Raw genomic sequence first — 412610 nt, 5'->3', positions numbered from 1 at the left:
ACCTTCGGGAGCAACGTCTACGTCGACCCGGTGACGATGCCCGGGTGGCTCCAGGCGTTCGTGAGCGTCAATCCCGTGAGCCACCTGGCCGCCGCCACCCGTGGACTCATGTCCGGAACCGTCACCAGCGGGCAGATCACTCTCGTGCTCGTCGAGGCGGCCGTCCTCCTGGCGGTCTTAGGCCCTCTTACCATGTACCGGTACCGCGTGAGGTCCTGAGCCGGGAGACCCTGACCCGGTCCTGGGCTACGGGGGCCTCGAGCTTCATCCGGCCACCACGCCCTCGACTCGGGTGTGCGCGCAATGGCGCCGCTGCGGCAACGTATCGCGGTAATCCCAACGACGTCCACTCGGCATCAATTTGAGAGCTTCATCTCCTGATGTCCGTTTCAAAGACGTTGGGGTCACGCCATTGGATCAGAGCCGCCGTCACAGGAGTCCTGTTACCGCATGTGAAGATCAAGTGCGAACTTCCAGGCCGGGCATTTGATTGACCAGTATCGGCCAACGGTGCCCCCTGGAGCGCCAGAAAGCGGATTCACAGGAGAATCAAACCCGCGACCTGCGGATATCGCTCCAAGAAATGATCAACAATCCGACCATCACCATCGGTGCAATACTCAACACATTGATAGACTCGCGCAGTAGATTCCGAAGTCTCACCACCAAGGCCTGGCCGAAGGGCCTCACTCCGCACTTTCCAGCACCCCCAAGAAAATTCACCATCTCACCATGCCCGAACCCGCATGGTGCCATTCGATATCCACACATTCGAACAGACACCATGAATCGGGCCGACCGGGTCGGCCATTTATCCCCAACACCAGAGATGACGGGAATAAATGAGGGATAGATGCGTCGCACCGAGGGACGGTGCCAGGAGAGAGGAAAAGTGCGACCGAACTCCGAAGGAAGGCGTACAGATCTGCAGCCTGTGCCATGAACGCCTCCTGAACACCCTGAACGAGATCCCGGATCTGTACGCGGCCTGCGACGCACTCCTGGCCCCACGGCAGGCGCCGTTGATGGGGGAAAGGGTCAGCGTGAGCCTGACGCCGGGTCTCCCCATCAACGAGGCTGCGGCGACCGCCAAGACCGACCTCCTCAGCATGATGGCCACCTGGATGATGGCCACCTGGGCGGGGATGATGATCGATGAGTTCGGCCTGCGGGGCCCGAACCGTCGGGACGTCACCCGACTCACCGCTTTCCTCCGCTCACACCTGGACCTGATCCTGTCGCACCCGGCAGCGGGCTACTTCGTCGAGGAGATCCTGTCAGCAGCTGAGACGGCCCGAAGGGTTGCGCGGGGAGGAGGCTCCAGGGAGATACCCCTGGGAGCCTGTGTCCACGACGGCTGCGCCAGCCCCGTGGTCGCCCGAGTCAGCCAGGACAGGTCTCCCGCGCGCATCATGTGCGAAGTCGGGCACACCTGGTCCGCACAGGAGTGGCTACTCCTGACCCACGAGCTCCGGAACGGAAGCGGCGAGGTCCGATGGCCGACGACACGAGGCAACCGCACTGAGGCCGCCCCGCGGGAACAGGAGCCCGTCTACCGCACACTGCCCACCGACCTGGCGGCACTGGCCGCCGGTGTGTCTCCGGCGACGATCCGGAAGTGGGCCAGCCGCGGCAAGCTGACGCGTTTGGGTACCCGGAGTCGTGCGGAGTACCACGTGTGCGAGGTCATGAGGATCGCGGCGGACGGCGCCGCGCCGAGACATCACGTCGGCCCATGTTCTTGTGTGTCGCATGGGTCCGGTCCGACCCGCACACAGCGTCCGTGAGGTCGACAGCGGGCCCCTCACGGCTCAGGCGACCGACGCCCCTGACCCACGTAACCACTGACGAGGACGAGGAGAAATATGCGCTATCGACTGCTCGGACGGACCGGTTTGCGCGTTTCCGAGGTGTTCCTCGGATCACTAGGGTTCGGTGAGGAGGGGGGCGGTGTTCCCCTGACCGAGGCGAAGCGCATCCTGGATATGTACTCCGATGCCGGTGGAAACGTTATCGACACAGCCATCAACTACGGTGGTGGCGCCAGCGAGTCCGACCTGGGGGAACTTCTGTCAGGGCGTCGTGACCGATTTGTCCTGGGCACGAAGTACGCGTGGACCCGCGACGGGACCGACCCCAACGCCGCAGGCAATCATCGGAAGAACCTCGTGCGCTCGCTTGAGACCAGCCTGCGCCGACTCCGCACCGACTACATCGACCTGTACTGGGTCCACATCTGGGATCCCCTCACACCGGTCGAGGAGACCGTCCGCGCTCTCAATGACGCGGTCCGCTCGGGCAAGGTCCTCCACGTCGGTTTCTCGGACACCCCCGCATGGGTGGTCTCCCAGGCCGCCACCCTCGCCGCTCAACGCGGCTTGGAGGCTCCCGCGGCCGTTCAGGCGCCGTACAACGTCGTCCAGCGCGACATCGAACGCGAGATCCTCCCCATGGCGGAGTCCCACGGACTCACAGTGGCCTCGTGGGGCCCGCTGGCGAAGGGTGCCATGGCTGGCCGACGCGCCTTGGAGACGCTGAACGCCACCGAGCGACAGGCGGCGGAGACAGTGGCCACCGTCGCCAAGGAAGTGGGCGCGACTCCCGCCCAGGTGGCACTGGCCTGGACCCGGTCCCGTCACCGGCTGATCCACCCGATCGTGGGTGCAAGCAGCAGCGATCAGCTTCGAGAGCTTCTGGGAGGTGTCGACCTCGTCCTCCCCGACGAAGCCGTCGCCCGCCTCGACGCGGCATCAGACTTCACGCTCGGCTTCCCGAGCAGCTTCATCACGCAGGCCGCTCCGGTGTACGGCGAATCGTTCTCCCGCGTCGACCCTTCCTGACACCGGTCATCGAAAAGGAACAAAGATGAGGATCACGGTCTTCGGAGCGACCGGGAGGACGGGAGTCCACACTGTTCGACGCGCCCTCGACCGTGGGCACGAGGTCACCGCGGTGGTGCGGGCCTCCTCCCGGTTACCCCTCGACCACCCGAATCTGGAGGTCGCCACCGCCAACATCACCTCCGCCGACTCCCTGTCCCCCGTACTGGAGGGAAGGGACGCGGTCGTGTCCGCGCTCGGCGCGCGGGGAAACAAGGGCTCGGGCATCGTCTCGGAGGCCACCGACGCGATTATGGCCGCGATGAGGGCATCCAGAGTCACGAGGCTCATGGTGGTGAGCGCGGCGCCGGTCGGACCCACGCCCGAAGGGGAGAGCCTGTTCATCCGCTCGGTCATCACTCCGCTGGTAAGGAAGGCTCTGGCTCCGCAGTACGCGGACCTGGCGGTGATGGAGCGAGCCGTCATCGGCTCCGAACACCTGAAATGGACGGTCGTTCGGCCGCCGCGTCTGCTGGACGGAGACGGCACGGGCTCCTACCGCAAGGCCCTCGGGTCGAACGTGGCCCGGGGCGGCACCATCAAACGAGCCGACCTCGCTCGCGCTCTCATCGACATGCTCGACGACTCGGAAAGCCTCAACCAGGTGGTGGGGGTGGCCAACTGATCGGGTGGGGCCACCGGCACCACCCGCCTCCCGGGCGATCTCACGCAGCGACGACCAGCAAAAAAGCCCCTACGCGACGACCGCATAGGGGCTATGAAGTGTGGGCGTACCAGGACTTGAACCTGGGGCCTCATCCTTATCAGGGATGCGCTCTAACCGACTGAGCTATACGCCCTCGCTTCGGTGGAACTCTACCGTATCCGGCGGGCCGGATCGAACGAGATCACCTGGGCAGTGGAAGAAGGGGCGCGGGAGACCGCGTCCCTCTTCGGTTTTTAGTTTACCGCGTCGCGATGGGTGCTCGGGCCGGGCCGGGGCGCGGCCCGAGCGCTTGGGTTACTCGGATTCGGTGAGGGTGATGTCGATGCCGCCGACGAGGTCGGCCGAGAGGTTGTAGAGCATCGCGCCGACCGTGGACAGGGCCGTGATGAGGATGATGTTCAGCGCGCCGATCAGGCCGGTGTAGCCGAGGACGCGGGCCGGGGAGAACCAGCTGGCGGGGTTCAGCATGGGTTCTTCGCCCTCGCCGCTGTCCGCGAGCTGGGAGAGCAGGGTCGTCATGGCGTCGAAGACGCCGAGGGTGGACAGGATCGCGTAGGTCACGGCGACCGCGACGAAGAGGATGATGAAGCACACGAGGGAGATGACGAAGCTGAACTTCATCACCGACCAGGGTTCGATCCTGCTGACCGCCAGGTGAGCCTTGCGGCTGGACGCGGTCGCTTTGACCGCGGTCGGTCCTTCCTGCAGTGCCGACATTGGCACACCCCCCTGCTGGGAATCGGTCTCCACCGGAGTTTCGGCTACCGGGTTGGTTGCGGTGTCCGCCGGGTTAACGTCGGAGTCATCGGCCGAGGTGGTCGAGGTTGTCGATTCGGCCGGTGTGGTCGGGTTGTTCGAGGTCGTCGAAGCGACGGTGGCGTCGCCGTCCGCTGGGGCGTCGCTGGCCGCGCCGTTGTCCGTGCCCTCGGGGGCCGCGTGCTCGTCGGCGTCGGTGTCCGTGCCTCTGCGCGACTCCGCCCCCGTGTCGGTGGACGCGTTGGCGTCGGGCGCGTCATCGGCTTCGGCGGCCGGGGCCGGGGCGGCCTCCGGAGCCGTGCCCGTGGCCGCGGCCGGTTCGGTGGCCTCGTCGGCCGATTGTGTCGCGCCCTCGTCGTCGACCTTGGCGTCGGTCGCTTCCGGAGCAGCGGATTCCCGTTGAGCGTTGTCAGACTTAGCCACGTTACCGCTGGACTTTCCATGTGACGGGTGAAAACCGGGTCAAGGGGGTAGCGGGCCGGGCGGGCACTCGGCGGCGACCAGCCCAGACGGGGTGCGGAGGGCGGCCTTCGACCGTGCCCTCCGCACCTTCCATCTCATCATGCTTGATCGCCGGCGCTACGCCTCGGGGTTCTCGGAAGTGTCCTCGGCGGCGCCCTCGGCAATCGCGGTGTCGGCCGGTTCCACGTCGGGCTCCGGCTCCTCGTCCGCCTCGGCGTTGCGGGCGATCGCCACGACGTGGTTCCCCTTGTCGAGGTTCATCAGGCGGACGCCCATGGTGGCGCGGCCGGACTGCTTGATCTCCGAGCTCCGCGTGCGGATGACACCGCCGTTGGAGGTGATCGCGAAGACCTCGTCCTCCTCCGGCGAGACCATGAGCGCGCCGACGAGCTTGCCGCGCGCCTCGACGACCTTGGCCGTCAGCACGCCCTTACCGCCGCGGTTCTGGGTCGGGTACTGGTCGGACGGTGTGCGCTTGGCGTAGCCGCCCTCCGTGGCGACGAGGACGTCGGCGGGGCCGTCGCTCTCGCGGATGACGTCCATGCTCAGCAGGTAGTCGCCCTCCAGGAAGCGCATCCCGATGACGCCGCTGGTGGCGCGCCCCATCGGGCGCAGCGACTCGTCGGAGGCGGAGAACCGGATGGCCTGGGCGTCGCTGCTGATCAGCAGCAGGTCGTCGGTCGGGAAGACCAGACGGGCCGCGATTAGCTCGTCGCCTTCGCGCAGGTTGATCGCGATGATGCCGGCCGACCGCGAGGAGTCGAAGTCTTCGAGCCGGGACTTCTTCACCAGTCCCTCGCGCGTGGCCAGCACGAGGTACGGCGCGGCCTGGTAGTCGCGCAGCGCCATGACCTGCGCGATCTCTTCGTCGGGCTGGAACTCCATCAGGTTGGCGACGTGCTGGCCGCGCGCGTCGCGGGCCGCCTCCGGAAGCTCGTAGGCCTTCGCCCGGTACACCCGGCCCTTGTTCGTGAAGAACAGGATCCAGTTGTGCGTGGTCGTGACGAAGAAGTGCTGGACGATGTCGTCCTGCTTGAGCTGGGCGCCGCGTACGCCCTTGCCGCCGCGCTTCTGCGCCCGGTAGTTGTCCATCCGGGTCCGCTTGGCGTAGCCGCCGCGGCTGATGGTGACGACGACGTCCTCTTCGGCGATGAAGTCTTCCATACGCATGTCACCCTCGAACGGGATGATGTGCGTACGGCGCTCGTCACCGTACTTCTCGACGATCTCGCGCAGCTCGGTGCTGACGATGCTCCGCTGCCGCTCGGGCGACCGCAGGATGTCGTTGTAGTCCTCGATCTGCGCCATGAGCTCGTTGTACTCGTCGGTGAGCTGGCGGGCCTCCAGGGCGGCCAGCTTGCGCAGCTGCATGTCGAGGATGGCCCGCGCCTGGACGTCGTCGATGTCCAGCAGCTCGATGAGGCCGCTCTTGGCCTCGTCGGCCGAGGCGCTGGCGCGGATCAGCGCGATGACCTCGTCGATGCGCTCGATGGCCTTGAGCAGGGCGCGCAGGATGTGCGCCCGCTCCTCGGCCTTGCGCAGCAGGTAGCGCGTGCGCCGGACGATGACCTCGATCTGGTGCTCGACCCACAGGCGGATGAGCTGGTCGAGCCGGAGCGTCCGGGGCACCCCGTCGACCAGGGCGAGCATGTTGGCGCCGAACGTCTCCTGCAGCTGCGTGTGCTTGTACAGGTTGTTCAGCACGACCTTGGCGACGGCGTCGCGCTTGAGGACGATGACGAGCCGCTGGCCGGTGCGCCCGCTGCTCTCGTCCTTCACGTCGGCGATGCCGGTGACCTTGCCGTCCTTGACCAGCTCGGCGATCTTCAGCGCGAGGTTGTCGGGGTTGACCTGGTAGGGCAGTTCGGTGACGACGAGGGTCTGGCGCCCGCGGCTGTCCTCCTCGACCTCGACCACGGCGCGCATCGTGATGGAGCCGCGCCCGGTGCGGTAGGCCTCCTCGATGCCCCGGCGTCCCACGATCAGCCCGTTGGTGGGGAAGTCAGGGCCCTTGATGCGCTCGAGCAGCGCTTCGAGTAGTTCCTCGTCGGAGGCGTCGGGGTTCCGCAGGAACCAGTCAACACCGTCGGCGACCTCGCGCAGGTTGTGCGGCGGGATGTTGGTCGCCATGCCGACCGCGATCCCCGCCGAGCCGTTGACCAGCAGGTTGGGGAAGCGCGCCGGCAGCACCACCGGTTCGCTGGAGCGGCCGTCGTAGTTGGGCCGGAAGTCGACGGTCTCTTTGTCGATATCCCGCAGCATCTCCATGGCCAGCGGCGCGAGCTTGCACTCGGTGTACCGCATGGCCGCGGCGGGGTCGTTGCCCGGCGAGCCGAAGTTGCCGTTGCCGTCGACCAGCGGCATCCGCATGGACCACCGCTGGGCGAGCCGCACCAGGGTGTCGTAGATCGCGCTGTCGCCGTGGGGGTGGTAGTTACCCATGACGTCGCCGACGACGCGGGCGCACTTGAAGTAGCCGCGGTCCGGCCGGTATCCGCCGTCGTACATGGCGTAGAGCACGCGCTGGTGCACCGGCTTGAGGCCGTCGCGGACGTCGGGCAGGGCGCGGCCGACGATGACCGACATCGCGTAGTCGAGATAGCTGCGCTGCATCTCGACCTGGATGTCGACGGGCTCTACCCGGTGGGCCACCGCGCCGGCGTCCTCTGGGGCTTCGGGAGTGTTCGCATCGGCCACTGGCTCAAATGTTCCTTTGCTGGTGGGTCGTTCGCTGCCGAGAGAAAACGAACGCGAGGTCAGATGTCGAGGAAGCGGACGTCGCGGGCGTTGCGCTGGATGAAGGAGCGCCGGGACTCGACGTCCTCACCCATGAGCACACTGAACATCTCGTCGGCCTGCGCCGCGTCGTCGAGGGTGACCTGGAGCAGCACGCGCCGTGCCGGGTCCATGGTGGTGTCCCACAGCTCGTTGGCGTTCATCTCGCCCAGACCCTTGAAGCGCTGCACGAGGTCGCGCGGGCGCGGGTCCTTCTTCCCGGCCGCCAGTCCCGCGGCGATGAGTTCGTCGCGCTCCCGGTCGGTGTAGGCGTAGTCGGCGTCGGACCCGCGCTGGTCCCACTTGATCTTGTAGAGGGGAGGCTGGGCCAGGTACACGTAGCCGGCCTCGATGAGCGGCTTCATGAACCGGAACAGGAGGGTGAGCAGCAGGGTGCGGATGTGCTGGCCGTCGACGTCGGCGTCGGCCATCAGGATGATCTTGTGGTACCGCAGCTTCTCGATGTCGAACTCGTCGTGGATCCCGGTGCCCATGGCGGTGATGATCGCCTGGACCTCGTTGTTCTTCAGGATCCGGTCGATGCGCGACTTCTCGACGTTGAGGATCTTGCCGCGGATCGGCAGGATCGCCTGGTAGTGCGGGTCGCGACCGCCCTTGGCCGAGCCGCCGGCGGAGTCACCCTCGACGATGTAGACCTCGGACTTCTCCGGCTCGGTGGACTGGCAGTCCGACAGCTTGCCGGGCAGAGAGGTCGACTCCAGCAGCGTCTTGCGCCGCGTCAGGTCGCGGGCCTGGCGGGCGGCGACCCGGGCGCGCGCGGCCTGGTTGGCCTTGGTGACGATGTCCTTGGCCTCGCCGGGGTTGCGCTCGAACCAGTCGCGCAGGTGCTCGTTGGTCACCCGCTGGACGAACGACTTGGCCTCGGTGTTGCCCAGCTTGGTCTTGGTCTGGCCCTCGAACTGCGGGTCGGCCAGCTTCACCGAGATGATCGCCGTGAGGCCCTCCCGGATGTCGTCGCCGGTGAGGTTGTCCTCCTTCTCCCGCAGCAGCCTCTGGTCGCGGGCGTAGCGGTTGACGATCGAGGTGAGCGCCGCGCGGAAGCCCTCCTCGTGGGTGCCGCCCTCGGCCGTGTTGATGGTGTTGGCGAAGGTGTGCACCGAGGAGGTGTAGGACTGGTTCCACTGCATGGCGATCTCGACCGAGATTCCCTCGCCCTCCTCCTCGAAGGAGATGATCGAGGCGTGCGCGGGGTCCTTGGCGGCGTTGATGTGCCGCACGAAGTCGGCCAGGCCGTCCTCGTAGTGGTAGGTGTGGACGACCGGGGCGTCGCCGGTGAACTCCGGGCGCTCGTCGCGGAGGGTGATGGACAGCCCCTTGTTCAGGAAGGCCGTCTCCTGCATCCTGCGCGCGAGCGTCTCGAAGTTGTAGGTGGTCGTCTCGAAGATCGAGTCGTCGGCCCAGAAGGTGATCTGGGTGCCGGTCTCCTCGGTCGCCTCGTCCTTGGACAGGTCGGCGGTGGGGCGGGTGAGCTCGTACCGCTGGCGCCAGACGTGGCCGTCGCACCGGATCTCCACCTCTAGCCGGCTGGACAGGGCGTTGACCACGGAGACGCCGACGCCGTGCAGACCACCGGAGACCGCGTAGGCCTTGTCGTCGAACTTGCCGCCGGCGTGGAGGGTGGTGAGGACCAGCTCGACGGCGGGACGCTGCTCCACCGGGTGGAGGCCGACCGGGATGCCGCGGCCGTTGTCGGTGACGCGCACGCCGCCGTCGGCCATGAGTGTGACCTCGATCGCGTCGGCGTGGCCGGCGAGGGCCTCGTCCACCGAGTTGTCGACCACCTCGTAGACCAGGTGGTGCAGACCCCGCTCACCGGTGGAACCGATGTACATGCCGGGGCGTTTACGTACCGCCTCGAGCCCTTCAAGAACTGTGATCGCTGAAGCGTCGTAGGCCAAGTGGAAACACCCTCCTGCTAGGGACGCGATGAGGACGGTCGGAGCGAGGACACGGTGACCCCGGGGAGAGGCGCGCCGACAGGCAGGACCTCGCGCCGGACACCGCTCACAAGCCCCAATTCCGGCCACCCACTCTTGGGGCGAGCTTTACCGGCGGAAGCGTCCGAAGAACTTGTCCCATGATACCTCGCGCGCGACAGGAAAGTGGCATCCGCGGCGCTGTGCCGCATCAGAACGCGCGAACGGGAAGGGACGCGACTCCCCACACACGGGAGCCCTCGTCATCAGTTCCGCGAGGCGTTCAGTGCCCGTTGCGGGACCGACCCCGTCCTCGACCGGGTCCTTGCACCTTGATGGTGTGCACCGTCCCGTCGCCGAGCTCCTCGTTCAGGCGGCGCAGGAGGTCGCGGACCATGGCGCGGGCGTGCACGGCCATGGTCGGCGAGTCCGCGGCGATCACCAGCTCGCCGCCCTCATACGACACCGGGCGCAGGTGCTGGGCGTTGAACTCGCCGACGATGTCCGCCCAGCGGCCGAACACGCCACCGATCGCCACCTGCTCCTGCCAGCCGTGCTCCACCAGCCAGGCACGCACGGCCTCGCCGAAGGGCTGCGGCTCGTTGCGCGAGCGCAGCCGCCCGCGTCGCGTCCGGCGCGGCCGCCCCGTCGGCGCGGCGCCCCGCTCCTTGGCCGCGGCCCTCGCCTGGGCGAGCGCCTGCCGGGCCAGGTCGGCCCCGCTCGGCGCGCGCTCCCCGTCCACAGACTGTGGATGGACATCCTCGTGGCCGGCACTGTCACTCACGTTCCACCGCTCCGTCCCCCACCCGGAATCGGGCTCCCTGAAGCTCCTCGGGGATGTCCTCTGGAACCGCCGCGCTGACGAGCACCTGTTCGGCGTGGCGAACATGCTCGGCCAGCCGGCGCCGCCGCTCGGAGTCGAGCTCGGCGAAGACGTCGTCGAGGATCAGCACCGGGTCGTCGCCGTCGGCCCGCAGCAGTTCGAAGGCCGACAGCCGCAGCGCGAGCGCGTACGACCACGACTCCCCCTGGCTCGCGTAGCCCTTGGCAGGCAGGTCGTCGAGGTTCAGCAGCAGGTCGTCGCGGTGGGGGCCGACGAGGCTGACGCCGCGCTGGAGCTCGGAGGTCCGGGCCTCGGCCAGCGCCGACCGCAGCAGGTCGGCCAGGCGCCCGCGGTCGGTCGGCGGAGGCGGATCATCGGGCGCCGCGGAGCACCGGTAGTGCAGCACCGGCGGGCCGCCCGAGGTGGTGAGCTCGCTGTAGGCCTTGGCGACCAGCGGCTGGAGCTCGGCCACCAGGGCCAGCCGGGCGGCGAGCAGCTCGGCACCGGCCTCGGCCAGGTGCTCGTTCCACACATCGAGCGTGGACAGATCGGGCTCGGAGCGCTGCTTGAAGAATTGGGCCGACGCCGACTTGAGCAGGGCGTTGCGCTGCTTGAGCACGCGGTCGTAATCGGACCGAACCCCGGCCAGCCGGGGGGCGCGGGCGACGAGGAGATCGTCGAGGTAGCGGCGGCGCTCGCCGGGATCGCCCTTGACAAGGGCGAGGTCCTCGGGGGCGAACAGTACGGTGCGCAGCACGCCGAGGATGTCGCGGGGGCGGGTGGCGGGGGAGCGGTTGAGTCGGGCCCGGTTCGCCTTACCAGGGTTGATCTCCAGCTCGATGACGGCCTGGCGGTCGTCCTTCACCACGGCCGCGCGCACGATGGCGCGGTCAGCGCCCTTCCGCACCAGCGGGGCGTCGGTGGCCACGCGGTGGCTGCCGAGGCTGGCGACGTAGCCGATCGCCTCGACGAGGTTGGTCTTGCCCTGGCCGTTGGGGCCGACGAACGTCGTGACGCCGGGGCCGAGCTCCAGGTGCGCTGATTCGTAGGACCGGTAGTCGGCCAGTTGCAGGTGCGAAACGTACATCTGGCCTCTTTCTCCTCGTCCGTTCCAATCGCCCCATACCCCGGTGTTTCACGTGAAACATGAGGTCGGCCGCGGCGAGAACCGCTGCCCGCTGAGGTTCCGACGGGCCCCGGGAGCGCCCACGCGAGGCGGAGCCCAGCCCGGGGCGTTGGTCACCGGCCGGCTAGGAGCGGGGGGTCCGCGCGGGGTCGTCGGTGGTCTTGGCCACGGCGTGGCCCCCGAACTGGTTGCGCAGTGCCGCGATGACCTTCATCGCGGGGCTGTCCTCCTGCCGGGAAGCGAACCGGGCGAACAGCGCCGAACTGATCACGGGTGCCGGGACGGCGTGGTCGACGGCCGCCTGCACGGTCCACCGGCCCTCGCCGGAGTCCTGCGCGTAGCCGCGCAGCTCCTCAAGCTCGGGGTCCCCCTTCAGCGCCCGGACCAGCAGGTCCAGCAGCCAGGACCGGACCACGGTGCCCTCGCGCCAGCTGTCGAAGGTGCCCGGGACGTCGTCCACGATATCGGAGGCGGCCATGAGCTCGTAGCCTTCGGCGAAGGCCTGCATCATGCCGTACTCGATGCCGTTGTGCACCATCTTGACGAAGTGCCCGGCACCCACCCCGCCCGCGTGCACGAAGCCGCCGCCGGTGTCGGGGACGAGCGCGTCGAAGATCGGCCTGGCGCGGTCCACGTCTTCGGCGGCGCCGCCGACCATGATCCCGTAACCGTTCTCCCGGCCCCACACGCCACCGCTCACACCGGCGTCGACGTAGGAGACGCCCGACTGCTTCAGGATGTCGGCGCGCTTGCGGTCGTCCACATAGTGGGAGTTGCCGCCCTCGATGATGAGGTCACCGGCGTCCAACAGGTCGGACAGCTTCTCGATGGCGGCGGAGGTCGCCTCGCCCGCCGGGACCATCAGCCAGACGACGCGCGGCGCGTCCAGGCGCCCGACCAGCTCCTCCAGGCTCGCGACGTCGCGCAGCTCGGGGTTGAAGTCGAAGCCGACGACGTCGTGGCCCTTGTCGCGGAGCCGCGCCGCCATGTTGCCGCCCATTTTGCCGAGGCCGACCATACCAAGTTGCATTCGTGATCCCCCTGAACCACCTGTGGATATGTCGCTACTACCGGCGTCCCTCCGCTGGAGGTCAGCTGGACAGACGGACCGGCATGATCAGGTACCGGTAGTCGGAGGCGGGCGCGTCGTCGACCGGCTTGCCGGTGATGATCGCGGGCTTGGTCGACGTCGTGAACTGCAGCCGTGCGACGTCGGAGTCGATGGCGTTGAGGCCGTCGATCAGGAACGCCGAGTTGAATGCAATCTGGATGTCCTCGCCCTCCAGAACGGCGTCGAGGGCCTCGACGGCCTGGGCCTCGTCGCCGGTTCCGGCCTCCAGGACCAGCCGGCCCTCGCTGAAGTCGAGCCGCAGGGGGGTGTTGCGCTCGGCAACCAGCGAAACGCGCTTGACGGCCTCCAGGAACTCCGACTTCTGCACCTCGGCGACGGTGTCGAAGGAGTCCGGGAGGAGCGCGCGGTACTTGGGGAATTCGCCGTCGAGCAGTCGCGTGGTGGTGCGGCGGCCGCCGCCCTCGAAGCCGATCATGCCCTCGCCGGTGTCGGCGCCGGACAGTGCGATCGCCACCTCCGCGCCGCTGGTCAGCGATTTGGCGGTGTCGTGGAGCGTCTTGGCGGGGACGAGCGCGACCGCGGACAGCTCCGGGTTCTCCGGCTTCCAGGTGAGCTCGCGGACGGCGAGGCGGTAGCGGTCGGTGGACGCGAGCGTGACGGTGTCGCCCTCGATCTCGACCCGCACACCGGTGAGCATCGGCAGGGTGTCGTCGCGGCCCGCGGCGACGGCGACCTGGCTGACCGCGGCGGCGAACGCGTCGCTGCCGATGGAACCGGTGAGCCCCGGCATCTCCGGGAGGGTCGGGTAGTCCTCCACAGGCAGGGTGAGAAGGGTGAACTTCGCGCTGCCGCACGCCACCACGACCTTGGCGCCGTCGGTGCTGATCTCCACCGTCTGTGGAGGCAGGTTGCGGGTGATCTCGGCGAGGAGGCGCCCGGAGACCAGAACAGTCCCCGGTTCCTCGATGTCGATCTCCACCGAGACCTGGGCCGAGACCTCGTAGTCGAAGGAGGAGAGCTTCAGACGCTGCCCACTCTCGCCCTCGCTCGCGTCCAGCAGCATCCCCGCCAGGACGGGGACCGACGGCCGGACCGGCAGGCTACGGGCGGTCCAGGCGACTGCGTCGGCCAGTACGTCGCGTTCGACCCGGAACTTCACTATCCGACTCGCTTTCCTCGAAACCTAGGGGACCCCCTGTGGAGAGCACGCCAGAGGGGACGGCTTCACACGGTACCCGTACTCGACCGTTCTCGGTGCCTGCAACACCTCATCGGACCGGACTCGCCTCGATGCCGGGCGGGGTCGTCGAGCGGCCCGGCGCTTGTCCACAGATCTGGGGGAAACCTGATGAAGAAGCCACGTGGGGTCTATAGGTAGGCGTCGTAGTAATAGGGGCTGTGGATACTGTGGATAAGCAGTATCAGCGCAGGTCGATGGCGATTTTTTATCCACCGCGCTTGGGGACGACGGGTGGGGATAACTCGGCGCGCTGTGGACAGGGATCGGCATTCCACACGTTGTCCACGGGTTGTCCACTGCTTATCCACCGGTTATCCACCGGCTACCCACAACGCCCGGGGATAGGTCATCCCATGGTCGGTCGCGTTGCCCACAAGCCGCCCACAGCTTGCCCACAGGATCGGCGCTCTTGTCCCCAGGGTTATCCACCGGTTATCCACAGAAAATGACGGTCCTCTGGGGACAACTCGGTGGGAGCGCCGCGAAAATCGGGGTCAGATATTCCGCGACTGCTGCTTGATCCGGTTGGTGAGTTCCGTGACCTGGTTGTAGATCGAGCGGCGTTCGGCCATAAGGGACCGAATCTTGCGGTCGGCGTGCATGACCGTGGTGTGGTCGCGGCCGCCGAACTGCTGGCCGATCTTGGGCAGGGACAGGTCGGTGAGCTCGCGGCACAGGTACATCGCGATCTGCCGTGCGGTGACCAGGACCCGCGAGCGCGAGGTTCCGCACAGATCATCGACGCTGGTGCCGAAGTAGTCGGCGATCTCGGCCTTGATGGCCGCGGCCGTGATCTCCGGCCCCTCGTCGTCGGGGATGAGGTCCTTGAGGACGATTCCGGTCAGGTGCAGGTCGACCGACTGCCGGTTGAGGCTGGCGAAGGCGGTCACCCGGATGAGCGCGCCCTCCAGCTCGCGGATGTTGGTCGAGATCTTGCTGGCGATGAACTCCAGCACCTCCGGCGGCGCCGCCAGGCGCTCCTGGGCCGCCTTCTTGCGGAGGATGGCGATCCGCGTCTCCAGCTCCGGCGGCTGGACGTCGGTGATCAGACCCCACTCGAACCGGTTGCGCAGCCGGTCCTCCAGCGTGATCAGCTGCTTGGGCGGCCGGTCACTGGAGATGACGATCTGCTTGTCGGAGTTGTGCAGGGTGTTGAAGGTGTGGAAGAACTCCTCCTGGGTCTGCTCCTTGTTCTCCAGGAACTGGATGTCGTCGACCAGCAGGACGTCGATGTCGCGGTAGCGGCGGCGGAAGCCGTCGGCCTTGCCGTCGCGGATGGAGTTGATGAACTCGTTGGTGAACTCCTCCGAGCTCACGTAGCGCACCCGCGCGCCGTCGTAGAGGCGCTGGGTGTAGTGGCCGATCGCGTGCAGCAGGTGGGTCTTGCCCAGCCCGGAGCCGCCGTAGATGAACAGCGGGTTATAGGCCTTGGCGGGCGCCTCGGCCACGGCGACCGCGGCGGCGTGCGCGAAGCGGTTGCTGGAACCGATGACGAACGTGTCGAAGGTGTACTTCGGGTTCAGCCGCGCGGGTTCACCCGACGACGGCGCCTGCCCATCGGCCCCGTCCGCGGCGTCGGCGCTCCCGGGGGCCTCCGGCTGGATGCCGCTGCTCCCCGCCGGCTGGTCCTCGGCGGGGACGTCGGCGGGGGCGGGCGTGGGAGGGGCGGCCGGGGTCTCCCAGCGGTTGGGCGCGTGCGGGTCCTCGCCCTGGTCGGGGTGGGCGGCGCCGCGGTCTCCATAGGGCTGTGGATAGCCGGCGGGCTCCTGTGCGGCCTGCGGCGCGTACTGGGGGGCCGCGGGTTCGTCGAAGGGGGCGGGCTGCGGTGCCGCCGGTCGGGTGAACGGACCGCCGGGAAGCGGGTCCTGGGTCGCCGGCGGTGCCGGAACGTCCCGGGGGACGGTCGGCGTGGTGGGCGGTGCGGGCTGCACGGCAGTGGGATCGACGGTGACCGCCACCCGGATCTCACGCCCCAACGCCGCGGAAAGTGCCTGGCTGATGGCCGGGCGCAGCCGGGTTTCCAGGACCTCCTTGGCGAACTCGTTCGGCGCGGCCAGCAACGCGGTGTCCTCGATCAGCCCGAGTGGCCGGGTTTGCGGGAGCCACGCCCGCTGCTGCGGGGGAAGCGTGCTGTTGTCGAGGCTGTCCAGCACGCTCGACCACACCATTGGGAGGTTGACCTGTGCCTCAGACACGGTGACCTGCCATGGTTCGTCCCCTTTTCACCTGGTCTTCTACTTCTCCTGACACACCCGAGCGAGACTGCCCCGGACGCACCATTGTCCCCGTTGCTCGGACCCTCACGGGACGGGGGCATCTCCTCCGTTACCAAGAGTGGCCTGTGGGTAACCAAGGGGCCAACTGTGGATTGGCTGTGTACGGCCGACGCCACGTTCGCGGCGAGGTCTGTTCCGCTGCTCGGCGGGAGTTCCACAGCTTTCGCGGATGATCCACAGGTTGTGCACAGCGTTATGCACAGCCTCTCAGATGTCCGACTGTGCGGGTGAGTTATCCACAATCCGCAGTTCAGCCCAGAGTCGAGCTGGGGGTAACGGGGGCAAATCCACAGGTCGGGGCGGAGAGCACGGCGGGTTGTCCACCTCCCACGTTATCCACAGACCGGGGTGGTGTGTGGGAAGCCCACCGGCTGTGGAGAACCCGTTGTCCACAGACCCGGATTTCTGTGGACAGAGTCGGCGCGCCCCGGATTCCCGAGGTCTGTAGTTGCGCTGCGTAGCGGTGGCCGGGGCCGCCGCTACGGGTAGAGTCGGACGCGGTACGGGAGGGGCGTCGCCCCTGGTGGCTCGCGGAGTCGATTTGACCGGTGCGGGTTCAGCCCGTATGTTCTTTATGCTTGAGTCGCTATCCGTCTGCGGTCCGTGTTGTCCGGATCCAGCGACATGGCGGCGCGAGCGGGCGATGTTCTCTGCCTCGAACGTCCCCGCGACGTCGACCAAGCTCAGACATCAGGGTCCCGCTCGCGTGGGGCCTGCCCGTAGTACTTCCATAGACGCCCCTGGAGTCCAGCAGTGAGCAAGCGTACGTTCCAGCCGAACAACCGGCGCCGCGCGAAGGTCCATGGTTTCCGCCTGCGCATGCGCACTCGCGCCGGCCGCGCGATCATCGCTGCGCGCCGGAACAAGGGGCGCGCCCGGCTGACCGTGAGCCAGTAGTCGACACGAGTCGATCGTCTCCCGAAGGACCGGTTCGCCCACCCGGCAGCCGGTCCTCTTCGTGTGTTCAAGGACCGAACCGATGTTGTCGCCTTCCAACCGTATGCGGCACAGCGCCGAGTTCGGCCTTGTCATGCGCAAGGGACGACGCGCCGGCCGCCAGGCGCTCGGCGTGGTCTACCTCGCGCCGCCGTCGGACAGCGCCGCTGGGGAGGAACCGCCCAGGGTGGGTTTCGTCGTCAGCAAGGCGGTCGGTGGAGCCGTCGTCCGCAAGCGCGTGCAACGGCGGCTGCGCCATCTGATGCGGGATCGGATCGGTCACCTGCCCGGGGGTAGCCTGCTAGTAGTGCGGGCCAAACCCGTGGCCGCATCCCTTGGATACGACGCCTTGGCCGCACAGCTCGATAGCGCACTGAACGCGGTGACGCGTCCCCGGGAGAAGCGGCTCCATGAGCGACGGTAGACGAGATGTCGTGGCGCGGGTGCTGATCCTGCCCATCCGGGGCTATCAGCGGTTCATCAGCCCATTGTTCCCTCCGGTCTGCCGTTTCTATCCGTCCTGCAGCGCATACGCGGTCGAGGCGCTGCGAGAGCATGGTGCGGCGCGTGGGATCTGGCTGACCGTGAGGAGAATCGGCCGCTGCCACCCCTTCCACCCGGGCGGGCTCGACCCCGTTCCACCGGGTCGGAGCGCGCACGTCCACGAAGTGGACAACGCGGGCCGCGGGACCGGCGGCGACGCGGAACCCGGCTCAACGGGCCTGTAGCTAAGCGAAGGAAAAGGGGAGTTGGCCGGTGCTGGACTGGCTTTACAACATCGTCGGCTGGGTGCTGATCCAGATCCACGCGGGTCTGACGTTCCTGGGGCTGAATCCGGACAGCGGCTGGGCGTGGGGTCTCTCCATCGTCCTGCTGACCGTCCTGATGCGTGTGATCATGGTGCCGCTGTTCGTGAAGCAGATGCACACGCAGCGCAAGATGCAGGACATGCAGCCGCAGATGATGAAGGTGCGGGAGCGCTACAAGCACGACAAGCAGCGCCAGCAGCAAGAGATGATGAAGCTCTACCAGGAGAGCGGCACCAACCCCGTCATGGGCTGCCTCCCGCTGCTGCTGCAGATGCCCGTCTTCTTCTCCCTGTTCAGCGTGTTGCGCAGCGTCGCCGAGGGGAACGCGCGCTACGGCTTCACCGAACACCTGGTGCACAGCGCCCAGGGCGCGATGATCTTCCACGCCCCGCTGGCCGCGCAGTTCACCAGCACCACCGCCGAGCTGAACCAGTACGGCGCCGACCCGGTGATGGCGAAGGTCGTCATCGCCATCGCCTGTGTCGTCATGGGGACGACGACCTTCCTGACCATGCGGCAGAGCATCAAGCGGAGTACGGCGCAGATGCCGGACAACCCGATGATGCAGTCGCAGAAGATCATGATGTACCTGGCTCCGGCGTTCGGCCTCTTTGGTCTGGCGATGCCGATCGGTGTGTTGATCTACTGGGTCACCTCGAACGTCTGGACCATGGGCCAGCAGCACTTCCTCTACAAGAAGCACCCGGCCGGCGCCCCCGCGACCGCCGCCAGCGACGGCAGCGCGAACGGCTCCGCGAAAGGCCTGTTCGGAAAGCGCACTGAGTCCGAGCCTCAGCCGGTCGAACAGCCTAAGATCGAGCGTAAGCAGCCGAAGAAGAAGTCGCGGGCGAAGCGCGGTGGCGGGAACCCGCGGAAATAGGGTCATCGACGGCATCGGTGGCGCGCAGGCGTATCAGGCCCTCGACGCGCGTCCCCGGCCAACCGGGATGTGAAGGAGACAGCTCGCTCGTGAGCAACAGCAAGAGCAACACAGCCAACGCCGAGGACACCGGCGGCAGTGTCGCGGTCGCGGACGCGCCAGAGCCGGAGGAGCGGGACGACACGATGGAGCCCGCTATCGATATCGAGGAGCTGGAGCGCGAAGGCGATATCGCGGCGGACTACATCGAAGGCCTGCTCGACATCGCCGACTTCGATGGCGACATCGACATGGACGTCGAAGGCGACCGCGCGATGGTCTCCGTCGTGGGAGCCACCCTCGACGAACTCATCGGCGACAAGGGTGAGGTCCTGGAGGCCATGCAGGAGCTGACGCGGCTGGCGGTGCACCGCACCACCGGACACCGCAGCCGGCTGATGCTGGACATCGGCGGGTACCGCGAGGGCCGCCGCAAGGCGCTCACTCGTATCGGCAAGGAGGCCGTTGAAGAGGTGAAGCGGACCGGTGAGATCAAGCCGCTGGCGCCGATGAGCCCCTTCGAGCGCAAGGTGGTGCACGACGCCGTCGCGGCGGCGGGGCTGCACAGCGAATCGGAGGGCGAGGAGCCCAACCGGTACGTCGTCATTCACCCTGTGGACTAGTCGCTGGCGGCGTCCCACGCCGAGGTTTCACGTGAAACTTCAGCGCCCCTCACGCGTAGGATCGTGGGGGGCGCTTTGTATTGCTCACTTCCCCCCCATTCCCTGCATTCAGCCGTCACGGCGACAGGTCGACATCTCGACCTGGAGATCAATCGATGAAAAGACCAAGGTGGTGACTCATGACCTCGGGTGCTGACACTGCACCGCCTGCGGAGGCGAGTGCTCTGTTCGGTGGCGCCCTGCCTGTGGTCACGCGTTACGCGGAACTGCTCGCGAGCGCCGGGGTGGAGCGCGGGCTGATCGGCCCGCGCGAGGTACCGCGGCTCTGGGAACGGCACTTGATGAACTGCGCGGTGGTCGAGGAGCTGATTCCGCAGGGCGCGGAGGTCATCGACATCGGTTCCGGTGCGGGGCTGCCGGGTATCGTGCTGGCGATCCTCCGCCCGGATCTCCGAGTGGTTCTGCTCGAACCCCTCCTGCGTCGCACCGTGTTCCTGCGCGAGTGTGTGGAGCTGCTGGGACTGGAGAACGCCACCGTACGCCGGGGTCGGGCCGAAGACGCCAAGGGTGAGCTGGAGGCCGACTTCATCACCGCCCGCGCGGTGGCTCCTCTGACACGGCTGGGCGGCTGGGCGCTGCCGCTGCTGCGTCAGGGAGGGAGCCTCCTCGCTCTCAAGGGGGAGCAGGCAGAGACCGAACTAGAAGAGGCGCGCGCGGATTTGATGAAACAACGCCCCTGCGTCGCCGATGTGATTCGGGTGGGGAGCGGTAAAGTCGATCCCGCTACCACGGTCGTTCGTGTCACTGTCACGTCCAAGAGCGACCAGCCCGCTCCGCCCCGGCAGCACCGTGCGTCGGGCGGTAGGAAAAAGCGCGGACGGAAGAGGTGAACTCATTCGTGCCCCACAACCAGTCCGACGGCCCCCATGTTTCACGTGAAACAGCGCAGTGGGCTGACCATCAATCTGCGACCTTGGACGTTTCACGTGAAACCGAGGTGGACTTCATGGCGCCTCAAGTGCACGCTGAGGTGGAGTTCGATACGCCGATAGCGCGCGCGGCCCGTGTCGCCATGTCGGTGCGCGGGCACGGCGACGATGGGTGGCCCCGCCCCGAGCGGTGCCGCATCATGAGCGTGGCCAATCAGAAGGGTGGCGTCGGGAAGACGACGACGACCGTCAACATCGCCGCCTCGCTGGCCATGCACGGCAATCGCGTCCTCGTTGTTGACCTGGACCCGCAGGGGAACGCGTCCACCGCGCTGGGCATGGAGAGAGGGGCGGACGACCGCTCCATCTACCACTGCCTGGTGGAGGATGAGGAGATGCGGAACCTCGCCCGCCCCGTTCCCGACATCGACAATCTCTGGTGTGTGCCGGCCACGATCGATCTCGCTGGGGCGGAGATCGAGCTGGTGTCCCTGGTGGCCCGCGAGTCCCGGCTCAAGCGCGCGTTCTCCGCCTATGACACCAGCGAACTGGACTACATCCTCATCGACTGCCCGCCGTCGCTCGGCCTGCTCACCGTCAACGCGATGGTGGCCTGCGACGAGGTGATGATCCCCATCCAGTGCGAGTACTACGCGCTCGAAGGGCTCGGCCAGCTGCTGCGCAACGTAGAACTGGTGAAGTCCCACCTCAACCCCGGGTTGGACATCTCTACGTTCGTGCTCACGATGTACGACGGACGGACCCGCCTGGCGTCACAGGTTGCGGATGAAGTGCGCGGCCACTTCGGAGATCTGGTACTCAAGACGTTGGTGCCCCGGAGCGTCCGGGTCTCGGAAGCGCCGAGCTATGGCCAGTCCGTGATGACCTACGACCCGGGCTCCACCGGCGCGGTGGCCTACATGGAGGCGGCCAAGGAGATCGCCTACCGTGCGAGGGCAAGCGCCGGAAACTGACCATGGGACGTGAAGGGAGACGTCGGTGAGCCAGCAGCGGCGCGGTCTGGGTAAGGGGCTGGGCGCCCTGATCCCACAGGGGCCTGCAGTTTCCAGCCCTAGCCCTAGCCTCAGCCCCAACGGTGAAGGGCCCGAGCGATCCCCGGAACTGGTCGGCGGGACGTACCTGGCGGAGATCGACGTCGGGTCGATTCGGCCGAATCCGCGCCAGCCCCGGCAGCATTTCGACGAGGAGGCCCTGGAGGAGCTGCGGGCGTCCATCGCCGAGGTGGGCCTGCTGCAGCCCGTGGTCGTCCGCAGGCTGGGCGCCGGCGGGTACGAGCTCATCATGGGCGAGCGGCGCTGGCGGGCCAGCAAGGAGGCCGGGCTCGACCTGATCCCCGCCATCGTGCGCGAGACCGGCGACGACGACCTGCTGCGCGACGCGCTGCTGGAGAACCTCCACCGCCAGCAGCTCAACCCGCTGGAGGAGGCCGCGGCCTACCAGCAGCTACTCGACGACTTCGGCGCCACCCACGACGAACTCGCCAGGCGCATCGGACGGTCCCGGCCGCACATTACGAATACGCTGCGCCTGCTCAACCTGTCCCCCTCTGTCCAGCGCCGTGTGGCCGCGGGTGTGCTCAGCGCCGGGCACGCGCGGGCGCTGCTCTCGGTGGAGGAGTCGGAAACGCAGGATCGGCTGGCCCGTCGGATCGTCGAGGAGGGGCTGTCGGTCCGCGCGTTGGAAGAACTCATCACCCTGGGCGAGACGGATGACGAGCCGCAGACCCGGAAGCGCTCGACGGCCCGCAAGGAGCCGCAACCGGAGATGGAGGAGTGGTCGCGCCGCCTGTCCGACGCCTTCGACACCCGGGTGAAGGTCAACATGGGCCGCAACAAGGGAAAGATTGTCGTAGAGTTCGCGACCATGGAGGATCTGGAGCGCATCATCGGCGCCATGGCGCCGGAGGCGAGGGAGGACTAGCTCGGGAGAGCGGGGGATGCCCACGTCGGCATCTCGCTAGATCAGCAAGTCGACATCTCTCTGCGTCAGAATGTCCCGGATACGACAACGGCCCCCGATTCCTCGGGGGCCGTTTCACGTGAAACATCGGGACGGCGAGCGCCCAGGCACAACGCGGTTACATGAACTCCTGCAGGTCCTCGACCAGCTTGCGCTTCGGCTTGGCGCCCATGATCTGCTTGACGACCTCGCCGCCCTGGAAGACGTTCATGGTCGGGATGCGCATGATGCCGTAGTCGCGCGCCACGTTCGGGTTCTGGTCGACGTTGAGCTTGACAATGGTCACCTTGTCGCCGTGCTCGTCCGCGATCTCCTGCAGGATCGGGGTGATCTGCTTGCACGGCGCGCACCACTCGGCCCAGAAGTCGACGAGGACCGGCTTGTCGCTCTTCAGCACGTCGGCTTCGAAGCTGGCGTCGGTTACCTCTTTGAGTTCGGCCACGATGGAATCTCCTAACAGCTGGAAATCGTGTACGGGGAAGTCGTCGATGTGTCGCGGACGCGACAGTGCGGGCCCGCCGGCTCGCTCGTCCGCTCGTGCGTCAGTTGCCGAGCTCGGCCAGGTAGCGCTCGGCGTCCAGCGACGCGGCGCACCCGGTGCCGGCGGCGGTGATGGCCTGGCGGTAGGTGTGGTCCACGACGTCGCCCGCGGCGAACACGCCAGGGATCCTGGTCTTGGTGGTGGGCGCGTCGACCGCGAGGTAGCCCTCGGAGTCGAGGTCGAGCTGGCCCTTGAACAGCTCCACCCGCGGGTCGTGGCCGATGGCGATGAAGACACCGGTGACGTCGAGCGTGCTCTCCTTGCCGGTCTGGGTGTCGCGCAGCCGAACGCCGGTCGCCTTGCCGTCCTCACCGATGATCTCGGCGACCTGGCTGTTCCAGACGAACCGGATCTTGTCGTTGTTGAACGCGCGCTCCTGCATGATCTTGCTGGCGCGCAGTTCGTCGCGGCGGTGGATGACGGTGACCGAGCGGGCGAAACGGGTGAGGAACGTGGCCTCTTCCATGGCGGTGTCGCCGCCGCCGACCACCGCGATGTCCTGGTCGCGGAAGAAGAAGCCGTCGCAGGTGGCGCACCAGGAGACGCCGCGCCCGGAGTACTCCTCCTCGCCGGGGACACCGAGCTTCCGGTAGCCGGACCCGGTGGCCACGATCACGGTGTGCGCGTAGTAGACGTCCTCGCCCACCTTGACGACCTTCGGCGTGGCCTCAAGGTCGACCTCGGTGACGTCGTCGGCTACCAGCTCAGCGCCGAAGCGCTCCGCCTGCTTGCGGAAGCTGTCCATCAGGTCGGGGCCCATGATCCCGTCGGGGAACCCGGGGTAGTTCTCGACCTCTGTGGTGTTCATCAGGGCTCCGCCGGCGGTGATGGCGCCCTCGAAGACCAGGGGGCGAAGTTCGGCGCGGGCCGCGTAGACGGCCGCTGTGTATCCTGCCGGACCTGATCCGATGATGATTACGTTACGGACGTCGCTCACGCTGGTTGGCCCTTCGGTGTCGGCTCGGTGTCGGGGCAAGTCGTTCACTACCAACAGATGGTAAGTGCGGCCCATTCCCATGCAGGGCAGTGGGCGCGTGTGAGCTGTACCTTTGCCGATTTCTCGATATGCCGACGGCCGTTTGTCGACAAACCCCGGCCGCGGCGTGTCAGCGATCGGTGACGGTGGCCTGGGCCAGGGGCGTCTTGCTCGCCGGCGACGAGGGGCAGCCCGGCGCGACGACCGCGACGTCGTAGGTGTCCGGAGAGGAGGCGTCCGGGCGGGCGTCGAAGTACATCACCCAGACATCGACGGACGATCCGTCACCGCCGTCCGGCCGGAAGGTGGCGACATCGATCATAGCCAGGTCCTCCTGGCCTCTGTCGAGCTCCTGGAGGCACGAAGAGGCGTCAGGGGTGTGTTGGGGTGAGGGCGCGGATTCCGGGGCGTCTGAGAGGCCCTCAGCCTCGTGCGACGCCGTGAGGACATCCGCGGCCTGTGCCGCGAGGCCCGCTGCCGTGTACTCGGTGCCGCTCTCCACGAGCTGGTAGCGGTAGGGCAGAGCCGCCTCGGGCTGGTTCTCGTCGCTGTGTCCGTTGCCCGTGGCGCCGGGTGCGCCGTCGAAGGAGTGGTGCGCCTGGTCGGGTGTGATCACCCCGCGGATGACAGCAGCGCCTCCGCCGATCACGAAGACCGCGGCGGCGGCACCGGCCAGGTAGGGCAGCCAGCGCGCCGGGCCGCTCCGGCGGCGCAGGGGGACGACGTTACCGGCGCTGGGCCCCGGCTCCGGGCACGGCGCCTCGGTACCGCCCTTCAGGCGCTCCTCGGCTTCGGCGCGCAGCGCGGCGTCAAGGCGTGCGGCCGTCTCGTCGGGGAGAGGCGGTGCCGGCACCTCCGCCAGGATCCGCGGCACGTCGGCGAGCGCGCTCAGCTGCTCGGCGCAGAGCGGGCATGCGGCGACGTGGTCCCGGACGGCACGCTCCTCATCGTCGTCGAGGAGCCCTTCCGAGGACAAGGCGAGGGTCTCCGCGTCCACATGAGACGTCACGATCTCCGGTCACCTCCTCTCGGAGATGTGACGTCCTGCGAAGCCTGAGGGTTCCTCAGATGCGTGAGATATGGCAGAAGTCGCGCCCTTCCCCGCGCGCACCGGCTCTTCACGGTGCCCGCGGCCACCTCAAGGATGTCGGCGGCCTCGTCGACCCGGTAGCCGAGCATGTCGACCAGGATGAGGGCGAGCCGCTGCTCGGCGGGCAGCCGGTCCAGAGCCGAGTGGACGTCCATGGCGGAGTCGCTGCGGCCCGTGGGGTCAGCGGGAGCGGATGCGGCTCGCTCATTGGAGAGCGCGTCGAGGGTGATGTCCTCGGTGGGGACGGCGGGGCGCACCATCTTGCGCCGCATGCGGTCGTGGCAGGCGTTGACGACGATGCGGTGCAGCCAGGTGCTCACGCGGGCCTCGCCGCGGAAGCGGTGGGCGGCGCGGAACGCGGACAGGAAGGCGTCCTGGAGCGCGTCGGAGGCCTCTTCGGGGTCGCCGAGAACGCGGATGGCCACCGCCCACATGCGTTCCCGGTGCCGCCGGACGAGTTCGTCGAAGGCCCGGTCATCCCCTTGGGCGTGCCTGGACAACAACTCCTTGTCCGGGAGCTCCTGGACCGCGTTCATCACCGTTGTCACGTTTTCCCGAGCAGCTTGACCTCGTTGATTGTCCCCCGGTATTTGCCGTCTTGGGGAAGTTCAGTGAACCATACGACCACGTAGCGCCCCTTGGCCGGCTCGGCAAGCTTAACGGTTTCCTCGCCGCTGACTCCATCCGCGCTGGCGGCGGAATCCAGTGCGGACAGGTCGGCTCCGTCACCGACCAGGATCTCCAGGTTCGCCGGGCCCGCCGTGCCGAGGACGAGCTCGACCTCGTGCAGCTCCACGGGGTCGCCCATGTCGAGCAGGAGGCCGACACCGGGCTTGAGCTTGCCGAAGTCGGCGCTGTTGTAGCCCTCGGTCTTCCACGCGGTGGAGGGGTCGCCGTCGATGGCGTCCTTCGCGTTGCCGTCGTGCTCGCCGCCGTCGCCGGGCGGCGGGTCGAAGCCCTTGGCGCTCAGCGGCTTCAGCTCGGCCAGCTGGACCTCGTCGCCGTCCTTGTTCGTGCCGTCGCCGTCGGAGGAGGTGCCGTCGGCCGACGGGTTGTCCGAGCCGCTGAAGCTGCTGCCGATGGTCCACGCGCCCACGACCACGGCAACGAACACCAGCAGGGCGACGACGCCCAGTGCGACCTTGGTGGCCGGCGAGGGGCCGGGGGTGCCGTCGCGGCCGCCCGGATCAGCGGGGGCCGGGCGCCGACGGCTCGGCGGCGGAGGTGGCGCGGACGCCGCCACGGTCTCGAACTCGCCGCTGAGCCGGGAGGTGCCCTGCTCGGTGGGCGGCGCGGCCGGGCCGCTGGCCATGGTGGCGGGCAGCGGCACCATGCGCGGCACGTCGGCCAGGGCATCGGCGACCTCGCGCGGACTCGTCAGCGGAGCGCCGCGCATCGGGGCCTGGAACGCCGACCGGCACACGATCTCGTTCAGGCGCTCGGGGATCTGGGGGCGAAGCTGGGAGGGCGGGCAGGGTGCGCCGTTCGCCATGGGCGCGGGGCGCAGGCCGGGCTGCGCCGCGGTGTCGGGCCAGTGTCCGGTGAGCGCGGCGTACAGGAGCCGCCCCAGGCCTTGGGCGTCGACGGGGCCGGGGCTGCCGGGGGCGAGGCCGTGTAGCGCGGCGTCCACCCCGATTCCGGTGACTTTGACGGCGCCGCCGACGCTCCACATGAGCTTGCCGGGGGTCAGGTTGAGGTGGTAGAGGCCGGTGGCGTGCGCTGTCGCCAGGGTTTCGGCGGCCTCGGCGACGAGGCCGGCGGCGCGGTCGGGCGCCATCGGCCCCTGTGCGAGCAGGTCGCCCAGGGACTGGCCGATCACCCACTCCTCGACCACGTAGGGCACAACGGCGGTGTCGTCGGCGTCGAACACCTGGGTGACGCGCGAGTCGGCGATGCGGCTGGTGGCGCGGGCCGCGCGGACCACGTCGCCGGTACGGGGGAAGCCCTCCGTGAACGTCCAGACCGCGACCGGTCGGGCGAGGGTCTCGTCGGTGGCCTTCCAGAAGGAGGCGCCGCTGGTCTCGCTGACCAGTTCGTCGAGTCGGTAGCGGCCTGCGAGCCACGCGCCTGGCTCAATCATGAAGGTGCTCATGCCGGGAGTTACGGACACGATGGCTGGACGGTCCGGCGGACGAGGGGGATCCCGTGCCCGGGTTCTCTCGGAGGCATCCGGCCATGTCGGCTGTCCCAGGCCTCCCTTCGGGCAGCTCGGAGAAGGACAGGGGCGGCGGCGGAGAACCGCTGCTCCATGCTAGGACGCGCGAGTGGCGCTCCCGGAGGACAAGTACACCGGACGTGAGACGCATAAAGGCCCTTCAGGTGATTACGCATCGTTATCTATTGCTGTTGATCAGCGACGCAGTAGGCGACTCCGCACCATGTCAAGAAAAGTTGTGACTTCCGTCACCCCGATGCGGCGCGCCACCAGGACGTAGAGGACGCCTCCGACCAGCCCTCCCGCGGTTACGGCCGTGATCGCCGGGAGTGCGGTCCCCGGCAGCCCGCCGGTGAGCACGACCAGTACCCCGCCGGCGACCGCGCTGGGGATGGCGGCCACATGGAGCAGGACCAGTGTGCGCAGGGTCCGCCGCCCGTCGAGCCCGTTCATCCTTTTTCGCAGCCGCCACCAGGCCAGCGCCGCGCCCACGATGTAGTACAGGCCGTAGGCCGCCGGCAGCAGCACCACGACGGCGCGCGGCGGCGCCAGGACGAGCAGCGTGATCGCGACGGTGGCATGCGCGATCTCGGCGGGGATCGCGATGAGGGACGGCGTGCGCGTGTCGCCCAGCGCGTAGAACACCCGCTGCAGCAGCTGGAACAGCGTGAACGGGATGAGCATCGCGGAGAACACCATCAGGATCACCCCGATGCTCTGCGCGTCCTCGACCGACGTGCTGCCCCGCGCGTAGATCAGCACGCAGAACGGGATAGCGAACACGATCATGGCGACCGAGATCGGCACGATCAGCACCGAGGAGAGCCGGAACCCCCGGGAGAAGTCCGCACGCACCCGGTCCTTGCGGCCCTCGGCGACGTGTTCGCTCATCCGCGGCAGCAGCGCCGTGATCACCGAGACGGCGATGACCGCGTAGGGCATCTGGAACAGCATGAACGCGAACTTGTAGGCGGTGATGCCGGCACCGGCCGCCGATTCGCCGGCCTCCGCCGCCCGCACCCCTGCGCGGGTGGCGACGTTGGTGGTCACCAGCAGCCCGAACTGGGCGACGGCGATGTAGAGCATCATCCACGAGGCCGTGCGCACGGCCTCGCCCAGTCCGGAGCCGCGCAGGTCGAGGCGGGGGCGCCAGCGGAAGCCCGCGCGCCACAGCGCCGCCACCAGGACGAGGCCCTGCAGCACCTGTCCGCCCGTCGTGCCCAGGCCCAGCAGGGCCAGCTGGCCCGAGGTGACGGTCTCGGGCGTGCTGCCCGGCCCGGCGATTGTCAGGAAGAGGCCCCCGACCGCGATGATCACCAGGTTGTTCAGGACTGGCGCCCACATCGGCGCGCCGAAGTGGTTGCGGCTGTTGAGGATGGCGCTGACGATCCCGCTCGCGCCGATGAAGAAGATCTGGGCGAGCAGGAAGCGCGCGAGCTGGACGGCGACCTCGTGCTGCGCGCTGGTGAACTCGCCGGCGTACAGCCGGATGAGCCACTCCGCGGCGATGATCGCCACCACCGTGAGCACGGCCAACACCGCGAGCATCGCGGTGAGCAGCCGCTGCTCGGTCGCCCGCCCGCCGTCGGGGTCCAGCTTCTTATGTTTCACGAGAAACGGGACGAAGACGCTGGCCAGCAGTCCGCCGATGAGCAGGTCGTAGACGGCGAACGGGACCATGTTCGCGGTCTGGTAGGCGTCGCCGAGCAGCTGGGTGCCCAGCGCCGCCGCCAGCACGATCGTCCGGACGAATCCCGTAGCCCGGGAGAACACGGTGCCCAGCGCCATGATGGCGCTGGACCGCATCAGGTTCGCCGGCGCGGCGTGCGCGGCACCACCGATCTCGTCGCCGTCCTCACCCGGGCGGTCGGCGGTGCCCGCGTCACCGAAGTCGCGGGGGTCGCGGCTGGTGGCGAGGCCGGTTTCCGGTTCGGTTTCCGGTTCGGCCCGCTCGACCTCGTCGAGAACCTCTTCCGGCGTCAGGAGACGCCCATGCGGACGTCCCGGCGGCTGGTGGTGATCGTTCGACACCGTTCTCGACATTCTGGTTCGGGGGGTGGGTGGCGGGTGCCGGGTCCCCGGAGGTCAGGGGGGAGATGACGGCGAGTCGGGGTGCGAGCGTCAGCGGCCCAGGCGTGCGCGCACCAGGTCCGCGGCCGCCTTCAGCTCCTGGATCCGCAGCAGTCGGGCGCAGAGCGCGAACAGCACAGCACCCACCGCGCATCCGGCGACGGGAGCACCGAGGTTGGTGGCCAGGCTCAGGCCGAACCGCTCGGTGAAGAACCAGAGGATGCCCAGACCGGCGGCGACGCTCGGCACCGCTGCCAGGTGCAGCCGCAACAATGTGCCAAAGATGCGCCGCCCGTCAAGCCCGCCCAGACGGCGGCTGAGGATCGTTCCCGCGATGAGCAGGCCGGACACGAACGAGAGCATGAACCCGGCGGCGACGCCCACGATGACCTGGTGTGGCGGCAGCAGGAAGTAGGAGGTCCAGCCCACCGCGGCGTGCACGGAGACGTTGGCGATGCTGATCAGGGCGGGGGTGCGGGTGTCGCCCATGGCGTAGAAGACCCGCAGCATGAGCTGGAAGATGGTGAACGGGACCAGGCCCAGCGACATGACCGCGAGCACGACGCCGATGTTCTGCGCGTCGGCCACCGACGTGCTGCCGCGTGAGAACACGAGCACCGACAGCTGGACCGCGTACATGGCCATCGCGAGCGCGAGCGGGACCAGGACCATCGCCGAGACGCGCAGCGTGCGGGAGAACCCGGCGCGCACCTCGTCCCAGCGCTCGTCGTCGGCGTGTGCGCTCATCTTCGGCAGCAGCACGGTGATGAGCGAGACGGCGATGATCGCGTAGGGCAGCTGGAACAGCTGGTAGGCGTAGTTGTAGGCGGTGAGCCCGGCACCCGCCGCGTGGCCCGCCGCCTGGTTGGCGACGTTCGCGGCGTTGGCGATGTTGGCGGTGATGACGAAGCCCAGCTGCATCATGAGCGTGTAGATGAGCATCCACCCGGCGGTGCCCAGTGCCTCGCCCAGGCCGGAGCCGCGCAGGTCGAGGCGGGGGCGCCAGCGGAAGCCCGCGCGCCAGAGCGACAGCATCAGCACGACGGCCTGCAGCGTCATGCCCATGGCGGTGCCCGCGCCGAGGATCGTGAGCTGCCCCTCGGTGACGGTCTCCGGTGTGCGGCCCGGACCGGCGACGAGGAGGAAGGTGGCGCCCACCGCGATGATGACCAGGTTGTTCAAGACCGGGGCCCACACCGGCGCGCCGAACTTGTCGCGGGTGTTGAGCATGGCGCTGATCAGCCCGCTCAGGCCGACGAAGAAGATCTGGGCGAGCAGGAACCGCGCCAGGTAGACCGAGACCTCGGTCTGGACGGGGGTGAACTTGCTGGCGTACAGGCGGATCAGCAGCTCGGCGGCGATGATCGCGACCGCGGTGATGACCAGCAGCACCAGTACCGTGGCGGTGAACAGCCGGTTCTCGGTCTTCGCACCGCCGTCCTCGTCGCGCTTGCGCCGCTTGACCAGGAACGGGATGATCACGCTCGCCATCAGACCGCCGATGAGCAGGTCGTTGATGATGAACGGGATGGTGTTGGCGGTGTTGTAGGCGTCCGCCAGGAGCTTGGTGCCGAGGGCGGCGGCGAGCACGATGGTGCGCAGGAATCCCGTTACCCGCGACACCATCGTGCCGATGGCCATGACCATGCTGGACCGCATGGCGCCTCCGGATGACCCGGACTCTCCGCCGGTGGCGGAGGAGGTCTCATCACTGCCGTTCGCGGTGTCGGTTGCCACCGGCCTCGGCTCCTTTCGCGAGGTGCGGACTGCCGCACGTGGCGTGTCCGGTTCGGGTCGTGGGGGATGGGCGCGGGGCGCGGGTGCGAGGGCGGTTCGAGGTGAGAGACGGCTGTGCCCGCACGTCAGGACTGGTCGCTCGCCCGGTCACCGGTGGTCGCGGTGCCGGATCCCGCGCTCCCGTCGGGGCGCCCGCCCTCGGAGGGCGAGCCCCTGCCATTGTGCTGCATGGAGCCCGGTGCGTCGTCACCGTCGCCCCCGGGCCCTCCGTCGGTGCCGTCACCGGCATCGGCCCCCTCACCGGCAGCACGGTCGCCGGCGCCGTCGGCCTCACCTGCGGCGCCCGCGCTCTCGGCGTCCGGGGAACGACCGGCACGCCCGGCACGCCCGGCGCGCCCGGCGCGCTTGCGCGCCCACCTGCGCAGCGCCCGCGGGGCGAGCGCGATCACCAGGATGAGGGCGCCGACGGCGCTGATGAGGAGCGCCTGGGTGCCCAGACCCGTGGCGTTGACCGGCAGCGGCACCTCCTCGGAGATCGGCTCGCCGTCGGCGTTCTGCAGGCTCAGGTTGAGCACGGTGCGGCCGTTGATCCGGGCGGACAGCGGGACGTACACCGTGGTCTTGCGGCCGGGGCGGAGCGTCATCTCCTTCTTGTACTTGCCGACGCTCAGCCGCTCGTTGTTCTCCGAGTAGATGGAGAGGTTGACGGTGACCGTCTCCTTGTCCAGGTCGTTGGCGACCAGGACCCCGATCTTTCCGGTCTTGCTGGCCAGCGTCACCGTCTCGCCGGGGATGATGTGCACGTCCTCCCGGCTCAGCGTGACCGCCCGCGCCACCAGCGCGCGGGCCTGGGCGGCCATGGTCTTGTCGTCGCGCCAGGCCGCGGATTCCAGCCGCAGGATCGCGGGCCGGAACGGATCCGAGTCGTCGGTCAGGATGGTGTTGAACAGCCGGATGTCCTTGCGGACCTCGTCGACCTGTTCGAGATAGGTTCCGCTGAGCTCGGACCGGGCGCCCTTGGTGGGGTAAGTGAGCTGGCCGCGCTGCGCTGTGTCCGTGGCGTCGGCCTCGATGTCGCCGAGCGCGACCGGGTCGAGCCACGGCAGCTTCTCGCTGGAGCGCAGCACATCCGCGGCGAAGTCCGCCCCGGGGTTCCAGTCACGCGGCGGGGCGGCCACGACCGTGCGGTCAGTCCCGCCTTCGGCGGCGATCATCGCGGTCTCGGCGGCGAACCGCTGCGACGCCAGGGCGGCGTCTCCGGCGCTGCGGCTGGGCTGGGCGAGGGCGTTGCTCAGCTCACTGTCGACGACGAGGGCGGTGGCGTCGGGCTCGTCGCCGCCGACCGGGAGCGCGGCCTGCGCCGTCGCGGTCCCCCCGCGGGTGGAGCGGGAGGGCAGGGCGGCGTCGCTCAGGATGAAGCGCGTGGATCCGCGCTCGCTGAGGAAGTCGCGGGTCGCGGAGTTCATCAGCCCGTCGGCGGGCCACGCGACGGTGGTGTCGGCATCGGTGCCGAGAACGTTCTTGACGGTCTCCCCACCGAGCGAGACGGCCGCTTCCGCGTCCTTGCGCAGGTCTTGACGGAGAAGCGCGGCGATGTCGGCGTTGGCGTAGGGAACAGTGATGATCGGCGCGCCGTCGAGCCCCGTCCGCGCCTGCCGCAGCCACTGCTGGGCGGTGGGGCTGGGGTCCCGGGAGAGCGTGGTGGGGGCGGCGTCCTCCGCGGGGACGGTCGGCTTCCCGGTCGGCTGCAGCACCTGGTAGGTGTCTCCGCTCATGCGGGCGATGTCGCCCAGCAGCGCGGGGTCGACGGCCCACGTGATGGGGACGCGGCCAGCGTCCGCGCCCTTCTTGCCGCCGTTGTCGTCGCCGTCCTCGGCCTTCTCCTCGGTCGTGGCCTTGGCCGTTGCCTCGATGTCCGGCGTGGGTCGGGGGGCCGTGGAGGGCGGAGGCGAGGGCTCCAGCGCGATGTCGTCGCTCTGCGCCCCGGCGACCAGGAGGCGCCCCAGCCGCCCGTTGGATCCCAGGCTTGTGGACAGGCCGTCGCTGAGGAAGGTGTCGTCATCGGCGCGCTGAGGGTCGTCCATCAGCGGCCAGAGCCAGGCGATGTCGACCGGGTCGGGGGAGGAGCCGCCCTGGTAGGGGAGGAAGGTGTAGCGGGTGTCTTTTGTGCGCCCGGACGCGTCGGCCAGGTCGACGGCCAGGGGGTAGACGCCGAAGTCGCCCAGGCGCATGTCCTCGGCCTTGATCTTCAGCGAGTAGGTGGCGGACTGTCCGGGCTTCAGCGACTTGCCGAGTTCGGTTTTGGGCCCGGAGACCTGCGGCTGCGCACCGTCGCCCGAGGCATACGAGCCGAGTTGGGAGCGGTCGCTGAACGGGTAGCGGGAGTACCGGAGCCGGATCGTGGCGGAGGAGAGTTCGTCGTCCGTCGTGTTGGTGACCCGGCCGGTGACCTTGACGGTGCTCTTCTCACCGACGGTCCGCGGGGAGATGCTCTCGACGGTGAGGGCTTGGCCGCTCGTGGCGGAGTCGTCCCGTGGGACGGGTGCTGATGTGGCGGCGGTCGGCTGAGCAGGAGCGACCGCGGCCAGTGCCGGAACCAGAACGGCGGTCGTGGCCACGACCGCACCGAAATGAGCAAGTCGACGCACGCGAGAAGATTTCCGAGTCGGTTTGATGTTGGCCGCGGGAGACCGCTGACGCAGGTGCCACCGTGGCCCCCCGCACGCGACGGTCCCTTGGGGGAGCAGCCCGACCGCGGTGGATCAACGAGCACGGTGGATCAATCAGACGATACCTTCTCGTGCGGATACCCCCGCAGCATTCCCACCGCCGATTCGCACGAGGGGAAAAGGGCGCCTACCCTCTGGTGGTGTGCCGAACACTGCGCTTCCAGGTGAAACCCCGCGTCCCGAGCCCCTTGACGGGACGGCGTCGTCTTCGTCCCCGTCGACCGCTCCCGCGGAGCTGACAGACAAGCAGAAGGCCGCGATCACCGGGTTGTTCGGCTCGATCGACACCATCGCCACGGAGCTCGGCGACCTCTTCGCCGCCGCCGGCCACGAACTGGCCCTGGTGGGAGGCCCGGTACGCGACGCCCTCCTCGGGCGCGAGGTGCACGACCTGGACCTGACCACCGACGCGGTGCCGCAGACCATCCTCACGCTGATCGACGGCTGGGCCGACGCGGTGTGGACGGTCGGGATCGACTTCGGCACGGTGGGCCTGCGCAAGGGCGGCCACCAGCTGGAGATCACCACCTACCGCAGCGAGTCCTACTCGCCCAAGTCGCGCAAGCCCGAGGTCGACTACGGGACGTCGCTGTACGAGGACCTGGTGCGGCGCGATTTCACGGTCAACGCGATGGCGGTGCACCTGCCGAGCCAGGAGTTCGTCGACCCGTTCGGCGGCCTCACCGACCTGCGCGAGCGCCGCCTGCGCACGCCGGGCCGCCCGGAGGACTCCTTCAGCGACGACCCGCTGCGCATCATGCGCGCGGTCCGGTTCGCCGCCCAGCTCGGCTTCACGCTCGCGCCGGAGGTCAAGGCCGCGGCCGCGGACATGGCCGACCGCCTGAAGATCGTCTCGGCCGAGCGCATCCGCGACGAGCTCACCAAGCTGATGCTCAGCCCCAACCCGCGCGTGGGCATCGAGCACATGGTGGATCTGGGGATCGCGCACTACGTGTTGCCCGAGATGCCGAAGCTGCGCCTGGAGATCGACGAGCACCACCGCCACAAGGACGTCTACGAGCACTCGCTCACCGTCCTGGACCAGGCGATCGATCTGGAGAAGCAGCGGGGCATGGAGCCCGACCTGGTGCTGCGCCTCGCGGCGCTCCTCCACGACGTGGGCAAGCCCAAGACCCGCGCGTTCGAGTCGGGCGGGCGTGTCACCTTCCACCACCACGAGGTGGTCGGCGCGTCCATGAGCAAGAGCCGCCTGAGCGCGCTGCGCTTCTCCAAGGACGTTGTCGCCGACGTCAGCAAGCTGGTGGCGCTGCACCTGCGCTTCCACGGCTACGGCAAGGGCGAATGGACCGACTCTGCCGTCCGCCGCTACGCCCGCGACGCCGGACACCTGCTGGAGCGCCTCCACGTCCTCACCCGCGCCGACTGCACGACCCGCAACCGCCGCAAGGCCGCGGCCCTCTCGCGCGCCTACGACGACATCGAGCGCCGAATCGAGCGACTGGCGGAGGAAGAGGAACTCAACAAGATCCGCCCCGACCTGGACGGCAACGAGATCCAGGAGATCCTGGGCATCAAGCCGGGCCCAATGGTCGGCAAGGCGTACCGCTACATGCTCGAACTGCGCCTGGAGCACGGCCCCATGGACAAGGCGGACGCGATCGCCGAACTCCGCAAGTGGGCCGAGGAGCAGGGGGAGCTGTAGGGCGCCGTCGTTCTGGCGCTTCAGCGATCCGTCGCTGTGGCGCCAGGCCGACAGGTCGACGCGTCACTAGATCACCAGGCCGTCAGATCGACGTATCGACAAACCGCCGAGCCGGTGTCGACACCGAGGCCACCGCGTCCTGATCCGGTGACCTCGGCGCCGCATCGGCCTCCCCCTTACCCGGCCTTCCGACCGGTGAGGGCGAAGTGCGCACCGAGCCCGATCATCATCACCCCGGAGATACTCCCCGTGATCTCCAGGCGCCGGGGGACGAGCAGAAACCAGCGGCGCGCGGCCCCGGCGAGGAGGCCATAGCAGCTGTCCGCTATCACAGCGATCGCCACGAAGATCGCGCCGAAGACGAGCATCTGCGTCGTCACGCCCCCCTGCCCTGGCTCGACGAACTGGGGAAGCGCCGCGATGAAAAAGATCAGACTCTTGGGGTTCGTCGCCCCGACGATGAACCCGTCCCACAGCGCCCGCGCCCCCGGCCCGCCGTCCGCGGCGGACGGGGAGGCGCCGGTCACGGACGACGCCAGTTCACGTCGGTTCAGGATCGCCTGCACACCGAGATAGACCAGATACGTGGCACCGATCAGCTTCAGCGCGGTGAAGACCACCCCGAACTTCGCGATCACCGCACCCACGCCCACGGCGACCGCCCCGACCAACACCAGCTCGCCCAGCGCGTTCCCAGCCGCTGAGCGAAGCGCGACCCCTTGGCCGTGGGCCAGGGCACGCCCGACGACGAAGAAGACACTCGGCCCGGGGATGAGGATGATGACCGCCGCAGTAGCGGCGAAGGTCAGCAGCGTGGTGATCGTCGGCATGGCGGCATTCCACCTTGGGGGACGGGGGGGAGGGTGATCGCCACTATGTACGAGATCCCATGACCACGTCGACCCATTTGATTGACTCTCGCGCGACGGGACTTGCGGCCTACATCCGCGACGCGGCCGAGGCCAACGCTCGGCGCCACGGTCACCGACGAACGTCGGAGCCGAACGCGACTGGCCGATAATGAGGTCGTAACCCCCTGTACCCAATTGGGGGTATGCGGTAGGTTACTTTCTGTGCTGTTCCGGTCCTGTTCGAAACAGGGCCAGAACGGTTTGTCGTTTTGTCGACATATCGACGTGACTCCGTTCTCCACGTGGTTCGCTACGGGGGGTCGCTCCTGGGTCTTGTCGTCGGCGACGTTGGATCGACGTCCGGGCCGGTTCGTCGGGGACGCACCGTTCATGATGCTGAGCGGCAGGCTGCGACAATCCCGTCGTGGAGTTAGGTCTGCACCGCGGCCTTCGATGTGTTCGTCCGTGTCCAAGCACGCCTGTGAACTGAGATCGCTGACGATGGGTCCGGACCGTGGACTAAAGGTGCCGCTGAGGGGCTGCGTTGGGGGAGAATTACCGCACCTGATCGACGGGAGCCCGCACTAGCGGAATGCGACGACCGCTATCAGGGAGCAGCGGCGCGACCGCGCCGACGAATCAGGGCCGTATTCGATGCCTGGCTTGAGCTGTACGACGGCCTACAAGCAGGGTCGCAGCGGCTGCGATACCGACGCCGAGCACATGCCCGGCGGTGTTCACAATGACATCGGCAGTCTCACTGACACGTCCAGCGCCCATGCACCATTGGCCGAACTCGATGAGCACTGAGAGGGCAGGGCCGATGCACAGGCGTGCCCACCATGAGAAGAAGGAGGCGAACGCCACAATGCCCACGGGAATAAAGATCAGCGCATTCAGGATCTTCTCCGCGGCCACGAGTCCTTCTGTTGCGTCGTCGCCGGCCATCAAGTACTCCTCAGGCGGGTACGAGGTCTCCAGGTTGGCGCGCATTTCAGCGTCCAGATCGTGGCCTTCCGAATCGAACCAGACCGCTCCTCCGCCGATTACGGGATAACGATAGTAGGCGGCATCGTCTGGACTGGCCTCCTCCCGGGCGTGTTCCACCTCTTCCTCTGACAATTCCTGTGCTTCGTAGTAAATGTAAGACTCGTCGCCAGGTTGGCCGATATAGGATCCTTCGAGTGTATTATCCTCCTCTTTGAAGGAGTTCAAAGGATTCCAGATAACCTCTCTTTCGGTCGCGCCGATACCAGTAGCCCCGAATATTGGCGGGACTAGGATTATCAGGTATCCGACGCAAGCCACGCCAAGCAGTACTTGGGAACGCCGGGCGAACGTCTCGGGTGAGTCGCGTCGTAGAAACGAAATAACCAACGCCGCGCCGCTGAGGACTGCTACCGATACCCCTATTGTCGTTGGATTTGTATAAAAAAGTACTTGCCACATCGCAAAACTCATCTCCTTAGGGGGCGATCTGGAAATTGCCAGGTCGCCTCCGATGGGAGTCATTTGGTACGAACTTTCTGATATGTGTCGCTAGCTATCTACAGGAAACGATCTCGGTTCTGTATGTGGCCTTGCCGACCCGCATTAGTTCTTGCACGCTTCCGGAGCCAAGGCCGTTTGAGCGGAGGTTGAACGTTTAGCAGCCTCGGCCTCCTGATGAGATGCGCTGTGTGCGACTTGCCCATCGGTTCTTTCTATGCTGGCGAACTCCAAATTTGGCAGTGATCGTTGATTCTCCAGTTTTAAAGTAGTCTACCGATGCATGTGTGCACTGAATGGCGTGAATGCGTAGAGGTCCATTGGGGAGGCGGGCTTCGTGTGTCCCATGCGTTGGGGGGGCTATTCGGAAGCTTGGGCAACTATGAGCCACGTGCCTTGCACGATCTGGCGCCGCTTTGGATCCTCTCATGACTCTTGGGGTCGAATAGCCCTTTTGGCTACTTCTTGACACTTTGTGGATGAGATAGCGTGAGTGTGTACTTAGGTCCGAGTCACTACGCAGTTCAAACCTGGCTGTGACAGTCATGTCACGCTAAGACACCAGATCGCTCGTCATGCATGAGCGGTCCCGGGAGGCGATCGCAGGTGGTAACAGGAACCTGTGCGGGCGTGCGGGAAGCCAGGCAGTAGGCCGTGTGAAGCGGATTCACAGGCCATGGTCCGGCGGCAGGCTAGGAGCACTTTGCCGAGTGGGGGCACTCGTGGGAGGGGAAGTCCTGAACCGCAGGATCCAGACCGCGCACATCACGGCGTAGAGCAGGGACATCGCGACCACCGCCACCGGGCTCACGCCCGAGGGCGGGACCGTTACGGCGGCCGCCCAGGCCGCCACGACGAACGTTCCGTTGAACAGCATGTCGTAGACGGAGAACACGCGGCCGCGATAGGCGTCGTCGACATGTCGCTGAACCAGCGTGTCGACACTTACCTTGACCCCCTGCGACACGACCCCGAGCGCGAGTCCGGCGACTGGGAACAGCGCGGAAGAGAAGGGAAGCGCGAAGAGCGGCAGCGCCGCCGCGCCGCAGCCGAGCAGGACCGCGATCCAGGCGCCGACGCTCATCCGGGCGGTCGCCGTGGGGGTAGCGATCGCGCCGAGGAAGAAGCCGAGTCCAGACGCCGCGAGCGCCACCGAGAATCCGGCCAGCCCGGCGACCCCGCCCGCGGAGAAGGTGTTGTTGTAGAGCAGCAGCGTCATCAGGGTGGAGACGCCGAACACGAACCGGATACCGGCGACCGTGAGGAGCGCGTCGCGTGCCGGGCGGCGCTCCCAGATGTGGAGCGCCCCGTCGACGAGGCCGTTGACAACGTGGTGGACGGCCTCGCGCACCTCTGGCGTGGTGTGGTCGAAGTCAGGTCCGAGTTCACGTCGGCCCAGGGTCAGCGACACCAGTCCGGCCAGCGCGAACGCCACCCCAGCTCCGAAGAGCACCAGTGCGGTGCCGAGCGGGCCGTCGCCGCCGAGGAGTCGCAACCCCGTCCCGGCTCCCGCCCCGATGAAGGCGGCGAACGTCCCGCAGGTCGGCGTGACCGCGTTGGCCATCATCAGCCGTTCGCGCGGCACCACGTGCGGCAGCCCGGCCGACAGGCCAGAGAGGAAGAACCGGTTGATGCTGAGCAGGACCAGCGCCGCCGCGAAGAACACCGCGCCGTCCGACCCGGCACTCACGAGGAGGGCCGTGAGCACGGCCAGCGCGGCTTTGACCAGAGAGGAGACCAGCAGGACCTGTCGACGTGACCACCTGTCGATAAAGACGCCCGCGAACGGTCCCACGATGGAGAAGGGCAGGAGCAGCACGGCGAACGCCATCGCCACCTCTCCGGCGGTGGTGTGCTGCTCGGGACTGAAGAACACGTACCCGGCCAGCCCGGCCTGGTAGACCCCGTCGGCGAACTGCGAGATCAGCCGAGTCGCGAACAACCGCCGAAAGCGCGGCCCGCGGACCACGACGCGCAGATCACCGAAGAAGGACACCGGCAAAGCCTACGGCGGGTGTGCCGCGGCGCTCGATCGAGGCCGGCCGGCGTCGCCGCGTGCGTCGGATCCGCCGACCGAGGTGGGCCGACAGGCCCCGCGACACAAGAGGGGCGGCCCGTCGGCCGCCCCGTGCGTCGTCATGTCGATTCGGCGCTATGCCGTGACATCGTCACGGCGATGGATCGGTATGCCGCCATGACAGCACGTCGCCGTGACGGCACATCGTCCGACCTGTCAGCGGTCGGCCTCGCCCGCGATGAACTTCTCGACGCGGTCGTGGGCCTCGCTGTCGCTGTACTGCTCCGGCGGCGACTTCATGAAGTAGGAGGAGGCCGAGAGGACCGGTCCCCCGACACCGCGGTCCTTGGCGATCTTGGCGGCGCGCACGGCGTCGATGATCACGCCCGCCGAGTTCGGCGAGTCCCACACCTCCAGCTTGTACTCCAGGTTCAGCGGCACGTCGCCGAACGCCCGGCCCTCCAGGCGCACGTAGGCCATCTTGCGGTCGTCAAGCCACGGCACGTGGTCCGACGGGCCGATGTGCACCGCGCCCGCGTTGAGCTCGTGCGGGATCTGCGAGGTCACCGACTGCGTCTTGGAGATCTTCTTCGAGGTGAGCCGCTTGCGCTCCAGCATGTTCAGGAAGTCCATGTTGCCGCCGAAGTTGAGCTGGTACGTGCGGTCCACGATCACGCCGCGGTCCTCGAACAGCTTCGACATCACCCGGTGGGTGATGGTGGCGCCGACCTGGGACTTGATGTCGTCGCCGACGATGGGGACCCCTGCCTTGCTGAACTTCTCGGCCCACTCCGGGTCGGAGGCGACGAACACCGGCAGGGCGTTGACGAAGGCCACCCCCGCGTCGATGGCGCACTGGGCGTAGAACTTGTCGGCCTCCTCCGAGCCCACCGGCAGGTAGGACACCAGCACATCGGCCTTGGCGGCCTTGAGCGCGGCGACCACGTCGACCGCGTCCGCGCTGGACTCCTCGATGGTCTCCCGGTAGTACTCGCCAAGGCCGTCGTAGGTCGGTCCGCGCTGCACCGTCACCCCGGTCGGCGGCACGTCGCAGATCTTGATGGTGTTGTTCTCACTGGCGGTGATCGCGTCGGCCAGGTCCTGGCCGACCTTCTTGGCGTCGACGTCGAATGCGGCGACGAACTCGATGTCGCGCACGTGGTAGTCGCCGAACTGGACGTGCATGAGGCCGGGGACCCGGGAGTCGGGGTCGGCGTCCTTGTAGTACTCGACACCCTGGACGAGCGACGCCGCACAGTTGCCGACGCCCACGATGGCTACACGTACCGAACCCATTGGTCCTAGCTCCTTCTAATCCGCTGAATGTGGACTGCACCGCCGGTGAATGGTCATCGCCGTGCGGATGGCTGTGGCGGTGGTGCCGACATCGGAACGCGCCGTTGCGCGTCCGTGTCTACCTGCTGCGTCGCGCACCACCACCGGTTCACTGCTCGAGGTCGACGGGGGGTGTGGGGGGAGGAGGGGCGCCCGGGCGGGGCGGGACCGTTTCGCTGGTGCCTCGGGGGCCGTGGGCGCCGTGGGTGCGCCTCGTGCCCGTGGCGTCCGGGACCTCGGTGCGCTGGTCGGCGTCGCTGTACTGCCCGGCCCAACCGGCGTCCCCGCTCTGCCCGTCGTGCCGGGACTCGAAGCGGTGCCGCTCCTGCCGGACAAGGTCGTCGAGCCAGCCGACCTCCCGCTCCAGAGCCTCGGCGCGATACCGGTTCAGCTCCAAGACGTAGGGGTCGGCCTCCTGGGCGGTCTGCTCCATCCGTTGCCGCAGGCAGTCCAACCGCTCCTGCAGCCGGTTCCGCCGCCCGGCGAGGATGCGCAGCCGCACCTCGGCCCGGGTTCGCGCGAACAGGGTGAAGTGGACGCCGAAGCACTCGTCGTCGTCCGTTGCCGGTTCGCACTCGGCGAGCAGCCGGAGCAGGTGGTCGCGCCCGCTTGAGGTCAGCCGGTAGACGATGCGCGACCGGCGGCCCCGGGCGGGCGTGCTGTCGTCCCTCGCGGACGTCACCAACCCGGAGCGCTGCATCTCCTTCAGGCAGGGGTAGAGGGACCCGTAGGAGAACGCGCGGAACGCCCCGAGCTCGCAGTTGAGCCGCTTGCGCAACTCGTACCCGTGCATGGGGGCCTCAGCGAGGTGGCCGAGCACGGCGAGTTCGAGCACTCGTGCCCTACACGCGCTCACGGACTCACCCCTTCACATTCGCTTCGTCGACCGCACCTATCCCACAGCCGCCTGACCGCCGAATCTGTTCCCGGGGAAAGGTGCCGTGAGCAGAAGATGGCGATACAGTCGCTTTGTTCCCTTCTGACTATATCGCCGCGATATATAGCGCCAGGATGTTACGTATCTAACACCTGGTCAACTACCCAAAAACCTGGTTTGCCTGCAGTGACGCTCTGATCGCCGATGCGTCGCGCCCACGATTCGAGAAACGAGCCGCGTTCCGATGGCCGGATGCGGGACAGAGGCCATACCCTGACTCCGACGCGAGCGATATTCGAACGTGATCGGTGAAGCGGCCCCACGGGCGATCCCCAGCCGCAGGGCGTGGCGCACGGCAGAGCGCCGCCGCCCCCGAAGCCGTACACGTGCTTCGGCCCGATGCCGGAGTGCCCGTCCCCATCCCCATATCCATCCCCCGCATCCCCCCGGCCAAAGGGGGACGTATGTCCGCGGGAGACCCACGCCCCCCTCTCCCGGTCCACCTGCACAACCTGCATTGGCCGACCGGCCCCGAACAGCCGCAAGCGAGGACGCGTGAGTACGGATAGACGACGAGATGCCGACCGGCACCGCCGGGCGGGTCAGACCGGCAACAACGGTCACGACCGCCGCGGCGGCTTCAAGCGTTTCCTGTCCAAGGCCTGGAAGCCGCTCCTGGTCACCGGTGCCCTGTGCTTCGTGGGCGGGGTGGCTGCCCTCGCGATCGCCTACACCCTCACGCCGGACCTCGACGACCTCGACCCGCAGGGTGAAGCGGCGTTCTCCGCCACCAGCATCACCTACGCCGACGGTTCGGAGGCCGCCACGACCGGCCAGATCAACCGTTTCAAGGTAAGCCGCGAGCAGATCCCGGACACCGTGGTCAACGGCGTGCTCGGCGCAGAGCAGCGCGACTTCTACGAGCAGCCCGGCATCAGCATCAACGGCACCCTGCGCGCGGTCCTGTCGGGCGGCCAGGCGGGCGGCGGATCCGGCATCACCCAGCAGATGGCCCGCAACTACTACGACGGCCTCTCCCAGGAGCGCTCCTACATCCGCAAGGTGAAGGAGATCCTGATCTCGCTGAAGGTGAGCCGGCAGATGTCGCCCGACGACATCCTCACCCAGTACCTCAACACCATCTACTTCGGCCGCAACGCCTACGGCGTGCAGGCCGCCGCCCAGGCGTACTTCGGTAAGGACGTCGAGGACCTCGACGCCGCCGAGGGCGCGTTCATCGGCGCGCTCATCCAGCAGCCGGGCAACTTCTCCAACCCGCCCGCCGGCTCGAAGATGGAGAAGGTGCTCCAGAGCCGCTGGCGGTACGCCGTCAAGGGCGAGGTCGACATGCACGAGGACGACCCCTCGCGCGGCCTGTCGCAGTCTGAAGCCGACGCTTTGAAGTTCCCGAAGACCATCCCGTGGGACGAGGACGGGCAGGCCGCGACGGCCGACCCCCGGCGGGGCTACATCCGCAGGGCGGTCGTCGACGAGCTGAAGGAGCGCTACGGACTGACCGACCAGCAGATCGCCACCAAGGGCTACAAGGTCACGACGTCCCTGGAGAAGGACCTCATGGACGCCGCCGGATCGGCGTTCTCCGAGACCCTCCCCAACATCCCCGACAAGACCAACCTCGGCCTGGCCGCCGTCGAGCCGAACTCCGGCGAGATCAAGGCGTTCCACGGCGGCGACGACCCGGTCAACGACCCCGACAACTCCCTCTACCAGCGCGCCCAGGCGGGTTCGGCGTTCAAGCCCTATGTTCTGGCCACCGCGCTGGAGCAGGGCATCGGCCTGAAGAGCACCTTCGACGGCAACTCGCCCAAGAACTTCCCCGGCCTCACCGCGCCGGTCCGCAACGACAGCAACCGCTCGTGGGGCACCGTCGACCTGATCAAGGCCACGGCCAAGTCGGTCAACACCGCCTACGTGCAGCTCGCCATCGACACGACACCGCAGTCGGTGGTCGAGACCGCCAAGGCGGCGGGCATCTCCAAGGAGCAGTTCGAGACAGCCGAGCTGGGGCCGAACATCGCGCTGGGCACCTACCAGGTGACCGCCCTGGACCAGGCCGCCGGGTACGCGACCTTCGCCAACGGCGGCGTGCACATCCCGCAGCACATGGTCACCGAGGTCACCGACCCCGCCACGGGCGAGAAGCTCGAACCCAACGACCAGAACGAGCTGGACAGCGGCAAGCGCGCCTTCTCCGCCGACGTCGCCGCGGACGCGACCTACGCGATGCGGCAGGTGGTGGAGAACGGCGGCGGCAGCAAGGCCGCGCTGCCCGACGGGCGCCCGGTGGCGGGCAAGACCGGTACCTCCAACGACGCGAAGTCGGCGTGGTTCGTCGGCTACACCCCGCAGCTGGCCGTCGCTGTCGGGCTGAGCCGCACCGACGGCCAGCAGCTGGTGATCCCCAGCGTCTCGGACGTCTACGGCGGTACGACGTCGGCCCGGATCTGGCGCGCGTTCATGTCGAAGGCGATGGAGGGCAAGCCGGTACAGAACTTCCCGGCGCCCGCCTGGACCGGGACCACGCAGAACAACCAGCCCACGACCACGCCCACCCCGGAACCGAGTCCCACACCCAGCACCCGGCCGGACCCGACGCCGACGCCGTCGACCGAGCCGGACCCCAGCCCGGACCCGGTGCCGAGTCCGGACCCGGAGCCGGACTGCCCGCCGACGGACCCCTTCTGCCTGATCGACGGCGGGGGCCACGACGGCCACGGCGGCCCGGACGGACCGGGGGGCGGCGACGGCGTCCCCGGTGGTGGAGACGGCCACGGGGGCGACAACTCCGCTGGCGGCGCGAACGGCGGGGGTGGCGGCATCCTCGACGGGCTGTCACTCCGTTAGGGGCCCGATCGGCCGTACCGGGAGCCATTGCCCTCGCGACGTCCGCGTCGCTCGGCGAAGCCGCCGAGGGCGCCGCACGGCTCGTCATGGGCGGCGTCACAAGTAGCAGGAGGGGCCGACGACCCGCGGGTCGTCGGCCCCTCCTGCCATTGGGGCAAAACCGAAACCACGGATGACGGGATCAGACGCGGCCGTCCTCAGCCAAAAGAGGCGGTGCTGGGTCATCGGCCGTTCGGTGCGAGTCATGAGCCTGTGTCATGGGCAACATTGACGGATAACCCCATGATTGCTTCAACATTGCCTTCTATTTACCCTGTTAACCTGCGCAAACCCGCATTGAGCGGAACTTCTGGCCAGTGCGCTCCCCGCCGCGGTGGAGGAAGCCGTACCCTGTCTGCCACACGCTGGCCGTAGTGGAGGGTGACTGACGCCGTCGCGCGGGCGTGTACGCTCACGCCGGGGTTGTGCTATATGGCGCCATCGCCTTAACGTGACGGGTGCTTTACGTGTGATCGCCCCCTGCGGTGGGCCCACGACCGGGGCCGGAACCGGGGGCGGCGTACGGCGCCGGTCCGCCTGGTCTGCTCGGGCCGTCTCTGTCGAAGCAGGAGCGGCTGAGCAAAGGGGACCCGACGGTCACCCCGTCCCCCGGGGGTGTCGGGCTCCGATTCACATCCCGACAGGTCATCGACAGGAGGAAGGCAGAGGACGACATCCGGAGTCTGTGGACGGAAAACCTCACACCCCCGTGAGGCGTCCAACGGGCGCAGCGGACGAATCTGAGCAGAACCCCTGAGCCCGCCCCATCGGGGCGGATCCGTCCCCTGAAGAAGGGGCAGCGGACACCTCAATTCCTCTCATCTACCCCCGAGTCGATAGGCCATCGGCCGATCAGAAGCAATCGAGGACGCGTGAGTACCGAAAGACGACGGAGCGCCGGCGGGCGCCGCCGGGCAGATGGCTCGGGCGACGCCCCCCGCGGCAACGGCGGTAGGCGCCGGGCCCCCGGCCCGGCCGGGGACGAACGCGCCGCCGGGAGCCGCAGGGCACGTGGAGACGATGGCGGTGGTTTCTGGGACGACGAGCGCCCGCCGCGCCGCCGACCGGCCGAGGCACGGTCCGGTGGCGGCCCGCGCGAGGGCGCCCGTCGTCGTGGTGAATCGGAGCGGGGCGGACGACGCGCCGCATCGCACGGAGCACGCTCGGAGGGCGGGCGCCGTGCCGCCGCGTCCGGCGGTGGCGGCCGACGCCGCCCACCGAACCGGGACGACTACGACGAGTACGACGAGCGCGGCCCGGTCCGCCGCTTCTTCGCCAAGGTGTGGAAACCGGCTCTGGTCACTTGCGCCCTCTTCTTCATTGCGGGGGTGGCCGTGCTCGGCGTGATGTACGTGCGGACCCCCGACCCGGAGGATATACCGGCCAAGCTTGAGGCCAACAGGGCCGCGACGACGGTCGAATTCGCCGACGGCTCGGAAGCGGTCACCAGCGGTAAGGTCAACCGGCAGCCGGTCACTATCGACGAGGTCCCGGAAACTGTGAAGGACGGTGTGCTCGCCTCCGAGCAGCGCAACTTCTATGAAGAGCCGGGCATCTCCATCACGGGCACGGCGCGCGCCATCCTTACGGGCGGCACCAAGGGCGGCGGCTCCACCATCACCCAGCAGATGGCCCGCAACTACTACCAGGGTCTCTCCCAGGACCGCTCCTACACGCGCAAGCTCAAGGAGATCCTGATCGCGATCAAGGCGGGGCAGAACATGGCTCCCGATAAGATCCTGGAGCAGTACCTCAACACCATCTACTTCGGTCGGGGCGCCTACGGGATCCAGGCCGCCTCCCAGGCCTACTTCGGTAAGGACGTGAGCAAGCTCGACTATGCGGAGGGGGCGGTGCTGGGCGCCATCATCCAGCAGCCGGGCAACTTCGAGAACGTCAACTCCGACGAGAAGATGGAGAAGATCCTCCGGGGCCGTTGGCAGTACTCGGTCGACGGCCTTGTGGAGATGCACGAGAACGACCCTGAACTGGGGCTTTCCCAGGAGAAGGCCGACCAGCTCAAGTTCCCCGAGATCATCGAGTGGGACACCGGGGATCAGTACGAGGGGTACAAGGGCTACATCAAGACCGCCGTCGCCAACGAGCTGGACCGGCGCTACGACCTCAGCGAGCAGCAAATCGCTACCGGCGGCTTCACGGTGAAGACCTCCCTCGACAAGGACCTGATGGAGGCCGCGGGCAAGGCCTTCGAGCAGGTGCTGCCCAACAACCCCGAGGAGACGGTCGAGGGCTTGGCGGCCGTCGACCCCACAACTGGGGAGATCAAGGCGTTCCACGGTGGGGACGACTTCACCAAGGAGACCGACAACTCGCTGATCCGCACGGCCCAGGCGGGTTCGTCGTTCAAGCCGTACGTGCTCGCCACCGGGCTCTCCAAGGACATCGGGCTGAAGAGCGTGTTCAACGGCAACTCCCCCCAGGAGTTCCAGGGCCTCGCGGAGCCGGTGCAGAACGACAGCAACAAGTCGTACGGTCCGGTGAACCTGGTCAAGTCCACCGCCGACTCGATCAACACGAGCTACGTTCAGCTCGCCATTGAGGCGGGTCCGTCCAACGTGGTCGAAACCGCTAAGGCGGCGGGTATCCGCAAGGAGCGGTTCAAGACCGCCGAGCTCGGCCCGAACATCGCGCTGGGTACCTACCGGGTCTCAGCCCTCGACCAGGCGTCCGGGTTCGGTGTGTTCGCCAACGGTGGGAACTACATCGAGCGGCACATGATCACTGAGGTCAAAGACCGCAAGGGCAATCCGGTGCCGCCGGTCGACACCGACAAGGTCTCCGAGGGCCCCAAGCGCGCGTTCTCCGAGGATGTCGCCGCTGACGCCACCTACGCCATGACCCAGGTCGTCGAGAACGGCGGTGGCAAGACCGCCGCCCTTCCCGACGGTCGTCCGGTGGCCGGGAAGACCGGTACCTCGAACAGCGCCAAGTCGGCGTGGTTCGTCGGGTTCACCCCGCAGCTCTCCGTCGCGGTGGGTCTGAGCCGCACCGACGACGGCAAGCTGCGGCTCCCCGACGTCGAGAACAGCGGCCAGGGCATCTACGGTGGTACCACCTCCGCCAAGGTGTGGCGGGCCTTCATGATCGAGGCGACAAAGAATTTCGGGCCGGAGGACTTCCCGCCCCCCGCCTGGGTGGGCGACGAGCGAAGCTTCATTCAGGAGCCCGAGCCGGGGGCTTCGGAGTCGCCCGAGCCGGAGACTTCGCCGTCCCCTGAACCCACCGTCTCGGAGTCCCCCGACCCCAGCGCGTCGCAGTCTCCCGACCCCGACGCCACGCCGTCGCCCGCCCCCTGCCCCCCGCTCAACCCCAACTGTGAGTCGACGGAGCCCGGAGATGGCGGCAATGACCGCGATGACGGGACTGGCAATGGCGATGACGGCGGCGGAAACGGCAGCGACGGGGACAGCGGGAACGGCAGCGGCGGCAACGGAGGCCGAGATAGCGAGGGTGGCGGTGGCGGCTCGATTCTCAGTAAAAGGGACTGAGGCCCGTACGTGGTGAGCAAGGGAGAGCAGTGACCTCCACGTCCGGCAGCTCCGGACAGCGGCGTGCCGACGACGATCACCTGATCGTCGTCGGCACGCGGCGTATGCAGACGACACTGCCTTGGGCGGCGCTCATCGTGGTCGGGGTGGCGGGCGCGGTCCTCGGCTACCTCGTCAAGATTCCGTGCCGGTTCGGCGGCGCCTGGCTGTACGGCGGGCAGTACGCCTATGGCTGCTACAGCGACATCTTCCCGCTCTACTACCGGGACGGCCTGGACACCGGTACTGTCCCCTACCTCGATCAGCCGGTCGAGTACCCGGTGCTCATCGGCGGGCTGATGCATGTCATCGCGCGGGCCGTGTCCTGGCTGCCCGACACCACGGCACGCGCGTTCGGCTACTTCGACCTGACGGCCCTCGTCATGGGCGCCTGCCTGGTCGCCGTGGTGGCGGGCACGGGGTACCTGGTCGGGCGCGGCGGTGTCGCGGCCGTGGACCGGAGCGATGACCGCCCCTTCGACCGGCGTTCGGCGCTGCTGGCGGGCGGCTTCGTCGCCCTGGTCCCGGCGGCGTTCCTGGCCGCGTACATCAACTGGGATCTCTTCGCCGCGGCCCTCCTGGCCGGCGGGCTCGTCGCCTACGCGCGCGGATGGCGGTGGCGTGCCGGGGCGATCGTCGGGCTTGCCGTCGCCGCGAAGTTCTACCCTTTCCTGTTCTTCGGCCCGCTGTTCGTGCTCATGCTGCGCGGCCTGTGGAGGCGGCAGAACAGTGGTCCCTACCGTGGCGAGGGCACCGCGGCGGCCGAACACGCCACCACTCCTGGCGCGGTTTCACCGGGCGACTTCCTCCGGATGCTCGGCGGCGCACTCATCGGCTGGGCGGTCGTCAACGTCCCCGTCCTCATCGCGGCCCCCACCGGCTGGGCGACGTTCTTCGAGTTCAGCAGCGAGCGCGGGACCGACTGGGGGTCCGTCTACTACGTCCTGGGCGGCTTCGGGCTGTTCGACAGCGGAGACGGCGACCTCGTCAACGTCACCGGCACGCTGTCGTTCGCCATCGCGTGCGTCGGCATCGCGCTGCTGGGCCTCCTCGCCCGCCGCCCGCCCCGCCTGGAGCAGCTGCTCTTCCTCACGGTGGCGGCGTTCCTGATGACGAACAAGGTGTGGTCGCCGCAGTTCGTCATCTGGCTGCTCCCGCTCGCGGTCCTCGCCTGGCCGCGCACCTTCCGGGCGTGGCCCGCGATCGCCGTCTTCGCGCTGTGGCAGGTCGCGGAGGTCGCCTACATCTTCGGGATCTGGCAGCACCTGCTCTACGTGTCGACTCAGGGGGACGAGGGCACGGCCGTCGCCGGGCTCGACTTCACCGGCTACGCCGTGGTGTCCCTGGGCCGCCTCACGACCCTGGGCGTCGTGTGTGCGCTGGTGGTGGCGGACTGTCTGAGAAAGGGCGAATCCGCCTCTTGACAGCTGGTAGCCTTTGTCTTCGTCTGGCTAAAAGCCCTCCTGCCATGGAGAGACCATGGCCGCGATAGTCCAGAGGAGGTTACGAACGCCTATGCGTCGTTACGAAGTCATGGTCATCCTCGACCCCAACCTCGACGAGCGCACGGTGTCCCCGTCGCTGGAGCAGTTCCTGGGTGTCGTCCGCAACGACGGCGGTTCGGTCGAGAAGGTTGACGTCTGGGGGAAGCGTCGCCTTTCCTACGACATCGCCAAGAACTCCGACGGCATCTACGCGGTGATCGACCTCACGGCCGAGCCCGCCACCGTCAAGGAGCTGGACCGTCAGCTCAACCTTGCCGAGGCCGTTCTGCGCACCAAGGTGCTCCGCCCCGAGGCGCACTAGCGCGGTCCGCGTCACCGCGCCACCGCGTCCGTCCGTACGCCTGATCCGACTACTTCCAACCGGAGCCAACCCATGGCAGGCGAAACCCAGATCACGCTCGTCGGCAACCTTGTCGACGACCCTGAACTGCGCTTCACTCCCAGCGGGGCGGCGGTCGCGAACTTCCGCGTCGCCTCGACCCCGCGTGTGTTCGACAAGCAGAGCGGTGAGTGGCGAGATGGCGAGTCCATGTTCCTCACCTGCTCCGTCTGGCGACAGTACGCGGAGAACGTCGCCGAGAGCCTGCAGCGCGGCATGCGCGTCATCGTGCAGGGCCGCCTCAAGCAGCGGTCGTACGAGACCAAGGAAGGCGAGAAGCGCACCGTCTTCGAGATCGACGTCGAAGAGGTCGGCCCCGCTCTGCGCAGCGCCACCGCCAAGGTGACGAAGACGCAGCGCCAGGGTGGCGGTTTCGGTGGCGGCGGCTTCAGCGGCGGTCCCCAGCAGGGCGGCGGAGGCTACGGCAACCAGGGGGGCGGCTTCGGCGGCCCGCAGGGTGGCCGGTCCGGTCCTCCCGCCGACGACCCGTGGGCGACCAACGGCGGCGGCGGTGGCTTCGGCGGCGGAGGATTCTCCGACGAGCCGCCGTTCTAACACCGTTCCCAGCGGTATTTCTGTCCGATTGACCATCCCCGGAAGTGTTCCGGGGCTCTTGAACAAGGAGCACCACGATGGCGAAGCCGGCAGTGCGCAAGCCCAAGAAGAAGGTTTGCCTGTTCTGTCAGGAGAAGCTGTCCTACATCGACTACAAGGACACGACTCTGCTGCGCAAGTTCATCTCCGACCGCGGCAAGATCCGCGCCCGTCGGGTGACCGGCAACTGCACCCAGCACCAGCGCGATGTCGCGACGGCGATCAAGAACGCCCGCGAGATGGCGCTGCTGCCCTACACCAGCACCGCTCGCTAACCGGGGAATTCCGAGGGAGGTATTAGTCGTGAAGCTGATTCTGACCCACGAGGTCAATGGTCTCGGTGCCCCGGGCGACGTCGTTGAGGTGAAGGACGGCTACGGTCGCAACTACCTGCTGCCGCGCGGGTTCGCCATTCGGTGGACGCGCGGCGGGCAGAAGCAGATCGACTCGATCCGCCGCGCCCGCGCCGCCCGCGACATCCGCAACCTGGACGAGGCCAAGGAGATCGCCGGCCAGCTGGGCGCGATGGACGTCAAGCTGACGCAGCGCGCCGGCCAGGGCGGGCGCCTGTTCGGCTCCGTGACCGCGGCCGACGTCGCCGACGCCGTCAAGGCTGCCGGTGGCCCGGCCGTCGACAAGCGCCGGATCGAGATCCGCAACCCGATCAAGTCCGTCGGCGACCACAAGGTGGAGGTCCGCCTCCACCCCGAGGTCACCGCGACGATCGCGCTGGAGGTTGTCGGCGCCTGACGCCGACCCGCCTTCGCGCACCCCGCTTTCGAGCGCTTCAGGGTCCCGCCCCCATCACCGGGGGCGGGACCCTTGTCGTGTGCCCGACGAGGATGCGGAGCTGCGAGACGACGCCCGCGTTGACCCCCATCCCTGTCTACGGAATTGGAGACGTTGACGACCATGCACCAGCCCGACGTCCGTCCCGCCACCCGCGGAGACGTACCCCGGGTCGTCCGCACTCTGGTGCGGGCCTTCGCCGATTACCCCTTTACACGGCACACCATCTCCGCCGACGACCACGTCCGGCGCCTGGAGCGCTTCAACGAGCTGTTCGTCTCCAGGATCGGCCTGGAACACGGCCGCGTCTGGGTCGCGGACGACGGGGACGCGGTCGCCGTGTGGACCACCCCGGATACGGCCGGTGCGGGCGATGTTTTCGCCGACCTCGGGCCGGAGTTCGCCGAGATCGCCGGTGACCGGGCCAAGGCGTCCGAGGAGGCCGAAGCCGCCATGGCGCCGCATCGTCCCACGGACCCGGTGTGGTTCCTCGGGTCAGTCGGAGTTGAGCCGGACCGTCAGGGGGAGGGCCTGGGGGCCGCGGTCATCCGTCCTGGTGTGGACGAGGCTGACCGGGCGGGGGTCCCCTGCTTCCTGGAGACCTCCGATGAGCGCAACGTGCGGTTCTACCGCCGTCTCGGCTTCGAGGTCACCGCCGAGTACACGCTGCCGGGCGGCGGCCCCAGGACGTGGGCCATGCGGCGTCACGCCGGAGGCTGAGCCCGGCGGGAATAGCGCGACGCCCCCTCCGGTCGGCCGCGTGCCAGCGGTCCTGCCTCATCCGCGGGTGAGGCCCTCGACGAGGTGGTCGCCCGCCATAGGCGGGGCCACCGTCACTCCCTCCTCGAATTTCACCAGTTCAGGACACACCGAAAAGCGTCAGGTGATCGCTTGATCACAATTTGCGACCTATCGTTCAGGAGGGAGCTACTTCCGCAGAGGAAGGATGAGGGCTGGTATGACAGACCGACCGCGAAACGATGCGGACCAGGGCCGGGGCATCTCACGTAGAGGTGCTCTGCACACGGCGGCCCTCGCGGCCGGTGGAGCGCTGCTGGGGGGAGCGGTCGTCCTGGGGGACGCTGACGATGCCGTGGCCGCGGCACAACCCTACATCTACACGCGCAGACAATGGCGTGCCCGCTCCGCGCGCCGTGCGGCCAAGGTGATGAGCAGGGGGCCGGACAGGATCGTGGTGCACCACACCGCCTCGTCCAACACTTCTGACTTCAGCAAGAAGCACGCGGCGGCGCTGTCCCGCGCCATCCAGCGCCACCACATGGACACCAACGGCTGGGACGATATCGGCCAGCAGCTCACGATCAGCCGGGGCGGTTACGTCATGGAGGGCCGCAATCGGGTGCTCGCGGCGCTCAAGCGGCGCGAGCACGTGGTCGGCGCACACACCGCCAATCACAACGAGCACACTATCGGCATCGAAAATGAAGGCACTTATAACTCGGCCACGCCGCCGAGTGCCCTGATGGACGCCCTCGCCGACACTTGCGCGTGGCTCTGCTCGCACTACCGGCTCAACCCCTACCGGGCCATTGTCGGGCACCGCGACTACAACTCCACCTCCTGCCCGGGCGACAAGCTGTACTCGATGCTTCCGGAACTGCGCCGGGGCGTCGCCCGGCGGATGAGCCTGCTGCTGCCCCTGCAGGTGCGCGTGGATGACCTGGAGCTGCCGCTGGAGCTCCTACCCGCGTCCCTGGAAGTGGCGAGCGACGCGGACGACGATCGAGCCGCCGAGTTCTACCACGGTCCCGCCCTCAGCCGGTGGGAGGCCGAGCGCTGGGCGCTGGGGGCGAACGTGCGGCTGGGCTGAGCGGACCGGGTGAGCCGGGCGGCGGTCAGGCCCGGGTGGCCCCGGTGACGAGCCACGCGCTCCCCCGGGCCCGAAACCCCAGGGTCAGGCCGCGAGCGCAGATCCACACCCCGAAGGCGAGCCACAGCCGGAACAGCCCGGTGCCTGCGCCCTCCGGGGTCGTCCACAGCACGAGGGCGGCCAGCGGCAGGAAGACGAGCATCGTCCAGAGGCTCGCCCAGGCGAGGTAGCGCTGGTCTCCGGCACCCATCAGGATGCCGTCGAGCACCATCACCACGCCGCTCACCGGCTGGAGGACGGCGACCAGGATGAGCGTGCTCAGGATGAGGGCGTGCACCTGCGGGTCGCTGGTGAACGGTAGGGGCGCCCACGGCCGGATCAGCAGCACCAGCGCGCCGAACAGCACGCCGATCAGCACTCCCCATTCCACCATGCGTCGCGTGGCGGCCCGGGTTCCAGTGCGGTCGCCCGCGCCGAGGTAGCGGCCGATGATGGCCTGTCCGGCGATCGCGATGGCGTCCATCGCGAACACGAGCAGCGACCAGATCTGGAAAGCCACCTGGTGGGCGGCGATCTCGTGGTCGCCGAGCCGGGCGGCGACCGCCGTCGTGACGACGAGAACCACGCGCAGCGACAGGGTGCGGGTGAACAGCGCGACGCCCGCTGCGGCTGAGGCCTTCAGCCCCGCCACGTCGGGTGCCAGAGCGACGTCGTGGCGGCGCGCCGCCCGGACGACCACGGTGATGTAGACCGCCGCCCCCGCCGTCTGGGCGATCACGGTCGCCCAGGCCGACCCGGCGATGCCCCAGCCCAGGCCGAGCACGAACGTGACGGCGAGCGCGATATTGGCCAGATTGGACGCAACGGAGACGACCAGTGGCGTTTTCGCGTTATGTAGGCCCCGCAGGACCCCGGTTCCCGCCATAATGATGAGGAGCGCCGGGGTGCTCAGCAGGCTGATCCGAAGGTATGTGAGCGCGTAGGGAGCGACGTCCGGCGACGCGCCGAGGACCTGCACCAGCCACGGCGCCGCCGCCTGCCCGACGACCACCACGGCGAGGCCGATGATCAGCGCCAACCACAGTCCGTCGACCCCGTTGCGGATCCCGCCGGGCATATCCCCGGCGCCGAACTTGCGGGCCACCGCCGCGGTGGTGCCGTAGGCGAGGAAAATGCACAGATTGGCGAGGGTCATCAGGACCTGACTCGCGACCCCCAGGCCACCGAGCGCCTGCGTGCCGAGTGTGCCGACGACGGCGGAGTCGGTCAGCAGGAAGAGCGGTTCGGAGACGAGCGCGAAGAACGTCGGGACGGCGAGGTGGAAGATCTCACGGTCGTGGACGTGCCGGAACGGTGGGGCGGAGAGCAGCTTGGGCATGGCCATGCCACGGTAGCGGACAGGCGTTCGAGGGGGTGCGACGAGATCCACAGTGTGGGGTATTGCTTGTGGATAACTTGTGGACAGTGGGGTGTGAACTTTCTTTCATGCACACCCCGTGCATAGCGTTTCCGCAGCTCACATAGCATGTGGGGCGGTGTTGGGGAAGTTATCCACAACCGTTGTGCACAAGCTATCCGCAGAAACACGCGGTTCGTCCACAGGATCTCCCCAGGTGTATCCACAGGCTGCTTTGCATCAGCTGTCCCCAGTCGCGACAATCCAAGTCCCGGCATGGGCGTCGTGTCGGTCGGGTCCCAGGGGGAGAGTACGTGAGCGTCGCTGACCATACGCCGGAGGACGGCGGCGGTTTCGACCGCACCCCTCCGCATGACATCAAGGCGGAGCAGAGCGTTCTCGGCGGCATGATGCTCTCCAAGGAGGCCATCACCCAGGTCGTGGAGATCGTCCGATCGCACGACTTCTACCGCCCCGCCCACCAGACCATCTTCGACGCCATCGTCGACCTCTTCGCCCGCGGCGAGCCGGTCGACGCCATCACCGTCAACGCCGAACTCACCAAGCGCGGCGAGGCGGCCCGCGTCGGCGGCGCGGTGTACCTGCACACCCTGACCGAGTCCATCCCCACCGCGGCCAACGCCGGCTACTACGCCAACATCGTCTCCGACCGCGCGATCCTGCGCCGCTTGGTCGAGGTCGGCACCCGCATCGCCCAGATCGGCTACGCGGGCGACGGCGAGGTCGATGACCTGGTCGACCACGCCCAGGCCGAGATCTACAAGGTCGGCGAGAAACGCACCGGCGACGACTACCTGCCGCTCAGCGACATCATGCCGGGCGCCCTCGACGAGATCGAAGCGATCTCCGCGCACGACGGCTCGATGACCGGTGTCCCCACCGGCTTCACCGATTTCGACCAACTGACCAACGGCCTCCACGCGGGGCAAATGGTCATCATTGCGGCCAGGCCGGCCGTTGGTAAGGCGCTGGCTCTGGACACGCCGCTCCCCACGCCCGACGGGTGGACGACGATGGGGGAGGTCGAGGTCGGGAGCAAGTTGATCGCGGCCGACGGCTCACCGACGCGCGTGGTCGCCGCCACTGAGGTGATGAAGGGCCGTCCGTGCTACGAGATCACCTTCGACGACGGAACCGTGGTCGTCGCCGATGCCGAGCATCAGTGGCTCACTGACACCCGTGCGTCTCGCAGATCCGCGCAATGCGCCGCGACCGGCTACAACCGGTATCGCAACCGGCGCACCTTCCCCGAGGTCCGGACGACCGAGGAAATCGCACGGACGCTGCGGTGCGAGACCGCCGACAGTCGGCTGAACCACTCCGTGGTCAACGCCGAAGCCCTGGACCTCCCCGAGCGGGAGCTCCTGGTGCCGCCCTACTTCCTCGGCGCGTGGCTCGGCGACGGGGCTTCCTCAACGTCTCGCATCACCACCGTGGACCCGGAAGTCCTCCGGAACATCGAGGACGAGGGCCTCATCATCAAGCCCGTGGGGGCGACAAAGCACTCCTTCGGAGTCTTCCTCCCCCAGCAGGACAGTTCGTCAGTCCAGCGGAGCTGTGTGGTCTGCGGCACGTCCTTCACGCCGAAGCTTCCGCACGTGCGGAGCTGTGGCCAGTCCTGCGGGGGCAAGGCCCGATTCGTCTCGGCTCCCGTCCCGCAGACGTCATGCACCGATTGCGGGCGGCCTTGCTTCGCGCAGTCGCGGTGCCGTGAGTGCATCGATGATCACGGGAGCCTGAAGGCGCTGCTCCGCAAGATCGGGGTCTTGGACAACAAGCACATTCCCGCCGACTACCTGCGGGCGTCGGTCCGACAGCGCAAGGCGCTCCTGGCCGGACTCATCGACACGGACGGAACGGTCAACGCGAGCGGATCCATTCAGTTCGCCGTCACGAATAGGCGTCTGGCCTACGACGTTCGGGAACTGGCCCACAGCCTGGGCTACCGGTCGGGGATGTCGACGAAGCAGGTCAAGGGGCGTACTGCGGATTCCTCGACCTGCTACACGATCACCTTCGGCTCGGAGGAGAACGTTTTCGGGATCAGCCGCAAGGCGAAGGCCTATCACGAGCGGAGCGAAGGCCGGAACTACTGCAGGATCGGTTCCCGTTTCATCACCAGCGTCCGTCCGGTGGACAGCGTGCCCGTCCGCTGCGTTCAGATCGACCATCCGAGTCACCTGTACCTCGCCACCCGGTCGATGATCCCGACCCACAACTCGACCCTGGCCTTGGACTTTGCCCGGGCGGCGTCCATCAAGCACCAGCTGACCTCGGTGTTCTTCAGCCTGGAGATGGGCCGCAACGAGATCGTCATGCGGTTGCTCTCGGCGGAGGCGAGGGTGCCGCTGCACACCATGCGCTCGGGGCTGATGACTGATGACGACTGGGCGCGGCTGGCCCGCCGGATGGGCGAGGTCGCCAGCGCTCCGCTGTTCATCGACGATTCGCCGAACATGTCGATGATGGAGATCCGGGCCAAGTGCCGCCGCCTCAAGCAGCAGCACGACCTCAAGCTCATCATCGTCGACTACCTGCAGCTGATGAGTGCCTCCGGCCGGGTGGAGAGCCGCCAGCAGGAGGTCTCGGAGATGTCCCGGTCGCTGAAGCTGCTGGCCAAGGAGCTTGAGGTCCCGGTTATCGCGCTTTCCCAGCTGAACCGTGGTCCGGAGCAGAGAACGGACAAAAAGCCCCAAGTTAGCGATCTGCGTGAGTCGGGGTGCCTCACCGCCGACACCCGTGTGCTGCGTGCTGACACCGGTGCTGAGGTCACGATGGGAGAGTTGTACCGCAGCGGCGAGCGCGAGGTTCCCGTGTGGTCCCTTGATGATCGGCTGCGCCTGGTGCCGCGCTCCATGTCCCACGTCTTCTCCAGCGGGGTCAAGGAGACCTTCCGGTTGCGTCTGACGTCGGGCCGTGAGATCGCGGCGTCCGCGAACCACCCGTTCCTTACGTACCAGGGATGGAAGCCGCTGGAGGAGCTGGCCAGGGGAACCCGGCTCGCGGTTCCGCGTCATGTACCGGCGCCGACAGAAACACAGGAGTGGCCGGACGCGGAGGTCGTCCTACTGGCACATCTGATCGGTGACGGGTCGTTCGTCAAGCGTCAACCCATCCGCTACGCGAGCGTGGACGAGGCGAATCTTGCTGCTGTCGCCGAAGCCGCGAAGCACTTCGGTATCTCAGCTGTACGGGACGACTATGCACAGGCTCGGGTGACCTCCCTGCGCCTTCCCGCCCCCTTCCGGCTGACCCACGGTAAGCGCAACCCGATCGCGGCCTGGCTGGACGGCCTGGGGCTCTTCGGCCTGCGCAGCCATCAGAAGTTCGTACCCGAGGCCGTTTTCGGGTTGTCGAAGGGGCAGATGGCGCTGTTCCTGAAGCACCTGTGGGCGACCGACGGCTGCGTTCACTGGGACGCGAATGCCGGACAGGCTCGGGTCTACTACGCCTCCACGAGTCATCGCCTCATCTCGGACGTGGCCGGTCTCCTCGCTCGGTTCAACATCATGACCAGGATCAAGCCGACGCGTAAGGGGAAGCACCGGACCTGCTATCAGCTCCATATCTACGGGTCGGAGAACCAGCGGCGCTTCCTGGAGGAGATCGGCTGCCACGGTGACCGCGACGCAAAGGTGGAACGATGCCGGGCCGAGCTTGCGGGCAAGCAGGTCAACACCAACATCGACACGGTCCCGGTGCAGGTCTGGGAACGGGTGCGGCAGACGCTCGCCGAGCGCGAGATAACGCAGCGCGAGTTCGCTTCGGCGATGGGCACGCAGTTCTGTGGGAGCACGCTCTGGAAGCGAGCTCCCAGCCGGCAGCGGCTGGGACGCGTCGCCGAGCTCCTCGACGACGCGGACCTCGAGCTACTCGCCACGAACGATGTGTTCTGGGACGAGATCGCCGAGATCGAGCCGCTCGGAGAGCAGGAAGTCTTCGACGCAACCGTCCTCGGCACGCACAACTTCGTGGCGAATGGCATCAGCGTCCACAACTCGATCGAGCAGGACGCCGACATGGTCATTCTTCTCTACCGCGAGGACGTACACGACAAAGAGTCCCCCCGGGCGGGTGAGGCAGACCTCATCGTGGCCAAGCACCGTAACGGTCCGACGGCCACGGTGACCGTGGCATTCCAGGGCCACTACAGCCGGTTTGTCGACATGGCGCCCGGGTGATCAGTCGACCGTAGCCGCCGGGCCGGCCAATGGCCGGGCCGGCGGCCTCACTTCTCGGGGGCGGGTAGGCAGCCGAGAACGGTGTTGTGGGTGCTCTCGAAGATCACCGATGTGCGGAACCCCGCGATCTCCTTGCGCTTGCTCAGCCGGTCGAGCAGGAACGCGTGGAGGAGGTCGAGGTTCTGCACGGCTACGTGCAGCACGAAGTCGTCCCCTCCGGCAAGAACGAACACGGAGAGCACCTCGGGCAGGCGGGCGACGCTGTCCTTGAATTCCACGATGACGGATCGGTTCAGCGGTCGGACCTGGACCGAGACGAGTGCCTGGACGCCACGATTGAGTGCGTTCATGTCGATTTCGGCGTGATAGCCGCGGATGACGCCGCGGCGTGTCAGCGTGCGCACCCGTTCCAGGCAGGTGGATGGTGCGACGCCGAGTCTGCGGGCGAGCTCGCGGTTCGAGAGCCGTGCATCCGATTGGAGGAGTCGGATGATCTCCGAATCAAGTTCGTCCATGGTCGGGATTATTGCATTGATTCCGATCATTCGTTCATTAATGTCCCGAATTTATCGGTCGATTGAGTAGCGTCGTGGCTAGTCTTTCGATCGAATGAGGTGAAGCGAAATGTCGCTGCGGACCAAGCTCGTCCTTATTGTCGACGAGAGGATGGACCGGGCTCAGGCGACGAATGCGGCGGTCGTGACCGGTCTCAGCATGGGCGGGCGGCTACCAGAGTCGGTCGGGGACGACGGCAAGGATGCGTCGGGAGGCGTGCACGCTGGACTCAACCCGCACCCGGTGCCCGTCCTGGCCGCGGCGTCCTCGCGCCTCCGCGAACTGAACGATGCCGCGCGTGCTCGGGAAGCGCTTACCGTCGTCGGGTTCAACGATGTGGCGCGGCGTTCCCGTGACTACGACACCTACCTGGCCGATCTCGCGCGGACCCCCGCTGAGGACATCGACTATGTGGCGGTCGCGATCTTCGGGCCGCGCTCGCAGGTCAACGCGCTCACCAAGCGGCTACCCCTGCTGAAGTGACGCGAGGGGGCGGCACCCGGAGTAGGGGGACGAAAAACACGAGGGGGCCGTCCACCCGCGGGTGGACGGCCCCCTCGTCGGGCGTCTCGGGGTCCTAGGCCCAGCGGGCCTCGGGACGGGTACGTCCGTTCGTGTCAGTGACCAGGACCCAGCTCAGCTTCGGCGGGCCGGAAGCGATGGTCTCCGTCGTCTCGCGCGGTTCGGGCATTGCGATGCTCTGCTGGCCACGCGCGCGGTTGACGGCCGTACGGGGCGCGGAGGGACGGACCCGGCGGCGTGCCGGGGCGGGGCGGCTGGTCTGCGGCGCTCGGCTGACCCTGCGAGTCATGGCGACACCCCCCTCGTTCTTCTATCAGAGGATCTCAGTTAACCGTCTGTTCACCTTGAAGTCAATCCCGATTCGCCGCCGCACGTGTCGTCCGATGCGGTGCGGCGTCCCGAAATCCCCGCTGTACAGGGGAAACGGGCGCGGTCAGGGAGTGGGATCGGTGGTGGGGATCACGCGCTGTGCGGAGGGTGGCCGGGAGGTGGGCACCCCGAAGGTGAACATTGAGAAGTCGGGCAGCCGAAAGCCTGCACAAAGAAGCGCCCACCGAGGGGGCGGGCGCGTCAGAGCGTGGTCGCGGTGGGCGTCAGCCCTTGTCGGGGAAGATCAGGCCCACGACCTCAAGGTAGAGCTGTTCCGGGTAGGGAACGAAGTTGATCCGGCTCAGGGCCTGGTCCTGGCCGGCCGACTCCATGACGAAGGTGCCGTAGCCGAGGAACCGGCCGATGATCGAGCGCTCGAAGCGCATGTCGGTGACCTTGCCCAGGGGCATCATGTTCACCTGCCGCGTGATCAGACCCGTGGTCAGCAGCAGGCGCGCTGAGGTGATGACGAAGTAGTCGACCGACCATTCCGCCACCCGCCACACGAACCAGACGAGCACGAGCAGCCACAGCCACCAGATGACCGCCAGCGCGGCTGAACTGGAGGCGATGGCGGTGTTGCTCAAAATGCCCGCTAGGATCAGCGCCCCGAGGACCGTGGCCACGGGTGTCATCAGTACGGCCGGATGCCGCCGGATGGTGACGACATCCTGCTCGTGCGGTAGCAGGTAGCGGTTGACCGATGCGGGGGCACGGTTGGTCGGAGCTACGAGCTTCATGGCCGATCGACCTTCTTTACGCGCTCAAGGCGTTGACGAAGCGGGACAGGGATTCGGCTGCCGACATGAGCCCGCCCAGGCCCGTCTCGATGACCCCGGCCGCGCTTTCAGGCTGGGTGAGCAGATAAAACGCAACGAAGGCGATGAGGGCGTACCCCAGCCATTTTTTCAACTTCGCCATGAGCGAACTCCCCAAGAATGCATCCGACCCACTGACCCAAGCTGATTGTTACACCGACAATCAATGCCGTAAAGCCAGATGCCCGGCAACGGCGTGGCGTTCCCCAGGCGCGCGTGTGTTCTTGATCACGCTGCGTCCGTGGTCAGCTGCGTTCTGCAAAGGCGAGGGCGAGCACCTGGAGGTGCTGGCGTGCGATGCGCTCCACCAGGTCCGGAGTGGCCTTCCCGGTGACCTCCCACGCCCCGTGCCGGGCGGCGTCGACACATCTGGTCACGGTCGCTTGCTGGTGGACACCGGCGAACTCGGCCATCAGGCGGTCGATCACGGGGATGAAAACACGTGGCGTTGCGGCTGCCGCGGTTTCGGTCTTCTCGGGCATCTCACTCCTTGAGGGGAAGGGTGATCGCTGTCGTTCCGTGCCCACCGCACTGCGTTCGGTGAGCGTGTTGGGGTGCGAACGGTTGTTCGCTATTGGTCAGTGGAGGCCCATCAGGGGAGGGCGGTGCCGGTCGTGTGGGCCGAGGGTGCCTGGGGGTACTGCTCGGGTGGACCATGTCCTGGGTGCATTGGGGAGGGGTAAGGAACCCGTACCCACCATGATCACTCTAATGTGTCACGTCTCCGTCTCAGAATGAATTCGGCTAAGCCAGATCGTGGCGTCCCGCCGATCTGGATCCGGGCTTTCACGAGCACATATGTCGGGGTTTCCCGAGTGTTTCCCCGTTTTCGGACGTTCATTCCTAGAGATCCGGAAAGATACAAAAAAGCGCCCGGCCGATGCGGCCGGGCGCCTGGCGCGCCGAGTTCAACGGAGTAACCGAGCGCGGAGCGGCGGCGGGTCGGACATGCGGAATCGGCGGTCAGGAGCAGCCGTAAAGACGATCCCCCGCGTCCCCGAGGCCGGGGACGATGAATCCGTTGTCGTCCAGCCGCTGGTCGACGGCGGCCGTCACCACGCGCAGGGTGGCGCCGTGGTCCGCCCGCAGGGTTTCGGTCAGCTTCTTCTCCACCGCGCTCAGGCCCTCAGGCGCGGCCAGCAGGCAAATCGCGGTGATGTGGTCGGCGCCGCGGTCCACCAGGAGCTTCAGTGCGGCGGCCAGCGTCCCGCCGGTCGCCAGCATCGGGTCGAGTACGTAGCACTGCCGCCCGGACAGGTCCTGGGGGAGCCGGTCGGCGTAGGTGGCGGGCTGCAGTGTGCGCTCGTCGCGCGCCATCCCCAGGAACCCGATCTCGGCTGTCGGGAGCAGCCGGGTCATCCCGTCGAGCATGCCGAGCCCGGCGCGGAGGATCGGCACCACCAGCGGGGTGGGGCGGGTCAGCTGGACGCCGGTCATCGGCGTCAGCGGAGTGTCGACGGTCACGTCGGCGACGCGCACGTCCCGGGTCGCCTCGTAGGCGAGCAGCGTGACCAGCTCGTCGGTGAGCCGGCGGAACGTCGGCGAGTCGGTCTGCACGTTGCGCAGGGTCGTGAGCTTGTGCGCGACGAGTGGGTGGTCGACGACCAGGGTTTCCATTGAACACTCCGGATGAGCTGGGCAAACGGGCGGGGAGTCGGCGTCCGAGTCTAATGCTGCGCGCGGGGGCCACGGATCCGTGTGTGACGATTCGGGTTTGAGTTCCTAGATCCCGTTCTGCCGAGGACAGGATGTCCGTTCTAATAGGACGTGTGAGCGCGGACTTTTATCACGGTGACAGGCCATCCGGAGCGGAGCGTGTCGTGGACGAGAACAGGGACCACCATGACGCCGCACCGGCCGATCTGCGATCCTGGCCGGACAATGGCCTGCCTGGTGGGGTGACGATGACGGATCTCGAACCGAGCGATGACGACGAATCCGGCGACTTCGCGGCCGTGGCCTACCGGGAAGAGGAACTCTGGGACGTCTACTGCCTCCCCGAGGCGATGACCCAGGACTTCCCCGGTCTGCTGCACGCGCTGCGACAACAGCCGAGCATCAGCGGTGCCATCGGACTCGTCTCGGTGGGCGACGACTTCTTCCTCATCGTTCGCGTCTACGGCCGAGACGATGTCAGCGTCTTCCTCTCCGATGTGACCGCTTCGATCGACTGGCCGGTGGCCCGGGAGGTCTTGGACTACCTGGAGATCGACGTCCCGGACGACGAGGACCTGGACCAGGTGCTGCCCGCCGGCGACCTGTCGATCCTGGCCGACCTCGGCATGGACGAGATGGAGCTCGGGGCGCTGGCCGGTGACCTCGACCTGTACCCCGACGAGGTCTTGGCGAGCATCGCGGAGCGGCTGGGATTCCAGCAGGCGTTCCAGCGTGCTCTGGACGGGATGGGGTAGGGATTCCTGCGGCTGGAACCGGGAGAGGACGGGAGCGGACGGTGCCGATCTTCTCGGTTCTCTTCTTCCGCGCGGCCGGCGTGTGGAGGGGAGAAGAGGTGGACCTGGCGGAGGCGGAGAGCATCGACGACATCGCCGATCTCATGCGTGATGTCGCCGCCGCCCATGACGCCGAGGCGGTCGAGGGAACCATGGTGTTGCTGATGGAGGCGGACGACGAGTGGTTCGGTGTCATCCGGGTGGATAACCATACCGATCCGCGCGTTTTCCTCTCCGATGTCCGCGTGATCGGCGAGTACCCCGTCGCGACCCTGCTGCTGGACAGCGGGAACGTCCACGCCCCGGAGGTGCCGGAGGGCACCGGCCAGCGTCCCTATCCCGATCCCGGCGGCGACGAGGATCTGCTGGCGGACCTCGGTACGTCGGGGAAGTCCCTGCGCTCGCTGGCGATCGGGGAGGGACGGCTGCCGAGCGACGTGCTCGCCGATCTCGCCGCGCGGGCCGGGTTCGCCGATGTGCTGGATACGCTGCGCGTATGAACACCACGGAACGGGTGATGGGGCGCGCGGAGATCGACGCGGCGCTGCGCCTCGCGCTGGCCGAAAGCGAGCTCACCTCCGGCAGCGAGGACGTTCCGGTGGGCGCTGTGGTGCTCGACTCCGAGGGCGTCCTCATCGGTTCGGGGCACAACGAGCGCGAGGCCGTCGGTGACCCCACCGCGCACGCCGAACTCATCGCGATCCGCGCCGCCGCCCGGCACCTGGGCGAATGGCGGCTGACCGGCTGCACCCTGGCCGTCACCCTGGAGCCGTGCACCATGTGCGCGGGCGGCATCGTGCAGGCGCGCGTCGGGCGCCTCGTCTACGGTGCGCGGGATGCCAAGGCAGGTGCGGTCGGCTCGCTGTGGGACGTGGTGCGCGACCGGCGCCTCAACCACCGTCCGGAGGTCATCCCGCCCGACCTTGTGAGCAGCGACATCGCGGAACGGTGCGGCGGAGTGCTGACTGAGTTCTTCTCACGGCGTCGTTTCAGGTAGACTCCTTCGCGGTGGATTCGCCTAGTGGCCGATGGCGCTCGCCTCGAAAGCGAGTAAGGGGCAACCCTTCGAGGGTTCGAATCCCTCATCCACCGCCTGTGTGGCCGCCCTGGTTCTCCAGGGCGGCCGTTTCATTTCACCGGAAGGCCGCGCTCGGGATCCGGCTTCCGCCCCGGTCCGCGATCAGCGCCGTGGCGAGTCGCGAACCTGTCGGGATCGACGCGTCGTCCGCCGTATCCGGGTAGGTAGATACCGGAAGGAAACGCATGAGCGAAGGGCCGCCGCCACCCGAACCGCCCCGGCCTCCGTTCGGACCGCGGGATCCGCAGGAGGAACCGCAGCAGGAATCGCCGCAGGGTCCGCAGGCTCCCCAGGGGCCCTACCAGGGACGTCCGCAGATGCGGCCGCCCCTTCCAGCGGATTCCGGCGGTCCTGGTGGGCAGGGCGGTCAGGCGGGACCGTCGGGCCCGGGCGGTGCGGGGGCTCCAGGTGGCCCCGGTGCTCCTTCCGGCCCTCCTGGGCCACCGCCCCCACCCGGCTGGTACGGCCCTTCGACACCGGGAGGCCAGGGCGGCTACGGAGGACCGGGAATTCCGGGCGGACCAGGCTGGCCGCCCATGCCCGGCGGGCCGGGGATGGGCGGGGAGTATCCCCCTCCGCCGAAGCGGACCGGCCTGTGGATCGCGCTCGGGGTGGGTGCGGTGCTCGTCGCGCTCACCCTCGTCGGTGTGGTGATCACCCTCGCGGTGACCGGCCTCTCCGACTCCCACGAGGCGGGTGGGCCGAGCTCGGAGAAGAGCGATGGCGGAAAGCCGTCCGAGGACGCCGACACCTCGGACACCGGCCCTGATCTCTCCCGCTACACGGGACCGGACGAGCCGACGAAGGTGAAGATCGGCTCCCCGCCCCACAAGCTCCCCAAGGACCCGTGCGCCGCGCTCTCCAAGGAGACCCGGATCGGCCTGGGCATCGACGGCGAGAAGGGCGAGGCCACGGAGACAGCGGGCAGCCTGTCGACCTGCAACTGGTACCACCTGGCCAGTGACGGTACGTTCCACAACGTCCGGATCACCTACACGCTGCCGCCGGACGACAGCACGTCGGTCTCCGATGCGGAGTACCTCTACGACTTCTACGCCGAGGAGGGCGTGGGCATCCTCGGCGACCGTGTCGAAGAGGAGAAGTCCGATGTGGGGGACGAGAGCATCGTCGTGCTGACCAAGATGGACGACGAGGGCCACCACGAGGCGACGGTGCTGATCCGCCAGGACAACATCATGGTCGAGGTGGACCGCGGGATTAGCCCCGACAGGTCGGACACCTCCGGGGACCCGACCATGGACTGGGCCGACGTCCAGAAGCTGATGCCCGAGCTGGGCCGTCAGGCACTCAACAACGTGGGGTGACCGGCCCGGGGCGACCGTTCGTAGTCGACGTGCCGGAGATCAGCGTCAAGTGAGATGGTTGACCGGTTTCATGCGGTTTTCCGGTCAACCCGCTCCCTGATCGCGGGGAGCTTGAAGTCGAAGGACGATATGAGCGACGACGCCCAGCCTCCGATGCCTCCGTCCCAGCCGCCGCCTGCGGCCGGTGGCCCGGGATACCCGCCGTACCCGGGCGGACCCGCGGGTGTCCCGCCCGGCGGGCCGGGGCATCCGCCCGCTCAGGGGTGGCCCGCACACCAGGGGTTCCCGCCGAGCGGTGCGCCCGTGCATGGCGGTCATGGCCCGCCCTTCGGGCCGGGTGGGCCCTATGGTCCCGGTGGGCCGGGAATGCCCGGTGGGTCTCCGCCTCCGCCCAAGAAGCGGACCGGTCTGTGGATCGGGCTCGGTGTCGGCGCGGTCGCCCTGGTCTTGGTGATCGTCGGCGGCATCGCGCTGGTGGCGCTCAACGGCTCCGAGGAACCCGCCGACCGAGGCGAGCCCCAGGCCGCGGACGGGTCCGATGGGAGGGGCGAGCCCACTGGCGGCGCGGCGGCGGAGGAAACCGAGCCCACCAAGGACGACCGGGACGGCGACGACTTCGCCCGCTATACCGGCCCCTCCACCCCGACCAAGGTCGACATCGGCTCCGGCCCCTACAAACGCCCGGGTGCGCACGACGTGTGCTCCGCCTTCACCGACGAAACCTTGGACGGACTCGGTATCGAGGAGGACGACGGCTTCAACGAGAACGAGAGCATCACGAGCTGCATCTGGAGCCGGCTGGCGGATGACGGGAGCTTCCACACCCTGGACGTCGAGTACTCGGTGCCGCCGGACAACGAAACGTCGGTCTCCCAGGCCAAGAGCATCTACAAGTTCTCGGCGGAGCGCGGCATCGGCATCATCGGCGAGCGGGTCAAGGAGAAGAAGGTCGACATCGGCGACGAGAGCCTGGTCGTCCTCACCGACATGCCCGGCAGCTCCGCCCATAAGGAGGCGACGGTGATCGTTCGGGTGGAGAACATGATCGTGGAGATCCGACGCGGCATCAGGCTGTCCAGCGACGAACCGGACGACGCGTCCGTCATGGAATGGGACGACGTCCAGAAACTCATGCCGGAACTGGCCCGCCAAGCGGTCAACCACCTGGACTGACGTCTCTCCTCATCCTCTTCTGGGGAACCCGGTCCCTCGGCGCCGGTGATCCGGCTCCGAGGGACGGGGCGATCTTACGTCGGCAGAACGGTCGGGGGTGACCGTCCGTGGCCGATGTGTCGAACATTGCCGTCGAGTGAGATGGTTGACCGCTTTCATGCGGTTCTCTGGTCAACCCGCTCCCTGTTCGCGGGGAGCCGTCGAGTCGAAGGACGATATGAGCGACGACGCCCAGCCTCCGATGCCTCCGTCCCAGCCGCAGCCTGCGGCCGGTGGCCCGGGATACCCGCCGTACCCGGGCGGACCCGCGGGTGTCCCGCCCGGAGGGCCCGGCTATCCGCCGGGTCAGGGGTGGCCCGCACACCAGGGGTTCCCCCAGGGCGGGCCGCCGACCGGGCCAGGCGGCCCCTATGGTCCCGGTGGGCCGGGAATGCCCGGTGGGTCTCCGCCTCCGCCCAAGAAGCGGACCGGTCTGTGGATCGGGCTCGGTGTCGGCGCGGTCGTCTTGGTCTTGGTGATCGTCGGTGGTGTCGTCTTCGTGGGCATGTTGGGCGATGACGGTTCGGACCAGGACGAGGCGCCGGTGGCGGCCAAGGAGCGCGACTCCGAGGACAAAGCCAAGGCCGACCGTGAGGAAGAGAAGGACCCGGCGGACTCCGGTCGGGACCCCGAATCGCAGCTGAACGGAGCGGACGGGTTCTCCACCTACCGGGGGCCCGGCGAGCCCACGAAGGTCGACATCGGCTCGGCGCCCCACGGTGTTCCCGACGACGCCTGCGCGGCCTTCACCGATGAGACCCTGGCCGGACTGGGGGTCGAAGGCGACGGCAGCAACGTGGACATCGGCGACTCCGTGTCCTGCCGCTGGATGAACGCGGCTGCCGACGGCACCATGCACACGCTGAAGGTCGAGTACTGGGTGCCCCCGGGCGACCCGGAGTCGACCAGCAAGGGCAAGCGCGTCTACGAGTTCAAGGAGGCCGGGATCGCCACCCTCGGTACCCGGCTGGAGGAGGACTCGCTCGACGTTGGCGACGAGGGGAAGCTGGTCCTCGCGGACAGCAGCCTGGAGGAGGGCCAGACGGAGGCGACCGCCCTGGTCCGCAAGGACAACATCGTCATCGAGATCGCCCGCGGCGTCCGCACGGACAGCGGCGACCCGGGGCTGGACTACGCGGACGTCAAGGTCCTCATGCCGGAACTCGCCCGTCAGGCGCTCAACAACGTCAAGTGACACCCGGACCCGCGGAACGCCGATGGCCGAGCGCGTAGTGGGCCAAAACATTGCGAACGGCCGGGGAGCCCGTCTCCCCGGCCGACGCGGTCCGGATGCGGCGCTCCGTCAACCGCGATCCTCCTGCGCTCCTTCGCTCCTTGGGATCACTCGCCCACCAGTCGGCGCAGCCACTGCAGCCGGGCGGCTCGGGCCGCCTGGGAGATCGCGGCCTCGGGAGCGATGGCGTCGAAGGAGTGGAAGCCGCCGGGCCATACGTGCAGCTCGGCTCGGCCCCCGGCGAGCCAGATGCGGGACGCGTAAGAGACGGCCTCGTCGCGGAAGGTTTCGGCCGAGCCGACGTCGATGAAGGCCGGAGGCAGTCCGGAGAGGTCCGTGGCCCGGCCCGGTGCGGCGTAGGGCGGCACACCGTCGGTCCCGCGTCGCTCCCCCAGCAGCGCGTTCCACCCGATCGCATTGGCGTTCCGGTCCCACAGGTCGTGGCCGACCATCTGGTGCGCGGACGGTGTGTCGTTCCGGTCGTCGAGCATCGGGCAGATGAGGACCTGGCCGAGCAGCTCTGGTCCCCCGCGGTCGCGGGCCAGCAGGGTCGTGGCCGCGGCGAGGCCGCCGCCCGCGCTGGATCCGGCCACGATGACGCCGCTGGCCTCGCCGCCGATCTCCTCGGCGTGCGCAGCCGTCCACAGAAGTCCCGCGTAGCAGTCCTCGACCGGTGCCGGGTGGGGGTTTTCCGGCGCGAGGCGGTAGTCGACCGACACCACCGTCATGCCTAGTTCCCTGGCCCATTCCACGGGCCGCTCGGTGCCGAACTTGTGGCTGCCCATCACCATGCCGCCGCCATGGATGGAGTACACGACGGGCCGCGGCCCCCGCACCCGCCTGGGGCGGAGGATGAGCAGGCCGACGTCGGGCGCCTCGGAGGGGCCGGGGACGAACCGCTCCTCGACGTCGAAGTCTCCTCCGGAGCTCAGCTCATCCAGTGACGGTTCCAGTTGGGCGATGCTCTCCCGCTGGGCGGCGGTCTCCTCGGCGGTGAGTTGTGCCGATAGGGCGTCTCCCATGCGATTCAGAGCGGCGGCCAGCTCCGGGTCGAATGGTGGGGGCGGGGGCGTCATCGGTCCTCCTCGTGCGGTGCATCTGCCCCGGCAGACCGTGGGGCAAGAAGACGATCATCGCCGCCCCGAGGCCCGAATGTCCTCCCATTTTCGGGTGACATGTCTCTGCCGCCCGCTGCGGTCTCCCCCCGAAGGCGGATGGGGACGGCGGTACGACGGTGGCCCGAACCCCACCCCTGGTTCGGGCCACCGAATCGCCAGCGCGCGTTCGTAGGCGGCGCTATCGCCGCGGTTACGCGAACGCGCTGTGTCCGGTGATGGCCTTGCCGACGATCAGGGTGTTCATCTCTCGCGACCCCTCGAACGAATACACGGCCTCGGCGTCGGCGAAGAACTTGGCGATCTCGTAGTCCAGGACGATGCCGTTGCCGCCGAACAGCTCCCGCGCCCACGCGACGCACTCGCGCATCCGTGTGGTGGTGAACGCCTTGGCCAGGGCGGCCTGCTCGGCGCTCCCTTCACCCGCGGCGACGAGCTGGTTGAGTCGCACCACCACGCCGAACATGGCGGTGACGTTGCCGAGCATCTTGACGAGCAGGTCCTGGATCATCTGGAAGCCGCCGATGGGGCGGCCGAACTGCACGCGCTCGACGGCGTACTGGCGGGCCAGCTCGTAGGCGCGCACCGCGACCCCCAGCGCCTGCCACGCCACACCGCCGCGGGTACGGGCCAGGACGGCCGCGGTGTCGCGGAAGGTGTTGATGCCCTGCAGCCGGTCGGCCTCGGGCACCCGCACCTCGTCGAGCACGATGTCGGCGTTCTGCACGGTGCGCAGCGCGATCTTGCCCTCGATCTTGGTCGCGGTGAAGCCGGGGGCGCCCTTGGGCACGACGAACCCCTTGACGGTGTTGTCGGCCGTATCGCGTGCCCAGACCATGACGAGGTCGGCGAAGGTGCCGTTGCCGATCCACCGCTTGGCGCCGTTGAGGATCCAGGTGTCGCCGTCGCGCCGCGCGGTGGTGCGCATGCCTCCGGCGACGTCGGATCCGCCCTCCGGCTCGGTCAGCGCGAAGGCTCCGATCTTCTTCATCGCGGCCATGTCCGGCAGCCACCGGTCGCGCTGCTTCTGGCTGCCGCCACCGTGGATGCTGCCCATAGCCAGGCCGGTGTGGACTCCGGCGAAGACCGCCAGCGACGGGTCGATCCGGTTGAGCTCCATGGAGAGGAATCCGGAGAACAGCTCGCCTCGCGGGCGGCCGTCGCCGTATTCGGGGTAGCTGTATCCGGGCAGTCCGAGCTTGGCGAACTTCTCGATCACCTCGAAGGGGAACTCGGCCCGGTCCCACGCGGCGTTGGCGAGCGGCTTGATCTCGCTCTCCAGGTAGTCGCGGACGGCGGCGAGCTCGGTACGTTCGGCGTCGCTGAGCAGGTCGGCGAAGCCGAAGAAGTCGGATGCCGGGTTAGCGGGTTTGGGCATGGTGGGACTCCTTAGACAAGGAAAAAGCGAAGAGAATGGTGGGCGAGACGCTCGGGACTCATGAAGGACGCGCACGCGGGCGGCTTCGGCATCCCGAGCGGTTCTGCGCTGGGTCAGCCCTGTTCGGCCCGGTGCAGCGCGTCGTTCACGGCGAGCTGTTTGCGGTCGCGCAGCGCCGCACGCGTCCAGTAGGCGTCGGGGCCGTTCCCGTAGGCGGCTTCGATCTGGTTGACGAGCGTGTCGACGGCGGCGTCGTCCAGTTCCGGACGGCCCAGGCCCTGCCAGCCCTGCGCCAGGCCCTTCCCGAGGTGCTCCATCATGTGCCGGATGCCGCCGGGGCCGCCGCCGAGGTGGAAGCTCTCGAAGGGGCCGATGGTCGCGTACCGTCCGCCCAGCGACGCCTTCATCACCGTGTCGAGCTCGGCGGCGTCGACCACGCCTTCGAGCACCAGATGGATCGCCTCCTGGAGTACCGCGCTCTGCAGACGGTTGGCCACGAACCCGGGGATCTCCTTGCGCAGCCGCACCGGTGTCTTGCCCAGCGACCGGTAGAAGGCCGTGGCCGTCGCGACGGTGTCGTCCGCGGTGCGCTCCCCCGGCACGATTTCCACGAGCGGGACCGTGTGCGGCGGGTTGAAGGGGTGCGCCACCAGCATCCGCGCGGCGGCGTCGTCGGACAGGTCGGCGGCGATGCTCGACGCGACGATGCCGGAGCTGGACGTGGCCAGTACGGACTCGGCCGGGGCGTGGCGGGCGATGTCGGCGAAAAGTCCCCGCTTGAAGGCGACGTTCTCGGGGCCGTTCTCCTGCACCAGGTCGGCCTCGGCGACCGCCTCCGCGAGGTTGTGCGTCGTGCGGATGCGGCCGCGCAGCTCCTCGACGCCGCTTCCGGGCAGTCCGTCGGCGAGCGCCGGAAGCGCGTCGTCGAGAGCCTGGTCCAGATCCGCGCGGGGGTCGGTCACGACCACGTCGAGGCCGTTGGCGGCGAACAGCGCGGCCCACGACAGCCCGATGGTTCCCGCCCCGACGACCGCGACGGTCCGCTGCGGGCGGGGCCCCGCCGAGTACCCGCTGTCGGGCGCTGTGCTGGCAGTGCGGCCTGCGCCCGGGAGGTCGCGGTGGGAGTTCTGGGTTATTGGCATGGCGCGTCCTCCTTGGCGGTTCCGGGACGTTCGGCCAGGTAGTCGTGGACGGGAACGGCCGGGGCCAGCGTGAGGTCGGTGATGATGTGGCTGGCGGAGACGACCTCGCGGACCGGAAGGTCGGCCAGCGGGGCCAGGACGTGCTCGAAGAGCTGCAGCCGGGCGGGGCCGGTGTACGCCTCGGTGACCACGAGGTCGGTGATCCGGGTGCGGACGAGTTCGCAGACGCGCGGGGCGCCGTCATAGCCCGGGACGGTCTTGAGCATGAAGGTGGGGACGGCGATCTCCTCGCGGGCGAGGTCCGGGTCGAGCGGGTGGTGCTTGTAGCCCATCGTCGCCGTGGCCACGCGCACGCTCCCGTAGTCGAGCGTCCCCACCAGCGCGGCGTGGTCGGGGTAGAGGGCGGGTGTGCCCATGACCTTCGGGTAGGCGCTCACCTCGCGACCCGCGGCGGTGGCCGGGAAGTTGTCCAGGTACATCGCGTGCAGGTACTCGCCGCGCTCGCCGCCGAAGTCCACGGGGATCGCCTGCCCCGCCTCGACGTAGGGGCCGTAGGCGGTGACGTCGCCCATCTTCATCACCTCGAACCGCACCAGCGGTTCGGCGATGCGCAGCGGCTCGGGCACCACGGCGCGCAGCACCTCGGGGTCCGTGCGGTACACGATGTTGAGGTACTCGCGGTTGGTGAACCTGGCCGCGGCGGGTGGGTAGGCGGGAGCCGTGAGTGGCGTTCCGACGCTCTGCAGAATCTGTTCGCGGTTCACTGTCCGGTCCATTCCGGGGTGCGCTTCTCGGTAAAGGCGCGCACCCCTTCGGAGAAGTCGGCCGAGCGGAGCAGCGCGCCCACTTCGGCGGTCTGTGCGGCGAAGGAGTCGGCTTCCGTGCTTCCGTCGGAGAGTCGGACGACCCGCTTCACCGCGGCCAGTGCCAGGGGCGCGCTGTGCGTGATCTCCTCGGCGAGGTGCCGGGCGGCCGCCAGTGCGCCGCCGTCGGGGCCGAGGCGGTTGACGATGCCGAGGTCGCGGGCGCGTTCGGCGGTGATGGTCTGGCCGGTCAGCAGCAGTTCCATCGCCACGTGGTGGGGGATGCGTTTGGGCAGCCGCACCACGCCTCCGCCGCCCGCGATCAGCCCCCGCTTGACCTCGGGCAGGGCGAAACGAGCCCCTTCGGCGGCGACGACCAGGTCGCAGGCGAGGGCGAGCTCGAACCCGCCGCCCATGGCGTACCCCTCGACGGCGGCGATGAGCGGCTTCGCCGTTTGGGCTTCGGCGAGCCCGGCGAAGCCCTTGCCGGGGACGTTTACCTGCTCGCCGCTCGCGGCGGCTTTGAGGTCCATACCGGCGCAGAAGGAGCCACCCGCGCCGGTGAGTACGCCCACGCGCAGTTCCGGATCGTTCTCCAGCCGGTCGACCGCGGCGGCGATGCCGGTGGCGACCGCCGCGTTCACCGCGTTGCGGGCTTTTGGCCGGTCGATCGTGATGACGAGGACGCCGTCGGCGCTCTCGGTCCGGACGACGGGCGTCGCGGTATCGGTGGTCGCGCTCATCGGAGGTCTCCTTCCGCGGCCATGTCGCTGGGACGGCGGGTGCCGCCGTTGGTGAGCTCGGTCAGCACCTCCTCTGTGTGCTCGCCGGGCAGGGGCGCGTGCCGGCGCACGGCGGCGGGGGTGGCGGAGAACGCCATAGGCACGCCGACAACGCGGTAGGCGCCCTCGCTCGGGTGTTCGGCGACATCCAGCAGTCCGCCGCCCTGGACGTAGGGGTCGTCGGCCGCCTCATCCAGCCGCAGCACGGGCCCGGCCGGGATGCTGTGCTTGGCGCAGACCTCCATCCACTCCGCTGTGGTGAGCTGCGGGGTCACCGACTCCATCAGCTCGACCAGGGCTTCGCCGTCGCGGTTGGCGTCGATGACCGTGCTGTTGAGCCGCGGGTCCTCGGCCAGGTCGGCGCGGCCCGCCGCGGTGAAGAGGTCGCGGAAGTTCTGCGGGCTGTAGGGCATGATCATCGCCAGGCCGTCCTTGGTCGGCCGGGCCCGGTGCCCCTTCACCATGGACAGGGGGAAGCCGGTGTCTCCCATCGGCGGCTCGAACACCCGGCCCTGCAAGTGCTCGACCAGGTTGAACGCCAGCAGCGTGTCGGCCATCGGCACTTCGACGTGCTGCCCTCGCCCGGTCGCCCGCTGGTGGACGAGCGCGGCCAGCGCGCTGTAGACGATGGTGAGCGCGGCGACCTTGTCGGCGAAGATGCTCGGCAGGACGACGGGCGCGCCCACGTCGCCCGCGCGCTGTGCCAGGTCTAGGAGGCCGGAGGCGGCCTGGATGGTCTCGTCGTAGGCGGCGAGGCCGGCCCGGTCGGAGTCGGAGCGGAAGCCCTGGGCGTGGACGTAGACCAGTCGGGGATTGGCCGCGGAGAGGCTGTCGAAGTCCATGCCCAGACGGCGCAGGGCGCCAATGCGCATGTTGGTGATCAGGATGTCGGCGCCGCCGATCAACTCCAGCGCCTGGGCGCGTCCGGCCTCGTCCTTCAGGTCGAGGGCCACGCTGCGTTTGTTGCGGTTGACGTTGAGGTTCAGCGGCGTCATCCCGGGCGTGCGGTGCAGCGGGCCGTTCCTGACCGTGTCGTTCGGGGATTCGACCTTGATGACGTCGGCGCCGAGGTCCCCGAGGATCTGGGCGGCGTAGGGCCCCATCACCACCGTGGCCATGTCGATGACGCGGACCCCGGCCAGCGGGCCGGACGACCCACGGGCAGCGGGCTGCTCGGCCGATTCTTCTGCGGATTCCATTACCACTCCATTGCCGAAAAAGGGAATGTACGAGGGGGGTGTTTTGGGGCGCATGAAAAACACTATTGCGGCGCGGGGATGAGATACAAACCAGTGGTGACACCAATAAAAGAAAAACGGCGTGACCGCGATGGTCACGCCGTTCTTGTTATCCGCGCGAAGGGGGGAACGGGATTGCTATTCGACGGGCTCGGAGAACATCGACTGCGCCTCTCGCACCAGCTGATGCAGGTCGCCGCCTAAATCAGCCCTGTCGCGGCGCCAGATCAGGCCGGTCGGCAGCGCTGGAGCGAAGTCCCGGAACGGCACCACGACGCACGGCCCGGCACCGTAGTATCCCGACCTGACAGCGGGGTCGCCGGTGTCGCCATTCGCGGCGTCGCGTCCCGCCCGGAGGAGGGTGATCGAGAATGCCGATCCATTCGCCACCATCTCGCGAACGCTCGCATAGTCACCGATGTTGAGGGTCACCTCTTTGCGGATCCCCGCGGCCCTCAGTCGGACCTTGAGCTGTTCGAAATACGTCGGCAGTGTTCCGGGGGCAGAACACACATAGGTGTGATCGGTGAGTTCGTTGAGCGATACCGAACTCCGCGAACCGAATTCCGCGGAGGGAAGAAGCGCGCCCAGGGGCTCGTGCATGAGCTCCAGCACCTCGATCCGATCGGCGTGCACGGGCAGGTGCACCAGCGCCATGGCCAGGTCACCGCGCTGCACCGCGGCCACGAGGTTCGCACTGTTCCCGGGCCAGCGCTTGACGTCGAACTCTTGCGCACAGCGCTCTTCGAGCCGCGTCAGCTGCTCCCGCAGACCCGGGTGCAGGGCGGGGGTGACGCCCACGTACGCGGTCTTGCGCTCCAAGCACATCTCCTGGCGCAACCGCCAGGGGATGTCGTCGAACCGGCCCACCACGTCCTTGGCGACCGGCAGCAGCGCCGCACCGGCACGTGTCAGCTCGACATGGTGGGAGTCCCGCTCGAAGAGCCGCTGGCCGAGTTCGTGTTCGAGATCCCGTACCCGCTGGCTCAGCGGCGATGTCGCCATGTGGAGCTGTCGTGCGGCTTTGGAGAAGCTGAGATGCTCGGCGACCGCCATGAAGTAGCGCAGGTGGAAGATCTCCATCGGTCACAGCCTATGCGCGTCCGCGGTGGTCACCGCCGATGCCCGGGCGGTTGGCGACCAATGGCGCGGCCGGGGGTCAGCGTCGCGCGGATTTCGGGCCGCTCTTGGCGATGAGGTCGGTGCTTCCGCGACGGGTCTGTCCTGGCCGGAGGCGGATGTACGGAACGGCGCTGGAGCACACCGCCGCCGCGGAAAGTGATCACGCCCATGGTGGTGCCGTGCGGGGCCGCCAGCGCGTGGCCCCGCCGTCCGCGCGATGGTCCGGAGCTCGGCTTCCAGGTCGGGGCGGGTGTACCGCGGTCCTCAGGCCGGATCGCGGTTGGCCGGCGTGGTGGAGGCGATCAGTTGGTCGACGACGTCGGAGAAGCTGGAGCGGCGGCGGTAGGCGACGCGCTGGCGGTCGGCTCCGTTGCCGCCGACGCGCAGTCGCGACCATCCGTCGGATACGAGTGCGAGGCTGCCCTGGTCGCGCAGAGCGGGCCGAATCCACGTCAGCAGCTGATCAACCCGCGCCGCCGCCGGAATCAGCCGGCCGGTCGACAGGTCAACACTCTGTCCCACCAGTCCGTCGCGTGCGGCGCGCCAGCAGGCCGCGCGCAGGATCTCCGGCCGCGGACGCGGTGCCGGTTCCCTGGCGTCGATCATCGCCAGCGCGGTCGCGACCATGGCTCTGACGATGGCGGAGAGCAGGAGAGTCTCGTCCGCGGTCGCGGGAGCGTCGGCGACGCGGACCTCCAGGGTCGGCACGTGGTTGGAGGGCCTGAGGTCCCAGTAGAGGCCGGCACGGTCCATGATGGCGCCGGCATCGAGGACGCGGCCGATGAGGTCGTCGAAGTGCGCGGCGGACTCGAAGTACGGCGGCGGGCCGGCCACCGGCCAGCGTGCCAGGGTCATCGTGCGCCAACTCGCATAGCCGGTGTCCCGGCGCGCCCAGTAGGGCGAGTTGGCCGTCAGGGCGATGAGGACCGGGATCCAGGGGCGCATGTGGTTGCTGACCTGGAGGGTCCGGTCCAAATCGGGCATGCCGATGTGGATATGGCAGGCGCAGGCGGTCTGCTCGTCGTCCAGGGCACGGAAGGTCGCGAAGCTCTGCGCGTACCGAGGCCCCTCCGAGATGGGCGGGGGAACCGACTGCCCGAGGATCGGAGCCCCGCTTGAGATGATGCGCAAGCCGTGCCGTCCGGCAGCGCCCGCGACGGAGGCGCGCATCGACCGGATCTGCTCGCTGAGGCCCTCTAGCGCGGTATGCGGTTCGGTCCGTGCCTCGACCTGGTAGCGGGTCAGTTCGGTGCTGACCCGGTGGCCGAGCCCGGACGAGGATGCCTGCGCCACCACCCTCGGGCCGTAGGGGCTCACCTCGCGCGTCACCGGATCGACCAGCAGGTACTCCTCCTCTACCCCCACCGTCAGCGAGTCCGCCGTCACCGGTGTGGTGGGGTGCCGGTCGCGGTCGGTGGGAAGGCGGTTGTTCGCGTCTGCGGTGGCATCGGTTTCGCTATCCACAGTGATAATAATTTCACGAAATGTGATCAAAGTGCAGGGCATAACGGACCCCGATTGCCCTGCCGAGGGCGGCGAACGCGTGTGAGCGGATGCCAGCGGCTGGCCGTCGGCGATGGCCCGGCAGCCACAACCGCCGCCGCCGTGCTGGCGCGGCCAGGATCCGAGGTGACGCTCTAGGAGCGTGGACAGCCTCCCCGGCATGACATCGGGGGCCGTGTTTCCCCGGTCGCGGGGCGACTGAGGCTGGAAGCGAGACCACAAAACGACGAAGGCCCGAACCACGCACCTGGTTCGGGCCTTCGTTCTGCCTGCTTGAGGCTGGCGGAGGATACGAGATTCGAACTCGTGAGGGGTTGCCCCCAACACGCTTTCCAAGCCCGTTGACGTCCGTTCAGGCGTGGTCAGTGGCGTGTTGACCGGGCTTTGCGAGTAGAAGCGGGACGCTGCCGAACCCCATTGAACCCCCGCGAATGAGACTGGAAATGAGACTGTCGGGCGCGGCCTCAGGTCGCTTCTGAGCAGCAGATTCCGGCCCCAACGTTGGACCTTGAGGATGCGGGTTCGGCGCACAAGTGAGCCGAACCCGGCCACTCCCAAGGCATCACGGCCCGCGGCTGCCAATCGGGTTACGCGACCGCTGCCCGTTCCGCCAATGCGACGAGTTCTCGCGGCGGACGATGGCCAGAGAGCTGCAGCAGATCCCGGATCGCCTGACGGGCGAGGGCATGCGCGCGGATCTGCTCCGGCGCTAGCTTTTCGCTCTCCAGGAGAGCGTTGAGAGCCTCCCCCACCTGGCGGCGCTGAAGGTGAGCGCGCGCCGTGTCCAGGAGGAACCGGCCACGTCGTTCCGGTGAGAGCCGAGAGGTGTCGAGACCTTCAGCCAGTTCTAACGCCATGCCCGCGTCCCCGAGGTCAACCGACGTGCTGACGGCGTGGATCTCCACGTTCGTAGGGCCGAACTCGGTCTCCCAGTCGTTTCGGTCTTCACCGATCTGGCCCGCGATCTCACGAGCCTGGTTGATCCAGCGGTGCGTCGCGGCTCGGTCACCCTCGCGAGCACTGATGACCGCCTGTACCAAGTGGAAAGCTCCGTAGAGGGACAATCCTTCGACACTCAGAGTGCCGCCTTCAGCCTGCCGCTGCAGCACATCGATCGCCCCCTGAGCAGCCTTTTCCGCCTGCATCGGGGTCTGAATTCGCAGGAAGGTATGGGCGAGCCGAAAGACACCGGCGACGACTTCGAGCGGCTCTCCGGCGCGTTCCGCTGCCTGGATCGCCCGGTCGGCGGCAACCCATGCGGCGTCGGGCTCATCCTGACGCGCCAGCGTGGCCGCAGCGGCCTGGTAGGCGCGAGCAAGCAGAGTATGGATCTCGTCCGTGCTGTCCGGCTGCCGGACGCGGCTCTCCAATTCGGGCAGCAGCTTGGACAGCTCGTCGCTGAGTTCCCCGTAGGCGGCGCGGTGAGCCAGAGCCCAAACGTGGTCAACTCGCTGGTGAAGCGACTCCACCGGCGTTTCCCCGCCGGTCGGACCATCCCCGAAGAGAGTGCCCAACGCCGGATGCCCCGTCAGTGCCAGCCTCACCCCGTCAAGGTCGTTAGTGGGAGTCGCCTGAGGTTCCGCAGGTGCTTCGGCGGAGTCGGCGCGAAGTTCGCCGATCGACACCCCGAGTGCCCTGGCCATGGCCTGCAAGACAGACAACCGATCAAGCGGGTGTACGCCTCGCTCTACCTGGGACACCCAAGATTCGGAGCGGCCCATCTCGGCAGCCAGCTCCTTCTGGGACATGCCGCGCTCCTTGCGGAGAGCCGCGATCCGGCGCCCCAGCGGCATGCGCTCATCGCCCATCTACCTCGTATCCCTTCCCCGTGATTGCCGCGAGTCGGTCCACCTCGAAGCGCTCGACGTACTGTTCCCGCTGTTCCAAGAAGCGGAGTACGTGCTCCTGGCGCTCGTGCTCTTCGAACGCTGCTTCGTCTCGGTATAGCTCGTAGAACACACGCTCGTTGGGTCGGCCGGTGACGGTGTGGGTCACGTACACAAGGGTCCCCGGCTCCCTGGCGCGGATCTGCTCCACGGTCTCTTCGACCAGGCGATCGAACGCGGTTTCGGTGCCGTCTCGCAAGAAGAAGCGAACCGCGAGGCCGAACGGCTGGGGCATGACGCACTCCTCAATCCTCAGTCAGGTTGCTACCTTCACGAATCCTATTGGACGCAGAAAATTTGCGACTCTCGCTTGACTCGCAGATTTATTGCGGCTTACTGTCGAGGTCCGCGAACGTCCGCGAACTCGCGTGAACGTCGCCGTTGGTCTGGCAATGAGGAGCTGCATGTCATGACTGTTATTGCTGAACACCGTCCGGTATCCGTTCCCGAACCCCGTTCGCCCCACGACGACCACCGCACCGTCGATACCTCCCACCTGCACTTCGGCGAACTGACTGTGGCACTGGCCGCATCCGACATGCCGGTTCTGAATGACGGAGCCCCGGTGTCCGTCGACCAGATCTCCCAGTGGGCGCGCCAGGGCCTGATCCGGCTCGGGGAACCGCTGGTGACCTGGATGAGCTACCTCACGCGCGCCCGCTCTGCTGGCGGCCCTGTCGAGTGGCGCCACACCCGCGAGTACCGCGACATCTGGGGAAGCGATCGCCGCGAACAGATCGCGAGCAACCTCGCCTTCCGCTACCTGAATTTCCGCCCTGGCCCCTGGCCCAGCGGCCACCAGCTAGCTCCGCGTGAAGCCCGCGTGCTGCGACGGTTCACCGCCCGCCTGGACGACGGCACGCGAGTGTTCACCGGCCCGGCCGACGACGCCGGCACTCCCGTCACCACGCCCTGGTCGCACTCCGGGGTGTCGGATGTCTGGCAGCTACCCGACGAGGTGATCGCGGTCGCCCTGGCCGCGTCCGACATGCCCGCGCTTGCCCCGGGCGGTGGCGACGAGGAAGTGGGCACCACCCACACCGCTGAGGGCCGGATCGAGGACATCGCCGCGTGGACCCGCCAGGGTCTGGAGCGCGTAGGCGGCGAACTGGCCGCATTCGTCCTCGCCTACCGCGCCCGCGACCTCAACCACTCTCACCACTGGAACACCATGACCAGTCGGGCACGGGCCGAGTTCACCCACATCTGGGGCAGCGACGAGCGCCAGGAACAGGCATGGTCCCTGGCTTACGACGGGTTGGACCGCTTGGAGGTGGCCGTGAACCCGCTGCCCGACGAACTCGACATCTTCCACCGGACCCTGATCCGCACGGCCCTGGGAAACCACTGGCTGGCCGACCGCCAGTGGCACCTGTAGCGACGCCCCCGGCGCGGCGCCTGACTCGCCAAAGCTGCCGCCGCGCCGGGGCACCCGATCCCCTTTCAACATGAGGAGAAGTGCTCGTGAACGTCATAGTCAACTCCCGCACCCCCGCGCCCCCCACGCCCGTCACCCAGCAGCGGTCCGCCCGCGTTCTGGTGACTCTGCTGGGTGCCGACCTGCCCGCAGCTTGCTGGGACATCAGTGCCGTGCTGCCCGATCGGCTCGACGGCATGCTGCCCGAGGATGACCGGGCTGGGCTCACGCAGTGGGCGGCCGCGTTCGGCGCCGACATCGACTGGCAGCGTCACGGCGGGCGCTACCCGCGCACCACGTTCACCATTAACGAGGTGACGGTGAACGTGTGGGCACCGATGGCCGACACCCAGGCCACCCCCACCGTTGCGACGGGCCAGGCCGGGAACCCCACGTCCATCCCTGACGACACCACCCAGGCCTGCCCGGAGATCGCGCACCACCCCGAGCGCGCCAGCGACGGGGGTGGCCGCTCATGACGACCCAGTTCGAAGCCGTCCCGCTGGTGCGGCTGACGCGTTCGCTCCCGATGGGCATGCTTGCCCTGGTCGTGGTCGCCTTAATGGCGGGGTTGGGGCTGCGCCTGGCTGGTGTGCTCCTGGTACCCACGGCCGTGCTGTTCGCTCAGGCCGCCGCTGCGCTCAACGAGCGGTTCGAACAGCCGCACCTGGCCCTGGTCCTGGCCGTGGTTCTGGGTGTGTTGAAGCTGCTCAGTCTCGCCCTGGTGTGGGGTATTCGCGCCAGCGACCGCACCGCCGCCGCTCTGGTGGACAAGGTAGGTGCGCGGCGATGACCCCCACGGAACCCGAAGAGCTGCAGAAGCTACGCGAGCGGCTGTCGCGGCGCGAGGGCCGTGCCCGGGTCCGCTCCCAGGTACGCGCAAAGCGGGCGCGGCGTCGCGCCGAACAGCGCCGTGAGGCGCTTCGGCGTGGTGCCCAGCTGGCGGGAGAGACGGCCCGTATTCGTCACGAGATCTCCCAGTCCGGGGAGGCCCGCGCGATGCGCGTGGAGCGCACGCGCGCTCTGGCCCTGGCCGTGATGCTGCCGGTGCTCATCGCCTTCGGAGCTTGGTCGGCAGCCGGAGTTCAGGCCGGGATGGTCAACCTGCTGGGTCTGGCCGACGACAGTGCGGCCGCGTATGCGGCGTGGCTGGTTGAACCGGCCTTGCTGGGGATCGTGGCCGGGGTGATCCTGATCCGCGCCCGATTGCAGAGCGCGGGCGGTGACCTCGATGAGCGCGCTACCCGTATCGAGGTCGGCGCCTTGGCGACCTCGATCGTGCTGAACATCGCCGGGCACTGGCCCGACGCGTTGGACGGCGCGGCACTTGCGGCGCTGGCCGGACACACGCTCGGCCCTCTCGGAGCGGCCAGCTCCGCCTACCTCATCAGCGTGGTTCAAGACGGTGTGGCCAACGCCGATCCGTGGACGCTCAAGGACGGCTCACCCGCTCCCTCGCTTGCCGACACGAGCACTTCTGACAGGGCTGCCGAGAGCGCTTCGGAAGAGGGTGCCCCGGCCGCTGCCGAGGACTCCGACGAGCGTGGCGGAACCGTTGCGGACCACGCGGCACCGACGCCTAAAACAAACGCTTCCGAAGAGCCTCAGCGTTCAATGCCTGACCAGGCAGGACAGGCCAGCTCGGAAGTGGCCGCCAGTGGCGCCCGCAACGCTGCTCACAAGCCGCGTTCGGACAAGGGCACCAGGTTGCCCAAGGCGCTCAAGACCGGTTCTGAGAAGTCCTCGCGAGCGCTCTCCGATGAGGACTTGGCCGTGCTGCTGGAGACGGCCATCGAGGATTCGGGACTGGATCGGGAGCCCTCGGTAGCCGCTGTTCAGAAGTGCCTGTCCATCGGGTTCGAACGCGCCAAGAGGGTCCGGGCGATGGTCTTGGGCGAGCGCGCGAACCCGGCCGCCGCTCCGGTCCTCACCCCGCGGGGAGGTGCCTAGCCGTGCCCAAGCTGCCCAAGAGGCTGCCGGAACAGCTGCGTGGCCTGGCTCGCGCCGCACGTGCGGCCGGGTGGCGCATCGAGCGGCGCCGCTCCGGCCACCTGGCGTGGATCCCTCCGCGCGGACCGCGCCTGTTCACCTCTAGCACGCCCTCCGACCGCCGCAGCGTGCGCAACGACGTGGCCATGTTGCGGCGGGCCGGACTCTCCGACTCACCCGCCAAGCGCGGCTCACGCCGCACCGACACCTAACCCACGCGGCCGGTGCCCCTGCTGTGCGCCAACACCCCGGGACACCGGCCGCACCCCCAACCCAATGGAGGTCCTTCCAGGATGAGTGAGAACACGCCGCGAAACGAACACGGGGATGCCGAGGTCATCGACTTCCCCACCATGGTCCCCCTGCCGCAGGAAGTCCGTGAGGGGCAGGAGAACACCCCGGACAGTGGCAAGCCCCCGACGTCCGAACGCGTGACCCACGACGACGCGGCCGACGATGCGGGGGAGGAAGCCCCTCCGGTGCGTGTCGATGCCCAGCTGGACGCCTACCGTGCCCAGGGCGCGGACTTCCTCGCCGAGCTGGCGGAGCGCGCTCAGTCCCAGCGTCCGATCGTGCCCGCCTGGGCGCACTCCAAGGAGGAGGCCGCCCACACCCTGCGGTGGGTGGTGGCCTACTACGCCCACGTGGCCGCCTACCAGGCCACCCGGTCGCCGAAGTACCTGCTCAAGCTGGCCGCACGCACGCCCCGAGGTACCGTCCGAGCGGTCGGCGGCTTCACCCGATGGGTCCTGGACTGGGAAGGAGAGGGCGCCCGCGTCGAAGCGGCCAAGCGCAACGACGCTGAGACCTACCTCAAGCTCTCCCGGCAGCGGGACCGGCGAGTCCGCGCCCGCGCGATCGTCGCCGTGCTGGTGGCCATCACCCTGCTCATCGCCGCCATCCTGGTGGCAGGTGCCCCCACCTGGGCACAGTGGAGCACCCTCGCGGGGCTGGTGATCCTGCTGGGCTTGATCGGCGCTCCGGCCGACCGGCCGCTGATTGACCGGGCCGCGCTACCCCAGCAGGTCGCCAAGCTCGACAGTGACGTGGTGGTGCGTGCCTTCGGCGCGATCGGCATCTCCGCGATCACCCAGGCCCAGGCCAAGGGCAAGGACGGCATCACGTTCGCGTCTGCCATCACCCGTGACGGTCCCGGATGGCGTGCCGACATCGATCTGCCCATCGGGGTCACCGCCGCCGATGTGATGGAGCGCCGCGCCCGGCTGGCCTCAGCGCTCCGTCGCCCGCTGGGGTGCGTGTGGCCCGAGGGCGACCCCGGCGTACACGAGGGCCGTCTCGTGCTGTGGGTCGGTGACCGGGACCTGTCCAAGCGCGGGTTGTTGACGTGGGCGCTGGCCAAGACCGGGCGGCATGACTTCTTCGCCCCGGTGCCGTTCGGGGAAGACCCGCGCGGCCGGGCGGTGGGCGTGCCGCTGTTCCAGCACAACGTGCTGATCGGCTCCCTGCCCGGACAGGGCAAGACCGCTGCGGTGCGGGTGCTCACCGGCGGGGCCGCGCTGGATCCCAGCGTGCAGCTGTGGCCCCACGAGCTGAAGGGCTCCGGCGACCTGGACCCCTATGAGCGCGTCTCCCACCGGTTCGTCTCCGGTATCGATGACACCTCCATCGGCTATGCCGCCGAATCCATGCGGCTGCTGCGTGAAGAGGTCATGCGACGGGCGCCCGCGCTGAAGAAGCTGCCCCGCGACATCTGCCCGGACAAGCGCATCACCCGCGACATCGCCGACAAGCGCTCTGTGGGACTGTTCCCCCTCGTCGCGATCTTCGATGAGTGCCAGAACCTGTTCGCCCACCCCTTCTACGGCGCCCAGGCCGGAGAGGACGCGGAGTTCATCATCAAGGTCGGCCGGGCGCTGGGGGTGGTGCTGATCCTGGCCACCCAGCGCCCCGACAAGGACAGCCTGCCCACCGGCGTGTCGGCCAACGTGTCGGTCCGGTTCTGCCTCAAGGTCGGCGGCCAGGTCGAAAACGACATGATCCTGGGCACCTCGTCGTACAAGAACGGGATCCGCGCCACGGTGTTCCGGCCCGAGGTCGACGCCGGTAACGGCTACCTGGTCGGAGTCAACGCCACCCCCACCGTGGTCCGCACCGCCTACCTCGACCAGGTGGCCACCGACCAGGTCGCACAGCGCGCCCACGCTCTGCGCACCGCCGCCGGGACCCTGACCGGTATCGCTGCCGGCCAGGACAGCGCCCCCGTAACGCAGGTGGACCTGCTGGCCGACATCTGTGCGGTGGCGCCGGTCAGCGACGGCAAGGTGTGGTCGGAAACCGTCGTGGACCGCCTGGCCGAACTGCGTCCTGACGCCTACGGGGCCTGGGCAGAGCTGGAAGCCGACGCCAAGGCCAACCAGCTGGCCGCCGCGCTCAAGCCCTACGGCATCTCCACCATCCAGATCGGGCGCCGCATCTCCGGCAAGGTCGTCAACCGGCGCGGCATCGACCCCGCACCCATCGCCGCCATGGTCACTCAGCGCAACAAGGGTCGGTCGGGCGGCTGACTCCGAGCGGGTGGGGCGCTAGCGGACGGACCTGCTAACGCTAGCACCCGCGCTAGCGCCCCAATCTCGTGATCACCAGGGCGTTCACCTGCTAGCGCCCACCTGGAACGACCCTGCGAAACCTTGACTGGAGGCCTCCATGACCCCCCTTGCCGGGCTGCTATCCCTCACAGCCCTTGTTGTAACTCTCGGTTACATCGGCGTGTGCGTCGCATCCCCGTTCGGGCCGTGCCGCTGGTGCCGACCGGCGCACCGTCACACCTGCCGGGCCTGTCACGGCACCGGACTCCGCGCCCGCCTGGCCTGGCGCCTGTGGCGTCACATCCGCGAACTGCACCGCGACACCCACTGACCACCCGCGGAGGTGCACATGAAGGCAAAGAAGTACCTGAGCTACCTCGCCGCTGCCGTCGTCGTCTACTGGGTCATCACCAACCCGGAAACCGGCGCTGACCTGGTTCGACGCGCTGCCGGATTGTTCGGCGACGCGGCCGTGGCGCTGTCGGTCTTCGTGAACGCGCTCATCTAGCGACGCCCCCGGCGCGGCGCCTGACTCGCCAAAGCTGCCGCCGCGCCGGGGCACCCGTTCCCCCTCGCACATGAGAGAGAAGGACGCACCCATCGTGCCTCATCACGACAACGAGTACCACCACACCGGCGGCGCCGACCGCGCGGCGGCCGACCTCGCCGACTACGTCTGGCGCAACCGCCCCGCGATCCCGGGCCAGCCGTTGCGGCTCGCCACGGAAGGCCGCTATGCGCGCGCATGGGCGCGCGTACTGATCGAGCGCGGTCGGCAGGCCGGGCCGCTCCCCCTGTTCGGCTCTGCGCAGTGGTGCCAGCTGGCCGATGACGATCCGCGCAAGGCGGCATCGGCCATCCGCGCCGCCCTGGCCTGGCTGCGTGAGGGTGACGACCTCGCCTTCGCCCTGGCCCGGGAGGACTACGAGCGCCGCCGCGCCGACGACGAGTACTGGAGCCAGCGCTACGCCGAACGCCGACAGATCGTGGACGGCCTGCTTGAGGACATCCGAGTGCGGGAGTCACGCGACGACCACGCCCGCCAGGCGAACGAGCGCGCCCGTCGCGGCCGCGACTACCCGGGCGGTCCGGTCGATTTCTGGACCGGCCACGCCCACACGGAGGAGGGCGCGGCATGAGCGACTTCCACACTGGCCTGCCTCCCCTCGACACCGCCCCTGCCTCCGACGACGGGGCGGACGCTGGGGAGAGCGGAAGGAAGGGGCCGTCGCAGGCATCGAAGCTCGCCGCACTGGCGCGCAAGCGCTATGAGCTGTTCATGAGCGAGGACGGCCGCCCCTACGGGGTCAAGGCCGATGGTCCCAACATCGCCTTGCCGCTGCGTGGCAGGGCCGGGCTTCGCTCTCAGCTGGCGAGGATCTACGCCGATGAGAACGGCGGGGCTGTCCCTTCCCAGTCGGCCCTGGCCGACGCCATGACGGTCCTGGAAGGCGTGGCCGCCGCTGCGGAACCGCGCACTCCCCACCTGCGGGTCGCCCGCCACGAGGGATCCATCGTGGTCGACCTGGGCACCTCGGACGGCCGGTGCGTCCTCATCGGCCCGCACGGCTGGCAGCGCTCCCCGCGCTCCCCGGTACTGTTCCGCCGTTCTGGCGCGATGAAGCCGCTGCCGGAACCGGTGCGCGACGGGGACGGGCTGGCCAAGCTGCGTGGCCTGATCAACACCGACGAACGCGGGTTCGAACTGCTGGCCGCATGGCTGGCCGCCGCCTTCATCCCCGACCTGCCGCACCCCGTTCTGGCCTTCCGTGGCGAGCAGGGAACCGGCAAGTCCAAGGGCGCTCAGATGGTCATCGGCATCATCGACCCGTCCGGCGCCCCCAAGCGCACCGCTCCGCGTGACATCAAGTCCTGGGCAACCCAGGCGTTCAACTCCTGGGGGTTGTGCCTGGACAACGTGTCCTTCATCCCCGACTGGCTCTCTGACGCGCTGTGCCGCGCGGTGACCGGCGACGGCATCGTGGACCGCGCCCTGTACACCGACGACGACGTGGTGGTGCTCGAATTCCGGCGAGTGCTGGCCATGACCACCATCGACGCCGGGGCACTGGCCGGGGACCTGGCGGAACGTCTGCTGACCATCGAGTTGAAGCTGATCCCCGACGACAAGCGCCGCGAGGAAGGCGAGTTGGACGCCGCCTATGCCGATGCCCACGCCGCCATCCTCGCCTCCCTCTTCGACCTGTTGGCCGACGTGCTCAAGGCCCTGCCCGATGTCGAGCTGACCCGGCGCCCGCGCATGGCCGACTTCGCCCGGGTGTTGGCCGCAGTCGACCAGGTGCGCGGCTGGGACACCCTGGCCTCCTACACCACGACCGCCCGTGACGCCGTGGCCGACGTGCTCGACGGCGAACCCTTCGCCCAGGCCGTCATGGCGATGGTCTGCCAGGCCGGGCCGGAGGGCGTGGCCATGACTGCCCAGCAGATCCTCGATGCGGTACCCACCCCGGAGCGGCTGCCGAAGAAGTGGCCCAAGGACGCCACCCGGGCCGGGGGCTACCTCAAGCGGTTGGCCCCGGCGCTGCGCACCGTCGGCATCGAGGTCGACGACTCTGAGCGGCAGTCCAGGGGCAACCGTTCGCGGATCTACCGCCTTACCGCATCAGAGAGTGCACGCAATTCAGCACCCGCAGCGCCCACAGCACCCGCCACCGGTGTTGATCAGGGCGAACATGCGGGTGCTGAGAAGGAAGCCAGCACCCGCACCACCAATCACAGCACCCGCACAGCGCCCACCCCGGGTGCTGCGGGCGCTGCTGCGGGTGCTGGGAATCTCGCAGCACCCGCAGACTGCACGCTGCTTGACCAGGAGGAACACGCCCTTGTGGGCGCTGTGGGTGCTGCGGGTGCTGAAATGCAGCACCTCTCTAATGAGGTCGCCGAGGGGCGCCCGAAGACGCCGTGTCTGAAGTGCTGTCGCCCCCACTGGAACGCCCTGGGTTCTCCGTACTGCCACGACTGCCGCACCCAGGTTGCGACGGCCAGCCACCAAGGCGGCCGGGATGCCTCCCGGAGCGCCTCATGACCACGCCCACCCAGCGGTTTCAGGAACCGCACGACACCAGTTCCAACCGAGCGACCCCGGCGCATAGCCGCCAAGCCGCCGCCGGGGTCGCACCCCACGAAGGAGGCACCACCATCATGACCGCCACGACGCCCGAGGTCACCACCCCCGTCAAGGTCCCTGAGCGAAAGCTCTACACGCTCGACGAGGCAGCCGCGCTGCTCAACCTGAAGCGGACGAAGACGTTCGCCGAACTCAAGGCCGGGCGGTTGAAGTCGGTCACGGTCGGCCGCCGTCGCTTCATCCCTGCCGACTACCTCGACGACTACGTCGACCTCCTCAAGCGCGAAGCGTCCGCCTGAGCAACTTTCGGGCCGCGCTTCGGCGCGGCCCCTTCACTGGCTTTGAGTGAGTAGGGGAGAGGAATGTCCGAGAAGGGGAAGCGCACCCGGCAGCCGAACGAGGCTTCAACGATCTACCTGGGCAGCGATGGCTACTGGCATGGCAGGGTGACCGTCGGCGTCAAGGACGACGGCAAGCCTGATCGGCGCCACCGGATGCGGAAGAAGCGAACGGATCTCGTCAAGGCTGTGCGAGAGCTGGAAAGGAAGCGGGACGAAGGGAACGTTCCCAAGGTCGGACAGCGGGTGCGCGTCACGGACTGGCTGGTTCACTGGCTCGAAAACATCGCAGAGCCCAACGTCAGCGAGAACACCTACTCCGGCTACCGCGTGGACGTCTACACCCACCTCATCCCCGGACTTGGGGCTCATTGGTTGGACAAGCTTCAGCCTGAGCACCTGGAACGCTTCTACGCCAAGATGCAGCGCAACGGCAGCAGCGCCGGAACGGCGCACCACGCCCACCGCACGATCCGTGTGGCGCTGAACGAGGCAGTGCGCCGAAGGAAGATAACGCAGAACCCGGCGTTGCTGGCCAAGGCGCCCCGGCTTACCGATGAGGAGGTCGAGCCGTACGACGTCGATGAGATCCGCCGCATCATGGAGGAGGCGGGCAAGCGCCGCAACTCGGCGCGGTGGGCGTTCGCTCTCGCTCTCGGCTTGCGTCAGGGCGAGGTGCTCGGGCTCAAGTGGTCGGATATCAACCTCGCGGCCAGGTCTCTTCGGATCCGCCGTAGCCGCTTGCGGCCGAAGTACAAGCACGGATGCGGGGGGACGTGCGGGAGGAACCCCGGCTACTGCCCGCAGAAGCAGCAGAAGAACAAGGCCACCAAGGACACGAAGTCGGCCGCCGGACGGCGTCCCATTGGACTTCCGGCACAGCTGGTCGAACTTCTCAGGGCGCACGCCGCCACCCAGGAGCGGGAGCGGAAGGCGGCCGGTGGGCACTGGGAGGAAGGCGGCTGGGTCTTCACCGACGAGTTCGGGCGGCCGCTCAACCCGAACACCGACTACCGGGAGTGGAAGGCGCTGTTGAAGGCGGCCGGTGTGCGAGACGCGCGTCTGCACGACGCGCGCCACACGGCGGCGACGGTCCTCCTGCTCCTGGATGTCACCGACCGCGCGGCCATGGCCGTCATGGGATGGTCGTCGGCGTCGATGCTCAAGCGCTATCAGCACGTCATCGCGCCGGTTCGCGAGGACATCGCCAACCGCGTTGATGGGTTCATCTGGAAGCCCTCGGAGGTCGCTCCAGAGGGGGATGAGGCGCCCGCTGGCGAGGGGCCGGACAGGGGCAACTGAGACTAAAACTGAGACTGGAGACGACGAAGGCCCGAACCACGCACCTGGTTCGGGCCTTCGTTATGCCTGCTTGAGGCTGGCGGAGGATACGAGATTCGAACTCGTGAGGGGTTGCCCCCAACACGCTTTCCAAGCGTGCGCCCTAGGCCGCTAGGCGAATCCTCCGCAGACCACTTTACAGGCCATGCGGGAGTGCTTCGAACGGTTTCGTCGATGGCCGGGGCTGTGACGGGTGTCGCGGTGAGCGGCGGCCGGGTGTGGGGCGGAGGGGTACTCAGGGGTCCGCTGTGTCCTATAGACTCCAAGCAGACCCCTCGTGCGGCGTCACCTTATGAACCTCCCCAGGGCCGGAAGGCAGCAAGGATAAGTAAGCTCTGGCGGGTGCGCGGGGGGTCCTTTTGCTTTCCCTGGTCTGGGGTTTCCCGTCTCCTCCTCTCCCGAGTTCCGTCGGATCCGGCGCGGGGTGTCACTGTTACGCGGTTCAATGGAGGGCGTGGACGTGCGGAGGGAGAAGTGAACGCGCCGTGAGCATCGCGCTGTATCGCAAGTATCGGCCTGCGACGTTCGGCGAAGTGCGCGGGCAGGAGCACGTCACCGAGCCGTTGCGCCAGGCGCTGCGCAACGGGCGGATCAACCACGCCTACCTGTTCAGTGGGCCGCGCGGGTGCGGGAAGACGTCCAGCGCCCGGATCCTCGCCCGTTCGCTCAACTGTGTGCAAGGTCCCACCCCCGACCCGTGCGGGGAGTGCGAGCCCTGTGTCGCGCTCGCTCCCGACGGCGGCGGTAGCATCGACGTCATCGAGATCGACGCCGCCTCCCACGGTGGTGTCGACGACGCGCGTGAACTGCGCGAACGCGCGTTCTTCGCGCCGGTGAACTCGCGGTACAAGGTCTACATCATCGACGAGGCGCACATGGTGACCCGCGAGGGTTTCAACGCGCTGCTCAAGCTTGTCGAGGAACCGCCGCCGCACCTCAAGTTCGTGTTCGCGACCACCGAGCCCGACAAGGTCATCGGCACCATCCGGTCGCGTACGCACCACTACCCGTTCCGGCTCATCCCGCCGAGCACGCTGCGCGAACTCATGGAGGAGATCCTCACCGAGGAGGGGGTCCCCTTCGACCCGGCGGCACTGCCGCTGGTGGTGCGCGCGGGCGCGGGGTCGGCGCGTGACTCGCTGTCCATCCTGGACCAGCTGCTCGCCGGCTCCGATGAGAGCGGCATCACCCGCGACGGCGCGGTGGCCCTGCTCGGCTACACCGACTCCGGGCTGCTGACCGAGATGGTCGACGCGCTGGGCGCCCGCGACGGCGCGGCGGTGTTCGGCCTGATCGACCGTGTCATGGAGGGCGGCCACGACCCCCGCCGCTTCACCGCCGACCTGCTGGAACGCACCCGTGACCTGGTCGTGCTCGCGGCCGTGCCCGACGCGATGGACAAGGGCCTGATCAACGTCTCGCCCGACGCCGTCGACCAGATGCGGGAGCAGGCCGCTCGGCTGGGACCGGCCGAACTCACCCGCGCCGCCGAGATCCTCAATCAGGGGCTGACCGAGATGCGCGGCGCCACGTCGCCGCGCCTGCTGCTGGAGCTGCTGTGCGCCCGGGTGCTGCTGCCCGCGGCCGACCCGAGCAGCGACGGCGGCGCTCTGCTGGCCCGCCTGGACCAGTTGGAGCGCCGGGTGGCATCCGGTGGGGCGGCGTCGGCAGCTCCCGCCGCGGCGCCTGACCCGACCAATCCGGGCAACAACCCGACCGCATCAGCCGCGCCCGTAGCGCCGACGCCGCCACCGGCTCCGGCCGCGACTCCCGCTGCCGCTCCGTCCCCGGAGCGTCCCGCTGCGGCCCCGGAGCCCGAGGCGCCGCCCGCGCGTCCGGCCGCTCCGCGGGACGACGGCTGGCCCGAGGCCTCCGCGGCGCCCGCGGCGTCTGCCGCCCCCGCGGACCCGGCTCCTGCCGCTGCCCGGCCCGCTTCGGGTGGGGGCCTGGATCTGGGGACGCTCCAGGCGGCCTGGGGGCAGATCCTGGAGGCGGTCAAGGGCATGCGCCGCTTCACCTGGATGATCCTCAGCGGCAGCGACGTGCGGCCCGTCGCCGTCGATGGCACGTCGGTGCAGCTCGGCTTCGCTCGGCCCAACGACGCCAAGGGGTTCTCCAACAGCGGCAGTGACCAGGTGGTCGCCGGGGCCATTCAGCGGATCCTCGGGGCGGAGGTGCGGGTGACGGCGGTGGCCGGTACCGGTGCACCGCCCGCTCCGCAGCGTCCGGCCGCGTCGGCTCCACCCCCGGCTCCTGCGGCCCCCGCCACTCCCGCTCCGGCGGCCGAACCGGCGGGCTGGGACGCCCCCGCCCCGCCGGGGGACACACCGCAGCCTGCTCCCGCTGCTCCCGCCCCTGAACCGCAGGAGCGCCCGGCCGCGGCCGAGGATCGACCGCGGCGTCCCGTCAGCGACCTTCCGGAGCCGCCCCCGGATCCCTACGAGGACGCTTCCGCGGCTCCGGACCCGGTCCAGGGGCGGGAGCCCGAGCCTGGTCTGGCCGAGTCGGTGGACGGCCCCGCCGCCAGCGGGGCGCCGCGGCCGTCCGGATTCTCGCTGATCCAGACCGAGCTCGGCGGGAAACTCATCGACGAGATCGACCACACCGCGAACTGACAGCGGAGCGCGGGGTCGCCTAGGACGACGCGGCCGACTGGTCCTTCGACGATGTCGACGTCGCCCCCGGCCGGAGTGCCGCGAGGGTGAAGTCGACGAGGGTGTCGACGTAGTCGTGGGTGATCCCGCCGAGGTCGTGCAGCCACCGGTAGTGCAGAGGCCCGAGAAGCAGTTCCACGGCGACATCCAGGTCCACGTCGTCGCCCTGGGCGATCGCGCCCTCCCGCTGGGCGGCGAGTAGCCGCCTCTTGTAGGCCCGCAGTCCCGGGCCCAGGACGCGTTCGGCGACGTCCGGCGCCAGCTCGGGCGCCAGGAGGATCTCGGCGCTCAGCGCGCGCAGCCGCGCGCTGAAGGCCGGGTCGGCGAACTCGTCGGCCGTCGCGCGCAGCACCGCCTTGAGGTCGGCCGCCAGGTCGCCGGTGTCGGGGAGGTCGACCTCGATCTCTTCCCCGGCGCCCTCCGGCAGGAAGGCGTCGATCATCACCGCGCCCTTGGACGGCCACCAGCGGTAGATCGTCTGCTTGCCCACGCCCGCCCGCGCGGCGATCGCCTCGATGGTGAGCTTCGCGTAGCCCTTCTCCAACACCAGGTCATAGGTGGCGTCGAGAATGGCGCGCCGCGCGCGTTCGCTGCGGCGGGATCTGCTGGTGGGGGCGTTGTCGGCTGGCATGTTCCGAGCCTACCAACCAATGAAACGAGACGTATCGTCTTGACACGCTCGGCCGCCGTGGTGCATTCTCGGGATTAAACGAGACGAACCGTCTCGGATTGGTTGATCAGGGAGGTGGCATATGCCGCGAGGTGGAAACAGCCTGCTCGGTGTCGGTGGTCAGCGTAAAAACGTGTCCCGCGCGCAACTGCGCGGCGGTGACACGACCAAGCGGGCCGGAGCCGGGCGTCCCGACCCGCTTCAGCACAAGCGCGACCTGCTGCGCCGTATGCAGCAGCGCAGCCGGGCGTCGGGGGACACGAAGGCGGAGAAGGCGGAGAGCGAGGAGCGCGGCTCCGGTGACTGAGCCGTGCGGCCGCGGGGCCGCTGTTCTCGCGACGCGGTCGACCCTGTCCTCGCAGGTCCTCACAGGTCATCGCGGGTACCCCGCGGGTCCGACGCGGCCGGCGGGGACGCGGTCGACCGCCGTTCAGCGATCTGGCAGGACGAAGTCCCAGCCGGGGCCGTCTGGGTCGTCCAGCCACAGCCGGTGCCGGTCGTCGGGCGTCACGGTGAGCCCGAACCGGTCGTGATCGGGTGAGCCGAGCGCGATCCACTCGGCCGTCGCGCTCTCGACCTCGTCCCACAGCGACCGCGGTCCGCCCTGCTCGACGGCCCACTGGTCACCATAGGGGTAGACGCGTGCCCACGACGGACCGTCGGTGGCCGACAGCCACAGCCCCATGCCCGTGCCCATCTTCCGCATCCCCATGCGCCACGACGGCACCATGAAGGTGATCGGGAACGCGGTCGCGAACTCGGTCAGTGGGCTGATGACGTCCGTGTCCACGACCCGGGTCTCGTCCGGTTCCGCGTCGAGACCGTGCGGCGGCGCGTCGGGCATGCGTTGCGAGCGCAGCAGCATGAACCCCAGTCCGCCGCGGAACCGTCCGGAGGCCGATCCGTCCTCCGCCACGGTCAGTGGGGCGAGCACCCCGGCGCCCTCCATGGCCGTCCACGGAGTCACGATCAGCCCGCCGGCCCGGGTCTGATCGATCCAGGCGCGGGGGACGCGGGTCACGCTGCACGTGGCGATCGTCCGGTCGTACGGTGCGCCCGAGGGGTACCCCTGCGCGCCGTCCCCCAGATGGGTGGCCGGCGACCGGCCCGCCGCGGCCAGCGCGGAGCGCGCCCCGGCGAGGACGGCCGGATCGACCTCGACCGACGTCACGTTCGCGTCGCCGAGGCGGGCGGCCAGCAGGGCGGCGTTCCAGCCAGTGCCGGTCCCGATCTCCAGAACCCGGTGGCCGTCACGCAGGTCGGCGGCCTCCAGCATGCGCGCCACGATCGTCGGCGCGGAACTGGAAGAGGTCGGCAGATTGCGCTGGCGCGTGGGGTCGCCGTCGTCGACCTGGGTGATGATCGCGTCGTCGGAGTAGACGGCCGCGAGCCACGCCTCGGGGCTGGTGCGCGCGTCGAGCACGGTGCCGTGCGCGGTCAGCGCCCCGACCTCCGGGATGAACACATGCCGCGGCGTCGCCCGGAAGGCGGCGATCAGCCGCTCGTCAACGAGTTCACCCGACTGAATGAGCGAGTCGATCAGCACGGCATGGCGCTGGTCGGCGGTGATCATCTCTACACGCTTCCGATTCGGTTGTCGACAGGGCGGGGAGCGCGGTGCCACCGGTCAGGGTTGTCCCCGGGGATCGAGGGGTTGAATCGGATGGGCCCCTCGCGGGCGGAACGGCGGCGAACGGACGGCGCGGGGCTCACCGCTCCAGCGCGAACACCCCGACCGCGTCGTAGGCGTGCCAGGAGCCCGTGGTCTTGGTGATGTCGACGGAGTTCGCTCCGGCGACGAAGCGCTCGGCCGGGAGCCGCAGCTCGACGAAGGAGGGGACCAGCGCCGTGCCGGGAACGGTGGCGTCGCCCTCCAGGGAGCCGCGGGTGGCCCCGCCCGCGAACTCCACGTCGGTGACCTCGACCCCGTTGACCGCGAGCGTCGCGGTTCCGGCCAGGGTGGCGTGCGTGTCGACCAGCCAGATCGCCAACCCGGGGTCGGCTGTCGGCGCCGGGGACATGTCGAACCGCAGCCGGAACGTGTGCGCCCGGTTCCCGGCCCACCGGTCGCGGGGGCCCGGATGGAGGTAGCACCAATCCGTGGCCGGGTCGCTCTGCCCGTACCGGAAGTCGACGCCGTCGGGGAACGTGTCCAGGTAGTCCGGCTGCCCGCGGTCGGGGGCCAGCGCCAGCTCCAGGCTCTTCGAGTCGAACGCCCCGACCTGCGCCACCGCGCGCCCGCGCATGGTCATCGACTCGGTCGACACTCCGCGCACCAGCCGCGAGGGGCGGCTGCGCCGTCCCGCCGCGTCGACGGTGACGATCCGGTAGTGGCGCGTCTCCGCCCGGGGGCCGAGCGTGTCGTGCGTAAAGCGCCCATAGACGGTCTTGCCGATGATCGTCTCCGGCGTCAGCTCGACCTCGGGGTCCTCCGACATATGGATCGCGAAGTGGTCGACCAGCGGATCCCACCCGGGGAGTTTCCACGACAGGTCGATCGCGCCGAGGCGTCCCTGGGCGGCGATTCGGGTGACGGGCATGGGGGGTCTGCTCACGGGCGTCCTCCGCCGATCGGGTCGAGGCCGGGTCGGCCCTCCTCGGTGACGAACCTGGCCACGGTGCTCACGGTCCCGGAGTCGTCGGCCTCGATCTGGTCGATCACCTTGAAGTCCGACGTGACTTCGCTGGGGGTCATCTGCAGTTGAACATAGCCGCGCCGGGCGTTGTACAGCTTGACATGGTCGTTGCCCAGCCAGATGGGGGCGAAATGGTCCCGGTCCGAGCCGTTGCCGTCCGACGACACCGACGTGGTGATCAGCTCGGTGCCGATATTGGCGGAGTCCGGGTCGCCGAAGTCCTCCTTGAGCTCGGCGGCCGAGTGGCGGTGGATGTCGCCGGTCAGCACAAGGGGGTTGGACACGTTGTAGTCGGTCAGGGTGCGGAACAGCCGCTCGCGGTTGGCCGGAAAGCCGTCCCACTGGTCCATGCTGAACTCGAAGCCCGGTCCGGTGTCGCGGTCGATGAGGGCCATCACCACCTGCTGGGCGAGGACGTTCCAGGTGGCGTCGCTGCGTCTCAGCCCCCTGTAGAGCCATTCCTCCTGATAGGTGCCCAGGATGCTGCGTTTCGGGTCATTGCGGTCCCCGCCGGGGACGCCTCCGTCGGCCGGGACGTCGTCGCGGTACTGCCGTGTGTCCAGGACATTGAACTCGGCGAGGTTGCCGAAGCGCAGTCGGCGGTAGAGCCGCATGTCCGGGCCCTTGGGCAGGGAGGCGGCGCGCAGCGGCTGGTTTTCGTACCAGGCGCGGTAGGCCACGGCCCGGCGCCGGAGGAAGTCCTCCGTGGACACTCCGGACTGGGAGTGCCCGTCGGCGTAGTTGTTCTCCACCTCGTGGTCGTCGGTGGTCACCGCCCAGGGCGCCGCGGCGTGCGCGGCCTGCAGGTGGGGGTCGGTCTTGGTGAGCGCGTACCGCAGCCGGTACTGCTCCAGGGTGAGGACGGCCGCGGCGTGGGCCTCGCTGAGTTCGGGGGCGCCCTGACGGCGCAGGTTCGCTGAGGTGATCCCGTACTCGTAGATGTAGTCGCCGAGGAACAGCAGCAGGTCGAGGTCCTGCTCGGCGATGTCGCGGTAGGCCGTGTAGTGGCCGTGGTACCAGGCCTGGCAGGAGGTGATGGCCAGGGAGAGGGAGGAGACGCGGGCGCCGAACGGGGGCGCGGTCTTGGTTCGGCCCACCGGGCTGATCTCGCCCCCGGTGCGAAAGCGGTAGAAGTACTCGCGCCCGGGTTCCAGCCCCCCTACCTCGGGGTGCACGGAGTGCGCGAGGTCGGGGGTGGCCACGGCGCTGCCGCGCCGGACGACGTCGCGGAACCGCTCGTCGGTGGCCACCTCGTACTCGACGGTGTAGTCGCGGGCGGGCATGCCCCCGTGGCCGTCTTCGGCCAGCGGGTCGGGGGCCAGGCGGGTCCACAGGACCACGCCGTCGGGGGCCGGGTCTCCGGAGGCCACACCGAGGGAGAAGGGGTTGTCCGGAACGGGGCGGTCAATGGGGGCGGCATGTCCGGCGACGTTGCCTCCGAGGACGAACGCCGCGGTGCTGATGCCTGTCAGTGCGAGGAAACTGCGCCGGTCGGGGGTAGGGAGGCGATGGGGTCGGACCATACGGACCATATGTCGAATCCGTCCACTCGAACGGTCAGTGCTCATCGATCCTCGGGCGTGCGGCTTGACCCCATATAGATACCAAGTGATAACGGAATGGATTTCGGTTCAACGGGCCCCCGCGGGTGTGTGGGGTCGCCCACACCGCCTCCGACCTGCTCGGATGATCTGGGGCGGAGCCGCGGGGGCTTATTCGGTCCCGCCTCGGCCGGGCGTGTCGCTACCCGGTGGCGGCCCCGCGCGCGGCGGCGGGGTGGTCGGGGTTGTTGGTGGGTCACGTGCAGGGAGGCGATGGTCCAGCGGGCCGGCGGCCGAAGGCAGGGGCCGGTCGACGGGGGCCGCGTGGGGCGCGCTGATCTCACTCTCCGAGGTGTCCGGCGCGATGCGCGGGCCGACGCGGCCCGGCCCGACGACGTGATCGCGTCCGCCTCGGCGCACCCCCCGCGCCCGCGTCGGCTGACCGGGGGCACCACGCCCTTTCGCGGTCGCCCCACCGCCTCTGCGCGAGCGGATACGCTCGCAGGAGTCGGCACATGACGCAAGGAGATGTTGGCAAGTGAACCCTGGCGGCGGAATGGACATGCAGGCGCTGCTGCAGCAGGCCCAGCAGATGCAGCAGCAGCTCATGGAGGCCCAGCAGCAGCTCGACGAAGCCCAGGTCGAGGGCACTTCGGGCGGCGGGCTGGTCACCGTGAAGGTGAACGGCCGCGGTTCGGTCGAGGACATCACCATCGACCCGAAGGCGATCGACCCCGACGACGCCAGCGAGACGGCGCAGACCATCGCCGACCTCGTCCTCGCGGCCATCCGCGACGCCGAGTCCGCGGTCGAGGAGCTGCAGCAGGAGAAGATGGGACCGCTCGCCGAGGGACTGGGCGGAGGCGGGCTGCCCGGGGGCGGGATGCCCGGCCTCCCCGGCTTCTAGGCACCCGCTGGCGTCTCCGGCGGCCGGTGCGGGTGTGAGATCTTTCGCGCGGCTCGACTACGGTGGAGGCCGAGAGATCGACGAGTGAGTGGTTGGCGATGTACGAAGGCGCGGTTCAGAATCTGATCGACGAGCTTGGGCGGCTGCCCGGCGTCGGTCCGAAAAGCGCGCAGCGCATCGCCTTCCATCTGCTTGCCGCCGAGACCGCCGACGTCAAGCGCCTCGCCAACGCGCTGGTCGAGGTCAAGGACCGGGTGCGGTTCTGCGAGGTGTGCGGCAACGTCTCCGAGGAGACCGAGTGCCGCATCTGCCGCGATCCGCGGCGCGACTCCGCCGTCATCTGCGTGGTGGAGGAGTCCAAGGACGTCGTGGCGATCGAGCGGACGCGCGAGTTCCGCGGCCGCTACCACGTGCTCGGCGGCGCCATCAGCCCGATCGAGGGCGTCGGCCCGGACGACCTGCGCATCAGGGAGCTGATGACGCGGCTGTCCGACGGCCAGGTCACCGAGCTGATCCTGGCGACCGACCCCAACCTGGAGGGCGAAGCCACCGCCACCTACCTCGCGCGCCTCGTCAAACCCATGGGGCTGAAAGTCACTCGGCTGGCCAGCGGCCTGCCCGTCGGCGGCGACTTGGAGTACGCCGATGAGGTCACGCTGGGCCGGGCGTTCGAGGGGCGCCGAAACCTGGAGTTCTGAGCTCCGCCCGGTACCGCCGCACGTGGCCCAAAATCCCCTCTCAACAGCGAGAACCGCCGCGCACCGCGGCGCATCGTAGGAGTTCGGACGATGAGTTCGAAAAAAGTTGGAGTATCGGCCCGTTTGCCGGGTACGACCCCTCCTCGGTGCCTTTCGCCGCAGGTGAGAGGGCATCCGATGAAACCTGATAGCTACACTGCTGGTTGATTACCTTGATCCCAACTCCTCAGGAGCAACGACCGTGGCTCTAATCGTGCAGAAGTACGGCGGGTCCTCCGTCGCTGACGCAGACGCCATCAAGCGCGTAGCCCAGCGGATCGTCGCTCAGAAAAAAGCGGGATATGACGTGGTCGTCGTGGTCTCTGCCATGGGCGACACCACCGATGAGCTCCTCGACCTCGCCGAGAAGGTCTCCCCCGTCCCGCCCAAGCGCGAGATGGACATGCTGCTGACCGCCGGTGAGCGCATGTCGATGGCCCTGGTCGCCATGGCCATCGGGAACCTGGGTTACGAGGCCCGATCCTTCACGGGCTCGCAGGCCGGAGTCATCACCACGTCCCTGCACGGCAACGCCAAGATCATCGACGTCACCCCGGGCCGGATCCAGGAGGCTCTGGACGAGGGGTCGATCTGCATCGTCGCCGGATTCCAGGGCGTCTCGCAGGACAGCAAGGACATCACCACGCTGGGCCGCGGCGGTTCCGACACCACGGCCGTTGCTCTCGCGGCGGCGCTGAACGCCGACGCGTGCGAGATCTACAGCGACGTCGACGGTGTGTTCACCGCCGACCCGCGCATCGTGCCGTCCGCCCGCCGCATCCCGCAGGTCTCCTACGAGGAGATGCTGGAAATGGCCGCCTCCGGCACCAAGATCCTCCACCTGCGGTGCGTGGAATACGCGCGGCGGTACAACATCCCGCTGCACGTGCGCTCGTCGTTCAGTCAGAAGCCCGGTACCTGGGTCGTCTCAGAAGTTGAGGAAACCGAAGGCATGGAACAACCGATCATCTCCGGCGTCTCGCACGACCGCAGCGAGGCTAAGATCACGGTCGTCGGCGTTCCCGACAAGGTCGGCGAGGCCGCGACGATCTTCACGGCCCTGGCGGACGCCGAGATCAACATCGACATGATCGTGCAGAACGTGTCGGCGGCCTCCACCGCGCGCACCGACATCTCGTTCACAGTGCCGATGGACTTCGGGCAGACCGCGATGACGGCGCTGAAGAAGGTCCAGGAGAAGGTCGGCTTCGAGGGGCTGCGCTACGACGACCAGATCGGCAAGGTGTCGCTGGTCGGCGCGGGCATGCGCTCCTACCCGGGCGTCACCTCGCGGTTCTTCGACGCCATCGCGCGCTCCGGCACCAACATCGAGATGATCTCCACCTCGGAGATCCGCATCTCGGTCATCGTGGAGCAGGACCAGATCGACACGGCCGTCGCGGCCGCACACAGCGAGTTCGAACTCGACGCCGACCAGGTCGAGGCCGTCGTCTACGGAGGTACCGGCCGATGAGCAACCGTCTCCCCACCCTCGCCATCGTCGGTGCCACCGGTGCCGTGGGCACCGTCATGCTCGACATCCTCTCCACCCGGGAGAACGTGTGGGGCGAGATCCGGCTGATCGCCTCTCCGCGCTCGGCCGGCAAGCGCCTCACCGTCCGCGGTGAGGAGGTCGAGGTGCAAGCGCTGGCGCCGGAGGTCTTCGACGGTGTCGACGTCGCGATGTTCGACGTCCCCGACGAGGTGTCCAAGCAGTGGGCGCCGATCGCCGCCGAGCGCGGCGCGGTGGCCGTGGACAACTCCGGAGCGTTCCGGATGGACCCCGATGTCCCGCTTGTCGTGCCCGAGGTTAACGCCGATCAGACGCGCAACCGCCCGCGCGGCATCATCAGCAACCCGAACTGCACCACGCTGTCGATGATCGTCGCCATGGGTGTGCTGCACCGCGCCTACGGTCTGACCGACCTGGTCGTGGCCTCCTACCAGGCGGCCTCGGGCGCCGGCCAGGAGGGCATCGACACCCTGCACGACCAGATCGAGAAGGCCGCCACCGACCGCACCCTGGGCACCCGCGCCGGCGACGTGCGCGCCGCCGTGGGCGAGCTCGGCCCGTTCCCGGCGCCGCTCGCGATGAACGTGGTGCCGTGGGCCGGGTCGCTCAAGGACGACGGATACTCCTCGGAGGAGCTGAAGGTCCGCAACGAGTCGCGGAAGATCCTGGGCCTGCCCGAGCTGCGGGTCTCGGCCACCTGCGTCCGCGTCCCCGTCGTCACCACCCACGCGCTGGCCGTGCACGCCACCTTCGCCCAGGAGGTGGACGCCGCGGCGGCCCGTGAGGCGCTGGCTTCGGCGCCGGGCGTGGTGGTCCAGGACGACCCGGCCGCGGGCGAGTTCCCGACCCCGGCCGATGTCGTGGGAACCGACCCCACCTGGGTCGGCCGCATCCGCCGCTCGCTCGACGACCCCGCGTCGCTCGACCTGTTCCTGTGCGGCGACAACCTGCGCAAGGGCGCCGCGCTGAACACCGCCCAGATCGCGGAGGTCGTGGCCCAGGAGTTCATCCAGGGCTAGGCGACCCCGCCCCACGCGGGCGGTCAGCGACGGCGGCGGCCGGGGCTCCCCGCACGGGGAGCCCCGGCCGCCGCCGTGCGTGCCCCACTCTCCCTTCGGCGGTGATCACGGGGAATCCGACGGAACGCGTCGGTGATCGTTCGTGTCTGGTGCGGCAACCCATGAACACCCACGTCTGGTTTCCGACGGAATCCCCGTGGCCATCGCGAAAAAGATCCGTCACCGCCCCTTGCGCGGTGTGCGGGCGAGACTGAGCCGGTACAGCAGGCGGCAGTGGTCGACCGAGCCCACCAGGTCGGAGGTCTCCACCGGGCGCTGCCCGTTGTAGTGGGTGCGCTCCACCACCAGGACCGGCAGGCCCGCGGCGAGCTGGAGCATGGAGGCCTCCGGTTCGCGCAGCGGGCGCACGCCCACCTCCTCCACCACCCGGTCGATGATCACCCCGGCCGCGCCGAGACGGTCGAGCACGCTGGTCCCGGGCTCGGCGTCGGCGGGTGTGCGCAGCGTGCCGTGGGTGAGCAGCATCGGCTCCCAGGCGGTGTGCAGGGCCACCGGTACGCCGTCGGTGAGGCCCAGGCAGCGCGTGCGGTACACGGCGTCGCCGTCGCGGATGGCGAGTCGGCGCGAGACCAGGTCGCACGCCTTCTCGGTGACGGTGTCGATATCGCGGCGGTACAGCGGCTCCACGCCCGACCCCGAGGAGCGGTCGGTGCGCGAGAAGCGGTGGATCTGCGGCACGGACCGGACGTAGTAGCCGGACCCGGGCCGGGCTTCCACCAGCCCCTCGCTGACGAGCAGGCGCAGGGCGTGCCGGGACACCTGCTCGCTCACGTCATACGAGCGGGCCAGCCGGGACCGCGATGGGAGCCGGGTACCGGGGGTCAGCTCGCCGTTGAGGATGGGCGTGCGTAGCTGATCCGCCAGCCAGAGATAGCGCGGTTGCCCTGCCATAGCTACGCGGTCCTTGGTGACGGCCCTTCCACGCGGGTCCCGGTGAATCTCTGCGCGAAATCCAGTTCGGCCGACATATGGCGAATCTGCTCCTCCACGACGAACGAGCCGTGCCCGGCGTCAAACCGGTAGATCTCGTGCGGCTTGCCGAGCTCGGCGAGGCGGGTGATGTAGTTGTCGATCTGCCGGATGGGGCAGCGAGGGTCGTTCTCTCCCGCGAGGATGAGGACGGGAGCCGTTACGTTCTCCACGTAGGTGATGGGCGAGGAGCGGCGGTACAGGTCGGGGACTTCGTCGGGCGAGCCCCCGAACATCGAGCGGTCGAAGGCGCACAGCGCCTCCATCTGGTCGGCATACGAGGCGACGTAGTCGGCGATCGGCATCGCCGCGATGCCCAGGCTCCAGTCCTCGGGGTACAGACCCAGACCGAGGAGGGTGAGGTAGCCGCCCCAGGAGCCGCCCTCCAGCACCAGGCGGTCGGGGTCGGCCAGGCCGGAGGCCACCGACCAGTCGCGGACCGCCTTGATGTCCTCCAGCTCGGTGAGCCCGACACGGTTCTCCAGGGCGTCGCGCCAGGCGGTGCCGTACCCGGTGGAGCCGCGGTAGTTGACCCGGACGACGGCGAAGCCGTGGTCGACCCAGGCGGCGACGTCGGCGGCGAAGGCGTCGACGTCATGGGCCTCCGGGCCGCCGTGCACGGTGAAGACGGTGGGCAGCGGGGTGGCGGTGTCGGAGGGTACGGACACGAGCGCGTGGATGTCGCCGCCCGGCCCCGGGACGGTGACGTCGCGGACCGGGACGGAGGGCGGTGAGCTCGGGCCGGGCGGGGCCAGGATGGTGGCGCCGGTGGTGTCGCGGACCACCGGAGGATGCTCGGAGCTTGACCAGGCGTACTCGACCGTGCCATCGGGGCGGGCCGCGGCTTCGGAGACCAGGCCGCGGGGGATGTCCAGCGGGGTCGTCGCGCCGGTGGCGAGGTCGTGGCGGTGGACGCGGCTGCGTGCCTGGTAGTCCTGGGAGATCAGCAGGGACGTTCCGTCGGGCGTCCACCCGGCGGAGAGCTCGCCAGGCAGGTCGAGGGGGATCTCCTGCTCGGTGCCGGCAAGCGGGTCCCAGATCAGCGGTTCCACACGTTCGTGGCGCTCGTGCAGGACCAGCAGCCGGTGGTCGTTGGGGGCGAAGCCCACGGGGGTGAGATCGCGGCCGGGGCCGTCCCACAGGTCGGCGACGGTCTCGGTGGTGCCGTCGGGGAGGAGGCGCAGGACCCGTACGGCCATGTGGCGGCTGTCGCCGTGCTCGCTGTGGCCGATGACGAAGAGGGACTCGTCGCGCGAAAGGTCGGAGATCCAGCCCTCCTGGCGGTGGGAGTAGACGGTGCGCGGCTGTGTGCCGGGGCGGCTGAGGTGGACGCTGAAGCCGTCGTCCGTGGACCGGCCGACGAGGGCCAGCCCCGACGCGCCGAGCGCGAGCCCGCCGATGTAGGAGGGGGGCAGCCCGGGGATGGCCGGGGCGTCGGGGCCTCCCCGGAACGGCTGCCGCCGCCAGACGCCGAACTCGTCGCCGTCGGTGTCGTCGAACCACCAGACCCAGGCTCCGGTGGGGTCGAGGGTGCCCGACCTGGTGCCGTGGTGGCGCTTGGTCACCTGGCGCTGCTCGCCGGTGGCCCGGTCCCAGGTGTAGATCTCCCAGGTGCCGCTGGCGTTGCTGCAGAACATCGAATGGTCGGGGGCTTCTCTGGCCCAGGATGGGAGACTGACCCTGCTCGCACGGAACCGATCTTGCCAACGCTCGCCCATGATCCCCAGTAAAGCAGCGCAGTTCCCTGGAATGGGCGCGAATGGGAGAGCGAACTTGGCCACTCCCGGACGCACGAGGCCTTCTGCGACGTCACCGGGAAGAAGCTCTCACCCGCCAGTTAGCCAGGGAAATCCCGGAGGTGATTGCCACGGGGGTGCGGCATCGCCAGCGCTTGCCCGACCGCTCCGTTTGCCGCCCCTCCGGCGCCGACAGCTCCGATGCCCGCCTCTTCGGTTTCCGAACTGCGTGCCCTGATCGAGCGGGGCAGCGGCCGACGTACCTGTTTTTGTGGGGAAACCGCCACGGCGCGACAGCTCGGTGGGTCCGGGGTGCCGGAGCCAGTGGCGGGCGGCGCCGTTCACCATCGAGGATATTGAATCCGCCACGGCCGAGCACTGGATGATGGCCGAAAAGGCGCGGCTGCTCGGGGACGGCGCAACGGCCGACCGGATCGTGGCGGCGGCGAGCCCCGGTGAGGCCAAGCAGCTGGGCCGGTCGGTGTGCGGCTTCGACGAGGATCAGCGGCGCGCGCACCGCTTCGAGATCGTCGTCCGGGGGCGGTGGCGAAGTTCGGCGCTGACCCGAAGCTGCGCGAGTGCGACGGCCCTGCTCAGGCGGGGCCGTTCTGCATGCCGTCAGTCCTGCTCGACCGGGATCGTGTAGGCGAGTTCATAGCGGTCCGTGGGCACTACGATGTCGGCCGTCTCCACCGGGCGCTCCTCGGTGAAGTACGTCCGCTGGATCACCATCACCACCGTGCCGGGGCCGATACCGAGACGCTCCGTCTCTTCACGTCCAGCCGATCTCGCGGTGACAATCTCCGACGCGTGGACGATGCGATGACCGATCGTCCGCATCCGTTCCACCACGCCGCGCCCAGCATGTACACCGTCTTCCGGAAGGACAATGGCCGTGCCTCGGGTCAGTTCCAAGGGCTCATACGACGTGGAGAGCATGACCGGTTCGCCATCACCCGTGAACGTGTACACCGTCCGCATCACCTCGGCGCCGGCATCCAGAGCCAGTCTTTCCGCGATGTCCTCGGGCGCCGATACCGGCTCGGATGTCGCCTCCCAGCCGCCGCGGACCGCTTGTGCCGCCATATCAGCCCGGAAAGGCGAACCATCGCGAGACTCCCGGTACCAGGAACGTGTGAGACGACGGAGTGCCGGGCGGCGACGCACGTAGGTACCCGATCCCGTTCGTGACACCACGTAGCCCTCAGCCACGAGTTGCTGGATGGCATCGGCTGCGACGCGTGGCCCGACAGCGAACTCGCTGGCCAACGCCTGCCGTGAGGGAAGTCTGTCTCCGGGGCCATACGTGCCCCCAAGGATGCGTTGCCGCAGTTCATCAGCTATGCGCTGGTAGGTCGGGCGGGTCACGTGCACTCCTCGATTGAACCCGATTTGCACGAACAGCTTGACAAACCTGCACGTGCCGAAACAAGCTGCACGTACAACTTAATAACTTGTACGTGCTGATCTGATGGAGCGGGTCATGGAGGAGACGATCACCGTTCCGGCGAAGGCCGCCATGGTGCCCGCGGTCCGGCGTGGAGTGTGCGGTCTCCTTCCCGGTTTCGATCGCCTCGACGATGTGGAGCTGGTCGTCTCAGAGCTGCTGACCAGCGCCATCCGGGCGAGCAGCGGAGACATCACCCTTCGGCTCATCGACACCGGCGATATCCGCATCGAGATACAGGACCTGCGCGGACGGCACCCGCGCCTCGACGGCGGCGGTGACGATCACGTCGTCAACGGGCTTGGCCTGGCTTCCGCGATCGCTGACCGCATCGGATCTGTTCGACATCGCTCCGGCAACTGCACAACCTGGGCCGTCATCAGGTCGATCCGCATTCCCTAAGTTCCCACGCACTGGACCTCCCATCCGGCATAACTCCCGAGGAGCTCGCTCATGCGACTCATCCGGACGTTCGTCCTCCTCGTCCTCCTCGTCCTCCGACCCCCCGAACCACCGCCGCCACGGGCCATTCGCGGTCGGGCGGCGCGGATCCGCCCCTACGCCCCTCTCTTCCACCCGTGCATGGCGGGGGCGGTGGCTTGATGCTCGACCTCACCCCCGAGGAGGTCCGCCGCCTGCGGGAACTGGCCGACCAGATCGCCATGGGCACCCAGGGCCGCCCCTGCTGGCTGAGCGGGGCGCGCTCCACCTCTATCGGCATTCTGCAGCGCGTCTCCGACTGGCTCGGCGACGCCTGTGGCCACATCGACGCCACTCCCGAGCGCCCCGGCCCCGCGCTGCTGCGCCTGCCATGCGTGCGCCCATTTGGTCACTCCGGCCTGCACCTCGACGCGCACGGCCACAGCTGGGTCTCGCTCCCCGGAGAGGAGCCGCGGACATGAGCCCGACCGAGATCGCCGCAACCGCCCGCCAGCTGCGCCTCCTCTACCCCGGAGCCCTGGCCTGGTACGGCACCCACACCCACCGCTGGTGGGCGATGGTCCCCGGTCACCCCCGCCTCCTGGAGGCGCCCACCTCCGAGGCGCTGGAACTCCTCCTCGTTTCCCGGCTCTGGACCCATCAGGAACACCGGGTAGCCCGAGCAGCCCGCTCCGCCCGCCGGCCGAGGGTCCTGCCCCCACGGCCCAGACCCCGCGCCTATCCGCGCCGGCCGGTCACGGCATAAGAAACGCCGCCGTGTCCCGGAGCGTGAGGGGTGCACCGGGACACGGCTTCCCACAGGGGTGCCTGGCGGAGGGGGCCGGGCGCCCCTGGGATCATCACCCAAACATCCGAGGACGACGAACTCAATCCTCCAAAATGAATGCCTACACCGTTACGGTCGTAGAAAGACCCCCGAGTCTGCGCAGGATCGCCCCGGGAAGGAGGTCATATGACCGCCGATGAATACCCTGAGCGTCCGGAGTCAGAGCGGACATCGGATGAGCTCAGTGACGCATTATTTGCGGCCGACCTGAAACGCCTGGTCGGTGCGTCACAAGACAATGACGACGAGCGAACTCTGGAGATCAGAAACCTCTATCTCGCTGATTAGCCAGGTTCGGCCATGGCGCGGACTCGCTGAGGAGCCCCGTGTTAGGGTGAGCGTTCCAAAATATTCCATAGCGCCCCCAGGGGGAGAACCATGCGTCTCACCTTGCTCTTCAAGGACGACAAATCAGGCGTTCAGGGCTGCCCGTCGGTTTACCTTTCGGACTCAGGTGAGCTGGTCGTTCAGGGACAGCAGTTGGACGGCCCGGACATGTCGGAGCTGCAGAACCTTCTCCCGAACGAGGCGGCTGTGCGGATCTCCCCGGACATCGTCCTTCGCGCTATAGAGAGGTACCGGCAGGGTGGGGCTCAGTGACGGCGGCCCAGGGGCAGCGCGGCCGCCCGGTCAGTGAGGAGGAGTTCGACCGGTTCTTCACGGACTTCCTCCACACGGCATTCCGGCTGGAGACACTGCAGAAGTACGACATGACTTATGAGGAGGAGCATTTTAGGCGCTTCCTGCAAGGCAAGGACCTGGGCCCCTCGTCAGCCCTGGACGCATGGGGGCATTCCCTGAGACAAAAGGTTCGTGAGGGACGAAAACACAGTCGCGTGCATGTTGTGGTCGAACCGTTAACGGACTATGTGCGATTCGAATGTGTGTGGGCCTACCAGCCCAATGTTGCGGCTGGTGAGGACATCCGCATCCTGCCAGTGAAGGAGGGGGAGTGGCCCCAAGGGATTCCATGTCTGGACTACTGGCTTTTCGACTCTCACCACCTGGTCCTGATGCGCTACACCCCGGAAGGCGCGATGTTGCCGCCCGAACTAGTCGACGACTCTGAGCAGATCGTCGCCGCGAACGTGTGGAGGGATCGGGCCATGCACATGTCGATTCCGTTCGTCGAGTATGCGAAGCGCTTCGACGCTGCCATGCGCTCCCAGTGAGCAGCTGACTCGATCACCATGACTGACCGAACCGGTAGGGATGGGTGTGGGGAGTACGACCCCTGCTCCCGTCGTGAGACCCGCAATACCGTTCGCGGCAGCGCCGACGCCATCGTGCAGGCCGAAGCGATCCATGGCGGCGTGCACGTCACGGCGGCGGCGCACGCATCGCAGTCCACCCCGCGGCAGCTGCCCATGACGCCCGCCGGGTTCGTCAACCGGGCGGCGGAACTGTCTCGGCTTGACGAGCTGCTATCCGCGCCAGAGGGCGGCGTGCCTGAGGGGACGGCCACATCGGTGGTCATCTCGGCCATCGGCGGGGCGCCCGGGATCGGGAAGACCGCGCTGGCCGTCCACTGGGCGCATCGAGTCCGCTCCCGGTTCGACGATGGCGACCTCTACGTCAACATGCGGGGTTACGGGCCCGGCGCCCATCTGGACGCCTCCGAAGCGCTCGGCTCGCTGCTCCAGGCACTCGGCGTGCCTCCTGAAAGTGTCCCTCTGGACCTCGACGGAAGGGCCGCCCTGTTTCGATCCAAGCTCGATCGAAAGCGCGTGCTCATTGTCATCGACGACGTCGTGTCGGCCGAGCAGGTTCGCCCCCTGTTGCCGGCCTCGCCCGGCTGTATGGTCCTCGTCACCAGCCGCAGTGCACTTCCCGGACTCGTGGCCCGGGAAGGAGCTCGGCGCATGACGCTGAGCACCCTCGGCGCGGAGGAAGCCCTCGCCCTGTTGAGGAGCGCTGTCGGCGCGGACCGCATCGATGCCGAGCCTGACGCGGCGCGGAGCCTCGTCGCGCACTGCGCCCATTTACCCCTGGCGCTTCGCATTCTCGCCGAACGGTTGATCAGCCGCCCAGACGCGTCCCTGCGCTCGATGGCCGAGGGGCTTGCCGCTGAGGACCGGCGGCTGGAAGCCCTCGGCACATCGGACGACGAGCTCAGCGATGTCCGGGCGGTGTTCTCCGCCTCCTACACGGCCTTGGCTCCTGACTCCGCCCGGTTGTTCCGCTGCCTTGGCCTGCACCCTGGTGGCGACTTCGGTTCGGCTGCCTGCGCTGCGGCCGCAGGGCTCACCCCGCGGGAAGGTGCTCCCCTCCTTGAGCAGCTTGTAGGGGCGAACATGCTGCAGAGAATCGGCGATGACCGCTACCGGCTCCATGATCTGCTGCGGCTCTATGCGGTGGAGAGGATCCAGGAGGAAGAACGGGGAGAGGAACGCGACCGGGCGCTCCGCCGTAGCGTCACGTGGTATCTGGGCGGTGTGCGTAATGCGGTTCGAGCGGTGATGCCCAACTTCCGGTCCGTCGATATTCCGGCTGGCGAGCCGCTGACCGTGGATCCGTGCGAATTCGACTCCGCCACGGCCGCCCTCGACTGGTTCGAAGGCGAGCGCACCAACATCGTTGCGGCCGTGCGGATGACGCTAGAACAGGGCCTGTTCGAGCTCGCCTGGCGGCTGCCGGTGGCCGCCTACCCCCTCTTCGAGATGCACCGGCATTTAGAGGAGTGGAAGCAGATCCACCTGTGGGGGCTGGCCGCCGCGCGATCGCTCGGCGACCGCCGCGGCGAGGCGCGCAACCTGCTCGGTCTCGGCGACGCCGAATGGCTACGCGGCGACCTGGCGACGGCCCTTGACCACTACGCGGCGACGCTCACTGCGAACCAGAGCCTCGGCGACGGCTGGATCGAGGGGTTCGCGCTCCGCCAGACCGGCCTGATCCGCTGGGAGCAGGTGCGCGACGGCAACGCCCCCGCGCTCCTCCGCCGCGCGATTGACGCCTTCCGCTGTGCCGGTGAGCGCCGCGGAGAAGGCATGGCGCTGCTGAGCCTCGCCGAGTGCGAGCGCTCGCTGGGCAACATCGACCAGGCTCTTGAGCACTGTGATACCGCGCGGGCCATCTTCACCGAGATCGCCGACACGTGGAGTATCGCGTGGAGCGGGTGTTCCACCGCCTCCGTGCTGGCGTCGGCCCGGCGCCATCCCGAGGCCGTGGCGGAGTACCGCGCGGCGGTCGAGGTATTCCAGGGGCTCCAGGACCGCAGCAGCGAATCCGTCGCCCTCATCGGAACGGGCGAGTCGTTCTTCGCCCTGGGAGACATGGCCCAGGCGCGCATGCACCTCGGCGCGGCTCTCGACATCCTTCGGTCGGCCGACGATCCACGCGCCGACGAGATCGAGGCGAAGATCGCCCGAATGCGGTGACCCGATCGCCCGTTCCGTCTCTCCATCGACCGATCCTCTTGGCCAATCGGTCGGCGGCGGTCGATGCAGGGTACTGGGGCAGACCGTCCACACCCTGTGGGAATCCGCGACCACGCACGCGACACGGGAACTCGGCAGCGTCGACGTCAACGCCATGGTGGGTCGCCGCCCGAGCTTGACCTCTGGTAACTGTGAGCCGTCGAATCCTGCCTCGGAGTCGCCCTACAGTCCTCGGGGTGGGCCGTGGCGACGCTGACTGGGAGTGTGATGGTGGAACAGCTGACGTTAGCCGAACACGCGCGGAGTGTGATCCGGAAGGAGGCCGAGCGCCGTGGCATCCATCTGGAGTCGGACGAGGAAGTGCCGGACTTCATCCCCGAAAGTGCGCGCTTGTGGGCGTGCAAGGTGACGGGGAAGGGATGGTGCCTGTTCACCGCCGTCGACTCGGCCGACGACGTCACCCTCCCATCCGAACGTGAGTTCCTGCCCGCGCGCGGCGTGCTTTCGGGGAACTGGCGCGTCACCAGTGGAACCGGGGCGGTTCACCTGGCTACGGGTGGCCGCACGCCAGCGACCGGCGACCCCGGTCAGGCCTTCGCCAGATGACGGGAGCATCGCGCGCGAGCGCGGACATGCGGCGGTGGGGGTGGGTGCCGCGCGGCACCCACCCCCACCGCCGCCTTCTCCGTCACCCACGGTGTACTCGAATTCTCCTTGGAGATCGCCCCTGAATTTCGCTGGCTTCCGCGGGATAGCGATTCCTCGGCGATGCCGCCCCTGCTCCATCCTCTGAGCGCCCCGAAAATCCCCCGGCGGTAATTCATGCGTCCCGTGGTCTCAGCAAGGGTGGTCAGGAAGTGAATATTCTGATCGGCTTCCGCCTCCTGCGGGCCGGCAGCCGCGCGTGGGAGGGAGCGGCGAGACATGGTCCACAGCCAGCACCCGGGCCGGTAAGTCAGAAGCCAGCCCGTGTCCCCTGCCTTATGAGGATAAGTTTTTCGTTGGTCGGTTAGGGCCGAAGAAGGCTTGGTAAATCAAACGAACGGCATCAGGAGTGATCGCGAGCCCCGGCTTGGACGGGGATTCAGGGAGAAGCCGCTGGTTCACCTGTGAGCCGCTTTCGATGAAGTGTCGACAGGTCCTTTATCCTCCACCACACTCTTCTTGCCCATCAGGTTGACCAGGATGCTGAAGGAACGGTCGTGGAACCCCGCGTCCAGTCCGCGCCGCGTGATCGACATGACCGCGCCCGGCAGTGTGTCGTCGACCCCGGCGTCGCGGGTGGTGTGTAGCACGTGCTTGGCACTGGCGGCGTCCATCGACAGACGTTCCAACTCACCAAGAAAGGCAGCCGCGGCGATCTCCTCGCCGAGCTCCCGGTAGAAGGTCGGCATGTCATTGGCTTGGGCAAGGTAGGGGACGATCGTCTGCACCGGGATCCCCTCGGCACGCGCCAGCGCCACCGAGTGCACGAACGAGGTCATGCTGGTCCAGAAGAGGTTCATCACCACCTGGTAGTAGACCTGCGCCAACCCGGGGTCCGTTCCTCGGAAGTCGGTGGCGGTGAGAACCTCCAGTACCGTTCGGCTTGCCTCGAACGCGTCCTTGTCGCCGTTGTAGGACGAGCAGCGGGACGTCGACCACGCCGTGCGCTTGGTCCACCGCGAGGACGGCGGTGCCGGTCGTCCTGGGGAGAGAGCGCCGGAGTGCCCGTAGCCCCGTGCGCGCAGGTATCGAGAGACGGTAAAGCGAACTCCGGGCACCCGTCTAGATGTCTTGGCGTGTCACGGCCACCCCGTCGGTTTCCAGCAGCCGCTGGACGAGGACCGGGTCGAAGTCGGCGAGGCCCGCGTCGTTGAGGATCCGCATGTGGGTGGGGTGCGGCAGGATGTCGTGGGGGTGGGCCTGGCCGACCTTGGCGATGTCGGTGGGGTTGGGGGCGAAGTCGTCCGCGACCGTGCAGGGTTGCAGAGCGCGATAGACGTGCAGGCGGAAGCGGTAGGGCAGACCGTCGACGCGGCCGTGGACGTCGTAGATGCCGGTGGGGGCCAGAGGACCCGGGCGGACTCCAGCGTTGGTTTCGGCTTCGCGGCGGGCGGCCTGTTCGGCGCTCTCGCCGGGGCCGATGGGGCCCTCGGGGAGTGACCAGTGCCCCGTGTGTACGCCGCTGTTCAGGAGCACGAAGGTCAGGGTCCAGTCCGGTCCTGGAACGATGGCTGCGGAGGCCATGATCGGTTCGGCCCCGGCCGGTTGGTGAGAGGCGATCATCATGGGGGCTCTCTATCTGGTCGGCACAGATGCGGACGGCCCGTTCGGTGATCGGGGAGTCACCATCGGTCGTAGCCGTACGAGAGTCAGCCTGACGCATGCGGTGGCCCGTCGGCCACTGAGGCGCGAAGACGGGAAGCCAACCGTGATCTTGCCGGGAAGACGGCGGTCGCGGGCACGCGGGCGGCCGCGTGCATGTTTCACGTGTAACCCGGGCTGGTGGCCAGGGGCTCGGCTGGAAGGGGACGAAACGGCCCGGACCGAACGCGAAACGCCCGGCCCCCGGAATGAACCGGGAGCCGGGCGTCGGTGGCTGGCCTGGTGGGCGACTACAGGATGATCCGCATCGGGTTCTCCAGAACCTCGGCGAGGTCCTTGAGGAAGGCGGCGCCGACGGCGCCGTCGACCGCGCGGTGGTCGACCGACAGTTCCAGGGCGATGGTGTTGCGGGCGACGATCTCGCCGTCGCGCACCACGGCCTCCTGCTTCATCGCGCCCACCGCGAGGATGGCGGCCTCCGGGGGGTTGATGACGGCGGCGAAGCTGTCGATGCCGAACATGCCCAGGTTGCTGACGCTGAACGTGCCGCCGCTCATCTCCTGCGGCTTCAGCTTGTTGTCGCGGGCCTTGCCGGCCAGTTCGCGGGTCTTGGTGCTGATCTCCGACAGCGGCGTCTTGTCCGTGTCGTGCAGGACCGGAACGACGAGTCCGGCGTCCACCGCGACGGCGACACCCACGTTGATCCGGTTGTGCTGGAGCAGCTTGTCGTCGACCCAGGAGGTGTTCACCTCCGGGTGCGAGCGCAGCGTGGTGGCCGCCGCCTTGACGATCAGGTCGTTGAAGCTGACCTTGACGCCGGTGTCGGCGAGCTGCTCGTTGATCTGCGCGCGGAACGCCTTGAGCGCCTCGGCGTCGATCGTGCGGCGCAGGTAGAAGTGCGGGACCTCCTGCTTGCTCTGGGTCAGGCGGCGCGCGATGACCTTGCGCACGTTGCTGACCTTGAGCTCCTCCGAGGCGCGCCCGTCGTCGAACGCCTCCTGCGGCGCACCCGCCGGAGCCTGAGCGGCCTGAGCGGCCGGGGCGGCAGCGGGGGCCTGGGCGGCCTGCTGCTTGGCGGCGGCCTCGATGTCGGCGCGCACGATGCGGCCCTTCGGGCCCGACCCGGAGATCTTCTCGATGTCCAGGCCGTACTCCTTGGCCAGGCGGCGGGCCAGCGGGGAGGTGCGCGGACGCGCGGCGGCGCCGTTAACCGACGGGGCCGCGGGAGCGGCTTCAGCGGGGGCGGTGGCGGCCGGGGCAGCGGCCTCCGCGGCCTCCGCGGCCTCCGCGGCCGGAGCCTCCTCCGCCTTCTCGGCGGGGGCGGCGGCCGGGGCGGACTCCTCCGGAACGGCGTCCGGGCTGTCGGCGATGACACCGATGACGGCGCCGATCGGCACGGTGTCGCCCGCGCTCACCGACTGTTTGACGAGGTAGCCGTCCTCGTAGGCCTCGTACTCCATGACGGCCTTGTCGGTTTCGATCTCGACCAGCACGTCACCGGTCTCGACCTTGTCGCCGACGTTCTTGACCCAGGAGCTGATGACGCCTTCCTCCATAGTGTCGGAGAGGCGCGGCATGTAGATGTCGCTCATCGTGTGCTATTCCCCTTTACCCGACCCGCCGGCCCACGGCGTTCAGGGTCTCCTTGACGACGGTGGTGATCGACTCGACCGACGGGAGAGCAGCGGTCTCCAGCGGCTTGGCGTACGGCATGGGCACCTCGGCCATGGCGACCCGGCGAACGGGAGCGTCGAGGAAGTCGAACGCGCCCTCCTGGATGGAGGCGGCGATCTCGGCGCCGATGCCGTAGGTGAGCCAGTCGTCCTCGGCGATGACGGCGGACCCGGTCTTGCGCACCGACTCCACGATCGTCTCACGGTCGAGGGGACGCAGGCTGCGCAGGTCGACGACCTCGCAGCTGATGCCCTCTTCGGCGAGCTTCTCGGCGACCTGGCTGGTGACCATGGCCATCCGGGAGTAGCCGATGAGGGTGACGTCGGTGCCCTCGCGTGTCACCGCGGCGCGGCCGATCTCGGCGACGGTGTCGTCATCCTCGGGCACCTCGCCCTTGGTGTTGTACAGGCCCAGGTTCTCCAGGAAGAGGACCGGGTCGTCGTCGCGGATGGCGGCGCGCAGCATCGAGGCGGCCTCGGCCGGGGTGCTCGGGGCAAGCACCTTCAGGCCGGGGATGAAGGAGTAGAACAGCTCGATGTTCTGCGAGTGCGTGGCACCGAGCTGCTGGCCGCCCCCGCCCGGGGTGCGGATGACCATCGGCACGCTCGTCTGCCCGCCGAACATGCCGTAGATCTTGGCGGCGTGGTTGATGATCTGGTCGATCGCGATCAGCGAGAAGTTGATCGTCATGAGCTCGACGACCGGCCGCAGGCCCAGCATGGCCGCGCCGACCGCGGCGCCGACGAAGCCCTCCTCGGCGATGGGGGTGTCGCGGACGCGGCGCTCGCCGAACTCCTTGAGCAGCCCCTCGGTGATCTTGTAGGAGCCCTCGAAGACCCCGATCTCCTCACCCATGAGGAGCACGTTCTCGTCGCGGTGCATCTCGGCGCGCAGCGTGTCGCGGAGAGCCTGGCGGTAGGTGATCACGGACATGTACCCGCTCCTTATCTACTCGGCGAACACCGGGTCGGCGGGCATACGGCGCGACTCGTTCGCCACGGGGGTGGCGTAGGTGTAGTCGAACAGCGTGGACACGTCGGGCTGCGGGCTGTTCTCCGCGAAGTCCGCGGCGTCGGTGACTTCGGCCTTGACCGACTCCGCGATCTCCTTCTTGATCTCCTCGGTGAGGACCCCGGCCTCTTCCAGCTGGGTCTCGAAGGCCAGCACCGGGTCGTTGGCCTTGGCCTCCTCGACCTGCTCCTTGGTCCGGTACTTGGCCGGGTCGACCACGGAGTGGCCCTTCATCCGGTAGCTGGTCGCCTCAAGCAGGTAGGGGCGCTGCTCGGAGCGGGCGCGCTCGACCAGGTCGCTGGCGGTGTCGCGCACGGCGAGCACGTCGCGGCCGTCGACCCGCACGCCCTCGATCTGGAAGGCGGAGCCGCGCTTGTACAGCTCGGGTTCGGCGGAGGACCTGTCGACGGTGGTGCCCATGCCGGTGAAGTTGTTGATCACGACGAACACGATGGGCAGGTTCCACAGCGCGGCGATGTTCAGCGACTCGTGCCAGGCGCCGATGTTGGTGGTGCCGTCGCCCATCTGGCACATGACGACCTCGTCGCCGCCCCGGTAGGAGACGGCCAGCGCGGCGCCGGTGGCCAGCGGGAGCTGCCCGCCGACGATGCCGTAGCCGCCGAGCATGCGGGTCTCGGTGTCGTACATGTGCATGGAGCCGCCCCAGCCCTTGGCCACACCGGTGGTGCGCCCGTAGAGCTCGGCCATGACCCGGCGGGGGCTCATGCCCTTGCCGATGGCGTAGCCGTGGTCGCGGTAGTTCGTGAACAGGTAATCGCGCTCCTGCAGGGCGGTCACGAGGCCGACGACGGTGGCCTCCTCGCCCAGGTTCAGGTGACAGTAGCCGCCGATGCGGGCCTGCGTGTACGCCTGGCCGGTGCGCTCTTCGAACCGGCGGATGAGCAGCATCTGCCGGTAGTAGTCGAGCAGCATTTTGGGCTGCTCGTTGGCGATGGACGGGGCGGTGTTCTTCTGACTCCGCCGGCGGCCACCCGTTGTCCTGGCGGTTCCGCCGCCCTTCGGCTTGGCCGTGTCAGCCATGGTGTGCCTTTCTACGTGCGGGGACGGTCTCCGGAGGGCCGGTGGGCCCCGGAGACCCGCGCCGTGGCCAACAGTGGTCGTGGCCAGGGCGGACGCGCCGACGCCGGGCTCAACGGCGGGGGCGCGCAAGTGGCTGTTCGAGTCTGTGCCGCGTCCGTTCGGCCGGACTCGTTAGTCGTTCTTCAGCTTCGCTTCCCGGTCGCGGGCCCGCTCATACATCGGTTTCGGGCTGGTCCGGCCGGTCGGCTCGCTGATCACGCAAGACCGATGTTCTATGTGACGTGTGTCGCGCTTACTCTACGGACTGATCGATGATCGATCAATATGACTCTAGGGTAGTTCCCGCGCGTAGCGCGCAAAGAGGCGGATGGGTGACTGAGATCTTCGCGACGGGTGCGGCCCGGCGCCCGCCCCGGGGGAGAGAACGGAGATCAGCGCGCGTTCGGGCGCCCGATCCGGTACGCGGCGTCGGGCGCGCTCAGTGCGCCACGTTGTGCGTCTTCAACGCCGCCTTGACGTAGTTCAGCACGTGGTCGCTGAGCATCCGGCCGACGTTGGGGTCGCGCTGGCGGAAGGCTTCGGTGATTTGGGCGTGGTCTGCGGCCTTGGCGTGGAGCTCCATATTGAGCCAGCGGACCGATAGCGCGGTCCAGACTTCGACGCCCAGGGACTCCCAGGTGTGGGAAAGCACACTGTTGTTGGCGGCTCGCACGATGGCCCGGTGGAACTCCACACTGTGTCTGACCTGCTCGTCCACGTCGCCGGTGGCCGTCGCGCGGTTGAGCGCCTCGACCTCGCGCTCCAGCGGCCGGGGATCGTCCGCCAGACGCGGGGCCGCCAGTTCGGCCGCGACAAGTTCGAGACCGGCCCGGACGGGATAGATCTCAGCCATGTCAGCGACACCGAAGTCGCGTACGCGCGCCCCCTTGTTCGGCACGGACTCGATGAGCCGCAGTGTCTCCAGCTCGCGCAGGGCCTCGCGCACCGGCGCCTGGCTCACGTTGAGCTCGGCGGCGATGCGCCGTTCGACGATGCGTTCCCCCGGCTGCCAGCGCCCGGACAGCAGACCGTCGACGAGGAACCGACGGATCTGCTCCCGCAACGGGTTGCGGGCCAAGCGGGATTCCACGTCCGACCGCTCGGGGAGGTCGACCATCAACGGCCTTTCTGCTCTGCGGCGCCGTGCGCGGCGCGAAGGATGTGCGGAGGCTCGTTACGAAGAGTGCCACATCACGGAGCGGAACCGATCTGTGGCCGACATCACCTAACAGATAACTCACATGGCGACGGCGGGCGGGTGAACTCTCGCCGGTCATCGCCTGAGCGGCGGGTGAAGCGCCCAGTGTGTCCAAGGAGTACCGATGGGCCGCTCGTGTCGGGTGTGCCAACAGGGCGCTATGCTCACGTGTCGGAAATGTTCAAATAAACAGCTGGGTAACGTTAGTCGGTTTTCCCGGCGGAAACCCCTGGCCGCCCGGAAACCTGCGGTGAGCAGGATCGACCCCCAGCGGCAGACCTCAACCTCGACAACTTCGACACGGACATCCCCGGCCGCGCGGGCGCCTTTTGGACGCAGTGTCCCCGCCCCCGCAACCATCGACCCCTGTCCCAGCGGCGAGCCCGTCCCCCTCAAGCACACCCGTGCCGCAGGCCAGCCCACAATTCGTGAGACAGCACTGAGCACACATGATGCACACATCGCGGATCCGGACGAAGCCGCCGCACCGGGCGGGCCATTCGCTCCCCTCCAAAGATAGAGCCAACGGCGTCCTGCGCGCGGCGCCCCGAATCTCCACCGGGGCGTCGGGCAGGCGCTCCACACCCCAGGTGACCTGGCCAAGCGTGAGTGAGATCGCGTGGGGTCTGGCCTCGGACAAGACCGCGATCATTCTGGCAGTGGCGTTGATCACCATGACGGTGCTCTCGGCGGGGCCGCTGCACCCCATCGACAACTTCGTGAACACCGCGCCCCGGCCGTACTGGGACGAGATGCGGCAGTTTTTGATCCTGTGGCCCGACACCGTGGCCTCGCGTGCCGTGGCGCTGCCCGTGCTCACCGCGACCGCGCTGCAGCTGGCGTACTGGCACCGCTCCTGGCGGCCGGTCGTCCTCGGCGTGGGCGGCGTCTTCGGGATGGTGTGCCTGGTGGCGTCCATGAAGCTGCTGCTGGCGCGCAACCATCCGCGGACCTTCGACCCGGCCTTCTTCGGCGACCACGGCGACGTGTCCTTCCCCTCCGGCCATGGCGCCAACGCCACCCTGATCTACGGGCTCGTGCTGTTTTTGATCATCCGCTACCGCGCAGTGCGCCCGCACATCGTCCGCCGCCTGGGCTACTGCATCGTCGGCATCGCGATCCTGCAGTCGATGGTCTCGGCCTACCTGCACTTCCACTGGTTCACCGACCTGGTTACCGGCATGATCGCCGGAGGATTCGCCCTCGCCCTCACCATCCGGTTGGACCGCATGATCCCCGAGGGGCGGACCACCAACTGGTGGCCCTGGTACGGTCGCGCGCCCAAGATCGCCGAGGAGCGTCCGCCCCGCCTGGAGTGCGCGGCGCGCGACTGACCCGGCCGATCGCGACCTCCCTCCCCCTTCTCCCTTCTCCGTTGATCTCGGCGATATCGACCTCATACCGGCGAGTACGAGGTCGATATCGCCGAGATCAACGGAGGAGTCGGCCTCCGCCTACCGTTGGCCCCACCTCCGCATCTACAGTTGCGGCACGAGGGGCCAGACGTCGAACGCAGCGAAGGACCTCAAGCGGTGAACGACCCATACCAGGAGCAGGCGCAGGAGAGGGCACCCCAGGGGCCGCGGTCGGAGCGCCCGCCCGCGCAGGAGAAGCCCCTGCCACCTGGGCCGCCGACGACGCGGGTGGACCGCTGGCTGTGGGCGGTCCGGCTGCTCAAGACGCGCGCGGAAGCCGCGCAGGCCTGCCGGGGCGGACATGTCCGGGTCAACGACCGGGCGGCCAAGCCCGCGACGTCGGTCGGCGTCGGCGACACGATCCGGCTCAGGGCGCACGGTGTCACCCGCATCGTCGAGGTCGCGCACATCCTGGAGAAGCGCGTCGGCGCACCGGTCGCGGTGCGCTGCTACACCGACCACACCCCGCCACCGCCGCCGCAGGCGTCGATGCCGGTGGCCCGCCGCGAGCGGGGAGCCGGCCGCCCGACCAAGCGCGACCGCCGCATGATCGAGCGCCTGCGGGGCGAGAAGTGACCGGTGTGCGGGACCTGGCGAGCGCCGCCGCGTGGAGGCGGCCGCTGGCCTTCCGCGTCGAGCGGCACGACGCCCACCGCTGGTTCACCCTCGCCGCCGTCGGCGGGCTCGTCCTCGGCGGACTGATGGCGGTGTTCGGCCTGCCTCCGGTCGACGTCCACGGCCTGGCGCACTACATCGGCATCATGGACCCCATGTGCGGGGGCACCCGGTCGGTGTGGGCGGCGATGAGCGGTGACTGGGCGATGTCGTGGACCTACAACCCCCTCGGCATTCCCCTGGTGGTCGGTGCCGCGGCCACCCTCGTCCGCGCCGCGATCGGGGCGGCGTCCGGCTACTGGCTCAACGCCTACGTGCGCTCCTGGCCCGTGGTCGGCGCGGTATCGGGGGTGCTCTTCGTGGCCCTGGCGGTCAACCAGCAGCTCCACGCCGACCTGCTGCGCACACCACGCGACGAGTTCTCCCCCGTCGGCCCGGTCCTCAACGCGCTTCCCCTGCTCATCGTGTGGAGCGTGATGGCCGTGCGGAACCGCCGGGCGCGTCGGCGGGTATGACGAATTGCCGCCGCATTTTCCTCGGTCCACGCGGTCGATGATAGGAGCGGCAGAATTCAACCAACCAAATACGTTTGGCCGAGAGTTGCGATTCCCCTACTCCGGGTGATTTTATCTTCGTGCGCGGGGGGCGGTTTCGCCAATAGTCATCTTCGTGGATCTGCCTGTGGCCACCATTCCGGATGAATGTAATATAAGCCGCAAATAATGCACGTGGTATTCCGAGCGGGGTGTCCGTCCGCACCGGTCCTCGGTGTTCCGCGCAGCCTAGAGACCGAGCGGGCGGCTCTGCCGCACAGGCGACGAAAGGTCTGCGAATGATCCGGGTGATCCTCGCTGAGGACATGCACATGGTGCGTGGGGCGCTCGTCTCGCTTCTCGGGTTGGAAGACGATATCGAGGTGGTCGCCGACATCGTCTCCGGCGACGAGATCCTGCCGACGGTGCACCACCACCGTCCGGACGTCGCGATCATCGACATCGACCTCCCCGGCAAGGACGGGCTGACGGCCGCCGCCGAAGTGCACGAAGAGGTCCCCGAGACCCGCACGCTGATCCTGACCAGCCTGGGGAGGCCCGGGACCCTGCGGCGGGCGCTGGCGGCGAAGGCCGGCGGGTTCATCCTGAAGGACGCCCCGCCCAACGAGCTCGCCGAGGCCATCCGCGGGGTCGCCGCCGGGCGACGCGTCGTCGACGGCCAGCTGGCCCTGGCCGCGTTCGACAGTGAGGACTGTCCGCTGACCGCGCGTGAGGTCGAGGTGCTGCGCCTCGCGGCCGGCGGCGCCGACGTCGTGGACATCGCCGGCCGGCTCTTCCTCACCGCGGGCACGGTCCGCAACTACCTCACGGCCGTCACCACCAAGCTCAACGCGCGCAACCGGGTCGACGCCATCCGCATCGCCACCGAGGCCGGGTGGCTGTGACACCGCCGCACCTCAGCCGCCCGCGCCGAACTCCCCGACGCTGACCTCGCCGAGGCCGTCGATCCCCAGGGCGCGGGCGGCGACCTCGACGTCCCCGGTGACCGGCGTGGAGGCGGCCAGCCCCAGCGACGCCGCCGCCTGGCGGAGCCGCTCCTGCAGGGCTCCCGTCACCAGCAGGACGGTGGAGTACCCGGATCCGTCAAGGGTCCGTGCCAACTCGGAGATCTGGGCGGTGATCGTGATCAGCATCGAGGCACGCCCTGGAGCCCCCGCCGCGACCCGCGCGCCGTCCAGGAGCTCCTGGACGTCGGATTCCGCCGCGCGGAGGGGGACCAGCGCGTGGTCCTCGGGGTCGTACCGGTAGACGCCGCGCGGCACCTCCGGGCTGTGGGCGACCGTGACGTAGAGTCGCATCCCCGCGAGCGGGCCGGGTGCGCCGGGAACCGCGGGCGGGGCGGGGCCGCCCAGCGCCCGCGACAGCAGCTCGCCCAGCTCGCTGACCGAGACCGGACGGCGGCTCGGCGCGTGTGCCGACCGGTCCCGCGCGGTGAGGGGGCCGCGCGGGAGGGGGACGGTCGGTCCGGTGCGCCGCGTGGGCGCCTCCCGAGTGCCGCTCCGCCGCGTGCCCAGCGCCGCGCCGTTGCGGCCGAAGCGGCTGCGCGTGTGGAACAGCAGGTCGTGGTGGGTCCAGGCGGCCAGCCGCGGGTCGAGGTCCTCCCGGGCGCAGGGGCGGCCCGACCGCGGATCACGCTCGGCGCTCACGACCATCCCGGCCCCCGCCAGGTAGGCGGCGACCTCAGCGACCAGCTCCGCGGGCAGGTCCGCCAGGGCGGCGGCGATGTCGGCCACGGTGGTCGCGGAGCCCAGCTCGCCGAGCACCCGCAGGGCCGGGGCACGGTGCAGCACGACCAGGTGGAGCGAGAGCGGGGACTCCACCACCAGTCTTCCCTCGGCGCTCCGGATGGTGGCGAAGCGGGACAGCCGCACCGGCCGGTCCCCCTTCGCCGGGGGAGGGGCGGAGGAGAACACGGCCTGGCGCGCCAACGGTTCCGCCGACAGCACCGGCCCGGCCTCCGAATCGACGCCAAGGGAGTGCACGACGCACCCGCCCAGGGTGTCCAGCAGGCGCCGCAGCTCGGCACGTTCCGCACCGTCCTCCCGGCCCACCACGTTGTCGGCGTCGACTGGCCCCAGGGTCATGCGGTGCAACAGCTCCCGTACCGCCGCCCCGGGGCGCTCCAGCCGGATGTCCCCCCACCGCGTGACCGCGACCAGGGATCCCCCCACGCCCTCCTCGATCAGCGTGTCCTCCAGCAGCGAGTGCAGTCGCCGCACCGGGGAGGGGTAGGACGGGTGGTCCGGGAGGGGAGCGTCGGCCTGGGGGCACATCATCATCGCCACGCGTTCTCATTGCACGGGATCACAGGAAGAGCGGATAGGGGTTGAGGTCCTCGTACCGAGTGGGAAACGGTACCCGCCCCAGGGCGAGGGGAACATCGAACAGCCGCCCCGGAGCGAACCGCGCCCAAAACCCGCGCAGACCGGGGACCACGACCTTCACCACCGGAAGGCCGACATCGGGGCGGGTCTGGTCGAGCACCAGCATCTCCAGGCCGCGTTCGGCCAGGAGGTCGCGCAGAGCGGCGACGTCGTCGGCCAGGTCCGGCCGGTCCGCGCGGCGGTAGTCGGCCGGGCCCAGCAAGCGGCGGGCGGGGTCGGGGCGCAGGTAGGGGTGGCCGTCGGCGCGGGCCTCGTTCCACCAGCGGGCGGCGTCGGGGTCGTCCCACCGGTGCGTGCCGTCGAGGACCGCCGGCATGAGCTGGTTCATCTCGGTCACGGCGCGCCGCAGGGCCACGCGCGGATCGAAGTGCGCCCCGAAGCCGAACATGATGTCTTCGCGCGGCCCGCCGGTGCGCCGCGACACCGCGGCCATCGCCGGCACCCCGAGATCGGAGGTGGTGTCCAGCACCCAGAACTCGCGTCCGATGTCGGCGTAGACGTCGCGCATCCGGTCGAGCCACGGGTCGCCGAACGCCGCCAGGTCGACCCCCGGCTGGCGGGTGCGGTTGTACCACCAGATCGCCGCCGCGTCCCGCTCGACCAGCTCCAGCGCGCCCTGGACGACCGCGTCCTCGACGCTGGTCCCGGCGGCATTGCCGTTGGAGTCCGCGCGCACCGTGACCCGGTCGGTCCCCTCGGGCGCGTTGAAGTACAGCATCGCGGTCGGCAGCAGCCGGTGCCGCTCCTCGGTCAGCGACCACACCGGTGTCCAGTCCATCTCGGCGTCGTCGTCGAACGGATCGCAGACCTGCTGAAACGCGGCGTGCTCGGCGTTCCACCGGTCCCGGTCGGCGAACTGCCGCCGATCGAACAGCTGGCAGGCGTCCGGGTGCACCGCCGCGTCGGAGAGGTCGGTGTAGCTGCCGCGGACACGCTCCTCGTCGCCGTGGAAGAAGCCGCTGTGCCGCTCCAGTGCTTCGCACAGGGCGCTCACCCGGGCGTGCAGCGGGGTGGTGCCCTTGCCCCCGTTCTCGGCGCGCAGCATCGCCCGCAGCCCGACCAGGTCGGTGCGCCCGGCGGCGATGTTGGGCCCGCTGCGGAACGAGTTGAACTCCGCCGGTCCCCGCGGATCCTGCCGGATCTCCTTCACGATTCCGGTGACGGGACTGACCAGGTGGCCGAAGTCGTCGAGGACCTCGTGGGGCGTGCGTGCGCGGTGGCCGCCCTCGGTATCGGCGGCCTTGGCCCGGGCCGCGATCACGACCGGGCGCCGCGCCTGCTCCCGCATCAGCGACGGGTCGCCGCACGACGGGCACTGGGGGCGGGCGTGCAGCTCGTGGCGCCGGGCGTCGAGGGTGAGGCTGTCCAGGGTCCACACCGCCCTCTGCTCGACGCCGCGGTAGCCGGCCAGCCACTTGGCCGCCTCCAGTCCGACCGTGCTCATCGCGGTGGCCGTGAGCGCGGGGACCGTGACCACGGGGCGGGAGGCGGGGCCGGACCGGCCCAGCGCGGTCTGCGCGTGCAGCTCGCCCTGCCGCTGGCCCCACAGCCGGTGGGCGAGGCAGTGCCAGCAGGCACCCTGGGCCCGCGGGTCGAACACCGGCCCCACCCACACCTGGCTGCCCAGCGGCTTGGCGAGCAGCCAGGGCCGCCGCGCCGCGCGGTGGGCGGCGTCGATCTCGGCCAGCCCCGAGGCCAGGTAGTCGGGGCACAGCACGACCGACAGGGACGCGCCCGGAGCCAGGTCGGGGTAGGTGCCGGGAGTGTGGACACTCTGGGCGGCCACCGTCAGGCCCGCCTGCCGCAGCGCGGCCAGTGCCGCGTCGGACGCGATGTCGCCCACGCTGAGCAGGTGCAGCGCCGGTGACGCGTCGCCGGTGGGGACCGTGTCGGGGTCGAGCCCCGCGGCCTCCCAGTAGGCGCTCGCCGGTGTGGGGGCCGCGGCGCCGCTGGGGGAGCGGACGGTGAGCAGGCCCGCCGCCGCCAGGCGGGAGACCATGGCGGCGATCTGCTCGGGAGCCAGTTCGGCGGGCGCCGCGCGGACGACGCCCTCCAGGTCCCGCGTGCCGTCCAGGAGCGGGGCGAGGGTCTCCATGTAGGGCCCCTGGAGCGCGGTGACTCCGCGCTCGGAGAACACGTAGACGGCGTCGTCCTCGACGACGTCGACACGGAGCCCCGACTTGAATCCGATGAGTCCGCGGTCCGTGCTGGTGATGGTCGAGTCCACTAGGCCACCGCCCCTGCGCCCGCGGGGACGCTGCGCGCCGGGAGCGGCCGCGACGCCCGGACCCCTCCGGGCGTCGCGGCCGCTGTGGGCGCCGAATGGAGGCACAAGCACGTGGTGGTGGGGGCGACGGTCGCGTTCTCCGGGCTGGTCCAGCTGTCGAATTCGTCGATCACCAGATCGATGTCGAAGGCGGGCCGGCCAATGGCGGCCTCCGGTTCAGCGTAGGGCGGCCGCACTGCGCCCTCAGGCAAGGCGATCATGGAAATCTCCTTTTCCCGACTGCTCGGCGTCGAAGTTGGCGCCATTCTTCTCCACCGGGCGTGATCGTTTGCAGTGCAGGCATCACGCATCCCTATATGCGTTCGTCATGTATCGGCCCATTAATTCCCACTGCGCGCTCATGAGCTGCCCACTTCATCCCCGAGATGCAATTTGGGAGAGTTAGTCGACCGCTAATAGGCCCGGTGGGCCGACCCCAGACGACCCGGATCGGAATTGCAAAATCGTCCCATGACCAGATCCTGGAGTAGCCATGTTCTTTCGCATGCTCGGGCCATTGGAGGTGGCGCTCGATGGACACCGACGCCCCATCGCGCTGGGCAGGACACAACGGCGCATCGTGCTCGCGAAGCTGCTCGCCGAGGTGAACCGCACGGTCCCGGTCGGTGTGCTGGTCGAGGCGGTGTGGGGCGGCTGCCCGCCGCGCTCGGCCGAACAGCAGATCCAGACAGCGGTGTGGCGGCTGCGCCGCTCCCTGGCCGAAGCCGGGGCCGACAGCGACCACATCGAAACGACCGCGTCCGGCTACGCGCTGCGCGCCGCGGAGGAGCAGGTGGACGCGTGCGTCTTCCGGCGGCTGACCCGCGGCGCGCGGGCGCAGGCAGCCGCGGGTGACCCGCGGGCGGCGATCGCCCGGTACCGCGAGGCGCTCGGCCTGTTCCGCGGTCCGGCACTGGGCGACGTCTCCGCCCCCTTCGCCGAGTCCGTAGCCGCCCAATGGGAAGAGCGGCGGGTCGGCGCCTTGGAGGAGTGCGTCGAGCTGGAGCTGGAGTGCGGTCGGGGCCACGATCTGATCGACGAGCTCACCACCCTGGTGCGGCGCTACCCTCTGCGCGAGCGGCTGCGCGGCCACCTGATGTCGGCGCTGTACGAGGCCGACCGCCGCGCCGAAGCGCTGGCCGTCTACCAGCAGGGGCGCGAGGCCGTCGTGGCCGAGCTGGGGCTGGAGCCCAGCCCGCACCTGAGCGAGACGCATAGCCGGATCCTCCGGGGCGAGCCGGTGCGCGGAGGTCCCGGGCGCGCCGCCGACGGCGCGGGGGGCGGGGCAGCCCCGGCACCCTTGGCACCCCCGACACCGCCGGCCTGGCTACCGTCGGACATCCCCGACTTCGTGGGCCGCGCCGACCAGGTCGACCGGGTCTCCCGGGTCCTCGTCGGAGACGGGGGCGCCGCGGACCGGCCGCGGATCGAGTCGCTGACGGGTCCGCCCGGCGCCGGGGTGTCGGCCCTGGCGGTGCACGCCGCCCACCTCGTGCGCGACGGCTTCCCCGACGGGCAGCTCTACGCCGACTTCGCCGCCCCCGAGACGGAGAGCGCCGATGAGGTGCTGCACTGCTTCCTGCGCGGGCTCGGGGTCGCCGAGTCGGCCATCCCCTCGGCGCCCCGGCAGCGGGTCGGGCTGTACCGCACCCTGCTGTGCGATCGCAGGGTGCTGGTGGTGCTGGACAACGTGCTGACCGCGGGGCAGGTGCGGCCGCTGCTGCCGGGCGGACCGCGTTCGGCGGTGCTGATCGCCGCGCGGGCGCCGCTGACCGAGATCCCCGGCTGCCGCCCGGTGGAGGTGGACGCCCTGTCCACCGACGAGGCCGTGGAGCTGCTGACGAGCATGGTCGGATTGGAACGCGTCCTGCAGTCCCCCGCCGCGGTCCACGGCATCGTGCGGGCCGCCGGGCACCTGCCGATGACGGTCCGGGCGGCGGGGGCGCACCTCGCCGGGCGCACGGACGCGGACCTGTCGGCGTACCTGCGTCGGCTGTCGGATCCGGGGCAGCGCCTCGACGCCCTCACCCGCGGCACGCTGGATCCGCGGGACGGACTGCGCCGCAGACTCGCGGGACTGCCGGGAGCGGCCGTCGACCTCTGGTACGTGCTCGGCCTGCGAGGGGAGGAGCATGTCGGCCTGGACACCGCCGCCCACGCCGGCGGCGTCCCCGCGGACGTCGCCGAACGGCTGCTGAACCCGCTGATGGACCGGCGTCTGCTGGATCCCGCACCGGCGGCGCCGGGTGAACCGCCCCGCTACCGGATGCGCGAGCTGTTCGGCCTCTACGCGCGCGAGCAGGCACTGCTCACCCTGTCCGAGGCGGTGCGCCGCAGGGCGCTGCTGAGCTCCGCGGACGTCGGGGTCGAGCGCCCCGCGCGCGCGGTGTCGGCGGTGGGATAAGCGACGCGGGCCGGCCCCGCCCGGGCCGGCCCGCCCTCCTTGCGTTGATCTCGGCGATATCGACCGAATTCCAGCCGAGATTCGGTCGATATTGCCGGGATCAACGGAGGGGGAGACGGGACGCTCGGAGTGGTCCCTGGCCGGGCCGCGTCGGTCGACTCCCATCGACGATCTAAGCCGCGGGGGTCTCCGTGGGTTCGAGATCCGTGCGCGCCCGGACCGGCAGCCGCACCGCGAGCCGGTAGCGGCCCTCGCTGGTGGGTTCGGCGGTGAGTCCGCCGCCCAGCGCCCGCACCCGCTCCGACAGATTGTGCAGCCCGCTTCCGCTGCGCGGTTCCGGTGGCCGCAGAGCGTCGTCGAGTCCGTCGTTGAGGATCTCGACGTTCACCTCGCCGTCCGCCTCGAAGATGGTGATCTCGCAGTTCTCGGCCCTGCTGTGCCGCAGCACGTTGGTGACCCCCTCGCGCAGCACGGTCGCCACCACGGTGGCGATCCGTACCGGGAGGTCGCCGTAGTCGGCGCGCATCCCCAGCTCCACCTCGGCGGCGGCGAGCACCGAGCGGACCGACCGGCACTCCTGCTCCAAGGAGAGCTCCCGGTAGCCGTGCGCCACGGTGCGGACGTCAGCCAGGGCCTGCCTGCTGGTACGCAGCGTTTCCGCCAGTTCCTCGCGCGCCCGCTGCGGCTGGCGCAGGACCAGCTTGTGCGCGAGCTCGGTGCGCAGGGTGATCGAGGAGAGGCTGTAGCCGAGCAGGTCGTGCAGGTCGCGGGCGAAGCGCAGGCGCTCGTGGGTGACCGCGATCTCGGCGAGCTCCCGCTGCGCTTCGTGCAGCTGGCGCACCAGCCCCTGCAGGCGTGAGAGGCCGTACACGATCAATCCGGTGACCAGCGTCGACACCGTGGTGTAGGCGACGTCGACGTACCCGCCGCCGAACTGGGCCTGGGCGACGGCCATGCTGGCGACGATCAGCGCGAACGCGGCCCAGGCGGCCTTCGGGGAGAGCACCAGCAGCACGCTTCCGGCGAGGAACCCGGGCATCCCGACCCACGCCTGGCCGAAGACGAACAGCGGCAGGTAGACCAGGCACGCCTGGAGCCCCAGCACCAGATACACGCGGCGCGGGCGGCCCGGGGTCCGCGGCTGGTTGGGGTAGTACCAGAGCTGGAGCAGGAGCAGGGTGCCCATGGCCACGACGGACAGCGTGATCGTGAGCGGGCCGACCGGGAGCATGAACACGTGCAGCAGGGCGATCAGGCAGAACCCGCCGAAGACCGTGACGATGATGGACCGGGCGATGCGCGGGGCCATGCCGACTGTCGCGTGCAGGCCGGCGTTCTCGTGTTCGGCAGCCGCAACTCCCACTACCTGCGCTCCTGTGGTCGCGATTCCACCCCCCGCCGGCTCCATCGAGATCGCAGACCCTTCCCGGAGCACGGCGCCCTCCGACAAATTACCCCAAATTGCCCGCTAGGAGAAGGTGGAGCCGCCGCCGAAAAACGATCTTGAAATCGGCGCGCGCCCACGTCTGGTGATCACGGGCATTGGTGCCATGCCATTTTCATGGAGCGGAAGTGATTTCGTCAGCCGATTTCGGTGTCGCGCGCACTACCGGGAGTCCGGAAGCTCTGTGACGATTCTGCTGTGCACCTGGCAATTCGGTGGATGTTTCGCACGGCCGTCCCGGCCCGCCGCACCCCACTTCGACGAGGAGTGATCCCCTCATGCGCGATCAGGCACACCGCACGCTCACCCTCACCGCCCCGGAACCTCCGGGGGTCGACCCCGGCGAGTTCCGCCGCGTCCTGGGCCGGTTCGCCACGGGGGTGGTCGCCGTGACGGCGATCGACCCCGCGGGGCGGCCGACCGGGATGGCCGTCAACTCCTTCACCTCCGTCTCCCTCGACCCGCCGCTGGTTGCGCTCTGCGTCGCCCACACCAGCACCAGCTGGCCGTCGATCCGGGCCTCCGGCCGGTGCTGCCTGAACATCCTCGGCGGCGGGCAGCGCCCCGTCTCGGCCCAGTTCGCCACCCGCGGCGCCGAGAAGTTCGCCGGCCTGTCCTGGTTCCCGGCACCGTCGGGGGCGCCGCTGCTGGCCGACGCCCTGGCCTGGCTGGACTGCGCCATCGACGATGAGCACACGGCCGGCGACCACGACATCGTCGTCGCCCGCGTCGAGGCGGCCGGGCTCGGCGCCGACCACGACCCCCTCGTCTTCTTCGGCAGCCGGTACGGCACCTTCGACGCCCACTGACGTGCCGGACCTCGCGGCCGGTGGGCGGAGCTCGGCCTCCGCCCACCGGCCGCGATCCATGGACGCAACGCGGCCTCGGACGGCGTCACTTCACCCCGCTGATGACGCCGTGCGGGGTCCAGGTCTCTCCGGGGCGGCGCTCGACCCGGGAGAACCCCGCCTCGGTGAGCCACTGCTCGTACTGGCCCCAGTCGTACAGCGTGCTCTGCGCGGCCGGGAGGGTGGCGAAGTAGACGTTGTCCAGCGCCGCGTACAGCGGGCCGTCTTTGGTGGCGTCCGACATCGCGTTGAACACCAGCACCCGGCCGCCGTCCGCCAGCGCGCGGTGGGCCTTGCGCAGCAGGCGCAGGTTCTGTTCGGCCGACCAGATCACCAGCTGGTTAGCGAAGAGTACGCAGTCGTAGCCCTCGGGGTAGTCGTCATCGAAGATGTCGCCCTCGGCGACGGTGATGCGGTCGGAGAGCCCGGCCTCGGCGATCTTGCGCTCGGCGATGGCCCCCGCGCCGGGCAGGTCGAGCACGGTGAACTCCACATTCGGGTTGGCCCGAGCCAGGGCGATGGCGTTCACCCCGTCGCCGCCGCCCACGTCGAGCACCCGGCGCACCCCGGTCAGGTCGGCCTTGTCCACCAGGATCGGGTTGGACAGCCGGGACCAGGAGCGCATGCACCGGTAGAACAGGCGCTCCAGATCGGGCCGGGCGGCCAGGCGGTGGTAGAGGTCCTCGCCCTCCCCCGCGAACCGGCGCAGCCCCACGTTGGTGTCGGCCCGCAGCGACGCGGTGAAGTCGGCCTGGGCCTCGTAGACGATGTGCGCCTCGAAGGCCACCATGTCGGTGATGATCTCCCAGGTGCCGTCCGCGAACAGGGAGTCGATCAGCTCCGCGTTGCGGTAGCGGCCGCCGTCCAGCGAGGTGAGCCGCAGCGCGGTGGTCGCCAGCAGCAGGATCCGCGTCGGGCGCGGGCGCAGGTCGAGGCGGGACGCGATCTCCTCCTCGGTCAGCCCGGGCTCCCCGTTGAGCAGCGCGAACAGGCCGAGCTCGCACCCGGCGTTCAGGGCCTGGAACGCGGCGGCCCCGAACACCGTGCCGACCAGGTCCTGCCGGGTCAGCGGGGAGGCGGTCTCTGCGGTGGCCGTGGTCCTGGTCTCGGTGATCGTCACGGCAGTCTCCTCCGATCGGCGGACGCCGGACCCGACGGGTCCGGCGCGCGGGTGGTATCGGCCGCCGGTGCGTCCGACGGCCTGGGCCCCGGGACCGACAAAACACGCCACGGGGCATCGGTGACATTTCCGGACGATTCCACGCGGCGCTCTCTATCTGCTCTTTCGCGGCACATCACCATGGAGAAATCCCGGGCGGTTCATGATTTTTTCATATTGTCCGCCCGTGTTTCCGCGCCCTAGGCTCGCAAGGGAAATCGAAAACCCCTGGAGCGATCGAGATGGGTGGAATGAGCGCTCGAATCTCTGTGATCTACTATTCGTCGACCGGAAACGTTCACGCCACGGCCGAAGCCATTGCCGAGGGGGCCGCGGAGGCCGGCGCCGAGGTCCGGCTGCGGCGCGTGGCCGAACACGCGCCGGCCAAGGCCATCGAGAACAACCCCGAATGGCGGGACCATCTCGCGGCCACGTCGCACATTGAGACGGCGACGCTTGACGACCTCACCTGGGCGGACGGATTCGCGTTCGGGACACCGACCCGGTTCGGCAACGTCAGCTCGCAGCTCAAGCAGTTCATCGACAGCGCGGGCGGGGTGTGGGAGGCCGGAGAGCTGGCCAACAAGCCCGTCACCGGATTCACCAGCAGCTATGAGCTGCACGGCGGCCAGGAGTCGACCCTGCTGTCGCTGTACAACGTGATGCACCACTGGGGCGCGCTCATCGTTCCCACGGGCTACGTCGACTACGACCTCATCCACGAGGCCGGGGGTAACCCCTACGGCCTGGCCAACCCCTCCAGCCAGGGGGCGCCCTCCAAAGCGCTGCTGAAGGCCGCCCGCTTCCAGGGTGGTCGGCTGGCCAGGATCGCCGAATTGGTCGCACCGCTGCGGGAGGAGTGACCCCGCTCCCCCTCCGCTGTCCCGCGTTTTCTCCTTCCGGTCCCCGTCCCCCTTCTTCCCCCGATTCCCTTTCCGCGCAGCGCGGGGCGGGTGGTCCCGAGCCGGGCCACCCGCCCCGCGCTGTGTCCCACTCCTCCTCCATTCCTCAGACCGCGGGCGCCTCCTCGGACTCCGCGTCCGGGCCCGTGTCCTCCGCCCGCGCACCGCGGTCGGAGCGCCGCGCGGCGGCGGAGACGAGCACGACGACGATGCCCAGGGCCGCCGCGCCGGCTCCGAGCCACGTGGGGGACGTGTAGCCCAGTCCCGCGCCGATCGTCAGCCCACCGAGCGCGGCCCCCAGCGCCATCCCCAGGTTCGTGGCGGAGCCGCCGACCGCCGCGGAGAGCGGGGACTGGCCTCCGGCCAGGCTGATCAGCTCAGCCAGCACCCCCGGCACGGCGGCGAAGCCCGAGGCGCCGACGGCGACCAGGGCCACCGCGGCCGGGACAGGGTAGGGCGCGAGGAGGGCGAGGGCCGCCAGGGAGACGGTGAGCAGACCTAACGCGGCCAGCAGGGTGCGGTCGCGGTCGCGGTCGGCGCCGCGCCCGCCCGCGAGATTGCCCGCGACCATGCCCAGCCCGAACAGGACCAGCATCGGGGTGATCATCTCGCGCGGTAGCCCGGTGACCCGCGTCAGCAGCGGCGCGATGTAGCTGAAGGACGCGAACACCGCGCCCATGGCGAGCATGCCGGTGGCGATCGCGATCCACACCCGCCCCCGCGCGAACATCGCCAGCTCGCCCCGCACGCTCGTGGGGGCGGGGGTGGGCTGCCGGGGCACGGCCGCGGCGATCCCGGCGAGGGCAAGGACGGCGGCGGTGGCGATGAGCCAGAACGTGGTGCGCCACCCCAGGTACTGCCCCACGAGGGTGCCCAGCGGGGAGCCGATGACGTTGGCGACGGTGATGCCGGTGAACACCACGGCGATCGCTTGGGCGCGCTGGCGCGCGGGTACCAGGTTGGCCGCGACCACCGACCCGACCCCCAGGAACGCGGCCTGCCCGAGGGCGGCGAGCACCCGCCCGCCCATGAGGACCCCGTACACGGGGGCCAGGGCGCAGACCGCGTTTCCGACGGCGAACAGGGCGACGGCCCCGGTGAGCAGCGCCTTGCGGGGCAGCCGGGATCCGGCCAGAGCCACGGCCGGTCCGCCGACCACGATGGCCAGCGCGTAGCCGGAGATGAGCACACCGGCAGTGGGGATCGAGACATCAAGGCCGGCGGCGACGTCGGGCAGGAGACCGGTGATCACGAACTCCGCGGTACCCATGACGAACGCGGCCAGGGCGAGGACGAGCAGTCGTAGGGGCATCGTCGTTCCTCCAGATCTTCGGGTATCGGGGGCGCTGGGAGGGGCGCTGGTCCGCGGCTATGCGACGGTGATCACGGCGAGAGGCTCGATCGTCGTCCGTTGCGTCCTGACAAACGCCGTGATCACCGGGGTCGGGTGAGGGCGGGGGCGGGGCGCCGGTCCCGTCCCGGGGAGGGGACGGACTCGGCCAGCGTCGAGGGGCGGGGCGCCGTGCGCGGTCTCGGTGGAGCGGGCAGGGCGGCGACGGCCGGTGCGGATGGGGGCGTTCTTTCGCCCACAGGGTGGGGCCGGGCGGCCCCGAGGGGCGTGAATCAGGAGACGTCGAACAGCAGCGAGGGGTCGGGGCCGACCCGGTAGCCGTCGCCGATGTCGGTGAGCAGGTCCATTTCGGCCGCGTCGAGTTCGAAGCCGAAGACGTCGAGGTTGCCGCGGATCCGCTCGGGCGTGACCGACTTGGGCAGCGGGACGACCCCGAGCTGGAGGTGCCAGCGCAGCACGACCTGGGCGGGGGTGCGGCCGTGCGCCTCGGCGACGGCGGCGACCGCGCGGTGGGACAGGAAGCCCTGGCCGCGGCCGAGCGGACTCCAGGCCTGGGTGACGATGCCGTGGTCGGCGTGGAAGGCGCGGATCCGCCCCTGGTGCAGCCCGGGGTGCAGTTCGACCTGGTTGACGGCGGGCGCGACGCCGGTCTCCGCGATGAGCCGCTCGATGTGCTCGGGCTCGAAGTTGGAGACCCCGATCGAGCGCACGCGGCCCTCGTCGCGCAGGCGGCACAGCGCCCGCCAGGTCTGCGGGTAGAGGCCGAGCCGCGGCCGGGGCCAGTGGATCAGGTACTGGTCGACGTAGTCCAGCCCCAGCGCCGCCGCGCTGGCGTCGAACGCGCGCAGGGTGGCGTCATAGCCCTGGTCGTCGTTCCACACCTTGGTGACGACGACGACGTCCTCGCGCGCCACGCCGCTCTCGGCGATCCCCCGGCCGACCCCCTTCTCGTTGCCGTAGACGGAGGCGGTGTCGACCATCCGGTACCCCGCCTGGAGTGCCGTGCGTACGGCCGCGGCCGCCTCGTCCGGGCCGACCTGGAACACCCCCAGCCCAAGTCGGGGCGTCTCGACTCCGTCGTTCAGCGCCACCGTTGTGGACGCGTCCATGTCCGTTGACTCCTCTCTGTTCTCCGCGTCCGCTGCCTGCGCCCTCGGACCGGTCACGAGTACCAGCCCGGCGCGGGCACCTCGTCGAACAGCCGGTAGCGGCCGAGTTCGCGCCGCTGGTAGGCAACGGGGTCGTGCAGGGTGTGCGTGCGCACGTTGCGCCAGAAGCGGTCGAACCCGTACTTGGTGGCGGTGGACCGGGCGCGGGTGACCTCGAAGATGCGCGAGGTGATCTCCAGGGCGACCTCATCGGCGCGGACCTTCACCGCCGCCGCGCGGACCTTGTGCTCGCCGCGGCGGCGCTCGGTGAGCGCGTCGGGGTCGCGGTGGATCTCGACGTTCTCCAGGGCGACCTCGTCCATCAGCGCCTCGGCCGCCCACAGCTTGGCGGTCAGGTCGCCGATGGTGTCGATAACGGAGGGCTCGTCCACGGTGCGCTCATAGCCGCCCCACGCCTTGCCGTGGGTGTGGGTGTAGTCGATGGCGGCGTCCAGCGCGCCGCGGGCCATGCCGAGCCAGAAGCTGCCCATGAGCAGCTGCCCGGTGGGGATCTGCATGGTGCCGTAGGGGCGGGGGGTGAACGCCTTGTCGACGAAACCCAGGGCGTCGCTCCACGGGGCACGCACGTTCTTGAAGGCGATGCCGCCGCTCTCGGTGAGCCGCTGGCCCATGTTGTCCCAGCCGCCCAGCGGGATGACGCCGGGGTCGGTGGAGGGGACCATGGCGAACACGTGGGTGTCGGTCCCCTCCAGGACGCCCTCCAGACAGGTCACGTCGGAGACGCGCGAGCCGGTGGCGAAGTTCTTCCGGCCGTTGAACAGCAGGGTGTCGCCCTCGTCGCGGACCACGACATCGGCGTCACGCGCGTTGACCGCGCCGGCCAGGAACCACTCGTTGCGGGCGCAGTCGGCCTCGAACCGGGCGCTCTGCTCGGGCGTGCCGATGAACCGGGGCACGTAGTTCCAGGTGTAGTGGTAGCCCAGCAGGTGGCCGATGGAGCCGTCGGCGGCCGACACCTCGCGGACCACCTTGAGCGCCGTGGGCCACTCCTGGCCGCCTCCGCCGTGCTCCACCGGGCCCATCATGGTGACCAGGCCGGATTCCTTGAGCAGGGCGATCTCTGCGTAGGGGGTCGCGTTCGCCCGGTCGCGCTCGGCGGCGTCGGAGGCGAGGACCGCCCGCACCTCCGAGGCCCGCTGCAGCCACCCCTGCGGGGTCGTGGGCCGGGTCGTCCAGCGGGCGGCGGGCCGTGTCGTCGGCCCGGCCTGGTCGTGCGCGATGGTGGTCATGGTCGCTCCTCACGAAATGAGTGGGACGGGGCGTCTCGCTCGTCATTGCGCACTGGGGACGCTAATCAGCGTGACTCTCCCGGTGCTCTTCATTCGCTCTTCTCGGTCGGCTGCCGAATTGATCAAGGAAATTCCGCTTGTGGAATTTGCGTGATTGGTGCGCATAATGGCGCCATGTCGTTTCCCTTCGCAGTGCGCATCACGTCCGACGGGTCCTCTCCGTGGCCGGTAGAGGCCGGCCGCTACCGCCTGGTGGTGAACCGGGCCTGCCCGTTCGCGAGCAGGTCACTGGTCGTGCGGCGGCTGACAGGGCTGGAGGACGCGCTCCCGGTCGCGGTCACCGACCCCCTGCATGACGAGCGCGGCTGGCGCTTCACCCTCGACCCGGACGGCCGCGACCCCGTTCTGGGCATCCGGTACCTGGCCGAGGCCTACCGCGCGGCCGTCCCCGGCTACGACGGAGGTGTCAGCGTTCCGGCCGTGGTCGACGTGCCCAGCGGCCGCGTGGTGACCAACGACCACGACACGCTCACCCCCGACCTGGCGTCGCAATGGCGGGGACTGCACCGGCCGGGCGCCCCGGACCTGTACCCGGCTGAATTGCGCGCCGATATCGACGCGCTGAACGCGGAATTGGCGGCCGACGTCCATTTCGGGGTTTACGCCTGCGGATTCGCGCGGACCCAGGAGGAGTATTCCGCGGCCTTTCACCGGCTGTTCGACCGCTTGGACACGCTGGAGGAGCGGCTGCGCGGCCAGCGCTTCCTCTTCGGTGACGCGATCACCGAAAGCGACATCCGGCTGTTCACCACGCTGGTCCGGTTCGACGCCGTCTACCACGGCCTGTTCAAGTGCAACCGGAACACGCTCACCGAGATGCCGGTGCTGTGGGCCTACGCCCGCGACCTGTTCCAGACGCCCGGCTTCGGTGAGACGGTGCACTTCGCCGATATCAAGCTCCACTACCACGCGGTGCTCACCGAGCTGAACCCGAGCGGGATCGTGCCCGAGGGGCCCGACCTCTCCGGGTGGCACACCCCGCACGGGCGCGACGCCCTCGGCGGGCGGCCTTTCGGCGACGGCACCCCGCCGCCCGCGGCGACATGAGCGGCGGGGCGCCCCTCCCGGGCGCCCCGCGTTGCCCGCGCCGCGGCCGTCTTAGCCCCGCCGTGCCCCGCGCAGCAGGTCGGCGATGGCGAAAACCAGCTCGACCGCCTGCGCCCCGTTCAGCCGCGGGTCGCACGCCGTCTCGTAGCGTTCGGCGAGGTGGTCGTCGCCCAACTCCCGGATTCCGCCCAGGCACTCCGTCACGTCCTCGCCGGTCATCTCCAGGTGCACCCCACCGGGGTGGGTGCCCTCGGCCCGGTGCACCGCGAAGAACCCCTCGACCTCGGCGGCGATGTCGGCGAACCGGCGGGTCTTATACCCGCTGCCCGAGCGGATGGTGTTGCCGTGCATGGGGTCGCACACCCACACCACGGGGTGGCCGGCGTCGCGCACCGCCCGCACGAGCGGAGGCAGGGCCTCGCGCACCCGCTGCGCCCCCATCCTCGGGACCAGGACCAGGCGCCCCGGGGTCCGTTCGGGGTCCAGCCGCGCGCAGAGCTCCGCCACCTCCTCCGCGGTGGCCCCCGGCCCCAGCTTGACCCCCACCGGGTTGGCGATCCCGGACACGAACTCGATGTGCGCCCCGTCCAGGGCGCGGGTCCGTTCGCCCACCCACACCATGTGGGCGCTGGTGTCGAACCACCGATCGGTCGCGGGGTCGAGGTGGGTCAGCGCCTCCTCGTAGTCCAGCAGCAGCGCCTCGTGCGAGGTGTACAGCGGACCCTCCTCCAGGACCCAGGCGAACTCGCCGGGGTCGGCGCCGCCCGCCTCGCATCCGCCCAGCGTCCGCAGGGCCGCGCGGGTGTGCCCGTAGGCGTGCAGCATCCGCTCCGGATCCGGGCGGCGGGCCTCGGGCACGGGGTCGGGGCCGTTGACGATGTCGCCGCGGTAGACCGGTAGCTCGACGCCGTCCACGACCTCCGTGTCGGCGCTGCGCGGCTTGCCGAACTGCCCGGCGATGCGGCCGATCTTGACCACCGGCAGCCCGGTGCCCAATGCGAGCATCATCGCCGACTGGAGGAGGGTCCGCAGCTTGCCCGCCACGGCGTCCTCGCCGCAGGACGCGAACCGCTCGGCGCAGTCCCCGGCCTGGAACACGACCGCCTGTCCGGCCGCCGCCCGCGCCAGGTCGCGGCGGAGGGACACTACCGCCTCGGGGGCGACCGGCGGGGGCAGCATCGACACGCTGCGCGCGATATCGCAGGCCCGCGCGGGGTCGGGCCAGACGGGCTGCTGGCGTGCGGGCCGCTCTCTCCAGGAGGACCGGTGCCAGCGGGGCGGGGTCTCGGGGAGGCGCGCGCCCGGGCCGGCCACGGGTGCGGGCGCGTCAGCGGGGATCATCGACATGACGACAACAGCTCCTTCACCATGGGGTGCGGGTCGCGGCCCGCGTCGATCTCGGCGACCAGCGAGCTCCCGACGATCGCGGCGTCGGCGTGCCCGCGCAGGCGGCGCAGGTGCTCCGGGCGGGAGATCCCGAACCCGGCGGCGACGGGGAGGCGGGTACGGGCGCGGACCCGCGCCAGGGTCTGCTCGACGCCCTCGGGGAGGTCGCCGCGGCTGCCGGTGATCCCGGCGACCGTCACCGTGTAGACGAACCCGGTCGCCGCGGCGCAGGCCGCCGCGATGCGCTCGTCGGTGCTGGTCGGCGCCGTCAGCCGGACCGAGGCCACGCCCCGCTCGGCCAGGGCGCCGTCCACCCCGGCCGCCTCCTCCAGCGGCAGGTCCGGGATGATCACGGCGGCCACCCCGGCCTCGGCGGCGTCCCGGACGAAGCGCCGCACCCCGTAGGCGAGGACGGGGTTGACATAGGTCATGAGGACGATGGGGGCGGCGCGCTCGGCGGCCAAGTCGGCCGCGACCTCCAGGCAGCCCTCGGTGGTGGTCCCGGCGTCCAGGGCGCGCTGGCCGGCCCGCTGGATGACGGGCCCGTCGGCCAGCGGATCGCTGTGGGGCAGGCCCAGCTCCAGCGCCGCGATCCCGGAGTGCAGCAGCCGTCGGCCGATGTCGCGCGTGGCCGCCAGGCCCGGGTGTCCGGCCATCAGGTAGGGGATGAGGGACACCCCGCCGTCGCCGCGGCGCAGCCGGTTCGCGAGATCGGCTCCGGGGAGCTGCCCCGGCGGTCGGGCGCCGGACGCGGCCGCGGTGCCGTGGGGCCGCTCCCGTCCGTGCGACTGGGCGTCCCGGATCGAGGGACGTGTGTCCTCGTTGTCCGGGGACGGGCCTGCGAGTGCCGTGTCGCCGCCCTGCCCCGCCCCGGGGGCGTGGTCGCCCGCGCCCCCTCGCGCGCCGACGCCGACCGGGGTGGCCGCCGACCGCCGCCGCGCGGGTTCCCGCTGCCCCCGCGCGGGGTTCTCCGCTGGTTCCGTCGCTGTCATCGCGCACCTCCCGCCAGAGCCGCCACCGGTTCCTGGTCCATCGCGCCGCCCTCCTCCTCGGCCTGCCGCTCGTTCTCGACGGTGTGCAGGTCCTTGTCGCCGCGCCCGGAGAAGCAGACCAGGACCCGTCCGCCCGGCCCCAGGCGTTCAGCCAGGTCACCGGCGTAGGCCAGCGCGTGCGAGGTCTCCAGGGCGGGAATGATGCCTTCCAGCGCCGTGCACCGCCGGAACGCGTCCAGCGCCCGGTGGTCCTCGACGGCGACGTAGGTGGCGCGGCCCTCCTCGGCGAGCATGGCGTGCTCGGGTCCCACGCCGGGGTAGTCCAGCCCGGCCGCCACCGAGTGCGTCGGCAGCACGCGGCCGCCGGAGTCCTGCAGGATCAGGCTGCGGCTGCCGTGCAGGACACCCGGCGTCCCGGCTCCGGCGCCCGCGGCGTGGCGGCCGGTGGCCAGGCCTTCCCCGGCCGCCTCCACACCGACCAGGGCGACCTCGGCGTCCGGGACGAAGGCGGTGAACATGCCGATCGCGTTGGAGCCGCCGCCCACGCAGGCGACCACCGCGTCGGGCAGCCGCCCCTCGGCGTCAAGGTACTGCTCGCGCGCCTCATCGCCGATGACGCGCTGCAGGTCGCGCACCATCCGCGGGTAGGGGGCGGGTCCGACGGCCGAGCCGATGATGTAGTGGGTGTCGGCGACGTTGGTCACCCAGTCGCGGATGGCCTCCGACGTCGCGTCCTTCAGGGTGGCCGTACCCGATGCGACGCCGTGGACGTGTGCCCCCAGCATCCGCATGCGGCGGACGTTGACCTCCTGGCGGCGCATGTCCTCGGCGCCCATGTACACCACGCAGGGCAGGCCGAACCGGGCGCAGACGGTGGCCGTGGCGACGCCGTGCTGCCCGGCCCCGGTCTCGGCGATGATCCGGCGCTTGCCCATGCGCCGGGCCAGCACCACCTGGCCGAGCGCGTTGTTGAGCTTGTGCGCGCCGGTGTGGCACAGGTCCTCGCGCTTGAGGTGGATGGTGGCGCCGCCGTGGTGGGCGGTGAGCCGCTCGGCCGGGTAGACCGGCGTCGGGCGCCCCACGAACTCCCGCTGGTGGCGGCGGAGCTCAGTACGGAAGCCGGCGTCCTCCCGGACCGCATCCCACACTTCGTTCAGCTCGGTGAGCGCCGCCATCAGCGTCTCGGGGACGTAGCGGCCCCCGAAGCCGCCGAACATGCCGTCGTCGATGTCGATCGCCATCTCGGAGTCAGCTCCTCTCCTCGTCTTTCGGTCGGGGGCGCGGGTCACACCGCGCCCTGCAGGGACCGGTCGCGGGACGCCGCCGCCAGTCGGGCGAGGACGTCGGCCGCGGCACCGGAGTCGACGGCGTGCGCGGCGGCGCCGAGACCGTCGGCCAGCGTCGCGGCCAGGCCGCGGATCCACAGCCCGGCGGCGGCGTTGAGCAGCACCACGTCGCGGGCCGGGCCGCGCCGTCCGTCCAGGACGGAGGTGATCACCTCGGCGCTGGCCGCGCGGCTCCCTCCGGCGAGGTCGGCGGGCCCGGCGGGGATGAGCCCCAGCGCCGAGGGGTCGATCCGGTGGTGGCGCACCCGGCCATCGGCCACCTCCGCGGCCGCGGAGGGCGCACCCGTGCTCAGCTCGTCCATGCCGTCCTCGGCGTGGAACACCAGCGCCCGCTCCACCCCGAGGCGCGGCAGGACCTCGGCCATGGGCGCGACCAGCTCAGGCGCCGGGACACCCATGACCATGTAGCGGGCCCGGGCCGGATTGCACAGCGGCCCCAGCAGGTTGAACACGGTGCGCACGCCCAGCTCCCGGCGTACCGGGACGATGTGCCGGAAGGCCGGGTGGAACGAGGGGGCGAACAGGAACGCGATACCGGACGCGGCCAGGCAGCGCGCCGCGTCCCGCGGGCCGCCCTCCACGCGCACCCCCAGTTCCTCCAGGACATCGGCGCTGCCGCACCCGGACGAGGAGGCCCGGTTGCCGTGCTTGGCCACGCGCGCCCCTCCGGCCGCCGCGACCAGCGCCGCCGCGGTGGAGATGTTGAAGGTGTCCAGACCGTCGCCGCCGGTCCCGCAGGTGTCCAGGACGTCGGGGGTGAAGGGGACCGGGACCGCGTGGTCGCGCGCGGCCCGCGCCGCTCCCGCCAGTTCGCCCACGCTCGCGCCGCGCGCCGAGAGCGCGGACGCGAAGGCCGCGATGTGCGCCGGAGCCGCCGTGCCGCTCATCATGGTCCGCATCGCCGCGTAGGCCTGCTCCTCGGAGAGGACCTCGCCGCGGGTGACGCGGGCGATGTGTTCACGCATTCGTCTCCTCCTCCTTCTCCTCCGCGAGGAAGTTGGCGATGATCCGGCGGCCGTCGGGGGAGAGCACCGACTCCGGGTGGAACTGCACGCCGTAGGTGGGGTGGCTCCGGTGCCGGACCGCCATCACCGCGCCGTCTCCTGCCGCGGCGGTGACTAGCAGCTCGCCGGGGAGCGTCGCCGGATCGGCGACCAGCGAGTGGTAGCGCGTCGCGGTGAAGGGGCGGGGCAGCCCGGCCAGCAGGCCCGTGCCGTCGTGGTCGATGTCGGAGGTCTTGCCGTGCAGCGGCCGGGTCCGCACGATGCGGCCGCCGAACGCGGCGACGACGCACTGGTGGCCGAGGCACACGCCGAGGATGGGGATGGTCCCGCTGAGCGCGCGCACGGCGGGCAGGGACACCCCGGCCTCGTTCGGGCCGCAGGGGCCCGGGGAGACGACCAGCCGGTCGTAGGTGCCCAGCTCGTCGGGGGTGACCGCGTCGTTGCGGTGCACCTCGGGCCGGGCGCCCAGCTCGGCGAGGTAATGCACGATGTTGTAGGTGAAGGAGTCGTAGTTGTCGACGACGGCCACGCGCGGGCCGCGCCGCTGTGCGGGAGGGGTCATGACCGCACCTCCGCGTTGTGGACCGCGGTGAACATCGCCCCGGCCTTGTGCAGCGTCTCGGCGTACTCGGCCTCCGGGTCGGAGTCGGCCACCACCCCGGCGCCGGACTGGGCGTGCACCTCGCCGTCGGCGACGACCAGCGTGCGCAGGGCGATCGCCAGGTCGGCGTCGCCGCCGAAGCCGATGTGGCCGAGCGCGCCGCCGTAGACGCCGCGGCGCTCCGCCTCCAGCTCCGCGATGATCTCCATCGCGCGGATCTTCGGCGCCCCGCTCAGCGTTCCGGCGGGGAAGGCCGACCGCAGCGCGTCCAGGCAGTCGGCGTCGGCCGCCAGGTCCCCGACGACGGTCGAGGACAGGTGCATGACGTGCGAGAAGCGCTCCACCTCGCAGAACCGCTCCGGGCGCACGGTGCCGGGGGCGCACACCCGCCCGATGTCATTGCGGCCGAGGTCGACCAGCATGACGTGCTCGGCGCGCTCCTTGTCGTCGGCGCGCAGCTCGCGCTCCAGGGCCAGGTCGGACGCGGTGTCGCCGCCGCGCGGGCGGGTCCCGGCCAGCGGGCGGGTGCGCACGCGGCGCCCCTCGGTCTGCACCAGCAGTTCGGGGGAGGCCCCGATGACGTGGCGGCCGCCGCCCAGGTTGAGCTGGTACATGTACGGCGATGGGTTAACCGCCCGCAGGTGCCGGTAGACGTCGATGGGCCGGGCGCGCAGAGGCTTGGAGAACCGCTGGGAGAGCACGACCTGGAAGGCGTCGCCGGCCAGGATGTACTCGCGGGCGCGGCGCACGCGCTCGGTGAACTCCGCGCGCGTGGTGTTGGGCCGCCAACCAGGTGGAGGCGCGCCCCGGGGCGGGGGCGCGGGGACGGGGCGCGGCGCCGGGTCCCAGGGCTCGTCGGGAGCGGGGGTCACCACGCGCTCGTACATTCGGGTGATCCGCCGCAGCGCCGCGTCGTAGTCCTCAACGTCGGGCCGGTGCACGGTGATCAGCAGCAGCCGTCGGGCGGCGTGGTCCACAACCGCCAGGTCGCCGACGTGGAAGAAGGCCGACTCCGGCAGGCCGGGCGCGGGGCCGGGCGGGGCGGGCAGCCGCTCGAAGCGGCGCGCCCCCTCGTAGCCGAGGTAGCCGAACACCCCGCCGTGGAAGGGGGGAAGCCCGGGAACGGGGGCGGCGGGGCGGCCGATGGCGGTGCGCAGCGCGCGCAGCGGGTCGGTGTCGGCCGCGGGGACGGGCTCGGGCCGGTGGCCGATGTAGGAGTAGCGCGCCGCACCGCTGGAGACGGAGGCCCCTTCCAGCAGGAAACCGGGTTCGTCGTCGCGGCACAGCCGGGCGAACAGGGTGACGGGGCTGAGCGTGTCGGCGAGGAATTCGCGGTAGACGGGGATGAGGGTGTGGTCGCGGGCGAGCGCGGCCGCCTCGGAGCGGTCGGGCCGGCCGTCGGGCGGCAGGCCCGTCGTTATCGGTGCGAGGTCGATGGTCATGGCGTCCGGTCTCCGTCTCGGGCTCCGTGGGGGTGGGGGCAGCGCGGGGCGGGTTCGGTGCGGCGGGCGGCGGTGACGCGGGCGCCGTCGGCGGGGGCCATGAAGATGCCCTGCTGCCGCGCCTCGGGGAAGTCGCCGACGGGGTCGACGCGCCGGGCGGAGAGCAGCACGGCAGCGAGGACCCGCATCTCCTCGGCGGCGTAGTTGCGTCCGACGCACATCCGGTTGCCGCCGCCGAAGGCCGCCCAGGAGTAGGGGCACGCCGTGCCCTCCAGGAACCGCTCGGGCTGGAAGTCCTCGGGGTCGGTGTAGACGTCGGGGCTGCGTTGCAGGAGGTAGGCGCAGTGCACGAGGATCGTGCCGGCCGGCAGCAGGTGGCCGTCGATCTCGTAGGGGACCGTGAGCATGCGCACCCCGTTGAGGCCCGACACCGGGTGCAGCCGCAGCGTCTCGGTGATCACGGCCTCCAGGTAGGGCAGCTCGGCGTAGGCCTCCCGGGGAACCGGGAGGCGGGTGAACCGGTCACCCAGCTCGGCCATGACCCGCCGGTACACCTCGGGGTGCCGGATGATCCTCTCGATCACCCACGACAGGGTGTTGGCCGTCGTGGAGAACCCGGTGTAGAGCAGGCTGAACACCTCGTCGCGGATCACCTCGGGGGTGAGCGAGGCGTCGCCGTCGGCGGCGTGGCGCTGCAGGGTCGCGAGCAGGTCGTCGCGGCCCAGCTCATCCGAGCGCCGCAGATGGGACCCCATGCGTGCGGCGACGAAGGCGCGGATCTCGGCGTCGGCGGCGAGCACGTCGTCCAGCGACTGGGCGGCGTTCTCGGTGCGGGGGAGCATCGCGGCCAGTTCGGCGCGGTCGGCCTTGGGCAGGTTGCCGCACACGACCTCGACGATGACCTCGGCGGTGATCGCCTGGAGTTCGAGGAAGAGGGAGACCTCCCCGCCCTCGGGCCAGCGGGCGATGTGGTCGGACGCGACACGGGAGATCAGCGCGGTGTAGTCGCGGGCACCGCTGAGCTCGGGCCGGATCTGCGAGCGCCGCTTGCGGTGGGCCGGGCCGTCGATGTAGGCGACCGACTCCTCGGGGGTGCCGAAGAAGACGGCGTTGGCGTGGGCGCCGCTGACGGTCGCGGCGTCGGCGGTGTACATCCGCTTGATCTGGTGCGGGCGGGTCAGGAACACCCACGCCCCGTTGTTGCGGGCTTCGACGAACCGCTCGTTGCCCAGGGCACCGAGGTCCAGGGTGAACATGGTGCCGTGGTCGCGGTGCAGCTCCTCCAGGTAGCCGAAGGGGTCGCGGGCGAACCGGTCACGCTGCGCGGCCGGGTCCTCGGCCGGTCCGGGCGGCAGGGCTCTCGACAGCAGGGTCGACGACATGGGGCACTTCCTCCTCTGAGGTCGCTATGTCCGCGGCGGCCCACCGGACGGCGTCGACCAGGCGGTCGACGACCGCCCGCGAGGTCCGGTGGTGCATGATGCAGGCCCGGACGACCAGGCCTTCGTTGGGGAGTTCGGCGGTCGCGACATAGACGTCGCCGCGTGAGCAGATCCGGCGGCACAGCAGTTCGGTCTGTCGGGCGCCCCGGGAACCGTCGGCGGTGGCGCGGAAGGCGACCACGGGCAGGTGGCCCGGGGCGCGGGGCAGGACGTCGACGCCGGGAAGCGACCGCAGCTGGGCGGCCAGTTCGTCGGCGAGGTCGAGCTTGTGGTCGAGGCTGCGCTCGAACGCCGCGAGGCCGTGCAGCTTGATCGGCAGCCACGCGGTGAGCCCGCGCATCTCCCGGGTGAGTTCGGGGCCGTAGTCGCAGAAGTCGACGTAGGCGTCGTCGGAGGTGAGCTCGGGGATGTAGGCGGCGCCCGGGACGGCGAAGGCCGCCCGCAGCCGCGCCTGCTCGCGGACGAGGAGGGCGGAGGTGCCGTGCGGGAGAAACAGCGACTTGTGGGCGTCGACGGCGATGGAGTCGGCGTCCTCGATACCGCGGAGCAGCTCGCGGCCGCGGGCGGTGAGCCGGAAGAAGCCGCCGAAGCAGGCGTCGGCGTGCATCCAGACGCCCTCGGCCGCGCACAGCCGGGCGATCCCGGCGAGGTCGTCGATGGCGCCGGTGCCGGTGGTGCCGGCCGTGGCCACGACGCAGGCGGGCACGAGGCCGCTGGCGCGGTCGCGCTCGATGCGGTCGCGCAGCTCGCCGAGGTCCATCGTGTAGTCGGGCCGGGTCGCCACCGCGTGTACCCGGTCCTCGGGGACCCCGGCCATGCGCGCGGCCTTCTTCACCGAGAAGTGGCCCTGGGTGGAGACGTAGACGGTCGCCCGGGCGCGGTCGTCCTCCGGCAGCGCCTCCAGGGCGCAGCGCACGCCCATGAAGTTGGCGATGGAACCGCCGGTGGTGAGGTAGCCGAAGGACCCCTCGCCGTAGCCCAGCATCGTGCAGAACCAGCGGATGACGTTGGTCTCGATCTGGGTGAGGCCGGGGGTGGCCGCCCACACGCCGATGAATCGGTTGAGCAGCCGCGAGACGAACTCGCCGACCGCGCCCTGGAACAGACCCCCGGAGGGGACGTGCGACATGAACCCCGGGTGGGGGTGGACCATGCCGCTGGTGGCGGCCTCGTCGAAGACCTCGGCGAGCAGCGGCTCCAGCTCGGTGCCGTGGGCGGGGGCCGTGTCCTCACGCACGGCGTCGGAGGCCTTGCGGCCGCTCTCGTAGTCGGCCGCGCTGCTCTCCTGCAGGTAGGAGGCGGGGTACTCGCCCCGGTTCAGGGCGTCGCGGTAGCGCAGCACGCGCAGCGCGACGGTGTCGAGCAGACGGCGGACCTCCTCGGGTGCGAGTTCGAGCTCGGAGTCCCCGGAGCCGTCGGGCAGCACGGGGATGTCGCCCCCGGCGGCCCCGGCGTAGGCCGCCACGATCCGGTCGGCCTCGGTGTCGATGTCGAAGCGGCGGCACAGGTCGCCGACCAGGGCGCTCTGCCGCTCGTGGCGCCGCACCACCTCGTCGTAGGGCAGGTCGGTGAAGGCGACCATGTGGTATAGCGGCATGAAGTCGTCCGGGTGCTCGCGGAACAGCCGCTTGTCCAGCCGGTCGCGGGCGTGGTAAGCGTGGTCGCCGGTCTGGTCGGTGAGTTCGCGCAGGTTGCGCAGGGACAGGTCGGCGATGGCGTCGCCAGGGGCCTTGCGCAGCTCGGTGAAGTCGGTCAGGGCCGGGGCGATCCCGTTGGCACCGCCGATGCGCATGCGCTCGTCGAGGATGCGGAGGAACTCCCGCACGTCCTCGAAACTGCAGTTGATGCCCTGGCCGTAGAAGGGGACCATCGCGTGGGCGGCGTCGCCGATGAGGACCGTGCGGCCGTAGTGGTAGGGGTGGCACTTCACGGTCTTGAGCGACGCCGGGGTCGTGGTGAGGAAGTCGTCGACCAGGGACGGCAGGAACTCCACCGCGTCGGCGAAGTTCTCGCCGAAGAGCGCCTCGACCCCCTCGGCGTCGTGTACCGCGGAGAAGGCGGGGGAACCGTCGGCACTCCGCAGCGGCATGAACAGGCTGGCCGTGTAGCTGAGGTCGACGTTGGGCTGGGCGAGCATCATGAACTCGCCGCGCGGCCACACGTGCAGGCCATGCTCGCCGCTCTCCGGTCGGTGCGGGTCGCGGAAGGCCTGGAGCAGCGCGTGCCCGCCGAGGCGCGGGGGCATCTGCAGCTCGATGTAGCCGTGGTCGATGTACTCCTGGGAGATGCGCATGCGCGCGCCGCGGCGCGACATCTCGGCGCGGACCACGCTGTTGGCGCCGTCGCAGCCGATGAGCAGGTCGGCGCTGACCTCCTCGATGGCCGAGCCGCGGACGGCGAACGCGGCGGTGGCGTTCTTGGGGTCGGCGCCGATGCACTCGTGGCCGAAGTGGAACCGCGCTCCGGCGCGGGCCGCCTCGTCCAGCAGGGCGCGGTGCAGGACGCCGCGCGGGATGGACAGCAGGTGGTGTTCGGGTTCGGTGCCGTACCGCTGATAGGTGAGTTCGCCGTCGCGGTGGTGCACGACCCGCTGCGGCAGCGGAACGCCCCGCTGGTAGAGCAGATCCACGATCCGGGAATCCAGCGACCGCAGTCCGCGCGTGGTGAGCGTCAGATTGAAGGAATGCCCTTTCGCCGGAGGGATCCGGCGGATATCCTCCCCTTTCTCATACAGGTCGACGTGGAATGCATTCTTGCGGAGCTCGATCGCCACAAGGCAGGCAACCGGGCCCGCACCGACTATCGCGACTCTGAGGGAACTGCGTGGTCTCCCCAATTCAACCCCTAGTGCGCTCCGTTTTCCTCTTTCTCGTCCTGGAACGCTACGAAGGGGCGCTCTTCACGGGCTCTGTCCGTGTTCTCGCCGCGGTAGTACCGCGCTCTGCGGGGCGGGTCATCGGCGGGGGCCGGGGGAGAAGACGGAGAGCTAGCCGTCGTAGTCGAGCGTGACCGCCGACAGGCTGGTGCCGCGGACCTCCGGGTTGGCGCAGGCGTACATGTTGTCGCCCATGCCGCCGAAGTTCCCCGTGGTGTCGCCCGGCAGGAAGTACTCGATCCCGGCCACCTCCGTCGGTCTGCACTGCTCCGGGTCGCAGTTGTCCGGGTTGGGGTGGAAGAGGGTGAACTTCCCGGTGTTGCGCATGGTGAGCACGAACGGCTCCCCGGGGGCCTCGCGCTGGCGCGCCCAGGAGCCGACCTGCTCACCCTCGAAGCCGTCCACCCAGCGGACCTCGATCCAGCCGGGCATCAGGCAGGGGCCCTTGCCGTTCTGGATCTTGGTGATGCCGAACTCGACCGCCAGGGTCCCAGCGGCAGCGCCGCGCCGGTTCTCGATCGGCTTGATGTCGTCGTTGGTGCAGGAGCGCACGTGGTCCGTGCCGCCTCCGCCGCCCGCCTCGGCGGCGGAGGCGGGCGCCGCCGCGAGGGCCAGTGCGGGTAGCGCGGCCGCGGCCACGAGGGCGGCCCGGGTGGTGCGGGTGGTGCGGGTGAGTGCGGACATGATGGTTCCTCCTCATTCCGTCGTCACCTGATTGGATGTTCCTGCGGTGGTGGACGTTGGCGCCGGCCGCTGGGGAAAAACGGCCTCATCCGGCCGTCGCCGCGGGTAAACCCGGAGGGGAAGCGGAGGAGGGGGACGTCAGGGCACGGTCGCGACGCCGAAGCGCCCGCCCGGCGCCAGCCCGATCGCGCCGTGCACGTGTGCGTCGACCTCCATGCCGCGGCACGCACCCCGCCGCCCGGATTCAGCACGTCGGTCCAGCCGTCGCCACGGGGCGGATCGGTCACGACGGACGTGGCGTCGGCGCCGTCACCCGCGATGAAAACGGTGCGGTCTCCGCGGCCGATGCCCGTGGGAGCGGCGATGGTCTTCTGCTCCCGGGCGACGAACGCCTCGACGACCGTGGCGCGCGGGAGCGCGCAGGACGTGGACGCCATGGCGAAAGATTGAGCCGTTGGGGCCCCGACAAGACCGGCTCCGCGGCGGACCGGGTGCTTCCGTACCGGTCAGCCTTCCACCACACCCGAGGCGCGCCCCTGCCACGGCAGAGCCCGCAGATGTCCCCCGCGACCGGGGGGCGGGACCTCCGCCCTGCCCGGAAGCGTCCGCTCTCCTGCGGCCCTGCCTGGCCTCCCGGACCGGGTCGCGGCCGCACATCCAGGCCCGTTCTCGCCGACCGCGCCGAAACGGCCGCTTCCGTTCGCGACCGACCGCTACTTCGGGGGCGTGCGATCGGCGGCGGAGCATACGTCAGCGGCAGGACCGCAACGACACATCGGGCCTGGTACGACGTGTGAATACCGTCTCAGGACGACCGCGTGACCTCTGCCTTTGGCGGCGGGTAGTGTCGCCTCGGGAGCTTCGTGCTGCGGTGCGGGGCTCCTATTGCTTTGCCTTTTCCTCCCCGCTGTGCGGGGGCGCCGCCCGCTCGGGCACACGGCGTCTTCGGAGCACAGGGGGATCCGCGGAAACTCCGCGTGCGGGACCGACCTTTCCCCGATTCATCCCACCCCACCCGGGCCGACCGCGCCCGCGTCCCGCTTTCCTGACCGATGTATGGCAAACCGCTTCGAGCGGTCCCACCGAGCTGCCCGAAAGTGAGCGGCTTCATGACCACACTGAGGACGGCGTGGCAGCGGACCACGCTCCCGAGCCTGTCGGTGCTGCGCACCGAAGCCCTGTCGGGGCTTGTTGTGGCCTTGGCCCTGATCCCCAACGCGATCTCGTTCTCGATCATCGCCGGCGTCGACCCCAGCGTGGGGTTGTACGCCTCCTTCACCATGGCCGTCTCCCTGGCGTTCCTGGGCGGGCGCCCGGCAATGATCTCCTCGGCGACCGCGGCCATGGCCCTGGTCGTCGCGCCGCTGGGCCGGGAATACGGCGTCGACCACCTGCTCGCGGCCACCATCCTGGCCGGGGCGATCCAGGTGGTGCTGGGGCTGCTGGGGGTGGCCCGGCTGATGCGGTTCGTGCCCACGAGCGTCATGACCGGGTTCGTCAACGCCCTGGCCATCATGATCTTCACGGCGCAGATCCCGCACTTCGCGGGGGACGGGTGGACGGTCTACGCGATGATCGCCGTCGGCCTCGGCATCATCCTGCTGCTGCCCCGGCTGACCACGGCGGTCCCGGCACCGCTGGTGGCCATCATCGCGGTCAGCGGTTTCGCCTGGATCGTCGGGCTTGACGTGCCCACGGTCGGCGACATGGGCAAACTGCCGGACAGCCTCCCGGTGCCGTTCCTCCCCGACGTCCCCCTCACCTGGGAGACGCTGCGGGTCATCGCGCCGACGGCGATGACGCTCGCCCTTGTGGGCCTCATCGAGTCGCTGATCACCGCCAAGCTGGTCGACGACCACACCGAGACCCCCTCCGACAAGGCGCGCGAGGCGCGCGGCCAGGGCTGGGCCAACGTCCTGTCCGGCTTCTTGGGCGGCATGCCCGGCTGCGCCACGGTCGGCCCGACTGTGATGAACGTGCGGTCCGGGGCGCGCACCCGGCTGTCGATGTTCCTGACCGGGCTGTTCCTGATCGTGCTCGTCGTGCTTCTCGACAGCCTGGTGGCGGGCATCCCGATGGCCGCGCTCGTGGCCGTCATGATCTTCGTTGCCGCCACGACCATGGACTGGCGCAGCATCCGCCCGCGCACGCTGCGCAGGATGCCGTGGACCGAGACCCTCGTCATGGTGATCACCACGGCGGTGACCGTGGCGACGCACAACCTCGCCCTGGGCGTCGGCATCGGGGTCGTCACGTCAATGGTCATCTTCGCCCGCCACGCCGCCGTGGTCGCGGAGGTGACCAGCGTCCTCGACCCCGAGGGAGGCACCCGCGTCTACTCCGTGCACGGCGAATTCTTCTTCGGCTCCCGCGAGCAGGTCCTGCACCACTTCGACTACCGCGAACCGGGCGTCCACACGGTCACCATCGACCTCTCCGGCGCCCACGTGTGGGACGCCTCGGCCGTGGCCGCCCTGGACCAGGCCTCGGACCGCTTCCGCCGCAACGGCATCACCGCAGAGATCACCGGCCTCAACGCCTCCAGCGCCGCCCTGCACAGCAACGTCAGCGGCCTGATGGCCGACGCGCCGTAACGCCTGGGGGACGACCGCCCGCAAGGATCCGGCCGTCCCCCCGCCCGGGCATGCGTGCGGGCCGGGCGCGAGACACCCGAGAAACCACACCTCATCACCGGCAGGTGATGGCGCGGATGAGGAGGCCGGAGACGCGGCCTTCCCGCGGGCCACGGTTAGCTGGCCGCACGTAATCACGCCGTAGTTGACCGTTTCCGGCGGAATCTGCGTGGCGACGCCCTAGACACGAAGACCGCCTGCCTCCCCACCCCCGCTCGACTATCGGACCACCCCGGAGAGACGCATGGGCGGCGCAGGTATATTCGCCGACGCGATGCGCAGTGTCATGAGGGGAACGTCAGTGGAGCGGCTTGAAATCCAGGTCTTCCTCACGCTCGCCAATGAACTGCACTTCGGACGTACCGCTGAGCGTCTCTTCATCTCCCGGGCCCGAGTCAGCCAGACCGTTCAGAAGCTGGAACGGACAATCGGAGCCCCCCTTTTCGAGCGGACCAGCCGCAGGGTCCAACTCACCTGCCTGGGGCAGCAGCTGTACGAAGACATCGAGCCCGGATATCGGCGTATCAAGGACGGTGTCGCCAGGGCGGAGGCCGCCGCGCGCGGTGTCGACGGAGTCCTGCGCGTCGGGTTCCTCGGCGCCGCGGCGGGTGAATTCGTCCTCGATGCGATCAGCACGTTCACCGCACGCCACCCCGGCACGGACGCCCAGATCAAAGAGACGCAGATCAACAGCATCATCAGCCCGTTGCGCGCGGGGGACGTGGACGTACTGGTCACCCAGTTTCCTATCGACGAGCAGGACCTCACGCGCGGCCCTGTGGTCTTCTCCGTACCGCGCATGCTCGCCGTGCCGTCACGGCACCCGCTGGCGGAGCGGACGTCCGCCTCTTTGGAAGACCTGGCCCACACCAAGGTGTTCGCCTGCATCGGTGAAGTGCCGATGTACTGGCAGGAGCACAACACGCCCCTGCGCACCCCCAGCGGCCAGCCAATCGAGCGCGGGGAATCGGCCTCCACGCTGCAGGAGACTCTCGCCCTTATCGGTGCCGGCAAGGGTATTTCCCCGGTGGGATCCGATGTCGCCCAGCACTACAGACCGCCGGGCGTGACCTACGTCCCGTTGGAGGACGCCGAACCTCTGGAGTACGGGCTCGTGTGGCGATCGGCAGGTGAGAACGCCAGGGTTCGCATGTTCGTCCAGGCATGTGTGCACGCTGCCGCAACAAAGCGAGCCTGATCGGTAAGCCTGGCTTGTCGAACGTTGCATTTTTCGGCGTTGTTCCAGCTCAATGGGTCGTCGACAGTGGCTTCATGACCAATATTTATGCGAAGTCGACGACGCGCTCCCGCCCTAGGCACCGAATGCCCGCGGCGCTGCTCGCCCTCGCCCTCGGCGCGTTCGCCATCGGCACCACCGAAGTCGTTATCGCCGGTCTCCTTCCCGAGATTTCAGTGGACTTCGGTATCTCCATCCCGACCGCGGGATCCCTGGTCTCTGGATACGCACTGGGCATGGTGGTGGGCGCACCGCTGCTAGCCGCGTTGGGGACGCGAGTGCCGCGCAAGTCCATGCTGGTGTGGCTAATGGTCGGCTTCGTCGCTTCCAGCCTGATCAGTGCCCTGGCACCCAACTACACCGTGCTGCTGGTCGGTCGGGTCCTGTCCGCGCTGGTCGGCGGCGCCTACGTGGGTATAGGCGCCGTAGCCGCCGCTGATGTGGTGTCCGAGGACCGCAAGGCCAGAGCGGTCGCCATCATGTTCATGGGGCTGAGCATCGCCAACGTCATCGGGGTTCCCGGTGGTACGGCCCTGGGGCAGGCACTAGGCTGGCGTTCCACCTTCTGGGCCGTCGGCGCCATCGGTGTGGCCGTCCTTCTCGGTGTCCTCAAGCTCGTCCCCTTCTCGCCGGTGGCGGAAGGCGCGAACCTGCGAAGCGAACTGGCGGTGTTCAAGCGGGGCCGCCTGTGGCTGGCCTATGGCGCGACAGCCCTTGGCTGGGCTCCGGCCCTCGCTATTGTCACCTACATCGCTCCCATGCTGACCGATGTCTCCGGCTTCTCTGACAGCGCGGTCCCGATCGTGCTCGTCCTGTTCGGCGTTGGCATGGTCATCGGCACGCCCATCGCCGGCAGGCTCGCCGACCGCGCGCTCATGCCTGCTGTGTACAGCGTTCTCATCACGGTCACCGCCTCCTCCGTCCTGCTACTGCTCGCCGTTCACAACAAGGTCGCAGCCGTAGCCATGTTCATCGTTTTCGGTGCCGCGGTGGCGGCGGTCATTCCGCCCGTTCAGGCCAAGGTGATGGCCACGGCCGAAGGCGCTCCGAACCTGGCCTCGGCATCCAATATCTCCGCCTTCAACATCGGCAACGCTGTCGGCCCCTTCCTCGGCGGGATGACCATCAGCGCCGGATTCGGCTACGCCTCGCCCATCTGGGTCGCCGCTCTGCTCGGCGCGGGCGCACTCATCTTCGCCCTGCTGTGCGGCTTGGCTGACGCTCGGCACCGCAGCCGCGTAACGGCCCATGCCGTTGCCGCAGGCTCGCAGTCCCACGCGAAGCAGCAGGTCAAAATCGGCTCCTGATGCCTTGCCCTGCCCCCGAAAAGTTCTGAAGTCCGGGGGACCTGGACTAACGACGCTGGGCAGAATCGAGGCACGGGGGTGTTCTCGATGAAGGCCGAGAGAAGAGGGGAGCCGTACAGTACAGCTAATCTCGGTCACTGCGAGCCAACGGGTCGGCCACGCCCGGACACGGGCGTGGCCGACCCGTTGGCGTCTCGAGAGACGGTGCCTCAGCGTGGTCGCGGGACCTGTGGCGGTGCATCACGATCAATGTCCTTTCAGAGCATCGGCCTCGCTCAGCACGCCCATCGTGGAAGCATCGGCCATGTCCCCCGAACTTGGCATGCCCGGAGACCGGGGGATGCGAGACCGTCGACAATTCAGCTATTTCTTCTTCGCTTTTATTTCTCGGTTCCTCGATCAATCTCTGGCCATTATGATTATTGAATAATATCCTTTCTCTTTGTCTTGCTCTCCGTTGTCGGCGGCGATAGTCTCGGTGCATCGCTTGCAAAGGCATGCGGGAATCCCCGAAAAGGGAGGTCTGGCTCCCTGTGGGGTGCGGATTCGTGGTGTGGATATGTGTGCCTTGGCCTGCGTATGCCGCGACGGCTGAATTTTCGGATGTCGCGGCACATGAATCGGTGGAAATGAATGCAGATTCAGCAAACGACGAACGGCTGGATTTCCTAGGAAAGGACAACAGCATGAAGCGTGGATTCGGAAAAGCGCTGGCAGCGGGTCTCTTCGCCGCGGCCGCGGTGGCCGTACTCCCGGCCGGTGCCGCCTCCGCCGCCGTCGCGCCCAGTCCGCTGCAGTGCTCCGGTGAGCGCCTGTGTATGTACTCGCACGCGAACTACGATGGTGTCTTCGCCGCGTTCTCCTACAGCGAGCCGGATGTCCGCCCCTTCGGCATCTCCAAGATGGCCAGCTCCATCATCAACAACACCGACCACGCCTGGTGTGCCTACTCCCGCGCCGACTACACGGGCGAGCGCCGCGAGATCCCGGCCCGCACCGCGATCCGCGACCTGTCCAGCCCGTTCTGGAAGTTCAACGACAGGATCCAGTCTGTCGAGCCGGGGGCCTGCTAAGCCTGTCCGTCAGCGTTCCGCTGAGCGATGAGGTGGGAAGGGCCGTCGGCCGCACGAAGGGTGCGGCCGACGGCCCGCCGTCGAGTGTGCCCCTGCCGGGGGTGAGCGGGCCACGACGCGCGTGGTGTAGGCGGGCTCGGCCCCTGACCGCGTCAGCGGCCGGTCGGAGGCTTTTGGGAAGCACTGTGGACGAAGTGTTCTGGTGACATCGATCGGTAGGGGAAAGGATGACTCCTCGCTGGGATCAGGCGCCAACCATGATGTAGATACATCCGATGTTTGGGCATGTAGAAGTGAACTCTCAGGCCCATCGCTCGTCGCCGCCCTCTCTCTGTACCACTGCGATGCCCACGCCGAGCTCCTCGGTCCCCACCCTGTGGATCCGCGTTCCTCGGCAGTGTTCATCTGGTGGCGTTTTCGCAGTTCCACGCATTGGGCCAGACAGTCCAGACGAACCACGGCTCCGTACCGGCGGCCCTTCGCATCGGCGAGGTTAGCTCTGCCGGAACGAACCAGAGCCTGACCACGTCGTTCCTGATCAGGGGAGCTCACCGGTTCTTTGAAGACTGCATCGTCGGCCGACGGCCACACTGTTCCCCCGGCGGCCAAGTGGAAGGGCTTATGCGGCTGAGGGACCGCGCGGACGCGGACCCTCAGCGGGAGTCTCAGACGTGTGAGGGTACCTCTGCGGCGGGTTCCGGTGTCGTGCGGGTGCGGTCGCGGAACAGTTCCAGAAGGCTCAGCAGAAAGCCCACCGCGGCGACGGCGGCCCCGGCCAGGACTACGGTGCGCAGCCCCATCCCGGTGTCCAGGATCCGGCCACCAAGCCAGGAGCCGAAGGCGATTCCGATGTTCATCGCAGCGATATTCACCGCCAATGCGAGGGTGGGCGCACCAATCCCCGACGAGCGCATCACCCGTGCCTGCAGGCCGGGCAGGATCGCTCCAAACGACATTCCGAACAGCACCAGCCCGACGGCGGACGTCCACTGGTTGGTGACCAACAGCGAGTAGGTCGCCAGAACTACCGCGACGGCGCCCAAGAGCCCGCACAGCGAGGGCATCAGCGCTCTGTCGGTGAGCTTGCCGCCGATCGCGCTCCCGGCGAAGGTTCCCAGACCGAACAGGAGAAGTAGGACGCCCACTGCGGATCCGCCGAACCCGCTAACGTCCTCCAGCAGCGGCGCGATGAAGGTGTAGGCAGTGAATACGCCGCCGCAGCCGAGCGCGCTCATGCCGATGGCGGCGACCACCTGGCTACGCCCCAGCACCCTGAGCTCGGCAAGCGCCCCGCTAGGTGGGCCGTCCTGCCGCCCGCCGGGGATCAGCACGGCGAGCAGCACCGACGCGATGACGCCGAACAGGGAAACCGCCCACAGGGTCGAGCGCCACCCGAACTCGGTGCCCAGCAGAGTGCCGAGCGGCACACCCAGGACGTTTGCCATGTTCAGCCCTATCGCCAGCCGGGCGATTGCCGCCCCTTGGCGGTCGGCCGGAACCAGCCCGGTGCCCACCACGAGAGCCAGGGCGAAGAAGGTGCAGTGGGTGAACGCGCTGAGCACTCGTGTGACCATCAGGGTGGTGTAATCGGGCGCCAACGCCCCCGCCGCGTTGCTCACCGCGAACAGCGTCATAAGCGCGATCATCAGCGGTTTGCGCGGAAGTCTGCCGGTGAGCAGGGTGATGGCGGGTCCGGCCAGGACGATCGCAATCGCGTATCCGCTGACCAGCATTCCGGCGGCGGACACCGACACATCGAGTTCGGAGGCGATGCCCGGCAGCAGCCCGGCGATGACGAATTCGGCGCTCCCGACGCTGAACAGGCAGAACATTAGGACGAGAATCGAACGGTTCACTGTGTTTCTCCAAGAGCTCGGTGGCCCCTCGTCGCGCAGGTGGTCACCCGCGCGACGGCGGACTTCCGCATCAGGGCAGGATGAGGAGCTTGCCCCGACTGCCGCCGGCGGCCAGCCGCCGGTGCGCGGACGTGGCCTCGTCGAACCCGTAGCGTCCGCCAACGCGTAGCGTCAGCGCCCCCTTGTCGACCAGCGTGGAGAGGGTGGACAGCCCAGCGCCGTCCTGTTCGACGAAGGACATGGCGACCGAGATCCCGCGTTCGGTGACGGGTGGTCGGGTGGGCACGATCGACACGGCCCGCCCGCCGTCCCGCACGTGGGCGACGGCCGCGGGTATACCGGCGGTGTCTAGCAGCAGGTCGGCGTCCAGCCCCGGAGTGGCGCCGCTCACCACCCGGCGAGCGCCCAGCCCCTCGGCCGCCCCGCGGTCCCGCTCTCGGACGTGGGCCGTGACGTCCAGGCCGCGGGACACTGCGAGCTGGACGGCGTAGCCTCCGACCGATCCCACTGCGCCGGACACCACCAGCGACTGCCCGGGACGGGCGTCCAGCTGCTCCAGCGCCTGTAGAGCGGTCAGGCCGGCGAGGGGGAGGGCGGCGGCTTTCTCCAGCGCGACGGTGCGGGGCGCGTGGGCGGCGATCGCGGCGGGCAGGGCCACGTACTCGGCGTGGGTGCCCACGCCGGTGGCCATCTGCGCTGACATCGCGATGACGCGGTCACCGGGGGCGAACTCGTCCACGCCCGCACCGATGGCCGCGACCTCGCCGGACAGGTCCCATCCCAAGACCATCGGGAACGGGACGGACACGTTGTCCCGGGCGCTTCCCGAGCGGATCTCCAGATCCACCGGGTTCACCGCGGACCCCGTGGTCCGCACCAGGATCTGACCGGGTCCGGTCTCGGGGACGGGAACCTCTCCGGTCTCGAGGACGTCCGGGTCCCCGTACTGACTGATCATCACCGCGCGCACGACAACTCCCTGGTTGATTCATTCTCCGGAGTCGGATCCTCACTTAGCGCGGCCAATGGGCGGTCAAGGATTGGAAAGGCGGGTGCTCACTGAGGGTGTGTTTTATGTGACGAATGCGTGACTTATCTCCTTGGTCACTTATCTGCCACGAGTGCACGAATAAAGAAAGTGCCACGGTAACGACCCATATGACGGTTCTTGGGTGTTTCTTGGTCGCCGCCGCTGATCCTCGGTGAGGTGAGGGCGAGTCGTGCAGCAGAGCCGTCGCCCGCTTCCGCTAGCGCCACATGCCCGAGGCGCACCCCATGAACCGAGGGGAGATCTCTGATGGTGAGCCCAGCAGACTCGATAACCGCCGCCGAGCCCATCGCGATCACCGGCATGGGCTGCCGGCTCCCCGGCGACGTGAACTCCCCCGATGACCTGTGGCAGCTGCTTGTCCAGGGCCACGACGGGGTCGGCGATGTCCCCCAAGAACGGTGGCGCGCCTACACCGAGTCCACCCCCGGCCTGCTGCGTTCCACTACCAGGGGCGGGTTCATCGAGAACGCCGCTGCCTTCGACGCAGCCTTCTTCGGCATCACCCCGCGTGAGGCGGAGCAGATGGACCCGCAGCAGCGCATTCTGCTGGAAGTGGCTTGGGAGGCCGTGGAGAACGCGGGTGTGCCGCCACTGTCCCTGGCCGAGAGCGACACCGGCGTGTTCATCGGCGTCGGCTCCGACGACTACGGCCGGCAGATGCTGGAAGACCTGCCCCGAATCGAGGCGTGGAGCGGCATAGGCGCCTCCATGTGCGCCACCGCCAACCGCATCTCCTACCACCTGGACCTGCGCGGCCCCAGCATGGCCGTGGACACTGCCTGCTCCTCGTCGCTGGTCGCCCTCCATCTGGCGTGCCAGGCTCTACGCGCGGGCGAGACCCGGACGGCCCTGGCAGGAGGCGTCAACATCATGGCGGGCCCCGGCCTGACGATGGTTCTGGACGCCGCCGGGGCGACGTCCCCGGACGGGAGCTCCAAGTCCTTCGACGCCTCCGCCGACGGGTACGGCCGCGGCGAGGGCGCCGGGGTGGTGGTGCTCAAGCGCCTGAGCGACGCCCGACGCGACGGCGACCCCGTCCTGGCCGTGGTCCGCGGCAGCGCTGTCAGCCAGGACGGCCGCACCAACGGGATCATGGCTCCCAACGGCGAGGCCCAAGCCGCGGTGGCCACCCGGGCCCTGCGTGCCGCCGCCATCGACCCGCGCACTGTCGACTACGTCGAGGCACACGGCACCGGGACTCGCGCCGGCGACCCCATCGAGGCGAAGGCCCTGAGCAGCGTATACGGCACGGGTCGCCCCGCCGATGACCCGTGCCTGATCGGGTCTGTCAAGCCCAACATCGGTCACCTGGAAGCCGGGGCGGGGGTGGCAGGTGTCATCAAGACCGTTCTCGCCCTCTCCCACGGCGAGCTGCCGCCGACCATCCGCCACCACTCGCCCACCCCCGCCGTGGACTGGGCTTCCTCGGGTCTGCGTGTGGTCGCCGAGCGCCGCCCCTGGCCAGAGCGGGACCGACCGCGGCGGGCCGGGGTCTCCAGCTTCGGCTACGGAGGAACGGTCGCGCACATCGTGTTAGAGCAGGCACCCGACGGCGACGTTCCACGTACCGCACCGTCGAGGCCGAGGATTTTCCCGCTGTCAGGCGGCACTGCCGAGGCCGTGCGGGGCTACGCCATCCGACTCGCCCAGCGGGTGCGTGCCGAGCCCGGGGTCGACCTCGCCGACGTTGCCCACACTCTGGCTGTGCACCGTGACCACGCGGCTGTACGGGCGTCCGTCGTCGCCGAGACCACTGAGGAGCTGCTGACCGGGCTGGACCGGCTCGGCTCCGACCATGAGAGCTACCAGGCACCCGCCGCGGTAGCCGCGCCCCCGCACGACTCGGTGTGGGTGTTCTCCGGCCACGGCTCCCAGTGGCCGGGGATGGGACGCGACCTGTTGGCAGCCGAGCAGGCATTCGCGGAGGTTATCGATGACATCGACCCGGTGTTCACTGAGGAGGTCGGCTTCTCCCCACGCGAGGTCATCGGCTCCGGTGAGCTGGGCGGCCCCGACCGCATTCAGCCGATGATCTTCGCCATCCAGGTTGGACTCGCCGCCGTGCTCCGCTCGCGCGGGCTGCGGCCCGCCGCGGTCATAGGCCACTCGGTGGGGGAGATCGCCGCGGCCGTCACCGCGCGAGTCCTCCACCTCCGCGACGGAGCTCGCCTGGTCTGCCGTCGCTCGGCCCTGCTGTCCAGGGTCGCCGGGGCGGGGGCCATGGCGATGGTCTCCCTGCCCTTCGACGAGGTCGCCGAGCGATTGGCCGACCGTTCCGATCTGACTGCGGCCATCTCAGCCTCGCCCCGCTCCACCGTGATAGCGGGCACCCCCGAGGCGGTCGAGGAAGTCGGTCAGGCATGGGCCGCCGAGGGGGTCCGCGTCCGCAAAATCGCCTCCGACGTGGCCTTCCACAGCTCACAGATGGACCCGCTTTGCCCTGAGCTGGCCGCCGCCGTCAGCGACCTGGGCCCCGCCGAACCAGTCGTCCCCGTCTACAGCACCGCGCTGGAGGACCCGCGCACCGGCGCTGCGCGCGACGGCGCGTACTGGGCGGCGAACCTGCGCAATCCGGTCCGGTTCGCATCTGCGGTCGCCGCCGCGGTCGAGGACGGTCACCGTTCGTTCATCGAACTGTCTCCGCATCCGGTGGTCGCCCACTCCATCGAGGAGACCATCGCCGAGACAAAGGCGGTAGCCCATTTCGTCACTGGGACGCTGCGCCGCGACCGGCCCGAGATCGCCGAGCTGCTGGGCGCCGTCGCCGCCGCCTACGCTCAGGGTGTGGCCGTGGACTGGGCGGGAGCCGCTGAGGAGGGCGCCACGTTCACGCCTGTGCCCACCACGGTGTGGCAGCACCGCGACCACTGGCGAGTGGTACCGCCCGCTGCTGCCATGGCACAGCGGCACGACCCGGGGTCGCACACCCTGTTGGGTGCGCGCACCGTGCTGGCGGACGGGGCCGCCACCCGCGTGTGGCAGACCCACCTGGACTTCGACACCCGCCCCTACCCGGGCGAGCACCCGATCATGGGGACCGAGGTGCTTCCCGCGGCTGTCCTGTTCACCACCTTCCTGGCCGCCCTGGAAGGCACCGCGCTGTGCGACGTCGAACTCAGGACGCCGGTAACCGTGACCGGGACGCGCGAAGTCCAGGTCATCCGGGAAGAGGACACCGCCCGCTTGGCCTCGCGTCGCTTGAACGGCGAGGATGAGCTGCCGACCCAGCACTCCTTCGCGCGCCTGGGCCCGGACTCCCCTGCGCCGGACGGTCCGGTAGACGTGGCCGCCTCGCTGGCCCGCTGCGACACCGTCCTGCCGCCGGAAACCGCGGTTCAGCGGCTGGAGCTGATCGGCGTGGCCGCAATCGGCTTCCCCTGGGAGGTAAAAGAGCTCCGCACGGGAGCAGGCGAGTTGCTGGCCCGCGTCCTGGCCGACGAGGAGCCCGAGGCCGACAGCTGGGGAACTCTGTTCGACGCCGTGCTGTCGATCGCGCCCCTGCTCTTCCCCGGCGACGCCGTATTGCGTATGCCCTCGCGGGTGGGCGCGCTGCACCTGCATGGCCCCGCGCCGACCGACGCCTTGATCCTGGTCCGCCCCAGCGCGGACACGGCCGCCCCCACCACCGTAGACGTGCAGATCAGCGACACCGACGGCAACGTCGTAGCCGTCATTACCGACCTGCGCTTCTCCGAGGTCGACGGCCCGGTCGACGGGAGCGGCACCCTGGTCCACCGCATCGAGTGGGAGGAATTGCCCGCCGCGTCTTCCACCCCGGTCAGTCGAGTGGTCCTGGTGGACGGCGGGCACCCGCTGGCCGCCCCGGTCGCCGCCGCAGCCGCCGCTGCGGGCGTCGCGTGCACGGCCGTACCCGCCCCCGAGTCCCTCGCCGACCTGAGAGAGGAGCTGGACGGCGCCGCCGTGCTGATCCTCCCGCCGGCCGGTATCCCCGGCGACACGGGCGACCTGGCCGCGACAGCCGCCTGGCGGGTGGCACACACAGTGCGACTTCTGGCCGATTCCGCACGCCTCGGAACTCGCGTCTGGGCGCTAACCAGCCGTGGCGCCGACGGTGGGGCACTCGAGCAGTCCCCGGTCTGGGGCATGTCGGCGGTCCTGGGCAGTGAGCACCCCGACCTGTGGGGCGGGGTAGTCGATCTTGACCCCGCCCGCTCGGAGAAGGCCGCGGCCCTCCTGCCCGCAGTCCTTGGCGGTCGGTCGGCCGAGCCGGTGGTCCGGCTCGACGGGATGGCGGCCCGGGGGATGCGATTGCGCCCGGTCGCGGCGACAGCCGCTCACCCGGTGCTGACCTGTACCCCCGGCGGTACCTACCTGATCACCGGTGGCCTGGGCGAGCTTGGTCTGGAGATCGCCGACTGGCTGGCCGGACGCGGCGCCACGCGCATCGTCCTGGCCGGGCGGACGGCCCTACCCCCACGGTCGTGCTGGGACGAGCTGTCCGCCCCGGCCGACCGGCGCCGGATCGACGCGATCCGGGCCCTGGAGGAGCGCGGCGTCGTGGTCAAGACGGTGCAACTGGACATCACCGACCGCGAGCGGACCGCCGAGGTCCTGTCGCCTGACGTGCTGGGGATGCCGCCCATCCGCGGCGTCGTGCACGCCGCCGGCGTCCTGGACAATCGCACCCTCACCGAGCTTGACGAGGACTCGCTGCGCAGGGTGATGCGGCCCAAGGTCGAGGGCGCGCTGGTCCTAGACGAGCTTTTCCCGCCGGGCGAGCTGGAGTTCTGCTGCTATTTCTCCTCCGTGGGCCTGATGCTGGGCCTGACGGGGCAGACCAGCTACGCCTCGGCGAACGCCTTCCTGGACGCGCTGGCCCGGAGTCGGCGCTCGGGAGGGCAGACCGAGACGGTCAGCCTCGGGTGGACGTCGTGGCGGGGCATGGGCATGGCCGCCAGCACGGCAGTTGAGCAGGAGCTCGCAGGCCTGGGCGCGGGCGATATCACCGTGGCCGAAGCGTTCCGCTCCTGGGACGTAGCGGTACGCAGCGGTGAGCCCCACGTGGCCGTCGTACGCGTGGTCGACGCCGTCCCCGACGGGCCCGCGGTGCTGCGCGGCCTGGCCACCGACCAGGCGGCCGAGCCCGACCAAGACGAGGACGGATTGCTGGGGCTGACAGGCGAGGCGCTGGTGTCGGCGGTCACTGCGCAGGTGGCCGAGGAGACAGCTCGGGAGAGCGGGGATGAGGCGGCCACCCTAGACGTCCACCGCCCTTTCACCGAGCAGGGCCTGGACTCGGTCATGACCATGGCCATCCGGCGCCGTCTGCAGAAACGGTTCGGGCTCCGGCTGCCCGCCGCCGTCCTGTGGGACTACCCCACCATCGCCTCGGTCTCCTCCCACCTGGCCGAGCGGCTCACCGAAACCGCCGAGCATCGCGACGTGTGATCTGGAACGGGGCCGACGGAACGGAGACCGGCTTACTTCACCGCGGCCGCTGAGGAATCGAATCGGTTTCGGCCGGGCCCGGTACCTGGCGAAGCCGCCGACCGACACGAGTGAGGAACAGACCGTGACAGCACAGCAGGCGCCGCCCCAGCTCCGCGAAGGGCTCGTCCCCTGGCCCGACGACAGCGCCGACGCCTACCGCTCGGCGGGGTACTGGCGCGACCGCCCCATCGGCGACCTGGTGTGGGAGTGGGCGGGGTCCTTCCCCGAGCGCACCGCGCTGGTGGACGGGCCGACCCGGCTCTCCTACCCGGAGCTGGCCCGGCGCGCCGACGTCCTGGCCGTCCGGCTGCGCGACTGGGGGTTGGGCCGCGACTCGACCATTGTGGTCGCGCTCCCCAACGGCTGGGAGCTGGTGGTACTGCTGCTCGCATGCCTGCGCGCCGGGGTGGCACCGGTCATGATGCTGCCTGCGCATCGTGACCACGAGCTGGCCGCGATCGCTGAGCGCACCGGGGCCGAGGCGATCGCCGTTCCCGACAGGCTGCGTAGCCACGATCACCAGGCGATGGCCAGGCGGGTCGTCGGACGCGTCCCCTCGTTGCGCGACGTTCTGGTCGCTGGCGACTGTGCCGACCCGGGCCACCTCAGCCTGCGCGCGGCCGCCACCGCAGCCGCCGGGGACGAGGACGCTGTCCGCAAGCGCCGCCTGGCCCTCGACGCGGAAGCGCCGCATCCCGCTGACGCCGCTGTTTTCCTGCTCTCGGGCGGGACCACCGGCCTGTCGAAGGTGATCGCGCGCACCCATAACGACTACGAGTACAACGCCCGCCGAAGCGGGCAGGTGTGCGGGTTCGACGGTGACACCGTGTACCTGGCCGCCCTGCCCGCCGGGCACAACTTCCCCCTCGCCTGCCCAGGCGTTCTGGGCACGCTGATGGTCGGTGGCCGGGTCGTCATGGTCGCCTCGCCCTCTCCCTCGCGGGTCCTCGGGACGATTTCCCGGGAGCGGGTAACCGCGGTGGCGGCCGTGCCCGCCGTGCTGACCCGGTGGGTGGAAGCCGCCGAGGCCGACCGCCCCGACCTGTCCAGCCTGCGGCTGGTGCAGATCGGCGGCTCCCTGTTCACCCCCGAGTCCTACCATCGCGCCCGCCGCGCCCTGGGCTGCCGGGTCCAGCAGGTGTTCGGCATGGCCGAGGGTCTGTTGTGCTTCACCCGCCACACCGATCCCGAGGAGGTGAGCGCCAGCACCCAGGGGCGGCCGATGAGCCCGCACGACGAGATCCTCCTCGTCGACGAGGAAGGCGCCCCGGTACCGCCCGGTGACCCCGGTGAGCTGCTCGTGCGGGGACCGTACACGCCCCGTGGCTATTATCGCGCCCCTGAGCAGAACGCCCGGGCGTTTACCGCCGACGGCTGGTACCGCACCGGCGACCTGGTCCGCCGCGACCCCAGCGGCAACCTCGTCGTGGTCGGGCGCACCAAGGACGTCATCAACCGCGGCGGCGAGAAGATTTCCGCCGATGAGATCGAACGGCTGGTCCAAGCACTGGACCAGGTGTCCGAGGTCGCTGTGGTCCCCGTTCCCGACGCCAATCTGGGCGAGCGGGCCTGTGCCTGCGTCGTGCTGATGCCTGGCCGGACGCTGACGGGGGCGGAGCTACACGACGCTCTCGCTGCCCGCGGTGTGGCCCGCTACAAGATCCCCGAATCGCTGGTGGTCGTCGACGCGATGCCGCAGACCTCGGTCGGCAAGGCCGACAAGAAGGCGCTTGTCCGAACGATAGCTCCCGCCCCTGCACGGGGTTAGAGCGCACACCTACCCATCCGGATGAAACGACCGAAGGAGAACTCCATGCTCGGACGACTCTCCGTGACGCCGACCGACGACGACCTGACCGCACCCCCGGCCACCTCCTGGGTGGTGGAGGCCGACCGTCGGGTCCGTTACGACGTCACCGTGTCACGGGACATCTTCGCCCTAGACAACCATTCTCTGATGCAGGCCGGGACCACCGCATCGGCCACCACACGGCGCCGGTTCGTCGTCATCGACCAGACCGTGCACCGCCTCTACGGCGACCTGTTCGACAAGTACCTGCGTCACCACGGCATCATGGCCCAGCTGTGCGTTCTGGACGCCACCGAGCAGGAGAAGTCCATGGAGTCGGTGGCGCATATCGTGCGCGGCCTGGACGAGTTCGGCATCGACCGCCGCCGAGAACCGATTATCGGTATCGGCGGCGGCGTACTGCTGGATATCGTCGGGGTGGCCAGCAGCCTGTACCGGCGCCACACACCCTACGTCCGCGTGCCCACCACCCTCATCGGTCTGGTCGACGCCGGGGTCGGCGTCAAGACCGGCGTGAACTTCAACGGGCACAAGAACCGGCTGGGCACGTACGAGGCCCCCGCCGCCACCTTGCTGGACCGCAACTTCCTTACCACCCTGGACCGGCGCCACCTGTCCAACGGCCTCGCCGAGATCCTCAAGATCGCCTTGATCAAGGACCGTGCGCTGTTCGACCAGCTGGAGACGTACGGCCGCGTGCTGCTCGACGAACGGCTGCAGGGTACTACTCCGGTCAACGAGATCGCCGCCCGCGAGGTGCTGCGCCGGGCCGTCCACGGAATGCTGGAGGAGCTCCAGCCCAACCTGTGGGAGACCAAGCTGGAGCGGCTTGTCGACTACGGCCACTCGTTCAGCCCGGCGATCGAGATGGCCGCACTGCCCGACCTGCTGCACGGTGAGGCAGTCACCATCGACATGGCACTGACCACCCTCATCGCCCACGGGCGGGGGCTGGTCGGCGACACCGACCGCGACCGCGTCCTGGCGGTGATGAACCTTCTGGAGCTGCCCACTCACCACCGGGGGTGCACCCCCGAGCTGCTCGCCAAGGCGCTGGCCGACACCACCCGGCACCGGGACGGACTGCAGCGTCTCCCGCTGCCCGTCGGCATCGGCGACGCGGTGTTCGTCAACGATGTCACCGACGACGAGCTGCGTCGCGCAGCCGACGCGATCGCTGTTGCCGCGGGCGCCACCACTGGGAGCCCCCGGTGAGCGGCGCGCCGATCGTCACCCGGGTCGGCCGCCCTGCGGACGTGTTCGGGGTGCACGGCGCTGAGGGGCTCTCCCACTGGACCTGCCTGGCCCGGCGCGCGGGCCTGGACGGCACCTGGGAGGCCATCGAATGGGCGTCGATCCCGCCGGGTGGGGTCAGCGGTGAGCACCGGCACACCCGCACCGAGGAGATTTACTACATCCTCACCGGGCGGGCCGAAATCGGCCTGAACGGCAGGCGGACCCCTGTCGGTCCCGGGGACATGGCTCTGACCGCGGCGGGGACCAGCCACAGTTTGCACAACACCGGAGGCACTCCGGTCAACTGGCTCGTTATTGAAATGCTCACCCCCGCGACGGCCGCGGCCGTCCGCTGGGGAGAGCCCGCACGGAAGGGGGCGGATATGGAGAGCACCATCGTCAACCTGCGCGAACAGAGGGAGATCGACCCCAGATCGGTGTTCGATGGCCCGCTGGAGCTGATTCGGATCCGGCGGCTGGCCCCCGGGCAGTCCGAGGGGTTCGATGCCACCGCCCACGAGCACACCCTGTTCGTCCTGGACGGGTCCGGCTTGGGCGCTTCCGGACAGGTCGAGGTGGACCTGGCCGCCGGGACGTCCGTCACCCTCCCCCTCGGCGGACGGATAACCGTCACGGCAGGACCGGGCGGCCTGGAGTTCTTCCATGCGCGGATGGCCGTTCCGGGGGGTCGGGCGTGATCGTCACCGACACCGGTCGCGCGGTCGACGGCGCCGCCATGCCGGAAGGAGCCACCATCTGGCAGTGCTTGGCCCGTCGGGGCATGCTGCACAGCGAGTGCGAGGCTGTCGACCACCTCATTCTGCCCGGCGGCGCCACCCTGGATCGCCGCGGCCGGGACGGCCTACACGAGGTCTGGCTGGTGCTGTCCGGCCGGGCCGGCCTGGGCAACGGCACCTCCCTCGCGGCGGGCCAGGCCGTCCTGGTCAGGGCTGAGGACACCGCCGCCCTGCTGACCGCCGAGACCGAGACCTGGTTGCTGACTCTCACCCTCCTGCCGGACAGCACCGCCCGCAGGCTTCCCGTCCGGGCCCCGGTGATGCTGCCGTGACCCACGGATGTGCCACCGACGACACCGTCCTGGGCACCTGGGCGGACGGCGCCATGACCGCCGCGATGATCACCGAGGTGGGGAAGGTCCAGGCCGTGACCGCGCCCATTCCGCCCCCACTGCCCGGCCACGCGCTGGTCCGGGTCGAACTGGTCGGACTGTGCGGGACGGATCTTGAGCTCTTGCACGGCCAAGCCACCTACATCACCGACGGGCGTACCCGCCTGCCGTGGACATTCGGCCACGAGTGGACTGGGACGGTCGTAGCCACGGCTGGTCCCGACCCGCATGTGCTCCCCGGCCAGCGGGTGGTCGGGCAGACCATGGTTCCCTGCCAGACCTGCCCCGTGTGCCGGTCGGGTAATCGGTCGCTGTGCCCCCGGATGCGGGAGATCGGGCTGTATGGTCTCGACGGGGCGGCTGCCGAGTACGTCCGTGTCCCCCTCCAAGCGCTGGTCCCGGTCCCGGACACTGTGTCAGGTACCGCCGCCACCCTGGTCGAGCCTGCGGTCACCGTTGCGCGTGCGCTCGCAGACACCGGATGCTCGATCACCGACAACGTCGCCGTCGTGGGCACCGGCACAATCGGCCTGCTCGCTGTCATGCTCGCCCGGGCCACCGTGGGCGAGGTGCTCGCCGTCGGCGTGGACCCCGCCGGCCTGGACATGGCCGTCCACCTGGGCGCCGACCGCGCCCTTCGCAGTGGGCAGGCGCCCCCGCGCGGCTTCTCCCTGGTCGTCGAGGCGTCCGGCGACGCGAACGGGTACCTGGAGGCGGTCCGCCTGACTCGCACCGGTGGGCGGATGGCCGCCGTTGGCGTGGTCGGAGGCAATCTCTCCGGGTTTCCCGCCGGCGAGGTGACCCTGCGCGGGCTGACCGTGCACGGCATCCGGCACGGCCTGGAGCACTACGACGAGACGTTGGAGATGTTCGCCGCCGACCTGCTCCAGGCTGGCCCGCTCGTTCACGGCACCTTCCCGCTCGACCGTGCCGCGGACGCCTTCCACACCCTCGAACATGGCCGCTCAGGTCAGCCGAAGGTCCTGCTAAGCGCCGCCGGACTGTGAATCTCCGATACCGAGACGAAAGGCTTTCCATGGCTCACAGCACACCCCGGCGCCCCCGGCCCGAGCCGATCGCGGTGGTCACCGGCGCCAGCTCCGGGATCGGGCGGGCTGCCGCGCTCGCCCTCGCCACCCCCGGCTACCGGCTCGGCCTGGCCTACCGCAGCGACGAGGCGGGTGCCGAGGCCACCGCGCGGGCGGTTCGCGCCGCCGGGGCAGAGGCGCTCCCCTTCCAGCTCGACCTCGCCCACGCCGCAGACTCTGCCGCCCGGCTGGAGAAAGCCGTCGACGAGCTTGGCGGCATCGGCGTACTGGTCAACAACGCCGGAGTCAACCGGCGGTCCCCGCTCATCGAGGAGCGGCTCGACGACTGGCACCGGGTCGTCGAGACTGACCTGACCGGCCCCTTCGCCTGTATGCAGGTGGCCGCCCGCCGGATGATCGCGGCTGGGCGCGGCGGCCGAATCCTCAACATCACCTCCGTCCATGAACACATCCCCATCCGGGACGGAGCAGCCTACTGCGCCGCCAAGGGCGGGCTGGGCATGCTTACCCAGGTGGCCGCGCTGGAGCTGGCCGAACACGACATCACCGTGAACGCCTTGGCCCCCGGCGAGACCGCCACCCCGATGAACGGCGTGCCCGAAGGCGTGGACGCCGCCGACATCTCCCGCCCCGGCATCCCGGTGGGCCGCCCCGGCCGCCCCGAGGAGGTCGCCGCACTTGTGGCGGCCCTGGTCGGCCCCGCGGGCGACTACACGACCGGTGCGTCCATCACTGTCGACGGCGGGCTCACCCTGATGGCCGCGATCTCCAACCAGGCCGACGCCGGACGCCTGTGAGCGGGCCGGTCGGCCCTCCCCACCAAGCACCACCACCGAGGACGGTCGCCCTATGTACCACGACAACGTCTACCTCGCAGGAGTCGGCTCCTACTTCCCCAAGGCCGTCCCGGTCGACGAGGCAGTCGCCCAGGGCCGCTACGACGCTGCGTCCCAAGCCCGCACCGAGCAGCGCTCGGTCGCGGTCGCCGGGGACGGCGACGGGCAGCCCGAGATGGCGGTCCGCGCCGGGCGCATTGCGCTGGGGAGGTCAGCGCACCAGTCAAAGGAGGTCGAGCTGCTGTTGCACGCGGTGGCTGTCTACTCGGGTCTGGACGGCTGGAACTGCGCCTCCTACCTCCAGAACGAGATCCTGGGTGGTGCCGGGATCTCATTCGAAATCCGCCAGGTCTCCAACGGCGCACTCGGCTCCGTGGAGCTGGCGGTGCCGTTCCTGAACGCCGTCCCGGGCCGCGACGCTGCGCTGATCACGGCCGCCGAGAGCTTTGCCGAACCCGCCTGGAACCGGTGGAGGGCTGACTCCGGTCTGGTCTTCGGCGACGGTGCCAGCGCGGTCCTGCTGTCCACTCGCGGCGGGTTCGCCCGGCTGCTGTCGAGCGCCACCGAGACCGCCACGGAACTGGAGGGCGTGCACCGCGGCGACGCCCCCTTCCAGCCCAGCCCTGACCCGTCCGCCTACCCGCTCGACCTGCACGCGCGGGCGGTGGAGTTCGCCGACCGCATGGACATGGACACCATCCATGAGATCGGATCGGCCGGGTTGCGCCGCGCAGCCGAGTTGGCTGCGGCTGACGCCGGCATGGCCCTGGACGAGGCGACGGTCTACGTGGTGCCCAACTTCGGCGCCCGGTTGTTGCGCCAGCAGGTCCTGGAACCGATTGGCGTCCCCATAGAGCGAACTACCCACGCTTGGGGCGCGACCGTGGGCCACGTCGGCGCCGCCGACCAGTTCGGCGCCCTGGATCACTTGGTAGAGCAGGGCAGCGTCGGCCCCGGCGACCGAGTAATGCTCATCGGCGTGGGCGGCGGGTTCAACTGGACCTGCCTCGTCGTCGAGATTCTGCGACGGCCCGCTTGGGCGAGTACCTGATCCACGTCCGACACTCCTGGAAAGAAAAACTGTTGGAAAGGCAGACCATGACAACCACCCCTGACAGCTCTCCGGCCGTCACAGGGCCGGGCATCCCCACCGCCCGCAACGTCGACCACGTCGCCTACACCGTGCCCGATCTGGATGCCGCCGTCGCCTTCTTCAGCGACCACTTAGCCGCGGATCTGCTCTACACCCTGGACTCGGTGTCCGATCCCGAGGGCGACTGGATGGCTGTGCAACTGGGCGTCCACCCACGGGCCGAGGCGCGGATCGCGCTACTGCGGCTGGGCCCCACCCTCAACCTCGAGCTGTTCCAGTACTCGACGCCTGACCAGGAGACCACGGCCCCACGGATCACCGACGTGGGCGGGCACCGGCTGGGCATCGACGTGTCCGATCTGGACGCTGCTGTCGCCTACATGCGCGACGTGCCCGGGGTGGTAGTGCGCGATGAGATCCGTTCGCCCGCTAGCGCCCCCGACGCCGGATGCCGTCGGGCGTGCTTCGAGAGTCCTTGGGGAATGCACTTCGAACTGCGCCAGGTGCCCGACCGGCTACCGTGCGAGAGCGATCCGACCATCCGCTACTTCCGGCCCGGCCCGCAGCCGGGAACCCCCGCGCCGCGCGGGGTGCCCGGGGCGCTCGGCGTGGGCATGTGCTCCTACACCGTCGCCGACCTGGACGCATCGGTGGCGTTCTACACGTCCGTCCTGGGTGGGCGACTGCTGTACCGGCACCGGTGGAGTCTCGACACCCCCGAGGTCGCCGCTCGATATGGCGCCGGCCAAACAGGGGCGGCCGAGACCGCGATGCTGCGCTTAGGGCCGGTCACCCAGGTGGAGCTGACCCGGTACGAGGTCGCGGACCAGCGCACCCACCTGCCGCGCAACAGTGACATCGGCGGTCACCACCTGGCCTTCTTCGTGGACGACGTGGACGCGGCTGCGGCGTTTCTACGAACAACGCCGGGCGTCCAGGTGCTGGGAGAACCGCAGTTGGTCGACGACGGCGGTCCTATCCACGGCGACCGCTGGGTGTACTTCACCGCGCCCACCGGAGCGCAGCTGGAGGTGATCCATATGCCCGACGGCATGCCGTACGAAAAGTTCACCGAGGCGCGTCGATTCGGTCCGAGTCCGAAATGGGAAAATACCTGATAAATGATCGCGTGACATTCTGTATGGATACGCTGAGCAGGTGAACTGCTACACCTCTTGGCCAATTCCTGGATTCTTCCTGACTTGAATTTGCGAAACTGGTGCCGAAATCAATCGACTGGTCGGGCGACCCTTTCGGTGATCCTGGCCGGAGAATCCTGGACACAGAGGTGGAGACATGAGCGCAACGACCCGGCGTGGATTCCTCACCGGGGCGGGAGGCGCCGTTCTGGGCGGCGCGGCGGTGCTGGCGGCTCCGGCCGCGGCCGGAGCCTCGGCCCTCGCCAGAGGGGCCGAGAGCAGGACTGGTACCACCGTTGTCACCCCGGGAGACGTGCGGTATCCCGGCCTGGTCCGCGGTGCCAACCAGCGCTTCACTGGTTCCCCAGACAGCGTCCACGTGGTTACCAACACCCGCGAGGTAGTTCAAGCGGTGAGCTGGGCCGTCGCCGGAGGCAAGCGCGTCTCGGTGCGCAGCGGCGGCCACTGCTACGAGGACTTCGTCGCAAACGACCAGGTCCGCGTCCTGATCGAAATGTCGCAGATGAACCAGGTCTTCTTCGACAGTACGCACTCGGCGTTCGCCGTCGAGGCGGGCGCCAGTCTGTTGGACGTCTACCACACCCTGTTCAAGGGGTGGGGCCTGGTCGTCCCCGCGGGCTCCTGCCCCAGCGTCGGCGCGGGCGGCTTCATCCCTAATGGGGGCTACGGGCCGCTGTCGCGCAGTCTCGGCCTGGCCGTTGACCACCTGTACGGGGTCGAGGTGGTCACCGTGGACGCGAGCGGTCGAGCAAGGGTGGTGCTGGCCACCCGCGACGACGACGGCGACCTCGGTGACCTGTGGTGGGCGCACACCGGCGGGGGCGGCGGCAGCTTCGGTATCGTCACCCGCTACCTGTTCCGCTCCCTCGACGGCGCCGCCCCCGCCGGGTCGCTGCTGCCCCCGCCACCGTCGGAGGTGCTGGTCCGGACCGTAGTGTGGCCCTGGGACACGCTCGACGAGGCGGGCTTCGCCCGGCTGGTCGGCAACTTCGGCTCCTGGCACACCGCGAACAGCGCCCCTGACTCCCCCGGCCGCCACTTGTTCGCTCAGTTGAAACTGGTCAACCGCAGCGCCGGGGCGGTCGCGATGTCGGTGCAGGTGGACGCGACAGTCAAAGACGCCCAAGCGCTGATCGACGGGTTCGTCTCCGAAGTGTCGACGGGCGTGGGTGCCCCCCTCGGTCGGCCCGCGATGCGTCGACCCTGGCACCACGCGCTCCTATGGCAGGGGTTCAGCCCGCCCGACCCGACCGTGATGCGTTTCAAGATCAAGTCGGCCTACATGCGTACGGCCTTCCCCGGCGACCAAGTCCAAGCGCTGTACCGGAACCTGACCCTGGACGATAACACCAACGAGGGAACGCTGGTGATCGTCTCCTCCTATGGCGGCCGAATCAACGCGGTGGACCCCGCGGCCACCGCCACGAACGCCCGCGACTCGATCATGAAACTCCAGTACGTGGCGCTTTGGCAGGACCAGGCCGATGACGGTGCCAACATCGGATGGGTCCGCGGCATCTACGCCGACGTCTACTCCGAGACCGGCGGTGTTCCCGTCCCGAATGACGTCACGGACGGCTGCTATATCGGATATCCCGACGTCGACCTCGGCGACCCGGAATGGAACGGCTCTGACGTCCCCTGGAACGCCCTCTACTTCGGGGACAACTACGCCCGGCTGCGGAGCGCGAAAGCCGCCTGGGATCCCGGAGACGTCTTCCGACATGCGCAGTCGATCCGTCTTCCGGACTGACGGCCCCTGGCGCGGCCATTGGACGGATCTTGACCGGGCCTTGGACGGCACGGCGAACACTCAGGGTGCGAGGCCGAGAACGCCTCGGGCGCGGGTCGGTGTCCGGACCCCGCCTCCCCTCTTACCTTCCATCCGATCGGAGATCGCACAGCATGAACCTCGAAGGCAAGAACGCGCTCGTCACCGCAGCCTCGCGCGGGATCGGCCGGGCCATCGCCCTCCTGCTCGCCGAGCGTGGCGCCAACGTCGTGGTCAACTATCACAAGAGCCCCCACGCCGCGAACGAGATCGTCGAGGCGGTCGCCGCCAAGGGGCGCAAGACCGCCGCGATCCAAGCTGACATGGGTGATTCCGAGGATGTCACCCGCTTGTTCACCGAGGCCGAGCAGACTCTGGGCGGGCTCGACATCGTCGTCAACAACATCGGCATCAACCTGTCCGCCCCGCTGGTCGACACGGAGGAGGCAGACTTCGACCGGACCGTGGCGGTCAACTTCAAGGGGTCGTTCCTGGCCATGAAGTACGCGGCCCGCACCATCTCCGACAACGGCCGCATCATCAACATCTCCACCGGCAACACTCGGGTGTCGATGCCCTTCGTCGGCGTGTACGCGGGCACCAAGGCCGCGACGGAGCAGATGACCTTTTCCCTGGCCAAGGAGCTCGGTTCACGCGGAGTGACCGTGAACGCGGTGCTGCCCGGCCTGACCGACACCGACGGGCTGCGCCCGGAGATCCGGGAGAACGCGGGGCCGATCATCGGCATGACCCCCCTCGGCCGGATGGGCACCCCCGAGGACGTCGCCGAGGTTGTTGCCTTTCTCGCCACGGAAGAGGCCCGATGGGTAACCGGTCAGACCATCGGCGCCTCCGGAGGCCTGTCCTGACCATCCCCTGTCCCGGCGCGCCCCAGGCTCCTCGGGGCGCGCCGGACGACGTCCACCCGCCGTAGAGTCCTCGCCAATGCCGGGACGACCAGGAGTACGTCCGGCGTCGGTGCGGCCGTCACACAGATCTTCTTCCGACCAATCGAGCGTTCTTCCGGCAGAACCGGCCGGAACGACTTACGAACGGATCAGGCACACGTTGGCCGAGCTACTTCCTCTCCACACCGACCCGTCCACGCGGGTGTGCGGCGACCACGGTGACGGCCTGCTGCTGGTCCACGGCGGCGGCAGCGACCCCGTCGCCGACTTCGGGCCTGTGCTGGACGGGCTAGCCGCACGCTACCGCGTCGCCGCCACGCACTTTCCCGGTTCGGGGCCGGCCCCGCGTGCCACCCGCCCGCTGGAACTGGACGACCTGGTCGACCTACAGGTCTCGGCGGCCGACCGGGCCGGTCTGGACACCTTCTCCGTCGCCGCCTTCTCGATGGGCTGCCCGGTCGCAGTCCGACTCGCGGTCCACCACCCCCGGCGGATACGCTCCGCTCACTGGTCATGATGGCCGGCTTCGCCCGCCCGGACACCCGGCTCCAGCTGCTGGTGCGGATCTGGCGGCACCTGCTCGCCTCGGGGAATCGCGCTCGCATGGCGGAGTTCGTCCTGTCCGCGGCGGGGCCCACGAGGTATGGAGCCCCTACCCCGACCGGACGCGGCCATCGGCGGCTACGGCTTAATCGGTACGTTCTCCGGAACGGTGGCTTCACGGGGACCGCCCCTGAACAGTTCGGGCGTGGCGGGAGCTTTCGCGCAGCCGGCGCCCGCCGTCGGCGGTGCGGCCTCCAGCCCCGGGCCCTGGGGCTGGAAGCCGGGACGGTGTCACAATGTCGCCGTGCGGGTCCGCTCCAGGGTCCACTGAGAGACGCTCTCCGGTGGGGTGGGCGCCGACGCCTGGGCATCGTCGCGGGAGAGCACGTGTATCCGGATCAGGTCCGGAAACCGGAACAGCGCGGCGCCCCCGTCCGTGGTTCCGACGACCCGCAGCAGGTGTGCGTCGACCAGCTCGGCCACCGGGCACTCGGCGCTACCCGGGTCGGTGCCCAGGACCTCAGCTGCTTGGTCCAGCGGGAAGGCCACCGGCCCGATGGAGCACAGGCGTAGCAGCGCCCATCGGTAGGACGGGGACAACCGCAAACATGCGTTCTCGAACCATTCGCTCGGGTTGAGCTGGCCGGTGACCAGCTCCTGTAACCGCCGGTCGCTGTCGAGCATGCGCGTCACCAGCTTCTGGACCGGCCACGGCGGTCGGGCGGCCAGCTTCTCACCGGCGGCCCGAACCGCCAGCGGTAGGTTGTCGCAGAGTGCGACCAGCCGATGAGCCGCCTCCGGTTCGCTGGCGGCGCGGGTGCCTCCTGCTACCCGGTCCAGAAGCTGGACACCGTCCTCGGCGGGCAGCGGGCCGACGGTGACGACCGACGCTCCTGCCAGCCCCGGCAACCCCACCCGGCTGGTGATGAGCACCGCGCAGTCGGGACCCGCTGGCACCAGAGGGGTCAGGCGCTGCACGTAGGCCGCGTCGTCGAGGACGACCAGGACGCGCCGCTCGGCGGTCCAACTCCGGTACAGGTTCACCCGCTCGGGCAACTGTTCGGGAATTTGGTCGGGTGGGACACCGGTGGCGCGCAGGAATGAGCCGAGCACGTCGAAAGGCTCCACTGGCCCGCTGAGTGAGGCGAAGAGTTGCCCGTCGGGGAAGTCACTGCGCATGAGGTGTCCGGCGCGCACGGCCAGGGTGGTCTTGCCAGCCCCTGTCTGCCCCGCGACCACCATGACCGCGGGGGCTGTGCCGCGTGCCCTTTGGAATGCCCCCGTGATCGCGGACAGCTCCTGACGTCGGCCGACGAAGTCCGCGCAGTCGGGGGGCAGCTGGGCGAGGGTCATCCGCGGGGCCTTCTTCCCGGCGGGTTCGGCGGGTTCGGCGGGAAGCTCCGCTGCGGGGGCCACCTCCAGCGTTCCCTGGATTAGCTCCCGCTGGAGGTCGACCAGGCGCTCTGAGGGGTCGAGGCCGAGCTCGTCAGCAATACGGGCGCGCAATCGCTGGAAGACGTCGAGCGCGCCACTGCGGTCCCCCCTTCCGGCCAGCGCCATCATGAGCTGGGCGTGGAATCCCTCGTGCAGAGGGTTGGCGGTGATGAGTCGCTCCAGTTCCGCGATGAGCCCGCGGTACTCGCCCAGGCGCAGAGCGACGTCGATGATCTCCTCCTGCAGCCGGAGCCGGACCCCTTCGAGGTGGGCGACCTGGGCCGACAGCAGCGGGCCGAGCCCGATGTCGGCCAGCGCTGGACCTCGCCACAGGGCCAGCGCCCCCCGCAGCAGATCCAGCGCGGCGCGCGAGTCGCCCTGCCTGAGGGCCTCCCATCCCTGGTCGACGGCGGTCTGGAAGTCCCAGTAGTCGAGTTCTCCGGGCGAGAGCCGGATCATATACCCCTGGGGACGGGATTCAATCACTCGCTGCCCGGCGCCCTGCGCGGCCAGTTCCTTACGGAGCTGGTACACGTACGTCTGCACGGTCTTCCGGGCCAGCTTCGGCGGGCTAGCATCCCACAGCTCGTCGACCAGCGAGTTCAAAGAGACGCTCTTATTGTAATTAAGTAGGAGCATGGCGAGAACGCGTCGTGGCATCGCCGCAGAAATCCCTCTTCCAGGGGCCTCCCCTTCAATTTCCATTGAGCCAAGAATCCTTATTTTCATCCCCACTCCAACACTTCACGGGCATGCCGTCCTCAGGAATCCTGGCTTATAAGAGAATCAAGCCAGAGTGACAGATAAATGTGATATCAAACACGACAGGAGAAATTTGTGTAATCGTTATTCGAGCCAAAGACTCTCCGGATGAAACGTGAATCAGGCCGGGTGTGAACAGGAAAATCCTAGCAAAGGATGGTTTTCCGGCCATCCCCAAAAATCACCAAAGGGTGTCGGTTGGGTACTCTGGGTGATTGTCGGCGAATAAAGAGTAGGTCAGCCTGCTCATTTATTGGGGCACGTTCGGTGAAAATGGCCGTAACCGGACATGGGTGATGAGTAGGGACTGCCTCTCGTGGCTCGCGCCGCTACTTTGGGTGGCAGGGGCGGCTCTGGTTACGTTGCTGCTTCGGTGGTCGGCGGTATCGAGGGGAGAAGACTGTCATATGGAGATCCGGTCGTGGTCGTGGAGGGAGTCGCGAACGAATGCGGCGTCACGAGTGCCTCTGCGTGTGGCGGCTAAACGCGGGTCGTCGACGTACATGTCGCCCAGGCCGCGCACGAGGTCGAAGGAATGCTCGTGGTCTCCGCCGACCACTGGGGTCCGCAATTCCCCCGAGGTATTCCACGTGCCGAGCAGCCCATTATTGAGCGCGGTGAGAATCTGGAGGAACACAGCCTGCCTAACCCTTCAGCTGGAGATTATCCGCTCTGTCGTAGTTCGTTATGACGGGCGGGGCGGCGGCCGCGCGGGCGCGGTTGTGTCGCTGGTGGCAGGCGCGGGCGACGGCCTGGTGGCACCGCCGCCAGTGCGACCAGGCCAGGCCCCGCCCGACCCGCTCGCGGTATGGGGCCGGGACTGGACCAGCACGAGCAGGCGCCCGATCTCATAGGCGGTGAACCGGACGGGGCCGATGCTCCTGCTGTGGTCAGGCACGCCCCCTCTCTGGTCCGGCGGCACGGCCGGACCCGTGGTCCCACGCACCGCGCGGGCGTCGTGGACGGCGAGGAAGGCCGCGGCCAGCATCGCCAGGGAGATGTGCCGGTACCGGCCGCCATAGGAGCGCACCTCGTAGTCGGCCAGCCCGCAGGCGGACGTGGCCAGCCGGATTGCCTCCTCCACCCGCCACCTGGCCCCGGGCACACCGACCAACTCCTCCACCGGGGTCTCCTCCGGCCCCCACGCCAGGAAGTAGTCCCGCCCACCGGGGTCGTCGGCGCGGCGCCGGGCGATGATCCAGCGTGCCCAGGCACCGCCACCCGCCTCGGTGTCGGGGTCGGGGACACGGCGCACCCACCATTCCCAGACCCGGCTGTGGAACGGGGAGGGGCCCGCGGGCAGCTCCACCCGGTCCTGCTCGGCCGCGGCCCGGTCCACCAGGCGGGCGATGTACCGCCACCCGGGGTGCGGCAGCACGGTCTGGTTGGCCTGGACCGTGACCGCGTAGGGCAGGCGGTGGGCCTCCAGGAACGCGCGGAACCTCCCGTCGCGGCCGTACACTTCGTCGGCGGCGACCCAGACCCGGCCTTGGGGCAGGTCGGGCAGGGTCCGCTCGATGATGCGCTCGGCCAGCCGGGGCTTGGAGGCACAAAGGGCCATCGGCCGCGCAGATCGCGGCCGATGGCCCGCTGCTGGTGTGCACCAAATGTGCACACAAAACGAGGGCGGTCCTCGACGAAGCCTGCCCTGGTTCTGCGCGCTCAGGAGGATTCGAACCTCCGAGCTTCTGAGCCGTAGCCCCACGCCAGGGACTACTCGAACGATCCGCCCCTGCGGCCTGGTGTCGCCCAGCGATGTGTTGCCTCAGGTCCGACCCGGTCCTCGGACCGGGGTTCGGCCTCGGGCTCGGGCTGGGCGGCTCGCGGCAGCATCGGCACCAGGAGCAGGGCGACCAGGAAGGCCCCCGCGTTGTACCACAGCGTGGCGGCGGCCGCCTCGGAGAACGCCTCGCGGTGGGCCGGAGTGGCCGGATCGGTCGGAGCGCCCGTCGTGGCCAGCCAGAAGAAGATGACACCGACGACGGCCACGCCGAACGCCGTGCCCAGCTGCATGACCGCGTTGGCGACGCCCGAGCCGGCTCCGGCGCTGTCCCCTGGAACGTCGGCGAGGACGACGCTGGCCAGGATGGGCACGCACATGCCCATGCCGAGACCGGTGACCAGAACCGGCAGAGAGACCTGCCACCAGGTGACCTGGGGGCCGATGGTCGACAGGACCGCGATCAGCGCGACCGCGCCGGCGAGCATGACCGCCAGGCCGATGCCGATGACCCGGCGGCCGTGGGTGGTGGCGTAACGCTGAGCGACTCCGGACATCAGGGTGATGCCGATGGGCCAGCTGACGATGGCCACGGCGGTGAGCGTGGGCGACCAGCCCTGGCCGAGCTGGAGGTCCGTAGGTGAGGACGAGGAGTTCGAACGGCTGTTGAAAGACCTACCGCCGCCGGCCGCCTTGGCCGCCTCGCACTGACCCCGGCTTCCCGGCGGACGCGACCGCCCCCCGGTGGAGCACGGGCGGCGGCTCAATCCACGCGGGGGAGGCTCGCCTTCGCACCGACGGTCACGCGTTGCTCGCCGCTATCGGCTGACCAGCCGAGACACCTCCCTGTGAACCCACCAGCAGCGGGCCGCGCCCCGGCCCGGAGCGGGCGGAGCACGCCCGGATAGCGCCGCGATAGGGCGCGGATGGGAAGGCGATGGCGGCTCCGGTTCGAGCGGATAGCGGCTGGCGGGAGAGTCGGTCGCGACCCAGTGTCCGCCGAATCATGAGGACTTCGATTATGACCAGAACCCAGGTCCACCCGGCACCGGGGGGAGGGACGTCGCCGGATGTCGCTGTGCTGAGCACGGTCGTCAAGCGCTTCGCCAATGCCAAGGGCGAGGAGTTCACCGCCGTGAACGGCCTCGACCTGCGGATCCGGCGCGGTGAGGTAGTGGCGTTCCTCGGCCCCAACGGCGCGGGCAAGACGACAACCATCGACATGCTCCTGGGGCTGACCCGGCCGGACTCGGGAAGCGTGGAGCTGTTCGGGCAGCCGCCCCAGCAGGCGGTGCGCGCCGGCCTGGTCGCCGCGGTCCTGCAATCGGGAGGGCTGCTTCCCGACGTGACCGTCGAAGCCACGGTCCACATGCTGGCCTCGCTGCACCCGGACGCCGACCCCGAGCAGTGCATGAGCCGCGCCGGAGTCAGCGACCTGCGGCATCGGAAGGTCGCCGAGTGCTCCGGCGGTGAGCAGCAGCGGCTGCGCTTCGCCATCGCGCTCCTGTCGCGCCCGGACTTCCTCGTCCTGGATGAACCGACCGCCGGCATGGACGTGGCGGCCCGGCGGGAATTCTGGGCCGCCGTCCGCGAGGACGCCGAACGCGGCATGACGATCATGTTCGCCACGCACTACATGGAGGAAGCCGACCAGTTCGCTGACCGCGTGGTGATGATCGACCGGGGCACGGTCGTGGCTGACGGCTCTGCCTCGTCCATCCGCGCCGCCACCAGCGGACGAACCGTGTCGGCGCTGCTCAGTCCTGACGAGGCCGCGGCATTGTCGGCGTCCCCCGGAGTCCGTTCCTGCACGGCGCGCGGCGACCGCCACTACTTCGACTGCGCCGACTCCGACGCCCTGCTGCGCGTGCTGGTCAACGAGACGTCGGCCGCGGAGATCGAGGTCGCACCGCGCAGCCTCGAAGAGGCCTTCATGGCCATCACCCATCAGGACCACAGCGTCAAGGAGGGGCTGCGATGACCGCCTTCACGGAGCCGAGCGCCCACCCTCGCACCTCGCTGCTGAGCGGAGTGAACTCGGCTTTCATCCGCCACGAGCTGCGGCGGCGGTTCAACCGCCAGACCACGATCTTCACCCTGCTGCTTCCGGCCGTCCTCTATCTCGCGCTGTTCCGCACCAGTCCGGACGGTGCGACGCTTCCGCACGGCAACTTCGCCGCGTGGATGATGATCGGCCTGGCCGTGTACGGCGCCGCGACGGCTGCCACGAGCTCCGCGGCCACCATCTCGGTCGAGCGGTCCGCGGGCTGGATGCGCACGATCGCGCTGAGCCCGCTCACCCCTCCCGGATACATCCTCGTGAAGGTGCTCGTCTCGGTAGTGATGGCCGGTGTGCCTGTGATCATCGTCGGGGGACTCGGGGTTGTCACAGGTGCGCGCGCCGATGCGGAGGTCTGGGTGGTCTCCCTGCTCGTCGCCTGGATCGGTGCGGCGGTCTTCGCCGCGCTCGGCATCGGCATGGGGCTGGCCCTGAAGCCCGACGTGGTCATGCACATGCCCGGGCTGACCATGACCGCGCTCGCCTTCCTCGGCGGCCTGTTCATCCCGCTCAGCGGGGTCATGCTCGACATCGCCCGGTTCACCCCGATGTACGGGGTGGCGACGCTCGCCCGCTACGCCCTCACGGACGGTTACTCGTTCAGCGGTGAGCACTCCAGCCTGGCGGGTGCCGTCTTCAACGTCGTCGCCTGGTTCGCCGGTTTCTCGTTCTTCGCGATCCGCCGGTTCGCCAAGAGCACGGGGCGCCAGTAACCGACGCCGCACGACCGGATCGCCGCCGACAGGCCAAGCGATGCGTACTCGACACACCAGGGGAATCGAACCTATGTTCGCGATCGTCGCACCCGGGCAGGGCGCCCAGACGCCGGGGATGCTGTCCGGCTGGCTCCGCGACCCGGCCCACGCCGAGCGCCTGCGGCACTGGTCCGGTGCCGCCGACCTCGACCTGGTCCACTTGGGCACCAGGGCGTCCGCCGCGGCGATCGCGCGGACCGAGAACGCCCAGCCCCTGCTGGTCGCCCATGGGCTGCTGGCCCACGAGGCGCTGGCCCGGGCGGTGCCCGAGGGAGCCGCGGTGGTGGCCGGCCATTCTGTGGGGGAGCTCACCGCGGCCGTGTACGCAGGAGTTTTGACCTCCACCGACGCGATCAGGCTGGCCGCGGTACGCGGTCGGGCCATGGGCGCGGCCTGCGACGCGGAACCCACCTCGATGGCGGCCGTGGTCGGTGGAAGCGAGCTGGACGTACTGGACCGCCTCGCCGAACTCGACCTCACCGCCGCGACGTTCAATGGCACGGGCCAGATCGTGGCCGCGGGGCCGGCCGACGGCATCCAGCGGCTGGCCGCTGCCCCGCCGCGCGGAGCCACGGTCAAACCGCTGCCGGTCGCGGGGGCGTTCCACACCCCCTTCATGGAGCCGGCACGGCAGGCCGTGGCCGCCGCGGCCGCCGCGACGCGGTTCGACCGGCCGCGCCAGCTCCTCCTCTCGAACGCCGATGGAGCGGTGCTCACCTCGCCCGAGGAGATCCGCCAGCGGCTCGTCGACCAGGTGGTGCGGCCCGTCCGGTGGGACCTGTGCCTGCGGGCCCTCGCCCGGATGCAACCCGGTCTGGCGCTCTCGCTGCCGCCGGCCCGGACGCTCGCCAACATCCTCAAGCGCCAGTACCCCGGCATCGCCGTCGTGCCGGTCAACGTGCCCCGGGACCTCGCGAAGGCCGCCGCACGGCTCGAAGCTGACACTGGGAAAGGAGAGCCCGCCCATGCTGGTGCCTGACCTGCTCCGCCGCCCGCGCACCGAGCGCGGTGACCATCCCGCCGTCATCGACGCCGACGGAACCCTCAGCTACCGTCACCTCGGCGCCCTGGTCGACCGGGCGGTCGGGTGGCTGCGCCTCCAGGGTGTCACCACCGGGCAGCGGGTCGTCTATGTCGGCGGCAATGACCGCGCCTTCCTCACCCTGTTCTACGCCACCCTCCGCGTCGGCGCGGTCTTCGTCCCGCTGCACCCCGAGCTGACGGACCTCCAGATCGGCGACATCGTCGACGACTGCGCCGCCACCCTGGCGATCTGTCCGCCCGCCGCGGGTGAGCGGGCCGGGCGCAGCGTCGACGCCGAGCGGTCCTGGCGGGAGGTCCAGCGCACCCCCGCCGACGGCTTCGCCGCGGCCGCCGCGGACGACAGCGTCGCGATGCTGATCTACACCTCGGGGACGACCGGCCGGCCGAAGGGGGTGGTCTGCCCCCACCGGCAGATGGTCGCGGCGGTCGAGGCGATCCACTCCCGCCTGCGATATCGGGCCGACGACGTGGTGCTGTGCCGACTGCCGCTCTCCTTCGACTACGGGCTTTACCAGGCCCTGCTGTGCGCACACACGGGCAGCACCCTGGTGCTGGCCCACCGCGGTCAGGACGTCGACCTGGTGCGGATCATCGAGCGGTACGGCGTGTCCGTTGTCCCACTGGTGCCCTCCCTCGCGCAGATCCTCACCCTGCTGCGACGCAAGCACCGCGGTCCCACCAGGGTGCGCCTGTTCACCAACACGGGTGCCCGCCCGAGCCGGGCGGTCATGTCCGACCTCCTGAACCTGTTTCCGGGGTCGGCCTTCGCCTCGATGTACGGCATGACCGAGTGCAAGCGCGTTTCGGTCCTGGACCCCGGCGAATACGCGGCGCACCCCGAATCGGTCGGCCGGCCGATCCCCGGCGATCACGTCCGGATCGTGGACGGTGGCAAGCGGACGCTCGGCCCCGGTGAGGTCGGCGAGATCGTCGTCTGGGGCGCCACGGTGATGGACGGCTACTGGCGGATCCCCCTCGACGCGCAGCACCGCTTCGTCCGCCGCGCCGACGGCTCACTCGAACTGCACTCCGGCGACCAGGGCTATCTGGACGAGGAAGGCCGACTCTACTTCGTCGGCCGCGACGACGACATGTTCAAGCGGCGCGGCATCCGCATGGGCCTGACCGAGATCGAGAACGCCGCGGAGCAGCTCCCCGGGGTGACCACGGCGGTGGCCCTGCGGCCCGAGACCGAGGACGGGCCGCTGCACCTGGTGGTGCAGAGCCGCCTGTCGCCGGAGGACATCAGCGCACACCTCGCCGCGCGGCTCGACCGCGCCCGGATGCCCGACCAGATCACCCGGCTTGACGCCCTCCCGCTGACCGCGAACGGCAAGCCGGACCGCGCGGCCGCGAAGCGCCTCGTCGAACCGCCGGCGGGCGCTCGCGGGACAACCCAGCCTCCCTTCGCACAGATGAGGACCACCCATGAACAAGTGTGAGTTTGACCAGCTCGTCGAAGAGATCTGCGCCGTCGCGATCCCGGACCCCCAGACGCCGCTCGTCGACCTCGGCGTCGACTCGCTCAAGACCGTCGCCCTGGTGATGGCCATCGAGGAGCGGTGCGGCGTCGAGATCGACCCCGAGGTGCTCGCCGACCCGGCACGCATCTCGCCGGCGGGGCTGTGGCACGTCGTGCGGGGACGGCTCGCCGGATCGCAGCCGACGAGCTCCGGGAGCTGACCCCATGTGGACCACCACCGGACCCGCGGCCGAAATGCCGCGCCTGTTCGAGCGGGGCAACGACGTCATCTCCTTCTCCGGAGGCCTGCCCGACCTGGACGTGCTCCCCCTGGAGGCGATCTCCGGGCAGCTCTCCCGCCTGGTGCGGCTGGGCGGGAGGTTCGCCTTCCAGTACGCCACCCCGCACGTCTCCACGGCCCTGATACCCGCGATCACCGACCTGATGGCCCGCGAGGGCGCGGGCGCCGCGCCCGAGAACCTGGTGCCCACCGCCGGCTCCCAGATGGGCCTGTTGGCCGTGGCGCTCGGGATCGCCACACCGGGGGAGACGGTGCTGTGCCAGTCACCCGCGTACCCGGGTGCCACGGCGGCCTTCCGAACCGCGGGCCTGCGCCTGTGCGCGGTCCCCGGCGACGCGGACGGCATGGCCCCCGACGGTCTGCGGGAGACGGTGCTGCGGCTGCGCGCCGAGGGGCACACCGCGCGGCTGCTGTACTGCAACCCGACGTTCCACAACCCGACCGGCCGGACGCTGCCCGCCGCACACCGCGTCCGGCTGCTGGAGGTCTGCCAGGAGCTGGACCTCCTGGTGATCGAGGACAACCCCTACGGCCTGCTGTCGTTCGACGGCCAATGCACCCCCGCCCTCCAGGGGACCGCCCCGGACCGCGTGGTGTACCTGGGGACGTTCTCCAAGGTCTTCGCCCCGGGGCTGCGCTGCGGCTGGATCGCCGCACCGGCCCGTCTGGCGCGGACCCTGCGCACCACCACCGAGGTCATAGCCCTGTCGCCCTCGGCGCTGGCCCAGGCGGCGCTTACGGCGTTCCACCAGCGGGCCGGGTGGACGGATCTCATCGACACCTACCGGCGCGCCTACCGGGAGCGCTGCGCGCTGATGGCCGACGCCCTGGAGGACAAGCTCGGCACTTCGGGGCCCTGGATGTGGGAGCGCCCCGACGGGGGCTTCTACATCTGGCTGCGGCACCGCGACGGCGGCGACACCGGCCGCTTCACCAGGGCCGCGACCGAACACGGCGTCTCCTTCGTCCCCGGCGGCCATTTCGGCGTCGATGGGGAGCACTCCGACGCACTGCGGCTGTCCTTCAGCCACGTTCCGAAGCAGCGCATCGCCGAGGGTGTCGCCCGGCTGGCCGCGGCACTGCGGGAGGGAGACGCACGATGACCCCCACCCTGGAGGCGTCCCGGCCCCTCGACTGGTCGGCCTTTGCCCCCTCCTACCCGCTCGGCGGCACGGACTGGCGTGTGTGGGGCATGGGTCTGCTCCGCAGTGCGGGGTTCCCGGTCTCCGGGCTGGATCGGCTCGGCGGACCGGGGGCGGCGCGGGCGGCGGCACTCCTGGAGAGCGGTACGGCCGACCACGACGCGTTCATCGCCGCCTACCAGGCCGACTGCGCCGCCGAATCGGAGCAGCTGGCCCGCATCGCCGCCGATGAGCGGGTGCGGATGGCCATCGCCTGGCAGAACCGCACGGTCTACCGTGTGCTGGACGCACTCGCGTCGCGGAAGGGGCCGGGTGCCAAGCGCCGGGAGCGAGAGCGCACGCTGGCCATGTACTGGGCGCGGTACTGCGGCAAGGCCGAGACGATCGGCTTCTTCGGACCGGCGGCATGGATCTTTGTGGGGCGCAGGCAGCGCGCGGTCGAGGTCGATCCCGGGACGTCTCTGATCGCGGACAGCCGGGTGTTCTTCGAACGCTGGATGATCGCCGAGCTAGGCGAGTGGATGGCCGACCAGCCAGAGGCCCGCTGGTGGTTCCCGCCGATGCTGCGGCCCGACGTGGCCCTCGTCGGCGACCGGCTGGCCATGCCGGGCGGCCGCTCGGTGCGGCTGCGTGACGACGAGCTCCATGTGCTGCGCCGGGCCGACGGCGAGCGGCACGGCCAAGCCATCGCGGACGCACTGGTCGCCGAGCGGACGTGGGATGCGGCGACCGCACGCGAGCGGGTCGAGCGGGCCCTGGTCCGGCTGCGCCGCCAGCGGGTCCTCACCTGGGACGCCAACATCCCCATCGACGTACGCGCCGAGGAGTTTCTGCACCGACGGGTGGCCGCCATCGGCGACCCGGAGCTGTTCGCGCGCTTCAACGCGGTCCTCGGGGAATTGCGCCGGCTGCGCGGCGAGATCGGTCAGGCGGCCAGTGCCGAGGAGCTGGCCACGGCGCTCGACCGGCTCGACGAGTTCTTCGTGGGCAAGACCGGGCGGTCGTCCTCCCGCGCGCCGGGCAAGGCCTACGCGGGCCGCACGCTGTGCTTCCAGGACTCCCTGCGGGACTGCCGGTTGGAGCTCGGGCGCGACTTCCTCGACGGTGTCTCCCGCCCCCTGGCCCTGGTGGCCCATGCCGCGGACTGGTTCGGCAACCGCCTGGCAGATCTGGTGGAGGCCCAGGTCGCACAGCTCGTCCGCGCCGCGGCGGCCCGCCACGGGGCCGTGGCCCTCGCCGACGTCTGGCCGCAGGTCCTCGGCATGTTCTGGGGGGACGACCCGGTTCCGGTGCGGACCGCGACCCGTGAGCTCGCCCAGAAGTGGCGCGAGGTCATCGACCTGGCCCCGGCGGCCGCGCACCCCAGGCGGGTGCGGCTGTCGGTCGCGGAGATCGAGGACCGCGCCCGCGCCGTCTTCGCCACGGGCGGATGCTGGCCCCACCTGACCGTGCACAGCCCAGACCTGCAGATCGTGGCCCCGTCCGCGGACGCGGTGAACGCCGGCGACCACACCGTCGTGCTCGGGGAGCTGCACGCCTGCCTGGCCACCCTCGACCTGCCGTTCCTGGAGTGGACCACCGACGGGGAGTCCCTCCGGGACAAGATCAACGCGGGGGTCGGCGCCGCACGGCTGGTGCCGCTTCTGCCCGAGAGCTGGCGGCGCAACAGCGGCCGAATGGTGCCCGCCCCGATCGGCGCGCGCGACCGGCTGATCGGCTTCACCCGCGCCCCGTTCCACGACCGCGGCCGGATCGATCCGGCCGCGGCCATCACCCTCGCCGAGGCCGACGGCACGGTCACGGCCACCACACCGGACGGACGCACGTGGCGCATCCCCGAACTCCTCGGGGCGCTGATATCGATCATCGCCGCGGACGCCTTCAAGATCGGGCTCGACCGCGCTCACGCCCCGCGGGTGACCCTCGACAACCTGGTCCTGTTCCGGGAGACCTGGCGGCTTCCGGTGAGCGGGATCGCGCTGTCCACCCGGGTGAACCGGCACCGCGACTACCTGGCCGTGCGCCGCTGGGTCACCGGGAACGGCCTGCCCGACCAGGCGTTCGTCAAGTTCCCCGACGAGACCAAGCCGTCCCTTGTGGACTTCACCAGCCCCGCGCTCGTGCTCTCCTTCGCCAACCTCGCCCGCCGGGCGCGCCGGATCGACCCCGACGCCGCCATGACCGTCAGCGAGCCCCTGCCGGCCCCGGACGACTCGTGGCTTCCGGACGCCGACGGCGAGCGCTACGTCAGCGAACTGCGGCTTCAGATCAGCAGAAAGGCGGCGGAATGACGGCTTTCGCCTCCGACGGCACGGCACTGGCGGCGCACCCGGTCCTCCCCCGGAAGGCCGGCATCATCGAGACGATTGGCGCAACCCCGCTCGTCGCCCTCGACCGGCTGTTCCCTCCGGCGCGGTTCCAGGTGTACGCCAAGTGCGAGCGCTTCAACCCGGGCGGCAGCATCAAGGACCGCGCGGCCAGTTCGATGATCGAGCACGCCCTTCGGACGGGCCGGCTCGTCCCGGGGGTGTCCACGGTCGTGGAATCCACCTCGGGCAACCTCGGCATCGCGCTCGCGCAGCTGTGCAACTTCTACCGGCTTGGCCTGATCTGCGTGGTCGACCCCCGCACCACCACGCAGAACGCCGCCATCATGCGCGCCTACGGCGCCCGCGTCGAGTCCGTCGGCCGCGATCCGGCCACCGGCGAGTACCTTCCGGCGCGGATCGACCGGGTCCGGCGACTGCTGGACAGCGTGCCGCACGCGTACTGGCCCAACCAGTACGCCAACGAGCACAACGCGCGAGCGCACCACGCCACGATGCGCGAGATCTGCCAGGCGCTGCCGGGCGGGCCGGACTACCTTTTCGTGGCGGCCGGAACCTGCGGCACTCTGCGCGGCTGCGCCGAGTACATCAGCGGCCACGGCCTCGGCACCAGCGTCGTGGCGGTGGACGCGGCGGGCAGCGCCATCTTCGGTCCGCCGGAGCCGTGGGAGCGCCGGTATGAGCGCATGATCCCCGGGCACGGCGCGGCCGTCGTGCCGCCCCTGCTCCAACCCGGGCTCGCGGACCGGGTAGTGAAGGTCGCCGACGCCGACTGCGTCCGCGGCTGCCGCCGCCTCCTGGCCCACGAGTCCATCCTCGCCGGCGGCTCGTCGGGCGCCGTCGTCTCCGCGCTCCACGACGCCGCGTCCTGGATCGAACCGGGCGCCACCTGCGTCGCGGTGCTTCCCGACGGGGGCGACCGGTACCTCGACACGATCTATGACGACCAGTGGGTCCAGGCGTTCTTCCCGGAGCTCGCCCCCGACATCCAGCACACCCAGTACCCCACACACACCCACGACGAAGAAGGAAGTGAGTCGTGAGAATCCTCGGTCGCGACGATGTCGGCGCCGCGCTGGCCGGCCTGGAGTCCACGGTGCTCGACGCGGTGCGCGGTGCCTACCTCCTGCACGGCGACGGCCACTCGCGGGTGCCGTTCTCCACGTTCCTGCGCCCGCCGCAGCCCTCGGGCTCGCGGGTCATCGCCCTTCCGGCCCACCTGGGCGGGCCGCATCCGGTGATGGGGCTCAAGTGGATCTCGTCTTTCCCCGCGAACGTCGAGCGGGGACTGCAGCGGGCCTCGGCCGTGCAGATCCTCAACGACGTGGAGACCGGATACCCGTCGGCCGTACTGGAGGGCAGCCAGGTCTCCGCCGCCCGGACCGCCGCCAGCGCCGCGCTCGCCAGCGCTGTGCTGCGCGGCGGCCGCTCGGTCCGCACGGTCGGGCTCGTCGGCTGCGGCACTATCAACCACCGCGTCATCGCGTACCTGGCGCTGACGCACCCGGAGATCGAGACCGTGGTGGTGCGGGACGTCGTCCCCTGGCGCGCCGAGGTCTTTGCCGCCGGACTGGCCGCCGAGTACCCGCGGATCGCCTTTTGGGCCGGCGACCTGGCCGAGGCGCTCGGCTGTGACACGGTGAGCGTCGCGACCACGGACTCCACCTACTGGCTCGACCTGGACGGGTTTCCCGGCGGCCCGGCCGGCCAGGTGATCCTCCACCTGTCGCTGCGCGATCTGAGCACGGGCTCGGTGCTCGGCGCGTACAACGTAGTCGACGACACCGAGCACGCCGTGCGCGAGCAGACCTCCCTGCACCGCGCCGAACAGCAGGAGGGGCACCGGGAGTTCGTCCACGCCGAGATCGCCGACCTCCTGGGCGGGCGGGTCCGCCCGCCGGAGACGGACGGCCCCGTCGTCTTCTCCCCCTTCGGCCTGGGCATCCTCGACCTCGCCGTGGCGGACGCGGTGCTCAGCGCCGCCGCCCGGCACGGGATCGGTACCGAGGTGGCCGGCTTCGACCCGGGTGGCCACCGCGTCACCGGCCCGATGGCCGACGAAGCCGCGGCGCGGAAGGCGGGGAGCACCGCATGAATGGAACCCCCTTCGCCGAGGGCACCCGGGCCCTCGTGACCGGCGCCTCGCGCGGCATCGGCGCGGCGACCGCCCTCGCCCTGGCCGAGCAGGGCTGCGACGTCGCCCTCAACTACCGTTCGAGCGCCGCGAAGGCTCAGCAGGTCGCCGAGGAAGTACGGGGGCGTGGCAGGCGTGCGCTGCTGCTGGAGGCGGACGTCTCCGACGAAGCCGACGTCACGGCCATGTACACGAAGCTGCGCGCGGAATGGGGCTCGCTGGACGTCGCCGTGCTCAACTCCGGGGTGACCGCCGACGGCCACATGGCCGCCATGAGCAGCGCGAAGTGGCAGCACGTCATCAGCACCAACCTCACGGGCGCCTTCCTGACCGCCCGCGAGGCGACGAAGCAGATGTACGCCACCGGTGGCGCGATCGTCTTCGTCGCCTCCACCAGCGGCATCGCCGGCCGGATCGGCCAGGCCAACTACGCGGCCAGCAAGGGCGGGGTGATCTCCATGGCCAAGTCGCTGGCCTACGAGGCGGCCCCACGCGGCATCCGGGTCAACGTGGTGGCGCCCGGGTTCATCGACACCGACATGGTGCAGAAGGTTCCCGCCGCGCGGATGAAGGACGCCCTCCAGGCGATTCCCCTCGGGCGCGTGGGAACCCCTGCCGAGGTGGCCCAGACGGCGGCCTTCCTGGCCAGCCCCGCCGCCTCCTACATCACCGGCAAGGTCCTCACCGTCGACGGCGGCATGATCCCCGGCTGACCTCCTCCCGCCCCCGGCGCATACGAACCTCCCCCCGCCCCTCCATTGGAAAGGAACACCCATGTCCGTCGCCGCTTACGAGGACATCCGCGCCCAGGCCGAAGCGCGGCTCATGAAGAACACGCGGGTCAAGTCGATGATCACCGACCGCCTCGGCCTAGACGTCGACCCGGACGTCGTGTCCGACAATCAGCCGCTGTTCGGCCGCGGCCTGGAGATGGACTCGCTCGACACCCTGGAGGTCGTCGTGCTGGTCAACAACGAGTACAACGTGCTGATCAGCGATGACGACTTCGAGGCGTTCGGCTCCATCAACGCCCTGGTCGACTTCATCGAAGCCCGCGAGGCCGGCGAATGACGGCCGCACCCGGGGGGTCCGCGAGCCCGGCGCCCGCGCGCCGGACCGCCGCCGGTAGGAACGCGGCCGAGACCGCCTACAGCTACTCGTCGGACGACATCAAGCGGATGCTTCCGCACCGCTGGCCGATGCTGATGATCGACCGCGCCTACGACGTCGTGCCCGGCAGGTCCGGGCGCGGGGTCAAGAGCGTCTCGGTCAACGAGCCGTACTTTGCCGGGCACTACCCGGACCACTCGATCATGCCCGGCGTGCTGATCGTCGAGGCGATGGCCCAGCTCGTGGCGGTGGTGTACGTGGCCGAAATCGTCGCGTCCGACGACTCCCCGGCCGGCGACCCCTCCGCCAGCGTCGGCTACCTGGGCTCCATCAGCTCCATGAAGTTCTCCCGCCTCGTGCGCCCGGGCGACCAGCTGCGGCTGGAGGCCACGCTGGGCCAGCGCCTGGGCGGGCTGCGGAAGGTGTCGGTGCGGGCCACCGTCGACTCGGAGGTAGCGGCCGCCGGGTCGCTGATTGTCACCACAGGGCGCACGGCGTAGCGAAGGAGGTGCCGCATGTCCGTCACGATCCGCCCGTACCAGGAGGGCGACGCGCAAGGCATCGCGGAGCTCTACAACCGGCATCGGGACAACCCCAACCCGGTCGCGGACGGCATCACCGGCGACGAGCTGGACAGCGAGCTGGCCGAGCGGGACACGGCCGCGTTCCTCGTGGCCGTGGACGAGGGGCGGGTGGTGGGCACCTTCGGCCTGTTCCGCAGCACCGGACGGCGCTCGGCTAGCGCCGGCGAGCTGATCGCCGACATGTTCTTCGTCGCCCCGGCCTACCGCAACGGCGTGATCACCGGGCGGTTGTTCACGGAGGCGGTCGAGTGGATGATGCGCTCCGGATGCCTCGTCCTGCGGCTCACCGTCAACCCCGCCAACACCGTGGCCTTCCGGCTCTACCGGCGCGTCGGGTGCGTCTGCGTCGGCGCGACCACGCCCGGCGAGGACGGCAACGTCGAGCTGCACAACTACATCCCGCTGATCCTACGGAGTGTGTTCGCGGACCTGGACGAGGGGGGCCGCGCGGCCCTAGGTGGGCTGAGTAGCTTCGGGGCCGTCACGGAGTCCCGGGACGACGAGCTGCGCTCCGACGTGCGCATGGCCGACGGCGTCCGCACGGTCGCCTACTGCCTGGCCCTGGGTGACTACCGGCTCGCGGCGAGCGTCGACGTCGACCGGGGAGTCGTCCGCGCCGCGGAGATCACCGGGCCAGGTGGCGCGAGCCGCTCGCTGCGGATCGTGGAGCCCCCCTACGAGGTGCGCCGCCCGCGGCGGGCGGAGCCGTACAGGTTCTCCGCCGGCGACCTGGCCTGCGAGGTGGAGGGCGACGAGGGGACCGTGCGCGTGTTCGGTGCGGGCCACCATGGTCCGCTGTTCGTTTCCACCTGGCCCGGACACCGCGCGGGCCCGTCGGCGGGCTGGCGCGAAGGCGAGCCGCGCGACCTGGAGGTCGTCGCGGTCGACGGCGGCGTCCGGATCACCGAGCGGCACGGCGGCGACGAGGTCGTCGGCACGGTCACCCTCTCCGAGGGGGTGCTGATCCAGGACTTCGCCTTCACCCGCCGACCGGGCCGGATCTTCCAGACGGTCGGGCTCCGCCAGGGCACGTTCGCCGTGTCCGGCCCGGGCGGCGACCTCAGACGTCCCCACCCCATCGGCCTGGGCGTCGGGGTGCGCGACTCCTCGGAAGTGGTCGCCGCCTCCCGGGTCGCCCCCGCTGGCACCGACCTCACCTGGAGCGGCTCCACGGCGGAGATCCGCGTGCCGGTGGAGCAGCCGGTCCGCCTGGTCCACAGCACCTTGCTAGAGCGACGGCTGGAGCCGGGGCCGGACGGGGTGGCCCGGCTGCGCACCGAATTCCGGTCGCGGAACACGCCCGCCGACCGCCCGGAGCGCACCGCCGAACCCCCGCCCTCCACCGAGGCGGCACGGCGGCCCCCAGGGATCCGGATGGACGCCGCCGCCGCGGGCGTCACCTCATGGTCGGACGGCACGAACAAGGTCCTGCGCAGCCCCTTTCCCCGCACCCGGTCCTTCGCCTGCAATCCCCGCTGGTCGGCGGGGATGTGGGTCACCGCGGAGCGCGGTCGGCTGAGCCGCGCGAGCGGCCTGGGCTGGGGCGTCCGCCCGAACGCGGAGTGGGTGGACAAGCACGACCTAGGCCTGTTCGCCCCGTCGTTGGGCATCAGCTGGGAAATCACCGCCCCGCACGACGGGGCCGGTGGAATCCGCGTCGACGTGCAAGCCCCCGGCGCCAACGAGGACGTCGTGCTCTGGGTCACCCCGAACACCCAACCCCGGACCGCCGTCCTGGTCGACTCGGCCGGCACACACTGGGAGCTGGACACCGCGGAGTTCCGACAGGTGTGGGCCTCCGCAGCCGCGGTCCGGCTGTCCGACGGCAGCTGGCTCGACTGCCGGCCGGCCGGCGCCGGGGCGGACGCGGCGGAGGTGGTGCTCCGCGCCACCGCCTCGGGCCTCCTCATCGGCTGCGTCTGCGCGGCACGGCGGCCGCGGGGCGCCGAGGCTGCCTGGCACCTGGCCGTCCACAGCGAACCCCGCCTCTGAAACCGCGCACGCCCACCCCCCCGATTCCCCGCGTTCACGACCGAACACCCGAACTGTGAAAGGAAATCCCCACACCATGACCACCACGACCGGCGACGCCTCCCGTACGCGCGTTGACGACTACGCCACCCTCCGCACCACCGTCGGCGCCTACCGCGTCACCGCGCCGCTCGTGCGGATCTCGGGTGATGAGCGGCTCGTACTGCTGGACCGCTTCGCGGCCAAATCCAGCGACTTCGTGGAGCCGGACACCGTCCGCGAGGTCCTGTCCCTGAACACCGACGGCTCCCCGTTCGCGATCCTGCTGCACTTCGAGATCGGCGACGAGTCCTGGCTGCTGCCGCGCACCCCGGTCACCGCCGAGGAGCTCCGCGGCTACCTGGACGGGCTGGGTGCTCCCGACGGCGTCACCGTCGAGGTCGAGCCCGAGGGCTGGGGCGCTGCCGCGTTCGAGGGACCGACCGCCTGGTCCGTTGCGGCCCGGTTCACCGACTTCGACATCTCCGGCCTGACCCTGCACGCCATCACCGAGTCAGCGCTGCCCCAGGACGCGACGGCCCTCGCCCACCTGGCGCGCGTTGGGACCACCGGCGAGTACGGCTACCTGCTTTTGTCCAACGCGCCGCGGACCGCGTACGAGGCCGTGCTCGCCGCCGTCCGCGATGAGGGCGGAACGGAGGTGGGCGGCGAAGGGCTGGCGCGGGTCCAGGCCGAGGCCGGAACAGCCTTGTACTCAGCCGGCTTCGCCGGGCTGTCGGTGAACCAGGCCGACCTGTCCTGGATGGTCGACTGGGAACGGCTCGGTGCGTTCCGCGGATCCGACGACCTGGTCAAGCCGACCGCCGAGACGGCCAGGCTAACCGCGCTGTCCGCCGCCGCGGGCAGCCGCTACGCCGTCGGCGCGAAGGTCACCGCCGCCGGGCACCCGGTCGGCACCGTCGTCTGGCAGGCCCCCTCCGCGAACCCGGACGAGGAGCTCGTGTTCGCCTTCCTGGACGCCCCGTTCTGGGCGCCCGGCCTCGAACTGTCGGCCCAGGACGAGGAGGGCGCCGAGCGTCCGCAGCGGACCGTGACCCTTCCCCGCGTCATCGCCCGGTCGCTCACCACGAGGATCTCCTGATGGCCGCACCCAGCATCGTCCTCACCGGCCTTGGGCTGATCACCGGCGCCGGCGACGACGTCGAGAAGAACTGGTCGTCCATCGTCGCCGGGGCGTCCGGCATTCGCACCAACAGGCTCTTCGACACCGGGGAGCTGCTGACCGACTGGGCGGGCATGGTCACCAGTCCGCAGGCGCCGGAGCTCGACCGCTGCTACAGCCTGGCCGCCACCGCGATCCGCGAAGCCCTGCGCACCAGCGGCCTCGACCTGGCCGCAGTCGACCGCGGCCGGGTGGCGGTCGTGGTGGGCTCCAGCCTCGGCGCTATGCCGACGTTGGAGGACGTCCACCGGGACCTGGTACACGGCCGCGGACTCGACGTGCGGCGGGCGGCGGCCTCCCAGCTGCCGTGCGTGGGTGACTACATCGCGGCCGAGTTCGACCTGCGCGGACCGCGCGTGGTGCTCTCCAACGCCTGCGCCGCCAGTGCCGTGGCCCTGGGCTACGCGGCGGAGCTGCTGTGGAAGGGCGATGCCGACTACGTGGTCTGCGGCGGCGTCGACCCGCTGGCCTCGCTCTCAGCCTACGGCTTCAGCGCCCTGGGCGCCCTCGACCCCGAGCCGTGCTCGCCGATGTCGGCCTCGACGGGGCTGACCCTCGGGGAGGGAGCCGGGTTCATGGTGGTGGAGTCGGCGGACCGCGCGGCCGAGCGCGGTGCGCACGCTCTGGCCGAGCTCAGCGGGTACGGCCTGTCCTGCGACGGATACCACCAGACCGCCCCGGACCCCAGCGGCAAGGGGGCCTGCGCAGCGATGGCCCAGGCCCTGGCCACGGCCGGTCTCGGCCCGGAGGAGGTCGACTACCTGAACCTGCACGGCACCGGCACGCCTGCCAACGACGCTTCCGAACCCAAGGCGCTCAAGCTGCTGTTCGGTCCGTCGATCCCTCCGGCCAGCTCGACCAAGTCGATGCTCGGCCACACCCTTGGCGCCGCGGGCGCCGTGGAGGCGGTCGTCAGCACCCTGGCGATCGACCGCGGCACCCTGCCGCCGACCGTGAACACGCGCGGCGCGGACTCGCCGTTCGGGCTGGACATCGTGCCCGGCGTCGGCCGCGCGGGCGGCCCCGACGTGGTCCTGTCGAACTCGTTCGCCTTCGGCGGCAACAACGCGTCGGTGGTCCTCAACCGGCCGGGCCGCCCGAGCCCGTCGCCCCGGCGCACCGCACCGGTCCGCGGCGTCGTCGTGACCGGTGCGTCCGGACTGGCGGGTGCGGCGGCGAGCACCGCCGAACTCGCCGCCGCTCTGGCGGAGGGGCGGCCCTGCTTCGACGGCGTCGAATACGTCGAGGGGATTGGGGAGGTGCCCGTCGGCCGCGTGGATGTCACGGCCGCGACCGGAAAGCTCAACCCCAGCCGCGCACGGCGGATGGACCCGCTGAGCCGGCTCGCGACCGCCGCGGTCGCCGACCTGTACGCCCGGCACGGCACGCCTTCGCGGGCCGAGGCCGAGGCCACCGGGATCGTGTTCGCCACCGGCTACGGGCCGGTGACCTCGGTGCTCCGGTTCCACGAGGGCGTCCTGCGGCAGGGCATCACCGGCGCCAACCCCTCGCTGTTCGCCAACACGGTGGTGAACGCGGCGGCCGGGCACGTGGCCATGCTGCACCGGTACCGCGGATACACCGCCACCATCGCCAACGGCGGCACCAGCTCCATCCTGGCGCTGCAGCTCGCGGCCAGGGTCATCGCCCGGGGCGCCGCCGAGCGGATCATGGTCGTGGTCGCCGACGAGTTCCCCGAGCAGGCCCTGGCCACCCAGGCCCGCCTTCCCGGCTACGCCCGGTCCGCGCGCGTGGCGCCGGGCGGACGCACCGGCATGGTGCTCAGCGAGGGCGCCGCGGCGATCCTGCTGGAGAGCGAGGAGGCGGCCGCCGCCCGGAGCGCGGACGTCCTAGCCAGGGTCGCGGGGTTCGGTGCCGCCGGCGAACCGGCCGGCATCGGCCGCATCGGCCGCGACGGCGGAGCATGGGCCCGCGCCCTGCGCGCCGCCATGGCCGAGGCCGGAGCCAGCCCCGAGGGGATCGGCACCGTGGTTTCGGCGGCGTCCGGCTACGGCCTCGTCGACCTCGCCCAGGCACGTGCCCTGGAGCTGGCCGGGCTGGCCGACAGCCCCGTCGTGGCGCCGAAGGCGCACCTCGGGGAGACCTACGGCAGCGCCGGTGCCCTCGGCCTGGTAGCCGCGCTCAGCGGCGCGGCGCCGCACGGCCGACTGCTGCTGTCCAGCTTCGCCTACGGCGGCTCCTACGCGGCGGCCGTGTTCGACACGGTGTCGTGATGGGCGGGTTGATGAGTCCGCCGCCGGACGCGGCGGCCCGGGACCGCTCCGGACGCGGGGCGGCGGCGTGCCGGCGCCGTGCGGGGGGCACGCGGGTGATCGACTGCCTCCTCACCCGCCACACCGGGCTGCCGCGGGACCACATGGGCCACCGCCTGAGCCGATCGGGCCGCGCGCTGATCATCGAGGCGGCGGCGCGCGTGTACGGGCTCGATCTCACCGGACGCGACCTTGCCACCGACGAGCACAGGCGCTGGCTCCTGCCGGAGCACGGCCGCCACGCCTCGGTGGCGCACTGCGCCGACTTCAGCGCCGTCGCCTTCTCCACCGGCCCCAGGGTGGGGGTGGACCTGCAGGACGAGCGGGACCGGCCCGGGGCCATGCGGTGGCTCGGCACCCTGCTGGGACAGCCGCGACCGGCCTCGATCCGCGATTTCGCCGAGTGCGAGGCGCTCATCAAGGCCTCCCACCTGACGAAGGAGACCTTCGCCGGAGTCCGGCTGCCGCCCTGGCGGCCCGACTGGCGCCCCACCAACGTCGGGCCGTACCAGGTGCGGTCGGCCGCCCTGGGCCGGGGCATGCACCTCGCCCTCGCCGCCGACGAGGCCGCCCCCGTGCGGTGGTGGCGGCAACCCGACCGCACCGCAGACGCCGTCCGCACCGAGACCCTGACCTTGGAGACCGCATGACAGCGAGCGCGAGTGCCGCTCGGCCCGCACGTCCCTACACGCGCCGGATCTCGCCGATCGAGCGCGGCTACCTGAACGCCGCGGCGACGGGCACCCCGCAACTGATTCAGATGGTCCTCGACGGCGAGGGGTGGATCGACCCCGACGCCCTTCAAAAGGCGGTGCGGGCCGCCACCCTCGCCACCCCGGGACTCGCCGTGCGGCGGCGGGCTGCGTCGTGGCGGGCCGACGGCCCCTTCCCGCCGGTCGTCGGCCTCCCCCGCGCGCCCGGCTTCGACGCCTCCTTCTTCCACCGCGACCTGGACGTGGTCACCGGTCCCGTCTGCGAGGTCGGCGTCGCGGAAGGGGACGTGACCCGGCTGGTGGTACGGGCCAGCCACATCGTCACCGACGGCCGGGGACTGCGGCAGTGGATCGCCGACGTGTTCCGGGTGCTGCGCGGCGAGGAGCCGATCGGCGCCGCCTCCATGGTCGACGACACCCACTTCCGCGCGGCGGCCGGGAAGGTGCGGGCCGCGCCGCAGCCGCCGCGGCTCGGCGGCCTGCCGCCCGTCCTCGGCCGCGGGCGGCCCGACGGCACGCCCCTGTGGACGCGACGCAGGGTGCGCGCCTGTCCGTCCGCGGTCACCGCCCGCGTGGCCGCCGCCGTCTCCCGGCACCTGGCCACCGGTTCGGGCCGGGTGATCATCCCGGTGGACCTGCGCCGCCACGACCCCGCAGTGCGCTCCACCGCGAACCTCACCTCCCGGCTCGTGCTGGACATCCGCCGCGACGATGACTGGAAGCGGCTGCACGGCCAGATCGTCGGCGCCCTGCTGCACAAGCGCGACGTGGCGGTGCTCGACGGGGACTTCCTCCGCGGCAACCCCTTCGCCAACAGCCTGCGTGAGGCGCGGGAGCTGGACGGCACCCGCTTCCCCGCCACGGCGATCATCACCGACCACGGCCGGATCGACACCGACGACTACCGCACCGAGCGGTTCCGGCCCACCGGCTTCTTCACGCTGCCCATGCTCGTGCCCTACGCCGAGATGTTCCTCAGCGCCTGCCGCATCGGCGACGCGACCGAGCTGACCCTGGCGTGCCGCGCGCGCCCGGGCGCGCGCGAGGCCGGCGAACTGCTCCTCGACGACGTCGAGCGCGCGCTCGCCGCAGCGGACTGACCCGGCTCACCCACGTTCGACTTCGTAAGGATGCGCTCCCAAATGCCGACGACCAACCAGACTAACGAGGGCGCGCCGCGCCGCCCCGAGGACTCCGAACTGGCGGCAGAGACAGCGGACACCTCGGCCGCGGGACAGACCGACGCGCCCGCCGCACCCGCCGCGCGGAGCCCCTCGGCCGTCACCACCGCCGCGGCCATCACGGGCGGGTTCCTCGCCCTGCTCGACACCACCATCGTGAACGTGTCCCTGGAGGACACCACGGCCCGTTTCGGCGCCATCGACCAGGTCCACTGGGTGGTGACCGCCTACCTGATCGCCCTCGCCGCCCTCATGCCGGCCACCGGCTGGCTGGCGACCCGGTTCGGTGCCAAGCGCGTCTTCATCGGCGCGACCGCGCTGTTCGCCCTCGGGTCGGCGGGCTGCGCGTTCAGCCAGACACTGACCGAGCTGATCGCGGCGCGCGGCCTGTCCGGGGCCGCCGCCGGGGTGCTCACGCCCGCGTCGACCATCCTTCTCACCAGCGGTGTCCCCCGCGAGCGCCTGGGCCGCGTCCAGGCGCTGAACGGCAGCGTGATGCTGATCAGCCCCCTGCTGGGGCCGACGATCGGCGGGCTGCTCGTCGCCGCCGGGGGGTGGTCCGCGGTCTACGCGGTCAATATTCCGCTGTGTGCCGCCCTGCTGTTCGTCACCGTGCGCTGGGTGCAAAAGGACGCCCCCGCCGACCGCGGCGCCCGGCCGCTGGACGTGGTGGGGCTGCTGTCCTCCGCCACCTGCACGGTGAGCACCGTGCTCGCGATCCACGGGTTCGCTGGCCACGGGCTCACGGCGCGGACAGACCTCCTGCTGCCGCTGGCGCTCGCCGCGGCGAGCGGCGCCGTGTTCGTCGTGCGGGAGCTGCGTACCCGGTTCCCCCTGCTCGACCTGCGGCTGTTTCGCAGCCGCGTGTACACCATGGCCGCGGTCAACATCCTCTGCCTGGGGTTCATCCTCTACTCTCCGATGGTTCTGGTGCCCCTGTACTTTGAGAGCGCCCGCGGGGAGACGGCCGTGACGACCGGACTGCTGATGTCAACGGGGGGCGTCGGCGTGGTGGTCGCCGCGTGGTTGAGCCGTGTTCTGATGGCGAAGGCGGGTGGTGGCGCCACGGTGGTGATCGGGATCGTGCTGACCATGGCCGCGACCGTGCCGCTGACCAGGCTCGCGTCGGACACGTCGTACGCGCTGCTGTGCGCCAGCCTCGCCGTCCGGGGCCTGGGCACCGGCCTGACCATCGTGCCGGCCATGACGAGGGCGTTCCAGTCGATCCGGCCCGACTCCATCGGCGACGCCTCCTCCCAGCTCAACCTCGTCCAGCGCATCGGCGGCGCCGTGGCGGTCGCCGTGGTGACCGTTGTACTGCAGCAGGCGGCGCACGACCGCCACGGGCTGGTGCCGGGCGCCTTCGCGCACTCGTTCACCTGGCTCCTCGGCGTCTACGCGCTCACCCTCATCCCCGCTCTGGCACTGTTCGCGGCGGACCGCAGGGAACAGCGCCTGGGCGGAGCAGGTACCTGACCTCCCGACGGACGGCACCGGCGCGAGGGGTGGGCGCGGCCTCCGGCACGGCCGGCTCACTCCTCGCCGGTCAGCCAGCCCTTGGCCGCGGCTCTCGCTCCGGCCTGGAAACGGCTGCGTGCCCCGAGCTTCTCCAGCAGGTCCGCCGCGATGCGCCGAGCGGTGCGGGGGGAGACGCCGAGCCGGTTGGCCACGGCCTCGTCGGTGAGCCCCTGGGACAGCAGGCGCAGTGCCGCGGCCTCCTGCGGGGTCAGGCCACGTTCGTCTCGTTCGCGCCGGGGCGTCTCGCCCAGCGGGGCGGCGTTGTCCCAGATGCTCTCGAACAGGGCACCCAGCGCGGTGACCGTTGCGGTGCCGCTGAGCACCAGGGCACCGGCGGCGCTATCGCTGTCGTCCACGGGGACGATTGCCACCCGCCGATCCGCGATCATCATCCGGACGGGCAGTGACGGCGTCGTCCGCACCTCGCCCTTGAGGTCTGTCAGCCACTTGGCGTACGCCATTGTCGCGGGATGATGGCGCACACTGTCCAGGTACAGCGTCCGCATGCGCACACCGCGTTCCAGCAGCTCCTGATCCTGCGGCTTGGCGACCTCCATGCTCGCCTCGCTCTGGGCGCCGCCCGGCACGAACGTCATGACTTCGCTGGAGACATCACGCACGAGCAGCGCGATGCGGTCCCTGATCTCCTCGATCCCGTCCAGGCGCTCGATTCCCTCGATCGGCTGGTCGAGCCGGAGCGAGGCGAAGTCGGCCGACAGGCGGGCGGCCGCGGCCCGGATCTCCTCGATTCGCTGCTGTTCGGCCGCCAGACGCTCCTGCTGGCGGGCGATTACCGCCTGGAAGCCGACCTCCGGGTCCACGGCCCGAAAGCAGGTCGGCTGGCCGATGACCGGTCGGACCAGCGCCAGCTCGCTGAGCTGGTCCAGCGCCTGGCGCAGCCGGGCACCGGACATCCGGAGTTTCTTCCGCAGCTCCGCAAACTCGACCCGGCGGCACGCCAGGACTGTCAGATAGACGGCCTCGCAGGCCTCGTCCAGCCCCAGAAACTCCAGCACCGAGCCCCTCCCCCAGAAAAGGACATACGGCGCAATCTAACCATGTGCCCTCACCCATGGAGCGGCCACATACGCAAACGTTCAACAAAGCGCGCTTACCACCGCTTTGCCATTCCCTATCTGCGCGGAAGCGGCCGCCCACCGCCACCCCGCGGGCACCGAAGGGTGAATCGTCAGGAAGGCTAGTGGCGCGCGTCACCGGATATTCGGCTGCTACGGTGCCCGCGCCGTTCCACCGGCTGCTTTTCCGGCCCACAGCCCTGGACGGAATATGCGATGGCAGAATGCGGAAGCCCCGGAGATCTGCTCTGCCAAGCCCGCAGCGGCAAACTTATGGCTGTCAGCGAGCCCCATCCCCGGACGGGACCCGCCGGCACCCCTGCCTGTACCCCTGAGAGAGCTCCATCATGCTTCAGCCGACACTCCGTGACGCCCGCACGCTGGGCGTGATTGTCTTGCAGCTGGTCCTGGCGGCCCTCGTCTCGACGTACAGCACCGCGTCCTCCGCCCCCGCGCCCGTGGTCCACTCCGCCCACCACCAGATCGCTACCGCGCCGGGCACCGACACCACCGGCTGGGACTGACCCCTTGCGGCACTCGGGCAGCCAGTGCCGCACCTCCCTGGGCGGCATGACATCGAGCCGGAGTACAGCAGTGACGCAAACGACAGAATTCCTGGTCCTGGGTTCCCTGGAAGTGCGCCGTTCCGGCGAGCTCATCCGCCTCCGGGGCATGCGGCAGCAGAGGCTGCTGGCATTACTGCTCCTCAACGCCAACCGGGTGGTCCCGGTCGATTACCTGGTGGACGAGCTGTGGGAGGTCCCCCCGCCGTCCGCGCGCCCACAGGTCCACAACGCGGTCCGCGACCTACGGCGCGTCCTGCCCGCGGCCGACGAAAGCTGCCTGGCCACGGCCGACATCGGCTACCGGCTCACCGTGCCGCAGGACGCCGTCGACGCCTACCGCTTTGGCCGCCGGGTCCGCGCCGCCGCGACGGCGGAGCGAGAAGGGCGGTCCACCGAGGCGGTCCGGCTGCTGCAGTCGGCGGTGGACCTGTGGCGCGGCGACGCCTTCGCCGGGATCCAGTGCCCGGCCGCCGCCGGTGCCGCGGTCAAGCTCAACGAACAGCGGCTGACGGCGATCGAAGACCTCATGGCACTGAGGCTGAAGCTCGGCGAATCGCGTTCGCTCATCGGGGAGCTCCACGCGCTGATCGCGGAATATCCCCTTCGCGACTCCCTGCGCTGCAGCCTGATGACCGCCCTGTGGCGCAGCGGGCGGCAAGCCGACGCGCTCGCGGTCTACGACGAGGGCAGAAGGCGCCTCGCGGAGGAGCTCGGGCTCGACCCGAGTCCCCAACTGAAGTCGGTGCACGCGAGCATCCTCGCCGGATCCCCAGACGAGCGGGGGGCCGGAGGCGCGGACTCCGCCGCGGACCCCGATGCGGACGGCGCCCCGGCGCGGCCCGCGCCGACACCGGACGACCCGCCTTCGCCGGCGGCACCAGCCGCGGGCGACCACGGGAACTACCTGCCCGCTGACCTGACGGACTTCACCGCCCGGTCCGTTGACCTGCGGACCGTGCTGAGCGCCGCCGGGCCGGGGCGAACAGGCGGTTCACCACTGGTGGTCGCCATCGACGGAATGGGCGGGGTGGGCAAGACAACCCTGGCGGTGCACGTCGCCCACCGCGTCCGACGACGTTACCCGGACGGGCAGTACTTCATCGATCTGCACGGCTTCAGTCCGACGCACCGGCCGGTAGTGCCGGAGCAGGCGCTCGGCACCCTCCTGCGGACCAGCGGGCTCGGCCCGGACGCCATCCCGGAGGGTCTGGAAGAACGCAGTGCCCTGTGGCGGTCGCGGCTGGCGGGGCGGCGCTGCCTGGTGGTCCTGGACGATGCGGCGGACTCCGCTCAGGTAAGGCCGCTGCTGCCCGGCGCTGGAGGCGCCTTGGCGCTCGTGACCAGCCGCCGCAAACTCACCGCACTGGACGGCGCGCTACCGGTGTGCCTGGATGTGCTTCCGCACGAGGACGCCGTGGCCCTGTTCACGCGGGTTGTCGGAGAGCGGCGCGCGACCCGGGAGCCCGCGCAGGTCGCCACGGCGGTCGAGCTGTGCGGCTACCTGCCCCTGGCCATTCGGATCGCCGCGACCCGACTGCGCGACCGCCCCGCGTGGGCGGTCGCCGACCTCACCGCTCGCCTGGCGAACACTGAGCGGCGGACACGCTGCCTGCGGACCGCCGAGCGCGACGTCATCTCCTCGCTGCGGATGTCCTACCAGTACCTCAGCCCGTCCCAGCGGCGGTTCAGCCGGCTCCTCAGCCTGGACCCGTCCGCGTCGTTCGGCATCGAAGCCGCCGCTGCCATCACCGGCCTGCCCGCCGCCGACGTCGAGGGCTACATCGACGTGCTCCTCGATAACAACCTGGTCAGGCAGCATGCTCCGGACCACTTCTCCTTCCACACCCTGGTCCACGACTGCACCCGCGAGGTGCTCACCGAGGACGCGGACGCCGAGTTCGCGGCCGAGGCCGCACTGATCGAAAAATGGCGCCTCTCGCCGAGGCCTAGCCCTTCAGTTGGAGATCCTCACCCCTGCGGTAGTTCGCTCATCCCGGATGCCGGGTAGCAGCGGTGTATTCGGGCGCCGTTGCTGGACTTCCCTCCGACCGTCACCGATGAAGAACGCGCCTATGAGTAGGCCGACCAGCTCGACAACCTCCTACTGGACGTAGGCCCAATCCTCCCGCGCACCGACCTGCGGCGCCGGGCGGCGGCGTGCGTGCGCGGCCTGCTCGCCCCGCTGTCCCGCAAAAACGGGTGGCAGCTCGCCGAGCACGCCGGCGATGCCGCGCCCCCCGGCCAGCAGCACCTGCTCAGCCGCGCCCGCTGGGACGCCGATGAGCTGCGCGACTTCGTACGCCGCTAGACCGTCCAAGGCCTGGACGACGACCGCTGCGGCCTGGGCCCCGGCAGGGCGGGCGTGCTGGTCATCGACGAGGCAGGGTTCGCGAAGAAGGGCCGCACCTCGGCCGGGGCGGCCCGGCAGTTCACCGGCTGTCTGGGCGGGGTGTTTCCCGGCCAGGTCGGGGTGGTGGCGGCATGGGCCACCGCCCGCAGCCAGGGGCTCATCGACCGCGAGCTGTACCTGCCGCGTGAGTGGACCCAGGACCCGCACCGCTGCCGGGCCGCCCACACCCCCCACGGGACCGGGTTCGCGACCAAGCCCCGGCTGGCCGAGCGCATCATCGAGCGGACCCTGCCCGACCTGTTCCAAGGCCGGGTCTGGGTCGCCGCCGACGAAGTGTACGGCCGCGACGGGAGGTTCCGCGCGTCCCTGGAGGCCCACCGCCTGCCCTACGCGGTCACCCTGCAGGCCAACCACACCGTGCTGCCGCGCCCCGGCTGGCGCCGCACCGCCCGCCTGGTCGACCGGGCCGCGGCCGAGCAGGACCGGGTGGAGCTGCCCGCGGGCCCCTCCCCGTTCCACAGCCGGGTCTGGCAGTGGTGGGTGCGCCGTGTCCCCGACCCCGACACCGAGGCGGGTGGCGGTGCCTCGGCACGCTGGATCATCGCCCGGCGCCGCACCGACGACCCCGGTGGGCGGGACTACTTCCTGGCCTGGGGACCCGAAGAGACCCCGGTGGAAGAACTGGTCACCGTACCCGGGGCGCGCTGGCGGGGAGAGGAGGCGATTAGGCTCGCCACCTCCGCCTGCGGGCTGGCCGACTACGAGGTGCGCTCCTATGGCGGCTGGTACCGGCACATCTCCCTGGCGATGCTGGCCGCGGCCTTCCTCGCCGTCCACGACGCCCGGGCGGCAAGCGAGCCGCAGGCCGGTGCCGCGCCGCCGGCCCAGAGAGGGGGAGATCGGTGACCACACCCGCCGCACCGTCCCCGTGCGGTTCACCGCCTATGAGATCGGGCGCCTGCTGGCGCTCCTGCAGCCTCGGCCTTCACAGTCCGAGGGGCTGAGGCGGGGGCTGTCCTGGTCGCACTGGCGGCGCTGCTACCAGGCCGCGGCCCGTGCCTGCCACCGTCGGCGCAGCCGTGCCCGCGACCGCGCGCGGGCGACCGCGCGGCCCCCGCCCCGCCCTTCGCCGTGAACTACGACAGCGTCATCCACCTACAACTGAAGGGCTAGGCATTTGAGACGATCGGCCCTAGACAGCACTCAGGGGCCTGTCTCTTAACCGAGAACTATGCCCCTGACCTGCGAAAACGATGGCGCGCTCGGGAGGATTCGAACCCCCAACCTTCTGGTGTATTTCGGGGCACTTCGGACCTGCGGCGATGCCGCTCGACAGCCGGTGAGCTGCGAATTAGCGTCTCGCTCGATCTCAGCGGATCACGGGTGAACTCGGCGTTATGTGCAATGAATGTGCATCGCAGAGGACCATGTGACCAGGCAATTTAGGAGTCTCTGGGATGGGCTGTGCAACGCCTGTGGCGCCTCCTGGGAACCGAACGCCCGTCGACGCCATTCCCGGACTGGCCTACGCGGTCCCTACTCCCCGGACCTCTGACGCGGGTGGGACCCTCGCCGTAGTCTGGCGATGATGCGCTGATCGACAGGACGGGGAACGCCCGTGACACATGACCAATCCGTCGCCGACCGGGTGCGGGAACTCCGGCGCCGTCGGGGACTGACACAAGAGGAGTTGGCCGAACAGGCTGGAGTGAGTCCGAACGTCGTCCGAAAGATCGAACAGGGCGGCACGGCGCGGATGGAGACCTACAACGCGCTCGGCCGCGTGCTCGGGGTGCGAACCGTGTGGTTCATGACCGCCGAGTCCCCCGAACCCCAACCACACGACAACCGCGACGCCGTGCTCGCCGATATCCGCTCGGCGGTGAATCCCCCGGCTGGTCTCTCCGGCCCGATCTACGGAGACGACGACACACCCCCCAATCTCCCGATGCTCTCCCGCGCGGTGACCGCCGTCGCCGACGCTTACCAGGCCGACCGGTACGACGACGTCGCGCGCATGGCCCCTGCGCTTGTGCGCTCGGCACACGTCCATGTGCGAGCGCTTGACGGAACCGAGCACACCGAAGCGGTGCGCCTTCGCGGAGACGCGTTGCAGCTAACCGGTCGTTACCTGATTCAGATCCGCGAACATGACCTCGCGCTTATGGCCCTACGGGACGCGCTCCGCGACGCGGTCGACGTCGGTGATGAGGCTTTGGCCGCTGCCGCGATCGGGCAACAAGGCTGGGCACTACTTCGGCAAGCCCGCTTTGACGAGGTCGAGCGGCTGTGTGTCGCTGCCGCTGATGAGATCGAACCCCGCATCTCTAAAGCAACCCCTGAACAGCTGTCGGCCTGGGGCTACCTGCTCATGCGTGCCGCTTCCGCTGCCGCGCGGAACAATCGTGTTCAGGAAGCCCGGGAGCTTCAAGGTGTCCTGGCGTCCGCTGCCGCGCCGTTGCAGCGGGAACAAGAATGGGCCGGGCATCTGAAGTTCGGCCCGGTCAAAGCCGCCATGAACGGTGTTCAGAATGAGCTGATAGGTGGTCATCCTGATCGTGCCTTGGAGCTTGCCGGTCGGCTTCCGCGCGGTGTTGGGGGAGTGACTCCGAATACGCGCCAGCGTCACGCGCTTGACCGTGCGAAAGCGCATCTACAGCTCGGAGATATCGACGAGGCGACGACGATTCTCGGCAAGCTGCGGCGGACTTCGCCCAGCTGGCTCCGTCATCAGCGGATGGGGCGCGATATCGCCGAGGACATCGTGAATGCTCCGAAGCGGATGCCCACGCAGGAACAGCGGGAACTCGCCGACTTCCTTGGGGTCCCGATGTAGCTGCCACGTTCCGTGGTAGTTCGGTACGGGGTGCGGTAGAAGTGCCGCGCCCCGTCACTGTTCCTCCTGGTCACACGTTCGTAGCGTCGTCGGCACACTCCCCCCAGCGAGAGGCGGCCGACGATGAAACGACCACGCGCCGAGGAACGCGCCGCACTGCACGGACCTTGGCCCACTCCGATAGAGATCATCGCCGCCGAGTTCCCGGAATGGGACATCGGCCGCGATTTGAAGGCGGACGGCAGGCATGGCGACTGGCGGGCACACCACACCCCGACCGGCGCCACAGTCCAGGCGCCGACGACCCGCGCCTTACTGGTCTGCCTGCGGGAACACCGGCGCGCCAACGACCCTGACCGACCCGTCATCGACCAGCTGAACGACAAGTACCCCGACTGGAAGGTATGGCGGTCGGTCGACGACCAGGGGCGTCCGGCCGCGTGGCTCGCGACGAACAAGACAGCCGGGTCGGAGTTCGCCCCCACCCTGCACGCCGACAGCGCCGAGCAGCTAGAAGCCCAGTTGCAGAACCCCGGGCACGCGCACGGGCTCGCGCTCGCGGACCTTCCCCGAGGTGAGCGAGGCGAGCATCTGTGACCACAGCCACCGATGCCCGATGGGGCCGTACCCGCGCGTACGCCGACCACCATGCCCAAGCCGCACGGTTGCAAGCTGCCTATCCGCAGTTCGTCATCTGGTACGGCGAGCACACCGGGGCCTGGTTCGCCATGACTCCGAGTGGGCTTACCGAGGCGACGACGCTCGACGCGCTCACCCTCGCCGTGTGGTCGCTGACGGAGTTCTCAGCAGACCAAGGCAGTCAACGCCCGAGGGTGCGCACGGGCATCCGGCGGCTTTTGCCCCGACCGCGCCCGCGTGGCGGACGCTGAAGACTCCCGCGCCGGTCGTGCGGTGAGGGTGTGGCCCTGGTCTCTGAGGGGTGACCGGGGCCACGCGCATGGCGGCGAAGCCGCCCGTTTCTGGCTTCCGATAAGTGAGGGTTATCGGAAGCCAGGGGGAGTGATGCGGTGATCGGGCGCGCCGGGGACCGACTTCGCACGCGCGGGTAGACGGTGCGGACGGCTCTCCCCCCCACCCTTTGAACCTGACTGGCCCTGAACGTCCCTCCCCGGCGTTCCCCCTCGGACAGCTCGAAGGGGTCCACTCCCGTTCTGCGCGCGTCGCCCGCGTTTTTGCCATGGACGCGCGACCACATTCTCTCGCGCGCACGCGCGCGTAGGCGGGGGTCGACCGGTCGAACTAGCCCCTTGACCCGCTGTGCTCACGCGACTCTGCGTATACGCAGGCATTTGAAGCAATGACCGTGTTCGCGGGCGTAGGAGCTGCGTTCACCGCAGGTCGGACACGGCATGGTGGGGAGTCCCTGGGACTGGTCGTCGCCGGAGACAGGGTGTGCAGCGCTGTCCGGCCTGTCCGTACCGTCCGAACTCTGGTGTTCGCCCTGGTCGACGGAGGTCCGTGGTGCGGACAGGGGAACCGGTGTGCTGTCCGGTGCGCCGTCCGCGCTGTCCGCTCCGGTCGTGGCGCGGACAGCGTGCGAGGGTGCGCGGACGGCTCCGGCCGTCCCCCCGTCCACTGGTCTTCCCTGGTCACGTTGGTCGGCGGACGGTCCGGACGGTGCGGACGGCGGTTCGCGGGCCGTCTCCGCTGTCAGCGTGTAGAGGCGGGCGCGCCTGCGGTCGGGGCTGCGCTGGGTGTCGTCAAACTGGATTCCCAGCGTTCGGAAGACCGGCGCGAGTCGTTTGAGCTGGGAACCGGCCTGCGGGTTGCCCTTCGGCCACCGTTGCGGGCGCGGGTCGGGCGTGGGGATGGCCGCCAACAGGTCACCGACCGTTCCCGACCACTGGCCGCGCGCCTCCACGTAATCGACCACCGCGCGCCCGAACGGCTCACCGTCCAACAGGTCGGCCGCGACCGTCTCCGAGGCGTGGGTGTAGGTGTCCAGGGTCGACCAGCCGCGCGCCTTGTCGAGCGCGCCCAGGACGCGGGCGAAGTCGGCCATACGCGGCAACTCGCCGAGGGTGAGCGAGGGGAGTTCGGCGAGTACATCGCACAGCAGGTCCAACAACGCGCCCAGGATCACCGGGCGCGCCTGGTCGTAGGCGTCGATGACCTCGGCATCCGGGCGCCGACGCTCACGCGGGATGGGTTGCAGTTCGACCGTCAGGAGGCGTTCGGACAGGTCCCCGGCCAGGGTGCCCGTGTCGATGCTGGTCATGGCCAACGCGCGCCGGAAGCTGAGTACGGTGACGTCGTCGTCGCTGTACAGGGCGCGGTCGACCAGCCCGTCACCGGTGACCGCCTTGCACAGCGTGTCCGACAGCCACGGCGCGATCGTTGAGACGTTGTCCAGGCAGATCACCCATGACGCCGACGCGGTCACCGCCCAGGACTTCACATCGCGTGGCATCGACCGGAGCGGCGCGGGAGAGGGGTCGACCAGGTTGACGGCCATCTTCGCCGCCGTGGACTTGCCGGTTCCCTGCTCTCCCTTGAACGCCAACACGGGGTGCGGGATATCGGGGATCAGCGCCGCGACCAGCCACCCCACCAACAGACGGAACGCCGATTCATCAGCGTTGACCAGCTCGCGCAACAGGACGAGCCCATCCTTACCGCGCTCGGGGTCGGGTAGGGGAGACGTCAGTCCGGTTCGGCGGAACAGGACCGGGGAGACCGGCCGCCACTCCCATCCGGTGGGGGTGGCGAGCACGCACGCCCCGTCCGGGGTACCGAGGTCGACCACCACCCCGGCGCCATGGCGGGCGATACGAAGGTGAACCGGTTCCGGCGGCGCGTCGGCCGCCTGCCCTTCCAACACCGTCAGGGCGTCGGCGAGCGCGGTTTGCGAGGGCACCTGACCCCTGTAGGCGTCGGCGTAAGCCTTGGCCAACGCCGCGCGCACCCCAGCCCGGCCGCCGCGCAGGGGAAGCGCGGTATTCGGGCCGTTCAATGAGACGGCGTAGGGGCGGGCGTCGGTACCCATGAACAGCCGGTACCGCTGGGATGCGAGGTCGACCAGCTTCGCCGCCTGCGATGGCTCGCGTTTGAACTTACCGGCCCTGCTGTCCCGTTGGTCGTCGGTGGGGCCGTCGTAGGGCGGCATGTCGTCGTCAAAGGTCACGCGGCACCCTCCATGGGTTCCCAGGGCACCGGACCGCCCGGATGATCCTCGGCGCGCGGGCGCGCGAGCGCTGCCCTGGCGGCGTTCACCCGCACCAGTTCGATCGTGGTGGCGCCGAAGTCGGTACGGCGGCGTTGGCGTTCCTGCCACACGAGGTCTTGTTCCGCGCACGCGGCGGTGATCTCTACGCGCATGGCCTCGACGTCGCACCGGAGCCGGTCGGCGATGGCGTCGGGTTCGCCGTCGTCGGCCCATGCTTCGGCCGCGCGAACCACAGCGGCGGTCTTACGCGGGTCATCAGCCGGGAGTCGTCCCCACGCCGGTGATCCGTAGCGAGGGATATCCCCGGCCGCCTGCCCGCGATCGATGAACCGACGCGCCCACGCACGCCGGTACCGCCGTAGCTTCGTACCCGCTGGCGTGTCGGTGACAGGCGGGTTTCTGCTTCCGTCCGTCATGCGGCTTCACCGCCCTGGTTCGCGTCTAGCCACGCCTCGACGTCCGACCATCGGTAGCGGACGTGGCGGCCGACCTTCGACCACTTCGGCCCTTTTTCCAGGTAGCGCCATTGGGAAAGCGTCCGCTCGGGAACGCCGAGGTACTCGGCGACCTCGGTAGGTCTTCCCAACCCTCGGGACGCCGTCACGAAGCTCTGAGATCGAGCCATCACGAATCCTAACGATCGGTCGAAGCATCAAAATGATGTCGGACAAGATCAAGGTTGTGCTACCCAATGCGAGATGTCAAGTAGATGTGTGTCGGCATCAACAAGAGTTGCGAAGCTATCAAAATGATGCGATCGTTGGCGCATGGCTGAAAAGAAGAACCCACTAGGGCCTACCGGCGAGACCGTCCGGAAGAACGTCAAGCGCCTCCGACAAGACCGGCGGCTGACCTTCGCCGAGCTGTCTCGGCAGCTCAAGGAGATGGGAAGGGAGATACCGACCCTTGGGCTCTCTCGGATCGAAGAGGGAAAGCGACGGGTAGATGCGGATGACCTTGTCGCGCTCGCGATGGTGTTCGACGTTTCTCCGGCCACGCTGTTGCTGCCGCCATCCGAGGATGCGGATGAGCGGGTATCGGTTCTTCCCGCTCACGACACGCCATGGCGTACCGCCTGGCGTTGGGTGCATGGCGAACACCCCTATTGGGAACCAGGCGCGGATAACGAGCTGCGCGGCGACGACGAACGGCAGTGGCAAGAACGGCTCCGACGGTTCATCTCGGAGAACAGGCCCTACGAAGAGTCGAGCCCTGTACACGAGATCGACAGGTTTTTGTGCAGCCGGATTGATGGCCCGTGGCACCTCGACATGGACCACAGCAGCGACGGCGTGACGGCGTCCACCCTGAGCTTGCACAGCCATCGCGAGGCGAAGCGGCAGGCGGAGAACCAGAAGGAAGGCGAATAGTGGCCCGTGCGTGGGTGTACGACCGGACGAAGGACAAGAAGTACTGCGAGGCGGTCAAGAAGGCCAAGGCAGCCAAGAGGACGCCACCCGCGCGGTGGATTGTCCGGTACTACGACCCTGCGGGGAAGCAGAAGAGTGCGGGTACGTTCTCCAAGAAGCCACAGGCGGAGAAGCGGCAGTCCGAGATCGAGGCGTCGCTGAACGAGGGCACCTACCGCGACCCGAGCGAGGGAAAGGCCACGCTCGGGAACCTGGCTGAGAAGTGGCTGAGCACGCGGACGGACATCAGGCGCTCGACGTGGTGGAAGTACCGGAGCTTGCTGGACAACCACGTACTTCCCCGCTGGGGTGAACTTCCGCTTACAGCGATTCAGACCGAAGACGTGGCCGTATGGGTGGCTGAACTGCAGAAGCCGCGTGACGAGGGTGGTACCAACCTCGGGGCGTCGCAAACGCGCCGGGCGCACGGTGTGCTGTCGATGGTCCTGGACTGGTGTGTGCCTCGACGCATTGCGGTTAACCCAGCAAAGGGCGTCCCGCTTCCTAAGTCGAGCGAGGTCGAACACGTCTACCTCGACTACGGCCAGGTTGAGGCGTTGGCGTCCGCCGCGTCGTCGTTGCGCACGAAGTACGACCAGGCGTCGGCGTCCGCCCACATCAACCGCGCGCTCATCCTGCTATTGGCCTACACGGGGATGAGGTGGAACGAGGCTGCGGCGCTGCGCGTCGGCAAGGTCGACTTGGTCGGGCGCCGGATTCGGATCGTGACCGCGTTCGCCGAGGTCGAGGGGAGGCTGATCGAACAGCCTCCCAAGACGGGCAAGAGCCGGACGGTTCCCGTTCCCCCGTCCCTCGTCGCCGAGTTGAAGCCGCTGATCGAAGGTCGCCCGGATGACGCTCTGGTGTTCACCAGCAAGCGAGGCGCGACACTCCGGCTCCGCAACTGGCGGCGCCGGGAGTTCAACCAGGCGGTCACGGATGCCGGACTCGACGGAATGGGGCTCACCCCGCACAAGCTCAGGCACACCGCCGCGTCGCTGGCCATCGCCGCAGGGGCTGACGTCAAGGTCGTACAGACGATGCTCGGACACGCCACGGCGACCATGACGCTCGATCGCTACGGCCACCTGTTCCCGGACCGGCTCGACGAGGTCGCCGACGCGATGGACGCCGCTCGGATCAAGGCGGCCGCGTAACGAGAAAAGGCCGACCGCTCGGAGCCATGTGCAACAAATGTGCAACGGCCTAGAAGCGATCGACCTTCCTGGTCTCACTCAATCGGCTCTCACCTGCGGTTTCACCGGCTGTTGAGCGCGCTCGGGAGGATTCGAACCCCCAACCTTCTGATCCGTAGTCAGATGCTCTATCCATTGAGCTACGAGCGCAGATTCTGTTGTGTTGTCCCTGGTCGCTTGCTGCTCCCTGAGGACGAGTAAGACTCTACCAGAGTGTTCGGCGCGGTTTGACCGTCTTATTCGGTGCGGCGGGGCGGGTGTGAGGCAGGCGACAGAGCGTTGCCTCCGGCCGGTGGTGTGTGGGAGGCGGCGGGGGTGCTGCCCGTGGGCGTGCCCCCGCCGCTGGTCCATGGAGTGCTGTGTGGGGCGTCAGCCGGTGGCTTGTTTGACCGCCTCTGCCCAGATGGAGGTGGCGCTCTCGATTTGTTCCTCGTTCACGATCAGCGGCGGGATCATCCGGACGATGTTGCCGAAGGGGCCGCACGTGAGGAGTAGGAGGCCGTTGTCGGCCGCAATGCGGTGGGCGCGGTTGGCGGTCTCGGTGTCCGGCGAGCCGTCCGGGGCGGTGAATTCGTTGCCGATCATCAGGCCGAGGCCGCGGACGTCGCCGATGACGGGGTGGGCCTCGGCGACCTGGGAGAGGCCGTGGCGGAGCCGCGTTCCCATGTGGGCCGCGTTGTCGACGAGGTTCTCCTCTTCGATGACGTCGAGGGTGGCCAGGGCGGCGGCGCAGGAGACGGCGTTGCCGCCGTAGGTGCCGCCCTGGGAGCCCGGCCAGGCCTGTTCCATCAGGGCGGCCGGGGCGGCGATCGCCGACAGCGGAAAGCCGCTGGCCAGGCCCTTGGCGGTGATCACGATGTCCGGGCGGACACGGGCGTGGTCATGCCCCCAGAACTTGCCGGTGCGCCCGAATCCCGTCTGCACCTCGTCCATCACGAGGAGGATCCCGTGCTGGTCGGCGCGTTCGCGCAGGCCGTGCAGGAAGGCCGGCGGCGCGGGCACATAGCCTCCCTCGCCGAGCACCGGTTCGATGAAGATCGCGGCCGTGTCCTTCGGCGAGGTGACCGTGGCCAGCAGGTAGTCCAGTTCCCGAAGGGCGTAGGCGACCGCATCGTCCTCGCTCATGCCCAGCCGGTAGGCGTAGGGGAACGGGGCGACGGCCACCCCCGGCATGAGTGGGCCGTGACCGGCGCGGATCTTCACCCCCGACGTGGTCAGCGACGCCGCCCCCATGGTGCGACCGTGGAACGAGCCCTGGAACACGATGGCGTTCTGCCGCCCTGTCGCGTGCCGTGCCAGCCGCAGCGCCGCCTCCACGGCCTCGCTGCCGGAGTTGACGTAGAAGAGGCGGTCGATGCCCTCGGGCAGGACCGTGCCCAGCCGCTCGGTCAGGTCGAGCAGTGGCCGGTGCATGACCGTCGTGTACTGGCCGTGGACGAGCGTCGCGACCTGGCGCTGCGCCGCTTCCACCACGCGGGGGTGGCAGTGGCCCGTGCTGGTGACGCCGATCCCGGCGGTGAAGTCGAGATACCGGCGGTCGTCCTCGTCGTAGATGTAGACGCCCTCACCGCGCGCGGCGAGGACCGGGGTCGCCTGCTTCAGGACGGGGGAGAGCCGGGTCGGCTGCTCAGCCATGCTCGTCAACCTCTGTCTTCTGTCTCTGGGTGGGACGGGTGGTCGTTGGGTCTGTGACTGGCTGCGGTGTGTTTGTAGGATTGTTGACAATCGACCGCACTATGGAATCATCCGCCCTGAGGCGATGTCCAGAGTGTGCCCTAGCCCCTACCCGCTCGGGCGCCGGGTATCCGCTTCGTCCTGGGAATACGTCACGCAGGCGGTGGTTAGCGGGCGCACCCGCGGGAAAGGTCGTCCACGCAGGCAGACGCCGTCCGCGAGCACGCATGCTCGATTCGGAAGGGAACGCACACGCGATGACCGTTGCAGACCGGGAGACGCAGGTCGTTGAGCAGGTCTCCAAGCAGCTCCTTATCGGCGGACGCTGGCACGACGCGAAGAGCGGCGCGACCTTCAAGGTCGAGGATCCCTCCACGGGCTCGGTGCTGTGCGAAGTCGCCGACGCCGGCACCGAGGACGCGTTCGCCGCCTTGGACGCCGCGGCGGAGGCCCAGCCCTCCTGGGCGCGCCACGCGCCGCGCGACCGCGGGGAGATCCTGCGGCGCGGCTACGAGCTGCTGATGGAGCGCCAGGACGACCTCGCCCTCCTCATGACACTCGAAATGGGCAAGCCGGTGGCCGAGGCCAAGGGCGAGATCGCCTACGCCGCGGAGTTCTTCCGCTGGTTCTCCGAGGAGGCGGTCCGCATCGAGGGCGGCTATTCGCTTGCCCCCAACGGCCAGGCCCGGTTCCTCATCATGCGCCAGCCGGTCGGGCCGTCCATGCTCATCACGCCGTGGAACTTCCCCATGGCCATGGGCACCCGCAAGATCGGCCCGGCCATCGCGGCCGGCTGCACCATGGTGCTCAAGCCGGCCCAGCAGACGCCGCTGTCGGCGCTGGCCCTGGCCGACATCCTGCGCGAGGCCGGCCTGCCCGAGGGCGTCCTCAGCGTGATCCCCACGACCGACGCCGGCGGGGTCACCGAGCCGCTGCTGCGCGACGGCCGCATCCGCAAGCTCTCCTTCACCGGGTCCACGTCGGTCGGCCGCAAGCTGCTGGAACAGAGCGCCTCGCAGGTCCTGCGGACGTCCATGGAGCTCGGCGGCAACGCGCCCTTCCTGGTGTTCGACGACGCCGACCTGGACGCCGCCGTCGAAGGCGCCATGCAGGCCAAGATGCGCAACATCGGCGAGGCGTGCACGGCCGCCAACCGGTTCTATGTCCAGGCCGCGACCGCCCCGGAGTTCGCTCGGCGCCTCGGCGAGCGCATGGCCGCTCTGAAGCTGGGCCGCGGCACCGACGAGAGCGTCCAGGTGGGTCCGCTGATCGACGCCAGGGCGCGCGAGAAGGTGCAGTCGCTGGTGGACGACGCCGTCGGACGGGGCGCCGAGATCCTGGTGGGCGGCGGACCCGGCCAGGGCGACGGGTACTTCTACCGGCCGACCGTCCTGTCCGATGTCCCGAAGGAGAGTGAGCTCTCCTCGACCGAGATCTTCGGCCCCGTGGCTCCGGTCATCACCTTCGAGACCGAGGAGGAGGCCCTGGCCGCCGCCAACGACACCGAGTACGGGCTGGTCAGCTACGTCTTCACGGACAACCTGAAGCGGGCGCTGCGCGTCTCGGAGACGCTGGAGACCGGTATGGTCGGGCTGAACCAGGGCATCGTCTCCAACCCGGCCGCGCCCTTCGGCGGGGTCAAGCACTCCGGCCTGGGCCGTGAGGGCGGGCGCGTCGGCATCGACGAGTTCTTGGAGATGAAGTACGTGGGCATCGGCGGCGTATGACCCCGCTCTTCACACCCGCGCCGACGGTCCGCTCGGGATACCTTCCGCGCTCCGAGCGGACCCGTCGGCGTCACGCCCCGCCCGCGACGCGGCCACGGCCCACACGGCCAGCCCGAGGAGGGTGACGCCGCCCGCCGCGGCGCTCACCGCGATCCACCCGACGTGCTCGTACAGCGTCGCGCCGAGCGCCGACCCCACCGCTCCGGCGAGGAACGTGCCGAACATGTACACGGTGTTCATCCGACTGCGTGCGTCGGGGCGGGCGGCGAGGGCCGCGCTCTGGTTGGAGATCTGGCAGCCCTGCAGTCCGGCGAACAGGACCGCGATCGCGAGCGCGGGCACGGCCAGGCCGACGCGGCCGAAGAGGAACAGGCAGCAGCCCGCCGCGACCACCGCGAGCGAGACGCCCACGACGCGCAGCGGGCCGTACCGGTCGATGAAGCGGCCCGCGATGGGAGCGACCCCCACCCCGACCAGCCCGAACAGGCCGAAGTACGCGGCCCCGGCGGTGTCGAGCCCATAGGGCGGGGCGGTCAGCAGGAACACGAGTGTCGTCCACAGCATGTTGAAAGCGGCGAACACGCAGGCCTGCAGCGCCAGAGACCGGAGCAGCACCGGCTCCCGGAGCAGCCCGGGCAGCGAGGCCAGCAGCGCGGCGTAGCTCGGCCGCTCCCCGGTGCGGGGGCCTTCCTCCGGCGGCAGCAGGGCGGCGGTGATCGCGCCGATCGCCGCGGTGGCGACGGCGGCGATCGCGAACACCGCGCGCCACCCGCTGAACTCGCCGATCACACCGCCGATCACCCGCGCCGCGATGGCGCCGCTGAACACTCCGGCCTGCAGGACCGCGATCACCCCGGCGCGGCGCTCCGGAGGGGCCATCGCCGTGGCCATCGGCACGAGAAGCTGCGGGATCACGGTGAACGCGCTCGCGGCCAGGATCGCCGCCAGCAGCGCGGGCAGCCCCGGTGCCAGAGCGGCGGTGGCCAGTCCCGCCACCGTGCCGACGACCAGCCAGCTCACCAGCGGGCGGCGGCGCACGGTGTCGCCGAGCGGAAGCAGGAAGAGCAGACCGACGGAGTAGCCGAGCTGGGAGAACGTGGCGACGAGCCCGGACTGGGCGGCGGAGGTGCCCAGCGAGGCCGATATCAGGCTGAGCAGCGGGGCGCTGAGGTAGATGTTGGCGACGGTGGTCGCGCAGCACAGGGCGAGCACGGGCAGCAGCGCGCGGGGCATGGGGGTGGTGGACACGGAGTCCCTCCTTGGGTCCGATCCCGATTTCCGAACGAACTAGATAGTTCGGATGTAATGTACACCCCCGATGGCGTCCAAACGAACTGGATAGTTCGCTTATTCTTGTGGCATGAGTTACGACGCCCAGGCCACCCGGGCACGCATCCTCGACGCGGCCACCGCCGAGTTCTCCGAGTACGGCGTGGCCGGAGCCCGGGTCGACCGCATCGCCCAGCGGGCCGACGCCAACAAGCGCGCCATCTACGACTACTTCGGCGGCAAGGAGAAGCTGTTCCGGGTCGTGCTCGAGGCCGCCCAGCGGCGGATCGCCGACGAGGTGCCGATGGACCCCGACGACCCCGCCGCCTACGTCGCCCGCCTCTTCGATTACCAGAGCGCCCACCCCGAACTGGTCCGGCTGCTGCTCTGGGAGGGGCTGAGCCACGGCTCCGAGGGCGCCATCCCGGCCGCGGACTGGCGGAAGGAGCACTACGCCGCCAAGACCGCCACGGTGCGCGAGGCCCAGGAGTCGGGGACAGTCCGCGGCGACCAGCCGCCGGAGCTGCTGGTGTTCCTGCTCATGGCCATCGCGAACTGGAACTTCGCCGTCCCCCAGCTCCGCCGCTACCTGCTCGGTGACGACGTCCCTCCCGAACGGCTCCGCGACGCCCTCGCCTCCGTTGCCGGAGACCTGGTCGGCGGGCGCGGGGGAGCGTCCGCCGGGTCGGCATCGGAGGCCGACGAGCCGAGCTGACCTGCCCGAGCACGACGTTCCCTCGCATCACTGTTGATCTCGGCAGAGTACGCCGAATAGCTGCGATAGGAGTTTCGGGCTGTACAAAGCCCCGGGCGTCTGCTGGGTGGCATGGCCGACGGTCGGCTGATCCGGTGCTCTTGGGGGAAAGCGGCGCCGAGGGCGGTGGGGGGCTGGGGCGCCGGGCTTGCGGTGGGAGGCCGGGTGGCCCCAAGCGGGGATCGGCGCTGCCCGGAACCACTTCCGGCGATGATCATGGGGACTGTCCCGGTTCTGTCCGTTTTGCCGGGACGATTGCCATGATCATCGCGGGAAAGTGGGGCAAACCGGACGCGCCCGAGGCTCGCGCGGCGAGTATTCGGTCGATATCGCCGAGATCGACGGAGCGTGCGGCGGCATCGCTCTGGGAGAGGTCAGGAGCGTCCGGCCGGCGATGATTCGGTCAGGTCCCCGGTGCCGTCATTGGAACACGCCGGTGTGTTGATCCGGTCCACGGTGTCGAGCATGTGCGACTCGATGAGCCTCAGCAGCGCCTCCTCGTCGCCGTCGGCGATGGCGTCGAGCAGCTTGCGGTGCTCCTGCACCAGCTCGTCAGGCTCGGGGTAGGCCTTCTGCATGACGGTCAGGCACATGCGCGTCTCGACGAGGAGGGTCTGGGCCATGCGCTCCAGCCGGGAATTGCCCGAGCAGCTGACCAGGGTCTGGTGGAATTCCTGGTCGGCGTCGCTCATGGCCACCCGGTCGCGGGTGGCGGCGGCGTCCACGAGGTGCTGGAGGGCGGCCGTCAGCCGGGCGGTGGCCTCGCCCCGGTTGCCGCGCATGATCAGTTCGCAGGCGGTGCGCTCGATCGCGAGCCGGGCGACGTAGATGTCGCGCACGTCCTGGGCGGTGAGCTCCCGGACGAACAGCCCGCGGTGGCGTTCGCTGCGCAGCAGCCCCTCCTGCACGAGCCGCTGCATGGCTTCCCGCAGCGGGCCGCGGCTCACCCCCAGCTGCGCGGCGAGCTCGGTCTCGCCGAGCTGGTCCCCGGGGACCAGCTCGCCGTACATGATCGCCGATCGGAGCTGGTCGGCGATGAGGGCGGCGGTGGACCTTCGGGGAACGGGTTGGAGTCGTCCTGGGGCGCTCATGGCATTCGCACACCTATCTATGGCGTCTGCTCGGTCGAGTCGGGCGCTCGGGCCCCCGCGATCGGGGCGATCGGATCGGGTGGTCCGGGCCGAATCCGACCCTAACCCCCCGAATGTCGCCCACTGCCCCCTCCGATCGGTGCTCCGCGCGCCACGGCTGCTGCTCCTTGTCCTGATTCCCCCTCACCGGTCGATAACCGTCTTTCGCGCGTCGATCTGCGAATTCGGAGCTCCCGCCGAGAACAGCGCGCCCAGTCCCGCGCGGGGCGCCGTCGCCCCGGCCAGGCGCAGCCCTTCCCATACGCTCACCTGGTTGGCGGTGAGCACGGTTTTGCCGAGCCGCTCCTCCAGGTCCGGCAGGATCGCCGCACTGTGCAGCGCGGTGTCGGGGACCAGGACCGCCTCGGCCGCCGGGTGGTCGTTGGCGGCGACGAAGTCCAGCACCTCGGCCGCCCGAAGCGTGCCCACCTCCGCCGCGGTGACGATGCCGCGCTCGGCCCACGCCACGACCTCGATGCCGCCTTCCCCCAGGAACGCGGCGAAGAGCCGCGCGATATCGGCGGGGTAGGTCGCGGCGATCGCCACCCGCTCGATCCCCAGGTGGCGCAGCGCGTGCACGAACGCGAACGACGTGCTCGACGCGGGGACACCGGCCGCCTCCCGCACTTCGGCGACCTGCTGACGCGCGCCTTCCCAGCCGAACACGAAGCTGCCGCTGGTGCACGCCCACACAGCGGAGTCGACGCCCAGCGCGCGCAGCTCGCGCGCGCCTTCGGCGAGCACGTCGGAGCCGCCGATGCCGAGCAGCGCGTCCACCCGGTGCGCGTCCTCCCGCATCAGGGTGTGCACCAGGTGCAGCGTGACATCGGACCCGATCAGCTTCTGCAGGGCTGGATAGTCGTCCTCGGCGCTGTACCCCGGGTATAGGAAGCCGGCACTGGCCATGGTGATGGTCCTCTCCCCCTTTTCGTGTGTCCGCTTGGTTGTGTTCGACGGGGATGTCCGGCCGCGCCCGTCATTCGTGCGCGCGCGACGGGTGGACGAGGGGTGCGCGGGTGCTAGGCGGCGGTGGTCTGGTCGGTGGCGTCCACCAGGTGCTGCCCGTGTGCCACCGGCCGACGCCCGATGGCCTGCAGCGCGGCCCACATGGTCACCTGGTTGGCGGCCAGGACGGGCTTGCCCAGCATCCGCTCCAGCGGCGCGATGATGTCGTAGGTGAGCACGTTGGTGCAGCTGATGAAGACGGCCTCGGCCTCCGGGCGGTCCGCGTCGCGGACCGCCTGCACCACTTCCGAGTAGGCGACCTTCCAGATGTGGTTGAGCAGCCCCAGCCCCACGCTGGACACGGTCTGGATACGGTGCTCGTGGAGGTAGCCCGTGAGCCTCTCGGTGACGCTGTCGACGTACGGCGTCACCACGGCCACGCGGCGCACGCCCAGGGAGTCGAGCGCCCGGATGAGCGCCCCGGAGGTGGTGACCGCGGAGGGCGCCCCGGCGTCGAGGATGCTTTGCCACAGCTGCCGCTCCCCGCTGGCGCCGTTCACGAAGCTGCCGGACGCGCAGGCGTAGGCCACGACCAGCGGTTCGGGCGCGAGCAGGTCGCGGGTGGCGCGGGCGACGTTGTCGCCGTCGCTCAGCGCCGACGCCTGGTCGACGGTCACCGGCACCGGGACGAACGGCAGCCGCGTGACGTACAGCGAGATGTCGTCGGGCGCCCACCGCCACAATTCCCGATCGAGCGCGAAGTCGTAGGGGGCCACCACCCCCACCCCGGACTGCCACGGGGTATCCGTCACGGCAGAGAGCTCGACGACGTTGTGCTGCGTATCCGCGTCGAGCGACGTACGGCCGAGCAGGGGCGCCGGGGCCCCCGCGTGGTCGAGGAGGACCCGCTCGTCCCGATCGTCACCGTGCGCCGGGCCTCCGGCATGCCGATCGTTGCGCATTGGTCACTCACCCCCTTCTTTTCGTATGGAACAGCGGACGGACCCGATTCGATCTCGGGCCCGCTGGTCACGGTGGTGCGGAAGCTACTCCAGGCGCCGGTAGACGAGGCGTTCGCCCACGCTTCCGGAACGCCACACGTCGTTGCACGCTTCCGCCATGGGGGCGAGACCGTCGACGATGGTGGCGTAGACGTTCCCGGGGACCCAGCCGACGTCGCCGTTGAGCAACAGGTTGTTGCGTCCGTAGAAGATCGCCAGGTCGATCACGCCGGGCAGGGTGTCGATGCCCTTCTCCTCCTTGAAGCCGCGGTCGAGCATGCCGCCGTGGAAGGAGAAGTACACGACGTCCCCGGGGATGGGGGTGACAGTGGGGTTCTCCTGGCCGGGCTCCTCAGCGGCGAATCGGGGCACCATCGCGTACACCTCGTTGCGGGCGTACTTGGCGTGGTAGACGTCGCCGCCCTGGGGCAGCGCCGCCCAGACCGCCTCGCAGGTGCGCGGGGCGTCCTTGTCCAGAAGTTCGGCGACGCAGGAGACGCCGCGCTTCTCCAGACTGATGGTCATGTACCGAGGCATCGTCGGGTTGGCCCTTTCGTCGTCGGGCTAACGGGTCCGCGCCAGGCCACCCGGAAGGACGGGCCACCGGGACGGCCGCAGAGGTGGTTCTCCCCCTGAAGTCGGAGAAAGAGGGTGAAAGTGGAAAAACCTGCGCACAAACACTGTCAACTTCGACCGCGGCAGCCACTGTTGCCGTGGATTGTCGACAATCATACGATCGCGTTGGCGGGCGCATCAATGGTCGCGTCCCCACGCCGTGTTACGTGTCTGTGAAACATGGTGGAGGGGGTCGCACCAGGGGCTATTCGATCAATTGTTGACAATCCTACGGTGGCTCCCTAGCGTGGCAGTGGCTTTCGGGAAAGCCGCCCTGACCACCCACGACGTGCACCAGGGAGTCGCCCTCGTGTCCGCTGCCCCCCGGCCAGCACCGCACCTCGTCATCCTGCACGGGGACACCCTGCCCCCCGGACACGAGCGAATCGACGCCGATCCCCGGCTCGCCTCCGTCCGCTACGCCACGGCCGACCGCCTGGCCGAGGCGCTCCCCGGCGCCCAGGCCCTCTTCGTCTGGGACCTCTTCTCCACCGCCGTCGCCGCCGCGTGGCCCAAGGCCGACGCCCTGCGGTGGGTGCACGCCGCCACGGCCGGCGTCGACAACCTCATGTTCCCCGCCCTGGTCGACAGCGACGTCGTCGTCACCAATTCCCGCGGCGTGTTCGACCGGCCCATGGCCGAGTACGTCCTCGGCCTGGTGCTGAGCTTCGCCAAGGACTTCCCCGGCAGCCACGACCTGCAGCGCGACCGCGTCTGGCGGCACCGCGAGACCGAGCCCATCGCCGGGCGGCGCGCGCTGGTCATCGGCACCGGCCCCATCGGCCGGGCCATCGCCGCCCAGCTCGCCGCCGCCGGGATGACCGTCGAGGCGGCGGGCCGTACCGCCCGCACCGACCCCGACCTCGGCGACGTGGTCGAGGCCTCCCTCGACTCGACCGGCCCCGACCTGGGGGACGCCCTGCCCCGGGCCGACTACGTCGTCGTCGCCGCGCCGCTCACCGACCAGACCCGCGGGCTCATCAGCACCCGCGCCCTGTCCCTCATGAAGCCCACGGCCCGGCTGATCAATGTCGCGCGCGGCTCCATCGTCGACGAGGACGCGCTGGTGCGCGCGCTGCGCGACGGCGCCGTCGCCGGTGCCGCGCTCGACGTCTTCGAGACCGAGCCGCTCCCGGAGTCCTCCCCTCTGTGGGACCTGCCCGGGGTGATCATCTCCCCCCACATGTCTGGCGACATCGTCGGCTGGCGCTCCGAACTCGTGCGCCTGTTCACCGACAACCTCGATCGCTTCCTGAACGGGGAGGACCCCCGAAACATCGTCGACAAGCGCAGGGGGTACGTGTCCGGTCCCTGAGCGCCGACGCCCCCTCACCTCTCACCTCCTCACCTCTACCAATCCGCCGAACGGAAACGAGGACGCTGACATGAGTACCGGGTTCGAGGGGCTGGACCGTTCGGCCGGGGAGGCCGTCCCCGGACAGGGGGCGCCCAACCCGTCCGCGGCGCGCGGGGACGCGGACGAGCTCACCGCGCTCGCGGCCACCGAGCTGCTGGCCGGATACGAGAAGCGGAGCCTGTCGCCGGTCGAGGTCACCGATGCCGTGCTCGACCGCATCGAGCGGGATAACCCCGCGCTCAACGCCTTCTGCCTCGTCAAACCGGACGAAGCGCGGGCGGCGGCACGCGCCTCCGAAGAGCGCTGGCAGCGCGGGGAGCCCCAGGGGCGGCTGGACGGCGTGCCCACCGCCATCAAGGACATCCACCTCACCCGCGGCTGGCCCACACTGCGCGGCTCCATGACGGTCGACCCGAACCAGGACTGGCCGGAGGACTCCCCCGTCGTGGCGCGCCTCCGGGAGAACGGCGCGGTCTTCGTCGGCAAGACAACCACGCCCGAACTGGCCTGGAAGGGCACCACCGACAGTCCGCTCACCGGTGTCACCCGCAACCCGTGGGACCTGTCCACAACGCCCGGCGGGTCCAGCGGCGGATCCGCCGCCGCGGTGGCCTCCGGCATGGGGCCGCTGGCCACCGGGACCGACGGCGGTGGCTCGGTGCGCATCCCAGCGAGCTTCACCGGCATCTTCGCGATCAAGCCGACCTACGGTGTGGTCCCGCACTACCCGGCCAGCGCGTTCGGCACCCTCGCCCACACCGGGCCGATGACCCGGACCGTCGCCGACGCCGCGCTCATGCTCGACGTCACCAGCGCTCCCGACCCACGCGACTGGTCGGCGCTGGCACCCCCGGCCACCTCCTTCTCCGCGGCGCTCGGCCGGTCGGTGCGCGGACTTCGCATCGCCTACAGCCCCTCGCTCGGCCACCTGACGGTCGACCCCGAGGTCGCCCGCGTGGTCGCCGACGCCGTCACCGCCTTCGCCGAGCTGGGAGCGCGGGTGGAGCAGGTCGACCCGCCGCTGGAGGACTGCCGCCAGGACTTCCACGTCCTCTGGTACGCCGGCGCGGCCAAGGCCACCGAGCGGCTGGGCGATCGCGAGCGCGAACTCCTCGACCCCGGTCTGCGCGAGATCATCGACGAGGGATTGACCTACAGCGCGCAGGACTACCTCACGGCCGTGGACACCCGCATGCGGATGGGGCGGAACATGGGCCTCTTCCACGCCAAGTACGACCTGCTGCTCACCCCGACCATGCCGATCCCCGCCTTCGAGGCCGGGTTGGAGGTCCCCTCCGGGTCCACCGATCGCCGCTGGACCAGCTGGGCCGGGTTCAGCTACCCGTTCAACATGACCCAGCAGCCCGCGGCCAGCGTTCCGTGCGGCCTCACCGACGACGGGTTGCCCGTGGGGTTGCAGGTCGTCGGCGCCCGTCACGCCGACGCCCTGGTGCTGGCGGCGTGCCGCGCCTTCGAGGAGGCCCGGCCGTGGGCCCACCGCTAAGCGGCGGACGAACCGGTGGCCGGGTCCCCCGGCTACCGGGCACCGATTCGGGACCTTTGGCCGTTCCCATTCGAGCCCTTCGGAGTGGACGCTGTCCGGCCCCGGCGCTATAACGTCGGTCATGCAAGCGACGTGACGTCGGGCGTGCTGACAGCTGGAGAGGGGCTGGCCGAATGACGGCCGGGGCGCCGGAGGAGATCAAGGTCTTCCTTGTCGACGATCACGAGGTGGTGCGACGCGGTATCGCCGCGCTCCTCGAAGGCGAGCCGGACATGCGGATCGTGGGCGAGGCGGGAACCGCCGAGCAGGCACTGTCCCGGATCCCCGCGGCCGCCCCCGACGTCGCCGTCCTCGACGTGCGGCTGCCAGGCGGATCGGGCGTCAGCGTGTGCCGCGAGATCCGGTCGTGCCGGCCAAAGACCGCCTGCCTGATGCTGACCTCGTTCGCCGACGACGAGGCCCTGTACGACGCGGTCATGGCCGGTGCCGCCGGATACGTGCTCAAGCAGATCCACGGCGCCGACCTGGTCGGGGCCGTGCGCACGGTCGCCGCGGGGGGTTCGCTGCTGGACCCCGGCAGCACCGGCCGGATGCTCGAACGCCTGCGCGGCCGGGGCTCCGAGCCGGACCCGCTGGCCGGCCTCAGTCGGCAGGAACGCCAGATCCTCGACCTCATCGGGGAGGGGATGACCAACCGGGAGATCGGAGCGCGGCTCTACCTGGCCGAGAAGACGGTGAAAAACTACGTGTCCAGCCTGCTGTCCAAACTCGACCTGAAACGTCGGACCCAGGCCGCCATCCTCGTCGCTGATCTCCGGAACAAGAAGCGATGACCACGCCCGATACGTCGCTGGACAACGCGGGGCTGGAGATCCTCGGCCGCGAGGAGTGCCTGCGGCTGCTGGCCGCCGCACCCCTGGGGCGCATCGTGTTCACCCACAACGCCCTGCCAGCTGTCCAGCCGGTGAACTTCGTCGTCTACGGCGTGGACATCGTGATCCGCACCTCGGCCGCCTCGCGGCTGGCCTCGGCGACCCGCGACACGGTTGTCGCCTTCGAGGTGGACGACTTCGACGTCGACGCGCGGACGGGCTGGTCGGTCACGGTCGTGGGCAACGGCCGCGCCGTCACCGCCCCGGAGGAACGCGCCGACCTGGAACGCCTGCCGCTGCACCCCTGGGCGCCCGGGGACCGGACCCACTTCATCCGGGTCGAGACCAAGGTCATCACCGGCCGCCGCATCCCGGGTGGCACACCGGGGACGGCCCCGGGCTAGGATGCCCGGCATGCCTCTGGGACGAACCGAGCAGATCGTCATCAACGCCGCCGATCCGGCACGGGTCGCGCGCTTCTGGGCCGTGGTCCTGGGCGGCACGGTGGTCGACCGGCCGGACGGCTGGTCCTATATCGAGGGGACCACCGGAGCTGAATGGCGCCCGCGCCTGTCCTTCCAGCCGGATTCGGCGGCCACGACCAATCGCGACCGCCTGCACCTCGACATCCGGGTCGACGACATCGCCACCGCGACCGCCGGTGCCACCGCGGCCGGTGCGACGGCGGTGGGAGCGGCCGTCACCGACGCCCAGGGCTCCTTCCAGGTGCTGCGCGACCCGGAGGGCAACGCGTTCTGCTTCGTCATGCCGGTGGCCTAGCGGCGCCGACCCCCTGTTGTTCGATCAGGTCCCGCCCGATCCCGCAGCGGCCCTCCACCTACTCGATCGCCCTGACCAGGCGCCGTTCGGTCCGGGACGCGGTGTCGCCCGTGGACAGCGGCACGCTCCAGCGCACGTCGGTGCCGCCGCCGCGCCGCGGTCCCGCCGTGAAGGTGCCGTCCAGCGCCGCGGCGCGTTCGGCGAGGTTGCGCAGGCCGCTGCGCCGCCCCTGCTCCGGGATGCCGCACCCGTTGTCGGTGACGTGCAGGGTCAGCCACTCACCGGCCTCCACTGTCACGTGCACCTCCGAGGCGTGCGCGTGCCGGGCCACGTTCGACAGTGCCTCGGCCAGCACCGCCAGTAGCTGCTCCCCGACCTCCTCGGGGACGTCGGCGTCGATCGGGCCCTCCAGGTTCACCCCCGGTTGGCAGCCCAGTGCCCGCGCCGCGCCCTCGGCGGAGGCCAGGATCCGGTCGCGCAGCGAGCTCTCGGCCGGTGCGGGCGGGTGCTGGAGGGCGAACACCGTCGAGCGGATCTCCCGGATGGTCTCGTCCAGGTCGTCGATGGTGCGCTGTACCCGCTCGCCCGCCTCCGGGTCGGAGATCAGCCGAATCGTGCTCATCAGGGTCATGGCGGAGGCGAACATCCGCTGGATCACCACGTCGTGGAGGTCCTTGGCGATGCGGTCGCGGTCCTCCAACACCACCAGCCGCTCGGCGTCGCGGCGCGCCTCGGCCAGTTCCAGGGCCACCGCGGCCTGGCCGGAGAACGCGTCGAGCATGCGGCGGGTGGCGTCGTTGAAGGGGGAGCGTGCGCCCATCTTGCCGAGCAGCAGGACGCCGCGGGTGTGCGCGGGGGTCCCGAGGGGAACGAGCAGCCCGGGGCCGAACCCGCGATGGGTCAGCATCGGGCAGTTGGCCTGCCGCAGGTCGGGCACTAAAACGGCGGTCCCGTTGCGGTAGACCAGGCCGCACTTGGTTTCGCTCATGTCCACGGGGGTGCCCCGGATCTCGCCGGCGAGCGGGCCGTCGGCGATCTCCGCGATGAGCCGCTGGTCCTGAGCGTCGGGCAGGAGCACCACCGCGATGTCGGCCTCGGACATCGACCGGGCCTGCTGGGCGAGAAAGGCGAGCACCTCGTCGGTGTCGTCTCCGGACAGCAGTCGCGTGGTGATCTCCGTGGACGCGGTGAGCCACCGCTCGCGCAGCCGGGTCTCCTCGTAGAGCCGCGCGTTCTCGATCGCGACTCCGGCGGCGGTGCCGAGGGCGGTCACGATGGCCTCGTCGTCCTCGTCGAACTCCGCCCCGCCCCGTTTTTCGGTCAGGTAGAGGTTGCCGAAAACCTCGTTCCGGACTTGGATTGGCACGCCGAGGAAGGACCTCATCGGTGGGTGGCCATCCGGGAAGCCGTGGTGGTCGGCATGCTCCCGCAGATCGCGCAGGCGCAGGGCGGACCGGTCCCGGCTGGGGACCGCCAGGATCCCCTTGCCGTGGGGGAAGAGGGTGAGCCGGCGGGCTTCCTCCTCGCTCATGCCGACGGGGATGAACTCGGCGAAGCGGCCGTCCGGACCGACGACGCCGAGCCCCGCGTACTCGGCGTCGACGAGGTGCGCGGCGGCCTCGGTCAGCCGCCGCAGAACGGTGGCCAGGTCGAGGTCGCTGCCGATCGACACCACCGCTTCGAGTAGCGAGTGCACGCGATCGCGCGTCGACAGCGTGGCCTCCAGCCGACGGTGCAGGTCGGACAGGAGCTCATCGAGACGCATGCGGGGGAGCAGGGGGCGCTCGGGAATGTCGGGCACTGGGTGCACACCTCCGCACACCACGTTATCCCGGTCGATTAGGGTGCGCGGGGCGTGCGGAGGGTCGTACCGTGGCGTTCCCGAGATGTGCCCAGCGTGACCAGTGAGACCACGATCGACCACTGCCCGATATCGGGGTAATAACGTTTCGATGGTTTTGTCGAAAATGAAAGAGACCTTCCGTGGGGCCGCTCCGACCTGGCGTTTCACAGTTGTTATGAACTGGCGATGAAAAAATTCGGGGGGAACACGGTTGCCATTGGATTCGATCGTGCTAACGTCGCGTTCTGTCATCGAGAGGGAGTTCCGTGAACTCCTCATCCACGCTCCGTACTTGATCGGTGGGCGTGCACACGCCCAGCCGATCCCTCTAGCCTCAGCCGCTGGCAGCCGTCGAAAGGGACTCCACAGTGTTGCGTACGAGCCGCACGGGACGCGCATCGCGCGTCGTTGCGGCTGTGCGTGCGCAGACGGCGAGTCCCATGCGGCGGCTCCTGATCACAGGGGGATTCCTCGCGGCCGCCTGGATGCTCGGCACGGCTTCCGCCGGAGCCGAGACGAAGATGGAGCGCCCCGCCGAGGCTCCGGCCGCCGAGCGTCCCGCCGAAGTGGGCGCCGCGGGCGCGAAGGCCAACGGTCCGTTGACGGAGCACCGGGAACACCAGGTGGATACCGAGAAGCGGCACACGCCCCGGCCGACCGCGGAGGCGCGCGCTTCCGCCGCCCCGAAGCACCGGTCCGTCACCTCCACCGTGAGGTCCGTTGGCGAGCGGGCCGTCCGACAGGTCCCGACGATCACCCCGTCGAAACCGCAGACTCCCGCGGGCGACGCGAAGGGGCGCGGCCACGGGCGCCCCGCGCCCTCGGTCCGGGACGTCGTCGAGAAGGTCGGGCACGCCGGGCTCGGCGCGGCTGAGAAGGGCCGGGCGGCCCTCCCGGGTCTCCCCGGCAAGGCCGAGGAGCCCGCCATCACGCGCCCCGCCACCCCACGTCCCGCCGACCACGGCCCGGACGCCCACGACGCTCAGAGGCCCGAGCCCGCCGCTCCGGCGTCCGAGGACGAGGAGAAGGCCGAGACGGACGACGCCCCCACGGCGGCGGTCCGGACCGATGCGGCCTTCCCGTACCCGGCCGCCGACGTGTCGGAGGGCGCCTGGGAAACGGCGGCCGACGGCACCACCGACGCCGACACCACCGCGTCCTCCGCGTCGCGCGATGACGGCGACGCCCCGCCCACCGCTCAGCGGATCGTCGGCTCCGCGCCGCAGGCGCAGGGCCCGACCGCGATGCCGATGGTCGCCGGGTACCTGCCCGCGACCTCGCTCGCCGCACCGTCCTCCGGACTCCTGCAGGCCGACCGCCACGCGCTCGCCGCCATCCCGCAGGACCCGGCCGAAGAGCCGACGGTCTCGCCCGACTAACACGTCGGACCCCGGGGACACGCCCGCGCCTCCCGCGCGCGACGGCCGCTATCGCGACTCCCCGCACTCTGGCGACGACGCCGATCCCAGCTTGATCTCTGGGGGCTGACGTGAGCCCCGTGCCTCACCTCACGAGGTTCACGTCAGTCGAAGGTCCGCCAGACCCTCTGACTGAACCCGGCATCCGGTTGCCGCGCAGGCCATGCGCGGTGGCGGAACCCCCGGGAGGAACACCCACCAAACCACCACACAGCCCGCAGGACACCCCGGGCCAGGGCGTCCGCGGGCGGGGCGGAGAAATCCGCTCCTTCCCCAACCGACATCTCGACAAGCACTCGATCCGCAAAGGACCACTTTCATGTTCCAGTTCGCTCGCACGTCCGCGAAGGCTGTTGTGGTGGCAGCCAGCGCCGCCGGCTTCATCGCTTTCGGTACCGGATTCGCCGGTGCGGATGTCCTCGGCGACACGGTCGCGCCCGGCACGGTCCCCAGCCTGAAGTTCGGGCTGGCCGGTCACACGCCCGACCTGTCCCAAGCTGTGTCGGCGCCGAAGACCGACAACTTGACCACGTCGCACGGCGACATGTCGGGCGTTGGCCCGCAGTCCCAGGCCAAGGTCGACGAGGTCCAGGGCACGCTCGACAAGGTCACTAACACTGTCGGCCTGTCCGACGAGGTCGAGCACCAGCGTTCCGGTCCCGACATCCACGGGGCCCTCGACAGCGGTGTGGACAAGAAGCTGCCCAGCAAGCCGGGAGGCACCCACGAGACGCTGCACAACACGGTGAACCAGTTGCACGGCGCGACAAACGCGGTGCACAGCCTGGACGCCCAGGGCCTGACGCAGAAGGCGAAGGGGCTGGCGGACGTGGACGGCCTGGCCGGCGCCAAGAGCCCGCTCGCGGCGGACGGCCTGCCCGTCGCCGGCAAGGTGGGCGGCAACCTGCCCGTTGTCGGCGGCGTGACAAAGCCGTCGCAGGGCACCAACGGCGCGGTACAGCAGAACATCTCGCACCAGCGGGCGGTGGACCACGGCAGCCCGCGCAGCGTGCACCCGCTGGGGGACGACCCGAGCGCCGCGCCCCCGGCGCCGACGGCGTCGGACATGCCGGACCTGCCGCTGCCGCTGTTCGCGGTGCTGACGCCGCTCAAGCAGATCGCTGGTGGCGCGTCCCAGCAGCCGGCCGTCCGGCCGACGTCGCACCAGGTGGACGTCGACTCGGACCTTCCCACCGACCAGGTCACCAAGCAGGTGCCGACCGACCAGGCGCCCGCGGACCAGGTCCCCACTGAGCAGCTGCCCACCGAGGGTCTCCCGACCGACGGGCTGCCGACGGACGGGCTCCCGATGGACCAGCTGCCCACCAGCCAGCTGACGTCGCAGCTGCCCACCGACCAGCTGCCGCTGGGCCTGAAGGAGCTGCTGGCCCCGGAGACGCCCGAGGTGAGCACCCCCGCTCAGGCGGAGACGCTCCCTGCGGACGTCACGGCCGAGAGCGCCAACAACGAGACCGAGACCGCGGAGCCGTCCGAAGCCGCCGATCCGATCAAGGCGAAGAACCTGCCCGCGGACGTCGACGTCAACGAGAAGGCCAAGAGGAACCAGAAGGCCCCGCTGCTGGACCTGACCAACGCGGGTCTGGTGGGGGACCTCGCCGGCAACGCCGGGCTGCAGGACACCCTGGCGATGTAAATAACCCCAAAAGCCGTGCGTCCCACCCATCCGTCCTCGGTGGGACGCACGCCGGCCCTGAGCGGGCACGCGACCGGCCCCGGTGAGCGGGGCGTCCTGGGAACTGTGGGGGTTCCTGGGGCGGAGATCCCGGGATCCGGTCGCTCCGCTCAGGGCCTTTTTCTGTCCGCGGGAGGTCTGAGGTGCCGTGAGCGTACCGGCCTTGGTTCGGGGCGTTCTCCTTCTGATTCCTCGCTTTGGGGGGCGCTGTACGCGCCCCCCAAAGCGAGCGTCCCTCCATGACTGTCACCCGCACGAAAGGGCCGGGTCGGCGATGCCAGTGGCGGGCCGCCATCCCGTCCCGGCCCGCCGGGGGTGCCGTCTTACTTCACGCCGTCCTCGGTGCCCTCACCCAGGCCGTTGACGCAGGGGTTGGACGTGGCGTCGCGGCCGGTGATGCCGTCGCCGCTCGGCGAGGGGGCCGACGCGTTCCCGGGGGTCACCGGTTCGGTGGACGGTTCGGCCGGGTACGACGGAGGCGGCGGGCTCGTCGATGGCGTCGACTTCGGCGCACCGGTCTCCAGAAGGGAGTCGCTCACGGCCTGGTCCCGGCTGACGGCCGCGAAGAGCCGCTGGGCCTTCTCCTCGTCCCAGACCACGCGGTTGGGGTCGGAGGGCGCCGGGTACCAGGGGACGGTGTAGAAGGTGATGTCGTGCAGGTCGGCGTCGGCCAGGGTGGACCCGATGGAGATCATCCGGCTCAGGTCGAAGTCGTCGTCGGTCGCGGTGTGCTTGGTGACCGCCTGAAGCAACTTGTTGATCTTGCTCGGGCTAGTGAGCACCCCACTGCTCGTCACCTCGTCGGCGAGCGCGCCGAGGAACATCTGCTGTCGGTCGATACGGCCGATGTCGCTGCCGTTGCCGATCTCGTAGCGCGCGCGGACGAACGACAGCGCCTCCTCGCCGTCGAGCCGCTGCTGCCCCGCCTTCAGGTCGAGTTTGGAGCGCTTGTCGGACATGGGTTCGGGGATGCACATCGGCACGCCGCCAATGGCGTCGACCATGTCGCGGAATCCGACGAAGCTCAGGTGGACGAAGTGGTCGATCCGGATGCCGGTGAGGGACTCCACCGTCTTGACCACGCACGGCGGTCCGCCGTGGAACAGCGCGGAATTGATCATCCCGTAGTAGCCGGTGGTGCCCTCGGTCTGGCCGTAGGGGGAGCACGACGGCAGCTGGACGAGTGAGTCTCGGGGGATGTTGATGACGGTCACCCGACTGTCGGGGGAGATGTGCGCGAGCATCAGGGAGTCGGACCGCTCGCCGACGAAGTCGCGCCCTCCGTAAGCGGCGTTCCCGCCCTCCCGGCCGTCGGATCCGATGAACAGGATGTTGACCGCGTCGCCGATCTTCGGTGGCCGTTCCTCCTCCGACAGTGCGGCGCCGAGGTCGTGGCGGGTCATGTTGCCCTGGAGGAAGCGGTAGTAGGCGTAGGCGGCGCCGATTCCCCCGACGAGCACGAGGGCGAGGGTCACCGCCGTGACGGTGGCCAGGCGTCGGCGGAGAGGGGAGCGAGGCGCGGCGTCAGCGCGGGCCTGTGCGTCCTCGGCGGACGTGTCGGCTTTGGGCGAGCTTGCGGCGTCTTCGGACATGAGTGGGCCATTTCTCGGCGGCGAACGGTTCGGGCGGTGCGCTGGGTGAAAACAAGGCGGCCGACGCGCATGCCGATGAAGGTGCCCGAAAGGACAGGGGGGACCTCGGCGACGAGAGGGGGAACGGCCGCAGTCGAGGAGATCTTATGAGATATGCGGCCGATATGCGCGTTGGGATACCCTTCTCCTCCGGATTCGGGCGCGTCGGGCGGAGCTTGGATCGGGTTCTGGCTCTCATGGAGCGAGCCGTCCCGCGCGAACCGCGCCGTCGTACCGCCGAGAAGCTGGCGTCGAATTGTCCCGTTCACTTTCATCACAGGGAACACAACCGCACCACGCGTCACCTATTGCGCAACGGCACACCGGCTTTTCGTGTCCGGCGGGGGCTGTTGAAATCTGTCCTATTCACTTAACGTGACGAAGCGTTCACCTTGTTTATCGGGTGAACGCCGGTGGGTCAGGAGCTCCGCGGCCTGGACCCGTTGGGGCTGACGTGGGAGTCCCAGGGGCCTCACCACCGAATGTCCCCCGTTGTTCCAAGTCTCCCGCTCAAGGAGTGAGGCACGTGCGAAAATCCCCCACGGTCCCGGCGCTGGGCAGCACCCTTATCGCCCTCGGGTTGGTCGTCTCGTCGACGCCGATGGCCTCCGCTGATGTGGAACCCGTGTTCAGAGATCCCGGGCGGCTCGCGGCGATGCAGCGCGACCTCGGGCTCACCACGGCCGAAGCCGTCGACCTGGTCGTCCGGGAACGCCAGGCGCGCGCCACCGAGAGAGAACTGCGCTCCACGCTCGGACCGGACTTCGGCGGCGCCGAGTTCGACGCCGACTCGGGGGAGCTGACCGTCGCGGTTACCGACGCGGACGCGGTCGGGGCCGTCCGCGACGCCGGCGCTCAGGCGCGGGTCGTCACCCATGGGGAGGACGCCCTCAGCCGGATCGTGAACGAGCTCAACCGATCGATTGGCGCGGGAACCCCCGGCGTGACCGGCTGGTATCCGGATCCTGAGCAGGACGCCGTGGTGATGACCGTCCTGCCGGGCGGGGCCGACGACGCGCGCAGGGCCGTCGCGGCGGCCGGGGTGGCCCCGGAGACGGTGATCGTTACGGAGGAAACCGAGGTACCGCGGACCTTCGTCGACATCATTGGCGGGGACCCCTACTTCATCGACGACAGGTCCCGCTGTTCCATCGGCTTCGGTGTGACCGACGGCCCGAACGTCACCGACGGTTCCCACGCCACAGGGGGGTTCGTGACGGCCGGGCATTGCGGCTCGGTGAGTTCCCAGGCCTCCTCAGGCGTTCCCGCCGAGGAGGCCGAGGCCACCGGCGCCTTCGTCCGCTCGATGTTCCCCGGTGACGACATGGCGTTCGTGGGTGACACCGTCAACTGGACGCCGACGGCGCGGGTCCGCTTCAGCCCGGAGGAGGTAGCCGGGTCGGAGGAGGCGAGCATCGGCGCCTCGGTCTGCCGTACCGGATCCAGCTCGGGGTGGCGTTGCGGGGAGGTCCTGGCCAAGGGCCAGACGGTCATCTACCCGCAGGGCATCGTTTTCGGCCTCACGCACACCTCGGCCTGCGCCGAGCAGGGCGACTCCGGTGGCCCCTACATGTCCGGGAGCCAGGCCCAAGGCGTGCTTTCGGGTGGGAAGGGCAGCTGCCTCGACAACGGGACCACGTTCTTCCAGCCGGTGAACGAGATCCTGGAGCGCTGGGGCCTCACCCTGGTCACCGACAACTGACGGGACAGGGGGAGCGCCCCGCGGTCAGCTCCGGGAACGAGTGCCGAAATTCGCCAAGAATTCGGTCCGCTTTCCCCAGGTCACGTCGTTTCCTCTGCCCCTGAGCCGTCGTCCCCAGCGCCGCCCTGGCCGCCCTTGTCGCGCGTCGGCTTTGTTGCGCGGCGCGGGCGGCGGGGGACGGCGCTCTTCGAGATCGAGCCCCCTTCCGTCCGCTGTGCCCGGGGGGCCACATCCGTCGGCTCCGCCTCCGCGCTCTCCTCCGCGGTGCGCACAGCCGGGGCGGACACCTCCCCGGCGTGGATGCTCAACGCCTCGTCCTCCACGCTCAGCATCTTCTGGACCTGGGGTGGCACGGCGGGCAGCCGCTCGCCCCGGTACAGGGCGCCCAGGACCTCCAGCGCGTGATCGCACAGTACCCACCGCGCGCGTTCCGACCGAACGCCGCTGAGTTCGCGCAGCTCTGGCAGGCGGAGCTCCCGCAGCAGCCGGGTCAGGTCGCGGAGGCGTTCGCGGGCGCGGCGTTCGGTGATCGTCATGGCGAGCAGTTCAGCTTCGGCCAGCGCGGCGGTCGACTCCTCCGTGGAGTCGGCGGCGTCCCGTTCGGCGATGAACAGGGACGTGAGCCGACGGGTGGCCGACCGGGTCGACTCGCGCACGTCGCCTCTGCGCGTGTATCTGGCCTGGAGCCAGGTGACGGTCACGCTGCTCACCAGGCTGATCCCAGCGCCCGTCAAAACGAGCAGGAAATCGTTCATACGGCGGCCTCCGGGGGAGGGATGGGCGGGGCGGACGGGGTGTCGCGTGTGATCCGCGAGCATTCGCGAGGTCGCGGCGCATTGTCAAGTTCCTTCCGCGCGAGCGCGCGGCCGTCGGGGTGCCGGCGCCGCGGCCTCGCGGGGCGCCATGACCTGGGGTCGACGGCGTTGTGCCAGGTCAGGGAGATATGTGAGGTGAGTCTCCAGCGAGGGCGGCCGGTTGACATATTGGACCGTGCTGATATCAACTTGCCTTGATATATCTGAGCTGAGAGGGTCATCGAGGTGACGAAGAGTACGGAGGCGACGGCGACACAGCCGGGCGGCGCTGCCCGACTGTCGACGCTGGATCGCTACCTGCCGTTGTGGATCGGACTGGCGATGGTCGCCGGGCTGGCGCTGGGGAGCACAGTGCCCGGACTTCAGCGGGCGTTGGACGCGGTACAGATCGACGGCGTGTCCCTCCCGATCGCGCTGGGTCTGCTCCTGATGATGTACCCGGTCCTGGCCAAGGTGCGCTACGACCGGCTCGACACGGTCACCCGCGACACCCGTCTGCTCCTCCCTTCCCTCCTGCTGAACTGGATCGTCGGACCGGCGCTGATGTTCGCGCTGGCCTGGATCTTTCTCGCCGATCTGCCGGAGTACCGCACCGGCCTGATCATCGTGGGCCTGGCCCGCTGCATCGCGATGGTCATCGTGTGGAACGACCTCGCCCGCGGCGACCGCGAGGCCGCCGCCGTCCTCGTCGCGCTCAACGCGGTCTTCCAGGTGGTACTGTTCGGCGCCCTCGGCTGGTTCTACCTCCAGTTCCTGCCGGGTCTCCTCGGCCTCTCCCAAAACGGGATCGACGTCTCGGCGTTCGAGATCGCAAAGAGCGTCCTGATCTTCCTGGGCATCCCGCTGGTCGCCGGGTACCTGACCCGCCGATTCGGCGAGAGCGCCAAGGGGCGGGCGTGGTACGAGGGTTCCTTCCTCCCCCGCGTTGGTCCGCTCGCGCTCTACGGGCTGCTGTTCACCATCGTCATCCTGTTCGCCCTGCAGGGCGACGCGATCACCTCCCAACCGTTCGACGTCGCCCGCATCGCGGTCCCGCTGCTGGCCTACTTCGGGCTGATGTGGGGGCTGTCGATGCTCCTGGGGTGGGCGATCTCGCTCTCCTACGAGCGCTCCACGACGCTGGCGTTCACCGCCGCGGGCAACAATTTCGAACTGGCGATCGCCGTAGCCATCGGTGTCTTCGGGGTGACCTCGGGGCAGGCGCTGGCCGGGGTCGTGGGGCCGTTGATCGAGGTCCCCGTCCTTGTTGGGCTCGTTTACGTCTCCCTGTGGGTGCGCGGGTTCTTCCCACGCCGGACACCGACCGAGGCCGCCGCGGCGGCCTCAGCGGCCACCGATCGGACCTGACCGATGGCACCCCAACCCCGCGTCCTTGCCTTTTGCCGTCCAACACCGACGCTCCGCACGAAAGGTCGAACATGTCAGCGAAACCCAGGGTCCTCTTCGTCTGCGTCCACAACGCGGGCCGCTCCCAAATGGCGGCCGGGTTCCTGGCGCACCTCTCCCGCGGCGCGGTCGAGGTCCGGTCGGCCGGGTCGGCCCCCGGCGACCGGATCAACCCGGTCGCCGTCGAGGCGATGCGCGAGGTCGGAATCGATATCTCCGCCAATACGCCCCAGGTCCTGACCCCCGAGGCGGTGGAGGCCAGCGACGTGGTCATCACGATGGGGTGCGGCGACGCCTGCCCGGTCGTTCCGGGCAAGCGGTACCTCGACTGGGAGCTGGACGATCCGGCCGGGCAGCCCCTTGATAAGGTCCGGCCGGTGCGTGATGAGATTCGCTTGCGGGTGGAGCGGCTTTTGGGCGAGCTGGGTGTGCCCACGCGCACCTGATGTACGGGGGCATGAACCGGACCGGTGGCGGTCGCTGATGAGGGGAGAGCGGCCGCCCCACCGGTCCCGGGCCCCGGCCCCGGGCCGACAGACCGGGGCCGGGGCGGCCCGGCCGGGCGCTGGTGGGTCGGCACGGGGAATTTGACGGGCGTATAAAAGGCGTGGTGCTATCAAGGCATGTTGATCTCCCCGGGAGGCACCATGGACGGGTCAGCCGTGAAGCTGCTCGGCGATCCACTGCGGGCGCGCATCGTCCGGCTCCTCGCCCGAGAGCAGATGTGCACCTGCCACCTCATCGAGGAGACGGGCGCGCGGCAGCCCACCATCAGCCACCACCTCAAGATCCTGCGCGAGGCGGGGTTCGTCACGGCGGAGCCTTCGGGCCGCTTCACCTACTACCGGCTGAGCCCCCAGGCCGTCCGCGAACTGGCGTCCTCCCTGATGGACTTGGCCAACCAGGCGGACCGGGCGCAGTGCCTGCGCCGTCCCTGCGACTGACGAACGTCGGGCCCGCGCGCGGCGGACGCGGCGTCCGCGCCCGCGGACGCCGCGCTTCGAGACGTCGGCCGGGTCACTCGACCCAGATCGTCATGTTCCAGCCGTGACAGCGGGACCGGACCGAGCAGGACAGACGCTCACCGGCGACCCACGCCGCACTGCTGAGCAGGCCGCGGCCGTGTTCGTCGCCGCACACCACGGTCATGACGCGGTTCTGGCCGAGCCATTCGGTCACCTCGGCGGTCAGCGTCGAATACGAGTACCCCCCGGCATCGTCAAGGCCGAGAACAGGGTGCTGCCCACGCGCGGGTGCGGGCCGGAGGGGGAGAAGGGCACGGTTACGCAGCAGGGGATCCACGGAAAACATCATTCATCTGAGCGAGGTGGATGATCAAGAAGAACGACAATTTCACAGAATGTGCCGGTTTCGTGGCACCTAGTGATGTGAACTGATCGTATACCGCGTGACGTGCTTCCGGCTAGCCGAAAGTCGTTGAACGTGGTCCAAAATCGGTCGGGAACCGGGAACAGCATCCCGTGCCGACACCTGTCGCTCCTCCCGCTTCCGCGCCCGCCCGCGTCGTCCACAGCGGTGGAGCGCGACGGAGGCCCGCCGGAACCGGATCGATCGAATCCGCCGCGCCGCGTGCGCCCGGCTGTTACACAACAGCGGGGAAACGAACACGAGATCAGCACACTGTGCACACGGATTCGTCGCACTCCTTCGCCAGCCTTTGGACGACGCCGGGTGGGGACCGCTTGCCCGGGCGCCCCGGACGGTTGGGCGGTGCCTTCGTACGGGGCGTAGCGCGATCGGGGCACGAGGCATGGGCAGACGACGACAGGCGGACTCCACGCGACAGCCGCGGACAGCGCGGCACCGGCAGGCCGTTTCCAGCGGCGCGCCGACGAACGGCGGTCGGCGGCGGCTGCACCGGACGCGGCGGCTGATCGCGAGGACGTGGAAACCGCTCGCGGTCATCGGCGTCCTGGGCTTCGGCGCGCTGGTGACGGCGCTCGTGATCGCCTACATAAAGACGCCCGACCCCCGCGACCTCCAGCCGCAGGAGAACGCGCTGCTGGTCGGCACCAGCATCTCCTACGACGATGGCAGCGAGGCCCTCACCCTCGGCCAGCTCAAGCGGATCCCCGTCAGCGAGGACCAGATCCCCGACACCGTGATCAACGGGGTTCTCGGATCCGAGCAGCGGGACTTCTACAGCGAGCCGGGGGTTTCCTTGGTGGGGCTGGCGCGCGCGGCGCTCTCGGGCGGCAGCGCGGGCGGGGGCTCCACCATCACCCAGCAGATGGCGCGCAACTACTACGACGGCCTGTCCCAGGAGCGCTCCTATATGCGCAAGATCAAGGAGATCCTGATCTCGATCAAGGTCGGACGGGTCCTGCCGCCCGGGGAGATCCTCACGCAGTATTTGAACACCATCTACTTCGGGCGCGAGGCTTACGGCGTTCAGGCCGCGGCCCAGGCCTACTTCGGCAAGGACGTGGAAGATCTAGACGCCGCCGAGGGGGCGTTCATCGGCGCGATCATCCAGCAGCCCGCTAACTTCGAGAACGTCACCCCCGGATCGAAAATGGAGAAGATCCTCAAGGACCGGTGGGCCTACGCCGTGGACGGCATGGTGGCTATGCACGAGGAAGACCCCCAACGCGGCATCTCCCGGGAGGAGGCCGACGCGCTTGAGTTTCCCGAGACGGTGGACTACACGCCGGGGACGAGCCTGTCCGGCTTCAAGGGCTACATCAAACTCGCGGTCGGGCGGGAGCTGCGCGAGCGCTACGGGCTGTCCGACGCGCAGATCGCGGCGGGCGGGTACGAGGTCGAGACGTCGCTCAACGAGCGGCTGATGAAGACCGCGGAGAAGGCGTTCGACACGGCCCTCCCGGACCTGCCGGAGGACACCATCAAGGGGTTGGCCGCGATCGACCCGGCGACTGGCGAGATCCGCGCGTTCCACGGCGGGAACGACTTCGTCAACGAGCTGGACCAGTCACTGGTGCGGCGCACCCAGGCGGGGGCGACGTTCCGCCCCTACGTGCTGGCGGCGGCGCTGGACCAGGGGATCGGGCGGCCGGAGCCGCGGAGTGCCGACGCCCCCGGCCTCTTCGGCGGGGCCGGCCGGGATGACAGGAGCGACAGGGGGGCCGGTGGGACGCCCGACCTGCTGGAGGCGACCGCGGAATCCGCCGACGCGCCCTTCGTCGAGACCGTGATGAAGATCGGCCCGGAAAGCGTGACCGAGACCGCCCGCAAGGCCGGGATCGACGCCAAGCAGTTCGAGACGGCGGCCATGGAGCCCAGCATCGCGTCGGGAACCTTTCAGCTCACCGCCCTCGACCAGGCGAGCGGCTTCGCGACCTTCGCCAACGGCGGTGTGCACAAACCGCGCCACATGATCACCAAGGTCACCGATGACAACGGGCGTGTGCTGCAGCCCGAGGACGCCGCGCGGTTGAAGGAGGGAACGCGCGCGTTCAGCGCCGAGACGGCGCGTGACGCGACCTTCGCGATGAACGAGGCGGCGCGCCGCGCGCCGGGGGTCGACGCGACCCTGCCCACGGGGCATCCGGTCGCCGGGATGACGGGTACCTACGGCAACGCGCGGTCGGCCTGGTTCGCCGGTTACACGCCGCGGCTGGCCACCGCCGTCAGCCTGAGCCGTCCCGACGGCGAACCGCTAAAAATCCCCGGGGTCGAGAAGGTCGACGGCGGCACCACGTCCGCCAAGGTGTGGAGCGCATTCATGACCGAAGCGATGCAGGGCCAGGAGGTGAGGGGGTTTGGCGATGAGGCGGTGGCCCGCGGCTCGAATGAGGTCAGTCATCGGACCGGTGGATCGTGACCGACTCCAGCACGACGTCGTCAACCGGCTTGTCGGCGTCGTCGGTGTCGACCGTGGAGATGGCCTCGACCACGTGCTGGCCCTCGTCGTCGGCGACCTCGCCGAAAATGGTGTGCTTGCCGTCCAAGTGCGAGGTGGGCACGGTGGTGATGAAGAACTGCGAGCCGTTGGTGTTCGGCCCGGAGTTGGCCATCGCCAGCTTGCCCGGAGCGTCGAAGGTGAGATCGGGGTCGATCTCGTCGGGGAAGGTGTACCCGGGGCCGCCCGTGCCGGTGCCCAGGGGGTCGCCGCCCTGGATCATGAAGCCCTCGATGACCCGGTGGAAGATGGTGCCGTCGTAGAAGCGGTCCTTGCCGGTGGTCGGATTGGTGGCCTTGGACCCCTCCGCGAGCTCGACGAAGTTGCGCACAGTGGTCGGCGCCTGCTTCGGGAAGAGGGTGACCTCGACGTCGCCCTCGCTGGTGCTCAGCGTGGCACCCTCGACCGTCGCGACGGCCTTGTAGTCGGCGGAGCTGTCGGGGGTCGCGGCTTTCGCCCCCGAGCCCTCGCTCGCCGCCTCGGATCCGCAGGCGGCGGAGGCGAGAAGGGCGGCACCGGTCAGCCCGGCCGCTGCGGTCTGGACGAGACGGTTCATCGAGGTGTCCGTTTCTGGTGGTCGGAGCATGCCCAGGCGGCATCGAGAGTAGCGCGCGCGGGCGCACGTGACCCGGTGGCGGGGTTCGCGCGGCGGGGACGGGGTGGACATCGTGGTCGATGTGGGGCTGACCACACGATTTCCGGCCTCCCGGGCGGAACTTTCGATCATCCGGCGTCATCCCACGAGTTAGGGGGTGGCGTCTCGGCGTGTCGCCGCAGGTGCCCTCACTGGGTGCGGTCGGATGGAGTGAGCGGACTCACGTGGGGCAGCCTTACACGGTGCTCACGCTTGGGACGCCAGGATCGATGCGGTGCCCAACCGCGCGTCGGATCCGTCCGGATTTGCCTCCTGGAGCGGGTACTTGTCACTTGAGTCTCATATATGAGATACGGTCACTTCTTATGGCAGATGACTACCTTGCACGGATCGGCAAGCTGATCCGGGACGCCCGCCGTCACCGCGGCTGGACCCAGGCACAGCTTGCGGAGTCGCTGGGAACCAGCCAGAGCGCAGTCAACCGCATGGAAAAGGGGCATCAGAACGTCAGCCTTGAGATGATCGCTCGCATCGGCGAGGCGCTGGATAGCGAGATCATCTCCCTCGGCTACTCCGGTCCGATGCACCTGCGTGTCGTCGGCGGACGTCCCCTGTCCGGCAGTATCGATGTCAAGACCAGCAAGAACGCCTGTGTGGCGCTGCTGTGCGCCTCCCTCCTCAACAAGGGTCGCACCATTCTTCGCCGTGTCGCGCGCATCGAGGAGGTCTACCGCATCCTCGAAGTGCTGGAGAGCATCGGCGTGCGCAGCCGCTGGATCAACGAGGGCAACGATCTGGAGATCGTACCTCCGATGGCCCTCGACCTCGACTCGATGGACGAGGAAGCGGCGCGCCGGACCCGCAGCGTCATCATGCTCCTGGGTCCGCTCATGCACCGTGTCGACAGTTTCAAACTCCCCTACGCCGGCGGCTGCGACCTGGGCACCCGGACCGTCCAGCCGCACATGACGGCGCTGCGACCGTTCGGCCTGGAGGTCCTCGCCACCAACGGGGCCTATCACGCGACCGTGGACCGCGACGTCTCTCCGCAGCGTCCCGTCGTGCTGACGGAGCGCGGGGACACGGTCACCGAGAACGCGCTGCTCGCCGCGGCCCGGCTCGACGGTGAGACCATCATCCGCAACGCCAGCTCCAATTACATGGTCCAGGACCTGTGCTTCTTCCTGGAACGGCTGGGTGTAGAGGTCGAGGGCATCGGCACGACCACGCTGCGCGTGAAGGGCCGCGCCGAGATCGACGTCGACGTCGACTACGCCCCCTCCGAGGACCCGGTCGAAGCGATGAGCCTGGTGACCGCGGCCGTCGTCACCTCCTCCGAGCTGACCATCCGCCGGGCGCCGATCGAGTTTTTGGAGATCGAGCTGGCGGTCCTGGCCGAGATGGGCCTGGAGTACGACAGCGGGCCCGAGTACGCCGCCGACAATGGGCGCACCCGCCTCGTCGACCTGACGGTGAAGCCGTCCAAGCTGCGCTCGCCGATCGACAAGATCCACCCGCTGCCCTTCCCGGGGCTCAACATCGACAACGTGCCGTTCTTCGCGGCGATCGCGGCGATGGCCGAGGGTTCGACCCTGATCCACGACTGGGTGTACGAGAACCGCGCCATCTACCTCACCGAGCTGAACCGGCTCGGCGCGGGCGTGAAGCTGCTCGATCCGCACCGCCTCCTGGTCGAGGGCCCCACGCGCTGGCGCGCCTCGGAGATGATGTGCCCTCCCGCGCTGCGGCCCGCGGTCGTCATCCTGCTCGCGATGATGGCGGCGGAGGGCACGTCGGTGCTGCGCAACGTCTACGTCATCAACCGCGGCTACGAGGCGCTGGCCGAGCGGCTGAACTCGGTGGGCGCGCAGATCGAGATCTTCCGCGACATCTGACAGACGGCGTCGCACCGGTATGGCGCGTCCGGGGGTATCGCCCGGGACGCGCCATCGTCTTTTCTCCTCCCCGCGCGGTCGAACCGACCGCGTTTCCCGGGGCCGCCGTCAGGCGGCGTAGGGCCGCCTGACGCGCGCCTCCCGCAGCGCGTCGGCCCACCAGGTGAGCTGGCCCAGCATGGTCCTGGCGGCCGTGTTGACACCCTCGGCGTCCACGGGTCGGCCCCGCGCGTCGAACCTGTCCCAGGCGTTGTGGAAGCTGACCGTGTCGCGGATGGTGGTCGCGTGCAGCTCGGCGAAGACCTGGCGCAGCTGCTCGACGGCGCGCAGGCCGCCGGACATGCCGCCGTAGGACACGAACGCGACCGGCTTGGCCCGCCACTCGGCGTGGTACCAGTCGATGGCCGTCTTCAGCGGGGCCGGAAAGCTATGGTTGTACTCGGGTGTCACCACGATGAACGCGTCGGCCGCGTCCAACCGCGGCGCCAGCGCGGTGACCGCGTCGGGTGTCGGATCGAAGGCGAGGACGTCGGGCAGCCGGGCTTCGGCCAGGTCGATGACGTCGATCTCCAGGTCGCCGTGATCCCTCGCCTGCTGGGCGATCCACTCGGTGATGGTCGGGATGAACCGGCCTTCGCGGGTGCTGGCCATGATGACGGCGATGCGGAGGGGGTTGTGCGACATGAGGAATCCCTTTCGACAAGACTCGTGAGCGACCTGCGTCGGTGAACGCGGCCCCGGCGGGGCTTTGCGCGTCATGTCGACATCCTCAAACATGAACCAATGTTAAGGTCAACAGCTAAGAATCAGGTCGTCACGAGCGCCAGGACAGGGCCGACAGGAAGCCCTGGTCAATGGGATGTGGTCACGCTAGGGGAGGGACCGGACGCTGCGCTGACGTAGGTCTGTCACGTATTGAGAGGCGGCCCGGTAGTCGTTGTCGTCGTGCAGCACGACCAAGCCGTGGTGGGATGCGGTGGCGGCGATGAGGAGGTCAACGGTGGACATGGAGCGGTGAGCGCCACCACGAAGCAGTCTGTACTGCGCGGACTCGATCCATTGCCACGCGTTCTTGGGGACACCCACGTCTGGATAGAGATCCGTGAACATGTCGTTCATCTGCTCGTACTCGTCCAGGTTCCGTGCCGACCGGCGAAACTCCGCTCGTTGTGGATGACACGAGCCGATCGCCCCCTCGCTGATGACATCCCTCCAGGCGTCTCGATACTTGATATCGCGCAAGACTCGCCAGAGTGCAGAGGAGTCAATGAGGTACCGGATCACGCCCCTGACCCCTTGGCCTCGTCTCGGTGTCGACGCCATTCCTCGTAGTCCCAGCCCGAGGCCAGGTCGGCGTAGCGCTCTAGGGCCGCGATGCGTCGGTGCCGGGCGGTGTACTCGCGGAGAGCCGTGTTCACGGTCTCCTTCTTGGTTCTGGCCCCCGATAGATGCATGGCTTCCGCCAGTGCGTCGGAGTCGATGTCGATCTGTGTCAGGGTCACTGCGCATCCCCTCTGGTGTTTATGGATATCAACACCATACATCATCAACATTCTATCCATCCTGCGGTTCCTCAAATCCGGATGGCTGGTGGAACAGGAACACAAACAGGTGGGCTCGCTTGGAGGCGCTCGTCCTCAGCTTTGAACAACGGACGCATCGGCATGAGGTCGATACGAGTTGTTGAGCATCTGGTCACCAGATGTCGATGCGGATCCCGTCTTCTTCGGGGACAACGGTCAGTCCGCGAAGGTCGGTCAGTGCGGACAGCACATCCGGTTCGGTGATTCCGTCACCGGCTCGCCTTCGGCCGCCATCGCTCACCGGCGTCGATGGCGGAGCACTCCAAGGGCGTGATGAGGCGATCGGGTCCGAAGAGCACGGTGGCCGCGACGGTCTTTCCCAGTGCGTGCGCCTCGTGTGCGCGCAGCCGCGCCTCCTCCGCCGTGTCCAGGGCGGGATGCGCGACCGGGTGGACGCGCGCCTCCGGCAGGATCAGGTCGAGGATGTAGCGAACGCGCTGCGCGTGGTAGTCGGAGGTGACGAGGGTGATGTCGCGGATGGCGCGTGTGTCGGTCAGCTCGCGCAGGAACAGTGCGTCATCGTAGGTGTGCCGGGTCTCCATCGCGACCAGGGGCCGGTCGGGTCGTAGCCCCTGCGCCGTCAACCACCGCAGGCAGTGCCGCCAGTGCGGGAGTCCCGTCGTGTTGAACTGCGCGCCGAAGCCGCCGGTGAGAACCAGCGTCGCGCCGAGATCGACGCTGAGGAGGGCCGCGGCGCGGGTACGGCCGATCGCCATGGGGCTCAGTACACCGTCAGCGCCGTTGGGGGCGGCGAGGACGGCGACCAGATCGGTGCCCTGGGAGGTGTCCGGGCTTGCCGGCGGCGCACTGTCGCGCCCTGTCCCGCCCAGCGCGGCCAGATACCGCTGGAACCGGCGGCCGAGCGTCGCTCGCCGCAGCTCGGCCAGCTCAGGCCAGATCGTGGCGCTGTCGACGCCGACGCGGCCGGACATAACCGTCGCCGTACCGGTGGCGGTCCCGTCGCGCACATCCCGCAGTGCGTCCGTCGGGAGCGTGAGGCGTATCCGGTCGGCGGACCACGACGAGGGGGAGTCGTCGTTGGCGACCTCGTAGCCAACGAGATCACCGTCATCGAACAGGAGCGTGACGGTGGACGCTGGTCCGCCGTGGCCGGGCGCGACCCTGACCTCCAGCGCGCGCGGCTCCGTCCCCCGCGCTCGCGCCGACCCGTCGGGCTTCGGGATCTCTACGCAGGCGCGCTCCAGCGCGTTCGCGTAGAAGGCCACCACGTGGCCCGCGTCCGTCGCGTCCATCGACCCCGCCCTACTCAGGCATCCGCGAATCGCTTGTAGGAGAGCACCGTGTGTTCCAGATCCCCGGCTCGGAACTCCGGCCTCCAGCCGAGCCGGTCCCAGCCCTCCCCCTTGGCGACGATGTCCGTCTTCGTCTCCCCTTTGCGCATGGGCAGGTACTCGATGCTGGCCGTGGACCCGGTGATTTCCAGGATCATCTCGGCCACCTCCCGCACGGTCATGGCGTGGCCCGTTCCGCCGTCGAACACCTCGCAGTCGCCGAAGCCCAAGGCGTCGGCCAGCATGCGGCCGAGGTCGGCGGAGTAGACCAGGTCGACCGTCTGCGTCCCGTCACCCCACACCGGAATCGGCCGCCCGCTCCACGCGCGGACCGCGAAGGTAGGAACGATCTTCTGCACACCGTAGTGTTTCTGCCCCGGCCCGAAGGCGTTGAACGCCCGGACGTGGCTGACGGGTACGTCGAAGTTCTGCCACCACGCATAGGAGAGCTGCTGAGCGCAGTTCTTGGTCGCCTGATAAACGTTTTTCCAGACCTGCGGCATCGTGATCCCGACAAAGCGAGCGCCGTTCCCCCGGCACGCCTCCAGCACGCGGTGGGTGCCCTTCACGTTGATATCGATGGCATCGTCCACCTGGTCGAAGAGCTCTTCGGTCCCGAGAACCCCCGCCAGGTGCACGACACCGTCCACGCCCTTCAAAGCTGTGCCGAGCACGTCGTGAAGGATGTCCACCCCTGATGACCGGTCCACAGCGAACGCCTCGTGTCCGCGCTCTCGCAGATGGTCGATCGCGTACCTGCCGATGAATCCGTCGCCGCCAGTCACTGCAACGCGCATGGCAAAAAGCCTCCGCTGGAGAATTGCGCCGCACATGGAAAATGTGTTGGATGGGGGGTCGGGTGTGGGAATGGAAGATCGCTGTTATGTGATCTTCGATTGGTCTCGGTGGTTTGCCAACTGCCGAACTTAGACGCATGTGTAGTTGATGTCAATGGATTTGCGATGGCCCCTACGTGGAAGAAGTCGGCGCCGTCGATCTGGCCACATGCGGCCATGGGTGGTGCAGACAACGATGGAGCGTGCGACGGTCGCCGTCGTCGGCTCTGGCTGTTCGATTGGTTCTTTGTGCAGGCCAAGGCGTCGGTCCTGATCGGATGCGACGGAAATCCAGTACCGTCGACCGACAATCCGGAGATACCGCAACCGCCCAGCATTAGGAGGGCCAGAGAATTATTTCGGAGATCTATGAAGCTGTCGTTGTGGGAGCTGGAATGTTCGGCTCGGCAGCTGCGAAATACCTCGGCAGGTGGTACATGCGGATCGGCCCGAGAATGCAGCATTTTGTCGAAGAGCTGACAACCGTGGAAGACATGGTCGGTTGGTACTCGGGGCAGGAAATCACGCCCCGCCAATCCGGGTTCCTGATGGACATGATGCGGATACTGGCTCCCGACATGAGGCCGACGTCGGTTCGCTCGGCATGCTGCATCATCGAGAAAACGCCGTCGAAGTACCCCTACATCGGCCATATCGACGCGGACGAGAGCTTCAGCGTCGTCATCGGAGGCAATGGCCACGGTGCTCGCGGGTCCGACGAGATCGGCAGGCTCGCCTCGACCGTCATGCTGGACCAGGCCTGGAACTCTCCCCTTCCACGTGAGGTGTTCACCCCCATCCCCGCATCGGCCGACACCCATCCCGGTAGCGGCCGACTCTCCTTCATCAAACCGCCCTTCGGCCTGTGTTGAGCCCGATCCGTGGAACCGACGGCAGCGCCCCGCCGTCATGACTAGAGACAGGACCACGAACCGCCCCGGCGCCGCGGACCCCTCCGGTGCGCCGACGGCTCCTTGGAAGGGACGCAATGGGCTTCAAACGTTTTCTCGCCGCCTTCGGCATCGGCGGACCGAGCGTCGACACCGTCCTGGCCAACCCGCACGTCTACCCCGGCGGCACGATCGAGGGGCACATCGAACTCCAGGGCGGCGAGGTCGACTCCCGCATCGACGAGATCGCCCTCTCGCTCGCGACCCGCGCGGAGATCGAGCACGACGAGGGCGAAAGCCAGGTCCAGGCGGGGTTTGCCCGCGTACCCGTCACCGGCCCGTTCCACCTCGCGGCGGGTGAGCGCAGGTCGATCCCCTTCCGCTACCCGGTGCCCTGGCAGACCCCGCTGACCGAGGCCGGCGGTGCCCCGCTCCCCGGCGCGGTCGTCGGCGTGCGCACCGAGCTCGCGGTCGCCGGAGCCATCGACAAGGGCGATCTCGACCCGCTCCGCGTGTATCCCGTCCCCTCCCAGGACCGCCTCCTGGAAGCGTTCGCCCGCCTCGGCTTCCAGCTCAAGCACACCGACGTCGAACAGGGCCACATCAGCGGTACCCGCCAGGAGTTTCCGCTGTTCCAGGAGATCGAGTACTACGCCTCACCGCGCTACGCCCACGAGGTCAACGAACTCGAACTCTCCTTCATCGCCGACCCGCACGGCATGGACGTCGTCATCGAATTCGACAAGCGCGGCGGCCTCTTCACCTCGGGCCAGGACGTCTACGGCCACTTCCGCGTCGATCACGCCGACGCCGACCGCATCGACTGGGCCGCCCAGGTCGCCAGCTGGATCGACCAGGCCCTCGAACGCCACCGCGGGCTCTTCGGTGGGTTCGGCCACCAGCCCCACGGGCACTACGGCCACGACGATCACGGCGGAGGCGGCATGGGCATGGCCGCGGGCGCTGTCGGCGGCCTGGCCGCCGGTTTTATCGCGGCCGAAGCCATCGACGAAGTCGGTGACCTCCTGGAGGGCGACGACGAGTAGCCGCAGCGCGTTCCCCGCGGTGTCCGGCGGAGGAAAAGGGGAGGCCCTCCCCGCACTTACGGCGCCCGCCATCGGCCCGCGCCGCCGTGAAGCGGGCCCGAGCCGGTCCGCATCCAGCGGGATCGGGGACTCAGCGCACCGCGTCGGGCCCCGATCCCCTAGAGAGCAGACCGGGTGCGTTCCTCCGGACGGTACGGCGTCTGCCGTGTGGGGAAGCGCCCGTCCCGAGGTGAGGGAGCAGAGGGTAAGGCAGGGCAGGGCTTACCTTGCGGGGCCCTGCTCACTCCGCGCGGCAACCGCACCACGGCACCCTTCGGCCTGGTGGAGTCGGAGCACGCGAACCATGCGGGTGATGGCACCCCCCTGTGCTCAGAGCCGTTCGACGATGGTGGCGTTGGACAGCCCTCCGGCCTCGCACATGGCCTGCAAGCCATAGCGGCCGCCGTGCTCGTGGAGCCCGTGGACGAGGGTGGTCATCAGGCGGGTTCCGCTGGCGCCCAGCGGGTGGCCGATGGCGATCGCGCCGCCGTTGACGTTGACGCGGTCCAGGTCGGCACCGGTCTCTGCGGCCCAGGCCAGCACGACGGACGCGAAGGCCTCGTTGATCTCGAACATGTCGATGTCGTCCATGGTCAGCCCGGCCCGCTCCAGCACCCTCCGGGTGGCGGGGATGACCGCGGTGAGCATGAAGAGCGGGTCGTCGGCGGCGACGGCGAAGCTGTGCAGCCGGGCGAGGGGCCGCAGGCCCAGCTCCGCGGCGCGCTCGGCGCTCATGATGAGGACGGCGGCGCTGCCGTCGCTGAGCGGGCTGGCGTTGGCCGCGGTGACATCCCAGGTGATCTGCGGGAATCGGGCGGCGGTGGCCTCGTCGTAATAGGCGGGGCGCAGGACGGCGAGGGTGTCGAGGGTGCTGCCTTCGCGGATCCCCTCGTCGGCGGTCAGGCCGTTGATCGGGGCGAGCTGGCCGTCGAAGGCTCCGCGCCGGGTGGCCTCGGCCGCCCGAGCGTGGCTGGTGAGGGCGAACTCGTCCATGCGCTGCCGGGAGATCCCCCAGCGGGCGGCGATCAGTTCGGCGGCGATGCCCTGGCCCACCAGTCCGCCGGGGTAGCGCTTGGCGAAGCCCTCCCCCGAAGGCGTCGGCCGCCCCCGCCAGGTTGGCGCCCATGGGCACCCGTCCCATCGATTCCACGCCGGCGGCGACGACGATGTCGTAGGCGCCCGCGATGACCCCCTGTGCGGCGAAGTGGACGGCCTGCTGGCTGCTGCCGCACTGGCGGTCGACGGTGGTGGCGGGGACGGACTCGGGGAACCCGGCGGCCAGCAGCGCGCGGCGCGTCATGTTGGCCGCCTGCTCACCGTGCTGGGTGACGATGCCGCCGATGACGTCGTCCACCAGGGCCGGATCCAGAGCCGTGCGTCGGAGGAGGGCGTCGAGACTGTGGGCAAGCAGGTCCACCGCGTTGACGCCGTGCAGGGCGCCGTCGGGTTTTCCCTTGCCGATGGGGGTGCGTACGGCGTCGACGATGACTGCTTCGGGCATGTCGGTGTCCTCTTCGGTGGGTGAGACGCGCGGTGCCTGGGGGCGCGTCAGTGGGGCAGGATCCGGCGGAGCTGGCGCCCCTGCGCGGCGAGTTCGCCGCTCCGGGTGTGCAGGGTGGTCTCGTCCACGCACATGTCGGCGGATGCCCAGACGGTGCGGTGGCGGACCAGGTGCCATGGGGACTCGTCGGAGCAGGGCGCGAAGTGCACCGACAGCTCCAGGCTCGGGACGGGCGCGGGCCGGTCCCAGACGGCGAACAGGCCGGGCGGCATCGCGTCGACGAGGATGAGACGCCGAGCGTGGGTGCCCAGGTGGTCGAGGTCGGGGGTGGGGAGGGCGAGCCGGACCCATGCGTCGTAGGCGGGTTCGGCTCCGGCGGCGAGCGGGCGGGACGCGCCGAGCGGCCGGATGTCCACGTGCTGACCGAACCTGGCCACGGCCGGGGGCGGTGTGAAGCGGTTCAGCGACTCGGGGGCCGGGCGCCGCGCCAGGAACGGCGCGTCACCGGGCCAGGTCGCGGGGGGAGATTCCGGTCCGTGTGTGTGACGGACCAGCGCGGTCGCCAGACCGTCGATCGAGGCGTGCGAAGCCGCCGAACGGCCGCCGCGAAGCTTACGGACGCGGATCTCGGCGGCTCCGGGCGGGACGGCGTCGAGGAAGTGCGCGGTCACCGAGCGGGGCGTCCCGCCAAGGAGGTCGGTGGCGGCCTGTTGCAGGCTGGCGGCGACCAGACCGCCGTGGGTCCCGCCGAAACCGGCCCAGTGCGGCGCGAACACGGTGGTCCGGATGTCGCCGCGCGAGGTCTGACTATGGGGTTCCATAGTCAGCAACCTAGATTTCTGGCTATGGAGATGTCAAGTTAGCCGGGGGCGCCTAGGCTTCGGGATATGACCATCAAGCTGGACCGCTCTCTCGCCGATCTGCGCTCTTGGCGACCGGAGGCGTGTGGAATGGCGATGGCCCTGGACGTCATCGGACCGCGCTCGTCGATGCTGATCATGCGCGAGGCCCTGCTCTACGGGACCCGCCGGTTCGACCTCTTCGTCGAACGGGTCGGCGTCACCGAGGCGGTCGCCGCATCCCGTCTGAAGCAGCTCACCGAGGCCGGGCTGCTCACGCGCCAGCCGTACAAGGAGCTCGGCAGCCGCACCAGGTACGAGTACGTGCCCACAGCCAAGGGCCGCGACCTCACCCCCGTGGTACTGGCGCTGATGGAGTGGGGCGACAAGCACCTGCAGCCGGACAGCGCCCCCCTCGCCGTCACCGACGACGCCTCGGGTCAGCCCGTGCGGGTCGGCTACATCGCCGAGGACGGCACCGAGCGGACAGCGGACGACCTGCGCATCCGCCCCGCCAGGCATGCTCGGCGGGCCGAGCCGTCCTAGGCGCCATCGACCATGTGGATGGTACAGCGCGACGAGGTCCGCCCCTGCCTGGATGGTCGCCCCGTCGGGTTGGCCACGACTGCCCACGGCTGGCAGGCCGCCGTCAACACGCTGACCGTCCCGCGCGGCACCGCCCACTCCCTGCGGGGTGGCCCACGACGCTGGGGATCACCGCCGACATGTCCGTGAGTGGACCCGAGCACTTCGCGTTCCGTCCCCTGAGCGACCGGGTGGTCGAACTGGGACGACAGCTCACCGCGTTCCCCGGCGGGCGGTCGGCCGGGGTGCCCCGGTGAGGGTGCGGAAGACCTCCCAGACGCCCGTCAAAGCAACGAGAAGAGGATGTCCGTCATGGAGTTGAAATCAGCGCGGGAGATCGACCTCATGCGTGTCACGGGGGAGTTCGTCGCCCAGGTGTTGACCGAGCTCGGGGACCGCGCTGACGTCGGCGTCAACCTCCTCGACCTGGAGCACCACGCGCGGGAGATGATCCGCCGACGCGGGGCGGAGTCCTGCTACTGGGACTACGCTCCCGTGTTCGGGGAGGGGCCGTTCCGCAACGTTGTGTGCCTGTCCGTCAACGACGCGGTCCTGCACGGGCTGCCCCACGACTACACGCTCCGTGACGGGGACATGCTCAGCATGGACATGGCGGTCGGGATCGACGGTTGGGTGGCGGACTCGGCCCGGACCGTCATCGTCGGTACCCCTGCGGAGGAGGACCTGCGGGTCATCCGCGCCACCGAGATGGCGCTGGACGCCGCCATCGAGGCCGCGCGTCCGGGGCATCGCCTGGGTGACATCTCGGCCGCGATCGGCGCGGTGGCGGCCGACTACGGTTACCCCGTCAACACGGAGTTCGGCGGCCATGGCCTCGGCCGGACCATGCACGAGGAGCCCCACGTACCCAACCGGGGGCGCGCGGGCCGGGGGCTCAAACTCAGGGCGGGCACGACCCTGGCCATCGAACCCTGGTTCGCCCGGACGACCGACCGGGTGGTGTTCGACCCGGACGGCTGGACGATCCGCTCGGCCGACGGTTCACGCGGCGCCCATTCCGAGCACACGGTCGCCATCACCGCGGACGGCCCCCGTGTCCTGACTGAGCGCGTCCTTACCCGCTAGTGTCCTGCGGCCGGAGCACTTCCCGCGCATCAAGGTCGTCAAAGGGAGCCCCGGCACGAAACGCAGGGGGCCGTTTACTCCGGCCCGGGCCCGCGCGGAGGCGGGGACGTGTTCGACGGACCGCATGTACATGCGGTGCGGTGCCCGGGCGAAGGCGTGGTCCGCTCACGCAGATCAGCGGCTTACGGGGGCGGTCGGCGTGCGTCCGAACGGTGCCCTTGGCATGGATCCCGGGCCGGTCCTGCCCGGCAAAGAAAACGGCCTGGGGCTCCCGCTGTGCGAGAAGCCCCAGGCCAGATGCGGAGGATCGGGGATTTGAACCCCGGAAGGCGTTGCCACCTAACCGCATTAGCAGTGCGGCGCCATAGACCGGACTAGGCGAATCCTCCTGGCAGGGACAAGCGTACAGAGTGCCGGGTGCGCGCGCAAAACGAATGGGGAAGGCGGGCGGGTTCAGGACATGGCGCGTTCGATGGCGAGGTCGGCGTCGAGGCGGAGTTTGGCGACGGCGCGGGAGAGGGTGCTCTTGACCGTGCCGACCGTGATGCCGAGTTGCTCGGCGATCTGAGCCTCGGACATGTCCTCGTAGTAGCGGAGCATGACGGCCGCCCGCTGCCGTTCCGGGAGACGGTCGATGGCGCGGTGCAGCAGGTCGGCGAGGTCGCTCTTCCAGGTGGGGTCGTCGACCTGTTGCTCGGGGATCTCCTCGGTGGGGAAGATCTCCAGGTGCTTGCGGCGCCATTCGGAGATCTGGGTGTTGACCATAGCCCGGCGCACGTAGCCGTCGCGGGCGCTCGGGCTGTTGATGCGGTCCCACGCGAAGAAGGTTTTCAGCAGGGCCGCTTGGAGCAGGTCCTCCGCGTCGGCGCGGTTGCCCGTGAGTGATCGTGCCATCCGTAGCAGCGCCGGGCCACGCTCGTCGACGTAGCCGGAGAACTCCTCGTACCTGGTTCGCCGCGTCGTATCTTTCACACGGACCACCGATCCGGGCTCGCGACCACGTGCTGTCCGCCCCCGCGGGTGGCTGCGCGGTCTCGCCCTCGCGTCCGCCCTCGTGGGCTATGGCGTGGTCTCGGTCACAATCTTCACCTTGTTCTTCACTGTTGCACGCGATACGTAATGATCAGCTCTCTTTCGCATCATGTTCGAACAAACGCGAATGATCGGGCGGATAGCGATCAACCCGCCCACAGGGGATCCAGTGCCAGACGAAGGTGACATTGCGGTCGCTTCCCCCGGGCGTTGCGCGCGAGCCATAACCCGGGATTGATGACGAAAACGGGGTCGATCGGCGTGTAACACCCTGACCTGGGAGCGGAGGGCGAAAATGGAACCGGGCACGGCGGAACAGGAGGGGCGATGTCAGTAGATTTAGGTGATCGGCGACGGCTCACCGCCGCCGTCCTCGGTGAGGAGGCGGCCCCCGCCGCCGACGCTCTTCCGGGCCGGGTCGCGCGCGGCGTGATCCTCGACATCACGCCGCACATGCTGCGCATCGCGACACCGCGTGGCGAAGAGCCCTTCCTTTTCGAGCGCAGCACCACCTTCTGGCGCGGGGGCGATGTCGACTCTTCGGCGCTGCACCCCGGAGACGACGTCGTGATCCGCTGCGCCCACGGCGGACGCTGGGTGGCCGAACGCGTCTGGGCGCAGATCGCTCGCGTCACCGGTGTGATCGCCAGGCGGGACGGCGAGGCTTTGGAGGTCGACGAGGGGCACGGGCGGCCCCGCCGCCACGTCGTGATCCCCTACCGCGCATCCGGGCGTATCGGCGTGCGCCACCCGGTCCTCGAACCCGGCTATCTCTTCGACGCCACCGGCGTGTGGCACGACGGCGCTGTGCACGCCGTGATCCCGGCCACCACCCAGGCTCCCTACCCCGTCGAGGAGGCCCCGCGCCGCCCGCCCGTCCACCGCTTCCCCGGTGCGGTGTCGGGAACCGTCGGCTGGTACGACCCGGCCCTGGGGCGGTCGACGCACGTCAACCCGCTTGCCCGCGCAGTGGGCGCCGCCTACCCGGCGCTGGACCGCAGCAGCGACTGCGGCGGCGGGTGTGACCGTGACGAGAGCTGCGGTCCTCTGCCCCTGCTCTCCATCGGCATGACGTTCTCGCTGCGCAACGACTGCACCGGCATCTCGGCCACGATCCCGGTGCTGTCCTGCGGTTCGGCCGCCGGCCGCTTCTGCGACGTGTGCACCGCCTGCGAGAGCGAGGCCAGCGGCCGTATCGCGCAGCTGACCCTGATGAGTTTTGTCGCCATGGGCGGGAGCCCAGAGTCCGGATGCTTCAACGCGACGCTGACAGTGGGGTGACGAGATGGTCGTCGAGACCTTTGCGATCAACGTGACCGACGTCGCCAGCGTCGCCGACGCGGCCGACATCGCCGGTGCGGTGCGCGAGATCCAACTGCCGATCCTGACGCTGCTCCTGCTCCTCGGCGCGGTCGCCAAGTTCGCCGACCGCTCGCCGCGCGGGAACGGCCCGGCGGCGCTGCTTCCGGCCCGGGTCCGCCGCCGCTTCGAGCTGGCCCAGGGCTGGCTCGAAGCCGTGCTCGCCGTCGGACTGCTCACGCTGACCGCCCTCCCGGGCGACATCGCCCGCGGCGCTACCGCGGCCCTGTTCACGGTGGCGGCGCTCCTGCTGCTCCGGCTGCGCGAGCGCGACCCGGAGCTGGGGTGCGGCTGCTTCGGTGGGCTGAGCACGACCCCGGTGGGGTGGCGCGCGATCGCACGGGCACTCGTCCTCGCTGCCGCGGCCGTCTCCACCATCGGGCTGGAGTCCACCGGCGTGGTCGTGGTCGCCGCTCCCACGGCGACGCACCTGGTGGCCATGGCGGTCGAGGTCGTGCTGATCGCCGCCCTGTCCCCGGAACTCAACGAGCTCGCGATACGCCTGTTCCACCTGGAGCCGTGTGAGCTGCGCGAGGTGCCGCTGCGACGGACCCTGACCCGGTTGAAGGCCAGTGATGTGTGGCGCGCCAACATGGCGCTGATCAACGAACCCAGCGGCGAGCCCGCTGATGTGTGGCGGCACGGCTGCTGGCGTTTTGTCCGGTTCGCTGGGACGCGCGACAACCGGGAGGTCGACGTGGTGTTCGGCGTCCATGTGCGGGGCCGCCGACCCGCGGTCCGCGCGGCCATCAGCGACGTGGCGAGTGGGGAGATCCTGGCGGTTCTCGGTGAGGTGGCCGCACAATCCGCTCTGCCCGCGCCGGGGGAACGGGAGATCGTCGAGCTGCCCGACACGGTGATTCCGGTGGAGGATCCCTCGAAGACCGCCCCCGGGTGAGGTCCTGTCGGCGACGGCATGTGGCAAGAGGACGTGGGGGGCGCTCCCGACGCCGTTCGGCCATACCGCCGCTAGGCCCAACAGGTGCGCTGCCGTGATCGCGCCGCCCACGTCCGATCTTTTCGAACGCCAGTTCGATAAGCCCTGACTCTAGTGCATCGGCTACCCCGAGCGCCACCCGTCCCCGTGCCGCCGGGGATCCGCGGGTGCCCCGCTGCCCTGCCGTACGGGGGCACGGCCCAGGCCGCGGCGCGGGCTAGGGGAAGACCCGGTCCTCGCGCTCGATCGCCGCTTCGGTGAACGCGCGCAGGGTCTTCTCGTAATCCCCCTCCTCTTTGGAACCGAGGATGGAGGTGATCCCCAGGTTGTCCCCGTTGCGGTAGACGAGGCTGTGCAACACCGCCGTCTCCTTCTCCATCTCGGTTTCCACGGTGTAGGCCCGGGAGGCGTCGGCCACGTCGTCGATGTCGAGTTCCTCTACCGTGTACGAGGTCGTCGCGCCCTCCTCGAACCGCACCTCGTACTCGGAGCACTCCTCCGGCGTCGGGGTGTCGACCACCTTCTGCGCGGTCTTCTCTCCGGTCGCGATCAGCATGTGCGCGATGGTGTCCTCGCCCTGGAGGAAGGTCGCCAGCGAGCTCGGTGCCTCCCGCACCTCCTTCAGCCGCCCCCACCGGTTCGCCGCGTCCAGGCACTCGGGCTTGTCCATGTCGGCCGACTCGCGCAGCTGCTCGGTCTGCTGGATGGTCGCCATCCGGGCGTAGGTGCCCTGCTCGCTGCGCTCGGCGACGATCTTGGCGTCGCCGAACTGCACGAGTTGCGCGTCGCGCAGCTTGGCCGCGGCCTCGGCGTTGGGGTCGTCGTTGGCCGCCTCGCCTCCGCTCGCGTAGCCGCAGGCGGTAAGCGCGGAGACGAGAGCTGAAACGGTGAGCACTTTAATGACTACTTTGCGTAGCGAACGAGGGTGGTCCATGGTGCTATTTCCTCTTCTGTGCGATATTGCCGCTGAGGTCCGAGTGGGCATTTTCGGCGGGCCATCGCCGAGCGTATTCTTGGACTTGCACAGAGTATCGAGGAAGGACAATGGTGTCGGAGCGGAATTCGTCGTATTTCCGGGCTGTACTTAGTTCCATCCCCGTCTACACGCCGGGCCGCAAGGTGGCCGGCCCGGACGGGCGGTCGGTGAAGCTCTCCTCCAACGAGAGCCCGTACGGTCCGCTGCCCTCGGTCCTCGACGCGCTGGCCGCCGCGGCCGGCGAGATCAACCGCTATCCCGATACCGGGGCCGTCGCGCTGACCGCGGCCCTGGCCGCCCGGTTCGGCGTCCCCGAGGACCACGTGGCCGTCGGTGCCGGCTCCGTGGGTGTCCTGCAGCAGCTCCTTGAGGCCACGGCCGAGCCCGGTGCGGAGGTCGTCTACGCCTGGCGCTCCTTCGAGGCCTACCCGCTGCTCGCCGACCTGTCCGGCGCGACGTCGGTACGCGTGCCTCTCCGCGACGAGACGCACGATCTCGACGCGCTCGCCGACGCCATCACCGACCGCACGCGCGTGGTCCTCGTCTGCAACCCGAACAACCCCACCGGCACCACCGCCCGCGAGGCCGAGCTGAACGCCTTCCTCGCCCGCGTTCCCGACCACGTCCTCGTGGTGCTCGACGAGGCCTACCGCGAATACGTCCGCGACCCCCAGGTGCCCGACGGGCTCGACCTGTTCCGCGACCGCCCCAACGTCGCGGTCCTGCGCACCTTCTCCAAGGCCTACGGCCTGGCCGCGCTGCGCGTGGGCTTCCTCATCGGCCACCCGCACGTCGCCACGGCCGTCCGCAAGACGATGGTGCCGTTCGCGGTCAACCACCTGGCCCAAGCCGCCGCGCTGGCCTCGCTGGAGGCCGAGGGCGAGCTGCTGGAGCGCGTGGAGCTCACCGTGAAGGAGCGGGGCCGGGTGCGCGACGCGCTGATCGCCGACGGCTGGGAGGTGCCGCCGACCGAGGCCAACTTCGTGTGGCTGCGCATGGGCGACGCCACCCTCGACTTCGCCGCCGCGTGCGAGGCCGCCGGTGTGGCCGTACGCCCGTTCGCCGGCGAGGGGCTGCGGATCAGCATCGGCACGCCCGAGGAGAACGACGCCCTGCTGGCCGTGGCCCATGCCTATCCGGCGCGCAACAAGGGCTGAGCCGCCGCCGCTCGGCGCCACCGCTTGGCGCCGCTGGTCGCGCGACCAGCGGCGCCGGAGGCGGCCGCGGTGACCAGGGCGACCGCCCCCCGGCCACTGCCGTCCGGCCCGGTGTGCCGGGTGGCGGTGGCCCCGGCTACTTGCCGGCCTTGTCCTTGTCGAGCTTCTCCACGATCAGCCGGTAGAGCTGGCGCGGGCGCCCCGGCTGCAGCGTGCGGTTGGGCGGCAACGGCCAGGCGAGCCCCTCCTCGACGAGGGTGCGCAGCAGCCGCCGGGCCGTCCGCGGGGTGACACCGAGCATCCGCCCCGCGTTCTCCGCGTCGACGACCAGCGGGCCGTCCTCCTCGGCGATTTTCTCGGACAGCCGCACCAGGGTCTCGCGGCCCTTGGTGCGCAGGGGCTCCGCCGTCTGCCGCTGCGGGGCACGCTGCGCCGGAACCAGCGACCGGCCCTCCCGGTCGACCGCGAAGCTCTGCCGGGTCGCCTGTGCCCGGCTCAGCGCCGCGCGGGCGTGGGTCTCGGCGTCCTGCGTGGTGCGCCCCATGCCGATGCCGACCTCGATGGCGATGCCGAGTTCGGCCTTGATCCGCTCCACGAACGGCGGCTGCCGGAAGCCCTCGGTGGCCGACACCAACGAGCCCCGCGTCGCGGTGACCATGAAGGTGTGGTCGTCCACCGGGTGCGCCGCCGCGTTGATGCGGTGGGCCTCCTGCAGCAGCAGCCGGTGGAGGGCCAGCCGCAGCTCGTCGCGCCAGTACCGCGGGGTGGAGCGCCGCGTGGAGTCGCGCAGCGTGGGGACGTCGACGATCACCACGCCCAGCTGCGCCTCCTCCAGGCGGTGGTGCGCCCCGAGCAGACCGGCGGTCTGCAGGGCGCTGCGCACGCCCGCGTTGGTCGGACGGAGCCGAATCACCGGTACCCCGATCGCCTCCAGCCGCTCGGCCACGCCCCGGACACAGGTGATGGCCATCCGGGTGGCCTTGCGCCGCCACAGCCCCTCGTGGAACGAGGTGAGCTGTGCCGTACTGGTCAGCTCCTCATGCACGTGGATGCCGTCGACAGGCAGGTCCACCTCCGAGTACGCCTCGACGACATCGGCCCGGCCGAGCACGTCGAGGCTGGCCCGTGTGGGCTCGAATCTCTCGTCCAAGGTGGCCCGCAGAAGGGCCTCGTGCAGGCTGGCCCCGCCGAGCGGCACGTAGGTGGCGGGCATGGTCAGTACCCCCGCCTTACGTGCGAACTCGTATGGGACGGGGCTCGCGAACAGATAGGCATCGATCGCTGACCCCAGGCGCAGTACCTTGTCGGTCGCCTCTTGCTCGTCTCGATAGGCGGCGGCGATCAGTCTGGCGTTGAGTGGGCCCGTAGACCCCGGCCCCATGAGCATGATGCGCTCCACCACTTCATGGGGCCCAATGACACCAATTGTCAAATCGCCAGTACGCTGCGCACTCACCTCGGGCTGCTCCCCGCTACCATTCCACGCTCTTCACTATGTGCGCCCACTGGTTTCCCGAACCTGTTTCTGTCACGGCATGATTGCCGCGATCGTACCCATTGTGCGGGGCAGATGAAGATCGTTTCACACAGAACGCTGAAAGCCTGGGCGAAAGATCGCTCTCCCACCCCGGCGTGAACTGGGTATTTGTCTCTTATGCCGCGCTTTCGCGGGTGACATCGGCGCCCAAAGCGGCCAAGCGGCTGGCGAACTGAGAGTGACCGCGGTCTACCAGGTAGCCCGATGCCACGACCGTCTCACCCTCGGCCACCAGACCGGCCAGCACCAGAGCGGCGCCGGTGCGGAGGTCGTGCGCCACGACGTCGGTCCCCCGCAGCTGGGTCGAGGGGGAGCCGTGCACGATCGCACGGGTGCCGTCGACCTCGATCTTGGCGCCCATCTTGTTCAGCTCGTCGGCCAGGGCGAAGCGGCCGTCGTAGATGGCTTCGTGCAGGTAGCTCTCGCCGTCGGCGAGCGTGGCCAGCGCCATCAGCGGCGACTGCAGGTCGGTGGCGAAGCCCGGGTAGGGCGAGGTGACGGCGTTGATCGGACGCAGGGGGGCGTCGGCGTCCCGGCGCACGTGCAGCACCGCACCCTGCTGGGCGAACTCCACGCCCATCTGCTCCAGCTTCCAGCGCGCGACGCCCAGGTGGTCCAGGTGCGCGCCGACCAGGCTGACCTCGCCGCCGGTGGCCGCGGCCATCATCGCCAGCACACCGGCGTCGATCCGGTCCGACATGATGGTGTGCTCGACGGCGGTGAGCGACGCGACGCCCTCGACGGTGATGATGCCGGTACCCCCGCCGGAGATCTTCGCGCCCATGCGGGTCAGGAACTCGATGACGTCGAGGACCTCGGGCTCCAACGCGGCGTGCTCGATGACCGTCGTCCCCGGCGTCAGCACCGCGGCCATGATCAGGTTCTCGGTGCCGGTGTGCGAGGGCGTGTCCAGATAGAGGGGGCCGCCGCGGAGGTTCGAGGCCGTGATGTTGATGTGGTTGCGCTCGGCGTCCTCGGTCACCTCGGCGCCGAGGCGGGCGAACCCGCGGTAGTGGAAGTCGAGCTTGCGGCTGCCCAGGTTGCAACCGCCGACGCCCTCGATACGCGCCTGGCCCATGCGGTGCATGAGCGCCGGGACGAAGAGCACGGAGCCGCGGAAGCGGGCGGCGATGTCGGCGGGGAGGACGGCGCGCTCGGGATCGCCGAGCTCGCTGGCGTCGATGACGATCGTGCGCTCGGGCTCGTGGAACTCCACCTTGGCGCCGATGTGCTCGGCGAGCTCCAGCGCACGGCGGACGTCCTCGATGATGGGGACGTTGCGCAGTACCGTTCGGCCCTCCGACGCGAGCAGCGCGGCGCCGATCATCGGCAGGACGGCGTTTTTCGCGCCCTGGATGAAGGCCGTTCCTTTGAGGGAACGGCCGCCACGGACGCGGTAGCGAACCTGCTGGCCCATGCGCATGTACTCCATTCGTGTGGCGGATGTCGGTGATGATGCTGCGGGGGAGTGTCGCCCGCCACGGTTGGACGTGGGACATGCGCGGTGCGGCCCGGCGAGGGGATCGGCACAGCCGTCGGCGTCGAGGACCGGTGACGACATATCCGGCGGCGGGTCTCCAATGCCCAGCGGCGGGAGGATCGCGGCGGGGGTTTCAGGAGGAGACGGGCCCGCCAAGAGGCCACGTGATCGCCCGGCGGCAGGTCGACACACTGTCCTGTGCGCCTGTGGGGCGGAACCGGAAGCCCGCCCTGGCACAGAACGGGTACCACTGTATGCGTTGTGCGTCGCCTTCGGGGCCATCGTGGTGGGGATCACCGGGAGGGGTGATGCCCGCGATGGGGGCGCGGCCGGCCCGGCCCCGGCCGGCCGCTGTCGGCTCAGTGGTGGTCGATGGCAGGGGCCGAGCCGGTGAGCCGGTCGTAGACCTCGATGTACCTGGCCCGGGTGCGCTCGACGACCTCGTCGGGCAGCGGCGGGGGCGGGGTGTCGGCGGCCCGGTCCCAGCCGGAGGCGGGCGAGGTCAGCCAGTCGCGGATGACCTGCTTGTCGAACGACGGCTGGGCGCGGCCGGGGCTCCAGGAGTCGGCCGGCCAGAACCGCGAGGAGTCGGGGGTGAAGACCTCGTCGGCGAGCACCAGCTCGCCCTCGGGGCCGCGGCCGAACTCGAACTTGGTGTCGGCGAGCAGGATGCCGCGATCCTCGGCGATCGCGCGCCCGCGCGCGTAGACGGCGAGCGTGAGGTCGCGCAGTTCGGCGGCGAGTTTCTCGCCGTGCGCGGCGGCCACGGCGGCGAAGGAGACGTTCTCGTCGTGCTCGCCCACCTCCGCCTTGAGCGCGGGGGTGAAGATCGGCTCCTCCAGCCGGGAGCCGTCGACCAGGCTCGGCGGAAGGGGGACGTCGCAAACCGTGCCGGTCTGCCGGTACTCGGCCAGGCCGGACCCGGTGAGGTAGCCGCGCGCCACGCACTCCACCGGGATCATCTCCAGGTTGCGGCAGACGAGCGTGCGCCCGGCCCAGTCCGCGGGTGCGCCGGGCGGCGGGGTGTCGGTCAGGACGTGGCCCGGTACCAGGTCGGAAAGGCGCTCGAACCACCACAGCGTCAGCTGGGTCAGCAGTCGCCCCTTGCCGGGGATCTCGGTGGGCAGCACCCAGTCGTAGGCGGAGACGCGGTCGCTGGCGACCATCACCAGCTCGCCGCCCGCGGTCGCGTAGAGATCGCGGACCTTGCCGGTGTGCAGGTGCGTGAGGCCGGGAACCTGGACGGGTTCGGGTTTGACGACGAAGCCGCTCAAAACGTGGGTGTCCTTGTCCATCTCGGATCGGTGGGGCGGAGCTGGGCCCCGCCGAAAAGCGTCAGTACGGGCGGTCAGGGCCCGGGGGCGGGGGTGGGACCCGGCGGGCTGGCCGTGCGGGTTGTGCGGCCCGCGGAGCCCGTAAGGGCCGCACTGGCCGGTTCCGCGGCGGCTGCCGGGACGCGGGTGCGGCAGAGGCCGACCAGTGCGGTCCCCGGCCCGCGCCGCTGGTTTGCCGTGCCCCCGGAGCGTCGGGAGCCCCGGCGTCGTGGGACCACGTCGATGCACTGGTCGGCCCTCATCGGATGTCCGCTCCTCGCCCCCCCTCGGCCGGATCAGCCGGACGCGACGGCCGGGGCGGCTAGCTCACCTTCGCCAGCCGCTCGAAGACGCCGCCGAGCCGCTGCACGAAGCGCTCCGGCCGGCACACCTCGTCCAGCCGCGCCTCGTCCAGTGTGACCCCGCGCGCGGAGGCCTCCGCGCGCAGCGTCTCGCGGAACGCGGTGCCGGTCTCCCACGTCCGCATCGCCGCGGTCTGCACGAGAGCGTAGACGTCCTCACGGGACATCCCCGTTTCCAGCAGCTCGGAGACGACCGTGGAGGAGTAGATCAAGCCGTTGGTGGAGTCGAGGTTCGCCCGCATCCGGTCGGTGTCGACGACCAGCCCGCTCACCAGCTTGGTGGTGAGGTTGAGCAGGTAGTCGGTGGCGATCGCGGCGTCCGGCAGAGCGATGCGCTCGGTGGAGGAGTGCGAGATGTCGCGCTCGTGCCACAGCGGGATGCCCTCCATGACCGGCACGATCTGGGCGCGCACGTTGCGCGCCATGCCGCAGATGCGCTCCGACATGATCGGGTTCTTCTTGTGCGGCATGGCGCTGGAGCCCTTCTGCCCCTTGCCGAACGGCTCCCACAGCTCGCGCACCTCGGTGCGCTGGCCGTGCCGCACCTCCAGGGCGATGGCCTCGCACACGGTGGCCATGATCGCCAGGCAGGACACCCACTCGGAGATGCCGTCGCGCAGCACCACCTGCGTGGAGACGTCGGCCGGGCGCAGGCCGAGCTTCTCGGCGACATACGCCTCGACCTTCGGGTCGATGTTGGAGTAGGTGCCGACGGGCCCGGAGATCGCCATGACCCCGACGGCCTCGCGGGCGCGGCGCAGCCGGTCGCGGGACCGGGCCATGCCGAACGCGAAGTCGGCCACGCGGTGCCCCCACACATCGGGCTCGCCGTGGATCCCGTGGGTGCGGCCGACGCGCAGCGTGTCCTTGTGTGCCAGCGCGTGGTCGCGCAGCGCGGCGACCAGGGTGTCGGCCTTGGCCAGCAGGATGTCGGTGGCCTCGACCAGCTGCGCGGCCAGCGCGGTGTCCAGCAGGTCCGACGAGGTCATCCCGAAGTGGACCCACGCGGCGGCGTCGCGCGGCTCGGTGTTGTCGGCCCACGCGGTCAGGAAGGCGATGACGTCGTGCTGCGTGACGGCCTCGATCTCCGCCACCCGCTCGGGGGTGGGCGGCGGCGCCTTGCGCACCGGCTCGACCGCGTCCGCCGGGATCGTCCCCGCGGCGGCGTGCGCCTCCATCACCAGGGTCTCGACCTGGCACCAAAGCTCGTACTTGTGGGCGTCACTGAAGACGCGCCCGATTTCCGGAAGGGTGTAGCGCTCGATCACACCCTTATCTTCGCAGGTCTCCACCCCTGGAGTAGGACCCAGGCCACCCCTGTGGAAAACGGCTCGTCGCCACAGGGGTGTCATTCACGCAGCGCTGCCGGCCGCACACCAGGTCGCTGGAACCGACGTGTCCGGCCCGCCGCCTTAGCGCATGTCTTTGCCGAGCGCCGCCTTCTCGGCGATGTCGGTACGGAAGAACGATCCCCGCAGCTCGATCTTGGCGGCGGCTTCGTAGGCACGGCCGCGGGCCTGGGTGAGGTCGGGGCCGGTGCCGACCACGTTCAGCACGCGGCCGCCGTTGGACTTCAGGTCGCGGGCGCCGCTCCAGGCGGTGCCCGCGTGCAGGACGTAGGCGCCCTCGACCGCGTTGGCGGCGTCGATGCCGGTGATCGGGTCGCCCTTGACCGGGTCGCCTGGGTAGTTCTCCGCCGCGATCACCACGGTGACGGCCGCGCCCGGGTGCCAGTCGAGCGAGGTGATGCCGCCCAGCGCCCCGGTGTCGGCCGCCTGCAGCAGCGAGCCGATGGGTGTGGCCAGGCGGTCCAGGACCACCTGGGTCTCGGGGTCGCCGAAGCGGGCGTTGAACTCGACCACCCGCGGCCCGGCCGAGGTCAGGGCCAGGCCGACATACAGCAGGCCCTGGTAGCGGGTGCCGCGCTGGGACATCTCGGCGATGGTCGGCCGGACCACCGACTCCATCACCTCGTCGACCAGGCCGGGCGCGGCCCACGGCAGCGGGGCGTAGGCGCCCATGCCGCCGGTGTTGGGGCCCTCGTCGCCCGTGTAGGCGCGCTTGAAGTCCTGGGCCGGCAGGAGCGGAACGGCGTGGATGCCGTCGCTGAGCACGAACAGCGACACCTCGGGGCCGTCGAGGTACTCCTCGATGACCACGCGGCCGCACTCACGCGCGTGCTGCTCGGCCAGCGCGCGGTCCCCGGTCACCACGACGCCCTTGCCCGCCGCCAGGCCGTCGTCCTTCACCACGTAGGGCGCGCCGAAGGCGTCGAGCGCCTCGGCCACCTGGCCGGGGTTCTTGCACACGCGGGCGCGCGCCGTGGGGACACCCGCTGCCTCCATGACCTCTTTGGCGAAGGCCTTGGAGCCCTCCAGCCGCGCCGCCTCGCGGTCCGGGCCGAACACCGGGATACCGCGCTCACGCAGCGCGTCGGCCACCCCCTCAACGAGAGGCGCCTCCGGCCCGACCACCACGAGCTCGGCGCCGATGCGGGCGGCGAGCTCGGTGACCGCCAGGCCGTCGAGCACATTGATGACGTGGTTGTCGGCCAGCGCCGAGGTGCCCGGGTTTCCGGGCGCGCAGTGCAGGTCGGTCACCCCCGAATCGCGGGAGAGCGCTCGGACGAGTGCGTGCTCGCGGCCTCCGCCGCCGAGGACCAAGGCTTTCACGTAGCGGACCCTTTTTGTCGTCGTGGGGAAACGTCGTGCGGGGCTGCGGGGCTCAGACCAGGGAGCGCAGCTCCAGCGTCTGGTCGCGCCCCGGGCCCACACCGATGGCCGAAATCTGGGCTCCGGACATCTCCTCCAGGGTACGCACGTAGGCCTGAGCGTTCTTGGGAAGCTCGTCGAACGAGCGCACGTGGGAGATGTCCTCGTTCCACCCGTCGAAGTACTCGTAGATCGGGGTGGCGTGGTGGAAATCGGTCTGGGTCATCGGGATCTCGTCCCAGCGCTCGCCGTCGACGTCGTAGCCCACGCACACGGGGATCCGTTCGAGACCGGACAGCACGTCCATCTTGGTCAGGAAGAAGTCGGTGATGCCGTTGACGCGCGTGGCGTAGCGCGCGATGGGCGCGTCGAACCAGCCGCACCGGCGGTTGCGGCCGGTGGTCACGCCGTACTCGCCGCCCTGCTGGCGCAGCCACTCGCCCTGCTCGTCGAGGAGCTCGGTGGGGAAGGGGCCGGAGCCCACGCGGGTCGTGTAGGCCTTGAGGATGCCGATGACCTTGGTGATCCGGGTCGGGCCGATCCCGGCCCCCGCGCACGCCCCGCCCGAGGTCGGGGAGGAGGACGTGACGAACGGGTAGGTGCCGTGGTCGATGTCGAGCAGGGTGCCCTGCGAGCCCTCCAGGAAGACGTTCTTGCCCTCGTCCAGGGCCTGGTTGAGCACCAGCGAGGTGTCGGCGACGTACGGGCGCAGCAGGTCGGCGTAGCCCAGGTACTCCTCGATGATCTGCTCGGCGTCCAGCCCGCGGCGGTTGTACACCTTGGTGAGGATCTGGTTCTTGTCGTTGAGCGCGAGCTCGATCTTCTTCCGCAGGATCTTGGGGTCGAACGTGTCCTGCACGCGCACACCGGCACGGGAGATCTTGTCGGCGTAGGTCGGGCCGATGCCGCGGCCGGTGGTGCCGATCTTGCCCTTGCCCAGGAAGCGCTCGCTGACCTTGTCGAGGGCCCGGTGGTAGGGCATGATCAGGTGCGCGTTGGCCGAGATGAGCAGCCGCTCGGTGGTGACGCCGCGCTCCTGCAGGCCGCGCAGCTCCTCGAAGAGGACGGCGGGGTCGATGACCACGCCGTTGGCGATCACCGGCACGACGTCCGGGGAGAGGATGCCCGACGGCAGCAGGTGCAGCGCGTACTTCTGGTCGCCGATGACGACGGTGTGGCCGGCGTTGTTCCCGCCCTGATACCGCACCACGTAGTCCACGCGGTTGCCGACAAGGTCGGTGGCCTTGCCCTTGCCCTCGTCTCCCCACTGGGCTCCAACGAGTGTGATCGCCGGCATCCGCGTCTACCTCTTCATTCGTTCGATCTGACCGCAGACAACATCGCGCGGTGTCGTGCACGCACAACTAAGGCCCCGGCGCAAGTCAGCACAGGGGCCCTTGCGTCTAGAGCCTACATGACCCGGAGCCGTCGAGGCAGTGCGGGTGAGCGCCGTCCCCGCCGGCCCCGGGACCCGTGAGTGTGCTGGTCAGAGCCGCACGTTAGCCCTCCAGCTCGTCAGCGGCCGCCGCGCTGCTGTCGCGCAGGAAGGTCGCGCAGCGCTCGGCCTCGTCGGTCTCTCCGATGGCCTTGGCGGCGGTGGCGAGCATGTGCAGGGAGCGCAGGAAGCCGCGGTTGGGCTCGTGGTCCCACGGGATCGGGCCGTGGCCCTTCCACCCGGCCCGGCGCAGCTGGTCCAGGCCGCGGTGGTAGCCGGTGCGGGCGTAGGCGTAGGCGGCTACCGGGTCGCCGTCGGCGAAGGCCCGTTCGGCGAGCTCCGCCCAGGCCGCCGAGTAGACGGGGAACCGAGCGGCGACGGCGGCGGGGTCGTCAGCGCTGGCGGCCAGTGCCTCGCGCGCCTCGGGAAGGTCGGGAAGGTGCGTGGCCGGAGGTTCTCCGAGCAGGTTCTTGTGCAGGTCCATGGGCCCCATCCTGCCAGCGTCGGCCCAGTGGGCACGGCGAAGCCCCCGATCCCGCGGGGCGGGACGGGGGGCCGTGCCGCCCCGCGGGCGGTCGTAAGGGCGTGTTGGGGCGCTACTTCAGCTTGTTGCCCGCGGACTTCAGGTGCTGGCAGCCCTCAACGACGCGGGCGGCCATCCCCGCCTCGGCGGCCTTGCCATACGAGCGCGGGTCGTAGGCCTTCTTGCTGCCGATCTCGCCGTCGATCTTGAGCACGCCGTCGTAGTTCTTCATGACGTGGTCGACGATCGGGCGGGTGAAGGCGTACTGCGTGTCGGTGTCGATGTTCATCTTCACGACGCCGTAGTCGATGGCGGCGTGGATCTCCTCGGTGGTGGAGCCGGAGCCGCCGTGGAAGACGAAGTCGAACGGCTTGGTCCGGCCGTACTTCTCGCCGACCGCCTGCTGTGCCGCCTGCAGCACCTCGGGGCGCAGCTTGACGTAGCCCGGCTTGTAGGAGCCGTGCACGTTGCCGAACGTCAGGGCGGTCATGTAGTAGCCCTTCTCGCCGAGGCCGAGCACCTCGGCGGTGCGCAGGGCGTCCTCCGGCGTGGTGTAGAGCTTCTCGTTGATCTCGCCGACGATGCCGTCCTCCTCGCCGCCGACGACGCCGACCTCGATCTCCAGGATCGTGCGCGCCTCCTTGGACTTGGCCAGCAGCTCGTCGGCGATGCGCAGGTTATCCTCCAGCTCGACCGCGGAACCGTCCCACATGTGCGACTGGAACAGCGGCTCCTGGCCCTTGGCCACCCGCTCCTTGGAGATCTCCAGCAGGGGGCGGACGAAGCCGTCGAGCTTGTCTTTGGGGCAGTGGTCGGTGTGCAGGGCGACGTTGACCGGGTACTTGTCGGCGACGATGCGGGCGAACTCGGCGAACGCGACCGAACCGGTGACCATGTCCTTGATCGTCGCGCCCGACAGGAACTCGGCGCCGCCGGTGGAGATCTGGATGATGCCGTCACTCTCGGCCTCCGCGAAGCCGCGCAGCGCGGCGTGGAGCGTCTGGCTGGAGGTCACGTTGATGGCCGGGTAGGCGAAGCCCTGGGCCTTCGCGTGGCCCAGCATCTGCGTGTAGACCTCGGGGGTCGCGATGGGCATGGTGTGACTCCCTGCTTGACCTGGTGTTTCGTCGGACCGCCCCGCGGTGTGCCCGCTGGTGCGTTGCAGCCAGTATTACGAACTCGGACGGCCGGTATGGGGTCTAGTCCAAATTGACGTCACCCCCGCAAACAGTGCATGGCTCGGGTTAAATGCATCGGATCATATGATGAATATGTGGACAATTCGTAGAATTCCCGTCGCGTTAGGTGGTGAAACCCGCGATTGATGCGGGTCTGTGCCCACCCGGCATCGATTGTCAGAGGTGATTCACGCTACATTCGGCTGCGTGGGACGACATCGCAATGATCCTCGTGGCGTTGGCCAGATCGTGGCCATCGTGGGTGCGGTCGTGCTCTTCATCACTCTCGTCGTGCTGGGTGGGTACTTCCTGTACCGGTCGCTGCCCGGAAGCGCGGGCGGCGGCGTGGTCTCCGAGGGGGCCGGGACCTCCGCCGACGCCAGATCCGAGTCCGCGAAGATGGAAGTGCTCTACGTCAAGGTCGTCGGCGACTCCAGCGACGTACTCGTCCGGATCCCCGGTGGGGACGTGCTCAGCGACGTCACCATGGAGCAGGGGCAGTACGTCAGCTTCGACCAGCCGTCCCTCGACGTCACCATCGGAAGTCCGGACGCCGTCGAGGTCTACGTCAACGGCGAGCTGCGGGACATCTCCGGTGAGGAGCCCGGCTACACCTTCACCGCCGAGGCGCCCTGATCCGGTCCGGGCCTCCGCATCCATGCCTGCGCAGCGGTCGTCGTCCACGATCGCCGCTGGTCCAAAGCGCGCAAAATCCCTGGATCACACGCGCGCGGTAATTGCTTTGGGTGGTGCGAAGATTACTGTTTGTGTTCGTCCGGTGGTCATACGCCGACCACGCTGATCGCATCACTGAGGGGGACGAACATGACTCTGCTGCGCGAGATGGGCCGGGCCGCCGCTGCCGCCGGAATCGTGGGCGCACTGCTGACTCCGGCATCCGCCTTCGCCGAGATGGACCCGCACGTCACCTACAAATACAGCCACAACCGCATCGACGCCTACGAGGGCGGGGACCACATCGGCTACGTCCGCATGGACGGCCAGTACAAGATGTACATCAAGGACACCAGGTGCGACCGGTTCAGCCCGCACGGAGTGGTCGACTCCTCCAAGAAGGAGTGGTGGAACTCCGGCGGCTGCAAGGACCCGGAGAAACTGCACAAGGTGCCACACGCCTACCACTTCATGCTGAAGTTCAAGGGCGAGAAGCCGTCCAAGTGGAACCACATTCACTGACCCGCGGTATCTCCGTGGGGGCGCCGGCCGGCGCCCCCACGCGTCTGTGCGTCCCGCGCCACACGCCGTGCGGGCGCCTCAGACGTCCAGGTCGGAGGCGGCGAACGCGGTACGGTACTCCAGCCCCTCGCCGACGACCTTGGCCTGCGCGCCCCGGTCCACGATGACGGCCACCCCGACAACCTCGGCTCCGGCCTCGCGCAGCGCCTCCACGGCGGTCAGCACCGAGCCGCCGGTCGTGGACGTGTCCTCCACCGCCAGCACGCGGCGGCCCGCGACGTCCGGGCCCTCGATACGGCGCTGCAGACCGTGCGCCTTGCCGGCCTTGCGGACGACAAAGGCGTCCAGCCGCTGTCCGCGCGCGCTCGCCGCGTGCATCATCGCGGTGGCCACCGGGTCGGCGCCCAGGGTCAGCCCGCCCACGGCGTCGTAGTCCAGGTCGGCCGTAACGTCGAGCAGCACACGCCCGACCAGCGGCGCGCTCTCGCCGTCCAGGGTCACCCGGCGCAGGTCCACGTAGTAGTCGGCCTCCTGGCCCGACGACAGGGTGACCTTGCCGCGCACTACGGCCTTATCGTTGATGTGTCGAAGCAGGTCCGAACGATCGCTCATGACCATTGAGCCTAGGACCTATCGATCACCATCCTGAGCAGCCAAGAGGTACGAATGGCGGATTCGATGACCCAAACGGTGCCCGTGCGGGTGGAGATGACGACGGACGACCGGGCCTCGGCTATGGAACTGGCGCGCTCGGTCGTCGAGCGCGGGCTCGTGGCCTGCGCTCAGGTCGGCGGTCCCATCACCAGCCACTACCGCTGGCAGGGAGAGGTGTGCGCCGACGAGGAGTGGATGGTCGTGATGAAGACCAGCCGCGACCGCCTTGACGAGCTCACCGCCCATCTGGTCGAGGCCCACTCCTATGAGGTACCGGAGATCGTCGCCGTCGCCATCGAGGGCGGCAACCCCGAGTACCTGGAGTGGGTGATTGCCGAGACCCGTCGGGCCGATCCCCCGATGCCCTCGACCCCCGCGGCGCACGAATGAGCGCGGTCACCCTGGTCCTCCTGCACGACCCGGCGTTCACCCCGGAGCGGTGGGGCCACATGCCCGCGCGCTTGGCCGAGCACGGCGCGCGCGTGGTGCTCCCCACGATCGACGACGCCGACCGGCCGCCCTACGCCGCCCGCTACATCGCCCGCGCCGCGCTGGAGATCGCCGACGCGGCCCCCGCGACGCCGCTCCTTCTCGTCGCGGAGGGCGCCGCCGGCCCGCTGGTCCCGCAGATCGGGGCCGCACAGCGCGCGGCCCACCGGCACGTCGCGGGCTACGTACTGCTGGACGCCTGGCTCCCGCAGCCGGGAACGCCCACCCGCGCCGAACTCGTCGCGGCCCAGACGCGGGCCGCCGACACCCCGGTGACCCCCGAGCCGCGCCGCCCTCCGGGCTTCTCCACCGAGCCGCTGCCCCTGGTCCAGGACTGGCCGGACGCGCCGTGCGGCTACCTGCTCACCGACGAGCGCTATGCCGCGTGTGCCCGGCTGGCCTCCCTGCGCGATTGGCCGGTGGCCGAGGCGAGGGGCGGCTCCGTCGAGGAACAGGCCGACACCCTGCTCGACCTGGCCCGCCGCCTGTAAAGGGGAGCCCCGATCCCCTCCTTCCGTTGATCTCGGCGATATCGACCGAATACCGGCGAGTATTCGGTCGATATCGCCGAGATCAACGCGGGATCGGTCGGTGGATGGAAAGGCGGAGGCGCGCCCGCCTCCCCATGCGGACGCGCCTCCTGGAATGCTGCGGTGCAGCATTCCCTTGATTACCAGTCGGTTTGGAGGGTCGCCCTGTCGAGGAGGGCCAGAAAACCGCTCCAGTACCCGTCCGGTAATCCGTCGCCGGAGCGGGGCTCCGGCGGGTGCCGACCCGCGCGCTCGCCCCCTCTGCGAGTCGCGCCAGGTCGGCGGACCGCCGATGCCGGGCCCTGCCCCCTCAACGGGGCCGCGGCCTATCGGCGGTGCCGGGGGGAAATGGTCTCTAACCGCTCATCGGTGGCTTACCTACCTCGTCAAGGAACGACAGGGCATGGTCGAGATCGTCGGGCAGGGCAACGCTCCACACGTCGGCCTCGTGGCCGAGGCACAGTTCGTCGCGCAGTCGCCGCATCCGCTCCTCCAGGTCGGCGGAGACCCGGGTGAGCACGGTGATGCGGCCGCGACTCAGCAGTGCGATCGACTCGCCTTGGGTGAAGTACTGGCGCAGCTCGTGGCCGAGCACGATCAGCCGAGCGGTCCGCCGCCACGGGTCGAGGCCTGAGGCCAGCGCCACGACGATCAGGACGTGCGTGGCGGAGGGATGCGCTTCGGGGCCGCTGCCCCGGTACACCTCGCCCAGCCGCGTACGCAGGTAGGCCGTGGTGGCCAGGCCCGTGAGCGGGTCCTGGCAGTCGTCGCGGGAACGCCCGCCGTCGACCCACCCCTCGGCCACCGAGGTCATCAGGTCCAGCGGCGGAGCCGACCAGCCGAGCACGTCGGTCAGCGCGGCGAAGTCGGTCAGTGCCGCGCCGATCGAGATGCCGGACCGTGCTCTGGCCTGTCCGAAACGCACGCATGCCGACGACATGTCGGTTCCCTCGAACGCCGCCGTGCAAAGAGATTCGACGGCCGGGGTCCACCAGTCGTCCGGCGGATCCCACCCGGTCTCCCGACTGCGGAGGCACCAGAGCTCGCGCAACCGGCGACTGGATATGATCCGTTCCACCAGTTCAGAGCCCTCCACTTCGATCCCCAATTCTGTCTCGGCGCCGTTCAGCGCCGTTCGGTCCGCCGCTGCCGGATGGGTCCGCGCCCCCGTTTCGGCGGGCCCATCCCAGCGTCTTCACCCCTAAAGACAGCCGTAGGTGGCGGTTATGACGCGAGTTCGAGATATTTTTTTCTCAGGCTTCCCGCGGGGCGTTCCGGGAGGTCGGCGCCGAGGTGCGACACCTCGGCGGTGCGGGGCGCCGGTCGAGTGGCGCCGAGGGGCCGCATCTGCGGTTGGGCACGGGATCCGGAAGCAGCGGAAAGGCAGCGCATGACGGAGCCGCAAGGCGATCACACCGAGCTACTCATCGGTGACGCCGAGCTTCTCGAAAAGGTCCGTAGCGGAGATACCGCCGCATACGCCACGCTCTACGAGCGGCACATCGACGCGGCGCGCGGCCTCGCCCGCCAGCTGGTGCACAGTGAGGCCGAGGTCGACGACGTCGTCGCCGAGACGTTCACCCGCGTCTTCGGCGTCGTCCAGCGGGGCGGCGGACCGGCCGACGGGTTCCGTCCCTACCTGCTCACCGCGGTCCGGCACGCCGTCTACGACCGCTCCCGCGGCGAGAAGCGCCAGGTCGTCACCGACGACATGGAGAAGTTCGACCGCGGCGAGCCATTCGTCGACCCCGCCCTGGAGGGGCTGGAACGGTCGCTGATCGCCCGCGCCTTCCTCGCGCTGCGCCCCGAGTGGCAGTCGGTGCTCTGGTACACGGAGATCGAGGGCATCAAGCCCGCGGAGGCCGCCACCATCCTCGGCAAGACCCCCAACAACGTCGCAGCCCTCGCCTACCGCGCCCGCGAGGGCCTGCGCGAGAAGTACCTGCAGATGCACCTCTCCGGCGAGGCTCCAGCGGAGAGCTGCCGCCCGGCGCTCGCCCTGCTCGGCGCCTACGTGCGGGGCGGGCTGGGCAAGCGCGACACCGCCACCGTCGACCGGCACCTCGACGAGTGCGCGGACTGCCGCGAGGTTTACGCCGAGCTGATGGACGTCAACTTCGGCCTGCCCGGCATCATCCTCCCGCTCTTCGCGGGCCCGGCCGCGGCCGGCTACCTCGCGTCCCTCCCCGGCGGGGCACTGTCCGCGGGCTGGTGGGGACGGATGTCCCGGAGCCAGCAGCAGGCCACGGCGGCGGGAGCGGCGGCCACCGCCGTCGCGGCGGCCGCGGTCATCGCCCTGGTCGGCAACGACGAAGCCGTCCCGGCCGCGCCCGACCAGCCCCCGGTCGCGGCCGAACCGCCGCAGGGGCGGCCGGAGCAGCCACAGCCGGAGGACCCGCAACCCGAGGCACCCGACGCCGAGGAACCGGCGCCCCCGGCGCCCGCGGACCCCACACCGCCCCCTCCGGTCGCCGCCCCCGAGGTTCCCGCCCCCGATCCCCCGGTGATCCTCCCTCCGCCGTCGCAGAGTCCGACCCCCGAACCCTCAGCCTCCGCACCCGAGCCCGACGAGCCGGGGGAACCGCCCGAACCGCGGGAACCCGGCACCCCCGACCTCGACGCAGGGATCGACCCGGTGGGAGCGCTCGTGCCTGGTCGCACCGGGATCGTCGTGATCACCGTCGTGAACAACGGTGACTCCGCCGAGGCCGACGTCGTCGCCGAGATCGACCTTCCTCCGGGCGTCGCCCTTCGCGCCAGCGGGCGTCGGGGAAGCGCCGCCCCCTTCGCGCCCGGCGGCAGCGGCTGGAGCTGCACCGCCACCGCCGACGGCGGGCAGTGCGTTCGATCCGATCTGGACGCCGGGGCGCGCACCACCGAATACCTGGACGTCGTCGTCTCCTCCCGCGCCGCACCGGGCGGCCCCCCGCGCATGACCGTGAGCACCGGTGACGCACGAGCGGCCGCGACCGGTTCGCACGGTGTCGATCCGGGAGGCCAACCGGCCCGCTACGCCGCGGCCGGGCAGGTGCGCACCGAGAGCACCGGGAACGCGCTTCTGACCTGCGTGGACGACGGGGATCGGTGGCACCCCTGGCCGTGGTGGCCGATCGTGCTGAACAAACAGGACGCCGACGCGGCTCCCGCCCCGGCTCCCGCCACCCCCTCTGCCTCCGCCGCCCCCGAGGCCGACGAGCAGGGGCCGCCCACCGCACCCGCGGCCCCACCCCCGATTCCCTCGGCGTCACCGTCCCCCTCCGCAGCTCCCGACCCAGCCCCCGCGTCCGACGCCCCCGCCCCGGCCCACGACGGCACCGGCCTATCGGTCGAAGTCGGGCCCCACGACCAGGCCGGAGAGACGACCGGAAATCCCTCCGAGGGCGACGGCGCCTGCGCCCGTGCTCTGCGGCGCGAGGGAGAGGTCCGGGACAACGACATGTGGGACATGCGGCCCATGGACCTCGACGACGACCCGGGCACCGAGACGTCCAGTTCGGCGCGGTGGTCCCTGCCCGAAGGCGGCGCGGTCCGCTGGGCGGGACTGTACTTCTCCGGCTCCGGCCGGTCTCCCGCGTCCGCGACGGCGAAGCTGCGCGGCCCCGGGGCGGACTCCTACATCGATGTGCGCGCTTATGAGGTCGGCCGCGCCAAGCTGCCCGGCTACCCCGCCTACCAGGCGTTCGCCGACATCACCGACATCGTGCGGGCGCACGGCGGGGGCGAGTGGTGGGTCGCGGACGTCCCCACGAAGACCGGCACGAGCACGTACGCGGGATGGAGCATGGTCGTCGTCGTGGAGGACCCCTCCGAGACCTACAACCAGGCGATGGTGTTGGATGCGTCAGAGGCCGTCTTCCAGGACGACCAGGGCCTGCGCTTCCCGCTTGCCGGCCTGCTTCCGGCGGCTGTGCCAGCGACCGTCGATGCCGTCGCCTGGGAGGGCGACGCCGACCTACCGGGCGACCAGGTGCTCCTGAACGGGTCAGCGCTCACCCCGCGGGACGGCGACGCGGATCCGAACAACGCCTTCGCCAGCTCCGCGCGGGGCGCTGTCGGCCCGGAGCTGACGTTCGGCGCCGACGTCGTCCGCTTCACGCCGGTCCTCCCGCCGGACCCGGAAGTGCGTCTGGTGACCCGGCAGGACGCGTACCTGGCGGGCGCGGTCGCCGTGACGGCGCCGATGCGGACGTGACGACAGGCCCGGGAGCAAACAACCGCAGATATCCCTGGCACAGCGAAATCCGCGCAGCTAGCACGCGTGAACCGAGGGTGATCATCCGGCCGCGGGTGTCGGAGGGGGCACGCAAACCGAGACAGACTTGGTTAGGCTGTGGCCCGGCCTGTCTATTGGCCGAGGGCCGATCGTTGGATAGACCCGGTACATGCCCCCAGGTCCGGGTGACCAGCACAATGGGAAGGGGCGGTGTCGCGTGGATCGCTGCGCGCTGTTCGTGGACGCCGGCTACCTCCTTGCCGACGGTGCGATGGCTGTGCACGGAACCCGGAACCGGGACTCCGTGTCATGGGATTACGCGGGACTCGTTCAGCTCCTCAACGAGGTGGCGCGTGACCGCACGGGGCTCCCTCTGCTGCGCTGCTACTGGTACGAGGCGACGGCCGACGGCCGCCGCACTCAGGAGCAGGACGGCATCGCGGACATTCCCGGCATCAAGTTCCGAGCCGCGCGTATCCGTCCCGGCAGACGGGAGGGCGTCGAGAGCTACGTGCAACGGGACCTGACCACGCTCGCGCGCACGGGAGTGCTGTGCGAAGCGGTCCTGGTCAGCGGAGACGAGGACATGGCGCAGGTCGTGTCGGACGTCCAGGACCTCGGTGTCCGGGTCACCGTCGTGCACATCTCGGTCGAGGGCAACTGGACCATCTCGCGGGCGCTGCGCCGCGAATGCGACGACCTCATCGAGATCGGAGCCGGGCACCTGCGCCCGTACGTCAATCTCCTCTCGGCCACCGGCGACGAGTCGAGCGAGACGGCCCCCCTCACCAACGGGCGGTCGCGCAGCGGCCCCGAAGTGGCGCGGCGCCCCGTCACGGCGCACACCGGGGCGTCCCGGGTGGAACCGGCGGCCGCCAACACGGGCGGGCTGGACTCCATGTTCGCGTCCACCGGGGCGCAGCAGGCCATGACCGGCAGCGCCATGGACCAGCTGCGTGCCATGCGCCAGAGCATCGCCCAGCAGCGCGGCGGCGACCACCTCGCCCCGCAGGGCGGCACGGACTCCGGCCGCACCTCCCCCTCCGGGCCCATCGACGTCAACGGGTTCCCGTCCGGCGGATACGCCCCGCCGCAGCGCAGACGCGGCGAAGAGCCCACCGGGGGGCAGCAGTCGATGATGGCCAACCCGCCCACCGGTCCGCAGCCCAGCTTCGGCGCCACCGGCGGCGGACCCGGCGCTCCCAGTGGCAGCACCGGCGCGCACCCGAGCATGCGCGACGTCGTGCAGAACGGCTACGGCGGCCCCGCCCAGGGCAACGGGGCCCCGCCAGGGCATCAGATGGGCGCCCACCAGCAGGCACAGCACCCGGGCGGACCACATCAGGCCGGACCCCACCACGACCCGATGATGGGCGGCCCGCAGGGCTATGATCGCGGTGCCCCGCCCAGCCGGGGAACGCCGCCGCCGGGGCCGGACCCCCGCGACCCCCGGTACCGTTCGCACACCGGCGAGAATCCGGCGTACGGAGGTAACACCGGCCCAAACCCTACTTTTGGGGCCAGCACGGAAACTGAATCCGGATTCTCCGGTGCCCACGGACCTCGTCCGGGACCCGGAACCGGTGCTGGCCCCCGCCCCGACCAACCGACCGCTCACGGCGCCTACGGCCCCACACCCCCGGGTGTGGGCCGCCTCGGGCCCGGAGCGGCATCGGCGTATTCCATCGACGACGCGGTGAATGCCGCGCGCCAGGAGGGGAACGACTTCGCCGAGTCGATCGCGCGCGACGCCCCCACCCTGTGGCTGGAGGCGGTGCTCGCGAGCCGTCCGCGGATGCCGTCCGACCTGGAGGCGCGGCTGCTGCAGGGGTCGGCCCTGCCGATCGACTTCCTGCTGCGCGACGAAGTCCGCGACGCGCTGCGGAACGGCTTCTGGAGTGCCCTGGAACGCGCCCGAGGCTAAGGTGTCACGGATCCGGGGCACCGCGCGGACCGAAGAGGGACCTAGGGAGGCTGGCAGTGACCCGCGTGACCACAGCCGATCTCGACCGGCTGGAATTCAGGGCGGTCCAGTCCGGCGACCATACCGACGTCGCACGTGAGCTCATCGCGCTCGCCAACCGGGTCGAGTCCGACAGCGAGATCTCCCGCGCCGAACTCTTCGTCCGCGCGGGTGAGCAGTGGGAGATGGCCCAGGAGTTCGAGCGGGCCACGGCCGCCTACCAGCGGGCGATCGACGACGGCGGCATCACCGTCATCGACGCCCGGGCCCACCTGGCGGGGGCGCTGCTGGAGCTCGACGAGATCGACGCGGCCTACGCGCAGCTGGAGCGGCTGCGCGTCGAGGGGCCGCGCAACCTGCCCACTTACATCACCATCGCCGAAACCCTGCAGGCCCACGGCGACCTGAAGGGGGCGCACGACTGGTCGACTCTGGGCGTGGAGCGGTTCCGGCACCAGGACGTGTCGGCCTACGTGCACGACCTGCTCATGGAGCTGGTGCGGACGCGCTTCCGCATCAGGATGGATCTGGGCCTGACCGAAGACGCCCTGGACCGGCTGCTCGACGACGAGTAGTCATCGGGGAGCGGCCGCCGGGCCGGGGCCGGTGGGCGGTCGGCCGCATCGGACGTCAGGCCGCGGCGAGCAGCGCCCGTCCCTCTGCATAGGCATCGACCAGACTCCCACCGCTGTAGTGCGCCCCGGCGATGCCGGTGAGGTGGTGATCGGCGTTGACCGCCACCGAGTGCGCCACGTGGCGGAAGAGCGCGGCGTCGGACATCGAGTCCCCGTAGGCCACGCACCGCTCGCGCGCGATGCCAGCGCGGCGGCGCGCCTCCTCGACGATCCGCGGCTTGTCGGCGGGAGTGAGAATGTTCTCCGGCAGGGGTGGCTCAGTGAACGGCAGGGGCGGGAACCGGGAAGCCACCACCTCGTCGAACCCGAAGTCGAGCAGGCGTTCGGCGTAGAAGTCGGGTGACATGGTGATGACCATCGAGCGCTCGCGCCGGGAGCGGATATCCCCGCACACATCGGCGATTCCGTAGAGAAAGGGGCCGCCACTGAAGACCTCCGCCACGTGGTCGCCGGTGAGCATCGGCCACACCTCGGGCAGTGCGGCGGCGAAGGCGCGCGTGTCGATCTCGCCGCTGGCGAGGGCCCGTTCGAGGTCGCGCAGCTCGTCCTCGCTGCCGGTCGCCCGTGCGATCTCAAGACTCGCGCTCGTACCCTTGAGCAGGGTGCCGTCCATGTCGAACACGTGCAGGTAGCTCATCCCCTTCGTGTACCACGGACCCCGCACGCTCCGCGACCGCAAATGCACCGTGACACACCACTATGTTGAGGTGTTCCCGGTCGGGCGCCACTAGATGTAGTATCGCTCCCGCTGATGGTTCACCCGGCGTTCGAGCCGTTCTCATCGTTCGACGCGGGTGAGGCAAGAGGGAACCCGGTGTGAGTCCGGGACTGCCCCGCAGCGGTGAGCGGGAACGAACGCCATCCCCACGGCACTGGGCGCCACGCCATGACCCCCGGGAAGCCGATGGCCGGTAGGTGGAGGAACACGGGTTGCACCGTCCTCCGACGCCCGCGAGTCCGAAGACCTGCCATCGGCGTGCACGCGTCCGACGTGCACCGCAACGGGGCCTCGAGGGCGGGCCGCCGGGAATCAGGGAGAACGACGACCTCCGCGCCGAGGGGCGCGCGGGGAACCCTCCCCTGTGTTCTGGTGGGCAACGACCTTCGACACCCCAACCGGTTGTCGTCTACCTGGTTGGAGCCACCATGACCCTCGATCTCGACGTTGCCGCGGCAGAGCCCGCGCACGCGAATCCCGCGAGCGATCCGATGGAGCGGGTCGGACAGGTGGTGCACGAGGCCTGCGCCGGGCTGACGGGGGTGTCGGCCGACAAGGTCATCGCGGAGACGCGGCGCGGCCTGTACCCCGGCATTACCTCCGATGAGCTAGAGCTCGCCCTGGTCATGGCGGCTCGCACGTTCGTCGAAGTCGACCCCGACTACTCCCACGTCGCCGCGCGGCTGCTCCTGGACAAGCTCCGCAGGGAGGCGCTGACCTTCCTCTCCGGCGGCTTCGACGAGGCCGACCAGGCCCAGATGGCCGAGCGCTACTCCGACTACCTCGCCGCCTACGTCGCCCGCGGCGTGGAGCTGGGCCAGCTCGACCCCCGCCTCGCCACCTTCGACCTCGCCCGCCTCGGCGCCGCTCTGCGCCCCGAGCGCGACCTGGACTTCACCTTCCTCGGCCTGCAGACGCTGTACGACCGCTACTTCCTGCACAGCGACGGCACCCGCTACGAGCTGCCGCAGGGCTTCTTCATGCGGGTCGCGATGGGCCTGGCCCTCAACGAGGACGACCGCGAGGCGCGGGCCATCGAGTTCTACAAGCTGATCTCGTCGTTCGACTTCATGTGCTCCACCCCGACCCTCTTCAACGCGGGCACGCAGCGCGCCCAGCTCTCCTCCTGCTTCCTCACCACCGTCGGCGACGACCTGCAGTCGATCTTCCACGGCATCAGCAACAACGCGCTGCTGTCCAAGTACTCCGGCGGCCTGGGCAACGACTGGACCCCGGTCCGCGGCATCGGCGCCCACATCAAGGGCACCAACGGCCAGAGCCAGGGCGTCGTGCCGTTCCTCAAAATCGCCAACGATACAGCCGTCGCTGTAAATCAGGGAGGAAAGCGGAAGGGCGCCGTCTGCGCGTACCTGGAGACCTGGCACATCGACATCGAGGAATTCCTCGATCTGCGCAAGAACACCGGTGACGACCGGCGGCGCACGCACGACATGAACACCGCCAACTGGGTACCCGACCTTTTCCTGCAGCGGGTCGAGGCCAACGGCGAGTGGACGCTGTTCTCCCCCGACGAGGTTCCCGACCTGCACGACCTCTACGGGGCGGAGTTCGCCGAGGCCTACACCGCCTACGAGCGGGCCGCCGAGGCCGGGGAGATCAAGGTGTGGCGCCGTGTTCGCGCGGTCGACCTGTGGCGGCGCATGCTTACCATGCTGTTCGAGACCGGGCACCCGTGGATCGCCTTCAAGGACCCGTGCAACCTGCGTTCGCCGCAGCAGCACAGCGGGGTGGTGCACTCGTCCAACCTGTGCACCGAGATCACGCTGAACACCAGCGCCGACGAGGTCGCCGTCTGCAACCTCGGCTCGGTCAACCTGGCCCGGCACGTGACCGAGGACGGCATCGACGCCGAGCGGCTGCGCCGTACCGTGCACACGGCGGTGCGCATGCTCGACAACGTCATCGACGTGAACTTCTACACGATCCCCGAGGCCGAGCGGGCGAACATGCGCCACCGGCCGGTGGGGCTGGGGCTCATGGGCTTCCAGGACGCGCTGTTCAAGCTGCGCTTGCCAATGGCCTCGCAGGGCGCGGTGGAGTTCGCCGACGAGAGCATGGAGCTCATCTCCTACCACGCGATCACCGCGTCGATGGAGCTGGCCGCCGAACGCGGCGCCTATGAGACCTTCGAGGGCTCGCTGTGGAGCAAGGGCGTGCTGCCGATCGACTCCCTGCGCCTGCTGGACGAGGCGCGCGGCGGCGACCTCGACGTCGACACCACGGCGCGCCTGGACTGGGAGACCCTGCGGGAGCGCGTGCGCACGGTGGGGATGCGCAACTCCAACGTCATGGCGATCGCCCCGACGGCCACCATCGCCAACATCACCGGCGTGGGCCAGTCGATCGAGCCGATCTACCGCAACCTGTTCGTGAAGTCGAACATGTCGGGCGACTTCACCGTGGTCAACCCGTTCCTGGTGCGCGACCTCAAGGAGCGCGGCCTGTGGGACGACGACATGGTGTCGGCGCTCAAGCTGCACGACGGCAGCCTCGGCGCGATCGACCGCGTCCCGGACGACCTTAAGGCCCTGTACGCGACCGCCTTCGAGGTCGACCCCTCCTGGCTGGTCGACGCGGGGTCCCGGCGGCAGAAGTGGCTCGACCAGGCGCAGTCGCTGAACCTGTACATGGCGGCGCCGAGCGGCCGCAAGCTCGACGAGCTGTACCGGCGCGCGTGGCGCAAGGGCCTGAAGACCACGTACTACCTGCGCTCGCAGAGCGCCACGCACGTGGAGAAGAGCACGCTGAAGGGCACGGACGGCAAGCTGAACGCGGTCGCCGCCACCCCGACGCCCACCCCTGCCGCGTCGCCGTCCCCTGCCGCGGCCGTGTCGCCGGGGGCGAGCGCACCGGCCCCCACCCCGGCAGCCGGCGCCACCTCCACCGCCCCGGAACTGGACCCGGACGCCGGTTCCACCTGCTCCATCGACGACCCCGACTGCGAAGCCTGCCAGTAGAGAACTGCCCGCAGCCGCCCTCAGCAGACGTTCCGAAGGATCCAATCACCACATGACGACCACCCATGAGCCCGACACCACCGGCCTCGGCGCCATCGACCGCGACGGCGGCCGCGTCAGCGTCGACGACAAGTCGATGATCAACGCCCGCGCCGACGTCAACCAGCTGCTGCCGCTCAAGTACACCTGGGCGTGGGACAAGTACCTGGCGGGCTGCAACAACCACTGGATGCCGACCGAGGTCGCCATGCAGGCCGACATCGCGCTGTGGAAGTCGCGCGACGGCCTGACCGAGGACGAGCGCCTCATGCTCAAGCGCAACCTGGGCTTCTTCGCCACGGCGGAGTCCCTGGTGGCCAACAACATCGTGCTCGCGGTCTACCGGCAGCTGACCAACCCCGAGTGCCGCCAGTACCTGCTGCGCCAGGCCTTCGAGGAGGCCGTGCACACCCACACCTTCCAGTACATCTGCGAGAGTCTCGGCCTGGACGAGGGCGAGCTGTTCAACATGTACCGGGAGATCCCCTCCATCACGGAGAAGGACGCCTGGGCGCTGAAGTACACGCAGAACCTGGAGGACCCCGACTTCCGCACCGGAACACCGGAGGCGGACCAGGCCTTCCTTCGCGACCTTGTGGCGTTCTACGTCATCTTCGAGGGCATGTGGTTCTACACCGGCTTCGCGCAGATCCTGTCGCTGGGCCGCCGGAACAAGATGGTCGGCATCGCCGAGCAGTACCAGTACATCCTGCGCGACGAGTCGATCCACCTGAACTTCGGCATCGACGTGATCAACCAGATCAAAATCGAGAACCCCCACCTGTGGACCGAGGAGTTCCAGGCCGAGGTCCGCACCATGCTCACCGAGGCCTGCGCTCTGGAGGTCGCCTACGGCCGCGAGACCATGCCGCGCGGCATCCTCGGCCTCAACGCCGACCTGTGCGAGCAGTACATGCACTTCATCACCGACCGCCGCGCCGAACAGATCGGCCTGACCCCCATCTTCGGGCAGACCGAGAACCCGTTCCCGTGGATGTCGGAGATGATGGACCTGAAGAAGGAGAAGAACTTCTTCGAGACCCGGGTCATCGAGTACCAGACCGGCGGCGGCCTGGACTGGGACTGACCTGATGTGACGGGGTTCGGCCCCTCCGGCTTCGGAGGGGCCGAACCCGTTTTTTGGGAGATGATCAGGCTGCGGTGGCGCCGCCGGAGGGCGTCCGCGCGGTGGCGCTCGACGGCGTATTCGGCGCGGCACCGCCGACGAGCGGCCGGGCCGCGGCGCGGATCGCACGGCACGAGCGGTGCGAGCGGGCCCGGAAGGCGGGACCGGCCGTCACGGGCATGTCACCACCCCGTCCAGTCGGTGGGGTGGTCGGGCACGCCGTAGGTGCGGGCGACGCTGACGACGGTCAGCGACTCGATCGACGCGCCGCACCTGCGCCTGTGCTTCTCTTCTGTGCGGGCGGCAGCGACCAGCCCAGCCAGGTGCACAGGCGCGGACATCGATGGTGAGGATGTCTCGGGGACCACGTTCTCCACGTGATGGCAGACGGCGGACCCCTCTTGGTGCGACAGCGAAACCGTGTAAGTGGAGTTGCGCCGCTTGAGTGCGATGTGCGGAGGGAACGTCTCGCGGCAGATGCACCGCTGGCGCCTGCCGCCAGGGAGGGCGATCTCCGCTTGGTAGATGATGTAGTCGCAGGTCTCGTCCGCGACCGTGACCGCGGCTCCGTGCCGCCGCGCCCACGCCCCCAGCTCGGCTCGGCTCGAAAATGCGTGCGCTGGAATGGCAGTCATCGCTGTGCCGCCCCCGACGCCTGGTCGAGGAGCCGGCTGGCCTCGTCTTTCGACAGTCCGCATTCTCGGACCAGGGCGCGCTGGGCCTCTCCGTAGGAGGAACGCAGGCGCACGATTCGTCCGCCTGGCCCGCGAACGGTGAAGCGGAGCATGGGCGAGAGGCCGGGGTCGTAGGTGACGGCGTAGTCACCGGAGACGGCCCGGGTGATACGAGAGGTCATCGGAGTGCCACCTTCTTCCACCGCTCGGCGAGCGCGTCCTGCTCGGCCTGGTGGACGAGGGTGGCGCGGAACTCCGCGAAGAGCCGGTTCGCCGTGGACTGCCGCCCTTCGTGGGCGATGAAGTAGGGGCGAATCCTTGCCGACTTCGGCGGGATCGCGGCGAGCGGCTCCCGGTCGGCGTCGCAGAGTGGGGTGTCCGAGTCGGTGCGGGTGGGCGCCGGTGATGCTGCGAGCATCAGCAGTGCCCCTGCCGCGAGTGTGATGCGCGCCCAGATGCGCGCGCTAATGTGGGTCACGTCGAACTCCTGACGTAGTGCAGTTCGGCCGCGCCCCGGGACGTGTGTTGGAGCCGTCGCCGGGGTCTTTGTGTATCCGGACAGTCGTGGTCTAGCGCCTGGTCAATACGCCGATGGCGCTGCCGAGGTGACGCCATACTACGCTCGTGCGGAGAAGAATGAAATATTCACTCAAAAACAAGTGACACAATCATTGATGAGGTCACCGATAGAGAGTGAACGGTGCACCAAATGTCACAGAAATCGACGCCGAGCGTAGAATCGATCTCCCGGACACCACCCTCATCGAGGAGCACCGACGAGTTGGCTGCCAGTCCCACGCTTCGACGACGTCGCCTCGCCAGGCAGCTACTCTCGCTGCGAGCCAACACCGGTAAGACGGTCGATGCTGTTGCCAAGGAGGCCAAGCAGCGGAGCCCGAAGCGGCCCTGGTCTGCCGCCAAAGTCACCCGCATCGAAGGCCGAAAGCTGCAGCACCTACGGGAGACTGACCTGCTCACGCTGCTCGACGTGTACGGGGTCACCGATGAGGAAGAGCGCGCCGCCTACGTCAAACTCGCCAAAGAGGCATCACAGGCGGGCTGGTGGGTCGGCTACAAGGATGTACTGGGCTCAGGCGCCTACATCGATCTGGAGACAGAAGCAGTCCAGCTCCGCACCTACGAGCCGATGTACATCCCTGGCCTATTGCAGACGCGTGCATACGCTGAGGCGGTCGTACGAGGCAGCGGCGTCACCGACGACCACGAGGTCACCCGTCGGGTCGAGGCCCGGATGATGCGACGACAGATACTCGACCGCCCCGACGCCCCCAAGCTCACAGCGCTCGTCGACGAGTCAGCGTTGCGGAAGATCCCCAGCGAGATCGCCCCCGAGCAGGTGCGGCACCTGACTGCCATGCAACGACCCCACGTGGAGATACATGTGGTGCCAGACGAGGCCGGACCCCACCACGCGATGAGCGGTGCGTTTGTCCTGATGACGTTCCCCCACGACCCGAGCGTCGTGTACCTGGAGCAGTCCATGGCGGGGATGTTCCTGGAAACCGAGGAGGAGCTAGCACACTACGAGGCGCTGTTCACGGACACACAGGACGTCGCTCTCTCCGTTGATGCCTCGGTGGCATTCTTGGAAGCGCACCTGAAGAAGATCCAGTAAAAGAGACGAGTCATGTCTGAGCCCCTGAGGTTCCGCAAGTCTAGCTACAGCAGCGGGACCGGCCAGAACTGCGCCGAGGTCGCCGACCTCCCCGCCGGAGCTGCCCTCCGCGACTCCAAGCACCCCGATCGTGGACACCTTTCCTTCCCGCTCACCGAGTGGCGCGCCTTCCTCGCCGACGTGAAGCGGGACCTCCTGTAGACCCCCTACACAAACGAGGCCCCGCCAAGTGCGGGGCCTCTTATCTAGTTGCTGAGGACAGCGCTTGGGACATCGACCCACAGCCAGTGCGCTCCGGTCGCGGTCACGGTAAGGCCGAGCCGGTCGCGGCCGGGGCTCCCCGCCGACTTCCACGCCGCGTGTGCTGCTTCGATCTCGCCCCAGATGTCGCGTGGCCCGTACCGGCTCTGCACCCATTCAGACGCGCCTGGCACGTAGTCGGCGGCGGCCCACGAGCCGGCCGCGTCGTACACCCAGACGGTGCACTCGTCGTCTTCCCAGATGACCTTGTGGTACAGGTTGGGCACCAGTGTGCCGATGGTGATTGTTCGGCCGGAACCGTCCCCGCCGACTGCAGCGCGTGGGTCCAGTTTTGTGCGCCCTTCCTGCATCGGAGCATCGACGTCAATGTGATCGCGCCAAGTGCCTCGGTGCGAACGCTGGTCGCGCAACCACATAAATGCTGCATCACCAACGATCCGACCGTGTGCCGCACCGGCTCCGTCGGCCTCCAGGCGGACAAGCCAGTGCCCAGCATGGTCCGATCCCCATGGGGCCACCAGGAGTCCGCCTGGTCGCAACTGCTCGACCCAAGCGCCAGGAACCCGCTTCGCGGCGACGGTGGCCAGCACACGGTCGAACGGAGCGCTCTCTGGCACCCCGGCCACGCCATCACCGACGACCAACGTCGGTTGGTACCCCGCTGTGTGGAGGTTGGCGCGACCCTGCGCGGCTAGGCACTCGTCGATCTCAATCGATGTCACCTGCTCATCGCTCAGCCGTGCGCACATCAGTGCAGTGTTGTACCCGGTCGCCGTACCTATCTCCAGTACGGTCTCGCCTCCACGGATGTCCAGGGCCTGGAGCATGCGCACGACGAGACTCGGCTGACTGGCCGAGCTCGTCGGGTACATCCCCCGCCCGTCGGAGCCGATCGGGTCGCCGTCATCGACCTGGGTAACGAGGGCAAAGTCCGCGTAGGCGGCGTCTCGCCACTGCGGTGTCTCCGGCCCGTAGGGGCTGCGCCATGGCGGGTCATCGTCCCGGACCCATACCGTCTCCGGGAGGAAGCGATGGCGCTCGACCTTGCGCACCGCCGTTTCCCAGGCGGGGTCGGTTAGCGCTCCCTTCTCGACGAGGAGGTCGGCTAGCCGGTTGGGGCCATCCGCGAAGTCGTCGGACACCTACTTCTGCTCCTGGCCATCGCCGGACTGGTCTGGGTAGTCCTGGGACCCATGGCCGCTACCCTCTTTGCCGTCCTTCTCCCACGCCGGGCCGCCGCCTTTATCCTCAGACCCTCCCTTACGGTGTCCCACCGTGACCTCCTCGCGATCGCGAACACGTCCGCAATGACCGTAACCCAGAGGTCGCTGTGGGTCATTGGCGTGGCCGGAGGCGGCCATTCCTCCGCGCACGAGGAAGCCCTGCTGGGGCGGACTGCACCCCGGGAGGGCCCTGGAATTGGGAGATTTTTGGGAGACGGCAGGACCCGGCGGACCACGCCAGACCCCGCCACGCTTCGGCAGTCATCCCGGTTGACCGGCGACGGAGATTTCCACCCAGGTCAGATCAGGCTGACGACTTCTTCGAGACCCGGGTCATCGAGTACCAGACCGGCGGCGGCCTCGACTGGGACTAGTCAGCCGGTAGTCATCTCCCCTCCCTGGTTAGGGGCATGAAGCTCATTGGGTCCGGTGCGGCGGTTCGACCGTCCCACCGGACCCTTGTCATTTTCTGAGGTGCAACTGCGGGGGGAACTGATTACACCATAATCTGTAGACATGAATCATTACTTTATCTAGTATAGAGATCATCCCAAGTTCAGGAGGAATGGTTCCCATGCCCAAAGCCCGGCTACACGACGGGAGTTCGATCGACATCGAGGTGCACGGCATCGGCCCCGCCGTCCTGCTCCCGGTCAACCCTCAGCCAGCCGAAGGCGCGCAGGCCGACGAGATGCGGACGTGGGGCGTGGACCCGGCTCTCGGCCGGTCCCTCATCGACGGCCTGAGCGACAGGTTCCAGGTGGTCGCTTTCGATTACGAGGGCCACGTGTTGGCCGTCCCCAAGCCCGACACCCTCACCCCCGAAGCGATCGCCGCCGACTTCCTCGCCGTCGCCGACGCAGCGGGCGTCGACCGGTTCGCCTTCTACGGCTACTCCTGGCTGGCCCTCAGTGGGCTCCAGCTCGCCCTGCGCACCGACCGACTCACCGCCCTCGCCATGGGCGGGTTCCCTCCACTGAACGGCCCGTATGCCGAGATGCTCCGCGTGACTGCCGCGACGCACGCCATGGCCACCGGGGAGGACACTCAGACGCCCGGCGATGTCCCCGAGGCGGATGCGGACTCCGCGTGGGGCGGATCAGCCGACTTCGATTGGAACTCCGTCGAGATCACCATGACCGAGACTCAGACGCGCCAGTTCGTCACGCTCTATGAGGCGCTTGAGTCGTTCGACGATCGCGTCGCCCTGCAGAGGATTATGTGCCCCCGCCTCTCCTTCGTTGGCTCGGCCGACACCATCACTTACGGACCACGCTGGGGCGACGTGATCGTCGACATGGCCGGCATCCTGGCCGCCACCCGACCCGAGCTGCAGTCCCTTGGCTGGGGCGTCCACGTTCTCGACGGACTCGACCACACCGGAGCCATGCAGCCGGACAACGTTCTTTCACTCCTCCGTCCGTGGCTGGAGATTCAGATCGCCAATTGACCCTTGTGGCGCTTTCTCGCCGGGACAAGGAACCGTTGACGCCCACCCGTGAGAAGATCTCTTGGCGTTATGCGCCGGTTTCGACCATAAGGGGGCACGGTGTTCGCGATATCCCTGGGTGACGACAGCGCGGAGCTGCGTCCGCTTGAGCCGTGGCATGCCGAGGAGTTCCTCATCCACATGGACCGGGGACGGGAGTTCATCGGGCAGTACATGGGGCTTCCCGACGTCGTTACCGACCTGGAGTCGAGCCGCGCGTTCCTTCGGATGTACGCGGAGAAGGCCGCCGCTGACGAAGCGCGAATCTACGGTATCTGGACGGAAGGCCAGCTGGTCGGCGGAGTTCACTTCCGGACCATGGACGTCGAACAAGGCACCGCTGAGGCGGGCTGCTGGCTGGAGCCGTCGGCGGTGGGCAGCGGCCTGGTGACGCGAGCCGCGCGCGTGATCATCGAGTGGGCCATCGAAGAGCGAGGTATCCACCGCGTGGAATGGCGGGTCTCGGCGGCGAACGCGCCCAGCATCGCCGTGGCCCAGCGACTGGGCATGTCGAAGGACGGCGTCCTTCGCGAGAGCTACCTGTACCGGGGGAAGCGGCACGACATGGAGGTCTGGTCGGTGCTCGCGCCAGAGTGGCGGACGAGCAGGCACGCGTCGTAAGCGACATCATCTGGGAACGTGGCGGTCGTGCTTCGCGTCCTATTCGGGCCCACGACGGATTGCGGAGGAAAGACACCATGAAGGGCAGATCCCCCTTGCTCGCGCTTCCCCTGGCGCTGTTGCTTGCCACGGCGGGGTGCGCGACCGGTGATGATTCCGGCGGTGGAGGCTCGAACAAGAGCGAGAAGGACCAGAAGAGCGAGAAAGAAGAGGCAGGCTCCCCGGAGGCCGCCGGCCCGCTCGACGCGGAGGACGCCGACCCGGCCGACTGCACCGGGGACAGCGTCTTCATCGAGGCCGTGGAGATTCCCGGCGTAAAAACCGACCCCGTCATCATCCCCGAGGTCAAGAACAAGGCGGGCGAGGTCGTGCAAGAGGAGCAGAAGATCCCCGGCGTGGACATCCCCGATCAGCGTGTCCCCGCACAGTGTGCGACCGTCGAGGACGCTCCGGCCGGATGTCTGGGCAAAGCCTCCATTCCGGCCACCGAGATCCCGCCGGTGACCATCCCCGAGGTGACGATCCCCGCCTTCAAGTACGGGGACGTTGAAGTCGAGGCGGTCACAGCTGACGCGGTTACCTCCGAAGGCGTACAGGAGGACGGGGTGGCCGCAGAGGAAGTGTGCCAGATCAGCGAGGAGGAGGCTGGCGAGGGAGGATACATCAGCTCTGTGTACCGATCGTCCATCTACCGCTCTTCGATTTACCGTGCCTCCGCCTACCGTGGGTCGGTCTACCGCGGGAGCGCTCGCCTGGACGATGGGACCAAGATCCCGTCCGTTCGTGTTGACGGTGTCCGTGTCGACGGCGTGCGCGTGGGTGGTGTCCGGATGGCGGGTGAGCGGCTGAAAGGCCGTCGCGTCGAGGACGTTGACGTCCTCGAAGGCGAGGACAGCATCACCTTCGGGCTCGACGCCGACGTCCTGTTCGCGACCGACTCCGACGAGATCCGCCCGGACGCGGCGACGACCCTGGCCGAGGTGGCCGACCAGATCAAGGAGCTGCCGGACGACGCGCCGATCACGGCCGACGGGCACACCGACTCCGACGGGGACGAGGACCACAACAAGGACCTCTCCGAACGCCGAGCGCAAGCGGTGGTCGACTGGCTCGTCGACGAGGAGGGCCTCGACGCCGACCGCTTCACCGTCACCGGCTATGGCGAGACCAAGCCCGTTGCCTCCAACGATGACGAGAAGGGCAAGCAGAAGAACCGACGAGTGATGATCTCCGCCGACACCTGAGTCGCGTGCGCGTCCGATGGGCGGGAAGCGGCCTCTGACATGGAAAAGGCGCCAAGGACTGGCCTTGGCGCCTTTTCTTCTTACCGGGGATCGTATCCAGGACCAGGGGCGAAACGGACGCGACTCCGGCGTCGACGTCATGCTGTCGACGACAGAGCTAGCCGACCGGGAGCTCTTCGTCGCGTTTGTCGAGCACGTCCTGGACCTGTTCGGCCAGGGGCTTGTCGGCGTCGGGCTGGTCCGCGTCGAGGTCGGTTCGGGGAACGCCCGGGCAGGTGCTGGCGCTGCCGGGCAGGACGCCGTCGATCAGGTAGTCGTCGATTCGCTCAGTGACGCAGTCGTAGTCCGGGACGCCGTAGTAGCCGTGGTTGCCGTCGTCCTCGACGATGATCAGGCTGTCGCGCAGCCGCCGGGCCATGGCGGGGCCGCCCTCGTAGGGTGTCTGGGTGTCGTACTCGCCCTGGATGACCACACCGGTCGGGTACCCCGCCCGCTCCAGCTTCACCGGCTTCTCCGGCGGCGGGGAAGTACGGAAGGTGCACGGGTTGGGGGCGGCCGCGGCGACGCCGTAGCCGTACGGGTGGTTCTCCCGGAAGTCCCGCATGTCGTCGTAGTAGACGTTGAGGTCGCTGGGCCAGTCCGCCTCGCACAGGATGGCGCTGTAGGTGCCGTTCATCAGCCGGTCCCGGGAGGCGGCAGCGACCAGTCCGGCCGCCTCGGCCGCGTCTTGGGCCGCGGCGGCCGGCTGCTCTCCGCTCCCCTCCTCCGGGACACCGTCGCGCAACCGGGTCAGCGTGTCGGCGAACAGATCCCACTCGCCCTGCCAACGGGCGAGGTCACCGACGAAGAGGTCGAAGTCGGTCCGGGTGAGGCCGTCGACCGGCTCCTCGTGCAGCCGCTGCGCCAGGTCCTCGATGAGTCCGCGGACGGCCTTGGCGTCCTTGCCCAGGCCGAGCTTGTCGTCATTGTCCGCGGCCCACTCGGCGAACCGCTGCACGTTCTCGGTAGCGGCGGGCGCCATCGCCTTCCAGTCGTCCCGCCATATGCGGTCGGGGTGCACGGAGGAGTCGAGGACGCTGCGGTCGAGGCGCTCGGGGTAGAGGCTGCCGTAGACGGCGCCGAGGTAGGTGCCGTACGAGTAGCCCAGGTAGTTGGTCGTGTCCTCGCCGAGCACGCCGCGGATGACGTCCATGTCGCGCGCGGTGTTGGCGGTGGTGACGTGCGGCCGCAGCGACCCGGCCATCCGGTCGCATCCCTCTTCCGTGCGGCGCGCCGCCTCGGTGAAGTTGTGCAGCTCGGCGTCGGTGGGGCGGGAGGGCAGGTCGTATTCGGCGGGGTCCGGTATCGAGCAGCTGAGGTTGGTGGACGCCCCGACCCCGCGCGGATCGAAGCCAATGAGATCGTAGACCTCCCCGATCCGCTGGTCGCCCACGAACCCGGGCATCCCCAGCCCCGGCCCTCCGGGGCCGCCGGGGTTGAGGATCAGGATGCCGCGCCGATGGTCCCGGTCGCGCGCCTTGAGCCGGGAGACCGCGATCCTGAGCTTTCCGCCCTTGGGCGCGGTGTAATCCATGGGGACCGTGATCGAGGCACATTCGAGCCCCTCGGCGCCCCCGTCTGCGCAGGGCTTCCAAGAGACCTTCTGCTCATAGAAGCTTCGCAGCTCGGGGGCGACCGTATCGGCAGCGGCGGGCGGCGCCCAAGCGAGGACGCCGCCCATCGCGATCAGACCGAGCACGCTCCCGAGGGCGGTGCCGGAGCGCCTGCCGGTTCGTCTGATGATGTCCACAGCATGCCTTCCGGTGGGGATTGCCGCCATCACGCAGGGTGCGCGAGGTGGGCAATGTCGGACATGACGGTGGACGAGACTAGAGAGCCGGGTGTGCGGTGCGGAACCGCTAAAAGTTGTAGTTCTTATGGCCAGAGGCGTCTCCTGCCCCCCCATCTAGGCCTTTCGAGCATCCCGCCGCATCAGCCAAAGGAAGAACGGCGCCCCGCACAGGGCCGTGAGGATGCCGACGGGGATCTCCTCGGGGGACGCCAGGGTGCGCGCGGCGAGGTCGGCGAGGATGAGGAAGACCGCGCCGAGGAGGGTGGCCACCGGGAGGAGGCGGCGGTGGTCGGAGCCCACGAGAAGCCGGCCGATGTGCGGCATCATCAGGCCGACGAAGCCGATCGGGCCGCTCACCGCGACCATGACGCCGATGGCCAGGGAGATCAGTACGAACATCAGCACACGGAACCGGTCGGCGTGCAGTCCGATGCCCGTCGCCATGTCGTCGCCGAGCTGGAAGACGTTGAGCGCGCTGGTCTGGGTGGCGATCAGGAGCAGGACGATGAGCACCGTGACAGCTGGCAGCGGGAGCATGTCCCACGTGCTGCCGCCCAGCCCGCCAAGGGTCCAGCGCATGACCTGCTTGGCGGCGTGGGGCTGGCCCGACAGCATGATGATCAGGTTCGCGGCGGCCTGCAGCACCTGGCCGACCACGACACCGGACAGGATGAGGCGGGTGCTGGTCATCCTGCCGCTCGTCCGCGCCACGGAGTAGACGGCCACCAGTGCGGCCAGGGCCCCGAGGAAGGCCGCCAGCGGAACCGAGTACGCACCGGCCACGGTGATGCCCGCGACCGTCACGAGCACCGCGCCGAAGGTCGCGCCCGAGGACACCCCCAGCAGGAGCGGGTCAGCCAGGGGGTTGCGCACCAGCGTCTGCAGTACCGCGCCCACCACCGCGAGTCCGGCCCCGACCACAGCGGCCAGCAGGACCCGCGGAAGCCGGGCCGTCAGCACGATCCGCTCGTGGGCCACCGACCAGGTCGGGTCGATGGCGCCGGGGACGATCTGGTGGGCCAGGATGCGCCAGGTGTCGGTGACGGAGATTCCCACCGAGCCGGCGACGACGCCGAACGTCACAGCCAGCGGCAGTGCGGCGAGTAGGACCGGCACCACGACGGACACGGGGAGGCGGCGCGGGATGCGCCGCTTCCGAGGTGTCTGCCGCTGGCCGTCCCGCTGGGGGCCGCCGTGATGGTTCTCAGCGGTCGGGTGGTCGCGGGTGGACTCCACTGTGGCGTGGGCGGCGGACCGCGGGTGGTGTCGCATGGCGCCGCTCAGAACGCGTCCGGGTGCAGCTGCTGGGCGACGTCGTAGACGGCGTCGCCCGCGCGGACCCCGACCACCGCCGAGGACAGCGGGAGTACCGCGAACCGCTCCTCCTTGATCGCCGGGACTTCGGCGAGGGTGGGGTTGTCCAGCAGCGCCCGCTTCTTCTCCTCCACCGGGGTCGCGCCGTAGTCGTAGATGAGGATCGCGTCGGGGGAGCGCTCGGCGACCTGTTCGACGGAGACGTCGGCGAACACCTTGTCGACGTCGTCGAAGACGTTGCGGCCTCCGGCGCGCTTGATGATCTCGTTGCCGATGCCGTTGCCGCCCGCGGTGAAGACGGTCGAGTCGATGGAGTCGACGACGACCACGTCCACCGGATCCACGTCCGACAGCCGTTCGTGTGCTTCGTCCACCCGCGACGTGATGTCGTCGTTGACCTCGTCTGCGCGGTCCTCGACGCCGAAGATCGACGCGACGTTGTCGATCTCGGTGGAGACGGTCTCCATGGTGACGTGGTCCGTGCACTGCTCGATGTTCTCGTAGGTCGCGATCCCGGCATCGGCCAGCGCCTCCCGGCCCCGCCCCTCGGCGTCATCGAAGGCGCTGCTCCCGAACCCCGCGTACACGAAGTCCGGGTCGGCCGCCAGCACCTGTTCGAACGACGGGTACTCCTCGGCCAGGACCGGGACCGCGTCGTAGGCCTCCTGGAATTCCGGCAGCACCGCGTCGTCCAGATACGCCGTGCCTACGAGCCGGTCCTCCAAGCCGAGCGCGAGCATCACCTCGGTGGCGTGCTGGTTCATGGTCACCACGCGCTCCGGCGGCGCGTCGATGGCGACATCGGTGCCGCAGTTGGCGATGGTGACGGGGAAGCCCTCCGGGGAGGCCGTGGTGGGGTCGTCCGTGGCGTCCGACGCCCCGCTCCCGCAGCCGGTGAGCGCGACGACCAGGGCTGAAGCGGCCGCTGCCGCGGCTGTCGCCGACGACGTCGATGCTGTGCCCCGGGCCGACAGGTGCCGGGCGAAGGGCGGGAAGACGGGGAAGGAGGCGGTGAAGGGGTGGGGGAGCTTGGGCACGTCCGGTCCTCTCGCGGGTCCGGGCGCGGCGGGATGCGCGGGCGCCCCTGCAACCAGGGTGGTGCGCCCGCTCGTCCCGGGGGTCCGCGCCCCTGGTCGACGATGTCGCGACGGCCCAGTCTCCTGACTCCCGGATCATCGCGTCACCCGGCCTTCCAGCGCCTGCGCGCCGTGGCCATGCGTGGGATCGACATCCCCGGTCACAGTGGCGGGACCGTGCCGGACTCGCACCGGCTTCCTGGTTTCCGTCGCCACTGGTGATCGTAGGGCCCGGGAGCTGCACTTACGCGTTCGGGGCGAAGTGGTGTCCCGACCGTGATCTTGGACACCGGGGGGCGGAGGGTCATGGAAAGGCAAAGCGCCCGACCTGCCTATATGTACCCTTCATTACGGTAAATGTCCGATCAGACAAGGTGTAAGGGGGGCGCATGGCCGGTTCGACAATCATGGACGACGAACGCATCGGCCAGGTCTCGAAGTAGTGACCAACTCCATATCGGTCATTGCCACACCTTTCACTCGCGCGCCAGGATTCGGTCAATTGCCGTGATCCCGACGATCAGAGAAAAGAGGGGAGCCGAGTGAGCAGTTCGATGGTGGCCTCGACCGCCACCTTCGCCATGTACTTCGTGGCGATGGTCGCGATCGGTCTCTGGGTTTACAAGCGGACGACGTCCCTGTCCGACTTCGTCCTCGGCGGCCGCCAGCTGAACAGCTGGGTAGCGGGCCTGAGCGCGAACGCCAGTGACTTCAGCGCGTGGCTGCTGCTGGGGCTCCCCGGTGCGATCTACCTCTCCGGCCTCGGGGAGGCATGGATCGCCGTAGGCCTCGCCATCGGCTTCGCGGCCAGCTGGTACCTCATCGCCGGCCGGCTGCGCGTCTACACCGAGCGCGTCACCGACGCGCGCAACGGCGGGGATTCCGACTCGCTGACCCTCTCCTCCTACCTGGAGAACCGGTTCGGTGACCACAGCGGTGTCCTGCGCGGTGCCTCGGCCATCCTGATCCTGCTCTTCTACCTCTTCTACGTCGCCTCCGGCCTCGTCGCCATGGGCAACCTGTTCGAGCAGGTCTTCGACATGCCGTCGAGCGTCGCCATCATCGTCGGCGTCTCGATCGTCGTCCTCTACACCTTCCTCGGCGGGTTCCTCGCGGTCAGCTACACCGACGTCATCCAGGCCGTGATGATGTGGCTCGCGCTGCTCATCGTGCCGATCGTGGCCATCGTCATCGTCACGACCGACCCGTCCGCCGGCCACGAGGTCGCGTTCTCCGACATCCTCGGCGGTGTCTCAGCCGAGGGCGACTGGAAGATCGGCGACGCCCTGGCCCCCATCGCCGTCGTCTCCGGCCTCGCCTGGGGTATCGGCTACCTCGGCCAGCCGCACATCCTCGCCCGCTTCATGGGCATCCGCTCGGCCAAGGCCGTCCCGCAGGCCGCCGTCATCAGCGTCGGCTGGGCGGTCACCGCCATGGCCCTGGCGCTGCTCGTCGGCTTCACCGGCGTCGTCTTCTTCGACTCCCCGCTGGAGGACGCCGAGCAGGTCTTCCCCACGCTCATCAGCACCCTGATGAACCCGTGGGTGGCCGGACTGCTGCTCGCCGCCATCCTGGCCGCGGTCATGAGCACGGCCGACTCCCAGCTCCTGGTCGCCTCCTCCGCGATCACCGAGGACGGCTACCGGGCGTTCGTCAACCGCGAGGCCTCCCCCATGAAGCTGGTGTGGATCAGCCGCGCCGCGGTCGTGGGCGTGGCCGTGGCCGCCGCGGCCATCGCTCTTTCGGGCAACCAGACGATCATGGAGCTGGTCGGCTACGCCTGGGCCGGGTTCGGCGCCGGATTCGGCCCTGTGATTCTGCTCTCCCTGTACTGGCGCAAGATGAACCGCGCGGGGGCGCTCGCCGGGATGGTCGCCGGTGGCGCGATGGCGGTCATCTGGACCGAGCTCGACGCCCGGGTCCTGGAGACCGGCCTGTACGCGATGGTCCCGGCCGTGATCGCCAGCCTCCTCGCGATCGCCCTCATCAACCCGCTGGGACGGGCCAGCCAGCAGATGGAGGAGGACTTCGACCGCGTGGACGGTGAAGCCAAGGCCACCGTCTGAGCCCATGGCCCAGCTCAGCCAACCGTGAACGACAGGGCCCACCGGCACCCGCTGCCGGTGGGCCCTGTCATCGCTGTTGTGACGTACCGGTGATGGGGGCACGCTGTTGTGTAATCGGGTCGTACAGGTAGAACGGTGTCATGTCCGCCAGTAACGATCACCCCGCTGTGTGGTCTCGGCTCGATGTCGTCGAAGGACTGGGCCTAGGCACACTCATCGCGGAAACGGACGGCTTCCGGTTGGAGGCGACGGAGGTTGTCGTCGACCGGGGCGCCCGCTATTCCTGCCGTTTCACCGTGTGGGCCGATCTGGCGTGGGCGACCCGGGGCGCCCGGGTCGAGATCCTCTCTCCGGACGGCGTGCGCACCCTCGAACTCGCGTCAAAGGGCGCCCACTGGACGCGCGACGGCAAACCAGCCCCCGACCTCGACGGGTGCGTCGACGTAGATGTCGCGTCCACCCCACTGACCAACACGCTGCCCATCCGCCGCCTGGGGCTGAGTCCGGGGGAATCGCGCGAGATCCCCGTCGCGTGGATCGACATCCCCGACCTGCGCGTGCACCGGACGACCCAGCGCTACACCCGGCACCAGTCGTCCGAAGGCCGCGGGCGCTACGTCTACGGCGACCCCGGCAACATCAGCTACGAGCTGACCGTCGACCGGCACGGCCTCATCGTCGACTACGAGGGTTTCGCGGCCCGAGTGAGCTGATCAGTCCCCTCCCCCTCCTCCGTTGATCTCGGCGAGCTTCTCAGGGTCGACCCCGCGTTCCTTGTGCGGGAAGGGCGTTCGGAATAATCCGACGACGCTCGCCTACGGAATGGGACGACCCCTCATGACCAACACGCACGTGTCCGACCTGCACGACGCCCGCCGCGCCATCATCCAGGAGCTGGAGGTGGCGGAGACGTTCGACGCCCACGGGGAGATCGATCGCCGGGTCGGCTTCCTCGCCGACCGCCTCACCGCAACCGGGTGCACCGCCCTCGTCCTGGGCATCAGCGGCGGAGTGGACTCCCTCACCACAGGTCGGCTCTGCCGACTGGCCGTGGACCGGGTGCGCGCGGGCGGAGGCAGCGCCGAGTACATTGCGATGCGCCTTCCCTACGGTGTCCAAGCCGACGGGCAGGACGCCGCCCGCGCCGTCGAGTTCGGTGCCCCCGACCGGTGTCTCACCGTCGACGTCAAGCCCGCCACCGACGCGCTCGCCGCCTCGATCACCAAGGCCGGGCTCGACTTCCCCGACGACGGCGCGCGCGACTTCGTCATCGGCAACGCCAAGGCGCGCGAACGCATGGTCGCGCAGTACGCCGTGGCGGGCGCGACGGGCGGTCTCGTGGTCGGCACCGACCACGCCGCCGAGGCGGTGACCGGCTTCTTCACCAAGTTCGGCGACGGCGCGGCGGATGTCGTGCCGCTGACCGGCCTGACCAAGCGCCGCGTGCGGGCCATCGCCGCTGAGCTGGGGGCGCCGCGGGACCTGGTGAACAAGACGCCCACCGCCGACCTGGAATCACTGTCCCCGCAGAAGCCCGACGAGGACGCGCTCGGCCTGACCTACGACGAAATCGACGACTTCCTCGAAGGCCGCCCGGTCCCCGACCGCGTCAGCCGCGCCCTGATCGACCGCTACCGCGCCACCGCCCACAAGCGCGCCCTGCCGACCACGCCCTGAGGCATCGTCCGGCGACGACCGGGCGTGCCTCGCGCCCCGGTCCGCCCCGCCACCGCCGAACTGTCACACCCGCCCGTCACCCTGGGCGGGTGTTCGGCGTTTCCCCCGTTTCTCGCCCCGGCACCGCGCATGCGGAATCATCCCGCCCCGCCACGGCTTGACCTCAACAATGCTTGAGGATTTAGCGTCGGGACCCGTACCGGGCGGAGCGCACCAGCGGCCCGACCTGAACTCCCCAACATTCGGTGGTGTGGCATGAGCTCCATGGAAGTCACCGCGTGGCATCAGCTCTACACGTCGATGCACGCCCAACAGGACCGGCGCCCCTTCTCCAGGGCCACGTTCCGGCGCATCCTCTCCTTCGCCCGACCGAACCGGCGTCGGCTGGGGCTGTTCATCGCGCTCAGCGTCGTGTCGGCGACGTTAGCCGTCGCGACCCCCGTCCTCGCGGGCCAGGTGGTCGACGCGATCGTCGGCGGCTCGGCGGTCGACCTCATCGTCCGGCTCGCACTCCTCATCGCGCTCATCGCCGTCGCCGAGGCCGGGGTCGGCCTGGTCACCCGGTACCTGTCGGCGAGCATCGGCGAGGGCGTCATCGTCGACCTGCGCACCGCCGTCTACGACCACGTCCAACGCATGCCGATCGCCTTCTTCACCCGCACGCGCACCGGAGCGCTGGTCAGCAGGCTCAACAACGACGTCATCGGCGCGCAGCGGGCGTTCAGCGACATCCTGTCCAACGTCGTCGGCAACATCGTGACGCTCACGCTCGCCCTGGCCGTGATGCTTTCGCTCTCCTGGCAGATCACCCTGATCGCGCTGGTCCTCCTGCCGGTGTTCGTTCTGCCCGCGCGGCGCATGGGAGGCAAGCTGGCCCGGCTGGAGCGCGAAGGCGCCGACCACGACGCCGCCATGGGCACGCAGATGACCGAGCGGTTCTCCGCGGCCGGGGCGACCCTGGTCAAGCTGTTCGGCCGTCCCGCCGACGAATCCGCCGAGTTCGCGCGCCGGGCGTTGCGGGTGCGCGACATCGGGGTCCGAACGGCGATGACGCAGGAGGTGTTCATCACCGCGCTGACCCTCGTCTCCGCCCTCGCGCTCGCCCTCGTCTACGGGCTGGGCGGGTTCTTCGCCGTGGGCGGGATGCTCGACGCCGGCTCCGTCGTCGCGCTCGCGATGCTGCTCACCCGCCTGTACGCGCCGCTGACGGCGCTGGCCGGTGCCCGCGTGGAGGTCATGAGCGCGCTGGTCAGTTTTGACCGGGTGTTCGAGGTCCTGGACCTGCCACCGCTGATCGAGGAGAAGCCCGACGCTCGCGGCGTCCCCCAGGGGCCGGTGTCGGTGGAATTCGACGGCGTGAGCTTCGCCTACCCGTCGGGCGACAAGGTCTCCCTGGCGTCGCTGGAAGAGGTCGCCAACCTCGACACGCGCGGCGGCGAACGTGTCCTGCACGACGTGTCCTTCCGCGCCGAGCCCGGGCAGATGGTGGCGCTGGTCGGCTCGTCCGGGGCCGGGAAATCGACGATCGCGCAGCTGCTACCGCGCCTCTACGACGTGGACGAAGGCGCTGTGCGGCTGTCCGGAGTCGACGTCCGGGACCTGACCGCCGACTCGATCCGCGCCGCTATCGGGATGGTCACCCAGGACGGGCACCTGTTCCACGAGTCAGTGCGGGAGAACCTGCGGTTGGCCCGGCCGGAGGCTGCGGATGACGAACTGTGGTCCGCGCTGCGCCGCGCACGCCTCGACGACCTCATCGCGTCGCTCCCCGACGGGCTGGACACCATCGTCGGCGAGCGCGGCTACCGGCTCTCCGGGGGCGAACGCCAGCGGCTGACGATCGCGCGGCTCCTGCTGGCCCGCCCGCAGGTGGTGATCCTCGACGAGGCCACCGCGCACCTGGACTCCACATCCGAGGCGGCGGTGCAGGAGGCGCTGGGCGAGGCGCTCGCCGGGCGCACCGCTGTGGTCATCGCGCACCGCCTGTCCACCATCCAGGCCGCCGACCTCATCCTGGTGATCGAGGCCGGGCGGGTCGTGGAGCGCGGAACGCACGCCGAACTCCTCGCTGCTGGCGGCCGCTACGCGGAGCTGTACCGCACCCAGTTCGACTCCTCGCCCACCTCGGAGCCCGAGGCGCGGGGCCTGGGCCGGGGACTGGAAGTGCTGGAGCCGGGGGCCGCCCGCTGACGCCCGTCGGCCACGGTGCCGACCGCGGCCGACGGCCCCCCCTTTTCCTCCGGTGGACTCGGAAAAGCTTCCGGTCGGCTCAGCCGACCGGAAGCTTTCCGCCGCGGTCGTCGAGCACGTGCTGCACCTGGTCGGTCAGGGGCTGGTCGTCGTCGGCGCCCTTACCGTCCAGGTCGGGGCGTGGGACGCCCGGGCAGGTGGTGGCGCTGCCCGGCAGGATGCCGTCAATCAGGTAGTCGTCGATCTGCTCGGTGACGCAGGTGTAGTCCGGGCCGCCGTAGTAGGCGTGGTTGCCGTCGTCCTCGACGATGATGAGGCTGTCGCGCAGCCGCCGGGCCATGGCGGGGCCGCCCTCGTAGGCGGTCTGCGGGTCGTACTCTCCCTGGACGACCACACCGGTCGGGTAGCCTTCGCGCTTCAGCTCCACCGGTTTCTCCGGCGGGGTGGAGGAGCGGAAGGTGCACGGGGCAGGCGCGATCACCCTGACCCCCCAGCCGTAGGGGTGGTTGTCCCGGAACTCGCGCATGTCGCGGTAGTAGGTGTTCAGGTCGGTGGGCCAGTCCACCTCGCACAGCACCGCGTTGTAGGTCCCGTTGTCCAGCCGTTCCCGCGAGCGGGCCGCGACCTGGCTGGCGGCTTCGGCCGCGTCTTCGGCGTCTGCTTTGGCCTCGGTGTTGGGCTCCTCGTCGTCGATGGGGATGCCGTCGCGCAGCTTGGCCAGCATCTCGGCGAAGAGGTCCCACTCGCCCTGCCACCGGGCGAGGTCGCCGACGAAAGCGTCGAACTCGGTCCGGTCGAGGTCGCCGACAGGCTCCTTGTTCAGCTTCTCGGCCAGGTCCTCGATGAGGGCGCGCACCGCCGCGGCGTCCCCACCTAGCCCGAGCTTGTCGTTGTTCTCCGCCGCCCACTCTGCGAACCGCTCGACGTTCTCGGTATCGACCCGTACGGCTGCCAGGAACTGCTCGCGCCAGATGTAGTCGGGGTGGATGGAAGAGTCGAGGACGCTGCGGTCGAGCCGTTGGGGGAAGAGGCTGCCGTAGACCGCGCCGAGGTAGGTGCCGTACGAGAAACCCAGGTAGTTGGTCGTGTCCTCGCCGAGCACGCCGCGGATGACGTCCATATCGCGAGCGGTGTTGGCGGTGGTGATGTGCGGGCGCAGGGAACCGGCCGTCCTGTCGCAGCCCTCCTCGGCCGCCCGTGCCGCCTCGGTGAAGTTGTGCAGCTGGGCGTCGGTGGGCCGGGACGGCAGGTCATAATCCCCGAAGTCCGGTACCGAGCAGTTGAGGTTGGTCGATTCCCCGACCCCGCGCGGGTCGAATCCGATGAGGTCGTAGACCTCCCCGATCTTCTGGTCACCGAGGAAGTGGGGCAGCTGCAAGCCCGGCCCTCCGGGGCCGCCCGGGTTGAGCAGCAGGATGCCGCGCCGGTTGTCCCGGTCGTCGGCCCGGCGTCGCGAGATCGCGATCCGGATTTTCTCGCTGTTGGGTTTGGTGTAGTCCATCGGGACGGTGATCTTCGCGCACTCCAGATCGCCGAAGACGTCATCCTCGCCACAGGGTTTCCAGGAGGGTTTCTGCTGGTAGTAGGCGACGAGCTCGGGGGTGGCCGCTGCGGCCGGGTCCGCTGCGGCCGGTGGGGCCCAGGTGAACACGCCGCCCATCGCGACCAAGCCGACCAGGCTCCCGGCGGTAGCCAGGCGCCTGCCGGTTCTGCTGTTGGTGACCACTGCATGCCTTCCGGTGGGGATCGCCGCTATCCCGCGGAGTGCGCGAGGCAGGCGATATCGGACATGACGGTGGATGAGCGTAGAGAGACGGGTGGTCCGAGCGGAACCGCAGAAAGTCGTAGTTCTTATGGCCCCGCGTATGCCGGGGGCTCGGCGCTCGGCGTGGCAGCGGCGTCCTCGCTGTCCTCACCAGACCACAGGCAGCGCCTCCGGAGAGCGGTGGATCAGCGTCGGCCGCATCGTGATGTCCCGGTCCGGGGCCAACCGCAGCCCTGGCAGCCGCCGGGCCAGCGTCTCCAGGGTGATGCGGACCTGCGCCCGGGCGAGGCGCGCACCCGGGCAGCTGTGTACCCCGTGCCCGAACGCCAGATGCCGGACGCTCGTCCGGGTGATGTCGAAGGTGTCCGGGCGGTCGCACAGCGCCTCGTCGCGGTTGGCGGAACCGAACGCGACGAAGACGTCGGTTCCGGCCGGAAGCCGGGTCCCGGCGAGGACGACGTCGCGGGTCGTGACCCGGCGGAAGCCCTGGACCGGGGCGTCGAATCGGGCGGCCTCCTCGACCGCCGCGGGGATGAGTTCGGGGCGCTCGCACAGCAGCTCCCACTGGTCGCGGTGGCGCAGGAGGTGGAGCAGTGCGGTTCCGATCAGGGCCGTGGTCGTCAGGTGCCCGGCGAGAAGCACGTTCACCAGGGTCGACACGAGCTCGCCGCGCTGCTCGGCCGTGGGCTCGCCCGGTCCGGGACACAGGGCCTGGATCATGTCGGTGCACAGGTCGGAGCGCGGATCCTCGCGGCGGCGGCGCGCGTAGTCGTCCATGAGGTGCTGCAGGGCGACGGAGTCGCGGGCGGCGGCCACCTGGTCGTCGGGGTCGAGTGGGCGGAACAGCAGCTGCTCGGCGCGGCGGCTCGCGTGGACGGCGGCGGGGACGTCACCAGGGGCGAGGCCGAGCAGGCGCCCGATCACTTCACCCGGGAGCTGTTCGGCATAGGAGCCCATCAGCTCGACTTCGCCGTGCGGCGCGAAGCCGTCGATCAGGGCGGCGACGCGCTCGGTGATGTACGGGATCATCGTGATGACGCGCGCCGGGGAGAGCCCGCGCGTGTGCGGTTCGCGGTAGCGGCGGTGCTGCTCACCATCGGTCGTGACCACGACGGACCCGCCGCTGATGCCTTTCCCCATCTCCGTGAGCGCGGCCGGACACGGGGTGATGTCGGGGCGCAGGGCGTTCGCTGAGGAGAAGTCCGACGGCCGGTTCAGCACCTCCTGCACGTCGGTGTGGCGGGCGACCAGCCACGCGTCCAGCTCCGAAACATAGGTGAGCCCGGCGGAGCGACGGGCGTGGGCGTAGTGGGGGTAGGGGTCGCGCTGCAGCGCGTCGAGTGCGTCCAGTGCGTCGACATCCACGGTCTGCCTCCGGGGCGGCCATGTGGTGCGGGCACGCTGCCCAACGCCGATGATGGACGACGGTGGGGCCGCGGACAAGGGTCCTCCAGCCGCGGCCACCCCCCGTGATGGATGTCCCCGCCGCTCAGCGTCCGGATCAGCCCCCGGCGGCCAGGAAGGGCCGCTGGGGCCGCGTCGGTGTGGACAGCAGGCCTGCGATGTAGGCGTAGAAGCCCGCGGCGTCGACATCCTCCACGACGGTGGCGTTGTCCGGGAGCCCGTGGACGCCCCACGACATCGCCGCGTAGCCGCGGGTGAGCTCGCCGCTGGTTTCCACGTCCACGTTGTAGCGGGCGCTGCGCCGCACCAGCTCGGGGTGGAGCAGCAGGGCGGCGGTGAGTGAGTCGGGGTGGGTCGTGCCGTCGATGCCGACGCTCCGGTCGAACTCCAGGGTGGCCCCGCACACGCGGGTGAAGAAGTCGGCGAGCGGCGTGCCCAGGGCGGTGATCTCGTCGAGGGCGGGCTGGGCGAAGACCGCCTGGTTGAGGGTGACGGGCGCCCAGGGCACCACGGTGATGTCGAACCCGGCCGCGAACACCGCCTTGGCCGCCTCGGGGTCGACGTAGAAGTTGAACTCCGCGGCGGCGGTGATGTTCCCGCGCCCGTTGTTGGAGCCGCCCATGACGTACAGCGCCTTGACGTTGCTCGCGAAGCCGGGGTCGCGGATCGCCGCCATGGCGATGTTGGTGAGCGGGCCGATGGCGACGATCGACAGCTCTCCCGGGTGTTCCGCGGCCATGCGCACGAGCGTGTCGACGGCGTGCTCCCCCTCGGTCGCGCACCCCTCGAAGTCCATGTCGAGCCCGCCCGCCCCGTCGCCGTGCACGTCCTGGGCGCTGACCCAAGGACGGACCAGCGGGCGGCGGCAGCCCAGGTGGAGGGGGACCTCGCCGAGCCGCCCGGCGGCGTTGAGGGTCATGAAGGCGTTGCGGACCTGCGACTCGAAGCCGACGTTGCCCGCCACCATCGTGATGGCGCGCAGGTCGGCCGCGGGGTCCAGGAGTCCGGCGAGCAGGGCGATGCAGTCGTCCTGGGCGGTGTCGGTGTCGATGATGAGGGGAACGGGCATCGGGGCCTCCTGCGGAATGTTCCGGTCGCCTCCGAGCCCACGCAGGCGCGCGTGTCCCGCCCGGAGTACCACTGGGATACGGAGTACCACTGGGATACTAGGTGTCGTGTGACCAGCCCACCGCAGGGCGTGTGTCGGCGCGTCGCGCGCCGCCGGGCCCGTTCGCGGTCCGGCCCCCCTCCGCCGTGCGATCGCGAGTGATCCAGCGTCCCGATTGCCCCATCGTGGGGCAACCCGCCGAACGGTGGCGTCGATGCCCCCGAATGCGCGATGTAGGAGAAAAGTCGCACGGTGCACATTTCTCGACATACTGTGGAGTCCTGGATTGTGATTTTCGGGGGTGGTGTCACGCAAATGCGTCTGACCAGCGCGGTAACGCGAACCATCCGGGCGCGAATACTTTTCCGGGGTGCGGGGTATCTCCCCGCAAAGGCGGGGATTGAAATGGCGAGCCGCCGTTGCAGGAGCGAGGTATTTCTTGGCGTATACCCTGGTGGGTGGGTGCGGGCCGAGGAGTGAAATCCGATGTCTCCCCGCGCGGCCGGCGTTGGGCGATAGTCTGCGAGGATGGCGATGACACACCCCGGCAACGGAGTCGACGAATCCGGGCGCGGGGCGAAGCTCCCGGAGAATGGCTCGACCGAGCTGGTCGTCCTCCTGGACGACGGCCTCGAACGCTCCGGCGTCGCGGACAAGTGGGCGGTCCATACCACCGACACCCCGCTGCACTTGGCGTTTTCTTGCTATATCCGTGATAATTCCGGCCGCTTCCTGATGACTCGTCGCGCGCTGTGCAAGAAGACGTGGCCCGGGGTGTGGACGAACAGCTGCTGCGGCCATCCCGCTCCCGAAGAAACGATGGAAGGGGCGGTGCGCCGCAGGGTCGGGGAGGAACTCGGACTCAAGATCGAAGGGGTAGAAACCGCGCTCCCGGACTTCCGCTACCGCGCGGTCTCTCCCGAAGGAATCGTGGAGAACGAATTCTGTCCGGTGTTCTGGGCCGTCGCCGTGGACGACCCCGATCCCGACCCCTCGGAGGTCGCGGAATTCGCCTGGGTCGACTGGGAGGACCTGGTTCGCCTCGCCACACGCACACCGCGCCTGATCAGCCCGTGGGCGGCGCTGCAGATCCCGCTCCTCGACGAGCAGCGGGCGGCGGACAGCGGGAGAGCGGGCAGCTAGCGCCGGGGATGTCGGCGGGACCCTGGCTCCCAGCCTCGGAAGGGCCCAGCCACCTCCGTAATTCGTGCTCCCGCGAGGCAGGGGGGCCAACACCTGCTGCGCCGGTGGGGCGATGCGGCACCGCTACGATCACCCCATGGAACTGCGCCAGGTCAGGTACTTCTGCGCGGTCGCCGAGGAAGGCCACCTGGGCCGGGCGGCGGAGCGGTTGGGGGTGCGCTCGCCGTCGCTGAGCCAGCAGATCCGCGTCCTGGAGGGTCGGCTCGGTGCCCAGCTGTTCGAACGGACCCCCGCGGGCATGGTGCTGAGTCGGGCCGGGCGGGCTCTGCTGCCGGAGGCGCGCGCCACCCTCGCCGCGGCCGACCGTGCGGCCCGCGTGGTCGAGGACGCCGGGAAGCGGCTGGAGGTGGGGATCCCACCGGGACTTCCGCCCGGCGTGCCACCGCGGGTTCAGGACGCGGCGCGGGCCGCCGGTACACGGGTGTCCTTCGTCGACGCCGGAACCGCCCACCAGCTCAGCCTGCTCGCCCGGCGGGAACTGGACGCGGGTGTGGTGAACCTGCCGGCTGACACCACCGGGATGGCGGTGTCGGTCGTGCAGGATGTGCCGCTGGGCGTGGTGATGTCCGCTGCCGCTTCGCTCGCCGACCGTGCCACCGTCTCCTGGGACGACCTCGCCGGGCACGAACTGCTGTGGTTCCGCCGCGATCGCGCGCCCGGCTACCACGACGCCGTCCTGAACGCCTGCCACGCCGGCGGTTGGCGGCCCCGGTTGCGGGTGTCGGCCGCGCGCCGCGCGGTGACCCGCGCGGAGTTGGCCGGCGGCCCGGTTGTGGCCCTCCAGCCGGAATCGGTCCACAGCGGTGACGCGTCGCTGGCCTGGCGGCCGTTGGCCAACGGGGCGCCGCGCATGCGTGTGGCGCTGGCGTGGCGGGGTGACGAGCGGCACCCTGTGTTCTCGGCAATCGCCCGTGACCTGGCCTCTTAGTCGCCGCCTTGGCCGCGTGAGGGACGGCCTCGTGGACGCGGGGCGGGCGCGGGGCGTTGACTGCGCGGGTGGTTCCCGCACAACCGCTCACCCGAGGAGGCCGACGTTGTTCCTTCTGCTGCTGACCTACCAGGGCGACCTCGCCGAGATCGACCGGCTGCTGCCCGCGCACAACGAGTACCTGCGCCGCAACTATGAGGATGGGACGTTCCTGATGTCCGGCCCCCGTGTGCCCCGGTGTGGAGGGGTGATCCTGGCTGAGGGCGAGGACCGCGCCCGGATCGACCGGATCATCTCCCAGGACCCCTTCGTGCGCGAAGGAGCGGCGAGCTATGAGGTCGTCCAGTGGAACGCGACCCGGTCCGCGGTCCCGCCCCGGGAGCGCGCGGTCGCAGGGGCCTCCATTCAGCCGTTTTAGGCGGCGGAGCCGATACGGGCGGCCTCTTCCTCCTCGACCTGGCGGTTCCACTCGGCCTTGGACGACTGCCACGCGTCCTCGGTGCGGCCCAGACGCCAGTAGCCCGAGATCGACAGGTTCTCCCGCGGGATTCCGCATTCGACCCGGAGGAACGCGCGCAGCGCCTTGACGGTGTTGGCCTCGCCGTGCACGAAGGCCTGGACGTCGCCGGGCGGGAATTCCAGTGTCCGCACGGCTTCGACGAGCGCGGCGCCCACGGGTCGCGACCCGCGGTACAGCCAGTGCACCTGGACGTCGGGGTGGGCGGAGACGGGCTGCTCCTCCCCCGGATTGGCGACCTCGATGAAGGCGTGCGCGGTGCGGCCTTCCGGGAGCCGCTCGATCGAGGCGGCGATGGCCGGGAGGGCGCTCTCGTCGCCCGCGAGCAGGTGCCAGTCGGCCTCGGTGCCGGGGGCGTAGCCGCCGCCAGGGCCGAGGAAGCGCAGCAGGTTGCCGGGGCGGGCGCTGGCGGCCCACGGGCCGGCGACGCCGGAGTCGCCGTGGACGACGAAGTCGATGGTGAGCAGGCGTTCCCGAGGGTCCCAGGCCCGCACCGTATAGGTGCGCAGGATGGGCCACTCCTCGCGGGGGCGTTCGGCGCGGATCGCCTCGATGTCGAAGGGCTCGGGGTAGCGGTCCACGCCGGGAGGGGTGAAGAGCAACTTGACGTAGCTGTCGGTGGCTTCGCCCATGCTGAACTTCGCGAGGCCCTCGCCGCCGAGTACCACGCGGACCATGTGCGGTGTCAGGCGCTCCACGGTCTCGACCCGGCCGCAGTGGACGGCTCTCTTCGCACGCTGCCGTGGTTCGGCCATCGTGTCCCCCTTTGTCCGCAAATGTAGTGAGGTTAGGCGATCCTAACCTCGTTCAGGCTAGGGTGACTCGGTGCTCGCGGCAAATGTCCCTGCATAGGGCATCCCGCCAGGGGGCGACCTCACGGCGGCTTTTCCAGGGCGAACGTCGCTTTCGCCCTCAGGGGCGTCCTCGTTAACTGGTGCGCGGCTCACCCTGGCCGACCGGCTCGGCGGCTACCGGGAGCTTTTCGCCCTTCTCCATTGCCATCGGTGCCGCGGGTGCCATGGCGGCCCTGTTCACCCGACCGAGGTGGGTCGGACGCACTCGCTGGCGGCCAACCGCGGAAAAGCGCAGCACCAGCTAGCCACAGGGGCCGAACCCGGGCTCCGTCACCGACACAGGGGTCCGCTACCGGCGGGGGCGGGGCCCGGGGGTTATCGTCGGCGCACAGCGGGCAACTGTGTTTCGGGTCCATTCGCTGCGTGATGTGGAGGAACCAGAAGGTGATCAATACATCCGGGGTCCGCACAGTCTGCGCGGCGGGAGCTGCCGTGGTGCTCATGGGCAGCTCAGCGCCCGCGGAAGCAGCAGCGAGCCATGGCGGCCTCGGCCCGTCGGCCCGCACCGCCGTCGCGGTCGGCTACGGGGGTGCGGTGAGCTCCGTGGACCCCGACGCCACCGAAGCCGGGATGGAGATCCTGCGCTCCGGCGGCAACGCCGTGGACGCGGCGGTCGCCACGGCCGCCGCGCTCGGTGTCACCGATCCGTACTCCGGCGGGTTCGGGGGCGGCGGCTACTTCGTCTACTACAGCGCGACCGACGGCCGGATCCGTACCATCGAGGGACGCGAGACCGCCCCGGCGGCCATGCGCGAGGACGCCTTCCTGGACAAGGACGGCGAGCCCATCCCCTTCGCCGAGGCCGTGACGTCCGGCCTGGGCGTGGGGGTGCCGGGAACCCCGGGCACCTGGGAGTACGCGGTCGACAGCTGGGGGCGCAAGCCGCTGGCGCGGGTCATGCGCCCGGCGATCCGCCTCGCCGACGAGGGCTTCGTCGTCGACGCGACCTTCGCCGAGCAGACCGCCGCCAACCAGGAGCGGTTCGCCGACTTCCCCGCGACCGCGCGGCTCTTCATGCCCGACGGGCGGCCCCCGGAGCCCGGGACCGTGCTGCGCAACCCCGACCTCGCCGACACCTACCGCGCCTTCGTTCGGGAGGGGGCGGCCGTTCTCGACGGCGACATCGGCGCGGAGATCGCCGCGACCGCCGCCGACCCTCCGGTAAACCCCGACTCCGCGCGCGACGTCCGCCCAGGACTGCTCACCGCCGAGGACGTGGCGGACTACGAGGTCATCGAGCGCGCGCCCTCGCACGTGGAGTACCGGGGGCTCGACGTCTACAGCATGGCGCCGTCCTCCTCCGGCGGCTCCACCGTGGGCGAGGCCCTCAACATCATGGAGGCCGCGCGCGACCAGGCGGCCTACAGCACCGGCGACACCGCCGACACCTGGCACCTGATGCTGGAGGCGAGCAAACTCGCCTACGCCGACCGCAACAACTATGTCGGCGACCCCGACCACGTCGACGTCCCCCTCCGGACGCTGCTCTCCCAGGACTACGCCGACGAGCGCGCCTGCTTCGTCGACACGCGGACCGCGCAGCAGGCGCCGGTCGCCCCGGGCAACGCCCGCGACGGCAACGGCTGCACGGCGGCGGGGCTGCCGTCCGATAACGGGACGGAAGGCCCGTCGACCACCCACCTCGTCACCGCCGACCACCAGGGCAACGTGGTCTCCTACACCTTCACCATCGAGCAGACCGGCGGCAGCGGCATCACCGTCCCCAACCGAGGCTTCCTGCTCAACAACGAGCTCACCGACTTCGAGTTCGAGGTCGCCGACAACGGCGCGGGCGCGGCCAACCTCCCGGGCCCCGGCAAGCGCCCGAGGTCGAGCATCGCGCCCACCATCGTGCTGCGGGACGGCGACCCCTACCTGGCCCTGGGCAGCCCGGGCGGCTCCACGATCATCACCACGGTGCTCCAACTCCTCGTCGACCGGATCGACCGGGGCCTCACCCTGCCCGAGGCGATAGCCGAGCCGCGGCTGTCACAGCGCAACACCCCCGCGACCCTGGCGGAGCCAGGCTTCTTCGGCACCAAGGAGGACAAGGAGCTGACCGCCCGCGGGCACACCTTCACCGAAACCCGGGAAATCGGCGCCGCCACCGCTCTGGAGTTCCTCGGTGACCGCCGCATCCAGGCCGCCGCCGAACCCGAGCGCCGAGGCGGCGGACACGCCGCTGTCCTGCGACCGCAGTGAATCAGGCTGGCCCGGCGTTGCCCAGTGCGCGTTCGAGCGGCTTTGGGAAAGTAACGCATAGAGGGTTATGATCCCTGGTGTTATTCGTGCCCCGCTGCCATACTGATTCGCGCCGGGGCGGCCGTGGATTTCTATTATCACCCTGAAGTCGCATCGGCATGATTAGTTGTAGTAAAGAGCTGAACCAGCGGATGGGCATCATTTACCAGTGAGGTTTTTTCTGCAAGATCGATTCGGGCATCAGGGAATTCTGGGGCACGATCGATCGCGTTCGGGGAGACTCGCGGACAGATGACAGAGCCCGAAAACAGTTGTCCGGACGCTGCGGGGCATGCGGTGGGGACCGGCGGTGTGGTGCGCCAGCAGGGACGTGCCGTGGCCGGACGCGGTTATGCTCGCACGCCGGGTGAGGGGTTGACGCAGATTACACCGGCACTGGTCGTGGAGGGGAATCGGCGAGTCTTCCTATTTTAGGGCAACTGTATGGAGACAAATCCCTATGCAGGAAGTTGCTTAACTTCTAGCTGATTGTTCCGTGGTGATTTCGGTGAACAGCAAAGACTGTTGCGAAAGCCCGCGACCCGGTCGCCTCAGCGGGCACCGAGTACGCGCCCGTCGCCCCCTGATGAAGAGCAGCCGAGCCCGGCCAGCCGGTCGGTCGATCCGCAAGGGCAACCAGCAGCCTCTCATCGTGCGGTGAGCAGCAACCGCCCGGCCAGAGCGATCAACACCGTCCCGGTCACCGCTTCGAGGCGGCGCCGAATCGTCGGGCGGCGGAACCAGACCCCGGCGCGGGACACGCCCGCGGCCAGCCCCAGGTACAGCGCGGTCTCCAGGATGACCTGGATGAGCGCCAGGAGAGCGGTCGTCGGCAGAAGAGGCTGGTCCGACGAGATGAACTGCGGATAGAAGGCGAACATGAAGACCGCGGCCTTGGGGTTGGCGAGCTGGACGACAAACCCCTCGACAAAGGCGATCCGCGACGACGCACGCGGCGCGGGCGGATCCGCCTCGTCACCCGCCGCACGGTCGGGCGCCCGCCGCTCACGCAGCACCGAGGCCCACGAGCGTATGCCGAGATAGACCAGAAAGCAGGCCCCCACGACCTGGATCGCGACATAGAGGGAGTGGGACGCGGCCACCAGCGCCGCCAACCCGGCCCCGGCCGCCAGCGCCCAGAGGTAGATGCCCATCTCCAACCCGAGCACAGTCGCCACACTCGGCCAGAATCCCTGCAGGGCGGCCCTGCGGAAGATCAGCGCCATCGCTGGCCCCGGGGACGCCGAGATCAGAACGACGGCGACGAGAAACGCCGGCAAGACCTCAATGATTTCCATGGAATCAGATCTCTACATCCCTGTGGTAAAGAGAACACGGGCGGGTTGCTGGCGGTGTCCGCGCGGAATTGACGCGGGTACGGCTTGGGGCATCCATATTGCCGACCGCAGGTAGGTGTTCGCGAATCGATACCAGTGCCACCACAGTCATCGTCGTGCAGTGGTCCTTCGCCCTACCAGGCTTCTCTGGGGGTGAGGCGAAGGGCAATATATTGTCCGGATGTGGCCATTTTCCGGGCTATCGGTAGATTTCCGCGGGCCAAAGGACAGGTGTGGGGTGGGGTGCGCTGCGTCCCGCATCACTCACCCCTTCTCTACTTCACTTGTGGTGTCTCCTGCTCCGTGCCCTCGGGACACAGCCACGTCACGACGGGGATCGCCGCTAGCAGCAGAAGTACCGCGACAACGCGCAGTGAGTCGGCCATGGCCACGGTGAACGCCTCGCGCGCCTGCTCGGCCAGCTGCACCGCCGCAGCCGTTGCGGTGTTCTCGATGTGGTCGAGGAGTAAGCCCAGCGTCTGTCCTTCTGAGGAGTCTCCGTGGAGGTGGCGAAGACCGTCGGGGAGAGCGTGACGGAATCGTGCGGTGAGCAGGGTGCCGAAGATGGCGAACCCCAGCGCGCCACCCACCTCCCGACTGAAGCTGTTGATGCCTGATCCGACACCACCCTGACTCGCGGGAAGGGACGTGACGATGGCGTTGGACAGCGGCGGGTTGGACAGCCCCGACCCGATGCCGACCACGGCGAGGCATCCGGCGTACAGGAAGTAGGGAGTCCCGGGGCCACACAGGGAGAAGAGCCCCAGGCCCATGCCCACCATGAGCAGTCCGCAGGCGACGACTGGACGGGGGCCGTACCGGTTGGCCAGATGCGCGGCGCGGGGCGAGACGAGGAAGATCACGACGGCCAGCGGGGCGGTGCCCAGTCCTGCCAGGACGGCCGGATAGTCCTTGACGTTCATCAGGTACTGGCCGTTGAGGTAGAAGACCGAGTACATGGCGATGAACGAGGCGATGATGCCCAGGGTCCCGGCGCGGAGGCCGGAGCGACGGAACGCCCGTGGGTCCACAAGGGGCCGTTCCCGGCGGACCCCGTACAGACAGAAAAGCAGGAGAAGCAGCACCCCCGCGGCGAAGGCCGACAGCACGGGGAAGGAGGCCCATCCGAGTTCGGGGCCCTCGATGATGCCGAACATCACGGAGAAGACCGCGAGGGCGAGGAGGAGAACCCCGACGGTGTCGAGCCTGTGCTGGTGACGCTCGACACGCGGAAGGAACTTCGCGGCGGCCAGGAGGCCGAGTACAGCGATGGGGGCGGCCACGGCGAACAGGGCCTGCCAGTCGAAGAACTGGAGAACGGCGCCTCCGACGATGTTTCCCGCCACACCGCCGCCTCCACTGAATGCGGTCCAGACGGCGACCGCGTGGCCGCGTTTCTCGGGCGGATGGCAGCTGATGAACAGAGGGAGGCTGTTGGGGAGGACGAGTGCGGCGCCCGCGCCGGTCAGAGCGCGTGCGACGAGCAGCGGGGCAACATCGGGGGAGACGGCGGAGGCGACGGAGCCCGTGATCATGACGGTTAGGCCGACGAGCACAACGCCCTTACGACCGAAGCGGTCGCCGACGGCTCCGCTGGGGACCAGCAGGCAGCCGAAGACGATGAGGTAGCTGTCGACAATCCACAGGACCTGTGTCGCGGTGGGGTGCAGGGCACTGGTGGCCAACCGTCCAACCGCGAGGTTCACGCTCGCGCCGAGACCGAATACCAGCATGACGCAGATTCCGACAGCGATTGCGGCCGCTCGCGGCTTGAGCTGGGCCCCGCCCGCCGCGGCCGCGGAGTGCTGCGCCGGGCGCACGGTCCGAGGTGTCATGAGAGCGCCCGCTCGGACGTACGGGTGAACGTAGAGAGTTCGAGCCCCTGCCCATCAGCGATCGCAGTGGACACATAGCCGTTGGACGGGTCGCGTACGTAGTCGAGGTAGGGACGGGCTCCGGCCGCGAACTTCGCGGTGTCGTCCGCGTGAATCAGGGCGCCGGCGCGGAGCCGTGGTTCGGCGGCGCGGAGGACCCCTAAGTAGAACTCGGCCCATCCGTCCAGGTAGAGGAAGTCGATGCGCCGGGAGAACGAGGAAAGGATCTCCTCGGCTTCTCCCTGGATGACTTCGGCGTATTCCCCCACTCCTGCCGAGGCCAGGTTGTTTCTCGCCGCCGTACACTTCCCCTCGTGTAATTCAGCTGTGTACAGCATCCCGAATCCGTTGTCGCGGAGTGCCGCTGCGATGTGGATCGCCGTGAATCCGTAGGATGTGCCGAATTCGAAAACGGTTTCAGGCCGTGTGGCGCGAACGAAGGTGAAGAGCATTCTGCCGATCTCGGGCGGGGCAGCGTAGTAGCCGCTGGCGCACGCCTCTACCAGCTCTTCCGGCGTCCAGGGTGTGCCGCGCTCCCTGACTTTCCGCAGCAGCTTGGGCTGCTCCACCTCGTCGACTCGATGCTGTTCTTCGGAGATTCCGGCCAACACGTTGCGCATCTTGGGTAAGTACAGGGCTGACGTCATGGGCATCCTTTCGCATCCTGAACGGTGGACGGCTGTGCGCAGATCACATTCCTCTGCTGTCCAGATAAGGGAGGAGTGAGCGCGAGGTGGTGGAGCGCGTCGAGTCGAGCTTCTCCGTTCAACGCGCACCACAGGAACGGCTGATTAAGCCTTAGGGGGTCGCTGGATACGCGGTTTGCGCAGGCAAGTGCGCCAGGCGAGCCGCCTTATTCAGCGATCATTGAGTTCGAGGCAGGGCGAACTTCAGGCCGCGGACTCCCGGGCCAGCGTGAGTACAGCGCGTGCGGTAGCTTCCACGACCTCCTCGTCGATCGGCTCCCCGAGCACAAGCGCCCTGTAGTACAGCGGGCCGAACAACAGATCAACAAGGCGGCCGACTGCCTGGTCGCCGACAGTGACGTGGGGGGAGCGGGTGAGGAGCGCCCGCAGCCCAGCGATGTCGCGCTCCCGCTGTTCCCGCAAGAACCCGTCCCGCAGCGCCCTGGCTGTCTTCCCGTCCAACTGGGCATGTCCGACCAGCGCTTGGAGCACCTGACCGGCGGGGTCCTGGAAGAAGCCCGCAACGCGCCGCAGGTGAGCCTTGAGATCCTCCTCGGCTTCGGTGTCGCTTTCAGGGGTGCGCCATTGCAGAGCTTCGCGCGCGTCATCGGCGAGGGTGTCGAGGAGGATGTCGACCTTCGACTTCCACCAGCGGTAGATCGTCTGCTTGGCCACACCCGCACGCTGAGCGATGCCCTCAATGGTCAGCTCGGCGAATCCGCGCTCTACCAGCAGGTCGTCAGCGGCATGGAGTACCGCGAGCCGGGCGCTCTCACTACGGCGCGGGCCCGTTCGGCTGATGACATCGGGCCGATCGGTGGCGTCGGCGGTCGGCTTGCTCACGGGATTCCTCTCATGAATGTGGCGGAGAAACGACCACGAGACGATACGCAGCGTTGAATCTGAACGAAAGACTAGACTGGACGTCGCGTCTAGTCAATCCTGAGTCGTGAACGAGGGTGGAACAGCAGGAGGGCTTCGGCCGTACGGCGCCAACCAAGTCGAACAGCGGCTCACCCGTCCTCGGTGTCCGTGCGACGCCGCCCCTGGGGTCGGGGTGATCTCTGGATTGGATCCCCGGCCAGCGATTCCTCTCACGCCACACCCACAGAAGCGCTCCGCAGACCACGGCGTGAGGGGCGCTGCCTGGGCGTGCCTCAGCGGGACCGCGCGTCCGTCCGTTCTCCCGCTAAGCTGTCGGCCGCACACCACCCCGTAAGTCGGTCGGCCCCGGCTCGGCGCCCCCCTCGATCGGAGGCTCATGCACCCCCACCGCCGCCTTACCGCGCTCACCGGCGTGGGAGTCCTCCTCCTGACCGCGTGCGCGAACACTCCGGACGACCGGGACGTCGGCCCGGAAGACGAGGCCACCCGGGCCGTGCCCATCCCCGAGGGCGGGGGCAGCGACGCGCGCCACGACGTCAACGGCGACGGCTTCCCCGACCTCCTCTTCACGAGCACCTACAACGGCACCGGACCGGAGGACTCCCTGCCGGGGATTGGGCGCTTAGTGGTGGTCTACGGTTCGGAGGCAGGCCCGGAGCCGACCACCCGCACCGTCATCGACGCCGAAGATATGCTGGCCATCGCGGACGTCGGCGACGGCCAGCGGCTCCGCCCGGGCACCGCCGACCTAGACGGGGACGGATTCGACGACATCCCAGTGCTCGACGCCGCCTCCGCGTCCAGGGCCGGGGAAGCGGCAGTCATCTGGGGAGGGCCGACCGGCCCTGACCCAGACGCGGCCCCCACCCCCGTGGCGATGCCCGAAGAGGACGACCCCGGGCGGTCGTGGGGCGGCTCGTACACGGCTCCGGTCCCCGGAGATTTCGACGGCGACGGCAACGCCGACGTCGTGGCCGTCGAGGAGGCCGACACCGGAGAAGACCTCTCCCGCCTGACCGTGCTGTACGGCCCCTTCGACAGGGACGGCGCGCCGCAACGCAGCGCCCGTCTGACGGTCGACGCCCGGCTCGGCGGGCTCGTCAGTGCCGAGGCTGACGGCACCGGGCCGACCCCGCTCCTGCTGCGGCACGGGGCGGACGGGGAGCAGCCCGCGAACACGCTGTTCACGACCGGCCCGGCCGACCCCGGGGAGTGGGAGTCCGTCGATCTGCCCGCCGGGGGCCTCTCGGCGTTCGGCGACTTCGACGGTGACGGCGCGACCGACGTCGCCATCGGCGACGACGGGACGCGGAACGACGAGCCCGGCTACGAGACGGAGAGCGACGAGGTCCACCGTCAGCTGCACGTCTACCACGGTGCCGTGGGAGAGCGCGCACCCGAGCACTCCTCCATGACGCTCCCGGGGGAGGACGGAAGCGTCCCCAGTTACCCGCTCCGCACGATGGTCGCCGGAGATCTCGACGGCGACGGCTCCGACGAGCTGGCGGTCGGCCTCGACGGCCGCGGCGTCGACGTGGTGCGCGACACCGGCACCGGGCTCGAAGCAGATGACGCGTCGCCGCTGGTGCGCGCCGACCCCGAGAAAGGGGCCGATGGCCGGGTGGCCCGCGCCTTCGCCTTCGGCGACTACGACGGCGACGGCTCCGACGAGCTCGTGCTCGCCGTCGACCGCGGCACGTTCCCCGCAGCACCCGTCCTGTGGTGGGTCACCGACGGGAGCGCCGACGAGGGTTCCTTCAGCAGCGAGAGCTTCACGGGGTAGCCGCCGACCGGACAGGCGAACCGGTCTTAGCGGTCGGCTTTGCCATGTGCCGTGAGGCTGGGGCAGTGCGCTGCGATCGCTCACCACAATCCCGGATCTCGCGCTGTCCAGGGCTGTCAGCGGCAGTCGGCGATGGCCGCGCGAACCGCAGCACACTCCGCGGCTGTGAGCTCCATAGGGCGGTGCAGGAACGCGTTGTCGTCGTTGACCTGGGCTTCGAGGCCGTTATTCGCGGCGGCACCGCGAAGGGCACTGGTAATGGTGAGCAGCGTCATGATGCCGGACGCCGCCGCCCCTCCGCCCTTCTGGTGCTCTTCGAACCGTGCGCCGAGCCGGTCCAGCGCCGCCGGCACATCAGGCTCCGGCACATCCACGGCTCCGTCGGCGCGGCGCAGCTGCTCGGAGTAGTCGTCGCCCCACACCTCCCACTTCCAGCCGGGCCACGCGTCGGCTGACCGCAGCGGCTCCTGGTAGAGGACCCGGCCGGTCCAGACACCGGCCGTCCGAGCGTCGGCGTCCAGGTGAACACCGCTGATCGGCATCCGCGCCAACCGCGTCACCGGCGTCCACGTGGCAAGGGTGTCGAGCGCGTGCAGGCCGTTCTCGATGATGGCCGCCACGCCCGAACTGCTCGCGTACGCCCGCACCTCGCCGCCCGAGCGGACGGTGACCAGCCGCGGGCTCCCCGACGCGTCCGCTTCGGTGAACTCTTCGATCGGAAACGGCCCGAGGGGGAGCGTGGCAGGCAGCTGAGAGCCGGGCGGGTAGATCTCCGGGTTGAAGGTGAACCCCGGCATCGCGGCCATGAACTCCTCCGGGGTCCGCAGGTCCTCGGGGACCGGGAGCTCCCGTGGCGCCAGGACCTGCTCCGTGTCCTCCCCGAGAGCGGCGAGCAGGTCGGCCAACCCGTTGTGCGCCCACTCGACGCGCCACCCCGCCCAGGTGCGCTCCAGGACCCGCAGCACCGCCGCGCGGTAGGAGGAGTCGTCGCGGCAGAACCCGAACCACAGCAGGCGCCGCTCCTCCCGGTCGAGCAGGGCGGCACCATCGCACATGACCTCGTCGACCCAGCCCTCGGCCGCGTGCTGCCGCTCCGCGAAGCGCAGCGCGGCGTCCGGCCCCGGTATCAGATCGAGTTCGATGTCGTCGCCGCCCCACTGCGAGTAGAACACCCGGTGGTGACGGCCTTCTTTGATGACGTAGTGCGCACGGCTTCCCACGTGCGGCATGCTAACGGGATCACCCGCCCGCCGAACGGAAATCCGGAAAAGACCCCCGACGAGGGCGCCCGGTGCCAGGCGGTGGGTGCGGCAAGCCCGGCGGCCGCGTCGGCGGGAGCACCGAGCCCTCCTCCTGAAACGTCACCCCTCGTGGCTGTCGTTGTTGCCCCGGTCGGCCAATGCGTCGTAGACGGGGGCCAGGGCAGCCGCCAAGGCCGGGATTCCGCCGTCCCAATGCTCCAGTGGCCGGAACGGGCGTGGCGGACCGGGCATCGGGATCGGCTCGGTCGCCGCCCAGAAGTCGGCGACCCGGTCGGCGAGAGGTGCGGCCTCCATCTCCAGTTCGCCTCTGGGCCTCTCAGCTCCGCCCCCGGAGGACTCCAGCACCTCCGCGAACTCGTCCCACTCGCACCCCCGCCACGTCAGGAGCGCCATGGGGTTCGCGTCGAAGTAGTCGGCGAGCGCGTAAAGGACCGCGGCGGCGTGCTTGCAGGGGTACCCCCAGTCGGGGCAGGAACACGAGGGGGTCATGCGCGGCAGCGACGTGAACAGCTCGACGCCCCGGGCCGCGAGCGCCTCCTCCACCTCCTCGGGGAGGGTTCCCTCTTCCAGCATGTGAACGGCCTCGGCGGCTCCGGGCGAGGCGGCGAGCTCCTCGGCAAGGCGCTCCCACACCTCGGCACCGAGAGGTTCGCTGTGGATGGTGACGCGGTAGGGCCGCGCCCGGCTGCCGACGACGCGGGCGCGGGCCAGCCCGGGTTCGAGATCGATGGCTTCAACCGCCCCCTGGCGGGCGTAGGTGCGCCCGCGCGCCAACCGGGCGGGGTCGCCCCAGCCTTCGAAGCCCTCGACGAACGCGCGGCCCCACCAGCTCTCCGCGATCGGCCCGCGCGCCTTCACCCCGACACCGCCTCGGGAGCCAGACGCACGACCTCGCGCAGGTCGTCCACGCTCAGTTCGCTGAGCCAGTCCTCGTCCCGCCCGCCTATGACCGTCCTGGCGAGGGCCTTCTTCCGTTCGATCATCGCGTCGACGCGCTCCTCCAGGGTGCCCATGCAGATCATCTTGCGCACCTGAACCGTGCGCGTCTGCCCGATGCGATACGCGCGGTCGGTCGCCTGCTCCTCCACGGCCGGGTTCCACCACCGGTCGATGTGCACCACCTGGTTGGCCGCGGTCAGGTTCAATCCGGTTCCGGCGGACGTGAGCGACAGCAGGAACACCGCCGGGCCGTCGAGGTTCTGGAAGCGGTCCACCATCGCCTCCCGCTGTTTACGCGGGGTCTTTCCGCTCAGCCACAGCACCGGCGTCTTGAGCCGTCCCTCCAGATACGGGGCGAGCCGGTCGCCGAACTCGGTGTACTGGGTGAAGCACAGCGCCTTGTCGCCCTCGTCCGCCATCTCCGCCAGCAGCTCCTCCAAGCGGATGAGCTTTCCCGAGCGCCCCCGCAACCGGGATCCGTCGCCGAGCACGTGGGCAGGGTGGTTGCAGATCTGCTTCAGGCGGGTCATGGTGGCCAGGACCAAGCCCTTGCGCTGAATTCCGGTCGCGTCGGACACCGCCTTCAACATCTCGTCCACGGCCGCCTTGTACAGCGATGCCTGCTCCGCGGTGAGCGTGCACCACGTCGTCATCTCCTGCTTGTCGGGCAGGTCGGCGATGATGGACCTGTCCGTCTTGGTCCGGCGCAGGACGAACGGGGCCGTGGCACGCCGCAGCCGCGCCGCCGCCGCGGCGCCCCGCTCTCCCGACGGGTCGCGCTCAATGGCCGAGGCCGTGCGCTTCTCGAACCCCTCGCGCGACCCGAGCAGGCCCGGGTTGGCGAACTCCATGATCGACCAGAGCTCACCCAACCGGTTCTCCACTGGCGTACCGGTGAGCGCGACACGGGAGGCCGCCGGAATCGACCGCACCGCCGACCAGGTGGCGGTCCGGGAGTTCTTGATGTTCTGCGCCTCGTCGCAGACCACGCGCTGCCAGTCCAGCGCCGCGAGCTCCTCGGCGTCGCGGCGGAGGGTGCCGTAGGTCGTCACGACCGCATCGGCGGCCGCGCAGGCCGCCTTGAGGTCGACGCCGCGCGGCCGGTCGGGCCCGTGCTGGACGTGCACGGTGAGACCGGGGGCGAAGCGGGCCGCCTCCTTGTGCCAGTTGCCGACGACGGACGTGGGGCAGACCACCAGGGTCGGCGCTGGGCGGTGCCCGTTGGTCCGCTCATCGGCCAGCACCGCCAGCAGCTGCACGGTCTTGCCGAGCCCCATGTCATCGGCGAGGAGCGCACCCAGCCCGAGCCGGTCCAGGTACCGCAGCCAGGCGGCGCCGCGGCGCTGGTAGGGGCGCAGGTGCGCGTGCAGCCCGGGCGGGTCCTCCATCGGGGAGAACTCCTGATCGGCGCGACCTTCCAGCAGCGCCCCGAGGTCGCCGTCCGCCCTGACGCCCTCGACCTCGACCCCCGCCAGATCGGGTTGCAGTGCCAGGCGCAGGGCTTCGGCTTCGGAGACGGTGCCGGACCCGCGTCGCGCCACGGCGTCGGCGGCCGCCTTCAGACGGGCCGGGTCCAGGTGCGCCCATTCACCGCGCATGCGGATCAGCGGCGCCTTGAGCCGAGCCAGCGCTTCCAGCTGGTCGTGGGTGAGTTCGACGCCGCCGAGTGCCAGTCGATAATCGAACTCGACGAGCCGGTCGCCGATGCCCTCGGCCGTCGTAGGGGCCGTCTCGGTGGCCTGGCGCAGGTTCAGTGTGGCGGTCGCGTCGTGGCGGCCCGCCCACGGCGGCAGCATCAGCCCGAACCCCGCCTCGGCGAGCTCGGCGGCGTGGTGTGTGAGGAAAGCGCAGGCCTCCTCCGTGTCGAGCTCCACGCGGCCCGGAGGCACGCCGCACTCCCGCGGTGTCCCGCCCGCCTCCTCGCCGAGGCGGGGGTAGAGCGTGACGGCACGCCGCAGTGCGGCGTCCACGGCGGGACCGAGATTGCGGGGCAGCCAGTCGGCGCCGGAATCCGCCAGCGCCTCGTCCAGCGGCAGCATGAGCGAGGGCTCCTCGGCCGACTGCGCCCACAGCTCCAGGTGCCACAGCGCGCCCTCATCGGCAACGGCGACGTCGGCAGCCTCGCCGCCCCCGTCGTCCTCGCCGCTGGTCTCCGGATCCGTTTCCTCCAGCCTTCCCTCCAGCGCCTCCTCCAGGGTGGCCCCAGCACCGGCCAGCGGGACCGGATCCGGTTCGACCAGGCGAAGGACGAGGCGAACCGCCCCGGCCTGCCGGTGTGTCTCGGCGAACCAGTCGGTCAGGGCCTCGGTGAGCCGTGCGTAGTCGCGCGGCGGCGCGTAGCCGAGCATGTCACCGTCGCCGACCAGCAGCGCCTCGAACCACACCTGGTTCACCCGCGGACCGGACGGAAGCGCGAATTCTCGGCCGTCCAGCCGTTCGCGCACGGTCCGGTCGGTGAAGGCGCACAGCGCGTCCAACGCGTCGGCAACCACCTGCGAGCCGATCTCCCAGGGGTCGGTCGGCTCGGCGCCGTGGTGGGCGCGAAGGACCGGAGGCGCAGCGGCCGCGAGGGACCGGAGCCAGGCGAAGGCCTGCGGATCGAGCACCGGGTACCACCAGGCACTGGAGGACGGCGCGGCGCCCGGCCACAGGTCCGCCGGATCCTCCGTCACCAGCCGGGGGACGACCCTGCCCGCGTCGACCAGCGAATCGGCCGCCTGTGCCAGGACCTCCAGGTGCGGCAGCGACATGCTCCCCGCACCGGCAACTGTGGAGCGGAACCGGCGCAGGACGCGCAGGGAGTCGCCGGGGTGCAGGTCCAATGTCGGCACTTCCCAGGGGCGGAGTCCGATCTGGGAGGCGGCGACGGTCGGCGCGTCGAGTACGCCCAACGCCGGGGGCGCGAACGGGTGGCGCGCGCTTCCGGGCAGGCGCACGACGGCGCGGTGGGGCTGAGGCAGCCAGTGTTCTCTGTCGAGGCCACCCGCGGCGCCACCCTCGTCGGGCGGGACGTCGGCGACGAGTTCGGCGAGACGCTGCGGATTCGCGCCCAGCAACGCCGCCGTCTCCTCTGCCAGCGCTTCATGGCTCAGGGCGTAGGGGTGGGGGCGGACTCTCTTTCTGGACACGGTGGAGAGCGGAAGCGTGGAGTCCAGGCCCCACACGCACAGTCGGCCGTGGCTCCAGAAGGCTTCGATGACGCGCACACCCCCTATGGTGCCGCGCCGAAGGGGTAGGTGCGATGTACTCGCCGGTCGAGGTCCCCATGTTCGGCGATCCTGAACGGGCGGCGACCAGGGGGCACGGTCACCGGTCGGCGCACACCCGCGGAACAGGGGACACGAAGAACCCGTGCTCCCGCGCTGGTCGGCGAAGCACCCGGTAGAGGGCGATCTGCCCCGCGAGCATCAGCGGCAGCAGGGGCAGGATCGTCGTGCCGGTCAGCAGCAGCGTGCCGGGCGGCGGGCTGGGGAGCGGCAACCGGAGTGCGGCCCCGAGGAGCAGCGGGACGGCCGATCGCCACGGTGGAGGTGTGGCGGGAGAGATGCGGCCCGGACAGCCCGATGCTTGCCGCGAGCGCCCCCGCAAGGACAGCGGCGACCGCGGCCAGGGCCAGAGGCCGGTCGACCGCCAGACCGGTGCCGGGAACCAGCGCCACTGCCGCCGTCGCGACCATCGTGCCCACACCGAACCGGGACAGCAGGCGGGTGAGGCGGGCGGCCGCGTCCGCGCTCGGTGCTCCGCCGGTGGCATTGACGCCGTGGGGAACCAGACGCTCAGCGCCGAAGGCGGCACCTCGGAGAAGGAACAGCAGGGTGACCGTCACGGCACAGGCCAGGCCGAACGGCGACAGCGGGCTACCTCCGGCGAGCAGACCACCGACCACCAGTCCCCACATGGTGGCCAGGACCCAGCTGCCCGCGACGATCGCCGTGTCGCAGGCCGAACGCCAGGCGGACGTGTCCACGCGGGCACGGAGCCACAGCCCCGTGTCGCGGATCAGCCACGCGGCCAGTAGCGCCGCGAAGACCACCCAGAGAACACCCTCGAAAAGCACGCCTTTCAGGGCGGGGAACAACCCGGAGACGACGCCGAAAGCGCCCACCAGCCACACCTCGGTGCCGAGGAAGTAGGGGGCGATCGCCGCCACGAGGCGGCGCCGCTCCGCCGGTGTGCGGGCGAGATGGGGCATCAACATGCCCAGGCCGATGTCACACCCGGCGAGCACGAAGTAGCCCACGACCAGGCCGGAGAGCAGGAGGACAGGAAAGGTTTCCATACGGAGTTCCTCAGGGGCGCCGGGTCATAGTGTGGGGGCGGGGCCGCGGTCGCGGCCGTCAGGGGCGGACAGATCCGGTGGGGCCAGCGGGCTCGCGTCGGGGCCGCGCCGGGCGAAGCGGATCAGCAGCCCGGCGGTGACCGTTCCGAGCAGGGCGAAGGCCAACGTGAAGAAGGTGAACGAGGCCCCGGCCATGAGCGGGGACATGTCGGTCATGGCGTCCGCCGTCGTCAGGTGGTGGCGCACGACCCAGGGCTGGTGCGCCGTCTCACGGAAGACCCAGCCGCCGATGCTCGCCGCGTAGGGCAGCACCGGGACGAAGGCAAGGAGCCTGAGGTGCCAGCGCCACCGGTCGAGTCGGCCGACCATCCACACCAGCGCTGTGAGGACGCAGACGCAGCCCAGCAGCGCCCAGGAGAGCATCATGATCATCAGGCCCACGCCACCAAAGGCGTGGGCGGTGGTCTGCTCGGTGTACGCCTGCTCAATCACCGCGATCTCGCTGGGGGAATAGGTAGCCCCACTGGTCGGGGGTTGGTGACCCTGCAGGGAAAGCTGCACTCCGCCGCTGATCATCGTGGGGATCAGGCCGATCACCAGCAGCGCCGCGCCGTGCCGGATCCCCCGGTGGTACATCCGACCGGGGTCGTCGCGGCGTCGCAGGTGGTAAACGCTGGTGGCGGCGATGACGGCACCGCCCACCAGCATCGTCGACACAGCGACGTGGCCGAAGGCCATCACCGCGGACGGATTGGCGAGGAGCGCCCATGGGTCGTCGACCACCGCCACGCCATCCTCGATCGAGAACCCCGCAGGCCACCGCAAGAAGCCGTTGGCGACCAGCACCCAGTACGCGGAGGCGTAGGCGGTCACGGTGACGACCAGGAAGCACGCCCAGTGCGTCCACCGGCGCATCCGGTCCCAGCCGAAGATCCACAGGCCCAGGAACGTCGATTCGACGAAGAACGCGGCCATGGTCTCCACGGCCAGCGGCGCACCGAACGCGTACCCGAACATCTCGCCGAGCCCGGACCAGTTGAGCGCCAGCTGCAACTCCATGACCAGCCCGGAGACGATGCCCATCGCGTAGTTCAGCACATACAGCCCACCCCAGAACCGCACCGCCCGCATCCGCGCCTCGTCCCGCCGCAGGGTGGCACTCAGCTGGCTGAACAGCACGTAGGGCGCCAGACCGAGCGTGAACGCGACGAACATGTAGTGCGTCGCCGCGGTGAGAGCGAACTGCAGTCGCGCGAGCAGAAGCGGGTCGTCGAGCATGGGAGCGCGGGCCTTTACCGGTCGGGAAGCGTGCATGGCCATGCTCAGACGCCCGGTACCGGTAGGGAATCACTCCCGCGTCGGCACTTGGCCTACAGCCCGAGGAGGGGTGGCTGGCTCGCGCCTACGTCCTTGGATGTCATCGCCTCGCCATAGATCGGCCTCCGACGTACACGCCACCGGGACCCTCCACCGTCCACCGCGATCGTGCGCGCCCTGTCCCCACCAGGCTCATACATCCGTCCCTCTCTGTCGGTTAGGGAGCCTGAAGTTCCCAAGTGCGACCAAATAAGCACCTAAAGCAACGTGCCCGATACTTTGAGCCGGTCAGAACGAAACCGCAGAAACGAGAATGTCTGTGCACCCCGAGCAGCACGACCCTGCCCAGTACCCTCACCCGGGCCACCCAAATCCCCGGTATCGTCCGCCCTCTTACACCGGCCATCCGTATTACCCGGTTCCCCAGGGGCTTCCGGCCGAAGGGCCCGCCCAGCCAGGCCACCCCATGCCCTACGGAACGCATCCCCATGGTGGCCGCGTCTACGCTGCCCAGGGCGTTCCCAAACCGGGCACGGTCACCGCGGTACAGGTGATCATCTTCATCCTGGCGGCGTTCCTGGCGCGGCAGGTCGTCAAGATGCTCCTCGAACTGCTGGCCGCGCTCACGGAACAACACGCGACCGGCGGTGTCGCAGGCCCCTCGGCCAGCATGGTGATCGACACGGTCTCCGCGGCTACGACCCTGGCGGTTTTCATCGCACTCGGGGTATTGGCCACGAGGCGCTCACCGGTCGTCATGTGGTCGATCGCCGGCGTCTACCTCGCTTGTGCCGCCTTTCTCTTCTTCTCCTGGACCATGAGGGAGTGGAGTCCACCGTCGATCTTCAGCGTCGTGATCTTCACTCTTGTCGCCGGAATGACCCTGAGCAGGTCCTCCCGGCGGTACTACCTGTCGAAGCGAACGCGCTGATACCGGGGCTGCCGGTCGCCGGTCAGGCCAGGCGCCGGATGTCGCCGCGGATGCGGTAGAACCCGCCGCGGCTGGACTCGACGACCTCGGCGACGAGGTAGCGGGCGCCTGGGCTGCGGATGTCCTTGGGAAACTGGACGTGCCAGGTCGGGTCGAAGCTTGGGGAGGCGACGCGGACGCACAGGTGGCCGCAGTCCTCGACGCATTCAACAATGACGCCGCCGCTGTCCGCGATCTCCGACGCGGTCACGGTCTCCAGTTCGGCCGATGGGGTGACGGCGTCAACGGCGGCCGCCTTGACGTCTCTCGCCTTGGGAACGGACCCCTGCTCCGCCGCCGCGATCGCCGAATCGCTGGCGTCGATGCAGGCCAGGGAGCCGTCGGTGGTGACGATATAGAGGTGGTCGTCGTGCAACTGCATCGAGTATGCCGACCCGCGACCCGTTGCGAGCTTCCACGGTCGGTGTCCGTCCCGGGCGAAGCAGTAGACCGAAGAGTAGCTGTCGCCCGCGACGACGTAGCGTCCGTCCGGTGACGCAGCGCAGGAGAACGCTGAGGCGTCGCATCGGTACGCCGAGCGCAGCCTGCCGTCCTTGCCGATGCGGTCGACCGTGTTGCGTGCGCTTCCGGCGAAGACCTCGTTCCCCTCCTGCCAACCGAACAGCACCGCGCCGCTGGTTCGCGTGCGCCAGCGATCCTCGCCGGTGCGGGCCTCGTACATCGCCACACCACCGGAATGGCCGTGGTAGACGCCGTCCTCATCACACCGGACTATCCACCCCGAGCGCCCTGAGCCGTTCCGCGCCCACTGGAACTTGTCCTCGTGGTCGCTCCACGACCTCGTAGAACTTTTGCGCACCCTCGCCCTCCTGCGAGAGCTCCAAGTAGGTCCGGGGATCGATTGTGCGGTTGGGCATGAATCCGCCCTTCAAAGCGAGCACAGGAGACAGGACGCAGCCAACGGATCGGAACAATCTCCCTCCGATCCGCGATCGATCTAGCGAGGGGCACCGACAACCTTGGCGCGCTTGCCATGGCTTGTGGCCGCGACCCACTCCTGCTTGGGGCCCATCAGTCGCTCCGCCTGGTTGCGGTCCAGTAGGCCTTGCGGTTTCGTGAGCCACCATCGTTTCGATGGGTACCTGGCAACTCGGGACGCTCTTCCGCGCCGCGCACGACCAAATAGAGGAACGGACCCGTGAGCTTGTGCCAGGTCCCCCGGGGCCGGTCGAAGGGGCTCGCCAACGTGGTAGCAGTGTCCTCGACTGAAGGCGGTGGTGCCCTCGCTATTGGACCAGGAACGTGACGACGGGCCCCGCCCGTGCGGAGATCATCCGCACGGGCGGGGCCCGTCTAAGGAGTTCAGTGGACCGCGGGAATCGAACCAATCAGAACATAACCGTTGGTCCGCGACAGCAAGACGAGCATCCGCTCTTCTCCCGAAACCACAAATACGTGGGAATGTGAAACCTCACGTCGGCCGGATCGTTCCACCGGCATCCGGGCCGAGGCCTACGGGAACGGATCGAACACCTGGCCCGCGTCGCCGGCACCGTGGTCGTACACGGGGACATCCCGCAGCCACATCGTCGCGAATCCCATGTGTCGGCCAGTGTGGCCCGTTTCGGCGTGCCGGGACAGATCCGGTTGGCCACCGAGCCTGCCTGAGGCCCGGCGCGCGTTCGCCCGCCGGTGGCCAGCCATTGTCGAGGGGGAGCTTGAGGGCAATATGGTCATCCTCCGCTCACCGGGAAGCGACAGGGTGCACGGCGTCGTACACTGCCTCGCCCTCCGGGCTTGGGGCTCCGTTCATCGCGACTCCTCTGGCGCGAGCGCGGTGGAGGGCGCAGGGGCGTCCCGACGTGCGCCTCGGGAACGGTCGAGTGCGCCGGAGGCCAGGGTGACCAGGAAGGCAGCGACGGCCATGAGCGCGCCCACCCACAATGGGGCGGTAAAGCCCATCCCGGCATTGATGGTCAGCCCGGCGAGGTAGGACCCGATGGCGATCCCGGCGTTGGCAGCCGAGGAAGCCATGGCGGAGGCAAGGGTGGGCGCCCCCGCGGCTTTGTCGATCACCCGGGTCATGAACCCGGGGACGCTCGCGAAGCCCGCGCCGCCGAGGAGGGCGAGCGTGGCCCCGGCCGCCACCTGGATGTGCGCGGTCAGGGTGAACGCGACCAGAACCGCGGCCAAGAGCGCCTGGGCAGTGAGCAACGTGGGGACCTGGGCACGGTCGGCGTAGCGCCCACCCAGCAGGTTCCCGATGACCAGACCGACGCCGAAGAGCATCAAGAGGGGGGTGAGCATCCCCGCGTCGAATCCGGCGACCTCGGTCATCAGCGGCGAGACGTAGCTGAATGCCGCGAACAGCGCGCCGATGCTCAGCCCGGCAGTGGCCAGGGCGAGCCACACCTGTCCGCGGGTGAATACCGCCAGCTCGGTGCGCAACCGCGCCGGGACCTCATTGGGCCGTGCGGGTACCAGCGCTACCAGGCCGACCAGACTGACCACACCGATGACTGTGATCATCCAGAAGGTGGCGCGCCAGTCGAAGTACTGGCCGATCCAGGTGCCCAGGGGAGCGCCGAAGACGTTGGCGACCGTTAGTCCGGTGAAGACGAGTGAGATGGCGCGAGAGCGCTTGTCCTGGTCGACCATGGCCGCGGCGACGACGGAGCCTATGCCTAAGAACGCTCCGTGGCAGATGGCTGCGAAGATGCGACCCGTCATGAGGATCCAGTAGGCGGGGGCCACCGCGGCGAGCATGTTCCCGATGATGAACAGCCCCATGAGGATCAACAGCATGTTTTTGCGGGGCATGCGCGTGGCAGCCGCCGTGAACAGCGGGCCGCCAAAGACCACGCCCAGGGCGTAGCCGGAGATGAGTAGCCCAGCCGTGGTCAAGGTGACCGACATGTCGGCGGCCACTTCAGGTAACAGCCCCATGATGACGAACTCGGTCGTTCCGATGCCGAAACTGGCGATCATCAGTGCGAATACCGCAAGGGGCATGACGGTCTCCTCCTTCATTTCCCGGGGAGGTCCTGTTGGACCGGGGTGGGGTGGCTGACGGAAGTACTGGGACGAAACTCTGCGCCTAAGCAATCATTTCGTTCGAGATATATGTATATCAAACTATTTCCTGGGTGCTAGGCGTCCGGAAGGGATACGCTGATACAAAGTCCGCATAAGCAAGGAGTAGCGCCATGAGTCCCGCTACCTCGGGTTCCCGCGCCCCGCGCATCGAGTTGCCCACCGTCTTGGAGGACCGGTGGAAGAAGCTGCGCCTATTCGAGGCACGCGTGCGTGAGCGTCTGGAGGCGGCACTCGAACCGCACGACCTGACCTGCTCGGAGTACGCGGCACTGGCGGCGTTGCACTACTCCGACGACGACGGGCATCTTCGCCAGCAGGTCCTGGCGGAAGCCATACCGATCAACCAGAGTTCGCTCAGCCGGATGGTCGACCGACTGGAGCGCAGCGGGCTGACCACGCGCTACCACTGCGCGAGTGACCGACGTGGGGTCTACACCCAGATCACCGAAAGAGGCCGGGCGAAGGTGGAGGAGGCCCGGCAGAGTTACCTGCAGGCGCTGAGTGACGCCGTTGCCGAGGAGTCCAATGACGAGGTGAGTGGCCGGATCGCGGCATTGCTCAACGGCTGATGGAAATGCGTCGGTGAACCGTGAGGGCGCCCTGGCCAGAGGTGATCCCATAAGTTGGCCAGGGCGCTTGCTTATGGTCCGACGAGCAGGCGCCTGAGATCGGGAGCCTGGTCGATCCGGAGTCGGTGCAGGTCTCGAACGAGGAACTCCACGCCGTCATCGCTCCTGGGCCCGCCACCCTCGACACCGATGGCGCGCATCCCTGTGGCCAATGCCGCCTGTGCGCCGCTGACTGCGTCCGCCACGACGCACTTTGTTGGCGGTGCTTTCAGGGCCTGTGCGGCAGAGAGGTAGCCCTCGGGGTTCGGCTTGCCTAGAGCCACATCATCGGCCGTGACCAGGGCGGGCGGTGTGGGGATCCCCACCGCGTCCAGTCGTGTTGCCGACACAAAGCGGCTGCCGGACGTGACAACCGCCCACATGTCGGAGCCAAGCTAGTGGTGAGCGCACGCGTACCAAGAATCTCGCTGAGCAGGTGGAGGCCGGCGAGCTGGTCGTCTCCAGTTTCTCTGCCTCTGCCTCGGCGTCGGCCCCCGGGGCGGCCAGCCGCACGACGTTGGTCGCCCGACGCCCTGGCGTGAGAACCAGCACTTCCTGAACGGTAAGACTCTGCCGAGCCGCCCATGTTGTCCACATGCGCTCGATTACGGGCCCCGATTCGACCAGGACGCCATCGAGGTTAAACGGAATCGCGCCACACTCCAGCACCGGTTTGCCTTCTTCGGGGCTCTGTAAAGACAGGCGGGAGTAGCGGATGCGGGTGCACGGCACCCATGTCCTGGTCGCCGGGGTCACCGGGTCCGGCAAAGGCTCGGTGATCTGGTCCGCTGTCCGCGCCATGCTGCCTGCCATCCGATCCGGACTGGTGCGGGTGTGGGCGGTGTGACCGCAAGCGCATATAGCTGCTTTACGGACGCTCCCTGTTTCCCCGCTACGCCGATGACGGCGAATCCGCCGTGGCCCTGCTCGAAGACGCGGTTGCCGACAGGCAACAGCGCGCCGAACGCTACGCCGGGCGGGTCCGCGCTCACACGCCTTCAGTGGATGACCCGTTCGACGTGGTGGTGCTCGATGAGGTGGCGTTCCTGACCGCCTACCACCCCGACCGCGACCTCCGCCGCCGCGCCGAGAGCGCCATGGCCACCCTGACATCTCAAGGGCGTTCGGTCGGGTTCACTGTCCTGGCCGCCCTCCAAGAGCCGCGAAAAAGCGTTATGAACCTGCGCAACCTGTTCCCCGACAAGATCGCCCTGTGCCTGGACGAAGCGAGCCAGGTGGACATGGTATTGGGGTCCGATGCCCGTGACCGTGGCGCGGATGCCCACCTGATCGACCCCGACATGCCCGGCACCGCACTCGTCCGGCTGGTGGGCTCCAAGATCCCCTCCCGGGTTCGAGCCGCCTACGTCTCCGATACCGACATCGACCACATGACGGGGAATTACGACTCCTCGGCGGGATCGTCCGCACAGGAGGACACCGCCGCATGAAGACGGCGTTTGCGCCGCTCGCGAGCGGCAAACGCGAACACGACAGCGTAGACCACGCCGAGCCAGATGAACGCTGCCGACGTGCTCACGTAGTTCAGCAACATCGTCGAGACGAAGAACTGCACTGCGGTGGAAACCGGCAACACTCGGTCGAACGCGCTCACACGGAGAGCCTAGGCTCGACGCTGATCCTGACCGGGCGTGGGGTGGTGGTCTGATGCCGACTCCAACGGGCAAGTCGACCCGGGCCGAACGCATGGCGATGCCGCTGGCCCGGGAGGTCGCCGAGACCATCGCCGCCGACAAAGGGGTGTGCATCGGGCCATCAGAGCGACCGAGGCTTTTCCTCAGTCGGCTTCCTTCGGTGCCTGACAGACCAGAGCGTCAACGAAGGCGCTTGTTGCCGGAGTAGGGGAGTTCGGCCACACCAGCGATTCCATGCGCCGCGGCGGGTTGTGCAGGCGGATGCCGCGCAGCCCGGGCAAGGTGTGGGCGACGCCTTCGGGAAGTAGGCCCACTCCAAGGTTCTCCGCGACTAGTTGTCCTAGGAACTCGGCAGTGGAGACCTCATAGACCACGTCACGTGTCAGGCCCTGGGCATGGAAGGCGGTGTCGGACTGCAGGCGGGCCCCGGTCCCGCGGGTGAAGTCAACACCGGGCTCCTGGGCAATCCGGGCCAACGTCGCGCGCTCCCCATTTGGGACGTCACGGTCGAGCTCGCTGCCCGGAGCAGTGACCGCCACCAGCTCGTCCTGGGCGAGCCGATGGTGCTGGACGCCATGCAGCTCCACGCTGGGCATGGTGCCCACGAACGCGACGTGCATCGTCCCGGCTCGCACACTCTCCAGCAGCTCCTCGCTCATCGCCATCCGCAGACTCATATGGACACGCGGGTAGCGGGTGCGGAAGTCCCGCAGAACCGAGGGCAAGTGGATAGCGGCCAGAGTCGAGATTGCGCCCAGGTTTAGGGGCCCGCGTACGTCCCCCAGAGCGGCATTGACCTCAGTGCGCAGCCGTTCGGCGTCCGCCAGAAGGATGCGGGCGTGCGACACGAAGACCTCCCCGGCTGCGGTCAGCCGAGTGGGGCGCACGGTGCGGTCGAATAGACGGGCTCCCAGGTCTTTCTCCAGACGTCCGATCTGTTGGGACAAGGCGGGCTGGGCGATAAGGCAGCGGGCGGCGGCCTTAGTGAAGTTGCCTTCTTCGGCGACGGCAAGGGCGTAGCGCAGCTGATGCATCTCCATGGTTACTATCATCCAGCGCAATGGAAACCATGGGAAACGTGTATTGGACGCGCATACTGCGGGCAGTGGATGCTGGTTCCCGTGACAGAAGCAAGCACAGGGGCTCGGGCAGGGGCCCCCTCCGCCCTCCAGCACACGGGCGGCATCGCCCGCTCCACCCTCATCCTGATGGCCATCGCCTGCGGCCTTTCGGTCGCCGGGAACTACTTCGCCCAGCCGCTCGTCGAGGCCATCCGCACCGACTTGGGCTTGGGGCCCACGCTCGCTGGCCTCGTGGTCACCGCCGCCCAGGCCGGCTACGCCCTCGGGCTGGTCTTCCTCGTCCCCCTCGGTGACCTCCTCGAACGCCGCAGGCTTGCGGTCATCCTCACTGCGCTGACTGCGCTGCTGTTGGCCTTCACCGCCGCTTCGAGTAACGGCATGATGCTGCTGGTCGGCACCGCACTCACCGGCCTATGCTCGGTGGCCGCGCAGATCGTGGTGCCCTACGCCGCCACTCTGGCCGCGCCCGAAGCGAAGGGGAAAGCGGTGGGTACCGTCATGTCTGGCCTGCTGCTGGGCATTCTCCTTTCGCGCACTGCGGCGGGGCTGCTGGCCGAAGCCGGAACCTGGCGCACCGTGTACTGGATCAACGCGGTCCTGATGGCCATCATGGCGCTGGCCCTGTGGCGGGCTCTCCCGTCCCTGCGCACCCCTACCAGCCTCAGCTACGCAGCCCTGCTGCGTTCGGTCGCCACCCTGCTGCGCACCGAACCTGTTCTGCGCATTCGCTGCTACCTCGGCTTCTTCTCGTTTGCCGCATTCGGGGTGCTCTGGACGGCGATCGGCTTCCTTCTGGCCACCGCTCCATACAACTGGACCGAGGCCGCCATCGGCCTCTTCGGTCTCGTGGGGGCCGCTGGCGCTCTGATGGCCATCTCGGCCGGCCGGCTGGCCGACAGGGGGCACGTGCACTGGGTCACCGGTGCTGGTGCCCTGCTGCTCGCCCTCTCCTGGATACCCATGGCCGCCGGCACGACCAGCCTCATCGCCCTGCTGATCGGCGTGATCGTGTTGGACCTGGCTGTGCAGGCAGTGCACATCAGCAACCAGAACGTTGTGTACGCCATCCGGCCCGAGGCCCGTAATCGTCTCAACTCCGCCTACATGACCTCCTACTTCCTTGGCGGCGCCATCGGCTCAGCCGTCACCTCCAGCGTCCGTGTCACCTACGGATGGGGTGGCGTTTGTGCAGTGGGGGCGCTCGTCTCCGTCCTCGCTTTTCTCGTCTGGGCAGCGGACCGAGTCCGAGCCAGGCATGGGGGCCTACCTGCCGCATGAGCGCCGATCAGGTGTCTAGCGCTCCCGCTACACGGAGGAGGTCGCGCCTAGGTTGCCTAAATGGGTAACCGGCGTAGACAGCGGGTCGGCCGGACCTCCGCGGCCGGCCCCAGCATCTCCTACCGCCCCGCAGCTTCTGGCCGATTGACCGGGTCGCGCTGCTGCGCGCGGTCACCGACTGGGCGCGCCCTGCCGCCTCGATCGCGACATCCTCGACTACCTGTACTGCGTCTTCCGCAACGTTCCGACCGGACATCCAGCGGCTAACGGCATGGTTGAAGACCCGATGCCGGCGTGTCCTGGTGTGGGCTACTGCTTAGGGCGAGGGGCGGCCGCTGTTGGTCGATGAGCGCACCGGCGGCAGCGGGACCTACTACACCGCTTACCCGCTGCGGATCCCGGGGAGGATGTGGCCTGGCAGGTGGCCGAGCAGATGGGGAATGACGCCAACATGTTCTTTGACGGCGACCAGCGTCGCGACCTGGGCGCCCACCGAGTTGCTGATCGGCTCCTTGGCCATGGGGATGCCGACGTCGGTCCCCGCGCGATGTTGTGGCCGACCAGACGTGGGGCGACCCACTAAGCCGCCTAACCTCAGCCAGGGGCGTGGTCAGGGCCGTCATGGGAAATTCTCAGGGGGCACACCCTCGTGCACCGGGGTGTACGAAACAAGCGGGCTGCGCCGTCGTGGGCGGGGCTGGTGGTGGTGCACCCGGAACGCGAGAACAGGCCCTGGCTGTGCGAACCTGGTCCGCAGCTCAGGGCCCGTTTTTCGAACGGAGCGGATGACGGGAATCGAACCCGCGTTATCAGCTTGGGAAGCTGAAGTTCTACCATTGAACTACATCCGCGTTGTGAGGCCGGTTCCCGGCCTGCCAACGCAGGCTATCGTACCTGACTCGGCGCTGTGGTGGGTAACGCTCAAGGTGGAGCGAATCTGCCGCATGGGGTCACACCAGGTAAGTTCGTCAGCGTGCTGCTCTCCGATCGTGATATCAGGTCCGAAATCGAGTCCGGGCGGGTCAAGATCGATCCGTATGACCCTGGGCTGATCCAGCCGTCGAGTGTCGATGTCCGGCTCGACCGGTACTTTCGTGTGTTCGAGAACCACAAGTACCCGCACATCGACCCCGCGGTCGAGCAGCCGGATCTGACCCGGCTGGTCGCTACTGAGGGGGATGAGGCGTTCATCCTGCACCCGGGGGAGTTCGTGTTGGCCTCCACCTACGAGGTGGTCACCCTGCCGGACGACATCGCCAGTCGGCTGGAAGGCAAGAGCTCGCTCGGGCGGCTCGGGCTGCTGACGCACTCCACCGCCGGGTTCATCGATCCGGGGTTCTCCGGGCATGTCACGTTGGAGCTGTCCAACGTGGCGACCCTGCCGATCAAGCTCTACCCGGGGATGAAGATCGGCCAGCTGTGCATGTTCCGGCTGACGTCGCCGGCCGAGCGGCCGTACGGGTCTCCCGCGTACGGGTCCCGGTACCAGGGGCAGCGGGGGCCGACGCCGTCGCGGGCGTTCAAGAACTTCATACGGACGCCCATCGTCTCGGATGACCGGTGACCGATGGTGTCCGACCGGCGGGTGCGGCTGGGTCAGCCGTAGTAGCCGGGTGATCCGTACTCGGGTCCGCGGGTGATCGGGCGCGGTGTCTCGGTCCGGGGTAGGACGTAGGCGGACAGCAGGCCGCCGATGAAGCCGAAGAGGTGGGCCTGCCAGGAGATGCCCGTCTGCTGGGGCAGCACGCCCCAGATCAGCGTGCCGTAGAAGATGATGACGCTGATCATGATGACGATGTCGACGGTCCGGCGCTCGACGATCCCCCGCAGCACGGTGTAGCCGAAGTATCCGAACACCAGGCCGCTGGCGCCCACCGTGAGCGTCCCCGGCGAGGAGAACAGCCACACGCCGACCCCGCTGACCACCATCACGATCAGCGTCGTCCATATGAAACGGCTGAGCCCGCCCAGTGCCACCAGTGAGCCGAGCACCAGGAAGGGCACGGTGTTGCTCATCAGGTGCTCGAAACCCGCGTGCATGAACGGCGCTGTCAGCACCGTCCACGGGGCGTCCGTCTGCCACGCGCGCAGGCCGAAGGTCTGGTCGAACGCTCCGTTGGCGAGGAAGTCAAGGACCTCGATGACCCACATCGCGGCGGCGAAGGCCACGACGGTCAAGATGGCGGTAATCCGAGACTGCGTCACGCTTCCGACTGTATGTGACGGGCTGTCGGCCGCATATAAGTAGGCGATGAGGGGCACTACGACGCTTGCTGACCTGCTCGTTGCCCCGCCCGCAGCTGACCAGGACCCTTTTCTGCGGCGAGGGGTGATTCACGTCCATATTTGTGTCGCAGATCACATTTCTGTGGCCTGCTGCTAGTTGCTGCTGCCCGCTGTCAGCGACCTCTCGCGCGGCGGGATCCCGACGGCCAGCATGAACGCCTCGATCTTGGACGGTGACGTCATACCGGTGAGGGGCAGGTACGGGCGGCTCGCGCGGCGGCCCTCCACCGACGGGAAGACGCGTGGGCGGCCGGTCAGGTCGCACAGGCCCAACGAGCGCGTGCGTCCGGGCAGCACGTAGTACGCCCCGATCTCGTCGAAGGGGATCCGCACGATGTAGCGCCCCCGCATGTAGCGGAACTCGCCATCCTCGACCTCCAGCACCGGTACATCCATGCGGAATCCGTGCCAGGCGAGAGCGCATCCGACCGCGATCAGCAGGACGCCCAGAATCAGGTTGGCCCAGTAGGCCGGTGAGAGAGCAATGGTGACGACGCCAAGCAGGGTGAGCGCGGCTCCGCCCCACATTTCCCCATGCTTGCGCCCCACGGGACAGATCAAGCGAACCGTATCGGACACGGACAGGCCTCTTTCACTGTGCGTCACGGGGACATGGCTACCACCGATCGCACTGTACCGGTCTGGGGGGCCAGCGGAAGGCCGAATGAGAAAGGAACGCGGTAAGGATTCGGAAACCGCAGGGAAAGCGGCACCCCCGGTCATGTCGGCCTTCCCGGTTTTGGGCGTGGACGTGATCACGTTGAGCACCGCCGTAACCCGTGCCCGGGCGCGGCGCGTGCGTCGCCGGACGCTGCCGCGGCCGGACACGGGGCGCAGGATGGCACCGTGAACGTGCGGGGTCCACGTGCGGTGCCGCGCCCCGCGGCTCACGCGATGTAGCGTCCCCGGCTGGGCTCGCTCTCGTGGTGCAGGCGGTCCAGCGCCGTCACGTAGTAGGTGTGCGGCCCCTCCGCCACCTCCGTGTCGACGAACGTGGTCAGCTCGCCATCGCTGCGCACCGTCCCCGCCATGTTCCGCGGATCCTCCATGTCGCACACCGGCGGCTCGGCGTACTCGGGCTCCCCGGCGAACCGGTACACCGCGTAGTACGTCGGATCGCTGCGGTGCCGCCGCCGAATGGTCAGCTTCGCCCCGCCCTCCGTGCGCCGGGCGAGGACGATCACCGGCGCCGGCGGCGCGCTGCCGCCGAGCCCTTCGCTGACCGGTATCAGCGCGGGATACGCGTAGTGCTCCTCGGCGACGATCTGCATGGCCTCAGCCGCGGTCGTCCGCATGCGAATCGCGCTGAAGTACACGTCCCCGTTCACCCGCGGGTAGTCCCGGTTGAACGCGAGGTGTCGGCTCAGCTCGCGCATGTCCTCCCAGGCCCCCTCGTTGCCCACCTTGTAGGCGGCCTGCCCGATGTACAGGTGCGTATCGGTCCCCTCGACCACACCCGCCCACCACGGCACGAGCTTGGCGTAGTCGGCGACTTTCAGCCCGATCTCCCAGTACACCTGCGGGTTGATGTAGTCGAGCCAGCCTTCGCGCACCCACTTGCGCGAGTCGGCGTAGATGCCGTCGTAGGACTCGAAGCCGCTGGTGTCGGAGCCGTCCGGATCACTCGACGCGTTGCGCCAGATCCCGAACGGGCTGATCCCGAACCGCACGTGCGGCTTGGTCTCCTTGATCCGCTCGCTCATCTCCTTCACCAGCATGTCGACGTTGTGTCGGCGCCAGTCCCCGATGTCGTCGAAGCGGTTCCCGTAGCGGGCGTAGGTCTCCGCGTCCGGCAGCTCCCGGTTGGCCACCGGATAGGGGTAGAAGTAGTCGTCGAAGTGCACGCCGTCCATGTCGTAGTGCTCGACGGCGTGCATCATCGCGTCCTGTACGAATTCGCGGACCTCCGGGATACCCGGGTTGTAGTAGAAGCGCTTGCCGTACTCGAAGATCCATTCGGGGTGCTGCCGGGCCGGGTGGCTTTCCACCAGGCGCTTGATCTCGTCGTGCATGGAGACCCGGTACGGGTTGAACCAGCCGTGGAACTCCAGGTTCCGCCGGTGCGCCTCGGCGATGGCGAATTGCAGCGGATCGTAGCCGGGGTCCCCGCCCTGCCGCCCGGTCAGCCACTCCGACCACGGCTCGTAGGGAGAAGGCCAGAAGGCGTCGGCCGTCGGTCGGATCTGGACGAAGACCGCGTTGAGGCCGTGGCTGACCGCTTCGTCGTACAGCCGGGTCAGCTCGGCCTGCTGGGCCGCGATGTCGAGGCCCTGGGAGCTGGGCCAGTCGATGTTCACGACGGAGGCGATCCACACCGCGCGCATCTGCCGCTTGGTTGGCGCGTCGGGGTCGGGCTCAGGACAGGGGGCGTCGTAGCCGTCGTAGTCGTCGGGGTCGTCGCTCGGCACGCCGCCCTGTGTCGCCAGAGCGTCGCGCGGGGGCAGGGCGGAGGCGAGCAGTGGTGCGGTGACGAGCGCGGTCAGCGCGCCGCCCGCCGCGCGCAGTGTCGAGCGGCGGGAGAGCAGTGCGGGGTCCTGCGGTGGGTGGGGGATCGGGCGGGAGGTGCGGTCGTGGTCCTTGTCCTGATTCCAGCTCTGGTTTTGGTTCGACGCTGCTCCCGGTTCCCGGTGATCGTCCATCGACGTTGGTCCCTTCCGAACCCGTGCGTTCGTGGAAGTCGGACAGAGCGATGTGATGCGCACCTCAATTCTAAAAGGGCGCAATTGAGATTCCGTGGTGGAATCGCGGGTGTTTTTCGTTGACTGGACGCCCGGGGGTCGGATTGGAGGAGTCGGACCGCACGACCACACTGCTCGACACCGCGGTGGAGCAGGGGATCGGTGTGCTCACACCGCCGATGCGCGTCGCCACAGCTCGACGAGGGAGGCGTCTCCTGTGACGTCCAGGTCTTCGTAGCGTCCCCGGTTCCACAGCGCGAGGTACAGCGCGGCGGACGGGCCGCGGACAGTGCAGTCGGCTGGGGCACCGCTCGGATCGGCTAGCCGCTCCACGCACGGTGCCTCCTGGGAGAGGCGGAGCAGCCACGCGCTCGGCTGCTCTGTGTCCGGGACACCATCGGTCGCCCGTACCAGCAGGGTGCGTGGTTGTTCCGTGCGAACCTGGCTCCGGGAGCGGACGTGGAATCCCGCCAGGAGTTCGTCGATCCCGTCCCGCGCGAACTCGGGGGTGAACTCGCGGTGTTCGGCGCCCAGCGCCCTCTCGGCGTCGACCCGGTGTACCGCGGTTTCGTGCGCCTGGCGCCGTGCCCAGAAGGCGAGCGGCGTCGGCGCGGGAAGGAACGTCCAGCACTCCAGATCGGCAGGGGCAGCGGTGAGCCCCTCCACCAGTTCCCGGTGCCCGTCTCGGAACCAGGCCGCGAGGGCGTGGTCGTCCTTTGGAGCGCACGATTCGATGGGCGTGCGCTGTGTCCTCCCGGCGAGGTACCCGGCGGCCCAACGGTGCACGCTTCCGGTGTGCGCGACGAGGTCGCGTACCTGCCATCCGGGGCAGGTCGGCACGGCGGTGCCCCATCCGGCGAGTACCGCGAAATCGGCCAGCAACTCGCCGTCCCGACGCAGTGTTTCGATGAAGTCGGCGGTTTCCACGAGAACGACGTACCTTCCTCTGACGCCCAGCATCACTCTTCCCCGAACGGACAGTAGGCGTTGGCGTGTGCTCCAACGCAAGGGGCGAGACGGGCGGCGGTGTGGCTGACCGGCACGAGCCCCCAGCGCGAGCCCGTCGATCGTTTGCGGTCGCAGCACCAGCGAGTGCGCGTCCGTACCCGTGATTGGCCTGCGGCGGCCAGCGTCCCGGACAGTGGAAGTCGACGTCACCGCTCCCTCGACGGCAGCGGCCCGGCTGTTCCCAGGGGTCGGGCCGTGAGCGCGACGGCGTAGCGCTGGACTTCGCCCGGGGTGCCGTCGCATCCCATCAGCACAGGTTGCGGTCCGATGTGCTCGACCGCCGCGTCGAAGCGCTGGGCGGACCCGGAACCGGGATCGTGTGCCGTGACTCGCACGACCCCGGGGTCGTGCGAGTCACGGCCAGTCGACCCGAGCGCGGACTCCAGCTCCAACCGCTGGCCGATCCACTCCCAGCCAAGGGTCCGCAGCAACTCCCGCTCGACGGCCTGTTCCCAGGGGTGCTTCAGGCAGCCCCAGCCGCGGTAGAGGTCCAGCAGGTCGGTGGGGTCGCCCGTGCGGTGCACCAGCTGTCCCATGCGCTCCGGAGTGAGGTTGCCCCAGACGCGGCCTTCGGGGAAGTCGACGAGGGTGGGGGCGAACCGGTGCCCGCCGAAGCTGCTGACCCGCCAGACCCGTAGGTCTCCGGTGCTGCCGTGCGCGTCGCGCAATGCCCGGTAGAGGGGGTAGCCGTAGGTGCCGCAGCAGCCATCAACGGACGCGTGGGTGCATACGACCAGGTCGCGGTGGTCACCCGTCGCTCGGTAGGGGGAGAAGGGGGCGAGGGCGGCCGCGTCGTCGGAGAAGAGCGCCTCGATGAACTCTGCGGCACGTTCCACGGGAACGTGGTGCTCCATCCGGGATAGTCCCGCGGCGGGGCCCGGCTCCCGGTCGAAGCGGAGTACCCGCATCGACCCTGGCGTTGAGTACCGCGGGTCGGGCGCCGCGGCGAAAGTCTTCATGGTCAGCCCGCGTTCCTCGGTCCCGCGCGTGGCCGCTCGCAGTGCGGTTCGCAGGGGCGCGGGTACGCGGGGCGTCTCCCACACCGGTGTGCCCATTCCCTCCGGCCAGGGTGGCGGCAGTTCGAGCATGAGGAAGCGGTCGAAGTACCGCGCGGTGCCGATCGGATCCTCCGCGGCCGCACGCGCCACCAGCGAGCAGGAGCGGCGCACCCGCGAGGCGGTCGCGCTCTGCGGGCGGAAGCGGGTGGGTCCCCGTCCCGCGAGGGCATCGATCAGGTTGGCGCGGGCCCGCTCCGCCTCGGAGTCGAGCTGCTCGACGGTGCCGAGCTTGGTCACGCTCTCCACCGCGCTCGGACCGGTGAAGTGGCCGTGCTCGTGCAGGGTTCGGTAGAGCGCGACGAAGTCGACCCTGCCGTCGCCCGGCGTGATCGCCGGCGGCATCCCGCCATTGGCGGATCCGTTTCGGTTGCCGCGGCGCACCGGATGGTCGCGGGCCCCGACGGCGACGACATGCGGGGCGAGTTCGGCCAGGCCCTCCGTGGGGGATCCACCCCCGTAGTGCAGGACGTTGCCCGGGTCCCAGCACGCTTTGAAGGCCGGGTGCCCGACGCGCTCGATGAGCGCGAGGGTGTCGGCGGCGGTGCGGGTCAGCCCGCCGTGCGGCTTGACCGCGATCGTGACGCCGTGAGCGGCGGCGTACGGGGCGGCGGCCACCATCAGCCGCACGTAGCGCGCGTTGTTCGCGGGCTCGGGGCACCCCATGTCGACCAGGAGCCGCACCCCCAGCCGGGTGCAGTGGTCGATCTGACGGCGCAGCGAGCGGAGGGCCACCGCATCGCCGCGGTCCAGGTCGGCGGCGTGGCTGAGCAGGATGAGATCGAGTCCGTGCTCGGCGATCTCGGATCCCACGCGCGCGGCACGCTCGGGCGGGGTGTCGGGGGTGATCACGGCGGGGACGCCGTGTACCGGGAGGGCGACCGCGGTGTACCCGGCGGTCCGGATGCCGCGCAGCGCGCGGTCGAGCGGGAATTGCGCCCACGGCCGGATGGTGCAGGCGAGCGTGGGCGCGGGGGCGGGAGCGGTCACGGGTGGACCTCCTGGTCGAACCGGGTGACGAGCACGCGACGGGAGACGTCTCCTGCGTCAAGGACGAGGCTGTGGGCGCGGACGCCGTAGAGGTCGCCGACGGTGTCCTCGGTCAGCAGCCGGGAGGCGGAGCCGACCCGCACGTCACTGCCGCCGAACATGAGCATCGCGGTATCGGCGACCTCCAGGGCGTGGTCCGGGTGGTGGGTGGTCATGACGACCGCCCGCCCCTCATCGGCCAGGCCGCGCAGCAGGTGCAGCACGCGGCCCTGGTTGCGCAGGTCGAGCGCGGATGCGGGCTCATCCAGCACTAGAACCCGGCCTTCGCCCACGATGGCGCGGGCGAGCAGTACGAGCTGGCGCTCGCCACCGCTGAGCGTGGGGTAGTCGCGATCGGCCAAATGCCCGATGCCGACACGCTCCATCGCGGCCAGCGCAAGGCGTCGGTCGCGTCGGCCGGGGGACGCGAGCGGTGCGAGGTGTCGGGTGCGGCCCATGAGCACCATGTCCAGCGCCCGGTAGGCGAAGGTGGAGTGGTGCTGTTGGGGGACGAAGCCGATGTCGCCGCCGGCCCGCACCGTCCCCTCGGTGGGGTGTGCGAGCCCGACGAGACAGCGGAGCAGTGTGGTCTTGCCGCGGCCGTTCGGACCAAGCACGGTTAGCACCTCGCCCTCGGTGACGCGGCGCGAGACGTCGCGGAACAGCCAATGGGGCAGTTCGTAGGCGAACCCCAATCCGTCGAGGTCAAGCATGGGCCCACATCCTTCGGCGGCTGCTGTGCAGGAGAACCAGGAAAACGGGGGCGCCGATGAGCGCGGTCAGCACGCCGAGCGGGATCTCGGCGACACCGAGGTTGCGCGTCACGGTGTCGATAACGGTGAGGTAGGCCGCGCCGAGCAGGACGGACACAGGGATGACGGCCCGATGGTCGGACCCCACCAGCAGCCGGGCGAGGTGCGGAACGACCAGTCCCACCCAGCCGATGACCCCGCTGACCGCGACCGCTCCGGCCACGACGGCCGCCACGGCCGCGAGCAGCAGCCAGCGCAGCCGTCCCGGCCGCAGGCCGAGGATCGTGGCGTCCTCGTCTCCCAGGGAGAGCACGTTGATGCGCCAGCGCAGCGCCAGGAACAGCGCCCCGCCCGCAACGGCCGGGACACCCACCACGGCGACCTTGGCGTAGCTGGCGGTTGCGAGGCTGCCGAGCAGCCAGAACACGATGGACGGCAGGTCGGTGTAGGGGTCGGCGAGGTAAGTGAGCAGCGACACCAGGGCGGAGAAGAACGCCCCGACCACGATGCCGGAGAGCACGATCGTCAGGGGCGGGGCCGGCCCCCGGGCCCTGCTGACCACGAAGACGGCGACGAGCGCGGCCAGCCCGAACGTGAACGCGCCCAGGACGAGCGCGGCCGAGCCCAGCCCGAGCACGATCGCGAGAGCGCCGCCGAACGACGCGCCCGAGGAGACGCCGAGGATCTGCGGGCTGACGATCGGGTTGCCGAAGACGGCCTGGAGGACCGCGCCGCACACGGCGAGGCCCGCGCCGACGAGCATGCTCAGCAGGACCCGGGGCAGACGCACGTTGAGCACGGCGGCGGCCTCGGTGTCCGACCAGGTGCGGTCGATCGGGAGGAACTGGCCGAGGAGGATCTGGAGGACGTGATCGGCGCTGACGGAGTAGCGGCCGAAGCCGAGGGCCAGGACGCCGACGACCAGGACGACGGCCACCAGTCCCAGCACCGTCCCGCGATGTCGGGGAGCGGCCGCCGTTTCGGCGTCGTGGAGCGCGTCGGCCTGGTCTGCGGCGTCGACCACCGCCTCAGCTGCCGAACGCGTCATAACCGCGGGAGGCCGAGTTGGGCACGACGTTGAGGATGGTGTCCAGCTGGGCGTCGGAGGGCTCGCCGCCGTAGAGGAACCCGTAGGTCTCGACGACGTCCTTACGCAGGCCTGGTGCCCCGGTCTCGTGCACCAGACCGGCAACCCACCGCCACATGAGGGGGGATTCCTGGCTGGGTGGGTCCCACCGGTAGCCGCCCAGGGGCACCTTGTAGACGCGGCGGTCGCGCACGGCGCTCAGGCCCGCCAGTTTGGGGTCGTCGTACATGGTCTTCGGCGTGGCCGGGCCGAAGTTGCCGATGAGGATGATGTCCGGGTCCCACTCCAGGAGCTGTTCGACGTCGATCGTGGCCCGCTCGTTGTCGAGACCGGCGGCGGGGTTGCGGCCTCCGGCGAGGTCGATGACGAAGTGGTTGTAGGAGGCTCCGGCGCCGACCTCCAAGCTGTCCTCGGCTCCCCGCAGATACAGGACGGACGGCCGGTCGTCGTCGGATGCGGGAAGCTCGGCCCGCAAGCGTTCCAACCGCTCGTGCATCCGACCGACCATCGTCTCGGCCCGGTCCTGCTTGTCGAGCAGCTCGCCGTAGAGGGTGATGGCGCCTTCCAGGTCCTCCTGTGTGCCGTAGGTGAGCTGGGCGACGGGGAGGCCGGTGTCGCGCAGCGGATCGACGAGGTCGGCGCCGCGGTCGCCCCACTGGATCACCGCATCCGGCTCCAGGGCCAAAACACTCTCAACGTTCGGCGCGAACTCGGCTCCCGCCACGTCGGTGGAGACGTCGAGCAGCTCGGGGTAGACCTCGCCGAGGTAGCTGTCCTCGATGGCGGTGCGCGAGGCGGCGTTCATGCCGACCAGCACCTCCGGCCCGCCGTTCACCGCCACCACCATGGAGGCGGCGGGCAGCGGAATCGTCACCACCCGGCGCACTGGCCCGGAGAGCGTGACCTTATCTCCCGCGAGGTCGGTGACCGTGCGGCTTCCCTCTTTGCCTTCGGGCCCGGCCCGACCACACCCGGTGGCGAGCAGCGGCAGCGCGGCAGCGGCGAGCGCCCCGCCCAGCAGTGTGCGGCGCGGGACGTCCGGGGTTGGGGGGTCGGCAACACGGGTTCGCCCGTGGGGGACGATGCTCGGCGGAGCGGCGCGATGGAGCATCCGGGTTCCTCTCGTGTCCTGGACGCAGGCCACAGAAGAACCTGCACCCGGGACAGCGGAGCGCCCTCAGCACGACCGATCGACCAGAAGGCGGTCGATTGGACCATGAGCACCACACGCCACACCCGAACGGGCCTGCCGCAAGCACGACAGCTCCCATGCACGCCTCCTGGGGTCCGCGCCCCGTGGATCGTGTCCGCGACAGGCCAGTCTCCTGACTCCCGGATCATCGCTCCCCCCGACCTTCCGGCCCATCAGCCGTGGTCGCACGTGGGGTTCCCTCCCCGGTCACAGTGGCGGGACCGTGCCGGATTCACACCGGCTTCCTGGATCCCGTCGCGGTCGGCCGACGGATCAAGGCTAACCAAACCCCTCCCGAACTGGAAGATCAGACCTCACTTCCCCTGCCGCGGAGGGATTGGCGGACGACGCTCCGTGTGGACGCCGAACCCGCGGGTCACGAGCGCCGATCTGTTGGCCGCCTGGCGCGCTGGCGGGACCGGCGTCGCCCCCTGCCGCTCATCGTCGTAGTGCACTGCCACCCCCACCACGCGGGCGGTGCCGGCGAATTCCGAGTTGGTCTGGGCCTTCCAGTTGCGGTCCGCGCGAACGAGGGCGGCTCGGCCGTTGACGGCGCCAGCTGGCTGCACCGGTCCTGGCGTCCGTTCGGCCACGTTCTTCGCCGTACGCTGAGACCGGACTTTGCGGCCTTCGTCGCCGTCCTCGCCGCGGGTGCCGGGCGCCCGCTCGTCGGTCGCGGCCGTCCCGCGTCGGCGGTTGCGGTCCGTGAGCGCTTCGGCCCGCACGGACACGGCTGAGACGCGTGCCCCGGACCGGGGCCGTGACGGGGCCGCATACACGAAGAAACCCCAGGCCGTTGACGGGGGGCTAGCGACCTGGGGCTGAAGCTGTGGGCCCCCAGGGGATCGAACCCTGAACCCGCGGATTAAAAGTCCGCTGCTCTGCCAATTGAGCTAAGGGCCCCGATGCGTGCTTCCGTCGTGGGTACGGTGCCACACCATGCGTGCTAAGACTAACGGGTTTTCCACCCGGATGCGGAACCCAGGGGCGTGTGCGGAGGCGTGCAGCCGGTCGGATGCCATCAACTCCCGCCCCGTCCGGCCCCGTTCCAGAACTGCCGAGCACACCGGGAGCACACCGACGCTAGGCCCGGCGCGGTATCAACCAGCGGACCCAACAGCCACTCAAGCTGCGCCAGGATGCCGTAGGTGATCACCAGTTAGGACAACGTTGACCGTGGACAAGACCTGGGCCGACGGCCACTGGGACGAACGTGTAGACAGAAGCGCGATGTGCTGACCATGTGGACCTCAAGGCCGCCACGGCGAACATCGCCCATCAGTTCATCCAGATGGGGTGGGCCACGGAAGCGAAGCCCACGAAGATCGACTCCAGTGACCGCACCATCGCACTGACCGAAGACGCGGTGGCGGTGCTGCGTGCCCGCCGCAGCCAGCAGAACGCCCGGCGGCTGGCGGCCGGACCCGCCTGGAAGGAAACCGGGTACGTGTTCACCCGGGACAGCGGCGAACGGTATCACCATGCCCAAATCAGCGGCGCGTTCCTCGAGATCACAGACGCCGCTGATCTTCCTCCGGTGAACTTCCGTGGCCTGCGCCACGGTGCGGCCGCCCTGCACCTGGCCGGGGGACGTGGACATGAGGCTGGTACAGGAGCTGCTGAGGCACTCCACGATCAAGCTCACCGCTGATACCTACACCAGTGTCCTGCTCGACGCCGCTCGGGCCGCTGCGGAGAAGGCCGCTGCCCTGATCCCGCATACTCCTACTGAACGGGGCTGAGAGACGGGGCCTGGCGGGCGACTGAGGCGGCGGGGCGACGGCGGCTCGGGCCCGAGGGCGCGGAGCGCCACTGGCTCGGGGATTGGTGGCAGGAACGATGGGCACCGTGAGACGCATGTGGACACCGAAGCGTGATGCTGCGGATCGTCTCGTCGTTCCTCCCTTTACAGGGTCTTCGACGCTGGACGTTTCCCTCCGACGCCGCCAGCCTGCCGATAGGTCTCCTGGCAGCTACCCGGACGGGCCTTCCACCGGCAAGCGACGACGAGCTTCCGAACGGCAAGAACTCCGCTACGTCACGGTGATGGCTACTGTTCTGCTGGGCGCACGAAAAAGGATCACGGGCGCCCATCGACTTGTACTCGAACTTTCTTCAAAAACTCTGCCGTCTACTCAGGGGTGAATGCCACGCTTTGCAGGATTCCGAATTTGAGAGACAGGTTCTCCACGGATTTCGCATTTGTGATTAAGGAGCCTGAGCCAGATCCCTCGATATAGGCGGCCCCTGCCATCTGGTAGCGACAGGATGATAAAGGGACCATCCAAACCAGGATGATCACGGAAGCGGACTGTAACAGGGATGACCTGGAGACGGATTCTCCCTGCATCCATGAGTGCTAGCAGGCGGTCTACCTGGGGCAGCAGGATCTCAGGGTCGTCCTCCAGGTTGCGAATCACACTTTCGGTGACGATCGCCCAGTTAAGCCGCGTCGCCGACGGCCATCGGGGCGATCGCATGGTAGGTGGGTGTGCTGCATGCGCCGACTTCAACAAACAGGGCCGCTGGCAGGTGAGGGGGGTATTCCCCAAGGCCGGCGGTTAGCGTTCTCGTGCGTCCTGCACGTGCGATCCCTGAAGTGGCCGCCGGCCCGGAGCATGGGGATCGGGGAGGAAACGAGGAGGAAGCAATGTCCTCCAGCTTTTCGCATGACGCCCCCCAGCGCCGAGCGGCTGGCGTCCGCGGCGTGGGTGTTGCGCGCCGGGGGGTGGTGCAGGCGCTGACGTCCACGGGTTGCCGCCTGGCTCGCCGCAGCATCATGTCTCCCAGGGGCGTACACGCGGAGTGTGAGCGGTGGGATGCGAGTCGCCTGCTATGATCTGAATCACAGATTTTGATCTGCAAACGCAGTTGAGTCCGATCGTGTGTTGCGAGAGTTCCACAACAGACGAGCCGCACCATAGACCCGGCGATGGGCGCGTCGTTGCCCTCATGTCGGTCTCGGTCGGCGAGTGGTGGTCGGCTGCATGGTGATAGCGGTTCTGATCCTGCTGCTGGGGATCCTTGTGATCCTCGCGGTGATCGTGGCGAACGGGTACTTCGTTGCCCAGGAGTTCGCCTATATGTCGGTCGACCGGTCCCGGCTCGGTGCTCAGGCAGAGGCAGGCGATGCCGCCGCGTCTCGCGCGCTGGCGGTCACGCGGCGTACTTCGTTTATGCTGTCGGGCGCCCAGTTGGGCATAACGGTGACCGGGCTGCTGGTCGGCTACGTCGCGGAGCCGTTGGTCGGCGAATCGCTCGGTACCCTGCTCGGGGGCGTGGGTGTTCCCTCGGTGGTGAGCATCACGACGGGGACGGTGCTTGCCCTGGCGCTGTCGACCGTGGTGCAGATCATCTTCGCGGAGCTGTATCCGAAGAACCTGGCGATCGCCGCCCCAGAGCCCCTTGCTCGCAGGCTTGCCCGCTCCACGCGAATCTACCTTGCCCTGTTCGGGTGGCTGATCAGGGTCTTCGACCATGCCGCGAACGCTCTCCTGCGGCTCGTCAAGGTCGAGCCGCTTCATGATGTCGACACCAGTGCCACGGCCAAGGACCTTGAGCACATCGTCGCCGACGCGCGGGAGAGTGGGAATCTGTCCGAGGATCTGTCGCTCATTCTGGAGCGGATCCTCGACTTCCCGCAGCACGATGTCGAGCATGCGATGATCCCGCGCTCCCGCGCGAGCGTCGTACCGGCCGATGCCGCCCTCGGTGATGTGCGTGTGTTGATGGCGGGGGGCCACAGCAGGTACCCGGTCATCAACGATGCTGACGAACCTGTGGGTGTCGTGCATCTGGTCGACGTGCTCGCGTCCAAGACGCCCGAGGGTGCCGCCGTCACGGCCGTGATGCGTCCTGCCGCAATCATGCCGACGTTGATTTCGCTGCCCGACGCGCTCGCACGGATGGCCCGTGACAGGCACGAGTTGGTGTGCGTCATCGACGAGTACGGCACCTTCCGGGGGATCCTCACGATCGAGGATCTGGCCGAGGAGATCGTGGGGGAGATCACCGACGAGCACGACAGCGGCCGGCCGGTCGTGGTCGAACCCGATGAGGAGGGCACCTGGCGCGTGAGCGGTGATGCGCACATCGACGAGGTCGAACGCGCGATCGGGCATAACCTGCCTGCCGGTGATTACGAGACGGCGGCGGGAATGGTCATCGCGGAACTCGGAGCCCTTCCCGCCGAGGGGCAGCGGGTACGGATCGACCTTCCCGATGATCCCGCAGACCTGGTGCTGGATGAGCCCATCCACCGATGGATCGAGGCGGAGGTGGTCGACGTCGCCCGGATGGTCCCGACGGCCGTACGGGTGTGGCTGCACGAGACGCCGGTCCCTGGACCTGGAAACGGGCAGGGGCGAACCGACGCCGCGGGCGGCGGCACGGGGACGCACAGGGACGACCGATGAGCAACCCGTGGATCGTGCTCGGCGCGACGGTGCTGCTGATCGCACTCAGCGCCTCCTTCGTCGTCATCGAGTTCTCGCTGCTGGGTGCCCGACGGCACCGGCTGGAAGAGGCGGCGGTCTCCAGTCGCGCCGCCCGCGCGGCATTGCGGTGCTCGAACGAGTTGACGATCGTGCTCGCGGGAGCGCAACTGGGGATAACCGCCTGCACGTTTGCCCTGGGCGCGGTGACCAAACCGGCGCTCGACGGGTGGCTCTCACCTCTGCTCGCCTCGATCGGCCTCCCTCTCTGGATCGCCGACATCTCCTCGTTCGCTCTCTCGCTCCTGCTCGTCACCTTCCTGCACCTGGTGGTCGGCGAAATGGCTCCCAAGTCCTGGGCGATCGCGCATCCGGAATTCTCCGCGGCATTGATCGGCCTGCCGACACGAGGCCTGATCCGGTTGCTGCGTCCACTGCTCGTGTGGGTCAACAAGATCGCCAACCGGCTGGTCGAGGCCTCCGGGGTCGAACCCGTCGACCGTGCGGCCGTCGCCGGGTACGACGCGGCGACGATCCGCCATCTCGTGGAGCACTCCGCGAATGTCGGAGTGCTCCACGCCTCGTACCGCACCTCTCTCTCGGGCGCCCTTGCCCTGCCGACCATGCGCATTGAGTCGCTCGTCCCGCCCGGCAGCGTCCCCACGGCCGTCTCGGCGAACGCGACCGTGCACGATCTCCAGGACGCCGCGGTCGGATCCGGTCACATGCGGATCCTCGTCGACCATGGAGAGGGAGACGCTCTTGGCGTCGTCCATGTGCGTGACACCATGCTCGAACCCCCCGACCGCCCTGTACGCGAACTCGCGCGAGTGCCCTTCGTCGTCCCCACCGGTACCCCCGTCCACGAAGTCCTCACGGCCATGCGCCAGGCCAGCGAACAGCTCGCCGTCGTCGTGAACGGTGCACGCATCATCGGCGTCGTCACCATCGCCGACATTCTGCGCAACGTCCTGCCTCGCTCGTCCGCATAGGCCGAACGCCATAGCCATGAGGGGTATTGCCCATCCATACAGTGAGGTAGTCCCGGTGCGTTTCATGTGGGCTGCCCGTGTTGGAAACGGGTGAGCACGAGCGCGGCAGCGCGTTCCGGTGGCTGTCAAGCCGCGTGAGACAGATCAGCGTGTGTGTTCTCCCAGTTCGAGGAGGGTGTGTGCGGTCGGTCCGGTCGCGGGTGGGTTGATATCGGCGGACTCGGGCAGCGCGGCCGTCGCGCCCAGAGTCGCTCCGGCAAGCGCGGGCGAACTCGGCGGCCGCGGCGAGCCATTGGGTGGGATCCCTGGCCAGACAGCGCTCGATGAGCTGAGCGACGGGCCCGGACACCTCGGGCGGCCACCAGTGTCCTGCCTGACGCCGCTCGGACCGCTGTGGAGAAGGGCGCTGCACTGGCTCCGCATACTCCTGCTGAACGTGGCTGAGGGGTCGCCCTGTACTGAGGATGTACTGGCGAGCACACCTGGAGCAGGCCTGGGAAGCGCGAACCCCAGTCCGGGGCTAGGAATAGCCTGCGGCCTAGGGTTCTCTGTGGGCCACCAGGGGATCGCCCCCTGGGTCCGCTGCTCTGCCAATTGAGCTAAGGGCCCCGAGGCGTGCTGCCGTCGTGGGTACGGTGCCACACCATGCTTGCTAAGACTTAACGGGTTTTGCGCCGGGATGCGGAACCCAGTCCCGTATGTGGTGATGGTGCGAGCAGACCGGCGGGGCTGTGTGGTCGCACCGGGTGACGAGCCGGGCGTCGTGGTGTGTCCGGAGGCGGGCGGGACGGCCTCCGGCGGGGGCCGGCCGGGGGCGCTCAGGGTGGAGTCAGGGGCCAGCCAGGGGTCTTCCCTATGGGCGTGGGATGGGAGAACGGGCAGGCTGGAGGTATGAACGAGAACTTCGGTAAGAAGAAGCTTCGGCGGAGTAGTAGCAAGCGGATCCTGACCGGTGTCTGTGGCGGGATCGGGGAGTTCGTGGGCGTCGACGCGATCCTCGTGCGGCTGGCGTTCGCGGTCTTCACCCTCCTGGGTGGCAGCGGCATCCTGCTCTATGTCATCGCGTGGCTGGTGATGCCCGAGGAGGGCACGGACACCTCCGTCATCGAGCACATCATCCGGAACTTCCAGGGGAAGCAGAGCAACCTGTGATGTGGTCACTGCGGGCTCGTCCCGCCTCCCGTGCCCGAACGGGGATCGGCAGCTCGATCGCTGTCGGGGCCGTCGCTCGCTGCGGGTGTGTGCATCAAGGCGATGGCCCCGGCGGAGAGACGGGACCAGGGGGTGGCCAGGAGCAGGGCACCCGTCACGCCGAGGCCTCCGGCCACCGTGATGACGGCGTGGATCCCGGCGATCTCGACGAGCAGGCTGGCCAGAGCGATGCCGATGCCCTGGACGGCCTGTAGCCCGGCCGCCACCAAGCCGAACGCTAGCCCGCGGCCCTTGGACGGGGCGCAGAGGACGAACGCGGCGTTGGCCACGAACTGGTAGGACGCCGTCATCCCCGAGAACATCAGCAGGCCGACCATCATCCACAGCGGCGGTTGCAGCGCCCAGACCAGCAGGGGAACCGACGCCGCCACGGCCAGGGGACCGATCAGGCGCATGCGCGATTCCGGGTTGATCAGTCGGGTGAGGACGAACCCGCCGACGATCGCCCCCATGGACGGTCCCGCCATCAGCAGGCCCGCTGCCATCGGTCCGCCGCCGACCTCGTCGGCCAGGGGGCCGGCCAGCCCGTAGGGGATGGTGTAGAAGCCCGCCAGCCAGGCGAACAGACCGAGCGTGCGCAGGCGCGCGTCGCCGAAGACGAGTCGGGTGCCGTCCCGCGTCACCCGCCAAAGTGAGGGGCGAGCCTCCCGATCGTCCCGCGGGGCGGGCCGGTAGCGCACACCGAACCGGATGATCAGGGCCGAGGCAACGAACGTCAGACCGTTGAACATCACGGCCGAGTTCGGTCCGACCGCCGCGACGATCCCGCCGCCCAGCACCAGCCCGGCCAGTGTTCCCACCTGCGTCGTGAGGTTGATGATCGCCGATCCGGCGACGTAGCGCTCCCCCTGGACGATCTCCGCCATCAGCGCCGCCCGGGCCGCGCCGAACGGCACCATCGGCAGGGTGGAGCAGAACACCAGCACCCAGATCGCCCACACCGGCAGTCCCGGAATGCCGATCCCGGCCACCAGCACGGCCCGCGTGAGGTCGCTGATCACGATCACGCCGCGCCGCGGGAAGAGGTCGGCGAGTCCGGCGAGGAGTGGCCCGCCGATGATCTGCGGCAGGAACGTCAGCGCCATCGTGATGCCCGCGGCCAGCGCCGAAGACGTCTGGTGGTAGACGAGCAGCGCGACAGCGATGTTGAGTAGGTAGCTGCCGGTCATCGACAGCGCGTGGGCCACCCACAGCGCCCGGAACTCGCCGACGCCGACGACGTCCCGGTAGCCGCGCCGCCAGTCGCCGCCGCTGGGTGCCTCGCGTGCCGGCCCCTGGCTGGCCGGCGGCTCCCCGGACCCGACGTCTGTGGAGGCGCCCCGGTGGGTGGATGTCGTGTCCTTGCGGTCCTGTGGAGGGATGTCGATCTTGCGGCTGTCCGTGCGCGGATTACCCACCCGGCGGCTCCCTCGCTTGGTTCGCACCGGCGTCACTCTCGGTTGTGATTCGATGACCTACGGTCTCTGATTCTGCTTGGGTTCCGCAAGTCGTTTTCGAGAAACTGTGATGGATCTGTTGACGCTGGTCGGCATACGTGGTGACTTTGGCGCCCGCTTCGGGGGCCTTTCGTGTGAAGTGCCAGCTCGCCCATCGGGGATCGCTCACCGCCCGCGGGAGCTGCCGCCGTGGCTGCGGTCGTCACCGTGGGTGTGCGCCTTCTGGCGTCCACGTCACCCCCAGCCCAGGTCGTGCAGCCGCTGGTCCCCGATTCCGAAGTGATGGGCGATCTCATGGACCACGGTGACCCGAATTTCGTCCACGACCTGGTCCTCGGTGTCGCAGCACGCGCAGATCTCCCGCCAGTAGATGAAGATCTGGTCTGGCAGGGCGCCCGCGTAGCTGTCCCCGCGCTCGGTCAGCGGGATCCCCACGTAGAGGCCCAAGAGGCCCGGCTCCGGCGGGTCCTCACTGACCGTAATGACGACGTTGTCCATCATCCCGGTTAGCTCGGGCGGAATGGTGTCGAGCGCGTCGCCGACGAGCTCCTCGAATCGTGTCCGGGTGAGTTCAACCACGTCACCGATTGTCCGCTATGGACCGACCAGTAGCCCACCGACGCGGGGCCAGGGACGTTGTTGAGCATCGACGCACCCGCAATGATGGAGGGGTGTTCTCATGGCTGGGATCCCACCTGTCCTCCGCCCTGCCCCCCGAACGCCTGCGTTCCCTGGCGGGCCGGGCTAACCGACTGCGCAGGGGGCTCGCCGCTCGTATCGCGGCCGTGGTCGTGGTAGGCCTCCTCGGCGGGTGGCTTGGGCTCGCACTGGGTGGCCAGGTTATGACGCCCATCGGTCCGGCCGACGTGAATCTCAGCGTCAGTCCGGGACGCGCGGAGACCGTCCTGAACGTGGCTCCATTGGGCAAGCTCGCCTTCGACACCCACGACGCACCCTTGCGCTTCGAAGCGGCGATCACCGAGATCCGCCCGGCCGCCGCTAACGAGTTGTTCCGGAACCCCGACGCCATCGACCGCATGGCCGATACCATCGGCGCGGAGGTCCAGCACGGCGTCCTGCTCCTGTTCGCCCGCGCTGTCGCGGCCGCCGTCCTGGGGGCGGCCATCACCTCCCTCGTGCTGTTCCGCAATTGGCGCCGGGCGCTCGGCAGCGCACTGAGCGCGCTGATCACCTTCGCCGCGGCCGCCGGAATGGCCGCCGCCACATTCAACCCCGCCGCCGTCTCCGAGCCCCGCTACACCGGACTGCTCGTCGGTGCCCCGAACGTGGTGGGCAACGCGGCGGACGTCGTCAACCGGTTCTCCGAGTACCGGAAGCAGCTCGCGGGCCTCGTCGGCAACGTCTCGATGCTCTACGAGACGACCTCCACGCTGCCGGTCTTCGAGGACGACGGATCGACGATCCGCGTGCTGCATGTCGCCGATCTCCACCTGAACCCGGCCGCCTGGAACGTCATCAGCTCGCTGCGGGACCAGTTCCGCGTCGACCTCATCGTCGACTCCGGCGACTTCACCGACCGCGGCAGCGCGGCCGAGGACGCCTTCGCCGACGAGATCGCCGAGCTGGGCGTGCCCTACGTCTGGGTCCGCGGCAACCACGACTCCATGGGCACCCAGCGGGCGGTTGAGGCCCAGCCCAACGCGGTGGTCCTGGACGACGACATCGCCGAGGTCGGCGGCATCGTCTTCTACGGCGCGGGCGACCCCCGCTTCACCCCCGACAAGGCGCGCGACAACCCTGACACCGACGAGGTGGCCGCCATCGGCGCCGAGCAGGCCGCGTCGATCAAGGACGCCGACCCGCCGGTCGATGTCGCGGTCCTGCACGACCCGCTGCAGGGAGAGGGCTTCAGCGGTGTCGTGCCGCTGGTCCTCTCCGGGCACGGACACGACCGCTGGACCGAAGTGAAGGAGACCGGCACGCGCTTCCTTGCGCAGGGGTCGACGGGCGGCGCCGGGCTGCGCAACCTCGCGGGCGGCCCCGACCGCCCCACGCCCTACCAAGCGTCGGTGCTCTACTTCGACGCCGAGAGCAAGCGGCTCCAGGCCTGGGACGACGTCACACTCGGGGGCCTCGGTTTCACCTCCGCCCAGATCGAGCGGAACATCGAACAGGATCCGGACCGCGAGATCACGCCGGATGCGGCCGCGTCATCGAAGAATCCGTCGCGCTCGCCGTCCCCGTCGCCTTCCCCGTCTCCGACACCGACGGTGTCGGTGGAGGCTGGTCCGCCCACACGCTCCCCGGATGACACGCCCGACGGCTAAGCGGGGCGCTGCCACGTCCGCCCCGCACCCCCGTCCGCGACGCCTTCGCCACCCCGAGATCACCCGGCGGGGCAGGGCTTGGCAAACCGCTTTGGCACTGGGAGGAAATCTCCCCTATGCTTGACCCGTCCCCGACGGCAGGCGAAGCGGGAAATGGCGACTCGTTCGTCGTCGAGGCCCCCATCGTCTAGTGGCCTAGGACGCCGCCCTTTCAAGGCGGTAACGCCGGTTCGAATCCGGTTGGGGGTACTGATCCGGGTCGGACCACTGCCGGGCGTCTGGCAGAATGATGGCACGGACAGCGCAAGGCGGAACACCCGATACAATCGAGTGCGGCGTCGAGTGCCGACAAAAGAATACGCAAGGTCCTGTGGAGCAGCTAGGAGTGCTCGCCACCCTGTCAAGGTGGAGGCCGCGGGTTCAAATCCCGTCAGGACCGCTCGCACGCCGCTCGTTGGTGGTGTATGGGGCCAGGTAGCTCAGTTGGTACGAGCGTCCGCCTGAAAAGCGGAAGGTCGGCGGTTCGACCCCGCCCCTGGCCACAGTTTCTTCAGCGTAAAAAAATGCCCCGTGATCTGAATTCCCAGATCACGGGGCATTTTTTTGTGCCTCGGTGGTTGTCCGTGGTGCGGTGCGCGCGCCAAGCGGGTGGCTGGAGCTAATGCTCGTCCCTGTTGCTTCTGGCCCGTGTGGAGGGTTGCCGCCCGCCTCCCGGCCGACGTCGAGCGAGAAGCCGGGCCGAGCCGACGCGGAATCCTGTGGTGTCCGGGGTTGGTCGAACGCCCCTCGCCATCTCTGTTGCCATTGTGGAAACCCGTGAGTTGACAGATTGGAAACTCGAAGAGATGCTATCCGCCATGGAAACAAGCCAGAGCTCGGACGCCGCGCATCAGCCACTGACCACTGCGGAAGCCGAAGCGGCGCTGCGTGGCGCTGAGCAGGCCCGGGCATCGATCAATGACATCCGCACACCGCTCTGGTACTCCCTGGCCTTGGCCGCGTGGATCGCACCCGTGGGACCACTGATCTCCCTGCTGCCCGATCCGCCCCTCGGCATGGCTTTCCTGCTGGTCGGCATGGTGGTCTGGGGCGCGGGCTTCGGCGGACTACTGCGCCTGGCCATGTCGCAGATGCGGGTGTTGGCGTGGTTGACTCCGCGGCAGATGCTGCCGATGGCGGTCATCATGCTGCCGTTGCTGGGCGCCTATGTCGCGCTGCTCCGCGTCTTCGACCTGTCGTGGGGGACCTACCCGCTCACCGTTGTCGTGGGCGTGGGCATCATCGTCTTCGGTATCTACGACCGGTTCCGGGGCGGCGCGGTCGCATGAAGCGTTCGAATCCCGCGATCGACGGCTTCGACTCCGTCATCCACGCGCCGCAGCGTCTGCGGATCTGCGCGCTGCTCGACGCGGTGACCCAGATCGAGTTCAGCCTGATCCAGGAGCAGCTCAAAGTGAGCGCCTCAGTGCTGAGTAAACACGTGAGCGTGCTGATGGACGCGGGGTACGTGGAGCAGCGGAAGGCCGTCCGCGACACTCGGCAACGGGTATGGCTCACGCTTACCGCTGCCGGCCGCACCGCCTACAGGGGCCACGTCGCAGCGCTTCGCGCCATCGTCGACCAAGCGCAGGAACAGCCATAGGTCCCGCTGTCGGCCACGGCGTTGAGGCCCTGGCCCCGCGCCCGGTCGCGGAGCCGGACCCGCTCCCCCGCGCGGGGGAGCGGGTCCCGGCGTGTGGGGGAGGGCATGAGGAGGTTGCCGACCTACCGTCGAGCCATGACACAGTTCGACGCCCCCGCGCTTTTCGATGCCGCCCTCGCCACGGTGCGGCAGAACGCCTACGGGTTCCTCGCCACCACGGCTGCCCCAGGACCGCACGTGCGGCTCGTGCGCCACATTGATGTGGATGACGATGCGACCGTCTGGATCGGCACCAGTCCGCGTTCTCGCAAAGTGACGGAGGTGGCCGCGCACGCCGAGGTCGCCTACGCGATCGAGGACAGGAACGCTGTCGCCTATGTGACGATCCAGGCACGAGCGGACGTCATCGACGATCTCGCCGCGCGGGTCGCGAAGTGGCACGAGGAGTCGCGCCGCTTCTTCCCTGGCGGGCCCGAGGGCGACGACTTTGTGCTGTTGCGCCTTACTCCGCATCGGATCGAGGTCATGGACTTCACCCGGCGGATCCACCCCGACCCCTACGGTCTGGTCCCCGCCGTCATCGAGCGGGCGGCCGACGGCACGTGGGTGGAGCATACGGCCGTGCGGGGTTCCTGACAGCGTCGATGGCACGAGGTGTCGTGTGGTGGCGGTTGGCCGCGGCGGGGCGCGGGCCTGTGGGGCCGATGGAAAACCAATCGACCCCACCCCATAGCGGGCGGCATAGTGGCGCCTCATGGGCCACATCGACGTTGCCGGAGTCGGGTTCGTTCTCCCCGACGGGCGCACACTCCTGGACGACGCTTCCTTTCGGGTCGGCGACGGGATGAAGGCGGTACTCGTTGGCGCTAACGGCAGCGGTAAAACGACGCTCATGCACGTCGTCGCCGGGGACGTGACCCCGTCCAGCGGGGCGGTCACCCGCAGCGGGCGGCTCGGGGTGATGCGGCAGTTCATCGGCTCGCATGCCAACGCCGAAGCGGAGGCGGACGGCGTCACCGCGCCCCTGACCGCCCAGGCGTCAGTGCGTGACCTCCTCGCGTCCGTAGCGCCCCCGCCCGTGCGTGCGGCGGCGCGCGCACTCGACGCCGCTGAGCTGGCCATGATGGAGCGCGACGACGAGCGGACACAGCTCCGCTACGCCCAGGCGCTGGCGGACTGGGCCGACTCCGGCGGGCACGACGCCGAGGTGCTCTGGGACGTCTGCACGGTGGCCGCTCTGGGAATTCCGTTCGACCGCGCCCAGTACCGGGAACTGGGCACCCTTTCCGGCGGCGAGCAGAAGCGGTTGGTCCTGGAGGCGCTGTTCCGCGGTCCCGACGATCTCTTGCTCCTCGACGAGCCCGATAACTTCCTCGATGTTCCCGGCAAGAACTGGCTTGAGGAGCAGCTCCGCGCGACCCCGAAAACCGTGCTGTTCATCAGCCACGACCGCGAGCTGCTGGACCGCACCGCCACCCACGTCATCACCCTGGAAGGCGGCACGGCCGCCGGGAACTCGACGTGGGTGCACGGTGGCGGGTTCGCCGGTTACCACGAGGCCCGCGCGGACCGCCACGCGCGCTTCGCGGAGCTGCGCCGCCGCTGGGACGAGCGCCACGCGCAACTGCGCGAGGTGGTGCAGAGACTGCGTCAGAAGGCCTCCTACAACGACGACATGTCCAGCCGCTACCGCGCCGCGCAGACCCGGCTGCGCAAGTTCGAGGAGGCCGGGCCACCACCCGAACCGCCGCGTCCGCAGGACATCAAAATGCGGCTTCGCGGCGGGCGCACCGGCGTCCGCGCCCTGACCTGCACCGACCTAGAGCTCACCGGACTGATGCACCCCTTCTCCGCGGAGGTGTTCTACGGCGAGCGCGTCGGTGTGCTCGGTTCGAACGGGTCGGGGAAGTCGCACTTCCTGCGCCTGCTCGCCGACCCGTCGACCGTCCCGCACACCGGTACGGCCCGCCTCGGCGCGCGCGTCGTCCCCGGCCACTTCGCGCAGACCCACCACCATCCGGAGTGGAACGGCCGCACGCTCGCCGCGATCCTGGAGGACGAGTACTCGCTCCCGCTGGATCGGTCGGCACCCGCGCTGCACCGCTACGAACTGGTGCACCAGCGCGAGACCCGCTTCGACGCCCTGTCGGGCGGGCAGCAGGCCCGGTTCCAGATCCTGCTCCTGGAGCTGTCCGGCGCGACGATGCTCCTGCTCGACGAGCCCACGGACAATCTGGACGTGGAGTCGGCCGAGGCGCTGGAGGCGGCCCTGGAGGCATTCGAGGGCACGGTCCTCGCCGTGACGCACGACCGCTGGTTCGCCCGTTCCTTCGACCGGTTCCTGGTCTTCGGGGCGGAGGGCGAGGTCTACCCCTCCGATGCACCCGTGTGGGACGAGGGGCGCGTGCGGCGGGAGCGCCCATAGGCGGCCACTCCGTCTCAAATTCCAGCCTGTGGCGTTCGGCGGCCAAGGTGCCTTCGCCGCGGCGACCACGTCGAGTCTTTCGTCCGCGAGCTAAAAGACCCGCCGACGCGGATCGGGCACCGTAGGTCGCTACTGTTCACCCCGTGGGCAGCTGATCGGCTCGAACAGGTCGGCGACGGCGTCTGTCGGGAGGACTCGCCGCCAATGGTGTGACCCAGCCCCCGCGGGCCTCACACACCAACCGACTCCGCGGAGGCGCGCGGGCGTGGCACCATCCGCTCCGCGACGCCGTTCGCTGCGCTGGCGAGCAGCCGTTCCAGTGGTCCGCGGCCGAACCTGTACCGCCACATCGAGGCGAGGACAAACGCGGCGGTCACATAGATCTCCGCGTCGTGCGCGAGCACAACGCTGATCAAGCCGTAGCCCGATGCCAGCGGCTCGGTCAGCCACATCACGGCGATATGCGCCGAGTAGAGCGTGAGCGTCATCGTCCCCACCGACGCCAGCGGGTCAAGGAGGCGCCCGGCGCGGTCGGCCGCGAACAGGCACAGCCCCACCACCACGAGGGCCGTCCCCGTATTGCCGAGCACTTCGAACGCGGTGTTGCTGTGCGGATCCGCGATCAGCAGTTCCCCGGCATCGACCCCGAACACCTTCGGCGGCTCGGTCGGCAGCAGCCGAACGAGCACCCAGGAGCCCCCGTATCCGAGCACCGCGCCGACCAGGCCGATCGTGGCCAGTCGCGTGCGGACCCGTCGCGACCGCAGGTCCAGGCGGCCGACCAGCATTCCGACGATGACGTAGCCCATGTACGCCACCGCCGGGTAGGTCCCCGACGCCAGCAGGTCGATCAGGCCGTCCGACGGCAGAGTCAGTTCGAGGGGCGCGGAAGCATCTCCCACACCGCCCGACAGGTCGTAGGAGAAGAACGGCTCATGGAGCACACCGACGAGCGCGGCGGGCGCGTCGCCGGTGACCTCCTCGGCAACGGAGCTCGTCAGAACGCCGATCACCGGGCCGACGAGCACAACCAGGCCACCGATGAGTGCCAGCGTCCTGCCGCGCAACCACAACAGGGGGAGCGCCAGCAGGAAGAACACCCCGTAGTAGTGCAGGATCACGGCCACGCTGCCGAAGGCGGACAGCCCGACCCCGACCATGATCAGCACTACCGCGCGCACGACGATCTTGATGCGGATGCGCCGCCGGTCCGTCGCGCTGGTGACCACGTCCCGCCGGCCCGCGATGAACGTCAGGGACACCCCGGCGAGCATGGCGAACAGCGCGGCCGAACGCCCACTGACGCCCTCCCAGACGAGGGCGGCTACGCGGTCGGCGAGGGTGGCGGGATCCATGGACCCGCTGGCGATCGCGTAGGGGTCGCCGGAAACGGCGAACGCGGACAGCGGCACCCCCAGGTGGGCGATGAACATGCCGATCAGCGCGACGCCGCGTGCGACGTCGACCCCGGCGAGGCGGGGGCGCCGCTGTTGCGCGTGGCTCTCGTGCGCCACTGGTACTCCTACTAGACCCGGTCGGACGGTGTGGGTGGGGTGGATGCGACCAGGGTCACGGCCCGCGGCTGGGAGTGAAGGCATCGATGGTGCGCGCCTCGGGCGCGAATCCGCGTGCCCACGGCATCGGCGACGCGCTGAGGCAGAGCGCGCGTTCCGCGGTTCGCCGTCGTCGTGGGCGCTGACTGCGGGGGCGAGCGAACACTGCGCGGACCGTCAGGAGGACGGCGAAGACAGAGCAGGCCAGGGTGATTCCCCACAGGGGATCTACGGCAGCGGTGAACACGGGGCGGCGAGCTCCTCGGGCGGATCCTGACGCCGGAGAGAGGGCCGCGGCGTCGCCGAGAATATTACCCTGTGCGACTTCTGACCGTTCTGCGTGATGATGGTGCCGCGCATAGGGGAATCGAGCGGGCCGAACGCACCTTCATGGCTCAGGCACTGCCGAGATACCGCTAGAGTTGTCATGTCGCGCTTCGCTGCAGCTAGCGGAACAAGCACGGCATTGAAGGTCCTGTGGAGCAGTTAGGAGTGCTCGCCACCCTGTCAAGGTGGAGGCCGCGGGTTCAAATCCCGTCAGGACCGCCCAGATCACTACGAACGAAGCCCGAGAGCCGCTGGCCCGGGCTTTTTTCGTGCCTGAAGGCGTCCCGGAGGGCGCTCGCGCCGCCGACCGCCGGCCCGAACTTCGTGATCCGCCCGCCCCGCGAACCGAGGCTCCCCGCCGCGGGGACACCTGCGGCCGCTGCTCCGCCGCGGCCGTGTGGCCGGCGATGCGTACCGAGTCGGAGGCGGGCCTCCGCCGCGCCGTGAGACATGGCTCCGATCAGGTAAAAGATGACGAAAGGGATGGCAATGCGCGAGTGTGCTGGGTAGTGTTCGTGCAGGTCATGCGGGAGATCTCCGCTGGTCTCCCCTCCTCCGCCCCCTGCCCCCCTCCTTTTCCCCGATGCCCGCGAGGAGGCGACATGCCTGTCGGCCGCCGCGCTGGTCGGTCTGCTGGTGTGGTGTGGCTGTCCGCGGTGTTCTGCGCGCTTTTCGCGGCCATGCTGGTGCATGGCGTTGGCGGCGCCGCGACGCATGGGGGCCACCGCGGCACCACCGCCGATCATGCCGCGGAGGAGCACGCCCACCGTCATACGCAGGCGCGGGAGCATCTCGACGCGGGGTGGACGGGCACGGAGGGACACGGGCACGTGGAGTGCCTGGGCACTGCGGCCGCCACATTCGGCTTGCTCATCGCCCTGTTCTGGGCGCATCCGCTGGGCGTGCGCCAGTTGCTGTTCGCCCTTCCGCACGAGGTACACGCGCACCTGCACCGCCTCATCGGCCGACGCCCGCGCTCCCGCGGATCCCGACGCTTACTCACCGAACTGTCGCTGCTGAGGATCTAGATGCCCGCTGTCGTGCGAAGGGTGGGCCGCGCAGCCCACCTTCGTGCCTACGCGGGTCCTTAGGCATTCGATCTTTTCGGGAGCATTCATGAGCACGAGCCGCCGCGCCGGTCCGGCGCATCGTGGAGGTCTTGTCCGCTACCTCAGCGTGGCCTTCTCCCTGGGGGCCGCCCAGATCCATCTGGTGATGGCCCCCGTCCACTGGGAGGAATGGTGGCTGTCGGGCGTCCTTTTCGCCGTAACGGGCGCGTTCCAGGTGCTCTGGGCCGTCCTCGCCCTGTGGCGCGGCACCGCCCCGGTGCTGGTTCTCGGGGCACTGGCGAACCTCGGTTTCCTCGCGGTGTGGGCGGTCAGCCGGTTCACCGGCCTTCCCGTCGGTCCCCATGCCGGGGTCCCCGAGTCGGCCGGATTGACGGACATCACCACCGCCGTCTTCGAGGCCGTGGTGGTGGTCGGCGCGCTGGGGGCACTCGGCTTCCGGAGGATCGCCCGCCCCGGCGGCGGCACGATCACCGCCGTCGCCGTCGCGGCGCTGGCGGTGGCCTTCTTCACCGCCGCGGCGGTCGGCGCCGCCGGAGACCACTCCCATGGGCCGGCTCCGGGCGAGCGCGGCGAGGCCGATCACCACGGCGAGGGCGGTACCGGCGAGGAGAGCGGCGCGGGAGAGCGGAACGGGCCGGAGGAGCCTTCCCCGACGGGTGCCCCCGGCTCGGACTCGTCGGTGCAGTCGGGCGGAAACGGGGACGGCCACCACGACGACGGTCACACGCACGACCACGAGCACTGAGGCACGCCTCTGGGCGGGCGTCCGGCCACCTGTCCCGCCGTGTCCGAACCGGACCGGCGGCCGACGCCCGTTGCCCCCGCGGGTCCTGCGGAGGGGACACGGCTGGGTGTTCCCCACCAGCGGCGCGGCGGTGCCCTGTTTCTCCCAGAGGGGATGATGGGGGATCATGACCTACCGCTACGCCACCGAACGCGCCGACCGATCCGACCTGGCCACCGGCCACGTACTGCGCTCGGCCCCCGGGCACCCGGGGTTCCCGGTGCGGCTGGCCGACGAGCTCTTCCAGCGGGCGGCGTCCCACCTGGGGGCCGGCCCCCAGGGACTGTGGGACCCCTGTTGCGGAAGCGGCTACCTGGCGACCGTCCTCGGCCTGCTGCACCGCGACCGGTTGACGCACATCCTCGCCACCGACGTCGACCCCGACGCGCTCGGCATCGCCGCACGCAACCTCGCCCTGGTGACAGCGTGCGGGCTGGCAGAGCGCGAGCGGGAGCTGCGCGACGGGGCGCGGGAGTTCGGCAAGCCCGCGTTCCTGGAGCGGGCCGAGGCGGCGCGACGGCTGGCCGCCCGACTGGCCGCGCTCGGTGGCGATCTGCCGCACGCCGTGCGCCCGGGCGACGCCTTCGCGCCGGATCCGCCCGCGTTGCCCGACCACCCGGTGGATCTGGTGGTCACCGACGTCCCCTACGGGGACCTCACCCACTGGTCCGGCGCCGCCCCCGCGTCCGGCACTGAGCCCCTCCCGGAGCTGCTGCGCTCGCTCGCCTCCGTGCTCCCGGACCACGCCGTCCTCGCCGTCACCGCCCGGACCCGCAAGATTCCGCTGCCCGAAGGAGTGCGCGCCCTGGAGCGTGTTCGTGCGGGCAACCGCGCGGCGGTCCTGCTCCAAGCGCTTCAGCTGCGATGATGGGAATATCCGACATGCTTCCCGGTCCGCCCGGGAGGAAGGAGGACCCGCGATGCGGATGTTCCCTGAGATACCGCTGCGGGACTGGGTCGACACCAAAGAGACGCTGCACCGGTTCCTCCAGGTCGTCGGCAAGATCCGGTTGACGTCGGCGCCCCGCCGCAACCACTTCTGGAACGCCCCCTTCCACCTCTGCGGCTACGGCATCACCACGCGGCCGATGGGCTTGGTCGACGGCAACACGGTCTTCACCGTCGATTTCGACTTTGTGGACCACCTGCTCGTGGCGCGGACCGTGGACGGCCGCACCGCGTCGTTCCTGCTGCCCGGCCACAGCGTCTCGACGTTCTACCGCGAGGTGCTGGCGACCCTGGACGGCTTGGGCGTCCACGCCCGCATCCCCGATCCCCGGCCCTCGGGGCTGCCCGATTCCCACCGCCTCTTCGTGGAGGACGTGGAGCACGCCCACTACGATCCCCAGGCCGTCCACCGCTACTGGCGCGTGCTCAGCGAGGTCGGCATGGTGCTGGAGGCGTTCGCCGCCGACTTCTCCGGCAAGACCAGTCCGGTGCACCACGCCTGGCACGCCTTCGACATCTCCGTGACCCGGTACGGCGACCGCGCCGTCGACCAGCCGCGAGACGCCGGGCCGCTGGTCCGTGAGGCGCACTCGCGCGAAGCGATCTGCTTCGGATTCTCGTTCGGCGACGACGGCACTTTCGAGGAACCCGCGTTCTACTCCCGCATGGTGCCCGAACGCGCGGGCCTGGCCGACCGCCCACTACCGAACGGCGCGGGCTGGTTCACGACCGTTGAGGGGCGCATCGCCGCGCTGCCCTATGCCGACGCGCGCCGGGCCCCCGACCCGCGGTCGGCGGTGCGTGCCTTCTACGAGGCCGCCTATGAGGCGGCCGCGGAGCTGCTCGCATGGGATCGCGCCGCGCTGGCGAGCCCGGGAGGCGTGACCGATCCCCACCACCCAACGTCGTGACCTGGGAAAACGAGGAGGCTTGCCGTCGGTGGCGCGTACGGGGGGTGGGCGGACGGTGACGCGTGAACGACTCAGGTCACGGAACGGTCCGTTTCCGGAAACGTGTGGTGCTTCGCGGTGTTCCGTCCGCAATGTGTGGGTACTGCGGCGATGTTATCCCCCAGTCGCAAAGGAGCAATTCGGGCCGTGGACCGTATTAACGAAACGGTCGTCTTCCTCACAGACGGCTTCTGGCAGTACCTGCTCATCCCCCTCTTGGCGCTACTGAGCATCTATTTCACGGTCCGGCTGGGCGGCGTCCAGCTGCGTCTCATTCCGGACATGATCCGGACGCTGCGTGGCGCCCCCGAGACCGCACCGGATGGCAAGAAGGCCATCTCCTCCTTCCAGGCGTTCTCCATCTCCGCAGCAGCGCGCATCGGGACCGGCAACGTCGTCGGCGTGGCCGGCGCCATCGCGGTCGGCGGCCCCGGCGCCGTCCTGTGGATGTGGCTCATGGGCCTGGTCGTGGGCGCGGCGAGCTTCGTCGAGTCCACGCTGGGCCAGCTCTACAAGGTGCGTGACAGGACCGGATTCCGCGGCGGCCCCGCCTACTACATGGAGCGGGGGCTGGGCGCCCGCTGGCTCGGCGTGATCTTCGCGATCACCATCACCATCACGTTCGGCTTCACGTTCAACGCGGTGCAGAGCAACACCATCGCCGGCGCCATCAAGGGCTCGGTCGAGGCCGGCGGGGCGACGGCTCCCAGCTGGCTCGGCGCGGCGATCGGCGCCGTACTGGTGGCGCTCACCGCGGCCGTCGTGTTCGGCGGTGTGCGCCGGATCGCGGCCGTGTCCCAGGCGCTGGTGCCGTTCATGGCGCTGGTCTACATCGTGATGGGCCTGTCCGTGGTCGTGATGAACGCGGACCTCATCCCGGGCGTCCTCGCGATGATCTTCGAGAGCGCCTTCGGCATCCGCGAGTTCGCCGGTGCCACCCTGGGCACGGTGATCGTGCAGGGCGTGCGGCGCGGCATGTTCTCCAACGAGGCCGGCCTCGGTTCCGCGCCCAACGCCGGTGCCACCGCCTCCGTCAGCCACCCGGTCAAGCAGGGCCTGGTGCAGACGCTGGGCGTCTACTTCGACACCCTGATCATCTGCTCCATGACCGCGTTCCTCATCCTCGTCTCCAACCCGGAGCTGGGCGAGCAGCGGGGCCCGCTGCTGACCCAGGAGGCGCTGCAGTCCGGCCTGGGCACGTGGTCGCTGCACGCGCTGACGGTGGTCCTGCTGCTGCTCGCCTTCAGCTCGGTGCTGGGCAACTACTACTACGGCGAGTCCAACGTCGGCTTCCTGAGCGGGAACAAGGGCGTGATGACCGGCTTCAAGGTGATCTTCCTGGCCGCGACGTTCCTCGGCGCCATTGGCTCGGTCGACATCGTGTGGAACCTGGCCGACACCGCCATGGGTGTCATGGCGCTGGTGAACCTGGTGGCCATCGCGCCGCTGGGAGGCGTCGTCGTGCTCCTGCTCAAGGACTACCAGGAGCAGCGCAAGCAGGGGCTGGACCCGGTGTTCACCCGCGACCGCATCCCGCAGCTGCGCGGCGTGGACTGCTGGGATCCGGAAGAGGAGAAGGCTCGGACCTGACACCTCTCGTCCAACTGACGCCGGTGGCGGGGCTTTCGGGCCTCCGCCGCCGGCGTTTTTCCTGTCCTCTCCTCATGCTGTTGTCCGCCGCATGGTGGCCAAAATGGAGCGCATGGTGTGGTCGGCCCCGTGGGAGGTGCGCTGCGGGGGCGAGGGGAGATCGGTGTCGAAAGCGACTTCCCAGATTCTCTTATCACGGGCTCCACCTGCGGATATGCCGCGATCCGGACGCACCGGAGGGTGCCGGACACGCCCCGGAGTCGCTAGTGTTCTGGGTCACGACCAGTGTGCGCCGAGGGGGTCTGATGACCGTCATCTCGATCGAGCCCGCCACTCCGGATCGATGGGAGGACCTGGAACAACTGTTCGGGCCAACCGGGGCCTATGGGCATTGCTGGTGTGTGTACTTCCGACGCAGGGCCAAGGATTTCACCGAAAGTGTGTCGTGTCCCCCGTCTGAACGCGGGGCCTCCAATCGCGAGACGCTGAAACGGGTGACCCTCGACGGGAAGGTTCCCGGACTGATCGCCTATGAGGACGCGCGGCCGTGCGGCTGGGTGTCCGTGGCGCCCCGGGAGGACTTCATCCGACTGTCGCGGTCGCGGTCGCTGCGCCCCGTCGACCCCAATGAGCCGGGCGTGTGGTCGCTGGTGTGCTTCTGGCTGCCACCGCGTCGCCGTCGCAAGGGGATGGGATCGCGGTTGCTGATTGCGGCGATCGACCACGCCCGCGCCTGCGGAGGCCGGGTGCTGGAGGCGTATCCGATCGACACCGCCGGCGGACGCGCCCCCAGCGCCGAGGTATACACCGGCACCGTGCGGATGTTCCAGAAGGCCGGATTCACCTGCACAGCCCACCCCGCCAGTGGGCGGCCCATCGCCCGTCTCGCCCTGAAGGAGGGGTGACCGCCGGGAATTCGCCCCCGTGAACGGCCAGCGCGGCCGGAATTCGCGGCGGGAAGGCCAGTGGCCGGTGCGGCCACGCGCGGCCTCTGGTGCCTCCGCCACCGTCCGGTGGCGGAGGCACCGGGCGCGGTGCGCCTGTATCCGGACCCGGGCCGCTTGGCGCTGCTGTCGAGAATCCCACCAAGCAGCCGGTGGTCGCGTCATCTCGTTGGTAGCACCGGGTGGAGCCGCGCCAGTCGGCACGCGACGAACGGGGCGAGGACCGCGCGGCGGTGAGGACGGTGAGTGCACCCGTGGTCGACTCTCGCGGGATCCGCGGGATCCGCGGGATCCGCGGGGCCGACCGCGGCCGTGGGGCTTGCGGCGGCGCTGCCCTGAACACCTCTGGTTCTCATTGGCCTCCCTGAGGATGTGGGGGCGAGTCCGTGCATCGGGATTGATTCGGCCTCGCCCGCAACTGCGCTGTGCGCGGGGATCTCGGGGCGTGGGCCCCACGTATTCACAGTTGTCACCTGCGCGGGTGTACGCCAATCACGGTGACGTCGATCATCTCGATCTCCGGTGACGTGTTTCGGGCGTAGAGGAAGAAATGGCATGTAGCCACCCTGTGACATCGCTCGATAATCGGGGGATTATCGCCATTGGTCGGGCGCTCGGCTGCCGGGATTCCAGACGGAGCGTTACGGCGTTTCATCATCGCCCAGTAGAGGCAGGCGGGCCGTGACGACCAGGCCACCGCCGGGCGCGGGGCGGCATCGGCGTGGCCGCCCCGCGCTATCGCGATCGACCGGACGACGGACAGCCCCAGGCCGCTTCCGCCGTCTCGGCCTGTGCCCCCCCAGTGCCCGCTGCGCGGCGTCGGCGAGGTCGACCGGCTCGCCGCCGTCGATCCCCCGGGTGGAGCGGGCGAGCAGCCGTAGTCCGGAGATGGGCCGGTCACTGCGCTCGGCGGACTCCAGGAGGCGCCCCATCCCGGGCTGCAGGTCATCGGATACCCGCCCCACATGGCGCGCAAGGTGTCCGTTCTGAGGTCATTCGTCCGTCGAGATGCCGAATGTCGGTGACGTGGGGACAGATCCAGGCTTGATATACCCTAGGGGGGTACGGTACGAATGATGATGTAATCAGATGGAGTGGGGAGCCGAACCGCCGCCGTGTCCACGCCGTGGATCTGTCAGGGGTCGAATCGGCGGTCCCACTGAGAGCGAGGAGGCCGGAATGTCGGCGAACACCGTCACCGTGTATGAGGTCGATGGCATGACCTGCGGCCACTGCGTCAGTTCGGTCGACACGGAGGTCCGGGGCGTTCCCGGCGTCACCGACGTCGACATCGATCTGCCGACAGGGCGCCTCACGGTCGCCAGCGAGGGTCCCCTGGACGACGCGCGTATCCGCGCCGCCGTCGAGGAGGCCGGCTACGCGGTGAAGGCCGGCTGATGAACGTCCCCGCCAAACTGGGCGTCTACGGCCTGGGGCTGGTCCTGGCGTTCGGCGGGGCGATCGGGGTCGGCCGTCTGGTCGGCCCCATCGGACCCCCGGCCGCGGCAGGTGAGAACGGTCACACCGCTACTGGGCCCTCGGACACCGAAGCCCTGCCGGAGGGGTTGCAAGTCTCCGAGGGTGGCTACACCCTCGACCTGCTCACCGCGCCGGACAAGGCGGGCGCGGAGGCCCGCCTGTCCTTCCGGATCACCGGCCCGGACGGTGATCCGGTGACCGACTTTGCCACCGAGCACGACAAGCGGATGCACGTCATCCTGGTCGGCCGCGACCTCGCGGGGTACCAGCATCTACACCCCCGGATGGACGACGACGGGGTCTGGAGCGTTCCCGCCCAGGTAGATACCCCCGGTCCCTATCGAGTGTTCGCCGACTTCATCCCGGCGGGAGACGGGGACGGCCACGGCGACCGGCAGGGCCGCGTCCTCGGAGCGGACATCGCCGTCCCGGGTGATTACCGCCCGGCGCCTCTGCCGGAGCCGGCTGCCACGGTGGAAGTCGACGGATACGAGGTCGAACTCGACGGACAGCCCGCAGCGGGGCGGTCAAGCGAGCTCACGTTCACCGTCACCAAGGACGGCGAGCCCGTCACCGACCTGCAGACCTACCTGGGCGCTTACGGCCACCTGGTGGCGTTGCGCGACGGCGATCTCGCCTACACGCACATCCACCCCAACGGCCGCCCCAGCGACGGACAGACCGCGCCCGGCCCGCACATCGGATTCGCGGCCCAGGTCCCTTCGCCCGGTCACTACCGTCTTTACCTGAACTTCCGGCACGACGGAAAAATCCACACCGCTGAGTTCACCGCAGTGGCGGGCGATGTGGGAGAGGCGGGCGGCAGTGAGCCGGGGCACTGAAGCGAACCGCCAGCTCCGGATACTCCCACCCTCCATAGACTCGATCAGAGGAGGCCCCTGAAATGGACGGCGGAACCCCAGACCTCAAACACGCGGAAGGCCGGATCGAACTGGCCATCAGCGGTATGAGTTGCGCGTCCTGCGCTAATCGGATCGAGAAGCGACTCAACAAGCTGGACGGCGTGACCGCCACCGTCAACTACGCCACCGAGAAGGCCAAGGTGGACTTCGCCGAGGGCGTCACGGTCGACGACCTCATCGCCCAGGTGGAGAAGGCCGGGTACACGGCCGCGCCCCCGCCGCCTCCCGCACGGGAGACGGAAGATGCCGCTGGACGCTCCGGAGGTGAAGCTGAGGACGCCGAGGCGGCCGAGGTGCGTCAGCTGCGCGACCGGGCCTTCATCAGCCTCGCCCTGGCCGTCCCGATCATCGCGATGGCGATGATCCCCGCGCTGCAGTTCACCTACTGGCAGTGGCTCTCCCTGGTGCTGGCCGCACCGGTGGTGGTCTGGGGCGGCTTCCCCTTCCACCAGGCGGCGTGGAAGAACCTCAAGCACGGCACGGCCACCATGGACACGCTGGTGTCGATGGGAACGATCGCGGCGTTCGCCTGGTCGGTCTACGCGCTCTTCCTCGGCACGGCTGGCCAGCCAGGCATGGTCCACGCCTTCGAGCTCACCATCAGCGGTGGCGACGGTTCCGGCAACATCTACCTTGAGGTCGCCGCCGGCGTCACGGCGTTCATCCTCCTCGGTCGGTACTTCGAGGGCCGATCCAAGCGCCGGGCGGGGGCCGCGCTGCGCGCCCTCCTCGAACTCGGCGCCAAGGACGTCGCCATCCTGCGCGACGGACGCGAGGAGCGGGTGCCCGTCGACCAGCTGGCCGTGGGCGACCGGTTCGTGATCCGGCCGGGAGAAAAAGTCGCCACCGACGGCACCGTGGAGGAAGGCACCTCCGCGATCGACATGAGCATGCTGACCGGTGAGTCCGTGCCGGTCGAGGTGGGGCCGGGTTCCAGTGTCGCCGGGGCGACGGTCAACGCCGGAGGACGCCTCGTCGTCCGCGCCACCCGCGTCGGCTCCGATACCCAGCTCGCCCAGATGGCCCGCCTGGTGGAGGACGCGCAGAACGGCAAGGCGGCGGTCCAGCGGCTGGCCGACCGGATCTCCGGCGTCTTCGTTCCGATCGTCATCGTTCTCGCGGTGGCCACGCTGGGCTTCTGGCTGGGGACGGGCGGCGCGCCGGACGCGGCGTTCACGGCGGCGGTTGCCGTGCTCATCATCGCCTGCCCCTGCGCGCTCGGCCTGGCCACTCCCACGGCTCTGCTGGTGGGAACGGGGCGCGGTGCCCAACTGGGCATCTTGATCAAGGGCCCGGAGGTGCTGGAGAGCACCCGGCGCGTCGACACCGTCGTGCTTGACAAGACCGGCACCGTGACCAGCGGCAAGATGACGCTGACGGATGTGGTGGCCGCCGAGGGCACTGACGAGGTCGAGGTGCTGCGCCTGGCCGGGGCATTGGAGAACGCTTCGGAGCATCCCATCGCCCAGGCCATCGCCAAGGGAGCCACACAGCGAACTGGCGAGCTGCGGCCGGTTGCGGACTTCCGTGCGATCGAGGGATTGGGTGTCCAGGGAGTTGTGGACGGCCACGAGGTCATCGTCGGCCGTGCCTCGCTGCTGGCCGAGCACGGCATGGAAGTGCCCAGCGGCCTCGTCGAGCGTGCGGCGCAGGCGGCAGAAGCCGGTACGACGGTCGCGGTCGGCTGGGATGGCAAGGCGCGCGCGATGCTGGTCGTCGCTGACGCCGTCAAACCCACGAGCCTGCAGGCCATCCGACAGTTCCGCGATCTGGGGCTGACCCCGATCCTGCTCACCGGAGACCAGACCGACGTCGCCCACGCGGTCGCCGCCGAGGTCGGCATCGAGCAGGTCATCGCCGAGGTCATGCCGGAGGACAAGGTCGACGTGGTCAAGCGCCTGCAGTCCGAGGGCAAGGCCGTGGCGATGGTCGGCGACGGCGTCAACGACGCCGCCGCCCTCGCCCAGGCCGACCTTGGCCTGGCCATGGGTACGGGGACGGACGTCGCCATCGAGGCGGGCGACCTCACCCTGGTCCGCGGCGACCTCCGCGTCGCCGCCGATGCGATCCGCCTGTCCCGCCGCACCCTGGGCACGATCAAGGGCAACCTGTTCTGGGCCTTCGCCTACAACGTGGCGGCTCTCCCATTGGCGGCAGCCGGACTGCTCAACCCGATGATCGCTGGCGCGGCGATGGCGTTCTCCAGCGTCTTCGTGGTGAGCAACAGCCTCCGCCTCCGCCGCTTCAAGCCGCTGGCAGGAAACGAGGCGGCACCGACCGGATCTGCGGCCACCGACCACAAGGAACTGACCCCGGCATAGCCATCAAATGATGGGGCGGCCTGCGATACCCTCACCGCAGTCCGCCCCCGTGGCTTTTCGAATGTCGTATCGACCGGGCAAGATTCTGTGCCGCCTGAAGCACTCGATAGCAACTAGGGCGTGCAGGCGTGGGAGGGGTGGTTAGGGATATGCATCAGTGGGGTGTTTGTTGATTCATGTCCGACTCTCAAGAAGTTGCATATTCGAGGGTGGCCCCGAGATAAAAGCGCAGGTCACCGAGACTGCTCCCCGCACGCGCGGGGATTGGGCCGTCACATGTGGCCGCTGAGCTTGCCGGTACCGGGAACGGTGGAGGCCTCGGCGGCTACCATGCGTTGGTCGTGTGTGCGCTCGATCCAGGACTGGACGTCGGCTGCTGTCGACTCGACCGTCGCATTCGTCGTGTCCACGAGTGAAACCGGCGGGTCCATCTCGTGTGCCGTTTCCGCGATCCAGGCCGTGTAGTCGAGCATCTCGGCGATGCGCGGTTCGTCCCACTGACGCCACGCGGGGCGGGCACGGAGTCGGGCGGCGAGGACTTCCGGGTCGCACATCAGCGACAGGTAGTGGATCTCCGAGAACAAGGCGCGCTCGGGTAGCGGTTCCAGCTCCGGTGGGACCACTGTTCCGCAAAGCACGACCGGGCGCCCGTTCTGCTGCACCATTGCGGCCATCCGGAGCCACGTCGACCGGAAGAGTCGGTGTTCGTCCGCGGGGTCGCGCAGGCCATCGACCCACAGCACGTCCTGCTCCAGGACCACGAATCGGTCGGAGAGCGCCTCCACGAGGAGACGGGCCACGGTGGACTTGCCTGTGCCGCTGGGGCCGGTCACGCAGTAGAGCGGGAGGCGACGGAACGGCCGCTGGCGGCCGCAGTCGACGCACCGGAGGGCCGTCCCGTCAGGTGTGACGTAGGGGGATTCGGTGCGCGCACCGCAATGGGCGCAGATAAGGGGGTTCAACGTGCTCGGTCGTTAGTCGAACAGTTCCTCGAAGAAGCTCTTGCGGCGCTTCTTGCCGTAGGGGCGCGGGGAGTCGGCGTACCCGTAGGGGCGCGGCGAGTCCTTGTACCCCTGGTGTCCGTATCCGCCGCGGTAGGGCTGAGGGGAGTCCGGCTTCCCGCGGTAGCCGCGCGGGGAGTCGGCGTACGTCGTCGGCGCCTGGTGCATGGGCGGCGGCCCGTAGTGGCGCTGCTCGGCGGAGACGATCTGTTCCAGTTCCCCATGGTCGAGGAAGATCCCGCGGCAGCGTTCGCACTGCTCAAGGTGGATCCCCATGCGGTCGAAGGTCTGCATTTGGCCTTGGCACTTTGGGCAAGTCACACCGCCATCGTATGCGAGAGTTCCGACGCCGTGGGAGATTCCGGGACTCTTCTTCGCGTGGCGGTGCGTTGGGGGTGGGCTTTCCGACGCCGTGGGGTTCTTCGCCGACTCAAACACTTTATGGGTGTTAAAGTCGTTGAAGTACACGAAAGGAAGTGCGCCGATGGGAACAGGGCAGTGGAGCGTGGAGGCGGCTCTGGCTGAGGCGGAACGGATGCGCGGGCGGTCGCTCAGAGCCGCGCGGTGGTTCCGCGTCTATCTCGTGGTGGCAGGGCTTCTGGCGGTCGGCTTCATTGTCGGCCTGGAGGCGCTCTACCCGAATGGCTGGGAACGGTATGTGGTGATCGCTGTGTGGGGAGCCCTCACGGTGCTTGCTGGTCAATGGGTGGATCGGCGAGGTGCCTTCCCCGTTGGAGGGCGCAGGCGGTTCTACATAGCGGGCACCATCTGGCTCCTGCTCTACCTCGTGGGGATTGGGCCGCTCGTGCGCTGGCAGTTCGACACGTCCTTGCCCATGTGGACCGTTGCCTCCTTGGTCATGGCGCTGCCGTTCTTCATCGCGGCGTGCTGGCGGGTGCGCGTATGAGCCATCTACGCCACGAGCTCGACTCGGTCATCCACTCGCCGGTGCGGTTTTCGATCATGGCCGCCCTGTCCCCGCTGGAGCGCGCCGGGTTCCGGATGCTGCGCGACACCGTGGAGGTCAGTGACTCGGCGTTGTCGCAGCACCTGACGACCCTGGAGAAAGCCGGGTATGTCGAGGTGCGCAAGGAACAGAAAGGGAGGCGCACCACCACGTGGGTGTCGTTGACGCGGCAGGGGCGCGAGGCGTTCGGCCACCATCTGCGGACCCTGAACCGGATCGCCGAACAGCCCGCGACCGGTGCGCCGGGAGACGTGGCGAACACGTGAGGTGAGGTTGGGGGCGGTTGCGGACAGGTCGGGTGGGCAGGATTACCGACCGATTGGGTGAGGTGTCGTTTCTGCGTGTATCCCCACGTCAATCGGGGTAAGGGAGACCACGGACCAGTCACCCCCAGCATGGTCAGGGTCGATTTGCGTCGCTTGTGGTGGGTTACCTCCTTTTACACTCGCCTAGGTGACGGTCCGGTTCTGGCGGACGTCCTCTCCCCGACGATCGAGGAACCCTCAAGGATGAGCACCGAGCATTCTGAGCCGGGACGCCTGCTCGCCGGCCGCTACCGGCTGACCGAGACCATCGGCGAAGGCGGGATGGGCCGCGTCTGGCAGGGCACCGACGAGCTGCTGGACCGTCCGGTCGCGATCAAAGAGCTCAGCATCCCGCCGCACCTGCCGGAGCAGGAAGTCGACATCCTGCGCACCCGGATGCTTCGGGAAGCCCGCAGTGCCGCGCGGCTCGCTCACCCCTCGATCATCACCGTCTTCGACGTGGTCGAAGAGGACGAGCGTCCCTGGATCGTCATGGAGCTTGTCCGGGGCAACTCGCTGAGCGGACTCCTCAAAAAGGAGGGAACCCTCCAGCCCGAGCGCGTGGCCAAGATCGGCCTGCAGATGCTGGCAGCGCTGGCGGTCGCGCATGAGCGCGGCATCGTGCACCGCGACATCAAGCCGGGCAACGTTCTGATCGCCCGCGGCGACCGCGCCGTCCTGACCGACTTCGGCATCGCCCGGCTCGAAGGCACTACCGCGCTCACCAGCACCGGACTGCTCATTGGTTCGCCCGCCTACCTCGCCCCCGAGCAGGCCCACGGCAAGCCTGCTTCCCCCGCCACCGACATGTGGTCGCTCGGCGTGACCTTGTACCAGGCGCTGGAGGGGGAGTCGCCGTTCCATAGACCGACCTCGATGGCGACACTGACCGCGATCGTCACCGAGGAAGTGCCAAAGGCCGAGAACGCCGGACCGCTGGCTCCGCTGCTCGACGGCCTACTGAACAAGGATCCGGAGAAGCGCATGGCGGTCGGCGAGGCCGCCGATCTGCTGCAGGAGCTGGTCTCCGAGAACAACAAGAAGGCGCGGTGGGCGACCGGCGGTGTCTCCGTGCCTCCCTCCACTGCCAAGGTGCCGGAACGAAGCCGCACGGCCAGTGCGGCCGACGCACGTCCGACCGCGGAGAAGGCATCAGAGGAGCACGCGGTGGGCATCCCACCGGGCCCTGGCCCTCGGGGCGCTCGTGTCGGGCGTGATGCCCGCAAGCTGTTCATGGCGGTCGCAGGCGCCCTCGCCCTGCTCCTCGTGGTCGGCGTGGGGGCCTGGGGGCTGCGCCAAATGTCCGAGGCCGATCCGTCCGCTGCCGGTGCGCCGAGCGAGTCCTCCGCTTCGGGTCCGACCGCCGATGCGGACGTGGACGGCAAGGGCGAGGACCAGGAAAAGGACACGGAGAAGGGCGACGACGAGTCCAAGGACGACGAGAACCCGGACCTTCCGGAGATGGAACGCTACACCGACGACACCGGGTACTCCGTCGAAGTCCCCACCAACTGGAGCATGGAGCGGGAGAGCGGCTCCCGCGTGAAGTTCCGCTTCCCCGACCGCGGTTACATGCAGGTCGACCACGTGGGCAGCCCCGACGACCCTGCGGATTACATGCGCCGACAAAAGGGTGCGTACAGCGGCAGCTTCGATGGCTTCCGCGACAGTTCGTCGGTCACAACGCTCGACGCCGACTGGACCGGGAACTACGAGGGCGCGGCCCAGTGGGAGTTCACGTTCGGCTCCGGCTACACCCGGAACTGCGTCAGTCGCGGGTTCTTCACCGACGACGAGGGATTCACGATCCTCCTGGTCTCCAAGCCTGAGGACTTTGATAAGAACATGGCGATCCTCGACGCGATGTCGAAGTCGTTCCAGCCCGCTTCCTGACCACCAGATCCAACGACCAGCCAAGCCGTCAGGCGCCGAGGCCGTTTCGGTTGACTGTGCGGGGCGGGCATGGAAGACGCCCGCCGCTCCCGCGTCGTGGTGCCTCAGGTGCTGCGGCAGCGGTTGCCTTGCCGCCTGGTAGTTCGCTTCGCGTCCCGCACCGCGCCGGTGTAGACAGCGGCGTGGACCGCGCGTGCGATGCGGCCGCCCCACTGCGAGCGCGGGCCGCCGAATGACGCGGTCGGCCCGGCATCGCTTTCGGTCCGCACCGCCAGGCAGAGCGCGTCGGAGGCCGTTCCGGTGCACGCAAACCCGGCCTCCATGACCGCCTGGACTTTTGCCTCGGTGATGGTGGAGGCGGCGTTCACCAGGGCGGCATCGGACAGCGGGACTGGGGCCGCGACGATGATGTTGATGGTGCCCGGGGCGAACTGTTCGGCGACGGCGTCCCCTGCTCCGGCGTGCTCCAGTCGGGCCTCGTCCAATTCGCTCGGTGCGGCAGCCCACGTGGGTCGGCCGATCCCGACTGTCGCGGTCGCCTCCACCCCGCCGTCGGCCGCGAAGGCGGCGTCCGCGACGTCGGCGGCCGTCATCAGGCCGACTCCGTGGCCCTGTAACCCCGCTGACGCCGCGATCTCGGCGAGGTGTGCCTCCGGATCGGTGCGCCGGTAGTCGCCGGGAACCTGGGCGTTCAGCACATACGAACGCGGTCCCAGTCCGCCGCCCAGGACCCCAGACGACAGCATCCGCCATCCCGGCCCTGCCTCCCACAGGAGCACGGGCAGGCGGTAGCTGTCTTCGTGCCGGTGAGTGAGCGCTGCGCCCAGCAGCCCGCCATTCGAGAGGTTGGCCTGGTTCGCGGAGAGAGTGTCCACATGCACCCGAGAACTCTAGAGGAGGGATGGGTCCGGCCTCGCACAGTCCCGGGACATCCTCGTCCGGTGAGACCGCCTGTTTTTCTTTGCCTCGCGACGACCCAGGGCCGCTAGGTGTGATGAAGGTATGAGTGAAGCGAAGAAGCGTGTCACGCTCACCTTGGACCCTGAGCTCTTAGCGGCCGCCGAAGCCGCTGTCGATGCTGGAGAGGCCCGTTCGGTGTCGGTCTGGGTGAACCCGGCTCTGGCCGAGAAGAAGCGTCGTCAGGAACGCGCTCAGATACTCATCGAGCAGGACCTGGTCCAGGCTGGCGATAGCGGCACACAGGACTACGAGCGCGCTATGCGATGGGCGCAGGGCATCACCGGCGGCGCCTCGGATGAAGCCGCGTGATCGGCGGCAAGATTCTCACAGCGTCCGCACTGAATGCTTGGGCCGAAGGCTCCGTCTGCATGACAGCCCTGGTCGGTCTCGCCCAGCGTCGCGTTATTCCGCCGCATGTGCCGGCACTGGCCCTGGCCGCTGGCCTGTACACCGTGCCGCCGGTCCGTGTCACAGGAGTGGAAGAGCGCCTGGAGGCGCCGATCTTCACCTTCGGAGACCTTGATAGGGATACGGCGACAGCCGTCGTACGCCTCGCCGCCCGTTGGCAAGATGACGGCTTGGCCCTCGCAGACGCGCACGTCATCCACGAAGCGGCGACTCGATACACCGGCTGGCCGATCATCACGACCGCTCCGGCGGCGGAGTGGCAGCACTACCTGCCTGACACTCCGATCGAAACCCTTCCGTAGACGTACGAACGGGGGCTTGGCCACCCCACCCCGCTCACGATGAAAAGGCAGGGTGACCAAGGCCCTCCCGAGTAGGTGGCGCCTACTTCAGCAGCTGCCGGGCCATGACCAGGCGCTGGATCTGGTTGGTGCCCTCATAAATCTGGGTGATCTTGGCGTCGCGCATCATGCGCTCCAGCGGGAAGTCCTTCACGTACCCGGCGCCGCCGAGGAGCTGGACGGCGTCGGTGGTGATCTCCATGGCCGCGTCGGAGGCGTAGCACTTGGCGGCCGCGCCGAAGAAGGACAGGTCGGAGTCGCCCCGCTCGGACTTCGCGGCGGCCACGTAGACCATCTGGCGGGCGGTCTCCAGCTTCATCGCCATGTCGGCGAGCATGAACTGGATGCCCTGGAAGTCGGCGACGGCCTTGCCGAACTGCTTGCGCTCCTTGACGTACTCGACCGCGTGGTCGAGCGCGCCTTGGGCGATGCCGATGGCCTGGGCGCCGATGGTGACGCGGGTGTGGTCGAGGGTCCGCAGCGCGATCTTGAGGCCGTCGCCGACCTCGCCCACGAGGCGGTCGCCGGGGATGCGCACGTCGTCGAAGAACAGCTCGCGGGTGGGCGAGCCCTTGATGCCGAGCTTCTTCTCCGGCTCGCCAAGGGTGAAGCCAGCGTCGTCGGCGTGCACGACGAAGGCGCTGACGTTGCGGCCGCGCGCGCCGTCGGGGTCGGTCACCGCCATGACCGTGTAGTACTCGCTCACCCCGGCGTTGGTGATCCAGGACTTCTGCCCGTTGAGGATCCAGTCGTCGCCGTCGCGCTTGGCCTGGGTCCGCATGCTCGCCGTGTCAGAACCGGCCTCGCGCTCGGACAGGCCGTAGGAGAACATCGCCTCGCCGCGCGCGACCGGAGTCAGGTAGCGCTGCTTGACGTCCTCGGAGGCGCCCAGGATGAGCGGCATCGTCCCCAGCTTGTTGACGGCGGGGATCAGCGACGAGGAGGCACACGCACGGGCCACCTCCTCGATGATGATGCAGGTCGCGAGCGCGTCGGCGCCGACGCCGTCGTAGGCCTCGGGGATGTGCGCCGCGTGGAAGTCGGTGGCGCGCAGGGCGTCGTAGGCCGTCTGCGGGAACGCGCTCTGGGCGTCGACCTCCGCGGCCTGCGGGGCGATCTTGTCTTCGGCGACGGCGCGGACGGCCGCGCGCAGTTCCTCGTGCTCTTCGCTCGTCTTGAACAGGTCGAAGTCGCTCATCGTCTCCCGCGCCTCCCTCGTGGCACTACGTGCCTCATGCTGGCATCCAGTGTCACAATAAGGGCTAAGTCAACATTTCGCACCTATCCCTCGGCTAGGTTTTGCGCGAGCGGATGGAGACCCGAGAGAGGAGCAGCGCGTGGCGCAGCCAGACCAGCCCGGGAAGGGCCGAGGCGGCATGCCCGCTCGCCACGACGTCGTGGCCGCCGCGGTGCGCCTCTTCGAGTCCGCCGGATACGAAGCGACCACGATGGACGACATCGCTGAGGAATCCGGGGTGAGCCGCCGAAGCCTCTTCCGCCACTTCGGTTCCAAGGAGGACATCCTCTTCTCCGGCCACGACGATCTCTTCGAGTCGGTCGTCCGCTATCTGCGCACCGCCCCCGACGACGACCCCGTGGCCACCGTCTGCGCCGCCGCCCGCATGGTCTTCCAGGGGTATGTGGCCACCCCGGAGATCACCGTTCCCCGCTTCCGCCTGGTGCGCGCGGTCCCCCGCCTGCGCGACCGCGAGATCGCCATGACGGCTCGCTACCAGGGCGCGTTCAGCCGGCATCTCGCGCGGGGCGAGACCGAGGGCACGCGGGTGCTGGCGGGGGAGGCGCTGGCGGCGTCGGTGATCGCCGCGCATAACCACGTGCTGCGTTCCTGGCTGCGTGACCCGCAGCGCCCTGTCCCCTGGGACCGGTTCGACCGCGCCATGGAGTTCGTGGGGCGGGCGCTCGGCGCGGAACTCCGCGAGCGGGGTGCGTCCCGCGGGGCCGCTGGGCCCAGCGAGCCCGCTGAGTTCGGCCAGTCCGCCGAGTCCGTCCTGGTGGCCGTCTATCCCTCCTCCCTGAGTAGAGAAGATGTGCTGCGGCGCGTCCGGACCGCCCTGGAGGAGCGGGACTCCTGAGATCGCCGTGGTCGTCCGGCTACGCTGGCGACATGGCCCACCGGCACCCGATGAAGCTGAACGCGGAGCACGTGACGCACAGTGAGGCGCGCCGCCTCCTCAGGGCTGAGCTGGCCAACTGCGGGGAGTGCAGGATCGTCCTGGACCGCTCGGCCCTGCGTGACCTGGAACCCGACGGAGTCTTTGACTCGCTGCTCCATGGATTTCTGGGCAAGCGATCCGAGCAGTGGCGTACCCGCCACTCGCGCTATCCGGTGACCCTCTACGGTCTGGCCCCGCCTCCCGAGGCGCAGTTCCTCAACCTGCCGACGCAGGAGGTGGCCCGGCTGTGCGTGATCGAGGGCCGCGCCGGGGACAGGTTCGACACCGGGGCCGCCCTGCGCGAACTGCGCACCCTGTCCGACAGCGACCGGGCCCTGGTACTTGGCGACGTCGTGGACGGCATCCTCGAAGACGAGGGGTAGCAGCCATCACGCGCTAGCGGCGTGACGCACGTAGGCTGGGCGGATGCGGTGACGTGTGCGCGCCGACAGCCACGAACTTGACTCTCACGTTAGGGTAGATTACTTGGAAGGGGCGGCGATGTCGCGAACGGCTGCTCACATGCAGATCGGTGAGGTGGCCGAGCGGACAAACCTGTCGCTCCGGACCATCCGTTACTACGGCGAGGTAGGCCTGGTCGTCCCATCGGCGCGTTCGCGCGGCGGTTTCCGGCTCTACACCGAGTCCGACATCGAGCGGCTGCTGCTCATCAAGCGGATGAAGTTGCTGGAATTCAGCGTTGAGGACATGGGCGAGCTGCTTTCCCTCCTGGACCGGCTCGACGAGGGCGCCGCATCGGGGCCTGAGCGGGCGGATCTCCTCGACCGCCTCGCGGAATTCGAGTCCGTGGTGGAGGAGCGGCGCGCCGTGCTGCGCGAGCGGTTGACGATCGCGGAGGAGTTCGGCGGCCGGCTGCGCGACCAGCGTCGCAAGTACCAAGAGCAAGCAGGCCCGACAGGACGAGTCGGCCAAGCTGCGAGCGAGGAGACGGAACGCCGGTGAGCGTGACAGCGGACAATGTGACCCAGCAGAGCGGACAGACCGCGACCGAGGCCGGGCGGCGCCGGACCTTCGCGGTGATCTCGCACCCGGACGCCGGTAAGTCCACGCTCACTGAGGCGCTGGCCCTGCACGCGGCGGCGATCTCCTCGGCGGGCGCGGTACACGGCAAGGGCGACCGCCGCGGCGTCACCTCCGACTGGATGGAGATGGAGCAGGCGCGCGGCATCTCGATCACCTCGGCCGCGCTGCGCATCGACTACGGCGACTGCGTCCTGAACCTGCTCGACACCCCCGGCCACGCCGACTTCTCCGAGGACACCTACCGGGTGCTATCGGCGGTCGACTGCGCGGTGATGCTGCTGGACTCGGCCAAGGGCCTGGAACCGCAGACGCTGAAGCTGTTCGACGTGTGCCGTGCGCGCAAGATGCCGGTCATCACCTTCGTCAACAAGTGGGACCGGCCCGGCCGGGAGCCGCTGGAACTGCTCGACGAGATCGAGCAGCGCATCGGGCTGCGCCCCACCCCCGTGAACTGGCCGGTGGGCATCGCCGGGGACTTCCGCGGGCTCATCGACCGCGCCAGCGGCACCTACACCAAGATGCACCGCACGCCCGGCGGGGCGACCCGTGCGGAGGAGGAGCAGTTGACCGCGGAACAGGCCGCCGAGGTCGAAGAGGAGGCCTGGACCCAGGCGGTCGAGGAGCTCGAACTGCTGGAGGAGATCGGCGCCGAGTACGACGAGAAGTCGTTCCTCGCAGGCGACTCGTCGCCGGTTCTGTTTGGCGCGGCGCTGCCCAACTTCGGTGTGTCGGCTTTGCTCAACACCCTCGTGGCGGTGGCGCCCGCCCCGAGCGACCCCGTGGACGCCAAGGGGGAGATTCGCCCGGTCACCGCGCCGTTCTCCGGGCAGGTGTTCAAGATGCAGGCCAACATGGACAAGGCGCACCGCGACCGGATGGCGTTCGTCCGGGTGGCCTCCGGCCGTTTCGACCGCGGAATGGTCCTGACCCACGCCGCCACCGGCCGCCCCTTCGCCACCAAGTACACCCAGGCCGTGTTCGGTAGCGAGCGCAACACGATCGACATCGCCTTCCCGGGCGACGTCATCGCGCTGATCAACGCCCAGGCGCTCAGCGTGGGCGACACGCTCTACGACGGGCCGAAGGTGGAGTTCCCGCCGATCCCGAGCTTCGCCCCGGAGCACTTCGCGGTCGCCCGTGCCGTCGACTCGGGCCGCTACAAGCAGTTCCAGCGCGGTATCGCCCAGCTCGACAGTGAGGGCGTGGTGCAGGTGCTGACGTCGGACGTGCGCGGCGAGCAGGCGCCGGTGCTCGCGGCGGTGGGCCCGCTCCAGTTCGACGTGGTCAAGCACCGCATGGAGGAGGAGTTCCGGGCACCAGTCGAGTTGTCGTTCCTGGACTACAACCTCGCCCGGAGAACCGACGCCGAGTCCGCCCCGACGCTGCACGGGCTGTCAGGCGCGGAAGTGCTCAAGCGGCGCTCTGACGGAGAGCTGCTGATGCTCGTACATAACAAGTGGCGCCTGCGCGTGATCGAGCGGGACTATCCGGACGTCACCATGGAGCCGCTGCTCGCCGGAGGCGTTGAGGAGAGCGCGTAGCGCACGACACCCGCGTCGCCCGCGAAGCCTGCGGTGCCGGGGGGTGTCCCTGGTATCCCGGTTTGCAGGAGAGGCGGATTCGGCGCGGTGTGCGATGTAAAACACGGCGGATCGTGGCGAATGCCGCGCCCGAGTCGATGTTGTGCGTTGATGGAGGCGGAACGCACCCACACTGGGTAAGCGTCGCGGAAACCGCTCGTGCGGGGCCGGAATCTGAAGGCGCTGGACGACCCGTGGCATGAGTCGGCCGACATCCGATCTGATGTCTCCGTGCTTCCCACCGCCAGGAAGCGTCCTACCGCCCCATGGCCAACCGTGGCCTGGCGACTTGCCTGGGCCACGGCCTTGGACCGAGACGAAGGTGGTGTTCCTACTGTCGTCGCACCCCGAACCCGGGACTGGAGCCGTGACGGCATCCGCCCCCGGAGCCGCTTCCCCCAGCCTCTCCTCTTCACCCGCCCCCACCACCGACTCCGCCCCCACCCCGCGCCAAGAGCACCGTCGCCATCGTCACCCTGCCCGGCGTCGTCATGGCGCTCAGCGGCCCCGGCCAGACCGCGGGGCTGTCCGTCTTCGTCGATCACATCATCGGTGACCTGAACGTCAGCCGGTCCGTCGTGTCGGGCGCCTACCTCATCGGCACCCTGGGCGGTGCGGTGGCCCTGCCGTGGATCGGGCGTGCCGTCGGCCGGTTCTCGTCGAAGCTGCTGATCTTCATCGCGATGATGATGCACGTGGGCGCGATGGCCATGCTGCCCTTCGTGTCACCCGGGGTGAGCGCGCTGGTCTACGGAATGGCGCTGGGGGCGGCGGGTGCGGGCGCCAGGTCGGTCGAGGCGGCGGCGATGCCGTTCTACTACGGCACCGAGGTCATTGGGTCGCTGCGCGGCCTGACACAGTCGGTGGCGGTCTCCTCGACGGCGATCGCCCCGCTGCTGCTGTCGCTCGGGCACGACCTCGTCGGCTCCTACGCGCCAGTGGTTATGGCCCTGGCGATACTTCCCGTCGGCGTTGCGTTGGCGGCCCCGTTCGCCCGGGTACCAACCGAGGAGTAACGTGAGGACGCGCGGCCGCCACCATAGTGGTGAGAGGGCTGGTCACAGCCTTTGGACCACCAGGGACGGACCGTACCGAGTCGTCAGGCGGACGGGCCCGGGGAACGGATTGTCCAGTGAGCTGTACCACGGGCGGCCCTGCGGGGCGCTGGGGCGGTGCACCGGTGGTCACATCTGTGAACCCTTCCCGCCCGCCTCCGTGCGCACGCGGTCACCACGCGCCCTCATGGGTGTGATAAATACGGCAAATATTTCTTGAATCGGCAATTCTCCGCCTGTTGGCGCTGTGTCATGCGTCACCTGTTAGCCGGTTCGTGACAATTGTATGATTTCGTTTAACGCGGAGTTTATTAAAACCGAACATTGTCGACACCGAATACGAGGGGCATTATCCCCCCGCACACCCGCTACCCCCGCAAGTCTGGAAAGGTTGGCTCGGCCATGAGCGATGACGGCAAAGAGCGCACGGTAGAGCTGCGGTACGACGGCGGAACGCAGACTCTGCCGCTGCTGACCGGTACCGAAGGCGATCAGGCCTTCGAGGTGAAGAACCTGCTGGGGACGGCCGGGATGGTCACCCTCGACCCCGGATTCGGCAACACCGCGTCGTGCAAGTCGGAGATCACCTACATCGACGGCGCCGCCGGGATCCTTCGCTACCGCGGCTATTCGATCCAGGACCTGGCCACGGGTAGCTCCTTCCTTGAGGTCTGTTACCTGCTCATCAAGGGTCGGCTTCCGGAGGCCGCCGAGCTCAAGGAGTTCGCTGACGAGCTGCGCTCCAACGCCGAGCTGCCTGCGGGCATGGCGGACATGCTCAACGCCTTCCCGCGCAACGCTCACCCGATGACGCTGCTCGCCAGCTCCGTCAACACCCTCTCCGCGTTCTACGCCGACAGCGTCGACCCGCAGGACCCCGCTCAGGTCGATCTCGCCACGACGCGACTGCTGGCCAAGTTGCCGACCATCGCCGCGCACATCTACCGGAACTCCATCGGCGAGACGCCGATCGCGCCGGACCCCTCCCTCGACTACGTCGAGAACTTCCTGAACATGACCTTCGGTTCGGCCAAGCCCGAAGGGGAGGTCGGGGAGCTCTTCGCGAAGGCGATGGACCTGCTGCTCATCCTGCACGCCGACCACGAGCAGAACTGCTCGACCGCCACCGTGCGCGTCGTCGGCTCCTCGCAGGCCGACCTGTACGGCAGCGTTTCGGCCGGCATCAACGCCCTCTTCGGCCCGCTGCACGGCGGCGCCAACCAGGCGGTGCTGGAGATGCTGGAGCAGATCCGCGAGATGGGCGGCGACCTCGACGCCTTCCTGGCGCAGGTCAAGGACCGTGAGAGCAAGACCCGCCTGATGGGCTTCGGCCACCGCGTCTACAAGAACTTCGACCCGCGCAGCCGCGAGATCAAGGGCCTGGCCCGGCAGATCCTGGACCGCCAGGAGCGGCCCGACGAGCTGTTCGAGCTGGCGCTGCAGCTGGAGGACAAGGCGCTGGCCGACCCCTACTTCACCGAGCGCAAGCTCTACCCGAACGTCGACTTCTTCACCGGCGTCATCTACCGGGCGATGGGCTTTCCGACGTCCATGTTCACCGTGCTGTTCGCCATCGGCCGCCTGCCCGGCTGGATCGCCCACTGGCGCGAGCAGCTCAACGACCCGGCGACCCGCATCTCCCGCCCGCGTCAGCTCTACGTCGGCCCGGGGGAGCGCGCCTACCCCGGGCGCGCCTGACAACCCCGGGCGACGTCGGGAGAGACAGGACCCGGTCATCCCGTATCCGCGGTGACGGGGCGCCCTTCGGCGCTTCCCCGTCACCGCATTCTTCGGCCGCGTTCTGCTACTTTGGGTGACTTTTTCCTGGCGATTGGTGATCACACGGGCGTCCTCGGGGCACAGGCACCAACGTGCGTTCCAGCAGTCGGCCACTGGACGAACGGAGCGCGGAGACGGGGGAGACATGCTCGACAACCTGGCACGCCACTGGTGGGTGCTTACCGTGCGCGGCGCGATCGCGGTGCTGTTCGGCCTGTTCGCCATCTTCTGGCCGGGGTTGACGCTGCTGCTCCTCGCGATCTTCTTCGGCGCCTACGTGCTGGTGGACGGCATCTTCGCCGGGATCGCGGGGTTCCGGGCGGAGGCGGGGCACCGCGCTCCGTTCGTGGTGGCGGCGATCGCGGGCATCGGCTTCGGGCTCATCGTGCTGGCCTGGCCGGAGATCACAATCATCGTGATGGCGCTGCTGTTCGCCGCGTGGGCGATCATCACCGGCATCTTCGAGATCGTCGCGGCGGTCAAGCTTCGCCGGGAGATCAGCGGGGAGTGGCTGTTCATCCTGGCCGGTGTGCTGTCCGTGGTCTTCGGCGTGCTGGTGGCGATCCTGCCGTACCTGGGCGCCGTCGTGATCGCGTTCATCATCGGCGTGTACGCGGTCGTCTTCGGTGCCGCGCTCATCGCGCTGAGCCTGCGCGTCCGGACTGAGGGCCAGGAACGCGGCGCCATCACCTGACCCGGGGCGTCCGGAGCCGGGGCGCGGCGGCCGAGCCGCGTACGCCCCGAGATGTAGGGCGCGTGCCCTCCCAGGACCGACGCGCCGTCGGTCGCTCCTACCTCACTCTGGACACCGCAACCATCCCAGGGAGCAGGGGGAGAAGGACATGCAGGTTCTACGTGTGCTGGGCGCCGCGCTGTTCGGTGTGCTCGGCGGGTTCGTCCTGGGAATCGTGGTGTCGGAAGCCATCGCGATCAGCGCCGTGATGATGTTCGGCGGGATCGAGTCGTTGCGGGCCCTGAGGTTCCTTCCGGGGGTCCTGGCTGTCATCGGCTTCGTCGGGGCACCCCTCCTGGTGATGAGGGCGCGCAAGCCAGAGGCCTCCCGTGTGTCCGGTGAGAACCGCGGGCTGTGACCGGGACGCCGCTTCGGGGCGCCGCGTACCGTCGACACCAACGTGGATCGTCCGGCCTGAGGAGAGCACTCGTCATGGAACTCCCCAGCGACCGGCCGGGATCGAGCGCACTGAGCAGACTGAGCAGACTGAGCAGAGGGATCAGCGCTCGGCTCACCAGCACGACCCTGGACATCGTGTCGGCCGTTGGCGTCTTCGGGGTGATGCTGACCGGCGAGCTGTTCGTCTCCGAGGCCTCGGGTGAACCGCTGCGCGCGGTGCCCCTGCTGCTCATCGTCGCCGCGTCGGCCTCGCTCGCGGTATTGAGCCGGTTTCCGCTGGTCACTGGTGTCGTGGTCGCGGTCTGCACACCGCTGTACTACATGCTGGGGGCGGTCGACTCCTGGACGGGGTGGCTCGCCATCATCGTCGGCGTCCTACGACTGGCCGCGGAGCGCCACCGGATGTCGGCCATTACCGCGACGCTGCTGGCACTCGCCGTCTTCTCGGCGGGCGAGATCATCGCCTTCCAGCTCAGCAGGTCGCTGATGGTGCTCTCCTGGCTGATCGCGATCTTCGCCGCGGGTGAGGTCGCCCGCAGCCGGCGCGCCTACCTGCGGGAGTCCGCACAAAAAGCGGTCGAGGCCGAGCGGAGCCGGGCCGAGGAGGCGCGCCGCCACGCGACCGAGGAACGGCTCCGCGTCGCGCGCGAGGTACACGACGTCGTCGCACACAACATCTCGCTGATCAACGTGCAGGCGGGGGCGGCGGTCCACCGACGCGACCCGGAGCAGGCCTTTGCCGCGCTGGAGGCGATCAAGCAGACCAGCAAGGAGACACTGAGCGAGCTGCGCTCCACGCTGGGGGTGCTCCGTCAGGTCGACGAAGACGAGGCCGCGCCGGTGAGCCCCGGCCCGTCCCTGGCCCAGCTCGGTGAACTGGCCGACAGGACACGGGAGTCGGGAATCGCCGTCGAGGTCACCACCGAGGGCATGGAATCGGAACTGCCCTCGCCCATCGACGTCGCCGCGTACAGGATCGCGCAGGAGGCCCTGACCAACATCCGCCGCCACGCGGAAGGAGCGACCTCGGTGTCGGTGCTGGTACGCCGGGGCACGAACGAGGTGACCGTTCAGGTCGACGACGACGGGGCCGGCGTCTCGGCATCGTCCATTCATGAGGGCAACGGGCTGCGCGGCATGCGCGAGCGGGCGTCGGCCGTCGGCGGCGAACTCAGTGCCGGGCCGCGACCGGAGGGCGGCTTCCGCGTTCGGGCCGTGCTGCCACTGGGGACTGACACCCCCGAGTCCTAAGACCCGATGCCGCCCCCCGCATCCCCCGTTGATCTCGGCGATATCGACCGAATAACCGCCGACATTCGGTCGATATCGCCGAGATCAACGGAGACAGTGGTGTTGCCCCTACTCACGGCTGACCTGCCTCCCGGCGTCTTCCCGGAACCCGGCCCCGAACGCTCCTACCTCGGCTGAAAAGCGGGGAGACTGGTCCACGAGCCCGGAAACGCAACCGGGACCAGCAGCCGCAGCCGAGGAGCCGCCAGATGACGAACCGGAGCGCCACGTGATCCGGGTCGTACTCGCCGACGACCAGACCCTCGTCCGTGCGGGGTTCCGGTCCATCCTCGACGGCGAACCCGACATCGAAGTGGTGGCCGAGGCCGGTGACGGCGCCGAAGCACTCGGCATGACCCGCGAGCACCGGCCCGACCTAGTGCTGATGGACATCCGGATGCCGGTCGTCGACGGGCTGGAGGCGACCCGGCGGATCGTCGCTGATGAACGGCTGCGCGATGTCAAGGTGGTCATCCTGACGACCTTCGATCTCGACGAATACGTCTACGGAGCCTTGAAGGCGGGCGCCAGCGGCTTCCTCGTCAAAGACACCGAGCCGATGGAGCTGATCCATGGCGTCCGCGTCGCCGCGCGCGGCGACGCCCTGCTCGCTCCGTCGGTGACGCGGCGCCTGATCGGCGAGTTCGCCGAACGGATCAAGGAGCCGCCGCCCGCGCCGCAGCTGAGCAGCCTCACCGAGCGGGAACGGGAGGTGCTGGTCGCTGTGGCCGGTGGCCTGTCCAACGATGAGCTGGCGGACCGGCTCGTGGTCAGCCACGCGACGGCGAAGACGCATGTGAGCCGGGTCCTCACCAAGCTGAACGCACGCGACCGGGCCCAGCTCGTCGTCATCGCCTACGAGGCGGGCCTGGTCAAGCCGGGATGGCTGAGCTGACCCCTGGCGGGGCAGCTGCGGGGATGTCATCATCGCCCACGACCGCCCCGCGATGTTCGCGAAGAGCTTCTACGGCCTGGAATTCGGTGCCGATCCTGGTGGAGCCCGGATGGAGGGTCACTACATCCGAGGCACCCTCGACCAGGTGAAGACCGATTTGGAGCGGGAATTCAGCCTGGGAATCGATAGAGGACTGCGCCTTCGACGAGGGAGGATGCCTACTGTTCGGACACTCCCACCGGGGCGCGTAGCAGCAGGGCAAGGCAATTGCGATGACCCTTGCACTCATCTCCTATCCGGCTACCTGCGTATCGCCATCACGGCCTCGGTGTACTGCTCGGTGGTCAGGTCCGCGTCACCGATTCCCAGATCACCGAGCACCCTGCGGACGGTGGCGAGTCCGTCTTGGAGCTCGTCATCGCCAACGATGGTTTCGACCTCCAGGAACGTGCCGTCGAGTTCGGGCACGGTGACGAGCGTGGCCGTGCACTCGCGGGCGCCGACGGTGAACGTGAAGTTCGCGCAGTGCTTGACGAGGGATACGAGATGTTCGAAGCCGAGACCGCGCAGGATCGCGTCCAGAGCCTCAGGGGACTCTGCCTGTGTCTCGTACTCCGGCTTCGACTCGCTCGCCTCGTCGACGGGCGGTGCCTTGTACGTAAGCAGCACGCGTCGGCCCCCGTCCCGCTCGACCACGCGCACGCGCAGCTCCCGACCCTGCCCCGTTAGCTCGTGTCCGGGCCAGTCGTAGTAGGTGTCTCGGTAGACGGCAACCTCTTCCACCGCGCGTTGTCGGAGCTCTTTCCGCACGGCGTCGACATCGCTGACGCGAGCTTTCAACTCTGCTTCGATGGCCACGGACGTCCCCTCTCCCAGTTCCGTCAGATCACGCGATGTGCGGACCGGCGTAGCTCCTCAAAGTGCCGGCGAATCCCACGATGCAGGGCACCGTAGGGTGTTGGGGCGAGCTTGTACATGGCTGACTCGTGGCCTTCCCACTCATCCCCGAACGCAGACACGTACATCACATCGTCTAGAGCGATCACCCGCCAGACGGGAAAGGCCGAGTACACATAAACCTCGACGGATCCCTCTTCAGCGAGCTCTCGGAGACGGGCGAGAGCAAGCCGGATGCCAGAGGCGAATGCCTCCTCCGATTCCCCGATCTCGGCTACCCGCCGTACTGCCGCCGCAGAGTCGGGGTCGAGTAGCAGCATGCGCAACCTCGTTCGACCGGCGCGCACTGTCCTGCGAAGCAGCGAGTCATTCAATCCAATGATTCCGAGACCACGCACAGCGAGAACCTCGATTGATTGGGCCTGTGCGGCCTCCGAACGGATTTCGTCCACCGCAGTCGACTGCGAGGGGAAGATACGTAGGATCTCAGCGCGGCCCGCGGCACCGAGATGATCGAGGCCAGCTGGATGCTTGGGGGCGAGTCCGAATAATACCCGGGCGTCGTCGGGCATGGCGAAGCCCTCTGCGATCCGCTCGAACACGTCGAGCGCGGTGACCGCTCGCACTCCATTGCTGATCTCCGAGACCCGCGCCTGTGTCAGGCCCGTAGCTGTTGCGATTCGCGACTGTGAGACACCGTGGCTGTGCGCGAGTCGGAAAAGCGCTGATATGTCGCGGTTGCGCAGGAGCCTGCGCGTCTCGCCATCGCGCCACGCGCGCTCAGGGATGACCAAGCGAGCATGCATGACGCTCAGGGTATCTCATGGTGAGATACCCGAGTTGGGATGGGCATATTCGGCCGTACTCGGCAACGTCGAGAGACAAAAAGACCCCGGCGAGCGGCGAACTCCCGGGGCACGGCCACCAGCTGTAGGGAGCTGATGACATGTCCATCCTGCCATCGCGACGCAGCCGTCGGATCCGCCCATACGTCATGGCCCTGGAACACCAGCGGGGCATCGAGGCTCGACGACTCCAGCAGTTTGCCAGCGTGGTCGCGCTGAGGGACGAGGAGGAGGTCCGATGACTTCTCGTATCACGCGGGTCGTGTGCGGCGACTTCAGTGTCACCTACGACCCCGACGTCTCATCAATGCTGAGTTTCACCGTTCGTGGGCTCGGTGGTCGAATCGTGCGCCTGCGCGCCCCTTTCTGGGAAGCCCACCGCGCCCTGGTGCGTGAGTGCGGTCTATCGAAGGCCGAGGCATCCCAGCTCCTCTTCCATGCGGCGAGGGTGGAGTCGTGATGGCCACTTACTGTGAGATTCGTGAGGTCTCCGACATGGCCGACCTGGAGGCATGGGCCGAGGCCCATGCGGCCCAGATCGTTCGCAACGGACAGACGCTGGGCGGTTGCGTCATCTACAGCGCGACCTGTGGCTCTCTCACGCTTGTCTGCGTCCCCCGGCGAAGGCCCGTTGGCCGCAGCGGACCGCAGGCCCTCGCCATCAAGACCGGCGAACTCGACCGCTGACTGGCCCACTTGTGGGGCGCGGGTCACGCCCCGCCCCACAGGTCGCCGCACTCCCTCACTGCCAGGCGGCTACGGCGCCACCCAGGCGACCAGAGCGCCCGCGGCAATGACCGTCACGGCCAATGTCAGGCCGAGGAGCGGCGCGTGGAGCAGGAGCAGCCGTGCTGCCACGGTCCTTGTGCGGCGTTCGCCGTCGCCTAGCGCACGGTGGTGTCCCGCCTGCTCTGCGGGCTGCAGCCAGACCCACGGCCGCGCGGTCCCGCTTCGTGTGAGAGTTCCCGCCAGCGGCACGACCCACAGCGCGGCTAGGCAGGTCACCGTTGCCCACGGTGACGTCGCGATGTTCAACGCGAGCACTCCGACAAGGATCAGCAGCCGTGGGACGTCGGGCATCACCAGGACCACTCCGAACGCGACAAAACCAGGCACACCCAGCAGGTAGGGCAGCCACAGGAACAGGCCGAACGCCAGCACGGTTCCCGCGGCGAACACGCGAACCGGCGTCCACCGCGAACTGAGGTAGGGCATCCACGCCCTCGACGTCTCGGCGAGCCAGCGGACGCAGAACCAGGTGGTGGCAATAACGATCGACGACCACACCAGCCACTCCAGCGCGCCCGGGCTAGCTAGATCAGCATGCGGTGTACCGCCCGGCCGTATCGCGCTGATCACCGCCAGCTGTGGGCCGATCGCAATGCCCACCCCCAACCCGATCCCGAACGCGTTGACGGCGACCCGCGTCCGGGTTACACAGGCTGCCATTGCGTCCGCCAGCACCGGGCGTGCGACGCTGACCGCGACCAGGGCGACCATCGCCACGCTCGCAGCCGCGCGACCTGAACCGCGACCGGGAATTATCCACCCGATGAACTCGGGGAGCGTCTGGTACGCGTAGACGGCCACGATCCCCAGCAGCAGGCCGTCCCCCGCACCGACCGCGCCCACCATCCGGCAGTCGTCCAGAGCCGCTCTGCGCGCGGAGGGGTCCGGATGGGTGCTGAACCAGGACCACACCCCCGAGCGCTGCCGGGGTGCAGCGGCCAATGCCCGACGCAGATCTCGGCCGGCGCCCCACTGCTCGACGCGGGCGTCGGCGTGCCGCTCACGCGAACGCAGCACCGCGTTGCGGACCAGCAGCACGATCAGTACCAGCGCGAGCAGGCGCACGCTGATGCCGAGTCCGCGTTCCCATCCTGCGACGACGATCCGTATCGGCGTGAGGATCAAGGCAGGGACGAGCATGAACACCACGAACGTACGCCAGAGGGCGACCGTTAGGTAGGTGGCGTCGATATCGCCGTTGCGGATGTGCGCGAGCTCGTGCAGGACGATCGCGCGGAACAGGGGCGGGTCGGTTGTGAAACTCTCCACCAGGCCGCGGCGCAAGAGGACGTAACGCCGCCCGAAGCGCCCGAACGCCAGTCCTGACACGCGGCGATCCAGCGGGGCGAGGAGGAAGGTGATCTTCTCTCGGTCGACACCGGCCCGCGCACACAGCTGATCCAGATCAGAGCGGAGTTCCGGCATTCCCTCGGCTGGAAGCGGCACCAGGCCCTGGCGTCGGATCCGCCCTCGGGGCATCAGCACGTAGCGCACGACGGCGAGAACGACCAGGACCGCGATAACGCTCAGCAGGAAAACGCCAATCGGCGTGTAGTCGGTCTTCGGGCAGGCGGCGATGGCATCAGAAGCCTTTGCCGTGTTCTCGGCGATGGAGGAGCCGCCACCCGCGTCGGGCGCGTTCCGTACCACCGCGGCAAGGCATTCCTGAGCTTCGTCGAGCTCGGCTCTCGTTCCCGGTGCGACGGCTTTGCCGAAGCCGAACGTCAGCAGCGGAACGGCGCTGAGGACCGCCGAGGCCAGCAGGAGGAAGCGGATGGCCGTGTCGGCCGGGAACGCGAACGGGTTCGGGCGTGCCTCCTTATCCTCGTCCGCGGCCATGATCGGCGGCTCAGTGCTCGTGGGGGAGAAGAGCGAGCTCCCCGACGATGGAGTCGGCGATCAGCCGCGCCTTCTCAGCACTGACACCGGCATCGACAGAACGCTGGTGGGCGAGCTCCCGCACGGCGGTGAGCTGGTCCGGTGTGAGGGATACGGGCTGCTCCCCATCCTGCTGGTCCGTGGGCTGTGTGGGCTCCTCGGACTCGCGCTTCCACACCGTCAGACGCTTCCACCAGCTTGCGGTGGTCCGCTCCACGGCCTGCCCCGCCGCCTCGCCCGACCTTTGCGCCAGGTAGTCCACGGAGTATCCGGCGGCGATGAGCGCGGCGTGACTGACGAGGGTAACCGCTTCGTCCACACCGAAATCAAGCATGCGGTCGGCATTCTTGTGCCGTCGGGACTGCTTGCGGTGGGTGAAGTAGGCGTCGGACGTGACATCGAAGAGGGGGAGCTCATCTGGGGCCGCACGTTCAACGGCTGCCCGGGCGAGCGCGATGTGCAACTGCGAGTACTCCACCCCAACCCTTTCGGTTCGGCGCGTACCTCCGGCCGCCTGAGATTATCGGCTGGCCTGTCGGCGGTTCCAGAGGAATGCCGAATGTGGCCACGGTGCGCTACTGGCCTTCCGCAGAGCATGGGGAGTCGCGTGGTGCGGGTCGCCGTACGGTCGAGGACGTGGACAGCGGTGAGGTAAGACGCGATTGGACGTACCCCAGCCCCGGCCACCTCACCTTCGCGGATGCTGAGTGCTCCGCCGCCCTCCGGGCCATCAAGACCGGCCGGCTCGATGGCTGACCATGCAGGTGTGGGGATGATCTGCCCCCGTCCCACGCCCCACCTTCATCCTTCGGCATGGCCGAATTTGGTCGCTCCCCTGACCCCTGCGACACGTGGGTTACTGTCACGGCAGAGCACCCGAAGTCGGCTGGCGGAGCCGATGGATGGTCAGCGAGTCGTTAGCGCCGATGCTGCCAAGACGCAGGCGCTGTGGGAGTCTTCCGGGCGGCCGGAGTGCACGCGGTTCGGTATCACCATTACTGCGGACGGCCAGCGGGTGCGGCTTGGTGACCCCGCCAACCTCATTCATGCAGGATGCCCCTGAAGACCAAGGGTGAGCTGCGCGCAGGAATCCGAACTCATCCTCCGGCCGGAAGCTTGTCCGCGGGAGCCCCCGATGTCCCGGGCATCAGGCAGTCATGGCGGGACATCGGGGGCGTTCCTTTGGGCGAGGTGGTGGCGCGGCCGTCCGGGCCGTGCGTCACGCCTCCGCGACGGCTTCCAGGGGTTTCAGGGCGGCTGCTCGGCGGGCCGGGACAGCGGCCGCGACCGCGCCGACCGTGAGCGAGGCCAGGCAGACGAGGAGCAGCGTTCCCCAGGGCAGCGCCAGGGAGTACTGCGGGATGGCGCCGCCGGCCAGCGGGCCGACCGCCCAGGCGCCGAAGAGTCCGCCTGCCAGGCCGAGGAGGGTGCCGAAGGCGGCGACGGTCACCGCCTCCAGGAGGATCATCCGCCGGATGCTGGCTCGGCCCATGCCGATGGCGCGCAGGACGCCGATCTCGCGGGTGCGTTCCGAGACCGACATGGCCAGGGTGTTCACAATGCCGAGCGAGCTGATCACGACGCCGATGGCGAGCAGCCCGTACATCAGGGTCAGCAGGTTGCTCATCGCGCCGGCGGCCTCGCGGACGAGTTCCCCCCGGTCCTGCACCTTCAGCAGCGGGTTGTTGCCCACGGCGGTGCGGAGCCGGTCCTCGGTGGTCTTCGAGATCGAGCCGTTGTCGGTGCGGACGAGGATCCGCTGGACGGACCCGGGCTGGAAACTGTTCTCCTGTACCTCACCGCGGGCGCCGAGCGCGTCGTTGGCGACGGGATTGTCCTCGTAGACGCCGACGACGGTGTACTGCGTGAAGTCCTGGCCGCGGCCCATGCGGGCGTTGAGCTTGCCGCCCACGCTCACGCCGTGTTCCCGGGCGATGGTGCTGGAGACAGCGATCCGGCCCGGCCCGAGGTCGTCCAGGGAGCCGCTGGTGAAATCGAGCTTCATGGCGGCGTCCACGGAGTCGGGGTCGACGCCGGAGATCTGCCGCACGTGGCCGCCGATGAACAGGGTGGAGTCCGCGACAGCGGCAGCGGTCCGCACCCCGGAGGCATCGGCCACCCGCTCCACCGCGTCCGGGTCGATGGCGGTCGTGGGGGTGCGGGTGCTGATCACGTAGTCGGCGTCGAGGCCAGCCGCGGCCTGGTGGTCGAGAGCCTGCCCGGCGGAGTTTCCGATGACGGCGAGCCCGGCGACCAGCGCTGTGCTGATCATCAGGGTGGCGGCGGTGGCCGCGGTGCGCCGTGGGTCGCGCAGCGCGTTCTCCCGCGCAAGATGTCCGGTGATTCCGAAGCGTCCGGTCAGGCGTCCGGCCAGCCGGATCATGGGGGCGGCGAGAAGCGGCGCCAGCGTGACCATGGCGGCGGCGAGGACAGCGCAGCCGAACATCGCGTTCTGCAGATTCTCCACCGACGCGTCCTCCGCCCCCCGGAGCGCCACCAGCACGCCGGCGCCGAGGACGAGGAGGACACCACCCACCGCGGCACGAACGCGCGAGCGAGTGGCGATGGGCGGCTGCTCGGCCGAGCGCATCGCCTCGATGGGCGCGACCTTCGCCGCCTTGCGGGACGGCAGCCACGCGGCGAGCACGGTGACACCCACGCCCACGCCGAGTGCCGCCGCGATGGGCCGCGGGCCGATCACCAGCGGGCCGTTGGGCAGCGTGTCCCCGCTGGTGCTCAGGACGTCAGGCAGTATCCAGGCGATGCCGAGGCCAAGCAGGAAACCGGCGCCCGATGCGGCGAGGCCGAGCAGGAAGGCCTCCAGCAGGACGGAGAGGACCACCTGGCGGCGGGAGCTGCCGATCGCCCGCAGCAGGGCGATCTCGCGTCTGCGCCGCGTCACGAGCATGGTGAAGGTGTTGACGATGAGGAACGAGCCGATAAAGAGCGCGACCCCGGAGAAGACCAGCGGCAGCTTGGTGTAGCCCCGGGTCAGGGTGTCGACGTAGGTGGCCTGCTGGGCGGCCTGGGCCGCGCCGGTCGTGGCTTCGGCCTGGTCGGCCGGGAGCACGTCGGTGACCCGGTCGGCGAGCTCGGACTCGCTGGTGCTGGGTGCGGCGGACAGGTCGATCCCGGTGTAGTGGCCCGGCGACGCGAACAGCCGCTGGGCGGTCGCCTTGTCGAAAAGGGCGAGGGTGCCGCCGGCGGTCACCCGGGTGTCCTTGGTGGTGACGATGCCGACGAGCCGCTTGGTCATGACCGGGCCGTCGGTGGCCAGCGTGACCGTGTCGCCGATGCTCAAGCGGCCAGCGGCGGCGGTACCGCGGTCCACGGCGAGTTCATCGCCGTTCCGCGGCGCGCGGCCCTCGACCAGCGGATAGCGGGTGTCCTTGCCGTCCTCAGCCGGTACGTAGGCGGCGGCCAGATTCCCCCAGGCCTTGTCGGCCCGGAGCGGAGTACCGTCCGCCGCGTTCAGGACAGCCGAACCGTCGACCGAAGGATGCACGGCTGCGACACCGGGTACGTCGGCCAGCTTCTTTACGAGTGCGTCGTCGAGGCCGGTGGTGGGTTGTTGGTCCGCGGCGGCCCCTGGTGCGGGGGTCTTCGGGGTCACGGTGACCGCGACGTCCGCGAAGGTCTTTGACGCGGCGGCGCGGTAGGCCGCGGCGGAGGAGTCCGCGAAGACAAGGGTGCCGCAGACGAACGCGACACCCAGACAGACCGCGAGGAAGGTCATGACCAAACGGGCCTTGTGCGCGAGGACGTTGCGCAGGGCTGTTCTCAGCATTGGGTGGCTTTCGGGGACGTGAAGGTACAGGGAAGCGCGACGCGGTCGCGTGGCGCCTGGGAGCCGGGCCCGTCGGATGCGAGCGGGGCGCCGGTCCGGTGCGGCTCAGCTGGTGCGGGAGCGGCGGGTGTCGACGGCCTTCATCAGGTCGAGGACCCGGTCCGGGGTGGGGTGCGCCATCTCGTCGACCAGACGGCCGTCGTCGAGGAAGACCACGCGGTCGGCGTAGCCGGCGGCGACGGGGTCGTGGGTGACCATGACCACGGTCTGGCCGAGTTCGCGCACCGAGTCGCGCAGGAAGCCGAGGACCTCGGCCCCGGAGCGGGAGTCGAGGTTGCCGGTGGGCTCGTCGCCGAAGATGATCCCGGGGCGGGAGGCCAGGGCGCGGGCCACGGCGACGCGCTGCTGCTGCCCTCCGGACAGCTGCGCGGGCCGGTGGTCGAGGCGCCCGGAGAGGCCGACCATGGAGACCACGCGGTCCAGCCACTGCTGATCGGGCTTGCGTCCGGCGATGGTCAGCGGCAGCGTGATGTTCTCCAGCGCGGTCAGCGTCGGCAGCAGGTTGAACGCCTGGAAGATGAACCCGATACGGTCGCGGCGCAGCGCGGTGAGCTGCCGGTCGTTGAGCCTGCTCAGTTCGGTGGTGCCGACGCGCACGGAGCCGGAGCTGGGCGAGTCGAGACCGGCGGCGCAGTGCATCAGGGTGGACTTTCCGGAGCCGGAGGGGCCCATGATGGCGGTGAACTCGCCCGCCCGGAAGGCGATGCTGACCTGGTCCAGGGCGGTGACACGGGTGTCTCCGCCGCCGTAGACCTTCGACAGGTCGGTGGTGTCGGCCGCGATGCCGGTCGTCGGGTGCGACGCGTGCTGGGCAAGGGGTCCGGCGGTCACAGGGAACTCCTCTTCGGGTGTGCAACGGTGCACTCCGAAGAGTCTCCGAGGAATGTATCGGGGCCTGGGCCGACGTGTATCGGCCTCCGCGCCGCTTCGTAGCAGTTCTGTAGGGGCGGGGGCGGGTGGTTCTCGATAGGGGCGGGCGCTCAGTCCGGCAGGTGCAGGGTGGCGACGGCACCGCCCTCCGGGGCGTTGTCCAGGCGCAGTTCGGCGCCGAGGAGGCGGGCCTGGCCCTGGGCGATGGTCAGGCCCAGGCCGTGGCCCGAGCCGCGCTCCGTCGCGCCCGTGCGGAAGCGGCTGGGGCCGTCGCGCAGCAGCTCCGGCGGGAAGCCGGGGCCGTGGTCGCGCACGACGACGGTACGGCCCTCGACGGTGACTCGCACCGGAGTGCCCCCGTGCCGGTGGGCGTTGACGACGAGGTTGCTGACGATCCGTTCGAGGCGGCGCGGGTCGGTCTCCACGGTCGGCGCGGTCGTGGCTGTATCCGCGTGCGCCGCGTCGATGACGGCGACCTCGGTGTCGAGGCCGGTGCGCGCCACGGCCTCGGAGACGACCGAGTCGAGCGGGACATGGGCGCGGACCGCCTGTTCGGCACCGGCGTCCAGCCGGGAGATCTCCAGCAGGTCCTCCACCAGGCCGCGCAGGTCGCGCACCCGGGCCCGGAGCAGATCCTCCGTCTCACCGGGCGGCAGCAGGTCGGCGGCGGCCAGCAGACCGCCGACGGGTGTGCGCAGCTCGTGGGCCACGTCCGCGGTGAACTGGCGCTCGGTGCGCAGCCGTTGGGCGAGACTGTCGGCCATGAGGTCGACGGTGGCGGCGATGTCGGCTACCTCGTCGCCGCCCTTGGTGGGCCCGGTCCGGGCATCCAGGTCCCCGGCGGAGATCCGGCCCGCCGTCTCGGAGACCCGCCGCAGTCGGCGGGCGAGCAGCCCGGCCCCGTAGACCGCCAGGGGCGTGGCCGCCGCGAGTGTGACCAGTGAGGCCACCGCCATGATCACATCGAGGCGGTGGAGCCCGTAGAGCTCCGGGCTCATGTTGACCTGGACAGCGAGCACCGGACTGTCCGGGTCGCCGACCCGCTGGGCGGCCCAGACGCTCGGCCCCAGGTTCCCGTCAACGCGCCCGTCGTAGGCCGTGTGCCGGTCGTCATCGGCCGGATGGCGCAGTTCGGCGGGCAGCGCGGCCGGATCGAGCTCGGCACCCTCCGCCAGCGTTCCGGTGCGCCGGTAGGTGTCCATGGCCGAATACAAGGTGTTGGAGGCCTGTGCTTCAGCCCGGCTCCGGATGTCCTGCGCGGTCCACACGTGCACCAGCACGCCCACCGCCGCCACGACCAGACACGCCGTGGCCGCGGCCAGCGCGGCGATCTTCCACCGCAGGGACACGCGGGCCAACCGAGGCCGATCAAACGCGCGCATCGGCCTCAGCGCCTGAACTTGTAGCCGAAGCCGCGGACCGTCTCGATCCGATCCCGGCCCAGCTTCTTGCGGAGTCGCTGCACACACAGGTCCACGACCCGGCTGTCGCCGTCCCAGCCGTAGTCCCAGACGTCGCGCAGCAGGGTGTGCCGCTCCAGCACGATGCCCGGGTGGGCGACGAACTCCAGCAGCAGCTTCAGTTCGGTCGGGGTCAGCGCCACGGGGCTGCCGGAGACGGACACCTCCAGGCCGCCGGTATCGATGGTCAGGTCCCCGAAGACCAGTACCTCTCCCTGGGACGGTGGCGACCCGTCGCCGGTGGCCGCCCCGGGTGCTGGGGCAGGCGCGTAGGTCGCCCGCCGCAGCAGCGAGCGGATGCGCGCCAGGAGCACGAACGTGTCCACGGGTTTCACGACGTAGTCGTCCGCTCCGGCCTCCAGGCCGGCGACGACGTCGAGCCCGTCGCCGCGCGCGGACATCATCAGGACCGGCACCAGGCTGGCCTCCCGGACCCTGCGGCACAGGCCGATCCCGTCCAGACCGGGCAGCATCACGTCCAGGATCAGCAGGTCGAAGCTCTCGTCGCGGAAAAGCTCCAGCCCCGCCAGCCCGTCGGCCGCGGCCGTGACCTGGTACCCGTAGCGCTCAAGGGCGACGGCGAAGGACCGGCGCATCAGGTCGTCGTCCTCCACCAGCAGCACACGAACAGGCCGCTGAGAGGACGGGGCCGGTGCGGATGAGGACACGGAAGGATGACTCCTCGTCGGGCGGTCGTGGGACACAGGTCGGTGTGCGTTCACACGCAGACGGTGACCTGAAAGGAACCATATGGCAGGCATCGGACGTGGCAACCGCGTCGCGCAGTGGGCACGCGCCACGCCCCTCACCGTACTTCCATCCGTGAATGACCAGTTCATGCGGGGTGTGGGACGCTTCGGTGGGCAGCCGGGTCCACGACACTCCAGCTCCCTGTCGTCCCTTCGCACGGCACCGTGCGCGGATTCGATGGACAACCAAGCGCCCCCTGATACCCGCCCGATACAAAACATATGCCGGGCGGCGTGTCACGCTGCCCACCCCGAGGTGTGGGGGTCGGCGTTCGCCTCGCCCCACACCTCGCTCTGCTAAGTCACCACTGCCACCGGCAACCATCGTCACTCCGGAAGCTCCCAGAACGGCCACACCAGATCGCCACGCCACCCAACGCGATCCATCGATGCCGTAGGTGAGTCTGTGGCCGGTGACCTCCGCCGAGCAGGCCCATCCCGAGACAAGCCATGCGGCCGGTGGCCTCGTGGTGCAGCATGACTTTGTGATGTTTCAGTCGGCGTCTCCAGAAGTGGCTGTTGCGGGCGCGGGTCTGGTGGTGCCGACGGAGGGTGGAATGTCCGCTGCTCCCAGCGCCCCCGCCCCCGCAGCGGCTCTGCGCATCTCGCCTGGCCCGGCGCGGGGGTCGGCGTCTCCTACGTCACCGACCGGCTCATCGCGGTCGGCCCCGATGACAAACGCGCCGGGTCGCTCCTGAAGGCCCTCGCGGCCAAGCTCAACGACGAGGCGTCGGGATGACCGGTCGCCGAGGCTCAGCCCCCAAGGACCACCCGCAGCAGGCAGAAAAAATCGACGACCGTGGAGAACGGTGCCTCCGTCTTCGCAACGACAGCGACCATGCCCCCTGGGCCACTCGCCCGGACGCTGGAGGAGCGGGGCCATAACGCGCTGTACTTCGCCGAGCACACGCATCTTCCGGTCACCGAGCAGACCGCGGCGCTCCCCCACGCGTTCCGCGGCACCTGCGGCCCGTTCGTCGCGTCCACAGCCGCCGCGGCCGCGACGCACCGTCTGCGGGTGGGAGCTGCCCGCCGCGGGCCGCGGTGTCGTCGAGCGTGCCCTCGACAGCTACGAGCGCGCGATCGCCGAGTGGCGGGGTGAGGCTGTTCCCGAGTTGTAAGTCGTAGGTTCACCCACGGTTGTGCCATGGCCTGACCAGGACCAAGCTCGCGCCATCGGAACGCACCGCCGATGAACAGGCGGAGCTGGGATGGCGGGGACGGCGGCGCGCGACCGCCCAGGACCCGCCGCCGCGCGCCCGTATCGTGCTGGCCCGCGCACAGACCGGCACGGACGGCCGCGCCCCGTCTCCCCAGCCGCACATCGCCCGCGAGGTGGACGCGCACGTGGAGTACGAGTTCCTCGATCCCGCTATCGCCGCCGTCGGCGTGACCGACGCCGACGCCGACGCCGAGCGTCCGGGCCTGGACTGCGACTGCCGCGTTCGCGGCCTGGAGGACGTGCCGCGATCGACGACCGCGACACCCGCCACGTGCCCAGGCCGTCCCTCCGCGCCGCCTGAGGTCGACGCCCCGTGGATCCCCGCGCACAACGACCGGTGTCGTCACGCCGACCGCCCGTCTCGCCCACATCCTCGACAGCGGGGCTGCCGCGGATCTGTCGACACCGGGGGCATGGCCTGGACGCGGCTCGCGCCTCGGTGTCCGCTCCCCAATGACGTGGCCGGGACTCCGGTCAGTGCGAGACAATGCACTGTTGTCTAGAGCACGGCGGGGGAAGCGGTGCTCGTCGAGTAACAGGAGTACGCGCGCGTTGTCACCGAGTCACGTAGGTACCGGCCGTCCCAGCCTGCGGGCTGACTGTGAGAACTGCTTCGGGCTGTGCTGTGTGGCGCTGCCCTTCGCCGCTTCGGCTGATTTCGCCGTCGACAAGGCCGCCGGGCAGCCGTGCTCGAACCTGCGGACGGATTTCCGATGCGGCATCCACGCGAACCTGCGGGAGAAGGGCTTCTCCGGCTGCACCGTCTTTGACTGCTTCGGGGCAGGGCAGAAGGTCTCGCAGGTCACCTATGGCGGAGAGGACTGGCGGGCGGCACCGCAGAACGCGCGGCAGATGTTCGACGTGTTTCCCGTCATGCGTCTGCTGCACGAGCTGCTCTGGTACCTGACCGAAGCGCTGGAGCTGCCGCAGACGCGTCCGATCCAGGAAGAGCTGCGCCGCATGCTCGACGAGACCGAGCGCCTCACACGGGGCAGCGCCTACGAGCTCGTCGAGGTGGACGTGGAAGCGCACCGCGGGGAGGTCAATCAGCTGCTGTCGCGTACTAGTGAACTGGTCAGGGCCGAGGTCCCCGGCAAGAAGAAGAACCACCGGGGCGCCGACCTCATGGGGGCGAAGCTCAAGGGCGCCAACCTGCGGGGTGCCAATCTGCGTGGGGCCCTCCTTATCGCGGCCGACCTCCGCGAGGCCGATCTGCGGTCCGCCGACCTCATCGGCGTTGACTTCCGCGACGCCGACCTGCGCGGTGCCGATCTCACCGGCAGCATCTTTTTGACCCAGCCCAAAGTTAACGCGGCCAAGGGCGACGCCGCGACCAAACTGCCCTCTGCCCTCGTACGGCCCGCGCACTGGTAGACGCCGGAGGGCGTGGCACGGGGACGAGGGCGGTGACGGCACTGGGATGAAGGCCGTCACCGCACTCATCGTGATGGGGGTGTGGGTCAGTGCTGGGACTCCTGGTCTGCGAGGCCGGGCGGGGGCCACGGGACGTGTCGGCAGACGGGGGCGGGGGCCGCTCCTCGTAAATCAGTCGGGAACCGGGGCCCTACGGCCATCCATGTGTGCGGCTGGGACCGCAACGAGTCGGGCGGGCGGGGAAGCTCCTTCGGTGCGGAGGGCCCGAACGAGGCAGTAGGCCATCAGGATCAGTACCACGGCGAACGGCAGGCCGGTGCTGAGCGATGCGGTCTGGAGAGCGGCCAGACCGCCCACGAGCAGCAGGATCGCGGCCACAACGCCCTCGCTCACAGCCCAGAAGATCCGCCGCCAGATCGGCGCGTCGTCCCGGCCACCGGAGGTGATGATGTCGACGACGTAGGAAGCCGAGTCCGATGAGGTGACGAAGAACAGCGCGATGACCGCCAAGGCCAGCACCGACAACGCCGTGGTGAAGGGCAGGTGTTCCAGCAGGACGAACAGGCTTGTAGCGCTGTCCTCGTTCACGGCCGCCGCGATGTCCGCGGCCCCACCGCGCTGCAGGTCGAGAGCGGCAGCGCCGAAGCCCGAGAACCAGACGACCGTCACCCCGGCGGGCACCAGCAGCGTCCCGGCGATGAATTCCCGAACGGTTCGCCCACGGGAGATGCGCGCGATGAACAGGCCGGCGAACGGCGACCATGAGACCCACCAACCCCAGTAGAAGAGCGTTGATCCCGCCTGCCAGCTCTCCCCGGTGGCGTACGCCTCGGCGTAGAAGGTGGTCCCAACGATGTTCTGCAGGTAGTACCCGGCGTTCTGGACCGTGGCGTTGAGGAACGTGATGGTGGGGCCCATCACGACGACGAACAGGAACAGGAGCAGGGTCAGCCCCACCGTGATCAGGCTCAGACGGCGGATGCCACGGTGAATCCCCAGGACCACGGAGGTGGTGGAGGCCGACGTGATGACGGCGATAATGACGATCTGGTTGGTGATCGACGAAGGAACCCTGGCCACGAAGTCCAGCCCGGCGTTGATCTGCGCCGCACCGAGGCCGAGCGAGGTGGCCAGCCCGAACAGCGTGCCGAAGACGGCGAGGACGTCGATCACCTTGCCCGGCGCTCCGCGCACGCGCTCGCCGAGGAGCGGGTAGAGGGCGGAGCTGACGGTTAGGGGCAGCCCCTTGCGGTAGCCGAAGTAGGCGATGGACAGGCCCACCACGATGTACAGCGCCCACGGGTGCAGGGCCCAGTGGAAGATTGCGAGGTTCATGGCGTCCTGCGCCGCCTGGCGCGTCTCCGCCTGCCCGAGCGGAGGGTCGGCGTAGATGCCGATCGGCTCGGCCACCCCGTAGAAGACCAGGCCGATGCCGAGTCCCGCGCTGTACAGCATGGACAGCCAGGCCAGAGTGCTGTAATCGGGACGCGAACCGTCGGGGCCGAGCCGGACCCTGCCGTGCCGACTCACCAGGAGGTAGACGGCGAACAGGGGGAACACCCCGACCACGAGGATGTAGAACCAGCCGAAGTTGCCGACGATCGCCGCTTGGACGGCATTGGCAACAGCAGTCGTGCGCTCGGTGAACAGGGCGCCCATAAGGACAAATAGCAGTACGAGCGCGGCAGATCCCCAGAAGATCCCCCGGCTGTTATGCGCCGCCCCCGTTGTGCCGGACATCGTTAACGCCATTCCCTTTCCGTGTGCCAGTGAGTGATCCGAATGCCGCAGCGCCGGCCGCGTGCATGGAAGTACGATTCCGCTCTCCTCTGACGCGAGCCGGCGCAGATCGATATCAGGAGTGAGCTACGGTGCGCGGCGGTGACCTGAGGGAGTGCCCCGGCCAGGAGCAGGGGCCTGGGCACGTCCCCCAGGAGCCTCACCGAAGCGCATCACGGTCAAACCGCGCTCCATTTCGCGGTTGAAATCCACCACGGCGGTGAACAACGACCAAAGTAGGCGCCTCAGAGTGATCATCGACTCTCCCAGCGGTGGAATGGATATACAGCCAGGACGGTTAACGTGGCGACAGAGTAACCACACAGGTCTGTATAGTCAAGATGCCAGGTCATTGAGGAAGGGACTGCTGAACACATCCGAGAAGCTCAGAGGAGGGATAGGGTGCGCCCTGAATGGAGCAGCGCGCACGGTCGTTCGGGCCGCCTCCCAACCCGTCACGAGGAGAAGAGTTTCATCGAGGCGGAGGCGATGACCTGCCGAGGAGTGTCAAGGTGCACAACAAAGCGCGATGGTAGGACACGAGTGATCGTCTACACGGATGCACGGCCGGGGGCAATGTCCCCAGAAAATGTGCCGCACCGAGCGGAAAGGTTCTACGTTCTTGATTTTTCCGTCTCAGGCATACTCTGTTGATCCGGTCTTGACTGGCGAGCTGCTGGCTTCTTGCTCGCCAACGGCGTCCGTACATCCTCGCGCGCAAGATAAACAGCCCCAAGGCAGATCGCCATACCAACAACAGTCGTTGTCGTGATCGGGTCTCCGAACCACCAACTCGCCCAAAGGGCAGTGGTCGGCGGCGTCAGATAGATGAGGCTCCCCACCCGCGCAACGCTCGTTCGACGGAGGTTCCACCAGTACAGCCCGTAGCCGCCGATGGTGGAGAACACGATACCGAACGCGATAGCTTTCCAAAAATCAATGTCTTGTGGAACCGTGAGTTGGTCGGCAAAAGCGGCTAGAATTGTGAAGGACACAGCGCTGACGGAGCACTGGATGAGAAGGCAGTCAAGAAGATTGGTATCGGATCTCGCTTTCTTTCCGAGGAAAGTGGCAATCGAAAGTGAAATCATTCCGATGAATGGAATGAAATAGATCCATAGCGGCGCCCCCTCGCTTAGCTGAAAGTCACCGCTGATGACTATGGCGACACCCGCGAAGCCTATGGTCAGGCCCACCCATTGGCGACGTGTCACCCTCTCGAACAGCAATGTTGCCACGAGGGCCGTGGCGAAGAGTGGTTGTAGGGCGTCGATCAACGACGTCGTTCCGCTCGAGACGCCTAACTCGACAGCGCCGAAGACGCTCCACAGGTAAACGGTCTGCGCAAGGAATCCAATTCCAGCCTGTGTGAGTACCTGCCGTGCGGGGATCCGAACTCGGCGGAAGAGAAGCCACCAGGCAAGCAGACCTACAGTGACCAGGTCGAATCGCCACATGAGGACCGTGAGGGTGTTGGCGGTGTCCGTGCCGAGCTGTGCTCCGATGAATCCGGAGCTCCACATGATGACCAGGCCGACGGCACCTGCGCCTTCCACGAGTTTCGTATGTCGCGGCACTCTCACTCCTCTAACGAAGTATACGGACCGGTATAGTTACTCCAAGCTAGACTAAACATACAAGTAGAGGTATCGTCAAGGTATGAAGTCTGAAGAAGCACGTGGGCGTGCGGCCTACTCAGCAACAAAAAGTCATTCACTGACCCCAGCGGCGGCCAGAGTGCTTGAGACGGCATCTGACTTGTTCTACACACACGGGATACGAGCTGTGGGTGTAGATACCATCGCAGAGCGTGCTGGAGTCACCAAGAAGACGCTCTACGATCGATTTGGCTCCAAAGAGGAGCTGGTTGCCGAATATCTCAGGACGCGCGACCAGCGCTGGCGTCGATTCCTCACCAGCTACGTCGAGGAAAGTGAGGACGACCCGAAAGCTCGGGTTCTCGCCGTATTCGAAGCGCTCGGACAGTGGATGGAGAAGGAGAACCCACGGGGCTGCGGATTCGTCAACGCATTCGTAGAGTTGACAGACCACCGGCATCCGGGTAGAGAAGTTGCAAGAGCTCAGAAGAAATGGCTTCTAGAATACTTCAGAGAACTCCTCGAGGCCTGCGACACACCCAACCCAGACGACGTCGCGGAGAAGCTGCTCATCATTCACGAGGGCGCGACCATCACGAACTCCATGGGTAGCGCACAGGAATCCGCCCGGAAATCTCGGGATATCGCCGAGGTGCTCATCACAGGTTAGTTCCCCGGTGGATAGGGATTCTTGAACGTCCGTGCTTCCGGGGTTCTCTCGTCACATCTGAGGAGTATCTACTTCGAAAAGAACGAGGTCGATGACCTGGGTGAAGCCCCGGACGGGACCACCCGGCCGGAGCTACTCCTCGCGTTAAGCCGATCCGTAGGCTCTGTGAGCAGTTGAAGAACCGCCGATTCGGAGGCGGACTTTTGTGGTTTGTGGATTCAAAGTGCGCTCGGGAGCCTGAGTACAGGGCGATCTGAAGAAATCTCGGCTGAGGGCAGTCTGCTGCCCAAAACTTCCGGTTCTCTCCACGCACGATTGGGTATTCTTCGCTCAGGCGTACGTGTTACGGATGACGGTGAATAGATCTCCGAGGATCGCGCTGGCAGTCGGTTGTCCGCCTGCACCGGGGCCACACAACAGCAGGTTTCCGGCAAGCGCGGCCTCGATTTCGATACCGTTTGTCGCCCCAGATACGGTGGCGAGTGGGTGGGACCTAGGGATCGCAGTAGGTCGGACGTCTATTTCTAGAGGAACGTTATCGTCGTCGTGGGTCGGACGCTGGCAGCTGGCGATGAGCTTGATAACATGGCCTCTATCCCGGGCCGAACGGATGTCAGTGATCGATACGTTGGTGATCCCTTCGCAGTTTATCGCTGCCCTGTCCACCACGGTATCAAAGCTGAGACTGGCGAGGATAGCTGCTTTATCCGCTGTATCGATGCCCTTGACGTCTCGGGCGTAGTCAGCTTCGGCGTATCCGAGGTCAATGGCCTCCTGGAGAGCTGCGTCGAATGGCTGATCGTGTATGTCCATAGCTGTCAGAATGTAGTTGCAGGTACCGTTGAGAATACCAGTGAAGTTGGAGATCCGGTCACCTGACAGAGATTGTCGAAGCGGTGTCACGAGCGGAATGGCTCCCGCTACGGCAGCCTCGTACCGAAAGTCACTGTGCCCAGCCGCGGCAGACTTGTGTAGCTGAGACCAGTACGAGGCAACGAGCTCCTTGTTCGCTGTCACAACAGGGCGCCCTGACTCCAGGGCGGAGCTGACCACGGGGTAAGCAGGGTCCAGACCCCCCATCGCTTCGATCACAACGTCGACATCTGCACGCGTTGCGAGACTGTACGGATCCGTGGTGAGTAGGGATCGAGGTACTTCTGGGTGGCGTGAAGGCTCGCCTACCGCTACACCGGCAAGCTGTACCGCGACGCCGGATCTTGCTCGGAGTTCCTCATGGCGCTCGGTGATGCATTGCGCTACCTCCTTTCCTACCGTTCCGTTTCCCAACAAGGCGACGTTGATGACTCGGGATGGGCTATCGGTGGTGAACCAGGGCATCGGAAAAGCTTTCCTTGAGCACGATGTTCGTAAACGGCTACCAACCATGGCCCTGCCCTACCAGTGAGGACAGGCAGGGACAGATTCAGCGAACGTCCGGATCGAGAAAGATGCGATATCCGTTGTGCTGCTGTGTCACGCGGACCTCACCAAGGGCGAAAACAGTGCCGCATACTTGTTTGGGTTGTGCGGATGTGAGAGCTTCCCCGACGCCAACGCACCGCATGAGAGCCGCATTGGCCGAAAGCACACCGTTAATAGAGTCCTCGAAGACCACGCAGTGCTCGGTTCGAGCGCCGAGCTGGAATGCCGCCAGTTCGTAGGGTTTCGGCGATGGTTTGCCAGTGTCGACATCATCTGCGCTGACGAGAACCCGCGGTACCGGCAGACCTGCCTGGGTGATGCGGGCTTCCGCGACGTCCCGCACACTGGACGTAACGATGGCCCATCGGTTCGGTGGAAGCATGGCGAGTAGATCGTGTGCCCCCGGTAGGGCCCGCACCAGATGGGCAGTGCGAACTTCTTCGTTGCGCAACTCTTGGGAGTGGGCGACGACCGACTCGGGCGCTAGGTCCATTTTCGAGAGGAAATCGATCGTACGCCCGCCCTGGAGGTTTCCGCTGATCACGTCGATATCGAAGCCATGCCGTATGGCCCATCTGGTGTAGATCTGATGGATGATCTCAGAGGAATCGACTACGACCCCGTCCATATCGAACAGGAACGCCTGAATATTGTCTAGAAGGACGGACATCCGACTCGTCTGCTGTTCAGTCGAGGTAGATAGTCGCGGTGAATGAATGTCCGACCCCCAGGCCACGCTGGCTTCGCTGTTCCAAAGCGACGAGCTGTTTTCCGAGCGCGAGGTTGCGGGCTTTAAGTTCATCCTCGTCTACTTGGCCAGATGTCTCGTTTGCCCTCGTGATGCGTTCATTCCACGATGATGCGAACGACGCGAAGAATGTTTGGACCTCTGGGGGGCAATCTTCCTGTGGGGGTGTGAAGTACAAATTGTCCAAATCGACATCTGTCCGGCCGGAGAGAAGCTGGTTGATGTAGTTCCTATATGGAGGGAGGGTATTATTAAAAGTTCCGGTGGACGTGTGCCGGCCTGTCATGATGGAACGGTCATGGAAGTCGACCCGGGCGGGTTTGGTGCCACTCTGCTGAGAGGCTCCGTCGATGAGATCACTCAATGTGTCTCGTGAATAGAAGGACATCGGAGCGTGCACGACATCCTCGGCGCTGTTCATGAAACTCATTGAGTAGTCCCACTGAGCATATGGCCACTGCTTGACCCATTCAATGGAGTACCGGCCGAGAACATCGACGACAAGAGCGGTGCGAAGACTGGACCGCCGAGTCTTGATGAACAGATTCGCCAAGAGATCCTGCGCCTCACGGGGCGTCAGGTGCGACCAGGGTACGCCGAATGATAGGTAAAGGTCGTAGTCATCGAAGTCGGCGCGTCCACAGTCGCGCATGTCTCCGACGGAGAATGTAGAGGCGCGCACATTGGTGTTGAGTGCCCTGGCCGCGTTAATCATGGACGGATCGGAATCCAGGCCGTGATAAAAGATGTTGTACAGTGATCTCAGTTCAATCTCGCCATCCGAGGTGTTGCTGAGAAGGGCGAGGCCGTCCCCGGTCCCGCAGCCCATATCGATCATGCGGATCGTGCCGCCAATGGGGCGATGCAGGTTGTCGATGACATCGCGTAGAATGCGCCGAGTGAACGGCTCCTCGGCTTGTACCTTGATCGGATCACGGCGGCCGCTCGACAGATAATGATCCACTGCGCTGGAATAGTCCTGAATATCACTCGTACCATGAGTTACGGATGACATGAGATATAACTCCGCTTGTGTGGATTATATGTGTTACTTCCGGTGAGGCATACTGCACCCGAGACGGGTCAGTTGATGTCATTCCATGTGATTACCGGACTTCCCGACCGCAGGGCGTAGTCGCGGAACGGATTGTGGGTCGGCCACTTGAGGCGAAGCCAGTTCGGGATGGTGTGAATGATTCCGTCATCGGCTGCGATATGCGAGAACGTGTTGGGGTCGCGTTGCACGAACGCTGGACTCATCATCGATAGCGTGAGCACCATCCGGCTACCGCTTTCGACGGGGCTGACACCGTGGTATATGTGAGCTCCACGTGCGAAGATTCCGTCGCCGAGGCGCTCCAGTGGAGCTACTTTCACTCGATCCTCGCGCGAAGTTGAGTTATCGAATTCATCCTGCCGACCGAAGTAGTAGCCGAACTGACCACCGGTGAACTCACTCGGGTCGGTCATGAGAATCGTGAAGACGTACTCCATGCCATCGACATGCCATTTGCCGATCTCCTTGGATGGTCCGGACTCCGGACTGTAGTAATTGATCTGTACAGCCGCATCGCGGACGACATGAGGAAGCAGGGGGACGCCGGCAATCTTGGACATCCTCACCAGCAACTGCCTGTCACGCAGCATGTTGTAAAGGAAGGGGGATATCAGATCGCCGCCCCTGGTTCGGCGGGAGATGATGAAGTCGCTCTCGACTGCGTGCTTCTCCAGATGCTTGCAGACTCTGGAGAGAAGTCGGCTTCCCTCCTCCGTGAAAAGCCGGATTGGGGTGACGACTGCGGTGTCGTCGAGCCTGCCGTCATGTCGCGCAAGGTCGGATTCTGGATACCCGAAGTCTTGCATAGTGATCCGCTCGGGGATGGGATCGTCGGCGACATAGGCGGAAGTCCAGATGGGGTGATTACCCTCGAGAGCGCGCTTGTGCCTAAATCGCTTGCGCTGGTTGAAGGTCGCCTTGATCGGATTCAGGCCAGTGGAAAACTTGGGAATGCTGTTCGTCTTAATCAAGATAATCACACTCCAAGTGGGTTTCGCCCGGAAATTAAGAATCCCCCATGAATGATCTTGAAAGAATATATACACACCTGTCTGGGTGCGTCAAGGTTCGATCACCTGCAGTGATGCGTATGACCAGCAATTTTAATTGTTGGGGATTAGTACTCCAGTTGGACTTCCGGTTTGACGCGCAATGATCGCGTTCTGGGGGCGCAGCAGTACTCAATCGTGCTGATCTGGTCATCCGCCGGACACGCCAACGGCCACCGCCCGATCATCGATGGTTGTGAAGACAACGAAAAAGCAGGCGGTGGCCGCAGCCACCACCCTAGCGGCCCAGCGCTGGCCGCACCTGCTGAACGAGCTCACCGCCACCGTCATCGGCCCGAATCTGGCACGGCCCGAGACCCGCACCACCGCCCGCGACGTGCTCGCCGCCCTGCTCGGCCCGCTCACCCGTAAGAACTGCTGGACCCCGGCCGAGCACGCCGGACACCCCGCCCCCTACCGGATACAGCACCTGCTCAACTGGGCCCGCCTGGACGTGACCGCTGTGGCGGCCTGCCTGCGCGGCTACGTCATCAGGTGCCTGGGCAGCGACGACGTGGTCCTGGTCGCCGACGAGACCGGCGACGCCAAGAAGGGCGCCCACACCGTCGGAGTCGCCCGCCAGTACACCGGCACCAGCGGAAAGATCGACAACTGCCAGGTGGCGGTCTACCTCGCCTACACCACCCCTGACGCCCACGCCCTGATCGACCGCCGCCTCTACCTGCCCCGGTCATGGACCAAAGACTCCCAGCGGCTGCGGTCGGCGGGGGTGCCCGCCGATGTCGGCTTCTCCACCAAGCCCGAGCTGGCCACACAGATGATCGCCGCCGCCCTGGAGCACGCCCCCGGCGCGTGGGTGGCCGGCGACGAGGTCTATGGCCGCGACCCCGACCTGCGCGCCTACCTGGAGGAACACCGCACGGGGTAGGTGATGGCGGTCTCGGCCGCCGACCGGCTCACCACCCCGTGCGGGCCGGTCATGATGAAGGAGCTGGCCACGCTGCTTCCTGGGCGGGCGTGGCAGAAGCGCTCGGCCGGGGCCGGTGCCAAGGGGCAGCGCTACTACGAGTG

356 protein-coding genes, 12 tRNA genes, 1 other RNA gene, 7 pseudogenes and 3 riboswitches are annotated in these 412610 nt (G+C 69.2%); of the genes and pseudogenes, 203 read left to right on the top strand and 173 right to left on the bottom strand.

The genetic code is table 11. The features are described from left to right. The 4 genes and pseudogenes from ABD259_RS01875 to ABD259_RS01860 all read left to right on the top strand — a co-directional run. Positions 1–219: pseudogene (locus ABD259_RS01875) on the top strand (ABC transporter permease); the annotation flags it as partial. Positions 220–1043: 824 nt separating this feature from the next. Next, positions 1044–1787 (top strand): hypothetical protein, encoded by a 744-nt coding sequence (locus ABD259_RS01870; RefSeq protein WP_344159705.1) that lies wholly within the window; start codon positions 1044–1046, stop codon positions 1785–1787. Between the two features lie 78 nt (positions 1788–1865). Continuing rightward, positions 1866–2840 (top strand): aldo/keto reductase, encoded by a 975-nt coding sequence (locus tag ABD259_RS01865; protein ID WP_344159702.1) that lies wholly within the window; start codon positions 1866–1868, stop codon positions 2838–2840. A gap of 25 nt (positions 2841–2865) precedes the next feature. Beyond that, positions 2866–3504: an NAD(P)-dependent oxidoreductase gene (locus tag ABD259_RS01860; protein WP_344159700.1), complete on the top strand. Its 639-nt coding sequence runs from the start codon at positions 2866–2868 to the stop codon at positions 3502–3504. A gap of 101 nt (positions 3505–3605) precedes the next feature. On the opposite strand, the gene ABD259_RS01855 is transcribed toward ABD259_RS01860, so the two are convergent. The 9 genes from ABD259_RS01855 to dnaA all read right to left on the bottom strand — a co-directional run bounded on the left by ABD259_RS01855 (position 3606) and on the right by dnaA (position 15932). Beyond that, positions 3606–3679: transfer RNA gene (locus ABD259_RS01855), tRNA-Ile, on the bottom strand. A gap of 161 nt (positions 3680–3840) precedes the next feature. Continuing rightward, a complete protein-coding gene (locus ABD259_RS01850) occupies positions 3841–4725 on the bottom strand; it encodes a DUF3566 domain-containing protein (protein ID WP_344159697.1) in 885 nt (294 codons plus the stop codon). 156 nt (positions 4726–4881) lie between these two features. Next, positions 4882–7461: a DNA gyrase subunit A gene (gyrA, locus tag ABD259_RS01845; RefSeq protein WP_344159693.1), complete on the bottom strand. Its 2580-nt coding sequence runs from the start codon at positions 7459–7461 to the stop codon at positions 4882–4884. A 59-nt stretch (positions 7462–7520) separates the two neighbouring features. Further along, a complete protein-coding gene (gene gyrB, locus ABD259_RS01840) occupies positions 7521–9458 on the bottom strand; it encodes a DNA topoisomerase (ATP-hydrolyzing) subunit B (RefSeq protein ID WP_344159690.1) in 1938 nt (645 codons plus the stop codon). A 301-nt stretch (positions 9459–9759) separates the two neighbouring features. After that, a complete protein-coding gene (locus tag ABD259_RS01835) occupies positions 9760–10218 on the bottom strand; it encodes a DciA family protein (protein ID WP_344108820.1) in 459 nt (152 codons plus the stop codon). 34 nt (positions 10219–10252) lie between these two features. Then, positions 10253–11386, bottom strand: coding sequence for a DNA replication/repair protein RecF (gene recF, locus ABD259_RS01830; RefSeq protein ID WP_344108782.1), 1134 nt, complete (start codon positions 11384–11386; stop codon positions 10253–10255). Positions 11387–11549: 163 nt separating this feature from the next. Beyond that, positions 11550–12455 carry a phosphogluconate dehydrogenase (NAD(+)-dependent, decarboxylating) gene (gnd, locus tag ABD259_RS01825; protein WP_344159688.1) on the bottom strand — a complete coding sequence of 302 codons (906 nt, stop codon included), beginning with the start codon at positions 12453–12455 and terminating at the stop codon, positions 11550–11552. Between the two features lie 61 nt (positions 12456–12516). Further along, on the bottom strand, positions 12517–13656 hold the full coding sequence (gene dnaN, locus ABD259_RS01820) for a DNA polymerase III subunit beta (protein WP_344159685.1): 1140 nt from the start codon (positions 13654–13656) through the stop codon (positions 12517–12519). Between the two features lie 575 nt (positions 13657–14231). Further along, the gene (gene dnaA / locus ABD259_RS01815) at positions 14232–15932 is read right to left on the bottom strand and encodes a chromosomal replication initiator protein DnaA (protein ID WP_344108788.1); all 1701 of its coding nucleotides are present in this window, start codon (positions 15930–15932) and stop codon (positions 14232–14234) included. Between the two features lie 834 nt (positions 15933–16766). Here dnaA and rpmH point away from each other — a divergent pair. The 8 genes from rpmH (at position 16767) to ABD259_RS01775 (ending at position 22170) form a co-directional block, all read left to right on the top strand. Beyond that, the gene (gene rpmH / locus ABD259_RS01810; protein WP_017620600.1) at positions 16767–16910 is read left to right on the top strand and encodes a 50S ribosomal protein L34; all 144 of its coding nucleotides are present in this window, start codon (positions 16767–16769) and stop codon (positions 16908–16910) included. An 82-nt stretch (positions 16911–16992) separates the two neighbouring features. Beyond that, on the top strand, positions 16993–17373 hold the full coding sequence (gene rnpA, locus ABD259_RS01805; protein ID WP_412759480.1) for a ribonuclease P protein component: 381 nt from the start codon (positions 16993–16995) through the stop codon (positions 17371–17373). Further along, positions 17360–17677 (top strand): membrane protein insertion efficiency factor YidD, encoded by a 318-nt coding sequence (gene yidD / locus ABD259_RS01800; protein ID WP_344108790.1) that lies wholly within the window; start codon positions 17360–17362, stop codon positions 17675–17677. The genes rnpA and yidD overlap by 14 nt, the downstream gene beginning before the upstream one ends. Before the next feature lie 28 nt (positions 17678–17705). Beyond that, entirely contained in the window at positions 17706–18638 is a 933-nt protein-coding gene (yidC, locus tag ABD259_RS01795; RefSeq protein WP_344108792.1) for a membrane protein insertase YidC, read from the top strand. Between the two features lie 185 nt (positions 18639–18823). Beyond that, positions 18824–19300, top strand: coding sequence for a Jag family protein (locus ABD259_RS01790; RefSeq protein WP_344108822.1), 477 nt, complete (start codon positions 18824–18826; stop codon positions 19298–19300). Positions 19301–19479: 179 nt separating this feature from the next. Continuing rightward, positions 19480–20190 (top strand): 16S rRNA (guanine(527)-N(7))-methyltransferase RsmG, encoded by a 711-nt coding sequence (rsmG, locus tag ABD259_RS01785; protein WP_344108795.1) that lies wholly within the window; start codon positions 19480–19482, stop codon positions 20188–20190. A gap of 116 nt (positions 20191–20306) precedes the next feature. After that, positions 20307–21203 carry a ParA family protein gene (locus ABD259_RS01780; RefSeq protein WP_412759481.1) on the top strand — a complete coding sequence of 299 codons (897 nt, stop codon included), beginning with the start codon at positions 20307–20309 and terminating at the stop codon, positions 21201–21203. Positions 21204–21228: 25 nt separating this feature from the next. Then, positions 21229–22170: a ParB/RepB/Spo0J family partition protein gene (locus ABD259_RS01775; protein WP_344108797.1), complete on the top strand. Its 942-nt coding sequence runs from the start codon at positions 21229–21231 to the stop codon at positions 22168–22170. 157 nt (positions 22171–22327) lie between these two features. On the opposite strand, the gene trxA is transcribed toward ABD259_RS01775, so the two are convergent. The 8 genes from trxA to ABD259_RS01735 all read right to left on the bottom strand — a co-directional run bounded on the left by trxA (position 22328) and on the right by ABD259_RS01735 (position 33396). Beyond that, positions 22328–22651 (bottom strand): thioredoxin, encoded by a 324-nt coding sequence (trxA, locus tag ABD259_RS01770; RefSeq protein ID WP_017620593.1) that lies wholly within the window; start codon positions 22649–22651, stop codon positions 22328–22330. Positions 22652–22751: 100 nt separating this feature from the next. Beyond that, a complete protein-coding gene (gene trxB, locus ABD259_RS01765; protein WP_344108800.1) occupies positions 22752–23687 on the bottom strand; it encodes a thioredoxin-disulfide reductase in 936 nt (311 codons plus the stop codon). Positions 23688–23856: 169 nt separating this feature from the next. After that, positions 23857–24735 carry an anti-sigma factor gene (locus ABD259_RS01760; RefSeq protein WP_344108802.1) on the bottom strand — a complete coding sequence of 293 codons (879 nt, stop codon included), beginning with the start codon at positions 24733–24735 and terminating at the stop codon, positions 23857–23859. Then, on the bottom strand, positions 24732–25352 hold the full coding sequence (sigM, locus tag ABD259_RS01755; protein WP_344108827.1) for an RNA polymerase sigma factor SigM: 621 nt from the start codon (positions 25350–25352) through the stop codon (positions 24732–24734). The genes ABD259_RS01760 and sigM overlap by 4 nt, the downstream gene beginning before the upstream one ends. A gap of 8 nt (positions 25353–25360) precedes the next feature. Next, entirely contained in the window at positions 25361–26908 is a 1548-nt protein-coding gene (locus tag ABD259_RS01750; RefSeq protein ID WP_344159682.1) for a protein kinase family protein, read from the bottom strand. A 258-nt stretch (positions 26909–27166) separates the two neighbouring features. Further along, a complete protein-coding gene (gene murJ, locus ABD259_RS01745; RefSeq protein WP_344159679.1) occupies positions 27167–29014 on the bottom strand; it encodes a murein biosynthesis integral membrane protein MurJ in 1848 nt (615 codons plus the stop codon). 78 nt (positions 29015–29092) lie between these two features. Beyond that, positions 29093–30778, bottom strand: coding sequence for a murein biosynthesis integral membrane protein MurJ (murJ, locus tag ABD259_RS01740; protein WP_344108809.1), 1686 nt, complete (start codon positions 30776–30778; stop codon positions 29093–29095). A gap of 125 nt (positions 30779–30903) precedes the next feature. After that, on the bottom strand, positions 30904–33396 hold the full coding sequence (locus ABD259_RS01735; protein ID WP_344159676.1) for a DUF6049 family protein: 2493 nt from the start codon (positions 33394–33396) through the stop codon (positions 30904–30906). 253 nt (positions 33397–33649) lie between these two features. Between ABD259_RS01735 and ABD259_RS01730 the strand changes: the two genes are divergently transcribed. Next, positions 33650–35170, top strand: coding sequence for a CCA tRNA nucleotidyltransferase (locus ABD259_RS01730; protein WP_412759482.1), 1521 nt, complete (start codon positions 33650–33652; stop codon positions 35168–35170). 176 nt (positions 35171–35346) lie between these two features. Here the strand turns inward: ABD259_RS01730 and ABD259_RS01725 are convergent, their stop codons facing one another. From ABD259_RS01725 to ABD259_RS01705, 5 genes are all read right to left on the bottom strand, one after another. Continuing rightward, positions 35347–36000 (bottom strand): LysE family translocator, encoded by a 654-nt coding sequence (locus tag ABD259_RS01725; RefSeq protein WP_344159673.1) that lies wholly within the window; start codon positions 35998–36000, stop codon positions 35347–35349. 660 nt (positions 36001–36660) lie between these two features. Further along, positions 36661–37533 (bottom strand): VanZ family protein, encoded by an 873-nt coding sequence (locus tag ABD259_RS01720; protein WP_344159671.1) that lies wholly within the window; start codon positions 37531–37533, stop codon positions 36661–36663. A 643-nt stretch (positions 37534–38176) separates the two neighbouring features. Continuing rightward, on the bottom strand, positions 38177–39505 hold the full coding sequence (locus ABD259_RS01715) for an MFS transporter (RefSeq protein WP_344107611.1): 1329 nt from the start codon (positions 39503–39505) through the stop codon (positions 38177–38179). 237 nt (positions 39506–39742) lie between these two features. After that, on the bottom strand, positions 39743–40822 hold the full coding sequence (locus ABD259_RS01710) for an inositol-3-phosphate synthase (protein ID WP_344159668.1): 1080 nt from the start codon (positions 40820–40822) through the stop codon (positions 39743–39745). A 148-nt stretch (positions 40823–40970) separates the two neighbouring features. Next, positions 40971–41717 (bottom strand): PadR family transcriptional regulator, encoded by a 747-nt coding sequence (locus ABD259_RS01705; RefSeq protein ID WP_344107606.1) that lies wholly within the window; start codon positions 41715–41717, stop codon positions 40971–40973. A gap of 576 nt (positions 41718–42293) precedes the next feature. Between ABD259_RS01705 and ABD259_RS01700 the strand changes: the two genes are divergently transcribed. From ABD259_RS01700 to ABD259_RS01660, 9 genes are all read left to right on the top strand, one after another. After that, entirely contained in the window at positions 42294–44603 is a 2310-nt protein-coding gene (locus ABD259_RS01700) for a transglycosylase domain-containing protein (protein ID WP_344159664.1), read from the top strand. A 911-nt stretch (positions 44604–45514) separates the two neighbouring features. Next, the gene (locus tag ABD259_RS01695) at positions 45515–48151 is read left to right on the top strand and encodes a transglycosylase domain-containing protein (RefSeq protein ID WP_344107602.1); all 2637 of its coding nucleotides are present in this window, start codon (positions 45515–45517) and stop codon (positions 48149–48151) included. Between the two features lie 29 nt (positions 48152–48180). Beyond that, complete coding sequence (locus ABD259_RS01690) at positions 48181–49614, top strand: glycosyltransferase family 87 protein (protein ID WP_344159661.1); 1434 nt, start codon at positions 48181–48183, stop codon at positions 49612–49614. Positions 49615–49705: 91 nt separating this feature from the next. Beyond that, positions 49706–49996 carry a 30S ribosomal protein S6 gene (gene rpsF / locus ABD259_RS01685; protein WP_344107597.1) on the top strand — a complete coding sequence of 97 codons (291 nt, stop codon included), beginning with the start codon at positions 49706–49708 and terminating at the stop codon, positions 49994–49996. A gap of 72 nt (positions 49997–50068) precedes the next feature. Further along, entirely contained in the window at positions 50069–50629 is a 561-nt protein-coding gene (locus ABD259_RS01680; RefSeq protein ID WP_344107595.1) for a single-stranded DNA-binding protein, read from the top strand. Positions 50630–50706: 77 nt separating this feature from the next. After that, positions 50707–50943, top strand: a complete 237-nt coding sequence (rpsR, locus tag ABD259_RS01675; RefSeq protein WP_017620575.1) for a 30S ribosomal protein S18 — start codon at positions 50707–50709, stop codon at positions 50941–50943. Positions 50944–50971: 28 nt separating this feature from the next. After that, the gene (gene rplI / locus ABD259_RS01670; protein WP_344107592.1) at positions 50972–51418 is read left to right on the top strand and encodes a 50S ribosomal protein L9; all 447 of its coding nucleotides are present in this window, start codon (positions 50972–50974) and stop codon (positions 51416–51418) included. 162 nt (positions 51419–51580) lie between these two features. After that, the gene (locus ABD259_RS01665) at positions 51581–52177 is read left to right on the top strand and encodes a GNAT family N-acetyltransferase (protein WP_344159658.1); all 597 of its coding nucleotides are present in this window, start codon (positions 51581–51583) and stop codon (positions 52175–52177) included. Between the two features lie 238 nt (positions 52178–52415). Beyond that, on the top strand, positions 52416–53288 hold the full coding sequence (locus ABD259_RS01660; RefSeq protein ID WP_344107590.1) for a peptidoglycan recognition protein family protein: 873 nt from the start codon (positions 52416–52418) through the stop codon (positions 53286–53288). Between the two features lie 25 nt (positions 53289–53313). Here the strand turns inward: ABD259_RS01660 and ABD259_RS01655 are convergent, their stop codons facing one another. Continuing rightward, positions 53314–54666, bottom strand: a complete 1353-nt coding sequence (locus tag ABD259_RS01655; RefSeq protein WP_344107630.1) for an MATE family efflux transporter — start codon at positions 54664–54666, stop codon at positions 53314–53316. A 332-nt stretch (positions 54667–54998) separates the two neighbouring features. Here ABD259_RS01655 and ABD259_RS01650 point away from each other — a divergent pair, with 332 nt between their 5' ends. After that, the gene (locus ABD259_RS01650; protein WP_344159655.1) at positions 54999–58886 is read left to right on the top strand and encodes a replicative DNA helicase; all 3888 of its coding nucleotides are present in this window, start codon (positions 54999–55001) and stop codon (positions 58884–58886) included. Positions 58887–58933: 47 nt separating this feature from the next. Here the strand turns inward: ABD259_RS01650 and ABD259_RS01645 are convergent, their stop codons facing one another. Then, entirely contained in the window at positions 58934–59401 is a 468-nt protein-coding gene (locus tag ABD259_RS01645; RefSeq protein WP_344107586.1) for an Lrp/AsnC family transcriptional regulator, read from the bottom strand. 109 nt (positions 59402–59510) lie between these two features. Between ABD259_RS01645 and ABD259_RS01640 the strand changes: the two genes are divergently transcribed. Beyond that, entirely contained in the window at positions 59511–59924 is a 414-nt protein-coding gene (locus ABD259_RS01640) for a DUF2000 domain-containing protein (protein WP_344159652.1), read from the top strand. A gap of 94 nt (positions 59925–60018) precedes the next feature. Here the strand turns inward: ABD259_RS01640 and ABD259_RS01635 are convergent, their stop codons facing one another. From ABD259_RS01635 to upp, 5 genes are all read right to left on the bottom strand, one after another. Continuing rightward, positions 60019–60252, bottom strand: a complete 234-nt coding sequence (locus ABD259_RS01635; RefSeq protein ID WP_344107582.1) for a hypothetical protein — start codon at positions 60250–60252, stop codon at positions 60019–60021. A 304-nt stretch (positions 60253–60556) separates the two neighbouring features. Beyond that, positions 60557–61072: a PH domain-containing protein gene (locus tag ABD259_RS01630; RefSeq protein ID WP_344107580.1), complete on the bottom strand. Its 516-nt coding sequence runs from the start codon at positions 61070–61072 to the stop codon at positions 60557–60559. A 16-nt stretch (positions 61073–61088) separates the two neighbouring features. Then, positions 61089–61253: a hypothetical protein gene (locus ABD259_RS01625; RefSeq protein WP_017620566.1), complete on the bottom strand. Its 165-nt coding sequence runs from the start codon at positions 61251–61253 to the stop codon at positions 61089–61091. 142 nt (positions 61254–61395) lie between these two features. Beyond that, a complete protein-coding gene (locus ABD259_RS01620) occupies positions 61396–61632 on the bottom strand; it encodes a hypothetical protein (RefSeq protein WP_344107577.1) in 237 nt (78 codons plus the stop codon). A gap of 481 nt (positions 61633–62113) precedes the next feature. Next, a complete protein-coding gene (gene upp / locus ABD259_RS01615) occupies positions 62114–62767 on the bottom strand; it encodes a uracil phosphoribosyltransferase (RefSeq protein WP_344107575.1) in 654 nt (217 codons plus the stop codon). A gap of 287 nt (positions 62768–63054) precedes the next feature. Between upp and ABD259_RS01610 the strand changes: the two genes are divergently transcribed. The 7 genes from ABD259_RS01610 to ABD259_RS01580 all read left to right on the top strand — a co-directional run bounded on the left by ABD259_RS01610 (position 63055) and on the right by ABD259_RS01580 (position 68410). Then, the gene (locus ABD259_RS01610; protein WP_344107628.1) at positions 63055–63561 is read left to right on the top strand and encodes a tRNA adenosine deaminase-associated protein; all 507 of its coding nucleotides are present in this window, start codon (positions 63055–63057) and stop codon (positions 63559–63561) included. A 41-nt stretch (positions 63562–63602) separates the two neighbouring features. Further along, positions 63603–64100, top strand: a complete 498-nt coding sequence (locus ABD259_RS01605) for a tRNA adenosine deaminase-associated protein (protein ID WP_344107573.1) — start codon at positions 63603–63605, stop codon at positions 64098–64100. Then, entirely contained in the window at positions 64097–64597 is a 501-nt protein-coding gene (locus tag ABD259_RS01600) for a nucleoside deaminase (RefSeq protein ID WP_344107571.1), read from the top strand. The genes ABD259_RS01605 and ABD259_RS01600 overlap by 4 nt, the downstream gene beginning before the upstream one ends. Positions 64598–64607: 10 nt before the next feature. Beyond that, positions 64608–64692, top strand: a tRNA-Ser gene (locus tag ABD259_RS01595). 522 nt (positions 64693–65214) lie between these two features. Then, a complete protein-coding gene (locus ABD259_RS01590; protein ID WP_344107569.1) occupies positions 65215–66003 on the top strand; it encodes a DUF3558 domain-containing protein in 789 nt (262 codons plus the stop codon). 366 nt (positions 66004–66369) lie between these two features. Next, positions 66370–67176, top strand: a complete 807-nt coding sequence (locus ABD259_RS01585) for a hypothetical protein (RefSeq protein WP_344159648.1) — start codon at positions 66370–66372, stop codon at positions 67174–67176. Positions 67177–67606: 430 nt separating this feature from the next. Continuing rightward, positions 67607–68410, top strand: coding sequence for a hypothetical protein (locus ABD259_RS01580; RefSeq protein ID WP_344107565.1), 804 nt, complete (start codon positions 67607–67609; stop codon positions 68408–68410). Between the two features lie 146 nt (positions 68411–68556). Here the strand turns inward: ABD259_RS01580 and ABD259_RS01575 are convergent, their stop codons facing one another. From ABD259_RS01575 to ABD259_RS01525, 11 genes are all read right to left on the bottom strand, one after another. After that, positions 68557–69525, bottom strand: coding sequence for an alpha/beta hydrolase (locus tag ABD259_RS01575; protein WP_344107563.1), 969 nt, complete (start codon positions 69523–69525; stop codon positions 68557–68559). Positions 69526–69757: 232 nt separating this feature from the next. Further along, complete coding sequence (locus ABD259_RS01570; RefSeq protein WP_344159645.1) at positions 69758–70942, bottom strand: acyl-CoA dehydrogenase family protein; 1185 nt, start codon at positions 70940–70942, stop codon at positions 69758–69760. A gap of 113 nt (positions 70943–71055) precedes the next feature. Beyond that, positions 71056–72084, bottom strand: coding sequence for a 3-hydroxyacyl-CoA dehydrogenase NAD-binding domain-containing protein (locus ABD259_RS01565; protein ID WP_344159643.1), 1029 nt, complete (start codon positions 72082–72084; stop codon positions 71056–71058). Next, entirely contained in the window at positions 72075–72860 is a 786-nt protein-coding gene (locus ABD259_RS01560) for an acetoacetate decarboxylase (protein ID WP_344107557.1), read from the bottom strand. The genes ABD259_RS01565 and ABD259_RS01560 overlap by 10 nt, the downstream gene beginning before the upstream one ends. Continuing rightward, positions 72845–73630: a crotonase/enoyl-CoA hydratase family protein gene (locus ABD259_RS01555; RefSeq protein ID WP_344107555.1), complete on the bottom strand. Its 786-nt coding sequence runs from the start codon at positions 73628–73630 to the stop codon at positions 72845–72847. Before ABD259_RS01555 ends, ABD259_RS01560 begins: the two co-directional genes overlap by 16 nt. Then, positions 73627–74868 carry a CaiB/BaiF CoA transferase family protein gene (locus ABD259_RS01550; protein WP_344159641.1) on the bottom strand — a complete coding sequence of 414 codons (1242 nt, stop codon included), beginning with the start codon at positions 74866–74868 and terminating at the stop codon, positions 73627–73629. The genes ABD259_RS01555 and ABD259_RS01550 overlap by 4 nt, the downstream gene beginning before the upstream one ends. Positions 74869–75045: 177 nt before the next feature. Continuing rightward, positions 75046–75990: a LysR family transcriptional regulator gene (locus tag ABD259_RS01545; protein WP_344107551.1), complete on the bottom strand. Its 945-nt coding sequence runs from the start codon at positions 75988–75990 to the stop codon at positions 75046–75048. A 303-nt stretch (positions 75991–76293) separates the two neighbouring features. Further along, entirely contained in the window at positions 76294–77493 is a 1200-nt protein-coding gene (locus tag ABD259_RS01540; protein ID WP_344107548.1) for a carboxylate-amine ligase, read from the bottom strand. A gap of 319 nt (positions 77494–77812) precedes the next feature. Beyond that, positions 77813–77959 (bottom strand) — tRNA-Ser (locus ABD259_RS01535). Positions 77960–78119: 160 nt separating this feature from the next. Continuing rightward, the gene (locus tag ABD259_RS01530) at positions 78120–79325 is read right to left on the bottom strand and encodes a helix-turn-helix domain-containing protein (RefSeq protein WP_344159742.1); all 1206 of its coding nucleotides are present in this window, start codon (positions 79323–79325) and stop codon (positions 78120–78122) included. Between the two features lie 4 nt (positions 79326–79329). Next, a complete protein-coding gene (locus ABD259_RS01525; protein WP_344159638.1) occupies positions 79330–79653 on the bottom strand; it encodes a putative quinol monooxygenase in 324 nt (107 codons plus the stop codon). Positions 79654–79827: 174 nt separating this feature from the next. On the opposite strand from ABD259_RS01525, the gene ABD259_RS01520 reads away from it, so the two are divergent. The 11 genes from ABD259_RS01520 to ABD259_RS01470 all read left to right on the top strand — a co-directional run bounded on the left by ABD259_RS01520 (position 79828) and on the right by ABD259_RS01470 (position 90098). Then, on the top strand, positions 79828–80796 hold the full coding sequence (locus tag ABD259_RS01520) for a hypothetical protein (RefSeq protein ID WP_344159635.1): 969 nt from the start codon (positions 79828–79830) through the stop codon (positions 80794–80796). Between the two features lie 86 nt (positions 80797–80882). Beyond that, positions 80883–81314, top strand: a complete 432-nt coding sequence (locus ABD259_RS01515) for a hypothetical protein (protein WP_344159633.1) — start codon at positions 80883–80885, stop codon at positions 81312–81314. Continuing rightward, on the top strand, positions 81311–81628 hold the full coding sequence (locus ABD259_RS01510; RefSeq protein ID WP_344159631.1) for a hypothetical protein: 318 nt from the start codon (positions 81311–81313) through the stop codon (positions 81626–81628). The genes ABD259_RS01515 and ABD259_RS01510 overlap by 4 nt, the downstream gene beginning before the upstream one ends. Continuing rightward, entirely contained in the window at positions 81625–82785 is a 1161-nt protein-coding gene (locus tag ABD259_RS01505; RefSeq protein ID WP_344159629.1) for a hypothetical protein, read from the top strand. Before ABD259_RS01510 ends, ABD259_RS01505 begins: the two co-directional genes overlap by 4 nt. Positions 82786–82787: 2 nt before the next feature. Further along, the gene (locus tag ABD259_RS01500; RefSeq protein ID WP_344159626.1) at positions 82788–83036 is read left to right on the top strand and encodes a type II toxin-antitoxin system HicA family toxin; all 249 of its coding nucleotides are present in this window, start codon (positions 82788–82790) and stop codon (positions 83034–83036) included. 81 nt (positions 83037–83117) lie between these two features. Further along, on the top strand, positions 83118–85349 hold the full coding sequence (locus tag ABD259_RS01495; RefSeq protein ID WP_344159623.1) for a cell division protein FtsK: 2232 nt from the start codon (positions 83118–83120) through the stop codon (positions 85347–85349). A 370-nt stretch (positions 85350–85719) separates the two neighbouring features. Beyond that, a complete protein-coding gene (locus ABD259_RS01490; RefSeq protein WP_344159620.1) occupies positions 85720–85878 on the top strand; it encodes a hypothetical protein in 159 nt (52 codons plus the stop codon). Between the two features lie 94 nt (positions 85879–85972). Continuing rightward, positions 85973–86509 carry a DUF2742 domain-containing protein gene (locus ABD259_RS01485; protein WP_344159617.1) on the top strand — a complete coding sequence of 179 codons (537 nt, stop codon included), beginning with the start codon at positions 85973–85975 and terminating at the stop codon, positions 86507–86509. Further along, the gene (locus ABD259_RS01480; protein ID WP_344159615.1) at positions 86506–88416 is read left to right on the top strand and encodes an ATP-binding protein; all 1911 of its coding nucleotides are present in this window, start codon (positions 86506–86508) and stop codon (positions 88414–88416) included. The genes ABD259_RS01485 and ABD259_RS01480 overlap by 4 nt, the downstream gene beginning before the upstream one ends. Before the next feature lie 116 nt (positions 88417–88532). Next, complete coding sequence (locus ABD259_RS01475; protein ID WP_344159613.1) at positions 88533–88757, top strand: helix-turn-helix domain-containing protein; 225 nt, start codon at positions 88533–88535, stop codon at positions 88755–88757. 63 nt (positions 88758–88820) lie between these two features. After that, a complete protein-coding gene (locus ABD259_RS01470; protein WP_344159610.1) occupies positions 88821–90098 on the top strand; it encodes a tyrosine-type recombinase/integrase in 1278 nt (425 codons plus the stop codon). Between the two features lie 77 nt (positions 90099–90175). Here ABD259_RS01470 and ABD259_RS01465 read toward each other — a convergent pair. Then, a tRNA-Ser gene (locus tag ABD259_RS01465) sits at positions 90176–90263 on the bottom strand. Between the two features lie 140 nt (positions 90264–90403). Between ABD259_RS01465 and ffs the strand changes: the two genes are divergently transcribed. Together ffs and ABD259_RS01455 are read left to right on the top strand one after the other, a co-directional pair. Next, positions 90404–90499: signal recognition particle sRNA small type (ffs, locus tag ABD259_RS01460), an RNA gene on the top strand. 123 nt (positions 90500–90622) lie between these two features. Continuing rightward, positions 90623–92752, top strand: coding sequence for a DNA polymerase III subunit gamma and tau (locus ABD259_RS01455; protein WP_344159607.1), 2130 nt, complete (start codon positions 90623–90625; stop codon positions 92750–92752). A gap of 19 nt (positions 92753–92771) precedes the next feature. On the opposite strand, the gene ABD259_RS01450 is transcribed toward ABD259_RS01455, so the two are convergent. Then, entirely contained in the window at positions 92772–93422 is a 651-nt protein-coding gene (locus tag ABD259_RS01450; protein WP_344159604.1) for a TetR/AcrR family transcriptional regulator, read from the bottom strand. Positions 93423–93543: 121 nt separating this feature from the next. Between ABD259_RS01450 and ABD259_RS01445 the strand changes: the two genes are divergently transcribed. Then, entirely contained in the window at positions 93544–93768 is a 225-nt protein-coding gene (locus tag ABD259_RS01445) for a DUF6243 family protein (protein WP_344159601.1), read from the top strand. 123 nt (positions 93769–93891) lie between these two features. Here ABD259_RS01445 and ABD259_RS01440 read toward each other — a convergent pair whose 3' ends face one another. The 3 genes from ABD259_RS01440 to ABD259_RS01430 all read right to left on the bottom strand — a co-directional run bounded on the left by ABD259_RS01440 (position 93892) and on the right by ABD259_RS01430 (position 97620). Beyond that, complete coding sequence (locus ABD259_RS01440) at positions 93892–95034, bottom strand: methyltransferase domain-containing protein (protein WP_344159598.1); 1143 nt, start codon at positions 95032–95034, stop codon at positions 93892–93894. A 136-nt stretch (positions 95035–95170) separates the two neighbouring features. After that, complete coding sequence (locus tag ABD259_RS01435; protein WP_344159596.1) at positions 95171–96016, bottom strand: polysaccharide lyase family protein; 846 nt, start codon at positions 96014–96016, stop codon at positions 95171–95173. After that, on the bottom strand, positions 96013–97620 hold the full coding sequence (locus ABD259_RS01430) for an alkaline phosphatase D family protein (RefSeq protein WP_344107535.1): 1608 nt from the start codon (positions 97618–97620) through the stop codon (positions 96013–96015). The genes ABD259_RS01435 and ABD259_RS01430 overlap by 4 nt, the downstream gene beginning before the upstream one ends. Positions 97621–98194: 574 nt before the next feature. Here ABD259_RS01430 and ABD259_RS01425 point away from each other — a divergent pair. The 4 genes from ABD259_RS01425 to ABD259_RS01410 all read left to right on the top strand — a co-directional run bounded on the left by ABD259_RS01425 (position 98195) and on the right by ABD259_RS01410 (position 101814). After that, on the top strand, positions 98195–98545 hold the full coding sequence (locus ABD259_RS01425; protein WP_344107626.1) for a YbaB/EbfC family nucleoid-associated protein: 351 nt from the start codon (positions 98195–98197) through the stop codon (positions 98543–98545). A gap of 98 nt (positions 98546–98643) precedes the next feature. Then, complete coding sequence (recR, locus tag ABD259_RS01420) at positions 98644–99243, top strand: recombination mediator RecR (RefSeq protein WP_344107623.1); 600 nt, start codon at positions 98644–98646, stop codon at positions 99241–99243. A 241-nt stretch (positions 99244–99484) separates the two neighbouring features. Next, a complete protein-coding gene (locus ABD259_RS01415; RefSeq protein WP_344107533.1) occupies positions 99485–100756 on the top strand; it encodes an aspartate kinase in 1272 nt (423 codons plus the stop codon). Further along, entirely contained in the window at positions 100753–101814 is a 1062-nt protein-coding gene (locus ABD259_RS01410; protein WP_344107531.1) for an aspartate-semialdehyde dehydrogenase, read from the top strand. Before ABD259_RS01415 ends, ABD259_RS01410 begins: the two co-directional genes overlap by 4 nt. A gap of 219 nt (positions 101815–102033) precedes the next feature. Here the strand turns inward: ABD259_RS01410 and ABD259_RS01405 are convergent, their stop codons facing one another. Together ABD259_RS01405 and ABD259_RS01400 are read right to left on the bottom strand one after the other, a co-directional pair. Next, on the bottom strand, positions 102034–102765 hold the full coding sequence (locus tag ABD259_RS01405; protein WP_344107529.1) for a GntR family transcriptional regulator: 732 nt from the start codon (positions 102763–102765) through the stop codon (positions 102034–102036). 2 nt (positions 102766–102767) lie between these two features. Next, the gene (locus ABD259_RS01400; RefSeq protein ID WP_344107526.1) at positions 102768–104561 is read right to left on the bottom strand and encodes a prolyl oligopeptidase family serine peptidase; all 1794 of its coding nucleotides are present in this window, start codon (positions 104559–104561) and stop codon (positions 102768–102770) included. A gap of 289 nt (positions 104562–104850) precedes the next feature. Between ABD259_RS01400 and ABD259_RS01395 the strand changes: the two genes are divergently transcribed. Further along, positions 104851–105225 carry an NADAR domain-containing protein gene (locus ABD259_RS01395; protein WP_344107524.1) on the top strand — a complete coding sequence of 125 codons (375 nt, stop codon included), beginning with the start codon at positions 104851–104853 and terminating at the stop codon, positions 105223–105225. On the opposite strand, the gene ABD259_RS01390 is transcribed toward ABD259_RS01395, so the two are convergent. Beyond that, on the bottom strand, positions 105198–105947 hold the full coding sequence (locus tag ABD259_RS01390) for a GntR family transcriptional regulator (protein ID WP_344107522.1): 750 nt from the start codon (positions 105945–105947) through the stop codon (positions 105198–105200). The genes ABD259_RS01395 and ABD259_RS01390 overlap by 28 nt on opposite strands. 115 nt (positions 105948–106062) lie before the next feature. On the opposite strand from ABD259_RS01390, the gene ABD259_RS01385 reads away from it, so the two are divergent. The 9 genes from ABD259_RS01385 to ABD259_RS01345 all read left to right on the top strand — a co-directional run bounded on the left by ABD259_RS01385 (position 106063) and on the right by ABD259_RS01345 (position 111276). Next, entirely contained in the window at positions 106063–106428 is a 366-nt protein-coding gene (locus tag ABD259_RS01385; RefSeq protein WP_344107520.1) for an ATP-binding protein, read from the top strand. Between the two features lie 51 nt (positions 106429–106479). Continuing rightward, positions 106480–106629: a hypothetical protein gene (locus ABD259_RS01380; protein ID WP_344159593.1), complete on the top strand. Its 150-nt coding sequence runs from the start codon at positions 106480–106482 to the stop codon at positions 106627–106629. Beyond that, positions 106629–106928: a hypothetical protein gene (locus ABD259_RS01375; RefSeq protein WP_344107518.1), complete on the top strand. Its 300-nt coding sequence runs from the start codon at positions 106629–106631 to the stop codon at positions 106926–106928. Before ABD259_RS01380 ends, ABD259_RS01375 begins: the two co-directional genes overlap by 1 nt. Then, entirely contained in the window at positions 106925–107212 is a 288-nt protein-coding gene (locus ABD259_RS01370) for a hypothetical protein (protein WP_344107516.1), read from the top strand. The genes ABD259_RS01375 and ABD259_RS01370 overlap by 4 nt, the downstream gene beginning before the upstream one ends. 207 nt (positions 107213–107419) lie before the next feature. Continuing rightward, on the top strand, positions 107420–107581 hold the full coding sequence (locus ABD259_RS01365) for a hypothetical protein (protein WP_344107514.1): 162 nt from the start codon (positions 107420–107422) through the stop codon (positions 107579–107581). A 90-nt stretch (positions 107582–107671) separates the two neighbouring features. Continuing rightward, positions 107672–107893, top strand: a complete 222-nt coding sequence (locus ABD259_RS01360) for a hypothetical protein (protein WP_344107511.1) — start codon at positions 107672–107674, stop codon at positions 107891–107893. Then, positions 107890–108465 carry a DUF6879 family protein gene (locus ABD259_RS01355; protein WP_344107509.1) on the top strand — a complete coding sequence of 192 codons (576 nt, stop codon included), beginning with the start codon at positions 107890–107892 and terminating at the stop codon, positions 108463–108465. Before ABD259_RS01360 ends, ABD259_RS01355 begins: the two co-directional genes overlap by 4 nt. Before the next feature lie 18 nt (positions 108466–108483). Continuing rightward, positions 108484–110670 (top strand): ATP-binding protein, encoded by a 2187-nt coding sequence (locus ABD259_RS01350; RefSeq protein WP_344159590.1) that lies wholly within the window; start codon positions 108484–108486, stop codon positions 110668–110670. Positions 110671–110937: 267 nt separating this feature from the next. Further along, positions 110938–111276: a hypothetical protein gene (locus ABD259_RS01345; protein ID WP_344107505.1), complete on the top strand. Its 339-nt coding sequence runs from the start codon at positions 110938–110940 to the stop codon at positions 111274–111276. A gap of 497 nt (positions 111277–111773) precedes the next feature. Here the strand turns inward: ABD259_RS01345 and ABD259_RS01340 are convergent, their stop codons facing one another. The 6 genes from ABD259_RS01340 to ABD259_RS01315 all read right to left on the bottom strand — a co-directional run bounded on the left by ABD259_RS01340 (position 111774) and on the right by ABD259_RS01315 (position 117859). After that, positions 111774–112433, bottom strand: a complete 660-nt coding sequence (locus ABD259_RS01340; protein WP_344107502.1) for an imine reductase family protein — start codon at positions 112431–112433, stop codon at positions 111774–111776. A 4-nt stretch (positions 112434–112437) separates the two neighbouring features. Beyond that, positions 112438–112941 (bottom strand): NUDIX domain-containing protein, encoded by a 504-nt coding sequence (locus tag ABD259_RS01335; protein ID WP_344107499.1) that lies wholly within the window; start codon positions 112939–112941, stop codon positions 112438–112440. 326 nt (positions 112942–113267) lie between these two features. After that, the gene (locus ABD259_RS01330) at positions 113268–114569 is read right to left on the bottom strand and encodes a dihydrolipoamide acetyltransferase family protein (RefSeq protein ID WP_344159587.1); all 1302 of its coding nucleotides are present in this window, start codon (positions 114567–114569) and stop codon (positions 113268–113270) included. A gap of 16 nt (positions 114570–114585) precedes the next feature. Continuing rightward, the gene (locus ABD259_RS01325; RefSeq protein ID WP_344107495.1) at positions 114586–115584 is read right to left on the bottom strand and encodes an alpha-ketoacid dehydrogenase subunit beta; all 999 of its coding nucleotides are present in this window, start codon (positions 115582–115584) and stop codon (positions 114586–114588) included. Positions 115585–115599: 15 nt separating this feature from the next. After that, positions 115600–116703 (bottom strand): pyruvate dehydrogenase (acetyl-transferring) E1 component subunit alpha, encoded by a 1104-nt coding sequence (pdhA, locus tag ABD259_RS01320; protein WP_344107492.1) that lies wholly within the window; start codon positions 116701–116703, stop codon positions 115600–115602. Positions 116704–117181: 478 nt separating this feature from the next. Beyond that, positions 117182–117859: a GntR family transcriptional regulator gene (locus ABD259_RS01315; RefSeq protein WP_344107489.1), complete on the bottom strand. Its 678-nt coding sequence runs from the start codon at positions 117857–117859 to the stop codon at positions 117182–117184. Between the two features lie 686 nt (positions 117860–118545). Here ABD259_RS01315 and ABD259_RS01310 point away from each other — a divergent pair. The 4 genes from ABD259_RS01310 to ABD259_RS01295 all read left to right on the top strand — a co-directional run bounded on the left by ABD259_RS01310 (position 118546) and on the right by ABD259_RS01295 (position 121408). Then, positions 118546–119274 (top strand): phosphatase PAP2 family protein, encoded by a 729-nt coding sequence (locus ABD259_RS01310; RefSeq protein WP_344107486.1) that lies wholly within the window; start codon positions 118546–118548, stop codon positions 119272–119274. Positions 119275–119556: 282 nt separating this feature from the next. Then, positions 119557–119931 carry an RNA-binding S4 domain-containing protein gene (locus ABD259_RS01305; RefSeq protein ID WP_344107620.1) on the top strand — a complete coding sequence of 125 codons (375 nt, stop codon included), beginning with the start codon at positions 119557–119559 and terminating at the stop codon, positions 119929–119931. A 5-nt stretch (positions 119932–119936) separates the two neighbouring features. Continuing rightward, complete coding sequence (locus tag ABD259_RS01300; RefSeq protein WP_344107482.1) at positions 119937–120485, top strand: DUF2752 domain-containing protein; 549 nt, start codon at positions 119937–119939, stop codon at positions 120483–120485. A 317-nt stretch (positions 120486–120802) separates the two neighbouring features. Next, positions 120803–121408: a response regulator transcription factor gene (locus tag ABD259_RS01295; RefSeq protein WP_344107480.1), complete on the top strand. Its 606-nt coding sequence runs from the start codon at positions 120803–120805 to the stop codon at positions 121406–121408. A gap of 12 nt (positions 121409–121420) precedes the next feature. Here ABD259_RS01295 and ABD259_RS01290 read toward each other — a convergent pair whose 3' ends face one another. Genes ABD259_RS01290 through ABD259_RS01280 form a run of 3 tightly spaced genes read right to left on the bottom strand, consistent with a single transcriptional unit; the run spans position 121421 to position 125395 of the window. Continuing rightward, a complete protein-coding gene (locus ABD259_RS01290) occupies positions 121421–122803 on the bottom strand; it encodes a SagB family peptide dehydrogenase (RefSeq protein WP_344107618.1) in 1383 nt (460 codons plus the stop codon). Between the two features lie 25 nt (positions 122804–122828). Further along, a complete protein-coding gene (locus tag ABD259_RS01285; protein WP_344107616.1) occupies positions 122829–125135 on the bottom strand; it encodes a TOMM precursor leader peptide-binding protein in 2307 nt (768 codons plus the stop codon). Then, entirely contained in the window at positions 125135–125395 is a 261-nt protein-coding gene (locus ABD259_RS01280) for a hypothetical protein (RefSeq protein WP_344159584.1), read from the bottom strand. Before ABD259_RS01280 ends, ABD259_RS01285 begins: the two co-directional genes overlap by 1 nt. 272 nt (positions 125396–125667) lie before the next feature. Here ABD259_RS01280 and ABD259_RS01275 point away from each other — a divergent pair, with 272 nt between their 5' ends. Next, positions 125668–127578, top strand: a complete 1911-nt coding sequence (locus ABD259_RS01275) for an AfsR/SARP family transcriptional regulator (RefSeq protein WP_344107476.1) — start codon at positions 125668–125670, stop codon at positions 127576–127578. A gap of 172 nt (positions 127579–127750) precedes the next feature. Here the strand turns inward: ABD259_RS01275 and ABD259_RS01270 are convergent, their stop codons facing one another. Further along, entirely contained in the window at positions 127751–128941 is a 1191-nt protein-coding gene (locus ABD259_RS01270; RefSeq protein ID WP_344107474.1) for a sensor histidine kinase, read from the bottom strand. A gap of 359 nt (positions 128942–129300) precedes the next feature. Here ABD259_RS01270 and ABD259_RS01265 point away from each other — a divergent pair, with 359 nt between their 5' ends. Then, complete coding sequence (locus ABD259_RS01265) at positions 129301–129831, top strand: flavin reductase family protein (protein ID WP_344159581.1); 531 nt, start codon at positions 129301–129303, stop codon at positions 129829–129831. A gap of 85 nt (positions 129832–129916) precedes the next feature. Here ABD259_RS01265 and ABD259_RS01260 read toward each other — a convergent pair whose 3' ends face one another. Then, complete coding sequence (locus ABD259_RS01260) at positions 129917–130990, bottom strand: methyltransferase (protein WP_344108693.1); 1074 nt, start codon at positions 130988–130990, stop codon at positions 129917–129919. A gap of 290 nt (positions 130991–131280) precedes the next feature. Here ABD259_RS01260 and wrbA point away from each other — a divergent pair, with 290 nt between their 5' ends. Continuing rightward, a complete protein-coding gene (gene wrbA, locus ABD259_RS01255; RefSeq protein ID WP_344108690.1) occupies positions 131281–131892 on the top strand; it encodes an NAD(P)H:quinone oxidoreductase in 612 nt (203 codons plus the stop codon). 145 nt (positions 131893–132037) lie between these two features. Here wrbA and ABD259_RS01250 read toward each other — a convergent pair whose 3' ends face one another. The 3 genes from ABD259_RS01250 to ABD259_RS01240 form a co-directional block, all read right to left on the bottom strand. Then, positions 132038–133243, bottom strand: coding sequence for an MFS transporter (locus tag ABD259_RS01250; RefSeq protein ID WP_344108688.1), 1206 nt, complete (start codon positions 133241–133243; stop codon positions 132038–132040). A 311-nt stretch (positions 133244–133554) separates the two neighbouring features. Continuing rightward, entirely contained in the window at positions 133555–134391 is an 837-nt protein-coding gene (locus ABD259_RS01245) for an aldo/keto reductase (RefSeq protein ID WP_344108686.1), read from the bottom strand. 53 nt (positions 134392–134444) lie between these two features. Beyond that, positions 134445–135680 carry an acyl-CoA dehydrogenase family protein gene (locus ABD259_RS01240; RefSeq protein WP_344108684.1) on the bottom strand — a complete coding sequence of 412 codons (1236 nt, stop codon included), beginning with the start codon at positions 135678–135680 and terminating at the stop codon, positions 134445–134447. Between the two features lie 174 nt (positions 135681–135854). Here ABD259_RS01240 and ABD259_RS01235 point away from each other — a divergent pair, with 174 nt between their 5' ends. Then, complete coding sequence (locus tag ABD259_RS01235; protein WP_344108682.1) at positions 135855–136787, top strand: glutathione S-transferase family protein; 933 nt, start codon at positions 135855–135857, stop codon at positions 136785–136787. A 51-nt stretch (positions 136788–136838) separates the two neighbouring features. On the opposite strand, the gene ABD259_RS01230 is transcribed toward ABD259_RS01235, so the two are convergent. From ABD259_RS01230 to ABD259_RS01190, 9 genes are all read right to left on the bottom strand, one after another. After that, positions 136839–138134: a 3-deoxy-7-phosphoheptulonate synthase gene (locus tag ABD259_RS01230; RefSeq protein ID WP_344159578.1), complete on the bottom strand. Its 1296-nt coding sequence runs from the start codon at positions 138132–138134 to the stop codon at positions 136839–136841. Continuing rightward, the gene (gene trpA / locus ABD259_RS01225) at positions 138125–139165 is read right to left on the bottom strand and encodes a tryptophan synthase subunit alpha (protein ID WP_344159575.1); all 1041 of its coding nucleotides are present in this window, start codon (positions 139163–139165) and stop codon (positions 138125–138127) included. Before trpA ends, ABD259_RS01230 begins: the two co-directional genes overlap by 10 nt. After that, the gene (gene trpB, locus ABD259_RS01220; protein WP_344159573.1) at positions 139162–140406 is read right to left on the bottom strand and encodes a tryptophan synthase subunit beta; all 1245 of its coding nucleotides are present in this window, start codon (positions 140404–140406) and stop codon (positions 139162–139164) included. The genes trpA and trpB overlap by 4 nt, the downstream gene beginning before the upstream one ends. Positions 140407–140450: 44 nt before the next feature. Beyond that, positions 140451–141476: an anthranilate phosphoribosyltransferase gene (trpD, locus tag ABD259_RS01215; RefSeq protein ID WP_344159569.1), complete on the bottom strand. Its 1026-nt coding sequence runs from the start codon at positions 141474–141476 to the stop codon at positions 140451–140453. Further along, positions 141469–142077, bottom strand: a complete 609-nt coding sequence (locus ABD259_RS01210; protein ID WP_344108669.1) for an anthranilate synthase component II — start codon at positions 142075–142077, stop codon at positions 141469–141471. The genes trpD and ABD259_RS01210 overlap by 8 nt, the downstream gene beginning before the upstream one ends. Continuing rightward, complete coding sequence (locus ABD259_RS01205; protein ID WP_344108667.1) at positions 142074–143558, bottom strand: anthranilate synthase component I family protein; 1485 nt, start codon at positions 143556–143558, stop codon at positions 142074–142076. Before ABD259_RS01205 ends, ABD259_RS01210 begins: the two co-directional genes overlap by 4 nt. Continuing rightward, positions 143555–144940 carry a cytochrome P450 gene (locus tag ABD259_RS01200; RefSeq protein WP_344108665.1) on the bottom strand — a complete coding sequence of 462 codons (1386 nt, stop codon included), beginning with the start codon at positions 144938–144940 and terminating at the stop codon, positions 143555–143557. Before ABD259_RS01200 ends, ABD259_RS01205 begins: the two co-directional genes overlap by 4 nt. Continuing rightward, entirely contained in the window at positions 144873–147836 is a 2964-nt protein-coding gene (locus ABD259_RS01195) for an aminotransferase class V-fold PLP-dependent enzyme (protein ID WP_344159566.1), read from the bottom strand. Before ABD259_RS01195 ends, ABD259_RS01200 begins: the two co-directional genes overlap by 68 nt. A gap of 150 nt (positions 147837–147986) precedes the next feature. Beyond that, entirely contained in the window at positions 147987–148559 is a 573-nt protein-coding gene (locus tag ABD259_RS01190; RefSeq protein ID WP_344159563.1) for a hypothetical protein, read from the bottom strand. Positions 148560–149668: 1109 nt separating this feature from the next. Between ABD259_RS01190 and ABD259_RS01185 the strand changes: the two genes are divergently transcribed. From ABD259_RS01185 to ABD259_RS01170, 4 genes are all read left to right on the top strand, one after another. After that, positions 149669–151153 (top strand): SulP family inorganic anion transporter, encoded by a 1485-nt coding sequence (locus tag ABD259_RS01185; protein WP_344159560.1) that lies wholly within the window; start codon positions 149669–149671, stop codon positions 151151–151153. 340 nt (positions 151154–151493) lie between these two features. Continuing rightward, positions 151494–152390 (top strand): LysR family transcriptional regulator, encoded by an 897-nt coding sequence (locus ABD259_RS01180; protein ID WP_344159558.1) that lies wholly within the window; start codon positions 151494–151496, stop codon positions 152388–152390. A gap of 74 nt (positions 152391–152464) precedes the next feature. After that, positions 152465–153736 carry an MFS transporter gene (locus ABD259_RS01175; protein WP_344159555.1) on the top strand — a complete coding sequence of 424 codons (1272 nt, stop codon included), beginning with the start codon at positions 152465–152467 and terminating at the stop codon, positions 153734–153736. Positions 153737–154422: 686 nt separating this feature from the next. Next, on the top strand, positions 154423–154809 hold the full coding sequence (locus ABD259_RS01170) for a peptidase inhibitor family I36 protein (RefSeq protein WP_344159552.1): 387 nt from the start codon (positions 154423–154425) through the stop codon (positions 154807–154809). A gap of 665 nt (positions 154810–155474) precedes the next feature. Here the strand turns inward: ABD259_RS01170 and ABD259_RS01165 are convergent. Beyond that, positions 155475–156665, bottom strand: coding sequence for an MFS transporter (locus ABD259_RS01165; protein WP_344159549.1), 1191 nt, complete (start codon positions 156663–156665; stop codon positions 155475–155477). A 70-nt stretch (positions 156666–156735) separates the two neighbouring features. Further along, entirely contained in the window at positions 156736–157635 is a 900-nt protein-coding gene (locus tag ABD259_RS01160) for an NADP-dependent oxidoreductase (RefSeq protein ID WP_344159546.1), read from the bottom strand. 327 nt (positions 157636–157962) lie between these two features. On the opposite strand from ABD259_RS01160, the gene ABD259_RS01155 reads away from it, so the two are divergent. The 12 genes from ABD259_RS01155 (at position 157963) to ABD259_RS01100 (ending at position 174676) form a co-directional block, all read left to right on the top strand. After that, a complete protein-coding gene (locus ABD259_RS01155; RefSeq protein WP_344159543.1) occupies positions 157963–163125 on the top strand; it encodes a type I polyketide synthase in 5163 nt (1720 codons plus the stop codon). A gap of 124 nt (positions 163126–163249) precedes the next feature. Further along, entirely contained in the window at positions 163250–164935 is a 1686-nt protein-coding gene (locus ABD259_RS01150; RefSeq protein ID WP_344159539.1) for a (2,3-dihydroxybenzoyl)adenylate synthase, read from the top strand. Between the two features lie 45 nt (positions 164936–164980). Next, positions 164981–166192: a sedoheptulose 7-phosphate cyclase gene (locus tag ABD259_RS01145; RefSeq protein WP_344159536.1), complete on the top strand. Its 1212-nt coding sequence runs from the start codon at positions 164981–164983 to the stop codon at positions 166190–166192. Beyond that, positions 166189–166911 carry a cupin domain-containing protein gene (locus ABD259_RS01140; RefSeq protein WP_344159533.1) on the top strand — a complete coding sequence of 241 codons (723 nt, stop codon included), beginning with the start codon at positions 166189–166191 and terminating at the stop codon, positions 166909–166911. The genes ABD259_RS01145 and ABD259_RS01140 overlap by 4 nt, the downstream gene beginning before the upstream one ends. After that, positions 166908–167282: a hypothetical protein gene (locus ABD259_RS01135; protein WP_344159530.1), complete on the top strand. Its 375-nt coding sequence runs from the start codon at positions 166908–166910 to the stop codon at positions 167280–167282. The genes ABD259_RS01140 and ABD259_RS01135 overlap by 4 nt, the downstream gene beginning before the upstream one ends. Next, positions 167279–168349: a zinc-dependent alcohol dehydrogenase gene (locus ABD259_RS01130; protein ID WP_344159527.1), complete on the top strand. Its 1071-nt coding sequence runs from the start codon at positions 167279–167281 to the stop codon at positions 168347–168349. The genes ABD259_RS01135 and ABD259_RS01130 overlap by 4 nt, the downstream gene beginning before the upstream one ends. A 29-nt stretch (positions 168350–168378) precedes the next feature. Further along, positions 168379–169188 carry an SDR family oxidoreductase gene (locus ABD259_RS01125; protein WP_344159524.1) on the top strand — a complete coding sequence of 270 codons (810 nt, stop codon included), beginning with the start codon at positions 168379–168381 and terminating at the stop codon, positions 169186–169188. Between the two features lie 52 nt (positions 169189–169240). Continuing rightward, positions 169241–170278 carry a ketoacyl-ACP synthase III family protein gene (locus tag ABD259_RS01120; protein ID WP_344159521.1) on the top strand — a complete coding sequence of 346 codons (1038 nt, stop codon included), beginning with the start codon at positions 169241–169243 and terminating at the stop codon, positions 170276–170278. A gap of 47 nt (positions 170279–170325) precedes the next feature. Next, positions 170326–171438, top strand: a complete 1113-nt coding sequence (locus ABD259_RS01115) for a VOC family protein (protein ID WP_344159518.1) — start codon at positions 170326–170328, stop codon at positions 171436–171438. A gap of 178 nt (positions 171439–171616) precedes the next feature. Beyond that, positions 171617–173233 (top strand): FAD-binding oxidoreductase, encoded by a 1617-nt coding sequence (locus ABD259_RS01110; RefSeq protein WP_344159515.1) that lies wholly within the window; start codon positions 171617–171619, stop codon positions 173231–173233. 152 nt (positions 173234–173385) lie between these two features. Beyond that, the gene (locus tag ABD259_RS01105; protein ID WP_344159512.1) at positions 173386–174120 is read left to right on the top strand and encodes an SDR family oxidoreductase; all 735 of its coding nucleotides are present in this window, start codon (positions 173386–173388) and stop codon (positions 174118–174120) included. Positions 174121–174319: 199 nt separating this feature from the next. Then, positions 174320–174676: an alpha/beta fold hydrolase gene (locus ABD259_RS01100; RefSeq protein ID WP_344159508.1), complete on the top strand. Its 357-nt coding sequence runs from the start codon at positions 174320–174322 to the stop codon at positions 174674–174676. 317 nt (positions 174677–174993) lie between these two features. Here the strand turns inward: ABD259_RS01100 and ABD259_RS01095 are convergent, their stop codons facing one another. From ABD259_RS01095 to ABD259_RS01080, 4 genes and pseudogenes are all read right to left on the bottom strand, one after another. Further along, complete coding sequence (locus ABD259_RS01095) at positions 174994–176796, bottom strand: AfsR/SARP family transcriptional regulator (protein WP_344159505.1); 1803 nt, start codon at positions 176794–176796, stop codon at positions 174994–174996. A gap of 505 nt (positions 176797–177301) precedes the next feature. Further along, a complete protein-coding gene (locus tag ABD259_RS01090) occupies positions 177302–177535 on the bottom strand; it encodes a hypothetical protein (protein WP_344159502.1) in 234 nt (77 codons plus the stop codon). A 261-nt stretch (positions 177536–177796) separates the two neighbouring features. Then, positions 177797–178483 (bottom strand): annotated as a pseudogene (locus tag ABD259_RS01085) (IS701 family transposase); the annotation flags it as partial. A gap of 128 nt (positions 178484–178611) precedes the next feature. Beyond that, positions 178612–179385 (bottom strand): MFS transporter, encoded by a 774-nt coding sequence (locus ABD259_RS01080; RefSeq protein ID WP_344159496.1) that lies wholly within the window; start codon positions 179383–179385, stop codon positions 178612–178614. Between the two features lie 254 nt (positions 179386–179639). On the opposite strand from ABD259_RS01080, the gene ABD259_RS01075 reads away from it, so the two are divergent. The 18 genes from ABD259_RS01075 to ABD259_RS00990 all read left to right on the top strand — a co-directional run bounded on the left by ABD259_RS01075 (position 179640) and on the right by ABD259_RS00990 (position 200372). Beyond that, positions 179640–180599 (top strand): ABC transporter ATP-binding protein, encoded by a 960-nt coding sequence (locus tag ABD259_RS01075; RefSeq protein ID WP_344107118.1) that lies wholly within the window; start codon positions 179640–179642, stop codon positions 180597–180599. Continuing rightward, positions 180596–181390 carry an ABC transporter permease gene (locus ABD259_RS01070; RefSeq protein ID WP_344107117.1) on the top strand — a complete coding sequence of 265 codons (795 nt, stop codon included), beginning with the start codon at positions 180596–180598 and terminating at the stop codon, positions 181388–181390. Before ABD259_RS01075 ends, ABD259_RS01070 begins: the two co-directional genes overlap by 4 nt. Before the next feature lie 73 nt (positions 181391–181463). Beyond that, positions 181464–182411, top strand: coding sequence for an ACP S-malonyltransferase (locus tag ABD259_RS01065; protein WP_344107116.1), 948 nt, complete (start codon positions 181464–181466; stop codon positions 182409–182411). Beyond that, positions 182398–183918, top strand: a complete 1521-nt coding sequence (locus ABD259_RS01060) for a class I adenylate-forming enzyme family protein (RefSeq protein ID WP_344107115.1) — start codon at positions 182398–182400, stop codon at positions 183916–183918. The genes ABD259_RS01065 and ABD259_RS01060 overlap by 14 nt, the downstream gene beginning before the upstream one ends. Then, positions 183905–184159: an acyl carrier protein gene (locus tag ABD259_RS01055; RefSeq protein ID WP_344107114.1), complete on the top strand. Its 255-nt coding sequence runs from the start codon at positions 183905–183907 to the stop codon at positions 184157–184159. The genes ABD259_RS01060 and ABD259_RS01055 overlap by 14 nt, the downstream gene beginning before the upstream one ends. 4 nt (positions 184160–184163) lie before the next feature. Beyond that, on the top strand, positions 184164–185342 hold the full coding sequence (locus ABD259_RS01050) for an aminotransferase-like domain-containing protein (RefSeq protein WP_344159494.1): 1179 nt from the start codon (positions 184164–184166) through the stop codon (positions 185340–185342). Next, positions 185339–187672: a lantibiotic dehydratase gene (locus ABD259_RS01045; protein WP_344159491.1), complete on the top strand. Its 2334-nt coding sequence runs from the start codon at positions 185339–185341 to the stop codon at positions 187670–187672. The genes ABD259_RS01050 and ABD259_RS01045 overlap by 4 nt, the downstream gene beginning before the upstream one ends. Further along, on the top strand, positions 187669–188751 hold the full coding sequence (gene sbnA / locus ABD259_RS01040; protein ID WP_344107110.1) for a 2,3-diaminopropionate biosynthesis protein SbnA: 1083 nt from the start codon (positions 187669–187671) through the stop codon (positions 188749–188751). Before ABD259_RS01045 ends, sbnA begins: the two co-directional genes overlap by 4 nt. Then, positions 188748–189803, top strand: a complete 1056-nt coding sequence (gene sbnB, locus ABD259_RS01035) for a 2,3-diaminopropionate biosynthesis protein SbnB (protein ID WP_344159488.1) — start codon at positions 188748–188750, stop codon at positions 189801–189803. The genes sbnA and sbnB overlap by 4 nt, the downstream gene beginning before the upstream one ends. Continuing rightward, positions 189800–190555: a 3-oxoacyl-ACP reductase FabG gene (gene fabG / locus ABD259_RS01030; protein WP_344159485.1), complete on the top strand. Its 756-nt coding sequence runs from the start codon at positions 189800–189802 to the stop codon at positions 190553–190555. The genes sbnB and fabG overlap by 4 nt, the downstream gene beginning before the upstream one ends. Before the next feature lie 61 nt (positions 190556–190616). Continuing rightward, entirely contained in the window at positions 190617–190913 is a 297-nt protein-coding gene (locus ABD259_RS01025) for an acyl carrier protein (protein ID WP_344159481.1), read from the top strand. Beyond that, positions 190910–191452 (top strand): 3-hydroxyacyl-ACP dehydratase FabZ, encoded by a 543-nt coding sequence (gene fabZ, locus ABD259_RS01020; protein ID WP_344159479.1) that lies wholly within the window; start codon positions 190910–190912, stop codon positions 191450–191452. The genes ABD259_RS01025 and fabZ overlap by 4 nt, the downstream gene beginning before the upstream one ends. A gap of 15 nt (positions 191453–191467) precedes the next feature. Beyond that, positions 191468–193528, top strand: coding sequence for a GNAT family N-acetyltransferase (locus ABD259_RS01015; RefSeq protein ID WP_344107104.1), 2061 nt, complete (start codon positions 191468–191470; stop codon positions 193526–193528). A gap of 76 nt (positions 193529–193604) precedes the next feature. After that, a complete protein-coding gene (locus tag ABD259_RS01010; RefSeq protein ID WP_344107102.1) occupies positions 193605–194648 on the top strand; it encodes a hypothetical protein in 1044 nt (347 codons plus the stop codon). Then, entirely contained in the window at positions 194648–196963 is a 2316-nt protein-coding gene (locus ABD259_RS01005; protein WP_344159476.1) for a beta-ketoacyl synthase N-terminal-like domain-containing protein, read from the top strand. The genes ABD259_RS01010 and ABD259_RS01005 overlap by 1 nt, the downstream gene beginning before the upstream one ends. 11 nt (positions 196964–196974) lie before the next feature. After that, positions 196975–197652 carry a 4'-phosphopantetheinyl transferase family protein gene (locus tag ABD259_RS01000; protein WP_344107100.1) on the top strand — a complete coding sequence of 226 codons (678 nt, stop codon included), beginning with the start codon at positions 196975–196977 and terminating at the stop codon, positions 197650–197652. Beyond that, positions 197649–198815 carry a hypothetical protein gene (locus ABD259_RS00995; RefSeq protein WP_344159473.1) on the top strand — a complete coding sequence of 389 codons (1167 nt, stop codon included), beginning with the start codon at positions 197649–197651 and terminating at the stop codon, positions 198813–198815. Before ABD259_RS01000 ends, ABD259_RS00995 begins: the two co-directional genes overlap by 4 nt. A 42-nt stretch (positions 198816–198857) precedes the next feature. Beyond that, positions 198858–200372, top strand: a complete 1515-nt coding sequence (locus tag ABD259_RS00990; RefSeq protein ID WP_344159470.1) for a DHA2 family efflux MFS transporter permease subunit — start codon at positions 198858–198860, stop codon at positions 200370–200372. Positions 200373–200428: 56 nt separating this feature from the next. Here ABD259_RS00990 and ABD259_RS00985 read toward each other — a convergent pair whose 3' ends face one another. Next, a complete protein-coding gene (locus ABD259_RS00985; protein ID WP_344107096.1) occupies positions 200429–201430 on the bottom strand; it encodes a LuxR C-terminal-related transcriptional regulator in 1002 nt (333 codons plus the stop codon). A gap of 407 nt (positions 201431–201837) precedes the next feature. Between ABD259_RS00985 and ABD259_RS00980 the strand changes: the two genes are divergently transcribed. The 6 genes and pseudogenes from ABD259_RS00980 (at position 201838) to ABD259_RS00955 (ending at position 208132) form a co-directional block, all read left to right on the top strand. Further along, positions 201838–202014 (top strand): hypothetical protein, encoded by a 177-nt coding sequence (locus ABD259_RS00980; RefSeq protein WP_344159467.1) that lies wholly within the window; start codon positions 201838–201840, stop codon positions 202012–202014. 70 nt (positions 202015–202084) lie between these two features. Continuing rightward, positions 202085–204064 carry an AfsR/SARP family transcriptional regulator gene (locus ABD259_RS00975; protein ID WP_344159464.1) on the top strand — a complete coding sequence of 660 codons (1980 nt, stop codon included), beginning with the start codon at positions 202085–202087 and terminating at the stop codon, positions 204062–204064. 21 nt (positions 204065–204085) lie between these two features. Then, positions 204086–205312, top strand: a pseudogene (locus ABD259_RS00970) (IS701 family transposase). Between the two features lie 712 nt (positions 205313–206024). After that, positions 206025–207242 carry a helix-turn-helix domain-containing protein gene (locus ABD259_RS00965; RefSeq protein ID WP_344159461.1) on the top strand — a complete coding sequence of 406 codons (1218 nt, stop codon included), beginning with the start codon at positions 206025–206027 and terminating at the stop codon, positions 207240–207242. 123 nt (positions 207243–207365) lie between these two features. Beyond that, a complete protein-coding gene (locus ABD259_RS00960) occupies positions 207366–207839 on the top strand; it encodes a hypothetical protein (RefSeq protein WP_344159457.1) in 474 nt (157 codons plus the stop codon). Continuing rightward, positions 207836–208132: a hypothetical protein gene (locus ABD259_RS00955; protein ID WP_344159454.1), complete on the top strand. Its 297-nt coding sequence runs from the start codon at positions 207836–207838 to the stop codon at positions 208130–208132. The genes ABD259_RS00960 and ABD259_RS00955 overlap by 4 nt, the downstream gene beginning before the upstream one ends. A gap of 392 nt (positions 208133–208524) precedes the next feature. Here the strand turns inward: ABD259_RS00955 and ABD259_RS00950 are convergent, their stop codons facing one another. The 3 genes from ABD259_RS00950 to ABD259_RS00940 all read right to left on the bottom strand — a co-directional run bounded on the left by ABD259_RS00950 (position 208525) and on the right by ABD259_RS00940 (position 211054). Next, a complete protein-coding gene (locus ABD259_RS00950) occupies positions 208525–210387 on the bottom strand; it encodes an ATP-binding protein (protein ID WP_344159451.1) in 1863 nt (620 codons plus the stop codon). Further along, the gene (locus tag ABD259_RS00945) at positions 210384–210662 is read right to left on the bottom strand and encodes a hypothetical protein (protein ID WP_344159449.1); all 279 of its coding nucleotides are present in this window, start codon (positions 210660–210662) and stop codon (positions 210384–210386) included. Before ABD259_RS00945 ends, ABD259_RS00950 begins: the two co-directional genes overlap by 4 nt. A gap of 179 nt (positions 210663–210841) precedes the next feature. Beyond that, entirely contained in the window at positions 210842–211054 is a 213-nt protein-coding gene (locus ABD259_RS00940) for a helix-turn-helix transcriptional regulator (protein ID WP_344159447.1), read from the bottom strand. A gap of 142 nt (positions 211055–211196) precedes the next feature. On the opposite strand from ABD259_RS00940, the gene ABD259_RS00935 reads away from it, so the two are divergent. Next, positions 211197–211799, top strand: a complete 603-nt coding sequence (locus ABD259_RS00935) for a helix-turn-helix domain-containing protein (protein WP_344159444.1) — start codon at positions 211197–211199, stop codon at positions 211797–211799. Next, entirely contained in the window at positions 211799–212995 is a 1197-nt protein-coding gene (locus tag ABD259_RS00930) for a tyrosine-type recombinase/integrase (RefSeq protein ID WP_344159441.1), read from the top strand. Before ABD259_RS00935 ends, ABD259_RS00930 begins: the two co-directional genes overlap by 1 nt. Before the next feature lie 116 nt (positions 212996–213111). On the opposite strand, the gene ABD259_RS00925 is transcribed toward ABD259_RS00930, so the two are convergent. Together ABD259_RS00925 and ABD259_RS00920 are read right to left on the bottom strand one after the other, a co-directional pair. Beyond that, positions 213112–213184, bottom strand: a tRNA-Arg gene (locus ABD259_RS00925). A 219-nt stretch (positions 213185–213403) separates the two neighbouring features. Further along, positions 213404–214669: an aspartate aminotransferase family protein gene (locus ABD259_RS00920; protein ID WP_344109133.1), complete on the bottom strand. Its 1266-nt coding sequence runs from the start codon at positions 214667–214669 to the stop codon at positions 213404–213406. Between the two features lie 296 nt (positions 214670–214965). On the opposite strand from ABD259_RS00920, the gene ABD259_RS00915 reads away from it, so the two are divergent. Further along, a complete protein-coding gene (locus ABD259_RS00915) occupies positions 214966–216435 on the top strand; it encodes an NAD-dependent succinate-semialdehyde dehydrogenase (RefSeq protein WP_344109131.1) in 1470 nt (489 codons plus the stop codon). Positions 216436–216444: 9 nt separating this feature from the next. Here ABD259_RS00915 and ABD259_RS00910 read toward each other — a convergent pair whose 3' ends face one another. Beyond that, complete coding sequence (locus ABD259_RS00910; RefSeq protein ID WP_344109130.1) at positions 216445–217683, bottom strand: MFS transporter; 1239 nt, start codon at positions 217681–217683, stop codon at positions 216445–216447. Between the two features lie 112 nt (positions 217684–217795). On the opposite strand from ABD259_RS00910, the gene ABD259_RS00905 reads away from it, so the two are divergent. Beyond that, positions 217796–218419: a TetR/AcrR family transcriptional regulator gene (locus ABD259_RS00905; RefSeq protein ID WP_344109128.1), complete on the top strand. Its 624-nt coding sequence runs from the start codon at positions 217796–217798 to the stop codon at positions 218417–218419. A gap of 413 nt (positions 218420–218832) precedes the next feature. Here the strand turns inward: ABD259_RS00905 and ABD259_RS00900 are convergent, their stop codons facing one another. From ABD259_RS00900 to ABD259_RS00885, 4 genes are all read right to left on the bottom strand, one after another. Next, a complete protein-coding gene (locus ABD259_RS00900; RefSeq protein WP_344159439.1) occupies positions 218833–219549 on the bottom strand; it encodes a GntR family transcriptional regulator in 717 nt (238 codons plus the stop codon). A gap of 183 nt (positions 219550–219732) precedes the next feature. Beyond that, positions 219733–220494, bottom strand: coding sequence for a maleate cis-trans isomerase family protein (locus tag ABD259_RS00895; protein WP_344159436.1), 762 nt, complete (start codon positions 220492–220494; stop codon positions 219733–219735). Between the two features lie 113 nt (positions 220495–220607). Further along, entirely contained in the window at positions 220608–221495 is an 888-nt protein-coding gene (locus tag ABD259_RS00890; protein ID WP_344109122.1) for a maleate cis-trans isomerase family protein, read from the bottom strand. A gap of 84 nt (positions 221496–221579) precedes the next feature. After that, positions 221580–222059: a DUF3830 family protein gene (locus ABD259_RS00885; protein ID WP_344109118.1), complete on the bottom strand. Its 480-nt coding sequence runs from the start codon at positions 222057–222059 to the stop codon at positions 221580–221582. 379 nt (positions 222060–222438) lie between these two features. Here ABD259_RS00885 and ABD259_RS00880 point away from each other — a divergent pair, with 379 nt between their 5' ends. The 5 genes from ABD259_RS00880 (at position 222439) to ABD259_RS00860 (ending at position 226662) form a co-directional block, all read left to right on the top strand. Then, positions 222439–223464 (top strand): D-2-hydroxyacid dehydrogenase, encoded by a 1026-nt coding sequence (locus ABD259_RS00880; RefSeq protein ID WP_412759488.1) that lies wholly within the window; start codon positions 222439–222441, stop codon positions 223462–223464. A gap of 70 nt (positions 223465–223534) precedes the next feature. Continuing rightward, positions 223535–225010, top strand: coding sequence for an amidase (locus ABD259_RS00875; protein ID WP_344109116.1), 1476 nt, complete (start codon positions 223535–223537; stop codon positions 225008–225010). A 173-nt stretch (positions 225011–225183) separates the two neighbouring features. Continuing rightward, entirely contained in the window at positions 225184–225843 is a 660-nt protein-coding gene (locus ABD259_RS00870; RefSeq protein WP_344159433.1) for a response regulator, read from the top strand. After that, a complete protein-coding gene (locus ABD259_RS00865) occupies positions 225840–226286 on the top strand; it encodes a pyridoxamine 5'-phosphate oxidase family protein (RefSeq protein WP_344159430.1) in 447 nt (148 codons plus the stop codon). The genes ABD259_RS00870 and ABD259_RS00865 overlap by 4 nt, the downstream gene beginning before the upstream one ends. Before the next feature lie 10 nt (positions 226287–226296). Continuing rightward, the gene (locus tag ABD259_RS00860; protein ID WP_344109109.1) at positions 226297–226662 is read left to right on the top strand and encodes a VOC family protein; all 366 of its coding nucleotides are present in this window, start codon (positions 226297–226299) and stop codon (positions 226660–226662) included. Between the two features lie 58 nt (positions 226663–226720). Here ABD259_RS00860 and ABD259_RS00855 read toward each other — a convergent pair whose 3' ends face one another. Beyond that, entirely contained in the window at positions 226721–228463 is a 1743-nt protein-coding gene (locus tag ABD259_RS00855) for a sensor histidine kinase (protein WP_425573472.1), read from the bottom strand. Between the two features lie 482 nt (positions 228464–228945). Here ABD259_RS00855 and ABD259_RS00850 point away from each other — a divergent pair, with 482 nt between their 5' ends. Further along, on the top strand, positions 228946–229884 hold the full coding sequence (locus ABD259_RS00850) for a hypothetical protein (protein ID WP_344109107.1): 939 nt from the start codon (positions 228946–228948) through the stop codon (positions 229882–229884). A gap of 358 nt (positions 229885–230242) precedes the next feature. Then, a complete protein-coding gene (locus tag ABD259_RS00845) occupies positions 230243–231577 on the top strand; it encodes a hypothetical protein (RefSeq protein WP_344159427.1) in 1335 nt (444 codons plus the stop codon). A gap of 362 nt (positions 231578–231939) precedes the next feature. Here the strand turns inward: ABD259_RS00845 and ABD259_RS00840 are convergent, their stop codons facing one another. After that, the gene (locus tag ABD259_RS00840; RefSeq protein ID WP_344159424.1) at positions 231940–233208 is read right to left on the bottom strand and encodes an LCP family protein; all 1269 of its coding nucleotides are present in this window, start codon (positions 233206–233208) and stop codon (positions 231940–231942) included. A gap of 565 nt (positions 233209–233773) precedes the next feature. Between ABD259_RS00840 and ABD259_RS00835 the strand changes: the two genes are divergently transcribed. Next, positions 233774–234949 carry a S1 family peptidase gene (locus ABD259_RS00835; protein WP_344159421.1) on the top strand — a complete coding sequence of 392 codons (1176 nt, stop codon included), beginning with the start codon at positions 233774–233776 and terminating at the stop codon, positions 234947–234949. 80 nt (positions 234950–235029) lie between these two features. Here ABD259_RS00835 and ABD259_RS00830 read toward each other — a convergent pair whose 3' ends face one another. After that, entirely contained in the window at positions 235030–235704 is a 675-nt protein-coding gene (locus ABD259_RS00830; RefSeq protein WP_344159418.1) for a hypothetical protein, read from the bottom strand. 285 nt (positions 235705–235989) lie between these two features. Between ABD259_RS00830 and arsB the strand changes: the two genes are divergently transcribed. From arsB to ABD259_RS00815, 3 genes are all read left to right on the top strand, one after another. Beyond that, entirely contained in the window at positions 235990–237111 is a 1122-nt protein-coding gene (arsB, locus tag ABD259_RS00825) for an ACR3 family arsenite efflux transporter (RefSeq protein ID WP_344159415.1), read from the top strand. Positions 237112–237182: 71 nt separating this feature from the next. Further along, positions 237183–237596, top strand: a complete 414-nt coding sequence (locus ABD259_RS00820) for an arsenate reductase ArsC (RefSeq protein ID WP_344159413.1) — start codon at positions 237183–237185, stop codon at positions 237594–237596. A gap of 201 nt (positions 237597–237797) precedes the next feature. Beyond that, positions 237798–238094 carry an ArsR/SmtB family transcription factor gene (locus tag ABD259_RS00815; RefSeq protein ID WP_344106828.1) on the top strand — a complete coding sequence of 99 codons (297 nt, stop codon included), beginning with the start codon at positions 237798–237800 and terminating at the stop codon, positions 238092–238094. A gap of 73 nt (positions 238095–238167) precedes the next feature. Here ABD259_RS00815 and ABD259_RS00810 read toward each other — a convergent pair whose 3' ends face one another. Next, positions 238168–238452, bottom strand: coding sequence for a hypothetical protein (locus tag ABD259_RS00810; RefSeq protein WP_344106827.1), 285 nt, complete (start codon positions 238450–238452; stop codon positions 238168–238170). Positions 238453–238921: 469 nt separating this feature from the next. Between ABD259_RS00810 and ABD259_RS00805 the strand changes: the two genes are divergently transcribed. Continuing rightward, on the top strand, positions 238922–240955 hold the full coding sequence (locus ABD259_RS00805) for a transglycosylase domain-containing protein (RefSeq protein WP_344159411.1): 2034 nt from the start codon (positions 238922–238924) through the stop codon (positions 240953–240955). On the opposite strand, the gene ABD259_RS00800 is transcribed toward ABD259_RS00805, so the two are convergent. Beyond that, positions 240930–241589: a peptidylprolyl isomerase gene (locus tag ABD259_RS00800; RefSeq protein ID WP_344159409.1), complete on the bottom strand. Its 660-nt coding sequence runs from the start codon at positions 241587–241589 to the stop codon at positions 240930–240932. The two genes, ABD259_RS00805 and ABD259_RS00800, sit on opposite strands and share 26 nt — an antisense overlap. A 404-nt stretch (positions 241590–241993) precedes the next feature. Between ABD259_RS00800 and ABD259_RS00795 the strand changes: the two genes are divergently transcribed. Beyond that, positions 241994–243523, top strand: coding sequence for a helix-turn-helix domain-containing protein (locus tag ABD259_RS00795; protein WP_344106821.1), 1530 nt, complete (start codon positions 241994–241996; stop codon positions 243521–243523). 108 nt (positions 243524–243631) lie between these two features. Here the strand turns inward: ABD259_RS00795 and ABD259_RS00790 are convergent, their stop codons facing one another. The 5 genes from ABD259_RS00790 to ABD259_RS00770 form a co-directional block, all read right to left on the bottom strand. Further along, entirely contained in the window at positions 243632–244207 is a 576-nt protein-coding gene (locus tag ABD259_RS00790; protein WP_344106820.1) for an NADPH-dependent FMN reductase, read from the bottom strand. 186 nt (positions 244208–244393) lie between these two features. Further along, complete coding sequence (locus ABD259_RS00785; RefSeq protein WP_344159407.1) at positions 244394–244846, bottom strand: PIN domain-containing protein; 453 nt, start codon at positions 244844–244846, stop codon at positions 244394–244396. Next, positions 244804–245025 carry a type II toxin-antitoxin system VapB family antitoxin gene (locus ABD259_RS00780; RefSeq protein WP_344106818.1) on the bottom strand — a complete coding sequence of 74 codons (222 nt, stop codon included), beginning with the start codon at positions 245023–245025 and terminating at the stop codon, positions 244804–244806. The genes ABD259_RS00785 and ABD259_RS00780 overlap by 43 nt, the downstream gene beginning before the upstream one ends. A 290-nt stretch (positions 245026–245315) precedes the next feature. Next, positions 245316–246359, bottom strand: coding sequence for a YdcF family protein (locus ABD259_RS00775; RefSeq protein ID WP_344159404.1), 1044 nt, complete (start codon positions 246357–246359; stop codon positions 245316–245318). A gap of 14 nt (positions 246360–246373) precedes the next feature. Further along, complete coding sequence (locus tag ABD259_RS00770) at positions 246374–247195, bottom strand: NAD-dependent epimerase/dehydratase family protein (RefSeq protein ID WP_344106815.1); 822 nt, start codon at positions 247193–247195, stop codon at positions 246374–246376. A gap of 434 nt (positions 247196–247629) precedes the next feature. Here ABD259_RS00770 and ABD259_RS00765 point away from each other — a divergent pair, with 434 nt between their 5' ends. Both ABD259_RS00765 and ABD259_RS00760 read left to right on the top strand, forming a co-directional pair. Then, positions 247630–248106 (top strand): hypothetical protein, encoded by a 477-nt coding sequence (locus ABD259_RS00765; RefSeq protein ID WP_344159401.1) that lies wholly within the window; start codon positions 247630–247632, stop codon positions 248104–248106. A 116-nt stretch (positions 248107–248222) separates the two neighbouring features. Next, complete coding sequence (locus tag ABD259_RS00760) at positions 248223–249170, top strand: sporulation protein (protein ID WP_344159398.1); 948 nt, start codon at positions 248223–248225, stop codon at positions 249168–249170. A gap of 369 nt (positions 249171–249539) precedes the next feature. Here the strand turns inward: ABD259_RS00760 and ABD259_RS00755 are convergent. Further along, positions 249540–250710, bottom strand: a pseudogene (locus ABD259_RS00755) (thiolase family protein). A gap of 47 nt (positions 250711–250757) precedes the next feature. Continuing rightward, positions 250758–251531 carry an acyl-CoA thioesterase gene (locus ABD259_RS00750; protein WP_344106811.1) on the bottom strand — a complete coding sequence of 258 codons (774 nt, stop codon included), beginning with the start codon at positions 251529–251531 and terminating at the stop codon, positions 250758–250760. Between the two features lie 66 nt (positions 251532–251597). Here ABD259_RS00750 and ABD259_RS00745 point away from each other — a divergent pair, with 66 nt between their 5' ends. Both ABD259_RS00745 and map read left to right on the top strand, forming a co-directional pair. Further along, positions 251598–252095 (top strand): winged helix-turn-helix transcriptional regulator, encoded by a 498-nt coding sequence (locus ABD259_RS00745; RefSeq protein WP_344106809.1) that lies wholly within the window; start codon positions 251598–251600, stop codon positions 252093–252095. A gap of 342 nt (positions 252096–252437) precedes the next feature. Then, a complete protein-coding gene (map, locus tag ABD259_RS00740) occupies positions 252438–253220 on the top strand; it encodes a type I methionyl aminopeptidase (RefSeq protein WP_344159395.1) in 783 nt (260 codons plus the stop codon). A 300-nt stretch (positions 253221–253520) separates the two neighbouring features. Here the strand turns inward: map and ABD259_RS00735 are convergent. Both ABD259_RS00735 and ABD259_RS00730 read right to left on the bottom strand, forming a co-directional pair. Beyond that, positions 253521–253609 (bottom strand) — tRNA-Ser (locus tag ABD259_RS00735). A gap of 64 nt (positions 253610–253673) precedes the next feature. Next, positions 253674–254192, bottom strand: coding sequence for a SigE family RNA polymerase sigma factor (locus ABD259_RS00730; RefSeq protein ID WP_344159392.1), 519 nt, complete (start codon positions 254190–254192; stop codon positions 253674–253676). Between the two features lie 387 nt (positions 254193–254579). Between ABD259_RS00730 and ABD259_RS00725 the strand changes: the two genes are divergently transcribed. Then, positions 254580–255533 carry a hypothetical protein gene (locus ABD259_RS00725; protein ID WP_344159389.1) on the top strand — a complete coding sequence of 318 codons (954 nt, stop codon included), beginning with the start codon at positions 254580–254582 and terminating at the stop codon, positions 255531–255533. Positions 255534–255537: 4 nt separating this feature from the next. After that, positions 255538–256509: a MauE/DoxX family redox-associated membrane protein gene (locus ABD259_RS00720; protein WP_344159386.1), complete on the top strand. Its 972-nt coding sequence runs from the start codon at positions 255538–255540 to the stop codon at positions 256507–256509. A 256-nt stretch (positions 256510–256765) separates the two neighbouring features. Here ABD259_RS00720 and ABD259_RS00715 read toward each other — a convergent pair whose 3' ends face one another. Further along, the gene (locus ABD259_RS00715) at positions 256766–257443 is read right to left on the bottom strand and encodes a hypothetical protein (RefSeq protein WP_344106803.1); all 678 of its coding nucleotides are present in this window, start codon (positions 257441–257443) and stop codon (positions 256766–256768) included. 149 nt (positions 257444–257592) lie between these two features. On the opposite strand from ABD259_RS00715, the gene hisC reads away from it, so the two are divergent. Further along, a complete protein-coding gene (hisC, locus tag ABD259_RS00710) occupies positions 257593–258681 on the top strand; it encodes a histidinol-phosphate transaminase (RefSeq protein WP_344106802.1) in 1089 nt (362 codons plus the stop codon). 136 nt (positions 258682–258817) lie between these two features. Here hisC and ABD259_RS00705 read toward each other — a convergent pair whose 3' ends face one another. The 8 genes from ABD259_RS00705 to fbaA all read right to left on the bottom strand — a co-directional run bounded on the left by ABD259_RS00705 (position 258818) and on the right by fbaA (position 269138). After that, positions 258818–260068: a transcriptional regulator gene (locus tag ABD259_RS00705; protein WP_344106801.1), complete on the bottom strand. Its 1251-nt coding sequence runs from the start codon at positions 260066–260068 to the stop codon at positions 258818–258820. Positions 260069–260333: 265 nt separating this feature from the next. Then, positions 260334–261641, bottom strand: coding sequence for a UDP-N-acetylglucosamine 1-carboxyvinyltransferase (murA, locus tag ABD259_RS00700; protein WP_344106842.1), 1308 nt, complete (start codon positions 261639–261641; stop codon positions 260334–260336). Positions 261642–262057: 416 nt separating this feature from the next. Continuing rightward, positions 262058–262972, bottom strand: coding sequence for a phosphoribosylaminoimidazolesuccinocarboxamide synthase (locus tag ABD259_RS00695; RefSeq protein ID WP_344159736.1), 915 nt, complete (start codon positions 262970–262972; stop codon positions 262058–262060). Between the two features lie 361 nt (positions 262973–263333). Then, a complete protein-coding gene (gene purB / locus ABD259_RS00690) occupies positions 263334–264641 on the bottom strand; it encodes an adenylosuccinate lyase (protein ID WP_344159383.1) in 1308 nt (435 codons plus the stop codon). A gap of 144 nt (positions 264642–264785) precedes the next feature. Further along, the gene (gene purD, locus ABD259_RS00685; RefSeq protein WP_344159380.1) at positions 264786–266045 is read right to left on the bottom strand and encodes a phosphoribosylamine--glycine ligase; all 1260 of its coding nucleotides are present in this window, start codon (positions 266043–266045) and stop codon (positions 264786–264788) included. 52 nt (positions 266046–266097) lie between these two features. Next, complete coding sequence (locus ABD259_RS00680) at positions 266098–267381, bottom strand: adenylosuccinate synthase (protein ID WP_344106796.1); 1284 nt, start codon at positions 267379–267381, stop codon at positions 266098–266100. A gap of 202 nt (positions 267382–267583) precedes the next feature. Beyond that, the gene (locus tag ABD259_RS00675) at positions 267584–268003 is read right to left on the bottom strand and encodes a DUF3151 domain-containing protein (protein ID WP_344159377.1); all 420 of its coding nucleotides are present in this window, start codon (positions 268001–268003) and stop codon (positions 267584–267586) included. Between the two features lie 112 nt (positions 268004–268115). Then, complete coding sequence (gene fbaA, locus ABD259_RS00670) at positions 268116–269138, bottom strand: class II fructose-bisphosphate aldolase (RefSeq protein ID WP_344159374.1); 1023 nt, start codon at positions 269136–269138, stop codon at positions 268116–268118. 331 nt (positions 269139–269469) lie between these two features. Between fbaA and ABD259_RS00665 the strand changes: the two genes are divergently transcribed. Continuing rightward, positions 269470–269856, top strand: a complete 387-nt coding sequence (locus ABD259_RS00665) for a RodZ domain-containing protein (RefSeq protein ID WP_344159733.1) — start codon at positions 269470–269472, stop codon at positions 269854–269856. A 189-nt stretch (positions 269857–270045) separates the two neighbouring features. Then, positions 270046–270417, top strand: a complete 372-nt coding sequence (locus tag ABD259_RS00660) for a hypothetical protein (protein WP_344159371.1) — start codon at positions 270046–270048, stop codon at positions 270415–270417. A gap of 78 nt (positions 270418–270495) precedes the next feature. Here the strand turns inward: ABD259_RS00660 and pyrE are convergent, their stop codons facing one another. Next, positions 270496–271029, bottom strand: a complete 534-nt coding sequence (pyrE, locus tag ABD259_RS00655) for an orotate phosphoribosyltransferase (RefSeq protein WP_344106790.1) — start codon at positions 271027–271029, stop codon at positions 270496–270498. 66 nt (positions 271030–271095) lie between these two features. Between pyrE and cutA the strand changes: the two genes are divergently transcribed. Together cutA and ABD259_RS00645 are read left to right on the top strand one after the other, a co-directional pair. Further along, positions 271096–271461 (top strand): divalent-cation tolerance protein CutA, encoded by a 366-nt coding sequence (cutA, locus tag ABD259_RS00650; RefSeq protein ID WP_344106788.1) that lies wholly within the window; start codon positions 271096–271098, stop codon positions 271459–271461. Beyond that, positions 271458–272051 (top strand): hypothetical protein, encoded by a 594-nt coding sequence (locus ABD259_RS00645; protein ID WP_344159368.1) that lies wholly within the window; start codon positions 271458–271460, stop codon positions 272049–272051. The genes cutA and ABD259_RS00645 overlap by 4 nt, the downstream gene beginning before the upstream one ends. 394 nt (positions 272052–272445) lie before the next feature. On the opposite strand, the gene ABD259_RS00640 is transcribed toward ABD259_RS00645, so the two are convergent. Further along, positions 272446–273030: a hypothetical protein gene (locus ABD259_RS00640; RefSeq protein WP_344159366.1), complete on the bottom strand. Its 585-nt coding sequence runs from the start codon at positions 273028–273030 to the stop codon at positions 272446–272448. A 450-nt stretch (positions 273031–273480) separates the two neighbouring features. Between ABD259_RS00640 and ABD259_RS00635 the strand changes: the two genes are divergently transcribed. The 3 genes from ABD259_RS00635 (at position 273481) to ABD259_RS00625 (ending at position 278841) form a co-directional block, all read left to right on the top strand. Next, on the top strand, positions 273481–276282 hold the full coding sequence (locus ABD259_RS00635) for a sigma-70 family RNA polymerase sigma factor (protein WP_344159364.1): 2802 nt from the start codon (positions 273481–273483) through the stop codon (positions 276280–276282). Positions 276283–276520: 238 nt separating this feature from the next. Continuing rightward, positions 276521–278227, top strand: a complete 1707-nt coding sequence (locus tag ABD259_RS00630; RefSeq protein WP_344159361.1) for an NYN domain-containing protein — start codon at positions 276521–276523, stop codon at positions 278225–278227. Positions 278228–278283: 56 nt separating this feature from the next. After that, positions 278284–278841 carry a hypothetical protein gene (locus ABD259_RS00625; protein WP_344159358.1) on the top strand — a complete coding sequence of 186 codons (558 nt, stop codon included), beginning with the start codon at positions 278284–278286 and terminating at the stop codon, positions 278839–278841. Between the two features lie 55 nt (positions 278842–278896). Here the strand turns inward: ABD259_RS00625 and ABD259_RS00620 are convergent, their stop codons facing one another. Further along, on the bottom strand, positions 278897–279538 hold the full coding sequence (locus ABD259_RS00620; protein WP_344159355.1) for an HAD family hydrolase: 642 nt from the start codon (positions 279536–279538) through the stop codon (positions 278897–278899). Positions 279539–279636: 98 nt separating this feature from the next. Further along, positions 279637–279888: riboswitch (cobalamin riboswitch) on the top strand. A 159-nt stretch (positions 279889–280047) separates the two neighbouring features. Here ABD259_RS00620 and ABD259_RS00615 point away from each other — a divergent pair. Both ABD259_RS00615 and ABD259_RS00610 read left to right on the top strand, forming a co-directional pair. Beyond that, a complete protein-coding gene (locus ABD259_RS00615) occupies positions 280048–282597 on the top strand; it encodes a ribonucleoside-diphosphate reductase subunit alpha (RefSeq protein WP_344159352.1) in 2550 nt (849 codons plus the stop codon). A gap of 4 nt (positions 282598–282601) precedes the next feature. Beyond that, on the top strand, positions 282602–283723 hold the full coding sequence (locus tag ABD259_RS00610; protein WP_344159730.1) for a ribonucleotide-diphosphate reductase subunit beta: 1122 nt from the start codon (positions 282602–282604) through the stop codon (positions 283721–283723). A 221-nt stretch (positions 283724–283944) separates the two neighbouring features. Here the strand turns inward: ABD259_RS00610 and ABD259_RS00605 are convergent, their stop codons facing one another. From ABD259_RS00605 to ABD259_RS00595, 3 genes are read right to left on the bottom strand one after another with little or no spacing between them, the layout of a single operon-like run. Continuing rightward, positions 283945–284397, bottom strand: coding sequence for a hypothetical protein (locus tag ABD259_RS00605; protein ID WP_344159349.1), 453 nt, complete (start codon positions 284395–284397; stop codon positions 283945–283947). Next, on the bottom strand, positions 284394–284618 hold the full coding sequence (locus tag ABD259_RS00600) for a hypothetical protein (protein ID WP_344159347.1): 225 nt from the start codon (positions 284616–284618) through the stop codon (positions 284394–284396). Before ABD259_RS00600 ends, ABD259_RS00605 begins: the two co-directional genes overlap by 4 nt. Beyond that, complete coding sequence (locus tag ABD259_RS00595; RefSeq protein WP_344159344.1) at positions 284615–284914, bottom strand: hypothetical protein; 300 nt, start codon at positions 284912–284914, stop codon at positions 284615–284617. The genes ABD259_RS00600 and ABD259_RS00595 overlap by 4 nt, the downstream gene beginning before the upstream one ends. Positions 284915–285145: 231 nt before the next feature. Here ABD259_RS00595 and ABD259_RS00590 point away from each other — a divergent pair, with 231 nt between their 5' ends. Together ABD259_RS00590 and ABD259_RS00585 are read left to right on the top strand one after the other, a co-directional pair. Then, complete coding sequence (locus ABD259_RS00590) at positions 285146–286072, top strand: helix-turn-helix domain-containing protein (protein WP_344159341.1); 927 nt, start codon at positions 285146–285148, stop codon at positions 286070–286072. 12 nt (positions 286073–286084) lie between these two features. Further along, the gene (locus tag ABD259_RS00585) at positions 286085–286273 is read left to right on the top strand and encodes a DUF397 domain-containing protein (RefSeq protein ID WP_344159338.1); all 189 of its coding nucleotides are present in this window, start codon (positions 286085–286087) and stop codon (positions 286271–286273) included. Positions 286274–286317: 44 nt separating this feature from the next. On the opposite strand, the gene ABD259_RS00580 is transcribed toward ABD259_RS00585, so the two are convergent. Next, positions 286318–287475, bottom strand: coding sequence for a methyltransferase domain-containing protein (locus tag ABD259_RS00580; protein ID WP_344159335.1), 1158 nt, complete (start codon positions 287473–287475; stop codon positions 286318–286320). 655 nt (positions 287476–288130) lie between these two features. Here ABD259_RS00580 and ABD259_RS00575 point away from each other — a divergent pair. The 3 genes from ABD259_RS00575 (at position 288131) to ABD259_RS00565 (ending at position 290910) form a co-directional block, all read left to right on the top strand. Then, complete coding sequence (locus ABD259_RS00575; RefSeq protein WP_344159332.1) at positions 288131–289006, top strand: alpha/beta fold hydrolase; 876 nt, start codon at positions 288131–288133, stop codon at positions 289004–289006. Between the two features lie 99 nt (positions 289007–289105). Further along, positions 289106–289666 carry a GNAT family N-acetyltransferase gene (locus ABD259_RS00570; protein ID WP_344159330.1) on the top strand — a complete coding sequence of 187 codons (561 nt, stop codon included), beginning with the start codon at positions 289106–289108 and terminating at the stop codon, positions 289664–289666. A 77-nt stretch (positions 289667–289743) separates the two neighbouring features. Further along, positions 289744–290910 carry an OmpA family protein gene (locus ABD259_RS00565; RefSeq protein WP_344159327.1) on the top strand — a complete coding sequence of 389 codons (1167 nt, stop codon included), beginning with the start codon at positions 289744–289746 and terminating at the stop codon, positions 290908–290910. Between the two features lie 157 nt (positions 290911–291067). On the opposite strand, the gene ABD259_RS00560 is transcribed toward ABD259_RS00565, so the two are convergent. From ABD259_RS00560 to ABD259_RS00550, 3 genes are all read right to left on the bottom strand, one after another. Further along, the gene (locus tag ABD259_RS00560) at positions 291068–292699 is read right to left on the bottom strand and encodes an alpha/beta hydrolase (RefSeq protein ID WP_344159324.1); all 1632 of its coding nucleotides are present in this window, start codon (positions 292697–292699) and stop codon (positions 291068–291070) included. 156 nt (positions 292700–292855) lie between these two features. Continuing rightward, positions 292856–294013 carry a FecCD family ABC transporter permease gene (locus tag ABD259_RS00555; RefSeq protein WP_344159321.1) on the bottom strand — a complete coding sequence of 386 codons (1158 nt, stop codon included), beginning with the start codon at positions 294011–294013 and terminating at the stop codon, positions 292856–292858. 8 nt (positions 294014–294021) lie between these two features. Beyond that, positions 294022–295092, bottom strand: a complete 1071-nt coding sequence (locus tag ABD259_RS00550) for an ABC transporter substrate-binding protein (RefSeq protein ID WP_344106765.1) — start codon at positions 295090–295092, stop codon at positions 294022–294024. Between the two features lie 96 nt (positions 295093–295188). After that, positions 295189–295380, bottom strand: a riboswitch (cobalamin riboswitch). A gap of 305 nt (positions 295381–295685) precedes the next feature. Between ABD259_RS00550 and putP the strand changes: the two genes are divergently transcribed. From putP to ABD259_RS00530, 4 genes are all read left to right on the top strand, one after another. Continuing rightward, positions 295686–297197 carry a sodium/proline symporter PutP gene (gene putP / locus ABD259_RS00545; protein WP_344159727.1) on the top strand — a complete coding sequence of 504 codons (1512 nt, stop codon included), beginning with the start codon at positions 295686–295688 and terminating at the stop codon, positions 297195–297197. 140 nt (positions 297198–297337) lie between these two features. Beyond that, complete coding sequence (locus ABD259_RS00540) at positions 297338–297910, top strand: putative glycolipid-binding domain-containing protein (protein ID WP_344106763.1); 573 nt, start codon at positions 297338–297340, stop codon at positions 297908–297910. A gap of 124 nt (positions 297911–298034) precedes the next feature. Next, complete coding sequence (gene nadE, locus ABD259_RS00535) at positions 298035–298874, top strand: ammonia-dependent NAD(+) synthetase (protein WP_344106762.1); 840 nt, start codon at positions 298035–298037, stop codon at positions 298872–298874. Positions 298875–299138: 264 nt separating this feature from the next. Next, positions 299139–301064 (top strand): ABC transporter ATP-binding protein, encoded by a 1926-nt coding sequence (locus ABD259_RS00530; protein WP_344106837.1) that lies wholly within the window; start codon positions 299139–299141, stop codon positions 301062–301064. 79 nt (positions 301065–301143) lie between these two features. Here the strand turns inward: ABD259_RS00530 and ABD259_RS00525 are convergent, their stop codons facing one another. From ABD259_RS00525 to ABD259_RS00515, 3 genes are all read right to left on the bottom strand, one after another. Further along, entirely contained in the window at positions 301144–302790 is a 1647-nt protein-coding gene (locus tag ABD259_RS00525; RefSeq protein ID WP_344106761.1) for an alpha/beta hydrolase, read from the bottom strand. A 186-nt stretch (positions 302791–302976) separates the two neighbouring features. Continuing rightward, on the bottom strand, positions 302977–304194 hold the full coding sequence (locus ABD259_RS00520; protein ID WP_344106760.1) for a cytochrome P450: 1218 nt from the start codon (positions 304192–304194) through the stop codon (positions 302977–302979). Positions 304195–304330: 136 nt separating this feature from the next. Continuing rightward, the gene (locus tag ABD259_RS00515) at positions 304331–305302 is read right to left on the bottom strand and encodes a nucleoside hydrolase (protein WP_344159318.1); all 972 of its coding nucleotides are present in this window, start codon (positions 305300–305302) and stop codon (positions 304331–304333) included. A 573-nt stretch (positions 305303–305875) separates the two neighbouring features. On the opposite strand from ABD259_RS00515, the gene idi reads away from it, so the two are divergent. The 3 genes from idi (at position 305876) to ABD259_RS00500 (ending at position 307890) form a co-directional block, all read left to right on the top strand. After that, entirely contained in the window at positions 305876–306484 is a 609-nt protein-coding gene (gene idi, locus ABD259_RS00510) for an isopentenyl-diphosphate Delta-isomerase (RefSeq protein ID WP_344159724.1), read from the top strand. A gap of 136 nt (positions 306485–306620) precedes the next feature. Continuing rightward, positions 306621–307472: a LysR family transcriptional regulator gene (locus ABD259_RS00505; RefSeq protein ID WP_344159315.1), complete on the top strand. Its 852-nt coding sequence runs from the start codon at positions 306621–306623 to the stop codon at positions 307470–307472. Between the two features lie 106 nt (positions 307473–307578). Next, on the top strand, positions 307579–307890 hold the full coding sequence (locus ABD259_RS00500) for a YciI family protein (protein WP_344106754.1): 312 nt from the start codon (positions 307579–307581) through the stop codon (positions 307888–307890). On the opposite strand, the gene ABD259_RS00495 is transcribed toward ABD259_RS00500, so the two are convergent. Next, the gene (locus ABD259_RS00495; RefSeq protein WP_344106753.1) at positions 307887–308744 is read right to left on the bottom strand and encodes a siderophore-interacting protein; all 858 of its coding nucleotides are present in this window, start codon (positions 308742–308744) and stop codon (positions 307887–307889) included. The genes ABD259_RS00500 and ABD259_RS00495 overlap by 4 nt on opposite strands. 483 nt (positions 308745–309227) lie before the next feature. Here ABD259_RS00495 and ggt point away from each other — a divergent pair, with 483 nt between their 5' ends. Further along, entirely contained in the window at positions 309228–311045 is a 1818-nt protein-coding gene (ggt, locus tag ABD259_RS00490; RefSeq protein ID WP_344159313.1) for a gamma-glutamyltransferase, read from the top strand. A 686-nt stretch (positions 311046–311731) separates the two neighbouring features. On the opposite strand, the gene ABD259_RS00485 is transcribed toward ggt, so the two are convergent. From ABD259_RS00485 to ABD259_RS00470, 4 genes are all read right to left on the bottom strand, one after another. Then, entirely contained in the window at positions 311732–312382 is a 651-nt protein-coding gene (locus tag ABD259_RS00485; protein WP_344106751.1) for a LysE family translocator, read from the bottom strand. A gap of 314 nt (positions 312383–312696) precedes the next feature. Further along, entirely contained in the window at positions 312697–314256 is a 1560-nt protein-coding gene (locus ABD259_RS00480; RefSeq protein ID WP_344106750.1) for an MFS transporter, read from the bottom strand. After that, the gene (locus tag ABD259_RS00475; RefSeq protein ID WP_344159311.1) at positions 314253–314942 is read right to left on the bottom strand and encodes an O-methyltransferase; all 690 of its coding nucleotides are present in this window, start codon (positions 314940–314942) and stop codon (positions 314253–314255) included. Before ABD259_RS00475 ends, ABD259_RS00480 begins: the two co-directional genes overlap by 4 nt. 243 nt (positions 314943–315185) lie before the next feature. Then, on the bottom strand, positions 315186–315824 hold the full coding sequence (locus ABD259_RS00470) for a TetR/AcrR family transcriptional regulator (RefSeq protein WP_344106748.1): 639 nt from the start codon (positions 315822–315824) through the stop codon (positions 315186–315188). 418 nt (positions 315825–316242) lie between these two features. On the opposite strand from ABD259_RS00470, the gene ABD259_RS00465 reads away from it, so the two are divergent. Further along, positions 316243–317649, top strand: a complete 1407-nt coding sequence (locus tag ABD259_RS00465) for a VCBS repeat-containing protein (protein WP_344159308.1) — start codon at positions 316243–316245, stop codon at positions 317647–317649. A 116-nt stretch (positions 317650–317765) separates the two neighbouring features. Here the strand turns inward: ABD259_RS00465 and ABD259_RS00460 are convergent, their stop codons facing one another. From ABD259_RS00460 to ABD259_RS00440, 5 genes and pseudogenes are all read right to left on the bottom strand, one after another. Beyond that, positions 317766–318869 carry a hypothetical protein gene (locus tag ABD259_RS00460; RefSeq protein WP_344106746.1) on the bottom strand — a complete coding sequence of 368 codons (1104 nt, stop codon included), beginning with the start codon at positions 318867–318869 and terminating at the stop codon, positions 317766–317768. 141 nt (positions 318870–319010) lie between these two features. Next, positions 319011–319769 carry an SWIM zinc finger family protein gene (locus tag ABD259_RS00455; protein ID WP_344106745.1) on the bottom strand — a complete coding sequence of 253 codons (759 nt, stop codon included), beginning with the start codon at positions 319767–319769 and terminating at the stop codon, positions 319011–319013. Then, complete coding sequence (locus ABD259_RS00450) at positions 319766–323056, bottom strand: SNF2-related protein (protein ID WP_344106743.1); 3291 nt, start codon at positions 323054–323056, stop codon at positions 319766–319768. The genes ABD259_RS00455 and ABD259_RS00450 overlap by 4 nt, the downstream gene beginning before the upstream one ends. Positions 323057–323156: 100 nt before the next feature. Further along, a pseudogene (locus ABD259_RS00445) lies at positions 323157–324129 on the bottom strand (cytochrome d ubiquinol oxidase subunit II). A gap of 24 nt (positions 324130–324153) precedes the next feature. Further along, positions 324154–325407 (bottom strand): cytochrome ubiquinol oxidase subunit I, encoded by a 1254-nt coding sequence (locus ABD259_RS00440; RefSeq protein WP_344106835.1) that lies wholly within the window; start codon positions 325405–325407, stop codon positions 324154–324156. Between the two features lie 505 nt (positions 325408–325912). Here ABD259_RS00440 and ABD259_RS00435 point away from each other — a divergent pair. Then, entirely contained in the window at positions 325913–326377 is a 465-nt protein-coding gene (locus ABD259_RS00435) for a hypothetical protein (RefSeq protein ID WP_344106742.1), read from the top strand. A 22-nt stretch (positions 326378–326399) separates the two neighbouring features. Here ABD259_RS00435 and ABD259_RS00430 read toward each other — a convergent pair whose 3' ends face one another. Both ABD259_RS00430 and ABD259_RS00425 read right to left on the bottom strand, forming a co-directional pair. Next, positions 326400–327236, bottom strand: a complete 837-nt coding sequence (locus ABD259_RS00430) for a PQQ-binding-like beta-propeller repeat protein (protein ID WP_344159306.1) — start codon at positions 327234–327236, stop codon at positions 326400–326402. Between the two features lie 950 nt (positions 327237–328186). After that, positions 328187–329389 (bottom strand): MFS transporter, encoded by a 1203-nt coding sequence (locus ABD259_RS00425; RefSeq protein WP_344159303.1) that lies wholly within the window; start codon positions 329387–329389, stop codon positions 328187–328189. Positions 329390–329583: 194 nt separating this feature from the next. Here ABD259_RS00425 and ABD259_RS00420 point away from each other — a divergent pair, with 194 nt between their 5' ends. Beyond that, a complete protein-coding gene (locus ABD259_RS00420) occupies positions 329584–330042 on the top strand; it encodes a MarR family winged helix-turn-helix transcriptional regulator (RefSeq protein WP_344159300.1) in 459 nt (152 codons plus the stop codon). A 71-nt stretch (positions 330043–330113) separates the two neighbouring features. Here the strand turns inward: ABD259_RS00420 and ABD259_RS00415 are convergent, their stop codons facing one another. Next, entirely contained in the window at positions 330114–330464 is a 351-nt protein-coding gene (locus tag ABD259_RS00415) for an HAD-IA family hydrolase (protein WP_344159297.1), read from the bottom strand. Between the two features lie 329 nt (positions 330465–330793). Here ABD259_RS00415 and ABD259_RS00410 point away from each other — a divergent pair. Beyond that, a pseudogene (locus ABD259_RS00410) lies at positions 330794–331532 on the top strand (cell division protein FtsK); the annotation flags it as partial. On the opposite strand, the gene ABD259_RS00405 reads toward ABD259_RS00410, so the two are convergent. Both ABD259_RS00405 and ABD259_RS00400 read right to left on the bottom strand, forming a co-directional pair. Continuing rightward, a complete protein-coding gene (locus ABD259_RS00405; protein WP_344159294.1) occupies positions 331484–331696 on the bottom strand; it encodes a hypothetical protein in 213 nt (70 codons plus the stop codon). The pseudogene ABD259_RS00410 and the gene ABD259_RS00405 overlap by 49 nt on opposite strands. Positions 331697–331879: 183 nt before the next feature. Further along, a complete protein-coding gene (locus ABD259_RS00400) occupies positions 331880–332776 on the bottom strand; it encodes a LysR family transcriptional regulator (protein WP_344159291.1) in 897 nt (298 codons plus the stop codon). 81 nt (positions 332777–332857) lie between these two features. Here ABD259_RS00400 and ABD259_RS00395 point away from each other — a divergent pair, with 81 nt between their 5' ends. Further along, positions 332858–334096 carry an MFS transporter gene (locus tag ABD259_RS00395; RefSeq protein WP_344159288.1) on the top strand — a complete coding sequence of 413 codons (1239 nt, stop codon included), beginning with the start codon at positions 332858–332860 and terminating at the stop codon, positions 334094–334096. A gap of 382 nt (positions 334097–334478) precedes the next feature. Here the strand turns inward: ABD259_RS00395 and ABD259_RS00390 are convergent, their stop codons facing one another. Further along, entirely contained in the window at positions 334479–334676 is a 198-nt protein-coding gene (locus ABD259_RS00390; protein ID WP_344159285.1) for a hypothetical protein, read from the bottom strand. Between the two features lie 200 nt (positions 334677–334876). Further along, positions 334877–334947 (bottom strand) — tRNA-Gly (locus tag ABD259_RS00385). A gap of 122 nt (positions 334948–335069) precedes the next feature. Here ABD259_RS00385 and dcd point away from each other — a divergent pair. After that, entirely contained in the window at positions 335070–335660 is a 591-nt protein-coding gene (gene dcd, locus ABD259_RS00380) for a dCTP deaminase (RefSeq protein WP_344103150.1), read from the top strand. A 32-nt stretch (positions 335661–335692) separates the two neighbouring features. On the opposite strand, the gene ABD259_RS00375 is transcribed toward dcd, so the two are convergent. From ABD259_RS00375 to ABD259_RS00330, 10 genes are all read right to left on the bottom strand, one after another. Beyond that, positions 335693–336301: a rhomboid family intramembrane serine protease gene (locus tag ABD259_RS00375; protein ID WP_344159282.1), complete on the bottom strand. Its 609-nt coding sequence runs from the start codon at positions 336299–336301 to the stop codon at positions 335693–335695. A gap of 174 nt (positions 336302–336475) precedes the next feature. Continuing rightward, complete coding sequence (locus tag ABD259_RS00370; protein ID WP_344103154.1) at positions 336476–336910, bottom strand: hypothetical protein; 435 nt, start codon at positions 336908–336910, stop codon at positions 336476–336478. Between the two features lie 359 nt (positions 336911–337269). Next, on the bottom strand, positions 337270–339021 hold the full coding sequence (locus tag ABD259_RS00365; RefSeq protein ID WP_344159279.1) for a glycoside hydrolase family 10-like protein: 1752 nt from the start codon (positions 339019–339021) through the stop codon (positions 337270–337272). A 207-nt stretch (positions 339022–339228) separates the two neighbouring features. After that, entirely contained in the window at positions 339229–339987 is a 759-nt protein-coding gene (locus tag ABD259_RS00360; protein ID WP_344159277.1) for a maleylpyruvate isomerase family mycothiol-dependent enzyme, read from the bottom strand. Positions 339988–340214: 227 nt separating this feature from the next. Next, complete coding sequence (locus ABD259_RS00355) at positions 340215–342113, bottom strand: TIM barrel protein (RefSeq protein ID WP_344159274.1); 1899 nt, start codon at positions 342111–342113, stop codon at positions 340215–340217. Next, the gene (locus ABD259_RS00350) at positions 342110–342865 is read right to left on the bottom strand and encodes an ABC transporter ATP-binding protein (protein WP_344159271.1); all 756 of its coding nucleotides are present in this window, start codon (positions 342863–342865) and stop codon (positions 342110–342112) included. The genes ABD259_RS00355 and ABD259_RS00350 overlap by 4 nt, the downstream gene beginning before the upstream one ends. Next, positions 342858–343952 carry a FecCD family ABC transporter permease gene (locus ABD259_RS00345; RefSeq protein ID WP_344159268.1) on the bottom strand — a complete coding sequence of 365 codons (1095 nt, stop codon included), beginning with the start codon at positions 343950–343952 and terminating at the stop codon, positions 342858–342860. The genes ABD259_RS00350 and ABD259_RS00345 overlap by 8 nt, the downstream gene beginning before the upstream one ends. Then, positions 343933–345102, bottom strand: a complete 1170-nt coding sequence (locus tag ABD259_RS00340; RefSeq protein ID WP_344159265.1) for an ABC transporter substrate-binding protein — start codon at positions 345100–345102, stop codon at positions 343933–343935. Before ABD259_RS00340 ends, ABD259_RS00345 begins: the two co-directional genes overlap by 20 nt. 187 nt (positions 345103–345289) lie before the next feature. Next, positions 345290–345491, bottom strand: a riboswitch (cobalamin riboswitch). A gap of 6 nt (positions 345492–345497) precedes the next feature. Next, positions 345498–345914 carry a hypothetical protein gene (locus ABD259_RS00335; RefSeq protein WP_344159262.1) on the bottom strand — a complete coding sequence of 139 codons (417 nt, stop codon included), beginning with the start codon at positions 345912–345914 and terminating at the stop codon, positions 345498–345500. A gap of 99 nt (positions 345915–346013) precedes the next feature. Beyond that, positions 346014–346086, bottom strand: a tRNA-Lys gene (locus ABD259_RS00330). A 340-nt stretch (positions 346087–346426) separates the two neighbouring features. On the opposite strand from ABD259_RS00330, the gene ABD259_RS00325 reads away from it, so the two are divergent. Then, a complete protein-coding gene (locus ABD259_RS00325; protein ID WP_344159259.1) occupies positions 346427–346834 on the top strand; it encodes a hypothetical protein in 408 nt (135 codons plus the stop codon). Positions 346835–347318: 484 nt separating this feature from the next. Here the strand turns inward: ABD259_RS00325 and ABD259_RS25775 are convergent, their stop codons facing one another. Continuing rightward, a complete protein-coding gene (locus ABD259_RS25775; RefSeq protein WP_425573471.1) occupies positions 347319–347663 on the bottom strand; it encodes a Scr1 family TA system antitoxin-like transcriptional regulator in 345 nt (114 codons plus the stop codon). A gap of 507 nt (positions 347664–348170) precedes the next feature. On the opposite strand from ABD259_RS25775, the gene ABD259_RS00320 reads away from it, so the two are divergent. The 3 genes from ABD259_RS00320 to ABD259_RS00310 all read left to right on the top strand — a co-directional run bounded on the left by ABD259_RS00320 (position 348171) and on the right by ABD259_RS00310 (position 351760). Next, positions 348171–349598: a hemolysin family protein gene (locus ABD259_RS00320; protein WP_344159256.1), complete on the top strand. Its 1428-nt coding sequence runs from the start codon at positions 348171–348173 to the stop codon at positions 349596–349598. Continuing rightward, positions 349595–350608, top strand: coding sequence for a CNNM domain-containing protein (locus tag ABD259_RS00315; RefSeq protein ID WP_344159253.1), 1014 nt, complete (start codon positions 349595–349597; stop codon positions 350606–350608). The genes ABD259_RS00320 and ABD259_RS00315 overlap by 4 nt, the downstream gene beginning before the upstream one ends. 891 nt (positions 350609–351499) lie before the next feature. Next, positions 351500–351760 carry a PspC domain-containing protein gene (locus ABD259_RS00310; protein WP_344103169.1) on the top strand — a complete coding sequence of 87 codons (261 nt, stop codon included), beginning with the start codon at positions 351500–351502 and terminating at the stop codon, positions 351758–351760. Positions 351761–351765: 5 nt separating this feature from the next. Here the strand turns inward: ABD259_RS00310 and ABD259_RS00305 are convergent, their stop codons facing one another. Both ABD259_RS00305 and ABD259_RS00300 read right to left on the bottom strand, forming a co-directional pair. After that, positions 351766–353217: an MFS transporter gene (locus tag ABD259_RS00305; RefSeq protein WP_344159250.1), complete on the bottom strand. Its 1452-nt coding sequence runs from the start codon at positions 353215–353217 to the stop codon at positions 351766–351768. A gap of 273 nt (positions 353218–353490) precedes the next feature. Next, entirely contained in the window at positions 353491–353835 is a 345-nt protein-coding gene (locus ABD259_RS00300; RefSeq protein ID WP_344159248.1) for a metallopeptidase family protein, read from the bottom strand. Positions 353836–353927: 92 nt separating this feature from the next. Here ABD259_RS00300 and ABD259_RS00295 point away from each other — a divergent pair, with 92 nt between their 5' ends. The 8 genes from ABD259_RS00295 (at position 353928) to ABD259_RS00260 (ending at position 359611) form a co-directional block, all read left to right on the top strand. After that, positions 353928–355544 carry a metallophosphoesterase family protein gene (locus ABD259_RS00295; protein WP_425573470.1) on the top strand — a complete coding sequence of 539 codons (1617 nt, stop codon included), beginning with the start codon at positions 353928–353930 and terminating at the stop codon, positions 355542–355544. Between the two features lie 176 nt (positions 355545–355720). Further along, a tRNA-Glu gene (locus tag ABD259_RS00290) sits at positions 355721–355793 on the top strand. 115 nt (positions 355794–355908) lie between these two features. Continuing rightward, a tRNA-Asp gene (locus tag ABD259_RS00285) sits at positions 355909–355983 on the top strand. Positions 355984–356012: 29 nt separating this feature from the next. Next, positions 356013–356086, top strand: a tRNA-Phe gene (locus ABD259_RS00280). A 315-nt stretch (positions 356087–356401) separates the two neighbouring features. Further along, positions 356402–356872, top strand: a complete 471-nt coding sequence (locus ABD259_RS00275) for a hypothetical protein (RefSeq protein WP_344159245.1) — start codon at positions 356402–356404, stop codon at positions 356870–356872. Next, positions 356869–357186, top strand: coding sequence for a transcriptional regulator (locus ABD259_RS00270; protein WP_344159242.1), 318 nt, complete (start codon positions 356869–356871; stop codon positions 357184–357186). The genes ABD259_RS00275 and ABD259_RS00270 overlap by 4 nt, the downstream gene beginning before the upstream one ends. Before the next feature lie 135 nt (positions 357187–357321). Continuing rightward, the gene (locus tag ABD259_RS00265; RefSeq protein ID WP_344159239.1) at positions 357322–357822 is read left to right on the top strand and encodes a pyridoxamine 5'-phosphate oxidase family protein; all 501 of its coding nucleotides are present in this window, start codon (positions 357322–357324) and stop codon (positions 357820–357822) included. Positions 357823–357940: 118 nt separating this feature from the next. Further along, the gene (locus ABD259_RS00260; protein WP_344159236.1) at positions 357941–359611 is read left to right on the top strand and encodes an ATP-binding cassette domain-containing protein; all 1671 of its coding nucleotides are present in this window, start codon (positions 357941–357943) and stop codon (positions 359609–359611) included. A 230-nt stretch (positions 359612–359841) separates the two neighbouring features. Here the strand turns inward: ABD259_RS00260 and ABD259_RS00255 are convergent, their stop codons facing one another. Then, complete coding sequence (locus ABD259_RS00255) at positions 359842–361125, bottom strand: DUF418 domain-containing protein (protein WP_344159233.1); 1284 nt, start codon at positions 361123–361125, stop codon at positions 359842–359844. A 510-nt stretch (positions 361126–361635) separates the two neighbouring features. Here ABD259_RS00255 and ABD259_RS00250 point away from each other — a divergent pair. The 10 genes from ABD259_RS00250 (at position 361636) to ABD259_RS00205 (ending at position 372500) form a co-directional block, all read left to right on the top strand. Then, positions 361636–361710, top strand: a tRNA-Asp gene (locus tag ABD259_RS00250). A 383-nt stretch (positions 361711–362093) separates the two neighbouring features. Further along, positions 362094–362519, top strand: coding sequence for a hypothetical protein (locus ABD259_RS00245; RefSeq protein WP_344103290.1), 426 nt, complete (start codon positions 362094–362096; stop codon positions 362517–362519). A gap of 88 nt (positions 362520–362607) precedes the next feature. Next, positions 362608–363306: a hypothetical protein gene (locus tag ABD259_RS00240; protein ID WP_344103293.1), complete on the top strand. Its 699-nt coding sequence runs from the start codon at positions 362608–362610 to the stop codon at positions 363304–363306. Positions 363307–363472: 166 nt separating this feature from the next. Further along, positions 363473–364213, top strand: a complete 741-nt coding sequence (locus tag ABD259_RS00235) for an rRNA methyltransferase (RefSeq protein ID WP_344103295.1) — start codon at positions 363473–363475, stop codon at positions 364211–364213. 52 nt (positions 364214–364265) lie between these two features. Beyond that, positions 364266–365204 carry a DUF5996 family protein gene (locus tag ABD259_RS00230; RefSeq protein WP_344159230.1) on the top strand — a complete coding sequence of 313 codons (939 nt, stop codon included), beginning with the start codon at positions 364266–364268 and terminating at the stop codon, positions 365202–365204. Between the two features lie 186 nt (positions 365205–365390). Continuing rightward, the gene (locus ABD259_RS00225) at positions 365391–366833 is read left to right on the top strand and encodes an alanine/glycine:cation symporter family protein (protein ID WP_344103298.1); all 1443 of its coding nucleotides are present in this window, start codon (positions 365391–365393) and stop codon (positions 366831–366833) included. Positions 366834–367138: 305 nt separating this feature from the next. Continuing rightward, positions 367139–367738: a GNAT family N-acetyltransferase gene (locus ABD259_RS00220; protein ID WP_344103301.1), complete on the top strand. Its 600-nt coding sequence runs from the start codon at positions 367139–367141 to the stop codon at positions 367736–367738. Positions 367739–368956: 1218 nt separating this feature from the next. Further along, complete coding sequence (locus ABD259_RS00215) at positions 368957–369175, top strand: heavy-metal-associated domain-containing protein (protein WP_344159227.1); 219 nt, start codon at positions 368957–368959, stop codon at positions 369173–369175. Then, a complete protein-coding gene (locus ABD259_RS00210) occupies positions 369175–370098 on the top strand; it encodes a hypothetical protein (protein WP_344159224.1) in 924 nt (307 codons plus the stop codon). Before ABD259_RS00215 ends, ABD259_RS00210 begins: the two co-directional genes overlap by 1 nt. 62 nt (positions 370099–370160) lie before the next feature. After that, positions 370161–372500, top strand: coding sequence for a heavy metal translocating P-type ATPase (locus ABD259_RS00205; RefSeq protein WP_344159221.1), 2340 nt, complete (start codon positions 370161–370163; stop codon positions 372498–372500). 272 nt (positions 372501–372772) lie between these two features. Here the strand turns inward: ABD259_RS00205 and ABD259_RS00200 are convergent, their stop codons facing one another. Together ABD259_RS00200 and ABD259_RS00195 are read right to left on the bottom strand one after the other, a co-directional pair. Further along, the gene (locus tag ABD259_RS00200; RefSeq protein ID WP_344103312.1) at positions 372773–373462 is read right to left on the bottom strand and encodes an AAA family ATPase; all 690 of its coding nucleotides are present in this window, start codon (positions 373460–373462) and stop codon (positions 372773–372775) included. 12 nt (positions 373463–373474) lie between these two features. Beyond that, on the bottom strand, positions 373475–373822 hold the full coding sequence (locus tag ABD259_RS00195; protein WP_344103314.1) for a TFIIB-type zinc ribbon-containing protein: 348 nt from the start codon (positions 373820–373822) through the stop codon (positions 373475–373477). A 163-nt stretch (positions 373823–373985) separates the two neighbouring features. Between ABD259_RS00195 and ABD259_RS00190 the strand changes: the two genes are divergently transcribed. The 3 genes from ABD259_RS00190 to ABD259_RS00180 all read left to right on the top strand — a co-directional run bounded on the left by ABD259_RS00190 (position 373986) and on the right by ABD259_RS00180 (position 376666). Beyond that, a complete protein-coding gene (locus ABD259_RS00190; RefSeq protein ID WP_344103316.1) occupies positions 373986–374408 on the top strand; it encodes a hypothetical protein in 423 nt (140 codons plus the stop codon). Continuing rightward, entirely contained in the window at positions 374405–374734 is a 330-nt protein-coding gene (locus ABD259_RS00185; RefSeq protein ID WP_344103318.1) for a winged helix-turn-helix domain-containing protein, read from the top strand. The genes ABD259_RS00190 and ABD259_RS00185 overlap by 4 nt, the downstream gene beginning before the upstream one ends. Before the next feature lie 243 nt (positions 374735–374977). After that, positions 374978–376666 carry a serine/threonine-protein kinase gene (locus ABD259_RS00180; protein WP_344159218.1) on the top strand — a complete coding sequence of 563 codons (1689 nt, stop codon included), beginning with the start codon at positions 374978–374980 and terminating at the stop codon, positions 376664–376666. Positions 376667–376770: 104 nt separating this feature from the next. Here ABD259_RS00180 and ABD259_RS00175 read toward each other — a convergent pair whose 3' ends face one another. Then, positions 376771–377541: an adenosylcobinamide amidohydrolase gene (locus tag ABD259_RS00175; RefSeq protein ID WP_425573473.1), complete on the bottom strand. Its 771-nt coding sequence runs from the start codon at positions 377539–377541 to the stop codon at positions 376771–376773. Between the two features lie 127 nt (positions 377542–377668). Between ABD259_RS00175 and ABD259_RS00170 the strand changes: the two genes are divergently transcribed. Together ABD259_RS00170 and ABD259_RS00165 are read left to right on the top strand one after the other, a co-directional pair. Beyond that, positions 377669–377935 carry a hypothetical protein gene (locus tag ABD259_RS00170; protein WP_344159215.1) on the top strand — a complete coding sequence of 89 codons (267 nt, stop codon included), beginning with the start codon at positions 377669–377671 and terminating at the stop codon, positions 377933–377935. Beyond that, entirely contained in the window at positions 377932–378336 is a 405-nt protein-coding gene (locus ABD259_RS00165) for a hypothetical protein (RefSeq protein WP_344159212.1), read from the top strand. The genes ABD259_RS00170 and ABD259_RS00165 overlap by 4 nt, the downstream gene beginning before the upstream one ends. 82 nt (positions 378337–378418) lie before the next feature. On the opposite strand, the gene ABD259_RS00160 is transcribed toward ABD259_RS00165, so the two are convergent. Then, a complete protein-coding gene (locus tag ABD259_RS00160) occupies positions 378419–379573 on the bottom strand; it encodes an acyl-CoA dehydrogenase family protein (RefSeq protein ID WP_344159209.1) in 1155 nt (384 codons plus the stop codon). Positions 379574–379751: 178 nt separating this feature from the next. On the opposite strand from ABD259_RS00160, the gene ABD259_RS00155 reads away from it, so the two are divergent. The 10 genes from ABD259_RS00155 (at position 379752) to ABD259_RS00110 (ending at position 389324) form a co-directional block, all read left to right on the top strand. Continuing rightward, positions 379752–380468 (top strand): TetR/AcrR family transcriptional regulator, encoded by a 717-nt coding sequence (locus ABD259_RS00155; RefSeq protein WP_344159711.1) that lies wholly within the window; start codon positions 379752–379754, stop codon positions 380466–380468. Positions 380469–380500: 32 nt separating this feature from the next. Further along, positions 380501–380932 (top strand): hypothetical protein, encoded by a 432-nt coding sequence (locus ABD259_RS00150; RefSeq protein ID WP_344103331.1) that lies wholly within the window; start codon positions 380501–380503, stop codon positions 380930–380932. 139 nt (positions 380933–381071) lie between these two features. Then, positions 381072–381512 (top strand): MerR family transcriptional regulator, encoded by a 441-nt coding sequence (locus tag ABD259_RS00145; RefSeq protein ID WP_344159207.1) that lies wholly within the window; start codon positions 381072–381074, stop codon positions 381510–381512. After that, positions 381509–383134, top strand: a complete 1626-nt coding sequence (locus ABD259_RS00140) for a peptide chain release factor 3 (RefSeq protein WP_344159205.1) — start codon at positions 381509–381511, stop codon at positions 383132–383134. Before ABD259_RS00145 ends, ABD259_RS00140 begins: the two co-directional genes overlap by 4 nt. Before the next feature lie 530 nt (positions 383135–383664). After that, complete coding sequence (locus ABD259_RS00135) at positions 383665–384189, top strand: MFS transporter (protein WP_344159202.1); 525 nt, start codon at positions 383665–383667, stop codon at positions 384187–384189. Between the two features lie 441 nt (positions 384190–384630). After that, positions 384631–385926, top strand: a complete 1296-nt coding sequence (locus ABD259_RS00130) for a citrate synthase (RefSeq protein WP_344159199.1) — start codon at positions 384631–384633, stop codon at positions 385924–385926. A 226-nt stretch (positions 385927–386152) separates the two neighbouring features. Then, positions 386153–386701 carry an HdeD family acid-resistance protein gene (locus ABD259_RS00125; protein ID WP_344159196.1) on the top strand — a complete coding sequence of 183 codons (549 nt, stop codon included), beginning with the start codon at positions 386153–386155 and terminating at the stop codon, positions 386699–386701. A 148-nt stretch (positions 386702–386849) separates the two neighbouring features. Continuing rightward, positions 386850–387098 carry a DUF5957 family protein gene (locus tag ABD259_RS00120; protein ID WP_344159193.1) on the top strand — a complete coding sequence of 83 codons (249 nt, stop codon included), beginning with the start codon at positions 386850–386852 and terminating at the stop codon, positions 387096–387098. Positions 387099–387172: 74 nt separating this feature from the next. After that, complete coding sequence (locus ABD259_RS00115; RefSeq protein WP_344159190.1) at positions 387173–388390, top strand: sensor histidine kinase; 1218 nt, start codon at positions 387173–387175, stop codon at positions 388388–388390. Between the two features lie 268 nt (positions 388391–388658). Next, a complete protein-coding gene (locus tag ABD259_RS00110) occupies positions 388659–389324 on the top strand; it encodes a response regulator transcription factor (protein WP_344159187.1) in 666 nt (221 codons plus the stop codon). Positions 389325–389624: 300 nt separating this feature from the next. On the opposite strand, the gene cyaB is transcribed toward ABD259_RS00110, so the two are convergent. Continuing rightward, positions 389625–390182 (bottom strand): class IV adenylate cyclase, encoded by a 558-nt coding sequence (gene cyaB, locus ABD259_RS00105; protein WP_344159184.1) that lies wholly within the window; start codon positions 390180–390182, stop codon positions 389625–389627. A gap of 23 nt (positions 390183–390205) precedes the next feature. Further along, entirely contained in the window at positions 390206–391015 is an 810-nt protein-coding gene (locus ABD259_RS00100) for a hypothetical protein (RefSeq protein WP_344159181.1), read from the bottom strand. Between the two features lie 152 nt (positions 391016–391167). Between ABD259_RS00100 and ABD259_RS00095 the strand changes: the two genes are divergently transcribed. Genes ABD259_RS00095 through ABD259_RS00085 form a run of 3 tightly spaced genes read left to right on the top strand, consistent with a single transcriptional unit; the run spans position 391168 to position 391753 of the window. Beyond that, a complete protein-coding gene (locus ABD259_RS00095; protein WP_344103355.1) occupies positions 391168–391308 on the top strand; it encodes a hypothetical protein in 141 nt (46 codons plus the stop codon). Beyond that, the gene (locus ABD259_RS00090) at positions 391305–391526 is read left to right on the top strand and encodes a hypothetical protein (protein WP_344103356.1); all 222 of its coding nucleotides are present in this window, start codon (positions 391305–391307) and stop codon (positions 391524–391526) included. The genes ABD259_RS00095 and ABD259_RS00090 overlap by 4 nt, the downstream gene beginning before the upstream one ends. After that, positions 391526–391753 (top strand): hypothetical protein, encoded by a 228-nt coding sequence (locus tag ABD259_RS00085; RefSeq protein ID WP_344159178.1) that lies wholly within the window; start codon positions 391526–391528, stop codon positions 391751–391753. Before ABD259_RS00090 ends, ABD259_RS00085 begins: the two co-directional genes overlap by 1 nt. Positions 391754–391822: 69 nt before the next feature. Here the strand turns inward: ABD259_RS00085 and ABD259_RS00080 are convergent, their stop codons facing one another. The 6 genes from ABD259_RS00080 to cseB all read right to left on the bottom strand — a co-directional run bounded on the left by ABD259_RS00080 (position 391823) and on the right by cseB (position 400578). Beyond that, a complete protein-coding gene (locus tag ABD259_RS00080) occupies positions 391823–393694 on the bottom strand; it encodes a M48 family metalloprotease (RefSeq protein WP_344103360.1) in 1872 nt (623 codons plus the stop codon). A gap of 10 nt (positions 393695–393704) precedes the next feature. Next, positions 393705–394211 carry a hypothetical protein gene (locus ABD259_RS00075; protein ID WP_344159175.1) on the bottom strand — a complete coding sequence of 169 codons (507 nt, stop codon included), beginning with the start codon at positions 394209–394211 and terminating at the stop codon, positions 393705–393707. A gap of 741 nt (positions 394212–394952) precedes the next feature. After that, a complete protein-coding gene (locus ABD259_RS00070; RefSeq protein WP_344159172.1) occupies positions 394953–397520 on the bottom strand; it encodes an ABC transporter permease in 2568 nt (855 codons plus the stop codon). Between the two features lie 105 nt (positions 397521–397625). Then, positions 397626–398411, bottom strand: a complete 786-nt coding sequence (locus tag ABD259_RS00065) for an ABC transporter ATP-binding protein (RefSeq protein WP_425573469.1) — start codon at positions 398409–398411, stop codon at positions 397626–397628. 149 nt (positions 398412–398560) lie between these two features. Continuing rightward, positions 398561–399799, bottom strand: a complete 1239-nt coding sequence (locus tag ABD259_RS00060; RefSeq protein WP_344159170.1) for a HAMP domain-containing sensor histidine kinase — start codon at positions 399797–399799, stop codon at positions 398561–398563. Positions 399800–399837: 38 nt separating this feature from the next. Next, on the bottom strand, positions 399838–400578 hold the full coding sequence (gene cseB, locus ABD259_RS00055) for a two-component system response regulator CseB (RefSeq protein ID WP_344159167.1): 741 nt from the start codon (positions 400576–400578) through the stop codon (positions 399838–399840). 1221 nt (positions 400579–401799) lie between these two features. Between cseB and ABD259_RS00050 the strand changes: the two genes are divergently transcribed. Together ABD259_RS00050 and ABD259_RS00045 are read left to right on the top strand one after the other, a co-directional pair. Further along, positions 401800–402384: a hypothetical protein gene (locus ABD259_RS00050; protein ID WP_344159165.1), complete on the top strand. Its 585-nt coding sequence runs from the start codon at positions 401800–401802 to the stop codon at positions 402382–402384. A gap of 49 nt (positions 402385–402433) precedes the next feature. Continuing rightward, on the top strand, positions 402434–403255 hold the full coding sequence (locus ABD259_RS00045; protein ID WP_344159163.1) for a pentapeptide repeat-containing protein: 822 nt from the start codon (positions 402434–402436) through the stop codon (positions 403253–403255). Positions 403256–403426: 171 nt separating this feature from the next. Here the strand turns inward: ABD259_RS00045 and ABD259_RS00040 are convergent, their stop codons facing one another. Together ABD259_RS00040 and ABD259_RS00035 are read right to left on the bottom strand one after the other, a co-directional pair. Next, complete coding sequence (locus tag ABD259_RS00040) at positions 403427–404995, bottom strand: BCCT family transporter (RefSeq protein ID WP_344159160.1); 1569 nt, start codon at positions 404993–404995, stop codon at positions 403427–403429. A gap of 653 nt (positions 404996–405648) precedes the next feature. Beyond that, positions 405649–406611 carry a DMT family transporter gene (locus ABD259_RS00035; RefSeq protein WP_344159157.1) on the bottom strand — a complete coding sequence of 321 codons (963 nt, stop codon included), beginning with the start codon at positions 406609–406611 and terminating at the stop codon, positions 405649–405651. Positions 406612–406693: 82 nt separating this feature from the next. On the opposite strand from ABD259_RS00035, the gene ABD259_RS00030 reads away from it, so the two are divergent. Next, the gene (locus ABD259_RS00030; protein ID WP_344159154.1) at positions 406694–407302 is read left to right on the top strand and encodes a TetR/AcrR family transcriptional regulator; all 609 of its coding nucleotides are present in this window, start codon (positions 406694–406696) and stop codon (positions 407300–407302) included. Between the two features lie 330 nt (positions 407303–407632). Here the strand turns inward: ABD259_RS00030 and ABD259_RS00025 are convergent, their stop codons facing one another. From ABD259_RS00025 to ABD259_RS00010, 4 genes are all read right to left on the bottom strand, one after another. Then, entirely contained in the window at positions 407633–408640 is a 1008-nt protein-coding gene (locus ABD259_RS00025; RefSeq protein WP_344159151.1) for a homoserine dehydrogenase, read from the bottom strand. Between the two features lie 85 nt (positions 408641–408725). Then, positions 408726–409394, bottom strand: coding sequence for an HAD family hydrolase (locus tag ABD259_RS00020; RefSeq protein WP_344159148.1), 669 nt, complete (start codon positions 409392–409394; stop codon positions 408726–408728). A 16-nt stretch (positions 409395–409410) separates the two neighbouring features. After that, positions 409411–410436: a class I SAM-dependent methyltransferase gene (locus ABD259_RS00015; RefSeq protein ID WP_344159146.1), complete on the bottom strand. Its 1026-nt coding sequence runs from the start codon at positions 410434–410436 to the stop codon at positions 409411–409413. 119 nt (positions 410437–410555) lie between these two features. Further along, the gene (locus ABD259_RS00010; protein WP_344159143.1) at positions 410556–411500 is read right to left on the bottom strand and encodes a hypothetical protein; all 945 of its coding nucleotides are present in this window, start codon (positions 411498–411500) and stop codon (positions 410556–410558) included. A 343-nt stretch (positions 411501–411843) separates the two neighbouring features. On the opposite strand from ABD259_RS00010, the pseudogene ABD259_RS00005 reads away from it, so the two are divergent. Continuing rightward, positions 411844–412610: pseudogene (locus tag ABD259_RS00005) on the top strand (IS701 family transposase); the annotation flags it as partial.

The organism is Nocardiopsis rhodophaea (assembly GCF_039530945.1).
Classification (GTDB): Bacteria; Actinomycetota; Actinomycetes; order Streptosporangiales; family Streptosporangiaceae; genus Nocardiopsis_C; species Nocardiopsis_C rhodophaea.
Note: the sequence above shows the minus strand (reverse complement) of the source record. Positions and strands in the feature narration are given on the sequence as shown.

Excerpts from the sequence above, each read along its gene's own strand:
- ABD259_RS01865 (WP_344159702.1), top strand. The coding sequence starts at position 1,866 with ATGCGCTATCGACTGCTCGGACGGACCGGTTTGCGCGTTTCCGAGGTG.
- ABD259_RS01860 (WP_344159700.1), top strand. The coding sequence starts at position 2,866 with ATGAGGATCACGGTCTTCGGAGCGACCGGGAGGACGGGAGTCCACACT.
- recF (WP_344108782.1), bottom strand. The coding sequence starts at position 11,386 with ATGTACGTTTCGCACCTGCAACTGGCCGACTACCGGTCCTACGAATCA.
- gnd (WP_344159688.1), bottom strand. The coding sequence starts at position 12,455 with ATGCAACTTGGTATGGTCGGCCTCGGCAAAATGGGCGGCAACATGGCG.
- rnpA (WP_412759480.1), top strand. The coding sequence starts at position 16,993 with ATGTTGTCGCCTTCCAACCGTATGCGGCACAGCGCCGAGTTCGGCCTT.
- yidD (WP_344108790.1), top strand. The coding sequence starts at position 17,360 with ATGAGCGACGGTAGACGAGATGTCGTGGCGCGGGTGCTGATCCTGCCC.
- ABD259_RS01790 (WP_344108822.1), top strand. The coding sequence starts at position 18,824 with ATGGAGCCCGCTATCGATATCGAGGAGCTGGAGCGCGAAGGCGATATC.
- rsmG (WP_344108795.1), top strand. The coding sequence starts at position 19,480 with ATGACCTCGGGTGCTGACACTGCACCGCCTGCGGAGGCGAGTGCTCTG.
- ABD259_RS01780 (WP_412759481.1), top strand. The coding sequence starts at position 20,307 with ATGGCGCCTCAAGTGCACGCTGAGGTGGAGTTCGATACGCCGATAGCG.
- sigM (WP_344108827.1), bottom strand. The coding sequence starts at position 25,352 with ATGAACGCGGTCCAGGAGCTCCCGGACAAGGAGTTGTTGTCCAGGCAC.
- ABD259_RS01750 (WP_344159682.1), bottom strand. The coding sequence starts at position 26,908 with ATGAGCACCTTCATGATTGAGCCAGGCGCGTGGCTCGCAGGCCGCTAC.
- murJ (WP_344159679.1), bottom strand. The coding sequence starts at position 29,014 with ATGTCGAGAACGGTGTCGAACGATCACCACCAGCCGCCGGGACGTCCG.
- ABD259_RS01725 (WP_344159673.1), bottom strand. The coding sequence starts at position 36,000 with ATGCCGACGATCACCACGCTGCTGACCTTCGCCGCTACTGCGGCGGTC.
- ABD259_RS01720 (WP_344159671.1), bottom strand. The coding sequence starts at position 37,533 with ATGACTCCCATCGGAGGCGACCTGGCAATTTCCAGATCGCCCCCTAAG.
- ABD259_RS01710 (WP_344159668.1), bottom strand. The coding sequence starts at position 40,822 with ATGGGTTCGGTACGTGTAGCCATCGTGGGCGTCGGCAACTGTGCGGCG.
- rpsF (WP_344107597.1), top strand. The coding sequence starts at position 49,706 with ATGCGTCGTTACGAAGTCATGGTCATCCTCGACCCCAACCTCGACGAG.
- ABD259_RS01680 (WP_344107595.1), top strand. The coding sequence starts at position 50,069 with ATGGCAGGCGAAACCCAGATCACGCTCGTCGGCAACCTTGTCGACGAC.
- rpsR (WP_017620575.1), top strand. The coding sequence starts at position 50,707 with ATGGCGAAGCCGGCAGTGCGCAAGCCCAAGAAGAAGGTTTGCCTGTTC.
- ABD259_RS01665 (WP_344159658.1), top strand. The coding sequence starts at position 51,581 with ATGCACCAGCCCGACGTCCGTCCCGCCACCCGCGGAGACGTACCCCGG.
- ABD259_RS01660 (WP_344107590.1), top strand. The coding sequence starts at position 52,416 with ATGACAGACCGACCGCGAAACGATGCGGACCAGGGCCGGGGCATCTCA.
- ABD259_RS01655 (WP_344107630.1), bottom strand. The coding sequence starts at position 54,666 with ATGCCCAAGCTGCTCTCCGCCCCACCGTTCCGGCACGTCCACGACCGT.
- ABD259_RS01645 (WP_344107586.1), bottom strand. The coding sequence starts at position 59,401 with ATGGACGAACTTGATTCGGAGATCATCCGACTCCTCCAATCGGATGCA.
- ABD259_RS01640 (WP_344159652.1), top strand. The coding sequence starts at position 59,511 with ATGTCGCTGCGGACCAAGCTCGTCCTTATTGTCGACGAGAGGATGGAC.
- ABD259_RS01635 (WP_344107582.1), bottom strand. The coding sequence starts at position 60,252 with ATGACTCGCAGGGTCAGCCGAGCGCCGCAGACCAGCCGCCCCGCCCCG.
- ABD259_RS01630 (WP_344107580.1), bottom strand. The coding sequence starts at position 61,072 with ATGAAGCTCGTAGCTCCGACCAACCGTGCCCCCGCATCGGTCAACCGC.
- ABD259_RS01625 (WP_017620566.1), bottom strand. The coding sequence starts at position 61,253 with ATGGCGAAGTTGAAAAAATGGCTGGGGTACGCCCTCATCGCCTTCGTT.
- ABD259_RS01620 (WP_344107577.1), bottom strand. The coding sequence starts at position 61,632 with ATGCCCGAGAAGACCGAAACCGCGGCAGCCGCAACGCCACGTGTTTTC.
- upp (WP_344107575.1), bottom strand. The coding sequence starts at position 62,767 with ATGGAAACCCTGGTCGTCGACCACCCACTCGTCGCGCACAAGCTCACG.
- ABD259_RS01610 (WP_344107628.1), top strand. The coding sequence starts at position 63,055 with ATGACGGATCTCGAACCGAGCGATGACGACGAATCCGGCGACTTCGCG.
- ABD259_RS01600 (WP_344107571.1), top strand. The coding sequence starts at position 64,097 with ATGAACACCACGGAACGGGTGATGGGGCGCGCGGAGATCGACGCGGCG.
- ABD259_RS01590 (WP_344107569.1), top strand. The coding sequence starts at position 65,215 with ATGCCCGGCGGGCCGGGGATGGGCGGGGAGTATCCCCCTCCGCCGAAG.
- ABD259_RS01585 (WP_344159648.1), top strand. The coding sequence starts at position 66,370 with ATGCCCGGTGGGTCTCCGCCTCCGCCCAAGAAGCGGACCGGTCTGTGG.
- ABD259_RS01580 (WP_344107565.1), top strand. The coding sequence starts at position 67,607 with ATGCCCGGTGGGTCTCCGCCTCCGCCCAAGAAGCGGACCGGTCTGTGG.
- ABD259_RS01575 (WP_344107563.1), bottom strand. The coding sequence starts at position 69,525 with ATGACGCCCCCGCCCCCACCATTCGACCCGGAGCTGGCCGCCGCTCTG.
- ABD259_RS01570 (WP_344159645.1), bottom strand. The coding sequence starts at position 70,942 with ATGCCCAAACCCGCTAACCCGGCATCCGACTTCTTCGGCTTCGCCGAC.
- ABD259_RS01565 (WP_344159643.1), bottom strand. The coding sequence starts at position 72,084 with ATGCCAATAACCCAGAACTCCCACCGCGACCTCCCGGGCGCAGGCCGC.
- ABD259_RS01560 (WP_344107557.1), bottom strand. The coding sequence starts at position 72,860 with ATGGACCGGACAGTGAACCGCGAACAGATTCTGCAGAGCGTCGGAACG.
- ABD259_RS01555 (WP_344107555.1), bottom strand. The coding sequence starts at position 73,630 with ATGAGCGCGACCACCGATACCGCGACGCCCGTCGTCCGGACCGAGAGC.
- ABD259_RS01550 (WP_344159641.1), bottom strand. The coding sequence starts at position 74,868 with ATGGAATCCGCAGAAGAATCGGCCGAGCAGCCCGCTGCCCGTGGGTCG.
- ABD259_RS01545 (WP_344107551.1), bottom strand. The coding sequence starts at position 75,990 with ATGGAGATCTTCCACCTGCGCTACTTCATGGCGGTCGCCGAGCATCTC.
- ABD259_RS01530 (WP_344159742.1), bottom strand. The coding sequence starts at position 79,325 with ATGCCGCTGGGGCGCCGGATCGCGGCTCTCCGCAAGGAGCGCGGCATG.
- ABD259_RS01525 (WP_344159638.1), bottom strand. The coding sequence starts at position 79,653 with ATGCCCCAGCCGTTCGGCCTCGCGGTTCGCTTCTTCTTGCGAGACGGC.
- ABD259_RS01520 (WP_344159635.1), top strand. The coding sequence starts at position 79,828 with ATGACTGTTATTGCTGAACACCGTCCGGTATCCGTTCCCGAACCCCGT.
- ABD259_RS01510 (WP_344159631.1), top strand. The coding sequence starts at position 81,311 with ATGACGACCCAGTTCGAAGCCGTCCCGCTGGTGCGGCTGACGCGTTCG.
- ABD259_RS01505 (WP_344159629.1), top strand. The coding sequence starts at position 81,625 with ATGACCCCCACGGAACCCGAAGAGCTGCAGAAGCTACGCGAGCGGCTG.
- ABD259_RS01495 (WP_344159623.1), top strand. The coding sequence starts at position 83,118 with ATGAGTGAGAACACGCCGCGAAACGAACACGGGGATGCCGAGGTCATC.
- ABD259_RS01490 (WP_344159620.1), top strand. The coding sequence starts at position 85,720 with ATGAAGGCAAAGAAGTACCTGAGCTACCTCGCCGCTGCCGTCGTCGTC.
- ABD259_RS01480 (WP_344159615.1), top strand. The coding sequence starts at position 86,506 with ATGAGCGACTTCCACACTGGCCTGCCTCCCCTCGACACCGCCCCTGCC.
- ABD259_RS01475 (WP_344159613.1), top strand. The coding sequence starts at position 88,533 with ATGACCGCCACGACGCCCGAGGTCACCACCCCCGTCAAGGTCCCTGAG.
- ABD259_RS01470 (WP_344159610.1), top strand. The coding sequence starts at position 88,821 with ATGTCCGAGAAGGGGAAGCGCACCCGGCAGCCGAACGAGGCTTCAACG.
- ABD259_RS01450 (WP_344159604.1), bottom strand. The coding sequence starts at position 93,422 with ATGCCAGCCGACAACGCCCCCACCAGCAGATCCCGCCGCAGCGAACGC.
- ABD259_RS01445 (WP_344159601.1), top strand. The coding sequence starts at position 93,544 with ATGCCGCGAGGTGGAAACAGCCTGCTCGGTGTCGGTGGTCAGCGTAAA.
- ABD259_RS01440 (WP_344159598.1), bottom strand. The coding sequence starts at position 95,034 with ATGATCACCGCCGACCAGCGCCATGCCGTGCTGATCGACTCGCTCATT.
- ABD259_RS01430 (WP_344107535.1), bottom strand. The coding sequence starts at position 97,620 with ATGGTCCGACCCCATCGCCTCCCTACCCCCGACCGGCGCAGTTTCCTC.
- ABD259_RS01425 (WP_344107626.1), top strand. The coding sequence starts at position 98,195 with ATGGACATGCAGGCGCTGCTGCAGCAGGCCCAGCAGATGCAGCAGCAG.
- recR (WP_344107623.1), top strand. The coding sequence starts at position 98,644 with ATGTACGAAGGCGCGGTTCAGAATCTGATCGACGAGCTTGGGCGGCTG.
- ABD259_RS01410 (WP_344107531.1), top strand. The coding sequence starts at position 100,753 with ATGAGCAACCGTCTCCCCACCCTCGCCATCGTCGGTGCCACCGGTGCC.
- ABD259_RS01405 (WP_344107529.1), bottom strand. The coding sequence starts at position 102,765 with ATGGCAGGGCAACCGCGCTATCTCTGGCTGGCGGATCAGCTACGCACG.
- ABD259_RS01400 (WP_344107526.1), bottom strand. The coding sequence starts at position 104,561 with ATGGGCGAGCGTTGGCAAGATCGGTTCCGTGCGAGCAGGGTCAGTCTC.
- ABD259_RS01385 (WP_344107520.1), top strand. The coding sequence starts at position 106,063 with ATGGAGGAGACGATCACCGTTCCGGCGAAGGCCGCCATGGTGCCCGCG.
- ABD259_RS01380 (WP_344159593.1), top strand. The coding sequence starts at position 106,480 with ATGCGACTCATCCGGACGTTCGTCCTCCTCGTCCTCCTCGTCCTCCGA.
- ABD259_RS01375 (WP_344107518.1), top strand. The coding sequence starts at position 106,629 with ATGCTCGACCTCACCCCCGAGGAGGTCCGCCGCCTGCGGGAACTGGCC.
- ABD259_RS01370 (WP_344107516.1), top strand. The coding sequence starts at position 106,925 with ATGAGCCCGACCGAGATCGCCGCAACCGCCCGCCAGCTGCGCCTCCTC.
- ABD259_RS01365 (WP_344107514.1), top strand. The coding sequence starts at position 107,420 with ATGACCGCCGATGAATACCCTGAGCGTCCGGAGTCAGAGCGGACATCG.
- ABD259_RS01360 (WP_344107511.1), top strand. The coding sequence starts at position 107,672 with ATGCGTCTCACCTTGCTCTTCAAGGACGACAAATCAGGCGTTCAGGGC.
- ABD259_RS01350 (WP_344159590.1), top strand. The coding sequence starts at position 108,484 with ATGACTGACCGAACCGGTAGGGATGGGTGTGGGGAGTACGACCCCTGC.
- ABD259_RS01345 (WP_344107505.1), top strand. The coding sequence starts at position 110,938 with ATGGTGGAACAGCTGACGTTAGCCGAACACGCGCGGAGTGTGATCCGG.
- ABD259_RS01335 (WP_344107499.1), bottom strand. The coding sequence starts at position 112,941 with ATGATGATCGCCTCTCACCAACCGGCCGGGGCCGAACCGATCATGGCC.
- ABD259_RS01330 (WP_344159587.1), bottom strand. The coding sequence starts at position 114,569 with ATGAGCGACATCTACATGCCGCGCCTCTCCGACACTATGGAGGAAGGC.
- ABD259_RS01325 (WP_344107495.1), bottom strand. The coding sequence starts at position 115,584 with ATGTCCGTGATCACCTACCGCCAGGCTCTCCGCGACACGCTGCGCGCC.
- pdhA (WP_344107492.1), bottom strand. The coding sequence starts at position 116,703 with ATGGCTGACACGGCCAAGCCGAAGGGCGGCGGAACCGCCAGGACAACG.
- ABD259_RS01315 (WP_344107489.1), bottom strand. The coding sequence starts at position 117,859 with ATGGTCGACCTCCCCGAGCGGTCGGACGTGGAATCCCGCTTGGCCCGC.
- ABD259_RS01295 (WP_344107480.1), top strand. The coding sequence starts at position 120,803 with ATGATCCGGGTGATCCTCGCTGAGGACATGCACATGGTGCGTGGGGCG.
- ABD259_RS01290 (WP_344107618.1), bottom strand. The coding sequence starts at position 122,803 with ATGATGATGTGCCCCCAGGCCGACGCTCCCCTCCCGGACCACCCGTCC.
- ABD259_RS01280 (WP_344159584.1), bottom strand. The coding sequence starts at position 125,395 with ATGATCGCCTTGCCTGAGGGCGCAGTGCGGCCGCCCTACGCTGAACCG.
- ABD259_RS01275 (WP_344107476.1), top strand. The coding sequence starts at position 125,668 with ATGTTCTTTCGCATGCTCGGGCCATTGGAGGTGGCGCTCGATGGACAC.
- ABD259_RS01265 (WP_344159581.1), top strand. The coding sequence starts at position 129,301 with ATGCGCGATCAGGCACACCGCACGCTCACCCTCACCGCCCCGGAACCT.
- wrbA (WP_344108690.1), top strand. The coding sequence starts at position 131,281 with ATGAGCGCTCGAATCTCTGTGATCTACTATTCGTCGACCGGAAACGTT.
- ABD259_RS01250 (WP_344108688.1), bottom strand. The coding sequence starts at position 133,243 with ATGCCCCTACGACTGCTCGTCCTCGCCCTGGCCGCGTTCGTCATGGGT.
- ABD259_RS01245 (WP_344108686.1), bottom strand. The coding sequence starts at position 134,391 with ATGGACGCGTCCACAACGGTGGCGCTGAACGACGGAGTCGAGACGCCC.
- ABD259_RS01240 (WP_344108684.1), bottom strand. The coding sequence starts at position 135,680 with ATGACCACCATCGCGCACGACCAGGCCGGGCCGACGACACGGCCCGCC.
- ABD259_RS01235 (WP_344108682.1), top strand. The coding sequence starts at position 135,855 with ATGTCGTTTCCCTTCGCAGTGCGCATCACGTCCGACGGGTCCTCTCCG.
- ABD259_RS01230 (WP_344159578.1), bottom strand. The coding sequence starts at position 138,134 with ATGTCGATGATCCCCGCTGACGCGCCCGCACCCGTGGCCGGCCCGGGC.
- trpA (WP_344159575.1), bottom strand. The coding sequence starts at position 139,165 with ATGACAGCGACGGAACCAGCGGAGAACCCCGCGCGGGGGCAGCGGGAA.
- trpB (WP_344159573.1), bottom strand. The coding sequence starts at position 140,406 with ATGGCGATCGACATCGACGACGGCATGTTCGGCGGCTTCGGGGGCCGC.
- trpD (WP_344159569.1), bottom strand. The coding sequence starts at position 141,476 with ATGCGTGAACACATCGCCCGCGTCACCCGCGGCGAGGTCCTCTCCGAG.
- ABD259_RS01210 (WP_344108669.1), bottom strand. The coding sequence starts at position 142,077 with ATGACCCCTCCCGCACAGCGGCGCGGCCCGCGCGTGGCCGTCGTCGAC.
- ABD259_RS01205 (WP_344108667.1), bottom strand. The coding sequence starts at position 143,558 with ATGACCATCGACCTCGCACCGATAACGACGGGCCTGCCGCCCGACGGC.
- ABD259_RS01200 (WP_344108665.1), bottom strand. The coding sequence starts at position 144,940 with ATGTCGTCGACCCTGCTGTCGAGAGCCCTGCCGCCCGGACCGGCCGAG.
- ABD259_RS01190 (WP_344159563.1), bottom strand. The coding sequence starts at position 148,559 with ATGTCCGCACTCACCCGCACCACCCGCACCACCCGGGCCGCCCTCGTG.
- ABD259_RS01185 (WP_344159560.1), top strand. The coding sequence starts at position 149,669 with ATGACCACACTGAGGACGGCGTGGCAGCGGACCACGCTCCCGAGCCTG.
- ABD259_RS01175 (WP_344159555.1), top strand. The coding sequence starts at position 152,465 with ATGACCAATATTTATGCGAAGTCGACGACGCGCTCCCGCCCTAGGCAC.
- ABD259_RS01170 (WP_344159552.1), top strand. The coding sequence starts at position 154,423 with ATGAAGCGTGGATTCGGAAAAGCGCTGGCAGCGGGTCTCTTCGCCGCG.
- ABD259_RS01155 (WP_344159543.1), top strand. The coding sequence starts at position 157,963 with ATGGTGAGCCCAGCAGACTCGATAACCGCCGCCGAGCCCATCGCGATC.
- ABD259_RS01145 (WP_344159536.1), top strand. The coding sequence starts at position 164,981 with ATGCTCGGACGACTCTCCGTGACGCCGACCGACGACGACCTGACCGCA.
- ABD259_RS01125 (WP_344159524.1), top strand. The coding sequence starts at position 168,379 with ATGGCTCACAGCACACCCCGGCGCCCCCGGCCCGAGCCGATCGCGGTG.
- ABD259_RS01120 (WP_344159521.1), top strand. The coding sequence starts at position 169,241 with ATGTACCACGACAACGTCTACCTCGCAGGAGTCGGCTCCTACTTCCCC.
- ABD259_RS01115 (WP_344159518.1), top strand. The coding sequence starts at position 170,326 with ATGACAACCACCCCTGACAGCTCTCCGGCCGTCACAGGGCCGGGCATC.
- ABD259_RS01110 (WP_344159515.1), top strand. The coding sequence starts at position 171,617 with ATGAGCGCAACGACCCGGCGTGGATTCCTCACCGGGGCGGGAGGCGCC.
- ABD259_RS01105 (WP_344159512.1), top strand. The coding sequence starts at position 173,386 with ATGAACCTCGAAGGCAAGAACGCGCTCGTCACCGCAGCCTCGCGCGGG.
- ABD259_RS01095 (WP_344159505.1), bottom strand. The coding sequence starts at position 176,796 with ATGCCACGACGCGTTCTCGCCATGCTCCTACTTAATTACAATAAGAGC.
- ABD259_RS01075 (WP_344107118.1), top strand. The coding sequence starts at position 179,640 with ATGACCAGAACCCAGGTCCACCCGGCACCGGGGGGAGGGACGTCGCCG.
- ABD259_RS01070 (WP_344107117.1), top strand. The coding sequence starts at position 180,596 with ATGACCGCCTTCACGGAGCCGAGCGCCCACCCTCGCACCTCGCTGCTG.
- ABD259_RS01065 (WP_344107116.1), top strand. The coding sequence starts at position 181,464 with ATGTTCGCGATCGTCGCACCCGGGCAGGGCGCCCAGACGCCGGGGATG.
- ABD259_RS01060 (WP_344107115.1), top strand. The coding sequence starts at position 182,398 with ATGCTGGTGCCTGACCTGCTCCGCCGCCCGCGCACCGAGCGCGGTGAC.
- ABD259_RS01055 (WP_344107114.1), top strand. The coding sequence starts at position 183,905 with ATGAACAAGTGTGAGTTTGACCAGCTCGTCGAAGAGATCTGCGCCGTC.
- ABD259_RS01050 (WP_344159494.1), top strand. The coding sequence starts at position 184,164 with ATGTGGACCACCACCGGACCCGCGGCCGAAATGCCGCGCCTGTTCGAG.
- ABD259_RS01045 (WP_344159491.1), top strand. The coding sequence starts at position 185,339 with ATGACCCCCACCCTGGAGGCGTCCCGGCCCCTCGACTGGTCGGCCTTT.
- sbnA (WP_344107110.1), top strand. The coding sequence starts at position 187,669 with ATGACGGCTTTCGCCTCCGACGGCACGGCACTGGCGGCGCACCCGGTC.
- fabG (WP_344159485.1), top strand. The coding sequence starts at position 189,800 with ATGAATGGAACCCCCTTCGCCGAGGGCACCCGGGCCCTCGTGACCGGC.
- ABD259_RS01025 (WP_344159481.1), top strand. The coding sequence starts at position 190,617 with ATGTCCGTCGCCGCTTACGAGGACATCCGCGCCCAGGCCGAAGCGCGG.
- fabZ (WP_344159479.1), top strand. The coding sequence starts at position 190,910 with ATGACGGCCGCACCCGGGGGGTCCGCGAGCCCGGCGCCCGCGCGCCGG.
- ABD259_RS01015 (WP_344107104.1), top strand. The coding sequence starts at position 191,468 with ATGTCCGTCACGATCCGCCCGTACCAGGAGGGCGACGCGCAAGGCATC.
- ABD259_RS01010 (WP_344107102.1), top strand. The coding sequence starts at position 193,605 with ATGACCACCACGACCGGCGACGCCTCCCGTACGCGCGTTGACGACTAC.
- ABD259_RS01005 (WP_344159476.1), top strand. The coding sequence starts at position 194,648 with ATGGCCGCACCCAGCATCGTCCTCACCGGCCTTGGGCTGATCACCGGC.
- ABD259_RS01000 (WP_344107100.1), top strand. The coding sequence starts at position 196,975 with ATGAGTCCGCCGCCGGACGCGGCGGCCCGGGACCGCTCCGGACGCGGG.
- ABD259_RS00995 (WP_344159473.1), top strand. The coding sequence starts at position 197,649 with ATGACAGCGAGCGCGAGTGCCGCTCGGCCCGCACGTCCCTACACGCGC.
- ABD259_RS00990 (WP_344159470.1), top strand. The coding sequence starts at position 198,858 with ATGCCGACGACCAACCAGACTAACGAGGGCGCGCCGCGCCGCCCCGAG.
- ABD259_RS00980 (WP_344159467.1), top strand. The coding sequence starts at position 201,838 with ATGCTTCAGCCGACACTCCGTGACGCCCGCACGCTGGGCGTGATTGTC.
- ABD259_RS00960 (WP_344159457.1), top strand. The coding sequence starts at position 207,366 with ATGAAACGACCACGCGCCGAGGAACGCGCCGCACTGCACGGACCTTGG.
- ABD259_RS00940 (WP_344159447.1), bottom strand. The coding sequence starts at position 211,054 with ATGGCTCGATCTCAGAGCTTCGTGACGGCGTCCCGAGGGTTGGGAAGA.
- ABD259_RS00935 (WP_344159444.1), top strand. The coding sequence starts at position 211,197 with ATGGCTGAAAAGAAGAACCCACTAGGGCCTACCGGCGAGACCGTCCGG.
- ABD259_RS00920 (WP_344109133.1), bottom strand. The coding sequence starts at position 214,669 with ATGGCTGAGCAGCCGACCCGGCTCTCCCCCGTCCTGAAGCAGGCGACC.
- ABD259_RS00915 (WP_344109131.1), top strand. The coding sequence starts at position 214,966 with ATGACCGTTGCAGACCGGGAGACGCAGGTCGTTGAGCAGGTCTCCAAG.
- ABD259_RS00905 (WP_344109128.1), top strand. The coding sequence starts at position 217,796 with ATGAGTTACGACGCCCAGGCCACCCGGGCACGCATCCTCGACGCGGCC.
- ABD259_RS00900 (WP_344159439.1), bottom strand. The coding sequence starts at position 219,549 with ATGAGCGCCCCAGGACGACTCCAACCCGTTCCCCGAAGGTCCACCGCC.
- ABD259_RS00895 (WP_344159436.1), bottom strand. The coding sequence starts at position 220,494 with ATGGCCAGTGCCGGCTTCCTATACCCGGGGTACAGCGCCGAGGACGAC.
- ABD259_RS00890 (WP_344109122.1), bottom strand. The coding sequence starts at position 221,495 with ATGCGCAACGATCGGCATGCCGGAGGCCCGGCGCACGGTGACGATCGG.
- ABD259_RS00885 (WP_344109118.1), bottom strand. The coding sequence starts at position 222,059 with ATGACCATCAGTCTGGAGAAGCGCGGCGTCTCCTGCGTCGCCGAACTT.
- ABD259_RS00875 (WP_344109116.1), top strand. The coding sequence starts at position 223,535 with ATGAGTACCGGGTTCGAGGGGCTGGACCGTTCGGCCGGGGAGGCCGTC.
- ABD259_RS00870 (WP_344159433.1), top strand. The coding sequence starts at position 225,184 with ATGACGGCCGGGGCGCCGGAGGAGATCAAGGTCTTCCTTGTCGACGAT.
- ABD259_RS00865 (WP_344159430.1), top strand. The coding sequence starts at position 225,840 with ATGACCACGCCCGATACGTCGCTGGACAACGCGGGGCTGGAGATCCTC.
- ABD259_RS00860 (WP_344109109.1), top strand. The coding sequence starts at position 226,297 with ATGCCTCTGGGACGAACCGAGCAGATCGTCATCAACGCCGCCGATCCG.
- ABD259_RS00850 (WP_344109107.1), top strand. The coding sequence starts at position 228,946 with ATGCGGCGGCTCCTGATCACAGGGGGATTCCTCGCGGCCGCCTGGATG.
- ABD259_RS00845 (WP_344159427.1), top strand. The coding sequence starts at position 230,243 with ATGTTCCAGTTCGCTCGCACGTCCGCGAAGGCTGTTGTGGTGGCAGCC.
- ABD259_RS00840 (WP_344159424.1), bottom strand. The coding sequence starts at position 233,208 with ATGTCCGAAGACGCCGCAAGCTCGCCCAAAGCCGACACGTCCGCCGAG.
- ABD259_RS00830 (WP_344159418.1), bottom strand. The coding sequence starts at position 235,704 with ATGAACGATTTCCTGCTCGTTTTGACGGGCGCTGGGATCAGCCTGGTG.
- ABD259_RS00820 (WP_344159413.1), top strand. The coding sequence starts at position 237,183 with ATGTCAGCGAAACCCAGGGTCCTCTTCGTCTGCGTCCACAACGCGGGC.
- ABD259_RS00815 (WP_344106828.1), top strand. The coding sequence starts at position 237,798 with ATGGACGGGTCAGCCGTGAAGCTGCTCGGCGATCCACTGCGGGCGCGC.
- ABD259_RS00805 (WP_344159411.1), top strand. The coding sequence starts at position 238,922 with ATGGGCAGACGACGACAGGCGGACTCCACGCGACAGCCGCGGACAGCG.
- ABD259_RS00800 (WP_344159409.1), bottom strand. The coding sequence starts at position 241,589 with ATGAACCGTCTCGTCCAGACCGCAGCGGCCGGGCTGACCGGTGCCGCC.
- ABD259_RS00795 (WP_344106821.1), top strand. The coding sequence starts at position 241,994 with ATGGCAGATGACTACCTTGCACGGATCGGCAAGCTGATCCGGGACGCC.
- ABD259_RS00790 (WP_344106820.1), bottom strand. The coding sequence starts at position 244,207 with ATGTCGCACAACCCCCTCCGCATCGCCGTCATCATGGCCAGCACCCGC.
- ABD259_RS00785 (WP_344159407.1), bottom strand. The coding sequence starts at position 244,846 with ATGGCGTCGACACCGAGACGAGGCCAAGGGGTCAGGGGCGTGATCCGG.
- ABD259_RS00775 (WP_344159404.1), bottom strand. The coding sequence starts at position 246,359 with ATGGACGCGACGGACGCGGGCCACGTGGTGGCCTTCTACGCGAACGCG.
- ABD259_RS00770 (WP_344106815.1), bottom strand. The coding sequence starts at position 247,195 with ATGCGCGTTGCAGTGACTGGCGGCGACGGATTCATCGGCAGGTACGCG.
- ABD259_RS00765 (WP_344159401.1), top strand. The coding sequence starts at position 247,630 with ATGTTCGGCTCGGCAGCTGCGAAATACCTCGGCAGGTGGTACATGCGG.
- ABD259_RS00760 (WP_344159398.1), top strand. The coding sequence starts at position 248,223 with ATGGGCTTCAAACGTTTTCTCGCCGCCTTCGGCATCGGCGGACCGAGC.
- ABD259_RS00750 (WP_344106811.1), bottom strand. The coding sequence starts at position 251,531 with ATGGAACCCCATAGTCAGACCTCGCGCGGCGACATCCGGACCACCGTG.
- ABD259_RS00745 (WP_344106809.1), top strand. The coding sequence starts at position 251,598 with ATGACCATCAAGCTGGACCGCTCTCTCGCCGATCTGCGCTCTTGGCGA.
- map (WP_344159395.1), top strand. The coding sequence starts at position 252,438 with ATGTCCGTCATGGAGTTGAAATCAGCGCGGGAGATCGACCTCATGCGT.
- ABD259_RS00725 (WP_344159389.1), top strand. The coding sequence starts at position 254,580 with ATGTCAGTAGATTTAGGTGATCGGCGACGGCTCACCGCCGCCGTCCTC.
- ABD259_RS00720 (WP_344159386.1), top strand. The coding sequence starts at position 255,538 with ATGGTCGTCGAGACCTTTGCGATCAACGTGACCGACGTCGCCAGCGTC.
- hisC (WP_344106802.1), top strand. The coding sequence starts at position 257,593 with ATGGTGTCGGAGCGGAATTCGTCGTATTTCCGGGCTGTACTTAGTTCC.
- ABD259_RS00705 (WP_344106801.1), bottom strand. The coding sequence starts at position 260,068 with ATGCTCATGGGGCCGGGGTCTACGGGCCCACTCAACGCCAGACTGATC.
- murA (WP_344106842.1), bottom strand. The coding sequence starts at position 261,641 with ATGCGCATGGGCCAGCAGGTTCGCTACCGCGTCCGTGGCGGCCGTTCC.
- ABD259_RS00680 (WP_344106796.1), bottom strand. The coding sequence starts at position 267,381 with ATGCCGGCGATCACACTCGTTGGAGCCCAGTGGGGAGACGAGGGCAAG.
- ABD259_RS00675 (WP_344159377.1), bottom strand. The coding sequence starts at position 268,003 with ATGGACCTGCACAAGAACCTGCTCGGAGAACCTCCGGCCACGCACCTT.
- fbaA (WP_344159374.1), bottom strand. The coding sequence starts at position 269,138 with ATGCCCATCGCGACCCCCGAGGTCTACACGCAGATGCTGGGCCACGCG.
- ABD259_RS00660 (WP_344159371.1), top strand. The coding sequence starts at position 270,046 with ATGACTCTGCTGCGCGAGATGGGCCGGGCCGCCGCTGCCGCCGGAATC.
- pyrE (WP_344106790.1), bottom strand. The coding sequence starts at position 271,029 with ATGAGCGATCGTTCGGACCTGCTTCGACACATCAACGATAAGGCCGTA.
- cutA (WP_344106788.1), top strand. The coding sequence starts at position 271,096 with ATGACCCAAACGGTGCCCGTGCGGGTGGAGATGACGACGGACGACCGG.
- ABD259_RS00645 (WP_344159368.1), top strand. The coding sequence starts at position 271,458 with ATGAGCGCGGTCACCCTGGTCCTCCTGCACGACCCGGCGTTCACCCCG.
- ABD259_RS00640 (WP_344159366.1), bottom strand. The coding sequence starts at position 273,030 with ATGTCGTCGGCATGCGTGCGTTTCGGACAGGCCAGAGCACGGTCCGGC.
- ABD259_RS00635 (WP_344159364.1), top strand. The coding sequence starts at position 273,481 with ATGACGGAGCCGCAAGGCGATCACACCGAGCTACTCATCGGTGACGCC.
- ABD259_RS00620 (WP_344159355.1), bottom strand. The coding sequence starts at position 279,538 with ATGAGCTACCTGCACGTGTTCGACATGGACGGCACCCTGCTCAAGGGT.
- ABD259_RS00615 (WP_344159352.1), top strand. The coding sequence starts at position 280,048 with ATGACCCTCGATCTCGACGTTGCCGCGGCAGAGCCCGCGCACGCGAAT.
- ABD259_RS00605 (WP_344159349.1), bottom strand. The coding sequence starts at position 284,397 with ATGACTGCCATTCCAGCGCACGCATTTTCGAGCCGAGCCGAGCTGGGG.
- ABD259_RS00600 (WP_344159347.1), bottom strand. The coding sequence starts at position 284,618 with ATGACCTCTCGTATCACCCGGGCCGTCTCCGGTGACTACGCCGTCACC.
- ABD259_RS00590 (WP_344159341.1), top strand. The coding sequence starts at position 285,146 with ATGTCACAGAAATCGACGCCGAGCGTAGAATCGATCTCCCGGACACCA.
- ABD259_RS00585 (WP_344159338.1), top strand. The coding sequence starts at position 286,085 with ATGTCTGAGCCCCTGAGGTTCCGCAAGTCTAGCTACAGCAGCGGGACC.
- ABD259_RS00575 (WP_344159332.1), top strand. The coding sequence starts at position 288,131 with ATGCCCAAAGCCCGGCTACACGACGGGAGTTCGATCGACATCGAGGTG.
- ABD259_RS00565 (WP_344159327.1), top strand. The coding sequence starts at position 289,744 with ATGAAGGGCAGATCCCCCTTGCTCGCGCTTCCCCTGGCGCTGTTGCTT.
- ABD259_RS00555 (WP_344159321.1), bottom strand. The coding sequence starts at position 294,013 with ATGCGACACCACCCGCGGTCCGCCGCCCACGCCACAGTGGAGTCCACC.
- putP (WP_344159727.1), top strand. The coding sequence starts at position 295,686 with ATGGTGGCCTCGACCGCCACCTTCGCCATGTACTTCGTGGCGATGGTC.
- ABD259_RS00540 (WP_344106763.1), top strand. The coding sequence starts at position 297,338 with ATGTCCGCCAGTAACGATCACCCCGCTGTGTGGTCTCGGCTCGATGTC.
- nadE (WP_344106762.1), top strand. The coding sequence starts at position 298,035 with ATGACCAACACGCACGTGTCCGACCTGCACGACGCCCGCCGCGCCATC.
- ABD259_RS00530 (WP_344106837.1), top strand. The coding sequence starts at position 299,139 with ATGGAAGTCACCGCGTGGCATCAGCTCTACACGTCGATGCACGCCCAA.
- ABD259_RS00515 (WP_344159318.1), bottom strand. The coding sequence starts at position 305,302 with ATGCCCGTTCCCCTCATCATCGACACCGACACCGCCCAGGACGACTGC.
- idi (WP_344159724.1), top strand. The coding sequence starts at position 305,876 with ATGACACACCCCGGCAACGGAGTCGACGAATCCGGGCGCGGGGCGAAG.
- ABD259_RS00505 (WP_344159315.1), top strand. The coding sequence starts at position 306,621 with ATGGAACTGCGCCAGGTCAGGTACTTCTGCGCGGTCGCCGAGGAAGGC.
- ABD259_RS00495 (WP_344106753.1), bottom strand. The coding sequence starts at position 308,744 with ATGGCCGAACCACGGCAGCGTGCGAAGAGAGCCGTCCACTGCGGCCGG.
- ABD259_RS00485 (WP_344106751.1), bottom strand. The coding sequence starts at position 312,382 with ATGGAAATCATTGAGGTCTTGCCGGCGTTTCTCGTCGCCGTCGTTCTG.
- ABD259_RS00480 (WP_344106750.1), bottom strand. The coding sequence starts at position 314,256 with ATGACACCTCGGACCGTGCGCCCGGCGCAGCACTCCGCGGCCGCGGCG.
- ABD259_RS00475 (WP_344159311.1), bottom strand. The coding sequence starts at position 314,942 with ATGACGTCAGCCCTGTACTTACCCAAGATGCGCAACGTGTTGGCCGGA.
- ABD259_RS00465 (WP_344159308.1), top strand. The coding sequence starts at position 316,243 with ATGCACCCCCACCGCCGCCTTACCGCGCTCACCGGCGTGGGAGTCCTC.
- ABD259_RS00440 (WP_344106835.1), bottom strand. The coding sequence starts at position 325,407 with ATGCTCGACGACCCGCTTCTGCTCGCGCGACTGCAGTTCGCTCTCACC.
- ABD259_RS00435 (WP_344106742.1), top strand. The coding sequence starts at position 325,913 with ATGCCCTACGGAACGCATCCCCATGGTGGCCGCGTCTACGCTGCCCAG.
- ABD259_RS00425 (WP_344159303.1), bottom strand. The coding sequence starts at position 329,389 with ATGCCCCTTGCGGTATTCGCACTGATGATCGCCAGTTTCGGCATCGGA.
- ABD259_RS00420 (WP_344159300.1), top strand. The coding sequence starts at position 329,584 with ATGAGTCCCGCTACCTCGGGTTCCCGCGCCCCGCGCATCGAGTTGCCC.
- ABD259_RS00415 (WP_344159297.1), bottom strand. The coding sequence starts at position 330,464 with ATGTGGGCGGTTGTCACGTCCGGCAGCCGCTTTGTGTCGGCAACACGA.
- ABD259_RS00400 (WP_344159291.1), bottom strand. The coding sequence starts at position 332,776 with ATGGAGATGCATCAGCTGCGCTACGCCCTTGCCGTCGCCGAAGAAGGC.
- ABD259_RS00370 (WP_344103154.1), bottom strand. The coding sequence starts at position 336,910 with ATGTGGGGCGGAGCCGCGCTCACCCTGCTTGGCGTCGTCACCATTGCT.
- ABD259_RS00365 (WP_344159279.1), bottom strand. The coding sequence starts at position 339,021 with ATGGACGATCACCGGGAACCGGGAGCAGCGTCGAACCAAAACCAGAGC.
- ABD259_RS00350 (WP_344159271.1), bottom strand. The coding sequence starts at position 342,865 with ATGCTTGACCTCGACGGATTGGGGTTCGCCTACGAACTGCCCCATTGG.
- ABD259_RS00345 (WP_344159268.1), bottom strand. The coding sequence starts at position 343,952 with ATGACGCGTTCGGCAGCTGAGGCGGTGGTCGACGCCGCAGACCAGGCC.
- ABD259_RS00340 (WP_344159265.1), bottom strand. The coding sequence starts at position 345,102 with ATGCTCCATCGCGCCGCTCCGCCGAGCATCGTCCCCCACGGGCGAACC.
- ABD259_RS25775 (WP_425573471.1), bottom strand. The coding sequence starts at position 347,663 with ATGCGATCGCCCCGATGGCCGTCGGCGACGCGGCTTAACTGGGCGATC.
- ABD259_RS00320 (WP_344159256.1), top strand. The coding sequence starts at position 348,171 with ATGGTGATAGCGGTTCTGATCCTGCTGCTGGGGATCCTTGTGATCCTC.
- ABD259_RS00315 (WP_344159253.1), top strand. The coding sequence starts at position 349,595 with ATGAGCAACCCGTGGATCGTGCTCGGCGCGACGGTGCTGCTGATCGCA.
- ABD259_RS00310 (WP_344103169.1), top strand. The coding sequence starts at position 351,500 with ATGAACGAGAACTTCGGTAAGAAGAAGCTTCGGCGGAGTAGTAGCAAG.
- ABD259_RS00275 (WP_344159245.1), top strand. The coding sequence starts at position 356,402 with ATGGAAACAAGCCAGAGCTCGGACGCCGCGCATCAGCCACTGACCACT.
- ABD259_RS00270 (WP_344159242.1), top strand. The coding sequence starts at position 356,869 with ATGAAGCGTTCGAATCCCGCGATCGACGGCTTCGACTCCGTCATCCAC.
- ABD259_RS00265 (WP_344159239.1), top strand. The coding sequence starts at position 357,322 with ATGACACAGTTCGACGCCCCCGCGCTTTTCGATGCCGCCCTCGCCACG.
- ABD259_RS00260 (WP_344159236.1), top strand. The coding sequence starts at position 357,941 with ATGGGCCACATCGACGTTGCCGGAGTCGGGTTCGTTCTCCCCGACGGG.
- ABD259_RS00245 (WP_344103290.1), top strand. The coding sequence starts at position 362,094 with ATGCCTGTCGGCCGCCGCGCTGGTCGGTCTGCTGGTGTGGTGTGGCTG.
- ABD259_RS00240 (WP_344103293.1), top strand. The coding sequence starts at position 362,608 with ATGAGCACGAGCCGCCGCGCCGGTCCGGCGCATCGTGGAGGTCTTGTC.
- ABD259_RS00235 (WP_344103295.1), top strand. The coding sequence starts at position 363,473 with ATGACCTACCGCTACGCCACCGAACGCGCCGACCGATCCGACCTGGCC.
- ABD259_RS00230 (WP_344159230.1), top strand. The coding sequence starts at position 364,266 with ATGCGGATGTTCCCTGAGATACCGCTGCGGGACTGGGTCGACACCAAA.
- ABD259_RS00220 (WP_344103301.1), top strand. The coding sequence starts at position 367,139 with ATGACCGTCATCTCGATCGAGCCCGCCACTCCGGATCGATGGGAGGAC.
- ABD259_RS00215 (WP_344159227.1), top strand. The coding sequence starts at position 368,957 with ATGTCGGCGAACACCGTCACCGTGTATGAGGTCGATGGCATGACCTGC.
- ABD259_RS00210 (WP_344159224.1), top strand. The coding sequence starts at position 369,175 with ATGAACGTCCCCGCCAAACTGGGCGTCTACGGCCTGGGGCTGGTCCTG.
- ABD259_RS00205 (WP_344159221.1), top strand. The coding sequence starts at position 370,161 with ATGGACGGCGGAACCCCAGACCTCAAACACGCGGAAGGCCGGATCGAA.
- ABD259_RS00190 (WP_344103316.1), top strand. The coding sequence starts at position 373,986 with ATGGGAACAGGGCAGTGGAGCGTGGAGGCGGCTCTGGCTGAGGCGGAA.
- ABD259_RS00185 (WP_344103318.1), top strand. The coding sequence starts at position 374,405 with ATGAGCCATCTACGCCACGAGCTCGACTCGGTCATCCACTCGCCGGTG.
- ABD259_RS00180 (WP_344159218.1), top strand. The coding sequence starts at position 374,978 with ATGAGCACCGAGCATTCTGAGCCGGGACGCCTGCTCGCCGGCCGCTAC.
- ABD259_RS00170 (WP_344159215.1), top strand. The coding sequence starts at position 377,669 with ATGAGTGAAGCGAAGAAGCGTGTCACGCTCACCTTGGACCCTGAGCTC.
- ABD259_RS00160 (WP_344159209.1), bottom strand. The coding sequence starts at position 379,573 with ATGAGCGACTTCGACCTGTTCAAGACGAGCGAAGAGCACGAGGAACTG.
- ABD259_RS00155 (WP_344159711.1), top strand. The coding sequence starts at position 379,752 with ATGCCCGCTCGCCACGACGTCGTGGCCGCCGCGGTGCGCCTCTTCGAG.
- ABD259_RS00150 (WP_344103331.1), top strand. The coding sequence starts at position 380,501 with ATGGCCCACCGGCACCCGATGAAGCTGAACGCGGAGCACGTGACGCAC.
- ABD259_RS00145 (WP_344159207.1), top strand. The coding sequence starts at position 381,072 with ATGCAGATCGGTGAGGTGGCCGAGCGGACAAACCTGTCGCTCCGGACC.
- ABD259_RS00135 (WP_344159202.1), top strand. The coding sequence starts at position 383,665 with ATGGCGCTCAGCGGCCCCGGCCAGACCGCGGGGCTGTCCGTCTTCGTC.
- ABD259_RS00130 (WP_344159199.1), top strand. The coding sequence starts at position 384,631 with ATGAGCGATGACGGCAAAGAGCGCACGGTAGAGCTGCGGTACGACGGC.
- ABD259_RS00125 (WP_344159196.1), top strand. The coding sequence starts at position 386,153 with ATGCTCGACAACCTGGCACGCCACTGGTGGGTGCTTACCGTGCGCGGC.
- ABD259_RS00120 (WP_344159193.1), top strand. The coding sequence starts at position 386,850 with ATGCAGGTTCTACGTGTGCTGGGCGCCGCGCTGTTCGGTGTGCTCGGC.
- ABD259_RS00115 (WP_344159190.1), top strand. The coding sequence starts at position 387,173 with ATGGAACTCCCCAGCGACCGGCCGGGATCGAGCGCACTGAGCAGACTG.
- ABD259_RS00095 (WP_344103355.1), top strand. The coding sequence starts at position 391,168 with ATGTCCATCCTGCCATCGCGACGCAGCCGTCGGATCCGCCCATACGTC.
- ABD259_RS00090 (WP_344103356.1), top strand. The coding sequence starts at position 391,305 with ATGACTTCTCGTATCACGCGGGTCGTGTGCGGCGACTTCAGTGTCACC.
- ABD259_RS00085 (WP_344159178.1), top strand. The coding sequence starts at position 391,526 with ATGGCCACTTACTGTGAGATTCGTGAGGTCTCCGACATGGCCGACCTG.
- ABD259_RS00080 (WP_344103360.1), bottom strand. The coding sequence starts at position 393,694 with ATGGCCGCGGACGAGGATAAGGAGGCACGCCCGAACCCGTTCGCGTTC.
- ABD259_RS00070 (WP_344159172.1), bottom strand. The coding sequence starts at position 397,520 with ATGCTGAGAACAGCCCTGCGCAACGTCCTCGCGCACAAGGCCCGTTTG.
- ABD259_RS00040 (WP_344159160.1), bottom strand. The coding sequence starts at position 404,995 with ATGTCCGGCACAACGGGGGCGGCGCATAACAGCCGGGGGATCTTCTGG.
- ABD259_RS00030 (WP_344159154.1), top strand. The coding sequence starts at position 406,694 with ATGAAGTCTGAAGAAGCACGTGGGCGTGCGGCCTACTCAGCAACAAAA.
- ABD259_RS00025 (WP_344159151.1), bottom strand. The coding sequence starts at position 408,640 with ATGCCCTGGTTCACCACCGATAGCCCATCCCGAGTCATCAACGTCGCC.
- ABD259_RS00020 (WP_344159148.1), bottom strand. The coding sequence starts at position 409,394 with ATGTCCGTCCTTCTAGACAATATTCAGGCGTTCCTGTTCGATATGGAC.